The following is a 461373-nucleotide window of genomic DNA, read 5'->3' on the forward strand; positions in this document are numbered from 1 at the left end:
GAGATGAGCGCACGATGATCAAGGCAAATGGACTGACGATGCATTACGGGCCGGTGCGGGCCTTGCATGATGTGTCGTTCGAAGTGAACCGCGGCGAGGTGGTGGGCCTGTTGGGCCCGAACGGCGCGGGCAAGTCAACGACCATGAAGATCCTGACGACGTATCTCTACCCTTCTTCGGGGTCCGCCATTGTGGCGGGGGTGGATGTGCTGAAGGACCCGGTGGAGGTGCGGAAGAAGATCGGCTACCTCCCGGAGGTGCTTCCGCTGTATATGGATATGGAGGTGCGGACGTACCTCGATTTTGTGGGGAGCGCGCGGGGTCTTTCGGGTGCTCGGTTGAAGGAGCGGACGGACGCGGTGCTGGACGTGACGGGGCTTCGCCCGATGTACCGGAAGGTGATCCGGGAGCTTTCGAAGGGCTACAAGCAGCGTACGGGTATTGCGCAGGCGCTGATCCACGATCCGGAGGTGGTGATTCTGGACGAGCCGACTTCGGGGCTGGACCCGCACCAGATCCTCGAGATCCGGGCGCTGATCAACGATCTGGCGAAGGAGAAGACGGTTATCCTCTCCACGCATATTCTCCACGAGGTGGAGACGACGGCGGACCGTATCGTGATCATCAACCGGGGCGAGATCGTGGGCGATGGCACGCTGGACGAACTGCGCCACCAGGCGAAGGACAGCGAGCGGACGTCGTTTGCGGTCGAGGCGGCGCGCGGCGATGTGGAGCCGAAGCTGAAGCAGATCAAGGATGTCACGCATGTGGAGTGCGCGGGCGAGGACAACGGCTGCGCGAGCTTCCTGCTGTTTTCGCGTACGGGGACGAGCCCGTGGCGCGAGGTCAGCGATCTGGCGCAGGCGCAGCAGTGGAAGGTGAAGCAGCTGGGCGACAAGCCGTTGACGCTGGAGGAGACCTTTCTCACCCTGACCGAAAAAGCCGCCCAGGCAGCCTCTTAAAGGATTTCGACGCATGAACAACATTAAAGCGATTATGCGCCGCGATCTCGGCGCCTACTTCACCTCGCCCGTCGGCTACATTTTCATGATGGTTTTCGTGACCATCAGCGTCGGGCTTTATATTACGTCCTTCTTTGCGTTTCCCGTGGCGGACATGCGGCCGTACTTCGACAATCTGCCGATTCTGCTGTGCGTGTTCATGCCGGCGGTAACGATGCGGATTTGGGCGGAGGAGCGGAAGGAGAATACGTGGGAGATGCTCCTCACCTTCCCGATGGAGGCGCGGGAGCTGGTGCTGGGCAAGTTCCTGGCGGCGCTGATTTTCTTCGGGCTTACACTGCTGAGCACGGTGACGGTTCCGGTGATGCTGATGTCGCTGGGCGAGCCGGACACGGGCGCGATCTTCACGGGCTACTTCGGCACGTTGCTGCTGGGGGCTTTTTTCCTGGCGCTCGGCATATTGTTTTCGGGTTTCTTCAAAGACCAGATTGTCGCGTTCGCGGTGACGCTGCTGACCTGCTTCGGTTTTTTTCTTATCGGCACGAACTTCATCGCGGCGTACATTGATGATCGCATTCCGGGGCTGGGATCGCTGCTTTCGGATCTGCTGGGGCTTTTCGGGCACTACGGGGCCTTTACGCGCGGGGTGATTGACCTTGCCGACGTGGTGTACTTCCTGGTGTGGACGGCGGTGTTCCTGGTGTTGAACGTGATGTACATCGACGGGCGGAACCGGCCGAAGGCGCGGACGATCTTTGCGGCGGCGGCGGCGATGAGCGTGGTGATCGGCCTGCTGTTCAACTACGTGATGGCCGGGTCGAGCCTGATCCGCATTGACATGACGGAGGGGAGGATCTACACGATTTCCCAGGCGACGAAGAACATGCTTGCGGAGCTGGACACGCCGGTTCAGGTGAAGGTGTATATCACGCCGCGCACGAGCATGCCGACGGGGATGAAGGATCTCGAGCAGAATATTACCGACAAGCTTGAGGAAATGCGGGTTGCTTCGCGTGGGATGATCGAGTACCGGACCATACCGATGGACGTGGCGAACGTGTACGCGAATCCGGACGAGGAGGATGGCGAAGCCGAGAATGGGAAGGAGGCGGCGATCGAGCGGCGCATGCTGGAGAAGGGCGTGCAGCCGTTCAGTGTTCAGGCGATGAGCAAGGACGAGGTGACGAACAAGCTGGTGTATTCGAGCATCGGCATCGGCTACAAGGACAAGGCGGAGGAGATCATTCCGCAGGTGGTTCCGGACCGGCTGCCCGAGCTGGAGTACCGCCTTGTGAGCACGATCCACAAGATGACGCGCGAGCGGGAGCCCGTGGTCGCGCTTGTGGCCCCGATGGAGGCCATTAATATAGACCCGCAGATGCGGCAGATCCTGATGCAGATGGGCCAGCCGGTTCCCGAGAGCGACGATCCGTACGAGTACCTCCAGCAGATCCTGGAGATTGAGAAGTACCACGTCGAGCGGGTTGAGTTAACGAAGGACAGCCCATTGCCGGAGGAGTACGACACGCTGGCGGTGATCAACCCGCGCAACCTGAACGAGCGCCAGCGCTGGGAGATCAACCGGGCGTTGCGCAGCGGCAAATCGGTGATTATGGCCGTGCAGAATTACGAGTGGGATTACCGGCCCTCGCCGCAGGGTTACAACATCAGCCGCCGCGACGAGAATCCGGGCGTGAACGAGCTGCTGGAGGCCTACGGCCTCGGCGTGAGCACGGACATATTGATGGACGTGAACAAGGTTCCGTTGACGATCCAGTCGGGGGGCGGTTCGCTTGCGGACCTGCTCCGCCCGCAGCAGGTGAACCTGCCGATGCATATCCTGGTTAACAGCAGTTCGATGTCGGAAGACACGGCGATTACGAACCGGCTCGCGTCGATATTCTACCTCTGGGGCACGGCGCTGGATATCGACGAAAGCACGTTGCAGCGGCATGGCCTGACGGCGAACGTAGTCATGACGACGAGCGCGCGCGCCTGGACCGTCCCGGCGACGGATACGATGACCGGGGCGTCCTTTGAGGAGCCGGTGGACGGGGAGCGGCGGGCGTACCCGCTGATGGCGGTGGTGAAGGGCCAGTTCCCGGACGCGTTTGCGGACGGGGAGCGTCCCGCGTGGCCGGCTCCGGCGCCGCAGCCGGGGCAGCCGCCGATGCCGCAGGACGACGAAGCGGAGGCTCCGGCGTCGCCTGTCGAGGCGAGGCCGGGCCAGCTGATTCTGCTGGGCTGCTCGGAGACCTTCCGGAAGAATTTCCTTCAGGACGCGAACCTCGACCTGTTTTTGAACAGCGTGGACGCGGTGACGCTGAACGAAAACCTGGCGCTGGTGCGCGGGAAGAAGCCGATCAACCGGTTCATCGATCGCCCCTCGGATGACCAGAAGTTTTTCTGGCGCGCCGTGAACTACGGGCTTGCGAACACGGTGATCGCGGGGGTTGGCATTGTCTTCCTGCTGAACCGCCGCCGCGCCCGCAACGCCTACACGATGTCGCACGTGAACGCCTGATCGCATACCGGCGGCTGGGGACAGCCCGCAGGTGGAGATAGATTACGATGAGTTTCAAGAAACTGTTGCCTTTTCTCGCGGTGCTGGTTGTGCTCCTGCTGCTTGTTCTTATGAAGCGGGGCCTCCAGCGAACGCCTTCCCTGGAGACCCAGGCGAACCTGCAGCCACTCGTGGCGGCGGATCTGGGCGCGGCGGACATTGCGAAGCTGGAGCTCTACGCCGGGGCCGCGCCGGACGAGAAGGTGGTGTTGGAGAAGGCGGGCGATGCGTGGGTGGCCCGGAGCCATTTCGGCGCGCCCGTCAATGCGGACACGATCCAGGGGTATCTGGACAAGATCGAGAATCTGCAGGGCGAGTTCCGCGCCACGGCGCAGGGCGACGCCCAGCTGGCCAGCTATGATCTGAAGGAGGATCAGGCGTTCCGCGTGGTCGCGTACGCGGCGGGGAAGAACGAGCCCGCCGCGGATCTGCTCTTCGGGAAGGCGCCGAGCCACAGTTCGGTTTTTGTGCGGAAGGCGGGCGACACGACGGTGTATGTTGAGTCGAACAACCTGCGCCGCGAGGCGGGGCTCTTCGGCGAGGATCTTACGGAGGCCCCCAAGGCGGACAAGTGGCTCGACAAGACCGCGCTGTCGGTGGAGAAGGACACCCTGGCGAAGGTGAGCATCACGACGCCGGACAAGTCGCTGGTGTTTGAGAAGCGCGTGACGGAGGTTCCGCAGCCGGAACCGGCCGAGGGCGAAGAAGCGCCCGAAGCGCCCGCGGCGCCCCAGGTGGAAGAGGAATGGATTCTTACGGCCGGCGGCGCGGAGAAGACCTACAAGGACAACGCGCTGCAGGGCGTGTTCAATCGGCTCGCCTCGCTTACGGCGTCGAATATTGTCGACCCGTCGAAAAAGGCGGAGTGGGGGCTGGAGACGCCGGGCTTCACGCTCGCCGCGGCGCCCGCGGAAGGTGACGAGATCGTCATCGAGGGGGGGCGTCCCGATCTCGCCGGCGTGGGGTACATCCGCGTGGCCAGCAACGAGCGGGACGTGGTGTATGAGCTGAGCGCCTACAACTTCGATCAGCTTTTCCCGAAGGGGTCTTCGCTGATGGATCTTCCGAAGTGGGACGTGCCTCAGGAGGAAATTACGGGGATTACCATCGATCAGCCCGAGGGCCGGATTGTGCTGGCGAAGCAGGGCGAGAAGTGGTCTGTGGTGGAACCCGCTAGCAGCCTGAAGGTGCAGCAGCCGGCGATCGATGGACTCGTCAGCGCGGTGTCGGCGTGGACGCCCGGCGACTATGCGGACGGGGCCGCGGAAACCGGCGCGTTTAACCGGTCGGTGCAGGTGACGGCGGGCGGTTCCGTGCGGAGTTTCTCGATCGCGGACGACGCGCGGGGGTCCGAGGGCGTGTATGCGCGCATGGACAGCGACAGCGAGATTTATGTGATGAAGACCGCGGACAAGTCGAAGGTTTTCCTCAAGCCGCGCGACGTGTTCCAGCTGGCGCTGTTTGACCTGACCGCGGGCGACGTCACGCGGCTCGACGCGCGGGCGGAAGGGCAGGCCGTTTCGCTGCGCCAGGGCGAGGCGGGCGCGTGGACCATCGAGATGGACGGCGCGACCTTTGAATCGCCCGGTGACGAGGCGGCCAACCTGCTTTCGGTGCTGCTGGACCTTGAAGCGGCCGACGTGAACTTTGGCGGCGCGCCATCGGGCGTGACGGAAGCGGGGGCCTTCACGATCACCACCCGCAACGGCGCGTCGCGCCTGCTGGTCTACGGCGAAGAGAACGAAGGCGTACACCCGGTGTCGGTGAGCGGGATGCAGAACACGTTTACGGTCGCCGCCGCCGATCTGGACCGTCTCCTCACGGCGCTGAACGCGGTGAAGGACGCCCGGGGCGAAGCCGCGCCCGCCGCAGCGCCTGCAGCGGAAGCGCCCGCTACGGAAGCGCCTGTGACGGAAGCGCCCGCTACGGAAGCGCCTGCGACCGAAGTCCCCGCAGCGGAGGCGCCGGCGGTGGAAGAACCCGCAGCGGAAGCGCCTGTGACTGAAGCGCCTGCTGCCGAAGTCCCCGCAGCGGAAACGCCTGTGACTGAAGCGCCTGCTGCCGAAGCGCCTGCCACGCAGGAACCCGCAGCCGAAGCGCCCGCAGCGGAAGCGCCCGCAGTGGAGGCCCCCGCAGTGGAGGCCCCCGCAGCGGAAGCGCCTGCCGCCGAAGCGCCTGCCGCCGAAGCGCCTGCCGCCGAAGCGCCGGCGGTGGAAGAACCCGCGGCGGACGCATCAACACCGGAGACGCCGGCGGAGTAATCCTTACGCCATGCGCGCCTTTTGCTTCACACCCATCCTCCTTCTTGGCGCGGCCCTGGCCACCCCCGTGGTGGCCGGGGCTGACGCCGTTTCCAGCAGCCGCCGCACGGCGATCGTCACGGCGATCGAGAAGGTTTCGCCGGCGGTTGTCACGCTCAATGTCGTCGCGTATGAGCGCGAGCGCGTGATAGACCGCGACTTCTGGGGCCTCTTCGGGCCACGCTTCTTCACCCGGAGCCGTCCGGTGGAGGGCATCGGCACCGGGTTCATCTTCGACCCGCGCGGCTACATCCTCACCAACTACCACGTCATCCAGGGGGCCGACGCGATCACGTCCGTTTCCCTGCCGGGCGGGCGCCAGCTCGAAGTCGAGTTTATCGGGGCCGACGAGCGCGCCGACCTGGCGGTCCTCAAGGCGAGCGGGGATCGGCTGCCCCACGTGAAGCTGGGGACCTCCAAGGATTTGATGATTGGCGAGTGGGTCATCGCGATCGGCAATCCCTTCGGGACCATGATGGCCGATCAGCAGCCCAGTGTGAGCGTGGGGGTGATCTCGGCGAACCACCGGCGCGTCAGCCGCAGCGTCGGCGGCGGGGAGCGCCTCTACCAGGACCTCATCCAGACCGACGCCGCCATCAACCCCGGCAACAGCGGCGGTCCGCTGGTGAACGCGGCCGGCGACGTGGTCGGCGTGAACACCATGATTTTCTCCAGCAGCGGCGGCCACCAGGGGCTCGGCTTCGCCATTCCGGCTGATCGGGCGCGCCGCGTCGCCGAGGAACTGATTGAGTTCGGGCGGCGCCGGAACCCGTGGATCGGCATCCACGGCGAGGCGGTGGCCGATCTTTCGCCGCCGGCAATCCGGCAGTTCGGTCTGAAGGCCACCCGCGGGGTGCTCGTCACGGAGATCTACCGCAACGCCCCCGCCTTTCGGGCCGGGCTCGAACTCGGCGACGTCATCCAGAAGATGAACGGCATCCCGGTGGCGCATCCGTCGGAGATGGACTTCATCAACTGGGACCTCTTCATCGGCGACGACGTGACGCTGGAGGTTGATCGCTACGGCGCGCCCCGGACGATACGTTTCAAGGTGGAAGAGCTGGACCGGTGATTGCGGGGTCACACGGTTATTTCACCGGCGCAGCGATCGCATGACGTCTTGCGCTCCTTGTGCCGCGAGCAGGAATGAGTGAAAGTCCGCAGGGCAGCCTTGGTCCGCAAGCAAAGAAATGATCACCACGAAGGGCACGAAGGCCACGAAGGAAAGAAGTTGACGAAGGATTGATACGCACGCGAAGGCGCAAAGGAGATGATCGGGGGCGCGACGCGCGGTCAGGGCGGGCGGGGGACTGGATTTGGAGCCACAAAGAGCGCAAAGAACACAAAGTACACGGGAGCGCCTCTGGGCGGAACCAAGGAATTGATCAGCGCAAGGGCACGAGGGATACGAAGAGGAAGAGAGACGAAGCTTTGACCGCAGAGACCGCAGAGACCGCAGAGACCGCAGAGACCGCATAGGGTGATTTCTTGTACGCAGATGGATTGGGTGGATGATCGAGAGAGTGCATTCTTAACCACGAATAAACACCAATGCACACGAATGCATCGGGAGAAGCGGCTGGCCGCGATCAGGATTTTTGACCACGGATTACACGGATTACACGGATAGAGAATGATTTCGGTCGTTGGGGTGTGCAGGCGGCTGCGTGTTGCTTCCAAGGTGGCCTGTTCGGATTGTTCAGCATCGGAATTGTAGCGGGGTTTATCGGGTGGGCGGGGGATTGGATTTGGAGCCACAAAGAGCGCAAAGAACACAAAGAACACGAGAGCGCCTCTGGGCGGAACCAGGGAATTGATCAGCGCAAGGGCGCGAGGGATAAGAAGAGGACGAGAGACGAAGCTTTGACCGCAGAGAACGCAGAGAGCGCATAGGGTGATTTCTGGTACGCAGATGGATTGGGCGGATGATCGAGAGAGTGCATTCTTAACCACGAATGGACACCAATGCACACAAATGCGCCCGGAGAAGCGGCTGGCCGCGATCAGGATTTTTGACCACGGATTACACGGATTACACGGATAGAAAATGATTCCGGTCGTTGGGGTGTGCAGGCGGCTGCGTGCTGATTCCAAGGTGGCCTGTTCGGATTGTTCCGTATCGGAATTGTAGCGGGGTTAATCGGGTGGGCGGGGGATTGGATTTGGAGCCACAAAGAGCGCAAAGAACACGAAGAATACGGGAGCGCCTCTGGGCGGAACCAAGGAATTGATCAGCGCAAGGGCACAGGGCGGCCGTTGGCCGGAACCAAACAAAGTTGAACCGCGAATTAACGCGAAAGGACACGAATGAAGAAAGGATGGTCTCGCTTTGGGAATTCGCGGCGGTATTCACGGCATCAATGGGCCGTTCGAACCCGGCGCTCACGCTGTCTCGGGCTGGAAGCCCAAGCCACGTTGGCGCGGGTGGAACGATTTGGGTTGTTTGTGGCGGCGCGACGGCTGTGTCGAAAATGGGCCGGAGCATTGTGTGGCGTGGGTTGGGTTGGGGCTTGACGTGTGTGGAATCCGGGGTTGCGACAGGGGGAGTATGGGCTTTTGGGAACCTGGGGTTGATTTGCCGCAGACAGGAATGTCCGCGATCCTCGCCTGCGGCGCTTGGACAGCCGGGACGCCTATCCTACATTTGCGCCTGGCGGCGCTGAACACAGCCGGGACGGCTGTGCCACTTTCTTTTCGAGGTGGTTTTGGTGGGGTCAGGGGGAACTTTTTGGAGGCGGGCTCACTTTGCCGCAGACAGGAATGTCCGCGATCCATTGCGCCTGCGGCGCTTGGACAGCCGAGGCATGCATTCACAACGGGGGGGCTCATTCCACTCGGGTGTTATGTTTTTTCAGAGGCGCCTATGCGGCTTTTCGCGCGCAGTAACCGTAAAGCCGTAAAAAATCAACGGAATAAATTTGTACTTGCATAATTATTCAATCTGCGCTACCATGGATTAACGAACAGTCAGGGCTGCGGCATTACAACGGGCGAGCGGGTATCGCCCCGGCTATGGGAGGCAACATGGCCAGTGTACATTTTTCTCCGCGCGCGCTTGTGGCGCGCGCCCTTTACCTCGGGGTTCTGGGCCTATGTGGCGCGATCCAGCCGGCGCAGGGGGCGGTGTTTTTCGTGAATTCGTTTGGGGACGAGGGGGATGCGGTGCCGGGGGACGGCGTGGCCGAGACCATGCCCGGGACGGGGATTACAACGCTGCGCGCTGCGATCGAGGAAGCGAACGCCTTTCCGGGGCCCGACACGATCCGCTGGTCCCTGGTGTATAATCAGACTTGTAGAGATTGTCCAACTCACTGCGTAATCTCGATTAATGTGACCCGGCCCTTGCCGCCCCTCGCCGACCCGACGGGCGGCACGACCATCGAGGGATTCTCGGGCCACTTGATTGGCACGACTATGGATCCGTCGCTCGGGGAGCCCGGGTTCAATGCCGCGCTGGTTATCCAGAGCGCCAACAACGTGGTCAGCGGAGTCCGCTTCCGAGACTTTCCTCAGGATGGTATTGTGATTTCCGGCCCCAATGCGACGGGAAATCTAATTCAAGGTGTCACGATCGGGAAGGATGCTTGCACCCTGGTAACCGGCGTGCGCCGCCATGGAATTGTCATCGAGAACGGCGCCTCTGGCAACGTAATCCGCGGCGTAAACGTGGTCCGCTCCGGCGGCTATGGGATTGTCATGACCGGCGAGGGGACGGAGGGCAATACCGTCGTTAGCAGCCATTTGGGCCAGGATCCGGAAGCCAATCTTCCTGTTTGCGGAATCATTCCGGACGACATTGAAGGGTCCTATGTCCCGATCGTGCCAAATCATGATCCGTGCGACTGGGATCACATGAACGCCTGGCATTTGAAGTATGTCACTTCGAGTCATAAGCCCAATACCCTGGGTAACATTCTGATCGAGGCGGGCGCGTCCAACAACACGATTGGGGGGGCGGGCCGGGAGAACCGCAATTATTTTGGCGGGGCGATCTGGACCTCCAGGCATACCCTCAACGACCCGTTCGAATTCTGTGATCGGGATCTGCTGAGCGACCGCCCGTTACCGGCTTCGGGCCAGACGCCGGGGGAGACGCCGCTGTTTTCGAACGGGGACGATACGGGGATCACGATACAGGGTGCGGGTACGAGCGGTAACCGGGTGATCAACAGCGACATCGGCTACCGGAATGTTCCGGTGCTCGATCGGGTAATAGATGGCGATTTTAACGGCTTTCACCTGTATCCGGGGCGCGATATGAACGGCAATGGCCGCTTCAGCATCTGGATCCGGGATGGTGCCACCGGCAATATTATCGGGGATCCGGAGGACCCGGAATTGGGCAACCGGATCAGTTTCAGCTACCGGGACGCGATCCGGATTGAAGGGGAGAACACCCGCTTCAACGGGGTGTACAACAACTTCATTTCGGCGGAGGATCACGGGGTCAACATACTGAACGGGGCGAAGGAGAACCATATCGGCGGCCCGGGCGCGGAGAACCATATCCGGGCGCGCGATTTCGGTGTTGTGCTTCAGGGCGCGGGCACCGAGAACAATATCGTGCAGGGGAATCGATTCGACTCGAATGGCTTCTCGGGCATGGCGGTGTTTGGGGGCGCGAGCAACAACCTGATCGGCGGCGCCGGGCCGGGCGAGGGGAACCGCTTCATACTCAATTGCAGCGATGGGGTGGTGCTGTATGAGGCGGATACCCGCGAGAACAGGATCTTCGGCAACGAAATCAGCCGCAGCGGGGAGATCGGCGTATTTGTCGTCGGGGGCGCGTCGGACAACTTCATCGGGGGTCCGGAGCCGGGCCAGGGCAACGATATTCACAGTAATTTTGTCACGGGCGTGGAAATCCATGACGTTTCCAGCACGAACAACCGGATTCTGGGGAACGACATTCACAATAACGAGACGCGGGGCGTGTTCATGGTGGACGGGACGTCCGGGAATATTGTGGGGGGGGAGAGCCTGCCGGAGCGGAACCGCATTTTCGAGAACGGGCGGGCGGGCATCGAGATCAACGGCGCGGCGACGGAGCGCAACCAGATCCGGATCAATTCCATATTTAACAACGACGAGAAGGGTATATTGCTTTCCTTTGGTGCGAACCAGGGCATTACCCCGCCGGTGATCGATCGATTTATTCCCTTTTCCGGGAGCGCGGCGCCGAACAGCCTGGTGGACATTTTTGCGGACGACGCGGAAGAGGGCCGGGACTATATTGGGGGGACGATGGCGGACGCGGAGGGCAGCTACACGATAGCCCTGGATCTGCTTCCGTATTTGAACCGGAACCTGACGACCACGGCCACGGACGTGGACGGCAACACGTCGGAGTTCAGCTTGCCGATCAGCATCATCCCGCCTGTTTTCACGGACGAGCCGGGCGATGTGGTGATTGTTGAGGGGGACGATCTTCTGCTTCCGATGGTGGTGGAGGGGGCGCCCGAGATTGCCTTATCGTGGCGTTTCCGCGCGCCGGGCGGCGGCTACGAGCCGGTTATCGCGAACGATTTTTTCAGCGGCGTCGACACGGAGGCGCTGCTGCTGGAGAACGGGCAGTTCGGCCACGAAGGACACTACCAGTGCATTGCGGACAACGGGCTGGGCGAGGTCTTTTCCCGCGAGGTTTATGTGCGCGTGGTTGTCGCCACGTTGGATACGCTGGACGTCAATACGCTGAATGACGTGGCCGACGGCAATACGTCCTCTATAGCGCGTTTGCTTGCATCGCCGGGCGAGGACGGCCTGGTTTCACTGCGTGAGGCGATCCTGGCGGCGAACTCGATGCCGGGGCGGAACACGGTGCGCTTCGGTGTGGAGGGAGCGATCCAGTTGGAAACGCCCCTGCCCGCCATTGGGGATGGCTCCGGCGGCCTCGTTCTCGACGGCGGCGGCACGGTTGCGCTGGACGGCGGCCTGCTGGAAGGTTCGGGATCCGGCCTTACGATCGAGAGTGCGGAGAATACCATTCGGAATCTATCGATTTACGGCTTCCCCGAGCACGGTATTCTGATCGAGGGGCCGAACGCCTTCGACAACGCGGTCGTGGCGTGCCGCATCGGCAATGATGGGGCCGAGCCTCTGCCCAACCGGGGCCACGGCATCGCGCTGTCGGGCGGCGCGCGCGACAACGCAATCGGCGGGGCACACCGTAACGCGGCCAACCTTATCGCGGGCAACGCGAACGCGGGGGTCGCCATTTCCGGGGCGGGGACGACGGGCAACCGTGTGATCGGGAATACGATTGGCGAGCCCGGCGACGGCACGCTCGGGGGCGGCAACGGCATCGCCGGGGTGTATGTATTTGAGCGCGCCTCGGAGAACTGGATCGGCGGCGGGCTGCCCGAAGAGGGCAACCACATCGGGGGGAACACCGGAATCGGCGTCTATGTCGCCGGCGTGGGGACGTCGGGCAACACGATCCGCAACAATTCGATACACGACAATGGGGATCTGGGGATCCGCCTTTTTGAGGGGGGCAACGACATGATCGCGCGCCCAGCCATTACGGGCATCGATCCGATCGTTGGAACCGCGCCGCCTGGCTGCACGGTCGATTTCTACTCCGATCTTGAGGACGAAGGCCGGACCCCGTTGTTTTCCATCGTTGCCGGGGAGGGGGGCACATTTGAAGCGCCCGCCGACCTGACGAATCAGGAGGGCACGTATCTCACGGCGACGGCGACGGACGCCAGCGGGAACACCTCGGCATTCAGCGCGCCGGTCCCGATTGATTTTACGCCGCCGGTACTTGCCCTGAACGGCCCGGATCGCGACACGCAGGAGTGCGGAACGCCCCACACCGACCCCGGCGTTACCGCGACGGACAATTTCGATGGCGACCTCGGGAGCGCGGTAGTGGTGGAGATTACCGATGGCGCGGGCGCGCCCGTTGAGACGCTGTCGGAGGCCGCGCCCGGCGAATACACCGTTCGCTATACGGTCTCGGACCGCGCCGGGCTTGCCGCGACGCCGGTGAGCCGCCGCGTGCGCGTTGAGGACACGATCCCGCCCGTTGTGGCGATGAATGGCCCGGATGTTATCGAGGTGGCGTGCACCGGCGTTTGGGAGGATCCGGGGGCGACCGCGACCGACAGTTGCGGCGCCGCGGAATGGACTGTTTCGGGCTCCGTCGACACGAACACGCCGGGTTCGTACGAGTTGATCTATCGCGCGACGGACGAGGCGGGGAATGTTTCGGAGCCGGCCGTCCGCACGGTTGTGGTGACGGATTCGACCAGCCCGGTCATCACACTGATTGGCGAGGCCACGTTGGACGCAGAATGTGGCGCGCCCTGGGACGATCCGGGCGCAGTCGCCGTTGATGATTGTGGCGGCGAGATCACCGTGCGCCGAAGCGGCTCCGTGAACACCAGCCGCCCGGGCGTCTATACGCTGACGTACAATGCGACGGACCTTTCTGGCAATGCGGCGGAGGCGGTGACGCGCACGGTGACGGTGGCGGATCGCACACCGCCGGCGCTTGTGCTCAACGGGGACGCGGAGGTGACGATTACCTGCGGAGCGGGGTACGCGGAGCGGGGCGCGACGCTGACCGACGCCTGCGAACCGGGGACGGAAGTGCGGGTTTCGGGCGACCTGAACCCGAACGTGGCCGGCGTCTATACGATTTTCTATGACGCGACCGACGCGGCGGGGAACGCGGCGGAAACGATCATTCGGACGGTGACGGTGATCGGGGCGCGCGCCCCGGAGATCTTCCTTACCGGGGAGGCGCGGGTGATTATCCCCTGCGAGGCGCCCTACGCCGATGCCGGGGCGCGCGCCTATGACGGGTGCGACACCGACATCACCGCCTCCATCGAGGTGGATGGCCTGGTGTATACCACGGCGCCCGGCGAGTACACGTTGACCTATCGCGTGCGCGATGGCGCGGGCGTTCCGGCCGAGCCGGTTTCTCGGACGGTGACGGTGCTGCCTTGCGTGGAGCCGTGCGACGCGCAGTGCAACGGCGATCCCGACGACGCTATCGACGAAGACGGCGACGGGCTTTCGCGCTGCCGCGAGGCCTGCATCGGGACGAGCGACCGAAACCCGGACTCGGACGGCGACGGGATGCCCGATGGCTTCGAATACCGCTACCGGCTCGACCCGGGACGGGACGACAGCGGGCAGGACCCGGACGCCGACGGATCGACCAATATCGAGGAGTTCCTCGAAGGCGGTTCCCCGCGCGATCCCGCGTCACCGCGGCGGATCTATTTCGTAAGCCCCGGCGGATCCGATCGGGCGGAGGCGGGTACACGGGCCAATCCCTGGAAAACGGTGGCGTACGCCATAGGCCGGGTGAGCCCCAGCGCGGATCGCCCCGTGCGAATCTTCCTGGAGGCTGGCGTGTACGAAGAGCGCGTGACCGTTAAGCCGCACACCGAGCTGCGCAGCAACCCGGGCGCATCGGTGGAAATAGTCGGCTCCGTTGTGCTCCGGGAGGCATCCGCGTTGCAGGGTATCACGTTGTCGTCACTGGAATCCGACGCCGGGATAGTGTTTGTCGAGGGGACGGGCGCCGCCGTGCGCGACAGCGTGATTTCGGGCGAACGGGCCCCGGGCCAGGCCGGCGTTGTGATTGAGGCGGGGGCGGGTGCGGAGAGCGAGATCGAGGGTGTTTTGTTCGATGGCCTGGATACGGGCATTGATGTGTTCGGAACGCTGCCCGCCGTGCGCCACTGCCGCTTCACCAATATCGCCACCGCCGCGATCAGGATTCGGGCCGGGGCCGGGCTGCCGCGCACCGGGGCCGCGATGGGGCAGGGCCTGAACGGCTGGAACGAATTCGGCGTGACCGGCGGCGGCCTTGCAATCCAGAACGAGACGGGGACCGTTGTCTCCGCCCAGTGGAACGATTGGGGCACAACCAGCGCGAGCGGTCGGCAGGCGCTTGTGAGCGGGACGGTTAACCAGGCCAAGCCGCTGACGCCGGGCGCGGCTCCGGAAGTCGCCGCGCTCGATGTCGTCGTGTTTTCCGGCGCGAACCAGGCCCGGATCCCCGGCGCGCGCGTCACGATCTCGGGCGCGGGCATTTCGCTGGAGGGGACTACGAACCCGCAGGGGCACGCGGCGTTTCCGGCGCTGGCGCCGGGAAGCTGGGAGATTGTGGTGTCCGCTGGCGGGTATCCCGAGCACGCCTACAGCGCGAGCCTGCCCGCGGGCGAGCGCCATGTGGTCAGTGCGCCGCTCCTCCGGGACGAGCCCGCGCCCGCTCCGGGGAGCTGTCCCCCGCCGGCGGCCGCGAGCGCGCCGGCGGGCGCGCGGGGTGATTTCCTGCTGCTGGGGTTGATCGTGGGCGGGCTGTTTATTGGCCGGCGCCTGCGGTGGCGTTCCTCGGCTCGGGGCTTCGGAGATGCTTGAGTTTCCGGGCGGGGCGCGACGGGATCACGCTTGCCGATCACTTGCATGCGAGAAAAGTTTGGGTGGTCGGGGGCATTGGCGTACACTACGGTGTGATGCGCCCGCGCTACATCGGGCGCGGAGGGTCGGCGTATGCCAAATGAATTTGGACGGCGGACGTTTCTGGGGGCTACGGCGGGCGCGGCGCACTGCAAGGCTATGTTGGGGCTTATGCCTGGAGGGGCTTTGAGGCGGATATCGATCGGGGCGCTCAAACGTTGAGAAGCTGAGTAGCATCCAAGACGACACCCGAGCAACGCGCCAAGGTAGAAGAATGCGCCCAGGGCGTCCTCGACGCCCGGCAACCCCACCTCGACAACGGCGCCACCCTCGCTTACCTCGACGACCCCCACTACCTGCCAGCACCACTCCTGAAGTCCCACCAGAAACCTGACCGTGCTGTAGATCGCTGCTACCCGAAGGAGAAGCTTGAGACGGAACGGGTGGAGTTTTTGTCTGGGTAGTATGAGGAGATGTCGTGCTCACCGCAACGTTGATCGCGTTTTCTTGCCAGAAGTCTGGATTTGACACCACCAGTCAATGGTATTAGAGTTAAGAGCATCCCCTCTCGGGGTTTGGGCGGACAAGGGATAACTCGGAATACACGGTCATGAATTCTAACGCGGCTGAAGTTCAGCTCCTACTTCGCATTGAAGGCACCGAATCCAAGCGCTCCACCGTCGATGCCCCTACGCTTGTTGCCACAATGGACGCCCTACAACGTGCAATCTACTATGTGGCGATGGACTGCTCGGGCCGGGACGTCCGGGAACGGGCGCGTGTACCCAATGACATCGCTCGCCGGTTCGCCCTGGACTGCACAATCGCACAGCCTGGTAGCTTTGCCCAGCCAATGACACTTGGCGCGTTTGCCATGGACACAGAAGATAGCACCCTCATACCCAAAGTCGTATCCGTGTTGAATGAGTGTATCCGTGCCATGTCGGAACAGAACATCCAGCATCTTCGCGGAGTGCTCTCCCATGAAGCGCTGCGAACTCGAATGCTCAAGACGCTTTCCGAGTTGGTCCCAAAGGCGGATAGTAATCACAAACTTCATCTTACTGTGGGGGACAATCCAGAGTTCAGTATAACGCATATCACTTCCACGGTATTTACGAACCTGAAGAAACAAGTCGAACACGAGGAATCTTATCTTACTGTGACAGGGCGACTTCACAGCATCGATTTCTCCGAAAACAAGATTCGAATACACTATCCGGGCAATCAGAAAGAGCTGGAGTGTATTTATGACCCATCCGTAGAAGACCTCTTGCTCGACAATCCTCGGGACTGGATTCAGGTCTCTGGAACGGTCGTTATGGACGATGACGGCGAACCGAAGAAAATCATCGGTGTTGACAATATCTGTGAACTGGATGTATCGGAAATCGTAATACGCGAGATCGTCGCGGACGGGCAACCGCTCTATTTCCGGCCTGCCTTGCGCTTCTCGCCTCAGTCAACAGAGTCCAGGCAATTGATGTATGTGGTGGACGAGACGCTTGGCATTGATGTCTATGCTACGACACGGGAAGAATTGGTCGAATTGATCTGTGCAGAACTGGAACTTCTTTGGCGGGAACAGAAGGCGGAAGATGATGAACGTCTGTCGGACTTTGCCATGCGCCGACGCAAAGCCCTGCGAGACGCCGTCAATTGCAAGAGTGCTTAAGAAGCGCGAGGGAGCGTGCTGTTGAAAGCGGCAGAGATTGAAAAAGGGCTTTTAAATAAAGGGTTTCAGAAGGCCCTGAGTAAGCACAGGTTCTTCAAGTACTACAGCAATAGCGGTGTCGATAGCGGCGTCAAGACCATGCTCAGCCACGGAGCTCGAAGCAAGACCTTGAGTGCCGATTTGATCGGCCAGATGGCAAGGCAATGCGGATTGTCGAGGGCGGAGTTTGAAGACCTGATCAATTGTCCCCTCAGCCGGGATAAGTACGAGGAGAAGCTCCGTCAAGCGGGGCGGCTGTAGACGGCTCTGACATGGGCTCCAGCCACAATCCTCGCTGCTGCAGATGACGGTGAAGTTCCCGCCAGGTAGTTCCTCGGAATCAACCCGTCCGATATAGGAGGGTAGATACCGCCCCAACGTCCGACAACTGATTTTATCCGGCCTTTTCCGTCCCGGCGATGTACCACAAGAACCCAAAACAGGTGTGTGCGCTACACCGAAACAAATGGCCTACCCGTACCGAAATGTGCATCGAACCCAGGCCCGACAGATCGCAAGGTCTATCGGGCTTTTCATCTCCCCCCACAACGCCCCGCCACTCACCACAAAACCGCTGAAATTGTGAACATCAACGTCCTTTTCCAGTAGTCTCGCCCGTCCGGGCTTGTGGCGGTAAACCCATGTAACGAGGGCACAAAAAAATGGCGCGCCAGGAGGGATTCGAACCCGCGACCTACGGCTTAGAAGGCCGTTGCTCTATCCGACTGAGCTACTGGCGCGCATGGGAAGGCGTGGCGCGGGGGTGGTGGGCCCCGGGTCGCGCCGGGGGTGATTATTCCATATGGGCCCTGGCCGGGTAAAGTGGCGGGCTGGACTGGCGGGTACAGCGTTTCATGACGCTTCGGGTCACGTCACCCATTAAGAATGAAAATGGACGGCGGCTTCGCCGCCTGGCAGGCGGGGACGCCCACCACGGCGCGTCTTCGACCTGCGCTCCCAGCCTTTGCCGCTTCCTTGGGAGAGATGCTGTAATCTGGTTTGTATGAGGCGGTTGTAGTGATGCCGAGGTTTTTTCAGAGCAGGCTCCCGCGATTTTGAGGTGGTTGGCGGCGCCTTTGCGCTCCGCCTGTTGTATCGGGATTAAAAGCCGCCTTGTTGTCGCATGGCGTCTTCCATGGCGCGCATTATGGCGGGGTCCATGCCTTCCATCATGTTCTGGAGCTCGCCGAGGATGGCTTCGGGGTTTTCGAAGTCGAGGGTCATGCTCATTCCGGGGGCGGGGAGCATGCGGAGGGCGTGTACGCGCCATTGGCCGGCTTCGTGGCGGAGGAGGACTTCGTTGGGCATGCTGTGGCCGAATTGGGTTACGTTGAGGGCGACGCGCGCGCTGTTTTCGCTGGTTGTGGCGGCGCCGACGGTGAAGTTTTCGAATTGCTGGAGCGCGAAGTGCATCTGGTTGAAGTGTTGCCAGGAGGCTTCGGTGAGGTAGGGGCGACAGGCTTCGGGGCCGCCGGTGTTGAGGGCGTCCATGAACTGTTGGGTGATTTGCTCGGGCGCGGGTTTGCTGAAACCCGAAAGCGGGAGTTGGGTGGCGGCGAGGGCGACGATGGCGATGATCGCGGCGACTCCGAGGAGGATGGCGGCGGGCTTGAGGAGGGGCTGGAGTGTGTCGCCGAGGCCGGGTGTGGCGACGACGGGGCGGGGGCGCTGGTTTTCGCGGGAGAGGCTGGCTTCGAGGGCGCTGGCGAGATCGGCCGGGAGCGAGGCGGGTCCGGCGTTGGCGGCGGCGGGCACGACGATGCGCGCACCGCATTTGCGGCATGCGCCGGCTTGTCCGGCATACTGATCGGGGATGTCGAGTGTCTCGTTACAGTGCGGGCAGGTCATCTGGATCATGGTGGTTTCTCCCTCGTTGGCCCCCCTGTACCGGGCCGGTTGATCGCGTGGGTGCGTGGGTACCGCTTGTTTGTCAGTATATGGCTTTAATACGCTTGATACCAGCGTTTTATTCGTGATCTGTGGCGGGGGGTGGGGGCGGGTACAGCCACCCGCGAATTTGGGGTGGTTGGCGGCGCTTTCGCGGCTGGGGTGGTTGTTGTCGCGGGAGGCAGTCCCCTTGTTGGGGGTACAGCCACCCGCGAAATTGGGGTGGTTGGCGGCGCTTTCGCGGCTGGGGTGGATGTCGTCGCGGGATGCAGTCCCCTTGTTGGCGGGGAGAGGCGCACTGGGGAAAATCGCTACAGTGGTGTTGTGTTGGAGGTGTGGGGTAGTTGGTGCTCCGGGCACACGAACGGGCGTTGCCCGATCGCGCGGCACGGTGTGTGTCGCGGCGGTTTGGTACGCCTTCGCGGCTGGGGTGGTTGTTGTCGCGGGAGGGAGTCTCCTTTTTAGCGGGTACAGCCTTTCATGACGCGTTGCGTCACCCGTTAAGGTTGAAATACTGCTCGTGACTGTTGGCGCTCTTCTGGAGTCTCGCACGCTCAAGCCTTCGCGGCGGAGCCGCGGAGCTTGAACGTGGCACCCGCGGCTCGTTTTGAAATTTCGGAGCAGCCACCCGCGAGTTTGGTGTGTTTGGGGCGCTTTCGCGGCTGGGGTGGTTGTTGTCGCGGGAGGCAGTCCCCTCGGGGGCGGCGCGCGTCACGGCAGGTTGCCGCCGGTAGTCGCGGAATCTATAGTTTGCATGAAATTCCGGTTTTACTTTATAATCTTGAAGTTTTGTCCGGACCCCGGACAAGGAGAGCCCCCTTACGATCGAAGACCGGCGCCTCAGCGAGCAGGACCGTGTTCCGCTCCCCCCTGACGCATTCGGCCGGCTCACCCTACAAGCAACGTGAAGGAGAATGGTTACTATGGCCAAGAAAAGTGTTTACTTTTTTGGCGGCGGCAAGGCCGACGGCACGCTGAAGATGAAGAATCTGCTGGGCGGCAAGGGCGCCAACCTGGCGGACATGGCGAGCATCGGCATTCCGGTGCCGGCCGGTTTCACGATCACGACGGAGGTCTGCACCGAGTACTACGACAACAAGGGGCGCATCCCGAAGCACGTGACCGACGAGTACCTGAAAGCCCTGAAGAAGGTGGAAAAGGTGATGGGCAAGAAGTACGGGGCGAAGAAGAACCCCCTGCTCCTTTCGGTCCGCTCGGGCGCGCGCATGTCGATGCCGGGCATGATGGACACGGTGCTGAACATCGGCCTGTGCGCGGAGACGATCCCGGGGCTTATCGAGGCGAGCGGCGGCGACGAGCGGTTCGTGTATGACGCGTACCGCCGGTTGATCACGATGTACGCGGACGTGGTGATGGAGAAGGCGCAGGGAGTGGAGCCGGCGGACGGGGAGAGCATCCGCCACAAGCTCGAGCACGCGTACGACGCGCTGAAGGCGAAGCGGGGCGTGACGGAGGACACGGATCTGACGGCGGAGGACTTGAAGCCGCTTTGCGAAGAGTTCAAGGCGACGGTGAAGAAGTCGCTTGGCGTGCCTTTCCCGGACGACGCGTACAAGCAGCTGGAAGGCGGCATCAAGGCGGTGTTCCAGTCGTGGATGGGCAAGCGCGCGATCGCGTACCGCAATATTGAGGGGATCCCGCACGACTGGGGCACGGCGGTGAACGTTCAGGCGATGGTGTTTGGGAACATGGGCGATACGTCGGCGACGGGCGTGGCGTTTACGCGCAACCCGGCCAATGGCGAGGACGCGTTCTACGGCGAGTGGCTGATCAACGCGCAGGGCGAGGACGTGGTGGCGGGCACCCGCACGCCGCTTCCGGTCAACAAGGCTTCCAAGACGCCGGACCAGAAGAACGTGCAGTCGCTTGAGGAGATGTGGCCGAAGACGTACAAGCAGCTCTTCGCGATCCGGAACAAGCTTGAGAAGCACTACACGGACATGCAGGACATCGAGTTCACGATCGAGGATAAGGAACTCTGGATGCTGCAGACGCGTACGGGCAAGCGCACGGGTCCGGCGGCGATCCGCATGGCGGTGGAGATGGCCGAGCAGAAGCTGATCAGCAAGGAAACGGCGATCATGCGGGTGAACCCGGAGCAGATCAACGAGTTGCTTCACCCGATGGTTGATCCGGCTGCCGAGAAAAGGGCCAATGTGCTTGCGAAGGGCCTTCCGGCGGGCCCCGGCGGCGGCGTGGGCCAGGTGGTGTTCAATTCGGACGACGCGGCGGAGTGGGCCAAGGACGGCAAGAAGGTCATTCTGGTGCGCAACGAGACGTCGCCCGAGGACGTGCACGGGATGCACGCGTCGGCCGGTATTCTGACGGCGAAGGGCGGCATGACGAGCCACGCGGCGCTTGTGGCGCGCGGCTGGGGCAAGTGCTGCATCGTTGGCTGCGGCGCGCTGAACATTGACGCGAAGGGCAAGAAGGTCACGATTGGCGACAAGGTGGTGAAGGAGGGCGACTGGGTGTCGATGAACGGCACGACGGGCGTCCTTTACGAGGGCCAGCTGGACGTGCTTCCGGCCCAGCCGGATCGCAACCCGTGGTACAAGAAGCTCATGGGCTGGGCGGACGCCACGCGGCAGATCAACGTGCGCACGAACTGCGAGACGCCGGAAGACGCGGCGCAGGCGATCGCGTTTGGCGCGGAGGGCATTGGCCTGGCGCGTACGGAGCATATGTTCTTCGAGCCGGAGCGCATCATTCACGTTCGCGAGATGATCCTGGCGAGCAGCGAAGCCGACCGGCGCGCGGCGGTGATGAAACTGCTGCCGTTCCAGAAGAAGGACTTCCTGGGCATCTTCAAGGCGATGGCCGGGAAGCCGGTGACGGTGCGGCTGCTGGATCCGCCGCTTCACGAGTTTGTGACGCTGGACGAGAGCCAGGTGAAGGAACTCGCCAAGCACATGGGTCTGAAGCCGGAGCAGGTGCAGGCCCGGATCGCGCAGCTCCACGAGCTGAACCCGATGCTCGGCCACCGCGGCTGCCGCCTGGGCATCGCGTATCCGGAGATCACGGAGATGCAGGCGACGGCCATCCTGAGCGCGGCGGCGGAGCTTGCGACGAAGAAGATCAAGGTGCTTCCGGAGATCATGATCCCGCTGGTCGGCCACCAGAACGAATACAAGAATCAGGCGGCCATCATCCGCGCGGTTGCGGAAGACGTCAAGAAGAAGTACAAGCTCAAGACGCTCGACTTCCTGGTTGGCACCATGATCGAAATCCCGCGGGCCTGCCTCGTGGCCGACAAGATCGCCGAGGAAGCGGAGTTCTTCAGCTTCGGCACCAACGACCTCACGCAGATGGGCTTCGGCTTCTCGCGCGACGACATCGGCGGATTCCTTCCGCACTACCTGAAGGAAGAGATCCTGCCGGTCGACCCGTTCCAGGTGCTGGACCAGGAAGGCATCGGCCAGCTCGTCGAGATGGGCGTAGCCCGCGGTCGCAGCACCCGGCCCGACCTCAAGGTCGGTATCTGCGGCGAACACGGCGGCGAGCCGAAGTCGGTTAAGTTCTGCCACCGCAGCGGCCTGAACTACGTCAGCTGCAGCCCGTTCCGCGTGCCGATCGCGCGTCTTGCGGCGGCGCAGGCGGCGCTTGAGACGCCGCGTAAGGTGGAGAAGAAGGCCGCGAAGAAGAAGGCGGCGAAGCGCGGTAAGAAGTAACCGCGAATCGATAAAAGGTGCACGCCCCCGGGCCGCTGGCCCGGGGGTTTTTGTTTAGAAAATCGGTAACAGTTTAGCCGTCTGAAGCAAGGAAGAATTTCAACCACGAATGCACACAGGGCAGCCGCTGGCCGTAACCGAGGAAGGGACCACCACGAAGGTCACGAAGGTCATGAAGAAAAACAGAGAAGAGCTTTGACCGCAGAGAGCGCAGAGGGTGTTGTTGTGCGCGTACGGACCGGTGCGGTTGAATGAGGGCGAGTTTTTTGACCACGAATGGACACCAATGCACACGAATGCGCCGGGAGCAGCAGCTGGCCGCGATCAGGAGTTGTGACCACGGATTACACAGGGCAGCCTTGGGCCGCAACCCAAGAAAATGATCACCACGAAGTGCACGAAGGTCACGAAGAAAAACAGAGAATAGCTCTAACCGCAGAGAACGCAGAGAGCGCAGAGGATCGCTCTTGTACGCAGATGAAGTAGTTGGTTGAATGAGGGTGCGTTCTTGACCACGAATGGACACCATTGCACACGAATGCGCCGGGAGCGGCGGCCGCCGCGATCAGGAGTTGTGACCACGGATTACACTGGGCAGCCTCTGGCCGCAACCAAGGAATTGATCACCACGAAGGGCACGAAGGCCACGAAGAGAAAGAGAGACGAAGTTTTGACCGCAGAGAACGCAAAGAGCGCAAAGGGTGATTTCTTGTACGCGGATGGATTGGGTGGATTATCGAGAGCGCATTCTTAACCACGAATGAACACCAATGCACACGAATGCATCGGGAGCAGCCGCGGGCAGCGATCAGGATTTGTGACCACGGATTACACGGATGACACGGATTGCAATTGGTTCCGGTCGTTGAGGCGTGCCGTCGGCGGCGTGCGATTTTCGACGTAGCCCGTTCGGATTGTTCAGCATCGGAATTGTAGCGGGGTGGAATGGGTGGCGGGCTGCTCGGTCTCATATTGTTCAAGCGCCGCGGCAATCCGTGTCATCGGTGTAATCCGTGGTCAATAGAAGAATACCGGCCACGACATTCATGGGACGGTCCGGAAATTCTCCTTGGAGTTTCCAATTCGTAAATGCTTTTACAACAGATTGTTATGGAGGTATTGCGCGCAAGAACTTGCAGAAAAAACAAGAAAATGACGGATAGTAGTACGGATGACACGGATAGAAAATGATCTCGGTCGTTGGGGTGTGCAGGCGGCTGCGTGCGATTTTCGATGTGGCCTGTTCGGATAGTTCAGAAAATCGGTAAATCTTTGGCCGTATGAAGTTGAGTAGCAGTTTAACCACGAATGGACACGAACGGACACGAATAAGAAGCCGAAATTCAGTTCAAGCAGCCTTTTCCCAGGCCCGCAGCCAGGCATCCAAGCAACGAGAAACCTGATTGGCCGCGGAGAACATAGATCAACCTTTCGCCGCAACGAAGGAGTTGTTCCAGGAATCCACGCAGACACCAACTGGCGCCCGCCTTCCGGCCTCTACTTTTTATCTGTGGGGTTCTCTGCAAACCTGTGGGAATATTCTGCTCTTCAAGAGATCAAAGGCGGACCTGTTATCGTTCCATTTGAGTCCTCGAACCCGGTCAATAGTCTCTCTTATTCGTGTGAATTCGTGTTCATTCGTGGTTGATAAGCTTCTTTGCCTCAGACGGCCAAACTGTTACGAAAATCGATAAAATCTCGATTTATGGCGCAAAATTTGCCAAATTACGGATTTTTCTGAATAATAGAGGTGGGGTTGCCGATCAGACGGCGAATCTGGCAGCGGATTGCGTGTGCGTCGAAGAGCAGGAATTCCGGATTGACAACCTACCGCATCAAAATCCAGCGCAGTGGACAGCCGACGAAGCTGGGCGTTCTGGAAGACCAGCCTTGTGTAATCGGTCGGGCGTCCGACGCGGACATTGTGTTGAAGGAGGATTCGGTCAGCCGCCGGCATGCGCGCCTCTCTGTTGACGGGAGCGAGGTGCATATCGAGGATCTCGATTCGAGCAATGGCGTGTATCTCAATGGCGCGCGCGTGCGGCGCGCGGCGGTCACTCCGGGCGATCGAATCCGCGTGGGGAATTACACGATTCGCGTGGAGCCGATGACGTCCGCGGGCGTGCCGGTAAACGGGCGCACGGAACTCGACCATGCGGATGTGGGCACGCTTCATGCGCAGCTGGTTGACCAGGATCATTCGCAGCTTGCGTTTCTATACCGGCTTTCGCAACGGATGGCGGCGCAGCGGCAGTTGCGGCCGCTTCTGGACCTGGTGCTGGAGGAGGTTATGGGGGTGTTTCCGGCGGCGCGTGGTTTCATTCGTGCGGGAGCGGCGCAGGACGGCGCGCCTCCGGTTTACGCTTCCCGGACGCGGCGGGGGCAGAATCCGGCGCCGCCGATCAGCGAGACGCTGTTGCACCATGTGCAGCACACGCGCAGCAGCGTGCTTACGCGAGACGCGGCGGCGGATGAACGCTTCGACAATGCGGACTCCATTGCGGCGCACCAGATCCAGGCGGCGTTGTGCGTTCCGCTGATCAGCCACGACACGGTTCACGGGGCGATCTATCTGGACGCGGATTCGACATCCGAGCCCTTTACGCCGACGCACCTGCAACTGCTCTCGGTGGTGGGTCAGGTGGCGGGTGTGGCGGTGGAGAATATCTATCTCTTCGAGAAGCAGCTGCACCAGGAGCGGCTTGCGGCAATCGGGCAGGCTGTCTCGGCCACGAGCCACGATATGCGGAACATTCTTACAGGCATTTCCGGGGGCACGGAGCTCATCGAGCTGGCGCGGGAGAGCGGGAGCTGGGAGCGTGCGGCGGGGGGGCTGAATATTCTTCGCAAGTCGCTGACGCGCTTCGAGAACCTCGTTAACAGCCTGCTGGACTTCTCCCGGAAGACGGAGATCTGCGCGGGGGAGACGGATATCGGGGCGCTCGTCTCGGAGGTTATTGAGACGCTGGCGCCGGCGGCGTCGAAGGTTGGCGTGACGTTTGCGTTTGAGAACCGGCTGCGGGATACGGTGTTGCTGGACGCGCAACAGGTGCACCGGGTGCTGGTGAACCTGGCGCGGAACGCGATGGATGCGATGAACGGGGGCGGTGGGGTGGTCCAGTTTATGGCGGAAGCGGATGACGCCGAGCATATCATTCGCGTTCGGGACAGCGGCGCGGGCATTCCCACGGAATCGCTGTCGCGCCTGGGGCAGGCGTTTTTCACGACGAAGGAGGGGGCGGGGACGGGGCTGGGCCTGGCGCTTTGTTACCGGATCATGGAACAGCACGGCGGGCGCATCGAGGTGGAAAGCGAGCCGGGCCGTGGCACGACATTCAGCCTGGTGTTTCCGGATCCGTGCCGCACCACGGCGCGTATGCGCCCGGCCGGCGTGTGAGGGCGGGGATCAGGCCTTTCGCGGCAATTCGGGGTAGAGTTTGTCCCGGCACTCGGGGCAAATCCCGTGGCTGAATTCGGCCTCGGTGTGCTGGCTGATGTACTGCTCGACGGTGGCCCAGTAGCCCTGGTCGTCGCGAATACGCTTGCAATTGGCGCAGATGGGGAGGAGGCCGCTGAGCTGTTTGACTTCCGCCAGTGCGTTGCGAAGCTCTGCAATGAGGCGCGCGCGTTCGTCTTCCAGGCGGGTGCGCTCGGTAACGTCGCGGAGGGAATAGAGGAGGGCCGGCTGGCCGTCCCAGGGGATCACGGCCACGGCGACGTCGGTGCTGCGGGTGGTTCCGCTGGCGCAGCACATGCGGACGGGCCCGTAGACGCCGTCGACCAGTTGGGCCTCGTTCAGGGCCCCGGGATCGTCCTCCATCAGGAGACTTTTTAGATCGCGGCCCAGGATTTCTTCGGGGTGGTAGCCGAGGAGTCCGAGCACCTGGTTGTTTGCGTGCAGGATTCGCTGCGTGTCGGCATCAAGTACGAGGATCGCGTCGTGGATGGCGTTGAAAATGATCTCGAAGTGGCGCTGCGACAGCGGGGCTGCGCCGGGGTGCGCTCCGGTCCTTTTTGAATCCATCCCACTTCCTTCAAACCCCGCAAAAAGGGCGCGTTGGGCAACGTGCGGGGAACCGCGGCGGCGTACCCGAGTGTTTGTTAGAAGTTTACCCGGCGGACCACTTGTGCTGTCAAGGGAGGGCGGAAGTTTGCGGGGGTGTTGGGGGCGTTGCGGTTACGGGCGTTCGTGGCGTCTTGCGCCAGCCGTTGGGGATGAAAATGGACGGCGGCTTCGCCGCCTGGCAGGCGGGGACGCCTGCGCTCCCAGCCTTTGCAGCTTCCTTGGGAGAGATGCTGTGGGCCTTGCGGGTACAGGCACCCGCGATATGGAGGCAGGCTTGGACGCTTTCGCGGCCGGGGTGGTTCTTGTCGCGGGAGGGAGTCCCCCGTCAGCGTTTTCGGGCGCGGCGGGTGAGGCGTCCGATGAGGGCGAGGTCTTCGGAGCGGAGGAGGCGGCAGGCGGCGGGGTAGGTCAGGAGGCCGGCGAGTACGGGGATGAGAACGCGGGCAAGTTCGGCTCCGTGGGCGGTTGCGGGCCAGGCGTTTGCGGTTGCATTGTGGGTGAGGAAGACGGCGCAGCCCATGGCGGTGGAGGCCAACAGGATTTTGATCAGGCCGCGGGCGAAATCGGGGGTGAGCAGGTTGCCGTAGCGGCGGCAGAGTAGCAGGTAGAGGCCGGTAGCGTTGGCGGCGTAGGAGATGGTGGTGGCGAGGGCGAGGCCCTGGTAGCCCATGGGTCCGACGAGCGCGAGGTTGAGGGCGATGTTGAGCCCCATGCTCAGGGAGGCGACGATGACGGGGGTTGCGGTATTGTGCACGGCGTAGAAGCCCTGAACGCCGACCTTGACCCAGGAGAAGAAGAGGAGGCCCCAAGCGAGGTAGAAGAGGGCGTTTGCGGCGTGCCGGGCTTCTTCGGGGGAGAAGGCGCCGCCTTCGTGGGCGAAGAGCAACTGCATGATCGGCTCGCGAAGTATCAGGAGGCCGGCCAGGGCGGGCATGACGAGAAACGCGGACTGCCGGAAGCCGTGGGCGAGGGTGGCGCGGATTTCGCCATAGTCCTCGCGGGCTCCGGCCGCGGAAATGGACGGCAGGATGGCGACGGCGACGGCGAGCCCGAATACGGACAGGGGGAGCTGCACGAGGCGGTTTGCGTAGTAGAGGTACGAGACTGCTTCCAGTTTGAAGGCGAAGAAGGCGTCGACGACTTTATTCACCTCGCCCGTGGCCTGTCCGAGGACGATGGGGACGAGCAGCAGCATGGCCTTGCGGACACCGGGGTGCCTTAACTCGAGCGAGGGCAGGCCGAAGCCGGCGTGGCGTTTCATGGCGACGAGCAGTACGGCGGCCTGGGCGATGCCGCCGAGCCAGACGCCGGCGACCAGGGCCCAGACGGGGTCGGGAAAGTAGTCGCTGGCGAGGAGACATGCGGCTATCAGGGCGACATTGAGCAGTGCGGGCGACCAGGAGGCCGTGCTGTATCGTTGCATGACGAATAGCGGGCCCATCGCGAAGACACCGGCTCCGATGAGGAAGAAATACGGCATGAGCCAGGGCGTCACGGCCAGGGCCAGCCCCAGGTGGTCGTCGCCGGGCATGGCGGTTCCGGTGAAGGGTTGGAGGAGGCGCAGGGCCGCGGGAATGAAGGGGACGAGGAGCACACCCGCGAGGGTCAGCAGCGCGAAGAGCAGCAGGGTGGCGCCGAAACAGGCGCGCGCGACGCGGCGGAAGGCGTCGTCGCCCTCGGTTTCGCGGGTGCGGGAGAAGAGCGGCACGTAGGCGGCGTTGACGGCGCCCTCGCCGAGCATGTCGCGCAGCATATTGGGGAAGCGGAAGGCGAAGAGGAATACCTCGCGCGAGACGAAGGGGATCGTGTCGGCGATCACGATGTCCCGCGCGAGTCCGAGCAGGCGGCTGATGAGGGTGCCGCCCGCGAACACGGCCATGAAGCGGGTGAGGCTTCTTCCCGGCTTGCTCACGGGCTTTTTTCGGGCGCCGGTTCGGGCGCGTTGGCGGGTGCGCTGGTCCCGCGCTTTCCGGCGAGGAGGATCGCGACGCCGGCGAGGGCGAGGATGGGAACGATGCGACCGAACCAGTCCACGGAACCGGGCAGGAGCATGGCGGCGGGAGGCGGTACTGGCATGGCGGCGGCGCGGCGTTGGAGCATGGCGTCCGCGGGCGCCGGTTTGCCCTCGCGCCAGGTGACGTAGCCCTGTCTTCCGACGAAGCCATCGATGACGTCGATTCGTCCGTAGGGGTCGATGACGGCGGAAACGCCGGTGTTTGCGCATTGGACGAGCGGGAGCCGGTTCTCGATCGCGCGAAAGCGGGCAATTTCCAATTCCTGGCCCAGGATGTTGCTCTGTCCGAACCAGGCGAGGTTGGTGATTACGACGAGGAAGTCGGCTCCGAGGGCGCGGCATTCGGAGGCTTGCGGGGCGAAGAGGACTTCGAAGCAGATCAGGGGCCCGAAGCGGCGTCCGCCAGCTTCCATGACCACCTGTTCCGCGCCCGCCGAGAGGCCGCCCTGCGCGCCGAAGGCTCGCGCGAAGGAGAGGCGCTCCTCGAAGGGGATGTACTCTCCGAAGGGGGCGAGGTGGACTTTGTCGTAGGTTTCGGTGGCGCCATCAGGCCGGACGAGGACGCTGCTGTTGTAGGCGGCGCCGCTGGCGTTGTCGCGGCGCACGGCTCCGGTGAAGAGGGGGGTGTCTGTGGAGGCGGCAAAGGACTGGAGCTGTTCCAGCACGCGGGGCACGCGGAAATCGCTCATGACGAGGGCCTCGGGCCACACGAAGAGCTGGGTTGGCTCCGCGCTGGCCACCGCATGGGACTGGACCACGGCCATCTCCAGCATTTCCTCCTGGAAATCGGGGTCCCATTTCATGTGCTGCGGGTAATTGCTCTGGTAGAGTCCGACCATGTAGGGGGGATCGGCGGATTCGGGCGCGCGGTAGAGGGCGAGGCCGATGAGGTGCGCGAGGAGGACTGTGGCCAGGGCGCGGGCGGCGGGTATCCAGCGCTGGTCCGGGGCGAGGATTGCCTGGGCGAGGGAGGCGTTGACGCTGGCCAGTATGCCGGAGAGCAGGATCACGCCGCCCAGCGAGGCGAGTTGGGCGAACCAGGCGTCGGGGCCCTGGCTGTAGCCCAGGGCGGCCCAGCAGAATCCGGTGAAGGCGCGGGCCTGGACCCATTCCATGGTGATCCAGAGCGCGGCGAAGAGGAGGGCGGCGCGGCCGCCGGGCCAGCGGCGGTGCAGGCGGCTCCAGAGGGCTCCGAGTGCGGCCCAGAATGCGGCGAGGACGAGGCAGAGGCCCTGCTGGCCGAGAATGGCCCAGCCGCCCGCCCAGAAGATGTTTGCGTTGAGCCATTGGAGCGTGATGGAGTAGAAGATCCAGCCGGCGGCGAGGAACTGGAACGCGGCCTCGCGGGGCGCGCACCGGGCGGCGCGCACGAGGAGGGGTACGAGCGCGACCCACGCCAGGGGGTACCAGTGGAAGGTCGGAAAGGCCCACGCCAGGAGCACGCCGGATAGTAGCGCCCAGGCATAGCGCCGCAGAAAAACGAGCATTGTCGCACAAACTCCGCGGGGTGTGACTTGGGGAAAGGCCGCGGCGAACTGGCGGCCCGAGAGGATTGTGCGCGACGGCGCGCGGCGCGATCAAGCCGGGGCTGCTAGAAGTTCATTGCGTCCACTTCCGCGGAGATGCGGCGCTCGTGATCCCAGGTTCCGTTCTTCCAGAATTCGAGCGCGCGCTGGCTGTCCGGCGTGAGGTTTCGCAGATCGACGACGGTGGGCGTCACGAAAATCAGCAGGGTGGTCTGTTGCGATTCGGAGACGCGGCTGCGGAACGGGAAACCGATAACGGGCAGGTCGCCGATAATGGGGACGCGGCGCTCCGACTGGCGGACGAGGTTTGACGTGAGTCCGCCGGTGACGAGGGTTTGCCCGTCTGGAACGTAGACGGTGCCGGTTTGCGAGCGCTGGGAGAACACGGGCAGGTCGATTCCGCGGACGTTGTCGATCCGGAGGGTATCGGTCACGTCGAGCTTTTCGATCTGGAGCTTGACCATGTTGTTTGGCTGGATGGTTGGGGTCAGGGCCAGGTTCACGCCGATGGTCTTGAATTCCACCTTGAGCTGGGGAATGGCATTGTTCTTGTACTCGACGCTCTGGAAGGGGACTTCGCCGCCCGCGTTGATTTCGGCGCGCATGCCGTTGATGACGAGGAGTTCGGGGCGGGAAACGGTATCCGAATCGCGCCCTCCCTCGACACCGCGAAAGACCGCGTCGATCGTGCCGTGGTCGGAATCGATAAGCGTGGCCGTCAGCCCGCCGCCTTCGCGCGTCTGAATGCCGTTCACGTTGCTGCTGTCTTCGTCGGGGCGCAAGGGCGTGCCGACACCGGGTACCGGGAGGGTGACGCGATTGAAGTCGCCGACGGTGTCGACAACGTTGGTCGTAACCTGCTGGAGCGATCCGCTCTGTTCGACGCCCCGGAGAATCCGGGTATAGTTCAGATTGGCGCCGAGTTCGCGGAGGCCGCGTTCATTGGTCTCGACAATGCGGACCTTGATCTGTACCTGGCGAATGTCCTCCGGCCCGGTGGGGCCTTCGGGCGGGGCTTCGGCGGGCGGGGCCTCCTCGGCGGCCTCGGCGGGCGGGGCTTCTTCGGCGGGCGGGGCTTCCGCGGGGGCCTCATCCTGGCCATGCGACAGACCGGGCATCGCCGCGAAGAGAAGAATCAGTCCGGCAATCCAGCAATGGCGTCTCATGGCTTCGCCTCATCCACGGCGGGCGGGGTTTCCGCCGCGGGCTCCTCATCGGCGGGTGGAGCCGCCTCCGAATCGCCCACTTCGGGCGCTTCCTCGACGAGCGGGGGCGCACTCGGCCTATCGCCGTCGGCGGGAATCATGGACTCGTCGCCGGGAATGCCGCGTGTAATTTCGGACTGGAAGCTTTGGCCGGTGACTTCCTCGGCCAGGCCTTGCGGGATATCGGCCAGGCCACGGATAACTCCTCCGACGACCTCCGTCGGCCGCATGAGGATGCTCCGCCTGTCGACGTTGTCCACGCCGATGTCGAATATCGGGGGCGGGACGTCCGCCTTGATGAGGAACGCGAGTTCCCGGCGGGAACGGGAGAACTGGTTGTTCCCGATGCTGCTGCTGATGGGAACGGGTTCGACGGCGAATGGCACGATGCGCTGCACGAGGCCGTTCAGGACGCGGTCTCCCTGCGCCAGCCAGGGCAGGGTGGCGAGGTCCTTGTCTTCGGTATTGCGGTAGAGTCCGCCGAGCATGAGCACCTGGCCGTGACGCACCCAGACATCCGTCATGATCTGCCGGCTGACAAACTCCGGCACGCGTATCTCGTTGGCGGGCCGCTCGAAGAGATTGCCCGTGCCGGCGAGGGAGTCGTCCAGCGCGACGGTGATGCGCTGCCCCTCTTCCTTCACCGAGGCGTTCAGATTAAGCTGGATGTAGGTGTCATCCCGGGTTTCCGGGTTTCCGTCGTCGTCGACGATGCGGGTCGCTTTTACATCCAGGCTCACGCCGGTCGGTTTGAAATTCGTGATCTGTACGGCGGTCGAGCCGACGACGACGGTGTCCTCGTAGGGGACATCCTGGGTGGTCTTGATGGTGGTGGGGGTTTCCTCGCCCACGGGTACCAGGGCGGTGGGCTCGGAGAGGATGAAGGCGCGGCCTTCGTCGACGAGGGCCTGCAAGACGATCTCGATATCGCCGTACTTGGTCACGAGGCGATCGAGGAAGACGGTGATGCCGGCGGTGGTGCGGTTCGGAAAGGTGATATCGGCGGTATTGATGGAACCATTTCCGCTGGATACCCGCCCGTAGGGCCGGGGTTCGGCGCGCTGCTGGAAATAGGCGCTGAGCCCGGTTTCCGTGCTCTTGCTGGTCTGGAATTCGATCACCTTCACCGAGACCTGGACCTGATCCTGGCCCGGGGCCGCGAGCGGGGCCGCCAGCACCAGGGCGGCGGCTATGGCCGTATAAACTCGCATAGAGACCTTATCGGAGGTACGTGCCGACGCATTCGTAGCGGTGCACGTTCTCAATGTTGTCGAAATTGGTGAAACGCAGGCTGAATGCGCGCGTATCTCCGGGGTTCAATCGGCCGATAGCGTAGCGCTGGCTGTCGTAGACGCGCCCCGCGAAGCCATATATGGTAACGATGACGGCGACGTCTCGCAGGGGGTAGTCCGCACGGTTCACCACCTGGCCGGAAACGTTATAGTGCTGGTTGGAGTAATCGTACTGGTCGGCGCGGTAGCGGCCGCTTCTCCAGGATTGTGTGTTGAAAATCGCCAGCGGCTCCGCGTCCGCGTAGCGCCGCTCCACCTCGTCGGGAGTGAGCACGACATATTCGCCGTCCGGTCCGAGTTCCATGCGCTGGCGGATGACCGCGTCGTCTTTCAGCGATGGCCAGATGGAAAGTATTCTCCGGTAGAGGAATGCGGCCTTGTTGTAGTCGGTATTATTCCAGTAAACGTTGGCCAGTTCCAAATGGGCGGCGAGCTCCTGCGGTTCGGCGACGCCATCGAAGCTTGCCACGCGGGCTTCCAGTGCGGCCGTGTCGACGGCCTGCGCCAGTGTTGCGGCCTCGATGCCCGCCACGTATTCGCGCGTGAGGCCGGCGTATTTTCCTTCGGGGGCCAGTTCCAGATACTTCCTGAAACTCCGATCGGCGTTGTAGAGGCCGTTAATCTTGTAATAGGTCAGCCCGAGGAAGTACCACCCTTCTTTTCCCGCGTCCGTGTCCGGGTATTGTGCGACGAGCGAGGTGAGGCGGGGTATGACGACGGAATATTCCCCGGCGCGCATCATACGCTGGGCTTCGGCGAGGTCCTGCCGGGCGCTTGCGCTGATGAGTGCGGCGTTGTTTGACGCAAATGGGCCGCTATTGTCGCGAATCAGCCTGGGTTGCTGGGTGTTCTGGCAACCCGCCAACAGCGCAAGCAGGAGGAACCCGCTCAGCGCGCATGCCCCCCCTTGGAACAGCCTGGGCATAGACAACACCCGCATGGATTGAAAGGACCGGTGGTGGTGAAGGGACTACTTGAGCTTTTCGAGCACCAGCTCGGTGACGTCTTCAGCCTGAATCGCCGGCTCCAGGGATTCGAGGTAGCCGTCCGCCACGATCAGGTCAAAAGCCGTTTCTTCGCCCACTTCCTTAATGAGTTTCTGGGCCCGCTCGCTGGCCTTGCTGATCAGGATCCAGTATTTGGCGGAACCGCTGACAATTTTTTTCTTCTTGATGGAGGAATACTCCGGGGTCGCCTTCACAATGTCCTGATAGTTGACGCGGGCCGGTTTTTCGAAGGACTCGGGGGCCCCATAGAAGATTTTTTGCACGTCCTGCTTGTCGGCGGGAATGGAGAGGCCGGAGACGGGCATGGCCACGCTGCACAGGGCGACGGCGAGGAATAGAATGGTGTAGTTTCGAAGTCCCATTTTGGAACGCCTTTTTCTACCCGGAGCGAATTGGGAATCACTCCTCGGGAGTTTTGTTCGTTCAAAAACGTACGAATTGTACGCTTGGATTCGCATAGGTGTCAATTAATTACCGGCGCCCCGGCCCGTTCGGATTCCCACCGATCCGCCTCCATCACAGCGGGTTTTGCTCCGGTCTTGAGTCTATAATGCCGTCGGTTCCCGAAAAGTTCCCGGCAACGGGGCAGTCGCGGCAATTTTTTTCCGCGGGAGGGCTACCCGATGGGCGCGTGTGCTCTCCCGGGTACTATACCATGTGGTTGGTGGCGCGTTACGGGTCGGGGGAACCTCGAAGGGACGTGATAGAAATGATCACCACGAAGGGCGCGAAGGACAAGAAGGGAAACAGAGAAGAGTTTTAACCGCAGAGAACGCAGAGAGCGCATTCTTAACCACGAATGAACACCAATGCACACGAATGCACGAATACATCGGGAGCAGCCGCGGGCGGCGATCAAGAATTGCGCCCACGGATTGCACTGATGACACGGATAGAAAATGATTTCGGTCGTTGGGGCCTGCCGGCGGCTGCGTGCGATTTCCGAGGCAGCCTGTTCGGATTGTTCAGTATCAGGAGTGTAGAGGCGTTGATCGGGTGGAGGGCGGCTTTTTCTCGTTTGGTTCGAGCGTCGCTGCAATCCGTGTCATCGGTGTAATCCGTGGGCAATAAGAAATACCGTAACACGTCAGCCATACGAAGCAGCCCCAATTCATTCTTGTCATGCCGAGATACTACGACGAGAGCGCGCCAGGCTGGGAGCGCAGGCGTCCCCGCCTGCAATGCACCGGAGGTGCATGGCGTGTTTGCAGTATCGGCGCCTTTGAGCGGGGAGACGACTGGACCCGGATCACAGCCGTCTATCCGATTCGCGCCTTCGGCGCGATGCGGGCGGGCCGCCCGCGCTCCCATTGGTCCGCACTTCCGTTGTGGCGCAGGTTTGTGTCGTCGAGAAATCAAGCCAACTTCACTCCGCTAAAGTGTTACGAAATACCGACTACGAAATGCACGGCCCGGCCCGGAGATTCCCACTGGGGTTTCTGCTTTGCAAATACCTTTACACCAGATGGTTATGGGGCTCCTGGTCGCACGAACCTTCAGAAAAAACAGGAAGGTGACGGGTAGTAGCATGAAGAGCGCAAAAAACAAAGAGATTATTGGGGTGACGGCGGCCCGGACCGCCTGGAGGGTCTTAATTTGAACGCCGTGGTCCGTTGATTCATTGCATCGATCCAGACCGGATGGGTACTATAGCGGGGCAGAAACCGCGCGTGGGCCGTTGGCTGCGTGCGCTCCGAAGGAAGGCTCGCATGAAATCTCCCTTGATGAACTGGCTTGGTCTTGTCTTTTGCGCCGTGTTGCTTATGGCGCCGGCGGGGCGGGCGATTGCCGAGGCGGACGGATCTGATCAGGCGTGGCTCTGGGTTGTCCCGGGCGCGAACGCAGGCGGCCGCCACCTCGAATTGGCGGTTGACTGGGAGGAGACCGGTGCTGGCGGGGCGGAGATGCGTTTCACGTGTGTGCTCCAGAGTGACTTTTCCTTTTTGCGGGCGCAGGTCTACCTGAATGTGGTGGATGCGCTTGGGGCTCCCGTGGTATCGGGGGCATTGCCGCTGGACATCGACGCGGGCTCGAACACGTGCCAGATTACGCTGGATGCGGCGGCGCTTCCGGTTGGGGAGTATCGGGGGACAATCACGGTCGGCCACACCCTGCTTCTGGACACGCCGTCGCAGGCGTTCATATTGCGCAAGGTCAGCGCGGACCGGATGCTTTCGGATCTGGAGCAGTATGAGGAGCAGGCGTCGGAATTGAACCGGTCTCTGGGGGCGATGGAGGCGGCGGGATCCGCGCAGCCGTACCTGCGCCTGAAAACGAATATATTGACGGATGTGCTGCGTATGGCCCGCGGCGACGCCGCCGGCGAGGCGTGGGAGTCGCTTTCAAACCGGCTCCGTTATGCGAAGGATCGGATCGATGCGGTTCGGGCGGGAATCGTCTTCGGGACGACGCAGCCCGAGCAGTCGCCGGCGATTCCCCCGGTCAATCCTGGAGAGATCGGCGTATCGCGGGGCGGCTTTACTTCGGGTGGCAGGCCGCTGTTTCTTCTTGGGGGCGCGCTGCCGGCGCGGGATCCGGAGATGCTGGCGCAGTTGCGGCGGTATCAGTTCAACGCGGCGACGCTGGTCCTGGGGGCGGGGGATGTTCGGGAAGGGGCGGGGCCGGGAACGCTCCAGCCGTTTTTTGAATCGGCGGTGGATCACAATATCGCGGTTGCGGTACAGCTTGCGCCGCACGACATACCGCCGGGGTTGCTTGAACAGCACCCGGAGTTGCGGCGCGGCGGCCAGACGAACCTGGCCGAGCCCGCGGCGCGCGCATACTGGGAGGGGTATGTTCGCGCGGCCGGCCCGATGCTTTCCGGGCGCCCGATGTTGTTTGGGGTGAGCCTGTCGGACGATGCGTATTTCCAATTCGATGGCGAGGATGTGAAGACGGGGTTCCTGGATTTTCTTCGGGCCAATTACTCGGACCGGCTGACGTTGAACCGTTCGTGGCGGGCGCACCTGGCCAGCCTGGACGATATCACGCCGTGGAGCACGAATCCTTACGACACGTACCAGCAACACCGCCCGTACCAGTTTGACTGGCAGACCTATCACCAGGCCCTGGGGCACAGCTACTTTCGCTGGTCGCGCGATCTGGTGGCGTCGGCCCTGCCTGGCACGCCGCTGATGGCGACGCTGCCGGATAGTGTGTTTGCGGCGGGGGAAACCCGGCACGGTGTCAACCGGGAGCGCCTTTCCGAGTTGCTGGATTATTCCGGCTGTTCGGCGCGATCGGTCCGGGCGAACGAGGTGTTCGCCCTGGATTATCCCCGGGAGTCGGCGTATTACACATTGCTGAAGTCGTTCCAGGCGGAGCGGCCTGTGTTCAACCTGCGGCTGGAGCTGGACGCGGGCGCGAACACGACGGGTGAACTTGCGTACCGGTATGTGCACAGCGCGCTGTGGGAAGGGGCGATGTCCGGGCTGGGCGGGGCGACGGTTCCGATGGATTCGCTGGTATTTCAGGATCCGTATATGGTTGAAGCGCTGGCGACGGCGTCGCTCGATCTGAACCGGCTGGCTCCGATTGTGCATGCGTTTCAGACCGCGCCGGCGGACGTGGGTATACTTTTCAGCTATGCCTCGAAGGTGTTCGACGATGGGGACCCGCACTTGCGATCGGCGCTGAACGCTTACGAAGGGACCTCGTTTGGCGGGTACAAGGTGCGATTCATTTCGGAGGACCAGTGCGAGGCGGGGATCCTGGACGCGCTCAAGATTCTTGTGATTCCGGATACGCCGGCGCTGGGCGAGGCGGCGTTCCGCGAGATCAGCGAATACGTGGAGGCGGGGGGCACGGTGGCCCGGACGGGGGCGCCGATCCCGTATAACGAGCGGGGCTACTCGCGCGGGGACCTGATCCGGAACACGGGCAATACGGTGCTTGTGCGGGGGTTGAACCTGCCGACGGAGTACCTGCACGCGATGGACGCCGCGACGGTGCTTGGGGTGTTGCCGCAGATACCGCGGCCCATCACGCGCCAGGGGTATCCGGTTGAGGGGTTGAAGTCGCGGTATGTGGAGATTGACGGGGAGGGCTATCTTTATCTGTTGAATCTGCGCAAGGAGCCGGCGTACTGCACGCTGGCCACGCAGGTGGACCGCGGCCGGGACCTGGTCGGCGGTCGGGACGTCACGTTCCCCACGATGATCGAGCCGCTGGTTCCGATGCTGATCCGGTTGACGCCCGAACATCTGGCCGTGACGGTGACGGCGTCGGCCGGCTGAGATTTTTGTGCGAACCGGCGCGCGGGGTTGGTGTCTAAGGGGCCATGAAGTGAACCGCCGCCGGGGCGAATCGGCCCGGTGGCTCTGGCCGATACCCAGCCGGTAACCGGGCGCGCGCGCTACGGTCCGGACAAGGAGACCCCCTATGAGGAAGTACGCGACTTTTCTATTTTTTGCGGCGCTGATCGCGGGCACGGCGGGCGCGGACGCGCTGGAAGCCTCGGCGCGCGCCGCACTTCAGGCGGCGGCGGCCAACGCGGCCCCGGCGACGCCCCGGCTGAACGATCCGCTGGCGGAGTCGGTGAATGCGGGCGAAACGACGCTGGCGGACCAGACGGACGTGGCGATCACGGTGTATAACAACGATCGGGCGCTGGTCCGGGATCGCCGGACGATCAAGTTGCTGCCCGGCGAGGTCCAGCTGAAGTTCATGGATGTGGCGTCGCAGATTCTGCCGGAGACGGTGAGCCTGAAATCGACCTCGAACCCGGGGGGGCTGACGATCCTTGAGCAGAACTACGAGTTCGATCTCATGAGCCCGTCCGCGCTGATGAACAAGTACGTCGGGCGCGCGGTGCGGCTGATTAACAAGTCGTCGGACTATTCGTTCCACGAGGTGGAGGCGACGCTTCTGGCGAACAACGAGGGTCCGATTTATCAGGTGGGGGAGGAGATCTACCTGGGGCATCCCGGAACCGTGGTGCTTCCGGAGATCCCGGAGGAGCTGATCGCGAAGCCCACGCTGGTATGGCTGCTGGACAATGGCGGGGCCGATCATGAGGTGGAGGTGACGTACCTGGCGAATGGGATTTCGTGGCGGGCGGACTATGTGCTGCGGCTTTCGCGGGACGAGCAATCGCTCGATGTCGAGGGCTGGGTGACGCTCACCAACGGGTCGGGGACGACGTACAACAACGCCGCGCTCAAGCTGGTCGCGGGCGATGTGAACGTCGTGCGCCCCGAGCGGCCGATGATGCGGATGTCGGCGGAGATGGCGGTGGCGGCGGACAGCTTCATGCCGCAGGAGGAGTCCTTCGCGGAGTACCACCTGTACACCATGCCGCGGCGCACGACGATCAAGCAGAATCAGACCAAGCAGGTCAGCCTGTTGCGCGCCCAGGGCGCGAAGGTGACGAAGGTGTATGAATTCCGTGGCCAGGAGCACTATTACATGCAGCCCGCGCCCGTCCCGCCGGAAAAAGTCGGCGTGTTTGTGGAGATTGAGAACGCCGAGGAGAACCAGCTGGGCATGCCGCTGCCGGCGGGTGTGATGCGCGTGTACCAGGAGGATTCCAGCGGGATGCTCCAGTTCGCGGGCGAGGACCGCATCAAGCACACGCCCAAGAATGAGACGGTGCGCCTGCGCCTCGGCAACGCCTTCGATATCGTGGGCGAGCGGACGCAGACGGACTTCACCCGGGTTGCGAACAACGTGCACGAATCGAGCTTCCGCATTGTGCTGCGGAACCACAAGGATCAGGACGTGACGGTTGATGTGGTCGAGCCGATGCCGGGCGACTGGCGGATCCTCGAGTCGTCGCACACGCACGAGAAGAAGGATGCGCGGACGGCGGTGTTCTCGATAGCCGTGCCGGCGGATGGCGAAGTGGAGCTTACGTACCGGGCCCGCGTGACGTTCTAAGGGGGCGAGGGGAAATGTATTCGGGCGCCGCGGCGGGGTTGCCGCGGCGCCCGGTTTCGTTACAATGGCGCGCATGACCCGAATTCAGCGCGAGATTGTGCGGGCGGCGTTCCGGCTGGCCTTTGCGTATCCGAAGACGGACCTGGACAATCCGCCCCGTGCGCTGGATGATCTGATCTACATTATCCTCTCCGGGCAGACTTCGGAAATCAACTACCAGCGCGCGTATGCAACGTTGCGCGCGCGTTATCCGGACTGGGAGGCGGCCCGCCGCGCGCCGGCGCGATCCATCGAGCGGGCCATACGCGGCGCGGGGCTTTCCGTGCAGAAGGCGCGCTACATCAAGGCGATTCTGGCGCGGGTCCATGCCGATTTCGGAGAAACCTCGCTGGACGGCCTCGCGGATTGGCCAACCGGGGACGCCGAGACGTATCTGCGCCGCCTGCCCGGCGTCGGTGTGAAGACGGCGCGCTGCGTGTTGCTGTACACGCTGGGCCGCGACGTGTTCCCGGCGGATGTGCATTGTCTGCGCATCATGGAACGCGCGGGCTGGCTGAAGCGGGGGAAACGCCGCATGGAGGACGTCGCGGACGCCGCGCAGGCGCTGGTGCTGCCGGCGATCCGGCGGGAGTTGCACATCAGCCTCGTCCAGCACGGGCGCGCGGTTTGTAAGCCGGTGCGCCCGGAATGCCGGCGGTGCTGCATTGCGGAGTGTTGCCGTTGGGGGAAGAAAAGCCGGTAATCTACTCGCCGGTCTCTTACTCTTCCAAGAACTTCGCGGCCTGAGCGGGGTACTTGCTAATCAACCACTTGAGCACGTCTAATTGCGCCGCGCCCGTCGCACGGCGAATCTGAACGAGCAACTTCGCGCTGGAAGGCCTTTCCAACGTGAGGTTGGAGGCGCCTTCATTGCAGACGGAGCAGATTGCCCGGAGGTTGGCCGGATCGTCGGTTCCTCCCTGGCTCTTGTCGATGATATGCCCGATGTGCAGGCGAGTCGGTCGGGTAGGATCATAAGGATGTGGGTCACCAGGGGCGGCGCCGCACATCTGGCAAGTGTAACCATTGCGATCAAGGACGAACGCGCGCGTTTCCTTCGAAATAGCGCGTTCAAAGGCTGGTTCTGGCTTAGCTGTTTCCAGCAAATACTGCCCGGGCTTCAGATCGCTTCGGTCGTTGTTGGTAAGGATGCGGTATCCCTCCTCCGAGCGAAGTTCCCGCACGCGCCGGGCCCATTCGGTGATATTGCCTGCAACCTTTCGTAGTTCATCGGAATCCATCACACGACCGATATTCGCGAGAAAATGTTCCCGCAGCCGTGCACGTGCGCCTTTCGGCTTGCCACTACGTCCTTTTGACATGAAATGCCATTCCTCTCGGCTGAAACGTGGCAGAAGTATAGAAACTGGGGGGCTCAGCCCGCAACAGCCAAAGCTGAGTTGCCGGCGGCCAGACAGGCGCTTATCTGGGTTGCCACGGCCTGCGCGACGGGCGGGGGGAATGCGTTGCCGACCTGGCGATATGCCGGCGTCTTTTTTCCAGTAAATACCCAATTGTTCGGAAAGCCTTGTATGCGCGCGACCATCGGCACGGTCAATTTCGGCATGCCGGTGAACTCGGGATCCGGCGGTTCGTTGGCGACACCGAGACCGTCGACCCCCAATGCCGCCCAAGCCTTTCGCGCGCGCGTCGGACCGAGATCGGGGCCACCGTGCTTCTTTGAACCGCCCACGATGGTTGGCGCTATGTCGCTGGCGCGCTCCGCCCACGCCTTCGCGCCGCTCCAGCCCCGTGACGCCATGAGATCGCGCAGCAACTGGCCTACGGTAAGAGGTCTGGCGCCGGTTGGCTCTGGCCAGGTGAATGTTCCTGGAACATCTTTCCGGATCGCTACGATGACGACACGGGGGCGTAGTTGCGACACACCGAAATCGGACGCATTGAGCAGCCGCCAGTCCGCCGCATACCCGAGTTTTTCCAGTTGCGCTTTGAGGTTTTTGCGGTAGCCATCGAAGACCGGGTCCAGAAAGCCCCGGACGTTTTCCAGCATTACGGCTTTCGGACGGCATTCCTCGACCAGTCGGAGGGCCTGGGGAAACAGATCGCGCTCGTCCTGATGCCCCAGCTGTTTCCCCGCCTTGGAAAACGGAGGGCAGGGTACACCGCCCGCTAACAAGTCGACGCCGCGATAGGGCCTGGCGTCGAAGTGATTCACATCGCCTTCCACGACGTGCCAGTTGGGCCGGTTGTAGCGGAGTGTATTGCAGCAATGCGGGTCGATTTCGACGAGGGCCCGGTGTTGGAATCCGGCGCTTTCCAGCCCAAGGGCTTGACCACCAGCACCGGCGCAAATCTCGATTGATGTGAGGAGGGGCATGAGGGAGCTTTCTGAATATTTAATCAGTTGTTTTCTTTTTGCTAATCATAGCAATCATCGGCGCGGAATACCAGCCATGATTTGGATAGACTAGTGCTCCAAAGTGGGGCGGTTTCCGGAGCGGGCGAGGTTTTTGCTGGGTGCGCGCGGGGCGGGGTGAGGGCGGTTCGGGGGGATGGCTTGCGGGCTGGGGTTTGGGGGTGGTCGCGCGGGTTGGATTTGCGGATGTGGTTGGTCGGAAGGTTCTATGTCGCCCCGCTGGGGCTTTATTGTTTGGGGGCGGGTAACCCAGGGTTCCGGTCGTACCGGCCTTCGGCGCGGGCACGACCGTCACCCTGGGCTACGGTATGCCGCCACTGCGTGGCTATGCAATTGGGCGCTTAATTGGGTACGAGCCCTGTTCGCGTTCATCTGCGTCCATTCGCGGTTCAACTCGATTGGTTTCGGGTATGCAGGGATGGGCTACGGGGGCGCGGGCAGTTGGCGGTGCGGGCGGTGCGGGCGGCTTTGCCGCCGTGGACAGGCGGGACGCCTATCCTACTTTGCGCCTTGCGGCGCGGTGGACGGGCGGGGTAGTCGGCTGGATTTGGTGGCGCGGCGTGGTTTGGCTCGACCCGGGCCGGGACGTACCCCCGCGTTGGGGCGTTTGTGGGTTGGGGGCGGTGTGTCTGAGTACGTTGGGTGTGCGCTTCGAGGGTAGGGGGGTGTGCGGCGGTACGTCCCTTGGTTGGGCTGGGTTTTCGGGGAGGGGCGTGTTTGGATCGTTGTTGCGCCTTGCGGCGCTTTGGATAGGCGGGACGGCTGTCCTGCTTTGCGCCTTTTGGCGCGGTGGACGGGCGGGGTAGTCGGCTGGATTTGGTGGCGCGGCGTGGTTTGGCTCGACCCGGGCCGGGACGTACCCCCGCGTTGGGGCGTTTGTGGGTTGGGGGCGGTGTGTCGGAATACGTTGGGTGTGTGCTTCGGGGTTGGGGGGGTGTGCGGCGGTACGTCCCTTTTCTGGGCTGGGGATTGGTGGTGGTCGCGTACGTTGTAGTGGCGGATGTGGTTGGTCGGAAGGTTCTATGTCGCCCCGCTGGGGCTTTATCGTTTGGGGGCGGGTAACCGAGGGCTGGCTCGTTCGCGCTGTCGCGCGATCTCGCTTCGCCCTGGGCTACGGTATGCCGCCGCTACGCGGCTATGCAATTGGGCGCTATCCGGTGCTCACGTCTTTTCGGTTTGGAATTCGGGCTTCCTGTAGCGGGGCGAGTAAGGTTTGCGCCTTGCGGCGCGGTGGACGGGCGGGGTAGCAGGCTGGATTTGGTGGCGCGGCGTGGTTTGGCTCGACCCGGGCCGGGACGTACCCCCGCGTTGGGGCGTTTGTGGGTTGGGGGCGGTGTGTTGGAATACGTTGGGTGTGTGCTTCGGGATCGGGCGTATGCGCGGCGGTACGTCCCTTGGTTGTGCTGGCGGTATGTCCCCTGGTTGGGCGTTTTTTATTGCGTGGTGGAAGCGGGGGCTGGGGAAGGCGTACGCTTGGGGTGCGGGGAGGGGGCTCGCACGCGGACGGTTTTCCATGGAAGGACGCTCACTGTAATGGCCGATGAAGCTTCGCGGGGCCTTGTGGCCTTGCTCCGACGTTATCAGATTGCCGGCATCACGGCGCTGGCGCTTTCGATGATTGCGGCGTATCTGACGCTGCGTTTCGGGTTCGGGCTGGCGGGGTGGCGGGCGGATGCGCCGTTGTGGATCTGCCTGGCGCTGGGCGGGACGCCGCTGGTGTTCGAACTGGGGGCGAAGGCCCTGCGGCGCGAGTTTGGATCGGACCTGCTTGGCGGCATTTCGATCGTGACGTCGGTCGTGCTGGGGGAGTATCTGGCGGGCGCGATTATCGTGTTGATGCTTTCGGGGGGCGAGGCGCTGGAGGCATACGCGCTGCGCAGCGCGTCTTCCGTGCTGGCGGCGCTGGCGCGGCGGATGCCGTCGGTGGCGCATCGAAAGGGTGAGAACGGGACGCTGGAGGATGTGGCGCTGGACCGGGTGGCGGTGGGCGACACGCTGGTGGTTTATCCGCACGAGATCTGTCCGGTGGATGGCGAGGTGCTTGCGGGGCACAGCGTGATGGATGAGTCGTACCTAACGGGCGAGCCGTTTCAGATCACGAAGACGCTGGGGTCGAGCGTGATATCGGGCTCGATCAATGGGGAGTCCGCGCTGACCATTCAGGCGACGCGGCGGGCGGCGGATTCGCGGTACGCGCGGATTATGGCGGTGATGCGGGAGTCGGAAGCGACGCGCCCGCAGATGCGCCGTCTGGGGGATCAGCTGGGGGCGGCGTATACGCCGCTGGCGGTGGTTATTGCGGTGGGGGCGTGGCTGGTCAGCGGCGATCCGTTGCGCTTTCTGGCGGTGCTGGTGATCGCGACGCCGTGCCCGCTGCTGATCGGGATTCCGGTGGCGATTATCGGTTCGATTTCGCTTTGCGCGCGGCGTGCGATTGTGGTGAAGAGCCCGATCGCGCTGGAGCAGATGACCCGGTGCCGTACGGCGATATTCGACAAGACGGGGACGCTGACCTATGGGGAGCCGGCCCTGACGGAGCTTGCGCCGGGCCCGGGTTTCGAGCGTCGGGAGGTGTTGCGCCTGGCGGCGGCGGTGGAGCGCTATTCCAAGCACCCGCTCGCGGAGGCGATCGTGGCGGCGGCGGAGGGGGAGGGGTTGGTCATTCCGGATCCGGAGTCCGTTCGGGAACGTCCGGGCGAGGGGCTGCGGGGCATGGTCGAGGGGCGCGCAATTCGTATAACCAGCCGCAAGAAGATCGATGGGGAGCCGGTGGCGGGGCTGGAGCACCTGCCCGAGTTTGCGGGGGGGCTCGAGTGTGTGGTGATTGTTGACGGGACGCTCGCCGCGACATGCCGTTTCCGGGATTCGCCGCGCGCGGAGAGCCATTCCTTCATGCGGCACCTGGGGCCGCGGCACCAGTTCAAGCGTTTGATGATCGTTTCCGGCGACCGCGAGTCGGAAGTGCGTTACCTGGCGGAGGAAGTGGGGGTGACGGAGATCCACGCGCAGAAGAGTCCGGAGGAGAAGCTGGCGATTGTTCGGGAGGAAACCGCGCGGGCGCGCACGCTCTATGTCGGGGACGGCATCAACGATGCGCCGGCGATGATGGCGGCGACGGTGGGTATGGCGATCGGGCAGGGGAGCGATGTCACGGCGGAGGCGGCGGGGGTGGTGATCATGGACAATACGCTGCAAAAGGTGGACGAGTTTCTGCATATCAGCCGGCGGATGCGCGCGATTGTGCTGCAGAGCGTGCTGGGCGGCATGGCGCTGAGCCTTATCGGGATGGGGCTGGCGGCTGCGGGGCATTTGAGCCCGGTGCAGGGCGCGGTTTGCCAGGAGATCATCGACGTGCTGGCGGTGTTGAACGCGTTGCGGGCGGCGTGGCCCCCGCGGACGCTTTCGGACATGTAGCGGGGGCTATTGCTCGATAGAGCGTGCGTCGCACCAGGACACGCGTCCGGCTTCGACCTGGTATTCGACTTCGAGGGGGTTGCAGCAGATCTCGCAGTCGTAGATAAAGCACTGGCCTCTGAGGGAGAGGTCGAGGGGGATGGAGAAGGTTTGCCAGCAGTGGGGGCAGGTGATGTCGTAGAATTCCACGGTGTGGGTATCCGGTAGTGCGGTGCAATTTCTGGGGTTTATGGTACCTGATCCGGGCGGGTGGATTGGTAGGTGTGGGCGGGCGGCTTTGCCGCCGTGGACAGGCGGGACGGCTATCTTACGTTGGGTGGAGTTCTGGTATTACCCCGCCCAGACAGTGGGGAAGTAAGCGTAGTCTCGATTTTTGCACTTCGCCGGAAACCCACTATGATACGGGCTTTCAGCCCTGGCCGAAATCGTCGTCATTCTTCCTGGGCCGGCGGCCCAGGCTGATATGATCGTGCGCCTTCGGCGCTGAAGAAACGCTACTCAGGGCCGAAGGCCTGTTTCAAACCAGCCTGGGCCATCGGCCCAGGCTAAGGGATCCAATAATCGATAAGGGCTGAAGGCCCGCTTCATAGCGCTTGTAATTCATCGGTAATGTCAGAGCTGCACCCCTTACTTTGTTGACCCCGGCCGGGACGTACCCCCGCGTTGGGGCGTTTGTGGTTTGTAGGCGGTGTAACGGAATACGTTGGGTGTGTGCTTCGGGATTGGGGGTATGTGCGGCGGTACGTCCCTTGTTTGGGGTGGATCGAACCGGGCCGGGACATACCCCCGCGTTGGGGCGTTTGTGGCTTGTAGGCGGTGTAACCCAATACGTTGGGTGTGTGCTTCGGGGTTGGGCGTGTTTGCGGCGGTACGTCCCTTGTTTGGGGTGGATCGAACCGGGCCGGGACGTACCCCCGCGTTGGGGCGTTTGTGGTTTGTAGGCGGTGTAACGGAATACGTTGGGTGTGTGCTTTGGGGTTGGGCGTATTTGCGGCGGTACGTCCCTTGTGTGGGGTGGGTTATTGTGGACGGGAATGTCTGCGTCCCGGTGGGGGGACGTGTTAAGCTATGCGGGAACGCGGAGGTGTTCGGGCGTGGCGCCTGAACGGTCCGGGTCCCGGGAGAGCTTTCGATGGTTTGCCGCAGGTTGTTCTTGTTGCTGTTTGCCGGGTTGATTGTCGCGCCGTTCAGTGGCGGGGCGCGCGCCGCCGCGGGGGGTGATGGCCTTTCGGTGGGCCCGGATGACTGGCCGTGGTGGCGCGGTGCGGACCGCAATGGTGTGGCGGCCTCCGGGCAGTCGCTGCCATCGGAATGGGGCGAGGAAAAGAATGTTCTGTGGAAGGTGGAGGTTCCCGGGCGCGGTTATTCTTCGCCGACGGTGGTGGGGGACCGGATCTACCTGACGACTTCCGACGAGGCTGCCGAGATCCAGTCGGTGCTGAGTTTTGATCGGCAATCGGGCGCGCTTCAGTGGAAGACGGATGTGCACCAGGGCGGTTTTGCGTCGGAGGGGCGGCAGGGCCACGTGCGATCATCGAAGGCGTCGTGCACGGTGGCGTGCGATGGCGAGCGGGTGTTTGCGAGCTTCATCAACGACAACGCGGTGCACCTGACGGCGCTGGACTTGAACGGAGCGCAACTCTGGCAGCGGAAGGTCTCGGACTATGTCATGCACCAGGGCTACGGGGCGTCGCCGGCCCTTTACGGCCCGCTGGTGATGGTCTCCGTTGATCATCATGGCGGCGGCGTCATCTCGGCCTACGATCGCGTTTCCGGCGATCTTGTCTGGTCGCAGCCGCGGCCGAAGAACCCGAATTATACGTCGCCGATGATCCTGAACGTTGCTGGGCGCGATCAGGCGATCCTGGTGGGGTGTGATATGGTGGCCAGTTACGACCCGATGAGCGGCGCGGTGAACTGGGAGACGCCCGGCGCGACGACGGAGTGCGTGACATCGACTGTGACCGATGGATCCGTGGTCGTGACGAGTGGCGGCTATCCGAGCAAACACATATCGGTGTTGCGCGGTGACGGATCGGGCGAGCAGCTGTGGCGGAACGAGACGATGGTGTATGTGCCTTCGATGATCTTGCACGATGGCCACCTGTACTCCGTGGATGACAATGGCGACGCCCGGTGCTACCGGCTGGAGACGGGCGAACTTGTTTGGGAGCACCGCCTGCGCGCGAAGTTTGGCGCGTCGCTGGTGATGGCGGACGGCCAGATTTACGCGACGGCGGACGATGGAACGACCTTCGTTTTTGCGGCGCGGCCGGACGCATTTACGCCCGTGGCGGAGAACCGGATTGCGGCGGATGAGGTTCAGGCGACGCTGGCGATCTGCGGGAATCGGATCTATATGCGGGTGACGCAGGGCCGGGGCGAGGAGCGCCGGGAGATGCTGTACTGCATCGGGGAATAGGGCATCCCGAAGCAAAAAGAACGCGGGCCGGGATACGATTCCCGGCCCGCGCGTTGTTTTTGGGCTATTCCACCTGGGCCGCCGCGGGCTCCGCCGGTTCGGAGGGGGCCGGGGCATTTGCGGGGGCGTCCGCGTCGGGGACGACCGCGTTGGGGTCCCACCCGCCGCCGAGGGCTTTGTAGAGGGCGACGAGGTTCGCCAGTACGATGCTCTCGCTCTGGACGAGCTGATCCTCGGTGTTGAAGAGGTCGCGCTGCGCCTGCAGGACGTTCAGGAAGCCTTCAAGGCCGCGCTGGTAGCGCTCGTTTGCGAGTTTTACCGCGCGCTGGTTCGCGGCGACGGCTTCCTTGAGGGTCCGGTGGAAGACCTGCTCCTTGTTGAAGCCGACGAGGGCATGTTCGACGTCGCCCAGGGCTCCGAGCAGGGTCTGCTCGTAGCGGAGGAGGGCGGCTTCCTGGCGGGCGTTTTGCACTTCGATGTTGGCGCGAATGCGCCCGCCCTGGAAAACGGGCCAGTTGACGCGGGGCCCGATGGAGCCGAGGAGGTTGCCGCTTTCGGCCAGGTTGCCGAGGACGTTGCTCTGGCTGGAGACGCCGCCGGTGAGGAAGAAGCGGGGATAGCGTTCGGCCATGGCGACGCCGATGCGCGCGTTCTGTGCCGCGAGCTGCCGCTCGGCGACGCGGATATCGGGGCGGCGGCGGAGCAACTCCGAGGGCAGGCCGACGGGAATTGCGGACGGGGCGGCCGGGAGGGCCTGGACGGGTTCCAGCTCTTCGAGGAGGGATCCGGGCGCGCCGCCGAGCAGGAGGCCGATGCGGTAGATCGCGCTCGCGATCTGTTGCTCCAGCAGGGGAACCTGCCCCTGGAAGGTGGCGAGGAGGGCTTCGGCGCGGACGGCGTCGAGTTCGCTGCTGATGCCGGCGTCATACCGGGCGCTGGTGAGGTTGACGGTTTCCGCCTGGGCCTCGATATTCCGCTGGGTGATGGCGAGGCGCTGCTGGGCGGCGCGGAGATCGATGTAGTTCAGTGCGACTTCGGCGGCGAGCGACACGAGCACATCGCGCTCGGCCTCGATGGCGGCCTGCAATTCCGCGTCGGCCGCCTCGATGGCGCGCCTGTTTCCACCGAAGACATCGAGCTCCCAGGAGGCGTCGAATCCGGCGCGGAAAAGATCCGTCGTGCGATCGGGGGCGCCGCCCGAGGGGCTGATGGTGATGCCGGTGGTCGCGCCGGCCGCGTTTGCGGTTTGCGAGATGGATGTATTGCGCCCGCGGATCGTGATGGTGCGGGAGAGGCCGCCCGGCCCGAGGCTCAGGCCGCCCGAAACCGGCGGGCCGCTGTCGAAGTTCTGCTCGGGGCCGCGGGAGCGGGTTGCCGCGGCGTCAAAGCCGACTTGGGGCATGAGGGCGGATTCCGCGATGCCACGCGCGGCGCGGGCCTCCCGGACGCGGGTACCGGCGATGCGCAGGTCGAGGTTGCTTTCGACCGCGCGGCGGATGAGGCCGTTCAGGACGGGGTCCTGGAGCTGCTCCCACCAGCGGGCGACATCCGTGTCGCTTTCGGTGACGCCGGTCGCTTTTTCCGAAACCCAGCCGGGCGGCGTATCGAGATCCGGGCGGTCGTAGTCCGGCCCGGTCACGCAGCCGGCGGCCAGTACAGCGAGGGCCGCAGCGGCGGCAAAGTTTAATGGTGCGCGCATATAATTTTACTCCGTTTCGGGATCGCCGTCGCTTGCGGCCGGCTTGTTCCCGCGGATGAGTTCGGTCAGCTTCTGGATCAGTACGAAGAATACCGGCACAAAGACCACGGCCAGGAAGGTGGCCGCGATCATGCCGCCCATGACGCCGGTGCCGATGGAACGCCGCCCCGCGGCGCCGGCTCCTGCGCTGATGGCGAGGGGCAATACGCCCATGGTGAATGCGAGTGAGACCATGAGGATGGGGCGGAGGCGCAGGCGGGCGGCTTCGAGGGCGGCCTCGACGATGCCCTTGCCGGCGCGGCGCTCCTGTGCGGCGAACTCGACGATGAGGATGGCGTTTTTCGCGGCCAGGCCGATGAGGGTGAGGAGGCCGATCTGGAAGTAGATGTCGCGGGGCATGCCGAGGGCGTAGACCGCGGCGACAGCTCCGAACATGCCGAAGGGCACGGCGAGGATCACGGCGAAGGGCAGGGACCACTTCTCGTATTGGGCCGCGAGCACCAGGAAGACCATCACGAGGCCGAACATCAGGATGTAGGGGGCCTGGTTGCCGGCCGCGACTTCCTGGTAGGACGCGCCGCTCCATTCGAAGCCGTAGCCCTCGGGGAGGGATTCGGCGGCGATGGCCTCAATGCGCTTGAGGGCGTCGCCGGTGCTGAATCCGGGCGCGGGCTCGCCGGTGATCTGTACGCTGGGGTAGCTGTTGAAGCGGGTGACGAGGTTGGGTCCGGCGTTGAAGTCGAGATCGATGACACTGGAGAGTTCGACCATATCGCCGTTGTTGGTTCGGGCGTATATCCGGCGGATGTCGCCGGGCTCCCGGCGGAACTCCGACTCGGCCTGGACCTGCACGCGGTATACGCGCCCGAACTTTGTGAAATCGTTTACGTAGAGGGCGCCGAGGTAGGCCTGAAGGCTGTCGAAGATCTCGTTCATCCGCAGGCCCATGGCTTTGGCGCGGGTGCGGTCGACGTTCGCGAAGATGCGGGGCTGGCTGATGTTGAGGACGGAATTCAGGTTTTGCAGTTGGGGGTCCCCCCCCAGGGCGGCCATGAAATCCTGCGAGACTTCGGCGAGCTGCTCGATGTCGCTGACGCCGCGGGCCTGGAGCTGCATCTCGAAGCCGGCACGCACGCCCAGGCCGCGGATGGCGGGGGGGTTGAGGGCGAGGATGAGGGCGTCCTTGTGGCCGCCGAAGCGCCCGAACATGCGGCCCACAACGCTTTCGACGTGGTGGTCGGGTCCCGGCCGGTCCTTCCAGTTTTTGAGATTGACGAACATGACCGCGCCGTTGGTGTTTGGCACGAAGCCCGAGAGGAAGTCGATGCCGACGAGCGCGACGACGTGCTCGACCTCGGACTGCGCCAGGACGAATTCCTCCACCTCTTCGACCACCCTGGTGGTGCGGTTGAGGGCGCTTCCCTGGGGAAGCTGCACGGCGACGATGAAGTAGCCCTGGTCCTCCTGTGGCACGAACCCGCCGGGGACGCGTCCGAAGAGCACATAGGTCAGCGCGACGAGGCCCAGGAAGAGGGCGACGGTCAGGTAGCTGAATCGTATGGCGAGGCGGACGACGCGCACGTAGAAATTCCGGCCCTTCTCGAAGAACCAGTCGAAGGCGCGGAAGGGGGCCCATTTCTGGTGCGTGCGCTGGAGCATGAGCCGGCACAGCGCGGGGCTCAGGGAAATGGCCACGATGCCGGAGATGGCCACGGAGACGCAGATGGTGATGGCGAACTGCTGGTACATGGCTCCAGTGAGGCCGCCCAGAAAGACCACGGGAAGGAATACCGCCAGGAGCACGAGCACGCTGGCCACGACGGCTCCGAAGATCTGCCGCATGGCCTTGACGGTGGCTTCGCGCCGCGAGAGCTTCTTGTCTTCGTGCAGAACGCGCTCGACGTTTTCCACGACGAGGATCGCGTCGTCGACCACGATGCCGATGGCGAGTACGAGGCCGAAGAGGGTGAGCGTGTTGATGGAGAAGCCAAGGGCCATCATGCCCAGGAAGGTTCCGATGATGGAGACGGGGACGGCGAGCAGCGGGATGAAGGTGGCGCGCCAGCTTCCCAGGAAGACAAACACGACCAGCACCACGAGCAGGGCGGCTTCAAGGAGTGTCTTTACGACCTCGGTGATGGATGCGTCGATGAAGCGGGTGATGTCGAAGGGGATGTCATAGCGCACGCCCTCGGGGAAGTTCCGGGCGAGCACCTCCATTTCCTCTTTTACGCCGAGCAGGGTCGAAAGCGCGTTGGCTCCCGGCTGCAGGAAGATCAGGATCGGTACGGCGGGCTTGGCGTTGTATCGGCCGAAGGAATCGTAGCTCAGCGCGTCCAGCTCGATGCGGGATACGTCCCCCAGCCGGAGCATGGAGCCGTCCGGTTCCGCGCGGAGGATGATTTCCTCGTAGTCTTCCGGTTCGGAAAGGCGTCCCTGTGTGATGACGGGGATCGTAAAGGCGACCTCGCCTTCCATCGGTTCCGCGCCGATACGTCCCGCCGCGAAGAGGGAATTCTGCTCGCGGATCGCGTTCGCGATGTCGCTGATGGTCATGCCTCTCGCCGCAAGCTGGTCCGGGTTGAGCCAGATGCGCATGGAATAGTCTTTGCCGCCGAATACGGTGACGTCACCGACGCCCGGTACGCGCTTGAGCGCGTCGAGCAGGTTAATGGTGGCGTAATTGGCGAGGAAGATGTCGTCCACCTGGCCGTTTTCGGCGTTGAGGGCGACCACGCCGAGGATGTTGTTGGCGCGCTTGGTCACGGAGACGCCCTGGCGTATTACTTCCTGGGGCAGCCGCGGCTCGGCGCGCTTGAGGCGGTTCTGAACTTCGACCGCGGCGATGTCCAGGTTGGCGCCGATGTTGAATGTGCACACGACGGTGAGCTGGCCGTTGTTGGTGGCCGTGGACTGGTAGTAGAGCAGGTTTTCGATGCCGCTCAGTTCCTGCTCGATCGGTGTTGCGATGGACTCCGAGACGGTCTCCGCGTCGGCGCCGGGATAGTTTGCCTGGATTACGACGGTGGGCGGCGTGATCTCGGGCGATTGCTCGACTGGGAGGAAAAAGATGGACACCGCGCCGCAGAGGGTAATCACAATCGAGATCACCGCGGCGAACACCGGTCGATCGATGAAGAATTTCGCCAACATACGCTATTCCCCGGCGGCGCTGGCGTTGCCGGCCGCGTCTGGCGTGGCTTGCCCGACCAGCGGGGAAGGGGCGACTTCCGTGCCCGGCTGCACGTTGATCAGGCCGTCAATCAGCACACGTTCGCCCGCCGACAGGCCGGACTCGACAATCCACTCCGCGCCGCTCCAATCGCCGGGCTCAATGTATCGCTGTTCGGCGGTGTTGTCCCCGGCGAGCACGTAGACGTAGCTTCCCTGGGGCGACTCGTTGACCGCGCGCTGCGGAATTGCAATGGCTCCGGGGCGGACATATCCCCGCATGTGCGCGCGGACGAACTGGCCGGGTTTGAGGACGCGGTCCGGATTGGCGAAGGTGGCGCGCATTTCGACGGAGCCGGTTCGGGTGTCGACGGTGGTGCTCTCGAAGTCGAGGACGCCTTTTTCCGGGTAGGCGGTTCCGTCCAGGAGGGTGATTTCGATGTAGGGCTGCTCCGCGCCGGCCAGCACATAGCCGCCATTTGACGAAAAGGAGCGCCAGCGCAGGAACTCCCGCTCGGTCATGGGGTAGCTCACGTAGATCGGATCCACCTGGCGAATTTCGGTGAGCAGGCCGTTCTGGCCCTCGTCCACGAAGCTGCCGATTTCCTTGAGGGTCTTGCCGACGTACCCGGTGAGCGGGGCCGCGATCGTGGTGTATCCGAGTTCGAGTTGGGCTTTGGCGAGCTCGGCCTTCGCCAGGTTAAGGGCGGCGGCGGCGTTGGTCTGTTCCGCGAGCTGCTTGTCCAGATCGCTCTGGGCGATGGCTCCCGGCACGGCGACGGACTGGAGGCGATCGGCCTCGCGTTCCGCCAGGGTGAGGCGGGCCTGCGCTTGTTCGACGCGGGCCTTCGCGATCTGCAGGTCGGCCTCGAAGGGGCGCGGGTCGATCAGGTACAGGCGGGCGCCAGACTCGACGAGCGAACCTTCTTCAAACTCTCGGGTTTCCAGGAAGCCCCGCACGCGGGAGCGAATTTCGACGATCCGGGAGGCCTCCGTCACGCCGACGAAGGTAAAGGACACGGGCATGTCGCGCGGGAGCACTTCCACGAAGGTCACGTCCGGCGGCGGCGGGGCGGGTGGTTGCGCGCTGGATGGCACACTGCCCGCCGCAAGCAGGAGCGTAGCGAGGATCACTCGGATTCGGTTGAACTGCATAAATCGACCTTTCCATGATCGGGATCCGTTTCGCCGGAGGACATACCGGGCCCCCGGCGGTACGGCGTTACAGAACTCAGGGAACTATGCGCACCCCTGCGGTTGTGCGTGTCCCGCCCGGGCGCCAGCCAGGCGGGCGGTACTGCTACGTGGTTGCCCGCGCGAGGCGCGCCGCCATCGCCAGCATGGCGTTCACGAGCGCCTCGCGCTGATCCGCCGAAAACGGCGAGACATTGAGGGTTTCCATCAGCCGCAGGCCGTCGGCGGCCAGCAGCAGAATGGCTGCCTCTTCGTCCAGATTAAGGGACCCGAGTTCGGCGAAGCGGTTCACGTGGAACGAACGAATGGGCTCCTTCAGGTCGGGACAATTCGCCAGCGCGGATATCAGCGCGGCGCCCAGTTGCGGGTTTCGATCATCGTCGAGCAGGCAGGCTTCCACGTCGCACCGCAAGGCGGCTTCGACATCGTCTCCGAGGTCGGCGCGCCGCGCGGCGCGTTTTGCCCGGGCTTTCTCGGCCAGCCGCGCCACGAGGGCCTGCAGGAGGGCGTCTTTTGTGGGGAAGTGATAGAGGAGTCCGCCCTTGCTCACCCCGGCCTGCTCGGCGACGGCGTCGAGTGTCAGGCGCCAGGCCCCCTGCTCGGTGAGCACGACTTCGGCGGCGTCGAGCATGGCTTCTTTGCCGCTTGGGCGCACCATTTGGGGTTCTCCTGGGGTGGGGTTACTGGACCGTCTAGACGGTATAGTAACGTGTGGTTGGATGATGTGTCAAGTTATTTGGGTGGACGGGGTGGACGGAGTGGACAGAGTGGACAGAGTGGACAGAGTGGACAGAGTGGACAGAGTGGACAGAGTGGAAGGGGGGAAGGTGGGAAGGGGGGATGGTGCGGCACGTCCGCCGCAGGCGGAAAGGGGGAAGGCGACGTAATCTGGCTCTAATCTGTGCTGATGTGGAGCGCGGTGTTTTCGTAGAGGAGTTCGTCGTTTGTGGGAACGGCGAATTCTCCGGTGAGGTCCCAGAATTGCCAGAAGCCGCCGCGCACCTTGACCCATACGCGGTTGTTGTCGGTGTCCTGCCACCAGGTTTCTCCGTCGGAATTGCGGACTGCGTCGAGGGAGGCGGCAGCGGTGTACGCGCGCCGGCGTCCGTAGGCTTCGACGTAGACTTCCGGGGTGACGGCGCCGCTGAATTGGATGCCCAGCAGGAGCGTATCTTCGGGTTCGAGGAGGTTTTCGACGCCGAGCCGGAAGTCGACGGGCATGGGCGATCCGGGGAATTCGACGAGGTAGACGCCGTCGGCGTGCGCGGCGAAGTGGCGGAAGGGGGAGAGGAGCCAGTCCTCGGCGGCGGCGTCGACGGACCAGGCAGCCACGGGGTCGAGGGTTTCCGGGTCGAGGCGCGTGGCCTGTAGGGCCATGAGGGGGTGGAAGTAGGGGCGGAGGTTGTTGATGACGAAGTCCATGACGCCGTAGAAGGGGCCGGGGACGCTCACGCCGCCTGTTTCGGGGCCGGGCGCCACGGGGGTGACGGGCTGGCCGTGGGTGAGGAAGGGTTCGTCGTACACGATGTACTGGCCGGCGGGCCCCCAGATGCCGTAGGGGTCGAGGAGGGCTCCGGCGAGCACGAAGTGCGTAAAGGGCGGTCGCGAGCGGTAGCCGGGGTGGGTGTTGATAAGGAGGTTGCCGGTATTTCGCACCTGGCCTTTTTCGACGGGGCGGATGTAGTAATCGTCGGTGGCGAAGGCTCCGCTCCGGGTATCGGGGACGAGGGGGAAATTGACGACGACGTTCTCGCGGATATCGAAGGTGCTGTGGTAGGTGGCGAAGGCCGCGGGTATTTCCGTGCCGCCCAGCGACTCGACGTAGGACTCCGGGCGCGGGGTGGCGTTGTTGAGGCTGTCGCCGACGGCGAGGCAGTGTTCGATGAGGCCGTCCTCGCCCGCGCCCGCGAAAAAGCGCCCGACGTTGTCCGCGGAGACGATGCCGGTGTTTGTCGGCCAGCTTGCTCGGTCCCAGATGCCGCTGCGCCCGCTTTTCCAGGTGGACAGGCGGGTGAGGTGGAAGCGGCGCATGTTTTCGCGCGGGTAGACGGGGTCGATCCCGTCGGTGGTGGAGATGTACTGGGTGGGAAATACGTTTCCGTCGTTGTCGATCTCGACGAAATCGAGCATGAGGCCCTCGGCCCGGCTCGTGTGGGTGCTGTTGTCCTCGAAGACGCCGAACAGGAGGCGGTTCGGGCGCATGGCGACGCCGATATTATCGCCCCAGGGGTTGGCCGGGAAGGCGAGCCAATAGCCGAAGCCCTGGCAATCGGCCACGGCGTTGTGGCGCGTGACGTTGTCGGGATTCGCGATCCAGAAGCCGCTGGATCCGCCGTCGCCGAATATTTCGTGCTGTTTGAGGGCGTCGGCGGGGGCGGGATTGCGGACGCGGAGGATCAGGTTGCCCTCGAAGGTATTGCGGCGTTCGACGGCGTCCTCCGTGAAGACGCCATGGCCGCGCGTGTCGAAAATTACGTTGTTCTCCACCCGCACGCCGTTTGTGCCGTGGACGACGACGCCGCGGTTGGCCGAGCGGTTGATGGCGCTGTTGCGGAGGAACTGGCCGTCCGCGTCGGCGATGAAGTTGACGCCGTCGTAGCTCAGGAGGTGCCAGTGGAAGGGGTAGCGGCCCAGGCGCCCGCGCTGGCCGCCGCGCCGAATTTCGATGCCGTCAACGCGCGCGGCGGAGTCCGGGCCCATGATCATGATGTGTGCGCCGAAGCCTTCGTCGCGCCAGGCGTCGTCGTCCGGGGCCTGTATCACGATATTGCGGGTGAGGTTGCCGATTTCCGCGCGCTGGTCCAGCACGACGGGCGTATCGGGGTGCGGCGGGGCGATGGCGTCGGCGGGATCGAAGGTCATGCCGGTTTCGGCGACGTATTGGAGGCGTCCCCAGTGAAAATCGGCCAGCGGCGCTTCCAGGGCGAGCATATCTCCGGAGATGGAGGCCAGGCGCGCGATCTCGGTCTCGCTTACACCGTACCAGTCCGTGGGGGCGATCACGAGTTCGTCGCCCGGACGCCAGGGGACGGGATCCGCGAGGGTCAGTTCGGTGGCTCCAGCCTCGGCGTGGGCGTTGATGCGCGTCCAGGGAAGCGCCGGCGGCGCGCCATAGAGTTCCAGGGCGCCCCCCATGACCATGATGCCGCGCGCGCTTGGGCCCAGGGGACCGCCGCCGGGCATGCCGTTGAGGGTGATGTGCAGGGGGCCTTCGATCGGGTCCTCGGCGGAACCCGCGCGCAGCACGCCGTGGACCATGATGCCCTCGGCGGTAAGATCGATGGGTGCGTCGTCGAACTCGAGCGTGCCTTGTACGAGCAGGAGGCCCAGGGGCGGCGGGCTCACGTCCAGCAGCACGTGCTGGTCGGACTCGATGGTGACGTTGTCGCCGTCTTGGGGCGGGTCACCGTCCCAGGTGGCGGGGTCGGACCAGCGCAAGGGCGCTTTGTCTTCACCTTCACCTTCACCTTCACCTTCGCCTTCGCCTTCGCCTTCACCCTCACCCTCACCCTCACCCTCACCCTCACCCTCACCCTCGGCGGGGGGAGGCGGTCCGAGCGAGGTGGTGATGGCGATGCGACGACCCGCGAGCACAGACGAACCGGCGGCCGGGGTTTGCGTGATGACGCGCCCCGGGGCGACGTTTTCGCTATGGGCTTCGGAGATGGTTCCCAGGGCGAGATTCGCCATTTCGAGCGCGGAAGCGGCTTCGGATTGGGTCATGCCCGTTACATCGGGCACGGTCACGCGCGGGGTGATTGGGGGGCACCCCGAAAGAACGAGCACGATCAGGCCGCTCAGGAGAACGCGCAACGGTGTGCCCATGCCCCGCATTGATGGGTGGCGCCTACGGTTTCTTGCGCGTCGCGCGCACACGAACGGGTTTGGGCGCGAGTTGGGGGTGGGGGACAAGGAGCAGCGCGCCAGTCAACAGGGCGCCCGAGGCGAGAATCCAGATGGTCATGGCGTTTCACACCTTTCCTGACTGCTTGCACGCCGAGCCAGGCCAGGCTGTGAAAACAGGCATCCGTTCCGGCATACACCGTGTGTGCCACCCCAAGTATACCCGGATCCTGCCCTTCTGCCAAGCGCTGGCGGCGGGATATCGGGGTAAGGCATTAAAAGTAATGGGGTTGCGGGTGGAGCGGACTACGGAGCGTCCGCGCTGGCGATCTGGACGAGGTCGTAGAGTTCGCGGACGACGACCTTCAGTTCGGGGTCGGCATCGTAGGCGGCGGAAACGAGCTTTCGGGCGGCTGCGAGGTCGCCACAGGCCTTGCCGCGCGCGATCAGGCGGCGGCATTCGGCTGGCATCGGTCCCCAGTTGCCGCATTCGACGTACTGGTCGTTGATGAAGATGAACTTGGGGATGGCTTCGCCGCCGTTGGTGAGGAAGCGGGTGAAGACGTCCAGATACTGCTCGCGCGTGACGAAGCGCACGTGCAGTTTGTCCGTAGCCCGGGCCATGGCTTCGAGGGCCGGAACGTGGCGGACGACGTCGCCGCACCAGTCTTCGGCGATCACCACGACATTTACAGTGCGCTTGAGGGCCTTAAGGCCGGCGGCGATGTCCGCCTCCAGGGTGAGTCCGGCGAGGGCCGCCGCCATCTTTTCGCGGTTTTCGTCGGACTCCGCCGCCGCGAGCCAGGCGTCGAACGCCTTGCCGGAGCGGAGGACTTCCTCCCAGTCGATGGGGCGCAATAGTGGGGGTTTGGGCATTGATACATACTCCTCTTCACACGCCGGGCGCCGCCGCCACGCCGCGCGGGTTTGACTTCACTGCTTGATGCGCCGAGTATAGCGTTTTTGGGGGCTTCGCCGCCATGTGGGGGTGGGGGAACCGCAGGGGACGCAACGAACGCGGAACAGCCGCTGGCCGCAACCCAAAAGAGGAGGATCACCACGAAGGGCACGAAGGACACGAAGAAAAGAAGTTGGAGAAGGATTGCTATTCATGCGAAGTCGCAAAGGCACAAAGGAGGCGATCCGGGGCGCGATGCGCGGTCACGGCGGGCGGGGGATTGGATTTTGAGCCACAAAGAGCGCAAAGAACACAAAGAACACTGGGGAGCCTCTGGCTGCAACCGAGAAATTGATCACCACGAAGGGCGCAGGACGGCCGTTGGCCGAAACCAAACAAAGTTGAACCGCGAATTGACGCGAATTGACGCGAATGAAGAAAGGAGCGTCTTGTTTTGGGAATCCGAGGCTGTGTTCACGGGATCAATGGGCCGTTCGAACCCGGCGCTCACGTGGTCTCAGGCTGGAAGCCCAAGCCACGTTGGCGTATGTTGGACGACTGGGGTGATCGTGGATTCACGACGGCCCATCGAATTGTCCGAAAAATGTGGCGGGTAAAATGAGAAATTGACGGAGAGTAGTACGAAGGGCAGGAAGGAAAGAAGTTGGAGAAGGATTGCTATTCATGCGAAGTAGCAATGGCGCAAAGGAGACGTTCCGGGGTGCGATGCGCGGTTGCGGCGGGCGGGGGACTGGATTTGGAGCCACAAAGAGCGCAAAGAACACATAGGAATTGAATGATGACGTCTAAGCGGTTCTCCATTAATGACTTGTGCTTTGGCGCGCCGGGAAATCCTGCCAGAAAACAAGAAAATGGCGCATAGTGTTCCGGATGAATAGTGTTTTCAATTGGGATTCCGAAGGGCGCGCTGGACTCTGTTTGTTGTGGTGGGTAGAATATGTATTATGAATACATTATTTAGGGCCGTTTACTGTGTCTTGCTGGGGCCGGGTCTTGCGCTGGCGCAGGATGCGTTTGAGAATCCGCCGATCCGGTACAGCGAGACGGCGGACAATAACCCGGTGTCGCGGCTGGGCTCGTCGTTGGCGTCGGGCGAGGCGTCGCTGGCGTACGACGAACGGTTTGGGTATCTCCCGTCGCTGCTGTCGGCGCTGGAGGTACCGGTCTCATCGCAGTTGCTGGTGTTTTCGAAGACGTCGCTTCAATTGCGGCAGATTTCGCCATCGACGCCACGCGCGATCTACTTCAATGACGATGTTTACGTCGGGTCGGTGCAGGGGGGCGCGGTGCTGGAGATATCGGCGGCCGATCCGGACCTGGGGGCGGTGTTTTACACGCTGGACCAGCAGCCGGGGGGCGCGCCGCGTATCGTGCGGCAGCACCACGATTGCCTGCGCTGCCACGCGACGACGCTGACGCGGGATTTGCCGGGGCATATCGTACGGTCGGTGTTTGCCGGCCCGGACGGCCAGCCGATCCTGAAGGCGGGGTCGCTGGTTACGGACCAGACGACGCCGCTGGAGCAGCGGTGGGGCGGTTGGTACATTACGGGGGAGCACGGGGAAGCGCGGCACCGGGGCAACACGATTGCGGAGGAAACGGCGCACGACGCGGAAATCGATACGGAGGCAGGGGCGAACCGGGCCGCGCTGCCGCCGCGCGTGGACACGGGCAAGTACCTGGCCCCGCACAGCGACCTGGTGGCGATGCTGGTGCTGGAACACCAGACGCGCCTGCACAACCTGCTGACGGAGGCGAGCTTTGAGACGCGACTGGCGCTGCACCGGCAGGGGATTATCGATCGGCTGTTCGAGCGCGATCCCGAGGCGCTCAGCGAGTCGTCCGAGCGCATCATCCGGCAGATCGGGGACAAGGTGGTCGATTACATGATCTTTGCGGACGAAGTGGAACTGTCGGATCCGGTCCGGGGTACGAGCGATTTCGCGGCGGAGTTTGCGGCGCGCGGCCCGCGGGACAGTCAGGGCCGATCCCTGCGGGATTTGGATCTGAAGGGGCGGCTTTTCACGTATCCGCTGAGCTTTCTGATTTATTCCGAGCAGTTTGACGGCCTGCCCGCCCCGGTGCGTTCGTATATCTACCAGCGCCTCTGGAATATTTTTACGGGTGTGGAGCCCACGCCGGATTTGCTGCACCTGACGAACTACAAGTGCCGTGCGGTGATTGAGATTCTGCGCGAGACGAAGGCGGGCCTGCCGGCGTATTGGCTGGGGTAGGCGGGGGCTTCAGGCATGCGGGTGGGCGGTTTCGTATACGTGCCGGAGGCGCTCTATGCTCACGTGGGTGTAGATTTGGGTGGAGGAGAGGTTTTCGTGGCCGAGGAGCTCCTGTACGGTGCGGAGGTCGGCGCCGCCGTCGAGCATGTGGGTGGCGAAGGTGTGGCGCAGGGTGTGTGGGGAGACTTCGCGGCGGCCGGGGAGGACCTGGCGGACGTAGGTTTCCACAACGCGCTGGATGCTTCGGGTGGTGAGGGGGCCGCCGCGGGCGTTGACAAAGAGGACATCGTGCTGGGGCTGGCCGAGGGTATGGCGGATCCTCAGGTAGGCGTCGAGCGCGCGGCGCGCGTGGGAACCGAGGTGGACGATGCGCTCCTTGCGGCGCTTACCGATGACGCGCATGGTGCTTTCGAGCATGTCGAGGTCTTGCATGGCGACGCCGCGCACCTCGCTGGCGCGGGCTCCGCTGCTGTAGAGGGTTTCGAGGAGGGCGCGGTCCCGGACGCCGAGGGGCTTTCCGAGGTCCGGAGCCTCCAGCAACGCGGTGACCTCGGGGATGGAGAGGACGTCGGGCAGGTCCCGGGCGAGCTGCGGGGTGCGGACGGCGCGGGCCGGATTATCGGCGAGGTAGTCGGATTGTACGAAGTACTTGTAGGCCGCGCGGAGGGATGCGAGTTTTCGCGCGGTGGTTTTCGGAGAGCTGCCGCGCGTCTGGAGGTGGGCCAGGTAGCTTCGAATCGCCTGTTTGTCGGCGCGCTGGAGGAGGTCGAGGCTGGGGGCGACCATCAGGTCGTCGGCCTCCGGCTCAAAGGCCCTCGGGCCGTGGACCATGTAGACGCAGAAGTGCTCCAGATCGCGAAGGTAGGCCCGCAGGGTGTGCGGGGAGTAGTTCCGCTCGAGCTTGAGGTAATTGACGAATTGCAGGATAGGCAGTTGCGACATGGGATTCCTTCCGCCGCGCGGGGCGGTGAGCGGACCTATCAAACGGAACGGTGGCAACTTTAGCACAAGGGGTATTACGGCTCCAAGTGCGGGTATCCGGGTTGCATAAAATAATAATTTAACGAAAAATGCAAACAAAGTATTGTAAATATTGGCAAGAGAGAGCCGGGATTCGCTTTTTCCCTCCGGGCGCTTCGATGGCCACTTGTGCAACCCGGCGGTAAGGTGTTAATGTCTGCCGAAACACGCAGCTGGGATAACCCGCGCTTTCCGGGTGGCGAATGAAGGAGGCGCGTGGGTGGCGTTTTGTCTGAGATACGTAAGGGTAATCCTTTGAAACTTGTAATTGTAGAGTCACCGGCGAAGGCCAAGACGATCGGAAAGTTCCTGGGGAAGGACCACAAGGTACTGGCCAGTTATGGCCATGTGCGCGACCTTCCGAGCAGCGCGGACGAGATCCCGGCGACGTTGAAGGGGAAGCCGTGGGCACGGCTGGCGGTGGATGTGGAGAACGATTTTGCGCCGGTCTATGTGGTGCAGTCGGACAGCAAGAAGCAGATTGCGGAGCTGAAGAAGTCGCTGAAGGACGCCGAGGAAGTGGTGCTCGCCACCGATGAGGACCGCGAAGGTGAGGCGATCAGCTGGCATTTGCTGGAGGTGTTGAAGCCAAAGGTTCCGGTGAAGCGGATTGTGTTTCACGAAATTACGCAGGAAGCGATTGCGGAGGCGGCGGCGAACCCGCGTGACGTGAACCAGGAGCTGGTGCGCGCGCAGGAGGGGCGCCGGATCCTGGACCGGCTGTATGGTTATTCGCTTTCGCCGGTGCTTTGGAAGAAGGTGCGCACGAAGCTGAGCGCGGGACGGGTGCAGAGCGTGGCGGTGCGTCTGGTGGTGGAGCGCGAGGAGGAGCGCCGGGCGTTTCACAAGGCGAATTACTGGGACATCGAGGCCGCGCTGGAGGCCGATGGCATTGGCTTCACGGCGACGCTGGTGGAAGTGGCCGGTCAGCGGATCGCCTCGGGCAAGGACTTTGACGAGACGACGGGGTTGCTGAAGTCGGACAAGGTGCGTTGGGTGCAGGAGGCGGAGGCGACGTCGCTGTGCGAGGCGCTACGCGCGAATGTGCCGTGGACGGTGACCTCGGTGCAGCAGAAGGAGGCGCGGCTGCGTCCCTATCCGCCATTTATTACGTCGACGTTGCAGCAGGCGGCGAGTTCTCTGCTTGGTTTTTCGCCGCGCGACACGATGCGGGTGGCGCAGCGGCTTTACGAAGGTGTGGATGTTGGCGGCGGCGAGCGCGAGGGCCTGATAACGTACATGCGAACGGACTCGGTGACGTTGAGCAACCGTGCGCTTGCGGAGGCGGAGAAGGTGATCAAGGATAAGTTTGGCGATCGCTACCACCACCGGCGTCAGTTTTCGACGAAGTCGAAGATGGCGCAGGAGGCCCACGAGGCCATCCGCCCGACGCACCTGGGGCGGACGCCCGAGCAGGCGTCGCGGTTCATTTCGGGCGACGATTTACGGCTGTACACGCTGATCTGGAACCGGACGCTGGCGTCGCAGATGGCGGATGCGGAATTGTTGCGCACGACGATCGACTTTTCGGCGGATGGCGGCGGCAAGCCGGTCACGCTACGGTCCAACGGCTCGGTGGTGACGTTTCCGGGCTTTCTGCGGGTGGCGGACAGCGGCCAGCAGGATTCTCAGCTTCCGGCGCTTTCGGAGGGGGATCAGGCGGGCCCGTCGGCGCGGGTGTCGATTGCGGACGTGAAGGCGCTGGGTCACGAGACGAAGCCGCCGGCGCGGTATAACGAGGCCTCGCTGGTTCGCCGGCTGGAAGAGGAAGGGATCGGGCGTCCGTCCACGTATGCGCCGACGATCTCGACAATCCAGCAGCGCGGATATGTGCAGAAGGTGGGCAAGGCGCTGGCCCCGACGTTTGTGGGGATTGCGGTGACGTCGCTGCTTCGCGAGCACTTTCCGGAGTACATCGAGCTGAGCTTTACGGCGAAAATGGAAACGGCCCTGGACGAGATTGCGGAGGGGAAGGTGGACTGGGTGGATTTCCTTCGCGCGTTCTACCAGGGGCACGGGGAATTTGGCGAGGGCCTCGCGCCGAAGATCGCGTCCGAACTGGAGAAAATCGAGTTTCCGATCATACCCGTGGGCGTCGCCGCGGATGGCCAGCCGCTGGTGGTGCGGTTGGGCCGGACGCAGCCCTTCATTCAGCGTGGCGAGGGCGGGAACGGGAATACCGCGCCTATCCCGGAGGGCGTGACGTACGATGAGTTGACGGTCGAGCTTGCGGAAGAGTTGCTTGTGGCGCGCGCGAAGGCGGATGAGCCGATCGGGCAGGATCCGGAGACGGGGCAGAATGTGTACGCCATTCTGGGGCCGTACGGGCCGTATGTGCAGCTTGGCGAGCAGGATCCGGATTCGAAGAAGAAGCCGAAGCGCGCGAGCCTGGGGCGGGGCTTCCCGCTGGAGAATGTGACGCTGGAGATCGCGCTGCAGTACCTATCGCTTCCGCGGCACATTGGCGAACATCCGGAATCGGGAAAATCGGTTCGGTCGGCGATTGGACGTTTCGGTCCGTATATCGTGCACGACGGGGACTTCCGGAGCCTGAAGACGGTGGACGATGTCTTCAATATCGACCTGAAGACGGCGCTGGAGATGCTGGCGCAGCCGAAGCGGCGTGGCCGGCAGAAGACGCTGCTGCGCGAGGTGGGCCCGATCCCGAATTCGGAGAAGAAGATCGAGATGTATGACGGGCGCTATGGCCCGTATGTGACGGATGGCGAGGTGAATGCTTCGCTGCCGAAGGATGCGGATCCGGAGGCGTTTTCGGTGGAGCAGGCGCTGGCGTTGCTGGAGGCCGCGGCGACGAAGAAGAGCCCGCGCAAGAAGAAGGCGGCGTCGAAGAAGAAACCGGCGGCGAAAAAGAAGGCTGCGGCGAAGAAGAAGCCGGCGGCGAAGAAGAAGGCGGCGTCGGGGGATTAGGGGGGAGCGGTATAGGGGGCCGCTCGCGGGGGGGAGGTTTCTTGCGGGTACAGCCTCGGGCGGTTTTTGGGGTGGTCTTTTCGGGGCGGTGGGTGGTATATCCGCCCGATGCAGTCCCCCTTTTTTCGGGTACAGCCTCGGGCGGTTGTTGGGGTGGTCTTTTTGGGGCGGTGGGTGGTGTTTCCGCCCGATGCAGTCCCCTTGGTGTGGTATTTCCGCCCGATGCAGTCCCCCTTTTTTCGGGTACAGCCTCGGGCGGTTGTTTGGGGTGGTCTTTTTGGGGCGGTGGGTGGTATATCCGCCCGATGCAGTCCCCCTTTTTTCGGGTACAGCCTCGGGCGGTTGTTTGGGGTGGTCTTTTTGGGACGGTGGGTGGTATTTCCGCCCGATGCAGTCCCCTTGGCCCCTTCTTCCGCCCGATTCAGTTCCCTTGTTAGTGGAGGGTGCTGCTGGCGCCTTCGAAGACCTGGTAGAGGGTCTGCTGGGTTTCGACGTCGCGGGCGCCCATGAGGAGCCAGCTGAGGAGGTAGTCGAGGTCGTCCATGGTGACGACGCCCTCCATCTGCGCGACGCGGTCGAGCAGGAGTTCGCGTTCGTAGGGGTCGATCAGCTCGTAGAGTTCGAGGCGTGCGAACGCGTCCCGGGCTTCCCGGGAGAGCTTGTGGGCCTCGACGCTGGTGAGGTGGCGGACGGAGCCGGGCGTGCGGCGGGCCTCCGTCTGTTCGGCGGACATTTCGGCGCCAACCAGACGCATGGCCGCGTCGATATCGCGTTTATTGTAACCCTGCCCCGCGAGCCACTTGCGCATGCCGTGTTCGGTGGGAGGGGCATCGGGGTGCTCTTCCAGCCGCTGGAGGATAACGTTAATCAACTCCGAGAGCACTTGCTTCATAGGAGATCTCCCTTGGTGGAGCGCGCAGGATCTCCGGGCGCCGGGATACTCGCGGGTGGAAAAAGCCGGTATTGGGAACTTCGCCAACCGCCTGATGTATGCACGGACCCTGCCCGATCGCCTGCGGACTATCCGCCATGCTCTGGGCATATTGTAGGTCGCGGAGCGCCGGGTGTCAACTTTTGCGCGGCGGTTTGTCGGCTCAGGAGGCGTCGCGCATCTGTTCGAGCCAGACGAACACCTGGCCGGCGGCGGCGGGGGCGGCCACGAAGATGTCGGTTCCCTGGGCTGTTCCGGGGTAGGAGTGGGCTTCGAGGAAGCCGGCAGCGCGGTCCTGAAGGGCGGCGGCGGCCCGGGCGGCGTGGGCGTCGCCCTCGGTCCAGAGGAGCAGGGCGGGCCGGTCTCCCGCTGCGGCAATGAGGGCGGTGGCGTCGAATCCGAACTCTTCGAGCGGGGGCGAGAGCATGACGATGCCCTGGAGCTCGGGGGTGTCGCGGACGAACTGGAGGGCCAGCAGGGATCCGAGGCCTTCGCCGGCGATGAAGAGGTTATCGGGGTCCGCGCCGGACTCCATCAGGAGGACCCGTGCGGCTTCGAGGTCGAGCAGGGCGTCCCGCCAGTCCCCGGGTTCGAAGTTGCGGTAATCGAGGGCGCCGGGGGGCTGCTCGCGGCTCCCGCCGTGCCCGCGCAGGTCCACGGCGGCGACCCGGTAGCCGTGCTGTTCGGCCTGGGCCGCGAAGGCGCTCCATCGGGATCGATCCGCGCCGCGCCGGTGGACGAGGATAAGCCCCGGTGGGTGATCGCCGCGCGCCATCCAGAGGGTGGCGGCCACGGTGACGCCGTCCAGGGCTTTGAGGGTGAGGTTGGCGGAGGTTTCCGGATCCTGGGAGCGACCGCACCCGCCGCCGAGCGCGATGGCGAGCAGGAGCAGGGCCGCGGCGGCGCGGAGGGGGCGGGATTTCTCGCGGGGAGCTTCAGCCCAGATTGAACACACTCTGGAGCTTCATTGCGAGGCCCATCTCGCCCTTGATCTTGAGCTTGCCGGTCATGAAGGCCATCTGGCCGTTGAGCTTGCCCTGGAGGAGGTTTACGAAGTTGCCGGCTTCCATGGTCAGGGTGATATTCGGGTTGTCGGCGACGCCCTGGTTGACGGTGGCGTTTCCGTTGGCGATGGCGATATTCCAGTCGCCGCCGCCGTCGCCGGTGATGTTGAACTGGTAGACGCAGTTCATGTCCTTGATCTTCTCTTTATTTACCTTCGACGGCACCTGATCGAAAAACGCGGCTACCTCAGACATACCTGCACTGCCTCCATCGGGCTCGGGGGCGTGGCCGCCCGGGCCTGGTTCGTATTTGGTTGGCGCCCGGCGGGGTTGCCGGGGCTGCGTTTGTGCTTGGGCTACTGTAGCATGCGCCCAATTGGGATGCAAAAGCGGGGTGGGCGTGCCGTGGCGGGTACAGGCACCCGCGATTCTCGGGTGGTTGGGACGCCTTCGCGGCTGGGGTGGTAATTGTCGCGGTTGAGAGTCCCCCTGGGGCGGCGGAGCCGCGGAGCTTGAACGTGGAGCCCGTGCCGTGGCGGGTACAGGCACCCGCGATTCTCGGGTGGTTGGGGCGCTTTCGCGGCTGGGGTGGTTGTTGTCGCGGTTGCCAGTCCCCCTGGGGCGGCGGAGCCGCAGCGCTTGAGGGTGGCGCCCGTGCCGTGGCGGGTACAGGCACCCGCGATTTTTGGGTGGTTGGGGCGCTTTCGCGGCTGGGGTGGTTGTTGTCGCGGTTGCCAGTCCCCCTGGGGCGGCGGAGCCGCGGAGCTTGAACGTGGCGCCCGTGGCTTCCCTTGAAGTTTCAAGGCAGTTGGGGATGGCTAAGTTCTGTGTGCTGTATCGCCCGAAAAGAAACGCACCGGATTCCGTGGTGGAATCCGGTGCGGTGTGTGCTTTTGCAGGCCGGGCGCTTACATCATGCCGGGCATGCCGCCGTGGTGGTCGTCGTGACCGGCGGCGGGCTTCTTTTTCTCCGGGATGTCGGTGACGAGGCACTCGGTGGTGATGATCATGGTGGCGGCGCTCACGGCGTTCTGGAGCGCGCAGCGGATGACCTTGGCGGGGTCGATGATGCCGGCCTGGACGAGGTCTTCGTACTTGCCGGTGGCGGCGTTGAGGCCGATGTTGCCCTTGTTGTTGAGGACTTCCTCGGCGACGACGGAGCCTTCGTGGCCGGCGTTGGCGGCGATCTGCGCCAGGGGCGCCCCGACGGCCTTGCTGATGATCGCCTGGCCGATGGCCTCGTCGCCCTCGAGCTTCAGGGCCTCGATGGCCTTGCGCGCGCGGATCAGGGTAACGCCGCCGCCGGCGACGATGCCTTCTTCGATTGCGGCGCGCGTCGCGGCGAGCGCGTCATCCGCGCGGAATTTCTTTTCCTTGAGCTCCGTCTCGGTAGCCGCGCCGATGCGGATCACGGCCACGCCGCCCGCGAGTTTGGCGAGGCGTTCCTGGAGCTTCTCTTTGTCGTACTCGGACGTGGTGGTCTCGATGGCGCGGCGGATCTGGTCGCAGCGGCCATTGATGTCCTTCTTCTTGCCCGCGCCCTCGATAATCGTGGTGGTGTCCTTGTCGATTTCAACGCGCTTGGCCTGGCCGAGCTGGGTCAAGTCGACGCTCTCGAGTTTCGAGCCAAGGTCCTCGCTGATGTACTCGCCGCCGGTAACGATGGCGATGTCGCGCAGGATCTCCTTGCGGCGGTCGCCGAACGCGGGGGCTTTCACGGCGACGCAGCGGAGGATGCCGCGCAGGCTGTTTACGACGAGCGTGGCCAGGGCCTCGCCCTCGACATCTTCAGCGATGATCAGCAGCGGCTTGCCGGCCTGCGCCACCTTCTGAAGCAGCGGCAGGAGCTCGCCGATATTCGAGATCTTCTTTTCCATGCAGAGGACGTAGCAGTCCTCCAGGATGGCCGTCATGTGCTCGGGGTTGGTGACGAAGTGCGCGGAGAGGTAGCCGCGGTCGAATTGCATGCCGTCGACGAGGTCCACCTCGGTTTCGAGGCTCTTGCCTTCCTCGATGGTGATTACACCGTCTTCGCCGACCTTCTCAATGGCCTGGGCGATGATGTCGCCGATGGTGGTGTCGCCATTGGCGGAAACCGTGGCGACCTGGCGGATTTCGTCCTGGTTCTTGACCTTCTTCGCGGCCTTCTGGACGGCCTCGATGGCGGCGGTGACGGCTTTGTCCATGCCGCGCTTGAGGTACATGGGGTTGGCGCCGGCGGTCACCTGGCGGAGGCCTTCGTGGACCATGGCCTGGGCGAGCACGGTTGCGGTCGTGGTGCCGTCGCCGGCGTTGTCATTTGTCTTGCTGGCGGCTTCGCGGACCATGCGGGCGCCCAGGTTCTGGAAGGGGTGCTTCAGCTCCACTTCCTTGGCGACCGTGACGCCGTCCTTGGTGATGCTGGGTGCGCCGAACGATTTCTCGATCAGCACGTTACGGCCCTTGGGGCCGAGAGTCGCCTTGACGGCATTCGCAAGAATGTCCATGCCCTCAATGAGGGACATGCGCGCTTCCTGACCAAAGAGTAACTGCTTGGCCATGTTTTGAATCTCCTTTTGCTTGCACCGGGCGGCGCCACTATCGCCACCGTCGTGATAACGGGTCCAATCGGAACAGCCTGTTAGCACTCCATGGAATGGAGTGCTAACAAGAGCGCATAGTAGCACAACGCGCGTGGGCTGTCAAGTCAGAAGCCCCCCCGCACCAGGGGATGGGCAGCGGGAGGGCGATTTCGGCGGGAACTATATAACAGGTTTAAATAAAAGAGTTTAGGAGGTGTGATCAGGGCGCGCCGAGCAGGGGGGTGACTTTGGCGCGCAGTTCGTCCAATGTGATCGCGCCCATGACCGTGTCGATGGCGTTTCCCTGGCGGTCATAAATGATGGTGGTTGGCAGCGCGCCCTCGAAGGGCGTGCGGAGAGCGGCGTCAAGGCCCTCCTGATCGCGTTCATTCAGTACGTGGATGGGGAAGGAGATGTCCAGATTTCGCTGGAACTTCGGTATTTCGCCGTCAATCTCGGCGACATCGTCCGCGGAGATGCTTACAAATGCGACTTGATCGCGGTCCGTCTCATTATAGAACGTGACCAGATCCGGTGTTTCGTGAACGCACGGGGGACACCAGGTGGCCCAGATGTTCACGACGGTGACTTTGCCCAGTGTTTCCTTCATCAGCGCCGCCACTTGTTCCGTGTTGACTTCCTTTACGGGCGGGAGGGCTTCCCCGGCAGCGGCATCGGTCTCCGGCGAAGGTTCGGGGGCGGCATCGGCTTGCGTCTCGGGTGTGGTTTCGGGCTCGGCGGGTTCCTCGCTCGGGGGCGGGGTGACTTCGACATTTGCGGCGCCCCCGGCGTCGGCCGGTGCTTCGGCTGGGGTATTTGTGGCCTGGGGAGCGCCGCAGCCGGTTGTGAGCATCAGGATCGCGATGGCCAGGGCGGCGCAGGTTGTGATTGGGTGGATTTTCATTGGGATTCGCCTCCAGAAGCAGAAAAAAGGGCGGGCGCAACACGGCGCCCGCCGGAACGGTTTCGATGGAACGTCTTAACTGGCCCTTTTAATGCCGCAGCCCCAGGCCTTGACCGTGTCTTTTTCGATCGGCTGGCCGGCGAGGAGGGATTCGAGGGCGTCTTTCAGGTAGTGTTCGGTGGCGTCGCTCTTCGGGCCGGTGCGGTTGTCCGGGGCTCCATGGTACACCAGAATGCCTTCCGGGTTCATGATATAGATCTCGGGGGTGACGCGCGCGCCGACGGCGTCGGCGTAGACGTTGCCGACATCCTTAAGAATCGGATAGGGGATCTCGGCCTCTTTCATGTAGGCGGCGATTTCGGCGGGTTCCAGGTTCTTGTTGGAATCGACGCCGAGGAACACGACGCCTTTTTCGGCGTAGGTTTTGGCCAGGGCGTTGATATCGGGGTCCGCGCCGCGGGAGTAGGGGCACTCCTGGGTGCAGAAGTTGAAGACGACGACCTTGCCCTTGTAGTCGGCGAGGGTGTGTTCCTTGCCGGTGGTGTCGGTCATTTTGAAATCGGGCATGGGTTGCCCGACTTTCAGGGCCTCCGGCGGCGCGGCGGCGACCTTGCTTATGACGGCTCCCAGGCCGGCCGAGAGCACGGCGGCGAACGCGACATAGCCCATTGCACGCAGAGTTTTCATCACGGGGACTCCTCCATTTTTGTATTTCGCGGCGGGTTCAGCAATCGACTCACACGATACCCTGCCGCCCGCGCTGCCCCCGGCAGGCGGCTTGCTGGGGAGTATATTCGCGGGGGCGTCGGTTTTCAGTTCAATCATCGGGCAGTTCGCGCCAGGCGTTGGCGCGGAGGGGGGTGTTCAGGCCCTCGCGCAGGAGGCGGCAGAATTCGCGCCGGGGGATTTCCCGGGCGCCGAGGCGCGCGAGGTGCGGGTTGGCCACCTGGCAATCGATCATCGGGATGCCCCAGGCGCGTGCGGCGCGGCTCAGGGTGTACATGGCGATCTTGGAGGCGTCGTCGCGGCGGGAGAACATGGACTCGCCGAAGAACATGCCACCGATGGCGACGCCGTAGAGGCCGCCGGCGAGTTCGCCGTTTTCCCAGCATTCGAGGGAGTGGGCATAGCCATGCTGGTTCAGCCGGATATACGCAGTTTCCATGGCCGGCGTTATCCAGGTGCCGTCCTGTCCTCCGCGCGGGGTCTCGGCGCAGGCGCGGATGACGCGATCGAAGGCGCGGTCGATGGTGATCTCAAAGGGGCGCTGGCGGATGGTGCGCGCGAGGCGTCGGGAGCAGTGAAAATCCTCCGGGAAGAGGACCATGCGCGGGTCGGGCGACCACCAGAGCAGCGGCTCGCCGCGGGAGTACCACGGGAAGATACCGGAGCGGTAGGCGAGGAGCAGGCGCGCTTCGGAGAGGTCGCCGCCGACCGCGAGCAGGCCGTCTTCCGCCAGGTGTACGGGGGGAAAGGCGATATGTCGGGTCAGCTGGAATACGGGCATGGTGTCGGAGCGGGTATCCCGGCCTGGATCAGCGCGCGGGGCGGACGAGGCTGAGGGGGACCTTGATGACGACTTTGCGGACGGTTTCCACGACGCCGCCGACCAGCTGCTGGGCCATGTGGGCATCCTCGGGGAAATAGACCGAGAAATAGCCGGGCGCGTTGATGACGGAGCCGGTGATGGACGCTGGCTTTTCGAAGAGTACGTAGTCGTTCTCCGCGTCGTAGGGCTGTGACGCGACCAGTCCGCTGCGCTCGTACCAGTCGATGGCCTCGGCGCCCACGAGCGACATCTGAATGTCGACGTGGGTGTCGTGGGCCTCGATCACGCCGCCTTCCGGGCCCCGGGTGGGGTAGGACATGACGCGGTAGCGCAATGCGGAATCCGGTATGGGGACCAGGCCATCGTTGTCGGGGCTGCCGACCGGCAGCTGTTCGAGAAAGGTGAAGGCGCTTTCCCAGACGGGGCCCTGGAAGTAGTGACGCCAATCGGCGAGTCGTGCGGCAATCATGGTGGAATCTCCGGGGGGATGGCAATGGCTTTTGGCGCGATGTCGAGGTCCCGCAGGAGGTTTCTGACGGCGTCGGTCTCCATCCGGCGCCGGCACTGGACCGTGTAGGTGGCGGTGTGCGGCGTCAGGAGCACCTGCGGGTATCGGGTGAGGGGGCCGGTATAGGGTTCCTCCCAGAAGGCATCGAACCAGGCGCCCTTCACCTTACCGGAATCGAGCGCGCCAAGCAACGCGGACTCGTCGACCAGGCCGCCGCGCGCGCTGTTGAGCAGCAGGACGCCGTAGTTCATTCGGGCGAAGGCGTTTGCATTGAGCAGACAGGCTTCGCCGCTCGCGTGAAGGGAGATCATATCGGCGCGCTGGAAGCCGTCTTCGATTGAGACGATTTTTACGCCGGGCGGGGCCGAATCGGGGTTGAGCGCGGGGTCGGCGGCGAGGACATCCGCGCCGAAGGCCTGGAGCAGTTCCGCTACGCGGCTCCCGATGCGGCCGCATCCGACGAGGAGCACCGTGGCGCCTCGCAGGCCGAGGCCGATGGATTTGGCCCATTCGCCGTGGTGCAGGGCGTCGTTGGCGGGGACGATGCCGCGGGCCAGGGTCAGCAGTGCGGCGAGGGTCATTTCGGCGACGGCGTCGATGGGGCCCTCGGGCGTACTGGAGACACGGACGCCAAACTCGCGGGCGGCGTCGAAGTCGACGTTGGCGACGCCGATGCCGACGCGGGCGAGGGCCTTGAGGCGGGGGTGGGCGGCCTGAAGCACGGCGCGGTTCAGCGGCTCCAGGCCCGCGATCAGGCCATCCACGCCCTGGAGGTGCGCGATGATCTCGGATTCGGTGAGGCGGCGTCCGCAGGGATTGGGCTTCACCTGGACGCCGGCCGCTTCCAGCATGCGCAGGGGTTCGGGGTCTTTCTCGGCGAAGGTGGAGGGGCCGATGGCGACGGTAAGGCTCATGGCGTGGCGTCTCCGGGTTGCGGCGCATCGATCGCGCGCAGAAAGGCGGGGTCGTCCCGGTAGATGGCGTGGACGAGCTCCATGGCCTTCAGGGCCTGTTCGGAACTGCCTGAACAGACGGGGGTGTTGTTTCGGACGCACGCGAGGAAGGCGTCAATTTCGGCGGCCCAGCTTGGATCTTCGTCGAAGTACATGGTTTCTTCGAGGGGCGGTCCGCCTCCCTCGGATGGCCTGCGCGCGATGGTGAGGGTTTCGTCGCCATAGCGTCTGCTGCCGGAGAGGATGCCGTCGACGGAGAGGTAGCCGCGCTGCAGGTAAACCTCGAAGGTGAAACGGTGTTTCCACTGGGTGCTGGAGCTGTGCACCTGGGCGATGCGGCCGGCGGCGTCCCGAAGGAGCGCAAAGGCGTTGTCTTCCATGGGGGCGTCCCAGTGGGAAGCGGCGACCATGCTTTTGACTTCGACGATATCGCCCAGAAACATGCGGACGAGGTCGAGGAGGTGTATGCCCTGATCGAGGAGGATGCCGCCACCCGCGAGGACCGGGTCGCGCCGCCAGGCCTCGCCGGGATCGGCCTTGCCGTAGACGCCGCGAATCCAGAGGATATCGCCCAGGCGTCCGCTGTTGGCGATGCGGTGGGCTTCCTGGATGCCGGCGTGGAAGCGGTGGTTGAAGCCGAAGGCGAGGCGGAGGTGGGGCCGGGCGGCCTCGGCGACGCGAATGCGCTCGATGTCCTCCACCGTGCAGCCCGGCGGCTTTTCGGCGAGGACGTGTTTTCCCGCTTCCAGGGCGGCGACGATTGCGCCGGGGGTGTGCCGGTTCGGCGTGCAGACGAAGACGGCGTCCGCGTCCGACGCGAGCAGATCCTGGAGGGAGGCCGCGCGGGGGACCTCCGGGAATTGCGCGGCGAATCGCTCCGGATCGGGATCGAAGGCGCTGACGATGGCGACATCGTCCCGCTGCTGGAGGGTTTGCGCGCGGAGACGCCCCATTTTGCCGAGCCCGACGATGGCGGCCCGTATGGGAGCGGGGGCGGTCATCCGTGGTGGAGGTACTTCCCGCGGGACATGGCGATGTAGGTAATGACGACGTGTCCGAGGATGTTGAAGACGTCCTCGACGGGTCCGTATTCGTCCTTCGTGGTGGGGATGACCACGGATATTTTGCATTTTTGGGCGAGGCGTCCGCCGTCGAATCCGGCGTAGGCGATGGTGGTGGCGCCGTTGGCGTTGGCGTAGTCGACGGCCTGGATGAGATTTTCGCTGTTGCCGCTGACGGACATGGCGAGGACCACATCGCCCGGCCGCATGTGGACCCGGAGCTGGTGGGAGAAGATATGATCGAATCCGGCGTCGTTGCCCAGGGCGGTGACGGTGGCGACGTTGTCGGAGAGGCACAGGGTGCGCAGCTTTGGTTTGTCGTCGAGGTAGCAGCCGGCGACGAGGTCGTTGACGAGGTGCGAGGCGGAGGCGGCGCTTCCGCCATTGGCCATGCTGAAGAGGGTGTTTCCGCGCTGGCTGCACTGCTCTATGGCGTCGATGGTCGCGGCGATGGCGTTTTTATCGAGCTGGTTGAGAAGGCCGGTGAGGCGATCGAAGTAGGATTGGGTGTAGGCCTGCGCGGAGGGTGCGGCGGCGTGTAGTTCGGCGAGTTTGTACAAGGGGTGGCTCCGGGGTGGGGGTGGGGGATTACAGGGACAGCAGGGACAGCAGGGACTTTAGGGAGCTGAACCTGAGGGGGTTGAGGGAGCTAAAGGACCTGAGGGCCCCAAAGGGCCCACCGGCCCCTTGAGCCCCAAGGGGCCTGGGGGACGCAACGTGCGTGGGGAATTTCAGGGGCTTGTGGGGGCGGCTGGCGATTCTCATGTGCTGGCCTTTTTCAGGGCGAGGCGGACGTGGGAACTCAGGCGGTGCTTCTGTAGAAATTCCTGGAAGTCCGCGTGGGCGCGGGGTCCGCGATCACCGATGAGGATCTTAATGAACGGCGGCAGCACGATGGACGGGTCGGCGGCGCTTGCGTGCGCGACGAGTTCGACATCGAGCTGTCCGGGGGTGCTTAATTCGATGATATCGAAGCCGGCGCGGGTAGCGAGGTGCTCAAGTCCGGCGATTGACAGCAGGTTCAAGTGTTCCGGCACGAAGATGTAGGGGGCTTTTTCGCCGAGAATTTGCAGGTCGAAGCCGGAGCACGTTCGGGTGGTGAGGAACAGGAGTCCGCCGGGGTTCAGGCGTGTGGCGATGGCGTGCAGGAGTTCGAGGGGCGCGTGCTGGTGCTCAAGTTTCTCGAAGGCGCTGATGGCGTCGAGCGCGAGTGGCGAATCCAGGCGCGCCTCGGCGACCGGGGTTTTGCAGCGACCGGCGACGGGGTTCCAGGGGGCGATGGCGTACAGGGGACCGAAGCAGCCGAGGTCCGCGATCTCGTCGAAGAGTTCCGGAGCGTAGGTGCGGCAGTCCGCGTAGGCCGCGCCCGGGGGCAGGCCGGTCTCCGCGACAATCCGCGCGATCCAGGCGGCATTGGCGCGCAGCAGGTGGTGGCGCCGTTGCGCGGCGGCGCCTTCGGCGAAGCGGGAGGCGCGGAAACGGCTGGCCTCCGACTCGGCGTGGTAGCGCTTGAGGGCGTCCGCGCGGGGGCGGGGCGATACATAGCGGCTCTGGCACTGCCCGCAATCCTGAAAATGGTATCCGTCCTTCTCGAAGGCGTACGCCGGGTTATCCGCGCCGCACGCGGGGCATGGGACCTGTTCCAGGGCGTCGGGCGCACCGAAGAAGGCGGCGGCATCCCGAAGCGAAAGCTGTTTGAAGGCTTCCAGCAGGTCCGGCGGGCGGATGTCGGCGTCGTGCAGTCCGCTGGAGACGACCGTGTGTTTTACGATGCGGCTCGGGCCGGGCATGGCGCGCTCCTGAAGGTTGCGGGGGTTGGAAAAGGGGTAGGAATATTACATCACAGGGCGTGGAGGCCGATCAACGGCGGGGCGTCACAGTGTGGGGCGGACGGGGCGGTGGCGGAACTCCATGGGGTGTTTCGGTATAGTATCAGCCTCAGGGGCGTCACTGCGGGCGCCTGGAAGTGTTGCAGCGAAGGGAGCGATTGACATGTCCGACCCTGAAATTCCCGATGCCGTTCAATCCGAAAGCGGGGAGGGCGGGCTGACCGCCGGACAGCGCGGTGGCGAGGAAGCGATCGTCGAGTGGGGTGGACAGAGTGGACCGAGTGGACCGAGTGGACCGAGTGGACCGAGTGGGCCGAGTGGGCCGAGTGGACCCGGCGGGGAGCGCTTCGTTGCGCCGGCGGTCTCGCGGGATCTGCCCGAGCTGGTTCAGCCGCTTGACCGGGATCGGGCGGGGACACTGCTGCTGGCCGCGCTGGGGATGGGGGTGCTGGGGAATATCCTGATCTTTCCGGATCTGCTTGGCGCGGGGGCCACGCTGTGGGCGGTGGCGCTGCTGGCGGGGCTTGCGTGGAGCATACGCCGGCGTCGGCCCGACGGCGGGGCCGGGGCAAATGTGGGATTGATTGGCGGGGGGAAGTTCGCGGTGCGCGGGTTGGATGGGCTGTTTCTGCTCGCACTTGCGGCGGCGCTTTGCGCCAGCTGGCGGGACGCGCCTTTCCTTCGGGTTTGCAGCGTATTGCTTTTCTTTCTGACGGTGATCTGGATACAGCTTTTGGTCAACGGCATTCGCCTTTTTCCCGCGCCCACGGTGGTGGCGGCGATGCACGTGCAGCGCACGCTGTACGCCTGGCTGCTCTTGCCCGTGTTTCAATTGCAACTAGCGCGCGCGGCTCGCCGGGAGCGCGGCCGCGGCCTGTTTGACGGCACGTTGAAGGGCGTTATCATCGCGTGTGTGCTGGTGCTTTTCTTTGGCGCGTTGCTGGGCCGCGCCGACGCACGGTTCAGCGCGCTCTTGTCCTCGTTTACGGATGCGAACTGGGCGACGTGGTTTCGGCACGTGTTCTGGATTGCGGCGTTCTTCGGGCTGGCGCTGGTGGTGTGGACCAACCGGCCGCGGGCGCATCCGTCGTTCTGGTATGGGGAGCCGGAGGAACTTCTGACTGAAATGAAAGCGAAGGGGCTTGCCCTGGCGCGGCTGGACCTGTTGATACCGATGGCGGCGCTCGATGTGCTGTTTGGCGCTTTCGTGGCCGTGCAGTTGGGCTATTTCTTTGGCGGCGATGCGTATGTCCAGGAGACGGCCGGGGTTTCTTATGCCGCGTATGCGCGCCGGGGTTTCTTCGAGTTGGCGGCGGTGGCGGCGCTGGTGTTGCCGATGCAACTGCTTTTCGACTGGTGGCTGCGGAATGAAAGCGCCGGGGCCCGGCGCGTTTTCCAGCTCCTCGCGGGGATCCAGGCGGCGCTGCTGCTTTGCATCCTGGCGTCGGCGGCCCACCGCATGGCGATCTATCAGGAGGTCTATGGCCTGACCCGGCTGCGGGTATACGCGAGCGCGGGCATTGCGTGGATCGGAATGGGAATTGTATGGCACACGCTCACTGTGTTGCGGGATCGGCGGGATTCTTTCCTGATGGGGCCGATGGCGGCGGCGGTGGCGCTTTTTCTTGCGGTGCAGGTGATGAATCCCGATGCCTTGATCGCGCGGGTGAATATTGAGCGGATGAAGGCCAATGCGACCGCGGTTGAGGCGCCTGAGGAAGGGCGTGTACGCCGGCAGGGCGGCAGCGGCGCGGTGCAGCTGGATGTGGCGTATCTTCGGGTGCTGAGCCTGGATGCGGCGCCGGTGCTGGAGGGCGCCCTGGCGCAGTTGCCGGAGAATGAGCGCGGACTGCTGGTGGTCCACCTCGCGGCGCAGCGGGACCGCGTTGCGAGGGCGGGGCTGCGCGCGTGGAGTTGGAGCCGCGCGCGGGCGGGGGATTGAATATTGGGGAAGCGCTCGTATGGGGTGGTGGGGCTGGATGCGGGGTTGGTGTTGCTCCAGGCACACGAACGCGCCCGGGGCGCGATCGCGTGGCACAGGGGCGCCCGCGCGGCAGCGGAGCGTGTGAGGCAGCCTGGTGGTGGCGTGGGCGGGCTATGTGGCAAACGGGGATGCTGTGCCTGGCGCCTTCAGCGCTCGTTCCAGACGAGCTGGTTGAGGAGTTCGGGCTGGTTTTTTGCGGCCCATAGCTTCAGGAGGACCATGGCGAGGGTGTCGCCGCGGGTGATGGCTTCGTAGTGGTCGTGCCTGGCGCTGGCGCGCGGGAGGGGGCCGCTGTCGAAGAAGATGCGGAGGGCTTCGCCGGCGAAGTATTCGGCGCGGGCGAGGTATGCGGGGTCCTGTTCGAGGAGGTGGCACTGGATCATGAGCTCGATGGCGTCGGCGAGGGCGCCGGGGTAGAGCGGGATCGTGGTGTCGGGCGCGCTGTCGAGGTATCGCGCGGCGGCGGCGCGGGCGAGTTCCCGGTATCCGGCGATGGGCCGCTGGGCGTAGCGGAGGAGGCACATGTTGGCGAGCTGGGCGTCGGTCGCCTCGCCGTAGCCGGTGGCCCAGGGTCGGGAGAAGCTGCCGGGCTCCAGGGTTTCGGTGTGGGCGGTGGTGGCGAAGCCGCGCCCGCCGGGGGCGAGGTCGTGCGCGAGGTTGAGGTAAACGCGGTCGGATTTTTCGGCGCAGGCGCGCATGCGTGCGGCGGTGGCGGCGGGCACGCGGGCGGCGCCGTCTTCCAGATCAATGGCGAGGGAGAGGTTGCTTGACGGCCAGATCATCATGCCTTTGGAGCGATCGGCGCTTTCGGCGGGGAGGGCGCCGGAAACGGGGTGGCGGCGGCCTTCGAAGTAGCCCACGAGGGTCTTGATGTGTTCGAGGTAGGCGGGGTTCTCGGTGGCGGCCCAGGCGTGCGCCCAGGTGGCGATGTAGAAGCCGCCGTGGCGGGGGTATTCGTCCTTTGTACCGGTGCGGTGGGCGGTGAAGCCGGCGTGGCGGGAGAAGGCTCCGGTGGCGTGGTCGCCGATCTGGTGCTCCCAGAGGCCGGTGGCGAATTGTGCAGCGGCTTCGGGCGCGAGGGAATAGGCGCGCGGCCAGAGGACCCAGGGCCGGAAGAATTCGTGCGTGCCGATGTCGCCGCCCGAGGCCAGGAAGGGCTTTTCCTCGCGGAAATCCCAGGAGAGGTGTTCGCCCCAGGGCAGCAGGTTCGTTTCGGGGTGGCGGGCGCGGGTGAAAAACCACTCCAGGGCGTCATCGGCGGCTTCGGCGTATCGGGTGTCGCCGGTGGTTTTCGACAGCGCGTAGAGGAGCTGGTAGAGGTTCTGATCGTGCATGGGGTTGGCGCCGGTGAGGGAACGATCATGGTTGCGGATGCCCCATTCCTCGCGCGGGATGTTTCGGACCTGTTCGAGGCGATCGCCTTCCAGCAGCGCGCCGGTGGCGCGGTCGAGCGCGGCCGCGAAGAGGGGGGTGTGCTCGTCGCCGTAACGGTCGCGCCCGTGGGCGAGCATGGCGTCGGCGTAGGCGCGCGCGGTGTCGAGGAGGCGGTCTTCGAGCGGGGTGGACGTAGTGGACGGAGTGGACGTAGTGGACGTAGTGGACAGAGTGGACGTAGTGGACGGAGTGGACGTAGTGGACAGAGTGGACAGAGTGGACGTGGTGGACGTGGTGGATGTGGTGGACGTGGTGGGCGTGGTGGATTCGCCGCGGCGAATGGACGGGGTGTTTTTTGCGCGGGCGAGGCATTGATCGACCCAGCCTTTGAAGGTGTACTCGGGGGGCGGCGGGGTGTCGAGCGGGAGGCAGGCGAGATCCGCGGGATCGCGGTAGACCGCGCCGATGTCGACGGCCGCCGTGCCGCGCTGTCGCGCCTCGGTGTCGTACAGTTTTTCGAGGCGCTGGCCCTGGCTTTCGGCCCAGGTCCCGTAATGGACGGTGGGCCAGTCCTTTTCATCCACGCGCCCCTGGAGGTGTTCTTGCATCCACTGGACGGCGCGGGGCGTGAGGATGTAGGGGCGGTGGCAGGCGTCCTGCTCGAAGGCGGCGTCGAGAGTGTGGGGGATGCCCGCGCGATCGAGAAGCGACCTGGCGGCCGCCAGGTCTTCCTTTACGCCCCGGGTGAGCGCGGCGCCATCCTCGTCGGGGTCGATGATGCTGTCGGACGTGCCGTTGAGGAAGATCGTCGCGGCGTGCGGCGCGAAGAGGGCGGTCATTTCGCCGAAGTCCATCATGGCGGCGAAGTCGCGGTAGGGGATCTGGGTGCAGGGCTTGCTCTTGACGCCGAGGCTGGGGATGTAGCCCCAGCCGCTGATGATCGCGGCTTTCACGCGGCTGTCCAGGATGGCGAGGCTGGTGTTGCTCGCGCCACCGAGCGACGAGCCGATGCTGCCGATGCGTGCGGCGTCCACATCGGGGCGGCTTTCGAGGTAGTCGATGCCGCGCATGAGGTCCCACACGATTTTGCCGAGGATGGAGCGCTTCATTTCGTTTTCCATGAAGGGGCCGCGCGCTTCCTTCGGGAGGTGGTAGAGGTCGTGGCCGCGCGCGCCCATCTTGCGTTCGGCGTGGCGCTCTTCCTCGCCGATGGTGTCGACGGCGAGAAGGGCGAAACCGTGTTTCGCGTAGAGCTGGCCAGCGTATTGCGCGTAGAGGGCGGATTTTGAGCCGCCGTGGCCGCAGGCGAGGACAATCGCGGGGAAGGGGCCCTTGCCCTCGGGGCGGTAGAGCAGCGCGGTGACGCGGGAGCCGGGTTCGCTCGCGTAGGTCACGGATTCGATGGTGTAGCCGTCTCCCGGGGTTGTGCGGTGCGTGTTGGCGTCGAGGGGCGGTCGTGATTCGGGGAGGGTAAGGGCCTCTGCCATGCCCGCGCGGAGTTTGGCGGCGCGATCAGGCCAGGCTGCGGGGTCCAGCGCGGCGGCGTGATCCCAGCGGGCCGTGCCGATGGCGAAATACTTGTTTTCGAAGGGCGGGGCCTTGCGGGAGGCGTACCAGATGCGCCAGGCGCCGTCGTCGAGCTTCAACACGGACTGGCTCGTGGTGTAGTGGGACTCCCAGGGGCGGGATTCGTCGGGAGTGAGGACGGGGTTGCGCGGGGCCTTGATCCAGGTTCGCCCGTCGAGGCTGATGGCCGCGCCGATGGCGGTGGTGTTCGGGCGTCCGGTCCAGTAGGCGCCGTACCACATGATGTAACGGTCGACGTGCTTGATTACGGCGGGGTAGAAGAGGCGGTCCCGCTCCCAGGGCTGATCGATGACGAGGCAGGGATCGGCGTCGGGTTCCCAGGCGACGCCATCGCCGCTGCGCGCGTGGCGGATGACCCAGGGCTCCGCGCGCACGTCGGTGTACCACATGCGGTATTCTCCGTCCTCGCGGATGATTGTGGGGGCGTAGACGCCGTCCAGTTGCGCGGGGGATGGGTCGGACCACGCGATGCCGTCCTCGCTGGCCGATTCGTGGAGGGTGTGTTCGCCCGAGCCGCCGGTGAGATCCGCCGCGGTGAACCACATGCGGAGTTTGCCGTTTTCGCGCAGGACCGAGCCGTCCGGGCTTCGGAGCATGGTGGGGGTCAATACCGAGCGCCGCCCGTCGCCGAAGGCGAAGACGGGATCGGGGCGCTTGGTGAAGTTCATGCCGTCGGCGCTGGTGGCGAGGCCCATCTGAAAGACGCGGCTGGCCACGTCTTTTTGGGAGCCGCAGTAGTAGAGGGAGAATACGCCGTTCTCTTCGATGACGCAGGGGGCGAAGAGGTGCGTGTCGTCGAAGGCGCCGGGGTCGCCGAGGGAGACGGCGGGCGCATTGGCATCGCGGACCCAGTGCTGGTTCAGTGCGGGATGGGTAGCGGCGGCGGCTGTGGTGTAGAAGAGCAGGCAGCACAGGATCGGGAGGCATCTTGGCATCGGGCGGGACCTTTATGGTTGAGAAGGCCGTTATACACGACGCCGCGCGGGCGGGACAATGCGGCGGGAACAAGACCGCGCGAAGTTCCCATTTTCGCTCCACTACCACTTGCATCCGGATCCGCTACAGAACATACTGGGGGTATAGACTTCGGCAGCCAACCTATGAGAGGGCACAGGATGACACGCCGCGCACTCCATATTGCTTTCATCGCTCTAAGTTTCGGCCTGGCCGGTTGCGGCTTGCCAAGCCCCGGCACCCTTCGCGGAGAGCCCATCGAGGCGCCGCCACTGGTCAAGAATCAGGCATGGGGCGATATATCACCTGCGCAGCTTTGGCGCGCGGTCCAGGACCAGGTAATTGCGATGGAGATCGCGCGGCGTGGCCTGCATGTTTCCGACGCCGAAATCGAGCGCGTCATAAGAATGAAGACCGCGGAGATGGAATCTCTCCTCCCTGGGATCTCGCAGTACTTAAACCATCAGGACGACATGGAGCGGGCCTTGTCGGCCTGGCACCAGGCGCCGGACGAAAGCGAAGCTATCTATCGGGAAATGCTCGCGCCCGTGGGGATTTCACCGGCGCTTTGGGACGGTATGAAGAATGCCTACCCCGATGCACATGCAATGAAAAAATACTGGAGGACGCGGGAACCCGCCGAAGTGAGCGAAGCAGGGCGGGAGAACACGCGCAACGAGCTGTTACGTATCGCGCTGGCCGGCGCCATCCAGGGGACGCCCGTTGTTGTGCCTGAAGAGAAATGGGAGGCGGTGCGAAGCGACTTCACTGAGGAGACAGGCCAAGAATTACCCGCGGACATGCTAATGCTCCAACTTAAGTCAGACGAGGCCGCCCGGATTATCGGCGACTGGATCGACCAAATGCTGCGCACCGGACAATTGAAACTTAGCGACGTCTACGCTGACCGTATCCGAATCTGGATGCCCGGATTACCAATAAGCGCTTGGTGAATGCGGACGGCGTCGCCCAATACATGATTTCCACCGTCCGCCATGCGCTGGCTCGCATTCTGCCCGCGGATTACGCAGAGCAGCCTTTGGCCGCAACGTAAGAAGAGATCATCACGAAGGGCGTGAGTAGAGCGAGTTTGGGAAAGGGTGTTATTCACGCGACGGCGCAAGTCGGCCATTCTGGGCGCGATGCGGGGTCAAGGCGGGCGGCGCGCTGGGGGGATTGAATTGGTGGCCACAATGAGCTCAGCGCAGCCGCGGGCCGCAACCAAAGAAATGATCACCACGAAGGGCGCGAAGGTCACGAAGAGAAAGAGAGACGACGTTTTGACCGCAGAGAACGCAGAGAGCGCAAAGGGTGATTCCTGGTACGCAGATGGATCGGGTGGATGATCGAGAGCGCATTCTTAACCACGAATGAACTCCAATGCACACGAATGCGCCTCGAGCGGCCACTGGCCGCGATCAGGATTTGTGACCACGGATGACACGGATGACACGGATGACACGGATAGCAATTGGTTCCGGTCGTTGATGCGTGCCGGCGGCTGCGCGCGATTTTCGACGCAGCCTGTTCGGATTGTTCAGCATCGGAATTGTAGCGGGGTGGAAGGGGCGGCGGGCTGCTTCTTCTCGTTTGGTTCGAGTTTCGCTTCAATCCGTGTCATCGGTGTAATCCGTGGTCAATTGAGGAATACCGGCCACGAAATTCATGGGACGGCCCGGAAATTCTCCTTGGAGTTTCCAATTCGTAAATGCTTTTACAACAGATTGTTATGGAGATTTTGCGCGCAAGAACTTGCAGAAAAAACAAGAAAATGACGGATAGTAGTACAAAGAACACAAAGTGGAATGATTTGTCTTTGGTGGGATTTCGAGACTTCGGAGCAACAGGTTAATCGAATGCGCCGCGCACGCTGTCGCTGGCTGGAAGCCCAAGCCGCGTTGGCGCACGTTGATCGGTTGCGGCGATGGTGGATTCACGGCGACTGTCCAGATTTGCCCGGAAATGTTCAGGAGATCAAGAGGTTGACAGTTAGTAGTACGGATTAGACTCGCCAGGAAACTCGAGGCTAGTCGTTGCGTTTCTCACGGTCGCGCTCGTCGAGGTTTTCCATGCGCGCGCGGATTTCGGCTTCTTTTCCGTTGGCGGTGGGGCGGTAGTAGGTTCCGCGCGGCACGCCGTAGTCCTGGGGGACGTAGTTGTCCTCGAAGTCGTGGGCGTACTGGTAGTCCTTGCCGTGGCCGAGGCGTTTCGCGCCCTTGTAGTGGGCGTCTTGCAGGTGCTGGGGAATTTCCACCGTCTTGCCCTCGCGCACATCGGCCAGGGCGGCGTCGATCGCGGTGTAGGCGGCGTTGCTCTTGGGCGCGGCGGCGATGTAGGTGACGGCCTGGGACAGGAGGATCCGGGCTTCGGGCATGCCGATGAACTCGCAGGCCTGGAAGGCGGCGTTGGCCAGGACGAGGGCCATGGGGTCGGCGTTGCCGACGTCTTCGGCGGCGGCGATGCAGATGCGGCGGGCGACGAAACGGGGCGTTTCGCCGGCTTCGAGCATGCGGGCCATCCAGTAGAGGGCGGAATCGGGGTTGCTTCCGCGCATGGACTTGATGAAGGCGGAGGCCGCGTCGTAGTGGGCGTCGCCCGTGCCGTCGTAGTGGAGGAGTTTCCGCTGGATGGACTCGCGGGCGGCCTCCAGGTCGATGTGGAGCTTTCCTTCGGTGGGCGGTGTGGTCAGCAGGGCGACTTCCAGGGCGTTGAGGGCGCGGCGGACGTCGCCCTCGGCGTAGCGCGCGATGTGGTCGAAGGCGTCGTCGTCGACGGTGATTGCGGCGGGGTCCATGCCCAGTTCGGGGTGGGTGAGCGCGCGGCGCATCAGGCGGACCAGGGCGGCTTCGTCGTGCCGCTTGAACTCGAAGATCTGGGAGCGCGACAGGAGCGGCGCGACGACGGAGAAGAAGGGGTTTTCGGTGGTGGCGCCGATGAGGGTGATGTTGCCGTTTTCCACGTCGGGCAGGAGCGCGTCCTGTTGGGCGCGGTTGAAGCGGTGTAGCTCGTCGACGAATACGATGGTGCGGCGCTGTTCGTGGATGCGGCGCTGTTTGGCCTGGGCGAGGAGTTCCCGGAGCTCCTTGACGCCGGAGGTGACGGCGTTGAGGGGTTCAAAGGCCGATTTGGTGCGCATGGCGATGATGCGGGCGAGGGCGGTCTTTCCGGTGCCGGGGGGGCCGTAGAGGATGAGCGAAGTGATGCGGTCGGCTTCGATGGCGCGCCGGAGGAGCTTGCCTGGCCCGAGGATGTGTTCCTGTCCGGCGAATTCGTCGAGCGTGCGCGGGGCCACGCGCCGCGCGAGGGGGGCCTCGGCGCGGAGGCGATCGGCGGCGGCGGCTTCAAAGAGATCTTCGGGCATGGGGAGTTCCTGACACGTCCAAACTATGCCCGCCGCGCGCCGTGCGGATCAATATGCGCCTCCGCTCGTGTCTTCGGACACGATGGCCCCGAGGAAACACGTGAATCGGGTGCGCCGGCATGCGGCAGGATCGAGCGTTTTGGCGTTGCGCCCCACCGATCCCGAGGCGGCGGCGAAGGGCGTAATGCCCGGATGTAAGTGGACAGAATGATCCGCGATTCGGTATAAGCAACCTTCGGATGGCTGGAAACAACCAGACACGAAGGCACGAAGTTATGAAGACGACGCGGATGGATGGCGCCTCGCCCACGGCCACGCGGCGCGCCTGGCATGCACTGGAGAGCGCGGAGGCCCTCGAGCGGCTGGAAAGCTCCGAGAACGGACTCGCCTCCGACGAGGCCGCACGGCGCCTCGAAGAGCATGGCGCCAATCGGCTCGCCCCGCCGGCGGGCAAGTCGCCCCTCCTGCGTTTCCTCTCCCACTTCCACAACATGCTGATCTATCTGCTGCTCGTGGCCGCCGTGGTCACCGCCCTGCTCGGCCACTGGGTGGACACAGGCGTCATCATGGGCGTCGTGTTCATCAACAGCTTTATCGGCTTCATGCAGGAAGGCAAGGCGGAACGGGCGCTCGACGCCATCCGCAACCTCCTCTCCCTGAAGGCGATGCTGCTGCGGGACGGGCGCAAGGCGCCTGTGCCGGCGGAGGAGATCGTCCCCGGCGACATCGTGCTCCTTCAGTCGGGGGACAAGGTGCCCGCGGACCTGCGGCTAATCAAGGCGAAGAACCTGCGCATCGACGAGTCCATCCTCACGGGCGAGTCGGTGGCGGCGTCGAAGCACACGGACTGTGCGCCGGAGCCGGCGGCATTGGGCGACCAGCGGTCGATGGCCTTTTCGGGCACGCTGGTCACTTACGGCCAGGCCACGGGCGTTGTGACGGCGACGGGCGAGCACACCGAAATTGGCCGGATCAGCGCCATGCTTTCCGATGTGGAGCCCCTGGCGACGCCACTGATCCAGAAGATGTCCGCCTTTGGCCGCGTCCTGGCCGTGGTCATCATTGGTGTTGCGGCCGTGACCTTCTCCATCGGCGTATTCGTCCACAGCTTTCCCGCAGGCAGTACGTTCCTCGCCGCCGTGAGCCTGGCCGTGGCGGCCATTCCGGAGGGCCTGCCGGCCATCATGACCATCACGCTGTCCATCGGCGTGCAGCGCATGGCGGGGCGGCACGCCATCATCCGGCACTTGCCCGCCGTGGACACCCTGGGCGCCGTGACCACCATCTGCTCGGACAAGACCGGCACGCTTACCCGCAACGAGATGACGGCGCGTTCGGTGCATCTTCCGGACCAGCGCTTCGCCGCGGAAGGCGTGGGCTACGCCCCCCGGGGCCAACTGCACCTCGACGGCGAGGCGGTCGGATCGCCCGCCGAGCATCCCGCCTTGCTGGCCCTCCTTGAGACCGGGCTCTTGTGCAACGACGCGTCACTCCGGGAGGACCAGGGGCAATGGCACATTGACGGCGACCCGACGGAGGGCGCGCTCCTCGTGCTGGCGCAGAAGGCCGGACTCGACCCCGAGGCCCTGTCGGAAGCCCACCCCAGGCTTGACTCCATTCCCTTTGAATCGGAGCACCGCTACATGGCCACGCTGAACGGCGACGGCGCGGGCGGCACGCGTATCTGCGTGAAGGGCGCGCCCGAGCGCATCCTGGACATGTGCACCGCCCAGGGCTGGGGCGAGGACGAATGCGCCCTCGACCGGGCCTACTGGGAGCAAGTGCTCGACGGCGAGGCCCAGTTGGGCCAGCGGCTGCTGGCGGTGGCCTACCGCACGTCCGAACCGGATCGCAGCACGTTGGACATGGCGGTCGTGGAGGGCGGCCTGACGCTCCTTGGCGTGGTGGGCATCATCGACCCGCCGCGGGACGAGGCCATTCGGGCAATCGCCGAATGTCAGTCGGCGGGCATCCGCGTGAAGATGATCACCGGCGACCACGCGGCGACGGCCAGGGCTATCGGCCAGGAACTTTCCATCGGCGACGGCAAGCACGCCCTCACGGGCCGCGACCTCGACAAAATGGGTGACGACGAGCTTCGGAAGGCGGTCGAGGAGACGGACATCTTCGCTCGGGTTGACCCCGAACACAAGCTACGCCTTGTTCGGGCGGTCCAGGCGAACGGCCACGTGGTGGCCATGACGGGCGACGGGGTGAACGACGCCCCGGCGCTGAAAAGCGCGGACGTGGGCGTGGCCATGGGCCGGCGGGGCACGGAGGTCTCGAAAGAGGCGTCGGACATGGTGCTTACCGACGACAACTTCGCCTCCATCGCCCATGCCGTCGAGGAAGGGCGCACGGTCTACGACAACCTCCGCAAGGCGATCCTTTTCGTGCTGCCCGCGAGCGGCGGCGAGGCGCTGACCATCATCGCGGCCGTCCTGCTCGGTTGGGAGGAGATGCCCATCACGCCGGTCCAGATTCTCTGGGTGAACATGGTGTGCTCCATCACCCTCGGTATCGCCCTGGCCTTCGAGCCGCCCGAGAAGGACGTGATGCGGCGCCCCCCGCGCCACCCAAAGGCGAACCTCCTGTCCAGCCACTTCCTGTGGCGCATCTCCTTCGTATCCGCGCTATTGTGCGCGGGCACTTTCGGGGTCTTCCTATGGGCATTGGACAAGGGCGCCGACATCGAAGTCGCCCGCACCGCCGCGGTGAACACCCTCGTGTTTTTCGAGGTCTTCTACCTCTTCGGCGTCCGCCACATCCACTCATCCGTGCTCAACTTCGAGGGCATATTTGGCAACCGCGTGGTCCTCGCGGCCGCACTGACCATCGTCGTTGCTCAGTTGTTATACACCTACGTTCCTCTCTCGCACACGCTCTTTGGCACCGCGTCCCTCAACCCCGCCTTCTGGGCCGTCATCCTCGCCGTCGCGGCCGTGGTATTCGTTGTCGTCGAAATGGAAAAGGTGATTCTGGCTCGTATTCGCTTCGCCAAGATTTCCTAGCCCTCTGGGCCGGAACGCCGCCGCCGCGGACAGGGCGCGGCCACCAAGTATGCCCGAGAGACTCACCTTTTGGGCGAGACGGGTATGTCCACCTTGATCCCGGCGACCATGAGGAACCGTACGGCGGCCAGGTTGGCGACGGCGTTTGACCCTTCGGCGGGGAAGAGGTATTCGCGGGCGGTGTGAATTCTGCGAGCGCCTGGGGGTTTGGTGGTTTCCGAGTTTCTAACCTGTTTTGCGGTAATTGCTTGCGCGGTGTCCCGGCGGCTGGCGGCTGCGGCGCCAGACTTGTTGCAGCGGGCGTGGATGTCTGCTATGCTGGAGGTGGCAGTGATGTCGTTTGTCCCAGGTGACATTGTGATTCAATTGTCGTGAATAGACCTTACGCAGTACTGTGCTGCGGCCAATTGCTCGGGTACAGTGAGTCGGGTTGCATCAACCAAACATTCAGGAGTGCACTGGTATGATCGAAGAACGCGAACAGAACGTTGTAGAAGAAACCGCTGCTCGCGGTGGCAGTCTGAAGAAATGGGCGGTGTTTACGGCGGCGATGGTGGCGCTGTCCGGCGTGGCGACCGCGACGGCGCTTGCCGGCGCTGGCGAGGGCACGTGCCCGCTTTCGGCCGCGAAGGCGCTTGCGGCGTCCTCCGAGGGTGAAGCCAAGACGTGCGACAAGGCGACGGCGGCTTCCTCCGAAGGCGAGAAGGCGTGCGACAAGGCGAAGACGTGCGACAAGGCGACGGCGGCTTCTTCCGAGGGCGAGAAGGCGTGCGACAAGGCCAAGACGTGCGACAAGGCGACGGCGGCTTCCTCCGAGGGCGAGAAGGCTTGCGACAAGGCCAAGACCTGCGACAAGGCGACGGCGGCTTCCTCCGAGGGCGAGAAGGCGTGCGACAAGGCGAAGGCCGCCTCTTCCGAAGGTGAGAAGAAGGACGGCTGCTGCCCGTCGAAGGTAGCGAAGGCTGCCTCCTCCGAGGGCGAGGCGAAGACCTGTGACAAGGCCAAGGCGGCTTCCTCCGAAGGCGAAGCCAAGACTTGCGACAAGGCCAAGGCCGCTTCTTCCGAGGGCGAGAAGTCTTGCGACAAGGCGAAGACCTGCGACAAGGCGACGGCGGCTTCCTCCGAAGGCGAGGCGAAGACCTGCCCGCTTTCCGCCAAGAAGGCCGCTGAAGCGGTCTGATTCGCATCAGTTTAGACATCATTGCGCGCCCGTTGGATAATCCAGCGGGCGCGTTTTTTTTTGTGCACCCGGGCCGGGGATTGAATCGCTCGCCCGGGCATCCTTTGTGTCGCTGGCGTTCGTGAACACGGGCACACGAACGGGCGTTGCCCGATCGCGTGGCACGGTGTGGTTCTGGTGCTGGTTGGATGTGGGGCTTGAATCGCTCGCCCGGGCTTTCTATGTATCGCTGGCGTCCGTGAACACGGGCACACGAACGGGCGTTGCCCGATCGCGTGGCACGGTGTGGTTCTGGTGCTGGTTGGATGTGGGGCTTGAATCGCTCGCCCGGGCTTTCTTTGTGTCGCTGGCGTTTGTGACTACGGGCACACGAACGGGCGTTGCCCGATCGCGTGGCACGGTCGGCGGCCTGGGTTGAAACGAAACGGGCGCGTATCCCGGGGAGGGGTGCGCGCCCGATTATGCGGTTCTTGATGTGTGGGGTCAGCCGAGGGCTTCGCGGCAGAGGTCGTTGAGCATTTTGCCGTCGGCCTGGTCGCCCAGTTCCTTTTTCAGGGCGCCGGTGAGCTTGCCCGCGTGGGTGACGTCGGGGTTGGCGGCGAGGAAGGCCTGGATCTTCTCGCGGACCTGCGCTTCGGAGAGCTGTTTGGGGAGGAACTCTTCGAGGATGGCGATCTCGACTTTGAGTTTTTCCACTTCCTCGGTCTTGCCGAGTTCGGCGTAGGTATCCACGCTCTGTTGGCGTTTCTTGGCTTCGGAGCGCAGGGTGGCGATGGCCACGTCGTCGGCGAGGCCCGCGTCCTTCGCGCCTTCCTTCTCCTTCACCAGCAGGGCGGCCTTGGCCATGCGCAGGCATTCGAGGCGCAGGTGGTCCTTGTTTTTCATGGCTTCCTTGAGGGCCTGCTGCACGTCGTCCTTGATGCTCATTCGGGTGTTCTCCTGGGGCGTTTGGGGTTTGGCGGGTATGGTAGCACGCTGCGGGGGGTTGAGGGTACAGGGGCACTCGGGGCGTTGCGTCACCCATTAAGGATGAAAATGGACGGCGGCTTCGCCGCCTGGCAGGCGGGGACGCCTGCGCTCCCAGCCTTTGCCGCTTCCTTGGGAGGGATGCCGTAATCTGGTTTGTATGAGGCAGTTGTGGTGATGCTGAGGCGTATTTGTTCAGTGCAGAGCAGCATTCGCGGAGCTTGAGGGGCGGAGATCCGCCGCAGGAGGATGGCGTCCCTGGCTCCGCCTGATCGATCGCGGCAGTTCCCGGGCGAAGAAAAAGCGAAGAATAACCCCCTTGTTTTCAAAGTACTTTTTCACCCTCCCGAACCTACGCTGGTTCTTGTTCGAGGGCGGCATCCGAAGGGGATGCCCGCGACGGCAAGAGGGAAAGCTGATGGAACGGGAATTTCGCAGGTTTGGGGATCGCTACCAGGTGACGTGTTGTCCGGAGTTGATGGCGGCGTACCGGAACGAGGACAGCCCGTGGAGCGAAAGCGAGGCGGAGGTTGCGGCGGCGATTGCGTGGGGCATGGAGAAGGCCCGCCTGTTGCGGTGGGTTCGCGCGCAGATGCGGCGGCGGCTTACCGCGAGGCAGCGGCGCTGCATTGAGCTGTATTACTTTGAGGGGCTGACCCACGAGGAGGTCGGGCGGCGGCTGGGATGCAGCACTTCCTCGTCGTGCCGCTCCGTGCAGCGGGGCATCGCGCGGTTGCGGATTGCGGCGCGGGTGGACCCGCCGGGCGGCGTGCGGCGGCTGTTCCGCCGGTAGCCGGGCTCAGGGGGCGATCAGGACGCCGGTGTAATCCTCCGTGGCGTCCACAATGGTCCCGGGCAGCACGACACAGCGTTCGAGGCGGATGGGGTGCAGGACCCGCACCCCGTCCCCCAGCACGCTCCCATTGATGGCGCAGCCCGGGGCCAGGCGGCAATCGTGGCCCAGCAGGTGGGGCAGCCCGCGCCGGGCGAGTTCGCGGACGGAGCAGGTGACGAGGTCGTTTGGCTCGGTGATGTTCATATCCCACGCGACCATCGGAACCGCGTGCACGGGGGCGCCGTGCTCGACGAGGCGCTGGATGGCGTCGGTGAGTTCGTATTCGTTGCGCAGGGCGGAGCGCGGGGTTTCCCGGATGGCGTCGAAAAGGCGGCGGTCGGCGAGGTAGAGCCCGCAGCCCTTGCAGCGGGTCGGCGGGTGGGCCGGCTTTTCTATCAGCCGGCTTACGCGCCCGGCGGCATCGGTCTCGACGCTGAAATTGCGGCGGACGGCGTCGAGGTCCTCGTCTTCCCGCACAGCCAGGGCCACGGCGGCGCGGTGTGTTTCGAAGGCCGCGCGGAGGGCGTCCAGGTGGTCGAATTCGAAGTAGATATCGCCGAGAAGGAGGTAGAAGGGGCGATCCAGGTACGCTTCGAGCTGGCCGACGGCGTGGGCGAGCCCCTGGCGATCGGTTTGCTCGGCGTAGGTGATGGAGAGCCTCCACGCTTCGCCGTTGCCGAGGGCCTGGCGGATCTGGTCGCCGAGGTGGCCGACTACGATGATGACATCGCGCACGCCGAGCCGGCGCAGGGTGTCGAGGTGGCGGTGGATGAGGGGGATGTTGCAGACCGGGAGGAGCGCCTTGGGGTAGCGGTCCGCGATGGCGCCCATCCGGGCGCCGTGGCCGGCGGCCAGAATGACGCCCTGGCAGGGGCTGGACATGGCTTTGGGCTCCTTTTCCCGGTAGGGCTTCGGGTCAGGGGCGCATTGTGGCGCAGCCCGCAGGGTGGTGGCAAGTTTATTGGGGGGCGCGTGGAGAATCGTTTGGGAACGGGGCGGCAATGCGTTGAAAATTCTTGTCGGGCTATCTCTTTCGGGGGTAGTTTGTAAGTTGTTCTATATCATTTATTTATGGGCATGGCTTTCCAAGAAATGTTCCAAAATGGAAATATAACCTTTCAATTGGCCGATATATAACCTTGCAATCAGCCGAAGTTTTGGATTGCAATTGGCCGACTTTCGGAGCAATGAGGTGTGCGGTGGGGGCGCTGTATTTCAATTGGCCGGGATATAAGGTTTCAATTGGCCGAAGCAAAAACTTTCAATCAGCCGAAGTTTTTGCTTGCTATTGTCGCCCGAAAAGGTTACAATCAGCCGAAATAAAACCTTTCAATCAGCCGCAGTATAACCTTGCGATCAGACGCCATGAGCAGCCCCGATACCTATACCCGATTCGTCATGCCACGCCTCGACGAGGCGCTGGACGATTCGCCCGTGGTGCTCATCGACGGCCCCCGCCAGTGCGGTAAAACGACGCTGGCGCAGCAGGCCGGGGCGGCGCGCGGATACGCCTATTTCAGTTTCGACGACGACGTGGTGCTGGCGGGCGCCACCGCCGATCCGGCGGGCTTCATCGACGATCTTCCGCCGTACAGCATCCTGGACGAGATCCAGCGGGCGCCGGATCTGTTTCGCGCGATCAAGGCGAGCGTGGATCGGAAGCGGACGCCGGGGCGCTTCATGCTGACGGGGTCGGCGAACGTGCTGCTGGTTCCGCGGCTTTCGGATTCGCTGGCGGGCCGGATGGAAATCCTCCGGCTGCACCCGCTGTCGCAATGCGAGCTGGCGGGGGTGGCTCCGGACTTTCTGGACGCGGTGTTTGGAGACGGTTTTCCGATGGCGAAGGTCCCGCGCCTGCAGCGGACGCTGGCGGACCGGATCGCGGCGGGCGGCTACCCCGCGGCGCTGGCGCGGGCGTCATACCGGCGCCGGTCGCGCTGGTACAGCGACTACCTGACGACGCTGGCGCAGCGGGACGTGCGGGATCTGGCGCGGATCGCGTCGCTGGACGCGCTGCCCCGGCTGCTGTCCCTGACGGCAAGCCAGACGGCGCGTCTGTTGAACGTATCGGACCTGGCGTCGCCGTTCCAGTTGAGCCGCCCGACGATCCGCGACTACATGACGCTGCTTGCGAGCGTGTTTCTGGTTGACGAGCTGCCGCCTTGGCACACGAACCGGCTGAGCCGCCTGATCAAGACGCCGAAGCTGCACATCGGCGATACGGGGCTGGCGTGCGCGCTGCTCGGGGTCGACGCGGCGGGGCTCTGGGCGGACCGGGAGCTGCTCGGGCAGTTGCTGGAGACCTTTGTCTACCAGGAACTGCGGCGGCAGGCGAGCTGGCGGGAGGATCCCATCAGCTTCAACCACTTTCGCGACAAGGATGGCGCGGAGGTGGACGTGGTGCTGACGTGCGGGCAGCGGGTGGCGGGGGTGGAGGTGAAGGCGTCGGCCACGGTGAAAAAGCATGATTTCCGCGGGTTGCGCAAGTTGCAGGCGGCCAGCGGGAAGCGATTCCAGTGCGGGGTCGTGCTGTACGACGGCGAGACGGCCGCGCCGTTTGGCGACGGGATGTACGCTGTGCCGATCCGGCGTCTGTGGGAGCCCGGGTGAAACGCCGGGACGGCAGGGACTTCAGCGACAGCGTGGATTTCGATTCCTGCTGACGCTGCTGGCCCTGCCGTCGCTGAAAACCACCGCTTTTCCGTGCAAGGTGGAATTCGGGCCGCAATTACTGTCAGGGTGTTCGCGCGAAATTCAGCTTGTCGCGGAGAAACTGGAAGGTGCCGACGCCATTGATCTTGTGGGGCCCGTTGAACCACTCGATGGCGGTTTCGTCGGTGAGGCCGAGGAGATCGTAGCGGTTGCGGACGCGCGCGAACTCGTAGCCGACCCACTCGTCCGGCGCGACGCCGTCCCAGTGGCCGCGTTCGACCATGAAGGGGCGGGGGCAGATGAGCCAGGCCATTTCGGCGTAGTTGAAGGTCTCGCCGAGGTTCCACTCGAACATTTCGTATTCACCGTGAAACATGTAGCTGGTGATTCTCCGGCGGGTGACGTTTTTCCAGATCCATTCGTTGAAATCGCCGGAGCAGATGGAGAGGCAGTATTCCTCCAGCACGGCGGGCACGCGCATGGCGGTCTTTCCGCCGTAGCTGAGGCCGTAGAAGGCGATGCGATCGGGATCGACAAAGGGGAGGCCGCCGAGCCACTTCAGGGTTTGCCGGTGCTGCTCAATGATGTAGCTGAAGAGCGAGAGGCGCAGCGGGTTGGCTTTTCGCTGCACGGAACGGAAATGGTCGCCGCCGATGTAGGGGTTCTGGGGGGCATAGACGATGAAACCCTCCTCGGCCAGCTTGCAGCCGTATTGTACGTAGTAGTGGCTGTTGATCGCCGGGTCGGTTATCTCCTGGGGGCGGCCTTCGAGCCCGTGCTGGCAGACGACGACGGGGCGGCGCTCACCGGGCTTGATGCCCTTGGGGAGCAGGAGGATACCGTACGCGAAGACGTCCTCGTATACATCCAGCACGACCTCGTGGCCGGTGTAGTGATCGGTTTCATAGACCTGGCGCGTACGCGGGTTCAGCGGAATCGTGCTTTCCGGGAGGCTGCCGATGATTTCCTCGTGAAAGATGCGGCGATATTCGGCGGTGGAGGCGACCCATGTGGCTGCGCTGGCCGCGTCGGCGTTGCTCCAGAACGTCGCGCGGGTATGGGGCGCTTCCTCCAGGATCCGGTCGACCCAGTCCAGCATGCCCTCGACCTGGCGCTTCATGCGGACGCGCGCATCGGGCAGCTCCCGGAGCGGTTCCGGTGGGGCGGCGCTGGACGGCTGTGTCAGCTCCAGCGTTTTCGCGAACTGTTGGAGGGTTTCGTCCTGCCCGGCCTCCCGGCCTGCCTGGCCAGCGATCCGTATCCAGGGCGCGTCTGGCTTATTCGCGACGTAGGACTCGGCGCGGGCCACTTCGGCCTGGATGGCGTCGATGGGGGGGGCGGGCACGGCTCCGGGCGCGGCTCCGTGGGGGCGGCCTTCGGTCATGGGCGGCCCGGAGACGGCGGGCGGGGCCGCGGGCTCGATGATCAGCGCGCGGGGGGCGACGAGCGCCGCCAGCTCCGCATCGCCAAAGTCGGAAAGCAATCCCCAGACATTCCGGTAGATGGGCTCGGCCCATAGGCCCTCGCGCGGGCCGAAATAGCCGGAGACCACTGCCGCGCCGATACGCGTGTCGAGCGCGGCGGCGTGCAGGGCCAGCAGGCCGCCCTCGCCGTAGCCCATCACGCCGAGGGGCAAGCCGGGGCCACGGCGCACGAGCCAGTCCGCGCCGGCGAGGGCCTTTTGCAGCTCGAAGCCGATGACGTGGCGGCCCATTTCGTAGGCGCCCCGGTAGATCCACTCGCGGTGCGGCTGGTTCGTCATGCGGACATCGGGATGGCCCGACCAGGTGTCCGTGCGATCGGCCAGCACGGGAATCAGGATGCGCGCGCCGGCGGCGGCGAGTCGCAGGGCGTATGGATTGCCCCCGCCCTCCAGGCCGAGCAGGGCCTCCGGGTTTTCGTCGGCGTCGGGCAGGAGGATGAGCGAAGCGCGCGCGGGTTCATCCGGCTCGACCAGCAGGCCTTCGCCCCAGGCATTGCCGAAGACGGGCCAGCGCACGGCGTAAATGTGGTAGCCCTCGCCGCGCGCCAGCGGACCTTCCTCGCCCGGTGCGGCGATGGTCTCGACGTCGCCCCGGACGCGGGCGTCGACGGCGCCGAGGATCGTGCGGAGATCGGCGCGATTTTCCGCCGCGAAGGCGCCCGTGAGGGGGGAAGCGCTCCAGCGGGCCGACCGATCTTCGCGTGCGGCGTCGATCCGCCGGTCCAGGTCGGCGTGCAGGCCATCCACCATGCGCGTGGCTAGATCGCCTTCCCAGTCGAGCGGCGCGACATCGGGCAGCAATTGCGCCGCCGCCGTGGTTGCCAGCAAGAGGGCGGACGCGAATAGGGCCAGAGATTGCTGAATCTGGTTGACGCGCATCGAATCGACTCCCGTTTCGTCTGGGCGGAACACCGGCGGGGGCGGCACGCCGCAAAAAAAACCTGTCGGGCGGGCCCGCGATTGTGGGCGGCGCCCGGTGTGTGTTTTGTGGTTCCGGGGCAGTGTAACGCGAAAGGGTAATCTATTCCTATTGGACTGCGCGGCGCGGCCGCTGGTCTCGAACCGAGTTTGTCAATCGCGAATGGACGCAGGGCAGCCTTGGGCCGCAACCAAACAAAGTTGATCCGCGAATTAACGCGAATGGACACGAATGAATAAACGGACCGTCCCGCTTTGGGATACCGGGGCTGTGTTCACGGCATCAATGGACAGGTCGAACCCGCCGCTCAAGCTGCTTCAGCCCGGAAGGTAAAGCGACGTTGGCGCACGTTGTTCGGTTGGAGTGAATACCTATCCGCCACGGCAGCCGGAGTACGGGCGGGAGATCTTTCCGGGAAGCGTGGAGAAGGATGGATAGTTGGACGTGGGGTTGCGCTGGCGCGAAGAACACGCGCCATTTTGGAGCAGATCGAGGTTTTCTACGCATAGAATGGAGAACTTTTGCGCGGGGCGCTTGTGAAATCTCGCGTTTCGCGCTATAATGACAGAAACTTGGCGGTTCACAGGCGCTCAACGTGGATAGTGTGCGACGTGCTGGACAACAGCGGGACGAGGAGGATATTACCGTGAAGAACCTGCGATTTGGGGGATTGATCGCCTTGGCGATGGGGATCGCGCAGGCGGCGTCGGCGGGGTTTGTGGGGACGATGGATGGAAGTGCGAGCGGCGTAGACAGTTTCGGGCCCGGGCAGGCGACGCTGGACAACACTCCGCCCTGGGAAGGGGGAACCATTGAGTTTTCGGCGCTACTTACCGGGGAATTCCAGGACAACTCGCCCGCGGACGAAATCGACCTGACCTTCAATTTTTTTGAATCTGGGGGCCTTACGTTCCTCGAACTCTTTACGGAGCGAACGAGCGGCGATATCTACACCTTCTCGGGTGTGACCGTTGAGTTTTCAAACTGGACCTACAATCCGTCCGGGTATGTGTTAAATGGACTCGCATTGGCGGACGGCGACTTGCAGGGGTTGAATTTCGGGTTTACCGACGATACCCTGACAATCGAATTCGATGATTTTTATGTCGATGAGAGCCGGTCGGTTGGGATTGAGCTCATATTTGCGGAGGAAACGGGTCCGGGGACGCCGGTGGTTCCGCTTCCGGGTACGCTTACGTTGGGCTTGCTGGGGTTTGGCGGTGTTGTTGTGGCGCGGAGATTTCGCCGTGCGTAGGTAGAGCAGGATTTGATAGTGCAAGCACGGACCAGGGCCCTCTTCGGAGGGTCCTGTTGTTTTTGGATCGACGCGCTGGGCAACGTGCGGTGTCGCACGGGCGGGAATGCCTGTGTTCCCGGGCTGGGTTGCTGGACAGGGCGCGGCGGAATGGATTAGGCTTTTGCGATATCCGGCGATCCCCGCGCGCCACGCCCGTGGCGGGCCGCCCTGGCGGCCGGGGGCCACACGCGTGCGCCCCTTCCGGCGGGAATCCACCCCAACCATGGAGGAATTTCCCCGTGTTGTCTACCTCATCCCCGCGCGCGCTGCTGTTGGCGGCCGCGCTACTTCTGTCACCGCTGTCGGCTCCGGCGGCGGACGATGGCTTCACCCCGCTGTTCAACGGTAAGGATTTGACCGGTTGGACGGGCGATATGAATCTCTGGCGCGTCGAGAACGGCGAGATAGTCGGATCGACGAAGGGCGTGAAGCTGGAGAAGAACAGCTTCCTGTCCACGGAGAAGTCCTACTCGGATTTCGTGCTGCGGGTGAAGGTGAAGCTGATCAATCACAACAGCGGCATACAGTTCCGGAGCGAGCAGCTTGAGGATCACGCGGTGGCGGGATACCAGGCGGACGTGGCGGAGCAGACCTATTTCGGGATGCTTTACGAGGAGCGGAAGCGCGGTATCCTGCCGTACTGGAACGAGTACACGGACAGCCAGCGCGCGGCGATTGCGGATGTGGTGAAGCACGGCGACTGGAACGAGTACGTGATCACGTGCCAGGGCGATCGCGTGAAGATGGTGCTGAACGGCTACACGACCCTGGATTTCGTGGATCCCGAGGGCGCGAAGGCGGGGATTATCGCGCTTCAGCTGCATAGCGGACCGGAGATGGAAGTTCGGTTCAAGGACATCGAAATCAAGGAACTCGGCGAAAAGGTGGCCTTGAAGGAGGGGGAACTTCTCCCCGACTTCGAGGCGCGGGAGGCGAAACTTTCCTACCTGGGGGAGCGCTTCCGGCTTCCCGAGGGGTTCTCCGTCGAGGAAGTCGCGACGCATGAATTGACCGGTTCACTCATCACCCTGACCTTCGACCACCTGGGCCGCCCCGTTGTGGGGGCCCAGGACGAGGGGATCCGGGTGCTGGTGGACGAAAATGGCGACGGGCGTTATGAGGCGCAGGAAAGCTTCAGCGAAGCGGTGACCCGGGTTATGGGGTTGCTGTTCCTGGGGCCGGGGGATCTTCTGGCGCAGGGGAACGGCCCGGAGGGTCCGGGCCTTTACCGGCTCACGGACGCGGATCAGGATGGCCAGGCGGAGCAGACGACGCTGTTGATGGCGTCGGACGGCGGCATGGGGGAGCACGGCCCCCATGCCATCCAACGGGGGCTGGACGGGTACATTTACGTGCAGTACGGCAACCACGCGCGTCCCGCCGCGCCGTTGGATGCGCGTTCGCCGAGCCGGGATCTTCGCGAGGACTACCTGCTGCCCCGGTACGTGGATCCGCGCGGCCACGCGAACGATGTGATGGCGCCGGGCGGGACGATAGTTCGGGCGGACCCGGCGTTTACGAAGTGGGAGCAGGTGGCGGGGGGCTTTCGCAATGCCTACGATTTCGCTATCGATCGCCACGGCGAGTTGCTCACGTTTGATTCGGACATGGAATGGGATCTGGGCCTGCCGTGGTTTCGGCCGATCCGGGTGATTCACGTGACGCCGGGCGGCGATTACGGCTGGCGGACGGGTTCCTCGAAGATGCCCGCGTACTACATCGACACACTTCCGGGTGTGAGCGATGTAGGCCGCGGGTCTCCGGTCGGGGTTTGCGTTTATGAACACGATGCGTTTCCCCCGGAATACCGCGGCGCCTTCTTCATGGGCGACTGGTCGCGGGGGCGTATTCGCGTGCTGTTTCCCGAGCCGTCGGGCGCGACTATTGCGGGCCGGGCGGTGGATTTTCTGGTGGGCGAGCCGTTGAACGTGACGGACCTCGATGTGGCGCCGAACGGGGACTTGTATTTTGCGACCGGCGGGCGCGGCACGCAAGGCGGGGTGTACCGCGTGCGCTATGGCGCCGGCCAGGAGGCCCGCCCGGCGCCCGTTACGATTGCGGCAGTGTTGGATCAGCCCATGCCCCGGTCGGCGTGGGGCCGGCATGCGATCGAATCCGCGCGGGAGGCGATGGGCGAGGCGTGGGGCGCGGGCCTGCTGGATGCCGCGCAGGATCCCGGGCTGGAGCCGGACTTGCGGGTTCGCGCGATCGAGGCGCTGCAGGTGTTTGGTCCGCAGCCCGAGCCGCACGTGCTTGCGCAACTCGCGCGCGATCCGGAGCCGCGGGTGAAGGACGCGGCGATCTATTTGATGGGCTGCGGATCCTTTGAGACGTTCCGGGAGCCGCTGATTAACGCGCTGTACGACAAGGACGCCTCGGTAACGCGGCGCGCGTGCGAGGCGATTGTCCGGTCCGGCCTTGACGAGGCGACGCGGGTGGAGACGCACGAGGGCCTGATTTCCGGGCTGTACCTGCTGCTGGACAGCGAGGACCGGCACGTGCGCTATGCGGCGCGGCTGGCAATGATGCGCATGCACCGCGATCTCTGGTCGGATCACATGTTGCGCGACGATATCGGGCGGCGACCGCGCGGCGCGCTGGAGGGTCTGGCCGCGCTAATCGCGACGCAGCGGGCGGCGGTGCATTCGGACGCGATCTTCGCGAAGCTGGACGCGATCAGCCAGGTTCCGCTGGAGACGCCGGCGCTGCTGGATTTCCTGCGCGTGATTCAGCTCGCGCTGATCCGGGATGTGACGGGTGGCGACCGTCTTGAGCCGTTTCGCGCGGCGATGGGGCCGCGGCTTCTGGGGATTTTCCCGCACGCGGACGCGCGGGTGAACCGGGAGCTTCAGGTGGTATTGGCGGCGCTGGCTCCGCCCGGGGCGGTGGAGGCGCTGATCGCGTATCTGACGCCGGACAAGCCGCAGGAGGAGCAGATCCACACGATGTATGCGCTGCGGGCGATCGAGCGCGGGTGGACGGAGGCGACGCGCCAGGCGGCGGTGGCGTGGTTTGATCGGGGGCGCGAGATGACGGGGGGCGCGAGCATCCAGGGCTTCATCGACAATATGTGGTCGGACTTGATGGCGCGGCTTCCGGAGGCTGAGCGCGTGGCGGCGGAGGAGCGGAAGGCGCGGTCGCTGCGCGCGCGGGAGGAGGAGACGCTTGCGCTGCTGGCGGAGATGGAAGGCGAATCGGCTCCGGAATCGGACCTGGTAGCCATGAGTTTTGAGGAAATCGCGGAGTATCTGGAGTACGATCCGATGGCGTACACGCCGCGCGATCTTGAACAGGGCAAGCGGGTGTTTCTACGGGCCAAGTGCGCGAACTGCCATGTTTTCGGGAGCGTGGGGCAGGGCGGCGGTCCCGATCTATCGACCGTGGCGAGCCGTTTTCGCCGGCGTGATCTATTAGAGGCGATTATGTATCCCTCGCGCGTTGTCTCGGACCAGTACGAGGGCGTGGAGGTGGAACTCGACGACTTTACGACCGTTTCGGGCATGCTTGCCGGGGAGAATGCCGAGCGGCTAACGCTGATAACGCTTCAGGGCGAGCGGGTGGATATTCCGAAGGCGTCGATCGAGTTGCGGACGAAGCTGGAGCGCTCCACGATGCCGGAAGGGCTCGTGCAGACGATGACCCTGGAGGAACTGGTCAGCCTGGTGCAGTTTCTGGAGCGGGGCGGGGACGAATCGTAGGGCTACTTTCCGCAGCCGCACTTTCCACTGCCGCATCCACCACCGCCGCCGCCTTGCGTGACCGGAGGTACGAGATGGAGGGTACCCACCGGGACGGGCGCGGGCACGGCCGGGGGCCGGGCGGTCGTGTACCAGGCGGCCGCCAGGGCGAGGCTCCAGAGCCCGGCGATGAGCAGGCCGCCTCCCTCGCGGGTGAGCTCGCTCTTGAGGTAGGGGGCCTCGAAGCCGGGGAGCAGCCAGAAGAAGCCGCCCAGGTAGCCGATCATGCCGGGTATCGCCCAGCCGGTGTAGACGCCGAAGGCGGCGGGGAGGGTGATTACGAGGCTATAGCCGTAGATCAGCATCCAGACGAAGCCGTCGGGGTCGTTCCACTGCACGGCGACCGACGCGCTGAGCGGCAGGAGCATGAATGCGGCGGCGATACGGAAGAGCAGGTCGCGTTTCTTGTTGGACTTCATGACTACCTCGCGAAACAGCTGGTTTGGATTCTACGCCATCGGCGTTGAGTGTAACATGGCGGGCGGCTACTCCACATCCGTGAGCGGCCGCTCCGTCGGCAGGGTGACATCGAACAGGCCCATGAACTGGGCGAGAATGCGGTAGGTGAGGCCCCAGATGGTGTAGGGGCCGTAGTTAAAACAGGAGAATGCCCGTTGCTCGGGATCGCGCGGGTAATAATAGGCGCCGATGCTTGCGGTATCGGCGAGAAACGAGAGGGGCACCCATACCGTCTCGGCGACTTCGTAGTTGTGGGCCAGCGGTCCGGGGTCGGGGTGGAAATAGACCATGGGGCAGACAGCGAGCTCGAAGGTGCGGAGGCGTCCGCCCGAGATGTCGTTGAGGCGCCCGAGAAGCATCTCGGGGGCGAGGGCCAGCCCGACCTCCTCCAGGGTTTCGCGGCGCGCGGCGGCTTCCGGGCCGTTGTCGCCGGGGTCCACGTGCCCGCCGGGAAAGGCCATCTGCCCGGACCAGGGGTCGTCCGCGCGTTCGGCGCGTTTCATAAAGAGGGTTTCGAGCGCGCCATCCGGCCCGTGGCGCAGCACCATGGCGACCGCCGCGACGCGCGGGGTGTTTTCCGAGGGGCGCGTGTCGGGGCTGTGAAGCGCGAGCACATTGCGGATCTGTTCGAGGGCGTCGGTCGCGGCGAATTCTGTGTTGGACGAAATGAACACTACGGACTCCTCATCGCATTGGCTGCCGGCATTGCGATGTACTTCGGTCCAAAACCGGATTATACCACTTGCCCCGGCTTGCGGGCGATGATCACTATGGGGTGGTAGGTGAGGGCGACTCCGCCGTCGAAAGGGTGGGAGCGCTCGAATTCGGCGCAGAACCGATTGAGTTGCCGGGGCGTCCAGCGGCATTCGGCGAGGCCGTTCACCCCGGTTTTCCGCAGGTGGCGCAGGACGTCGAGCGCGCTGTCGAAACGGAGGGGATGACGCCACTCCCGGGCGACCAATACCTCCATGCTACCGGCAAGTATCGCACGGAGGCTGTCGAGCGGCGGGTAGGGGAGGCCAATGCCGGTGGCGTTGCGGAGCTCGCGCAGGTTTTCGGGTCCGAAGGTGCTGAAGGCGAGGAGGCCGCCGGGGCGGAGATGCGCGGTGATTCTAAGGAGAAAGCGGGCGGTGTCGCGGAGCCACTGGAAGGTGGCCCCCGAGATAATCAGAGACTGCGCGGCCGGGAACTCAGTGATGGCCTCAATGTCGCCCGGCAGGCAGGCGACGGGTCCGGCGCCGCCGCGTCTCAGGAAGTCGGCGGCGTTTTCGGCGAGGTCGGGGACGAGGTCGTTTACGGTGCAGGCCCCCAGATCGAAGGCGTCCGCGAGCTCGCGCGTGACGAGCCCGGTGCCACAGCCGAGCTCCAGGACGCGGTCGAGGCGGTGCGGACAATAGTCGCGCAGGGGAGCGATCAGCGCGCGGGCCATCTCGCGTTGCACGATGGCGTGCTGGTCGTAGGTGGCGTGGTTGCGGTGAAAGGCGCGGGCGACGCGATCGGTGTTGATGGTGGCGTGCATGGGGCGGCGGAACTGCGTATGGGCGCCGGGCGTCCGGTATGTGGGGGCGGCGGCGGGTATGGCGGTTGGTACGGCGGGCGACTGGCGGGTAGCGCGGGTTTCGCCCTTCCCCGGAGCGGGGTGTGGATGCGGTATTGTATCCGCCGGGGGGCGCGCGCGGCAACGTGGAAGGGGGTGTTTCGCGGCGCGACAGGGCGGGTGCGTTCCGGCGTGGCGCAGATTTTACAACGGGCGTTATTGCGGCTTATTATACCGCTCTTGGGAATTATCCAGATGGGGTCCGGGCCGCCCGTGCGGGCGGCGGGCGCATTCTGGTAACACCCGCGCCCGTTTCACCCCGCGCCGGCGCCGAAATCGAGTATTGGGGATTTCAGGCGGGCGGCGCCACGACCAGGTAGTGTCTTGCTTTTGAAGGAGTTGACCATGAATACCCTTACCGGAGAGAACGCCGCGCAAGCGGCAAAACAGGCCCTGGAAGCGGGCGAAGGCATCCTGCGGCTGGCGCCGAACTGGGTGCCGCGATCCTTCTTGCAGCCGGGCCGGCGGCTCAAACTGCACCCGCAGGACTACTACGCGTACGGCAAGCACCGGGGCGGCATCGACGAGCGCTGGTTCGGGTCGACGACCCCGGCGGCGAACGAGAACCGCAACGAGGACGAGGGCCTGAGCTATGTGGTGCACGACGGCGCGCGCTTCACGCTGAAGGATGCGGTGGACGCGCTTGGCGGCGCGGTTATCGGCCAGTCCATGTGGGACACGTACAAGAAGTGGCCGGTGTATTCGAAGTTTTTCGACAATATGGGCCCGATCCCGCACCACATGCACCAGAACGCGGAGCAGGCGGCGCTGGTGGGTCAGGAGGGGAAGCCGGAGTCGTATTACTTCCCGCCGCAGATGAACGCGATCGGCAACAACTTCCCGTATACCTTTTTCGGGCTGGAGCCGGGCACGACGCGCGCTCAGTTGCGCAAGTGCATCGAGGACTGGAACAAGGGTGACAACGGCATCCTGGATCTTTCCAAGGCGTACCGCCTGAAGCCGGGTACGGGCTGGCTGGTGGGTCCGTGCATTCTTCATGCGCCGGGCTCGCTGGTGACCTACGAGCCGCAGTGGGGCAGCGACGTGTTTGGCATGTACCAGAGCCTGGTGGAGGGGCGCGACGTGCCCTGGAGCCTGCTGGTGAAGGATATGCCGGAAGACAAGCACCAGGATATCGATTTCATCGTGGACCAGCTTGACTGGGACGCGAACGTGGATCCGAACTTCAAGGACAACCACTACCTGGAGCCGATTGTCGACACGCAGGACGACGGCCACTATGACCGGTGGATCGTGTATGGCGATGTGAACGGCAAGCAGTACTTCTCCGCGAAGGAGCTGACGGTGCTGCCGGGCCACCGGGTGACGGTGAAGGACAACGGCGCGACGAGCCTGATCGCCGTGCAGGGCCGCGGCCGCATCGGCAACCTGCCGCTGGAGAGCCCGGACATGATCCGCTTTGGCGAGATGACGGAAGACGAGGTGTTTGTCTCCGAGGCGCGCGCGAAGGAAGGCTACGTGGTGGAGAATCTGGCGAAGGAGTGCCCGCTGGTTATCCTGCGCTACTTCGGGCCGGGCGTGAACCCGCAGGCCCCGAAGGTGGGGAGCTACGCGCGGTAAGTGTGATGGAGAGTTGAAGGGCCTTGCACGTCCCCACAGGGACAGCAGGGACTTCAGGGACGGCAGGAGGTCGTGGCGATCTGCTGTCGCTGAAGTCGCTGCCGTCCCTGCAACCAGGGGCTGGGGCTCCAAGCCACCAAAGAATCCTGACAGGAAGCGAGAGCGGGCGGTTCAGAGCCGCCGTAAACCAGAAGGGAAACACCACACCATGAAGAAGATTTCGATTGGAAGCTGGGCCTACAGCATTGGCCCGTATCAGGACAACCCGATTCCCTGGGAAGAGGTGCTGCAGGGCCTGAAGGATCTGAACTTCGACGGTGTCGAGGTGGGCGGGTTTTCCATCCACCCGAGCCCGGAGAACGCCCCGAACAAGGAAGATCGGGAGAAGCTCGTGGCGCAGGCGAGGGAATACGGCCTGGGCTTCTCCGGGTTCGTGCCCAATCTCTGGGGCGAGAAGCTGATCAACACCGAGGACAACGCCGCCTACATCGCGGCCTTCTCGCACGGCGCCCAGTTCGCGCATGACCTGGGCATCCAGGGCATTCGCGTGGACTGCGTGCAGCCTCCGACGATCCACGCCGAAATCGACTACAACATCGCCAAGGAACGCGTCGTCAATACGTGGAAGGAATGCTCCAAGATTGCCGCGGACCTGGGGTGCTATGTGACGTGGGAATTCGAGCCGGGATTCGCCTTCAACAAGCCCTCCGACGTGCTCCGGATTGTGGACGAGGTGAACGAGGACAACTTCGGCATTGAGTTCGACACGTGCCACGCCGAGATGGTGGCGGGCAAGGGCGCGCGCCAGCATGGCGAGAAGGAAACGCTGCCGGGCGGCTGCCTGGAGATGGCGCAGAAGCTGAAGGGGAAGATCAACCACATCCACCTGATCGATTCCGACGGCACCCTCCACCACGACGAGACCAGCAGCCACCCGCCGTTTGGCGACGGGTACCTGGATTTCGACGCCATTATCCCCGTGCTGCTTGATTCGGGCTGCCCCCACGACTGGTGGACCATCGACCTCTGCTTCTGGCCGGACGCCTGGAAGGTGACCGAGCGCTGCAAGAAGAGCATCGACGCGATGAACAAGAAGTTCTGCGGCTGATACCGCGCTAACCGCCCCCCGGGAAACGGGGGGCGGTTTTGTAATTCGTAACGCGCTCTGCGTTGCCGTTGGCGATTGCAGGGACGTCAGAGACATCAGGGACGGCAGAGACTACGCAGGCCGCAGTTAATAGCGATGCTCGCGGGCCGCTGTCGCGGTTTCGGAGCTGCGCTGCCCTTACAGGGCGATTGGGATATGGCGTCCATTTCCCAGGGCGTTGCCCTGGGCTATGTTGCGCTGCCCCTTCGGGGCGAAGACCGGCAATGATTTAACAGGACCCCGCGGCCCGCCGCTGCGAAATGATCGGCCCCCACGGGCCACGACCCAGGAGAGACCCCATGGCAAAGAAGAAACTCAACATCGGCATGATCGGCTACGGCTTCATGGGCCGGGCCCACTCGAACGCCTTCCGGAAGGTCAACAACTTCTTCGACCTCGAATACCAGCCCGTGCTGAAGGCCGCGTGCGCGCGGAACGCGGAAAAGGCGCAGGCCTTCGCGGACAAGTGGGGCTATGAGAGCATCGAGACGGACTGGCGCGCGCTGATCGATCGGGACGACATCGACTGCATCGACATCGGCAGCCCGAACAACACGCACCACGAGATCGTGCTTGCGGCGGCGGCGAAGGGCAAGATGATCCTCTGCGAGAAGCCGCTGGCGATGGACGCGAAGGAAGGCGAGGAGATGACCGCGGCGGTGGAGAAGGCGGGCGTGCCGAATATGGTGTGGTACAACTACCGTCGCGTGCCGGCGATTACCCTGGCGAAGCGCCTCATCGACGAAGGCCGCCTGGGCCGCGTGTTCCACTACCGGGCGAAGTACCTGCAGGACTGGACCATCAGCCCGGAGCTTCCCCAGGGCGGCGAGGGCCTCTGGCGCCTGGACGCGGCGGTGGCGGGCAGCGGCGTGACGGGCGACCTCCTCGCGCACTCCATCGACACGGCCATCTGGCTCATCGGCGGCGTGGACAAAGTCACCGCGGCCACGGAGACGTTCATCAAGGAGCGCCAGCACAACCTGACCGGGAAGAAGCAGGAAGTCACCATCGACGACGCCTGCGCCTTCCTCGCGAAGTTCGACTGCGGGGCGCTGTCGACGTTTGAATCGACACGCTACGCCCGCGGCCGCAAGAACCAGAACACCTTCGAAGTCAACGGCCAGCACGGCTCCATCTACTTCGACCTGGAGGACCCGCACCAGCTCCAGTTCTTCGACAACAAACACGAGAGCCACGTCCACGGCTGGCAGACGATCCTTGTGACGGACTTCGAGCACCCCTACATGGACCACTACTGGGTGCCGGGGACGACGATCGGCTATGAGCACACGTTCGTAAACGCGATGGCGGATTTCCTCAAGAGCCTCGAAAGCGGCCAGGACCCGGTGCGCCCGAACTTCCGGGACGCGCTGGAGACGCAGTACGTGTGCGACGCGGTGCTGAAGTCTGGGAAGACCGGGGTTTGGGAGAGCTGCAAGCCGTGAGGTGAGTGCGGGGGCGTATAGATTGGTAGTGATAGAGGCGGCCCCGGCGTGATGCCGGGGCCGTTTTTTGCGAAGAAGGGGCGAAGCACCATTCGCCTTTGCAGGGCGAAGCCGCGTCGCGAAACGGGGGATCGAGGGAAAACGGAATGGTATACTGAAGCCGCCCGCGCTCCAACGGGATGGGCGCTGCGCCGCGGCGGCCCAAATCTGTTGCAGACCGGGTTTCGCCCGGTATATTGGCGTAGCTCGGTGATTGTACTATTCCTGATAGCCGTAGTTCCTCAACTGCTAAGGGTCCGCCGTGCCCGCGAAACACCGCTATGAGCCTCCATTTACGCTGAGCCCCAAGGTGTTGCATCTGGTTGCGGAGATTGGCGAGCAGATCGGGCGATATACGGTGCTGGCGGACAGCAGGCTGTCGCCGCGCCTGCGCCGGGCGAATCGCGTTCGCACGATTCATGCGTCCCTGGCCATAGAAAACAATACGTTAACGCTCGATCAGGTCACCGCGGTGATTGCGGGCAGGCGCATCCTGGGCGATCCTCGTGAAATCCAGGAGGTACGAAACGCCTTCGCCGCTTATGAGGCGATGGGCGCGTGGCATCCGGCCTCTCTGGTGGATTTGCTCGCGGCCCACGGCACGATCATGGCGGGCCTCGCCGACGATGCGGGGCGGCTGCGCGCGGGCAATGTGGGCGTTTTTCGTGGCGATGCCGTGGTTCACATGGCCCCGCCCGCGAAACAGGTCCCGCGATTGGTGGATGACTTGCTCGACTGGCTGGCGCGGACGGATACCCATCCCCTGGTCGCAAGCTGCGTCTTCCATTATGAGTTGGAATTCATTCATCCCTTTTCCGACGGCAATGGACGCATGGGCAGGCTGTGGCAAACGCTCATTCTCCGGCAGTGGAAACCGTTGCTCGCCTGCTTGCCTGTGGAGACCATCGTCCGCGATCGTCAGGCGACCTACTATGAAGTCCTGGGGGCGTCCGACGCCAACGCCAACTGTACACCTTTCGTGGAATTCCTCTTGGAGGCGATCCGCGAGGCGTTGCGCGAGGCAACGGCCACCGATCAAGTATTCGATCAAGTAACCGAACAAGTGAAACGAGTGCTCGCCCACCTGTCCGACGGCCCGTTGGGCGGCGCGGCGCTCATGGTCGCCCTGGGGCTTTCCCACCGCCCGACTTTTTATCAGAATTACTTGAACCCGGCGTTGGACGGCGGCTGGATCGAGCGCACGCAGCCGGATTCACCCCGAAGTCCGACTCAGCAATATCGGCTGACCGCGAAGGGGCGGCAGTGGGTAGGCGGGACGTGATGGAGATAGAAAGTGACAGCTTGAGGCGAACGGTTCCGGGGACAACGCCTCGCCTTTCCCCGTCAGCAACCACTCCTGGCGTTCCATCGGGCGACGAGACCGACCCGCTCGCCTTCTTTCGCGGCGGAGGATAGCAACAACGCCAAATCCGTATGCATGTAGGACGCGCTCAGGTTCATGAGCAGGTCCAACTTGCCATCGCGATCAAGATCTCCAGCCCACACCAGGGTGGGCGCAGCTTCACCGTCCAATGTTGGGATTTGAATGATGACCTGGTGCATGGAGGTTCGTCCGGGAAGTTCCATGAGGTGCAATTCATAGTCCCTGATTCGCGTATATCGTTCTCCCGGCTCCAATACGACATGCCCGGTTCCGAACAATTCCGTTAATACGGGTTGGCTGAGTTGCTTGATACTGAAGGTCGAGCGCATTCCCGGCTTCAAATTGGTGGCTGCAAACGCGGGTTTGAGCGCTATAAGTGGACCAGGGGCGGCGTCGCGGAGCCCGCGAACCAATAGGATCTGCTCACCGGCTCGCGAGGTCTTTATTTTTGTCGCGGTCTTCCGGACTCCATCGCCATCAATTGGATTGACCACCGCCTCGGTCGTCACGGAAGTAGAATGCAGGTAGAATCCGTTTCCGCTCGGAAAGATGCCCCACCAATCGTCGCCAGGCTCGATTTCCTCCGCGCTCACGAAAAAGCCCGAAATCGCAATCTGCACCGCGTCTTCGGCGGGCGCTTTGGGAGCGGCTGTGGCGAGGAGCGCCAGGATGACGCCGAGTGCGAAGTTTGTGGCGTGGTTGAACATGCGCGGTTGCCTCCTTGACGCGCCCGATGGCGGAGCGAACGCCAGATTAACCATTGGCCGCTACGCCGGTACAGTATATCATCCACGCGGGTGGCCTCCGGTTCCATTGGGAGGTATGCGGAGTCGCGGTTGGGGGCTTCGGGGGCAGGGTCGGCCTGCATGCATTGCCGCAGTCGGAGTCGTTCTATTCTGGAGCATGCGGCATGACGCCATTGGGCCGCGACGAGGCATTCGACGATTTGATGTACTTCGAGCTTTCGCGCGAGAACGCTGATACAATACTGAAAAGGAGCGTGTGACCATGGATGACAAATCCTCCAGAAGCCTTGAGTCACTTCCCGCGTGGTTGCAGCATGCCGTGGAGGTGGAGGCCCAATGCCGTTCCGTGGCCGCCGCGGGGCTGGCGTCGGAACTCGGCATGATCGACCGGGAACTCATTCGCAAGAGCCGCGCGGCGATGGAAGCGGCGGAAGCGGAAGCGGGCAGGGTCGCCCGTGAAGAGACGCCGCCCTACGGTGAGTAGGGGTGCTTGCTCGGGGTGTGTGCCGCTGAACCGGGCAATCTTTGTGTCCGGCGCCCGTCGGACTACGGGCACACGAATCGGCGTTGCCGAATCGCGTGGCACGGAAGTCTATGCCGCTGGCCGGCTGGTCGCATTTTAGTTCGCGAGGCTCTTTCCGCTATGAGCACCACACCAATCAAAATTCTCGACCGCACTACTGGCCAACCCATCGAAGCGGAATTGGTCGATGCCTTGGCGCCCGAGGACCTGATGGTGCTCGAAGCGGTGTGGACGCCGGAGCGTGCCCGAATTATCCTTGAAATCGGGCGCGCGGGGCTGCTTTATGCGGAGCGCCCCCAGAGCCTGGGCTGGAACTGGCGGGCCAAGTCGCACCACTTGCGCCTGACCCAAGCCTCCGGCTATGGCGTGGTCTGCCAGGACGAATGGCAGGGGGCCATGCTGACCAAGTCCGGGACCCATTTTTCGCGCCTTGGCAGTGACCGCGGTAAGCCGCTGGTGTACATCGATTTTCTGGAGGTGGCGCCGTGGAACTGGACGATTCCGGGGATTGGGCAATTTCGGCGGTACGGCTATATTGGACCACACCTTTTCGAGCGAGCCGTCCGGCAGAGTTGGGAAGATGGATTCGAGGGCCGGGTCGGGCTACACGCGCTTCCGCAATCGGAACCGTTCTATAGTGGCGCGTGCCGGATGGCGGCACTGGGCGCGGAGGAGGAGGAATACGGAAACTTGACCTACTTCGAGCTTTCGCGCGAAAATGCAGCAAGGATATTGGAAGGGTGCCGTTGATTATGAACACGAACACACCGGATGAACCGTTCCCGTACCCAGAGTGGATGCGCGGCGTTGCAGAAATCGAAGAGCAGTGTCTATCCGTCGCTGCCGCGGGCTTGGCATCGGAACTCGGCATGATCGACCGGGAACTCATCCGCAAGAGCCGCGCGGCGATGGAGGCGGCCGAGGCGGGCAGCGTCGCCCGTGAAGAGACGCCGCCCTACGGGGGGTAGGGGGTTGACATCCGGGGAAGGGGGGGGTAGTTCGACATTTGCCTCGTTTCTGGAAGCAAGCCTGTCCGTGCCTCGCGATCACGCGGCACGTCTGTTTCGTTCGACGCCGGTGGTTATACATCGCGCTCCATGCAGCCGCAGTCTCCCGCTCGCGACGGGTCAGCCGTAGCCTCCCGACCTCCCCGTCAACAGCCGCAGGTCCCGGTCCACTGGGCGACGAGGCCCACGATTTCACCCTCTTTCGCGGCGGAGGAGAGAAAGAGCATCAACTTCGTTTCGGTATGATGCTCCCCGAAATTGTAGATCAAATCCACATACCCGTCCCGGTCCAAGTCACCGGCCCAACGTAAGCGGGGTCCCTCACCCTTGATCTGTGATCGGGTATACAGCACCTGTTTAAGGGGTTTTTCGCCGCCGCGTTGCAGCACCAGTTGGTAGCCCGCCGCCGCCCTCTGTGTACCGCCGGAGGGATGTGGTGGCGCTGGGTCTGGTTCCGCGGTGATACGAATGGCTGCTTTCTCAGGCCCTGACCGCAACATCAATACGACGGATTTGCCCGGCTGTAGCGGGGCGGGATAGGGCGGCAGGTCCACTACATTGAGGGGGCCCGCAGCCGCGGACATCAGGCCCCGAAAAACGATGACGCCGTTGTTCCCGTCCGGTACACGAATCTGGCGGGGGGGCTTCTCCGGCGGGATCACCATGTCGGGGTCCGAAATGGCGCGGACGCGGGTGGGCTGGAGCGTGTATCCGTTGCCGTCGGGAAAGATGCCCCACCAGTCGCCCCCAGGCCGGATCTGTTCCTTCCATTCGTACAGACCGGCCACCGCAATCTGTGGCGGGGCCTCGGCCAGCGCGGGCTCCGCGATAGTGGCGCAAAAGACGATGGCCTGGAGCGTGAAGCGTGTTGATTTCATGTACATGGAAAGGGGGGCTCCCTGGTTTGTCCGATTGGCGACATTAGACTCGAAGAGCGCGGTACGCTGAGTCTGAGTCGGTTCTCAGCATCCCCCAACAGCGTTCCATCGGGCGACGAGACCGACCAGCTCGCCGTCTTTTGCGGCGGAGGAAAGAAACAGCGCCAGCTTGTTGACAATATAGAACGAACTGAGGTCGTACAGTAGATCCACTTTTCCATCGCGGTCCAAATCGCCGGCCCAGAGCAGGCTGGGGCACGGGTCATTTGGCAACCGCTGAAACTCCGGAAGCGCGGCAAGGAGCTGCGATTGTTGTTTACTTCCGGAGGTTCGAATCAATCGCAACTGGTAGCCCTTTAGCACTGTCGCCTCGCTGGGTCCGGACTCTTTGGCGGTTTCCTTTCCCTCGGCGACAATCTTCATCTCAACACCCGCGTCTTCGCCCTCCAGGGGCAGTTTAATCGTGTCTCCCGGCGCGAGATAGCGCCAGTTTTTGGCGGGTTTTATCGCGTCCAGCGGCCCGGCCGCGGCGGACATAAGTCCGCGAAGCAACGGTATACCCCGATCGTATCCGGGTACGGTGACCTGCGTGGCCGTCTTTCGGGTGTCTCCGTCCGCCAGGGGATTGACCACCGCCTCCACCCGCACGCGCGTGGGCTGCAGGGTATATCCGTCACCCTCGGGGAAGATTCCCCACCAGTCTCCGCCACCGCGAACCTTGTCGGCCGCCAGGTGGAGACCGGAGAGGGCGAGGTGAACGGAGTCTTCGGCGGGCGCCTGGGGCGTGGCTGTGGCGAGGAGGGCCAGGATGACGCCGGGTGCGAAGCGTGTGGAGTGGTTGAGCATGCGTGGTTGCCTCCTTGATGCGCCCGATGGCGGAGCGAACGCCAGATTAACTGTTGGCCGCTACGCCGGTACAGTATATCATCCACGCGGGTGGGCTCCGGTTCCATCGGGAGGTATGCGGGGTCGCGGTTGGGGGCTGGAGGAGGTAAGAATCGCTGGGTTGCGCGGGTTGGGTTGTCTCGGGGTTGCTGGAGGACGCGGAAGTCGTAGCCACCTGCGAGTCCATCGCAGCCGCGGGGCTCCCGGCGAGCCCGGCATGTTCGACCGCGAACAACAGCGCAAGGGCCGCGCGGCAGCCGAGGCCTTGCGACCGCAACGGCCCGTTCGTTGACGGCAGGCTGATAGCTGCCGCCGGGCGGCTGCAAACGCCCGTCCCCTCAACTTCCGCGACGGCCTCGAAACCCAATATGCCTTCGATGCCGGTCGAGATGTCGCCTTCGTCCGAGGCGTTCCACATGAAGAGAATGGCGAATTCGCGCGTTTATTTTGACGGGTTCTGATCCGCAACTATACGTCTTACACCACTCACCAGTTTGCGAAAGCTCCGGGAGGTGTTTCGTTCCATCGACAGCCGGGCTCCCATTTGGCGTGCTCCGGAAACTTTTTGAAACGCGGGGATGCGGTTTGCCAGTTCCCGGGCCGGATTCAATACGGCGTCGGGGTCGCGGAATGGCGCGAGGTTGCCGAGCGTCCGAAGCGAGTCGTCATTGTAGGCCTCGGCCAGCGCGTCAGGCTCGCCCAGATACCACGCCTCCAACTCCTGGCACGCGATGCGAACCAGTGTGTCGCCGCGTTCCGCATCTTCGCACAATGCCGTGAGACGTTGTTTCAGCGCGTGACAATCGGCCCCATCGTTGTCACGGAGTACGACAAATCGAACCCCGGGCTCTTTCCAGGCCCGTAGCTTGCGTGGGATGCTTTTTTCCAAGTCTTGCTTGCCTTCGTGGGGGACGCACAGGAACGGCAGATCCGGGAAGAGGCGGGGGATCAACACGTCGAGAAACGTTTTCATCGAACGTTCCTCAAGCAGGAATACGAGGCGGCTCATCGCGGGCCGGCTCCTTCGAAGAGCCCTTGTTTCCAAAGGGCGCCAGGCAAGTCGCCCTCACCGATTAAATTGCGGAGCAGTTCGCTGCCGGAAGCCCGCCGTATGGTGGAAAATCCATCTTGCTTGGCCAGCCAGTAAATCTCGCGTAGCGCGGCGCCGTTCAAGAAATCAGGTGAATGGGTCGAGACAAAGACCTGGCCGCCCCGGCGCGCATAATCTCGAAACTCTTCGATTAATTCGTAGAGGAGTTCAGGATACAGCTGATTTTCGGGCTCTTCAATGGCTAGCAATGGATGCGGCTTGGGGTCGTGGAGTAACACCAGGTACGCAAACATCTTAATCGTGCCGTCGGAGACGTACCGCGCGATGAAGGGGTCCTTGAAGCTGCCGTCCTGAAAGCGTAAGACGAGGCGGCCATCCTCGGTCGGTCGGGCTTCCACCTGTGTTACGCCCGGAACCCGGTCACGCATCTTAGCGACTATCTGGCTGAAAATATCCGGGTGATTTTCGTACAGATATTGCGCCACTTGTGCGACGTTATCACCGCGCGTCGAAAGATGTTCGGCATACCCGGCCTCGGCGCTGGGCCGCGCCTCGCTGATGTGAAAGTCCGAGGTATGCCAGCTCTCGATGAGGCTGCGGAACTCCGAGACCACGCGGAACTCCTTGAACTGGCCGAGCCCCTTAATCGCGAGCACGCTCGGATCTTCCAACTGGAATTCACTTCGTTGTTCCTGTGCGCCCTCCTCGCCGTAGACGGATTCGTTCGTTATAGCCGTACCGACGCCGCGCGAGAAATCAACGAAATGCCATGGTTTTCCGTACTGCCCTCTGCGAAACTTCAAGATCTCTCGATGTACGGCCGGTTTTCCCTGGTAGTGTTCGATTTCCAATTCGTAGGTGGCGAGCCTTCCGCCACTCTCCCTGAATTTTACGACGATCCCGATGGGGCCGGTTTCGCCCCGGCTTACCAGTTCCTTGAATCCGCCTCGCCGCGCCACCGCTTGCGCCACGTTCTGGCTCAAGGCGTCCTTGAGAAAGGAGAAAACATCGAAGAGTGTTGATTTGCCCGAACCGTTCGCACCGACGACCACAGCGAGACTTGGGAGGTCTTCGAGTTTTGCGTTGCGGAAGAGCCGGTAGTTCCGAATTTCAATTGATTCTATTTGCTGCATCAGAGGCTCGTTTCAGATCCAGGGGGGCATCGCCTGATTCACACATGGTAGCACACTGCCCGTCGAGCGATCCGCACTTGAGTCTTTTCAACGCCCAACCCGCCCCCCTTGTCCCGCCGTGGCTGGATCGCGTAGCATGTGGCCTTCTTTTTGGGAATGGGAATTACAGAAGGGAGTGCTACACCTATGAAGTGCATTACGTATACCCTGGCGGGCGCCGTGTTGGCGGCTGGCTGGGGGTCGGCTTTTGCGGCGGATCTGCCGCTGGACCGCATCCAGTTGCCGGAGGGTTTTTCGATCAGCGTGTACGCGGAAAATCTGCCGGGCGCGCGGACGCTGGTGCTGGGGGATGCGGGGACGTTGTTTGTGGGGACGCGGAAGGCGAACACGGTGTATGCGGTGGTGGATCGCGATGGGGATCATGTTGCGGACGAGACGCATGCGTATACGGAGGGGCTGCGGAATCCGAACGGCCTGTTTTTCCACGAGGGGTCGCTGTATGTCGGCGAGTTCAATCGGGTGCTGCGCTATGACGGCATTGAAGCCTCTTTGGACGCGCCGCCGGCCCCGGTCGTGGTGACGGAGGCGCTGCCGTCGGAGGAGGCGCACGGGTCGAAGTACTATGCGCTCGGTCCGGACGGGCGGCTGTACTTCGGGATTGGCGCGCCCTGCGATCATTGCGACCCCACGGTTGACTACGAGGACGCGCGGCTGGGGACGATCACGTCGATGAAACTGGACGGATCGGACGTTCAGCCGTATGTGACGGGCGTGCGCAACACGGTGGGGCTGGCGTGGCACCCGGAGAACGGGACGTTGTACTTCACGGACAATGGCCGCGACAACCTGGGCGACGACGCGCCGGATTGCGAGTTGAACCGGGTGACCCGTCCGGGCGCGCATTTTGGCAACCCGTACATTCACGGGGGCGACGTTCCGGATCCGGAGCATGGCGCGGGGAAGAACCCGGACGACTACGAGAAGCCGATCCAGAAGCTCGGGCCGCACGTGACGCCGCTGGGAATGCAATTCTACACGGGCGATCAGTTTCCGGCGGAATACAGGAACCGGATTTTCATCGCGCTGAAGGGCTCAACCAATCGCACGCTGAAATCGGGCTACAGCGTGGTGCAGGTGACGCTGGACGCGGCGGGGAACGCGGCGGCCTACGAGGATTTCGCCACGGGCTGGGTGTACCGGGAGGAGGCCTGGGGCCGCCCGGTGGACGTGTGCGTGGCGAAGGACGGCGCGCTGTTTGTGTCCGACGAGCAGGCGGGCGTGATCTACCGGATCGCGTACGGGGAGTAGCGCGGCGGGAGAAGAGAATCGTGTGGGCCCGCGACCGGGTTGGTCGCGGGTCTTTTTCTATTTGGGGTTTTCAGCGGGACTTGAGACGGGGGCTACCGGGTTGGAGCGGTACTGATTTCGGGTTATTTCTCGACAGCAATAGCACGCCGCAGTCAAAGGTGAGAAAAACAGATGCTTGACATGTCCTGGCGCCCGTGCTTCAATGGAATTGCGATTAGGTGCGTAGGTTTATATGCGAAAGCGGGAAGGGGGTCGATGAAATTCAAGGTATACGTGGAAACGTCGGTAATCAGCTATCTCGCGGCGCGACCGAGTAGAGATGTTATAATTGCTGGTAGACAGGCCGTGACTCGCGAGTGGTGGGAGCACTACCGCAGCCGGTTTGAGTTGCTGTCCTCCGTGGTCGTGGAGGATGAGGCGGGCCGCGGTGACCCAGCGCAATGTGCGAGACGACTTGAATTGTTGGCCGGCATACCACGGGTCGCGGTGTCATTGGAGGCCGCGGAAATTGCAACGCGGCTCATCGAGGAGGGTGGCGTACCCGCGAGTTGCGAGGAAGATGCCCTTCACATCGCGATAGCGGCAACCCAGGGCGCCGATTATCTGGTGACCTGGAATTTTCGGCATATCAACAACGACGCCAAAAAGCAGACGATTGGCAAAATTGTAAATCGCTGTGGATGCGAATGCCCGATAATATGTTCGCCGGAGAGCTTTGGAGGTAATCTCGATGATTGAAGATCCGATCGTGGAAGAGATTCGACGCTACCGAAAGGCGCACGCCGCCCAGTATGGTAACGATTTGAAAAAGATCGTGGAAGCGTATCAGGAGTTAGAACGCAAGTCGGGCCGCGAATACCTTAATCTTGAGCCCAAGCGTGTATCCGTGCCCAAGGCGTCCGAGTCGCGGGGTGACTATGGGGCGCAGGGCCGGGAGGATGGGTCGTAGTCGGGGCTGATGCGCTGTGGGGTGTTCAGGGCAGAAGTGTTCAGTGCAGGACGGAGATGCGGCGCCGGCCTGGGGCGGCATCGGGCTAAGTAGCCTGTATTCGGGGGCTTCCGACGAGCCTGTTTGCGGGCACGGTTTATGCGGATCCTGGGTGGGGTATTGTATCTTGACCCAGGAGCCTGAACACCATGAACACCCGAGACCTTACGCGTCGCGCTTTCCTTGCCTCCACGACCCTGGGGGCCACCGCGGCCCTTACTGGATGCGCGACGCGCGCCAACACCGCCCGGGTTGTCCCGGGACGCCGATCGCCGAATGAGATGGTGAGCGTGGGGGTCATTGGCCTTGGCGGCCGATCACGGGACATGATCGGGCAGTGCAAGGACGTGCCGAATTTCCAGCTTGTGGCGGTGAGCGACTGTTTCGAGCCGCGGATTGCGCAATTCCAGGAGCTGCACGGTGGGGCCCACACGTTTACGGGGTACCCCGACTTCCGCACGATGATCGAGAAGGAGAATTTGGATGGCGTGATGGCCGTCACGACGACCCACGCGCGCGCCTGGGTGTCGTGCTGGGCGATGGTGATGGGGATGGACGTTTATATCGAGAAGCCCATGTCGCTGACGATTGCGGAGGGGCGGGAGATGGTGGATATTGCGCGGAAGTACAAGCGCGTGACGCAGGTGGGGACGCAGCAGCGGACGATGCCCGTGAACAACTGGATCAGCGATCTGGTGAAGGGCGGCGCGGTTGGCAAGGTCCACACCGTGCGGGGCTGCAACTATATCGGGCCGTGGATGTACACGAGCACCGAAGAACAGCCCCTGCCCGAGGGCGGCGAGAACTGGTGGGACATCTGGACCAACCAGGCGGAGGTGCGCCCGTACCACCAGCAGATTCACCGCGGATGGGACAAGTGGTGGGATTATGACGGCGGCGGCACGACGTATGGCGTGACGGGTTGGGGCGCGCACGGGTATGACCAGATCCAGCGGGGCCTGGGCACAGATGAGACCGGTCCGGTGGAGGTGGAGTTGCTGGAGGAGGTGGCGGAGCGGCGCACGGGCAAGTTCGAGCGCACGGAGATTCCGCCGGAAGACACGGGATCGCCCTACTACGGCATGGCCGACCAGACCGGGCCGCGCGCGCGGGTGCGGATGAAGTACAAGAACGGCGTGGAGCTTCAGCTCGACATGGACGGGGATCGGTCGCCCGGGCTGGGCTGCGTGTATATTGGCGATAAGGGCGCAATTGAACTGAATCGCAATATGTACACGTGCGATCCGGTGGACCTGGTGAATCCGGCCGACAGGCCGACGCCGCTGGGGGTTCCGGAGACGCACCCGCACGTGGAGAACTGGCTGGAATGCATCAAGAGCCGCGAGACCTGCACGGGCGATATCGAATATGGCCAGCGCAGCTCGACCCTGTGCTACCTGGTGAACATCGTGCGCGATGTCGGCAAGGTCGGCGAGGTGCTACAGTGGGATCCGAAGAAGGAGCAATTCCGGAACTGCCCCGAGGGGAATGCGATGCTGTCGCGCCCGCGCCGGGCGGGGTATGAATTGCCGAGCTGAGTGGCGCGGTGGCATCAGGGACTACAGGGGCTGCGGTCCTTGTACTCTGGCTTTTGAACACGATGAGGAGTTGGATTATGGGCGCCTTGGCTGGAGTTGGTCTTGTGGTGCTGTCATGCCTGGCCGCTGGCGCGGGGGTGGCGGAGGTTGAGGCGGATTTTACGCCGATGTTCAATGGCGTGGACCTGAGCGGCTGGGACGGGAAAGATGGCGGTTGGTGGGTGGAGGAGGGGGCGATCACGTCGGAGAGCACGCCGGAGAACCCGTGCGTGAAGCACCACTACCTCTTCTGGGAGGGCGCGCAGCCGGCGGATTTCGTGTTGCGTTTCCGCTACAGGTTGGTTGGCGGCAATTCCGGCGTGCAGATCCGCAGCAAGAAACTGCCCGAATATGATGCATGGGGCTACCAGGCGGATATGGAGGCGGGCGGGCAGTGGACGGGCTGTCTTTTTCAGCATGATCGCGAGGCGGTGGTGAAGCGCGGGTTCAAGGCGGTCATTGCGGAAGATGGGAACCGGGAGGATACGCCCTTCGCGGATCCGGAGAAGCTCCACGCGGTTGTGAAGCAGGACGAGTGGAACGACTATGAGGTTAGCGCCATCGGGCCGAAGATTACCCTGCGGATCAATGGCGAGCTGATGTGCGAGGTGGAGGATCGCGACGCGAAAATGGCGCGCGGCGAGGGGTATATCGCGGTGCAGATGCATCCGGGGCCGCCGATGAAGGTGCAGTTCAAGGATTTGCGGATCAAGATTCTGGAATAGTGGACGGGGTGGACAGAGTGGACGGGGTGGACAGAGTGGACGGGGTGGACAGAGTGGACGGGGTGGACAGAGTGGACGGGGTGGACAGAGTGGACAGAGTGGATTCGCCTCGGCGAATGGACGGGGTGGACGTATCAAGTCCACCGCTTGATTGCCTCGCGCTTATCTGATTAAATGGCCGGATTCACTGTCGCGGATTCCCTGTGGTTGCCTCGCTGGGCGATTGGGAACGAAGCGGCCTTCAACCAACATCAGGAGAGTACCATGATGAAAAAGACCCTCACCCTGGCGGCGTTTGGCCTCGTAGCCCTGCCGCTTTCTTCGCTGGCGGCGGATGGCTGGGTGTCCCTGTTCGACGGCGAGTCGCTGAATGGCTGGATCCAGAAGAACGGGACGGCTGTTTACCTGGTGCATGACGGGGCGATTCTGGGAATCACCGCGGAGGGCAGCCCGAATTCGTTCCTGTGCTCGGAAAAAGAGTATGGCAACTTCGAGCTGGAATTCGAGGTCAAGCTGAACGACAACGAACTGAATTCCGGCGTCCAGATCCGGTCGCAAACCAAGGAGCCGGAAGGTGACGCGCAATTCGGGCGCGTGAACGGGCCGCAGGTGGAGATTGAGGCGAGCGGCGAGGGTGGCGCGCAGTCCGGCCTTATTTATGGCGAGGCGTGCGGCGGCTGGATGTCGAAGGACGCCGAGCAGCGGCAGTATAAGGCGTTTAAGGACGGCGAATGGAATCACTACCGGGTTGTGGCAAACGGCGCGCGCATCCAGACCTGGATTAACGGCGAAGCGATTGAAGACCTGGTGGACGAAGAGAAGTTCCAGAGCCACCCGAAGGGCTTCATCGGCTTGCAGGTGCACAGCATCGGCGCTGGAAAGGGCCCGTACACGGTGATGTGGCGCAATATCCAGGTTAAAGAACTGGATTGAATGCAGGACGGGCCGTTCGTCATCCGTTTATAAATGAAACGCGGGAGCAAGCTGGGTTGCTTGCTCCCGCGATTGTTTTTTGTATTCTCCGCGTTGCCGCTTGGACAGGCGGGACGCCTATCCCACTTTATCCGTTGTTCTGCTGGAAGTCCTTCATGAAGGTGACCAGCGCGTCGACGCTTTCCTGGGTGATGGCGTTGTAGATGGAGGCGCGGCATCCGCCCACGGAACGGTGTCCCTTGAGGCCGTCGAGGTCGGCGGCGGTGGCTTCCTTGATGAACTTGGATTCCAGATCGGGGTTCTGGAGCACGAAGGTGACGTTCATCAGCGAGCGGCTTTCCTTGTCCGCGTGGCCGATGTAGTAGCCGCCGCTGTTGTCGATCGCGTCGTAAAGCGTCTGGGCCTTCTTGCGGTTGATGGCTTCCATCTTATCGAGGCCGCCGATGTCGTTGCGGAGGTATTCGGTGACCTTCGCGATCATGTAGATGCCGAAGCAGGGCGGGGTGTTGTAGAGCGAATCGTTTTCCGCCATGACCTTGTAGTCCAGCAGCGACGGCAGGTTCGCCGGGACGCGGTCCAGCAGGTCTTCGCGGATGATGACGGCGGCCACGCCGGAGGGGCCGATGTTTTTCTGGGCGCCGGCGTAGATGAGGCCGTATTTGGAGGCATCGATCGGGCGGGATAGGAAGCTGGAAGAGAAGTCGCAGAACAGCGGGACATCGCCGGTTTCCGGCTCCGCGAAAAACTCGATGCCCTGGATGGTCTCGTTCGCGGTGGAGTGGACGTAGGCGGCGTTGGGGTCGAGGTTCAATTCGCTGGTGGCCGGCATCCGCTTGTAATTGTCCGGCTTGCCGTCCCACACGACGTTGGGCGCGCCGTGTTTCTTCGCTTCAAAGATGGCCTTTTCCGCCCAGGAGCCACACTTGATGTAATCCGCCTTGCCGCCATTGAGGAAGTTCATGGCGAGCATGGAGAACTGGAGGGTCGCGCCGCCCTGGAGGAACAGGACGCGGTAGTTGTCCGGCAGGTTCAACAGGGCCTTGATGTTGTCCTTGGCGGCGGCGTGAACGGCGTCGAAGGCCTTGGACCGGTGGCTGATTTCCATCACCGAGGCGCCAGCGCCGGGCAGGGCGAGCAATTCGGCCTGGACGCGCTCAAGCACCGTCAGGGGCAGGGCGGCCGGACCGGCCGAGAAATTGTGCACACGTTTCTCCACGATACATCTCCTTCATGGGTGAGAAATCGAACCCGGCGGACACAGGGCCACCGCGTCATGCATACCGCCTGGGGTAGGGAGGGTGGCCCCGGAATGCCGGAGGAAAGGGCATGCCGGTACGGGGAAATGGTAGCAGAAACGGAGCGGGGCGCGCCACGTGGGGGCGGGCGTACGGGGCCCGGAGGCTAGCGGGCCTGGCGTAGGGGCGGATCGGCGAATTCCGGGTCGACGGTGATTTCCTCGGCGGGAATCTCGATGATTTTCCCGTCCCGTTCGACGACGATGGAACGACCGGCGCGCTTGTGCTCCGCGAGCGCGCGCTGCACGCCTTCATACATGCCGCGGTCAAACGCCTTCTGGATTTCGTCGTCGGTCATTTGGTGGCCTCACGGATTCTGCGCCAAGTCTCGGCATCATACACGCTAATTGTACCATTCTTATCTCGGGAGGCGACAGGAACAGGCATTTCTCCTGAATTGTCCACGCAATCCCATGTTCGAGCGAGTGGCGCGTACAGATTCAAGAAGTTCCGCATGCCGCGGACGTAGCGCCGGCGAACGACATCGTCGGGAATGTGGTGGCCGCCGGCGGCGACGCGGCGGGCGACGCGCTCGATGGCGAGATCGGGGGTGCGCAGCCATACGAAGAGCAGGTGCACGGTGTAGCCCTGCTCCCGGCACGCCCGCAGGAAGGGGGCGAAGGAGCGCGAGGCCATGGTGGTTTCGAAGGCGAAGTCCTGTTGATCCGAGGCCAGGCGCCGGATCCGGCTAAGCATGATGCGCCCGGCCTCCATCGCCACGGATTCCGGGCGGAACGGGGAAATTCCGGCGGCGATTGCGTCGGCGTTCACGAATTCGGGGCAGCGGAGGGCGTCCGGAAAGAGGGCCGTGGCGGCGGTGGTTTTTCCGGCCCCGTTCGGGCCGCCGATGACATAGACTCTGGGCATGGTTGCCTTTCCGCGCGGCGTGGAGGCGCCCCGCACGGCTTCCTGCTTGTTGCGCCAAATCACCTTCTGAATTTTGTCGACGTCTATTCCGTGATCGCGGAGGCGTCGCGCCGGGTTTCGGCGCTGTAGACGGTGCGCGGGCACGGGCTGGGCCGCGTTCTCAAATCCTCCGCGAGGTCGGTGATACGCTTTGCCCCGATAGCATGCAGGGCGTCCTTCCACGGGAGTCCGTCGGGGGACGGATCCAAACCCCACTTACCGTCCGATCCCAGATTGAAACTCCAAACGGAATGGTGGCCGTAACTGATTCCAGCAACGCCGGTTTCGATCGCGCCGAGAATATGTTCGAAGACTTGATCCGCTGTGCAGCCCTGATTGCAGCCGCACATGCTGGCGCGGCCTTCGTATACGGGCTCTGAAAGAAAGACAGGTTTCTCCGGCACGCGTTCGATCTCGGACCGGACCAGGTCGTTAATGGAGCCGGGATTACACTTGTGAACTGAATAGAAGTCCATGTATTCGGGGCCGATAGCGGCCACGTCCACCACGGACTGTCCGGAGCGCGGGTGGAAGGTGGCCAGGCGATCCGGATCGGCCGATTTTACGCCACGGAGCGTTTCGATAACGCGGGATCGCATGTCTGCCGGGTCGCGTTTGGCGTGCGGCGAATCCAGGCCTTCGATTGTGTACGCGAAGATATTCGGGCGTTCGCGGAAGGCTGCGGCGATGCGGCGCCCGACTTCGTAATTGTCCGACACCAGCGCGCCGGCGTGGTAGTCGTAGGAGGGGATGAAGAGTTCCGCGTACATGCCGTACTTTGCGAGCGTATCGAGTATGAAATCCAGCTTCGGAAAGTCGACTGCCTCCGATTCCGGACCGAACTTGATCGTATTGAATCCCTGCGCGCTTCGCGTTTGTACGTAATGGGCGATGTCGGACTCTGACATTCGCACCAGAAGCCAGGCCGTGTCCGCAATTGGAAAGAACGTTTCGCCCCGCACCGTTTCGAAGCACTGGCCGTTCACCCGAATGCGCGGCGCCGCGTGCGCGCCCGCGGCATCAGCGGTCGCGGCGAGGGCCAAGGCCATTGCGAAGAGGAGTGGCGGCGCGATGTGGAAGGTGGAGGGGCCGTAGATAATCCGGTTTGAGCGCATATACTTCTTCCCTTGTGCAGTCCCGATTTATGCGCGGTCCGCAAGCATGTTGTCAACGCATCGCCCGCGCCGGCATCTACTCGGTGGTGCTATTCTGGTCTCGAGTGTCCCAGCGGCGTTTGGTCCCGAATTCCGAATTGGCGTGTGCCGCCGAGTAGGCCGATCAGGGCAATCGCCCGCGAGGGGGGCTTGCCGGCCGCGTTCGGGCCGCCGATGACGTGTGTTTCGGGCACGGTTGCCTTCCCGTGCTGCGTGGAGGCGCCGCTGCGTCGGGTAGTATGCCACAGGGCAGGGGACGGATGCCGGTCGAAGTCGCGCGGGGGTGGAGATTACGCGGGGCCGAGATCGCGCACATGGCGTTTTCAGTGAATACTGCGGTATCATGCCGTTGCGCGGCGCCACCCGGCGCGTGCTGTAGTGCGAGGCAAGGGCGATGGGCTCACCCGGGTACGGGCGGGCCCTGGATCGGGAACGGGGTTATGGTGGAGCGATGGTAGGTCCAGACGTTCGACAGAGCATGTTGGACGATCAATCTCCCGTCAGGACAGAACGCACCGATCCGCTTTCGGATCCTCTGCTGGGCACGCGGCTGGGGCATTACGAGATCAATTTTGTGCTGGGGAAGGGCGCGTACGGGGCGGTGTACAAGGCGCGGGACGTGATGCTGGGCCGCTATGTGGCGATCAAATTCCTGCACGCGTTTCTGGACAAGTCCCACGAGGCGATGTTCCTGCAGGAGGCGAAGGCGGTGGCCGCGCTGGGGAAGCACCCCGCGATCGTGACGATTTTCGAGTTCAGCGAGTACCAGGGGCGGAAGTACTTTGTGCTGGAGTTTGTGGGGTCGCACGCGGGGATGCTGCTGCGGGTGCACCCGCGCGGCCTGCCGGTGGATATGGCGCTGCGTATTGGCAAGGAGGCGTGCGAAGGCCTCGACTACGCCCACAAGCGCCACATTATCCACCGGGACATCAAGCCCGCGAATATCCTGCTGGAGATTGAGGGGGGAAGCGCGAAGCTGGCCGATTTTGGCGTGGCGAAGCTGTTTGACCCTTCCGGGAAGGATCAGGGCGGGGCGCCCGGCGGTACACCGGCGTACATGGCTCCCGAGGTTATTCGTGGCTTCTCGGGCGATATCCGGTCCGACATTTTCTCGGCCGGGGTGACGTTGTACGAGTTGCTGAGCGGCACGCTGCCCTTCCCGGGCTCGACGAAGGAAGAAATGATGGCCAGCATCGCGGCCAACCGGTACACGCCGCTGCGCCAGGTTCGGGCGCTTCCGCCGGCGGTTTGCGCGGTGGTGGAGCGCGCAATGGCGCACCGCCCGGAAGACCGGTTTGCGACGGCGGGCGAACTGGCCGAGACGCTGGCGGGTTGTCTGGCGCCGGCGGCGGCTCCCCCGCCCGCGGCGCCGGACAACGTGAGCCGGGACGAGATGCGGATGGCGAAGCTGAGAGCCTACCAGCTCGCGCAGGACGCGAAGCGGACCGGGGGCGAGAAGCTGGCTCCGGGCCTGCTTCAGGAGGGGGTGGAATCCTTCCGGAACGGCGAAGCATACGAGCAGTTGAAGCAATTCGGCCCGGCGAAACTGTCGTTTGAGTCGTCAGCCCGGCATTTCCGCGATGCGCTCGCGCGTTCGAAGGCGCTGCTGGAGCGCATGCTGGCGCTGAAGGGGGCGCGAACCGAGATGGAGTCGGCGCGCGCCCGGGCCGAGGCCGCGCATGCGCCGCGCCTGGCCGCGGAGCCGTTCCAGCGGGCGTTGCAGGCGGAGAAGCTGGCGCGGGAGACCGCGGCGCTGCTGAAGGCCACGGAACTGTATCGCGAGGCCGCCGCGCGGTATGGGGCGGCGCACGAGGCGGCGCTTCGCCACGGCGAGGCGGCGCTGGTGGCCCCGCGCGACAAGCTGGAGCAGACACGGCGTGAAATAGAGGGGCTGGGCCTGGCCCCGTACCTGAAGCAGGAAATCGCGCAGGCAAATGCGATCGTGCGCCGGGCCGACGCGGCGGCGCCCGATTTTGAGAAGGCGCGCCAGGAGTATGTGGCGGCGGAGGCGCTGCTCCGGAAGGCGATTCCCCTGGGCGCCGAGCGGAAACGGCTCGAGATCGAGAAACAGTCGCGGGCTCCGATTGTGGTCGGGGGCATCGAGCTTGTCTGGATACCGCCGGGCAGCTTCTACATGGGCAGCGACGATGGCGGGGTGGACGAGGAGCCGAAGCACGAGGTGACGATCCCCCGCGGGTTCTGGATGGGGAAGTACCCGGTGACGCAGGCCCAGTGGCAGGCGATCATGGGGGAGAACCCGTCGGCCTTTCCGGGGGATGATCGGCGCCCCGTGGAGAACGTGAGCTGGCACGATTGCCAGGCCTTTGTCTCGAAGTTGACCGCGCTTGGCGAGGGGCGCTTCTGGCTGCCTTCCGAGGCGGAGTGGGAGTATGCGTGCCGCGCGGGCGAACCGGGGGATTGGAGTTTCGGCAGCGATCCCGGCGAACTCGACGCGTATGCGTGGCACCACGAGAATGCCGGTGGAACGACGCACCCGGTCGGGGAGAAGAAGGCCAATGTCTGGGGCCTTCATGACATGCACGGCAACGTTTGTGAGTGGTGCGAGGACCGGCTGCATCCGGATTACCAGGGCGCTCCGGACCGGGGCCAGGCGTGGGTTGACGGGGACGCGGAGGAGCACATGACCCGGGGCGGGAGCTGGTGCATCATCACGCCCGAGTGCCGGAGCGCGTACCGGGGCTGGTATGCTGGTCCGGATACCAAGGCGGATTTCATGGGGCTGCGGGTCTGCAAGGCTGGGTAAGGGGTGACTTGGCGGGTGCGCGTGGCGGCGTGGTATGCTGGGCGGTTCGGGGCGGCCCGCCTGGGCCGGCAGTGTGCACAAGCCCCGGGACGTGAGGATACGCTTAACCAGGAGAAGTGGCCCATGCCTTCTGTTGTTCAGTATTCGGCCCGCGAGAAGTCGGGCATCATCACCATCGATTCCCCGCCGGTGAACGCGCTGTCGGCCGCGGTGCGGCAGGGTATTCTGGACGCGCTTTATCGGGCGAACGAAGACGAGTCGGTGGACGCGGTGGTGCTGATCTGCGCGGGGCGGACCTTCATTGCCGGCGCGGACATCACAGAATTCGACCGCGCCCCCGAGCACCCCTGGCTGGATGAAGTGATCGCGGGACTTGAATCCAGCGCCAAACCGGTGGTGGCGGCTATCCACGGCACGGCGCTGGGCGGCGGGCTGGAAACCGCGCTTGGATGCCACTACCGCGTGGCGGTTGCGGGGGCGCGCTGCGGGTTGCCGGAGGTCTCGCTGGGGATCGTGCCGGGAGCGGGCGGAACCCAGCGGCTTCCGCGGCTTATCGGGCCGGAACCCGCGCTGGAGATCATTGCTTCGGGGGCTCCGATTCCCGCCGCGCACGCGCTGGCGCTGGGCCTGATCGATCAGATTGTGGATGGGGATTTGCTGGAGGGGGCGATCGCCTTTATTCGGGACGCCGTGGCGCAGGGCGGGCCCCACCGCCGCGTCCGTGACCTGGAAGAAAAGTTGAGCGGTTTCGATCCGGGCATTTTTGACGCCGCGCGCGCGCAGTTTGCGAAGAAACAGCGTGGATTCAACGCGCCCCAGCGGGCGATCGATTGCGTGGAGATTGCGACGAAAACGCCGATTGAAGACGGCCTCCGCCGCGAGCGGGAAATATTCGACCTCTGCCTGCGGTCCGATCAGTCGATCGCGCAGCGCCACATCTTCTTCGCGGAGCGCGCGGCCAGCAAGATTCCGGATGTGCCGAAGGAGACGCCGGTTCTGCCGGTCCGGTCCGCGGCCGTGATTGGCGCGGGCACGATGGGCGGCGGCATCGCGATGAATTTCGCCAATGCCGACATCCCGGTGTACCTGATGGACGCCACCCGGGAGGGGCTGGACAAGGGGCTGGCGGTCATTGCGAAGAACTACGCGAGCGGGGTGAAGAAGGGGCGCATGACGCAGGAGAAGATGGACGCGACGATGGCGCTGATCACGCCCACGCTGTCCTACGGCGATCTGGCGGACGTCGATATCGTTATTGAGGCGGTTTTTGAGGAGATGGACCTGAAGAAGGCGGTGTTCGGGGAACTCGATCGAATTTGCCGGAAGGACGCGATTCTGGCGACGAACACGTCGACATTGGACGTCAACGAGATTGCGGCGAGCACCTCACGTCCGGAGCAGGTGATCGGGCTGCATTTTTTCAGCCCGGCCAATATCATGCGGCTGCTGGAGATCGTGCGGGGCGAGAAGACCTCGAAGGAGGTCATAGCGACGGCCTTTGCGCTGAGTAAGACGATCCGGAAGGTGGGGGTGCTTGCGGGGGTGTGCGACGGCTTCATCGGGAACCGGATGGTGCACCCGTACATCCGTGAGGCGCTGTTTCTGCTGGAGGAGGGCGCCACCCCGAAGCAGGTTGACGACGCCATTTACCAGTGCGGCATGGCGATGGGGCCGCACGCGATGAGCGATCTGGCGGGGCTGGATGTGGGCTGGCGCATCCGCAAGCGCCAGGCGGCGACGCGGCCGGCGGACGAGCGGTACTGCGCGATTGCGGATTTGATCTGCGAACGCGGCCACTATGGGCAGAAGACGGGCCGGGGCTTTTACATTTACGACCCGGAGACCCGGGCTGCGACGCCGGATCCGGAGGTGGAGGCGCTTTGCGTTGCGGAATCCGAGCGCCAGGGCATCGCGCGCCGCAGCATCAGCGACGAGGAGATCGTGGAGCGCTGCATATACGCGCTGGTGAACGAGGGCGCCCGGATTCTGGAGGAGGGCATTGCGTTGCGGGCGTCGGATATCGACGTGGTGTACGTGTACGGCTACGGATTTCCCGCGTTTCGCGGTGGGCCGATGCATTACGCGGAGGGCATCGGCCTGGACAAGGTTTACGCGCGCATTTGCGCGTTTCACGCCGAACATGGGAAACTGTGGGAGCCCGCGCCGCTGCTTGCGCGCCTGGCGGCGGGAAGCGGGAGATTCGAGGACGCCTGAATGCGCGCATCGCCGAATTGGCGCAGGGCGGAATCGCGGGTGATCCTGCGCGGCGCCAACGCCGCGCGGAGCAATTGGGAATATCGACCATGCGGGGAGCAATAACCATGGAGCGGGTGGAGGCCACGGAGCTTGAATCGTGCCTGGAGATCGGGCTTGAGGTATTTCTCGATCCGAATCCGGGGACGCCGAACTCGCGCCGCTTTCCCGGGCGCGTTCGCGGCTGGGAAGCGGGACGTTATCTAATCCTCGGGCTGTTGCCATCGGGCCCCCCGCCTGTTCTCCGGTCCGGCAAGGAATGCATCATCAGGTTTGTGCACGAGGGCGAAGTCTGGGGGGTGTCGGTGAGTTTTGTCGAGGAACTCCAGGGGGGTGCGAGCCGGCTGGTTCAGATGTCGTGGCCGCGCGAAGTGGCCCGGGTTCAGGTTCGGCGTCACGAGCGCGTTGCGGTGCAGGCTCCGTGCGACCTGTACGACAGCGGGGGGGGCAGTATGCCGGGGACGATTTCCGATATCAGCGGAGGCGGCTGCAGCGTGCTGGCGCGGCGCGAGCTGGAGGTGGGATCGCGGGTCCTGCTTTCCTTCCAGATGCCCGATGGCGTGCGTATCGACAAGCGCCCGGTGATCGTGCGCAACCGGCGTCCGGTTACGGGCGGGCTCATCAAGTATGGTTGCCAGTTCCAGGAGCAGGATGGCCAGGATCGGAATATTGAATTCTTTGTGAACCGGTCGATCGCCAGCGCGCGGGGCGGGGTTGTGGCGACACCCCACCTGGTCCTGCTGTCGCCGCGCGAAGCGGATGCCGACGAGGCGCGCCGCGCGCTCGCCTCCGCGCATTGCGAGATTGTGGCGGCGGCCGGGGTGCTCGATCTCGGGTACCTGCTTCGGACCTGCCAGCCCGCCGGTGTGATTATGTCGCTTGATCAGGCGGGTCTTACGGCCGTTGAGATCCTGCCCCTTATCCGCCAGTCGCCGGGTATGGCCGCACTTCCGATCTTTGTGTATGGCGGCGGCGCGGGACTTGACGATGCGATGGCGCACGGTGCGACCCACTGCGTCAACGATTTGTCGCTTGCGGCGGAGATCCTGCGCTATCTGGACTTGCCGGAATCCCGGCCCGGGGGCGCGCAGGAATCTCCAGGTTCGGAGGTCGCATCGCCCGCAGGCGCGCCCGAGGAAAGCGGCGCGCCGATGGCCGAGGCGCCCGCGCCGGAACCGGTGGAGGAGGAGGACAGCGGGGAGATCCGCTTCGAGGAGTGAGGGGCACGCGGCGCACCGCCTTGACCCGGCGGCGCCGCCTTTGGCAGACTTGCGCGACTTCCAGCACGCACCCCGGCGCCCGGTAACGTTATCGCGGCGCGTGCGCAACCCGTGATTGAAACAGATTGAGAGCGATATGACGGAACAAGCGATAGTGGCGGATCAGGCGGTGGCCCCGGGCAAGCCGGGGCGGGTGAATCTGGTCACGGGCGGCGCGGGATTTCTGGGTTCGCATTTGTGCGAGGCGTTGCTGGCGCGCGGGGAAGAGGTCATCTGCCTCGACAATTTTTTCACCGGCAACAAGGCGAATATCGCGCACCTGCTGGACAATCCGCACTTCGAACTCATCCGCCACGATGTTACGCAGCCTATCCTTGTGGAGGCGCACCGGATTTTTAACCTGGCGTGCCCGGCTTCGCCGGTGCATTACCAGCACAACCCGGTGAAGACGATTAAGACGAGCGTGATGGGCGCGTTGAACATGTTGGGGCTGGCCAAGCGGGTCCGCGCGCGGATTTTGCAGGCGTCCACCTCGGAGATTTACGGCGATCCGGCGACGCATCCCCAGGAGGAGGCGTACTGGGGCAACGTGAATCCGATTGGCCCGCGGAGTTGCTACGACGAGGGCAAGCGGGTGGCGGAGACCCTGTTTTTCGACTACCACCGCCAGAACGACGTGGACATTCGCGTCATCCGGATTTTCAACACCTACGGTCCGCGCATGCAGATCAATGATGGCCGGGTGGTGAGCAATTTTGTGGTGCAGGCGCTGCGCGGCGAGCCGATTACGCTCTATGGCGACGGCAGCCAGACCCGGTCGTTCTGCTACTACGAGGACCTGATTCGCGGCATGATGGCGATGATGGACAAGGACGGGTTTACGGGGCCGGTGAACATTGGGAATCCCGGCGAGTTCACAATCCGGGAACTGGCCGAGACGGTGGTGCGCATGACGGGGTCTAAATCGGAGATTGCGTACCGCCCGCTTCCGCAGAATGATCCGGTGCGGCGTAAACCGGATATCAGCCTGGCGAAGCGCGAGCTTGGCTGGGAACCGCGGATCAGCCTCGAAGAGGGGCTCAAGCCGACGATCGCCTATTTCAGCAACCTTGTGGGCGGCTGAGGCCCCCGGTTATTTCCCTCACTCGTCCAGCGCGAGGAGCCGCCGCAGCGGTTCCCGGTTCGCGGCCATATCCTCCAGGGTGTATTGGTCGAGCACCTGGAGAAAGGCGTCGAAGGCCTCTCCCAGGACCCCCATGAGCCGGCAGGCCGGCGTGATGACGCACTGGTTGCGCGACGCGTCGAAGCACTCCACCAGATGGAAGTTGGGCTCGGTCCGGCGCACCACCTCGCCCATATTGATTTCGGACGGCGGATAGGCGAGCCGCAGTCCACCCTGCCTTCCCCGTGTTGTGGTAATGTATCCAAGTTTTCCCAGGTTGTGCACCACCTTCACGAGGTGGTTCCGGGAAATCCGGTAGCGCTCGGCGATCTCGGTAATGGTCGCGTTGTCGCCGCAGATGGCGAGATAGATGAGCGTGCGCAGGGCGTAGTCCGTGTACTGTGTCAATTGCATGGGCCGGCACTCCAGGGCGGGTACGCGCAGTATAGCACGCGCAGGGGGCTCGACGCGGCCTGATTCTCGGGGTGCTGGTATTTCGCCCGCGGCGAATCCCAGGCCATGCGGGCAGAGATGCCGGGGCTCCAACGCGCTCACCTTCATTGATTCGAGGCTCCAGATCGCCTCAAGTTCACCCCCATATGCCGCGAGCGGGTCTGAATGGGATTGCCCTGGCTTCGCGGGGCTTGACAAATGGACCGGGGATCTATATGATGCATTTTAAATACACGTTTGGTGCGCCGGGCAGGCGCGCCGCGGGCGGGCGCCCGCCGTGTTTCTGGCAGCAACCCCTGGCAATGAAGGAGAAGCACAATGAGCAATTTGTACGAGCAAATCGGCGGCGAGCCCGCGGTGAACGCGGCGGTGGACCTGTTTTACCGGCATGTGTTGAGCGATGATCGCATCGCGCATTTCTTCGACGGCGTGGACATGGAGCGGCAGGCGCAGAAGCAGAAGGCGTTCCTGACGATGGCGTTCGGCGGCCCGCACAACTACACGGGCAAGGACATGCGGGACGGCCACGCGCACCTGGTGAAGCGGGGCCTGGACGACAGCCATGTGGACGCGGTGCTTGAGAACCTCTCGAAGACGCTCCAGGAGCTTGGGGTGGCGCAGAACCTGATCGATCAGGTGACGGCCATCGCCGAGAGCACGCGCGACGACGTGCTCGGCCGCACGGCATAAGGTTTTGGACGCCCCATGCCCGCTGTAACCTTTGAAGATCGATCATACGAACTGTTGGATGGCGAATCCGTGCTGGACTGCCTCACACGGCATGGTCACGAGATACCCAACTCGTGCCGGAGCGGCATTTGCCACAGCTGCCTCATGCGCAAGACGGAGGGCGACGTGCCGCCGCCGGCGCAGAAGGGGCTGAAGCCGCAGCAACAGGCGCAGGGGTATTTCCTGTCGTGTTGCTGCCATCCGGAGGCCGATCTCGGGGTTACGCGGGCGGATGGGGCGGCGAAAAAGATTCCGGCGGTGCTGGTGGCGCGGGAGGTGCTGAACCACCGCGTCCTGCGGGTGATCCTGGAACCGATCGATGCGCTGGACTACTATCCGGGCCAGTTTGTGAATTTTGTGCGCCCGGGGGGCCTGGTGCGGAGTTTTTCGCTGGCGAGCGTGCCGGCGCTGGACTCGAAGCTGGAGTTTCACGTGGCGCTCGTGCCCGGCGGGCGGATGAGCGGGTGGCTTCACGCGGACGCGCAGCCGGGCGACGCGCTGGAGATTATGGGGCCGGTGGGGAACTGTTTCTATACGCCGGGGAAGCCGGAGCAGCCCTTGTTTCTACTGGGAACCGGGACCGGGCTTGCGCCGCTGTATGGCATCGCGCGGGACGCGCTGCAGCAGGGGCATACCGGTCCGATCCACCTGTTTCACGGGGCGCTGGTGGCCCGGGATCTGTACCTTACCGATGCGCTGCGATCGCTGGCGGCGGCCCATGCGAACTTCCATTACCACGCCTGCGTGCGCGACGAGGCGGGCGAGGCGTGGATGCTTCAGGGCGCGGTGGACGCACTGGCGCTGGAAACCGTGCCGAATCTGAAGGGCTGGAAGGTGTTTCTCTGCGGCCACCCGGATCTGGTGCGTCTGGCGCAGCGGAAGACGTTTCTGGCGGGGGCGAGCATGTCGGAGATCCATGCGGACGCGTTTTTGCCCGCGGGCGGCGGCTGAACAGCTACATTTTAAGCATTATTCATATTTCCCGAAAAGGTCCTTTATTTGTGGTTTAGACTGTGATATCATAGCCGAAACCACAATATGTAGGGCCACGGGAAGAGAAATGACCGGACACAAGAGAAGCGTCCACTTCGTCGGCGTCGGCGGAATTGGGATGAGCGGGCTTGCGGAGATCCTGCTGAACCTCGGTTACGAGGTATCGGGATCCGATTTGGCCTCGTCGGCGATTACCGATCGGCTGAAGTCCTTTGGTCTGGTCTTTCACGAGGGGCACCGGGCGGAGCACATTGGTAACGCGGGGATTCTGGTGGTGTCGGCGGCGGTTCCGGAGGACAATCCGGAAGTGTGCGCGGCGCGCTCCCGGCGGGTTCCGGTGATGCACCGGAGCGAGCTGTTGGCGGATCTGATGCGCCTGAAGCCGAACGCGGTGGCGGTGGGGGGGACGCACGGGAAGACGACGACGACTTCGATGATCAGCGCGATACTGGATGTGGCCAATATCGGGGCGACGAGCATCGTGGGGGGGATACTTCACCGCAGCGGCACGAACGCGCGCTGGGGTACCGGGGCGTACCTGGTGGCGGAGGTGGACGAACACGATGGGTCTTTTCTTCACGTACACCCGACGATCGCGGTGGTGACAAATATTGACGCGGAGCACCTGGAGTATTACGGCACGCTCGACCAGATCAAGCGGGCCTTCACGGAATTCTGCAATGGCGTGCCGTTTTACGGGTACGCGATCCTCTGCGGGGACGATGCAAACGCGGCTTCGATACTGGAGGACGTGCACAGCGTCGCGATCACGTACGGGCTGGGCGACGGTGTCTCACTGCGGGCCTCGAACATGCAGCTGGTTGACCCGGATCCGGACGCGGGGCTGGCGGAGCGCCTTCGGAATGTCGCGACGCGCTTTGACGTGGTCAGCCATGACGCGCGGCTTCCGGAGACGGGGCGTCTGGGAACGGTCACGGTGCACGCGATCGGCGAGAATAACGTGCGCAATGCGCTGGCCGCGTGCGCGGTGGGGCTGTGCCTGGGTATGCGTTTTTCGGCGATAGCGGAGGGGATCCGCCACTTCGACGGGGTCCGGCGGCGCTTGCAGGTGCGCGGGGAGCGGCGCGGCGTGACGGTGGTGGAGGACTACGCGCACCACCCGACGGAGATCGCGAGCACGCTGGAGGCGATCCGGTGGCTCCGCCCGGCACGCGTGATCGGGGTGTTTCAGCCGCACCTGTACAGCAGGACGAAGTTTTTTTGCGACGCCTTTGCGGGGGTGCTTGCGGAGATGGACCGCGCGATTGTAACGGCGATCTATCCCTCGCGCGAGGCCCCGCTTCCGGGCGTGGACGCGGGGATGATCGTGGATGCGGCACAGCGCCTGGGGGCGCGCCACGTGGAGCTCATCAAGGACATGCACGCGGTTCCCGCGCAGCTTGTGGGCGATCTTTCTCCGGGCGACGTGGTGCTGGTGCTGGGCGCGGGAGACATTAACCGGATAGCGCAGCCCCTGCTGGACGCGCTGGGAGCCGCGTGATGCCGCTTGCGCAAGCCCATATGAAGCGGACGCGCCGTGGGGCGAAGGGCTACCGCCTCCGCCAGCTGGCGCGGCTCCTTGAGGCGGGGCTGTACATCGCCCTGTTTTTTATCTTCGTATACTACCTCGCGAGTTATATCACGGGATCGGGGCGGTATGCGGTGCGCAACATTCTGGTGTATGGCGAGGGCGCGGTGACGACGGAGGACGTGCGGGCGGTGGCCAGGCTGGACAGCAGGGACAACCTGCTGTTTCTGGATCGCGAGGCGGTGGCGCGGCGCGTTGCCGCATTGCCGTATGTGGCCGGCGCCGAAGTGCAGCGGGAGTTTCCGAACACGATTGTGATCACTATTTCCGAGCGGAAGGCGGTGGCGACGCTGATTGCGGGCCGCCGCGCATTTCTGCTGGACCGGGAAGGGCATGTTCTGCGAGAGACCGAGCCTTCGGCCGAACCGATCGGGCCGCTGATCACCAATGTGCCGGAACTGGGCGTGGTGACGCCGGGCGATCGGCTGGCGCAGCCCGCGCTTCAGGAGGCGCTTGCCCTCTGGGACGCCTTCGGCCCGGCTCCGATTGCCCGGGAGGTGAACGTTTCCGAGATTTCCGCCGAGAGCCCGGTGCACCTGACGATGTTTCTGGAGGAGGTTCCGTTCGCTATCCGCTGGGGCCGGAGCGATTACACGATGCAGGCGGAGCGCTTGAGCGTGCTCTGGCGGGAGAAGGCGGGCCAGCTTCCTTGTGTTGAATACCTCGATCTTCGCTTCGACGAAGACCTCGTTTGCCGTTAGTCCGCGTGCCGCGCAAGTTGTTCCAGGGAAAAGAAGGGTGCTACCATGAAACGCTCTACCACGGGGAATGCCTCTATGACCGTATCCATGTCCGATGAGTTTCAGTCATTCGATCAGCGCGCCGTTATCAAGGTGTGCGGCATCGGCGGGGGCGGCGGCAATGCCGTGACCCGCATGATCGAAGCGGGCCTCTCCGACGTGGATTTCATCGCGGTGAACACCGATGCCCAGGCGCTGAAGAACTCCCCCGCGGGCACCCGGCTCCAGATCGGCGTCGAGATGACCGGCGGCCTCGGATCCGGCGCGCAACCCGGTGTTGGGGCGCGGGCGGCGGAGGAGGATCGCGAGCGCATCAAGGATGTGCTCAGCGGCGCGGACATGGTGTTTTTGACGGCGGGCCTGGGGGGCGGCACGGGCACCGGGGCCTCGCCCATCGTGGCGCAGGAGGCTTCGAGCAATGGCGCGCTGACCGTGGCGATTGTGACCATCCCGTTCGCCTTCGAGGGGAAGGAGCGGATGTCGCTGGCGCTGAAGGGGCTGGCGGAGCTGGAGAAGCACGTGGACACGCTGATCGTGGTGCCGAATGATCGCGTGGCGACGCTTTGCCAGAACAACATGTCGCTTTTGAACGCCTTCAAGAACGCGGACGAGGTGCTGCACAACGGCGTGCGTGCGATTTCGGAACTGATCACGATTCCCGGGTTGATTAACCTGGACTTCGCGGACGTCCGCACGATTATGCAGTCCCGCGGGCGCGCCCTGATGGGGATCGGGACCGCCGAGGGCGAGGATCGCGCGGTGCGCGCGGCGCAGGAAGCGATTATCTGCCCGCTTCTGGAACAATCGAACATCAATGGCGCGATGGGCGTCATCGTGAATATCAAGGGCGGCTGCGACATCGGGATGCGCGAGGTGCAGGACGCGGTGACGGCGGTCAAGGAGTCGGCGCACCCGGACGCCAACATTATTTTTGGCGCGGTGGTGGATGAGCAGGAGCGCCCGGAACTTCAGGTGACCGTGATCGCGGCGGGCTTCCCGACGGGGGTCTCGGAGGAGTTTCTCTCGACGGACGGCAAGACCGAGAAGGCGTCGCATCCCGTGCCGCCGCCGCTGCCCGAGCGCAAGCGCCCGCAGCCGGTGGAGCTGGAATCGGCTAAGCACGACAATGGCAAGCCGGCGCATGTGGAGGCGTTTCCGTCGGAGCAGTTCCTGTTTCCCGACGAGGGGCAGGATGCGCCGGCCCCACCCGCCCCGCAGGAGCCCGAAGAGGATCTGAGTATCCCGGCGTTTCTTCGCAAGCGCATGAGAAAGAACAAACCATGATGGATCGTACGCAGTTTGTGAAGCTCCTGCAGCGCGCGGTGCAGAAGGACGCCTCGGATATTCACCTGAAGACGGGGAGCCCGGTCTATTTTCGCGTGGACGGGCTCATGGCGTCGCAGGAAGGCGATGTGCTGGTCAGCGAGGATATCGACAGCATGCTGTCCATCCTGCTGAGCAAGGATCAGTACGATTTTTTCATGAAGCGGGGCGATCTTGACCTGGCCTTCACGGAGAAGGGGGTGGGGCGTTTCCGCGTGAACGTGTTCCGGCAGCGCGGGTCGGTTTCGCTGGTTATGCGGCGCATAAAGAACAAGATCCTGACGTTCGAACAGCTTAACCTGCCGCCGCCGGTGGTGCGCTTCGCGACGATGCAGCGCGGCCTGATCCTGATCACCGGGACGACCGGCAGCGGCAAATCGACGGCGCTGGCGGCGATCGTCGATCACATCAACTCGAACCGCCGCTGCCACGTGGTTACGATTGAAGACCCGATTGAATACGTGCACAATGATCGGCTTGCGGTGATCAACCAGCGCGAGGTCACGATCGACACGCGCGATTTCTCCTCGGCGCTGAAGGCGGTGATGCGCCAGGATCCGGACGTTATCCTGGTGGGCGAGATGCGCGATCTGGAGACTTTCCAGGCGGCGATCAGCGCGTCGGAAACGGGGCACCTGGTGTTCAGCACGCTGCACACGACGAACGTGATGCTCACGATCGACCGCATCATCGACCTGTTCCCATCCAACCAGCATGACCAGGTCCGGTCGCAGCTCGCGATGAACCTGCGGGCGATCATGTGCCTCCGGCTGCTGCCGCGCGCCAACGGCACGGGCCGGGTTCCGAACTGCGAGATCATGTTCACCAACCCGGGCATCCGGGCGCTGATCAAGGAAAACCGCATCGTCCAGATGGACAACGCGATCGCCAATGGCCGCGAATCGGGCATGATGAGCTTTAACGACAGCCTCTATGACCTGATCAAGAAGGAACTCATCACGCTGGACACGGGCGTGGAGATTTCCGACAATCCCGAGGAGCTGAAGATGCTGCTCCAGGGTATCCGGCTGAGTTCCGGCCGGGGCGGGTTGCTTCGGTAGGGATTAGGTGGGCGCGGGGGTGGTGATGGGTCAGCCAGGGATGGCTAACCTCCTGTGGGGATTTGAACCGCGCGTGTGGGGTGGTGCTGGCGGAGGTGGGTTTACGTTGCTCCAGGCACACGAAGGCGCTGGGGCGCCATCGCGTGGCACGGGGGATCATCCTGGGCGCGGGGGTGGTGATGGTTCAGCCAGGGATGGCTAACCTCCCAGGGGCTTCCGCCGCTGCATTTGCTGGCTTTCTTAGGGCGCGGGTTCGGTTTCCTCTTCCAGGCCCATCATCCGCACGGCCATATCGATGCCGGCGCGCTGCTGGTCGATTATCGGGCGGACGCGGGCGAAATCCTCCGGCGACAGCACCTGGCCCAGGTCCGCCAGCGTGTTGTCGAAGGCGGCGCGCATGGCGCTGAAGTCGGGGTTCATGTCCATCCCAGTCTGGCCGGCTTCGAGCAGGTTCTCCACCATGATGTCCACGGCGGTGGCGCGGATGTCCTCGGGCAGGTCGCCGGCGAACATGTTCATCTGCATATCGAACTGCTGGCGCAGCATCCGCTCGGGGAGCTCTTCCTGGTAGGCGTCGAACTGCGCGAGCTCCTCGGGCGTCAGCACTTCCGCTATCGCGGCGCGGAGCGACTCTTCCGACGGCATGGCGCTACCGTCGGGCATGCCTTCGCCGCGCATCATCGACATCCCCGCGGCCATGCCGGCGCGCGCGTGCTCCAGCAGGGCGTCCCGCAGGGCGGCCCGCCGTTCCGCCGGCAGGTTGAGATCCTGGAAGAGCGCGGAATACTGCATGTCCACCTGCATCGGCAGCATGGACTCTATCATGGCCTCGCCCTGCTCGCCCTCGAACATGGCCGCGAAGGGATTCTCCGGCTTTTCGCCTTTCGGTTTGCTGGTTTCGGTTTTGTCGCCGCCGAGCATGTTCTTCAGCAGGGCGGCGGGATCGAAGCCTTTGGGCACTTCCACGGATTCGGTCGCGGCGCCCATATGTGCCGGGGCCGCCTCGCCGGTTGCCGATAGATTGCGCCGCAATTCGGCATGTTCGTGCTCGAGATTCGCGAGCCGCGCCTCCAGCGCATTCCGGTTTGCCTCCGCCGCAGCGATCTGGCCCGTAAGATCCCGATTCGCCAGCACCTGCATAAACAGGGCGCCCCCGAGTACGATGGCCAGCACCCAGCCGGCCGCAAGCACGATAGATTTGTTCATGGCATCGATCCTCCCGCGCCCCCGGGCCGCTCCCGGCGCGCTCTCTGACAATATACCCCTGACGCGCGAAATGTATTCATTTCACTCCGCAGCCATCATACCGCGACAGGGCGGGCAAATTCGCCTGGCGCGATGCGGCCCCGCGGGCGTTCCGGCGGGGCTCGGTTTCGGGGTATTGACAGGCGGGACAAAGTGTATTAAACTCTTAATACAATCAGTCAATAGGCACAGGGATTCCATTCGATGCAGTTGCATATCGCGCCCGGCGACGGCGCGCCCATCTACCGCCAGATCATGGACCAGGTGAAGCACCTGGTCGCGGCGGGGCGCCTGAAGCCCGGGGACGAGATGCCGCCCATTCGCGCGCTGGCGCAGCAGCTCCTGATCAACCCGAACACGGTGGCGCGGGCGTACCGCGAGCTGGAGACGCAGGGGGTGCTGGCATCGCGTCAGGGATCGGGCACGGTGGTGGCCGGGGGCGGATCGCCCCTGGCGCGGGCGGAGCGGCTGCGGCTGCTGGCGGCGCAGGCCGATCGTCTGCTGGCGGAGGCGGCGCACCTGGGCTTTGATTTGGACACGGTATTGGAACTCGTGGAGAAGCGGCACCGGAAACGGTAGGCGCGGCAGGTGACCGCCGGACCGGAGCGCCGGCACAGGGAGACCGATCATGGAAACGGTAGCACGCATCAAGAACCTCACGCGCACGTACAAACGCGTGACCGCCCTGGACGACGTGTCGCTGGACATCCCGAAGGGGTCCGTGTTCGGCCTCGTGGGCAGCAACGGCGCGGGGAAGACCACGCTCATCAAGCACCTCATGGGCATGCTGCGCCCGCAGTCGGGCACGGTGGAGGTCTTCGGCATGGACCCCATCGCCGAGCCCGAGGCCGTGCTCGTGCGCATCGGCTTCCTCAGCGAAGACCGCGACCTGCCCGGCTGGATGCGGGTCCACGAACTCATGCGCTACCTCCGCGCGTTCTACCCGAACTGGGACCCGGACTTCGCCGAGGAGCTCCGCGAGCAGTTCAAGCTCGACCCCCAGGCCAAGCTCAAGACCCTCTCGCGCGGGCAGCTCGCCCAGGCGGGACTGCTCGGCGCGCTGGCGCACCGGCCCGATTTCCTCGTGCTCGACGAGCCCTCCTCCGGCCTCGACCCGGTCGTGCGGCGCGACATCCTCTCCGCCATCATCCGCACCGTGGCCGACGAGGGGCGCACCGTGCTCTTCTCCTCGCACCTGCTGGAGGAGGTCGAGCGCGTCGCCGACCACATGGCCATGATCTACAACGGCAAGCTGCTGCTCAACGCGCCGCTGGAAGAGATCAAACGGACCCACACCAAGTTCGTCGCCAAGTTCGAAACGCCGCCGCTCCGCGCTACCCTCCCTGGCGCCCTCAGTTGCCAGCATTTCAATGGCGAATGGACCGTCCTCTGCAATCGGGAGCACGAGGCCTGCAAACAGGCCATCACGGAACAGGGCGGCGCGATTCTGGAGGAAAGCGAGGTGGGCCTGGAAGAGATCTTCATCGCGCATGCCGGCGCGCCGATGGCGCTGGGCGGGGAGTAGGGTGATGGGACGGGAAGCTCAGGAGGTTGGGCATCCCTGCCCGACGCAAGGGCAGCGCAGGTTCAAGTACCACCCTCGACCGAGTGGCGGGGCCGGGAAATGCAGGGCCAATGGAGTCCCCGACACATGAATCACCCAGTGTACATATTCCTATGGTCACTATGGCGCTCCCACTGCCGCGCTCTCGCCACGATCTGGCTTTTGTCTATAGCGGGCACCGGCGCCTGGTGGTATGCCGAGAATGAAACCCTGCTCTTCCTGGATGAAGGTCTGATGCTCGCCCTGATGTACCTCCTCTGGACTACGGGCATAGCGCTCCTGTGTTCGGAAGAGACGGTCTCGGGGCTTGGTCTGGCCTACCCGGCGCAGCGCTTTGCGTTGCCACTCTCGACCGGAAAACAGGTTGCTGTCGTTTTGGCGTATCGGACGATCATAGCCCTGCTCCACACGCTGATATGCATCCCCTTAAATGAATTCGTCTATTTCGGCGGGCGCACCACTACAGAATTCGCGCCGCTGTTTATGGGCGCGGTTCTCCTGGTTTTCAGCGTGCAGTGGGCCGCCTTCTTGAACTGTCGATACGAAGCTCCACGGGCCATTGGCACGGTACTGGGCGCGGTCGGCGGCCTCTTGTGCATCGCCTGGTTGGCGACAGGCGGATTGGAGCTTGGTGGATCCCGAGCCAGCTGGGCCTTCGGACTCGCCGCTGTTCCCACCCTCTTCTTTTGCATTCGCGGCGCGGGCGTGGCGCGGACGGGTGGCAATGCCAGGCAAATGCCCATGTACTTTCGCGTCAACAGGTCCGGGGTTCAGACCGGTCGGCGGGAATCTATGCAAACAAAGCCCCCATGGTCCCCGCTTCGCGCACAGACATGGCTGGAGTTTCGCAGCACGGCCGTCTGGTTTCCGGCGCTCTTTCTGCCCGCTTTCCTCCTCGCCATTGCACCAGGTGTCGCAACACCGGATATGCACGTAGAAGCCTGGGACCTGGGTGGCCTCAGTTCGCTCGTCGCGGGCATCGCCTTCGCCACAGGTTATCTGTGGGACCGCCGGAACCGAGTGACAACACGTTTTTCCCTGGGATTACCCTTAGATGAGACCACTTGCGGATCCGCGCGCGCGCTGGCGGGCATGGCATCCGTTTTAGTCGCGCTCCTGGGGGTAGGTGTAATTCTCATAATGGCCATGGTTGTGGGGGGCCGGTGGAATACATGGACCCTCGCGCCGAGGGAAGGAATGGCCATTTTTGGCAGCATGGCTATAGCGAGTGCCCCTTACTGGTGGGTCGCGCTCTGCGCGGGTCGCATAATCGCCTTAGCCGTACTTCCGGCAGTACTTTTGATTGCCGGCATCAGCACGCTTACCTCATTTGCGCCCGTCGAGATTATTATAACGCCCCCGTTTGTAACTCTGGCCGCGACGATATTCGCACTCAGCTTGTGGTCGAGCCGACGTTGCGGCACGCCAACCGCCTGGCCGCTCAGTCTCGTAGTCCTCCTCGCCATTCCACCAATTCTCTGGTACGACAGCGACGAGGTGGTCGTGTTTCTCGAACTGTTCCTGCTGCACGTAATCCCAACGCTAGCCGCGTTAGCGCTCCTTTACCACGCCTACCGGGCATCTTTTTTCTCACGCGCAACGACGGGCGGGTTGTTCCTGGCATTTCTCTTACTCTTCGGCCTGTTCCGTATCCTGCTGCCGCTGCAAGTGTATAACGTCGGTTTGGCCGCTCCGGATAGCGAGGGCTACCTGGTCGCCCTGATCATGCTTCCCATCGTTTGGTTGCCACATCTCGCGCGATTGCAGCGGGCCGGTTAGGGAGGCGATCGATGAGATTTCGAGACAGCGAAAGGAGATTGGGCGCATGCCGCTGATAAGACAATTCCCCGGCCGGAATGCCGCGCTGCTCTGGCAATACGGCCGCGCGCTCTTCTGGCTCGCCGTGCTCGGCGCGCCGGTGGCCCTCGGCGGGGAGTAGGGCGATGGGACGGGAAGGACAGGGGGTTTGGGCATCCCTGCCCGACACCGTTTGCGCGCAGGCGTCCGGGTTCCCGGCGTTCTGTCTTGCGTATCGTGAACGCGTATGTAGGAAATTCTTGTATGCGATTGCTATCGAACAACGTTGCGGGCGAATGTTCGCGCCCGCGCTTCCTCTGTGTCGGGCAGGTCGAAGACGCGCCGTGGCGGGATGCCCAACCTCCTGCGGGCGCGCATTGCTGTCGGGTGCGATTTATCCTGCCAATGGGTATGGTCATGCGCGCTTTGAAACGGAGGCCCGATAGCCGGAGACGGTTGCCATGCCGCTGATAAGACAATTCCCCGGGCCCTACGCCGCGCTGCTGTGGGCGGAGTTCGCACCGCGTGCGCGGGTGCTGAGCGCGGTTGTGGCCGTTCTGCTCGCGCTCAGTTTCCTCAACTACATTCAGCATCTCGTCTTTGGATCCGGCGTTAGCGAAGCGACTCGCGCAGTGCCCTCCGTCGGCGTGTTCGAGATAGTGATATTGTGCGCGGCGGCGATAGGGATCTTGTGCTGCGTGCCCCGATGGAGCGAGGGGGACATCACCTTGCAGCCCCTATGGCAATCGCTGACGCTTCCCGTTCGGCTACATGGGCAAATACTTGTCACATTGATGTTTCACATCGCGGTGGCCCTGCTGTTGGGGGGGGTGTGCGGCCTGTTCTGGCACCTGGACGAAGGAACATTACCCTCCCTCATGCCCGTGGCCTTGCTGGTGGCAATTTCACTTCAAGGGCAAGCCGCCATGTTCGGGTGTTATGTCCTGGGTCCCGTGCCGGGGTTCTTAGCTTTTGCCATGGGTTTCATCGCGGTGGTTACGGCCGGCTGGCTGGCAACGCCGTTGACGCCCTTTTCGCCTGAGACGGACATCTGCCTGGCACTCGCAGTCGCGGGTATCCTCTGGTGCTTTGCCGCCGCACACCTGGCCCGCGGCGGCAGTCTACCTGGCGACCAACTGCTGCCGCGGATCCCGCGAGAGCATTTTTCGACCCGGCTGCCTGCCGCCATACTGCGTGGAAAATCCTTCTCCTCCCCCTTCTGGGCCCAGGTGTGGTTTGAGTGGCGCAGCGCCGCCATGTGGCTTCCCATGCTGGTGGGCGGCGCGACCGTGGTAAACATGCTCCTCATCGCGTTCGACGATTTCCCCTACAGTGTCATCTCTATGTTCACCATGACGGGAATTTACCTCATAGTCCCCTTCTTGATCGCTTCGAAGTACAACCGAGTATCGCCGCAGTACCGCAACTTCGCGCTAGCCCGCCCCATCACCTCGCAACGTGTCGGGCGCGCCAAGACGGTCTCCATGGCGTTGGCCATCCTGCTGACAGGCGCGCTCTTGGCTGGTCCGCCCCGTTTGGTCGCGATTTTCGCTGGGGATACGGTTGTAATCCTGGGCGAATTCCTCGTCGCTGGCCTGGTATTGGTACCGTCCGTTGTGGTCGCCGTTTATGGCCTGCTCGCATTCGCTATCGGGCTACTCATATTCTTGATTTCATTCCCCGCTGCCCTGCTTCGATACCACGTGCTTTCGCTTTTCTTTAGCGACGACGAGGTCATATCCAAGATGGGCGAGCCGCTTCCCGGTGCGGGTGCACTGGCCTTCATATTCGCCGCCTGGATTGTCGTCCGGGCATTCGGCCGCCGCTATGGCACCCTCATTCGCTGGCCCCGCGAACTCTGGCTGTCGGTTCTGGCCCTGCTCGTTTCCGTTGTGACCGGAATCGTCGCGGTCGATGAAACCGCCGTGAATTACGGCACCCTCTGGTACATCTGGGTGACGCCCCTCATCACTTTCGGGGCGCTTTTCAGTTATGGGCTGCGTACGGGACTAATCTCCAGGGGGGACACCGCAGCGGGTTCGGCGCTCTTCGCGTCACTCTATACCGCGGCCGGCTATGCCTATGTATTCCCCACCGAGCTGAGTGAGCACTTTATCAACATGCACTTCGGTCAAACATGCGTATTGCTGGCCAGCCCGATCGTGTGGTACCCCCTCGCCGTGACGGCCCAGCGCTATTCCCACGACGGCCAATCAGGCACAACAGACAACGACCGGGGAATACCGCCATGCGCGCTTTGAAACGGAGGCCCGATAGCCGGAGATGGTTGCCATGTTGCTGATAAAACAATTCCCCGGCCCGAATGCCGCGTTGCTGTGGTACTTTTTTCGCTGCTCTTGGACTGTATTTGCGAATGGGGCTTTCCTACTGTTTCTGGCGCTCTTCATAACATACTTTTCCGAAGAACTGGAGTACGTGAGTTACTTCCTCATTCCATCGGTTGCGATCATGGCTTTCGCTGCTGCGAGTATCCTGACCGGAGCCAGTTACCCCTTTGGCTGGCGTACGCCGGTCCGGACAGCCGCACTTGTCCACACCGAATTGCTTATCGTGCTTTTCATCGTCCTGTGGATGCTGGCCCTTTTCGGTTTGTCAAGCCTGTTTATCGATCCCATTCCCGTCACGTTCTACATCGGATCCGTGCCCGCGGCACTATTCGTCTACGGAATCGCGCGCACATCGAACATAGACCACCGGGTTGGGTTGGCACGTCTCTTCTCCGTTGCGGGCATCGTGGCCCTCCTTATACTGGTCTTCACGAGCAGCCCCGTGCCGACTCCCGGCACGCTGATTTTCTGGCGGCCCCTCTGGCTGGCGTTTGCTGTGACCGCCGCCCTTGCCGTGATGTATTGGGCGGTGAGGCGCCATGCGCAGCATACCCGCCACGGGTTTGCAAGGCGGATGTTGTCACCCGCGCAGGGCGGCGCGGCGGCGCGCCGCCATTCCCTGCCGCAAAGAGTTCCCGCGCAGCGGCCTCCCTTTATGTCACAGAACGCGGCCCAGGAATGGCGCGAATGGCGGGAGCTCGCGAACCGCTTTCGGAGCCTGGGAGAACTCTCGTTTTCCACGGCCTACCTCGCCTTTCTACCCCTGTTCTTGCGCCTTGAGCCCCTATCCAGCCAGACGCTGTTCGCGGATTACTTCCTCGGCGTGACCCTCTATATTGGCTTGCATTTAAGCGGTTGGCAGCCGCCAGTCACAACGCCGCCGGTCCCACTCACCGACTGGAATTACAGCGTCGTTCTGCTTCGGGTTCTTGGGATCGTGATCGCCGTGGGCGCCGTGGCGCTGTGGCTGCCACGCTTGCTCCTCCTGTTCGATCCGGAAGCCAGGGCGCTGGCCATCCTCGCGCCCCAAATGATGCTTGCGGCGGCGTGGGTGGGCTGGATCTCCGTGGCGCTCGGCCAGGGCCTCGTCTTTGGATTGATTGCTATTGGTGTGCTGCATTCCACCCATGGGAACGTGTACGACTCGCTTCTGGCGCCTTTCGGCCTCACCGGGCTGCTGCTGCCCATCCTGCTCCAGGCAAAACCGATTGCCCGTGCGTCCCGTGCGGCCCTGCCGGTTGCCCTGGCCGGCATCGCCTTCGCCGGCGCGGGCATGTTCGTGTTGCCCACGCTGGATATTCCGCCACCGTATCCGATCCTCCTCCGCGAGATTCTCGGGGCGGCCCTGGTCCTCGGGCTCCTCTACCCCCTCATTGTCATGAAGGTCATCCCGGCACGAATGGCGCGGGCGATCTGCGCCTTGCTCGCCGCCGGCGTGCTGGCGATTGCTCTGGTCACCTCCACCATTGGCCCGATCTCCGCCCCCGGGCCGGGGATTCTTTCCACCTATATGGAATTTGGCATTCTGGCTCCGCTCCTGCTGCCCGTCGTGATGATGCCTCATTTTCTTCGACTACGAGAAATGGTGAAGGACAGATGGTGGTAAAACACACACGCAGTCGGGCGGCACATAGGCCGAGAAAGGGATTCGCCATGCGCGCTTTGAAACGACGGCCCGATACCCGGAGATGATTGCCATGCCGCTGATAATACAGTTCCCCGGGCCGAATGCCGCGCTGCTGTGGTACTTTTTTCGCTGCTATCGACTGCCCCTCCTGGTCGGGTGCGCGGGCGGCGGGCTCGTTGGGATGGTGGTCGCGGCGTACGCGGCATCCAATTCAATACCGCAAAACTTGTATGTTCTCGTAATACCATGGATTGTAATACTCGCCGCGATGCACCGCAGGGGGAGGGAACCCGATACGGTCGGTCTCTTCCAGCGGCTCCCCATTGCCACACGTGATTTTGTGTGCGTCGAATTCGTGTCTTTCGTCGTCGGCTTTGCGCTGGTTGCCGCGTGCTACATTGCCGGCCGTGGAGTTCCGGCGGAGGATCTGGTGCGGGCGATCATCACCCCACTCGTTCTTCTTGCCGCCATTGGCGCGCTCATTCAGACATGGTACTGGGTACTTCGCCTCCCGGAGACGGCGGATCCCATACCGTGGTATCTGACGCCATACCTGCTCATTCTGATTCTCTGCGCCAGCTTCTATCCGAGCATCGAAAGCTACGGTAGCCCTCCAGCGGGACCCGGTTTCTGGTCGGCTTGCGCAATAATCGCCGCACTAGGGCTGGCCGTCTCGTTGCGCCTGGCGCGCCGTACACGCTGCGGGGATCCCGGCCCATACGATTTCCCGGGCGATATGCGCAGCAAGCTACATGCGGACCGCCCGTCGCCAGAACAGGCGTCCATCCAGCGAGGCGAACTCGATCTATCGGATGACGGGGCCCATCCGCAGCCGTCCATCGGCGCGGATCTGGGGCAACCGCCTTTCCCGTCGCGGATTGCCGCCCAGTCGTGGTATGAATCGCGCCTTTTTCTAGAGTCCGCGCGTCGGCCGCCCCTAGTATGGATCATGGGTCTGGGTATGTTGTTCCTATTTCCCCTCGGCACCTTTCAACAAATCCCGGGACCCACAAAGGCGGCGGACGTGCTTTGCGCTACCGCGGGCGTAATCTGGATGATGTGGTTCAGTCACAGCCGCTCAGGCATGGACTTCCAGCGTCCTCTTTCCAACTGGCAATGGAGCGTGGCTGTGATGCGGATCGCGGCGGTTAGTTTATTGGCGCTGGGCCTGGTCTGTGCGGCGATAATTCAATCCGATATCCGGATGGGGGATATCGGCAGCGCGCACCCCGGTGCGATTCACGCGCTGGCCCTTGCGGTCTGGTCAGGCTGGATCGCGCTGGCCCTCTATCCCGGCGTACTCGGTGCGTACTGCCTATTGACCTTATTTGGCGACGCGCCACCCGAGTTTACGGCGTCGATTTTCTGCCTGCTCTGGGCGGGCGCACAACTGATACCGGGGAAAGAAGACTGTGAGGGCGGCCCGATCCATGGCGTGCTCGTGGTGGCGGTCACGGCCGCGGTTTTCACCGGATTCGTGTACCTGCCCGACTATACCGGGCCGCCCTGGATCGCGTGGATAGCCCGCGAAGTCCTAGGCGCGGCCTTCGTCCTGCTCGTACTCCAGCGGTGCCGGTGGGGTGCCCACCTGCCCGCAAGTACCGCCCGGAAGGTGCGGCGCGCGCTGCTTGCCGGCGTAGTGCTATCCTGTCTCGCCGCGTCGGCCCTGCAGCCAGACGGAATCGCGGTCTCAGGTATCGCCGGCGGCTTCCTCGCCTTCGGCCTTGTACCGCCGATCTTTCTCCCCTTGTTGATCATGCCGATCCAAATCGCCTCGATGAGGTCGAAGGCCGAGAAACACATTCGAGCGCGGAGGGGGCAACGATGACCGCCACGGGCGTAGGGATAGACACGCGATGCCCAACCCCCGGCCCGCCCGCTGCTCCGCCGGATGCGGCGGTTCTGTTCCTCGGGCTGGGCGTGGTGGCGCCGGTGTTTCTGCCGTTGGCGTGGATGCCTCTCGCCATTGCGTGGGCGGGTTCCGGGTCGGGCTGTGCCACACGGGACTTCGCCAGCGACACCGCGCGCGCACGCGAGTGGGATGGATTCTGAACGGCGCAAACTATTCACGGTGGCGGTGGACAACCCAAGGTTCGCTTGTTCGCGCTGTCGCGCGATCTCACTTCATCCGCCGCGGCGGACTACGGTATGCCGCCACTGCGTGGCTATACAACCGATCATTCTCGAACGCACCAGTCTTATTCGGGTGAATTCGCGTGCATTCGCGGTTCCGTTCTATTGGCTTCGGTTGTGCTGCAATGTGCTTTGGATCGGGTGAGGGCTGGCGTAGCGAATGCGGGAGGGTGCTGCGGCCGGGGGAAGGCGTTCCGCTCTTTTCGGGTTGGCGATGTGTAATACTTTAGCCGAACGAAGTACAGTGGCCAAACCAGATAGACTTGCTGAATAAATGCTACGTGCAACTATGGAGCGCCGGCGGCCCGCCGGCAGATTGCGCCTCCGGCGCAAGACAGCGTTCTGGAAATGCTACCGTCGCATCAGAAGCCGTGTGTCGACGGAGGACTCCGGCAACGTGTTCTTGCACCTTCGGCGCCATGCCGGCGGGCCGCCGGCGCTCCATGAACACCGGCTTCATTAGTAAAAACACATACTGTTCCGCACTTCAGACCGCTATAGTGTTACGGCGATGTTTACTTGTTCGGCGCCTGGATTAGGGGGCTGAAGTGGCATGGGAAGGGAATCGGGACAGCCGTATCCGGCTGTGTGGACAGGCGAGACGCCTATCCTACTTTGCGCGTGGATTATGGGTCTGAAGTGGCATGGGAAGGAAAGCGGGAGAGCCGTATCCGGTTGTATGGACAGGCGGGACGCCTATCCTACTTTGCGCGTGGATTATGGGTCTGAAGTGGCATGGGAAGGAAAGCGGGAGAGCCGTATCCGGTTGTGTGGACAGGCGGGACGCCTATCCTACTTTGCGCGGACGTTTTGCTTTTTTGGTGGCGTGACGCGCTGCTACGTGAGGTGGTGTCCGCTGTTTGTGCGGGGGGCGCCGTTTCATGAAAAAAGCCGGTGGCGCTGGCCACCGGCTTTTGTGTGTGGGTTGTGCGCGGTTTGGTGTTACTTCAGCCGTCTGAAGTATGGCGTTCGCCGATACGAGATTCCTTGCTTACACGGGAGGTGCTCGTCATTCCCGCGAAGGGGGCTGTCGGTTTACTTAATTCACCCTACACTATAGAAGGAATGAGCAGATCCGTCATCCCCGCGAACGCGGGGATCCAGCGACGCGAACGCACAAACCTCCGAATTCCACTGGATTCCCGCTTTCGCGGGAATGACGCCCCAGCTCAATAACACAGAATTGTAGGTTCTGCGCGCCTCACAAATATTAAATCGACAGCCCCTTTCGTGGGGATGACGGTTTTCGATCACCGAAAGCCGCCACCGTTGGGTGCGACGAGGGTGACTACTTCAGACGACTAAACAATCCGAACAGGCTGCGTCGAAAATCGCACGCAGCCGCAGGCACGCCACAACGGCCGGAACGAATTGCTATCCGTGTCATCCGTGTAATCCGTGGTCAAAAATCCTGATCGCGGCCAGCCGCTTCTCCCGGCGCATTCGTGTGCATTGGTGTCCATTCGTGGTTAAAAACACGCCCCCATTCAACCGTCCCCGTCCGTCCGTGCACAATAACACCCTTTGCGCTCTCTGCGTTCTCTGCGGTTAAAGCTATTCTCCTTTTTTTCTTCGTGGTCTTCGTGCCCTTCGTGGTGATCATTTCTTTGGTTGCGGCCAGAGGCTGCCCTGTGTAATCCGTGATCACAGATCCTGATCGCGGCCAGCAGCTGTTCCACGTGCATTCGTGTGCATTGGTGTCCATTCGTGGTTAAAGCCCGTCTCTGTTTTTCTTCGCACCCTTCCCGCTCTTCGTGGTGATCAATTCCTTGCTTGCCTGCGCCCGGCCCGGTTCCGCAGAATGAACCCGAAACCGCCGAAAACAGAAATCGAATGGAGGCAAGCATGCGCAGGCCGGTTAAGAAAAAACTCGACCCCGAGAAGCGCGCGCAGATCGTCGCCAATGCGCGCAAATACCAGGCGGAACGCAACCAGGGCTATCGCGAGCAGGCCCTGAAGCTCTTCCCGCATGTCTGCGCGCGCTGCGGTCGGGAATTCGCCGGCGCCGCCCTGCGGGAACTCACCGTCCACCACAAAGACCACAATCACCACAATAACCCGCCGGACGGCAGCAACTGGGAGCTGCTCTGCGTCTACTGCCACGACGACGAGCACCAGGACGCGGAAGTGCGCGACGCGGGATCCGCGCGCAGCCAGGTGGGGCCGGCGGAGCCCACGCTGGGCTTCAACGCATTCGCGGGCTTGAAGGATCTGCTGGACGTGGACCGGGACGACGGAGAGAACCGCTAGACTCTGGACATCTGATTCTATTTTCAGTATAATTGGCTTGTTCGAGTTTGGCTTGCTATCCAATTCTCGAAAAATACCAGCGTTGAATGTGGGCGTGGTATCCTTGCGCACCGAAAGGAGACGGGATGGCGACGACTGGCTTTACCTGTATAGACCTCTTCTGTGGGGCCGGGGGTCTTTCTCAAGGGTTCTACAATCAAGGGTTTGATGTTCGGATCGCAAACGATTTCGATGCATATTCGGCCATGACGTACCGTGCGGCCCATCCCGACGCCAATTTCATCGAAGGCCCCATCGAGCACCTTGAAAGTAAAATGCTCCTGGAGCTGGCCGGCCTGAAGAAGGGCGAACTCGACTGTCTGATCGGAGGGCCTCCGTGCCAGGCGTTCAGCGTGTACAACCATCAGCGTGGATTTCACGACGCCCGAAGTGGATTGTTTCGCGAATACCTCCGGCTGGTGGAAGGGCTATTGCCCCGGTTCGTTGTAATGGAAAACGTAACGGGGATTCTCTCGGCCGGCGGCGGAAGAGCAGTCGAGGAAATCCATGCTCGCTTGACGGAGTTGGGCTATGCCGTGTCCCAAGACACGCTGAAGGCGGAGCAATACGGCGTGCCTCAGGAGCGCCGCAGAGTTTTCTTCGTGGGGACACGACTGCCAGGCCCATACTTCAGTTTCCCGGAACCTGCGCACGGGGCCGGCGGGAAGCCCTACGTTACGGTTCGCGACGCGATAAGCGACCTTCCGGCACTGAACATTCTTGAGGGCAAGGAGGTATCTGAGTACACGGGTGAGCCGTCTTCAGCCTATCAATCGGAAATGCGCCACCATTCAGACGCGCTTTTCAACCATGTCGCACCCCGGCTGGCGCCCATAAACATGGAGCGCCTGAAGCATATTCCGCAGGGGGGAAGCTGGAGGGACATCCCGGTTCACCTGCTTCCATCGGGAATGCGGAAGGCGCGCCGATGCGATCACACAAAGCGTTACGGGCGGCTGCATCCGGACGGGCTCGCGTGCACGATACTGACGAAGTGTGACTTGCACTGGGGCGCCTACATTCATCCCGAACAGCAACGCACCCTTACAGTCCGCGAGGCGGCGCGATTCCAGTCTTTTCCCGATCGCATGAGGTTTTTCGGGCCGAGGATCGAGCAGTTCCGGCAGGTCGGGAACGCCGTGCCACCGCTGCTGGCGGAGGCGGTCGCTTCATCCATAAAAGAACTCCTAATCGGCGCCCAAACGGAACGGGAGAACCAATGCCTGAAGTCGATCCTCGCGACATAATCGGAGAAGTCCTGGGGGTTCCGCCGGATGGGGAATTGTTGCGCGAAAGCGGCGGGTTTCAGTGCCCCTTCACACAATCACGCTGCACAAAGAGAAGCCAACGCTCAAAGCAGCCGTTTCCGGTGTGCAGCGTGTACCGGACAGCCAGGAGCATCGAGAACCTTGTTGCGGTCTGCCCCAAGCGCTTACTTGCCTCCAACTTTGCGTTCGATATCGTGGAGCACTGCTGGTCCGGCGCAATGCCCGCGAAAGTCGAGGTCGTTCACGAAGTAAAAATGGCGGACGTCGGAACCGTCGACGCGGTCGTGGCGGAGATGAGTGAAGATCGCAATTCGGTGCTGAATTTCGTAAGTGTCGAATTACAAGCCGTGGACATTACCGGCTCCTATTCATCCGCATATGATGCCCTTGCTTCCGGTACTCCCCTGGAGAAGCGACCGGTCTACGGGTTCAACTGGGCCAACGTAAAAAAGCGTTACATAACGCAGCTTGTATCAAAGGGATTCTATCACCAGCAGTGGCAAACTCGAATTGCCTCCGTCCTTCAGGATCATGTCTTCAACTATTTTACCGAGAAGTTGCGATTCGACGAGATTTCTCCGTCCAGGGCGGACATCGTCTTCCTCGTATACAAGTACGCCGCTGCGCCGAACGGACACTACAACTTGAGCCTCGACAGGGTTGTAGGAACCAGTCACAGCAGCCTGATGATGCAGGCGCTATACAGCCAGACGCCGCCCAAGTCAGATTTCTGCCGCCGAATTGTGGAGAAGTTGCAGAGCGGCTCGTGACCGTCACGTCACGCCAGTATTTCCCGCACCACATGCCCATGCACGTCGGTGAGGCGGCGGTCGATGCCGTCCTGGCGGACGGTGAGCCGCTGGTGGTCGATGCCGAGGAGGTGGAGCACGGTGGCGTGGAGGTCGTAGCAGTAGGTCTTGCCCTGGGCGGCCTGGTAGCCCCACGGGTCGCTTTCGCCGTGGGACACGCCGCCTTTGATGCCCGCGCCCCAGAGCCAGGTGACGAAGCTGCCGCCGTTGTGGTCCCGTCCCGTGCCGGATTGGGCGAAGGGCGTGCGCCCGAACTCGGTGGTCCAGATGACGAGCGTATCCTCATCCAGCCCGCGCGATTTGAGGTCGCGCAACATGGCGGCGATGGGCTTGTCCACGCTCGCGGCCATGGGAGGCAGCTCGTCGATGATGCTGGCGTGGTTGTCCCAGTTGCCGACGGCGCCCTGGGGCCCGCTCCAGACCTGCACGAAGCGGACGCCCCGCTCGATGAGCCGCGTGGCCAGCAGGCAGCGGCGGCCGAAGTCTTCCGTGTGCTTTTCTTCGAGCCCATAGGCGCGCCGGACGTAGTCGGGCTCGCGCATGACGTCGAAAGCCTCCGGGGCGGAGAGCTGCATCTTCGCGGCGAGTTCGTAGCTGGAAATGCGCGCATCGAGGCGCGAGTCGCCGGGGCGATCGGCGGCGTGGGCGCGGTTGATGGCGTCCAGCAGCGCGAGGCCCTCGGCGTCCGCATCCGGGCCGGCGAAGGGATAGGCCTCATCCGGGAATAGGTTGGGCACGGGCTGGGGCGCGGCGGCGTTGATCACGGTGCCCTGGTGAACGGCGGGTAAGAAGCCCGAGGAAAAGCAGCCCTTCTGGTTGTAGGGCAGGCCACGGGCATCCGGCAGCACGACAAACGACGGCAGGTTGTCGGCGATGTTCCCGAGCGCGTACGTGATCCAGGATCCCATGCTGGGGAAGCCCGGGAGGAGGAAGCCCGAGTTCATCATGTAGGTTCCGGGGCCGTGGACGTTGGTCTTGGTGGTCATGGCCATGAGGAAGGCCATTTCGTCGACGAGCTTCGCCTGTTCCGGGAAGACCTCGCTCACCCAGCGCCCGCTCTGGCCGTGCTGTTTGAAGGCGAAGGGGCTTTTCATGATGGCGCCGGGCATGGCGACAAACCCGTCGGGCTTTTCCTTCGGCCCGAGCATCTGCCCGTGGAGCCGTTCCAGTTCGGGCTTGTAGTCGAAGAGATCCATGGGGCTCGCGCCGCCGGTCATGAAAAGCTGGATGATCCGGTTGACGCGCGGCGGGTGGTGGAAAGGCGCGCGGGCGGCGGCGTCCCGCGCGAGCATCTGCGCGAGGGCGAGTCCGGCGAAACCGCCGCCGCACTGGACCAGAAACTTCCTGCGGCTGAGAGACTGCGCGTGATTCGGCTCGGTCATCGGATCCAGGCCTCCATGCGTGGTTGGGCGGCGGCAGTGCGCGCGCCGCCTACGGCACGTAGATGAACTCCTTGAGATTAAAGATCGCGTGGGCCACGTCGCGCCAGACTGGCGCGCAGGCCATCAGGTCCGCCGGGTCGGCGCCGCGCAACTCGGCGCTGGCCACGGCGAACTCGGCGAAGCGCGCGGTTTCTTCCGAGTGGGGCGGGCGCGCGAACGCGGTGTGGAACATGTGCGCGATCCGCGATTCCGCCGATTCGTCGGTCCGCTCCACGGCGCGGGCGCCCCAGTGCTCCGCCATCGCCACAACGAAGGGGTCGTTCAGCAGCGCGAGCGCCTGGTTGGGCACGTTGGACGTATCCCGTCGGCCCTGGGTCAATTTGGGAATCGGCTGGTTGAACAGGGCGAGGAAGCGCGGCGGCTCCATCATGGTCATCTTCTGGTAAATGCTGCGGCGCCCATCGCCGTCGAGCGGTCCGGCAAAGAGGCGCTTGGTCGGGTCCTCCGCCACACGGTGGGGATTGATGGGCGGGCCATACAACGCCGTGTCGAGCCGTCCGGAGGCCGCGAGTATGGCGTCACGGACGGCCTCGGCTTCGAGGCGCCGCAGGGGCATGTGATGCCAGAGCCGGTTCTCGGGATCCGCGGTGACCGCGGCGGGATCCGGTGCGCTGGCCTGCCGCCAGGCGGACGAGGTCACCAACATGCGAATAAGCTGTTTCGTGGACCAGCCCTCGGCCATGAAACGCTTCGCGAGCCAGTCGAGCAGCTCGGGGTGCGACGGGGTCTCGCCGAGATGGCCGAAGTCGTCCACGGTGCGCACGATGCCGGCCCCGAAGAGGTGGTGCCAGACGCGGTTGACGTAGACGCGGGCGGTCAGCGGGTTGTCGTCGCGCGTGAAGTTGCGGGCGAGTTCGAGGCGCCCGCTGGCGCTTTCGTAGGCGCGGGATCCGGGCCCGCCGAGGAAGCGGATCGTGCCGCGCGGGACTTCGTCGCCGAGGGTGGTGTAGGAGCCGCGAACGGCGAGGCGGGCATCGCGCCCTTCATGCGCGTCCTCCGCGGAACCGATGGTGCGATCGGGCTGGAGCGCCTGCTCGGCCTGACGGTAGTCCGCGATGAGTTCGTTTAACCGGGGCGTCGCGTTGGCGGCATTCGGCAGCCATCCCGCCTGGAGCGCCTCGTTGATCAGGCGCACATCGTCTGTATCGCAGCGATCATCGCGCCAGCGATCAAGCGCGTCAATCACGAGATCCGTAATGCGTTCCGCGGCCGCCTCGGACGTTGCCGGCGGTTCGGCGTGTTCAAAGAGCGGCGCCAGGCGGTTTAGCTCATCGGCTGGCGTGTAGCCGGGGGTGACTTCGTAGGCGCGCGTAAGGCCGAACCACGAGCGCGGGTCGTCTTCCGCCTCGCGCGGCAGGCCGCCGAAGCGGTCCCGCGGCGGGTAGTAGTTGTTCAGCGATTTCGTGACCAGTTCGATGTAGGAATCGCGCGGCGTGGGGTCCGTGCCGCCGGCCAGTGCGGCCAGGTTGCCCGTATCGAGGGTCAGCCACCCGGGGAGGGGCTGTTTGAGAAACTTCATCCGCTCGCTGTGGAAGGCCTTGTCCACAATGAGCGCCTGCGCGGCGTAATCGCCACCCGCATATTCCACAGCGATGGCCGGCGCGGGATCCCGGGCGAATAGCGAACTGCGCACCGCGCCCGCCAGGCGTTTGGACCAGACATGGGTCCACCGGCCCGCAGGGAGGAGGTGCGCGACAGCGGACTCGCCTTCCTCCGCGATTACGAGCGCGCCATCGCCCACGAGGCCATGCTTCATGCCGAAGCCCTCGAGCGTCCAGCCCCGGGGCGGTTCGGGCAGGGTGAAGTCGGCAATGAGGCGGAGATTGGCCGCGTTTCCAGCGGCGCGATCCGCGTGTTTGGATGCGAATTCCGCCGCCAGACCGCGCCACGCCTCTTCCACGGGAACGCCCAGCGCCTGCTTCGCCTGAAGGTACTGCCATACGGCGGGCAGTGACTCGGGAAAGGCCGGTTCGGCGGGTGTTTCCTCCGCCTTATCGGTCGATTTCTCCGCCGCTTCGGGATCGGGTGCTGGGGTCAGGAGGGTATTCGCGATGGCGGGGGCCGATTCCCGCCAGCGATCACCCAGCTCCGCGCGGATGGCCGCCTTGAGACCCTTCATACGATCTATCACGGGACCGTTCGGGTCCGCCGTTTCCGCGCTACGCACGGACCAGCGCGAACTCATCAGCACGCCGGCGAGGCTGTAGTAGTCGGCCTGGCCCACGGCGTCGAGCTTGTGATCGTGGCACTGGGCGCAGGCCACGGTGGTAGCCAGGAAGCCCTTGCTCATGGTGTCGATCATGTTCGCGACGGCTTCCTGGGTGACCCCTTCGGCGTCGCCATTGTCGCCGTGGCGGCGTTCGCCCAGGCGCAGGGCCATCGGTCCGATGATGGCCGCGTTCAGCCCGGTCTCGGGGTCAACCCGCGGCGGGATCAGGTCACCGGCGATCTGCTCCAGGATCAGTTGCCTGTAAGGCACATCCTGGTTCAACGCCCGGATGAGGTAGTCGCGGTAACGCCACGCGTTCTTCGCGGGGGCGTCCCATTCGTAGCCGTGGGTGTCGGCGTAGTGCACGACATCCATCCAGTGGCGCGCCCAGCGCTCGCCAAAGTGGGGGCTGGCGAGCAATTCGTCCACCAGGGCGCTGTAGCCGGCTTCTGAAGGATTGGCGGCGAAGGCCTCGGCCTGCGCGACGGTCGGCGGCAATCCGGTCAGGGCGAAGCTCAGGCGGCGCGCCAAAGTTCGCGCGTCCGCTTCGGGGGCGGGGCGCAATTCCCGGGCCTCCAGAGCCGTCAGGATGAAGTGATCGACATCATTGCGCGGCCAGGACGCATCCGCGACGGCGGGCGGCGATGACTCCGCCAGGGGCTGCAGGCTCCACCACGTGAGCCGCTGCTGATAGAGGGCCTCCCAGGCGGCGCCGCTGTCCGTGGAGCCCCCCGCGACTGCGGGCCCCTCGGCATCGCCACGGGGATCCACGGCGCCCCGCTGGATCCAATCCGCGAGCACGGCGATCTCGTCCGCCGAGAGCTTAGCCTTCGGCGGCATCTTGAAGGACGGGTCCGAATGCTGCACGGCGGTAATCAGGCGGCTCTTTTCCGGCGCGCCGGGGACGAAGATCGGGCCGCCCTCGCCGCCCAGGCGCAGGCCGGAGGCGGAGTCGAGCGCGAGCCCGCCCTTAATCGTTCCGGTGTGGGCGTGGCACTCGAAGCAATGCTTCTGCAGGATCGGTTGCACACGTTCCGTGAAGAGGTCCGCCGGCGCGGCGGCGGCGCCGAGGACGCCCGCCAGGGCAACTACATTGAGGAGGTTCATAGAAGGTACAACCCAACCGCTGAAAACCTGAAAAGCCATGAAGACACTGTATTCTGGTTTTGTCTGGTTTTGCAAACATTCGGCAGCGCCGAATTTACCCGCCGGGCGCGGGTGCGGTATCATGCCGCCACTGCCTTTGTCTTTCGGAGCTTGGTCCATGTCTTCTCCCCACGATTCCATCACGCTCATCGACTGCCACTACCACGGCGAGCCGGAGACGGCCGCCGCGTACCTGGTGATTGAGAATGGACGCGCCGCCTTTATCGACAACAACGCGAACCCCGCTATTCCGCGCCTGCTGGCGGCGCTGGCGGACCGGGGGATCGGCCCGGAGGCGGTTGACTACGCGATCATCACGCACGTGCACCTCGATCACGCGGGCGGCACGGCGGAACTGCTCCGCCACTGCCCGAACGCGATTGCGGTGGCCCATCCGAAGGCCGCGCGGCATCTCATTGACCCCGCGCGGTTGGTTGCGGGCACCCGGGCGGTCTACGGCGATGAACAATACGACGCGCTGTACGGCGAGATTGCGCCCGTGCCGGCGGATCGGGTGCGGACGGTGGAGGACGGGGAGCAGATTGAATGGGGCGGGCGCACCCTGACCTTCCTCGACACGCGGGGGCACGCCTCGCACCACTGCTGCATCCACGACAGCCGCGAGAACATCATTTTCGCGGGCGACACCTTCGGGCTCGGTCGCATGAGCAGCCGCCGCCCGGGTCCGCCGTTTATCGTGTGCACGTCGTCCCCGCCGGAGTTCGATCCGGCGGAGGCGCGCAAGAGCGTCCAGCGCATTCTGGATACGGGCGCGGACTGGGCATATATCACGCATTTCGGGATGTTCGACGAGCTCCCGGCGCGCGCCGCGCAATTGCTGGATTCGATCGATCGCCTCGAAGACGTGGCCCGGGAGGCGTCCGCCACGGATCTGGCGGGCGAGGCGCTCCACGCATTCTGCGCCGAGCGGGTGCGGGCGGTGTTCACCGCGCACCTGGAAAAATGCGGGGTATCCGATCCCGCCGCCGACCTGCACTGGCTACGCCGCGACGCGGAACTCAACGCCATGGGCCTCGCGATCTACGCCGGCAAGCTGCGCCAGGCGAAGGGCTAGTCCGCGGCGGGCGCGCCGGAATGGTTCTTCTTCCACGCGTGGTGGATCGCCCAGGCGAGCGCCGCGCCGCACAGCAACAGGCCGATGCGCGTGGCGAAGACATAGGGCTTGTTCGCCTCCGGCACCGCCGCCATGGTGAGGGTGGCCCACATGCCATCGACGGTCCACCAGGCCAGGAGCACGAGAATGAGCGCGGGGGTCACGAACTGCATGATCCGGTAGTAGATCCCGGGAACGCGCATCTTTGAGCCCGCGTGAAGCTCTTCCCAGCCCTTCTTCATGCCGAAGCACCAGGCAAACAGGATGGCCTCGACCGCGCCGAAGACCACCAGGAAGAACGTGCCGGCCCAGTAGTCCAGCTCGTCAAGCACGCCGCGGTGCATGAAGAGGATGACGGGCTGCATGAGCACGAACACGAGAACGGACACCAGCGTAATTGCATGGCGCCGGACCATCTTGACCTCCTCCGTGAGGAAGAGGAGCAGGGGCGTGAACATGGACACGCTGGAGGTGAGGCCGGCCAGGAAGAGCAGCGCGAACCACATGGTGCCGAAGAGCCGCCCGAAGGGAAACTCCTGGAAAATGACCGGTAAGGTGTAGAACCCGATATCGAAGGTGCCGCCCGCCACGATCTCGCGGGTCATGGGCGCGCCGAAGAAAATCACCGCCGCCGGCACCACCACGCAGCTTCCCAGAATAACTTCGGTGAATTCGTTCACCGCGCAGGTGCTCAGCCCATTCTGCACGAGGTCGTCGTGCCGCTCCAGGTAGCTCGCGTAGGTGTGGATGGTGCCGAAACCGAGGCTCAACGTGAAGAAGATCTGTCCCGTCGCCGTAATCCAGATGTCCGGTGACGCCAGCGAGCTCCAGTCGATCCGGAAGAAATACGCCAGGCCGTCCCATGCGCTGCGGCCATCCACGGCGGGGAGTGTCAGAACGCGGATGGCCAGGATCGCGCCGAGGAGAAGCAGTACCGGCATGGCGTACTTCGCCACCAGCTCGATCCCGTGCATGATGCCGCGGCTGAACACGATGAGGTTCAGAAAGATCGTGATCAGAAAGAAGGTGTACGCCTCCATGCCGAACGAGAAAAAGCCATCCCCGAGGCCGAGGTAGGATCCGAACACGCTTTTCATCTCTTCGCGCGTGTCCTGGCCCCAGTAGGCGCCGGTGGCCGTCTTCCAGGCGTAGCCCAGCGACCAGGATTCGATGTACACATAATAGAGGCCGATGGCCGCCGGCAGGATGACGCCGAAGATGCCCAGATATTTCGCCAGCGGGTGCGGCCACAGGCGGTGGAACATGCCCGGGGTCGATCCGTGGCCGTGGCCGCCGCCGTGGCGCCCGATGGTCCACTCAATCCACATCAGCGGGAGGCCCAGCAGCAGCAGCGCCACGAAATAGGGAATCAGGAAGGCCCCGCCGTAGGCTTCCATCTTGGCGGGGAAACGCAGGAAGTTGCCCAGGCCGACCGCATTGCCGGCCATGGCCATAATCAGGCCGTAACGGGTGGTCCAGCGGTCAAGCCGGAGGGTGCTGTGGGTCATGGCGGCGGCGCTCGCGGTAAATACTGGGTAAAGGCCAGCGCCCGGCGAACCACACCACGCGCCCGCCCGCGCCGACTTGGCCGGGAGTGTATAGCACGCGCTTGCCGGTGTCAATAGTTTCAGGTGAAACTATAGGTGGGGAAATGTTTATACTGACTTCTGCTCTGAAAAAAAGCGCCTCAGCTTCACCACAACAGCCTCATCCAAAACAGACTACAGTAACCCAAACAAGGAAGCGGCAAAGGCTGGGAGCGCAGGTCGGAGACGCGCCGTGGTGGGCGTCCCCGCCTGCCAAGCGGCGAAGCCGCCGTCCTTTTCATCCTTAACGGGTGACGCAACGCCTCATGAAAGGCTGCTCTAAAACTTCAAAGGGAGCCACGGGTGCCACGTTCAAGCTCCGCGGCTCCGCCGCGAAGGCTTGAGCGTGCGAGACTCCAAAAGAACGCCAGCAGTCAGGAGCAGTATTTCATCCTTACTGGGTGACGCAACGCGTCATGAAAGGCTGGACCGAATCAACCCGGGCGGCGCCCCCTACACGTCGCAGAGGTGAACCGCCTGGCGCAGCGACGCGATGGGGTCGCGTTTGGGAATGAACTCCTGCGCCACGAAGCCCTGGAATCCGGTGTCGGCGATGGCCTGGCAGATCCGGGGATAATACAGCTCCTGCGTCTCGTCGATCTCGGCGCGGCCGGGGACCCCGCCGGTGTGGAAATGGCCGATATACTCGATATTGTCCGTGATCGTCTGGATCACGTCCCCCTCCATGATCTGCATGTGGTAGATGTCGTACAGCAGCTTGAAGCGATCCGATCCGACCTCCTGGACAAGCGCCGCGCCCCAGGGCGTCCGGTCGCACTGGTAATCCTTGTGATCCTTCTTGCTGTTGAGCAGCTCCATGCAGATGGTCACGCCGAGCTGCTCCGCCAGCGGGGTAATCCGCTTGAGGCCCGCCGCGCTGTTTTTCAAGCCTTCCGCGTCGCTGAGGTCCCGCCGATTGCCCGAGAACACGATCATGTTCGGGAGGCCCGCCGCCGCAATCTGCGGGAGCAGATCCTCCGACTTCCTCACCAGTTCATCGTGGCGGTGCGGCTCGTTCCAGCCGTCCTTGATGGGGCCCGGGCCACTCGCCATGGGGCAGATCAGGCCGTGCTTCGCGATGACCGGCCACTCCTCTGGACCCAGGAGGTCGATCCCCTGGATGCCCATCGCCGCCGCGTGCGCCGCAAGCTCGTCGAGCGTCAGGTCCTTGTAGCACCACTTGCAGACCGAATGCTTGATATTGCCCTTGAGGGGCGCGGGGGTGTCCTCGGCGCGCGCGCCCGCCGCGCCGAGCACGATACCGGCGGGCGCCGCGGCCAGGGACGTCAGGGCGGCGCGGCGGGTGAGGTTGGGCGAAGTCATGGGGGTGTACTCCCTTGGGGTAGCCTGCGGTTTGCAACGCCATCATGGAGGAATTGCCGCAACCTTTACAAGGATCGGGACAACCTTGCGTGGAACCACGATTCAACGCCACCGCGCGCCGGGCTCGGGGCACCGCCCGTGCTGGCAATTCACATGGGACCCATGTACCATAAACACGGTCTGCCGGCTGTTCGACGCCGGCGGAAACAACACAAAGGATATCCAACCGTGCGTACACACTATCTTTCGCGCCGCCGTTTTCTCGCCGCATCGGCCGCGGCCGCGGGTTTCACCATTGTTCCCCGATTCGCCGTTTCCGGCGCACAGGAAATTGCGCCCAGCGAGAAAATGAATATCGGCTGCGTCGGCGTGGGCGGCATGCAGGGCATGTACGATGTCAAGCATGTCAGCTCCGAGAACATATACGCCCTCTGCGACGTCGACGAGAATTTCCTCCTGCGCGCGGCGGAGCACTACCCGAATGCGAAGCTGTACCGCGACTATCGCGAGATGCTGGACAAGGAACACAAGAACCTGGACGGGATCACGATTACGATTCCCGATCACATGCACGCGAGCGTGGCCGCGTTTGCCATGGAGCGGGGCGTGCACGTGTATTGCCAGAAGCCGCTGACCCAGAGCGTCTGGGAGGCGCGCTACCTGGCGAAGGCGGCGAAGAAATATGATGTCGTGACGCAGATGGGCAACCAGGGCTACTCCTCGGACGCGACCCGCGTGGCGTGCGAAATCATGTGGAGCGGCGCGCTCGGCGACATTACCGAGGTGCACTCGATGAGTGGGGGCGGGTTCGCGCGCGATATTTCGGCCTGGCCCGAAGGAGAAACCGCGCCCGAGTCCATCAACTGGGATCTGTGGAGCGGGCGCGCCGAGGTACACCCCTACAGCGCGAAGATTCACCCGTCAAACTGGCGCGGCTTCCTGGACTATGGCTCGCAGATGATCGGCGACTGGGGCATTCACATGCTCGGGCCCGCCAACTGGGGCCTGCAACTGGGCAGCCCGGCGCAGATCACCAGCTTCGCCGTGGAGGGCGTGAATCCGGTTACCTTTCCGCACTACGCGGTGAAAATGGATTTCCCCGAGCGCCCCAACAAGTATGTGCCCGCGGGCAAGATGCCGCCGGTGTCCGTCTACTGGTATGAAGGAAACGCCACCGCCCAGTTCAAGGTCCCCGAGGCCCTTGCCGGTGAAGACCTCAAGGGGTTCAACGAGTTCTTCATCGGGACAAAGGGGCTTATGGGAACCAAGGGACGCGGCGAGCACGTAAGCCTGCTTCCCAAGGCGAAGATGGAGGAATTCACGCTCCCGGCCCAGGTTCTCGAGCGTTCGCCCGGCCACTACGAAGACTGGATCCAGGCCTGCAAGACCGGGAAAACGCCGTGCTCGGATTTCCACATCGCCGCGCCCTACACGGAATGGATCCTGCTCGGCGCCATCAGTTGGCGCTTCCCGAACGAAACACTCCAGTGGGACGGCGAGAACCTGCGTTTCACGAACAACGAAAAGGCGAACGAATTCATCAAACCCACGTTCCGCGGCGGCTGGGAACTGCCCGAACTCGCATGAAACTTCGCGGGACATGAACCGGCGCTCCCGGACAAGCGCCAGGAGACGTAGCGCCCGCAAGCCGCCAGACCGAAGCACGCGCTGTTCGACGAAACGCCTGCCGCGCACGACGCGCCCAAAGACAACGGCCCCGGAGGCATCCTCCGGGGCCGTAATTTGTTTGTCTTTTGTCGGCTGGCTCTATCACGGCTCATAAGGTTGGGCTTCGCCGATACCGTACCTTTCGGAGTTCCCGAATACGTAATTCTTTAGCGGAATGCAGCAGGCTTGATTCCTCGACAAAAAATCCCGCGCCGCAACGGATGTGCGGACGAATGGGAGCGCGGGCGGCCCGGGCGGCTTGGTGTTGAATCTCGACAACAACGTGGTCACACGCTCTTCACGAGTGCCCGAAGTTCGTCCAGGTTATGAGATTGGAGCCCTTTAGCGCTGATGACGTTTGCGAGCTTGATCCCTTCGGTCTTCAGTTCCATATTCTCGCTGGACAAGGAGGCACGAAGAACCGCCACGACGTGGTCCCACCGGTGTTCGCGATACAAAGGCGACTCCGCGTGTTCATATCGGCTCCAGAGACACGAGAGCGTCTCGCCAGGGCAATCCTTCGACAGTTGGCCAAGCCGGTCGATGCCCCAATTTTCCGGTCGTGGCTAATGCACTTCATCCAGCAGACGCTGGAACGCGGCCAGTGACTATGGGGCGACAAGACTGTCGCTGCTGAACCACAGCCCGAAGTAAACCCAGTTTCTTTTTTGCCATTGCGGGGAGTGACTGGTGGATTTGGCTGTGTTGCGTTCAAGACAGACAATAGTCCTCAGGAAAGCGATCTATGTGCCGATAGTTATACCGACTTTCTGAGCGACCGGTGTGTAAATATCTATCTCCTCGTCTGAGGTATGGAGTGAAACAATTAGTGAATATCTGCACTTCCGATCCCAACGCCCAAGCCATGCCCGTTCTCGCCACCACCCTCCAATGGGATAGACTCCGATAATATTGCAGGTGGCGATATCGGCAGCGGTTCCCCTCCAAATGTCGGAATGGACAGAGCCCTTGCTTCGATTGTTTGAGCCAATGAGCCACCTATCACTTCCGCTTTCGCTATCCGGTTTCTCGCCCTCTTCCCGTGCTGCGTAGTTGAGTCGCCGTAAGAAACGCTCCTCGTCCTCACCCATGCTGTTAAGGTCGAAGCGCAGCGCATGGGACGCATAGCGGTATTTGTCTTTCCAGCCCACTTCGCCCGGTCCAGGCTCGACAAAATAGGAAAGCGTAATACGGAGTGTGACAGTCATCTCTCCCAAGGAAAGCAAAATATCGCGTGGCCATGGAATGCGGTGCAGATGCATATCCTTAGTAGAACAGGTGGAACCCTTCTTGGTGTAGGGTTGCATTTCCGACTGCGCGATGAGCGTCAAGGAGTTTGAAGCGCATGCCATGGCCTTGGAGAGATTGGGCACGCCATAGCCACAAATTCGGAGCAGTTTTCCGTAATCAGACTTCGAATACCCGCCCCGCCTGTCGGCATCGAGGAACTGTTGCTTCAGGGCGTCCGGCCAATCTGCCGAATGTATCATCAGTCCCCGGACCGTCTCGGGCCAGGCATCCGGATAGGACGCCTGGATCTGTGCTGCCATCCAGGCCGCTTGTGCGGCTGCGGCGCTGGTGGCATTGATCGCGTCAAACTGGCGGCGAATAGGTTGGTGTCCGGTCGAGAGCAACGAAAGGTCGTCATGCTCGCTGAAAGTCCCGTCGGGGGCCTGCGCGATGTTTCCGCCTTCCAACACGATATCCGGTTTTACGGGCCATTTCGAGTCCCAGTTGGCCGATGTGGAGCTGAAAGGTGACAACTGGCCCGGTTGGGCCAATGGAGTGTGATCATGGAGATCCGGGTCGGTAAGCCGAGACTTTTCTGTGTAGGCGCCTACCGTAAGGGCATTCCAAGACTGCCCCGGGTCGTGAACTGAGTACTCTAGATTGCTTTGCGGATAGTGTGCCCATCCAACATCCCGTTCGCTGTTCCCTGCCGACATAATGAAAAGGCGCTTCCCGCCATCGTCATAGCCGGAAGTAAGCTTGTCGATTGCCGCGGACCAGGAAGACGGGCGGCCTCGGTCGCGTCCGTCCTCCGATGTTACCGCCAAACACCCAATATGGCTTCGGGTAGATGCTTTAATCTCTGCGCGGCTGATACCCTGGATGGTAATGTCACCGTAGAGTTCTGGATCATTATCTTCGCGGGGCGGAAGTATCTTGGAAGACTCAAGACAGTGCTCCACCGCAATGGGGCCATCGTGCTGCAATGCGGCAAGCAAGTCCCCGAATGCGGCTATGCCGCACATCAACGTTCCATGCCCCCTATGGTCATTCACGCCCCATTGTGGGTCCACGGCATGGCAATCCCCGTCGGCGAGTATAGGCTCAAGAAGGACATGACCATTATTCGCCCCAGTATCCAGAACGCATACTGCGACGGTCGGATTCTTGTTTACCTTGAGTCGCGACCGAAGGTCTTCTGCCCACTCGGCTTGTTCCTTGTTCTGCAATTCAAGGAAAAAACGGGCGGTCTCCTTGGCTCTTCTGAATTCGGCGATATACGGGCTGGACTCCATCAGGGCTGCGAATTGCGCGCGCGTGGCGAGTCCGAGTAGCACCGTCCGCTCGGGAAACCTGAGCGACCGCTCCTGAAGAGGGACACCGAGGATACGGGCAGTTTCACTAAAGCTTTCCTCTACAATTGCGCCAGCGTCGCCTGCGGGTTGCCCTGCAAAAGCGCTCTCTGCCCGGAGCCAGATCTCACACCATATCGCATCATCGCCCTGGGGTAAAAGATCGGTATCGTCCCGCCAGAAAGACTCCAATACCGCAATCCGAATATCCTCGACGCTCTGAAGCAGTTTTGCGTTCTTGGGAGTGCCCTTGGGCGTGTCTTTCTCCGCGTATTCATTCAACTTCTTGAGAAAATGGTCTTGCTTCCCTGACGGAATGAATACTGTCGCCCGCGTAATCCTTTGCCCTTTTCCATTTTCAGGTTGTACCGTGTACACATTAAGCAGTCGAATTCCAGAGCGGCGGTCTTCAAGGCTCTTGGTAATCAACTCGTAACCTGGTGCCCCCTCAAATTCGACATAGACACCATCTTTGGCCGGCATGGAAACCGCTGAGCGGGCCTCTTCCTGCTCTCGCGCTTTTGTCCAAATCGCAGCCCATTGTTCTTTGAGCTTTGCGCTATGTGCCTTCCGGTTTCGAGGAGGAGCTTCCTGGCCTCCTCCACTTCGCGGTGTAGTGAAATTCTTCTTCTCTCCGGTGTCCGGAAGAAAAATGTGGCGATGTTGCGTCGGCACAGTAAAGTTACCCCCTTCTTGAATCCTCATAGGCGGAGCGGCGTTCCTCGAGCATCCGCTTGAGTAGAGTCGCAGTCACGGTTTTCCTATCGGCCAGAATGGTTTCTTTAATGGCGTCGTCGCACGCCTGTGTGATTTCCGCGTGGCTTAGCGATAGCGCCATCCTGGCCGACGCATCGAGCGAGACCTTTTTTGAATGGAAGGCGCCAAGGCGGTTCTCGATCAATCGGGCGATTTCTCCCGTCTCGGGGAGGCCGTAGTGGAGAACATCGTCGAAGCGCCGGAAAAGCGCCTGGTCCAGAATGCGTGGATTGTTCGTGGCCGCCACAACGAGGCTGTCCGAGGTATCGCGCTCGATGAATTGCAGGAAGGAATTCAATACGCGCCGCATTTCGCCGACATCATCATCGCGGCTGCGCTCGCCGCCAATCGCGTCAAACTCATCAAAGAGGTACACCCCGCGTCGCTGCTGAATAATGTCAAATATTTGTCGTAACTTCGCGCTCGTCTCGCCCATGAATTTTGTCACGATCTTATCCATCAAAATCGTGTAGAGTGGCAAATGCAGTTCGCCCGCCAACACAGATGCGGTCAGGGTCTTTCCCGTACCTGGCGGGCCAGCCAACAGGATCTTTCTGCGGTGTGATAGTCCGTGCTTCTCGAGCTTGGCCTTCTGGCGGAATTCGCGAAGGATCCTCTCGATTCGACTGCACATACCGTTCGAGAGAACCAGCGATCCGAGTCGCTCGTTCGGCTCGGCTGTTAACACAAGATGGTTGAGGTCCGGCGTGAATGGTACGATTCGGCCCGGACGCGCCTTGGCCTTGTCTACGAGTGTGCGAATGTCTTCGGCCAACGCGCCATGGCCTTGCTTCGCCTCATGGGCGGCGACTTGAAGCGCTATCGTAAAGAATTGCTCAGGCTGCTCGCTCAAGTGCGAACGTATGAGGGACTTTATCTGCTCGGCGGTTGCCATCGGGTTGTCCTCTCGAAATTCATTTCACCTCGCAAGCCTATGCGCGGCTCGTTGGTTTTTCGCTGTGCCGACGACCAAAATCGAAGAATTACCACATTTGGATCTTATCCTAGCGTATGAAATCCCTTGGACAGAGAATACCGGTTCATTATGGATAAAGCAAAAGGAACCGCCAAGGGACGTGTACGTACGCGCACTAGTGGGATGGGCAACTGATCTGGTGAATAGATCGCGAAACGCGGCCCCGGAGGCATCCTCCGGGGCCGTGATTCTTTCTGGTCCTGCCGCCTGGGGCCTACCCCGCGAGCGTCTTAATCCTCGCCAGGATGCTGTCGGCATCCAGGCCCTGGTGGGCGATGTGTTCGGGGATGCCGCCGGCGCCGGGGCGGACGACGCCCATGCTGGCGTACTTCGGCGCGAGGCCTCGTTCGAGGAGCCAGGTCCCGTAGCGGCTGCCGAGGCCGTTGTTTTCGTTCTGCGCCTCGACGACGAGCGCGAAGGGCGCCGCGCCAACTTTCTTCAGCATGTCCTCGTCGATGACGTTGAGAGTGGGCTTGTTGATGAGGCCGACGTCGATGCCGGCTTCGCGGGCGCGGTCGACGGCGTCGAGGGCGCGGTAGAGCATCTCGCCGTAGCAGACGACGTACCCGGCCTGGCCTTCGCGAATGACCTCGTCCTTGCCGGGCACGAACTGGTAGCTCTCATCGTAATACTTCGAGCCATCTTCCTTCGCGATGAAGGGGACCTTGCTGCGGGTGGTGAAAACGTAGCGGATGCCGGGGTCGCTCCAGATGGTGTTGACCAGGCTCTTGAGCTGGGCGGCGTCGGCGGCGAAGTAGAGGCGGGTGTTGTCGCCTTCCTTGATGCCGCTGTGCGCAAGCCAGATGTTGATTCCGTAGTGGCAGGTGTTGTCGGCGATTTCGTCCACGCCCGCGTGCGAGAAGTGGCAGATGACGTTGGCGTTGTTCAGGCGCGCCATGGTCGCCTCGGAGATGATCATCTCCAGGAAGGCCGAGAAGGTGCTGAAGATGCCGAGCTTGCCCGGGACGGAGCCGAAGCCGGCCGCCGCGGAGAAGTTCCCGCGCTCCTGGACGCCGCCGTTGATGCAGACTTCCGGATGCGCCACGCGGATGCCCTTGAGGCCGGTGGAGCCTTCCAGGTCCGAGTCGACCACCAGCACGCGGTTGGGGCGTTCGTCCGCCGGGATTTCGTCGAGGATGGCGTTGACGATCGCGCCGAACTCGGTGCGGTTACTGGCCTGTTCGGGGGTGGAGCCTTTGTAGGTGACGCTGGGCCCGTGTTTCTTGACCGCGTTCAAAAATTTCACCGCCTCGTCCTGGCCGCGCATCGTCAGGTAGTTCAGCGCCGATTCCTTGTCGATCACGTCGTGGCCCGCGTGGTTGCCCTCAATCCCCGGGATTCCGGGGGCCATCGGGCGGCGGTTCACCAGCGCGACCGGCCCGGGGGTGTTGACGGCCTGGAGCATGCGCGCGTAGAGGGCGTCCAGGTCCTCGCCATCGCCCGCGTCCACGGTCAGCCCGTGGCCGGTAAGGGTCCTGGCGACGTCGTAGCCCGGCAGGTAGTCGCTGGGGTGGCCGGATATGGTGACGTTGTTGTCGTCAATGGCGAGCTTCACATTCAGCTGTTGCGCGACGGCCAGGCGCGCGGCCTCGGCGTCGTTGCCTTCCATCTGGGAGCCGTCGGAGCCGAACATGAACACGACGCCGTTCGGGTGGGCCTTTGCGATGCCGTTGACGAAGGGCCACATGTGGCCCAGGCGCCCGGAGGCGAACTTGATGCCCAGTTCGGGCTCGATTTCCGGGTGGCCGTAGAGGCCGGCGCCCGCCGCGCGGTACTGCAGGAGCTTCTCGAAGGGCATCTCGCCGTTGAACGCGCTCATGGCGTACTGGATGGCGACGCGGTGGCCCCCTTCATCGAAATACACGGGATATACGCGGTCGCTGCCCTTCATGAAGCTGTCCGCGATGATGACCTCGGGCACGATGCTGTAGGCGCCGCCGGTATGGCCGCCAAAGCCGCGCACGCCGGCCACGGCGGTGAAGAACACGATCGTATCGCGGACGATGTCGATATTGGTTTGGATCTGGGCCTTCTGATCCGCCGTCAGGGGCGCATTTTGAAACGGGTCGATGGGCACCGGCTTGTAGTTGCTGGTGTCGATGGGAAAAGACATGGTAGCTCCTTCTCGTTTCGTGCCGGCGCCCGGCAGGCGCCCGGATGGGTTCATTGTGGTACGGCGCCCCGCACGGCGGTCGACCGGCGAGGGCGGGAAGCACACCCGCCCGCAAACCGGCGCGCATGGAAAGCCTGTACGCTCAGGCCTCGCGCTTGGGGGAGCCAAAAGTATAGCAGAGCCCCCCGTGGAAACACTATCGGCGGAGACGCGGCGAGCGGCGCAACAAAAAAAGGGGCGCGCCCGAAGGCGCGCCCCTGGGGGGTACGTTGAAATTACAGCCGCTCGGCAATCTGCACCGCGTTCAGGGCCGCGCCCTTGAGCAGGTTGTCGGAGACGATCCAGAGGTCGATGGCGGAGGGGTGCGAGATGTCCTCGCGGATCCGCCCGACGTAGGTGTCGAACTTGCCGGCGGCGTCGAGCGCAGTGGGGAAGAGATCGTGGGCCGGATCGTCCATAACGATAATGTTCTCCGCTTTTTCCAGGAGATCGCGGACCTGGGCGGCGGTGAGCTTCGTGGCGGTTTCCACGTTCACCGATTCGCTGTGGCCCGTGTGCACCGGCACGCGGACGGTCGTCGCCGTGACCATGATCGACGGGTCGCCCATGATCTTCTTGGTCTCGTTGACCATCTTCATCTCTTCGGAGCTGTAGCCGTTGTCGCCGAAGGCGTTCTTGTGCGGGATCTGGGGGATCACGTTGAAGGCGATGGGCTTGGGGAAGACCGAGCAGGCGGGCGTTTCGCCGTTTATGACGGAACGCACCTGGGCGTCCAGTTCGTTCAGCGCGGCGCTGCCGGCGCCGGAGACGGCCTGGTAGGTCGAAACCACGACGCGCCGGATCTTCGCGGCCGCGTGAATGGGCTGGAGCACCTGCACCATCTGGATGGTCGAGCAGTTGGGGTTGGCGATGATGCCCTTGTGCTTCTGGATGTCTCCGGGGTTTACCTCCGGCACCACAAGCGGCACTTCGGGGTCCATGCGCCAGGCGCTCGAATTATCCACGACCACACAGCCGTCTTTCGCGGCGAAGGGCGCGAAGTGCTTGCTCGTGCCGCCGCCCGCGCTGAACAGGGCCACGTCAACGCCCTTGAACGAGTCTTCCGTCAACTCCTCCACCGGCAGTTCCTCGCCCTTGAAGGTGAGCGTCTTGCCCGCCGATCGGGCCGAGGCCAGTAGCTTGATCGAGGCGATGGGGAAGTCGCGTTCTTCGAGGACCCGCAGCATCTGCTGGCCCACCACGCCGGTGGCGCCCGCGACGGCTACATGCTTGGAACTCATGGGTAAATACCCTCCTTTGGGAACTGGGGTTTATGCATACCGGGGCCGGAATCGGGTGTTCCGGAGAATGGGGAGACAGCGTTGCGCCCGGTAGCGATTCGCTGGGCAAACTGGGGTAGTATAGCACACTGCGGGCTTCGAACGAAAACGCCGCGCGCCCGGGCAAGCGCCGCCGCCCCGCCTTGCCCGCTCAGGAACAGGGCGATATACTGGTTTTTTATGCGAACACCAACCGCGAGGGCCCCCATGAAAACGTTGTTACACCTATCCCTGAGCATTGTCGCCGTTGCGGCCGGCGCTTCCCGGGCCGCCGAAGTCGTCGAGACGCTCCCGGTGGACCGGGTCTGGTCGGGCCATCCCGTTGGCTTCGCCCTCCTGACCCATGCGCCCCACCAATTCGTGGCGTATTACAACGCCGACCGCCAGATGGTCGTCGCCTCGCGCACGCTGGGCGAAACGGGCTGGAACCGCGTCCCGCTGCCGGAGAAGGTGGTCTGGGACAGCCACAACTACATCACGATGGCGCTGGATGATCGGAACCACCTGCACCTGTCCGGGAATCTCCACGTGAACCCGCTGGTCTACTTCAAGACCGGCGCGCCGCTCGACCTCGCGACCTTCGCGCGGGTCGAAAAGCTGGTGGGCGAGGACGAGGGCCGCATGACCTATCCCCGCTTCTTCCGGGGACCGGCCGGCGAGTTTATCTACACCTACCGCGACGGCAGCAGCGGTTCCGGCAACCAGATCTACAACCGGTACGACGCGGAAACCGGCGCGTGGTCGCGGCTGCTGGATCGTCCCCTGACCGACGGCCGCAGCGAGATGAACGCCTATCTCGACGGCCCGCACCGGGGGCCGGACGGGTACTTTCACCTCGTCTGGGTGTGGCGGAACACCCCCGACTGCGAAACGAACCACGACGTGTCGTACATGCGCAGCCGCGACCTGATCGGCTGGGAAACCGCCGGCGGCGAGGCGCTGGAATTGCCGGTCACCCCGGACGCCTCCGCGACCGTGGTCGATCCCGTCCCGCCGGGCGGCGGCGTGATCAATGGCAACGCGAAGCTGGGTTTCGACCTGGACGGGCGGCCGGTGGTGACCTACCACAAGTACGACGGCGACGGATACTCCCAGGTATTCAATGCGCGCTGGGAGGACGGGAAGTGGGCCATTGCGGCGGCCTCCCGCTGGGATACGCGCTGGGAATTCAGCGGGCGCGGCAGCATCCCCTTTGACGTGCGGGTCCAGCCCGTCAAGCGGGACGGGGACGGGCTCTACCAGGAATGGAGCCACTGGCAGCTCGGGCGCGAGCGGTGGCGCATCGACCCGGAGACGCTCCGGGCCACCGAACAGCTCCCCCTGCCGCCGAGCAACACGCCACCCGGGTTCGGCACGATCCAGGGCGAATTCCCCGGGCTACAGGTGCGCACCGCCACCGATCTCGGGAGAAGCCCGGAGCCGGGCACGCGCTACCTCCTCCGCTGGGAGACCCTCGGCCCCAACCGCGACCGGCCCCGCGAACCGCCGCTGCCGGAACCATCGGAGCTGGTGCTGTACAAGATCCAGGGGTGACGCGGGGGGCGCGACTTCCGCCGGCGCGTGTGCTACCCTGAGGGCGACGGGCACTTCGTGACATGGAGGCAGCACGATGGGTAAAGTTCTGCAATGGTCGGTCGCAATCCTGGTTTCGATCACCCTGCTCGCAATCATCGGCATGCAAATGCTCGCGCGGCACACCGCCCACTCCCGGGACCAGTCGGTCGGGGCGCTTCGCGAGAAACTGGCGCAGTTCGAGGACGCGCCGCCGCGGGACGGGGGCAATGCGTCGAGTGAATCCCCGCGATCCGGTACGGATAGCGCGGCGCCCATTTCCACGCCCGACATTGAGGCGCTGCGGGCCGGGTGGCAAGCACTGGCGGTCGAGGCCGATGCGATGCTCGAGCCCTGCGAACTACCGGAGGGGATATGGGTCTCGGTCGTCGGCGCCGCGCGCCACGTCGAGGATGGCGCCCTGAGCGCAGTTGAGCGCGAGCGCCTCCTCGCCTTTCAGGCATGCCGTCAACCCTATATCGACGAGGTGATGGCGCTCGTCCGGTGCGGGGTCGATATGGACACGGTGTTCGATATGCCCTATCTGTTGAAGCGCCTATCGGCCTTTGACGGCCCCGGACGGGCATCCTGGGTGTTACAACGGCGCCTCTGGATCAGCGCCGCGCTCGAGGACCATGGCGCGGTGCTCGATGCATTTTACGGGCTCGTCTATCTCAACGGTTTTCGATTCCGTGGGCTGCCCGGTTATTGGAGTATCGGGGACTACTCAAACTGGGAACTTCTCCGCCCGGCCATTGAAAGCGAGCTGGCCAGCGGGCCGCGCGGCGACGCCCTGTTCGACCTGCTGAGCCACCACCGGAATCCGGGCTTCTTTCGGGCCCAGGTACGGCTCCGCGCGGCGGAAATCATTGAAAGCTACGAAACCTGGAATCAGCGACCGATGGGTTTCGCGTTTCGGGAGGCGCCCGTGGCGTATTTCCGGAACTGGGCCTATCCCCGCCTGACGCCGGCCCTGTTCAATCACGATCTCGATCGGTTCAGCCGCGCGACCGCGGAGCTATTGGATCTGGTGGCGTTGCCCTACGCCGAGGCCGAGCCCCGGCTGGCGTCGTTTTACGAGAAGTTCGACGTGGAGCCAAATGTCTCCAATATTAAGGTCATGCGAAGCAATTCGGGCTGGTACTTCGTCGTCCAGCTCAGCCGCCACGACCTGCCGAACCAACCCGACCGGTGGGCTTCGATGGACATCATCCGCCTGGCGATGCTGCTTGAGCGCCACAAGCGCGCGGATGGCGCCTATCCCGATTCCCTGGAGGTGTTCGCGGGCGAATTCGGTGGCGCCGTGCCCCGAAATCCCTATCTGGATGCGCCGTATGTGTATGAGCTGGCTGACGACGCCTACCAACTCGGATACACCCGCGAGCTCGGGTACGAGCGAGAGTACGTTCGCGACGCGGACCCGCTTGTCATCACGCACTACTGGCATGACCCGTATGGACTCGCCTCGGATATGGACCCATACGGCGAGCCCGAAGATGGGGAAATCGAATAGCCGGCATCCCGGTCCGACGAAACAAACGCCCCGGCGCGGGTTTGCGCCGGGGCGTCGTGCATTTTGGAATGTGTTGCGGGCCCGATCAGGCCAGCGCGCTGTCGATGGCCTTGGCGAGGTCGCCTTTGCCGGTCACGCCGATGAAGCGGTTGACCTCGGCGCCGTCTTTCATAATCAGCAGGGTCGGGATGCTCGACACGCTGAACTCCTGCGCCAGGTTCGAGGCGCTGTCGACGTCCACCTTGCCGATTTTTGCCTTGCCGTCGTACTCGGCGGCGAGTTCATCGAGCACCGGGGCGATCATCCGGCACGGCCCGCACCATTCGGCCCAGAAGTCCACGAGGGTGACCCCGCTGGCTACGGCATCCTTGAAGTTGTCTTCCGTGAGTTCGGTGGCGTTGCTCATACGAGAATACTCCTATGCGGGTAATGCGTGACGTGTGATTTCCGGGGGTTGTTGCGATAACTTAGCGGATTATAGCCGAGGGGGCGGCCCGCGGTAAAGTCCCGGCGGGGCCCGCTCCCGCGCCGCCGGGCTAAACGGCTGGTATCACGCGATTTGACAATTCAGCGCGCGGCGCACTACACTATCCTGCCCTGCGGAGAGTTGTCCGAGTGGTTTAAGGAGCACGCTTGGAAAGCGTGTGTGCGTGGAAGCGTACCGAGGGTTCGAATCCCTCACTCTCCGCCATTTTTTATGCGCATTTCCGGGCGCGGCGTTTCGGGGAGAGGGGCGGCGCACCCGGCATGGGCCCTGTTCGGCCGGCTGAATCACGCCGCCGCCGGGCGCGATCGGCGCGGCCCGGATTCGTGGAGCACCCGGAACCACACGATGATCAATGGCGTCCCCCGCATACTCCTGGTACGGTTAAGCGCCATCGGCGATGTAGTCCGCGTGCTGCCGGCCCTGCATACCCTCCGCAACCGCTACCCGAACGCCCAAATCGATTGGGCGGTGGAGCGGAAATCCCTCGAAGTCATCTCGGGCCACCCCGCGCTCGACCAGATCCATGTCTTCGAGCGCTCGGGCGATTTCAAGAGCGACTTCCGGACGTTTCGCGGGCTGTGCGCCACGCTCCGCGCACAGCGCTACGACTGGGTCATCGATTTCCACGGTATTTTCAAGACCGGTGTCATCACGCGGTGCTCCGGGGCCGCCAAACGGATCGGGTTTGCCCGCCCGCGCGCCCAGGAATTCAGCCACCTCGCCACCAACCAGCGGGTCCGCCTGGTCTCCAACTACATGAACCGCATCGAGGAGAACCTGGAGCTCTGCAAGGCCGTGGACGCCAAGTGCCACTCCCTCGATGTCGTCATTGATATCCCCGAGGAGGCGGACGACGCCATCGACGCCTATTTCACCCGCCGCTTCCACGGCGCCAAGAAGGTCATCGCAATCCACGCGCCCGTGGACCGTCCCGAAAAGCAGTGGCCGCTGGAATACTACGCGGCGCTGGCCGATATGATCATGCGCGACGGCCGCTACGAGGCGCTCCTCACCTACGGGCCGGGGCAGCGCCCGGTGGTGGACGAGGTCGTCGCGATGACGCGGTGCAAGCCCCACGTCGCGCCGGAGACGCCCGACCTCAAGCACTACGCCGCGCTCGTGGAGCAGTGCGATCTCTATTTCGGCGGCGACACCGGCCCCATGCACATCGCTTCGGCGATGGGAACGCCGATCATTGCGGTTTTCGGGGGCACCCACCCCAGCCAGCACGCGCCCCTGCGGCAGCCGTCGCGCGTGCTCTACGCGGGGCCGGAGATTCCGGTGCGCAGCATCGACCGCGAGAACGCCGAGGCCCTGTTCCGCAAGATCACGCCGGAAATGGCGTACGACACCTGCGTCGAAATGCTGCACCAGTAGCCCGCCGCCATTCCGGCACGCCGGATCCACCGTGATACGGGCTTTCTGCCCGGCCCGAAATCCTCGTCATTCCATCGGTTATGATCCGCGCCTCCGGCGCTGAAGGAACGGTATTCAGGGCTGAAAACCCGCTCCATAGCGCTCGTAATTCATCGGCAATATCAAAACGGCGCCCTTAAAAAACGGCCCATTTCTTCAGGGTAATCGCATTTATCCCCGACCGCGGCATCGGGGCGTTATCTTGAATCGATTTGGAGCCCTGAATCAACGAAAGTGCAATTCTTTAGCCATCTGAAGTAGTCGCCCTCGTCGCACCCAACGGTGGCGGCTCTCGGTGATCGAGCACCGTCATCCCCACGAAAGTGGGGATCCAGAGACCATGCAACGTTAACCTCGCAATCCCTCTGGATTCCCGCCTTCGCGGGAATGACGAATACATCCAGTGTAAGTAAGGAATCTCGTATCGGCGAACGCCTTACTTCAGACGGCTAAAGAATTACCGAAAGTGCAATTCTTTAGCCATCTGAAGTAGCGCCAGCCCATTCTTGTCATGCCGAGATACTACGACGAGAGCGCGCCAGGCTGGGAGCGCAGGCGTCCCCGCCTGCAATGCACCGGAGGTGCATGGCGTGTTTGCAATATCGGCGCCTTAGAGCAGGGAGACGACTGAACCCGGATCACCACCGTTTATCCGATTCGCGCCTTCGGCGCGATGCGGGCGGGCCGCCCGCGCTCCCATTTGTCCGCACTTCCGTTGCGGCGCGGGATTTTTCGTCGAGGAATCAAGCCCACTTCATTCCGCTAAAGTATTACCTCAATGTTAACTGGGTTATAAATCTACAAGACCTTCCGTAGATTCCAACCGCCTTTGGATAGCCAGCGCCTCCTGGTGGAAATGTTCCGAACGTTCGATATCTCCGCGCGCCGACGCCAATCCACCCAGTGCCGCCAGCCGGGTCACCTGCCTATCGAGTTGCCCCTTGGCGCGCTCGATTTCGAGGGATTGCAGGAAAAGGGTTTCCGCTGCGTCGAGATCATCACGCGCCCAGGCGATGGCGGCGAGGTGTGCGAGAATAGTAGCTTCTACATTTGACCGGCCGATTTGGCGGTATAGGTCCAGCGCCTCGCGAAGATATCCCTCAGCTGCGTCGAGGTCTCCCTTATCGAAAGTGACGGCGCCAAGGCGGCTCAAGGCACTGGCCTCTCCCGCAGTGCGCCCGACGCTTCGATCTAGTGCTAGCGCCTGACCAAAGTAATCCGCGGCACGTTCAAGATTTCCGCGTGTCCGTTCGATGTCGCCGAGCTCTGCGAGGGTATCCGCTTCGCCATCGACATGGACGGCTTGTCTATAGATTTCTAGCCCTTGACGATAGAGTCTTTCGGCACTGTCCAGATTGCCCCTCGCCTCTTCATTGCTGGCAAGATTGGCAAGCATGTTTGCTTCGCCAATATCGCTGCCGACTTCTTTGTAAACGGCTAATGCTTCGCGAAATAAAGCTTCCGCATTGTCCAGGTCTCCACGCGCCCGAATAGCACTTCCAAGATTGCCCAGCGCACTGGCCTGGCCGTGAAGGTTATGCGTTCCGCGATAGATTTCAAGCGCCTTCCGATAGTGGGATTCAGCACTCTCTCCATCGCCGCGCATTCCGGAGAGATACGCCAGATTGGACAATACTCCCGCATGGTACTCGGCCAAGCCGCAGTCGACACACACGTCAAGCGCCTGATGGAGGATGCGTTCTGCTTTCTCAGGATCGCCGATCCAATTGTATAGAAACCCCAATTCCTGCAACCAATTCAGGAGGTGCGGTGCGAGCCCTTCGTTTGGAGGCAAATCGACCTGGGCTATTCGTTGCTCCAATTCAGCGATGCGAAATCGTTTCTGCGTTGCATCAAGGTTTCTGGAAATCCCGTAGCTGTCCTCACACCCTTCGCGAACGACCACTTCCTGGCTCAACCTTGGCGCGACAAACTCAAAGCCGTGGCTCCGGTATCGCCAGAAATCGGGGGCTTGTGAGGGGAGTAGCGCTGCCACATACGCGGGCACCCAGAATACGACCGGGCAGGGGAAGCGGGTTTCCCACAAGTCGCGCGAGGCGTTCAAAGAACGCAGGGTCGGGTGTTCTTCGGTCTCCGAGGAAACGGAGTGTTCGATGCCTGTCATGAAGAGCGCGGGAGGGTGGATCGTCTCTAATTGACTCGTCACTTCGCCATATACATCCACACACCCGCGGGGCAAGCTAACGACGGCCAGATCAGGGTGGCTTTTTCGGACGCTTTCAATGCAATAGTCCCTCAATATGGGACTATTGCATACGGCAACCGAGATGGAAAAGGTATTCGCCGAAATATCAAGCAGTCGCCGGAGCGCGGCGAGTTCCGCGGCCTGCTCCTGGGTTTCGCGGCCGGAGAGCATGTCGGTGGCGGCGCGCGCCATCTTAGACCTCGCCGGGCGGCGGCGGCGGGGTCAAGCCAGCCACCATCGGATTGAGTCCGTACCATTCCCTGTCGTTGACGTATTGCAGTATGGCGCGGCTATCAATGAGTTCGCGGAATTCGTCTTCCGTATCCTCTGTTCGCGGATACCATCCGCTACGGCGCACTTCCTCAATTATGGGCCAATGTTCGCGCCGGAGCATGCGGGCGTACTCGCGTTCGCCCTCCCTGCGAACCCGGGCGAGGGCCTTGGAATCTATGGGAAGGCCGGATGCCAGGATGGCTTCGCGAACGGAGGCCATCAACTCCGATGGTTGCCCGCCGCACAACTTTATCAATTCCGTTTCGAGGGGCTTCGTCTTGAACAGGTCCTTAGACGCAATGCCGGCCGAGGCGCATCTGCGCTGGATCATGTCGCGCATCCGGTCGAGTCCCGCCCGGTGCGGCTTGGAATCCGGTGGCGGTGTTGCGACCTTGACCATGGGGACAACGGGGACATGGTTGTTGAAACTGGACTTGATGGCTTGTTCGTGGTGGGAGTAGGCCAGAGACAAGGGTAAGGTGTAGACGGTGTGGCATTGAAATGCGGTGAGCTGGGCGGCGCGGTGTATAAAGAGGTACTCTGCCGTTGAGCAACCTGCGTCATCTTTGGGCCGTATGACCATTTTTCGAGATCGTCAAGAAGAACCACGAGGCCCTGGTAGCCCTTGCGGCTGAGTCCGGCGATGGCTTGTCCGATCACGTCATTGGCCGCGGCGAGCCAGTTGTTGGTGTCGGGCTCCAGGAGCTTGCGGATGTCGTCCCTGGCATCGGGACTGCTCTTGAGCGTGGAGGAGATCTTCAACATTCCCGCTTCGAGGCTTGCCCCTTCGAAACTTATCTCGCTGCCAAGGAGTTTCTTGATACGCTCCCATCGATCCGCGAAGTACCCGGGTTTGAGTTGGATTCCTTCACGTTCCTTAAGTTGTTTTGCCAGTTGCCGTACAAGTGCGATGAGGATCTCGGGGAAATCCACGTCATTTCTATCGATGTCATCGTCTGCCTTCACCAGAACCGTAAAATAGCGCCCGCCGGAATCCTGGCGCTCCAATTCTACCTGCAATCGCATCAGTTCGGTGGACTTTCCACTGCCTTTGTGCCCCGCCAGGACCTGGCTCACCGAGTGCTCGGCCATCCGAATGCGAGACGCCAGCCGGTGAACGACGTCCATTTCCCCCCGCGAACGATCCAACGGCACATAGAGGGATTCCTGTTCCGGCGTCAGCGGCGCGAGCGAAAAGGCCCGGTATACGGTCTGAACTTGGTTCATTTGCAAAATTCCATGAGAATTGAAGTCTTGCGTAAGTATACATGATACGTAGCATCTTCACGTAGAATAAGCACTGCTTTGAACTCAGGATAGCCCAAGACACCTACATCAGGCTCAATCGGGGCGAAACGTTTTACGGGCAGATGCTTGCAGGTCCAATAAGCCCGTAAAGGCAATGTCCGGCTTGGGTAACAATTGCTCAGGGTGTTGGGGATTGCTACGCTCAATCCACGAAGCAGAACGCATTGCTGCTCAGCATGACCTGGGCGAAGGCGGCGAGCGCGTTGGGGTCGGGGTGGCCGAGGCGTTCGAGGGCGCGGGTTGCGAATTCGAGCTCGTCGGGGCTGGGTTCGCGCTGGTAGAGGCGGCGGTACATCTCGACGACGGGCGCGGGCATGGGTTGGCCTCCCGCGGCATTGGCCAGGGCTTCGGCGGCCCGCAGCGCCACGGGATGGTTCAGCAGGAAGAGCGCCTGGGGGGCCACGGTGGACTCGTTTCGCGCGGGCACGATGCTGGTCGGGTCCGCGCCGTCGAAGAGCTGGGTGTAGGTGTTGAGGTTGGATCGTGAGGTGCGGTAGTAGAGGGTGCGGCGGGGCGTGCCGAGGTCCACATAGGCCGGCCCGCCGGGGGTACGGTCGAGTTGCCCGGTGGCCGCGAGGATGCTGTCGCGCAGGGATTCCGCGTCGAGCCGGCGGCGGTTCATGCGCGCGAGCAGGATGTTGTCCGGGTCCCGCTCCAGGGCCTCCGGCGATGGCTGGCTGGACTGGCGGAACGCCGCGCTGTGCAGGATTTCGCGGTGGAGCGCCTTGAGGCTCCAGCTGGATTCGATGAAGCGCGCCGCGAGGTGGTCCAGCAATTCCGGGTGGGTCGGGGGCTGTCCCTGCGCGCCGAAATCGCCCGGGGTGCGGACGAGGCCGGTCCCGACGTGGTGCTGCCAGACGCGGTTGGCCATGACGCGCGCGAGGAGGGGCGCGCACTCTTCCGTGAGCCAGGCGGCGAGGTCCGCGCGGCCGCTGCCCGCGGTCACGGGGCGGATGGCGGTACCGCGGACGATGGCGGGCATCTGGCGCGGCACCATGGGGCCGAGATTGGTATAGCTGCCGCGCCGGTGCACGGCGACATCGTGGATGCCGGCGTGTTCGGTTTCCGGCACGCCGCCTTCCTGAATGCCCACCGCCAAATCGAGGGGTTGCGCCAGCTCGGCATCCAGCGCGGCGAGTTCCGCGTTGGCCCTGGCGAGCGGTGAATCGTCCGTTGCGGGCGGCGCCTCGATCCACAGTGGCCCGCCGGGCTCGCCGAGGCGCGCGAGGGCGGCCTGGAGCGGCGGGGACTGATCGGCGGCGTTGATGGCGGCCTGGATCATGGCGGCGGCCGCGTCGAGTGCGGAGTCGTCGCGCTGGCCGTCACGGATCGCGGCATGCCAGGGCGCGAACAGCACGGGATCCAGGTGCGATTCCGCGGCGCCGCGATAGAGCCACCAGACGTCGGCGTTTCCGGCGGCATCGGGCCAGGGGTTGCCCGCATCAAAGGCGGGAAGCACGTCGGCGGCGAAATCCCACGCGGCGCCGTCCGCCTGGATACGCAGGTCGACCTGTGTGGTGTCGCAGGAGTATTCTCCGCGCGGCAACACCGTGAGCAGGATTTGTCCGCCTGCGTCCAGCGCCACCGGTGCGGGCAGGGCGATATCTGCGGATCCGCCGTTGTTCATCTCGGCGGTGGCGAGCACGCGATCGACACCATGCTCCCGGTGCACGAGGGTCCAGGCGATGCCGTCGCCGCAATTGGCGTCGGCATCGGCCAGGCGTCCGGCGACCTGATAGGCCCCGGCGGCGGGCGCGCGCCACCCCACACCCACGCCCTCGCTCGGGCCGGGGTGCACGACGACCGATCGCGCGGGCTGGGTAATCGTGCTGTACTGCACCGCGCTGTCGCTGGCGTTTCCGGTGGCGGAAGGGACGCCGCCGCTGTCCGCGCGCGCGGTGACGCCGGGCAGGGCCTGAAAGTTCGGGGTGGCCTGGTGGAGCGCCGGGGCGATGCCGCCTTCCAGCGCGCGGCGCCATGCGGCGAGCACGTCCGGGTTGAGCGCGGGATCCGCGGGGGCTTCCCGTTGGGTGGCCAGGAGGTAGGCCGCTGTGCGCGCGCGTTCGGCCTGGGCGTGTGCCGCGCGGGAATCGGCCAGCAGCGTTTCGCGCTCCCGCCGCAACGCGTCCCGCCGGGACTCGGCGTCGCGCCGCCTGTCGAGGGTCTCCTGCGACGCAAGCGGCAGGTGCAGGATGGGCGATCCCTCGGTCTTGGCGCCCGGCCCGGGGAGGATGCTGCTGCTGAAGAAGATCCCCGCGAGGCTGTAGTACTCCTCGATGGTGAAGGGGTCGAATTTGTGATCGTGGCAGCGGGCGCAGGCCATGGTCACCCCGAGGAAGGTCCGCGTCACCACATCGACCTGATCGTCCACAATGTCGGTGACCATCTTTTCCTTGTCGGCGTCGCCCTGCGGCCAGTGGCCGATGGCCAGCATGCCCGTGGCGACGAGGCCGTCGCGGTTGAAGTCGCCGCCGGGGCCGGGGATGAGGTCCCCGGCCACCTGGTGGCGCACGAACTCGTCGTAGGGCATGTCTCGGTTCAGCGCGTTTACGACCCAGTCCCGGTAGCGCCAGATCTCCACCGGATCGGTCTTGTCGTTGCCGCGCGAGTCGAAGGAATCCGTGTATCGGACGACATCCAGCCAGTGCCGTCCCCAGCGCTCGCCATAGTGGGGCGAATCGAGGAGGCGCTCGACGAGTTCGGTGTAGGCTTCAGGCCGATCATCCGCCGCGAAGGCCTCCACCTCGTCATGGCGCGGCGGCAGGCCGGTCAACGTGTAGCTCAGGCGGCGGATGAGCGTGCGGCGGTCGGCTTCCGGCGCGGGCGCGAGGCCGTCGGCCTCCAGGCGCGCGAGGAGGAATCGGTCTATGGCGTTGCGGGGCCATTCCGCCTGTTGGACCGCGGGCGGGGCCGGACTCGCCAGGGGCTGGTAGGCCCAGTGCCGGGCGCGGGTTTCGAGCATTTGCGCCGGCACGGGCGCGGGGGCCGGCTTGTATTCGGGCCAGTTGGCGCCGGAGTCGACCCACGCCGCCAGCGTCTCGATTTCCGCGGCGGACAGCGCGCCCTCGGGCGGCATCTTCAGATCGCCCGATTGCCGGATCGCCAGGAGGAGGAGGCTGTCCGGATTGCCCGGTTCCACGGCGGGACCCCGGGAACCCCCGGCGCGCATCGCGGCGAGGGAGTCGAGGCGCAACCCGGATTTCTGCGTTTCCGGGCCGTGGCAGCCGAAGCAATGGGCCGCCAGCATCGGGCGGATGGTCCGCTCGAAGTGGTCCGCGGCGTCCACCAGCGCCGCTGTGGGCGACAGGGCGGGCAGGAGGGCGAACAGGAGGAATAGATGTCGTGGCATGCTGCGTATTCCGATTTGGTCCGGGGCGAAGATGGTAATGATGCGGCGTTTAGTATACCGCACCGGGGGCGTTCCGCAAGCGCGGGTGGCTCGTGTCTGATTGGGAACCGCTAAGGGCGTAAAGAACGCAGGGCAGCCTTGGGCCGCAGCCAAAGAAATGATCACCACGAAGGGCACGAAGACCACGAAGGAAAGAAGTTGGAGAAGGATTGATATTCACGCGAATGCGCAAAGGAGACGATCCAGGGCGCGACCTGCGGTCACGGCGGGCGGGGGATTGGATTTGGAGCCACAGAGAGCACAAAGAACACAAAGAAATTGAGTGATGATGCTTGATTTGCGCGGGCATCTTCGGCCCGGAAGGGCCAGCGCAGTATAGCCCGTGGCAACGACACGGGGAGGAGGGCGCGATTTGTTGTGTCCCTGAAGGGGTCGAAGACGCGCCGTAGGCGGACAGCGCCATGCGGCTTGGATGGCCGTATGCCCGTGATCCTTCAACGTCGCCAACGCGGCGATCCAGGAAAGATGTTGCGCATCCCGCTGTAACCGATAAATCTTCACATGTGCGGGAAGACACGGTTTGGGTTTGGTCTCATTTCGAGACCCAGGAACCCAAGGCAACGCCCAGGGAATAGAGAAGTACATTGCATACGCGGTACGGGACGGCTTGCCGTGGCCTGACTATGCGTACCGTGCCTGGCGCCACATTCGCAACCGTCTGCTAGACACCATAAGGAGCAGCCGGACTCGACGCCTTGTGAGATTGTGTTCCATTATGAATCATTAAGCGTTTGGCATCAAAAGATAGCAAACAGCAATAAACAATAAAATTATATTGACAAAATGCTGAATACAGTATAGTTTAACCATAGAGAGAATCACTTGGATTTCCAACTGAGGAGCTGTGAGATGAGCGATAGAGAGGAATTACACGATCCGGAGCCGATGGAAGAATCCGAAGTCGTGCAACGGGCGGGGCGTTCCGATTCCGCACCGCGAAACACCATCCCGGAGTTTGTCGATGGAATACTACGTCATCGCGAAGAGAACTTCGATGGTATCTTCGCGAATCGTGATACGTTGCGGCAGATCGGGATGCTTCTCGCGATCATATTTGTACTTTCCGCCTTTCATGGATTGACCATGGGGGTTTCCAGCGGCCTTTTGCAGATGCTATCCGCCGCGCTCAAGGTGCCGGTGCTCTATCTGGCCACCCTTGCGGTTTGCTTTCCGATGCTGTACGTCGTAAACGTGATTATGGGATCCCGGCTGAGCTTTCTTCAGACGCTGGCCCTGATCCTGCTTGCGATGGCGCTGAACGCGATTCTCCTGGCGGCCTGCTCGCCGATTGCACTATTCTTCTCTATTACCGGCAGCGGATATCACTTTCTGAAGCTGTTGCATGTGGCAATCTTCGCCTTCAGCGGTGCCTGGGGGATGATGGGGCTCTGGCGGGGACTTGACGCGATGTGTGAGACCTCGGACCTGTATCCGCGCCAGGCGGTGCGGATCCTTCAGATCTGGATTGTCATCTTTGCGTTCGTGGGTACCCAGATGGCGTGGAGCCTGCGCCCATTCATTGGGGCGCCTTCCATGGGCTTTCAGATATTCCGCGAACAAGAAAGCAATTTCTACCAGGGTGTCTGGACTTCCGTCGTGGGGCTCTCTCAGGGGCAGAATGATGGCGCACCCGCATTGGGGCGCTAACCGCAATGCGAGAGATGAACATTGACATCATGACGGTGGAAGACGTGGCGCGCTACCTCAAGCTGAAGCCACAAACGGTGTACAAGTGGGCTCAGGAGGGCCAGATTCCGGCAACGAAATTGGGTAAGGAATGGCGCTTCCGGCGGCGCATCCTCGATGAGTGGATTGACACCGGTATTGCGCTGTCCAAAGGCGGCTTTGACCTGCTGTACCAGCAAGGCGTACTTGAGGTGTCGCGGCAGGGACTGAGCGAGACGGAGATCGCAAGTATTCTGGACGAACTCGATCGTGAGTAAGCGCCAACCCATCGTTGTACTCGCGCCGGACGTTATCATCAGAGGTTTCGTCGCAAGTGACTTCCGGGAGGTGCTTATCCACTGGCGCGACGGAGCGATCATTCCCGCCGTGACCCGGGAGCTTCTGGTGTACTACTTGAAGGCGCTGCGGGTTGCAGGTATACCTGACAGCCAATTGCGGCGATGGGCTATATGGTTCACGGCGCGAGAAAAAACGCGCTTCATGGCCCAGCCCGGGGACCCGGGAATGTCGCTGCGCGCGACCTTGCTGGATGCCGCGCTTCGGTGCGACGCAACGTGCATAATCTCCGGCGGCGCTTCCATAGAATCGCCCGGATCACCGCTGCCATGGATGAGTGTTGCGGAATTCCTGGGCGGCGAGCGATCATAATACGGGTGGGCAAGCGTGACCGGTCACGGCCTTTACACCCCATTCCAATCGGCGTGCTCGACTTCGGCGCGGTACCATTCGAAGGCGCCGGTTTCCAGGTCCCAGGTGACGGTTGCGCGGGTGGGGATGCGTATGCCGTTTCGGGTGTCGAAGCTGTCGGGATCGAGGTCGACGCGCCATGGCTCAAGCGTGGCGCCGCCGGGGCGGGTGTAGTAGCGGCGGGCGCGGATGCGTTCGGGGTCGCCGGCGGCGTTGAATTCGAAACAGACCTCGGCGCTTGTCTCGCCGACGGCGAGGGTCGCGGTGGCGGAACGTGGGCCGCCGGCGGTCCACTGGATGCCGCCGCGGAGGGCGGCGGAGGGCAGCCAGATGATCTCGGCCAGGTAGCGGACGAGTGCGCCCTGATCGATCTCGGGCCCGGTGGCGTCGGCGATGGGGAGGCAGGATAGGGCCTTGACGCACATGCGCCCGCGCGCGCCCAGGAGGGAATCGCGCCCGGCGATGTGAAAGCCCGGGCCGGCGGTGACGTCCGCGAGCCAGACGAAGCCGGGCTTCTCCGCGTTGAACCACTGCTCCGCGTGCACTGGCATCCAGCGCCCCTCCGGCGCGGTTCGCATGGTCGCGGCCTGCCGCAGGCGGGCGGTTCGGACCAGGGGCTTGCCGATGACCTCCGCCCGGCGCAGCCAGGTGGCGACGGGACCCGGAAGTTGGGCAAGCGCGGCCTCGTTCACAATCGCGCTGGCGGGACCGGCGTCCGCGAGCAGGGCGGCCACGTCGCGAAGCGCGGCGCGGCGGAAGCGCCAGTGCAGGAATGCGGCGAGCACGGCGATCAGGATGAGCAGGTTCGGGATGGTCCCGAATTTCGCGTCGGCCCAGAAGGCGACGGCGAGAAACTGCGACAGGGCGACGCCCGCGAGCGCGAGCATCCACCAGGTGTCCCGCCGCGACACGTACGCCGCGGCCGAGAGGATGAAGAGGAAGGCGCAGGCCATCCACAGCGCGCCGTAGGCCTTTGAAACGGGCATGGTCAGACCGGTATTGGCAATGGGGTCGGCCGCTTCGGCGAATCCCGTGATGTGACTGAAGCCGTGCAGGCAAAGCAGGGCGGCGAGGATGAACTTCGGCATGCATTCCCCAATCATATTGGCGCCGGATCGGTCGGCGCGCGCGGAGACAGTGTAGCACGCCGCGCGGGCTTTGATCTGGCGCGGGGAAGATCGTAGGCTGTTGTAGCCGTTTTCATCCGGGCTGTCATTCTCGCGAACGCGGGCTGTCGGTTTAGCTGGTACGGACGGCTTAAAACCTACAAGTTTGTGCTGCTGTCCTACAGCGTCATTCCCGCGAACGCGGGAATCCAGTGGAATACGGAGGTTTGTGCGTTCGCGTTCCTGGATCTCCGCGTTCGCGGAGATGACGGAATTGCTCAAATTTTTTCCGTACTGTGGGGTGAGTTGAGTAAATTAACAGCCCCGAACGCGGGAATCCAGTGGAGTCCGCGGTTTGCGCGTTCAGGTCACTGGATCTCCGCGTTCGCGGAGATGACGGAACCTCAGGTGTTCTCGGATCGAGCGCCTGCTTTTCGTGCGGCCTGCTTCAGGCTGCGCCAAGCTTACATATTCTCAGGACCCCTGCCATGCGCCTCACAGTTGCTTTGTTAGCCGCTTTTTTCGCCAGCGCCCTCTCCGTCTCCGCCGGCCCGCTGCCCACCCCCGTCGTGCTTGCGGAGGAGTCGGTGTACACCTTTGTGTCGCCGGACAACGGATCCGGGCCGCTCTGGTCCTTCGGTTGCACGTCGATCGTGCGGTCCGGAGACGAGGTGATCGTCAGCGAAATGGAGACCGGCGAAGGCGTCCCCCGGCTCTGCAATACGCGCTGGCGCCTGCTCCAGCGCACCGACGACGGCTGGAAGATGTTCCAGGAGGCCGAGGGCTACCGCCAGCGCGAGCCCTGCTCCATCGGCGTCAGCGCGGAAGGCGAACTTTTCCTCTACGCGAACGATTCGCTGCACCCGCCGGGCGCGGAATACCTCGACTGCGAGCCGCATCTGCTTCGTTTTTCGCTGCGGGACAAGGCGACCCCGCCGGTGAAGCTATCGCCGGTGTGGAACATCGAATCCCCCTATTTCACCGACCATTCGTACCGGGGATACGGCGTGGATGGCCCCCGCGGCGAGGCGCTGATGCTGAACATCGACGCGAATACCAGCATCCAGCACTGGGCGCACCTGGATCGCGCGGGGAAGACCCTGGCCAACGGGGCGATTACGTTTCCCATCCGCTCGTGTTACCCGCAGGTGGCGCTGAAGGACCGGTCCGCGCATGTCCTGGTGATCGGAGACATCGTGGAGCCGGTCGAGGCGTGGCGCGCGTTCAAATCCGAGCAGACCGGACAGAAATGGGACTATGTGTTCCGCATTCTGTATTACACGTGGACGCCGGACACCCTGGCCACGCCGTTTGCGGAACCCATTGAAATCGCCAATGTCGACGACACAGCCGGCCACATCCGGAATGAGGACCTGTGGGTGGCGCCGGACGGCGCGGCGTACCTGCTGTACCACGAGACCGAGGTGCACACGCCGATGATGCGCGACAAGTTCTTCCCGGACAAGACAGTGGGCTACCGCCTGCACCTGGCGGTCGTACGCGATGGCGTCGTGGCCGAACGGCACGTGCTCCAGCCGGATACCATCAGCCCGGGCGCGGGCTTCGGTCGATTTCACGAAACGCCGGATGGCCGGGTGTATGCGGTGGTCTACCTGGCCAACGAGGATCCCGGCAACTACCTGCTGCCCATCTACCCCCAGGTCGATCCGCACGCGAAGGTGAAGATACCGCTGCAGAAACCCATCAGCGCGTTCAGCCTCGCCGGCGTGCGCAGCGGTACGGCGCCCTCCAACACCATCGACATCCTCGGCTACGGCGGCAACAGCGACATGGTCTACGCCCAGGTGGAACTGCGCTAACGCCCGGGGTCCGATTCGCCCCGGCCAATCGCATTCAATATGGATCGAGGAGGATGGGCGTTTGCCCCTGACGATTTGGACCCTCGAATCAAGGATCGTGAGCGTATTGGAGCGCCGGCATCTCCGCCGGCAAGGTCCGTGATTCGCCGCGGCGAAATCCCAGCGCTCCAACTCGCGCCCTTCTTTACATTGCAGGTGGATCGTATGGCGCTCGGCTCGGATTGGACGTTAAAATGGGGCGCCGTTCTGGTATTACCGCACCTCGGCAGTGGGGAAGTTAGAAAAGTCTCGATTTTAGGTAATACTTTAGCCGTATGAAGTAGCGCCAGCCCATTCTTGTCATGCCGCGTTACTACGACGAGAGCTCGCAAGGCTGGGAGCGCAGGCGTCCCCGCCTGCAATGCACCGGAGGTGCATGGCGTATTTGCAATATCGGCACACTTGATCGGCGAGAGAATTGGAGCCGGACTACCGCTGATTAGCAGACTCGCGCCTCCGGCGCGTTGCGGGCGGGCCGCCCGCGCTCCCATTCGTCCGCACTTCCGTTGCGGCCCGGGATTTTTCGTCGAGGAATCAAGCCAGCTTCATTCCGCTAAAGAATTACGATTTTAGCAGTTCGGCGAAAACCCGTTATGATACGGGCTTTCAGCCTTGGCCGAAATAGCCGTCATTTTTCCTGGGCCTGCGGCCCAGGCTGATATGATCGGGCGCCTTCGGCGCAGAAGAAATGATATTCCGAAAATAAGGGCCGAAGGCCTGCTTCAAACCAGCCTGGGCCATCGGCCCAGGCAAAGGGCTCAAACAGGTGATAAGGGCTGAAGGCCCGCTCCATAGCGCTCGTAATTCATCGGTCAGAACTGCACCTTAAAATGTGATTCCCGCGCCGGCGCGTTCCGGCCCCTGTAGCGAATGCGGGCCCGCGTGGTAAGGTAAGGGACTGGATCGAGGCAGGGCTCGGGTTTGGGTCCCGATGAGGCGGAAGTTTCCATGATGCACGACACGCGCGCTTTTTTCCGGACGTTCACGGGGTGTATGGCGATACTCGCGGCCTTTTTCTGGATTGCGCCGGCGCATGGCCAGACAAAGCAGGCCGCCAATGACGCCACGCTGAACGGGACCTACTTCGCGCAGGATTTGTACGAGATCCTCAGCGGGCGTCAGGAACTGGGGCGGGGATTTCGCCTGTTCAATGGAACCGGCCAACTGAACCGCCTGTTCACGTATCCGGAGTCCACGGTACTGAATTACGAAGTCGCATCGGACGCCACCTTCCGGCTGTTCACCGGCGCGTACAACGCCGGATTCAACGGCAGCGTGGGCCTGGGCGGGGAGTTGGCCGTGTTTACGCGGCAGGCGCCGCCCAACCAGGAATCCGCCGCGCGCGACGGGTACGCAAGCCTCCAGGTTTCCATACGGCAGACCGCGAGCCGCCGCGATAACGCGTTCAGCGGGGCCTACAGCTACCACGGGCTGTTGCGCCTGAACAACGGCGCTTACCAGACCAGTTTCGGCCTGGCGGAATCCGAGGGTCGCGGCAGCTACGTGCTTATCCGCGAAGACCGCGTGGTCCGGAACTACAACTACGATGTCATTCAGGACGGGACCATCGCGCTGGGCGGCCAGCCCGCCGCCGCGGGGGCGATCCTCGCGGGCGGCGGCTTCATTGCAAACACCGCCAGTTTCGGCAGTGGCCGCGACCCGGAAATTCCGGGCGGCTATTCGGGACTCGCCCTTTACGTGCGCCGATTTCCGAACAACAGCGGAACGATTGATCGCTTCCGCGGCACGTACCGCGTGCACCGCATCGCGGCGGGATCCGGAACGCCGGTGGCGGAAACCGGCGCAGTGACAGCGGGCGGCAACGGTTATTTCTTCGGCGCCGCCGGTGGGCGCGACTACGATGGCCAGATTCTGTTTAACGGAAGCGGCACGTTCACGATCGCCGGCAGCACGGCCTTTCAGGGGACCCTGGGCGAGAACGGCGGCATCGCCGTGATCTCCTCGACGCCCGGGCGGCCTCCCGTGCTGGAGCTCTGGGTGCGCATCGCGGGCGGCACGGGCAATGCGCTGGATTCCGACGGCGATGGCCTCACCGACGCCGAAGAGGCCGCGCTGGGCACGAACCCCAACAATGCCGATTCGGACGGGGACGGCCTGCTGGACAATGCCGACCCGCGCCCGCTGGTCGCCGACAATGTGTTCTCCGCAACCCTGAGCGAGCCGGCTATCACGGCGGAGCCGGGCGGGCCGCCAATAACGGACGTGACGCTTGAGCTCGACAGCAACGGCTTTCCATTTTTCGAGTGGTCCCTGAATTCGAGCGCGCCCTGGCTGACCTTCACCCGGGACGAAGGCTTCGGCGACGATACCGTAAACCTCCGGATTAACCTCCCGGCGCTGGGCGCCGAGGACAGCCCGCACACCGCGCGCATTACCGTCAATGCGCCCGCGATGCGCCCGCTGGACCCCGTCACGCTGACGGTAAACATCGCCTCGTCCCAGGTGGACCTCGCGCTGAACCCGGACGCGATCTCGCTTTCCGCCGTGGAAGGCGGCGCGCCGGTCACGGGGTCGGTGGAAATCAGCAGCCCCGACGGCGCGGATTTCTCCTGGCGCGCGGAGACCGAGTTCCCGTGGATCACGGTCGTCCCATCCCAGGGGAACGGTCCCGCAACCGCCGAAATCGCGGCGGATCCCGCTACCCTGACGGCGGCGGGCTCCCCGCATATCGGGACCGTGGTCTTTATACCGGGCGGCGCCGGGACCAAGCGCTTCCCGCTGGTGGTGACGGCCGAGGTGGTTCCGCGGCGGGATGTCGGCGCGCCCTTCGGGGTTGCGCCGTCGAGTTTGGCGCAGTCGCAGCCCGCCGTCGCCTTCGACGCCTCGACCGGCATCTGGACGATCGCGTGGATCGAAGATCAGCAGGTGCGCGCCGCGCTGTACGACGCCGAACTGCTTCCGCTGACCCAGCCGGTCACGGTTTCGCTGAGCGCCCTCGGCACGGCGTCGAAACCGGCGGCCGTGGCCTTGGAAGAGGAGGGCGCGGCGTGGCTCTTCTGGGAGCAGCGCACCAGCCCGACGGCGGACGCGTTCATCCAGGGCCGTTCCTTCGATCTGAACGCGCGCACCCTTGGAACTTCCTTTGGCGTCACCACGGGCTCCGGCGACAAGAGCAATCCACGCGCTGTGTGGAACGCCGCCGCCAACCACGTCGCGGTGACCTTCGGCCAGGACTTCAGCGGCGGCGCCTTTCTCGGCCTCGTCCGGCTGGACGGCGCCACGCGTGCGTCCATCTCCACGGGGTTCGTGGCCGCGAGCGATAATCCCCAGCTTGCGCCGGATATCGCGTGGCTGCCGGACGCCAACGCGTACCTGGTGGCCTGGCGCGAGGAGGTCCCGAACGAGGAAGAAACGCTGGTGCAGGTGCGCGCGCAGCGTCTCGCCGGAAACACCGGGACCGCCGAAGGGGCGGTTATCATCGTCAGCGAGCATGCGCCGGGGGCGGAAGCGATCCGGGTGGTCGCCGCGCCCGAGCAGAACCGTTGGATTGTGACCTGGGGCGAGGCGGGCGGACGCCAGAACGGGATCGCGGTGCACGCGGATGGCGCGCTGGGCGCGGTGCGGTCCATCGACACCGCGCGCCGGGCCGGATCCGCCGTGGCCCTAGGGCACAATGCCGCGTCGAAGCAGGCCCTGATGATCTGGAACCGCGACCCGGTCGCCGCGCCGCGAGGCGTCTACGCCACGGTGGCCGGAAATGGCCAGCTGCTCGGGGATATCACCAATCTGCCGGGCAACCCCGAAATCGCGAGCAGCGCGGCCGCGGGCGCGAACCCCGAGGCCAACGAGTTCCTGCTGGTTTGGGAGGATCCCACGACGATTCCCCGCCGCCTGACCGCCTTGCGTCTGGATGGCGGATCCGACGATGTCGACGGCGATGGCCTGCCGAACGAATGGGAGTTGCAGTACGGTCTGGACCCCGCCAGCCCCGACGGAGACGACGGCGCGGAAGGCGATCCCGATGGCGATGGACTGACCAATGCCGCCGAGTACATGCTGGGTACGGACCCGACCAACCCGGACACGGATGGCGACGGGTTGCTGGATGGCCAGGAAGACCGGAATGGCGACGGCGTCATCGGGGATGGCGAGACGAGCCCGTTGGAGACCGATACCGATGGCGATGGGGTGGATGACGGCGTGGAGTGGTTTCTTGGCAGTGACGGAAGCGATCCCGAGAGCCTGCCCGGCTCGGGGATCTACCGCGTGGACTACGGCGTCTGGACGCCGGGCGTCGCGGGGGAACTGACGGTATCGATCTATCTCGCCGAGCCCGGCCGCTACGCCGTGCGCGTGAATCCGGATGGGGCGCTGAACCAGAACGCGCCCCAGGGATGGGCCATCGGATCGGCGGACGGCGGGGAGCCGGTGGACTATGAAGCCGGGGCGCACACGCTCACCTACGCCATCACGCCGGGCGCGCAGCTGGACGCCGAGACGGCCTACGGAACCTTCGGGTTTGTGCTTGTGGATGATGCGGGGACCTCAATCGCCGAATACACGGCGGTCCTGGTGGCGGATCCGCTCCCCGTTTACACCGGCGAGGGCGAATCCTCCGCGGAGGCCCTGGCGCGGGCGCACGCGCCCGTCCTGCGGCTGCACCGCGACGCCGTCTTCGCGCCGGTTCCCGTGGAGGTGTCGCTGTCGGCCGGCACGCTGGATCTGGGCAACACGATGGCCCTGCGCAGCGCGCCGTGGGCCGTCGATCTGCACCAGACGCCGAACGCGAACGCGCACCTTGACCTGCCGGGCGAAAACACGGGCGAACTCTTCGCCGCGTATCCGCCGGCCGAAGAACTTCCCGAGCCGGTGCTCTACTACACGGTCGCGCCGCTGGGAAACCGCTCCGTGGAACCGGGCGCCAATACGGCCCACCTGTCGATCCAGTACTACCTGCATTTCTTCGCCGACGTGTGGGGATTGGACCAGACCGGCGGCCACCGCCACGAGGGCGACTGGGAGGTCTTCCAGGTGCTGCTCGACGAGGACCTGCGCCCCTACCGCGCCACGGCCACCCAGCAATGGGCCCTCGCGCAACGGGATCCCGCGGTCGCGGGCGGGGAAAGCATCGCCTGGGACGCGCTGGAGCGCATGGGCGGCGACCGGCCCGTACTGTACGTGGGCCAGGGCGGCAATTCGCTCTATTTCGAGCCCGGCGCCACGCGCTACGGATCCGGTCTCGAAGTGCACGACGGCCTCGGCTACTGGCTGTTGCCGACCGGCGGCGACGGGCCGCTCGTGACCACCGACTACGGCGATCAGATGCCGCTGCGGCTGCTCCCGCTCGGGCGCCTGTCCGGCGAGGACGCCGCGCCCTGGCTGCGCTACGCGGGGCGCTGGGGACAGCCCGGCTACCCCGTGCCCGAAGGGGACAGCGACAGCCCGGCGGTGAACGATGGGCCGCTGGGGCCGGCCTTTCTCGGGACGGCGGGTCCCGGCGATCCCGATGGCGTGGCGCGCGTCTACGGCGATCCCTTCGCGTTTGCCGCGCGCATGCCACAGGCCCCGGAAACGCCGATGACCAGCGTGCGCGGCGTGATCCCGGATGAGGCGTTTTTCGACAAGACCCTGCTCCTGCTGGATTCGCGCGGACGCGTATACAGCACAACCATCACGCCGGGCAACGGCGCCTTCGACGTCGAGGTCCCGGTGCAGACATACCTCCTGGCGGTGGTGGACACCACGCCCTTCGGCCGGCCGGTTTTCGTGGCATCCGCGCGTTTCCGGGCGGGCGACATCGACACGCCGCTGTTGCGGGCCACCGAAGGCATTACGGCGGCCGGTCTGCTCGAACCGGAGGGCGCGTTGCTGATCGGCGAGGGGAACTATCCCTTCCGCGACACGGATGGCGACGGAATGGTCGACAGCGAGGATCCCGACATCGATGGCGACGGGATACCGAACGCGGAAGACCCCGACATGATCGGCGATGGCTGGGCGGACGCGTTTCAGGCCCAGGATCCCGATGGCGACGGCATCCCCAATTTCCTGGACCCCGATGACGACGGGGATGGCGTCCCGGACGCCGTAGACCCCGATCGGGACGGCAATGGCGTGCCCGACGCCGACGAGCCCGCCGACACGGACGGCGACGGCTACCCCGATGCCCTGGATCTGGACATCGACAACGATGGATTCGACAACGCCACGGAAATTGCCGCGGGCAGCGACCCCTACCACTTCCTGGACACGCCGTTGCAGCGGGTGGGGGATGTGAACCAGGATGGGGCCATCAACGCCGCCGATGGGCAGCTCATGGTGAACATGGTGCTGCGGCGGGCCGCCTTCCATCCGCTGGCGGACTTCAATCTCAACGGAATGGTTGATGCGGGCGATGTGCAGGCGCTGATTAATCGCATCCTGCAACTGCCGCCCGAAGAATAAAAAACGGGCGCCGGATCCCGGGGATCCAGCGCCCGATTCATACATTTTACGCGGATATCAGGGGCCGACGGCTTCCGGCTCCGGCAGCTTGCGCACCTCGCCCTTGGCCAGAATCTGCTCCGCGCGATCATACAACACAAACTTCTTGCAGCCCTCTTCGCGGGCGTCATCCTCCACCACCCCCACCATGGAATCGCGCCAACCCGCCATGTCCTCCATGTCCCACCGCTCCTGCTGTTTCGGGGTCAGGGTGTGCCGATAGATCTTACGCGCCATTGTTGATGCTCCTGGAATATGGGTTTCATCCGGTCGAAACCATACTTGGTAAACAAGTTACAGCTGCCCCGGTGGTACTTCGGAAAGGAACGCGCCGCAGTCTTGAGTATAGCAAGCCGTCCTCGTTTTTTGCAATAGAAACCACAGGCCTTCCCGTGGGATAGTAGTGCTTTGAGGAGGGACAACAGGGACAGCATTTGATCAACATTGGTTCCGTTGCGTTTAGGACACCTGCGGGGATTCGTGGCGCCATTACCCATACTAACGAGCAATAAATGAGCACAATCAACACATATAAACAAAAACCGATCCTTTTTTGCCTGATATTCCTGGCCTTGGTCTGGTCGTCCCATAGCGTTGCGGCGCCCCTCTATCGTCCAGAGCGTCCTCAACGCGAGATCAATACCGACGAATACAAGCTTATCGTCCAGAAAAACAACCGTATCGATATCCTGCTGCTCAGCGGTCAGCACGTGCTCGATGACTTCTACCCCGCCGTGCAGTTTGCCGACGGCGCCCGTAAGCCGATCCAGATTCACCACCGGCAGTCGGTCCGTACCGCAGTGCGTAATCCCCTGGGCCAGGGAAATGGTTTCCAGTTCAGAAGCAAAGATGGGGACTGGCAGATCGCCACCTATCCCACGCAGCCGTTCCTGACCATCGACTTTACTTTCATCAACCACACCCGCAAGCCCGTCGATGTGGCGCGCTTGTCCCCCCTCGGTGTGGGCAAGGGCGGTTCGCTCTACCTCGGCGGGGTCGGGCCGATACGGGTGTTCTGTCCGCCGGATGGAGATCAGCGCTTCGCGATGATTGCCGGCGCATCCGCATCGAGCCCGGGGCATCTGGCGGCGTACAACGAAGCAACGGGCCAGAGCGTGCTTGCCGGCTTTCTGCACAGCGGCGCGGGCCGGGGCGAGGTGCGCCTGGCGGCCAGTTCGGGAATGGCCCCGGGCCAATTTGACCAGTTTGCCGCCGATACGGTCTTCGATCCGCCGGTGACGGTTGCGCCCGGCGAGAGCCTGCCCGCCGGGAGCGTGTACCTGGCCATTACCGAGCGGGATCCGCAGGAGGCGCTGGAGCGCTTTGCGCTGGCCGGGCGCTGGCTGGCGTCCGAGGGCGCTCCGGAGTTCCCCGATACCGCGCCGGAAATCTCCGGCGGCGGCGAAACGCTGCTGGACTGGGCCATTGCGTCGCGCCAATACTACGCCGCGCGGGGCGGCAGCCCGGCCATCGCGGCGTGGCTCGGGGACCTGGAGAAGCTGTCCCCCCGCTTCAACGACAACCAGTTCATCACCGCGATGACCCTGGCGGCGGTTCAGGGCGCGGATCTTGAACCAGCGGCCTCCACCGGGGGGCTGAGCGCGGTGCGCCGCCACGTGCTCTCCCGGCTCGCGCCTCCGGCGGCGGGCGGGCGGCCGCGCGACCTGTTTCAAGAGGCCCCGCCGGGCCAGTGGGTGCTTCCGGTGGATGGCGCGGCGGGGAAGTGGACGATCGCGGCGCTGTTCAACTGGGACGCGGACCGATCGGTGGAAACGGACATTCCCCTGCCGAGACTGGGGCTGAACGGCGAGAATTACTACACCATCTACGACTATTGGGCGGGGCAATACCTGGGCGTCATCCAGGGCCGGTTGCGTGCCGAAATCCCGGCGGAGGGCGTCCGGTTGTTCGGGCTGCGGCTGTTCGAGAAGCGGCCGTTGCTGGTCGCCGGCGGCGGGCATTTCACCCAGGGCGCGCGCGATCACACGTCGCTGTCGTGGTCCTACGAGGGCCGGGTGTTGGCCGGCGAATTCCAGGGCGCGCCGGGCAAGCCGTATACGCTCACGGTGCTGATACCGGAGCCCTACGTCTTTGCGGAGCTGAATTCCGAACCGGCGGCGGAGGAACACGCGGTTTCGGGGGCGGTGTTGACCTTCACCGTGCGGCCCGACGCCGGTGGCCGCGCGGCCTGGCGGGTGAAATGCGGCGTCAGCGGAACTGCGTATACACCAGCACCGTGACGCTCGCGTCAAACGTAATGTCGCGCGGTTCGAGAATTGCCGCCCCTTCCAGGTGGAGCGTTGGCGAACCGCACTGATCCTCCTCCAGGTCGTTCAGCAGATCCACGGGCGTGTCCTGCGTGAGGAAGAACTCTGTGCCGAGGCCGGCGTTGTTCGCAGCGGCCCCCAGCAGCAGGGTCTCGCCGCCCAATTCGAGAATTGTCAGGGTGAGCCGGGCGCTGGTGAAGGGAGCGAAGGTTCCGTCCGTGGCGACAATGTTGGTCGACGCGAGCTCCACGCTCGTGACGGTGACCAGGTCGGCAATGAGGTCGCCGGCGGCCTCACGGACGCGCGCGTCCAGGTCCTCCTGGTTGAAAAGCCCGCAGAAGGCGCCGAGGCTCACATCCGCCGAGCCGGTCGCCATGCTCGCGGCGGGAATGGTGACGTCCATGGTCACGGGCAGGGTGACTTCAACCGGAGGGAGCGGCGTGCCGGTGCAGCCGCCAAGACACAGGGCGATTGCGGGCAACGCCGCCCACAGCGGGAAGATGCGGCCGAGAGGGAAAGGCGTGCGGATGAAGTTGCGCTGCATGGGGATCTCCTCGCGCGCGGGCCTGCCTGACGCCCGCGCCATCTATAGTGTACCACGCGGCGTTAACTTTTCCCGGCCTGAATTTATTCGGGTGCAGTTCTGATATTACCGCGCCCGGACTATGGGCAAGTTAGAATTGTCCCGATTTTTGAAATTCGCCGGAAACCCACTATGATACGGGCTTTCAGCCTTGGCCGAAATCGTCGTCATTCTTCCTGGGCCTGCGGCCCAGGCTGATATGAGCGTGCGCCTTCGGCGCTGAAGAAACGGCATTCAGGGCCGAAGGCCTGTTTCAAACCAGCCTGGGCCGTCGGCCCAGGCAAAGGGATCCAATAAGCTATGAGGGCTGAAGGCCCGCTCCATAGCGCTCGTGATTCATCGGCAATATCAGAACTGCACCCATTGATTCGCGTTGTCCACCGCGCCTACGCTATGGGACTGACGTTCGGGCCGTGACGCCGATTATCCATTTCAGCCGCGAGGTTTCAGCAATGCAACACCGAATGCTTGTCGCCGCCGTGACGGCGGTTCTTGCCGTTTCGGCCCCGGCCGATCGGCCCAACGTGCTGTTCATCATTTCGGATGATCTGACCGCCGAGGCCGTTTCGGCGTACGGAAACGTGCAGGCCCAAACGCCGCACATTGACCGGCTCGCGGAAACGGGCGTGCGCTTTAACCGCGCGTATTGCCAGTATCCAGTATGCGGGCCGTCGCGCGCGTCGATGATGTCTGGGCTGTACCCGCTCTCCATCGGCGTCATGGGCAACGGGCAGTCCGAGGAATTCACCGAGAATCTGGGCGGACGCCCGTCCCTGGCGGAGCTCTTCAAGAAAAACGGGTACTACACGGCGCGGATGGGGAAGATCTACCACATGCGCGTGCCCGGCGATATCACGGCGGGCGTGGACGGGCCGGATCACGCGGCCTCGTGGACCGAGCGGTTCAATTGTCCGGGGCCGGAGTGGATGAGCAACGGCGAACACGCGCACCTGTCCAACGAGCCACTCGACCGCACCCCCGACAAGCACTACGGGCTGGGTTTTGGCGGCGCATTCTACGTGGTGAAGGGGGACACGGACGGCGCGGAGCAGCCCGATGTGCAGGCGGCGGATCGCGCGATCGCGCTGATGCGGGCGCACCGCGAGAACCCGTTTTTCCTGGCCGTGGGGCTTGTGCGGCCGCACGTGCCGCTTGTTGCGCCCGCCGCGTATTTCGACGCGTTCCCGGCCGACGCCATGGCGCTGCCGCCGGCGATCGCGGGAGACTGGGAGGATATTCCCCGATCGGGCATCACCAAGAACAGCGCCGGCAGCGGCCTGGACACGGCCGAGAAAAAGCGGCAGGTACTGAGCGCCTACCACGCGGCCGTCGCCTTTATGGACGCGCAGGTGGGCCGGATTCTCGGGGAGCTGGACGCACTTGGGCTGCGCGAAAAGACCATCGTGGTGTTCACAAGCGACCACGGCTACCACCTGGGCGAGCACGAATTCTGGCAGAAGATGAGCCTGCGCGAGGAGTCGGCCCGAATCCCGCTGATCGTCGCGGCGCCCGGGGTGAAGCCGGCGGTGACCGAGAGCCTCGCTCAATTGATGGACCTGTACCCGACGCTCGCGGAGCTGGGCGGGCTGGCGGTTCCGCCGCACTGCGAGGGGAAGAGCCTCGCGCCCGTGCTCGCGGACCCCGCCGCCGAGGTCCACGGCGCCGTCTACACCTGCATGCGCAACGATCACCTGCTGACGGCGCCGCGCTGGTCGTATATCGTCTACGGCGGCGGCGGGGAGGAACTGTACGACCTCAAAAAAGACCCGCGGCAATTCTTCAACCTGGCGGGCGCGCCGGCGTACGGGAATGTGCTCGAGGAGATGCGGCGAATGCTGTCGGAAAAGCGCGCCGGGATGGGGTCCCCCAACTGACGGCCCCGTTCGGCCATGCGTGTGGCGCGCCGGTCCACTTTGCTCAATTCTCTGGTACGTGACCGCAGTCGCGAAAAGGCCCGCCGGCCCGGTTTCGAACTCCTCCCGTCAGAATGACCTCATGTATTCGTGACACACGAACAAACGGTTCCGCCGCTGGCCGGTGATTTCGGTGAGGATGCGATTTTGGACGAAGGCGTGGACCGGGTGTCGTTGTTGGTGTCAAGAACTTTCTGTAATTTGTCTTGGTATCTTGGTTGAAGCCTGGGTTTGGGTCTTAACCTCGGGTTGTTTTTCAGTTTCCCCCTCCCCACGGGGGGCTGTACTAGTATTGGTTATGCCGCGTTCTGCTTCTGCTTCTGCTTCTTCGTATTCGCACTGCGTTCGTCCACCCAGTTCACCGTATGGTAGCGCGCCCGCTCACAGCCCCAGATTTCAGGCGCGAGAAGACCAGATGACGAAGTTTGGCAAGCTCTTGGCCAGGATATTGAGCGGGCGCTCCGATTCGAATATGGCGTTCAGCGAACTTTGCCAGCTATAGGCCCGTCTGGGATTTGTTCTGCGCGTGCGCGGGAGCCACCACGTTTTTGTATTGCCGGGGCCCGATGTCATGCTCAACCTCCAGCGCGAGGGCCACCTTGCAAAACCCTATCAGGTCCGCCAGGTCAGGACGGTCATCACCGCACACGGGCTTGCCCCCGAGGAGGACGAATGATGCATAAGTATGAGATTATCATTTACTGGAGCGACGAGGACCAGGTTTTTGTGGCGGAAGTGCCCGAGTTGCCCGGATGCGTGGCCCATGGCGAGAGCCCGAGCTACGCACTGTGCAATTGCAGCGACGCGATGGACTTGTGGCGTGACACCGCCCGGGAGTTTGGCCGCCCGATCCCCGAGCCGAGGGGCAGGCGCCTTCAGTTCGCGTGACCCGCGCAGAACACGCCGGGGCGCCTATCTGGTTCCGGAATATGAAGGTGAAGGAACTGGAGTAGGGGGGCTATGGAACTCGGACTTTCACGTCAATATCGGTATCTGCCACGGTGACCGTTTGTTGCGCGATCACACTGGCGTCGCCGTCCAAGACGACAACCGTGTAAGTGCCCGGTTCCACGGCGCCGAATCGAAACGTCCCGCCGGGGCCAATCCGCTGCTGTTGGAGGGTCCAGCGGTACAGTTCATTCATGTCTTCGCTCGATTCAACTGGCCTCTCAAGCGTACCGGCAACCAGCCTGCCGAATTCCGCCGAAGCTGCACCGCCCTGAAGCACTTCCCCCGTGATGTTCGCGCCCGCCGTAAAATCCATGGTTTCCACCAGCGTTTCGCCCTCGCCGATGTCGCGGTGCACGACTTTGCCGGCGCTCTGATCACGATCCAACTGCACGGAGAGCAGCAGCGTGGCGCGGCCGGGCGGAACGTTCTCCAGCGTAATCGCGCGACCCGCATTGGGTGCTCCGTACAGCGATGTCTGCGCATCGGTGGCGTCCACGGTTACAATGGCATATATTTGTGCATCTGCGAGGTATTCGGGCAGTACAGGCTGCAGCGTGATCCGCGCCGAGCCATCCCTGAAGTTAAGATCCAGCGTGTTTGATCCCGGCGCGATGTGGATGTTGCGTTCCAGTCGCGCCCCGATGCTATCCAGCACGACCGTTGCCTCGCCGGACATAAGGCCGGAGAAGGCGTAGCTGCCGTCTTCCCGCAGATCAGGTTTGTAGCTCCAGAAGTAGCGTGGACCGGCAACGCTCGGAACCGACAGCTTGAGTTGGTCGTCCCGGATTGGCTTGCCGTTGTAGGTCGCGCGCCCCGAGAGTTCCGCAGAGGGAGGAAGAGCAAGCTGTACGGGTTCGTTTCGCGCTCTTGCCTCTGTCGTAACGGCAAGCCGACCCTTCACCGGATGGTAGACGAACAACGTGTTAACTCCCGGGAGTAGATCATCAAGCTTTGCGATCCCTTCGTCGTTTGTCTCGTGAGAACATTCGCTTGCGCGCGTGTTGTCGAAGAGGTGCGGCACATCATGCACGAACACGCACGCGCCCGACACTGGCCCACCCGACGCGTCCACGACCTGCACTCGCGCCGCGGGGGCGGGAAGCAGGCGGATAGTAAGCCCGCTCCGCGTTTCACCCGACCGCACCACGGTTGCAGTTTGCCCGGGGAAGAAACCCGGGGCCCTCGCAATTACCGTCTGCTCGCCCGGCGGGAGATTCGACGCGAAAAACTCGCCTTTCGCGCTGGAATGATACAATCCATACCGATGGCCGCGAAGCGCTTGTTCGATCTGGCTGGCGTCGTGGGATGGGACCGCTTGTATGTGAAACATTTCAACCGGATCGCCGGTTGTGGCGTCGATAACCCTGCCGTCGACGCTTCCCAGGCGATTCAGGCGGAAGTTCACGTTCTGACTCCCGGGAATCACGTCTGCTGCGCTGGCCCGCGCGTACCTTTCCGCGCGCACCGTTACTTCGGCCGGATACGTTCCAAGCCCCTTTAGCGTATAGCGCCCGTCGCCGTCCGTCTCAGCCACTGGAATACGTTCCGGCGTTCCGGAAGCGCGAACCTGCGCCCCGGTGATCGGAGCGCCATGCGCGTCCAGTACCCGGCCCGATATCTCGCCGTTCCCGCTGTTGTACTCCAGCGGGGCGAGCGTACTAGATTCACCCGGTTGCACGGCAACCCGCTGTGCGACTTGTCCGGCCCCCAATATGCTCGCCGTGTAGGCGCCCGGATATACCGACGCGAAATGGAAGAAGCCGGAGCCGTCCGAGATCGACCGTTGAATCTCCCGGCCGTGTTCGTCGCGCAGGACGACTTCTACGTCCGCGCAAGGCTGCCATCCTCCCCGAACCACCTGCCCCTGGATGCTCCCGGTGGTGGCGCGCCGGGCAGTCAGTTGCAGATCGGGCAGGTCCTCACGCGAAACCCGGAATGGCCCCACGAGATCGCTGGTCCAGCCACCGCCGGAGATCTGCACCTTGATCTCCCAATCCGGCGAGATGCCGTCCGCTCGAAAGGAACCGTCTCGAAGAATAGGAATGGAGCGGTATCCCCCCGCGTCGAGACGCACTTCCAGGCGCGCGTCCTCCCATGTCGAGGATTCGGGGAACTCTACGTTCCCGGCGAGGCTTACCCCGCTGTCGAGCTCAAAATCGAGGTGCTCGATCACCGTGCCGTACTCGATTTGAATGGGCTCCGCCTCTTCGAATTCAAGCGGTATGTACCCGTTTCCCATGACGCGCTGTGGGCGGTATTCGCCGGGATGCAGGCCGGCAAACGAGTAGAACCCGTTCTCGTCCGCCATTACGGAATCGCTCCATACGCGCCTCCCTTCACGTAAGGTCACATCCGAATTGGGTATCGGCGTTCCGGTTCGCCCGTCGCGTATCTGCCCGCTGATCCGTCCGCCCGAACGAACTTCAACACGAACACCGTCGGTCAGGCGCCCGGGAAACACGGCAAACGGCGGGGACGTGACCACCAGGTTCGGGTGGCTGGGCAGGTCGACGATATTGCTCGGCGAAGCAACGCCTGCGATTGAGAAGCTCCCCGTCGCGTCGGTGGTCGCGAATCGATCTTCGTGCAATTCGAGAACGATTCCCGGCACGCCGGTATCCGTACCTGAATAGACCACGCGGCCCGCGACGGTTGCGCCTGGCTGAAGCTGGATCTCGCGCGGTGTTTCCTCAGGGTGCCGAAACTCGATTCGCCGGAATACATGTTCTCGAGAGTCGACATCGGCGCGCCAATGCCCCACCCAGGCGTGGCGCAGCACAAACTTTCCGTTTTCGTCGGTATGCACCGTGAAAAACTGCTTCATGGCATCCGTAAAGACGCGTACGTCCTCACCAACGCGCACGACGTAGGGCCGGATTTCGGCGCCCACAATCGGATTCCCGTCCACATCGGTGACGGCGCCGGTCAGGTCGCTGCTCTGCAGGAGTTTTAGGGTGCGTTCGCGCACCTGGGAACGGTCGGATCGCGCGGTAGCCTCGCTGAGGCCATATGCGTCCTGGGCAACGGCCTGCAGCAGGTATCGTTGCCCGTCCTGAAGACCTTCGATAACGAATCGTCCGTTGGAGTCCGAGATTGCTTCGTGGCGCGCGCCGAGATCCGCGTCTACGGTGTTGGCGGTAACGAGCAAATTCGGAATTGGATGGTCCGAATGATCAACCACGCGGCCGTGAACGATGCCGTCGCCCGACGCTGGCGCGATTGCGGGAGAGGCAGATTCCGCAGACGCCAGTGTGGAAACGGGATCACCCGATTGTTCGGCTGCGGAGTCCGGCGCGGTTTGTGGCGCGGCGGACGCCGCCTCAGGAGTGTTCGAGGCTGGGGGAGTCGGCGGCTGGCCGTTTCGGACCGGTATCAGCGTCACCGAAACAATGCCGGCCACAATGACCGTAGCCGCGCCCGTTTTCACCAGCACCGCGGTGGTCAGCATTCCCGCGCCCGCCGCGGCCGCGCTTGTCCCAAGCCACGGGACTGTCGCGCCCGCGATTAATCCGATAATCTTCCGGCTCCGCGCGGCCGACGATCCCTGTTCCTCCACCGTGTCGCGCAATTGCGCAAGCATCCGCTGGCTCAGAATATCCCGGGCGCGTTGAAGGCGCTTCTTGGCGGCTTCCGTGGAGATTTCGAGCTGCTCCGCGATCTCGCGGACCTTCAGGCCCGCGTAATAGTGGAGGAGCAAGATCTCGCGGTGTTCGGGCGGCAGGCCTTCGACGCGTTCCCTCAACAGCGCCCGCAATTCCGTGTCCGCGTGATTGTCCGGATCGCCCGGCGCGGGGAGTTCGGCGCCCTCCAGCGGAGTTTCTCTGCGTCGGCGCACGATCACGTCCGACGCGCGGTTGCGCGCGATTTGCAGTAGCCACGGACGAAACTTTGCCGGCTCTCGGAGGTCCGGGAGGCGTTTGAAGGCCGTCAGGAACGCGTCCTGCGTCACATCCTCGGCATCCGCCGTATTGCCAAGCATCCCGTAGGCAATCGCGAAGACCAACTGCTGATACTTTGTCACCAGGGGCGAAAAGGCCTCCCGGCGACCCCGGAGGGTGCGTTTGACCAGCCGGGCGTCGTTGGAGGGAAGAATCGAAATCATGCCGCTCAAATCTCCTTGGGTGTTGTACCGAGGAGACGGCCGGAATCGCAAACGGGGGACATCTTTTTCCGAAGTTAACTATTGACACCCGCGCGCCGACCGCGGATCATGACCGCGAATCGAGCCGGTAGTCCGCCGGCCCATATTCCCCGCTTCTCGGTATCTGCCAACGCCCATCAGAACAACCTCACGTATTCGTGAAAACCGAACAAGCGATTCCGTTGCTGCCCCGTGATTTCCGTGAGAATGCCCTTCTCCACAAAGACCTGAACGAGATCGTTTGCGGCTTTCTTCGAGAGACCGGTCATGCCCTGCACATCCTTTACCGCTACGACGGGTCGCTTAAAAAGTTGTGGCAACAGGTCCATGCCGTGCTTCGCCCGTTTGCCCATGGTCATGATACGCTCTTTTTCGATGGACTCTTTCAACTTGATAATCTTCTGAAGGGTTTCCACGGCGGTTTCGGCGGTCTGGGCGACACCGCTGAGGAAGAACTTGATCCACTGGGCGAGGTCGTCCCTGGTGCGAACGCCGGTCAGGTTGTCGTAGTAAAGACTCTTGTGCCGCTCGAAGTAGTCGGACAGATAGAGCAGGGGCTTGTCGAGTACGCCGCTGGAGACGAGATAGAGGGTGATGAGCAAGCGACCGATACGTCCGTTGCCGTCGAGAAAGGGGTGGATGGTCTCGAACTGGTAGTGGGCGATGGCAATACGAACCAGGTGGGGTACCTTGAACTCGTCGTTGTGCAGGAACTTTTCAAGATCCGCCATGAGATCGGGAACTTCGGTGTGTACCGGCGGAATGAAGACCGCATCGGAAGGGCTGGCGCCGCCGATCCAGTTTTGAGACGTGCGGAATTCTCCGGGGCTTTTATGTTCCCCCCGCGCACTGGCCAGGATGACATTGTGGGCGTTCCGGATGAGTCGATTGGAAAGGGGTAGGTTCGTCAGTTCGTTGATGGCGCTGTTCATGGCGGCCACGTAGTTGTTCACTTCCCGCCAATCGTCACGCCGCTCGGGGGCGATGTCTTCCTCGCCGATCAGCGCTTCTTCCACCGTGGTCTGGGTGCCCTCGATGCGGCTGGATTCGACGGCTTCCTTGAAGATGTGCATCCGAATGAACATATCCGTATCGGGGACGAGCCGGGAGAAGGAGTTTAACTCGCCCAGTTTCAGGGAGGCGCGCTCCAGGAGCTCATTGATGCCCTCGTCTGTCCAGACAAATACATGGTTAATTCGTTCGGGCACGAAGTAGCGGTATTCGTAGCCTTTTCGGTACGTGCCCGCCTTGAAATCCTTGATGTCCATCGTTGCTCCAAAGTAAACTAAAATCTTGATTAGTTTACTTTAATGCATAAAAGTAAACCAAGATAGTTCCTGGTTTACTATCTCTCGCTCAAAGCGTCCTGATTCAGGGCCACCTTCGCCAGATTCTCCAAGAACGCCTTATCGAGCTGCGTCTCCGCCTTCAGCGCCCCGAAGCGCTCGTCAAAGTTCGAGTCGTCCTCTTCATCCGGTAGGCCGACATAGCGGGACGGGCTGCTGGTCCCCCCCGAAAGCCGCAAGCATCCCGCGGCGGGCGGCGTCCCTCTATGGCCGGCCCGGGGGGGATCGCGCGCCACACAACCGCGCGATGGAGAAAGGATAGCGCGCCCCGCCCGCCGGTGCAAGGCGGCGGGATCGGTGAAGGGATCGCGGGCTGTCGCTCGGAACTCCCGGATCTTGCCTCTACCAGGATTTTGGAATACCCCGGTGGTTCAAAAAGAATGGCGGTGGTTCTGAAGACCACGGCTTCGTTGCCGCCGGCAGGCCGAAGGTCCGCCGGGGCGGAAATGCCCGCGATCCTTTTTTGCGAGCAGCACCGGCGTGGCCGTGTTCGTGGGCGATTGGGCCTTGATGCAGTTGTGGCTGTTCTGGGTGGCCCCCATTGTCGGCGCGGCGATTGGCGCCGTGCTCTACAAGGCCCTGGCCGAAGAGAAATAGCGCCGGCGGGCCGCGTTATGCAGGTGCGTGCGTGCGGGGGCTGGGCCGCTCAGTACCCCGCGCACATGTACCAGCGGATCCCTTCCTTGTCGAAGCGATCCAGGATGCACTCGTATTCGCGAAGCTCCGCCGCAATGGATTCGCCGTCTTCGAGGGCGTCCGGATTCGCCTCCAGGTGGGCCGCCAGCGCGCGCACCGTCTCAAGGCCGTCCGCCGCGCTGAACCACGTCAGCTCCGGCATCTCCGGAAGGGCGTAGCCCTCGTAGTGCAGGCTGGCCTGCAGCGCTTCGGTGTCTTCACTGCGGAAACTCGAGAGTGATCGCACGCGCAGCTTCTTGCACAGCCGGTCGAGCGCCGCGTCGTTCGAGCTGCCCAGGCAAATGCCGGGCGTGTAGTGGTCGAACCCGTCGATCTCGCGTTCGGGGACAATGTACAGCGGGGCGTTCTCGGGGTTCAGTTCCTTCAGGTGCAGATCCATGCTCGGGTTACTCCGTGTCCGGGCGTCGGGGCGCGTCCCGGATTTCGTTGTACGCTTCACCATCTAGTCCCGGCTCCCCCGGGCGCGGGGAGCGGGCGTGGCCCGTGGCCGGGCCGCTGCGTGCGCCGGTCGGGCGGCGCTCGTTCGCGCGCCGGGCTGTGGGGAGGGGTCCGCGAAAGCCCGTGCGGCTCGCCTGCCTTGCGTGCGCTGTACAGGCGTGAAGCCGTAAGTATAGCATACACGGAGGGCAAATTGGGACCCCGAGATTCTCACTATTGACAGACGCGCCCCCGGATCGGATAATCCATACAGGCAATGGGTTGGTCCGGGTGTGGAGCGCTGCAATGAAGACCAACGCAATCTATATAGCGGACACCTCCGCCATGGAATACCGCCCGGGGCCCGTGTGGCGCACGTGGCGGCGGCAGTTTCGCGCGGCCATGCGCGCGCTCGCCCCGCCCGCGGGTCCGGCGTGGTATCGGCTGGTTTATTGGTGGATTGCAACGCCTTCTGGCCTGTTTGCGAATTTTTTCGTCTGGTTTGCCGGGTCAAACGCCTTCGGGGCGTCGTTCTTTGTTGTATGGCTTTTATTATCGGTTTTTGTTCCTTCCGCCCTGGTTTATAGCCGGACCGTGCCGCCACCAGACGACCGCCAGTCCTGATCCCGCACCGCGCTTTCTTCATACCTCCCCGATCCCGTAGACTACGGATAACGTTCCAACAGTTTCGCTCTCCGGGGTCACGCCATGAATCGATTCGCCTGCCGCCGCCCGCTCTTCGCCGTCCTTCTCGCGCTTCACGCGCTGTCCGCCGCGACCGAACCCATCCTTACCCACAGCGCCGACTTCGCCCGCGTGGCGCCCGCGCGCTGGGTGGCGGAGGGTTGGCGCGTCGACAATCCCGACCCGGGCGCGGTGGCGATCGCGGCGGATGGGGCCGTCGCCTTCGTGGTCACCACGCCGAACACCGCCATGGCGTGGACCCTGACCTGCGAGCCGATCTGGATGGAGCCCTTCCGGACACTGGCCTTGTCTTACTTCGTGGAAGGGGTCCCGGAAGACACGAGCGGCGTTTTTATCGAGCTGTTCGACGGCTCCACGGGCCCCATCACGCCGGGCGCCACGAACACGGAAAATCCCCTGGCCAGCGGCGGGCGCCACGCCTGCGGGACCTATACGCCCGGCCTCCACGTGGAGTTGGTGGACCTCGGGGCCGTCGAAAACCTCGAGCGCGTTGGCGAGATCACGATCACCGTCCGCGCGGGCGCCGATCCCGTCGCGGTGCGGCTGAACCAGCTCGCCTTTCTCGCCGATCCGGTGTCGCCCGGCGCCTTGCCCGCGCCCGAGCTATTGCGCCTCGAAGGAGGGGAGCAGCCCCAGGTGGCGCTCGCCCTGCCGGAGGAACACCGCGTACCGCTCCAGGACCTGGCGAAGGCGCTCGGCCTCGGGCCAGATGTGCTGGCGCCCGGTCCCTCAGCCATCGCCGGGTTCCCATTCACCCTCGCCGCCGAGGCCGCCGTGACGCCCACCACGCGCGGCGGCGCCCTGGCGATGGCCCCATCGGGATCTGGGGACACGCTCGCGCTCCTCATCGGGACGCGCCTTTGGGGCAACGCGGAAGGGTGGTACAGCGCCGGCGATCGCGCGCCCCGGGATCGAGCCCCGGGCGCGCACCAGGCCCGAATCGCGCTGCGCTACGCGGACGGCGCCATCGAAGGGGCCATTCCCCGGCATGCGGCAACCGGCGCGGTCGGGCTGGTGGCCGGTATCGCGGCCTACACCGTTCCGATCGACCCCGAGCGCGAACTCGCCGAGATCAGTCTCGTGGAAGAGATGTCCTACGGGCAGGTCGCCCTCATCGCGGCCTCGGTGCTGACGCGCGGCGAGGATCCCGTTGCGGACGCGTCCGCCGTGGCGCCCGAAGTGAAGCTCCCCGCCGCAGCCGAGTCCGATCCGCCGGGATCGATCCGCGTGGAGGCTGGAGGAACGCGTCTTGTCGTGGACAGCGCGGGCCAGGTGATCCAGCTCGCCGGGGCCGATGGTCACGTCTGGGGCGGCGCGCCGTTTTCGCTCCTCGAGGTCGCGCCGGATGCCGAAGCCGCGCCCCTCGCGCTTGAAGTCCTGGAGACCACGGTATATCCCGAAGGCGATCGCGCAACCATCCGCTGGCGTGCGCCTCACGGGGCGCCGGCGGGCGCGCAGGAAGCCTCGCTCACCATCACCGCGCAGCCCGGCGGCGCGCTGCGCCTCGACGCGGAACTTTACAACCCCGGCGACGCGCCGTGGACCCCGCATGTGGCGCTGCCCGCGCTTCCCGGCCTCCGCGCGAGCCGCGGCGGCCCGCCGGCCTACATGCTGCCCGCGCGCAGCGCGCTGAACGACACCGCCCCCGTCTCATTGTCGGAAGTCTACGGGGGCCGCTTCCCGCTCCAGTTTATGGATGTCTACGACGCCACCCACGGCGGCGGCCTGGCCTGCATCGTGCTCGACGACACCCGGCGCCGCAAGTGGTTCGAGTTCTCGCAGGACGCCGACGGCGTGTCGCAGATGGCCGTGCGCTACCGCAATCTGGAAATCGCGCCCGGGGAGCACCTCGCGCTGCCGCCGGTGCTGATCCGCCCGCACGAAGGTGATTGGCGCGCGCCCTTCGCGGAATACCGGGACTGGGTGCGGACGGCCTTCCCCCGCACGCGTACGAACAGTATGCGCGGCGTCTTCTACTGCCGCCGCGATTATCCCCTCGGCGGCACGACCTACCTGTACGACGTGGCGAAACCGGCATACTCCTACGACAAGCTCATCTCGGAGTCGAACTGGGCCTTCGGCGGGACCGACATGATCGACATCTCCGGGTGGGCCTATAACGAAGAAATCGGGCGCGTCGGCACGTACCTGCGCAACGATCTCGGCGGCCTCGAAGCGCTGGCCGCCGGCGTGCGCGCGGGCCATGCGCGCGGCGTGCAGACCGGCCTTTACATCGAGGGCTACCTGCTCGACAGGCGCGCGGCGACGGCGGAGGAGGGCCTGGCGAACTGGCAGCTGGTTCGCGCCGGCGGCCAGCCCGCGTGGTGGCCCGGGGAGATGGAATTCTTCTGCTGCCCCGGCGCCCCCGGCTGGCGCGAGAAGCTCGCGTCCGACATCGCGGCCGTCGCGGCGGCCACCGGCGCGGACGCGGTCTACGTCGATCAACTCGGCATTCTCGATCCCGGGAAGGAGTGCTGGGCGGAGAACCACGGGCACCCCGTGCCGTCGAATCCGATCGACGAGGAAATCGGCCTGCTGATGCGCGTCCGCGAGGTGTTGGACACCGTGAAGCCGGACTGCGCGATCTACATCGAGCACCTGCCCTGCGACGCCATGACGCCCTACATCGACGGCGCCTTCAACCTCGGCATGAAGCACACGCGCCACGCCCTGGGGCCCACCAAGCTGCCGCTGCACCGCTACCTCACGCCGGATATCCCCGTGTTCGAAATGGTCGCCCACGGTATTCGGCCCATCCCCGCCGAGGCGGACGACCTCAAGTTGAGCTTTTTCCACGGCCTCGGGCTCTGGCTCAAGGGGCGCGGCGGCTCGTGGTACAGCGAGGGCTTCCGCGCGCTCGCCCCGGCTTTCCACGAGGTGCTCGTCGCGCATACCGATTTCTTCCGTTCGCCGGATGCCGCGCCGCACATCGACACCCTGCGGGAAGGCGTCTACGCCAACCGCTTCCCCCACGGCGATCGGGTGCTGTACACACTCTACAACGCCACGCCGGACACACTGACCGGGCCGATCCTCGCGGTTCCCCCGGGCAGCACGATGGAAACCCTTTACGCCGCCCCGCCGCTGGCCCTGTCCGTGCAAGATGGCAAGCTCATCGCCGAAGGGTTCCTGCCAGAAGAAGTGGCCGCCGTGCTGGTCACGCCATAGATTTCCGCGCGCTGCTCGGAGGATTTACGGCCCGGCCTTGGCAGGCAACTCCCGCACATTGGCGGTAAGACGCGTGAATGTCCCCGGCCCACGCGCCGCTGGCCAGTTTTTTTTGAGCCTCACGCAAATTCGGCCACTCTGCTTTCGGGAGAAAAACGGGCTTGACATTTCGTTGGAATCTGCTATAATGCAATGCAAGGTACCTTGCAACGCACTTTAGCGATCCTTTTCGAGGACTTCATGGTCAGCGGTCAAAACGAGCTGAATCTGGGCAACTGGACCACCCAGTTGCGTAAGGGCCTGCTGGAGCTGTGCATCGTCAACCTGCTCGCCCGCGGCGAACTTTATGGCTACGATCTGGTGAAGCGCGTTACGGCTATCCGCGGCATCGTCGTGACCGAAGGCACCATCTATCCCCTCCTCTCTCGCCTGCGAAAGAGCGGCCTTTTGGAAACGCGCACGGAGGAGTCGCCCAATGGACCGGTGCGCAAGTATTACCGCCTGACCCCGGCCGGGGAGCGGGCGCGGGAACTGATGAACGCGTGCTGGCAGGATGTGGAAATAGGCGTAAACGGCCTTATGAGAAAGGAACCTACCGATGACGCATTGGACACCTGAAGCGGAACAGCGCCTGGATTCCTACCTTGCCGAGGTTTTCGAACTCGCGCGCTCCCAAGGTGAGGCTGGCGAGGATTTTCTGGGAGATCTGCGAACCCACATACGGAGCGACGCGGAAGCGATTGCGGGTGGCGTCGTGACGCTGCAACATCTGGTACGCGCGCTGGCGAATTCGGGCACGCCGCATGACGTGGTGGGGCTCGATGCCGCCGGTCCAGCGGCGGCGAGGGCCGTGCCGCCACCCATCCCTCCCGCAGGCGCCCACTTCGCGCCCGAGCCCGCCGGCCCGCCGACGGTCGTGGTGCAAAAAGCACCGGCTTTCAGCGGGACGAGGAACTGCCTTATTATAGGGCTGATTTGCCTAGTCGCTATACCGTTTGTATTGGCGATCTTCGGCACCCTCGCCGCGGTACTGCTGCCCGCGCTGTCGCGATCACGGGAGGCGGCACGCCGTGCGAGTTGCCAGAATAATCTGAAGCAGTTGGGATTAGAACTTTACACCTACGCGGACAGGCACGGCGGCCGGCTTCCCCCCCTGTCCGGCGCGGGGAATCATTTCGTGTTCGACGGGGCGTTTCAAGCGGGGATCAACCCGGATCTGCTTCAGTGCCCGTCGGATGGCGAGACCTCGAACCTGGACTACATTTACCTGGGGTATGCCGTGCGCGATCAGGAGGAGTTGGAGGCCCTGCTGAATGCCTATAACGACGCGGGCGGCGAGGGGGACGCGCCCATGTCCCAAGACGCTATTTCGATTCCCGGTGGCACTTTGGAACTGCTGCAAATGGGGCGCCCCGAGTCCGCCCGTATCCCCGTGCTCGTGGAATGGGGAGACCATCACCATCCCAGGGGTGGCAACGTGCTCTACCTCGATGGCCACGTGGAATTCATAAAGTTTGGAAGCCGGTTTCCCATGACCGATGAATTCTTCGCGGCCGTGAAAAGTCTTGGCGAGTAGGCTCTTTGCGGCTGTTGCCGCGCTTGCGCCGTCCGGAGCGAGCGTTACTCCACCGGCTGCCCGAACATCAGCATGAGTGTAAACAGGGCGCCCACAATCGCGGTGAATATGAGCTGGAAAATGGCGGGGAAGAGGAAGAGAAGCTGTTTGCCCGAATCCGAAACCGTCTCCATGGCGGTACCCTCCAGAAGTATGGCCCCCAAACTCCACGATACGCCTTCCGCGCGCAATCCGCAAGCCTGTTCGCGCGCTGGTCAACTGTACGGCGGAGCCGCCGGCCTTACATCCTTAACGCGTGACGGTACGCGTCATGAACGGCTGTACCTTACCCAGGGGACTGCCTCCGGCTGGCAAGTGGGCCAACGTCCTATCCCGATGCCGCCGATCCAGCCGGTGGCTGTACCCCAAAGAGCCCATTGATCCTGCCCGTGCGATCAGCGGATCACCGTGCGCTCGATTCCCGAGGTGGTCGGCGCGGTGGCGCCGCCGAGCCGGTCCCGCCGTTCCTTCAGCGCCTCCGGCGCCGCGCCACGGCTCTCGGCGGCGTCGATCAGCGCGGCGGCGCGGGCGTTCTCCCCGGCCGCAATGGCCAGGTCCGCCAGGCGCAGCCACGGCTCGGGGCTGTCGGGGTGGGCTTGCTGGGCGGCCTCCAGGTAGGCCTGCGCGCGCGGCGGCTGGCGCAGTTGCATGGCGATTTCGGCGAGCTTCACCTCCGGAATCGCGGCCGCGCCCCCGTGCCGGAGGTAAGCCTCGGCGGCGTCCCACAGGCCGCCCGCGGCGGTGCGTGTGGCGAGTTGTTCCCAGGCCGCCGCGTTGCCCGCGCGGCTGGCGGCGCGCTCGGCGAGAAACTGATCGGCGCTCTCGATCCGCGCGCTGGCGAAGCCAAGCAGCGCCCAGGCGGCGTCCTGCGCGGGGGCGGCGTCGATCACGTACTGCAGGAGGTAGAAGGCGGACAAGGCGCGCCCCTCGGCAAGCAGCCGCTCCGCACGGAGAATCAGCCCCTCGGGGGCGTCCGGCTGCTCGCGCAGTATGGCCTCGGACCGCTGGCTGAGCATTTGCGCCTGCTCGGCCACACCCTGATAGAACTGCAGCGATTGCGACATCGGGTGCTCCTCCTCGCCCCCCGTGGCCGCCTGGAGCAGCGGCAGGGCGAGATCGAGTTCGCCGACGGCCGCGGCAAGCATGCCGTAGCGCGCCTGGGCCACCGGCGGCAGCTCGCCGAGCCGATCGGCGCGCCGAAACGCGCGGAACGCCGACGCCATGGCTTCGCGGCCGCCCTCGCCTCGGGCAAGCTGTTCGTGCGACAGGCCGAGGTAGACGGCGATTTCCTGATCTTCGGGCAGCCGCGGGGCGGCGGAACCCAGCAGGCGCGCCGCCTCGGGGAAATCGCCGCGTTCAAAGGCAATGATGCCGAGGTTCTTCTCGGCTTCCGGATGTTCCGGGTCCCGCTCGATTACGTTGCGCCACGCGTTCGCCGCCGCCTCGAGGCGGCTGGTCTGCTGAGCTTCATCTTCCGCTTGCGCCGCCAGGCGCGCGCGGGTCTCGTGGTAACGGCCCAGCTCGGCCCACGGAACGGCGGACTCCGGGTTGCGCTGCGCTTCCGCCTCCCAGATCAGTTCGGGGGATTTCCAGGTATTGGTGGCTTGGAACGCCAGCACCCCCAGCACGATCACCGCCACGGACGCGGCGGCGCCGGCGGCGCGGTAGACGCCGGGCGAGGGGATCTGGAGCAGGCCCCAGGGCAAAAGAACGGCCAGCGCGGCCAGCGGAAGGTACAGGAATCGCACATCGCCCTGGAGCGAGGCGTCGCCATAGCACGCCGCGCCGAGCGCCGCGAAGAGGAACCACAGCGCAACCTGCGGGAGAACCGCGATCCCCCGGAGCGTTGCGGCGACCCCGGCCATCAGCAGCGCGAACGCCAGCACGCCCACGACCAGACCGCCGGGTTCGGGAATCAGCGAGAAGCCGAAGGGCCAGATCACGGCGATAAGCCCCTGGCCACAGAGGCCCAGGAAATTCCTGAACGCTTCCACGAATCCCGCCGCAACGACGCCGGGCGCAAAAACTCCCGCGGCCTGACCGGTAATCCAGCAGACAGCCATCGTCGCGGCCAGGACGGGCAGCGCGATCCGGCGGGAGCCGTAGCCATCTTCCTCACCCTCGCGCCGAAGGACGAGAAGCGCCATGCCGGCGGCGGGCAGCAGAATGGCGGATGTATCGCTGCCGAACGCGAGCACGAAGCAGCCCACGGCGCCGGCCAGGTGAAGTGGAAAGTTCGCGGAGCCGTCCGCGCCGCGCAACAGGAGCAGCAGCCCGCCCAGGCCGAAGAGGGACGCCTGGAGCACAGGGTACGCCGCCAGGTAGTTCACCGTACCGGAGAGCGCCGGGTGAGCGACGAAGACCAGGCCGGCCAGCATGGCGACGACCTCGGGCGCGCCTTTGGGCAGCAGGCGGCGCGCAATAAGAAAAACAAGGATCGCGCAACAGAGGTGCAGGAGCAGCGCGAAGCCGTGCAACGCGTCCGTCCGGCCCGCGGACAGGGCGCAGATCAGCGCGAGCCCCGGCGCGGAAAGGGGCGACGTCGGCATCATCTCGACCGCATCGGGCGAGGTCACGATCCGGTGCAACGCCTGCGAATCGTGGAGCAGGCGGAGGTCGGCGCCATGCAGGGGAATGCTGAAACTACCCAGATAGACCAGAAACCCGAATGCGGCGATGAGAAACGCGCTGATCCAGACTTGCGCCGCCTCCGTGCCCGAATCCCCCTTCAGCACGCCGCTTGCCAGGCGCTTGTCCAGGGTGGCGTTCCCCGTGGATTCTTCTTCCGCGACCGGCTGGCCGTTCTCTTTTTCAACCACTGCAAGGTACTCCATGTCGCGGGACGGCGGCGGCTTTTTCCGAAACAGCCCCGCAGCGGCCATCACCTGACTCAATAGGGTTTGAACGCGATTCAGCGGCGATTATAATGGATGAACGCCGGGCGATGGCAATTGCCGGTACTTCGGGCGCCGCGGATGGCGCCCGCGCGGGCGTCTAAAAGGAGAAGTTACCCCATGATCGCGTTTTCGGAATCACAAATCGCTCAGTTTCACCGCGAGGGCTTCATCGCGATCGACGCCATAACCACGCCCGGGGAAATCGATCAGATGCGGGCGCTGTACGACGAGCTTTTCGCGGCCCAGACGGGTCGGGAGGCGGGCGATCACTTTGACCTCGCGGGTACGGACGAGGACGGCGCCGCGCCGAAGCTTCAGCAGATGCTGAATCCCTCGCGCTACGCGCCGGACTTCGATACGCTGGCGATCCGGCGGAACGCGCTCGCGCTCGCAACGCAGTTGCTCGGCCCGGGCGCGGAAGCGCAGGGCGATCACGCGATCCTGAAGCCGGCGGGGCATGGCGTGGCGACGCCGTGGCACCAGGATGAGGCGTACTGGAATCCGGAGTTGTCCTACAACGCGCTGAGCGTATGGGTGCCGCTCCAGGAGGCGACGCTGGAGAATGGGTGCATGCAGTTCATCCCGGAAAGCCACCGGCGGGACGTGCTACCGCACCATTCCATCAACCACGACCCGCGCATTCACGGGCTGGAGGTGGACGACGCCGTGGACGCGTCCCGGGCGGTCGCCTGTCCCCTGCCGGCGGGCGGCGCGACGTTTCACCTCGCCCGCACCTTGCACTACGCCGGGCCGAACCGCTCCGCCGTGCCCCGGCGCGCCTACATCATGATGTTCGGCACGCCGCCCGTTCCAAGTCCCGGAGCGCGGCGCTTCCCGTGGCTTGAAGCGCGGCAGACCGCACGCGAAGCCCGGGCCGCCGGGCAAACCGGCTGATTCCGGCGCGCCACCGGCGGCCTTCCGCCGGTGGCGTCGCCAGCGTGTGGGCGATCAGTGATCGTGGCCGCCGCTGTGCGCGTGCCCGTGGTCCAGCTCCTGCTGGGTCGCTTCGCGCACCCCCTCCACGCTGACGGCGAAATGCAGGCGCTCGCCCGCCAGGGCGTGGTTGCCGTCAACGGTCACGGTGTCGTCGTTGATGGCCGTAACACGAATGGGTACCGGGCCCGCGTCGGTCTGGGCCTGAAACATCATGCCAATCTGAATGTCCTCCACGCCGCCAAACGCGCTCCGGGGCACATCCTGCACAAGTTCGGCGCGGTGCGGGCCGTAGCCGTCTTCCGGGTCGATGGTCACCTCCATCGCGTCCCCCGCCGCCTTGCCTTCGAGCGCGGCTTCGAGACCCCGGATTATCCCGCCGCTGCCGTGCAGGTATTCCAGGGGTTCCCGGCCTTCGGAGGTGTCGATGGTTTCGCCCGCGTCATTTTTCAGCGTGTAGTGAATACCGACCACCGCCTTGTCTTGAATTTGCATGATTTGCCTTTCGTGGGTTCGGAGCGGCACGGATTGCCGCCCCTCCAGGGCCACCATAACATGAATGGGGGCGGATATCCCAAGTGGGGCCGAATTCAGGGCGTTTTTCAGCCCGGTGACGCAGCGACGTGGGCCGGCCAGGTTATCGCACCATGGGGTCGGTCCCGTTCAGGAATTCTTCAAGGTTGGTGTAGCCGTCTCCATCGGGGTCGCCGTTGTGATCCGGTGTATCGGGATCCAGCCCGTGGGCCGCTTCCCAGGCATCCGGCATCCCGTCGCCATCGCGGTCGGCGGGCGGCGCCGCGCCTTCAAGCCGGGGCCACCCGCCCGCGTCCTCCACGCGATCCAGCAGCGCCCCATTACCGGCGCGAACCAGCGCAATCACGCGCGCATCGGCGGCGTCGCGCGCCGGAAGAATCGCGCCCGCGCCGTCCAGCACCGCGGCGCGCGCCGCATCCGCGCTGGTGGTGGTCACCGGCGCGGTGTCGAAGGGGATGGCGCGGGGTTTGCCGCCACGGATCGCGCCCACATTGGCGTCGCTGTAGTGCTCGCACGTATCCGTCGCGTTGAAGGGCGTGTCCGGGTGGTGGTTGCCGACAAAATTCATGCGCACGGGGTCCTCGGCGGAATAGCCCTGGCCGCCCTGATACATCACGTTGTTGCGGAAGTCGAAAAGGATGCTGCCCTCGCCGTAGGTCCCCGGCCGGGGTGATCGCGACCGGTGGAAGGCGTAGAGGTTGTGGTGAAAGCTCACGGCGCCGTTGGCGCGGATGAGGGAGCCGTAGCCGTGCTGGCCCTTGCCGTGGGTGCTCTCGTTGAGGCTCTCGCTGATGATACACCACTGCACCGTCACGTCCGTGATGCCCGCGCCGGAAACCGAGAGGACTTCGTCGTTCGCCCAGCTCGCGGAGCAATGATCGAGGATGACGTTGCGGCTCGGCGCGGCGATGGACAGGGCGTCCGTGGACCAATCCCTGCCCTCCTTCGCCAGCGCGCGGCCCACCTCGTCGCCCGGGCGGCAACGCAAATGCCGCACGATAACGTCGTGGGTGCGAATCACCACGCCATGGTTTTTCGTGGCGACACCGCCGCCCGGCGCGCTCTGGCCCGCAATCGTGACAAACGGCTCCTGCACCGAGAGCGCGGCCTTGAGTTCAATCGTCCCGGACACGCGAAACAGGATGGTGCGCGGGCCTGGCGTATCCACAGCGGCGCGAAACGATCCCGCGATGGGCGTGTCGCCGGGCGCATAATCCTCCAGCGTCGTCACAAACAACACCACGCCCCCGCGCCCGCCCGGCGTAAACGCGCCCGCCCCCTCAGCCCCCGGAAAAGCCGGAAGAGGGCCCGCGGGGACGAGCGCGGGAAAAAGCGCTATGCACAGCAAAAGAATGATCGATTCAGGTCTTGATTTCATGGCGCTCCACAGCAATTCGCCTTACTTGATTTGACAGTTCGGGCCGATCGAACGGAATCCATAGCATCATTTTCCCGCCAGCTTCGCAATCTGCGCCTCGTCCAGCGCGCGCCCGTAGATCCGCACATCCTTCATACGCCCGTTGAAGTAGTCGTGCTGGCCGAGACCTATCTTGAGCGGCGCTTCGTTGTCAATGTCGATCGCGGCGCCGGTGCGCTCGTTGGTCTTCTGGCCGTTGAGGTAGAGGGCCAGCGTATCGCCCTTACGTTGCGCGGCGAGGTGGACCCAGCCGGGCGGCAGTTCGTGGTCGTGACTGATGCAGGCGCCGGTCTCGTAGCGGAGTACGCGGCCGGACGGCAGCACGCCGCAGTACAGTTTCCCGTCATGCACCGCCATGCTCCAGGCGCGGCGGTACTGGACGTCCGGCGTGGTATCGAGGCGCCCCGTGTCGGTCCAGGTCTGTCCGCCGTCATAGCGGTAGACGTGCGCGAGCGGGAGCGTGCCGGCGTAGAGCTTGCCGTTGTACACCGCCATCCCCATGCTCTCCTTCTCCTCGCCGAGCGGGCCGCGGTCGTCCCAGTCGCCGGGGGCGCGGAGCACGAACACATTGCCGATGGGCCAGGTGCCGACGAAGAGCTCGCCCTGGTGCTGCATGAAGGAGTAGGTCTGGGTCGTGTCGCGCGGCGTGCCGCAGTCGGTCCAGCCGGGGTTGTCGAAGCGGTAGACGCCGGAATAGCCCAGGTCGAAGCCGGTGCCGTAGAGGTGGCCGTTGTGCACGCCGAGCGCCTCGACGCGGCCGCCGGGGTTCCCGAGATCGGTCCACTGCGTGCCGCCCTCATAGCGGAAGAGGCCGGCGGGAGCATACAACGACGACGCATAAAGGTGGCCGTTGAACGACGCCAGCCCGTAGATGGCCTCGATGTCGCCGAGCTTCCCGCAATCTTCCCATTCCATCCCGCCCTTGTAGCGGTAGACGCGACCGCCGGGAAGCTCGTTGCCCGCGTCGCCCAGCGCGGAGCCGCCGGATCGGTAGTGCGACGCGGCGGCGTACAATTCGCCGTTGTGGACCGCCAGCGCGGACACGGCGTTGCTCGGATAGGGCACGCCGCAGTCTTCCCACGCCCCGTCCCCTTTGTAGCGGTAGACATGCCCCGCCTCGTCCTTCGCAAACTCAAACGTGCCCGCGTACAGATCGCCCTCGAACACGCAGAGCGCCATCGGATACACGGCGTTGCCGGGGCGCCCGCAATCCTCCCAGCCCCGCGGCGCCGCGCCATCGTCGATCCCGAAGAACACATTGCGGTAATTCGATTGCGCGCACACGACGCCGTGGTAGTTCATGATGCCCAGGTTCAGGCCCCTGCGCGCGGCGGGGTCGAACTTGGTGACGAGATCGCCCAGGGTGTCGTCCAGAACGGCCTCGGTGTGCAGCCACAGGCTGATCGTGAAGTCGGACGCCCCCGGATTCAGGGCGTCGCTGTGGGGAACTTCCAGATACGATGCGCGCCCGTCGAATAGTGCCCCGTTGTCGCCCTCGAAAATGACCCCGTGCGCCGTGGCGTGGAGCCCCTGGCCGGCGGCGTCCCGCGCATCCACGGCGAGGGGCCAGTGCGCCACGAGACCGTCATCCGCCGGAGTTCCGCTGGCAATCAAGAGGAAAAACAACGAGGCAAGATACTTCGAGGGCATAAGGCGTAATCTCCGGTGGTTTGCCCGTATTGAAACACAGCGCGGCGCGGGATACAAGCGCGTCTAATCCGCGCGCCGGCGAAAGCGCGCGACTACCAGCCCGAAGCTCCCGCCGATGAAGAGGGCGAGCCCCGCGATCTGCGCGGGGCCGCCGGGGCGGCGCTCCACCGCGACGGCGATGCCGTTGGGCGCGAAGGGATTCTCCTCGGCCAACCCGAGCACCCAGCCATCCACGCGGGCGCGGACGCCGGGTTCCAGGGTAACGTTGGCGTACTCGGACCCGTCGGGCAGGATCGCCGCGATGCGGTAACGCGCATCGGGTGGGGGTTGCTCGCGCTGGTACTGAACGCGGACCCCGCCGATCGTCTCCAGCAGGCCCTCGTGCAGCGCGATGTCTCGCTCCCCGAAACGAGCGTAGGCCGCGCTGACGGCGTCGCCCGCCACGGCCACAGCGGCGGGCATGGCCTGCGCCACCTGGACCGGCAGGCCATCCGGCGGGAGTTCCCAGGTTTCGCCGGTCGCCAAATCGCGATCCATGGCGGGTTGATCCCCCACGATCAACCTGCCGTGGACGCGATCCTCGCGCGCCGTGTGAATCAGCAGGACCCGCCCGACCGCTGCGGGGTCGTCAAGCAGCATTTCATCGGCGTCGCCGCGATCATTGGCGCGTACCGCGACCTCCTCGACGTTTTCCGCGCCGTCCGTCACACGCAGGAGGATGTGGCCCGCGTCGCGGCGATCGGCGCGCAGGGTTACGGTGCGCCCGTCGCGCAGGCGCAGGCCGGTTCCCGGGATGAAACTCTCCAGCCACTGCACCGCCGGGCCGTCGCGAACGCCCCAGCGCGCGGCGTCAATCTCGTCCAGCGCATCGGGCCGCGCGCCGCCGGCCTCGCCCCACGTGAAATGCACGGCGAGATCGTCGCGCACGGCGCGCCAGCCGCCCGCTTCGAGGAGCAGGACATCCCCCCCGCCCGGGGAGTCCGCGCCGATTCGGACCGCCACATGCGGCGCGCCGCCCGGACGCCGGATCAGGCCCTGCCACGGCCCGATAAACGCGATCTTCAGGACGTCGCCATCGAGGCCAATGGTGGCGCCGGGCGCGATCGGTTCCGTGCGCGCGCCGTCGGGGGTCTCGATGCGGATCAGGTGATTCGGCGCCTTCTCTTCGATGATCTCGGCGCTCTCCAGCCGCAGGGCAAAGGGCAGCACGAGGCCGTCGTACTGTTGGTCCTGCCGCAACACCCGCGCGACGCGGGGATTGTCGAACATCAACAGCTCGGGCGGCACATTGCGCTGGGCGAGGCCCAGGGTGAGCCCGCCCGCGGCGGGGCGGAAGGCCAACTGCTCGGCGCCCCCGCGTTGCAGCACCACAACGCCGGAAAAGGCCTGGAGCGCGTAATAGAGGGTTCCGGCGACAAGAAACAGCGCGCCGAGGTAGAGGCAGGAGAGATACAGTCGCTTGTTGGGACACGAAGCCATGCCACGAGTATGGCAGGCCGGCGCCCGAAGCGGCAATGCGCGGCAGGGCAATCGCATCTCAGTATGGTCGCAAGCCTGAGTCGATTTGGAGCCGGTGTGTATGGAGCGCCGGCGGCTCGCCGGCAAGGCGCCGAAGGCGCCAGAACACGATGCCGGAATCCTCCGACGTCTCGCGGCATCTGATGTAACGGTGGCATTTCCAGAACGCTGTCTTGCGCCGGCGGCGCAATCTGCCGGCGGGCCGCCGGCGCTCCATAGTTGCACGTACCTTTATTCAGCAAGTCGCTTTGGTTTGGCCACCGTGCTTGGTTCGGCTAAAGTGCTACCCTTGCGGGTGTATCGTATGGCGCCCGGCTCGAACTGGAAGTCTGGATGCGATTGCCCCGCAAACCGCGGCGCGGCCGCTTCTCCCGGCCATCCGGATCAGAAGATGAAGGGGCTCGCCAGGTGGGTCTCGGGGACCTCACGATAGCGGGCGCCCGCCAGGAACAGGTCGACCAGGGCGGTGGCGAGCTCCGGGGAAAGGCGCGTTTCGGTCCGGTGGAACTTGGCCATCATGTGCATGTCCATCAGGCCGAGGAACACGAGCGTCAGGGACTGGCTGTCGCCGCCCGAAAGTTCCTGGTTCGCCAGGCCGTCTTTGATGACGTGTTCGACGGCCTTGAAGCGCTGCCGGATGAGCTTGTTGCGATCGAGAGGCGGCCCCTGGTGCGGCGGGGCGAAGAGCGCCTGCAGGATAAGGCGCACGAGCTGGGTGTTCTCCTCGGCGAGGGCGAAGGCCGCGGAGATGATCGCCTTCAGGCGCTCGACACAGGTCCCCTGCCGCTGGCTGGCTTCCTCGATGCGGGAAATGAGCTGGCTGAACATGGTCTCGAAAACGCGCCGGAATAGATCTTCCTTGTTTTCAAAGTAATAGTACAATACGGGCCGCGTAACGCCCGCGCCTTCGATGATCTCGCGGATCTTCGTGGCCTCGTAACCTTTTTCGCTGAACAGCGTCAGGGCGCTGTTGAGCAGCCGGACCTCGGCTTCGTTGGGCTGCTGCGCTGCTGGTACGGCCATATTCACCTCCCGAATCTACCTACCGTTCGTTCCGCCAGACGCCAGTCTACTGCGATTCCGCGCCGTTTGCAAGCCCCCGACCCGCGTCCGCCACGGTTCAGGGGTAGAGGCGTTCCCGGCGCCAGCCGCCGTCCTCGCGCAGATAGCGCAGGCGATCGTGAAGCCGGTAGGGCTGCTTCAGCCAGAACTCGATGGCGCTGGGCACAACGCGGAATCCGGACCAGAAATCAGGCCGGGGCACTTTTCCGATGGCGTATTTCGCGCCGTACTTCGCGATCCGGCGCTCGAATTCGAAGCGCTCGGTGTAAACGGTCGACTGTTTCGAGGCCCACGCGCCAATCTGGCTTTGCTTGGGGCGATCGGCGAAGTAGGCGTCGGCGAGGGCGTCGGAAACCGGCTCGACATGCCCGCGGATACGGATTTGCTTGTCGAGGGGCATCCAGTAAAAGCACAGGGCGGCGTAGGGGTTGTGGGATAGCTCCACGGCCTTGGCGCTGGTCAGGTTGGTGAAGAAGACGAAGCCGCCGTCCTCAATGCCCTTGTAGAGCACCACGCGGGAGTCGGGGATGTTCTCCTGGTCGACCGTGGAGAGCACCATGGCGGTCGGCTCGCTCAGGGCGTCGCACTGCATGGCCTCGTCGAGCCAGGCGTGGAAGATCGTAAACGGATCGGGTTCGTTGGGAATTGCCATAGCCACCTGCGGGGGAAAGGGCCTTTGCGGCGCGCGTTGATGCGGCGCGGAGCCCGGGTTACAGAGGAATCGGAAATCGGGAAGGCGCGGTTAGACGAACTGCTTCATGTACTCGAGGCTCTTGCGGGCGATGGTCTCCGGCCCCGGCTCGAAGTTGAACACTTCGACCGACACGTAGTGCTGGAAATCGATGTCCTTCAGGGCCGCGAAGATCGGCGCGAAGTCGATCTCGCCAAAGCCGGGGCCGTGGAGGTTCTCGTCGTTGGCGTGGTAATGCCGGAGCTTGTCTTTGTAACGGCGGATGACCGTGGCGCGATCGTCCTTCTCGAAGGCCATGGCCTTCGTATCGAGAATCAGTTGGAAGTTCGGGTGATTGACGGCGTCGATCAGCGTAACCGTCTCGGCCGCGCTCTGGAGGAAATTGGTTTCCAGATGCGTAAGCGGCTCCAGGCAGATCGTGACGCCGCGCTCCTCGCAAACGGGCATGGCGGCCTCGAACGTGCCGAGGGCGTAGCCGAAGGCCTCGTCGTAGGAGACGCCTTCCTCGACGTTGCGCTGCTTGGGCGATCCAAAAATGATGACCTCGCCGCCGATGTCGCCGCAGAAGTTGACCAGGGCCTTGAGGTAATCGGCGGTGAACGCGCGCACGGCGGGGTCGGGATGGGTCAGGTGTACGCCTTCGGGGCCGACGAAGACCCAGTGGATGCCGAGAATATCGAGTTCGGCCTCGGCGGCGCGCTTGACGATTTCGGCGCGGGTCGCGCTGGAAATTTCGGTCACATAGGGCGCAAAGGTGAAGGGCGCGACCTCAAGCCCGTCGTAGCCGGCTTCCTTAACGAAATTAACCGTGCGGGCAATGTCGTTCCAATCCTTGAAGATCTCGCTGCAAATTCCAAATTTCACTATGAAGGCTTTCCGGTTATTCGGCGGCCGCGGCTTCGCTTTCGACCGTCTCTTCCGGCCGGTACACGAAGACCCGGTTACCGCCGGATCGTTTGGCGTCATACATCATGGCGTCCGCGAAGCGAATGAAGGAGCGGAGCGTGCTGCCCTGCTTGTACTCCATCAGGCCGATACTGAGGGTCAGGCGGTCGAAGCGCTTGGACTCGAACGACTGCCTGATACGCTCGGCGATCACATAGCCCTGCCGCTCGTCCGCTTCGGGGAGGATAACGGTGAACTCGTCGCCCCCGTAACGGAAGCCGATATCAACGTGCTCACGGGTGCATTCGAGCACCACTTCGCCCGCCGTCCGCAGGACCTTGTCGCCTTCGAGGTGCCCGTGGCAGTCATTATACGGCTTGAACTTGTCAATATCGAAGAGGAGCAGCGACAGCGGATGGCCCTGGCGCGTGGCGCGCTCGATTTCCGCGTCGAGCCGGTCGTAGAAGTAGCGCTGGTTATAGAGGCAGGTGAGGCTGTCCTTGATGGACATCTCCTTGAGCTCGTTCTCCAGCCGCTTTTGCTGGGTGATGTCCTTGCAGATCGCCAGGGTGGACAGGGAGTCCCGGTCTGGGCTGTGTACCTGGGACAGGGACATGTTCACCGGAACGAGTGCGCCGCTCCGGTGCGAGATCTCGGTCTCGTAATTCTGGAGCGGCTTATCGTGCCGCAACATGCGGTTGATATACGCGATCTCGTCCGGCCCGCCATGCAACAACTGGGCGAACGTCATGTCGTGCAGGGCGTCGCGGCTGTACCCGAACATGTGCACCGTGCCTTCGTTCGCGAAGGATATGCGCGCCTGCGCATCGATGGTCAAGATGGCGTCGACCGTGCTGTGGAGCAGGCTTTCGAGGTACTCCTGGGTTGACCGCAGCTCGCGGTTCGTCCGCTCCAGGTCGGCCGTGGCCTCCTTGACGCGGGATTCGAGCTCGCGCTTGTAGGCCCGGTTTTCGATCAGGAGGCGCCGCCGGTCCAGCGCCTTTTCGACGGCCAGCGAGATTTCCGAGAGATTGAAGGGCTTCAGCAAATAGTCGTCGGCCCCGGCCCGCATCGCCTCGATGGCGTTGGTGACTTCCATCAGCGCGGTCACCACGATCACCGCCACCTCGGGATCGAGTTCCTTGGCCCGCACAACAACCTCAATGCCGTGTATTTCCGGCATTTTCAGATCGGTAATGATCAGATCGTAGCGGTTCGACTTGAGTTCAACCAGGGCTGACGGCGCGGAAGTGAACGATTCGCATTCATACCCCTCCTCCTCCAGATGTTGCTTCAAGAGTTCGAGAATGCTCGCCTCGTCATCCAGCACCAGGATACGCTGCTTCACAAGAATTCGCTCCCACTCGTCTTCCCTGGGCGCAACTCGCGCCCCCTTCCCCGAATTCTGGCGTCCCGGCGCGTCACAAGTATTTCAGGACCGCGATCATCACGAATATGGAGCCCACCCCCAGGCTAACCTCCAGCTTGCCCGGAAGCTTCTGCTTATCAAACTCCTTATTTCCCAACCCCGTCTTCGACGCGAATTCGTTGCTTTGCGCCTGAACGGTATCCATATCAAGGCAGACCGCCCCCACGAATAGAACCAGACACAACAGAGCCGCAATAGCCAGATATTTCTTCGTCATATTTGTATACCTCCTGGTAAACCCTAAGACATTGTAATCGCTCCGGCCCGAAAGTGCAATCTGTTTCGGAAAGACCCGGAACAGCGCGGAAAGAACGCGGGGGTGTCTAAAGCCAATCCTGAAAGTCTTTTAGGTGGGCAAGCGGTCGGGGTACGGTCATGGCGGACGGGGTGGATTGAACCACTTCGGCGCCCTTTCAGGGATTGGCTGACACAGTTTCTTGTCCGTATTTGCCTGTTTTTGTATAATCGGAACGGCGCATGGCCGCACGGAAATTCAAACCGCATAGATAGGGCCCCATCCGCATGGAAAAAATCCTCACTGTCAACGATGTCGCCGATATCCTCCAGGTAAAGGCTATTACGGTTCGTGAGATGTTTCGCGAGAAGCGGCTGCGCGGCTTCAAGGTGGGCAAGGCGTGGCGCACGACAGAGCCCATGCTGCGCGAGGACATCGCCGCACTGGCCCGGGGAGAGTCGCCCGAGGCGCTGCCCGCGCCCGGTGACGGCCCAACCGACCGGTCGCCGGTGGCCGCCGCGCCAGAACCAGCGCCCGCGCCGGCGCCAACTCCCCCACCCGCGCCCACGCCCGCATCCCCCACGCCGACGCCGACGCCGACGCCAACACCTGCGCCAACACCTGCGCCCGCGCCCGCATCCCCCACGCCGGACACGCCTTCGACGGAATCCGCGGAAAAGCCCCGGACACCGCGCAAGGCCACAACGGCGAAAGAGAAGGACGACAGCGACGACGATACGCAACAATTGCTTTTCTAGCCCTCCCAGCCTGCCGGAGCATTACGGGATTACGGTTCTGCATGCCGTGCGGATCATGCTATAGTACGGGGTGATGAAGAACCTGATCTGGTTTCTTGCCGCCGCTGGCGCGCTCAGCCTGGCGTTTGTGCTGCAAAGCCCCTACATGGCCTTTGCGGTCTACGCCTTTCTGTTGCTCGTGGCGCTCGCGCACGTGTCGTCGCTGGCCTGGCTGTCGGGCCTGGACTGCACACGGGTGCTGTCGCGGGACACGGTCATGCAGGGCGAGGAAGTGACGGTTCGGGTCCACGTGGAGAACCGGCGCGGCTGGCCCATCCCCTGGATCTTTCTGGAGGACTACCACCCCCTGGATTTTCCGCGCTCGGGCCAGAACAAGCGGCTGGCCTTCCTGATGCCGGGCCGCTCGGTCACGCTGGAGTACCGGCTGCGCTGCCCGCGCCGGGGCTACCACCGGATCGGCCCCCTGCTGATGGAGTCGGGGGATCTCTTCGGATTACAGCGGCGATTTCGGACCGGCGTCCGGCAGGATTACGTGGCCGTGCTGCCGACCGTGGCCTACATCGAAACGTTCAACATTGCGACCAGGCGCCCGCAGGGCCCGGTGCGGCTCTCGAACCGCATCTACGTGGACCCGACCCGGATCAGCAATATCCGCGAGTACCAGCCCGGGGATCCGTTGAACACGATACACTGGAAGGCGACGGCGCGCACCGGGACGCTGCACGTGAAGACGCACGAACCGTCAAGCGTGATCGGCGGCACACTTGTGCTGGATCTGCACGGAGACAGCTACAAGCCCGACCGGAAGGAGGAGCGGATGGAGCTGGCAATCACGACGGCGGCCTCTATCGCGTACCTGCTGCAGCTGTCCGGGGAGCAGGTGGGGATGATTACGAACGCGCGGGATGCGGCGGAAGCAGCGGAATACGACGTGGCGGAGCGCGAGACGCTGAGCCGCCAGGAAGTCGACGCGGAGGTGGCGGGCGAGCGGGAAGGCACGCGGATTAGCCCGCTCTGCGTTGAGACGATCCGGAGCCCGTTCCAGGCGCAGCGGATCATCGAGAACCTCGCGCGGGTGCTGCCGACGGACGGGCTGGATGGGATGGGCCTGGTCATGAGCCAGTACCACCGGCTGCCGCGGGACGCCACGTTGATGGTGGTCGCCCCGATCATTACGGACCGGATGGCGCTTGCGCTGGGCGCGATCAAGCTGGCGGGTTTCCAGGTGACCGTGTTTCTCATCATGGATCAGCCCGCCTACCTGGAGGCGGCCGCCTTTCTGGCGCCACACAACATTCCCGTGTTCCACATCGAACACGAGCGGAGCCTGCATGAAATATCGCCTGCAAAAATCGGGTAGGCGGCCTTCCCTGGCATCGACCGATTTCCACTCGCTGATGCGCGCGCAGGACCCCGAGCCGGAGGCGAACGAGCCGGACCCGGGCGGAGCGCCGACGGATTTCCGATCGCTCACGGCCCGGGACGCCAATCCCGTCACCCGGACGCCGCCGCGCACCGCGACGGACATGCTGATCGACGGCCTCACGCCGCTGTTGATCTTCGTAATGTGTTACACGGTCCTCTTCTTCCTCCTGGATGTGCGATTTATTTACACCGAGGTGAACGACATATCGCTTCGCTGGGTGGCGTTCTTCTTCCTGGTGGGGATTGTGGCGTCGAACCGGCTGCTGGCGCGGGACAACAGCCCGGAAGGTTTTCTCTACCCGATCATCTTTGGCGGAAGCATGGGGCTTTACACCCTCTCGATCTCCACGTTCTACGAAAACAGCAGCTCCGTCGCGCGGAACTTCATGAACGACGCCCCCTGGATCGCCACGGCGTTTAATGTGGCGATCGTGGTCCTGATCTGGTGGGTGGTGAACCGGCTGACGCACGAGTGCTGCGTCGACGAGAACAAAACGGCGGGCGACGTGGGAATTCTTACGGGCGCCGCGCGAAAGTTCCAGCGGCGCATGCGGTCGCAAAACGCGGACGACGACCCCGCGGGCCTGTACGCGAGCGCCAGTCACGCCGAGTTCGCCCGGGAGCAAGGCAAGGCCTTCATGCCGATGAACGTGCTGGAACCGTTCGACCCGGCGGAAGGGTATAAACCCCGGACGAAGCCCGCGCCCAAATACAACCTGGACTTCTCGCAACGCCTTTCCGACAAGCACCCGGGCATCTCGATCCTGTACTTTTCCGTACCCGTAATGCTCGTCTTCACACTCGGCATTCGCGTGGTGCAGCAGGGCGGTCCCGGTTGGGTTGCCGCGGGGCACTTCTATGCCGGCATCTACACGCTCGCGGCGCTCCTCCTGCTCCTGCTCACGAGCCTGGGCGGTATCCGGCAGTATTTTCGCGCGCGCATGATCGCCATGCCGGCCCCGATGGGCTATTTCTGGCTCGGGCTCGGCGTCGTCATGGCGGTCATGGTGCTCGTGGCGGCCGCGCGCCTCCCGGGGCCCGATCTGCCGCCCATGGCGGCGGTGGGAGAGCACCAGACCGATTTCTGGTCCCGGGGCTCCACCTTCGCGCTGGCGGCGCCCGCCGCGCGGCCGATGGAGCTGCTGGAGGCCTCCCGCGCCGTCGAGTTGGTTGGGAATGGCGTCCTGATCCTGTTCGGGCTCTTCGGCGCCTACCTGGCGCTGAACCGCGCGGCGGCGGGCGCGGCCTGGATGGCCCGGCATCGCCACCGCTTCCCCGGCGTCGTGGGGCGCTTCTTCGATTGGCTCGAACGCGCCCTCACCGCGCTGACGCACCTCCCCAGCCTGCCGAACCTTCGCGGGACGCCGCGTATCGACCGGGGCATCGCGACCTGCGCGCACTACGAGAACTCGCTCGGGAGCGCGGACCGCACGGCCATGTCCCCCGCCGATCACGTGGCGTACGCGTACGAGGCGCTCTGCGCGCTGGCCTACGATCTCGGGGTTCCTCGCGAAGCCGGCCAGACGCCCTACGAATTCATCGGCGCGTTTCCCGCGCCGCTTCGCAAGCTCAAGGCCGAGGCGCGGGAGTTGACACGGCTCTACGTGCAGTCGGCCTATTCGCCGAGGCCGCTCTCACCGGACGACGAACGGTCGGTCCGGCGCTTCTGGGTCGCCTACAACCAGGCGCGCCGCCGGGTGCTCCGGTGAACCGCGGGCGGGTTTCCGCGGCGGGAACGGCGCGGTATTTGCCACTTGAATTCACTTTTTACTAGAATACTTAGATAATGGCTTGTTATTTCTTGAGGGATTGACGCATGCAGTACCGGAAACTGGGGGTAAGTAATCTCAAGGTGTCCGTACTGTCTTTTGGCGCCTGGCAGTTGGGGGATCCGGGGTATTGGGGGAGCTCCCCCCCGATCCGGCCCGGAGAGGCGGTTCGCGCGGCGATAGACGGCGGGATTAATCTGTTCGACACGGCCGAGGTCTACGGCAACGGCGAGTCGGAGCGCCTGCTCGGACAGGCGCTCGGCGCGGACCGCAAGCGCGTGCTCATCGCGAGCAAGGTGCTCCCGCAGAACTGCGCGCCCGCGCGCCTGCGCGCGTCGTGCGAGGCCAGCCTGCGCCGGTTGGGCACCGATTATATTGACCTCTACCAGGTGCACTGGCCCTTTCGGAACCGGCCCGTGCTGGACTTGCAGGGGCGGCCCGTGCCGGATCCCCCGGATGTGATATCCGCATGTGAGACGCTCCGCGCGCTACAAAACGAGGGCAAGATCCGCTTCATCGGCCTCTCGAATTTCGGTCCGGAAGACATGGAGGACTGGTTCTTTCATGGCGTGGCCGACGCGAACCAGATCGGCTACAACCTGATCAGCCGCGCGGCGGAATTCGATGTGATCCCGTCCTGCCGCGCCCACCAGCTCGGCGTGCTCGCGTATATGCCGCTCATGCAGGGGCTGCTCGCGCACCGCTGGGACTCGGTGGAAGCCCTGCCCGTGGCCCGGCGGCGAACCCGCCACTTCAGCGGGCGCCGCGAAGGCGTCCGGCACGGCGAGCCGGGCCACGAAACGTTGCTGCTGGAAACGGTCACCGCGCTCCGGTCCTTCTCGGACGCCATCGGGGTGCCGCTGGCGACTGTCAGTGTGTGCTGGGTCCTGGCGCAGCCTGGTGTTACGTCCGCTATCGTCGGAGCGCGCTCCCCCGAACAGGTGCAGCGCAATCTGCGCGCGGCCTTGTTGAACCTGGGTCCGGCGGCCATCGCCCAGCTAAACGAAATCTCCGGCCCGCTCAAGCGCGCTATGGGCAAGAACGCGGATCTGTGGCAAGGGGAAAAGGCGAGCCGGATTGGCTGAGCGCCGCGCCCGCGACCTACCGCGCGGTGCGCGTGAGGAGCGAGTTCTCGTCCGCGGGCTCCCGTTCGCGTAGCCGGGCTTCCCGGTATTGCACCGTCGCAACAAACAGGTAGTAGAGATAGGCGGCGGGCCCCACCACCAGAAAGGCGACAATGAACATGCCGGCCAGGACGGGGAAAAAGACGAGGCCAATTACGGCGAGCAGCAGGATCACGAGGATCGTGAGCCCCGCAACCATCACCCACTTGATGTGGCGGAGCTGGATGCTGATCTCCTCGAGAAGCCGCTCGGTATTGTCCGACCGTTCGTCCATGACTGTCTCCTGGCGCATAAACTACTGTCCCAATCCTAACGCGCCCCGCCCGCAAAAGGCAAGCAATATCGCCGCGTCAGGCCTACGGTCGACCATAAGCCGCCTTCACGCTCGGGCGCACGAGAACCAGAATGGTGCAGATTCCCAACGCCGTGCCAAGGGGTACATGGATGCAGGACACGCACGCAACAATGAAGCTGAAGGTATACCCGGTCCGACGTTTCAGGCACCGCCCCGATAGGATCAACGCCACCGACGGAAGCGCGCCGAAGAAAAATCCGACAACGCCAATTGCGATGAACCCCAATCCGATAACGGGCGGCGCGCCCTGGACTTCGACCGGCCCGAGCAGCATTGCGACGCCCAGCAGGACGTAGAGCAACACAAACCCGGACACAACGACGCCCAATACGCCCAGGACAACGTGCGCCAGAGAGAGCAGATTGAGATGGTCGACGTCGTCTTTCGTCAGATAAGACCGGCTTTCGTAACCTGTTTCGTGATACATGAGTTGCTCCCCGGGGCTTGCCCCAGAAATGCGGATGTCCGCACCTACCGCCTGCCGACTTACGCCCTTGGCCGGCAATCCACGTTCGACGCCCGCCGTGCGTCTCGACCAGTATAACCTCCCAGACTCGGAAGATCGACCGAAGTCCCGCTGGCGCGCCGTCCCGCCGGAATCCCGCCCAGCCTCGCGGATCGGGGCTTGCGCGGGCGCCGGAGGCTGGCGTAGCATCTCGGCGTGAACTCGACGTTAAACCAAAGCGGCCCCTGGCGCGATCTCCTCGCGCTGGTGGGGCTGGCCGCCGCATGCCGGCTGCTGTTTCTCCTCGCGATGCCGCGCGTGCTGGACTCGGCGGATGCGATTCACTATGTGGAGACGGCGGCGCGTCTGGCGTCTGGGGACTTCTTCGGCTACGACCCGAAGATCCCTATCTTCTACCCGCTGCTGGGGGCTTTTGCGAGCCTGGTGTTCGCCGATATGGAACAGGCCTGCCGTGCGGTCTCGTTGGTCGCGTCGGTATTGACCGTCATTCCCGTGTACCTGCTGGCGCGGGACCTGCACGGAACGGCGCCGGCGCGGATCGCGGGCCTGATCTTCGCGCTGTGGCCGTGGCTGATAGACTACGCATCGCGGGTCTCCACGGAGGCGACGGCGGTGCTGCTGTGGACCGGCGGGGTCTGGCTCTTCGCGCGGGGCATGCGCCGGGGCGGCGCGGCGGTGGCCGGCGCGGCGGCGTGCTTCTTCGCGCTGTCGCTGACGCGCCCGGAGGGGCTTTTCGTGCTGCTGGCGACCGCCGGGGCGCTGCCCGTCCTCTGCGGATGGCGTGAGAGGCGGGCCTGGCGCCGTTTCGCGGCCTTCGCAGGACTGGCGGCGTTGCTCGTGATTGCAAACACATTCTACGTGCGCGCGCTGACGGGCCAGACGACGGCGAACTACCGCGCCGGGTTCATCGTGGAGGAGTTCGCGTACCAGCGCTTTGTGCAGACGGCGGTGGAGACGTTCAGCGATGTCATTCCCGTCATGCTGGGGCCCCTGCTCTTCCTCTTCCTGGGCGTGGGGTTCTTTCAGGCGCGGGATCGGGCGCGGGATCCGCGCCTCGAAGCCACGGTGCTGTTTTTCGCGGCGGCGCAATGGGGCCTGAGCCTGTTTGTACTCTCCCCCGCGCCGCGTTACCTCATGGCGCCGCTGATCGTGCTCTCGATGTGGTCCGCCTGCGGAATGCACCTGGCGGCGGGCCAGATCCGCGCGTGGCGCGCCCGTCCGGCGTGGCTGGCGCGCTTGCCGCTGGTTGCGGTGATTCTGTTTTTCCTGGGACACGCGGCCATCACCGTGGGGTCGGAACACCTCGGGCGGCGCCCCCGCGAACCCCGGGAATACAAGGAGGCAGGGTTGTGGATGGCCGCGAACCTGACGCCGGGCCTGATCTTCACACGCAAGCCGCAGGTGGGCTTTTACGCGGGCATGCCCTCCACCGGCCCCGCGCCGGACGATTCGCTCGCGGAGGCCCTGGATCGCGCGCGCGCGGCCGGCGCGGCCTATGTGGTGGTGGATGAGCGCTATACGGCCGCGATGGTTCCCGGGCTGCGCCCGCTGCTGGATCCGGCGGCGGAACACCCGGGCCTGCGGCGGCTGAAGACGTTCGAAAGCTACCCGGAATCGCGGGTGGTGGTGTACGCCCTTGCTCCCGCACCAGATGATCGATGAGCGGGAAAACGCTGGTCATACACACCGGGGGCGTGGGCGATTTCATCTGCGCGCTGCCCGCCCTGGCGCGCCTCCGAGCGAATGGCCCGCTGGAGATTGCCGGCATCCCGGAGCGCGCGGCTCTGGCCGTGGCGGCGGGCATCGCGGACGCCGCCCACGACCTGGATCGCGCCGATTTCCACACGGCTTTCCGTATGCCATCGGACCGGCTGCGCGCGTTCTGCGCCCCATTCGCGCGTGCGGTGGTGTGGATGAAGGATGAGGACGGCGCCCTGGCGCGGGGGCTGCGCGCGGCGGGCATTGGGGAGGCGCAGTGTTTCCCGGGCATTCCCCCGGCGGAGTGGGCGCGGCACGCGGCGCCGTGGTACGCGGATTGCCTCGGCGTGGAGATTGAACTGCCATTTCAGCTTGAATTTCCGCGGGCCCATTGCGCACCGGACGTCGTCCTCCATCCCGGGAGCGGCGATCCGAAAAAAAACTGGCCGCTGGACCGGTTCCGCGCCCTCGCGGATCGGTTGGGCGATGCGGGACTCACCTACGCGTGGTGTCTCGGGCCCGCCGAGGAAAGCCTCGCGCCGCCGCCGCAACCCGCGCTTCAAGAAATGTCCCTGACCGCGCTGGCCGGCGTGCTCGCCCGCGCGCGGCTCTTCGTCGGTAACGACAGCGGCATCGGCCACCTGGCCTCCGTGGCGGGTTGTCCGGCCGTGTCGATCTTCGGCCCAACGGACCCGGCGGTGTGGCGCCCCATCGGCCCGCGCACGCGGGTGCTTCAAGGGACGCCGTGGCCGGAGGTCGAGGCGGTGTGGGCGGCGGCGCGGGAGCTGCTGGGGATCCGGGCGTAGGCTACCAGGCGCAACCCCAGGGACGGCAGGGACGGCAGAGACGGCAGGGGCAGTAGTGAAGGCATAGAGTCCGAAGACTCCAAATAACGTATCGCTCCTTCATGGTCTTACGCTCTGATTTCCCTGACCCCTTGCAACGCTAGTCGATAATCGTTTACAGTTATCGTAATGACCGACTACGACGACAAGATACTCAACCGGGAGATCCTCCTCGCCTTCTGGAAGGTGCATATCCTGCACCATGCCGCCGAGCAGCCGATTGTCGGCAATTGGATGCTCAAGGAATTGCGCCACCATGGCTACGACGCGAGCCCCGGCACGCTCTACCCCCTGCTGAACCGCATGGCGGAATACGGCTGGCTATCGGTCGAGGTGCGCGGGAAGGGCCCGCGGGCCATCCGGGAATACCGCCTGACCGCGGTGGGCGCGGAGGTGCTCCGGGTGGTCCGGCGGCAGATGGCCGAGCTGGTGGGGGAAGTTCGTGGGGGCGATTCAGAACTTGATCCCGAGAAAGGATGTGAAGATGAATGACAAACTGTTGTCCACGCTGATGCGATCCGAAGCCCCGGCCGCCGCCGTGCTGATACGGCTCTCCGTCGGCGCGGTGTTCCTGTCCGAGGGACTCCAGAAGTTCATGTATCCCGAATCGCTCGGCGCGGGCCGTTTCGAGCGCATGGGGTACGAGTCCGCCGCGTGGATTGCGCCGATGGTCGGCGGGTTCGAGGTGCTTTGCGGCGCGCTGCTGCTTGCGGGGCTGCTCACGCGCCTGGCCGCGATTCCGATAGTCGCAATTATGCTTACAGCGATTGCGACCACGAAGATCCCGATACTGCTGGGCCGCGATTTCCTGGGCTTCAAGGTGCGCCAGCTTTCGGAGTATGGCTTCTGGAGCATGGCCCACGAATCGCGGACCGATTTCGCGATGCTGATGGGGGCGCTTTTCCTGCTCTGGGTCGGGGCGGGGCCGTGGTCGGCGGACGCGCGGCTCTTGCGGCGAAGCCATTGAAATCCAACAAATCGAGGTAGGTATTTGTATGGAACAGACAACGAACCAACAGCCGGGTCTCCGCCGCGAGTTGGGCACGCCCGGCGCGGTATTGATGGGGCTGGGATCCATCCTGGGCACCGGCGCGTTTGTGTCGATCGGCATCGCGGCGGGCATCACGGGCCCCTCGGTGATCCTGGCGACCGCGCTCGCCGCGCTGGTGGCCACGTGCAACGCGCTGAACAGCGCCCAGCTGGCGGCGGCGCACCCGGTCAGCGGCGGGGCCTATGAGTACGGCTACCGGCTGCTCCACCCCGCGGCGGGCTTCACGGCGGGCTGGATGTTCCTTTGCGCGAAGACGGCCTCGGCGGCGACCGCGGCGCTGGGCTTTGCGGGCTACACGCTGCACGCGCTGGGCGTGGAGACGCACGGCGCCTTGGTGGGCCTCGCGCTGGCGGCGGTGATCGTGCTGACGGCGCTGGTGGCGGGCGGTATCCGGCGCTCGAATACCGCGAACACGGCGATTGTCCTCTTTACCATCGGCGCGCTGCTCGCGTTTATCCTGGGCGTGCTGCCGGCGGGCGTGCGCCAGGGCGGCGCGAATCTGACGCCCTTCTTTGGAGGGGAAGACGGGGCCGGGACCTTCCTGCAGGCGACCGCGCTGATGTTCGTGGCCTTCACGGGCTACGGGCGCATCGCGACGCTGGGCGAGGAGGTGCACAATCCGAGGCACACCATCCCGCGCGCGATCATCATCACGCTCGTGATTTCGGCGCTGCTCTATATCGGCCTGGCCCTGGCGGCCGTCGCGGCGGCGGGCGCGGGCGCGCTCGGGACCCTGACCGAGGTGCGCGCCGCGGCGCCGCTGGAAGCGGTGGCGGACGCCTACGCCGGGGCCTGGGTTGCGTGGATAGTGGGCCTGGGCGCGGTGACGGCCATGCTGGGCGTGCTGCTGAATCTCATCCTGGGGCTCTCGCGCGTGCTGCTGGCGATGGCGCGGCGGGGGGATGCGCCCCGCTTCCTGGCGACCATCGGCGCGGACTCCGGCGCCCCGGCGGCATCCGTGTGGGCCGTGGGCATCGCCATTGCCGCGCTCGCGTTCCTGGGCGACGTGAAGACCACGTGGTCCTTCAGCGCGTTTACGGTGCTGGTGTACTACGCGATCAACAACCTGGCGGCGCTTCGGCTGCCCGCGGAGGAACGCCTCTACCCGCGCTTCTGGGCCGCGGGCGGATTGGCGGCCTGCCTGTTCCTGGCCTTCTGGGTGGACGTACAGGTATGGATGGCCGGCCTGGCGCTGATCGGCGCGGGCCTGGCGGGCCACTGGACGCGGCGGTGGCTGCGCCCAGCGGCGTAGGGCCGGGAAAGTTCAAGTATCGGTTTTCCGCCCGGAGACGACGGGCAGGGGACTCACGGCGATATCTCGATGACTTCCTCCGAAATCGAGGGCGGGACGGGCTCACCGTGGGCTTCCAGACTTTCGATATAGCCCTCAATCGCCTCCCGGACGTTGTCCAATAGCTCGTTCCGCGTCTTCCCTTGTGAAACGCACCCGGGCAGAGATGGGACTTCACCCACAAACGTGCCGTCTTCATCTTGTTCAATCAAAACACGGTAACGCATGGGATGACCCCTCTTCTTCGTCTATCTTCCTACCAGGATTCTACCATCGGAGCGTCGAACCTCCTACAGCAGCGCGACGCGCTTGATGTGCTCCCAGGGGAAGATGCCGGAGCTGTGGCCGTCGCTCCAGACGATGCCGACGGCGTAGTTGCCCAGTGTCGACAGGGACTCGATCTTGATGTCCTCGGGGACGGAGTCCGGGTTAAGGATTGGCTGGCCGGTGAATTCGTTTACGCAGAGCGCGCACTGGCAGGAGATGCGCAGCTTCTTGTTGGGCACACGGACCTCTTTGCCGTCGCCGAAGCGCACGAGCAGTTCCCCGTTCTCGGGAATGGCCTCCGGGTGGGACTCGCCTTCCAGGCGTCGCTTGCCGACTTCGCGGTGCAGCTTTTCGGCCATCTCGCGGAATGCGGGGATGTCCGCGCCAGCATCCTGGCTGGAGGTGTCCGAAACGCCCGGAATCAAGGGGAGCTGCGCGAGGGTGTCGAGCCCGAAGCGCGCCTTGAGCGTGGCGCTGCTGCTGCCGAAGATAAAGTGCTTCTTCTCGCAGTTGTCGCAGAGGAAATAGGCCATGTTCTCGACGACGCCGAGCACGGGAACCTTAACCGACTCGAACATGAGGATGCCGCGGGAGACGTCCACGAGGGACAGGGCCTGCGGCGTGGTGACGATGATGGCGCCGTCCAGGGCCGCCTGCTGCACGAGCGTGAGCTGGATATCGCCGGTGCCGGGGGGCATGTCGATGATGAGGTAGTCCAGCTCGCCCCAGTCGGTCTGCTGGAGGATCTGGGAGGTGTAGTTCGAGACCATGGGCCCGCGCATGACGGCCGGGCGATCACCCATGACGTAGCCGAGCGACATGGTCTTGAGGCCGTCGCACATGACGGGCTCCAGCAGGTTGTTTTTCATGTAGACGTCGGGGTTGTTCGCCTTGAAGAGCGTCGGCAGTGACGGGCCGTAGATATCGACATCGAGCAGGCCGACCTTGTGCCCCTCGCGCTGAATGGCCCGGGCCAGGTGCGCGGCGACGGTGGATTTTCCGACGCCGCCCTTGCACGAGGAAACCGCTATCACGGCGCCGACGTTCTTGAGGGTGTCGATCTTGGGGCCGGTGCGCTCTTTGGGCTTCATCGCGCTCATGGTGACCTGGACGTTCATCACGCCGGGCAGATTCGCGACGGCGGCCTCGCACTCGCGCTGAAAGCGCTCCTTTACGGGGCAGGCGGGGGTCGTTAACTCGACCGTAAAGGCGACGGCGCCCTCGTCGATCTGGATATTCTTGATGAACCCGAGCGAGACAATGTCTTTGCCGAAATCGGGGTCAATGATGTGACGCATCGCGTCCAGCACCTGGTTTTCGGTAACCATTCCGTACTCCTGTGGCGAGAAAATGGGTAGAAATCGCGTGGCGATCGGGTAGATCTTACGCACCGGCGCCCCCGCATGTCCAAATGCGCCCCGGACGACGTCCAGAGGACGCCCATTACAGGGAGTAACAACGCCGTGGCCCATTTTATGCCGTGGCGGGACGGGCGGCTACCCGAAGACGGGCTTTTCGAAGAGTTCGCCGCAATAGAGGCACTTGTAGTGCCGGGAGTTCGAGACGCGGTGGCAGGTGGGGCAGGCTACGGCGCCGCCGCCCATCTTGCCGTCCTCCTGGCCGTCGCGCAGGTCCACTTCGCGGGCCATCCGTTCCAGATCGGCGTCGGTGAGGCCCGCGCGCTCCCGAATCAGCTCCCACATGGCCTGGTTGAGCAGGGTGAGGCGCTCAACCTGGTGGCGCAGTTCGCGGAGATCCTCCTGCGCGCTGAGCACCCGGCTTTCGGCGTTCCGGGCCGCGGTGGTCGCCGCCGTGTTCGGCCGTGCCGTGTGCAATCCGCCCAATCCGCCAAGCCACAGTCCACTCATGAATTCGTCCTCCATGGTTCTTCCTCTCGCCTGCGCGCCGGGGCGCCGCCGCCTGTCCGTGACGCAGACCCGACTCCCGGCAATACCGCCGGGCGTGGCGTTTCATTCACTATCTTGTTTACCATCTTTTCATGGCGGGCCGGAAAAAACAAGCTGCGATCGAGGCGCTCCTGGCGGAAGTGCGCGGCTGCGCCCATTGCGCGGCGGCGCTCCCGCTTGGACCGCGCCCCGTGCTGCGCGCGGGAACGGGCGCGCGAATTCTGATCGTGGGCCAGGCGCCGGGCACGCGGGTGCACGCCACGGGGATACCGTGGAACGATCCGAGCGGCGACCGGCTCCGCGGGTGGCTTGCGGTGGATCGCGATACGTTTTACGACGAAACGCGGTTCGCCATCATCCCGATGGGCTTCTGCTATCCGGGCCGGGACCCGCGCGGCGGCGATCTGCCGCCCCGTCCCGAGTGCGCGCCGCTCTGGCATGCGCGGCTGCTGGAATTGCTGCCGGACATCGGCCTCACGCTGCTGGTGGGCCAGTATGCGCAGCGGTACTACCTCGCTGATCGCGCGTGCAAGACGCTGTCCGACACGGTGGCGCGCCGGGGCGACTACGGGCCGGCATACCTGCCGCTGCCGCATCCCTCGCCGCGAAACGTGTTGTGGCTCAAGCGCCGCCCGTGGTTCGAGGCGGAGGTCGTCCCGGAATTGCGGGTGCGGGTTCGGGCGCTCCTCGGCGATTGACGCCGGTGGCCGGACGCGCGGTCAGCGGTCCCGGCGCAGGGCATCCTCGAAGCACTGTTGCAGCGCGGCGCCCAGGTCGCGCACGAAGGGCTCGCGGTGCATGACCATGTGGTTGCCGGGAACCACACGCACGCCCACGCCGCGCAGGGCGAAGTGTTTCCACCCGAGCGTTTCGTCGGCGCGCGCCTCGCGCCAGGGATCGTCGGCGACGCGCAACACGGTCACGCGCGCTTGCAGGGGGCGCAGGACGTAGTTCCGGTGGGCCTGTTCGAGCAGGCGGATCCGTTCGGAGGTTTCGTGCACGGTGCGCTCGCGGATCATGCGCAGACGCCGGTCCGAGATGCGCTGGGTGGCCAGGCCGGCCCGGATGAGCAGGTATTGGTTGAGGGTGTCCAGGGCGATCCAGCGGAGGCTGGCCGTGACTCCGGGGTTGGCGCCATTTCCCGACGGGGCGATCATGCGAGGCAGATCCAGGACGAAATCGCGCAGATAGCCCACCTGGAGGCGCCAGGTGTAGAGCACCATCGCCAGGCGCACGAGGATCTTTCGCGGGTACGCGCGCAGGGCGTGGTTCGCCCGGGCGGCGCCGTTGTTCGCCGCTTCGCGCACGCTCACATCGAGCATGTAGAGGCCGGCCACCTCTTGTCCCGCCTCCAGGAGCTGCCGGGCGGCCTCCCAGGCCAGGAGCCCGCCGAACGAATAGCCGCCGAGCAGGTAGGGGCCTTCCGGCTGTATGGCCCGGACCTCGCGGATGAATTCGGCGGCCATCTCCTCCATGGATTGCGGGCCGCCGCCATCGAGGTGGACGAGGCCGGAGTAGCAATAGAAGGGCTGATCGGGCGCAAGCGCCGCCGCCAGGGGCCCGTAGTAGCCCATCACATCCCCCGCGCCCGAGGCGCAGAAGAAGGGCGTCCGGCCGCCGGTCTTCAGGACGAAGAGGCCCGACGGGGCTTTGTCTATGGGCGCGGCGACCCGTGCCGCGAGGGAGGCGACGGTGGGCGCGTCGAGCAAGTCGGCGAGGGAAAGCGCGTACCCCAGATCTTCGTTGATCCGGGTCGCCAGCTGAATGGCGAGCAGCGAGTTCCCGCCGAGCGAGAAGAAGTTGTCGTGCCGGCCCGGCAGCGCGTCCAGGCCCAACGCGTCGCGCCAGAGCGTGGCCAGGGCGTTTTCGATCGGCCCCTCGGGTGGCGCGTCTCCGGTTCCGGTCTGGAGGGGCGGCGGCGCGGGCAGCGCCGGGCGGTCGATCTTGCCCTGGACGGTCCTCGGAAGGGCGTCGAGAAAGACATATTGCGACGGACGCATGTGGGGCGGAAGTTCATCGGCCGCCATCCGGCGCAGGTCCCCTTCATCGGGGGCGGCGCCCGCGGCGGGAACCACGTAGGCGACGAGGCGCTCGTCCGCGTGGCCCACACCATAGACGTCTATCTCGACCTCGGCGATGTCCGGGCGGCGGCGCAGCATGGCGGCGATCTCGCCGGGTTCGATGCGGTAGCCGCGCATTTTGATATAGCGCCCGAGCCGCCGCACGAACTGGAGTTCGCCGTCGGGCCGGAGGTACGCCACATCCCCGGTGCGGTACAGGCGTTCGCCCGGGGTGAAGGGGTCGGGGATGAAGTGCGCCTCGGTGAGCTGTGCGTCGCGGTGGTAGCCGATGGCAAGCCCCGCGCCGCCGACGTAGACTTCGCCGTGGGCGCCCGCGGGAGTAAGGTCGCGCGCGGCGTCGAGGAGGTATACGCGCGTGTTCTGTATCGGGCGGCCAATCGGGGCGTTGCCGGCGGGGGCGTCGGCGCGGCCCGGAACCGGGTAAAGCGTCGCGTATACCGTGACCTCGGTGGGCCCGTAGGCATTGACGAAGAGGAGACCCGGCGTCGCGCGGACGATGTCGGCAAGCAGCGCCTCGGGCAGCGGTTCCACCCCGGCCATAATGCGCGTGAGCGGGAGCGGGTCGCCGTGCTGCTGCCGCCCCCGGAGCGCGGGCAGCATGTATCCGGGCAGGTAGGCGCAGGCGACGCCATGTTCGCCCAGCCAATTCAGGAAGCGGTCGGGCGCGAGACGTACGGATTCCGGGGCTACGCGCACCGCCGCCCCCGCCAGGAGCGCGGTCCAAACCTCATAGACGGATGCGTCGAAGCTGAGCGCGGCCCACACGGAGCACCAGGTTCCCGGCGCGGCGGGCTGGCGGCGCTGCAGGTCGTCGACGAGATTGATCACGCCGAGGTGGTTGCAACACACCCCCTTGGGTTCGCCGGTGGATCCCGAAGTGAAGATGACATAGGCGGGCTGATCGGCGCCAACAACCGCATCGGGAACGCCGTCCGTTGAGGGGGCCGATAGCTCGAAGCTGTCCAGCGGAACGACCTCCAGGCCGATATCCCGGAGTTCATCCATCAGCGCGGTCTCCGCCAGCAGGACACGCGCTTCGAGCACCGCCAGTACCCGGTTTCGGCGCGCGGCGGGGTCCTGAAGATCCAGCGGCACGTAGGCCGCGCCCGCCTTGAGAATGCCCAGCATGGCGACCACGGGGAGCACGGTGCGGGAGAGGTAGAACGGCACCATCTCGCCGGGCTGCACGCCCCGGTCCCGCAGCATCTCGGCAACGGCCGACGCGCGCTGTTCCAGTTGCGCATAGGTGAGGGTAACGGTTTCGTCCGCAAGCGCGGGCGCGTCGGGGTTTTCGCAGGCGTGCCGGGCCACGATGGCGTGAAGCGACTGGGAATGATCGAGGAGGACGGCGCCGCCGCGCAACGACAGCAGGCGCGAACGCTCGGCGCGATCGAGGTAGTCAAGGGCGCCGATGCGCGCGTCCGCCTGCGCGGCCATCGCGTTCAGCAGCGCCGCGTAGTTCTTCAGGTAGCGTTCCGCCGTAGATTCGAGGAAGAGCGCGGTGTTGTATTCGAGGTTGAGCAGGAGGCGCGGCCCCTGCTGGTGGATGGCGAGGGTGAGGTCAAATTTCGCGGTTCCCGGGTTGACCGTTTCGGCGCGCAGGCGCACGCCGCCCGACTGCGCTTCAAGTTCGGGCGTGTTGTGCAGCACGCATACCGTCTGAAAGAGCGGCGAGCGGCTTGGATCACGATCTTCAGACACGGCGGCCACAATCTGATCCAGGGGGGCGTCCTGGTGTTCCTGTGCGGCGATCATGAGGGCATCGAGGCGGGCGAGGAAGTCCGCCAGCGGTTCGTCGCGATCCACGTGGGTGCGGAGGGGGAGCGTATTGACGAAAAAGCCGATCAAGGGCTCCAGCTCCCGCCGGGGCCGTCCAGCCAGGGCCGTGCCCACGACGAGGTCGTCCTGCCCGGCATAACGGTGCAGCAGAAGGAACCAGGCCGCCAGGAGCACGGTGAACAGCGGGCGTCCTTCGCGTCGGGCGAGGGCGGAGATGGCCTCGCCGCACCCGGCGTCCAGCGCATTCTCGACCACGGCCCCCTCCCACGTTTGCCGTGGAGGCCTGGGGAAGTCCAGTGGCAGTTCGAGAATGGGCGGCGGCGATCCGAGGTGGTCGCGCCAATAGTCGAGGTGATCGTGGAAGGCTCCGGACGCGGCGCGCTCGCGTTGCCACGCGGCGAAATCGGTGAATTGCACCGGGAGTTCCGGCAGCTCGGGTTCCCGATCCTGCCCGAGCGCGGCATAGCAGGCCGCCCATTCGTCGATGAGTATCCGAATGGACCAGCCATCGAGAACGGCGTGGTGGGCGATGAAGGCGGCGTGGCTGGTCCCGGATTCCGCCGGATAGAGGGCGAGGCGGAATAGCGGGGCGCGGTTGAGGTCGAAGGGGCGCCGCGCATCGCGCGCGAGCGCCTCGCGGACGGCTGCGGCGCGATCGGGGGCCGCAATGCCCGGCAGCGGATTCACGACGAGGGGGATATCCACGCGATCCTCGACGACCTGCACCGGGGCGCCGCCCGCGCCGGGGAGCAATTTGACGCGCAGGATATCGTGGCGCGCGACGAGGATCTCGAAGGCGCGGTGGAAGCGCGCGGGATCCATCGGGCCGTCCAACGCAATCAACACGGGCAGGTTGTAGGCGATGTTGCCGGGTTGAATCTGCTCGATGATCCAGAGGCGCTCCTGCGCGAAGGACAGGGGGATGGGCGCATCCGTCGCAACGGGCTGGATCGGGTCCGTATCCGGAAGGCCCTTCCCACGCGCGGCGGCGTCGGCCAGTTCGCGCGCCTGCGCCTTGAGGACCGGCGTCTCCATGAGCGCGCGGATGGGCAAATCGACCTGGAAGCGATCCCGGATGCGGGCGCCCAGCCGCACGAGCAGCAGCGAATGGCCGCCGAGCCGGAAGAAGTTGTCGTTCAGGCCGGCGCGCGCCACGCCGAGCAGGTCCCGCCAGAGTTCGGCGAGCCCCTTCTCCCATTCGGTCTCGGGATCGGCTCCGCCGGCGTCCGCCTCGCGCCGTGGCGGGTCGGGAATCGCGGCGCGGTCCAGTTTGCCCTGCACCGTGCGCGGAAGCGCGTCGAGCCATACGATCTGGGACGGGCGCATGTACTGGGGCAGCCGGTCCGCGAGGAATTCGTCGAAATCGTCGGGGCGGTCGGTCACGCCCGGACGCGGCGCCAGGTACGCGACGATGCGCGCATCGTCCCGGTCCGCCTCATAGAGGAGCGCGGCGGCGTCGGCAACGGCCGGATGCGCGCGCAGGGCGCTTTCGATTTCGCCGGGTTCGATACGCAGGCCGTGCAGCTTGATGAAGCGCCCGATGCGCCGCACAAATTGAACATTGCCATCGGGGCGGAAATACACCAGGTCGCCCGTGCGGTAGAGCCGTGCATCCGGATCGGCCGAGAAGGGATCGGGGACGAATTGGCGGGCGGTCAATTCCGGATCGCCGTGATAGCCTTCGGCCAGGCAATCGCCGCCGATGTACAGCTCCCCGCGCACGCCCGCGGGAACCGGTTTCCGCTGGCCGTCCAACACATAGAGTCGCGTGTTCGCGATGGGCTTCCCGATCGGAGCGTTGCCCGCCGGACGCGGGTTTGCATCGGCGACCGGGTAGAGGGTGACGTGTTCCGTCGCTTCGGTGGGGCCATAGGAGTTGAAGAGCGCGAGACCCGGCGTGGCGCGGACGATATCGCAGAGCAGGGCTTCGGAAAGGGGCTCCACGCCGACCAGCAGCCGGCGCAGCGGAAGGGGATCGCGCCGCTGCCAATCGAGCAGCGCGGGCAGCAGGAATCCCGGCAGGAATCCCGCCGTAATGCGCCGATCGCGCATCCATCCGAAGCAGTCGTCCGCATTCAAGCGCAGGTGCTCGGGAATCACGTGGAGCGCGGCGCCGTTGAGCAGACAGGTCCACGTTTCGTAGACCGACACGTCGAAACTGAAGGCGGTCCACAAGGTCCCGGCGTCCCCGGGCCCGATGGGGCAGCGGGACTGGATGTCCTGGACCTGGTTCACGACGCCCTGGTGCAGACAGCGAACGCCCTTGGGCACGCCGGTGGAGCCCGACGTGAAGATGATGTAGGCCAGGTCCGCTCCGGATAACGTGAGGGCTGGCGCTTCGGCGGGGTATGCTTCGAGCAAACCGGGCGCGTCCAGACAGAAAAGGGGACACGACAGGCCCGCAAGATTTGGCGTGAGCGATTCCTCGGTGAGGATGAGGCGGGGATTCAGTGCGCTCAGCACGCGGTCCCGGCGCGTCACGGGGTCCATGAGATCCAGCGGCACGTAGGCGGCGCCCGCCTTCAGGATGCCGAGCTTCGCCACGACCGCGCGAAGCGTGCGGTTGAGATAAAACGGCACTGGATCGCCGGGCACGACGCCCCGTTCAATGAGGGCATGCGCGAGCTGGTTCGCCCGCGCGCCGAGCTCGGCGTAGGTCAGGCTTTCGCTCTCGTCGGCGACCGCCATGGCGCCCGGATGGGCCACGACCCGCGCCTCAAAACACGAGATGATCGTTTGAGCGCGATCGAGCGGCGCGGCGGTGGCGTTCCACACGTCGCGCACCCGCGCCCGTTCCCGGGGATGCACGATCTCAAATTCGTCCAGCCGCCGGTTTGGACCCGCCACGATATCCGCCAGCAGCGTCTGGTAATTCGCGAGGAGGCGCGCGGCGGTCTCTGGGGTAAAGAGGGCGGTGTTGTATTCGATTTCGAGGCGCAGGCCGCTGTCCTGGGGCGTCACGGCGAGCGTGAGGTCGAATTTCGCGCCGCCGTTGCTGATCTCTTCCCCGGCGATGGCGATCCCGTTGAGCGATCCAACATACCGCGGCGTGTTGTGCAGGATGAACATGACCTGGAAAATCGGTGAACGGCTGGGATCACGCTCCAGGCGCAACTCGGCCACCACGCGGTCGAAGGGGACGTCCTGGTGCTCCTGCGCGGCCAATACCGTGCTCTCCACGGCGCCCAGGTAGGCCGGGAAGGTCTGGTCCGGCACGGGCCGGGTCCGGAGCGCGACGGTGTTCACGAAGAAGCCGATGAGGTTTTCGAGTTGGGCGTGGGTACGGCCGGCGATGACGGAGCCGGTGACGAGGTCCTCCTGGCCGGTGTAGCGATGGAGTAGCACGTTCCAGGCGGCCAGCAGGACCGTAAACAGGGTCTTTCGCTCGTTGCGCGCGAGATCGCCGAGGGCCTCGGCCAGCGGGGCGTCCAAGGCATCCAGGGCCACGGCGCCGGCCCAGGACTGGCGCGGCGGCCTCGGAAAATCCGTGATCAGCTCAAGCCGCGGCAGCGGTCCGGCGAGGTGTTCGCGCCAGTAGTCGAGGTGAGCTTGGAACTCGGGCCCCTGCGCCCGTTTACGTTGCCAGATCGCGAAATCGGGATACTGGCAGGGGAGGTCTGGCCACTCGGGCGCGCGGCCGGCTGCGAGGGCGGCGTACGCGACCGCCAGATCGTCGAGCAGCACACTGATGGACCAGCCGTCGAAGACATTGTGGTGCGCGACGAGGCCCAGCCAGGCGCGATCGTCGCAATCCGGCGCGTAGAGGAAGCGAACCAGCGGCCCCGAGGCCAGATCCATGTACTCGCGCGCGGCCGCGCGAAGCGTATCGCGAAACCAGTCGCCGGCGCCATCGCCGGGGGCCTCGAGGCGTTCCAGCGGAACCACAAGATCCGGCTGCACGCGCTGCACGGGGTGGCCGTGTTCGGCGGGAAAGAGGGTCCGGAGCGCGTCATGGCGATCGACGACGGCCTGGATGGCGCGCCCGAGCACATCGGCGTCGGGCCGGCCCCCGATTTCGAAGCGTATGGGGATATTGTAGACGGTGTTTCCCGGCTCGAGGTGATCGATGATCCAGAGGCGTTCCTGCGCGAAGGAAAGGGGCGCTGGCTGTCCCGGATCGCGCATCGGGATGGGATCGGCGGCATGCCGATCCGACGGGGCCGCCGCGTCGATGGCGGCGGCCAGCGCTCGGATCGCCGGCGCGGCCATGACGGCGCCCAGGGGCAGATCGACGCCAAAGGCGTCCCGGATGCGCAGGAGCAACCGGGTGAGCAGCAGGGAATGCCCGCCGAGCTGGAAGAAGTCGTCCTCCACGCCGATATCGGCGACGCCGAGCACCGCCTCCCAGATGGCGAGGAGCGCTTCCTCGGTCGGCGTTTCGGGCGGGGCCAGGGCACGGCCCCCACCGGCGGACGGCGGCGCGGGCAGTGCGGCCACGTCAATTTTGCCGTTGTTGTTGAGCGGGAAGGCTTCCATGGGCACGAAGACGGACGGGATCATATAGTCCGGCAGCGTGCGGCCCAGGTGGGCGCGGAACTCGGCGGCGGGGGTCTCTCCGCGGGCCAGGTAGTAGGCGACGAGGCGTTGATCACCGGAAGTGTCCTCGCGCATGCGTACAACGGACCCGCGTACAGCGGGGTGCGTGTTGAGGGCGGTCTCTATTTCGCCCAGCTCCACGCGAAAGCCCCGGAGCTGCACCTGCATGTCATTGCGCCCGAGGAATTCGAGATCGTTTTCCCAGACCCGCACGAGATCGCCGGTCTTGTAGAAGGTTTGCGCGCGGTCCGGGTCCTCCGCCAGCGGATCGGGCACGAAGCGTTCGGCGGTCAGTTCGGGGCGCTTGAGGTAACCCCCGCCCACGCCGTCGCCGCCTACGTACAGTTCCCCCACCTCGCCTGCGCCCACGGGACGGCGCTGATCGTCGAGGACGTAGAGCGTCAGGTCGGGAATGGGGATGCCGATGAAGTTGGGGGTTCCGGGCTGAGTATCGGCCATCGAGACGGGGCGGTAGGTCACAAAGACGGTGGTCTCGGTGATGCCGTACATGTTGACGAGGTGCGGCTTCTGGTCGCCGTGGCGGTCGAACCAGATCTTAAGCCCGGGCATGTCGAGGGTTTCACCGCCGAAGATGACGTAGCGGAGCGCCAGGGCGCGCGCGGTTTCGATCGGGACCGTTTCGTCGTGGTGCTGGAGTTGTTTGAAGGCCGAGGGAGTCTGGTTCAGGACCGTGACGCGCTCGTCGAGGAGCAGCTGGTAAAACTGTTCGGGTGAGCGGCTCACGAGGTACGGGACGACGACGACGCGCCCGCCGTAGAAGTAGGCGCCCCAGATTTCCCAGACCGAAAAGTCGAAGGCGTAGGAGTGGAAAAGGGTCCAGACGTCGTCGGGGCCGGTGTCGAACCATGGCTCCATCTCGGTAACCAGCCGGTAGACGTTCCAGTGCGAGATGAGGGCGCCTTTCGGGCGTCCGGTGGAGCCCGAGGTGTAGATCACGTAGGCGAGGCTGTCGGGGGAGGTTACGCAGGGCAGGTTCTCGTCCGGACAGGCTTCCCAGGGGCGATCCTCGCCGTCCAGGACGAGCAGCGTCACGCCGGATTCCCCCGCGAAACGATCCGCGTGGGCGCGGTGCGCGAGCACCACGGGACACTCGGCGTCCTCCACGATCATCCGGACGCGATCGGCCGGGTAGACGGGATCCATGGGAACATAGGCTCCGCCGGCTTTCAGAACCGCGAGAATTGCGATGACCGTGTCGAAACCGCGTTCCAGGCAGAGCCCGACACGGGTTTCCGGCTGGACGCCCGCCTCCCGAAGCCACGCGGCGAGGCGGTTTGCCCGAACATTCAATTCGTGGTAGGTGAGGTGTTCCCCCGCGAAAGTAAGCGCTAGCGCGCCGGGCGTATCGGCGACTTGCTGCTCAAATCGCTGGTGGAGACATAGGGATTTTGGGGTCATGATGTCCTGTCGGAAAACGCGGTTTTCCGGGCGCCGCCACGGTCGCGCTCGTGGCTCCCCCGAATGCGGCGCCCGCTACCTTCGATCTTATCAGGAAGATCGGGAATTCCGCCAGCACGACGCCACTGTTTGTCCGCGTTTTGAATTCCCGGGCGGCTGCTTTACAATAGGCGCGGAAGCCAGCGAGGACCCCCATGACGACTGCCGCCCCGATAGCGCCCGTGCGCGTGCTGCCCGAAGACGTGGCGAACAAGATCGCGGCGGGTGAGGTGGTGGAGCGGCCGGCCTCGGTGGTGAAGGAGCTCGTGGAGAATGCGCTGGACGCGGGGGCGACGCGGATTTCGGTGCGCGTGGTGGCGGCGGGGCGGCGGCTGATCGAGGTGACGGACAACGGCCACGGCATGTCGGAGCAGAACGCGCTGCTGGCGATCGAGCGGCACGCGACGAGCAAGATCCGGTCGGCGGAGGACCTGGAGAACATCGCGACGATGGGGTTCCGTGGTGAGGCGCTGGCGAGCATTGCGTCGGTGTCGCGGTTTGAATTGCTGACACGGCGCGAGAAGGATACGCACGCGACGCGGATCCGCATTGATGGGGGGATCCTGCGGGACGTGGAGCAGGCGGGCGGCCCGCCGGGGACGCGTATCACGGTGAACCGGCTGTATTTCAACACGCCGGTGCGCGCGAAGTTTCTGAAGGGCCTCACGACGGAACTCGGCCATTGCATTGACGCGGTGCAGCGCCATGCCCTGGCGCGGACCGGCGTGGGCTTCCAGTTTTTTCACAACGACAAGCTGCTGCTCGACATTCCGTCGCACGCGAACCTCAAGGAGCGCGTTTCGCTGATTTGGGGGCTGAATTTCGCGCGCGACATGATCGAGATCCAGGGGGAGCAGGCGGGCTACCGGCTCCGGGGGGTTATCGGGCGGCCGGGGCTGACCCGTTCCGCGCGGTCACACCAGTTTTTCTTCATGAACCACCGGCCCGTGGTGAACCGTTCGCTCCAGTATGGCTTTGAGGATGGCTACCGCAGTCTGGTGACCATCGGGCGGCACCCGGTGGGGGTGATCCTGCTGGAGACGAACCCGCGCTACGTGGATGTGAATATTCACCCTGCGAAACGCGAGATTCGCTTCCGGGACGAGCGCGTCGCGCGCGACGCGGTGCGGGATATTGTGCGGCGGTGCCTGGCGGAGGACCAGGAGTCCATTGCGCCGCCACCGCGCCCCGCGCCCGAGCAGCGTCCGCTGGCCGAGCCTGCGCCGTCGCGCCCGGAGCAGCCGCCTTTCGCGCCGGCGCGGGCGATCCCCGCACAACCGGCTCCCGAGATTCGCGCGCCCGAGACCGTGGCGTCCGCGCCGCCGGACGTTGCGCCTCCGCCCCAATCCCCTCCCCCGCCGTCGACGCCGCCCGGGGAAGCGCGGCCCGTCCGCGAACCCGCGGCCGAGGCTGCCGAGGCGGCCCTTCCGGCCCGCGCGGGTGTAACGCTGGATTCGGGGTTCGAGCTTGCGGGCGAGACGCCGCCGCAACCGGCCGCGCGGCAGTCTGAATTTCCCGAGATGGGCCGGGGGGACGAACCGGAGAGCGTGGCTCCCGAGGCGGTGTACCGGCCTGTGAACGCGCTGCCCGACGCGCCGCTGCAACTTTTCGATACGTACCTGCTGGTCCCGGGGGAGGACCGGCTGCTGATTATTGACCAGCACGCGCTGCACGAGCGGTTGAACTACGACAGCCTTATGGCGGAGCTCGCGGATCACACGTACGAGGCGCAGCAACTGATCGTGCCGATCGTGATCGAGGTGGCTCCCGCGCAGGTGCGCCTGCTGGAGAGCAACCTGAAGCTGTTTCACGGGATCGGGATTGACCTGGAGCCGTTTGGCGGCAACACATTCCAGGTCACGGCCATCTGCCACCTCTACGACGACGCGAAGGTGCGCGATCTGGTTTACCAGGTGCTCGACGAGCTGGGCCAGGGCGATCTGTTCGACGGCCAGCACGCGGTGAGCGAGGCGCTTCGGCTGGCGACGCGGGCGTGCAAGGCGTCGGTGCGCGCGGGCGATCCGCTCACGCCGCGGGAGCGCAGCAGCCTGCTGGAAGGGTTCCGGCGCCTGCGCCCGCCTTACACGTGCCCGCACGGGCGGCCCATCATCGTCGAGCTGACGCAGCACCAGATGGAAAAGAGCTTCCGGAGAATTCAGTGAGCGCGGCTCCGGCGGAACAGGCGCCGCTGATCGTGATTGCGGGGCCGACGGGTTCGGGCAAGTCCTCGCTGGCGCTCTCGGTGGCGGAAGCGCTGGGCGCGGAGATCATCTCGGCGGATTCGATGCAGTTCTACCGCGGCCTGGAGATTGGCACGGCGGCCCCCACGCCCGAGGAGCGGCGTCGCGTCCCCCACCACTTCGTATCGTTTCTGAACCCCGACGAGGAGATGTCGGCGGCGGCGTACCAATGCGCCGCGCGCGAACGCGCCGCGCGGATCCGCGCGGCGGGGCGCACGGCGATCGCGGCGGGGGGATCGGGCATGTATATCGCCGCGCTGGTGGACGGGCTTTTCGACGGCCCGGGCCGCGACCCGGCGATCCGCGCGCGCCTGACGGGCGAGGCGGAGGAGCAGGGCAACGCCCATCTACTGGAGCGGCTGCGGGCGGTGGATCCGGACTACGCGGCGACCCTGACGAGCGAGAACGACGTAGTGCGCATCGTGCGCGCGCTGGAGGTCTATGAGTTGGCGGGCCGGCCTTACAGCGCGCTGCACCGGGAACACCGGCGGGCGGCGGAATCGCTCCGCGCGGTGCAGTTCGCGCTGGACTATCCGGACCGGGCGGTGCTGTACCAGCGCATCAACGAACGGGTGCTGCGCATGGTGGAGCGCGGCTGGGTGGAGGAAGTCGAGGCGCTGGTCGCGGCGGGCTACGCGCCGCAAATCGGCCGCCTGAAGGCGCTGGGTTTCCGGGAGATCCTGGCGTGCCTGCGGGGCGAACAGTCGCTGGACACCGCCGTGGCCGCGACCCAGCAGCACCACCGGCGCTACGCCAAGCGGCAGCTCACCTGGTTTCGTGCGGACCCGCGCATCCACTGGCTTCCGGCCGGGCCGGGGGTCTCGGTGACGGAGCAGCGCGACCGCCTGCTGGCTATTGTAGCGCGGATCGGCGCGGCGGACGATGGCGGCGCGATCCACCGCTACCTGCAGGCCAACGCCGGCCCGGTCAAATCCGATGCCTGACTCGCCGGACTACGGTCAGAGGGCAATAGCCTCACAAGACGCATCACGACACCCGTTCAGAATAGCGTGGTGGCGCAGACTGCTCGGGCTCAGCCGAATTTCAGCGCCCTCAAGCCTTCGCGGCAAAGCCGCGGAGCTTGGGGGTGGCACCCGTTACGCTTGTTGCAGTTTTCCTGGCTGGACCCCGCCTTCCAATTACAGCGAAGAAAGAAGCGGCGCCACGGCGGCAATCCGCTTTGTGGCGAAGGGCATCGCATTCCTGGCGTTGAACGCGGCGCTGGCGTGGGCCGTGCTCGCACTGCACGAGCGGACGCTTTCGTATGCGCCGTGGGAGACGGATTCGATCCTGCTGGCGATGCCCGAGGAGGCGAATCATGATCTGGTGTTTCTGGGGACGTCGCGCGCGTATCTTTTTTCGCGGTTTCGCGAGCACCACGAGGTCACGGAGGCGGCGCTGGGGCGCACGGTGTTCAATATGGCGCTGCCGCAGGGCGGCGGGATCAAGCCGGCGCGCTTCTACCTGGAGACCTACTTTGAAGGTGGAAATCGCGCCGGGCGCGTGGTCTATTTTCTGGATCCATTTGTGTTCCACAGCCGGGGCGCCAACGAGGATCACAAGTTCGTTTATTTCGAGCCACTTCGCCTCCAATTTCTGGCGAAGATGATCGGGAACGGCTACAACCACCGGCAGCTTGTTTCGTATATCCGGTCGAAGTTCAGCCGCGCCTGGCTGCTGCAAGGGCCGGAGCCGCTGGTCCACCATACAGCGCACATGGACGCGGACGGGCAGACCGCCGAGCGCGTCGCGCTGCGGATTGAAACGCTTTTTCCGGAGGGATACCAGCCTGAAACCGCGCGGCGGTATGCGGCGGAATTTTGGCGAATTGTTGATGTGTGCCGGGAGAACGGCGTCCCGCTTACGGTGGCGGTATTGCCCACGCTGCTTGGTCCGGAACCGGGGCACGGTGAAATGCTGGAGTTGGTGGCGGAGATCGGGCCGGAAGGCGGCGTGTATGACTGGCATGGCGCAATTGGGGATTACCGGCGGTATTACAACCTGGATCACCTCAACCTGGGCGGTGTGGAACTGTTTATGCGGGAGTTTCTTCGGCCCGCGCTGGATGGAGCGGAGGATTTGGGGAGGGTGACAGTTGGCGGGTGACGGTAGTGGCGGGTACAGGCGGCCGTGGTTTGGAGGTGGTTTGGGGCGCTGGCGCTTGGGGGAGCCGCTGGTGTGGGGTGGTGTTGGAGGATTGGGGCTGCTGGCGCTCCAGGCACACGAATCCGCCTGAGGCGGAATCGCGTGGCACGGGGGGCTTTCCTGCGGGTACAGCCTTTCATGATGCTTCGCGTCACCCGTTAAGGATGAAATACTGCTCCTGACTGTTGGCGCTCTACTGGAGTCCCGCACGCTCAAGCCTTCGCGACGAAGGCGCGGAGCTTGAACGTGGTGCCCGTGGCTCCAGTTGAAATCTCAGAGCAGCCACCCGCGAATTGGGGGTGGTTTTGGGCGCTTTCGCGGCGTGGGTGTGGGTTGTGTGGCCGGCGACGGGACAGCCGCGCCGGTTGGCGGTGTTGTGCGTAGGTTGGGCTCGCTTGGGGTCGCGTGGGGGCTGTTGCTACCCGAGGTGACGGGGCGCCGCAGTCCCTGGGGCGGCGCCCGCGGTTTTGGGGTGGTTTTGGGCGCTTTCGCGGCTGGGGTGATTCTTGTCGCGGGCTCCAGTCCCCTTGGGGGCGACGGGACAGCCGCGCCGGTTGGCGTTGTTGTGCGTTGGTTGGGCTCGTTTTAGGTCGCGTGTGGGCTGCTGACGCCCGAGGTGATGGGGCGCCGCAGTCCCTGGGGCGGCGCCCGCGCGGCTGGTGCCGCGGTGACGGCTATTCTCCCTTCCGGCCCTCGATGGTGATTCGCATGTGATTCCAGACGTAGTTCACCGTGTGCGAGCGCCCGTCGGCGTTGCGCATGGCGTCGGACCAGATGAGGACCATGTCCCGCCCGTCTTCGCTGATCCATTTTGGGGAGAGCTTGGGCTGGTAGGTCCGGTTGTCCGGGCTGTCGACGATCCAGCGGTCGGTGTAGTAAAACTGGCGCCAGGGACCGGTGACATCTTCGGCGTACCAGAAACCCAGGCTTCCGGTTTCGGTGTGCATCCAGGCGTCGTAGTAGTCCTTGTCTTTGGCGGTCATGTCGCGCCCGCCGTAGGTTCCACCGTTGACCATGAGGTAAACGCCGAGGGGCTCGTTCCAAAGCACGGACGGCAACCACGAATACCAGCCGAAGACTTTGCCATCCGCGCCGGTTTCGGGGAATTCGTGTACCGGGCCCCGCTCGGCGATATCCGCGCTCCAGACTACCTCGCCGCCATTACCGCGCCGGACGAAGTACTCCCAGGCGTCCCGCTCGCCGAGCCGGTCCCTGGGCGCGCGCGCGAGCATGAGCTGGTGGGCGCGGGCTCCCTCGGGCGCGTGGATATAAATGTAGTTGTCCTTTGCGAGCCGGTTATCCTGCCCGTACTGGACGAAATCGATGAAGGAGAACGGATATGCGGGTATTTCCTCGCGGACGATGCCGCACTCTTCGAAGAAGAACATTTCATCGGCGTTCACTTCGTTCCACGCTTCGTCGTCTGGGGCCAGTGGGCGGAGCGCTCCGTCCCGCCCGACCCGGCTCCAGGTCGCGCCGCTGTCGTCCGAACGAAGCAATTTGATGCCGCGAAAGGGTCCGGACCATCGCGTTAGCGGCGTCTTGGATAGGGCGGAGTAGATTGCGCCGTCGGCGGCGACGATGCCGTAGCCGAACCAACTCCAGCGTCCGTACACGAATTCGGGATAGCCCGCGAGGGCGGATCGCTTGAAGTCCTCCGGGCCGCCGGCAAGCCGGTAGAGCCGGTTGTGGTAGGCGGTCCCCTCGCGCAGCCAATCCCCGTCGCACATGGAGGTGATCTGCGATCCGTCCGCCGCCCAGGTAATACACCAGTTGTCACCGCGCCCGTCCGATCGGAACAGGGTGTCCTGGTGAAAGGTAACACCCGCCGGCGTGAATTCCTCGGCGGGCGCGGCGCACGCGGTGGCGGCGAATGCGAGCAGGTAAATCCAGTGGCGCATGGCGTTCTCCTCATTCCAGGGGCGGTATGCCGTGGCTGGGGGCCGGTGCAGATTCGTGTGGCAGTCCGGACGTCATGCGGATGTGCGCCGGTCGCACGGGCTGGTATCAGGTTAGCCGGTGCTGGGCCGGTTTTCAAGGCGTTGATGGCGGGGCGGTTCGGCTGGGGGTGCAATCCGGGCAGGTGGGACGGCTATCGTACTTTTGGGTGGGTAAAGGCAGCCGCGAATTTGGGGCGGGTTGGGGGTGTTGCGTTTGGGGGAGCCGCTGGTGTGGGGTGGTGTTGGAGGTAAAGGGTGGCTGGCGCTCTACTGGAGTCTCGCACGCTCAAGCCTTCGCGGCGGAGCCGCGGAGCTTGAACGTGGCGCCCGTGGCTCCAGTTGAAATCTCAGGGGCGGGTACAGTCCCCCGCGAGTTGGGGGTGGTTTTGGGCGCTTTCGCGGCGTGGGTGATTCTTGTCGCGGGCTCCAGTCCCCTTGGGGGCGACGGGACAGCCGCGCCGGTTGGGGGTGTTGTGGGTTGGTTGGGCTCGCTTGGGGTCGCGTGGGGGCTACTTGTACCCGGGGTGATGGGGCGCCGCAGTCCCTGGGGCGGGTGCGCGTGGGACGGGGGGCGTTTTTCTGCGGGTACAGGCACCCGCGATTTTGGGGTGGTTTGGGGCGCCTACGCGGCTGGGGTGGTTTTTGTCGCGGGAGCCAGTCCCCCTGGGGCACCCGCGATTCTGGGGTGGTTTGGGGCGCTTTCGCGGCTGGGCCGGATTGCGTTGCAATCCGTGGACAGCCGGGACGGCTATCCTACATTGCAGTTGTGGTTTTAGAAGGTTGTCCGGCGCCAATCGGTGGTGCAAGATTGGTGTTTAACCTTTGGCCGACAATCGACGCGCGGGTGCTCCGCGGTATCGTGGTGTGAACAGCTTATGATAGCCCAGTGGTAATCCGCCAGTACAGAGCCCGCGTCTGAACGTTGAAAGGGGACGAGGTGGCAAACGCGATCGAAGTTCCCCGTCAATCACCTATTAATTGGGATGGGGCGTTGCAGTTTTTGAGGCTTTAGGCTGGAGGGCAGTTGACAGTTGACAGTTGACAGTTGACAGCAGGGACAGCAGGGACAGCAGGGACAGCAGGGACAGCAGGGACGGCAGGGACGGCAGGGACGGCAGGGGCAGAAGGGGCAGTAGGGGTGGGGGAGTGGACTGAGTGGATTGAGTGGACAGCAGGGGTGGCGTGGGCGCGGGGTGCTGGTGGGTGGCTTGTTATCTGGGCCGTTGTTTGCCGGCGCGCTGGCAGATGGTGTCGAAGAGGCTGGAGACGGCTGGGATGCCGTAGTCGGCGAAGTTTTTGGGGTTGTTCCAGAATTCGTCGAGGCATCCGCGGCGTTCTCGTTCGTAGCACCAGACCTTGATCATCATCTGGGCCTTGTCGAGGCCGCGGAGGAGGCGGGCTTCGGGGGTTTCGGCGGTGTCGAATTCGGCGTGGAGGGCGGCGAGATCGCCGGGGAGCCCGTCGAGCAAGTGGTCGGTGATGGCCTGCTCGGCCTTTTGTTTGGCTTCCTTGAGGTAGGCGTCGGCGTAGGGCATGGGGATGTCCATGAGGCGGGCTTCGGCGAGGTCGTGCACGAGGGCCATGGCGAGGAGGCGGTCGCGGTTGTATTCTCCGGGGAATTGCTCGACGAAGAGGAGCGCGAGGAGCGCGACGAAGTGGCTGTGGGCGGCGACGGACTCGGGGTCGGCGACGCCGCGCAGGAGGTAGCCGGCGCGGGGGACGCGATCGAGGGGATGGATTGTCTGGAACAGCTCGAGGATTTGGTCGTTGAAACTGGTGGGGCTGGTCACGTGGGTCCCCCTTCTTCGGGCGCGGTCGCCGGGTCGTGGCGCGGATCGCTGTCTTCGATGGGGCCGACCAGGGTGGCTGTGTCCCGGGCGTCGTCACAGACAGGAATGTCGGTGTCTCCAGCGTCATCACAGACAGGAGTGGCGGTGTCGCTGGCGGTGTCGCTGGCGTTGTCACCGGGAGTAGTGTCTGTGTCCCTGGCGCCATCACCGGCAGGGTTGTCTGCGTCGCCGAGCTGGAATTGAGGGGTGTGGCGTAGGGCGTCGAAGTCGTCGGGAAGCGCTTCGAAGTACTCGGTGTCGAAGAGGGAGGGTTGGTTGCGGTCTTCGCTTTCGCTGGCGCGCCCGTCACGGAGTTGTTGCAGGGCGTTCATCTGGGCGCGCATGTGGCCGATGGCGGCGCGGAGGGTCCGCGATGGGGCGTGTTCGTCGCCGAGGTCGGCGGCGGCGGCTTCGGCCTGGCCCAGTGCGGCGTCGAGGGCGCCGAGGAGGTGTTCGACCTCGCCGGCCTGTACGTTTGCGGTGGCGACCTGGCTGGCGGCGGCGTAGCGGAGGGCGTCCATCTCGGCGGTCTGGATGGCGAGCATCTTGCGGGTTTTTTCGAGCTCGAACTCGATGCGCTTCATGCGGTCGCGGGTGGCGGCGAGCGCGGCGCGGGCGTTTTCGCTGTCGCGGGCCGATTCGGCGGCGGCGTCGCGGAGTGCGCCGGCGGTTTCGGGGCTGTCGAGGCTTTCGGCGAGGGCGGCGGTTCCGGCGCGCAGGGCCTCGTCGCGATCGGCCTGCGCCGCGCGGAGGCTTTCCAGGCGTTCGAGGGCTTCGGCGGCGCGGGCGTCGGCCTGTTCGCGGGCCTTTTCGGCGGTGGCGAGGCGGCCGCGCAGTCCGGCGTTCTCCTCCTGCTCGAACCGGGCCTCGCTGAGGGCGATCTGTGCGCGGGCCTGCTGCGCCATGGCGAAGTCGGCCTCTTCCTGGAGCTGGCGTACGCGCCCCTCCATGGCGACGGTTTCCCGGGCGAGGTCTTCGGCGGAGGCGAGGGCCACGGCGAGCTTCTCGCTGATAGCGTCGCGTTCCTGTTCAAGCCCGAAGATAGTCTGCTCGAGGCCTTGAATCCGCTCGAAAACGGCGATGGGATCCTCGCCGGCGGGGGCGCGCGGTTCGAGGACGATGCATCGGGAGCGGGCGAATCGCGCGCGGAGCGGCCCGCTGAGTTCGCGCAGGCGGTTTGGGTGCACGTTGCTGGCGATGAGCACGGGGTGCTGGTATTTGAGGAAGGTCTCGACGAGGGCCTCGAGGCGCGCGGCCTCCTTTTCGAAGCCCTCGAGATTGTCGACGAGTAACACGGCGCGGCGGCCAAGGAGCGGGCGTGGGTCATCGGCGAGGGCGCGCACTTTTTCAGGGAATTCCTGAGGCGTGATGAGCGCGAGTCCGGCGGGAATGGCGCTGAGGCGGACCTGCTTCGCGATGGACCAGAGGAGGTGGCTTTTTCCGGCGCTTTCCGGCCCGAGCAGGAGCGCGAGCGAGGGGCCCATATCCTCCATGAGGGCGATGCGCCGACAGTAGTCGAAGGCCTCGCGGTTACCGGCGGTGACTTCGAAGGTTTCGAAGGTTCTCCCCTTCATGCGGGGATCTCGCGGGGTGTTTTGTGGTTCATGGGCGTATTCTAGCACGCGCGGCGGGGCCAACCTTAAAACGGCGCCCCGGCGTGTGCTATAGTATGCGCGCAATCGGGCGTTTTGCCCGCGAATGGAAGTAGAGGCGCCTATGAAGACCGCATGGATGTTGACTCCCCCCAAGATTGTGCCGCCGCTGGATCCCGGTTTCCGCCCGGCCGCCCCGGCAAACCGGACGTACCGCCAGGCAGTGAAGGAATCGGGTATGGGCGAGCGGCTGGTGCTCGGCCTGGAGCGCGCGAACGGCGCGCTTGCCCGGCATGAACTGGAGGTGTTCCCGATCGAGCATCCGCAGTCGGAGGCGAGCCGTTTTTATGTGGAGCGGATCCTGAAGTTCCTACTGTGGCAAAAGGGGGCGTGGAAGGTCTATGTGGGCGGCCCGACGTATATCGCGGCGTATCTGCAGGACTGCTACACGCCGGGCGGGTCCCGGGAGTTTGACTACAAATTCATGGGGCACAGCGTTTACGAGCGCAATTTCGAGATTGTCCCCTGCGCGCCCGAGGACGTGCCGGCGGAGCGTGAATCGACCCAGCCGCTGGGGCGGCACCTGGACGGCTGCCGGATCGGCTTTGATCTGGGGGCGTCGGACCGGAAGGTTTCGGCGGTGGTGGATGGCGAGGCCATTTATTCGGAGGAGGTGGTGTGGGAGCCTCGGAAACAGACGGATCCCGCGTATCATTATAACGAGATTATGGCGGCGCTGAAGACGGCGGCGAGCAAAATGCCGCGCGTGGACGCGATTGGCGGCAGCTCGGCGGGGGTGTATATCGACAACCGCGCGATGATCGCCTCGCTGTTCCGCGGGATCCCGCAGGAGCGCTTCGGCGAGGTGCGGGACATGTTTACCCGCATTGGCGACGAGCTTGGCGTGCCGCTGGACATCGTGAACGATGGCGAGGTGACGGCGCTGGCCGGCTCGATGTCGCTGGAGGACAACGGGGTGCTGGGCATCGCGATGGGATCCAGCGAGGCGGGCGGCTATGTGACGATGGACGGCAACATCACGAGCTGGCTGAACGAACTGGCGTTCGCGCCGGTGGACTACAGCGCCACGGCTCCGGCGGACGAGTGGTCCGGGGATATTGGCGTGGGCGCGCTCTATTTTTCGCAGCAGTGCGTGTTCCGTCTGGCTCCGGTGGCCGGTATTGAGCTTCCGGAAGAGGTGACGGATGCGGAGAAGCTGAAGGCGGTGCAGGAGCGGCTGGAAGCGGGCGATCGCGCCGCAGTGCAGATCTGGGAGTCGATCGGGATCTACCTGGGCTACACGATCGCGCATTACGCCGATTTCTACGACCTGAAGCACGTCCTGATTCTGGGCCGTTGCACCTCGGGACGGGGCGGATCGCTTATCCTCGATGGCGCCCGGCACGTGCTTGCGGTGGAGTTTCCGGAGCTTCTGCATATCAACATTCAACTGCCCGATGAAAAGAGCCGGCGCGTGGGCCAGTCCATCGCGGCGGCGAGCCTGCCGGCGCTGAAGTAAGGCGCTCACGATAGCATTGGCAATTCCCGCCGTCACAGGGACAGCAGCGACATCATGGACGGCAGGGCAATGGAATCCCAAGTCTCCGCGGACCCTGCTTTCGCTGGAGTCTCTAGAATCGGGCGAGGCCGGCGCGCCTCGCCAATAGCAACCGATTGCGGATGTAGTCCGCGGCCGAACTGAAAGGTTAAATGCCCCCCCATGAACCTGACCCTGGACACCGCCCAACTTTATATTCCCGACGGCGTCGACGAGACGGAGGCCCTGGCCCGCACCACGCACCTGGCGATCGGCGCGCACCAGGATGACCTGGAAATCATGGCCTACGACGGCATTGTGCAGTGCTACCAGCAGCCGGACAAGTGGTTTACGGGGGTGGTGGTGACGAATGGCGGGGGCACGCCCCGGAGCGGGATTTACGGCAACTATTCCGACGCGGACATGATCCAGGTGCGGAACAAGGAGCAGAAGAAGGCGGCGTTTGTGGGCGAATTTGCGGCGCAGTTTCTGCTGGATTTCCCGAGCGGCCGCGTGAAGGACGCGTCGGACGCGGGCCCGGTGAGCGATCTGGCGGCGATCATCGAGGCGACGCGCCCGGAGGTGATCTACACGCACAACCTGGCGGACAAGCACGACACGCACATCGGGGTGACGCTGCGAACGATCGCCGCGCTGCGCCGGGTATCGGAGGAGGCGCTTCCGAAGAAGGTGTATGGGTGCGAGGTGTGGCGCGATCTGGACTGGATGGTGGACAGCGACAAGGTGGCGATGGACGCGTCGCAACGCGAGAACCTGCAGATGGCGCTGGTGGGTATCTTCGATTCGCAGATCGCCGGTGGCAAGCGTTATGACCTGGCGACGATGGGCCGGCGCCGCGCCCACGCGACCTACCACCAGTCGCACGGGGTGGACGAGACCACGGGCATTACGTTCGCGATGGATCTCACGCCGCTGGTGGAGGATCGGGACCTGGATCCCCTCTCGCTGGTGCAGGGCTACCTGAGCAATTTCCTGAGCGATGTGACGGATCGTGTTAAGAAGATTCAGGGGGAGTAGGAGTTAGGCTGGAGGCTTTAGGCTTTAGGCTTTAGGCTTTAGGCTGGAGGCTAATGGGCACGGTCAATCCGCCTGCGGCGGACAGGGCCGCTTGTCCGTGGCACACCGGGAGGGGGGCCGGGGCAGTTGACAGTTGACAGTTGACAGTTGGCGGTTGGCAGTTGACAGTTGACAGTTGACAGTTGACAGTTGACAGTTGACAGTTGACAGTTGGCGGATGGCGGTTGGCGGTTGGCGGTTGACGGTTGACAGTTGGCGGGCGAGTTCTTCTTGGATTATTGCGTATTCTTGCCGCTCGATTTGTTGAGGACGGCTGCACGTTCCACTTATGCCGCCCCGCTGGGGCTCTATTGTTGGGGGCCGCTGACCGAGGGCTCGCTTCGCTCGCGCCTGGGCTACGGTATGCCGCCGCTTCGCGGCTGTACGACGGCGGTTTCCTGGGCTAAGGTCTCTGACCAGATTAATGTTGCCAAGCATAGATCCGATTCACCCCGGGAATGACTGTATATAGACGGGCTATCCCGGGCAAAAGGATTAGGGCGATAGCACTACACCAATACGGGAACTTGGCAAACTTAAATCGATCGTAACACTTTAGCCGAGCGAAGTACAGTGGCCAAACCAGAGCGACTTGCTTAATAGAGGCTGCGTGCAACTGTGGAGCGCCGACAGATTGCGCCGTCGGCGCAAGAAAGCGTTTTGAACATGCTACCGTTGCATGAGAAGCCGCGTGTCGTCGGAGGACTCCGGCAACGTGTTCTCGCACCTTCGGTGCGATGCCGGCGAGCCGCCGGCGCTCCATACACACCGGATCCATTAGTAAAAACATACTGTTCCGCACTTCAGACCGCTAAAGTGTTGCAATCGATCATATTCCGAAGCCTTATTCGCGTTATTTCGCGTCCATTCGTGGTTCAACTCTTGTGGTTGCTGCTATGCCGCGAGAGGTGTTGGGCTGCAGGCTGATCAGGGGACGGCCGGGGAGGTGTTTATCCAGACCTTTTCCCGGGCTTCGGCGAGGCGGGCGGCGGCGGCGGCGGCGGTTGAACCGGTGGCCATCACGAATCCGCCGCGTTCCCGGGTGACCAGATCGACGACATGGGTCAGCCGGTCGCCTTCGCGGGCGGTCAGGCGCACGGTCTCGATGCCGGGCATGGCGCGCGCTTCCTCCACGCCTTGAAAGCCGGTAACCACGCCGCTGCGCGTTATGAGCCAGGCGGCGGCGACCCCGATCTCGCAGCGCGGCGTGGTGCGCGGCGCCCTGCCGGCGGCGCAGGCGAGCTGGGCATCGAGCAGATCCACGCCCTGCGATCGCCGGACGACCGCGCGCAGGAGCGGGTCGAGGGTTGCGGGGCATTGGACGTCCACGAGGGTGAGGCCGCTCCCCGAATCGACGAATTCCAATTCCACGTAGGCCCACCCCGGGGGCATCGTCCGGTTGAGATTTGACGCGGCGGCCATGGCGGCTTCCATGAGCGCGCCCCGGCGCGGCACGGGCATGGCGTAGCCCAGGGGCACGCGGTACATCGAGGTGGTGGTCTCCTGCGCGACCAGGTCGAAGGGAACGAGATCGCGACCGGCCTTGAATGCGGGCAGGCGGTAGACGGCCCCCTCCACGGCGGGTTGCAGGCGCACCGGTCCGCCGGCGCCGCGCCCGCGCAGTTTGATGGCGGCGAGTGAAAGGTCGCTCGGATGATCGACGCGCATGCAGGAGGCGTCGCCGTCGCCACAACCGGCGCGCACCCAGACGGGAAACGCGAGGTTTCGGCGATCGGAATCGGAAATGCGTTCGAGATCCGGGAGGCTGAGATGGGTCGCGCCGGGGACGAGCAATGCGGGTGGTCCAGCAGTCTCTGGGCAGGGCATGTGCGGGAGGCCGAAGTGCGCCGCGATGCTGTTTACGACGCCGCGCAGGGCGGGATTGGCGGCCCAGACGCCGGCCAGGCGGACGCCGCGGAGCTTGTCGCTGCATACACCGGCTTCCCAGCATGGCACGCGAATGATCGGTGCGGGCGCGGCATTGGGATGGGGATCGCCTATTGCGGCGAGGTATAGCGGCGAGAGGCCCAGCCGTGTGCAGGCGGCCGCGATGTCGTCTGTGTCGTTCGGAATACCGGCGATTCCGATCTGCATAATCGTAGACTCCCTCGACTTTCGCCCGCGCGAACGGCGCCGCGCTTCCCCGGGTGAAACGATAGCGGATCGGGGGGCTGGTTTGCACGCTGGACGTGCGGGCACAGGCCATCACGGGGTGTTGTGTCACCCGGCGGGGGTGGAATACTGCCCCGACTGTTGACGCGCTACTGGAGTCTCACACCCACAAGCCTTTGCGGCGGAGCCGCAGAGCTTGAGGGTGGCACCCGTGGCTCCCTTTGAGATTTCAAAGCGGGCGCTCTCGGGGCGTTGCTTCACCCGGCAGGGGTGGAATACTGCCCCGACTGTTGACGCGCTACTGGAGTCTCACACCCACAAGCCTTTGCGGCGGAGCCGCAGAGCTTGAGGGTGGCACCCGTGGCCCACATTGAAGTTTTCGGGGCGGGCGATCACGGGGTGCTGCTTCACCCGTTTATGAAGATGGACGGCGGCTTCGCCGCCTGGCAGGCGGGGACGCCCACCACGGCGCGTCTTCGACCTGCGCTCCCAGCCTTTGCCGCTTCCTTGGTAGAGATGCTCTAATCTGGTTTTTATGAGGCAGTTGTGGTAATGCCGAGGCGTTTCTTTCAGAGCAGGTACCCGCGATTTGTGGGTGATTTGGGCGCTTTCGCGGCTGGGGTGGGTCTGTCGCGGTTGCCCGTCCCCGGGTTTTGTGGGCTTTGGGGCTTGTGTTACCATGACACCACTTTGCGTCCCCGTAGAATTACGTTAAGCAAACACGGCCTGACGGAGCCCGCTCATGCAATTTTATAAGTCGTTGTCGGCTATTGTCTTGACTGCCCTCATCGCCCCCGCGTTTCTAGCTGGATGCGGCGGAAGCGGTGGTTCCGCACCGGAGGAGGCCAATGTTGGCGCGACCAGTTCGGGGTCCGGCGGCGGCGTTGATGATGGTGGCTCCGCGGCGGGTCCCAGCGCGCTGGACGCGCCGGATGAGCAGCTTGGGGCGCCGCCGGTGGCGGAGGGCCCTCCGGTGGAGGGCGACTGGATCGTGGTTCGACTCAACGCGGAGCCGCCGACCTTGAACCCGCTCCTGGAGGTGGCGGACGCATATACGCAACGGGTGGTGGGCGGCAACGGGGGCAACATTTTCGAGACCCTGCTCGAGCGAGACAACGAAACGCAGGAATTCAAGCCGCTGCTCGCGGAGCGCTACGAGGTGTCGGACGATCACCTGAGGTATACGTTCTACCTGCGCCAGAACGCCCGTTTTTCGGATGGGGCGCCGCTGACGGCGCACGACGTGCTGTTCACGTACGAGGCGATTCAGAACCCGGCGCACGACTGCGCGGACCGGCGGAGCTACCTGGTCGATTTCGAGTCGGCGACGGTGCTGGACGACTACACGATCCAGTTCCAGGCCAGGCAGCCGTACTTCCTGCACCTGAGCGTGCTGGGATCGATTGAGGTCGTGCCGAAGCACATTTACAGCCAGGGCGATTTCAATCGCGACTTTTCGCGGGCCCCGGTGGGGAGCGGGCCGTACGCGCTCAAGCAGTGGGATACAGGGCAACAGGTGGTAATCGCGAAGCGGGCGGATTATTGGGGCGAGAAGAAGCCGTGGGTGAACGAGATCCACTATAAATTCATCACAGACGACAATGCGGCGCTCCAGTTGCTTCGCCGGGGCGAACTCGATGAAATGCGGATGAGCGCGGAGCAGTGGGTCCGGCATGCGCCGCGCCCCGAAATTGCGGACAACTACCAGCGGATTACCATGTATTCGCCGGTGGACGGTTACGCGGGGACCTTCGGCTGGATCGGGTGGAACGCGAAGCGCCCGTTTTTCAGCGACAATCGTGTGCGCAAGGCGATGACGATGCTGCTCGACCGGGACACCATCGGCGAGACGATTTACCACGGGCTGGTGCGTACGGTTAGCGGATCGATGTTCCCGGACAGCCCGGCTTATGACCAGAGCATTGCGCCTTGGCCCTTCGATCCCGAGCAGGCCGCGGCGCTCCTGGAGGAAGCAGGCTGGACGGACAGCGACCGCGACGGGATCCGGGACAAGGACGGGACGCCCTTCAGTTTCCAGTGGATTTTCCCGACGGGCTCGCCGGAGTACGAGCAGCTTGCGACGGTGTACAAGGAAGAGCTTGACCGCGCGGGCATTGACGTGACGCTGCGGCCGCTGGAATGGGCGACTTTCCTCGAGAGCGTGACCAAGCGCACGTTCGACGCGTGCAGCATGGCGTGGGTGAGCCCGATCGAGTCGGACCCGTACCAGATCTGGCATTCGAGCCAGGCGGAGAATGGGTCGAACTACGTTGGCTTTGTGAACGAGGAGGCGGATCGGCTGATAGAAGCGGCGCGTCTCGAATTCGACGCGGACAGGCGCGCGGCGCTTTACCGGGAATTCCACGCGATCCTTCACGAGGAGCAGCCGTACACGTTCCTGTACAATTCGAAGCGCAAGGTGGTGGTATCCAACCGCTTCCAGAATGTGAAGCCGTATACGCTGGGCTTTGACATGCGGGAGTGGTGGGTACCGCTGGACCAGCAGCGCTACCGATGATCGGCGGGCGGGAACGGGAGTCGAGATTGTGCGCACCTATCTGATCCGCCGGTTGCTGCTGGTTATCCCGACGTTTCTCGGGATCAGCATCATCACGTTTCTAATCGTGCAGATGGCTCCAGGCAGCCCGATCTTTCTGAAGGTGCACAAGCCGGGGAGCGCGGGGGGCAGCGCTATCACGCAGGAGGCCATCGAGCAGACGAAGAAGCTGTACGGCCTGGACAAACCGCTGCCGGTGCGGTATGTGCTGTGGCTGGGCAAACTGGCGACGCTCGATTTTGGTAATTCCTACAAGGATCACCGGCCCGTGCTGGAAAAGATCGGCGAAACGCTCCCGATCACGATCCAGCTGAACCTGATTTCGATCCTGCTGATTTACCTGATCGCCATACCGATTGGCGTGTATTCGGCGACGCACCAGCACTCGCCGGGCGACACGCTGATCACGCTGATCCTTTTTGTTCTGTACAGCCTGCCGAGTTTCTGGGTGGCGATGCTGCTGATGTACTATTTTTGCGGGGGCGCGCACTGGAACTGGTTTCCGGCGGCGGGGATGAACTCGTACGACGCCCGGACCCTGGCGTGGTGGCCGTGGCTTCTGGATCGCGGGTGGCACCTGGTGCTGCCGGTGGTCTGCCTGAGCTACAACGGGCTGGCGAGCCTTTCTCGGTATGCGCGGGCGGGCCTTATCGAGACGGTCCGCCAGGACTACGTGCGGACGGCGCGGGCCTACGGGTTCAGCGAACGCACGGTGATTTACAAGTACGCGCTGCGGAATTCGCTGATCCCGATTATCACGATTCTGGGCGCGCTTATACCCACGCTGATCGGGGGGAGCGTGATTATCGAGAGTATCTTCTCGATTCCCGGCATGGGCAAGCTGGCTTTTGAGGCGATCCTCTCGCGCGACTACCCGCTGGTGATGGGGATCCTCTCGATCACGGCGCTGCTGACGCTGCTGGGCCTGATTCTTTCCGATATCCTGTATGCGCTGGTGGATCCGCGCATCAAATTCAGCTAGGAACGTTATTCGATGCGTCTTGCGCGCGAAAACCGGTGGAACGATCACGATGTCTGACGCCATGCACCAGAACCAGGGCTACTGGCGGCTTGTGTGGCGGCAGTTCCGCAGGCGGCGGCTTGCGGTGGGATCGGTGGCCATTCTGCTTTTGCTCGGGGCCATCGGGCTGCTTGCGCCGTTCCTGGCGGGGGAAAGGCCGATCTACCTGGTGAAGGACGGAAAGACGTACCTGTTTCCCAATGTGATCACGTACAAGGACCTGGTATCGGTGAATTTCGATCGGTGGGCGCCGTCGGCCGGCGAACGCGCGATCCGCCCGCCGATCCCCTATGCGCCGGAGCGGTCCAATTTGCGCAACCGCCTGCAGCCCCCGTCGGCGAGCAACTGGCTGGGGACGGATGATCGGGGTCGGGATGTGCTGAGCCGGATCATCTGGGGCACGCGGATATCGATGACCGTTGGCTTCGTGGCGATGGGCATTGCGGTGCTAATTGGGGTTATAGCGGGCAGCCTGGCGGGCTATTACGGGGGGCGGGTCGACGCGGTGGTGCTGCGGCTGATCGAGATTGTGCTGTGTTTCCCGACGCTGATCCTGATTTTGACGTTGATCGCCTTTCTCAATCCGAGCATTTACAACATTATGATTGCGATTGGGCTGACGCGCTGGCCCGATGTGGCGCGTCTGGTGCGGGGCGAGTTTCTGAAGCTGCGGTCGGCGGACTTCACGACGGCGGCGCGGGCGACGGGCCTGCGCGATTCTCGGGTGATGTTCCGGCACATGCTTCCGAACGCGCTGGCTCCGGTGCTGGTGACGGCGACCTTCGGTGTGGCGGGGGCAATCCTGATAGAGTCTTCTTTGAGCTTTCTGGGCTTTGGCGTTCCGCCGCCCACGGCGAGCTGGGGCGAGATATTGAAGCAATCGAAGGACTATGTCGACTTCGCGTACTGGCTGGTTTTTTTTCCCGGCTTGGCGATCTTCGTCACGGTAACGGCGTTTAACCTGGCGGGCGAGGGTCTCCGGGACGCGATGGATCCGCGGTTGAGGCAATGAGCAGAGAAAAACTTTCAGAACGCGGGAGGCGCGGTAGGATGCCAGACTCGGCCAGGCGTTGCGGAAGGCCCAAAGACGCCCGCATACGTGTACAAGGACAACAGGGACCTAAGGGACATAAGGGACATAAGGGACATAAGGGACAACAGGGACCGCAGAGACCTGCGAGGCAACGTCGACGAATTCGTGTTCCTGCCGTCCCTGGAACGGGTCTCGCCATCCCGAGTGAATCACCATTGAGCCGCCGGGAACCCATCTTCTCATGACCGAACCAGCCGCCCCCATACTTCAGGTGAAGAACCTCAGGACTTACTTCAAGACCGACCAGGGTCTGGCGAAGTCGGTGGATGATGTTTCGTTTGCGCTGCACCCGGGGCGGACGCTGGCGGTGGTGGGCGAGAGCGGTTGCGGGAAGAGCGTGACGGCGCTTTCGATCATGGGGCTGGTCCCGGAGCCGCCGGGGGTGCGCGCGGGCGGGGAGATCCTTTTCGGGGGGCGCGATCTGCTTCAATTGCCGCAGCGGGAATTGCGGGCGATCCGGGGCAACGATATCTCGATGATCTTCCAGGAGCCGATGACGTCGATGAATCCGGTGTTCCGTGTGGGCGCGCAGATCAGCGCGTCGATCCAGCTTCACCTGGGGCTCGACAAGAAGGCCGCGCGCGAGGAGGCCATCCGCCTGCTGGGCCTGGTGGGGATCCCGGTTCCGGAGCGGCGTGTGGACAATTACCCGCACGAGATGTCCGGGGGCATGCTCCAGCGGGCGATGATCGCGATGGCGCTTGCGGCGGATCCGGCGGTGCTGATTGCGGATGAGCCCACGACGGCGCTGGATGTGACGATACAGGCCCAGATCCTGGATTTGCTGCGGAAACTGCAGGATGAACGGGGGATGTCGATCTTGCTGATCACGCACGACCTGGGGGTGGTGGCGGAGAACGCGCACGACGTGGTGGTGATGTACGCGGGCAAGGTGGTGGAGCGGGCGCCGGTGCGGGAGCTCTTTGCGCGGCCTCGCCACCCGTATACGCTGGGGCTTTTTGCCTCGTTGCCGCGGCACGACACGCGTTTGGAACGCCTGCACGTGATCCGGGGGAATGTGCCCGCGGCGACGGCGTTTCCCCCCGGTTGCCGCTTCCACAGCCGCTGCCCGTACGCGGTCGACCGCTGCCGGGAATCGGTTCCACCGCTGGAATCGGTCGGCGAGGGGGGGCACGAGGCCGCCTGCTGGGAGCTGGATCGCGTAGCGCCGCAGGAGACGGTGCTTGCGGCGAACAAACCGTCGGATGATACGCCATGAGCCAGGACCTGCTCGTTGTAGAAAATCTTGTGAAGCACTTTCCGATACGGGAAGGTATCTTCGCGCGGACGGTTGGGGCGGTGCGCGCGGTGGATGGCGTGAGCTTTTCGATCCCCCGCGGGACGACGTTGAGCCTGGTGGGCGAGAGCGGGAGCGGAAAGACGACGGCGGGCCGATCCACGCTGCGGCTTATCGAGCCGACCGCGGGCCGGATTGTGTTTGACGGAATTGACCTGACGTCGTTGGGTCCGGCGGAATTGCGCGGGTTGCGCAAGCGCATCCAGATCATCTTTCAGGACCCGTACGGATCGTTGAACCCCCGGATGACCATTTACTCGGTATTGGCGGAGGCGATGAAGGCGCACGGGATCGGTGACGCCGGCCAGCGGCGGTCGCGCTGCTTTGAACTGCTGGAGTTGGTGGGGCTGCCGCCGGAGGCGGCGGACCGGTATCCGCATGAGTTCAGCGGGGGCCAGCGGCAGCGCATTGGCATTGCGCGCGCGCTGGCGGTGGAGCCGGATTTGATCGTGGCGGACGAGCCGGTATCGGCGCTGGACGTCTCGGTGCAGGCGCAGATTCTCAACCTGCTCCGCGACCTGCAGCGTAAGCTCGGGCTGACGTATTTGTTCATCGGCCACGACCTGAGCGTGATCCGCCATATCTCCGACGCGGTGGCGGTGATGTACCTGGGGCGTATCGTGGAGATCGCGCCGGTGGACGTGCTTTTTGCCAACCCGGTGCACCCGTATACGCGGGCGCTTCTGTCCGCGGCTCCGGTGGCGGCGCCGGGCCGAAAATCGAACCGTATCATCTTGCCCGGCGACGTGCCGAGCCCGATCAATCCGCCTTCCGGATGCCACTTTCACCCGCGTTGCCCGGACGCGACGCCGGCCTGTTCGCGGACGCCGCAGGCGCTCACCGAGGCGGGCGAGGGCCACCGTGTGGCGTGCTCGGTGCACGCGCCGCGCGCGTGAACCTGGTTGCCGGGAAGTATGCCGATCTGGTAGGCTTATAGGCGAGGCTGGAGGAATACATGCGTCTAGACATAGCGGCACTAAGCGATATAGGGCGCCGGAAAAAGAACAACGAAGATTCCTATATCGTTATTCGAGAGGGCGCCAAGGACCTCCGCCTCTTCAAGGAAGGGGCGCTTGTCTGTGTGGCGGACGGATTGGGCGGCCACACGGGCGGCGAGATCGCCAGTAAGCTGGCGGTGAAGATCGTTGGGGAAATCGCCAAGGAGAAGCCTGCGCGGATGCCCCAGAACGGGGAATCCGTTGACGAGCGAAACGAGGGCCCGCTCCCGAAGGTTCGCACGGCGATCGAAAAGGCGAACGAGAGCATTTTCCAGACGAACAAGGATCTGGTTCGCACGCGCCGCCCCATGGGCACGACGGTTCTGACCGCGATCATCTACCCCAAGAAGACTTATATCGGCAACGTCGGCGACTCCCGATGCTACCATATCCGGGACGGCGAGATTCTGGCGCAGACCGAAGACCACTCCTGGGTTGACGAGCAGGTCAAGATGGGGCTCATGTCGAAGACAGAGGCCGAATCCGATCGCCGGAAGAATATCGTGACCCGTTGCGTGGGGACGCACGAGGAAGTGACGGTCGACACGTACCGCTGGCATATCGTGCCCGGGGACATGCTCCTGTTGTGCACGGATGGCCTGGTGAACATGATTCCGGACGAAGAGATTGTCCGGGAGTTCCAGCGGAACGCTTCGGCGGCGGAGATCGCGCAGCGGCTGGTGACGAAGGCGAACGAGGCGGGCGGCAAGGACAATATCACGGTCGTTGTGGTCAGTATCAGCCCGGCGCCGGTTCGGCTTATGTACATGCGGCTTGCGGGCTTTCTGCGCCGCCACGCCATTGGCATTGCCTGGGCGCTTTTTCTGGTGGTGTATGGGGCGCTGGCGTTCCTGGCGGGTTACCTGCTGCGGCCGTCGCTGGAGGGGCCGGCGGACGGGCCGGAGTATGAGTTGGCCGCGCCGGAAGATGAACTTCTGGCTCCGGCGGAGAATCTGTAGGCTGTTTGGTTTTTTTGGGGGGCTTCCGGGGATGTGGGGCGGGCTCTCGGGGGCGACTCGGGCCGGGACGTACCCCCGCGTTGTGGTGGCTGGCCATTGGGCCGGGTGATCCGGTTTGACGCGGGGTTTGCTTCGTTGTACGAGGCTTCTTTGCGGCGGTACGTCCCTTGGTTTGGGGCGACTCGGGCCGGGACATACCCCCGCGTTGTGGCGATTGGCCATTGGATCGGGGGATCCGGTTGGACGCGGGGTTTGCTTTGTTGTACGAGGCTTCTTTGCGGCGGTACGTCCCTTGGTTTGGGGCGACTCGGGCCGGGACGTACCCCCGCGTTGTGGTGGCTGGCCATTGGGCCGGGGATCGGTTGGACGCGGGGTTTGCTTTGTTGTGTGTCGCTTCTTTGCGGCGGTACGTCCCTTGGGGGCGGTGTCGGGGGCTCTCGCTGCGTCGGGCAGGATGCCCAACCTCCTGTGAATGAGAACGGCCCGGGCTGGCGTTTTGCCGGTCCGGGCCGATGTTTTTTATTCTGGTGGTGTGGAGCTTGATGGGGTTATGCGGAGGCTTGCTTTTCGCTTTCGGCGCCGTCTTCTTTCTTCGCGCGCTTCTTTTTCTTTGAGGAGATGTAGCGGCGTCCGCTGTCTTCGGTGCGGGCGGCTTCGCCTGCGGGGCCGCGCCCGAAGTAGTTGTCCCACACGAGGACAACGGGGCTGGCGACGAAGATGGAGGAGTAGGTGCCGACGAGGATACCGATGATGAGGGCGAGGGCGAAGTCCTGGATGTCGGCGCCGCCGAATATGAAGAGCATAGAGCACACGAAGAGCGTGGTGACCGAGGTGAGCAAGGTGCGGCTGAGGGTGGCGTTGATGGCGATATCGATGATATCGGCGAGTTTTTTCCCTCGGCCCTTGAGTGCGGCGAAGTCCTCGCGGATGCGGTCGAACACGACGATGGTGTCGTTGAGGGAGTAGCCGATAACGGTAAGGATGGCGGCAATCACGGCCAGGTTTATCTGTCGTCCGAGGAGTGCGAATATGCCGAGGGTGATAAAGACGTCGTGCACGATCGCGACCATGGCCCCGGAGGCATAGTTCATGTGGAAGCGGTAGCCGATGTAGATCGAGATGAAGAGTAACGACCAGACGATGGCCCAGATGGCGTCGCTGCGAAGCTGGGCGCCAACGGCGGGCCCGACGGTCTTCACGGCGTCGAATTCGATTTTGGAAGCGTCATTGCCCACGAGGGGGGCGAGCGAGCCCCGCAGGCGGTCGGATACCGTGGGCGATCCGCCTTCCTCACCGGCGCCGGCCGCGTCGACATCGCCGACGCGGATCTGGAACAGGTTCGTTTGGCTTCCGTCCTGGGCCAGGACTTCCTGCACGGTCGGCCCCGCGAAACCGGCGTCATTCAGGGCGGTGCGGATCCCGGCGATATCGACGTGGGCATCCTGGTGGAAGTTGACGCGGACATTGGTGCCCTGGGTGAAGTCGACGCCGAGCATGGTTCCGTTATTAAGTTTTGCCCCGAAGAGGCTGACACCGGCGATTACGGCGACGGCGCTCAGCGTGCCGCAGAGGCGCCGCCACTTCATGAATCCGAGGTGGGTGTCCTCGGGGATGGCGTTGAGCATTTTGACGCTCTTGACGAGCTTGCGCTCCAAGACGAAGTCGAAGAGGGCGCGGCTGACGACGAGGGCGGTGAACACGCTGGCGCAGACGCCGATGCTGAGGGTAATGGCGAAGCCTTCGATGGGGCCGGTTCCGAACTGGAAGAGCACGAGGGCGGCGATGAAGGTGGTGATGTTTGCGTCGAGGATGGCGCTTGCGGCCTTTGCGAAGCCGGTTTCGACGGCGGACTTGACGGTGTGGCCAAGCCGGATTTCCTCGCGGATGCGCTCAAAGATGAGTACGTTCGCGTCGACCGCCATGCCGATGGTGAGGATGAGGCCGGCGATACCGGGGAGGGTGAGGGTCATGTCGAAGTAGGCCATGGCGGCGAGCACGTAGACCGCGTTGAGCAGCAGTGCGACGAGGGCGATTCCGCCGGGGACCATGTAGTAGACGAGCACGAAGACGGCGACGAGGGCGAGGCCCCAGAGGGCCGATGTGACGCCGGCGCGCACGGAGTCGGCGCCGAGGGTGGCGCTGACGATGTCGGTCGAGTCTTCTTTGGGCTTGACCACCATGGAGCCGGAATTGAGGGCGATGGCGAGATCGCGGGCTTCGGCGGCGCTGAAGTTGCCGGTAATCTGGCCGTTGAAATCGATCCGCTGGCGGATGTTCGGCGCGGACACCACCTGATCGTCCAGCACGATGGCCATGGCGCGGTTGACGTTGCGCTCGGTGGCGTCGCCGAACTTGGCGGCGCCTTCGCCCTGGAAGGCGAAGTTGATGGCCCACTGGGCGGGGTTCTGGGGGTCGGGGGAGGTGGTGGCGGAGGTCAGGCCCTCACCGGTGTGAATGGGCTGGCGGTCGAGCACGTAGACGCTGTAGCGCTGGCGCTCTCCGGGCTTGGGCTTGCGGCTGAAGGCGAGGAGCTTGTCCTCGGGGACGACATTGGGGTTCGCGTTGGCCTCGTCGACCATCTGGCGGACCTGATCGTAGTGTTCGGCCTTTATCCAGACGGGCTCGCCGGGGGCGGGGCGCTCGAAGAAGGCGGCGAACTTATCGGGGTAGGCGGCCTTGAGCCGGGTGAGCACGCGCACGGTCTCGTCCTGGCCGGATACGATGTTGAAGTTCAGGTCGGCGACTCGGGTCATGAGCGCGATGGCGCGGTCGACGTCCTTTTCACCGGGGAGCTGCACCTGGATCTGGTTATCGCCGAGCTTCTGGATGATGGGCTCTTTGGCCTCGAATTCATTGATGCGGTTGACGAGCTGCTGGTAGACCGCTTCCTGGACGAGCGCGGCGATTTCCTCGTCGGAGTCGGTCTCGGGGTCCTCGCGGTAGGCGGCGATGGTCTCGGCGGGGAGTTCGGTCCAGTCCAGGCTGAGTACCATCTGGATGCCGCCCTGGAGGTCGAGGCCGAGGGTGATGACCTGGTCGGGGTCGCACTGTGCCCATCGCTTAACCTTGAACAGCAGGGTATTGAAATAGCCGTGCTCTTCGAGTGCGCGGGCCTCGTCCTCGGCCTTGAAGGCGGCGGCCTTCTCCGCGCGCGCCTCGGGCGAGAGGACCATCCAGCCGACGGTGGGGTAGATGATCAGCAGGGCGATGATGATCGAAGCCCAGATGAGCAGGCTGCGATAACGAAGGTTGTTCATGGGATAACTCCACTGCGGCGAATGATTAAACGGGAGGACCGGGAGCGCGTACGGTGCGTGGCCGGCGGGCGCCCGTTATTTCCCGTCTTGCTTGTCCTTGATCACATGCGAAATGGAACTGCGGATGAATTTGATCTTTACCTCATCGTCGACCCGCAGAACGACATCAGCATCCGAGATTCCGACGACTTTCCCGCAGATACCGCCAACGGTGACGACTTCATCGCCTTTGGCGAGGGCGTCGAGCATATCGCGGCGTTCGCGGTCGCGCTTTTGCTGGGGCCGGATCGTGAGGAAATACATGATGAGGATGACGGCCATGAGGAATGGCAACATTCCCATGAATCCGCCGCCGGCGGGTCCGGCCGGCGCGCCCTCGCCCCCGGATGGCGCGCTTGCGGGGACCGCTTCGGAGACTTGCGCGATGAGGAAAAGGATCGAATCCAGACTACTTTGAAAGCTCATGGTAAAGCACAGCTACCTTCAGGTGGAATAGGCTAGAAGAAAAGAGCGCTTGAAGTCCAGAAACCTGCCGTTCCGGATGGCTTCACGCGCGGAATCGGCCAATTGTAACATAAAGAAAAGGTTGTGTAAAGTATTCAGCCGCAACGACAAAATCTCTCCCGCGCGGTACAAATGGTGGAGGTAGGCGCGGGTGTAGACGCGGCAAACGGGACACGCACAGGCGGGGTCGAGGGGGCCGAAATCGCGGGCGTAGCGGGCGTTCTTGATGTTGACCTTGCCGGCGCTGGTGAAGAGGCTGCCGTTGCGCGCGTTGCGGGTGGGCATGACGCAATCGAACATGTCGACGCCGCGCTCGATGGCGTTGAGGACGTCCTCGGGCGGCCCGACGCCCATGAGGTAGCGCGGCTTGTCTTCGGGGAGGCAGGGGGCGGCCCAGTCGACGGCCTGGACCATCTCTTCCTTGCTCTCCCCCACGCTGACGCCGCCGATGGCGTAGCCGGGGAAATCGAGATCGACGAGCCCCTGGGCGCTTTCGCGGCGGAGGTCTTCGTAGACGCTGCCCTGGACGATCCCGAAGAGGGCCTGGCGCGAATTGGCTTCGCGGGCTTCCCACCGGGCGCGGCAGCGGATGGCCCAGCCGTGCGTCATCCGCATGGAGGCTTCGGCCTTTTCGCGGGTGACGGGGAAGGCGGTGCAGTCGTCGAAGCACATCATGATATCGGCGCCGATGCTGATCTGGACGTCGACGGCCTTTTCGGGCGTGAAGAGGTGGCGCGAACCGTCGAGATGGCTCTGGAAGGTGACGCCATCGGGCGTGATCTTGTTGAGGGCGCCGAGGCTGAACACCTGGAAGCCGCCGGAATCGGTCAGGACCGGCCGATCCCAGTTCATGAACCCGTGAATACCGCCCGCCTGTTCGAGGGTATCGGTTCCCGGGCGCAGGTAGAGGTGGTAGGCGTTGCCGAGGATGATGCGGGCGCCGATGAGGCGCAAGTCTTCCTGCGACAGGGCCTTAACGGTGGCCTGGGTGCCGACGGGCATGAATACGGGGGTCTGGACTTCACCGTGCGGGAGTACGAGGCGTCCTGCGCGCGCGGCGCACTGGGGATCGCGGGCCTCGAGGGTAAAGGTCATGGCGCACGGCATGGTGGGTTCCTGCGGGGGTGGGTTGAAGTGGGGTCTTTTTATACAGGATGGGTTAAGGGAGGCGCAACGCGGGGGCGCGGGGTTGGATTGCGTGGAGCGATCGGGTGGGGTGGCATTGGGAACTTGGGCTTGCGCTGTGTCGGGCAGGCCGGGGACGCGCGGTGGCGGGATGCCCAATCGGCCCGCGACTGACGGGTGGCAAAGGGCGGCGCGCATTTGCTACACTTCCGGCTTCCAGCGCGGAGAGGTGGCCGAGTGGTTGAAGGCGGCGGCCTCGAAAGCCGTTTTACGGGCAACCGTAACGAGGGTTCGAATCCCTCCCTCTCCGCCATGATTCTTGAATCCCATTTTGCATTGCGCGGCGCGTGCGGCGTGTGCTACGATTCACGACCCATGGGCGATTAGCTCAGCTGGTTAGAGCGCTGTCTTCACACGGCAGAGGTCACTGGTTCGAGTCCAGTATCGCCCACCATTTAAATTGTATTGTCGGCCAATGGCGCGTTTTTCGCACTGTTGGCTTTTTCTTTTTCCCGGGGGCTTGTGGGGTCGGGGTATGGGGGTGTTGAAACCGAAGGGAGCGTTGGGGTGGTCTTGTACGGTTGGAGTGTGTCCTGGAAGGCGATTGTGGGGCTTGGGCGGGTTCGGATGTGTGGGGGCGGGCTGTTGATGGGGAGCGGCCGGCGGGCGGCTTCTCGCGGGGATTCAGATTGGATAGAATCAATTTCTTGACATTGTCCAATAAATGAGTTATATCTGTAGGGGTGTTCGGGCGGGTGCGTGGCCGTTGCGTGTTGTGCGGGCGGTTTTTGGCGGGACGCGTTGGGGGGGATCCCGGCGCCTTCGGCGGGGGCGGTGGATGCGCCGCGCCGCGATCGGGAGGCCGGGGAATTAGGGGATTTGCATCCGGGAGGCTGCGCCCGGGGCGGAAGCTGGCGCCGGACCCTCGTTTCCGGCAAGAATGTGTGTTGGACAAGATTGGCCTTTGCCGCGGGGACGCGTGGCCCGCGTGTTTCGTGGCGGGGTTGGAGGCGGGCGAATGCGCGCTTTCGACCGGGCCTTGTTGGCGGGCCGTTAAACGCAGAACACTAGAAAAGGAGTACGAACATGTCAGCTATGGCGACTACACACGCGAGCGGCGGGGCTGGCCGGCCGGCGAGCCAGCGGAGTGCGCGGATGCGCGCGGGATGGCTTGCGGCGCTGGCGGCGGGCTGTCTGGCGTTCCCGTTCGGGAGCGCTGTGGCGGCGGAGGGCGCGGCGGCGGAAGGGGAGGCGGCGAAGTGTCCGGTGACGGGCCAGATGGCGACGCCGGCGCGGCACACGGCGGCGGGCAGCCTCTCGAACGCGGACTGGTGGCCGAACCAGTTGAATCTGGATATTCTTCACCAGAATTCGGCGAAGAGCAATCCGCTGGGCGAGGACTTCGATTACGCGGAGGAGTTCAAGAAATTGGACCTGGATGCGTTGAAGAAGGATCTGACGGCGCTGATGACGGATTCGCAGGACTGGTGGCCGGCGGACTTTGGGCATTACGGGCCGCTGTTTATCCGGATGGCGTGGCACAGCGCGGGCACCTATCGCGTGGCGGACGGGCGGGGTGGCGCTTCGGACGGTACCCAGCGTTTTGCGCCGCTGAACAGCTGGCCGGACAATGCGAACCTGGACAAGGCGCGGCGCCTGCTGTGGCCGATCAAGCAGAAGTACGGGAACAAGATTTCCTGGGCGGACTTGATGGTGCTTACGGGCAATGTGGCGCTGGAGTCGATGGGGTTCCAGACCGCCGGGTTTGCGGGCGGCCGCGAGGATGTGTGGGAGGCGCAGAAGGACGTGTATTGGGGCCCGGAAAGCGAGTGGCTTGGCGACAAGCGGTATTCCGGTGAACGTGACCTTGAGAATCCGCTTGCGGCGGTGCAGATGGGTCTGATCTACGTGAATCCGGAGGGGCCGAATGGCGAGCCTGATCCGCTGAAGGCGGCGATCGACATCCGCGAGACTTTTGCGCGCATGGCCATGAATGACGAGGAGACGGTGGCGCTGATCGCGGGAGGGCATACGTTCGGGAAGGCGCACGGCGCGGGGCCGGCGAGCCATGTGGGCCCGGAGCCGGAGGCGGCGGGGATTGAGGAGCAGGGCCTGGGCTGGAAGAATACGTTTGGCAAGGGCAATGCGGAGGACACGATCACGAGCGGCCTGGAAGGGGCGTGGACGAGCGCTCCGGCGCGGTGGTCGCACATGTTCCTTTCGAATCTTTACGCGTACGAGTGGGAGCTGGTGAAGAGCCCGGCGGGCGCGTGGCAGTGGACGCCGAAGAACGGCGCGGGCGACGGCACGGTGCCGGACGCGCACGATCCTTCGAAGTCGCATGCGCCGATCATGTTTACGACGGATCTGGCGCTGCGGATGGACCCGATTTACGGCCCGATCTCGAAGCGCTTCCACGAGAACCCGAATGAGTTCAAGGAGGCGTTCGCGAAGGCCTGGTTCAAGCTCACGCACCGCGACATGGGCCCGGTTTCGCGCTATCTTGGGCCGGAGGTTCCGAAGGAAACGGAGCTTTGGCAGGATCCGGTTCCGGCGGTGGACCACAAGCTGATCGATGCGAAGGACATCGCCTCGCTGAAGAAGAAGATTCTGGATTCGGGCCTTACGACGCAGCAGCTTGTTTCGACGGCGTGGGCTTCGGCGTCGACCTTCCGCGGTTCGGACATGCGCGGCGGCGCGAACGGCGCCCGCGTTCGGCTGGCTCCGCAGAAGGACTGGGAAGTGAACCAGCCGGCGGAACTGGCGAAGGTGCTGGGCGTGCTGGAGAATATCCAGGCGGACTTCAACGCGGCGCAGTCGGGCGGCAAGAAAGTCTCTCTTGCCGACCTGATCGTGCTGGGCGGTTGCGCGGCCGTGGAAGACGCGGCGAAGAAGGCGGGCCACGACATCCAGGTTCCGTTTACGCCCGGGCGCACGGACGCTTCTCAGGAAACGACCGATGTAGCGTCCTTTGCCGTGCTTGAACCGGCGGCGGATGGCTTCCGTAACTATGTGGGTAAGTCGTATGATCGTCCGGCTCCGGAATTGCTGGTGGACAAGGCGCAGTTGCTTGACCTGACGGCGCCGGAGATGACGGCGCTGGTGGGCGGTATGCGTGTGCTGGACGCGAACTTCCAGAATGCGAAGCACGGCGTGTTCACGGACAAGCCGGGGACGCTGTCGAACGATTTCTTCGTAAACCTGCTTGACCTGAACACGGAATGGCGGAAGGCCGAAGGGGCCGCGGGCGTCTACGAAGGCGTGGACCGCGCGTCCGGAAGCGTGAAGTGGACGGGCACGGATGTGGACCTGGTCTTTGGTTCGAATTCGCAGCTTCGGGCTATCGCGGAAGTGTATGGCAGCGTGGAAGGCCGGCAGAAGTTCGTGGCGGACTTCGTGGCGGCGTGGACGAAGATCATGCACCTGGATCGCTTCGATCTGACGGCCTGATTTCCGTCGATTGTGAATTGAATTGAGACGGGGCCGGGGTATCGGTCCGGTTGCGAATTGCCCGGCGGCGTATGTTTTGCGCCGCCGGGCGTTTTTTTGTGCGGGTGTGGAGCGTGTGGAGCCGCTCGTGTGGGGTGGCTGGGTTGGATGTGGTGGTGGTGTTGCTCCAGGCACACGAAGGCGCCTGGGGCGCCATCGCGTGGCACGGGCGTGGTGGGGTTTGGGTAGTCTGGGTTGGGGGGCGGTGTTGTGGGGGTGTAAGCGTTCGTTGCCGCAGGCAGGAATGCCCGCGATCCTGGGTTGGGGTGTCTTGGAGGATTGGGCGGGTTGGGCATTTCTCGGGATTGCATGTGTCCCTCGCGGGGATGCCCGCGATTTTGGGTTTGGGTCGGGGCGCACTTGGATTTCTCCTTTTTTGCTGAAATTGGCGCTCCCCATTGGGCGGTTTTCGGGGTATACTGTCTGGTGGCGCAGTTCACGGGAGTATCCTTCGCCGGGCGGGCGGGGTCGTTTTCTTCAGCAGTGATTGGAGTCAAGGCGTGTGCGGATGCGCATGTCGTTGGGTTTCGGTTGTACCAGCGCAGTGACGGCTCCTCGCTCAGGACTTTGCGGACCGCCCCTCTCCCTCTTTGGTCGGAGGGGTCTGAAAGGGCTGATGAAGCGGAGTTCGGGGTGGCGTTGGCGCGATTTGGCGCCGGGTTTTGTTGAGGCCGGGCCGCGGCGGAGCGGTTTCGGGAGAGGTAACCTTTTACGCAGGAGGATGGGATTATGTGTATTCGATATCGCAGTATCTGTTGGGTGGCGCTGGCCGCATTGCTGGTGGTTGGCGCGCCGCGGGCGGAGGCGCCGCCCGCGCCGGGAGCGACGGGAACGCGGCTGGAGAAGGGACTGGACACGTATTCGTTTGAGATCACGACGCGGTCGCGGAAGGCGCAGCGCTGGTTTAACCAGGGCCTGGTGCTGCTGTATGGATTCAACCATGGCGAGGCGATCCGCGCGTTCAGGGAGGCGGCGGCGCTGGATCCGGAGGCGGCGATGCCTTGGTGGGGCATTGCGTACGCGAACGGCATGCATATCAATATGCCGGAGATGACGGAGGCGCAATGGCAAGCCTCGCACGAGGCGGCGCAGCGGGCCCTGTCGATTCTGGACCGGGAGTCGCCGCTGGAGGCGATGCTGGTGATGGCGGTGTCGGCGCGGACGGCGTGGCCGGTTCCGGAGGCGCAACGGCCGTATGACGAGGCGTTCGCGGCGGCGATGGAGCGCGTTTATACGGCCTTCGGGGAGCAGCCGGACGTGGCGGCGCTGTACACGGAGTCGCTGATGAACCTGCAGCCGTGGGATTACTGGACGGAGGAGAAGCAGCCGAAGCACCGGGCGGCGGAGATTGTTTCGGTGCTGGAGAAGGGGCTCGCGTCGCACCCGGACCACCCGCAACTGTGTCACCTGTATATTCACGCGACGGAGGCGGGCCCGGATCCGTCGAAGGCGGTGGCGTCGGCGGAGCGGCTGTTGCACCGCGTACCGGGCGCGGGCCACCTGGTGCACATGCCGTCGCACACGTTTGCGCGTGTGGGACGGTACAGCGACGCGGCCCTGGCGAACGAGCTTGCGGTGGCGGCGGACGACCGGTTCTTCGAAATCGGAACGGAGCCGGGAACGTACTACCTGTATCACGCGCACAACCTGCATTTTGAGGCGTACGCGAATATGATGCAGGGCCGCTACGAGCCGGCGCTGGCGGCGGCGCGGCGGCTGGAGGTCGCGGTTCCGGACCCGGTGCTCGACGCCATGGCGTTTGTTGTGGAGGGGGTGATACCGACGACACGGCATGTGATGATCCGTTTCGGGAAATGGGAGGCAGTCCTGACGGAGCCCGCGCCGCCGTCGAAGCGTCCGGTGATGACGGCGCTGCACCACTACTCCCGAGGGATTGCGCTCTCGGCGCTTGGGCGGACGGACGAGGCGCGCGAGGAGATTGCGCGGTTTGAGGCGAGCGTGCCGGCGGTGCCGGAGGACTGGTGGGTTTTTTCGAACAAGTTGAGCGATGTGCTGCCGATCGCGCGCCATATGCTGGACGGTGAGCTGGCCTATCGCGAGGGGCGGCTTGAGGATGCGTGGGCGGCGCTGGAAGCGGGCATCGCGGCGGAGGACCGGCTTGCCTATGACGAGCCGCCGGGCTGGATGATTCCGGTGCGCCACGCGATGGGCGCGCTGCTGCTGGAGGCGGGGCATCCGGAACGGGCGGAGAGGCTCTACCGGGAAGATCAGGCCGCGCATCCGGGCAATGGCTGGTCCCTGCTTGGGCTGGCGCAGTCGCTGGAGGCGCAGGGAAAGAATTCGGAAGCGGCGCGGTATGCGATGCAACTGGACAAGGCCTGGGACGATGTGGCGGATCGCCCGACGAGTTCGTGCCTGTGCGCGCCGCGGGTGGCGATGCGTTAATTCGACCTGGCCCTGGGGGCTGGAGCGGCACGGCGATTTGCCGTGCCGCTCCGGCGCGGGCCGCGTAATTCTTGATTGACAGGCGGGCGCTGATGGATAATGGGCGACGCGGGGGGACTGTCTCCGGACTTGTTTTCCCTGGGCCAGAGCGGCGACTCGCGGCGTTCCTCACGCCCGCCGTCGCGCACGCTCCTCGCCAACCATTGTCCAGCCGATTCCACCAGGCGCCAGCAGTCTTGTCGCCCGGCGAAGGACGTGGCATTCGCACCCCAAACGCGGAGAACGTAGTATGAATCTTGAATCCTTTCTGGCGCGGGCGAGCCTGCCCGCGGCGCTGGAGCGAGTTCTCCGCGAGGCCCCGTCCGTGGCTGTGGCGTGCAGCGTTGAGGAACTGGAGGACCTGGCCTGCGGCTCCCCTGAAAACCAGCAGGCGGTTGTCTCGTACGACCTGCCCGACGGCAGCCGGTTCGACGAGGTGGATGTGGCTCGGGTGCGGAACGGTGTGAGCGCCAATTATCGGGAACCGTACATGCGCCGCCGTGATTCCGAATGCATGCTGGTGGCGGATCGCAACCCGTCGGACAAGCCGCATTTCAGTGGCCGCTACGATTTCGAGTTCAGCGATCTGAAACAGGAAACCTTCTCCTGGCTGGCCCGCCAGGACCTGGCCGTGTTCGCCTTCACCATGGGGCAACCCGATTTCGGGGCCGATGCCCTGGCGATTTGCCCCGCCAATGCGGGCTTCTTCGCGTTTGGCCTGGGGCTGCTTCAGGGGGTGGTGGATCTGGAGCGGCTGGATCGGCAACTGAATCCGGCCTCGATCATTTATGTGGCGCCGCCGTTCCGGCATACGCACTTCGGCGGCAAGCAGATTGTGGTGCATGATCGCGGCGACATTCACGAAATCTTCTCGTACAACCTGTATCCGGGACCGAGCGCGAAGAAGGGCGTTTACGGGGCGCTGATCGAGCTGGGAGAGCAGGAGGGCTGGGTGACGGCGCACTGTTCCTCGGTGCAGGTGGTGACGCCATATGACAATACGGTCACGTTTATGCACGAGGGAGCGAGCGGCGGGGGGAAGAGCGAAATGCTGCAACAGCCGCACCGGCTGCCGGATGGCCGCCTGCTGCTCGGTAGAAACACGCTGACGGGCGAGCGGCGGTATCTGGAAATTCCGCGGACGTGCGACCTTTACCCGGTTTGTGACGACATGGCGCTGTGCCACCCCTCGATCCAGAAGGATCAGGGTTTGCTTTCGGTGGCGGACGCGGAGAACGGGTGGTTCGTGCGCGTGGATCACATCAAGGAGTACGGGACGGACCCGGATCTTGAACATTTGACGATCCACCCGAAGAAGTCGCAGCTGTTTTTGAATATCGATGCGGTTCCGGGGGGAACGGCGCTGATCTGGGATCATATCCAGGACGAGCCGGGCAAGGCGTGTCCGAACCCACGGGTGGTGATACCACGGAGTGTGGTGCCGAACGCGGTCGATGGGGATGTGCAGATCAATATCCGATCTTTCGGCGTACGCACGCCGCCGTGCACGCAGGATAATCCGACGTATGGCATCCTGGGGCTTTTTCACGTGCTTCCGCCGGCGCTCGCGTGGCTCTGGCGGCTGGTGGCCCCGCGCGGGCACGCCAACCCGAGTATCGTGGACACGGGGGGCATGAGCAGCGAGGGCGTGGGCAGTTACTGGCCGTTTTCCACGGGGAAGAAGGTGGCGCAGGCGAACCTGCTGCTGCGGCAGTTCCAGAACGCGCCCGCGACGCGCTACGTGCTGATTCCGAATCAGAATATTGGCGCGTGGGAGACGGGTTTCATGCCGCAGTGGCTCGTGCGCGACTATCTGGCGCGGCGTGGGCACGCGCGGTTCAACTCGGACCAGATCGTGCCGGCGCGCTGCCCATTGCTCGGGTATGCGCTGCAGACGATGCGTATCGAGGGGAGCACGATACCGCGGTGGTTCCTGCAAGTGGACACGCAGCCGGAAGTGGGCCCGGGCGCTTACGACGCCGGGGCGAAGATCCTGACGGCGTTCTTCCACGAGCAGTTGAGTAAGTTTGTGCAGCCGGACTTGGATCCGCTGGGCCGGGAGATCATCGACTGCTGCATGTCCGGCGGGAAGGTGGAGGATTACAAGGCGCTGATGGCGGGCAAAGACGCATCGGTCACGGCCGGTTTGTATTAACGGGGGGGCCGCCTGCGCTCCGAGTGGTCCGCGATCCTGGTGCGCCTTTTGGCGCTGAACACAGGCGGGACGCCCGCCTCCGGCGTGTCGTGGACCTGTGCCACTTTCTTTTCGAGGTGGCTTTGGTGGGTGGCAGGGGAACTTTTGGAGGTGGGCTCACGTTGCCGCAGACACGAATGTCCGCGATCCTCGCGCCTTCGGCGCGATGGACAGCCGGGACGGCTATCCTACATTTGCGCCTTTTGGCGCTGAACACAGGCGGGACGCCCGCCTCCGGCGTGTCGTGGACCTGTGCCACTTTCTTTTCGAGGTGGCTTTGGTGGGGGGCAGGGGAACTTTTGGAGGTGGGCTCACGTTGCCGCAGACACGAATGTCCGCGATCCTCGCGCCTTCGGCGCGATGGACAGCCGGGACGGCTATCCTACATTTGCGCCTTTCGGCGCTGAACACAGGCGGGACGCCCGCCTCCGGCGTGTCGTGGACCTGTGCCACTTTCTTTTCGAGGTGGTTTTGGTAGGAAGTGGCATGTGGTTGGTGGTGTGCCCGCCTCCCCTGCTCTGCTACACTGGCCTTCCGGATGCGCATATACGCAACCACGGAGAGCCACCGATGAAACGCCTCACACGCCAAATTTCCGCCTTGACGCCGCTGATGTTTGCCCTGCTTCTCGCGTTGCGGTGCGAGGCCGTCCCGCCGGAGCGCCCGAATATCGTGCTCATTATGACGGACAATCATGGGGCGTGGACGCTGGGCAGCTACGGCAACACCGACATCCAGACGCCCCACCTGGATCGGATGGCGCTTGAAGGAGTGCGTTTTTCGCGCGCCTTTGCCAACAACGCGGTGTGCTCGCCGACGCGCGCCACGTATCTGACGGGACTCATGCCGAGCCAGCACGGGGTCCACAAGTACATCGACACGAAGGTCATGATGGGCCCCGAGGCGTATTCGACGCTGGCCGAGTTCGCCACGCTGCCGCAGATTCTGAGCGAGAACGGCTATACCTGCGGGCTGAGCGGGAAATGGCACCTGGGCGCCAACATGACGCCGCAGGAGGGGTTTAGCTTCTGGGTCACGAAGCCGGAGGGGCACACGACGGACTTTGTGAATCAGGCGATCATCGAGAATGGAGCCGTCACAACGCTCGCGGAACACCAGACGCCTTACTGGACGCGCCGGGGCATTGAGTTCATCGAGGCGAATCGCGACCGCCCCTTCTTCCTGTTTCTCGCCTACAACGGCCCGTATGGTCTGGGGAGCAGCGCGCTGACGCCGCCTATCAACGAGTTCGCGACGGTGTACGCGGAGGAAGCGCTGCCTTCGTTCACGCGGGATACGCCGCACCCCTGGCTGCACAACAATCGACAGATGCTGAACAATGTAACTTCCGCGCGCAAGTACGCCTCGGAAGTCAGCGCGGTGGACGCGGGCGTCGGCGAGCTTCTATCGGCACTGAAACGGCTCGGGCTGGATGAGCGGACGCTCGTCATCTTCACGGCGGATCAGGGGCTTGCGGGCGGACAGAGCGGCTTCTGGGGCATGGGCGATCACACGCGGCCCCTCACGGCCTTTGACTGGACGATGCACGTGCCGCTGATCGCGCGGCATCCCGGATCGATCCCGGCGGGAGGCGTGGTGGACAACCTGGTCAGCAATTACGATTTGTTGCCTTCGGTGTTGGATTACGTGGGGCTTTCGGACGAACAGGCGGCGGATCCGCCTTCTCCCGGGCGAAGCTATACGCCACTGCTGCGCGGCAAGCAGGTCGACTGGACGAACGAAGTTTACTATGAGTTTGAGAACGTGCGGGCAATCCGGACGGATACGTGGAAGTACATTGAGCGCCTGGGCGATCCGGCGGTAGAGCTGTACCACCTCGAAAGCGATCCGGGGGAACGGCTCAACCTGCAGGGAGACGCCGCACACGAGGAGATTCAGGCCGAATTGCAGCAGCGCCTTCACGCGTTCTTCGCGGCGCATTCCGAACCGGAGTGGGATCTCTGGAACGGCGGCGACGCCAAGGGCGGACTGTTGCTGGGAAAGCGCCCATACGGCGAATAATGCCGGCTACCGCAGGCGGCGATTCCGGACCGCCTCAGGCATCGCCCTCGCGGTCCGGCATTGTATCCAGAGACGCGGTGTAATCAAGGGGATCGCCCGGAAATCGGTCCTCGTCCAGGGCGGCGTCGAGGGTGCGCTGTTGCATTTCGAAGGGACAGCGTACGGCGGCGTATACCTGGCGGGTGTGGCGGAAGGCATAGGGCACGCCTGCCATGATGGCGAGCAGGATCATTGCGGTGATGAATCGTGGCGCGGCTCCCGGCACGCGGAGGTTGGGCAGCTTGAATCGCACGATTTCGTCGAGGGGATCCACGGCGGCCATGCGTGCGCGCAGGGCCTCGAACTCGAGCGGGGCGCCTCGGTAGGCCAGGGCGCGGCCGGTTTCGGCGAGGAAGGCCCGCAGGGATTCGAGTTCGGCGGCGCAGGCGGCGCAGGCGTCCACGTGTCGCTGGACCTCCCGGGCGGGATCCGGACGCAGGTCGCCATCCAGCAGGGCTGGCAGGGCGCGGCGTATGTTGCGGCATTCCATGGTCGTAAGATTCCTTTATGTTCTCCGGGCTTCGCGGCGCCCGTTCCGACCGGCCCCGGCCGCGCTGGCGCTATCCGGTTTCGGGTCGCTCTCCATCCACGACGCCAGCAGATAGCGGAGCTTTTTCACGGCCAGGATTTTGCGGGAGCGGACGGTGTTTACCGGGCAGTCCAGAATATTTGCGATATCCTCCAGGGAGAGGCCTTCGATCGAGCGCAGGACGAACACGATGCGCTGCTCCTCGGGCAGCTCGTCGAGCGCGGCGTGAATCTGGTCGCGGAGCTCCAGGCGGGACGCGCGTGTTTCCGGGCAGGCGTCGCATCCGGCGGCGAGGGTGTTGAGGGCTTCTTCGCCCTGGCGCGCGCCGAGGCGCCAGGTTTTTTGCTGTTGCCGGCAGTATTCCAGCCAGATCATGCGCGCGATGGCGAACAGGTACGCCGGGAATGTTCCGGAGGCCTGGTAACGCCTGCGAATCTTCCAGACGCGCAGAAAGGTCTCCTGCGACAGGTCCCTGGCGTGGCTGGGGTTGTGAGACAAGCCGTAGAAGAAGCTCAGTAGCGGGCGCTGGTAGCGGTTGAACAGCACTTCAAAGGCGGACGCGTCGCCCGTTCGCACGCGCATCATGAGTACGATGTCGTTTGTTGTTTCTTCGGGATCCATGCGTATTTCCCGTGTCTGCTATTACTATGGCGCGAAATCGGGAAAATGATCAAGGGGGTGTGGTTTTTTTTGGGGCGGTGTGTGGTGACGTGGGGTTGGGGTGGATTGAACGGGGAACGGCCTGGCAGATTCTCGGGCGGGTGGCCGTGACAAGCGTGGACGCTTATTCCGCCTGCGGCGTACTTTCAGCCCACGTTGGCGTTCGCTGGGGGGGCGGTGTTGTCGGGGGCGGGGGCGTTTGTTGCCGCGGGCAGGAATGCCCGCGATCCTCGGTTGGTGGGCTTTGGAGGATTGGCTGAAAAGTTCGGGAGCCGCCCGTTGACTGGCGGCTCCCGGGATACGTGGATGGATATGGGGGGGTTATTCGGCGGCGGCGGTGATCCAGGGCCAGTTGTCGGTGCGGAAGGGGCTGGCGGGTAGGCCGGCGGCGTTGTAGATGGTGGATACGGGGTTGTCGGCCCAGCCGTAGCGGACGGCCTTTGGATCGGGCACGTCGGGGGAGGATACGACGACGGTGTTCCCCTGGATCATGGCGTTGGCCCAGACGAAGTTCTGGTCTTCGCCGGCGATGGTGAATCCGCCTTCGTCGCCGTAGCGGGCGTGGAGGCCCTCGGCGTAATTGAAGTGGATGATGACCTTGCCGTCCTTAATCTCGTGGGACTTGTAGAGCGGGCCGGAGGGGGTTACGCCGCGCTGGAAGTAGTCCTTGTTGAGCGCCCAGAGGGCGAGTCGGCGACCGACTTCCTGCTTGTTTTTCGGGTGGATGTCGCCGGCTTCGCCGATATCGATGGCGCTGGCCATGCCGGTGTTGGGCAGGTTGAGGGTGAGGAATTGCGCGAAGCGCAGCTCGGCCCAGGGGCTTTCGGGCGCGGGCTCCTCCTTGCGGGGGTAGAAGTTGGCGAGCTGTACGAAGTAGAAGGGAAAATCGCCCTGATCCCATTTTGCGCGCCAGTCCTGGATCATGGCGGGGAAGATGGTGTTGTACTGGTAGGCGCGGCCGGCATTGGACTCGCCCTGGTACCAGATGGCTCCCTTGATGCCGAAGGGCACGATGGGGTGGATCATGGCGTTGTAGAGGCTGGAGATGCGGTGCGGGTGATCGGGGCCCATGGGCGGGCGCGGCTTGTCCTGGTCGGTGGCTTCGCCGCGATCTTTTTTGGCCTGCCACTCGGCGAGCTGTTTATCGTAGGCGGCCTGGGTCTGGGGCCAATCGGCGACGATTTTCTTCCAGCGCTCGGTGATGGGGGCGAAGGCGGGCACGGCAGCCACGGTCTCGGCGCTGGTCCAGGATTCGGAGGGCGTGCCGCCCCAGGAGGTATGGATCAGTCCGACGGGCACGTCGAGTTGGGTATGCAACTCGCGTCCGAAGTAGTAGGCGACGGCGGAGAAGCCGGGGATGGTTTCGGGCGTGCAGACCTGCCACGTCCCCTCGCAGTCTTCCTGGGGGGTATCGGCGGTCTTCCGAGTCACGTGGAAGAGGCGGATGTTCGGGTAGTTCGCGGCGGCGATCTCGGCTTCCGGGTTGCCCGATTGCTGGACGGACCATTGCATGTTGGACTGTCCGGAGCCGACCCAGACTTCACCGACGAGGATGTTGTCGAAATAGAGCGATACGGCTCCGTGGGCGACGCGGAGGTCGTGGGCGGCGTAGCTGGCCTTGACGGGCTTGAGGGCGGCGTGCCAGCGCCCGTCCTGGCCGACGGTGACCTGCTGCTCTTCGCCGGCAAAGGAGATGGTGAGCGTCGTTCCGGGGGCGCCCTTGCCCCAGATGGGGTTCTTCTGGTTCTGCTGGAGGACCATGTTGCTTCCGAAAACGCTGGGCATCCAGAGGTCGGCTCGGGCGGCGGCGCACAGCGCGAAACCGAGCGCCACGGCGGCCAGGGTCAGTGCGTGAAAGTTCCTGCTCATGGGATTGTCTTTTCCTTCCTGTAGGGGTTGCCTCCAATGAGGAGAGCCAGCGTAGCAGAAACGGCGGGCGCATGGAAACTAGACGTTTGGGGCGCGGCTCCCGGTCAGGTTCAGATAGTATAGATGCGGTTCTGATATTACCGCGCTTCGAGCGCGGGGAGGCTAGAAATGTCGTAACACTTTCGCCGAGCGAAGTAGCGAGCATGTATAGCTCCAGACACTCCGGCAACTTGAGAGGAAGCACGGCAAAAATGATCGCGGGCATTTCTGCCGCGGCGTACCCTCGGCCTGGCCGCCGCAACGCCCGCTTCGGCATTCGACGGGTATGTCTGACCTGGAATAGGGTCCCCGCGTCCCCAGGACCGGAATGCAATGGGGTTCGGGGCCATTTCACGAGTGCCACGATCACATGAAGTCTTGCGCTCCTCCTGCCGCGGACACGAATGTCCGCGATCCCGGCGCGCCTTTCGGCGCTGGGGACAGGCGGGACGCCTATCCTACATTGGCGCCTTCGGCGCAGAAGAAATGCTATTCCGAAATTCGTAACACTTTAGCGGTCTGAAGTAGCGCTAGCCCATTCTTGTTATGCCGCGATCCTACGACGAGAGCGCGCAAGGCTGGGAGCGCAGGTCGAAGACGCGCCGCAGGAGGGCCTCCCCGCCTGCAACGCACCTGAGGTGCGTGGCGTGTTTGCGATATCGGCACATGTGATCGGGGAGACGATTGGAACCGGACTACCGCTGTGTAACAAATTCGCGCCTCCGGCGCGTTGCGGGCGGGCCGCCCGCGCTCCCATTCGTCCGGACTTCCGTTGCGACGCGGGATTGTATCGTCGAGGAATCAAGCAGCTTCATTCCGCTGAAGTAATACCGAAACTCAGGGCCGAAGGCCTGCTTCAAACCAGCCTGGGCCATCGGCCCAGGCAATGGGATCGAAGAAGCGATGAGGGTTGAAGGTGCGCTCCATAGCGCACGTAGTTCATCGGTAATATCAGGACCGCACCCTACACTAACTACAACGCGGGGTGCTATAGATCGGCGAGCTGCCTGAGGAGGTGTATGGCGGCTTCACAGGGCCCCTCCCGGTCCGTGTCGACCTTGAGGGTGATGGCGGGCTGGTCGCGCCAGGCGAGTTCGATGGCTCCGCCGTAGGTCTGGTAGAGCCGGTTCTGGGCCTGTTTGTCGGGGAAACGGCTGGCCTCGAACTGGATCGAGACCACGCTTTTGGCGGCGGTGACGGATTTCGCGCCGGCCTCGCCAGCCAGGGCGCGGACGCGCATGACGTCGAGGAGGCGGCGCACGGGTGCGGGCGGCGCCCCGTAGCGATCCTTGAGTTCGTCGAAGAGTTCGTCGACCTCCTCCACGGCGGTGACGCCGGCAATGCGGCGGTAGAGGGTCATCTTCTGCTGGGCCACGGGCACGTAGGCGTCGGGGATGTGGGTGTCGAGGTGGATCTCAAAGGGCGGCAGGGTCCGCTTGCGGAGGGGCTGGCCCTGGTGTTCGGCGACGGCCTCGGCGATGAGGTCCTTGTAGGTTTCGTAGCCGACGGCGGCGATGTTTCCGCTCTGCTCGGCCCCGAGGATGTTGCCGCAACCCCGGATTTCGAGATCCCGCATGGCGATGCGGAAGCCGGAGCCGAGCGAGGAGAAGTCCTCCAGGGCTTTCAGGCGCTGCTGGGCCTCCTCGCTGAGGGCCTTGTGGCCGGGGATGAGGAGGTAGGCGAAGGCGCGGTGTTTATAGCGCCCGACGCGCCCGCGGATCTGGTAAAGCTCGCCGAGGCCGAAGGTATCGGCGCGATCGACGATGATGGTGTTCGCGTTGGGGATGTCGATGCCCGAGCCGATGATGGTGGTGCAGACGAGCACATCGATCCGCTTGCTGACGAACTCGGTCATGATCTCTTCGAGCTCGTGTTTCGCCATCTGGCCGTGGCCGACGCCGACACGCGCGCGGGGCACGAGCTTGTTGACGTGGGCGGCGATCTTGTCGATGGTCTGGACTCGGTTGTGCAGGAAGAAGACTTGCCCCTCGCGGGCGAGCTCGCGTTCGATGGCCTCGCGGATGACCTGCTCGTCCCAGGGCTCGATGCAGGTATGTATGGGGAGGCGGTCGTTGGGCGCGGTGTTGATGAGGCTCATGTCGCGGACGCCAATCAGGGAGAAGTGGAGCGTGCGCGGGATGGGTGTGGCCGAGAGCGTCAATACATCGACGTGGGTCCGGAGCTGCTTGAGCTTCTCCTTCGAGGCGACGCCGAAGCGCTGTTCCTCGTCGATGATGACGAGGCCGAGATCCTTGAAGTTGACGTCCTTCGAGGTGATGCGGTGGGTGCCGACGAGGATATCCACCTCGCCGGCCTTTACGCGGTCGATGGTTTCCTTCTGCTGCCTCGGGCTGCGGAAGCGATTGAGCAATTCGATGCGGACGGGGAAATCCGCCATGCGTTCGGTGAAGGTGTTGTAGTGCTGCTGGGTGAGCACGGTAGTGGGCGCGAGCAGGGCGACCTGCTTGCCGTCCATCACGGACTTGAAGGCGGCGCGCAGGGCGACTTCGGTCTTGCCGTAGCCGACGTCGCCGCAGAGGAGGCGGTCCATGGGGCGGGCGGATTCCATGTCGCGCTTGATGTCGTCGATGGCGCGGGCCTGGTCGGGGGTTTCGTCGTATTCGAAGGCGTCCTCGAATTCGCGTTGCCAGGGGGTGTCGGGGGCGTAGGCGTGCCCGGTGAGCCCCTCGCGCGCGGCGTAGAGCTTCACGAGCTCTTCCGTCATGTCCTTCACGGCCTTCTTGACGGAGGCTTTCTTCTTCGCCCAGGTCTTGCCGCCAATACGGTCGACCTTCGGAACGGCCCCATCGCCGCCCGCGTACTTCTGGATGGTGTCGATCTGCGTTACGGGGACGTACATGGTGTCGCCGCCCGCGTACTGGATCGTCATGTAATCGCCGGCTTTGCCCTCGATACGGCGCAGGCCCACGTAGCGGCCGATGCCGTTGTCGGCGTGGACGATGTAGTCGCCGACGGCCAGATCGCTGAACTGGGTGATGGTCTGGCCGGCCTCGAAGCGGCGGCGTTTGCGGCGCATGTAGTGGCGGCCGAACATCTCGCGCTCGGAGAGGACGGCGAGCTTCTCGGCGTTTGCGGTGAAGCCCGACTGGAGCCGCCCGATGCCGACGCGCAGATCGAAGGCGTCCTCGCCGGGGCGGTAGCCCTGCTCTTCGAGGAGCTCGTAGAGGCGGCGGCGCTCGCCGGTGTTGACGCAGAGGAGCTGTACGGTGAAGCCGTCGAGGTCCCATTGCTTGAGCTGGGACCAGAAATCGCCGCTGTGCCCGGCCCATCCGGTGATGGATTGCATGGGCGCCTGGAAGCGCGGCGTATCGGGGTCGCGGTCGTAGCCGATCTGGGCGAGGTGGATCTGCTTGAAACGGGCCAATTCTTCGAGGGCTTTTTCCCAGGGCAGGTGGTGGGGGCTGCCGGCGAACTGGGCGTCGAGATCTTCGGCGGCTTCGCGGAGACGCAGGGGTTCGTCGAGCACGACGAGCGTGTTTTTCGGGAAGTAGTCGGACAGGACGGTGAGGCGGCCCCCCTCCCGGGCCGCGAGCAGCGCCTTTTCCGAGCGGGGCAGGATGTGCACCTCGGATTCCTGGGCGATGGAGCGCTGCGTTTCCGGCTCGAATCGGCGGATGGAGTCGATCTCGTCGCCGAAGAATTCAACACGGTAGGGCAGCTCGCTGGAGATCGGGAAAACATCGAGGATCCCGCCGCGGAGGCTGAAGTCGCCCCGGTGCTCGACCATGGGCTCGCGCACGTAGCCCATGCCGATGAATCGGGCGAGGAGGGCGTCGAGATCGTGCTCCTCCCCCACGCTCAGCACGAGGCTGTCCTCGGCGAGGCGGCGCTGGTTGACGACGTATTGGAGCAATGCGCGGAGGGGCGCGACGGCATGGATGGGGGCGCCGGCCTCCTTCGCCGCGGAGAGCCGCTTGAGCGTGTTCATGCGCTCGGCGACGATGTCGTCCGCGGGGTTCATGGTGTCGGTGGGCAGGACTTCCCAGGCGGGAAAGAGGGCGGACCCGTCCTCGTCGGCGAAGGTGCAGAGGTCGTCGTGCACGCCCTCGGCCTCGAGCCGGCCGGCGGTAATGAAGAGCAGGGGGGCGCCGAGATCGGAGGCGACCTGGAGGGGCAGGAGGGTCTTTCCGGAGCCCCAGGGGCCGACCAGCTCGAGGCGCGGGGTGTCGTTTCGGCGGAGCTGGCGCGCGATGGACTCGACGATCGGGAATACGGGCAAGCGCAGGGCCATGGGCCTCCGTTCGGACACAGTTGTGCGTCCGCGCCGGGAATTAATGGGCGCGGGCGGGATTCTGGGGTGTTTTTTGCGGATTTCCGGCGCTTCGGGCCGTGAAACCGGCGCTATTATACGGAGTTTTGGGGGGAAATGCCTACTTCGCGCCGCCGCGGAGTGGAACCTCCGGGGCAGGGGGCGGTATACTGGGTCATCCCCGATCCGGCGCCGCCACGTTCCCGGCCGCGCCCTGCCGGGAGGATTCCCGGGGTTCCGGCCCCGCCTCGCCCGTTTCGGGCCGCCCCCCGTTTAACGACACAGGAGCACAGCATGAGCAACGAACGACTCGTCATCGGCATGCCGGCGGGATCGCTGGCGGATCCGAACCGCGGCGGCAATCTTATCGCGCTGTTGAAGAATGCGGGATTCCCGACGCGCGGCTACGACAGTGGCGGCCCGACGAAGTTCCCGCTGAACGCGGTGCTGATGGGCTGGGACGGGCGCCCGCAGGAATTTGGCGCGCAGCTGGCGATCGAGGAAATCGACATCGCTATCGCGGGGGATGACTGGATCCAGGAGCGGGTGCTGGAGTTCAAGTACGAGTATAAGAAAGAGATCAATCTCGAAAAGGTGCTTTCGCTGAACCGGGGCGGGGTCCGGCTGGTGACGATTTTGAATCCGCTGCCGGCGGGGGTGAGCTTCGATGACTGGCTGGCGAAACTGCTTGCGGAGAAGCCGCTGGTATCGATGGTGGCGGAGATGCCGTATCTGGCGCTGGACTGGTTCCACAAGAAGATTGAGAAGTTGGGTTTTGCGGAATCGCATGGCGCATTTTCGGTGCAGAAGTTCAAGACGCCGCCGCGCATCGACCGGGGACTGGTGATCTATGAGACGTGGGGCAAGACCGAGGCGAAGGTGGTGAACGGATCGGTGGATTTCGGGCTGGAGATCACGCAGACGGGCAGCGCGATCCGGAATTACGGGTTGCAGATCGGCGAGGATGTGTTCAACTCCGAGACGGGGATCTGGGCGAATCCGGCGATCCGGGAGAACCCGGAGAAGGCGGAGCTTGCGCGCATGTTCCTGCTGAACCTGAAGGGTTCGATCTACGCGGAGGACAAGGTGCTGCTGTTCTTCAACGTGAAGAACGCGCTGGTGGAGGCGGTGTTGAAGTTCCTCGGGGAGAACGCGCTGTTTGCCGACGAGCCGACGATGAATCCGGGCGACGGGTACACGGAGTTCAGCGTGCAGGTGAGCACGACGAATAAGACGATGGGCCTGGCGGCGGTGCGCTACGAATTGGCGAAGATGGGGGCCACCCATATTGAAACGGTGCCGCTGGATTCGTGCATTACGAGCCTGGACGCGCTGAATTTTTGAGCGGTTGCTCGTGAGGGGTTGCGGCGCGATGCAGGCGCCTTCGGCGCTTACCACAGGCGAGACGCCTGTGCCACGTTCCTTTCGCGGTGGTATTGGCGGGACGCCGCGATTTTGGCTGGATCGGCGCTTCCTTTGCCGCGGACACGAATGTCCGCGATCCTTTGCGCCATTGGCGCGATGGACAGCCGGGACGGCTATCCTACATTCGCAGCGGACAGGGGTGTCCGCGATCCTTTGCGCGCCTTTGGCGCGATGCGGGCGGGCCGTCCACCACGGCGCATCTTCGACCCGCGCTCCCAGTTTGCGCTCTCACGTTGCTGTATCGGGCGACAGTGATTGAACTCGGGCTGGCCAGGCCTTGGAATTTCGGGATGGCGAGCGATGCCGCCGGGGCGATTGGGAAATCCGGCTCACTTTGCCGCGGACAGGAATGTCCGCGATCCTTTGCGCCTTTGGCGCGATGGACAGCCGGGACGGCTATCCTACATTTGCCGTGGACGGGGTGGCCCCGCGATGCGTTGCGCCTTGCGGCGCGATGCGGGCGGGCCGTCCACCACGGCGCATCTTCGACCTGCGCTCCCAGTTTGCGCTCTCACGTTGCCGTATCGGGCAACAGTAATTGAACTCGGGCCTGGCCAAGCCTTGGAATTTCGGGATGGCGAGCGATGTCGCCGGGGCTATTGGGAAATCCAGCTCACTTTGCCGCGGACAGGAATGTCCGCGATCCTGGCGCGCCAGGCTTATTCGGCGGGCAGGCAGAGCCCGTCTTCGCTTTCGGAGCCGTAGAGGTCGCAGAGCTCGTAGGCTCCCCAGTTGTAGATCTGTATGGCGCGGAGCATCTCGGAGAGATCCAGGTTCCAGTCTTCGGGGTTGTAGTCGGCGCTGTGGGGCGTGCAGGTGCGGTCTCCGGGGCCGGGGCTGAATCCGTCTTCGCCGGCGGGGTCGCAGTGGAACTCGCCGAGGTTGTAGAGCTGGATGAGGCGGAGGATTTCGCTGGAGTCGAGCCGGAAATCGTCGTTCATGTCGCCGGCGTGGCCGGCGCGATCGCGGTTGCTTCCCGCGAGCTCGGAACCGAGCACGTATTTCTCGATGGGATCGGCGGTGTCGGAGCCCCATCGATCGCTGGGCACGAGCTCGGGGCTGGCCTCCAGGGAGAAGGAGAGGTCGAGCTTTTTGCCGAGGGCGATGATGGGCTGGCCGGTGGTGGAATCTTTCATGAAGCCGCGGAAGGGGGCCTTCATTTCGGCCTCGTGGCCATCGCCGGAGATGGCGATTGTGACGATGGAGTCGGGATAGACGGGGCCGCGGTCGACGACCCAATAGATGGCTTCGCCGGAGGGCAGGATGATGGGTTCGCCGTGTGTGGCGGGGTTTAGCGCGGGGGGCGTGTCGTACCAGACCCATTGGGTGTAGCAGTCGTAGTTGCCGGGGACGATGCTGACGAGGCCGAGGGCCTGTTCCATCTGCGATACGAGGAAGGAGGGGCTGCCCTGGTCGCCGAGGCAGCCGTGTAGGAGGTAGTGGCCGGTGTTGAATTCGCCGTCGAAGAACTCGACCTCCATGTTCATGTCGTAGCCGGGGGTGGTGGGGTAATAGCCGCCCTCGTGGAGAGGGTAGCCGGTGGTATCGTCCTGATCGACATCGATGGTGACGATGATGTAGAAGCGTCCGGCGCGCCCGTGGTCGGCCTGGTTGCTGGTGCGCCCGATCTGGCCGCGCGAGCGGAAGTAGGCGTAGAGGTTTTCCTCGTCGTGGGCAAACTTGAATTCGAGCAGGTCGACGTCGGGGTGGTCGACGTAGTCTGGGATATCAAACTCGCCATCGTGGTCGGTGTCGTGCTGGTCGTCGGCCTCGTCGAAGTAGGCGCGCACGTCCGCCCAGTCATCGAAGTTGCCGTCGATGGTGATTTCGTGGATGGGCGCGGCGGTGGCGTTGCACGCGGCGAGGCCGAGGGCGGCCAGCAGGGCCCAATGCATCGTTTTCATTCTGTTACTCCTCGTATCAATTGGCCACGGGGCGCGCTTGCGTCCCCGGGGGGCTCCCCTATGCCGAGGATTTCATCATAGCGCATTCGGGCATCGAAATGCAGGGGGGAAAAGGCGAGGAGGTGTCGGCGGTTAACGGGGCGTCGGGGGCGTTGCGTGGGGTATACTGTGGGCGGCGGCACGGCTCATGACGCGTTGAGGCGCCCGTTGTGGATGACATGCTGCGCCTGACCGCTGGCGCCCATCTGGAGTCTCGCACGCTCAAGCCTTCGCGGCGGCGCCGCGGAGCTTGGACGTGGCACACCGTGGAGCATTGTAGGATTTCGGTGCAAGCTTCCAGGCCGACTTGAGACGAGGAGTATGGACCCGATGGATAGTGCCCTGGACAGCGCCGCCGACGCCATCGCGCGGGCGTCGCATGTGATTGCGGTGACGGGGGCGGGCATCTCGGTGGAGAGCGGGATTCCGGATTTTCGGAGCCCGGGCGGCATCTGGGATACGTACCCGCCGGAGCAGTATGCGACGGTAACTGCGTTCATGGCGGATCCGGATCGCGTTTGGACGATGTGGTATGAATTGGGCGCGATGCTGGGGAGCGTGGCTCCGAACGCGGCGCACCGGGCGTTGACGGCGCTCCAGGACCTGGGGCGGCTGCGCGCGGTGATCACACAGAATATCGACAATTTGCACCAGGCGGCGGGCTGCGTGGAGGTGATCGAGTACCATGGGAATGCGCGGCAGATGCGGTGCCTCCGGTGCGACGGGACGCGGGCGCTGGACATCCTGAAGCGGACGGACAAGGCGCCCCGGTGCGCGTGCGGCGGGGTGATGAAGCCGGATGTGGTGTTGTTTGGCGACTACATTCCGGAGGAGGCGGCCGCGGCGGCGGATTACGCGGCGCGCGCGGCGGATGTGGTCCTTATTGTGGGAACATCGGCGACGGTGTATCCCGCAGCGCAGATTCCGGTGACGGCGAAACAGCACGGCGCGTTCATCATCGAGTGCAATCTGGAGCCAACCGGGTTTTCCCACAACATCACGGACGCGTTCCTGCGGGGACCGGCGGGGACGACGCTGCCGGCGCTGGCGGAGGCGGTCCGGGCGCGGCTCGGCCAATAGGGGTGCCATGCCAAGGTGTATGGAATCGATCCAAGTCGGGATGCGGGGTCGATGCGCGGGGGGCATTGGATCGGGAGCCACAAAGAGCACAGCGCAGCCTCTGGCCGCAACCAAAGAAGAGATCACCACGAAGGGCACGAAGAGAAACAGAGAAGGGCTTTAACCGCAGAGAGCGCAGAGGATGGCTCTTGTACGCAGATGAAGTAGGTGGTTGAATGAGGGTGTGTTTTTGACCACGAATGGACACCAATGCACACGAATGCGCCGGGAGCGGCGGGCGGCCGCGATCAGGAGTTGTGACCACGGATTACACGGATGACACGGATAGAAAATGATCTCGGTCGTTGGGGTGTGCAGGCGGCTGCGTGCTGTTTCCATGGTGGCCTGTTCGGATTGTTCAGCATCGAAATTGTAGCGGGGTTGATCGGGTGGTGGGCTGGTCCTTCTCGTTTGATTAGGGTGTCGCTTCAATCCGTGTCATCGGTGTAATCCGTGGGCAAGAAAAGAATTTCGACCACGAAACTTGTGGAACGGCCCGGAGATTCTCCCTGGATTTTTCGCTTCGTAAATGCTTTTAGAACAAACGGATATATGGATCTTGAGCGAAAGAACTTGCAGAAAAAACAAGAAGTTGACGGATAGTAGTACGGATTGCACGGATAGAGAAGGAATTCGATGCGTTCCAACCGCGATTGGTCACGAATGAAGAAATGATTGATTCGTCGTGGGATTCCGAGGGCGCGATTCCGGCGTTGATGGGGCGTTCGAAGGCGCCGCTCGCGCTGTCTCAGCCTGGAAGGCTAAGCCACGTTGGCGCACGTTGAATGACTGGCGTGATTGTGGGCCGTCGACGTCTATCGAAACGGGCCGGGAAATGTTGCCTGGATGAAAGGAAATGACGGATATTAATACCCATGGCAGTACTGGTTTTGTTCTTCCAATCCCGCTCTTTCGCGTTGAGCTACCGCGCGTAAATTTCCATGACTGCCGTTGCGAGTTCCGCGGCCGCGGCCGGGCGGGGAAAGGTTGTGGGGTGATGCGCGCTAAACAGGCCATTTCAGCGGCAGTGATTGCAATCGCTGTGGGCGGCGCGTTCCTGTTGCATTTCAGCCGGGAGGGTGCCGACTCGCCACCCAACCACATGCTTCCGAAGTCTCACGTCGCTATGGAAGCGGATTCAGCGCTTCAGGAAGACATCCGCCCGCAGTTATCCACCGCGGCGGACGAACCTACCGAAGTGAACGACTCCCCCGCTCGCGTTTCGGAGTCGGCGCTGTCGGCAGACGACCAAACCTGGCCGGCGCGGCCGGACCTGGCGCGCGAATTAAGAGGGAGGAAGGAAACCGCGGGCCAGGACGTGTCTCCTCTCGGCCCGGAGCATGTCGCGGCGCGGGCTCTGGCTCTCCAGCCGTCCGTGGCCGATATGCTGAACCTGGACAGCGCCGAGGTGACGCGGGAACTGGTGTTTTCGCCGCTGCAGGTTTCGATCTTTCACATGGGGGCGGCGGGTCCGGATCAGCAGCTGACCGAATTGGCGTTGCTGCATGGGGGTGTGGACATCCTGCTTTCGCGCCCGGATGCGGGGGCCGCCCTGCTTGCGACCTATCGGACGTACTCCGACGCGATCGCGGATCCTGCGGGCGATTATGTCGAAATCGGGAGCAGCGGGTTGGAATTCGCGACGCTCGAAACGCTTCTCGGGGCGGAGACCGTGCTGGACCAGATTGGCGAGGCGGGCCAGCTGCCCACGTTAATCGAGACCGTGGTCGAAGCGGTGGATCGCCAGGCCGTGTACGACGCATCTCAGCCGGAACCGGTTTATGGCGAGGCGATGCGGAATCATGCGGCGACGGTCGTGGGACGGTCGCTTGTACGGCTCCAGGATCCGGCGTTTCTGGAATGGCTCAGTGCGCCCGGGCGGGAGGGCGTGCTTACGGAGCGCCATCCGACGTATGAAGAATCCGCCACGATCCTGGAGATGGGCGCCGCGTTCTCTTCATCGAGGAACGTTGTGGAGACGCTGGAATAAGCTGGCTCGTCGCGTTTCGGAATGCCGCGGAGGTCCTTTGCGACCGATTTCTTAAAGCACAGTTCATACTTTGCCATGGGCCTTCAGGTCGCTCACGAGATCTTTGTAGCTTATCGAAGGTTCCGCGGCCCGCTCCTCGAAGGCGGCAAGATCTTCCTCGTCCTCGGCCAGCGCCGCACGAACCGCTTCGTTCACGATCTCGGACACCGATCGCTTCGCGTTTTCCGCCTTGCGCCGCAATGCATCGTGCAACGGGGGCTCGAAATAGATGGTGGAACGTTTGTGCGTATCACTCATGGGTATTGTCCATTTGGTATGTCCGCCATAGCAGCGGGGTGACGCCAAGACGTCACGACGATGCGCCCGTGGAGCGAACGGCGCCCTCGTCCGCCGTTGACGTGTTGGCCATATACGAAGGATATCACACGATGTCCGCGCCGGCAATGGCGCAGGGCAGCCTTGGGCCGCGAACAAAGAAATGGTCACCACGAAGGGCACGAAGACCACGAAGGAAGGAAGTTGGAGAAGGATTGTTGTTCACGCGAAGGCGCAACGACGCAAAGGAACTGGCGTGGGCTTCATGCGTTCCTGAAGCGATTGAATCACGAACCACTGAGAGCAGCAGCCGCGTGTCGCAACCCGGATATTCAACCGCGAATGCACACCAATTGACACGAACCGTTCGGGATTTTGGGGAGCTGAGAGTTATTCGTAATGCTTTTTCTTCCAATTACTTATAGATCATGTATTTGCTAAAAAGACAAGAAAATGACGGACAATAGTATAGAAGTATAGAGCCCAAGGCAATCGCCTAACGAAGCATAGGAAACTCAGAAGTGAGGGCGCGTTGGAGTGCTGTCATCTTACCGGTGGCGACTCCCGGACGTTGCCGGCAGGGATGCCGGCGCTCCAACACGCTCACTTTCCTTGATTCAAGGCTCCCAGAATCGACGCGCGCTTACGCCCATCCGCCATGATCGGATTTCAATGCGTTTGCCCGGTGGCATGGTCGCGTTCCGGGCGACCGCCCCCCCACTCCGGGCTCATAGGTCGCGTTGGAGCGCTGTCATCTTACCGGTGGCGACTCCCGGACGTTGCCGGCAGGGATGCCGGCGCTCCAGCACGCTCACTTTCCCTGATTAAAGGCTCCCAAAATCGATGCGCGCTTACGCCCATCCGCCATGGTCGGATTTTAATGCGATCGCCCAGTGGCATGGTCGCGTTCCGGGCGACCGCCCCCCCACTCCGGGCTCAGGTGTTTTCCGCGTCGAAGGCGGCGGCGAGTTCTTCGGGGATTCGGGCGGGGCGGTTGGTGGCGAGGTTGAGGAGGATGACGCGGTGGGCCGCGTGGGCGCACTGGGTCTCCCCCACGCCGATGCTGGCCTCGAGGTTCATGGTGGCGCGGCCGAGGTGGGTGCACCACATGCGGGCGTGGGGTTCGTCGGCGAGGCCGATGGCTTTTTTGTAGGTGATGTGGGTGGCGGCGAGGATGGGTGCGACGCCTTGATCGAGGAAGCGCTGGATGGGGTAGTACTTGCGGAGGATTTCCATGCGGAGGTCTTCGAGCCAGCGGACGTAAACCTGGTTGTTGACGTGGCTGGCGAAGTCGATGTCGTAGGTCTGGACGCGGAGGGGCAGGGTGACGAGGAGCGGGTATTTGCCGGGGCGGGCGGCGCGCACGGGGTTATTTCCGCCCGACGTGCTTGATGGCGCGGTCCATTTCGCGCTTGCTCTCGCGGGCCTTGATGGTCTCGCGCTTGTCGCGGACGTTTTTGCCGCGCCCGAGGCCGAGTTCGACCTTGACGATGCCGCGGGTGAAGTAGACCTTGAGGGGGATGAGGGTGAGGCCCTTTTCGGCGATGCGCTGGGCGAGGCGATCGATCTCGCGTTTGTGCAGGAGGAGCTTGCGTGGGCGCTCGGCGGCGTGGTTGTAGATGTTGCCTTTGGCGTAGGGGTTGATGTGGGCGCCGACGAGGAAGACTTCGCCCTTCTGGATGTCGGCGTAGCTGTCCTTGAGGGTCATGCTGCCGGATTCGCGGAGGGATTTGACCTCGGTTCCGACGAGGGCGATCCCGGCTTCGAAGGAGTCGAGGATCTCGTAGTTCCGCCGGGCGGTCCGGTTCTGTACGATGGTGGTGTCTTCGCCCATGTTCTGCCCTGAGATTTCCTTTCTGTGTCATCCGCCTACGGCGGATTCAATTTTTCGGGGGGCGGCTAACCCAGGGTTCCGCTCGTACCTCGCTCCACCCTGGGCTACGTTCTGCCGCCCCTCCGGGGCTATACGATCTGGCGGCTCTATGCGTACTGAGCCTGGGCTGCGTTCTTTTCGCGGCGCGGTTGACCGGGCGGCGGTCTTCCGCGCTACTAAGCGCCTTCTTTGCCGCGGACAGGAATGTCCGCGATCCTGGCGCGCCTTTCGGCGCGGTGGACAGCCGGGACGGCTATTCCGCCTGCGGCGGACTTTCAGCCTACTCTGGCGCCTTTCGGCGCGGTGGACAGCCGGGACGGCTATTCCGCCTGCGGCGGACTTTCAGCCTACTCTGGCGCCTTTCGGCGCGGTGGACAGCCGGGACGGCTATCCTACTTTTCCCGCGGACAGGAATGTCCGCGATCCTGGCGCGCGTTGTGGCGCGATCGATCCTGTCTCGTATTGTTGGGGTCCTAGCGGCGGCGAGGTCCCCAGCTGGGGCCTTCGGCGCTGAGCTCGATGCGGGGGACGCGACGTTCTTCGTTGGTTTCGAGGGTGTAGTTGTAGAGGGCCTTCTGTCCGTTGCGCGTGGAGAAGTAGATGAGGTGGCGCGAATCGGGCGACCAGCTCGGGGATTCGTTGCTGCCCTGGGAGTCGGTGATGCGGCGCGCGCCGGAGCCGTCGGCGCCCATGACGTAGATCTCGAGGCCCTCGCCGCGCTTTTCGGCCACGTAGGCGATGTATTTGCCGTCGGGGGACCAGGCGGGGTCATAGGAGCTGCCGCCCTGAAAGGAGAGGCGGCGGGCGTTCTCGCCGCTGACGTCCATGACGTAGATCTGCGGGTTGCCGCCGCGATCGCTCACGAAGGCGATCTGGCCGCCGTCGGGCGAGAAAGTCGGGGAGGTGTCGACGTCGCGGTTGCGCGTGAGGCGGCGCAGGTTGGTGCCGTCGGCGTTTCGCAGGTAGATTTCGTTGTTGCCGTCCTTACTGAGGACCTGGGCGAGCTGGGATCCGTCGGGCGACCAGGCCGGGGCGATGTTGAGGCCGACTTCCTTCGACAGCGGGACCGAGACGCCGGTCATGCGGTCGAAGATGTAGAGGAAGGAGTACCGGTCCTTGTAGGAGAGGTAGGCGATCTTGCTGCCGTCGGGGGAGAACTTTGGCTTGATGGAGATGGAGTTGTGTTTGGTGACCTGCTGGACGTTGGCGCCGTCGTAGTCGGCCACGTAGATTTCCTTGTTGCCGGTCACGCCCGCGCTGAAGCAGATTTCGGAAGTGCCGATGCCGGGCGTGCCTTCGAGGTTGCGTATGACCTCCTCGGAGAAGTGGTGCGCGGCGAGGCGAGGGAAGCTCCGGTCCACTTTCAGCTCGAGGCCAAAGACCTGCTGCTTGGTGAAGAGGTCGAAGAGCCGGAACTCGGTCACGAGGGTGTCGCCGTCCTGGCGGAGGTTGCCGTAGACGAGGTGCTCGGCCTTGGTGGCGGCCCAGAGGTCGCGGTCGAGCCGCTGGACATCGGGATCGAGCGCGGTGAATCCGGCGGGGTAGCGCTCGCGCGGGAGCACGGCGAAAAGGCCGGAAAAGGTGAGGTCATCGGCGACGACCTGGGCGAGGTCGGTGGCCAGGGCGACGAGTGCAGGATCGGCGGCGGCGCAGGGCGGCACGGCGATGGGGATTTTGGCTCCGAGGCTCTGGGCGTCGCCCACAATTTCGACCTGCGCGAGCGCCAGGGGCGCCGCCAACACAGTTGCGCAAAACACGGCAATGGCTGCCCATCTTATGCGTTTCAATGGAATCTCCTTGTGGCGTTAACGGCTGAGCGTAAATACGTACGTCACATACTGCTCGGGTTCGAGGAATCCGTCGGGGAATGGCGGCAACGGCAGCGAGGATTGAATCGCCCGCAGACACGACTGGGCCAGGGCCTGATCGGGCACGGTTCCGAGTATAACGGGCGCGTCGAGGACTTCGCCATTCCGGCTGACCCAGAAGCCCACCCGGACCCTGGTTTCGACGGCGTCGAGGCTTACGCCTGGCGGCACGCGCCAGTTCCGGTCCACCTTGCGCTTGACCAAGGTCGCCCAATAATTGAGCGCGGCGGGAAAATCAGCCGCTTCGACATTGGACCCCTGCGTCAGGGGCCCATCGTTTTTCGCCAGCTGCTCGGGTTTGGGTTCCGGTTTCGGCTCCGGCTTGGGTTCCGGCTTCGGCTCCGGTTTCGGCTTCGGCTCCGGTTTCGGCTCGGGTTTCGGTTCCGGTTTGGGTTCCGGTTTGGGTTCCGGTTTGGGTTCCGGCTTTGGCTCCGGTTTGGGTTCCGGTTTGGGTTCCGGCTTTGGCTCCGGTTTGGGTTCCGGCTTCGGTTTCGGCTCGGGTTTCGGTTCCGGCTTCGGCTCGGGTTTGGGCTCCGGCTTCGGTTCCGGTTTCGGTTCTGGCTTTGGCGGTTCCGGCTTCGGCTCGGGCTTGGGCGGCTCGGGCTCGGCGACAGGCTCGGGTTCCGGCTGGGGCTGGGGCGCGGCCTGATCGGGGCGCTCCAGTCCGGTCTCGGCTCCCTGCACCAGCTGAATCTGGAATACTTCCGGGGGTTTAGGCTTGGGCCACCAGTTGAGGTAGCCGAAGATCAGCCCCAGCAGAAGGACATGGAGCAACACCGACACTACGAGCGTGTAGCGCAGCTTGGGGCGGTACAGGGAGGCCCGCCAGTATTGTTCGAATCGGTCCTGCATGAAAAAGTGTATTCACCCGGGTAGCCAGACGGAGGCACTTGGCCGCAACAAAATGTAGTGGCCCTCGGAGGCCTTACACACGGCATAGTATACCGTTTTCCCGGGGCCGGGTTCCATCACCGGATTTACATTATTCGATGGCCTTCGATACAATGCCCGCCATGCACGCCGCCACGCCTCTTCAACCCGGATCGCCCGGCTTCCGTCTTGCCGGTCTCTACCTCAAAACCTTCGCGGTCTATCTTCTGGGGATGTACGTGCTGTGGGCGGTGGGTTTCGAAACCATTTACGCGCACCCGACGCCCTTCTACGCGCTTTTCGCGCCGGCTTTGGCGCTGCCGGTGGCGGCGGCATTGGCGGCGCTGCTGTTGCTTGGGGGCCGCGACGCGCTTGTACCGCCGCGCCCCGGCGATCGGGGCCGCCACATCGTGCTCGCGCTGCCTATCTTCCTGGTGGCGGTCGCGGCGGCGGTGCTGGGTCCCGCCGCGGAGGGCCTGGGGCCCGGCGAGGCGGCGCTGCGCCTGCTGAAGCAACTTGCCTGGCAGATCCCGGCGCTGGCGGTGTTTGGCGTCGGGGCCTGGCGCCTGATCGGGCATGTATTGCCCCGGCTGGCGTCTCCGGCGCCCCTTCAGCCGGCGGAAACGCGGCGTATCCTGATCGGGTTGTTCGCGTTTTCGATTGCGTTCGCCTGCGGGATTGCGATGATCCGGGGCGGTTTATACGGGATCGAGCAGGCCTACGCGCGTTCGGCGTATGAGTACATCGGGGACATCGGGAAGACGCGGAGCATCCAGGCGCTATTTGCGCAGTACCTGGATATTCATGAACACTTGTCGATGCACGCGAAGGTGCACCCGCCGGGTCCGATCGCGCTGTTGTGGCTGTTTTCGATGTTCCTGCTGACCAGCAGCCCGCTGCCGCTTTCGCTGGCGACGGTTGTTTTCAGCTCGCTGGCGATCTTTCCGCTCTACGGGTGGACCAAACGCGTCACGGACGCGCGCACGGCGCTGGTGGCATGCCTCTGCTACTGCCTGATCCCGTCGGTGGTGCTGTTTACGGCGACCAGCGCGGACGCCCTGTTCACCCCGTTCACGCTGGGGACGCTGTACTGTTTCGAGCGCGCGATCCGTACGCGGTCCGCGCGTTTCGCCCTGCTGGCGGGCGCGGGCTACGGGGCGATGATGCTGTTGAAGTTCTCGCTGATCGGGGTGGGCGCGTACTTCGGCCTGGTGGGCCTTTGGCTGATGCGGCGGCCTGAAACGCGCTGGAATGTGGCGCAGACGGCGGCGCTGATGATTGCGGCGGTGGGGGCGGTGCTGGGCGCGGTGTACTGGTGGTCGGGGTACGATATCTACGCGAACTTCCTGGTGGCGAAGGCGCAGTTCGATCTGGATCAGAAGCACCTGGACGAACTGGCTCCGCGGCTGGCGGCGTGGACGTACCGGTTCTGGAATCCGGCGTGCTGGTTCTATTTCGGCGGCATTCCGCTGGCGCTGCTGTTCCTCCGGGAGCTTTTTCGCGGGGGTGCGGAACGCCGGGCGCAGTGGATTGTGTTTGCGCTGGCGCTGTTCGCGCTGAACCTGCTGTACATTGCCCGGGGCGAGGGGGAGCGCTCGGCGCTGTACATGATCCCGTTTATCTTGATGCCGGCCGCCAGCCGGCTGGTGCGACTGAATGATGAGTCGGGGGATCAGGGGCCGCTGCTGCTGACGCTTGCGTTTCTGGCCTACCAGACGTGGTTCACGGAGACGTTTTTCTATACGTATTGGTAGGGGGTTAGGCTTTAGGCTTTAGGGGTTTAGGCTTTAGGGGTTTAGGCTAGAGGCATGCGGCTTGCTGCCCTGTAGCTTTTGCGTTGTGGTTCAACCGGAGCCGAAGATCGGTGGTCTACTGAGTGCATTAGACTGTATTGCCTACAGCCTAAAGCCTACAGACTAAAGCCTATACACGGTGCTGGAGTGGTATCGAGCGATGTGGCGTGACAAGACGGTTTCGGTAGTTTTTCCGACGTATAACGAAAAAGAGTCCATCCGGGCGGCGATCGAGGATTTTTTCGCTTCCGGGTATGTGGACGAGATCGTGGTGGTCAACAACAACGCGGCGGAGGGGACGGACGACGAGGTGCGCGAGACGCGGGCGCGGCTGGTGTACGAGACGGCGCAGGGCTACGGGCACGCGATCTGGAAGGGGCTGGCGGAGGCAACGGGCGATCTGCTGATTATTGCGGAGCCGGACGGCACGTTTTCGGGGAATGACGTGATCAAGCTGCTGGCCTTTTCCGACGACGTACCGGTGGTTTTCGGGACGCGGACGGCGCGCGAGTTTGTGTGGGACGGGGCGAATATGGGGCTTTTCCTGAAGTGGGGCAACTACGCGGTGGGGAAGCTGATGGAGTTTCTGTTCAACACGACGTTCCTGAGCGATGTGGGCTGCACGATGCGGCTGCTGCACCGGCGCGTATACGAGGAGATCCGGCCGCAGTTCACGGTGGGGGGATCGCATTTCGGGCCGCAGTTGATGCTGCTGGTCATTCTGAACGGCTTCGCGTTTGTGGAGATTCCGGTGAATTACCGGAAGCGGGTCGGAGAATCATCGGTCACGGGGAATCTTTTTCGGGCGTTTACACTGGGCTGCCAGATGATTTGGATGATACTTCGGTATCGGGCGGCGTCGTGGCTGGGAATACTTCCGCGCCGAAAGCGGGCGGATCGCCCCGGCGGCGGGACTTGACATCGCGCCGCCAACGTGGTAGAGTTTGAACAAGCCTTGACAGGTCCGAGGGGCGTGCTGTGCCTGCGCGCCATTTTGTTAGGGTTTCGCTACATTTGGGCTGCCGTTTCGGGCCGCAATTATGCGCAAACTGATCTGACTGGTTGCGGGCCAGAAAGGACAAGTTTTTTTCGTGGTCGCCTATTCGCGAGAGGTGGTATCGGAAGTACTGGCCGCGAATGACATCGTACAAATTATTGGCGCCCACGTAGAGCTCAAGGGCGCCGGGCCGGGCCGCAAGAAGGGCCTGTGCCCCTTCCACCGCGAAAAGACGCCTTCGTTTGTGGTGAGTATTGATCGCCAGACCTTCCACTGTTTTGGCTGCGGGAAGGGGGGCGACGCGTTGCGCTTTCTGATGGATTACGACGGGCTTCACTTTGTCGACGCGTTGAAGCTGCTTGCCGATCGCGGCAATGTGCGGCTGCCGGCCCAGAGCGCGGCGGCGGAATCCCAGGACGGGATCCGGAAGCAATTGCTGGAGTTCAACGAGTCCGCCAACCGTTTTTACCAGAAGCTGCTGGCGCACCCGGAGCGGGGAACGGGCGGGCGCGCGTACCTGGACGGGCGTCGGCTTCGGGCGGAGACGGTGTCTCGATTCGGGCTGGGCCTGGCTCCGGACGACTGGCGGGTCTTGCTGGATGGCGCCCGGAAGAAGGGCACACCGGAAGCCGTAATTCAGGCTTCGGGCCTGTTCAAGCAGAGCGAGGGCGGGAACGTTTACGACGCGTTCCGCAACCGCCTGATGTTCCCGATCCGGGATGTTGCGGGGAATGTGGTCGCGTTTGGGGGCCGGGCGCTGGACGACAGCCCGGCGAAGTATATCAATTCGCCGGAGACGGCGGTGTACCGGAAGAGCCGGGTTCTTTACGCGCTGCACGAGGCGCGGGACGCGATGAAGCGGGAGAAGTACGCCATCCTGGTGGAAGGCTATTTTGACGCGCTGCGCTGTTTTGACGCTGGTATCGAGAACGTGGTGGCGACGTGCGGGACGGCGCTGACGCCGGAGCAGGCGTCGCTGATGAAGCGTTACGTGCCGGAGGTGGTGCTGGTTTACGACGGGGACGCGGCGGGCGTGCAGGCGGCGATGAAGGGTACGGGGGTGCTGACGGCGGCGGGCCTGCGGGTGCGGGCGATGGCGCTGCCGGACAACCAGGATCCGGACGATTTTATCCGGGACGCGGGCGCGGAGGCGTTTCGCGCGCTGCTTGCGGATGCGAGCGATTTTGTGACGTTTTACGCGCGGCACAGCGCGGAGCGGTTGGAGACGATCGAAGGCCGGACCGAAGTGGCGCACGAACTGTTCGATATCCTCCGGGGTATCGAGGACGCGGTACGGCTGGATGAATACCTGAAGTTGGCCGCGCGCGAGATTGGCCTGAACGAGTGGGCATGCCGCCGTGAATTTGAGACGTATGTGACGTCGGGCGCGCGCCGCGGTCCGGCCCGCGAGGAGCCGGAGACGCCCGCGGCGGCGGTATCGAAGGACGACCGCGACTTTCTTTCGGCGCTGCTTTGCGATGCCTCGCTGCTGGCCAAGGCGCAGCGGGTGCTCGAAGGACGCCTGGACACGGTGCGCGGCCCGCTGGCGGAGGTGTTGGCGTTGGTGTTTGCGCACGGCGCGCGCAACTTGGATTCTGATTTTGAGTCCGAGGCCGCGCGGCGGCTGTATTCCGCGGCGGCGGCGAGCGGCGCGGACGAGATGAAGGAACCCGAGACGCTGGTAACGAAACGGCTGAACCGCCTGGAAAACGAAGCGCTGCGCGCAGAGAACGCGACGGTTATGAACCAGATCCAGGAAGCGGAACGGGCCGGCGATGCCGGACGGCTGGCGGAACTATTACAACGTAAATTGCAACTGGGTAAACAGCTGGAGCGGGTTGGCGCGTTTTAATTCGTGGCTCGCGCGCTCTTCAGCAACACGACGAATCGAGGGTAAGTTATGGCCGTAAAGAAGAAGACGACGACCATCAAGGACCAGAAGACCAAGGAGACCCTGGCGCGCGCCAAGGAGTCCGGGATGCTGTCGTACGACGACCTGGACAACATTCTGGCGGAGAACGTGGACGAGGTCATGGTCGAACTGACGGAGGCCAACGTTGAGATTGTAGAAGATTACCGCATCGATTCGGAGAAGAAGGAAGAGGAAAGCCGGCGCGCGAAGATCGCGAAGAAGGCGGAACTCCGGCGCGAGGCGGCGCACAGCCGGCTGGAGCGTGCGGACGACCCGGTGCGGATGTATTTGCGCGAAATGGGCCGGGTTCCGCTTCTGACGAAGGATCAGGAAGTCGCGATTGCGAAGCGGATTGAGGCGGCGGAGGCGGATCTGAACGACGTGATCATGGGCACACCCTACACCCTCAAGGAAATTCAGATGATCGGCGCGCGGCTGCTCGCCGGGCGTCTGAATTACGCCCAGATCTGCAAGGACGAGGATCCGCGCATCCACCACCGGTTCGTGAACAACCTGCCGGACCTGATGGAGCAGATTGCGGAGCTGGACGGCGCGATTGAAGCCCAGGACAAGCGCGCGCGCCGGCCCGGGGTGTCGGAGAAGAGCCTCCAGAACGTTGAAAAGAAGCTGGCGGAATGCCGCGAGCAGCAGATCGGAATCGTGTGCCATTTCAACCTGAAGTCTAAGGAGATCGCGAAGATCGGGCGGAAGATCAAGGGCCTCAAGCGCCGAATCTCCGCGTGCCGCGACGAGATCGACCGGGTGGAACGCGAGATCGGCCTTGAGGGCAAGGAAATCCACGAGCAGGCGGGCAAGATCCGGCGCGCGGCGACGGGTTCGGAGAAGCTGGGCCCGGAGAAGGAGGCGGTCCTGGATGCGGAGCGCCGCCTGACGATCGCGCAGCGGAAGATCGAGCAGATCGAGAGCGACGCGAAGCTGAACGCGGACGAGATCGGGGCGCTGATCGACGTGATCAAGCACCGCGAGGAACTGATCTACAATGCGAAGATGGAGTTGGTCGAGGCGAACCTCCGCCTGGTGGTGAGCATCGGCAAGAAGTACACGAACCGCGGGATGTCCTTCCTGGATCTGATCCAGGAGGGGAACATCGGCCTGATGAAGGCGGTGGACAAGTTCGAGTACCAGCGCGGCTACAAGTTCTCGACGTACGCGACGTGGTGGATCCGGCAGGCGATCACGCGATCGATCGCGGACCAGGCCCGGACGATCCGTATTCCGGTGCACATGATCGAATCGATCAACAAGCTGGTGCGCACGAGCCGCCGGCTGGTGCAGGAGTATGGCCGCGAGCCGAGCCCGGAGGAGATCGCGGAAGAGATGGAGATGTCGGCCGACAAGGTCCGGTCGATTCTCAAGATCGCGCAGGAGGCCATCAGCCTGGAGACTCCGGTCGGCGACGAGGGCGATTCGAGCTTCGGCGATTTCATCGAGGACAAGGGCGCGGAGAGCCCGGCCAACGCGACGGCCTTCAGCGTGTTCCAGGAGCGCCTGGACGAGGTGCTCGGATCGCTCACGGAACGCGAGGAGAAGGTGCTGCGCCTGCGCTTCGGCCTGGGCGACGGCTATCCCCGGACACTTGAGGAAGTGGGGAGCGTGTTCAACGTGACGCGCGAGCGCGTACGGCAGATAGAGGCCAAGGCGCTCCGTAAGATGCGCCATCCGACGCGGTCGCGCGAGCTGAAGACGTTCCTCGACTGGAGCCTTACGCAGTAGGCGCAATGCCCCCGGTATTTCGCGGGCCGGACGGCGGCGACGCCGTCCGGCTCTTGCGTTTTCGGGCCGCGAGCCAGTATGATCGCGGCCACGCCCAACGGGCCCTTAGCTCAGTCGGTTAGAGCAGGTGACTCATAATCACTTGGTCGAAGGTTCAAGTCCTTCAGGGCCCACCATTTAATACCAACGACTTACGGCAATGCCGCAGGTCGTTTTTTTGTGCCTGAAGGGGCCGCGTACCAATATCGTGACACTTGGAATTGGCGGGTTTTGGATATGGGGGGTGGCTCAGGTATTCTGAACGGGATTTTGGGGCGTTGTGGCGCGGGCGCGTTCGGAGTTTCGGTTTGCGTCTTGCGTTGGCGCTCTTGCTGGATCGGGTGCGCGTGGCGTGATGTTCGCGGGCCTGTGATGGGGTGCGGATGCGGGGATGTTCCGGCCGTTGGTGTGGCGGCGCGGGAATTTCTTCGCGGTACGGGAGCCGGGATGGTGGATACCGTTGTGCGATATTTCGGTGAATCCGCAGAGATCGAGGGCCACGCCTCGTCGCGCAGGCGCATTCTTGTGGTGGACGATGACGCGGATTTTTCGGCGGCGATTGGGGATATCCTGGATGCGGAGGGGTATCTGGCGCAGTCGGCCGGGGGCGCGGAGGAAGCGCGCGAGATTGCGGCGTCGTTTCAGCCGCATGTGGCGCTGCTGGATATCCGTCTGGGGCGGGACAATGGCATTGCTCTGATCGGGCAGTTGAAGTCGGTATGCCCGGACATTCTGTGTGTGATGATGACGGGTCACGCGGCGCTGGATACGGCGATCGAGGCGCTTCAGCAGGGGGCGTACAATTACTTGCGCAAGCCGATCGATGGCCTTGATTTGCTCACAACGCTGGAGCGTTGTTTTGAGCGTATCGATCTGGAGGCGGCGAAGCAGGTGGCGGAAGCGGCGCTGAACGAGCGCAATCTGGAGTTGCTGGCGTTGACGGTGCGGCTGCGCGGGGTCGTGGAATCGACGACGCGGCTTGCGGGGGTGCAGCGTCCCGCGGCGCTGGCTCCGATGGTTTTTGAGGAGATGCGTTTCGCGACGGGCGCGGCTTCCGGCGCGGTGTACCTGGCGCGGGGCGCGGATTTCTGGCTTGCGCATGTTACGGGGGACTGCGATCTGCCCGCGGAGCTTCCCGCGCGGTCGCTTGCGGACGGCGCGCTGGACGCGCTTATCCGTCTTCGCGTACCGGTAACGATTTCCGGTGTGGCCGGGCCGGTTTCGCTGTTTTCGGGGGGTTCCGGGCCGGCAATTCCGGGGCCGCTACTTGCGCTGCCGCTCGGCGGGCATGAGGACGCGCTGGCGGGCTTCGTGCTCTTGTTTCGGGAGAGCGACGCGCCGTTTTCGGCGCAGGATCGGGACCTGGGCCATTTGCTGGCGTCGGTGAGTTCGGAGATTTTGCGGGCGGCGGAGGTGTCGGAGGCGCGATCGCGCCTTGCGGCGGCGGTGGAGCACGCGGCGGAGTCGATCATGATTACGGATGCGTCGGGGATCATCCAGTACGTGAACCCGGCGTTTGAAAAGTTGATGGGCTATTCGCGGGAAGAGACGATCGGCCAGACGCCGCGCATTCTGCGGAGCGGCCAGATGGAGGACGCGTTTTACGCGCGGCTCTGGGAGTCGCTGCTGTCGGGGCAGGTCTGGCAGGGCCGCTTCATCAACAAGACGAAGTCCGGGGAATTTCTGGAACAGGATGCGACGATATCGTCGATCCGCGACCAGTCGGGCGCGATTATCAGTTTTGTGTCGGTGGCGCGCGACGTGACGCGCGAGGTGGAGCTGGAGGCGCGTCTGCGGCAGGCGCAGAAGCTGGAGGCAATCGGGACGCTGGCCGGTGGGATCGCGCACGATTTCAACAATATGTTGAGCCCGATTCTGGGCTATGCGGAGCTGGCGCTGATGTCGGCGGAGGCGGGCAGCGATCTGGCGCGGCACCTGCACGAGATCCACAATGCGGGCCAGCGGGCTTCGGCGCTGGTGAAACAGATCCTGGCGTTCAGCCGCCGGTCGAACCAGGAGCGGCGCCATGTGAAGCTGCACTTGATTGCGGGCGAGTGCGCGCAGCTGATCCGGGGATCCTTCCCGTCGACGATCGCGATCACGATGGACCTTCAGGATTGCCGCCCGGTGCTGGCGGATCCGATGCAGATGCACCAGATGATCATGAACCTGTGCACGAACGCGTACCACGCGATGCGTAGCCAGGGCGGCGAACTGACGGTCCGCCTCCGGGAGGAAACGATCGGGCCCGGCTCGCCGCTGGCCGGTGCGGGTTTTCCGGCGGGGGACTATGTTTGCCTTTCCGTGGCGGATACGGGCGCGGGCATGTCGGCGGACACGATGGAGCGTATATTCGAGCCGTACTTCACGACCAAGCGCGCGGGGGAGGGGACGGGCCTGGGCCTGGCGACGGTGCATAGCATTGTGCAGGGACACCGGGGACACGTCACGGTTCGCAGCGCGCCGAGGGAGGGGTCGGAGTTTGATGTTTACCTTCCGGTATCGGAGGCTGGACAGGCTCCCGGCCGGACGCCCTCGCCGGTTCCGGGCCTGGTGCGCGGCGAGGAGCGGGTGCTGGTCGTGGACGACGAGCCATCGATTGTGTCGGTGATGCGCCAGGGGCTGGAAATGATGGGCTACCGGGTGTCGGGCTATACGGACAGCGCCGCGGCGATGCAGGCGTTCACGGCGGATCCGGCGTCGTTCGATATCATTGTCACGGATCAGACGATGCCGAAACTGCTTGGCCTGGAGCTGGCGCGGCGCGCGCTCGCGCTTCGTCCGGAGATCCCGGTAATCCTGACGACGGGTTTCAGCGATTCGGTCAACGAGAGCATCGCGCGGAAGGCCGGTATCCGGGAGTTTCTGTTGAAGCCGGCGTCCCCGCGCACGATTGCGGAGCGGATCCGGCGCATTCTCGACACGCCGCCGGACTGAGCGGGGAGGTCAGGCTTTGCGCAGGCGTGCGTGGAGCAGGGCGGCGCCGAACAGGGCGGCCTGGACGAGGATGATGGCGGGGCCGCTGGGGAGGTCGCTGTAGTAGGATGCGGCGAGCCCGGCCAGTACGCCCGTCACGTTGATGGCGAGGGTGTAGACCATCATATGGATGAAGCGGTGGGCGAGCAGGCGCGCGGTAGCGGCGGGGATCACGAGGAAGGCGGACATCAGCAGTATGCCTACGATCTTGATGGCGATGACGGTGACGACGGCGACGGCGATGGAGAGCAGGTACTCGTCTCGGAGGACGGGGTGGCCGTCGGCGCGTGCGAGGTTCCGGTCGAAGGTGGCGTAGGCCCACCGCCCCCAGAGCGGCAGCAGGGCGAGGTTGGCGAGGAAGGCCCCGGCGCAAAGGAAGAGGTCCTGCCGGGTGAGGGCGAGTATCGAGCCGAAGAGGTAGGTGAAGGCGTCGCTGGAGTTGGTTTCGCGCCAGAAGAGGAAGATGACGCCGAGCGCCATGGCGAGTGAGAAGAAGATTCCGACGGCGGTATCGGCGGCGAGGGCGGTGTGGGTGCGCACCCAGACGATACCGGCGGCGACGGCGACGGTAAAGGGGATGGCGACGAGGAGGGGATCCTGTTCGAGGAGCATGCCGAGGGCGACGCCGCCGAACGCGGCGTGGGCGAGCCCGCTTCCGAGAAAGGCGAGCTGTCGCTGGACGATGAAGGGGCCGTAGAAGCTGGAGACGAGCGCGACGAGGAGTCCGCCGGCGAGGGCGCGCTGCATGAAGGTGTATTCGAGTATCTCAGGCATCGCCCGGGGCTCCCAGGTGGGTCTTGTCCACGTGGCCCCGGTGGCCGAAGAGTGCGAGCAGTCGCGGCTCGGCGGCGACCTCGCGGGCCGGCCCGAATCCGACGACCTTCCGGTCGAGCAGGAGGACGTGGTCGGCGTGGCAGCGGGCGCCTTCCCAGTCGTGGGTAATCATGATGACGGTGGCTCCGGAGGTCTCCTGGTAGCGGCACAGGATGTGGTACATGGCCGCTTCGCCCTTGAGATCCATGCCGGCTCCCGGCTCGTCGAGCACGAGGAGTTCCGGGCTGTTGGCGAGGCTGCGCGCGAGGAATGCCCGCTGGAGTTCGCCGCCGGAGATGGCCTGTACGGGCCTTTCGGCCAGGTGCGCGACGCCGGTTTCTTCGAGCATTTGCATGGCCCGGTCGCGGTGCGCCTTTGAAATGCGCCAGGGCCATACGCCGGTGATCCCGCTGACAACCAGCTCGAGGACGGTGGCGGGGAACTGCTGCGCGAAGGTTTTTTTCTGGGGGACGTAGGCGACGCGGGTACCGGCGTGCGCTCCGGGGGCGAGGCCGAGCACGGAGACGGCGCCTTCGTCCGGGGGAATCAGGCCGAGCAGGACATTCAGCAGGGTGCTTTTTCCGGCTCCGTTGGGGCCGATGACGGCGACGAAGGATCCGGGCTCAATGCGGAAGGAGACGGAATCGAGCGCGGGGCGCCCTCCATAACGCACGGACAGGCCGCTTACATCTACCGCCGCGACGCTCACTGGAAGGCCTCCCAGAGCAGGTTGGCGTTGGTGCGCATGAATGCGGCGTAGGTATCCTGCCCGGGCGATCCGCCGAGGGGGTCGACGACGGTGACGCGTGTACCGAGCATTTCCGCGAGCACCTCGGCGGGCTTCCCGGGCAACTGCACTTCGGAAAGGATAATCCGGTGATCTGATCGCGCGAGTACGTTGCGGATCGTTTCGAGGGTCTGCGGTGTGGGCTCACGGCCGGGAAAGGGCTCGATATGCGCGGAGACCACGATGCCGTAGCGGTGGAAGAAGTAGGTCCAGGAGGGGTGAAACGCCGCGAGCGTGTATTCGGCGCCTTTCGGGCGCGCCGCGTCGAATTCGCGGTTTAGTGCGTCGAGGGTTTCGGAGAATCGGTCGGCGTTGGCGCGGTAGGTCTCGGCGTTTTCGGGGTTCAGGCGGGAGAGAATCTCCACGATGCCGGGCAATACCGATTGCACGGCGACGGGATCGAGCCAGAAGTGGGCGTTCCAGGCGCCGGGCTCGGCTTCGTGGTCGTGAACCTCGTCCTCGACGCAGTGCGCTGTTTCGTAGGGAAGGCGATCCTCCTCGGGCAAGAGCGCGAACACGCTGTGCACGCGCCCGGGGGCGAGCCGCGCGACCCAGCCGTCAATGGTCTCGTCGACGTGGAATACGGCGGGGGCCTCGGCGAGGGCGCGGGCCACCGAGGGGCGCAGCTCGAAGGTATGCGGGGAGGCTCCGGGCGGAAGAATGCACGCCACCGTTGCCCCCTCCCCCACGATTTCCTGGAGTATCATTTTTAACGGCGGGATGGTGGCCACGATGGTGGGCGCGCCGCCCGGTTCCCGCGAGCACCCCTGAAACAATGCCAGCAGCAGCAGCACGCCGGCGGCGCGCGCGCATCCGCGCCAAGTAGCGGTATGCCCGTTCATAATGTAAATCATAACTCTCCGTAACGGCGCGATAGTTTCCAGCCGACGCATGTCAATCGCATTTAGACTTCGTGTACGAGCCAATCACCCTATGAACCGCTGGAATCTCAGATTACGGCTCGTGTGTTGGGGCGCCTGCATGTCACCTGTGGCGAGCTCTGGACGTTGCCGGCAGCGATGCTGGCGATCCGCCATGCTTACTTTCGTTGATTCCAGGATTCGTAACATTTTGGCCGCCTGAAGCAGCTACCAGGTATCGTTCCGGGCGTTCCAGTGATCTGCGAGGAGGCGCGGGGGCCATTTCACAAGCGCAACGATCCCATGAAGTCATGCGCTCCTCCTGCCGCGGACAGGAATGTCCGCGATCCTGGCGCGCCTTTCGGCGCATTGGACAGGCGGGACGCCTATCCTACATTTGCGCCTTGCGGCGCTGAACACAGGCGGGACGCCTGTGCCACGTTCTTTTCGAGGTGCATTTGGTGGGGACAGGGAAACTTTTGGCGTTGGGCTCACTTTGCCGCGGACAAGAATGTCCGCGATCCTGTTGCGCCTTGCGGCGCATTGGACAGGCGGGACGCCTATCCTACATTTGCGCCTTGCGGCGCTGAACACAGGCGAGACGCCTGTGCCACGTTCTTTTCGAGGTGGTTCTGGTGGGGACATGCTTTCACACTGGGGTGCTTCATACCGCGAAAGTATTACAAGGATTCAATCCGACACAAGTTGATTTCCATTTTACCGTGATCGGGACTGAATGCTCTTGCCTTGTCAGCCGACATTGTAGCGATCCGCGCGCCGCTGGTATAGTGGGGGCGGACGGAACCGTCCGAATGTAATGATAACATTTTCTCATTATAACATTCAAGGAAGCCCTTGAGGTGCAACGTGATACCGCGCAGCGGCGCGCAATACGCAATGTTTTCGGCGCACTAAACCGCCCCCTCTCCCCGCAGGAAATCCTGGAAGCGGCGCAGGAACATGTTCCCAACATGGGGCTTGCGACCGTGTATCGTACGGTGAAGTCACTGACCGAGAGCAAGACGATTGCGGTGGTGGACGTGCCCGGGGAGCCGCAGCGCTATGAACTGGCCGGGAAGGATCACCACCACCACTTCAGTTGCCGGACTTGCGGCCGGATGTTCGAGATGGACGGGTGTCCGGGCGATCTGGAGCGCCTGGTGCCGCCGGGGTTCGTCATGGAAGATCATGAAGTATTCATTTACGGGCGCTGCCGGGACTGTAACCGGCGTCGCTAGCGTGATTATGCGGTGTCGACGAGGCGGCTGTTGTCGAGGAGGTATACGGTGTTGGTGATCCGGTCGAGGAATTTTCGATTGTGTGAGATCAAGACGATTTCCTGATCGAGGCGCTCGAGTATGGCGGCGAGCCTGGCCTCGGTTTCGGCGTCGAGGCCGGCGGTGGGCTCATCGAGCAGGAGCACGCGCGGCTCCATGGCGAGTACGGCTGCCAGGGCAACCATGCGCTTCTCCCCTCCCGAGAGCTTGTAGGTGACGCGGTGTTCGTAGCCGGTGAGCCCGAGCAGGTCGAGGGTTTGGAGGGCGCGTTCCCGCGCGACGGCCGGGGCGGCCCCGAAGTTCAGCGGGCCGAACATGAGGTCTTCGAGTACGGTGGGGCAAAAGAGCTGGTCTTCGCTGTCCTGGAGCAGGTAGCCGGCCTGGCGCCGGACTTCGAGGAAATCGCGCTCGCTGTTGCATCTTTTTCCAAAGGCGTGGACGGCGCCGGCGTCGGGCCGGAGGAGGCCGGTCATGAGGTGCAGGAGGGTGCTCTTGCCGCAGCCGTTGGCTCCGGTAAGGCCGATGCGCTGGCCCGCGCCGAGGGTGAAGTGCAGGTCCCTGAAGAGGGGCTGGCCCGGTGTATAGCCGAACTCGATGCCGCTGAGTTGAATGAGGGGGGCGTTCACGGCCATACCATCCCGAGCATGGCGAGCATTGCGGTGGCGGAGAGGAGGCCGAACCATGCGTCGGAGCGCTGGAAGGCCAGGTCCCCGTGAAAGGCGAGGGAGCCCCGGTATCCGCGCAGGCGCATGGCGTCGCGAATGCGTTCGCCGCGCGCATGGCTGCGGACGAGCATCATGCCGGCCATGTAGCCGGTAGTGCGCAGGGTATGGAGATTGGGGCCGGGAGCGAATCCGCGCAGGCGCGCGGCGGTTGAAAGGCGGCTGTATTCGGCGAGCATCAGCCCCAGGTAGCGCACGGTGAAAAGGAGCAGGTGCGCGAGTTTCGGGGGCATGCCGAGGCGTTCGAGGGCGTGGCCCAGGGCGACGAGTTCGATGGTGCCGAGGAGCACGGCGAGCAGGAGCACGATGGCGTTGGCCTTGAGGACGATGATGAGGCCGTCTTGCAGGCCTTCGCGGGTGGCCCCGGCTGGGCCAATGTGGAAGAGCGCCTCGCCGGGGGTGAAGAATAGCAATGCGGCGAGCAGCAGTGCGAGGACGGCGTTGAGGGGAACCAGGCGCTGCAACAGGGCGGCCGGGGGAATCCTGGCAACGAGGGCGCCCGCGATTCCGAGCAGGAGCCCGAAGAGCAACACGGGCCAGGCGCCGGCCAAGGCCAGCACGGCGCTGAAGGCGACGGCGGCGAGGACGCGCGACCGGGGGTCGAGGCGGTGAAGCGGGGTATCACCATCGCTGTATACGATAATCTCCATTCAGCCGCCCCGCCGAGAAAACCGGCCGCGCACCAGGGCGAGAAGCCCGGCGACGCCGAAGAGATAGCCGATGCCGCCCACGATATCGCGGAAGCGCGTGGTGCGCTCATATTGAAACAACTGCTCACGGAGGGGGGCAAGCTGCCTCGCGACGGCCTGATCGATGCGCGCCTCGATGGCGGCGAAATCCGCGCTGGCGTGCTGGTCCGTCTCGGGGGCCGAGGCGGCGGAAACCGGCGCGGGCGACTCGGGCGGCGCGGCGAGCGCGGCCTCGATCTCGCTTTCGGGAACGGTATAGGCGCCGACATGCCCCTCCCCGGCATCGCCGGTGATACGATAGTCGCATACGCGGCTTATGGGCAGGGTGAACCGTCCGGCCTCGTCGGTGACGGTCTCGGCGAGCAGGACGCCCTCGGGATCATGGGCCCGCACGGGCGCTTCGGTGATCCGGGTCCCGTCGGGGTAGCGCATGGTCCCGCGGACGGCGTTGCCGCTGGCGGTGGCGAAGAGTTCGACCGCGTGCCCCCAGGCGATGAGGGGGATGCAGAGCAGTGACAGGGCCATGCAAAAGGCGCGGGGCAGGGTACGAAACTTCATGGGGTGGCTTCCGTGGGGTCATCGGCCGGCCGTGCGAGGGTCCCGGCGAGCAACTCGGGACTGACTTTCTGTAAGAATCCGGCGGCGGACGCGGTGACGAGTCCTTCGAGAATCATGACGGGGATCTGCGCCGCGAGGACGGTGACGGCGACGATGCGGAACGCTTCGCCGGCGGTGCTGAGGATCCCCGCCAGAATGAGGGAGCCGAGGACGATGGCGAGCGCGCCGAGCGCCCCGCAGGCGGCGGGTACAGCGCGCGCGGAAGGTTGAATCCTGAATGCGCGGAACAGGTGATAGACGACGACCGACGGCGTGGCCATGATACAGGTGTTGAGTCCGAGGGTGGTAAGTCCGCCGAATCCGAATAGCACGGCTTGCAGGACGAGGGCCAGAAAGACGGCGGGAAATGCGGCCCAGCCGAGGACGATCCCGAGCAGTGCGGTGAGGGAAAGGTGAATGCTGACCCCGAAAACCGGGATGTGGATCAGGGAGGCGACAAAGAAGCTGGATGACATGACGGCGGCGCGCATTGCGGCGGTCTCGTCCAGCTGGCGGAGGCCGATCGCCACGCCGGCGGATGCGAGTAGCCAGCCGCCTCCGAGCATAACGGGGGATGCTATAACGCCTTCAGCCAGATGCATGACAAACCTCAGCCGCGGTGGGAAACGCGGGAACGTGGAAACTCAGGGGGCGGGATGCGCCTTGGCGCCCCGGGTCGGGGTGTATCATAGCACGTTTGGCAGGGGCGATGCCCACGGGCGCGCCGGGGGGAATTGGATGCGGGGCGGCGCCGGATGGCGGCACGAAAAAAAACGCGCCGAATCACGCTCAAGCTGATGGCCGCCTGTGGCGGCCCGCTTGAACGTGGCACACCGGAGAGCGGCGGGGCGTCTCCGAACACGTCACCCTCAAGCGGATGGCCGCTTGAGGGTGATGCTCGGTATGCTGGCCCCTCGGGCCGATGGCTGGGTTGGGTTGGTTACTGGCGCTCGTATTCGGCGAGGCGCTCTTTGAGTTGCGCGAGGAGGTCTTCGCTCTTGCAGAGCTCGACGGCTTTTTTCTGGGTGGCAATCGCGGTATCGCGATCGCCGGAGCGGAACTGGGCTCGGGCCAGGGTGTCGAGGACGTCGGCGTTTTCGCCTCCGGCCAGCGTGTTGGCAAACTCGGCGACGCGTAACATGTACGGCAGGTCCTGATAGGCGAGGCCCTCATCGGCCAGCAGGGTCCAGGCGACCTGGCTGTAGAAGCCGGGATCCTCGAGGCCGCATTCGAGGAGGCGTTTTCCGACCTGGTCCGCGGCGGCCTTGTCGCTTCCGTATCGCGCGCGGACGATGTATTCCTGCGCCCAGATCATGGCGAGTTCGCGGAGTTCCTTCTGGGCGGCTTCTTTTTTCGCACGCTCGCGGGCCTCATCGGCGTTGTATTCGCCGTCGGCGACCTTGGCGAGGATTTCGTCGAGGCCGGCCATGGGGTGGCCCTGCCAGACGAGGGTTCCGCTGCGGTCGACGACAAAGGCGTGCGGGATGCCGCGGACGCCGAAGGGGGTGGCGTAGGCTTCCCAGGTCTTTCGGTCCTGATCGATTGCGACCGTATAGGCCATCTCATCGCCCTTGTCGCCGACGAAGCCCCGGACCTGGTCCTCCGCCTCGTCGGAGATGCCGATGATGCGGACGCCCTTGTCCTTATATTTTGCCTGGAGCTCGGTGAGGTGCGGGATGCTCTGGCGGCAGGGTCCGCACCAGGTGGCCCAGAATTCTACGACGTAGATCTCGCCGCTGTCTTTGAGGTCGGCTTTAACTTCATCGCCCTTGATGACGCTGGAGAGCTTGAGGGCGGGGGCCGGGTCGCCGATTTGGAGGGCGCCGGCGAGGGGGGCCAGCAGGGCGCTGGCCAGCATGAACGCCGCGATGCGCAGTTTCATGGGATCGGTTCCTTTCGGAGTTTTGGGGGTACGGGCAGGTAGTGTACGACACGCCGGGCCGCCACTTCATCCCGCATGCCATGGTTTTATATTCGGCCGAAGGGAGCCCCCGTGTCAAACGCGGGCTTGCAGGTTACGGCTTTTCCGTCTACAATCAGTTGTCCGGACGGGGACGAGGAAGCCCCGCCCGGTCCGTTGTGATCAGCCCCGAGTGCAGGAGGGTCTCCAGATGCGCCAGCCCTGGTCCAAAATGAATGTCGATGGCGCGAATTTCCGGCTTACCGAGCAGGAACTGGACCGCGTGTACGACGAAATGCCGAGCCTTCCGGAGCCGCCCGCGCAATCGGAGGCGTCGGGCGGCGGCGGTGATGGCCCCGCGAGGAGCCAGGCGCAGACGATCGCGCCGGCGGCGGAGGCGGAGCCCGAGCCGGCGGAATGCCCCAACCCGGCGTGTTACGGGGCGTTTCAAAACGCTTCGGAGACGGGCGCGCCGCTGGTGGAAGGCAGCGGCTCGGGCTGCACCGATCGCCGGGTGATGTATGATCCGTCGCGGGCTCCGAATCCGGATCGCCGCAGCAACTGAAGGCAGCCCCGGGCGCCGGCGCCTTGCAGCGGCGGGAGTCCGGTATGTTGAGGAAACCAGCGAGACCATGCCGAGCCGACCCGATGCGTACGAGTTGCACCAGTATTTCGAGCACCACCGGAAGCCCGGGGAGCACCTCTATGCCGTGGTGGACGCGGCGCGGGACTACCGGCTTGCGGTGGCGCCGCGCGATATGCTGGATGAGCCGCTGCGCCCGCTTTTTCAGAACGCCCCGTATTTCATGGAGCGGGTGGGGCCGTACCTGGCTCGGATAAGCTGCTCGGACCGGTATCCGGAGTACATGCGGCTGTGGGCGGAGCGTCTGGGGGATAACGCGGGCATCTTCTTCTTGAGCAGCGCGTGGCCGAAGACGGTGCGTGCGCACTTGCGTAGCATCTTCAAGGTGTATGACGAGAACAAGGCGATGTTCTATTTTCGCTTTTATGATCCGCGGGTTATACGCACGTATCTTCCGACCTGCACGGCGAAGGAATGCCGGGAGTTTTTCGGGCCGATACGCAGCATATTCGTGGAGGGTCCCACGCTGCCGGTGATGCATCACTACCGGGTGGGGCAGGCGGCGATCCACCTGGAGGAGGAGGATGTGCGGGCCATCTCCCATTCGCTGGACGACGCGCGGGAGGAGAGCACCGCATGATCATCCGCCGGGACCAGATCCGCGCCTTTGAGGCGTATATGCGGGCGGCGTTCGAGGATCGTATGGTGGCGCACATGCGCGCGCACTATCCGGAGCGCTATGGGGCGCTGTCGCGGGGCGTGGACGACGAGACGGGCGCGCGGGACCTGGTGCGGCTGGCGGTGGAGAAGGCCACCCGGATCGGGGCGCGCCGCGAAGGGAGCATCCAGCAGCTGCTTGAGATTATGCTGGAGACCCGCCCCGATTTCGACGAGGATATAGAGATGGCATGGGCGCGGGCCATCCTCGACGACGACACGATGGGCGGTGGCACGCGCATCCAATTGGTCCACCAGAAGCTCCGGGCGCGATCGGCCCCAGACACTCCGGACCGGACGGCTGGAGGGAGGAAGGCATGACGGATACGGCTGGAAACGCGGCGGGCGGTGGATCGCCCAGCGGCGACCGGGATCACGGGAGCGCGGCGAATACCTGCTCGGGTCCGGCGGGCAATACGTCGCTGGTGGTGCAGGTGGAGCGCAGCGATGGCCAGCAGCTATCCAAGCCGGCGGATGTGCGAATCGACGGCCCGACGTTTCGCAATGAGAAGACGATAGAGGGGACGGACCGGATCACGTTCAAGCCGATCAACGCGGGCCAGTACAAGGTTTCGGTCAACCCGCACGGGGACGAGGAGGATTTTGACGCGCTTCCCCCCCACCCGCAGGAGGTGGTGGTCCCACAGGGGGAAGAAAAGCTTGCGACGCTGAAGATAGCCCCGCCGCTGCGCGCGTACCTGCACTTCACGTTCACGGATCCCGAGGGCGCGCAGCGGAACTTGCCGAAAGACTTCAAGATCGACCTGGTGTACAACGACGGTTCGCGGGTGAGCGCGGCGCTGAACGAAGACGGTATGGGGGTGTGGGAAGGCAAGATTGGGATCCCGGTGGATCGCCGGAAGACGGATTTCACGGTCCATTTCACTCCGAACGCCGGACAGTTTATTGTGTGCGAGAAATCCGGCGACCCCGCAACGGTGGAGATTGGGGGCCGATCCCGGCTGGCCGATAGCAAGCGGGGGTTCATGCTGCCACCGATCAAGTGGATGCTGAGCAACTCGGACTGGGAAGTAACGAACGCGTCGAACTACGCCGAGAACAAGTTTGCGCAGCTGGATGATCCGAATACGGAGATCGGTACGGAGGCGTCGCCGGTGGAACTGAAGCTGAACCCGCACTGGCAGTTTCACCAGTTTCTGTTCTTCGACCGGAAATTCGGTCCTTCGGACCACCAGGCGCGGATCAGCATACCGCCGGTGCTGCTGGAGGGATTCCGGAAGGCTCCGGGGAACGGGGACGCGCGTGCGGACACGGCGGGAAACTGGACCACGGGCGAGGATCCCAAGGATTTGAAGCAGGCGATCCCCTGGATCCTGCGCAAGGAGGAGGACGGGGTTACGCCACTGCCCGAGCTGAACCAGGACATGGAGCTTCGTTTCGCCACGGGAAGTGATTCGGGCAATTACATTTTTTCAAAATCGGCGACGGAGCGGGAGCTGGTTTCGCTGGCCGGCAATGCGGACGAGCTCCAGCCGGGGCCGGCGCGGCTGGCGTACTACGATCTGCCTCGTTTGTGGCGATCGAAGGCGTATTACACGCGGCAATCGGGCGGCGATCAGGGGAAGTTCTTCTACGATCTGACGGAATCGGACATTTCGGCGGCGGATTCGGCGTCGTCCCCGCTGATCTTCTGTCTGGACGACATTGTGCTGTACCAGGCGGATGGATCGGCGCTGGCTCCGCTGGATCCGCTTGGGGACACGGACAAGGTGGCCATCTTCCACCATACGTTCAGCGATAGCGGGGCCGATTGTTCGGCGCAGGGCGTGTACAAGCCGCTGGCTCCGGCCTCGGTTCCCGAGCCGGCGGAACTTCCGGGCAGCGATGTGGATACGGCGGAGAACTACCTGACGGATTATCCGGACTGGACGCGCCTGGTGATTGCGCAGGGGAACCTTTTTGACGTATTTGACGCGCGGACCCCGGACAACCGCGAAGAGAAGCAGGCGGTCGGGGCGCGCGCGGCGGTGCGCTGGCTGGACGCGATGGCGTCCCTCTCCCCCGCCGGCATCCGGATGTGGGACATGACGGTGGAGGGGCAGGACGCGGATGGCAAGCCGGTTTACAAGGACGCGGCGGACCCGCTGGGCCGCCCACTGCCGAACCGCGCATTCTGCACGGAGAGCTCGTTCACGGAGCGGCGCCCGGGCCCGACAGAGCAGGCGTTTTTCGCTATGCAGCATTTCTGGAGCCAGCGGACGGCGGAGCGCTACACCGCGCCCTACAACGGCAGCGACGAGGAGCACGTGGGGCGATTCGATATCGCGCTGTTGCGCTGCTGCGGGCTGGAAGACGACAAGGAGGTGGCGGTCAACCTCCACTACCTGAAGAGCAGCTACACCTTCGAGGCGACGCCATCGGGATCGCCGCAGCAGTACGCGCACGACGCGTCGGTGAATGTATCCAACCGGTGGAATGGCAACGATGGGCATGTGACGGGCGGGCGGGCGCGCTTCCTTCCCCGGAAGCAGGAAAGCGACGAGGACGCGTCGGAACCGCTGGTGGTGGAGGCGGTTTGGTTCTGCCAGGCGGTTATCGAGCAGCGCGCGCACATTGCGGTGAAGGTGGTCGCCGTGGACCGGGCGTGGCGGAACGGGCGTCTGGGCACGGGAGAATCGGGGCCGGACGGGCATGCGCCGGACGCGCAGGAGGGCTACCCGAACGCGTTCACGACGGCGCACGAGTGCGGTCACGTGGCGGCGCTTCCGGATGAGTACAACGAGCAATGGGACGCGGCGTCGTGCGACCAGCCGAGCCTGAAGAGCAATCTTCCGGGCGACCCGTTCTACCTGGAGGGCGGGGCGCTGATGCACCGCCTGGAAACGCCGCGCAACCGGTACTACTGGCACGCGGCGGAGTGGGTCCGCCGCCGGTTGAAGGACCCGGTGCATTTCAAGGTGTCGTTTACCGACCCGGGCGGGACAACCTACGACAAGTTTTATCTTCCGGAGCATCCGGAGTCGGGCCGCACCTTCGCGTACTGGCCGCTGGCGTCGGATCACAAACCCGCGACCCCACAGCCGGTGTATCCCTCGAACAGCCGGGGCGGCCTGCGCGACCTGTATCTTTATGCGCTGGGCCGGGATCACTACAGCGAGTTCGTGCTGCCGGGCGCGGGTGGCGAGGCCTTCGACGGGATTCTGTTGATTGTGTTGAAGCTGGCGTTCCATTTTCCGGACGACGTTTCGTTCGACGAGCGGTCGGACGCGCTCTCGGCGGCGGTGGAGGCGGCTTCGGCGCTGAATAAGAAATGGTATGCGAGCGGCCAGGCGCCTGTTCCGGGATCCTCGCCCGCGGCGGATCGGACCTTCGAACGGTGTCTTATTCACTTCGCGCCGCGGGTCGTGGTGGAGAATTACGTACACCCGGACCTGAGCGCGGAGGCGGCGCTGGCGCTTGCGGGGGAGACGATTGACAACTTGCGGGTCCATTACCGGGTCCAGGTCTATCCGCACAGCCCGGCGCACACGCGCTGGGACACGAACACAACGGGCGGCGAGCTGGAGACGAGCGTCGAGCTGCTGGAAGACATCCCGCAGGGAGAGCGGGAGAAGGACTATATCCAATCGCTGGTGGAGAAACTGGATGAGTACCACGGGATACCGGAGTTTCACCTGACGGACCGCATCGGGAAAGTGGGCGAGATACGCTTGAAGGCGGAGGGCATCCTCGAAAGCGCGCCGGATGTGACCAGCAGGTGGGACGAGGATACGCGGGTCCCGAATTCTCGCGCGCCTTTGGGAAAATCGGCGATCGAGCAGGCGATCCAGCTGTACCGGAGCACGGGATACACGGACTACGATGGGCGGCTCCAGCGCCTCGCCGCGCTGGACGGGCTTCTGGACGCGTTCCGCGAGACGGCGGATGTGCGGGGCGGCTGGAAGGCTCCCACGAAGGCGAAGGAAATCGACATTGCGCTGTCGACGTACGAGAATACGCCGATGGATGACTTTGCCGCGCGGTTCGCGGCGCTGGACAAGCTGGAGGAGGCCTGCGACGAGTTTATTGTTTCGACGCGGCGCAAGAACTGGCTCCTGAATATGGGGCTCTACGGTATGATCCCGAAGGTGGAAGCGCTGGACAGCCGGGCGCGCGCGGAGAAGGGCGATGTGGCGGTGATGCGTGGCGTGACGAACATGAAGCCGCTTCTCCAGGCGAAGATGGACGAATTGCGTGTGCTGAAGGGCATCCAGAAGCTGAAGGCGCAGGCGCGGGAGGTGGAGGCGGACTTGAAGGCGCAGGAGAGCAGCACGACGCTGCTGGTGGAATACCCGGACCCCGGGCAGCGCACGGCGCATGTGGGCGGGGCGCTGGAATCGTATCTGCCGAGCCTGGCGGGCATTCACAAACTGCCGGCCGACATTACGCGCGAAGATTTGATACCGCTGGTTCGCCAGGTGTTGCCGCGGGAAACCGATGTGCAGCCGCTTGCATGATATGCGCCGCCCCGGACGCGCCTGGTTGCCGCCGGCCTGCGCCATCGCGTGCCTGCTGCTGGCTGGCGGCCTGCGCGCCGCCGGTGAAGAGGAGAACGACATGACGATCGAAGTGCGCCACCCGGATCGGGAAGCCTACGACCAGATCGATCCCGCGATTACGCCATTGGCGCGCGGGCACGCGGTCCCGTCGCGCCCGGCCGCGATGGGGAATGCGTACTACCGGCATCACGGCAACACCCTGCAGAACGGGCGGGTTGATGTGGGCCTGCCCGTCGGGGAATGGGAATTGGCGTGGTCGGCCGAGCTGCATCCCGGCTACGCGCCGCGGGCGGTGCTGGCGTCGGAGGACCGGCTGCTCGTCGAGGGCGAAGTTTGGGAGCTTTTCGACACGGAGGGGGCGCGCGTGGCGGATGGCAAGAATGGGGCGGGGTCGATCACGATGGATCCGGACGGCGCGTCGTTCTACCACATCAGCGAATCGGGATCCGTTATCGAGCGCGACCTCGCGCAGGGCGCGGAAAGAGCCCGGATCCTCCCGTTTCTCGGGCAGGCCTTCGCGCGCCCGCTGATCGCGCGGCTGGAGAACCGGCTGCTGCTCGTTGGGAATGAGCGCCAGCTCGATCCGCAGGGCCGGAAGCGGGCGCGGCGATCGCTGATTGAATGGATCGAACGGCGCGAGCCGGAGCGGCGCACGGGATCGGGCCTGTTGCTCACCGCCGCCAATGCGGGCACGCTTATCCTGCCGTCGCCGGGGCTGCTGGCGGCGTCGGATGGCGAGACCGTGGTGGCGGCCGGGGATGGGCGGCTGTACATCAGCAACGGGCCGGGCGCGTTGGAGGGGGTGTACAGCGGGGACTTCGAAGCGGTTGCGCTCAGCCTGGGGGGCAATGGCTGGGTCTACCTGGCGATCCGCCAGGATGAGGTCCTTCGCCTCTGGTGCATCACGATGAGCGGGCAGATAGCCGCCGAGTATACCTTGCCCGAAACGGCGCGCCGTGTCATTGCGCCGCCGCTTGTCGGCCACGATGGCCGGATCTACCTGGCGGCGCCCGGGCGTCTGATTGCGCTTACCTCCGAAGGGGCGCCGCTGTGGGAATGCCCGGTGAGTGGCTTGCTTATCGGCGCGGCGTGTGCGAACGGCGGGCGCATCGCCATCGTCACGGAATCCGCCGCCGGGATCGTTTCGCCGGACGGGCGACTCGACGTCATCGGGGAAGCGGGCCGGGACCCGTTTTGCACCGGACCGGCCATCACGCCGGAAGGCGAGATCGCGGTGGCCACCCGACGCGCGCTGCGCATTCATCGCCCCGCGCCGTGATCGGGGTCAGGCGATCGTCTCCGTCGTCACGCCCGCGTCGACCACGGTAACGGTTCCGCCCCAGGTGCACATGCAGGTGCTCGAATTGTTGAGCGCGGGCATATTCCCGATCATCACGGTGGAACTGCCTGGCGCCCAGGGCGCCGCGATGACGGGGATGCAGGCTTGCGGGGTCAGGACGCCGAGCGCGGCGGAGGTTGCGGCGGCGACGGTGGGATTCGAGAGCGTAATGCAATTGCCGAAGCCGGAGATATTCACCATGGGGATGTAGTCCATGATGTTCGCGGCGTAGGCATCCTCCATTTGAACACAGTTCGTGGGCAAGACGGTGAGGGAACAGGTGGAGGTTCCCATCGTGCATTTGAGTGTCGCGCCATCGACAACGGGTAGCGCCATGGTTCCAAGTCTCCTCGTTTGACTGCGGCCAGCCTGTGCAGTATACGAAAGGATTTTTGGCTGTGCAAGGGTGTGCACGGGGCGGGGGGGCGCGACGGGCAGGAAGTTTGTTCCGCCTTCCGCAGACGCCCGGACTGTGGGTGGGTTCAGGGTGTATTGGGGTGTTTGCGGCACTTTGGCCGCATAAAGTAGCGCCAGCCCGTTATTGACATGCCGCTATACGATGACGAGTGCGCGCAAGGCTGGGAGCGCACTTCCGTTGCGGCGCGGGATTGCGTCGTCGAGGAATCAAGCCAGCTTCATTCCGCTAAAGCATTACGGGTGATTTAACCAGGGGGCGGACTTTCCGCCCTCGCCGGCTCCCGGCGCCGTGTCGGGCGGGGTCCTGGCGGGGTTTTGGGTGAGATGCGGCTTCCCCCCCACTGATCCCCCACCGCCCCCCACCCCGATTGTTGAGCCGTTCCTCACTATTTCGCCGGTCTCCCCCACGCCAGGGGGCATATGCGGGTTGAGGCGCCCCGCAGGTCGCCCTATTTACCCACATTTTCCCACCCGCAATTGCACGCATTTTATGGTGCATACCGGAATCGAGACTACTATATATAGTGGCTCAATCCGAATTGTGGTGTTTTTTGTCGTGTTTTCGGCGGAATCCTTGTGTTTTTTATGTTGACTTGGTGGGGGAATGGTGGTAGATTGTGGGTACTCAGGGTGAAATCGTGGGAGTACACATGTACTACGGTGAATCACAGACCGCCATCGACGACAAGGGCCGGATTACCGTGCCCGTGCAGTTTCGTCAGGTGATGGAGGTGCACGATCACGACACGTGGTACATGACGCGCGGTTTTGACGGGGCGATCTTCCTGTTTCACAGCCTTCAATGGGAAAAGTTGAAGGACTTGGGCAGCGGCTACAATCCGCTGGACCCGCGGATGCTTGATTTTCGCCGGATGCTTCTTGGAAGCGCGGCGAAGACGAAGCGCGACAAGGCGGGCCGTCTTGCGGTTCCGGCGCTGCTGCGCGAATTCGCGGGGATTGAGAAGGAGGCGGTGCTTATCGGCGTGGAAGACCATCTGGAATTGTGGAGCAAGGAACGTTGGTGTGCGTTCCAGCAGCGCCAGATGGAGAATTACAAGGCAATGGCCGCCGAACTGTTTGGGTCTTCCCAGGCGTCCGGCGACCCAACTCACGGAGCGGAACGGGATGCTGGCCATTAACAAATACGAACAGGGTGCGGTAACGGTGCTTCGGCTTGAGGGCGATATCGACGAAGACGGGATGAATTCGCTTCGTCTGAGCCTGATGGATTGCATTCAGGCGCAGCGCTGCAATGTGGTGGTGAATCTTTCCGAGGTGAAGTTCGTGAGCTACATGGGCGTTGGCGTGCTTGTGGAACGGCTCCGGCAGCTCCGCACGGGCAGCGGCGATCTGAAGCTGACCGGCGTGAACCTTTATACGGAGCGGCTGTTCCGGATGATCGGCGTGACGAACGTGTTCGAGACGTTCGCGACCGAGGCGCAGGCGATCCAGGCGTTCGCGGAAGCGGCTTGACTCCGATTTTCCCGGGGCGTCGGGCGGTGGTGTGCTGGTGTTACCGGCGCGCGGGAATCAGGTAAGCGGAAGGATGCCGCTGTGTCGCATATCCCAGTCATGGCGGAGGAAGCCCTGGAGGGGCTCGCCATCCGCCCGGACGGCTCGTACGTGGACGGCACGGCGGGCGCGGGCGGGCACGCGGCGCTGATAGCCGGACGCCTTACGACGGGCCGCCTTCTCGCGCTGGACCGGGATCCGCTGGCGGTGGCGATGGCGACGGAGCGCCTGGCCCCCTACCCCCAGGCCCGGGTGCGCCAATCGAATTACGGGGCGATGGCGGAGGTGCTTTCGGAACTTGGGTGGGGCCTGGTGGATGGAATACTCATCGACGCGGGCTGTTCGAGCATGCAGATCGACACGCCGGCGCGCGGGTTTTCGTTCCAGGAGGATGGCCCGCTGGACATGCGTATGGATCCGGGGTCGGGCGAGCCGGCTTCCGCGCTGCTGAATCGCCTTTCCGCGCCGGAAATCGAGACCCTCCTTCGGGAGTATGGCGACATTGGCCCGGCCGGCCGGATCGCGGCGAGCATCAAGGATTTCGCCTCGCGTGGCCGGCTGGCGACGACGTCCGATCTGGTGGTGGCGGTGCGGGCGGCGCTGCCTTTTCTGCGGGAGACCCCGGAGGAGGTTCGGACGGTGTTCCAGGCGATTCGCATTGCGGTCAACGATGAATTGTCGGGATTACAGCGGGCGCTGGACGCCTCGCTGGATTGCCTCAAGCCCGGGGGCAGGCTGGTGGTGATATCGTTTCATTCGGGCGAGGACCGGATCGTGAAACAGGCGTTTCGTTCCGCTTCCCGAAAGGCTCGAAGGCTGCGCCCCGATGGCCGGGTGGCTTCGGAGACGCCGGCGCGGGTGCGGGTGCTGACGCCGCGGCCGGTCACGGCGAACGACGCCGAATGCCGGGTCAATCCGCGGGCCAAGAGCGCGAAGCTGCGCATAGCGGAGCGGCTTCCACAACGGTGACTAGAGGTAGGACATGTACAAGTCGCGAACAAAGAAGGACCGGCGCGTATTGCGGGGTTGGATCAAGTGGGTTCCGGTGCTTGCGATCCCGTTTTCCATCCTGTTCTTTCACGCCTGGATCAATATTCAGATTCTTCGGGCGGACTATGTGCTTCGCGAGCTGAACGCCGAGAGCCGCAAGTGGGCGGACCGGCTTGAGAGCACCGATATTGCGAAGACGTTTCACGAGGATCCGGAGGTGCTTGCCGAACGGGCCTCGCTCCTTGAGTTTGTGCAGCCGACGCCGGGCCAGCGCGAGATAATTTACTATGATCCGGCGTCTGTTCCGCCGCATCCGGAAGACACGCATTTTGAGATGGCGCGCCATGATGCTCCGGCCCTGGCGACGCCCGCGGCCGATGAATCTCGCGGGGCCCAATCGGCGCTTGCGGTGATCGGCGCGCCGTTCGCGAGCGCGCCCGGGGCCGCGCCGCCGGCCCCGGCGCCGGATCCGGCTCCCGTTTCCGAGCCCGCTCCGGCGGCTGCCGCGCAGCCGGCCGTGGCCACCGCGGCTCCCGCCGCGGAAGTGGCGCTTGTTACGACGCCGGTCGTGTTGCCGCTTGCGGGAGCGGCGTCCGCGAACGTTGAGACGATCGCGGCGCCTGCGGCGGCGCCGGTGGTGCTGGAGTTGCCGCCGGATACCCGCGGGATAAACAATTTGGACGAAGGCATGGGCGGCCTGGATTCCCTTTAGGGCGCCGGAGAACGAGGAAGATTCGGAGCAGCGGGACTATGACACCATCGCGACCGGGGATGAAGCGTGAAGCGGCGGATCCCTACGGGAGCCCAATGACCGCGGAGCAGCGACGCCAGGTGCGGCTGATGTTCCTGGGCTTCCTGTGCCTGTTTATCCTGGTTGGGGTGCGGCTGCATTTTGTGCACTTGATGCCGAACTCCTCGCTGAACGTGGAAGAAGCGAAGCATATTGGGGAGATCACGCTCCGGGAGCCGCGGGGCGAGATCTATGATCGCAACGCGATCCGGCTTGCGACGAACCGAGAGGTTCCGTCGCTGTGGGTTGACCCGACGACGCTGGCGGATCCCGCGGCATTTTCCGCGCGGGTGGCGCCGGCGTTCGGGCTTGACGCGCCGACGCTGACGGAGCGGCTGATGGAGAGGACGGCGGACGGCAAGCTGTACAGGTTCAAGTGGGTCAAGCGCTGGGTGACGGAACCGGAGGAGTCGGTGGCGATGGCGAATCTGACGCGCGAATTCGAGGGCATATTGCACGTACAATACGAGTCGCTCCGGCACTATCCGCAGCGGATGGCGGCGGCGCAGTTGCTGGGCTTTGTGAACCGCAACAACGAGGCCTCGGAGGGGGTGGAGCTTGTCTTCGACAAGCACCTCCGGAGCGAGCCGGGCGTGTACCGCGCGCGCACGGACACGCGGCGCCGCCTGCTGGAATCCCGGGTGCTGGAGTATGTGCCGGCGAAGGCGGGGGAATCGCTTCAGTTGACGCTGGACATTAACATCCAGCACAACCTGGAGCGGGTTCTGGACCAGCGTATGATCGACACCAAGGCGTCGCAGGGCATGGGGATGCTGATGGATCCGTTTACGGGGGAGATCCTGGCGCTTGCGACGCGGCCTTCCTTCGATCCGAACTATTACGAGTCGTATACGAACGACCAGCGCCGCAACAAGGCGATCACGGATCCCTTCGAGCCTGGGTCGGCATTCAAGATTGTGACGGCGGCGGCGGCCATAGAGGAAGGCCTCATCACGCCGGCCACGATGATCAATTGCGAGAACGGGGGTTTCAATCCCTATGGCCATTACATCCGGGATTTCTACCGGCTTGGCGTGGAGCCTTTCAGCAAGGCCTTTGAAGACTCCAGCAATGTGGCGATCATCAAGGTGGCGAAGATGCTCGGTCCGGAGCGGCTGGAGCAGTGGATCCGGGCGTTTGGGTTCGGGCAGCGCACGAGCCGGGATTTCCCGCCCGGGGCGGAGACGGCGGGCCAGTTCCGGGAGCGGAAGGATTGGAACCGTCTCTCGATGGGTTCTCTTCCGATGGGTCAGGAGATATCGGTGACGATCCCGCAGATGGCGCGGGCGTTCGCGGTGATTGCGAACGGCGGCTACCTGGTGGAGCCCCACTTCGTGAAACGGGCGATAGCGTCGGACGGCACGATCACGTTTGAGCACGATGCGGGGGATCGCCCGCGCATCATTTCGGAGCAGACGGCGGCGACGATGCGGGAATTGCTGCACCTGGTGGTGCTCAACGGCACGGGTTCCCGCGCGGCGATGCCCGAGTACACGGCCGGCGGCAAGACCGGCACGGCGCAGATGGCCAGCCTCACGGGGCGGGGCTACAGCAAGGACCGCTATACAACGGTGTTTGCGGGGATCGCGCCGATCAAGAATCCGCGGCTGGTGGCGGTGATAGTGGTAAAGGAGCCCATGATCCGGGAGCGCTGGGGCGGCTTTGTCTGCGGCCCCGTGTTCAAGGAGGTGGTTCGCGACGCGCTGGTGCGGCTTAACGTTCCGGCGGACATCGAGGTGGAGGGAAACGAGGAGAAGGTGCTCGTGGCGAAGGCCACGCGGCGGCCCAAGGCGGCGGCCGAGGCGCCCGAAGAAGAGTCCGCGGATGGCGACACATTGATCGAGCGGCTGAGCGACGAGGAGATCCAGGCCCTTCTGGCCGCCATGGAGCACGACTTCGAGCCCCTGGATCCGTTGGAACTCAGGGCGCCGGGGCGGGATCCAGTGGAAGGTGAGCCGGTGTTGCCCGATTTGATTGGCCTGACCAAGCGCGAGGCCTATGCGGCGCTGGGCCGCTTGAACGTGCAATGGGATCCGCATGGCGCGGGCCGGGTGGTGTCGCAGAACCCGCCGGCGGGCACCCCCATCTCCCAGGTTCAATTGTGCGCACTGGAATTTTCGCCCGCGCCGCTGGAAGACGAAGAAGAAGCTGAGAATGAAACTTCATGACGCCCTCGAAGCCATTGGATTCCACGCGGACGCCTGCCCCGCGGTGGAGGCTGCCGGCGTAACGGAAGACTCGCGGAAGGTTTCGCGGGGGGATGTTTTCGTGGCGGTGATGGGCGGGCATGCGGACGGGCACGACTTTGCCGCTAGCGCCGCGGCATCCGGGGCGGTGGCGGTGCTGGGCGATCGCCCCGGGCTGCGGGAGCTTGCGGGACTTCCCTATTTGTATGCGCCCGCCGTGCGCGAGACGGCGGCGCGGCTTGCGCACCGGCTCGCGGGCGATCCGACGGAGCGGCTGACCGTCATTGGGATTACGGGCACCAATGGCAAGTCCAGCACGGCGATGCTGGCGCGCGCGATGCTTCAGGAATCCGGCCGCGCGACGAGCCTTTTTGGAACGTTGGGCTACGACATCGGGAACACGCACGTTCCCGCGCCGCACACGACGCCCTTCGGCGATGAGCTGGCGCGCATGATGCAGCGGGCGATCGAGGCGGGCGATACCCACGTGGTTATGGAAGTGAGCTCGCACGCCCTGGATCAGGAGCGTGTGGCGGGAATCCGCTTTCGCGGCGCGGCTTTCACGAACCTGACGCAGGATCACCTGGACTACCACGTATCGATGGAGGCGTACCGGGACGCCAAGCTGAAGCTGTTCCGGCGGGTGGAGGGCGAGGGCGCGTTCACGGCGATCAACCGGGAGGATCCCGCCTCCCCGGCCTTTCTGGAGGCGTCGGCGGGCCGCACGATTGCGTACGGCGAGGGCGGCGCTATCCGGGCGCGGTCCGTGAAGCATGGCGCGGGCGGCAGCCGCTTCACGCTGGAGACGCCGGACGGCCAGGCCGACGTGGCGCTTCGGCTGATCGGCGAGCACAATGTGCAGAATGCCTTGTGCGCGGCGGCGATTGGCCATGGCCTTGGGCTTGATCCGGGCGCCATCGCGCGCGGTTTGGGTCGTCTGGATCGCGTTCCGGGACGGTTTGACGCGGTGGACGGGGGCCAGGACTTCTTCGTGATTGTGGACTATGCCCACACCGAGGATGGTCTGGTCAATGTGCTTCGTGCGGCGCGGCCGCTGTGCCGGGGCCGTATTATCACGGTATTTGGTTGCGGCGGCGATCGCGACCGTGGGAAGCGGCCGAAGATGGGCCGGGCGGCGGGCCAACTGAGCGATTTCTGTGTGCTGACTTCGGACAATCCGCGCAGCGAGGACCCGTGCCGGATTCTTCTGGATGTGGAGGTGGGTCTCCAGCGGGCGGGCCGCAAGAAAGGCGAGGACTACGTGGTGATTGAAAGCCGCGAGAAGGCCATCCATCACGCGATCGGGCTGGCGCGGCCGGGAGATCTGGTCATGATTGCCGGCAAGGGCCACGAAGACTACCAGATCCTGGCGGACCGCACGATTCATTTTGATGACCGGGAAGTGGCGCTCGAAGCGCTTGGAGGGCTGCGCTGATGGGCTGGCGTTACGAAATTGATGAGATTGCGGCGCAGATCGGATGCGCCGCGCCTGAACCGGGCGGGGCCCCGATAACGGGCGTCTCCACCGATACCCGAACGCTGGAACCGGGCGCGCTTTTTGTCGCGCTGACGGGTCCGAATTTCAACGCGGAGCACTTCGTGGCCGAGGCGTTCGCGCGCGGCGCGGCGGGGGCGCTCTGCCGGGAGCCCCATCCGGAGGGGCCTTGCCTGGCCGTCCCGGATCCGCTGGCCGCGTTTCAGGCCCTGGCGCGGCGGCACCGTATGGCGCATGACATCCCGATTCTCGCGATTACGGGCTCGTGCGGGAAGACGACGGCGAAGGACCTGACGTCGGCGGTGTTGGAGAGCCGGTACCGCGTACTGCGCACCCAGGGCAACCTCAACAACGACATCGGGTGCCCACTCACGCTGATGCGGATCGACCGGGAGACGGAATTCGCGGTGATCGAGATGGGGGCGAACCACCAGGGCGAGATCGCGCATCTATGCACGCTGGCGCGCCCTTCGGAATCGGTTGTGACCATTGTGGCCCCGGCGCACCTGGAAGGATTCGGCAGTATTGACGATGTCGCGCGGGCGAAGGGCGAGATCGTGCGGGGGCTTGACGCGGATGGCTGCTTTTACCAGAATATGGACAATCCCTACTGCCGTGCAATGGGCTGGGACTTTCCGGGCGAGATTGTGCGCTTCGGGCGTGAAGGCGATGTGGTGCTCCGGAACCTGTCGTTTGACGAATCCGGCGAGATGGTGCTTGATATCGCGCCGGTGGGACGGATCCGGCTGCCGCTGCTTGTGCCCGCGCACGCGACCAACGTGCTGGTGGCGGTGGCGGTGGGATTGCGCCACGGCGTGACGGAATTTGAGGGCCCGCTCCGGGCCGCCTGCGTCCGCGCGGCGCGCTTCCACGTGCGGACCATCGCGGGATTCGAGATTCTGGACGATACGTACAATGCGAACCCGGCAAGCATGGCGGCGGCGCTGGAGGCGCTGGGGCGGCGCCCGGGATCCGGGAAGCGTTTTGCGGCGCTGGGGGACATGCTGGAGTTGGGGTCGGATGCGGTTGCGTATCACCGGGCGCTGGGGGAACAGGCGGCGGCGGCGGGCGTGGCGGGTGTGTTTGCGTACGGCGCGCACGCCCATGATATCATAGCGGGCGCCAGGGCAGCCGGCGTCGGCCAGGCGGAAGCCCTGGATTCCCATGAAGCCATTGCGGACGCCCTTTTCCGCGCCGCGTCTCCTGGCGATTCGATTCTCCTGAAAGGTTCCCGTGGCATGCGCATGGAGCGGGTGGCGGAGGCTCTGGAGCATCGCGCGTTACCGGGCGGAGAGGATCGACCGACCTAATCATGCTTTATCACCTGACCCAGGCCCTTATCCCCTATTTCAGCGGTTTTGACGTGTTCCGCTACCACACGGTTCGGGCGGGCGGCGCCGCGATCACGGGCTTTCTCTTCTGCCTGCTGGTGGGCCCGTATCTGATCCGGCTCCTGCACTCCCTGAAAGTGGGCCAGATCATCAAGAAGGACCACGTGGCGGACCTGCACGCGCTGCACAAGGGCAAGGCGGGCACGCCGACCATGGGCGGCGCGATCATGCTCCTGTCGGCGGTGCTTTCGCTGCTGTTGTGGAGCACGCTGACCAACCGCCTGCTCTGGGTGGCGCTGGGCGTGTTTGTGTTGCTCGGGGCGGTGGGTTTCGTCGACGACTTCATCAAGTTGCGGCGCAAGCACAACGACGGGCTGAGCGCGCGCGCGAAATTTGCGGGACAGATTCTCACGGGCAGCCTGCTGGGTCTGTACCTCTACTTCGCGCCGATAACCACAAGCGGCACATGGATGGATCCGCGCGATATCCGTGACTGGAAAGCCCTGGCGGCGGTGCTGGTGGATTGCGCGGACGACCCGGCCAGCACCCCGTGCGGGCGTGTATGGCAGGCCCTCAACCCCGAATTGCGTTCCGTGTTGCGTATCGCGGACAGCGAGGGGTTTGTTCCGGTGGATTACCGTATTCCGGTGCTGACGGCGATCAACACCGCGCTGGCGCAGGGTCACTGGGCGGCGGATTTTCCATTGAAGCAGGCGCGGCCGAATGCGGAGCTGGCATCCTACGCGGACGAAGACTTCGAAGCGCTGAGCAACCGCGACCAGGTCCGGTATAACCGGCTTGTGCTGGAGGCGGCGATGCCGGGCGTCGTGGCGCAGAGCATTCCAAACATCCATACGCGGGTGGGTGTGCCCGGTTTGAAGGATGTGTTTATTCCGCTTGGCTTTCTTTACGTCGTCTTCGTGATATTCATTATTGTGAGCGTCTCCAACGCGGTTAACCTGACGGACGGGCTGGACGGGCTGGCGGCGGGCGCGTCGATTTTTTCGATCTTCACGTTTGCGGCGATCGCGTACGTGGTGAGCCGGGCGGACTGGTCGTATTACCTGTATCTCACGTACATACCGGAGGCGAGCGAGCTGTTCGTGTTTGGCGCGGCGCTGCTGGGTACGGGGCTGGGTTTCCTTTGGTTCAACGCGCACCCGGCGGAGGTCTTCATGGGGGACACGGGATCACTGGCGCTCGGCGGGGCGATTGGCACGATGGCCATCTTGACCAAGCAGGAGTTGCTGCTGCCCATTGTCGCGGGCCTCTTTGTCATGGAGGCCGGGAGCGTGGTGATCCAAGTGGCGTCGTTCAAGCTGACGGGCAAGCGCGTATTCCGCATGGCTCCGCTGCACCACCATTTTGAACTGCTTGGCTGGACGGAGACGAAAGTCACGATCCGGTTCTGGATTCTTGCGTTTATGTTTTCGCTGCTGAGTCTCGCTACGCTGAAGTTCCGTTGAGGACGCCGGGCCGCTTTGGGCGGCATGTTGAAAGAGTTGAACGGCGAATGGACGTGAATTCACACGAATGAAGAGATGATTGATTCGCCCCGGGATCTTGCGATTGTGTTCGTGGCGTCAGTGGACGGTTCGAAGGCGCCGCTCGCGCTGTCTCAGCCTGGAAGGCTAAGCCACGTTGGCGGGCGTTGCCAGACGGCGCTGAATGCCGAAAAGCGAGGGAACCGGATCGCGCGCGGGTGATTGCGGGTCAGGCAGGGATGGCTATAACCTCCTGTTTGATTGATTGTACTGAATGCCGAAGCACTGGTGAATCTGGTGGCGTCGGGAATTGTTGCGGGGTAAAAGACAAAAAGGTAACGGATAAGAGTTGCGTATGGACCTCCAAGGCGTACCGGTAACGATAGTGGGGCTGGGCCGTTCCGCGGCGGCCGCCGCCGCGCTGCTGCGGGCTGTCGGGGCGCGCCCTTTTGTTACCGACAGCGCGGACACCCCGCCGCAGGCTCCGTGGCGCGCCGAACTGGAGGAACTGGGCGTGCCCTTCGAGACGGGCGGCCATACGGATCGCGCGTGGGACGCGGCCGGACTTGTGGTGCTGAGCCCGGGGGTCCCGCCGTCCATCGCGCCGGTTCAGGCCCTTCGGAAACGCGGCGTGCCGGTGCTGGGCGAGTTGGAGCTGGCGAGCCGGTTTGCGCGCGCGCCGCTGCTTGCGGTGACGGGCACGAACGGGAAGACGACGGTGACGGAGATGCTGCGTCACATCCTGGTGGAGATCGGATATCGCGCGGCGCTGGCGGGCAACAACCATACGGCGTTCTCCAGCGCGGTGCTGGCGGATCCGTCGCCGGATTATTTCGTCCTGGAGGTCAGCAGCTACCAGCTCGAGACGATTGAAACTTTTCGCCCGTATGTGGGGGCGGTGCTCAATCTGACGCCGGATCATCTGGGCCGGCACGGCGATCTGGATGGGTATGCGGCGGCGAAGGCGCGCCTTTTCTTGAACCAGCAGCCGGGCAAAGACGTGGCCGTGCTCAATGGCGACGATCCGCGGGTTCGCACGATGGCGGTTCCCGAGGGCGTGCGCCACATTCACTTCCAGTTGGAAGCCGTCCCGGAGACAGGGCTGGGATGGGATGGCGCGGGGCTGGTTGTGGATGGGCAGTCCATCCCGATGCGCTGCCCGCTTCCGGGCCGGCACAACCTGGAGAACGCGCTGGCGGCGCTGGCGGTATTGCACGGGGCGGGCCTTTCGATACCGGACAGTATCCGCGCGCTGGAATCGTTCCGCGGCGTGGCGCACCGGCTGGAGTTTGCGGGATCGCGCGGCGGGATCGCCTTTTACAATGATTCGAAATCGACGAATGTGGACAGCCTTCGCGTGGCGCTGGAAGCCTTCGAGCAGCCGGTGACGCTGATCGCGGGCGGCCAGGGGAAGGGCAGCAGCTACACGCCGCTCGCGCCGCTGGTGCGCGCGCGGGTGCGCCATCTCGTGGCGCTGGGCGAGGACGGGCCGGTGCTTGCGCGAGCGCTTTCCGAGGCGGCGCCGGTGACGGTGGTCCGCGATATGGCGGCGGCGGTTGCCGAGGCGATAGCCCGGACCCCGCCGGGCGGAACGGTGCTGCTGTCGCCGGGTTGCGCGAGTTTTGATCAGTACGCGAATTTTGAGGAGCGCGGCGCGCACTTCAAGGCCCTGGTGGGCGCGCTCACCGAGGAGGAATGCCTATCATGAAGAAGGAAACGACGGCGGTCATTACGCTGGTTATGGCGCTAACGCTGGTGGGAACGCTGATGGTCTTCAGCGCGATGGGCTACAAGGAAAGCGGCGGCGCGATGATCACGCGGCAGTTCGCGGCGCTGGGCATCGGCCTGGCGGCGATGTTCGTCGCGGCGCGCTTTGACTACCACCGTTTGAAGGATGGGTTTATCTTCCGCGGCATCGTCCTGACGACTATCGGATTGCTCATCCTCGTACTTGTGGCCGGCACGGAGGTGAAGGGCGCGCAACGCTGGATCCGTATCCCCGGCATGCAGTTGCAGCCATCGGAGCTGGCCAAGTTCGCGCTGATCCTGCTGCTTGCGGTGAAGCTGACGGACAACCGCGACAACCTGCACAAGTTCTTCTCGGGCTTTCTTCCGCCGGCGTTTATCGCGCTGTTTTTCGCCGGCCTTGTGCTGGCGCAGCGCGACCTGGGGATTCCGGTGCTGATGGTGGGCGTTGCGGGCGTCATGATGGCGGTGGCGGGGGTATCGGTGCGCTACCTGCTGGCGAGCTGCGCGCCGCTGGCGGTGGCGTTTGTGGCGCTTATCCTGACCAGCCCCCACCGCATGGATCGCCTGCTGGCCTTCCGGAATCCGTGGCATGATCCGCTGGGCACAGGCTTCAACCTGATCCAGTCCTACTCCGCGTTTGCGCAGGGCGGCCTGCTGGGTAAGGGGGCGGGCGCGAGCGAGCAAAAGCTGGGTTACTTGCCCGAATCGCACACGGACTTCATCTTCGCGCTTCTGGGCGAGGAGTTCGGGCTGGCGGGCACGCTGATCGTGGTGGGGCTGTTCGCGGCGCTGCTTTTCAGCGGCTACCGGATCGCGCTGAACGCGCGCGACCTGTTCGGGGCGCTGCTGGCCACGGGGATTACGGCTCTGATCGCGATGCAGGCGACGATAATCATGAGCGTGACCACGGGCCTCGTCCCCACGAAGGGCTTGCCGCTGCCTTATGTGAGCTATGGCGGCACGGCGCTGATCGTCTTTCTGGGGCTCGCGGGGGTGCTGGCGAATGTGGGGCTGCAGGGGCATGCCCCGGCGAAACGCAAACGGTCGGCGGCGTAAGCGGTTGCAATGGCGGCGGGCGGGTACGTATTCTGATTTTCGTAACGGTTTAGCCGTCTGAAGCAAAGAAGATTTTCAACCACGAATGAACACGAATTCACACGAATAAGAGAGACTATTGACCCGGTTCGAAGACTCAAATGGAACGGTAACAGGTCCGCCTTTTACCCTTTGAGCCTATGAAGCGGAGAATCTTCCCACAGATTTGCACAGATCGCCACGAATACGAAGTAGGGACCGGCAGCCGGTACCGGCACACAGGTGAGATGGAGTATTCGAAATAGGAGCTCTCCTGGTTAAAGGAGGTGGGGCAGTTCTGATCAATCTGTGCGGATCCGCGCGAAACTTTGAGAAGACCCCTTCGTTGGGGCGAAAGGGTTGATCTATGTTCTCCGCGGCCAATCAGGTTTCTCGCTGCCTGGATGCCTGGTTGCGGGCCTGGGTAAAGGCCTGCTCCATGTACTGAATCTCAGTTGCTTATTCGTGTGAATTCGTGTCCATTCGTGGTTAAATTGCTATTCAACTTCTAAACCGGACACTAGTGACTGGTTTCCTAAACCACAGGGGCGTGTTCCACATGCGAATCATGATAACCGGCGGGGGGACCGGCGGCCACACCTCCCCCGCGCTGGCCGTTTACGACGAATTGAGCCGCCGCGATTCCCGGCTGCGCGTCCAGTGGGTGGGGTGTTCGGGTAAAATCGAGGAGCGCCAGTGCCGGCAGCGGGGTATTCCGTTCCGGAGCGTTCCGATGGCGGGGTGGCCTCGCCGGGGCCGCTTGAAGAAGATTGGCGTGGCCGCGATCCTGTGCGCGGGCCTCGTACGCGCGTTTCTACTGCTGCGCGCGTTTCGGCCGCAGGCGGTTTTTGGCGTGGGCGGTTATGTATCGCTGCCGCTGATGCTGGCCGCGCAGCGCCTGGGCATACCTACGGTGATCCACGAGCAGAACCGCCGCCTGGGCATGGCGAACCAGATGCTGGCGCCACGGGCGGCGCGGATCTACCTGAGCTTTCCGGACACGCTGGGCGAATTCCCACGGGACCGGGCGGAGGTGGTGGGCAATCCGGTGCGCCCGGAGTTTGTTGCGCCTCCCGAGCGCGCGGCGGCGCTGGCGCACTTTGGGCTCGACCCGGACCGCCCGGTGGCGCTGGTGTTTGGGGGAAGCCAGGGCGCCCGGACGATCAACCAGGCGGTGGAGGAGCGGCTGGACGCGTGGCGGGAGGCCGGCATCCAGTTGCTTTGGGCGGCGGGGAAGAACGACTACGACGATATCCGGAAACGTGTCGGCTCGGATTCGAGCGCGGTGCGGCTGTTTCCTTATCTGGAGGAGATGGCGCTGGCCTGCGTGGCGGCGGATGTGGTGGTGGCGCGGGCGGGCGCCTCGACGACAGCGGAACTGGCGGCGCTGGGCAGGCCGTGCGTGCTTGTCCCCTACCCGCACGCCACGGACAACCACCAGGCGCAGAACGCGGCGGCGTTTGAGGAGGCGGGCGCTGGCCTGGTGCTGGAGGATATACTATGCACGGGCGACGCGCTGCTTCGGGAGGTGCGCGGGATGCTGGCGGATCCCGGCGCGCTGGCGGGGATGGCCGAGCGCGCACGGGGGCTTGCGCGCCCGGCGGCGGCGGATGCGATTGCCGAGGGTATCATGCGATTGTTGTTTGATGAACGTGTCGAGGAAGCCGCCCCGCCGGAAGCGGGCGAAGAAGAAATGGGTGAATAATGTCACGGACTACGCCGCCCGGCGCCCCAACCGCGTTTTTTCCCGTCAATATTGGATCGCTCCGCGACGACCTGGTGACGGGCTTTTCGCTGTACCTTCCGGGCGCGGGCGGCGCGCCGCCGGTGCTCTACCGCGACGCGAGCCTTCCCTTCTCGCCGGAGGCCCGTGAGCGCCTGGTGCGGAACGCGGTGGACGAGTTGCTGGTGCCCCGCTCGGAACGGCGGGCGTGGTTGAAGTACACCGAGACGATCCTGCCGGCGTACCTGGCGGATCAGGCGGTCCCCGTGCGGGATCGGGCCACGCTGCTGTATGAGTCGGCGCAGACGCTGGTGCAGGAGGCGCTGTCCAGCCCGGATACCGGGGCGCTGGTGGAGATGAGCCGGCATGCGTCCGGCAGTATGGCGGAGTTTCTCCTTCGGGAGCCGAAAGCGCTGCACGAGCTGATGCAGTTGACTTCGTACGACTACTACACGTATACGCACAGCGTGAACGTGTTTGTGTATTCGGTTTCGCTGGCGGGCCGCCTGGGCATGCCCGCCGCCGAAATGGACCAATTCGCGCACGGGGCGCTCTTGCACGATATCGGAAAGCGCCGCATCGACGCGGGGATTGTCAACGCCAAGGGGGGGCTGACGGATGCGCAGTGGGAGCAGATGAAGCAGCACCCCACGCACGGCTACGAAATACTGCGGGCCCACGGCGAGGCGAGTGAATTGGCGCTGGACGTGACGCGGCACCACCACGAGAAGCTGAATGGCCGGGGCTATCCCGATGGCCTCGCGGGGGAGGAGATCTCGCCCTGGGCGCGCATCACCACGATCGCGGATATTTTCGACGCGCTGACGACGAAACGCTCCTACAAGGATGCAATGGACACGTTCCTGGCGCTTGGGTTTATGAAGGACAAGATGTGGGACGAGATCGACCGCGATTTTTTCCGCGTTTTTGTGTCCATGCTGGCGCGCGATAGCTGACGCGGGGCGGCGGAACCCGCGGCGCGCCCGGGGGATCGATCCGGGGCGCGCGGCGCTTGGTCCGCCGGATGGCGCGGCGTTACAATGCGGGGGTGAACCAAGGAGCGGCACGCATGAACGAACTGCAACCCCGGGATCCAACGACGGCGGTGGGCGACGCGCTTCCGCCGCGGCCGGCGATTCCCGAACCCCAGCGCCCCACTTCGGGTGGGGGCCGGCGTTACCTGGCTCCGCTGCTGCTGGCGGCGATCGCGCTGGTAATCAATGTGTTCGCCTATCTGGAGCCCGATCCCGCGGCGCCGGCGCCGGAGGCCACGATCGTGCGGCAGGCGATGACGGTGGAGGACAAGATCAAGGCGGCGGAACAGCTCAAGGCGCACGGGGACCAGCTTTACGAGGAGGGCTACAGCTGGTGGAACGATTACGACAAACTCCGGAGCGCGCACGCGGCGTACACGAAGGCGTGGTCGCTCATTACGGACAAGACCTACCCTGACGGCGACACGGAGGCCGACCTTATCGCGGACACGGTGCAGTGCGGCATCCTCCAGCAGCACCTCCGCATCCGGCTGACGACGCTGGAGGAATCCTTCGCGCGGAACGATAAGATTAAGGAATATATTCCGTGAGCACCGCCGCGGCTGAAACCGGGAACACCCCCCAGCGGGTGTATCTTGAGACCAGCTTTCTGAGCTATCTTGCGGCGCGGCCGTCAAGAGACATTGTCGTGGCGGGACATCAGGCGCTGACCCACGAATGGTGGGAACTGCATTCGAGCAGGTTTCGTGTGTGTATATCCGGCTTTGTCCTTCGCGAAGCGAGGCGCGGCAATCCAAACGCGGCCCGCGCGCGGCTGGAACGCGCCGCCGGGTTGCCCTTGCTCGAAATTGACGAGGAAACCCTCCGGCTGTCCCGGAGGATCATTGAGAGTGGTATAATATCAGAGCGCGCGGAAATGGACGCGGCGCACGTGGCGGTTGCGATGCGCCACGCGGTGGAATATGTTCTTACGTGGAACTGCAAACACATCGCCAATGCGGCTATCCAGCGCAGACTGGCCCGCCTGGCTACGGAAGAAGGTTATGAACTCCCAACCATCTGCACGCCCATCGAATTGCTCGGACGAGATTATACCGTTTGACGACCCCATCGTCGCGGAAGTCCGCCGCGCCCGCCGGGAGATTATGGCGGAGTACGGTGGCGATTTCGAGGCCATGGCGCGGGACGTGATCAAGAATCAGTATGCCGAGGGGCATGACGTGGCCCCCGCGCCGAACGCGCCGCGCACCCCCCCCCCGGCGACGGACGCCACGCGGACGAATTCCGGTGGCTGAGCAGACCTTCGCCCTTCCCGGCGCGACGCGGGCCCACCCGTCGGTGGCGGCGGAACACCGCTATGAATGGGTCACGTGTGCGACGGGCTGGCTCCTGATGATTGCGGCGATCGCGCAGCTCATCCTTCGGGACGGCATCTGGATTCACCATGCGCACCTGGTCCCGGCGACGATCCTGACGCTGATCAGCGTGGCGTTTATTTTCCTCATCCGGCCGCGCCTGGGGTCCTTCCACGAGCCGGCGGCGGTGATATCGGCGTTTGTGCTGTTTGTCACGGCGCTCATGGGGCTCACGCACGTGCTGGGCAACCAGGGGGACTGGCCGCTGGCGCGGATCTACCAGACGCTGCAGGGGGCGGCGCTTGGGGTCTTCGCGCGCTTCGCCGGCGAGGGCCTCGCGAGCATCGGAACGAGCCCGCTTTATCTGCTGTGCGGGTTCATCCTGCTGATCTCGTTCGCGTACCAGTCGTACAAGGGCTTCCTGCTCTTCATCGCGCTGCCGCTGCTCTACGGCTTCTACCCCTGGGACACCGGCATCGTCACCGGGTATCTGCTGTGGTTCGCCGGGTTCCTGCTGCTCTGGCGCGACACGCTCTACCTGCCGCGGGCGGTGGAGGAGCGCCTGCGCATGCGGCCGGCGCTCCGGGAGCTCCTCCTCGAAGCGCGGCAGCGCCCACTCACCGAGCGCGAGGTCCTCTTCTACCTCGCCGACGGCCAGCCCGGCGCCGCGCCTCCCCCCCACGTCCGCGAGGAAATCCAGGCCGTCGCCGACGCCGGGCTCCTCGAATACAGCCGCGACACCGGCAAGGTCTACCCCACGCGCCTCCTCGAACAGAGCTACCTCCCCCAGCCCGTCGCCGCCGCCATCGACACGCTCAGCACCCTCGCCGGGGGCATCGTCCTGCTCCTCGCCGGCGGCTACTTCCTCATGCCGATCGACTTCCTCCCGGAAGCGTTCCTCGGGCCGATTGGATACATCGACGACCTCATCCTCCTCGCCATCGGCAGCATGCCGCTCGGCGCGCGGGTGATCGGGGGGGTGAAGGGGATGATCGGGCGCGGGAAGGGGTGAGGGGGGGCTGGTACCGCCCGAAAAAAACGCTGGACAAACCCGCCCCGAGCCACTATCATACCCATGGGCGGAGCGCCGCGCATCCTTTACCGCGCGCGCGATGGTAGCAGGGAGGGGCCGGTGAGGTAAAACACAGTGGGCTGGATTCTCACGTCCATATGCCGCAGCCACCGGGGCGTTCACTGGGACATCGAGCCCGGCCCCGTCGTCCTCGGACACGGCGCCGCGCGCGATATCGTCGTCAACGACCCCGAAACTCAAACCCGCCTCTGCCAGCTCTACATTCGCGGCGGGGACGTCCACCTGCAACACCTCGGCGGCCCCGGCGAGGTACGCGTCAACGGGCGGCCCGTGCAGCGCGCCGCCATCCGCCCGGGCGACACCATCTCCATCGGCGGGGCCGACTTCACCATCTCCCGCCGCGCCGCAGAACCGCCCGCGGAGGCCGCCGACCGCCTGCTGGAGGAGGCGCTCGCCGAGCCCGACCCCCGCGACGAGGCCGCCGGCTACGCCCGCGCGGTCCACGACGCCGCACGCGCCCACGGCCCCCTCCCGCGGAACGCGCCCCCGCTGTCAACCGTCAACGGGCAACGGGCAACGGAATCCGCGCTCCTCGGCGACAGCCCCGCCATGCGCGATGTCCGCGACCTCATCCGCCGCATCGCCCCCGCACCCCTCGGCGTCCTCATCACTGGCGAAACCGGAACCGGCAAGGAACTCGCCGCCGAAATGCTCCACCAGCACGCCAACCGCGCCAGCGGCCCCTTCATCGCCGTCAACGCCGCCGCCATCCCCGAACACCTCTTCGAAAGCGAGCTCTTCGGCCATGAAAAAGGCGCCTTCACCGGCGCCGACCGCAAACGGCGCGGAAAATTCGCCATCGCCCACGGCGGGACCCTCTTCCTCGACGAAATCGGCGACCTCTCCCCCGAAAACCAGGCCCGGCTCCTCCGCGTCCTCGAAAAAGGCGCCTTCCACCCCGTCGGCGCCGAGCGCGAATCCCGCGCCGACGTCCGCGTCCTCGCCGCCACCAACAAAGACCTCCACCACGCCATCCGCCAGGGCGCCTTCCGCCCCGACCTCTACCACCGCCTCGCCGCCATCGAAATAAACCTCCCCCCCCTTCGCCAGCGCCCCGGCGACATCCCCGCCCTTGCACACTATTTCAGCACCCAATATGCACAAAAATTGGGCGCCGCCCCCAAACCATGCACCGAAGCAGCCCTCGAAAAACTCCAAAACCACCCCTGGCCCGGCAACGTTCGCGAACTCAAAAACACCATCGAACGCGCCGCCGCGTTGAGCCGGGGGGAAGCCATTCAGCCCGACGACCTCGACCTCGACAAATCAATTCACTATTCACCATTCACTATTCACTATTCGCTCAACGCCACGTTGAGCGAGGTCGAGCGCATGCACATCGCCCGCGTGCTCGACCACTGCGGCGGCAACATCAGCCAGGCCGCGCGGATGCTGGGCGTGCACCGGAATACGCTGCATAATCGGATGGGAGTGAGCGCGGTACGAGAGTGCGCGCTTGAAATTCCACCATGACGCGGTTTTTTCCGCGTCCCCGTTGGATTTGGCCCCGGACTTGCTCCAATCATGGGACGGGCGGGCTCGGGGACGGGTGTGATCTGGCGCACCATCTTCGCCCGCGCGATTGATCGACCCAAGGGAACGAGAATGAGCAATTCCCCATTCAGAGGAAGTGGAATGCTGGTCGTGCTGGCAGTATTTCTGGCGCAGGGGTGCGTTACCAGAACTGGCCACATCAAGTCCGTCGTACAGTCCGGCCCCGTCCCGGGCAAATGGAATGATGCGCTCACAGACAAGTACACCAAGACTTGCGGCGAACGTGGGCTGAAGTTTATTGAAGATTACAACGAAAAGTATCCGGTCGGTGCGCCTGAATACTCGGGCGTCCGGCTCGCGGCAGATATTGAGTCGCTCCTGGCGAAGCAGCTCGACGAAGAAGTCGCCTGGCGCGAGGATCGTATCGAGGCCGCCGAGGCCCGACGTGCACAACTTCTCGTGCAACGCACCGCCACCGCAGGCGATGCCAAGGCGCAGAAGCGCATTGCCGCGTCCCTTGTCGAAACCGACAAGGAAATCGCCGTCCTGCGCAAAGAGATCCACGAGGCGCGTGCGAAATATTTTGCCGAAAGGGGGAGGCATCTCGGTGAGGAACGCACCACGCTCATGGCGCTGGCGGAAGAAGTCGAGAAAATGGATGCTGCCGCGGAAGCAAGGGATCGGGACGCAGTTCAGGTTGCCATAGACGAGGCCCGCAAGCTCGCCCTGAGCAACAAGAACGCCCACGCCCTCCTGGAAGTCATGCGAATCGAACGCAACAAGATCATCGGTGAGCTCATGCTGATCGCGCGCCGGGTGCACGACGAGAAGAACAACTACCTGCATTACGGTCGTGCCGGCGCCAACATACTACTGGACACGACCCAGCTCGGCGCCACCGCCGCCGGTACCGTAACCGGCAGCGAATCCACCGCGCGCGCCCTGTCGGCCTTTGCCACCTTCGTCAAGGGCGGGCAGGAATCCGTTGACAAGCGCGTCTTCTACGAGCATGCCACGGCCGTCATCGTGCGCATCGTGAACGCGCAGCGGCTGGAACAGGAGCGCATCCTGCGGCTGAAGATGGCCGAATCCGTCGTCGACTATCCCCTCGAAGTCGCCGTCAGCGACTTCGCGGCCTTCCTGACCGCCGGCGGCCTGCCAGACGCCCTCGCCGAACTCGGCCTGGAGGCCAAGGAGAAGGAACTCAAGGCCCTGGACTCCCTCAAAGAACTCCAGGTACTCGGCGCCGAAGCCGTCAAGCGCCGGGAAGCGGAAGCCGCCCGCCGCGCCGCCGAACGGGAAAAGCGCCGTGCAAACATCGAAGCCATCCTCCAGCCTTACCTTGCCGGAACGCCTTTCGCGCCATGAAGAATGTTAGCACATATTTAGCCAAATCCAGTGAAAATGGACTCTGATTGGAAAAAGCTTCGGAGATATTGGTCGAATGCACATAAGTATCGATAGATCGGTTGGACGGAGCGAAAAAGGCGCCGAAAACGTTTCACGAGACGTGGCTGTCTTGCAGAATCACCTGGCGACACTGTCCGAGCTCCTAGCTCGCCCCCAGTACAACCCAGGCAAGATCGACGCGTTGATTGGCGCAGTGGATGATGATTCAGCAACGATTCAGGCGATTGAAGCGTTCCAGCGGGTAAACCAACTCGCGGTTGATGGCGTTGTCGGGCGGGAAGGAGAGACAATTCGGGAGATACATCGTCAACTTGAACTTGCCCTCGGAAACGCAAATGATGGCAATCCCAATCCACCGGGGCAAGAGTACTTTCCATTCACCGCCATTCCGCGGTCAAGTTGGAAGACCGGCGGGCGGGCCTTCGGAGCCGTGCGGGAGGGAGGAAAGCGCGCTCATGCCGGATGTGACCTGTATCTCAAACACGGAACTTGGGTTCATGCCATGGCCGACGGGCGCGTGGTTCGAGGGCCGTATCCATTCTACGCGCACACCTTTGCAATTGAGGTGGAGCATGGCGACTATGTCGCGCGATATGGGGAAATACGACCAGCGTGTATCGTCAGGGAGGGAGACATCGTACGGGCGGGACAGCGCATAGGGATGGTAGGTCATCTGGTTGGGATTAGTGTGCCATGCGATATGTTGCATCTGGAGATGTATGGCGGTTCCGCGACCGGTCCCTTGAGCGTTGATTCGGCACACTCAAAACGTGATGCGCAAGGTGTGCCTTTCAATCGCCGGTCGGATCTCTTGGATCCGACGAACCATCTTGACAAGTTAAAAACATCCACCCCTTTGGACTTCCTCGCGGACATGGCCACTCCGATTGGGCGGCCGCTGCATGAGGAACAACTCCGGCGCCGGGTGAATACGGCAGGAGTTGCACTCGTTAAGGAATTTGAGGGGTTCTACGAGAATTCGTACAGATGTCCTGCCGGTGTCTGGACGATCGGTTACGGCCATACGCGCAGCGTATCGCGAGGCCAGACGATCACACGTGCCGAGGCAGAGGCGTTGCTTCAGTCGGATTTGGCTTCTGCGGGCACCGATGTGCAGCGACTTATTGATGTCCCGCTTAGTGACAACCAGTTCGCCGCCCTGGCAAGCTTCACCTTTAATGTGGGGCCGGGCGCGCTGGAGGCCAGCACGTTACGGAAAAAGCTCAATCGTGGGCAGTATGATGCAGTTCCCATCGAGATGGGGCGTTGGGTCAATGCCACCGTGAACGGCGTGAAAACGACTTTGCGCGGACTAGTACGACGTCGCGCTGCCGAAGCAGAACTGTGGCTGCAGCCGGAAGGTGCGCTGGACCTAGATCCAAGAATGCCGCATCGGGTTGAGGTGGCGTAGTGCGGCGACTCCACAATTGCTGAAACAACTGACTATGGGATTCCATCTAATGATTCGAATTTGTATTGTAGCGCTACAAGTTATTGTGTTCAGTACGAGTGCTCAGATTTTTCCCTTCCGAAGTTCACTCGAGTTTGACGATGACTCCTGGCAAAGGCTGGAAAAAGATGTTGGCGATAGAACGGCTGCGATTCCGGAGGATACCTATGCCCTCTATCAGGAGCGCGAATGGGTCGGCGAAAGAATTGATGAGATATCGAGAAACTTAAGAAGAGGCAATCCCTACATAGAAGGGATTGGAAAGTTTGAAGGGTTCAGGCTTAAGTGGCTTAAATTAAGTGACCGACTGATAGCCATTCGGTTGGGAGAAAAAGAAGTAGAGAATGAGTTGATTGGTGATATAAATCAGTTCTTGGTGGAGCTTCACCGCACAGCGTGGCAATATGATTTTGAAGAGCGGGAAGACTACCCTAAAGTATTGCGTTCTAAATTTCAATCTTCTGAGGCTTTCGAATTACAGGAATCGGAGGTGGAGGATTCCCAGGCACAAGAAGAGTCCGTCCGGTCGTTGGCAAATTCTAACTCCATAAGAGAAATATCCGACTTTATCGATACAGCGACAAGACTTCTACGGGATTACTCTGCAAAGTGGACGCAGTCTGCTCAGAAAATGCGGGAGGTACTTGGGAAACTAGAAGAGTATAAAACCAAACTCAATTCACAAATTGCAAAGGTCCAAACAAAAGACAACGTAAGCTCAAATCTCTTCTTGATGATACTTACAATCGGCGGGTTAAGCATCGCGGCGATTGCGCTAATTCGGCTCTTCCCCGAGCAAGTAATGGTGGAGTGGGTTGCGTCCGGACAGGTGATTCAGTTTGTTACTGTTATGATACTTTTATCCTGCATTATGGCCTTAGGTCTATCTGGACTTCTGGGGGAGAATACGATAGGCACTCTGCTTGGAGGAATTGGTGGCTACGTGCTGTCGCAGGGAGTTGGTCGGAGCGTCGCACGTCAGGTTGAGAAAGTTCGTGGGCCAGAGTCCCATTGACGCATTTAGGTCGTAGCCCAAACCAGGGGATAACTGGAGAGAAACGAATGGCCTACCCATTCAAGAACCTAATCTTCGAAGGTGGCGGTGTCAAGGGCATCGCCTATGTTGGCGTTCTTCAGGAGTTGGAAAAGCGGAAGATCCTGAAGCAGATCGAACGGGTCGGGGGTACTTCGGCGGGCGCGATCAATGCCGTCTTGCTTGCCCTGAAATACAGCCGCAAGGAGATCCAGGATATCCTCTGGGGCATGCAGTTTCGGAATTTTCTTGATGATTCTTGGGGTATTGTCCGCGACTCAAAGCGGGTAATTGATGAGTACGGATGGTATCGCGGCGACTATTTCCGCAACTGGATTGGCAATCTCATCGCTGAGAAAACCGGGAATCCGCATTCGACATTCAACGATCTGGAGAAAAAGGGCTTTCCCTTACTGTACCTGGTCGGGACGAATCTCAGCACAGGTTACGCCGAAGTCTTCTCCGCGGAGCATACGCCCCGAGAACGGGTGGCCGACGCGACGCGCATTTCCATGTCGATACCCCTCTTCTTCGCCGCCGTCCGGAATGGGCGCGGCGATGTCTATGTGGATGGCGGCGTTTTTGACAACTATCCGGTCAAGCTCTTCGACCGGGAAAAATACATTCAGCCGAATGTCATACCGACGCACGGCAGGGATACCGCATATTACGCCAAGGCCAACGGCACCCTGCCACCAGGCAGCAGCCCCTATCTCTATAATAAAGAAACGCTCGGATTTCGTCTCGACACAGGACGTGAGATTGCGATGTTCCGCGACGGCGCGGAGCCTGTTCGCCGCACAATCGACAGTTTCTTTGGCTACTCCGCAGCCTTGGTGCGTTCAGTACTCAATGTACAGAACAACCAGCATTTGCACAGCGATGACTGGCAGCGCACAATCTACATCAACACGCTGGGCGTAAGCACCACGGACTTCGACATCGCGGATGCCATGAAGAAGGAACTCGTCCAAGAAGGCCTTAAGGGCGCGCGGAAGTACTTCGAGTGGTACGACCAAAACGACCCCAATGACCCGCCGGTGAATTACGTGGCAGGGTAGCGTCGAAAACGCGGTGTAGAAATACCGGTCAGGTTTGCCGCGGATTTGCATCCCGGTGCGCTATCCCCTTGTAGTCAATGCCTCACGTTGCAGGAATGAAGCGCCCATGCGACCCCACGCCAACCCATGCACTGTATTCCAGGGTATCGCAGCCCCAAAGGGCCATTGCTGCTTGATCTGCTGTATGCACTTACCTCATCTCCTTCGTGCCGCTCCCTTGCAAAGCCAGAAAGCTTCAGATTATCCTTTGCATTGTAAGGGGCGTTCACGCTCCGCCGTATCTGGCTGATTGACTCCTTGTTGCTTTGCGATGTCAACTTAGGACATGGGGGAATAACAATGAAAATAAAACTTGACAAAGCAATCGCCTACTTCTATCCGTCGCCCAGTTTTGAGCAAATCTATTTCGAAACAATTGCTAACGCTATAGACGCTGGCGCAACCGAAGTAAGCATAGATATCTATATAGAGTCTTTTGCTAAACCTGAAACTCTGTCCATTACTATAAAAGATAACGGTGTTGGGTTTACCGACCGTAACTTCGGTAAGTTTTCGCACCTGTTGGATGCGGATAGCAAGGATCATAAAGGCCTAGGGCGACTCGTACTGTTGGTTTATTTTTCCGACGTACACGTATCAAGTGTGTTTGGGAAAAGCAATCGAAGGGAATTTGACTTTACAAGAGATTTTGGAGGCGAGGAGAAGACGACCTCATTAGAAGGCAATGAGTCTGCCAACGGTACGACTATAAAATGCGAGTCATTTCTTGGTGAACGAATAAAGAGTTACGATTACTTGCGTCCTTCAACGATTCGGGAACGACTGCTCGAACATTTCTTCCCCCTCTTCTTTCACAAGAAGCAAGGAAAAGAAGAACTCAGCATCAAGATACGCCTGGATACGAAGACTCCGAATCAAGAACACAATTTTTACAATTCTACGAGCAACTTAACCTTATCTGATGTTCCCGAGCTAACGGCAGTCGACTTTAAGGACGATAGTATTGACCTAATTGAGAATATCACGGTACATTATCGCATCGACAACGACAAGCTAGCGCCCAAGTCTGTACTAACCGCTTTCTGCGTCGATGGCCGCACGATTAAAGAGCTCCTTGTTCCGCTGACTAGCATTCCTGAAGGGCATCAGCTCGTCTTCCTGTTTACATCTAATCTTTTTTCTAGTACAGACGCATCTAGGCAATCGATCGATCTGACCCGCCTGCCGGAGAAGCCCCTTATGGCTGCTTTGCGTCGACAAGTCGCAAGTATAATCGATCAGAGCATTTCGGAAGTTCAAGAACGAAACGTGGAGATCGATAGGAACATTCGTGAAAAATTCCCACACTTGGCAGGGTATTTTCCTACCGACACCATTGGAATTATTCAGAGAGAAGATGCGATTGAGCAGGCCCAGCGCCAGTTTTTTTTGGATCAGAAGGATGTGCTTGAATGCACTGAACTGGACGAAAAACAGTACGAAAAAGCGCTCAACATATCTGCGCGCGTTCTTACGGAGTACATCCTGCATCGAGTCCAAATTATCCGCAGACTTAAATCTATATCGCATGAGAATTCCGAATCAGATATTCACAACCTTATAGTTCCTATGCGTCAGACTTTGCGTCGCGATGGGGCTATGGCGGATATATACAACAACAACATATGGGTGTTTGATGATAAGTACATGAGCTACTCGACAATACTTAGTGATGAAAGCATGGAAAAGGTGCTCAGTGAGATAACTCTTGAGGTGGAGGCTAGTGATGGCAGACCCGATCTCACCATAGTGTTTTCCGGCGACCCCGCTACATCCCCCAAAGTGGATGTTGTTCTAATAGAACTTAAGAAGTTGGGGGTTTCATTGGCTCAAAAGGAAGAGGTTGTGAGCCAGCTGCGCCAACGGGCCCGGAGGCTTCTTGAGTACTTTCCCGACAGGATTAATCGTATTTGGTTCTACGGCTTAACTGAGATCGATGACGAATTTCGCCGTTCATTGATGGAAAACGACTTCCAAGAGCTATACTCACTCGGGACAATGTTCTATAAGCCGCAGGATATCTACCCGTTTAACAAGGATGAAAAATTTATTGTTGATATGTATGTAATGACGTATGATACATTGCTGAGAGATGCAGAATCGCGAAATTCAACTTTTCTAAATTTGCTCAAGTATCGAATTCAAAACCCCGGGTTACAACAGGAATACACGCCCCCACAATAGCGTTTTCGACGGGCAGCCTACGAGCTTGCCACCATCTCCTCATACAACCCAAACAAAAACTCCACCCGTTCCCGTTCGGTCTCGAACTTTTCTTTGCGGTAGCAGCGATCTACGGCGCGGTCGAGGTTTTGGTGGGCTTTCAGGAGGGGTGCGGGCATGTAGAGGGGGTCGTAGAGGTCGGCGAGGGTGGCGCCGTTGTCGAGGTGAGGCTGGCGGGCGTCGAGGACGCCCTGGGCGCATTCCTCGACCCGGGCGCGCTGGTCGTCCGACGGGGATGGGGGCCAGGGGAAGTTGTTGTAGGTGATGGCCACGGAATACTGGTAGTCGCTCTTCAGTCTACCGGATACCGCCCGCATCCATGCCATGTGCATGGCACTGGTCAATACGCCAAAATGATAGGGTGTGGCGTGCTCTACCAGCCGGAGTTTATCGCCGCAAATCACATCGGTGTCAAGATAAGCGATGGGAATGTAGAAGCGTCTTTCGGACGACACCTGCGGCAGCGCCAGATAAGGTTGGGTGGCGATAAACTCTGTGTGAAATCGCCTGGGCGATTGAGCAAGTTTCTGGGTGGGCGCACTCTTGCTTGCCGCGCGAAACACTTTCACTTTCTCGATTATGCGTCCGCATTCCGGCAGGTTGCGTAATGCAGCGGGCGAGGCATCGCCGAGCCATAAGCACCACCGCTCAATGCCATTGAGAAATTCCTGTCCTCCCAGCCATTGCTTGAAATAGGGCGCCGCCTCCGGCTCTTTGGCAAGAAAGGCAGTTTTTTCATCGGGCGTCATCAGGTAATTGCCGTCATCGATGGGCTTGTTGCCGGAAACCATGCGGGGAACGTCGCACACTGGCGTGCTTCGCCTTTGCAAGATCGCGTCTGGCCCATCTACAAGATAAGGGTTGATATTTGTGGCGGGTTGTCGCTTGGGTTCGGCTTTAAGGTTCTCGTAGTCGTAAATGGCCTTGTTCTCTACGTCTAGCAGGCCAAAGCCGATAATGACCACATGAACGTGGGCCTTTCCCTTTGCTTCGCTTTGCCAGGAGAACGTTCGATGCGCGAAATGAATCTTGATACCCAAGCGGCGCAATTCACTCCAGAATACGCCCACCTGCTCGCCTTGGGTAATGGAATTGGTGGATACAAAGGCGCATCGAATAGCAGTATTTTGGATATACCGCGCCGCCTTGAAGTACCACAAGGTAACGTAATCCAGAAGGCCGGAACTCTTGATATCGCCTGCGATTAGCTTTAGTTCGCTTCGTTGTTCCGTCGTTTGCCATTTTGCGCCAATAAACGGCGGATTGCCGAGCACATAGGCGCACTCCTCCGCCGGGAGCAGGTCGTTCCAGTCCATGCGGAGTGCGTTGGCGCATTGGATGTGCGGGGTGGCTTCGAGGGGGATGCGCTGGAACATGTTTCCGGTGCTGAGGCTGAGCTCGGTGTTCATCTGGTGGTCGGTGAGCCAGAGGGCGGTTTCGGCGATGCGGGCGGGCCATTCGCCGATTTCGATGCCGTAGAACTGGTCGACGTCGACGAGGGAGAGCTTGGAGACTTCGCCGAACTCGAATTCCTGTTCGCGGCGGTCGAAGTGGTGGCGGGCGTTGAGCACGTCGAGCTCGAGGCGGCGGAGTTCGCGGTAGGCGATGACGAGGAAGTTGCCGCAGCCGCAGGCGGGGTCGAGGAATTTGAGGGCGCGGAGTTTGAGCTGGAAGGCTTCGAGGCGGTTGTTGCGGTGGGCGGGGCGGCTGTCCTTCTGGATCTGGCCGAACTCCTCGCGGAGGGCGTCGAGGAAGAGGGGGCGGATGACCTTGAGGATGTCGCGCTCGGAGGTGTAGTGGGCGCCGATCTGGCGGCGCTCCTTTTTGTCCATGATGCCCTGGAAGAGGGAGCCGAAGATGGCCGGGGAGATGCGGGACCAGTCGAAGCGGCATGCGGCGGCGAGGCGGTTGCGCATGTCGCGGCTGAAGCTGGCGGTGGGGAGGTGGTCGGCGAAGAGCTGTCCGTTGATATAGGGGAAGGCGGCGAGGTCCTCTTCGAGGTGGCGTCCGCGGCGTTCGGGGGGCGTGTTGAGGACTTCGAAGAGGTGGTTGAGCTGGGGGCCGAGGTCGGAGCCGTCCTCGCGGGTGCGGTTGTGTATCCAGAGGTCGAACTGGGCGGTCTCGAAGATGCCGGTGTCGTCGGCGAAGAGGCAGAAGAGGAGGCGGACGAGCATGCGCTCGAGGAATTCGGTGGGGTAGCCGCCGTCGGCGACGGCGTCGTGCAGGTCGGCCATGAGGGCGGCGGCCTGGAGGTTGGCTTCGTCCTCCTCGCCGAAGCGGTGGGTTTTCTGGCCGATGAGGAAGGCGAAGTGCTTGACGTGGCGGTGGAGCTCTTCGAGGGGGAACTCGATGAAGGGGGGCTCGCCGGGCTCGGGCTCCAGATCGTGCAGGACGATGCGCTGGAAGTCGGAGAGGACGATATAGCGGGGTATTTCGTCGTCGCGGCGCTGGTTTTTGAGCTCCTGGATGTAGTTGAAGGCCTGGGAGCCGGCGCGGTCGAGGGGGCGTCCGGCGCTTTTGTGCTCGGCGAGGAGCTTGCCCTTCCAGAAGAGGTCGATGAAGTGCCAGGTGTCCTTGAGGCTCTTTACGGGCTCCTCGAAGGAGGCGACGAGTCGGCGCTTGATGCCGAAGACGCCGAAGAAGTCGTTCCAGAAGGACTGGGCCTCGCGGCGCTCGTCGGTGGCGTCGGCGTATTCATGGGCGAATTGGATGGCGCGGTGCCGGATTTCGTTCCAGGACAGGCTGGGCACGGATGTAGCTCCCCTTTTCTGCTTGCCGTTTGGGGCTTCCCGGGGGAAAGGGTAGCGGATTGGCGGGGCGGGATGCCAGCGGGCGGCGCGGCGCTACATCAACCACATGCGGGCGCGTTCGGGGTGGCCTTTTCGGATGGTGATGATGGCGGGGCCCCCGCCGAGGGCGTCGGCCAGTTGCCGCTGGAGGGTGGGGATTGTGCTGGCGGCGGTGCGGGCTTGCTCGTGGGTCTGGACGAAGATCGCCACTTCAATCTGCTCCGGGTGGAGCGCCAGCCAGGCTTCGTTGAGGCCGGGGATCGCGTCTTCGAGGATGGCGCCGGCGCGGTCGGCCTGTTCGTGGGTGATGGGGGCGCGGTAGTAGAGGGCCCATCCGTCGCGGGGGAGGCGCTGTCCGGGGAGGGGCCCGCCGGGGTGGGGCAGGCAGGCGAAGAGGATGCCGGCGAGCGTGGCGAGGCCGGTGATGATCGCGAGGGTGGCGAGGCGGGCCGGGGGCGCGGGGGGTGCGCCGGCGAGGCGGACGACGGCGGGGCCCGGGGTGCGCCCCTCAGGCCGCGGCGGGTTGAGGCGGCCGGGAACCCCGCCAGGGGCTCTGCGCGGCGCGCGGTGGGGTTGCGCGGCGGCGAGGCGGATTGCGTGCGCGGCGTCGAGGTAGTCGCTGGTGGCCATGGTGTTGGGTCCCTTCTGGCCCCGGTCCGGGGGCTTTCTGTGTTGCATGGTAGCGCGGGGACGTTTCACTTTCCGGAATGCTGGGGATTTTTTTTGGGCCCGGCGTGCGGTCAGGGCGGGCGGGGGATTGGATTTGGACCCACAAAGAGCGCAAGGAACACAAAGAACGCGGGGGAGCATTTACCGCAGCCCAGGAAATGATCACCACGAAGGGCACGAAGGGCACGAAGAGAAAGAGAGACGAAGTTTTGACCGCAGAGAACGCAAAGAGCGCAAAGGGTGATTTCTTGTACGCGGATGGTGTGGGTGGTTGAGTGACGGCGCGTTTTTTAACCACGAATGAACACCAATGCACACGAATGCGCCTCGAGCGGCCACTGGCCGCGATCAGGATTTGTGACCACGGATGACACGGATGACACAGCGCAGCCTCTGGCCGCAACCGAAGAAATAATCACCACGAAGGGCGCGAAGATCACGAAGAGGAAGGTCATGAAGAGAAAGAGAGACGAAGTTTTGACCGCAGAGAGCGCAAAGAGCGCATAGGGTGATTCTTGTACGCGGATGAATTGGGTGGATGATCGAGAGCGCATTCTTAACCACGAATGAACACCAATGCTCACAAATGCATCGGGAGCAGCGGCGATTAAGAATTGTGCCCACGGATTGCACTGATGACACGGATAGAGAATGATTTCGGTTGTTGGGGTGTGCGGGCGGCTGCGTGCTGTTTCCAAGGTGGCCTGTTCGGATTGTTCCGCATCGGAATTGTAGCGGGGTTGAGAGGGTGGCGGGCTGCTTCTTCTCGTTTGGTTCGCGTGTCGCTTCAATCCGTGTCATCGGTGTAATCCGTGGGCAAGAAAAGAATTTCGACCACGAAACTTGCGGAATGGCCCGGGAATTCTCCATGGAGCTTTCGCTTCGCAAATGCTCATACAACAAATGGTTATATGGATTTTGAACGAAAGAACTTGCAGAAGAAACGTAACACTTTAGCGGTCTGTAGTGCGGAACGGTATGTGCTTTTACTGATGGAGGCGGTGTGCATGGCGCGCCGGGGGCGCAATCTGCCGGCGGGCCGCCGGCGCTCCATAGCTGTCTTGCGCCGGGGGCGCGGTCTGCCGGCGGGCCGCCGGGGCTCCATAGTTGCCTTGCGCCGGGGGCGCAGTCTGCCGGCGGCTCCATAAGCTCTGTGCAGCAGGCGGCTGATTCCTGGCGCAGACCGCCAAATGGCGCTCCATAGATGTCTTGCGCCGGGGGCGCAGTCTGCCGGCGGGCCGCCGGCGCTCCATAGTTGCCTTGCGCCGGGGGCGCAGTCTGCCGGCGGGCCGCCGGCGCTCCATAGTTGCCTTGCGCCGGGGGCGCAGTCTGCCGGCGGGCCCATGCGGCGCTCCATAGACCGCCTTGCGCCGGGGCGCAGTCTGCTTAAGCGGGCCCTTCGGCGCTCCATAGTTGCCTTGCGCCGGGGCGCAGTCTCTGGCCGGCGGGCCATGCGGCGCTCCGTGTCTTGCGCCGGGGGGCTGCAATCTGCCATGCGGAGCCGTAAACTCCATAGTTGCCTTGCGCCGGGAGCGCAGTCTGTGGAAGCGGGCCGCCGGGAGCTCCATAGATGTATTGCGCCGAGGCGCAATCTTAGAAGCGGGCCGCCGGCGCTCCATAGTTGCCTTGCGCCGGGGGCGCAGTCTGCCGGCGGGCCGCCGGCGCGCCATAGTTGTCTTGCGCCGGGGGCGCAATCTGCCGGCGGGCCGCCGGCGCTCCATAGCTGTCACTCTGGTTCGCTGATTCCGCTGACTTGTATTTCGCAGGGAATGGCGTGGGAGTCTTGTGTCAGGGTAAAGTAAAAGCGGCCGGGCCGCTCGAAGACGAGTGTGCGCTGGTGGAGGAAGTCTTTTCTGGTTATGGCGGTGAGGGGTAAGTCGGTTTCGGCGTCGACCACGGTGATTTTCAGGTTGCTGTCGATTCCGAAGTCGTCGCGGGTGCAGGTGAGGCGCCACAGGTTGTGTTCGATGGTAATGGGCGGCGTGCGCAGTTCTTCGCGCGCCGACCATTGATCGATGTGTTCGAATTCGATGTAGGGTTCGTATTCGGCCTGGGACGCGAGAATGAGCTCGTCAATGCGGGCGAGCATGGCGGCGTAGCGGCGCTCCGCATCCCGGGCCTTGTTGCCGGTGTTGATGGCGTCGCGCGCGTTCCGGGCTATCGCCTTGTTGACGTTGTTCAGGGCTTCTTCGTGGGAGGTCGCCTCCTGTTTGTACTCTTTCCGGGCGTCCTGAATCCGTTTGTTCTTGTGGGCGGCTTCGATGTTGGCTTCGCGGGCCCACAAGTCCCCCACGCTGCTCCGGAAGCCTTGTTGATAGGCCACGATGCGGCGTTCGTGCATCTCGCGGTAGAAGCCTTCGTTGCTTCGGTCGCGGGCCCGTTCTATGGCCGTATCCCGCTTGTCGCGCAACCGCGCGAGTTCGTCCTCGCGTTCGGCGCGGGTGGCGTCGAGGTGCTCTCGCCGCCCCTGAATGGTGACGCGTTCGGTGGCGAGCCGGGCGTGGTTGGACGCGGCGAGGGCGAGGACTTCGTCGAGCACCCGCTGTTGCTGTTCCGGGGCGAGGGCGCGCCAGCCGGCGAGCTGGGATTCGAAGCGCGCGAACTCCGCGATAGCTTTTCGCCGGGTGTAGGCATCGGCGTCGGCTTCCATGAGGGTGGCGTCCGCGGCGGCGCGCGCTTCCTCCGCGCGGGCGCGGGCGGCATCGAAGCGCGCGCGGATGGCCTCGCGCGCGTCGGGATCGGGATCAAGCTGTGGCGGATCCACATCGCGCCGGGCGCGGCTGATCTTTTCGACGCGGCCCTCGTCGGGAAAGTGCACGTAGTAGAACCGGCTGTCCTTGCCGACGTAGACGTCCTTGTGGGTTACGCCGCCGATGCGGATGCTGTCCGCCGGGATGGCGCCGAGTATCGCAATCGCGACTACACTCAGTATGCATCTGGTTTTCATTGTTCCGCCTTTCTTCCCTTTCGGGGGCGGACCGGCGTGAACCGGCCCGCCCCCCCTTCGCACACTGGCCCCACCCGCCGGCGCGGCATTTCCGCCGCGCGGCGATCCTCCCTCCCATGCTCCCGTTGCCGCAGGGCTCCTGGTGGAGCGCTTCTGATATGAAGTGTAGCATGGGATCGTTTCAGTTTCCGGAACGGTGGAAGCTTTTTTGCAGGTGGGCTCTCTTTGCCGCAGACAGGAATGTCCGCGATCCTTTGCGCCTGGCGGCGCATTGGACAGGCGGGACGCCTATCCTACAATTTGCGCCTGGCGGGGCTGAACACAGCCGGGACGGCTGTGCCACTTTCTTTTCGAGGTGGTCTTGGTGGGGTCAGGGGAAACTTTTTGGAGGTGGGCTCTCTTTGCCGCAGACAGGAATGTCCGCGATCCTTTGCGCCTCTCGGCGCTTTGGACAGGCGGGACGCCTATCCTACATTTGCGCCTGGCGGCGCTGAACACAGGCGGGACGCCTGTGCCAATTTCCTTTTCGAGGTGGTCTTGGTGGGGTCAGGGGGAACTTTTTGGAGGCGAGCTCTCTTTGCCGCAGACAGGAATGTCCGCGATCCTTTGCGCCTTTCGGCGCATTGGACAGGCGGGACGCCTATCCTACAATTTGCGCCTGGCGGCGCTGAACACAGCCGGGACGGCTGTGCCAATTTCCTTTTCGAGGTGGTTTTGGTAGGAGGGGGGGATTTTTTGGAGGCGAGCTCACTTTGCCGCGGACAAGAATGTCCGCGATCCTTTGCGCCTCTCGGCGCTTTGGACAGGCGGGACGCCTATCCTACATTTGCGCCTGGCGGCGCTGAACACAGGCGGGACGCCTGTGCCACTTTCTTTTCGAGGTGGTTTTGGTAGGAGGGGGGGATTTTTTGGAGGCGAGCTCACTTTGCCGCGGACAGGAATGTCCGCGATCCTTTGCGCCTCTCGGCGCATTGGACAGGCGGGACGCCTATCCTACATTTGCGCCTTTCGGGGCCGGAGGTGCGGATCACACTGGACCCCTTTTTTGATCCTGCTTGCGGTGATGCCGTACAACAGGAGCGCATTATCCGGCCTATCATTCCGGATTCTGAAACGATGGTCTGGTTAACTGATGGGGAGTAGTCATGGCGAAGAAACGGGATCAGGACACTACGGCGACTATGAAAGCGCTTATGTTGTACAGCCTGCTGTTGTTTTCGGGGAAGCGGTATTCGCTGACGGAGCTGTCGAAGCGCCTGGGTTGTTCAAAGCCCACGGTGATGCGCCTGGTGGATCATATTGACCTGACGCGGACGGCGCATGTGCGGGTGGAATCGGAGATCGTGGGGAAGCAGAAGTATTACTGGGCGGCGGCGCCGGCGCAGAAGCCGAACGTGACGCTGGGGGCGGAGGAGATCCGGGAGCTGGCGCTTTGCCGGGATCTGCTGTGGCATCTGCTGCCGCGGGGTCTCCGGGATGAGGTGGGTCAGACGATTGCACGGACGACGGTGCTGCTGGATGATTTCGGGGCGCGGGACGCGGCGCTGCACAATGTGGCGATGCAGGTGTTCAAGGGATTTGTGGATTACTCGCCACATGAGAAGACGCTGCGCACGATCGTGGACGCGCTGCACGACCGGCATATTGTGGAGCTGGTGTACCGGGCGCATGATCAGCCGGCGGGCCGGGCGATGGCGGTGGCGCCGTTGCGGCTGGTGGCGCACCGTGACACGCTGTATGTGCTCGCGCGGCGGGAGAAGGACCTGAAAAAGAAGAACGGGTTCTACGAGCCGCGCCTGGCGATCCAGCGGATTGAGTCGGCGGCCTGCACGGACCGCGCGTTTCCGGCGATCGAGGCGGCCTCCCGCCCGGAGGGCTATTTCGGGTTCATGCCGGGCGAGCCGTTCGAGGTGGTGGTTGAGGCGGAGTCGCAGGTCGCGCCGTATATCCGCGAGCGGAACTGGAGCCGCGACCAGGAAATCACGGAGTTGGATGGGGGGCGCATCCGCCTTCGGTTCCACGCAACGAGCGAGGGGGAGGTGTTGAGCTGGGTGCTGGGATTCGCTGGGCAGGTACGGGTGGTGGCGCCGGATTCGCTTCGGGAGGAAGTCGCGGCGTGTGCGGGGCGGATTGCCGGGGCGCACGGGGGCGATTCGGTCGCTTGAGGGTTCAGGAAATGGTGTCGAGTCCACTTTCGGGCGGGGGGATTGGATTTGGAGCCACAAAGAGCACAAAGAACACAAAGAACTTAGAGCCGCCTTGGCCCGCGGCCGAAGACATGAAGGGGACAGGGCGGCCGTTGGCCGAAACCCAAGAAAGTTGAACCGCGAATTAACGCGAATGGACATGAATGAAGAATGGATGGTTTCGCCCGGGGATTCCGAGGCTGCGTTTTGTGGCGTTGATGGGTTGCTCGAAACCGGCGCTCACGCTGCCTCAGGCTGGAAGCCCAAGCCCCGTTGGCGGGCGTAGAACTATGGCGGTGAATGTGGAAGCGCTACGGCTGCCGGAATTGGCCGGTTCTTGCCGGGAAGACAACCAGGTGACGGTTCGAAGTGCGGTGTGCTGACCACTTCAGATTGGCTCTTTTCTCCGGCCGTACTATCTGCATCCCGTTTACGCCAGCAGCGCCTTCACGGGATGGCGCTCTTCGACGCCGGAGAGGCGCACGTCGAGGCCCTGGTGTTTGACCGCGAGGCGTTCGTGGTTGAGGCCGAGGCAGTGCAGTATGGTGGCGTGGAGATCGTTGACGTGGACGGGGTTTTCGACGATGTTGTAGCTGAAGTCGTCGGTGGTTCCGTAGACGAGGCCGGGCTTGATGCCGCCGCCGGCCATCCAGAGGGAGAAGCACCGGGGGTGGTGGTCGCGACCGTAGGTGGTGTCGGTGACCTTGCCCTGGCTGTAGACGGTGCGGCCGAATTCGCCTCCCCAGATGACGAGGGTCTCGTCGAGCAGGCCGCGTTGCTTGAGGTCGGCCACGAGCGCGGCGGAGGGCTGGTCGGTGTCGCGGCATTGCTTGCTGAGGTGGTCGGGCAGGTTGTCGTGGTGGTCCCAGCCCATGTGGTAGAGCTGGACGAAACGGACGTCGCGCTCGACCATGCGGCGGGCGAGCAGGCAGTTGCGGGCGTAGGTCCCGGGCTTGTGGACGTCGGGGCCGTAGAGGTCGAGAATATGATCGGGCTCGTCGCTGATGTCGGTGAGGTCGGGCACGGCGGCCTGCATGCGAAACGCGAGTTCGTATTGCTCGATACGCGTCAGGATTTCTGGGTCGCCGGCGACGTTGTATTTGTGCTGGTTGAGGTCACGGAGCTGGTCTAGCATTTGCCGGCGGGTCTGGGTGTCGCAGCCGGCGGGGTTGGCGAGGTAGAGCACGGGCTCCTCCCCGGCGCGGAGCTTGACGCCCTGGTAGCGGCTGGGGAGCATGCCGCTGCCCCAGAGGCGGTCGTAGAGCGGCTGGGTGCCGAGGCGTCCGGTGCCTCGGGATATCATGACGGTGAACGTCGGCAGGTTTTCGTTTGCCGTGCCGAGACCGTAGGCCACCCAGGCGCCCATGCTGGGGCGTCCGGCGAGCTGCGAGCCGGTCTGGCAGAAGGTAATGGCGGGGTCGTGGTTGATGGCCTCGGTGTATACGGAGCGGACGATGGCGATGTCATCGACGATGCCGGCGGTGTAGGGCAGCAGCTCGCTGATCCAGGCGCCGTTCTGGCCGTGTTGCGCGAACTTGAAGCGCGAGGAGACGACGGGGAATTTGTCCTGGTTCGCGGTCATGCCGGTGAGGCGCTGGCCCATGCGGATGCTGTCGGGGAGCTCGGTCATTTCGAGATCGCGCAGGCCCGGCTTGTAGTCGAAGGTTTCGAGCTGGGTGGGCGCGCCGGACTGGAAGAGGTATATGACGCGCTTCGCGCGGGGCGCGAAATCGGCGACGGCGCGGCGGACGGCGCTGTCCGCGGCGGCTTCGCGCGCGCCGAGTAGGCCGAGGGCGGCGGCTCCGAGGCTGCACCCGGTGCGCTGGAGGAAATCGCGGCGATTGATGTGTTGGGCGAACTTCAGTGCGTCCATGGTGTGTATTCCGGTGTTGTGGTGGGTTGCAGGGACAGCAGGGACAGCAGGGACAGCAGGGACCTGAGGGACCTGAGGGACCTGAGGGACCTGAGGGACCTGAGGGACCTGAGGGACTTTGGCGAGCGACGGGTACTGATGGGCGGTCGCCGGGGCTGGGATTTCGTGGTGTAGTTTATTGCGAGCAGGGCCATTGCCTTTATTCCCGGGTGATCGCTTCGTCGAGGTTGAGGAGTATGCCGGCGACGGTCATGTAGGGCGCGAGATCCCGCGCGGGTAGCTGACTTGGAACCGGCGACTCGCCGTGGGCCACGAAGGCTTCGGCGGCGGCGCTGTCCTGGTGGTACTTCTGGATAAATGCTTCCAGACCGCTGGCGAGCGTATCGAGCTCGGCGGGCGTTGGGTGGCGTCCGGTTGCGAGGCGGAAGCCGTAGCCCAGACGCGCGGCGGAATCGCCTTCCGCGCCGGCGAGCATGCGCTGCGCCAGGTTTCGGGCCGCTTCGACGTAGGTCAGGTCATTCAGCAGCGCGAGCGCCTGTAAGGGTGTATTCGTTCGGCCGCGCCGGGCAATGCAGTACTCGAAACTGGGCGCGTCGAAGGTGGCGAGCGTCGGGTGCGGCACGGTTCTCTTCCGGTGGGTGTAGAGGCTTCGCCGGTAGAGGTCTTCGCCCTTGCCCTGGATGTAGGGTCCCTGGTTTGCGCCGCCGGCGAGTTCGTCCCAGAGGCCTTCGGGCTGGTAGGGCATGGCGGGCGGCCCGCCGATGCGGCCCGCGAGGAGGCCGCTGGCGGCGAGGGCGTTGTCGCGGACGACCTCGGCGCTGAACCGGTAGCGCGGGGCGCGGGCGTAGAGCCGGTTGTCCGGATCGGCGGCCAGCAGGGTTTCGTTCACGGCGCTCGACTGGCGGTAGGTGGCGCTGGTGACGATGGTTTTGAGGAGGGCCTTGATGTCCCAGCCACTCTCGCGGAATTGCACGGCGAGGGCATCGAGCAGGAGCGGGTGCGAGGGCGGGCTTCCCTGGACGCCGAAATCCTCGGCCGTGTTTACGAGGCCACGTCCGAAGATCTGCTGCCAGAAGCGGTTCACCGCGACGCGCGCGGTAAGCGGATGCGTCGAATCGGCGAGCCACAGAGCCAGGCCGAGGCGGTTGTTCGGCGCGCCGTCGGGCAGGGGCGGCAGAAACTCGGGCACACCGGGGAAGAGCTGTTCGCTGGTGTCCGGGGCGTCGTAGGCGCCGCGCTGCAACAGATAGGTCGGGCGGGGCTCTTCACGCTCCCGCATGACCATGACGCTGGGGATTTTCTTTTCGAGTTCGGCGCGCGCGCGGGCGGCGGCGTCCAGCGCCTCCTGTTCCGGGCGGACGATGGTGGCGACGCGGTTCGCGTGAAATTCCCGGAGCGCGGTCGCCTGTTCCTCGGGCAATTCCGCCGGGAGCGCGGCGGCGAGGTACGTTTCGATTTCCGGCGCGATAGCGTCGGGCGGCAGGGCTACGTTGAAGAAGCGCACCCCGGTGATCGCGCCGCGCAGGTGCACGCTTTGGGTCCGCTGGCCGATCCGGAGCGGCTCGACGGTATCGATGGGGCCGGCGAGCGCATCCTTGATGGTCGTCAGGGGCGCGGCGACACCATTGACGTACACCGCGAGGCCGGCGGCGCGCCCAGAACCGTCGTACGTTACGGCGAGGTGCGACCACTGCCGCAAACGGACGGCTTTCTCGGCGGAGACCTTCAGCGCGTCCGTATCCCAGACGCTGGCGATGTGGACTTCGACGTCGCCGCTGTCGGTGATCATGGCGTCCACGCCGCGGTGGCTGTTCGCCTCGTCGGACTTGCTGAAGAGGGCGCCGGCGGCTTCCGGCTTGAGCCAGAGCGATACGGTGAAGGGTTTTTCGCGATCGAAGGCGACGGCCTGTCCCAGGTCGAGGGTTGTGGCGGGGGTTCCATCGAGGGCGAGCGCGGGGCCGAGCGGGCCTGTGGTCCAGGCGGGTGCGGGCGGCGTAGTGGACGTAGTGGACTCAGTGGACTCAGTGGACTCAGTGGACTCAGTGGACTCAGTGGACTCAGTGGACTCAGTGGACGGAGCGGGCTCGGTGACTTCCGGCGTCGCGGGGAGGGTACCGCGGAGTTCCGCTTCGAAGACGGGGGCCGGGGCCGCCGCGGAAGGCGCTTGCTCGCGAAGCGCGCTTAGCCAGGCGTCGAAATCGGACCCGGCGCGCGCCTGGGCGGCGCCGAGGGCTTCGCGGGCCTGTTGCTCGCCGGCTTTGAGGGCGTGCAGTTCCCGCTGCTGCTCGAAGGAGGGCAGATAGACCTGCGGGCCGGTGTTGCCGCGCGTTTCTTCGTAGAAGCCGCGGTCCTCGGTGCTGTTGAAGAAGGCGTAGAACTCGTAGAACTCGCGCTGGCTGACGGGATCGTACTTGTGGTCGTGACAGCGCGCGCAGCCCATGCTCAGGCCCATGAAGACGGTGGAAGTCGTTTCGACGCGGTCCACGAGGTTCTCCACGTGCCACTCTTCCTCGATGGAGCCGCCCTCGGTGACGCTCTTATTGTTTCGGTTGAATCCGGTGGCGACGCGCTGCGATTCGGTGGCGTTCGGGAGCAGGTCGCCGGCGATTTGTTCGATGAGGAACTGGTCGTAGGGCATGTTGTCGTTGAAGGCGCCGATGACCCAGTCGCGCCAGGGCCACATGACGCGGTGGAAATCGTTCTGGTAGCCGTTGGTGTCGGCGTATCGGGCTCCATCGAGCCAGGCGCGGGCCATGTGCTCGCCGAACTTTGGCGAGGCGAGGAAGCGGTCGACGAGGGCCTCGTAGGCGCCGGGGTCGTTGTCGAGCAGGAAGCGGTCGATTTCCTCCAGGGACGGCGGGAGGCCGGTGAGGTCGAAGGCGAGCCGGCGGATCAGGGTTTCGCGGCTGGCCTCGGGGGACGGGGCGAGACTCTCGGCTTCGAGGCGTGCGAGGATGAAGCGGTCGATGTCGTTGCGGGGCCAGGTATTGAGGTGTACGGACGGCGGTTCCGGCGCGCCGGGCGCGGTGAAGGCCCAGTGTCCGGCCCAGGGCGCGCCTTCGTCGATCCAGGCGCGGAGGAGCGCCACTTCTTGCGGCGTGAAGGGATCTTTTCCCGAATCCGGCGGGGGCATGAGGTCGTTCGGGTCGGTGGCGGTGATGCGCTTGAGCAGCTCACTTGCCGCGGCGTCTCCCGGGACGATAGCGGAGGCTTTGGCGCCGTCTTCCCGGTCGAGGCGCAGCTTGCCCTTGCGCTGGTTCGCGTCGGGGCCGTGGCAGGCGAAGCAACGATCCGCCAGGAGGGGCAGGATTTGCTGTTGAAAGTCGACCCCGGCCGCGGGCGCGCCGGCGGCCATTGCGGCGGCCAGGCCGAGGCCCGCAAGGCAGAAACTGCGGTACATCATGAAGACTGCTCTCTCCGTCCGTCGGGACGGCGTGATTGCGACACACATCCGGTAAGACTCACCCCTGAAATTGAATCACAATGCGGAATCCGGGTCAAGCTGGCGGCGGGGCGTTGGGAGCGGGCCGGGAAGCGCAGCCCGCGTTCCGGCGGTATAGACAAGGGCCGGGTACGGCATTGTGGCCCGTGTCCACCCTACCAGAACGCACTCGGGTAAAAGTTGCGACCCGACGGGATTCCAGTACATGATTCCGATATTCGCCTATTGCTGGTTTCAGGCCATAATCACCCGAGAGGTTCTCCCCATGTCCAAGTACATTGTGTTACTGATCGCCGCCCTGCTCGTTCCCGGGGTCGCGCCCGCCCACCCCGGCGACGATCACGACCACGCGCCCGCCATTGAACACGCGATCGCCGGCGACAAGCAACCGTGGACCAGCGACCGGCCCCGTTTTGCGCCGCGTGACTTTCAGTTCGTGGTGGTATCGGACAATACGGGGACGCCGCGGCCGGGGATTTTCCGGGAGGCGATGGAGAAAGCGGACCTGCTTCAGCCGGCGTTTATTATCAGCGTGGGCGATCTGATCGAGGGGTATGTGGACACGCAGGAGGAGCTGCACGCGCAGTGGGACGAGTTCATGACGTACCTGGAGCCGCTTACCGTGCCATTCTTCTTTGTGCCGGGCAACCATGACGTCGGGCGGCAGCTTTGGCACGAGGTGTATCTGGAGCGGGTGGGCCCGACGTACTACTACTTTATCTACCAGGATGTGCTTTTTCTTGTGCTGGACTCGAACGATTCGGACAATAAGGGCACGGGATACAGCGACGAACAGCTTGCGTGGGCGAAGGGCGTGCTGGACCGGCATCCGGATGTGCGGTGGACCTTCGTGTTGCAGCACAAGCCCTTCTGGATCAGCGAGCAGGACCACTGGGCGAAGGCCGCGCCGCTGTTTGAAGGGCGGAAGCACACGTTTTTCGCGGGGCACGTTCACAATTATGTTTACGAGGAGCGCGGCAATATCCAATACGTGACGATGGGCACGACGGGCGGCGGCACGCGGCTGCGCGGGAAGGATTTCGGCGAGTTCGATCACGTGATGTGGGTTACGGTGACGGACGAGGGCCCGAAGATGGCGGCGCTGGCGCTGGACGGCATCCTGCCGGTGGATTTTCGGACCACGGCGCTGGCAAAGGAACTCAGCGCGTTTCGCGATCGATCGGCGGTGCAATCGAATCCGGTTCTGCTGGACGGGCCGCTTGGCGAGGCGACCTGGGAGGTTTCCGTGACGAATCCCTGGAACAAGCCGCTGCGCTTCAAGGGCTTTGTGGATGGCGGCGACGCGTTGAGCGTATCGCCGAGCGCGATCGGCTTTATCGTGCCGCCGGAGAGCACGGTGACGAAGCGGGTGACGGCGTCGGCGGAGCCGGCAGTGCCGCTGAATCAGGTTCAGCCGCTGGCGCTGCACTGGACGGGGGTGTATGACGCTTTCAACGCGCCGCCGATCCAGTTCAGCGACGTGCACCGGCTATTTGCGGAGGGCCGCCACACGGCGCCGCGCCGCGAGGGCATCACCGTGGACGGGAAGCTGGACGACTGGGGCGTGCTTCCCTATGAAATGCGCGAGCCGGGGCAGATCTATACCAACGAAATGGCGTGGAAGGGACCTCAGGACGCGTCTTTCCGGTTTGGCGTGGCGCACGATGGCGAGATGTTGTATGCGGCGCTGGAGGTGGACGACGACGATATCGATGGCAGCGGGGTGAAGCTGTGGCAGGACTTTGCGATTTTTTATGCGCGGGCGGCGGGCGAGGATCCCGCCGCGACGCCGCTAACGCCGGAATCGGCGGTGTCCATTGTGAATGGCCCGGATATCAGCGCCGAAGAGCGGGCTGGCTACGAGCGGAGCGGTTCCCGGCATGTATCCAGCGCGCTGGGCGGCCAGTCGGCCTTTGTGCTGGGCGAGGGCCGCATTACGTACGAATTCGCGATTCCGCTATCGTCGCTGCGGGAGGTCGGTGGGGCGTCCACGGACCACGTCCAGTTCAATATTGGAATTAACGATTTCGACGCGGCGGACGCCCGGCTCGGGGTTTCGCTGCTGACGTGGCGGCCGAATTGGGCTCGAGGCGAGCATTTCCCGGAATCGGGCATATTTGCGCTGGAGTAGAGGCGGCGCGCGCATCGCATGCCGTAAATGCGGAACGGTTGACGCGCCTGCGACACGAGACGGGTAACCCAGGGCGTATCGCGTTGATCGCAAGTTGTTTTATGGAAACCACTTATGTAGACACGAGGTTCTTGGCGCACATTTTGCTTGACAATCTGCAGCGAACGATGTATTGAACCCTGTGTGCGAAGGCAACGAATGATGGATTCCAGAGACGATACGGCACGATGCGCGCGCAAACATGAGTGCGCCTGCGTACGTCGCACCGCCGGGCGCTGGCTGGTTCCGGGGTTGGTTGTGATTGCGACCTTGATTCCACTGGCCTGCCTGGCCTATCTCCACTGGGAAGACGCCCGGGTGGCCGCGGGCGAAGCGCCCGCGCGGCACTGGTGGAATATTTTCATGTCCGGATCCGACCCCGCGCAGATTTCGCCGACGATCGCTGGAGACCGCGTTTACCTGCCGCCGGGCTGGGATGGCGGGTTACTCCCCGCCGATGAGCACGCGGCGGCCACCCACGCCAGCAATGCACCTACCTCCCATTTGCCCGTGACGGAATTGCTCCACTTCCTCCGCCAGCTGTCTCCGGCGCACTTCCACCACCATGCCACGCCCCCGCCCGCCCGTGAGGCCGCACCACGGATGATCCAGGCGTCGAATTAAGTGCGCGGGCCTGCGGCATGGCACCGAAGGTGCGAGAACTCGTTGCCGGATTCCTCCGACTACACGCGGCTTCTGATGCAACGGTAGCATTTCCAGAACGCTGTCTTGCGCCTGCGGCGCAATCTGCCGGCGGGCCGCCGGCGCTCCATAGTTGCTTTGCGCCTTGCGGCGCGATGCCGGCGGGCCGCCGGCGCTCCATAGTTGTCTTGCACTTCGGGCGCGGTCCGGCGCGGCGGAAATGTCCGCGATCCTCGCGCCTTTGGCGGGGTGGACAGCCGGGACGGCTATCCTACATTTGCGCCTTGCGGCGCTGAACACAGGCGAGACGCCTGTGCCACTTTCTTTTCGAGGTGGCTTTGGTGGGGTCAGGAGAACTTTTTGGAGGTGGGCTCACTTTGCCGCGGACAAGAATGTTCGCGATCCTTCGCCTTCGGCGCGGTGGACAGCCGGGACGGCTATCCTACATTTGCCATTGTTTTCCCGTGACCGGGTTTGCGGGTGATTGCCCTGCCTCAAGACCAGGTTGCATTTGTGCGTCGCACCGGATAGACTAAGCTAAGTTTAACCAGACGGGAACGCCGGTATGACGATTGTGAATACCCACGAAGCGAAGACGCATTTGTCTCGGCTGCTGGATCGCGTGGCGTCGGGCGAGGAGATCGTCATCGCACGCGCGGGGAAGCCCATTGCCCGTTTGACGCCTTACGATGCGCCCGGAGAACCGCGCAAGCCGGGCGCGTGGCGGGGGCGGGTCTGGATGGCGGACGACTTCGATGATACGCCGGATGACATCATCGCGGACTTCTACGAAAGCGATCCGTGAATCTGCTTCTGGATACCCACGTGTTAATCTGGTGGCTGGCGGATGACGAGGCCCTGTCCGGCGACGCGCGCAGGGCGATCAGCAATCCCAACAACCTGGTTCTGGTAAGTGCGGCTTCCGCCTGGGAGATCGCGATCAAGACAGCCGCGGGGAAGCTTAACGTCCCGGGCAATCTTGAAACCGAGCTGTCTTCGAACGGGTTTCGCGCGCTCCCCATCACGCTGGCTCACGGCGAGGCCGCCGGGCGCCTCCCGATGCATCACCGCGATCCGTTCGACCGTATATTGATTGCGCAGGCGATGATCGAGGGGCTTACGCTGGTAACGCGGGATCGCCGGATGGAGCCGTACGGGGTGAAATTGATCCGCGCCTGAGCCGACGGACTTGTGGATCGGTCGGGCTACTCGCCCCAGCGGCTTTTTCGGGATTGTTCGGCGAGCCAGCGCAACTGGACGGCGAGGCGGTGCAGCCATTGGGCGGGGGTGTAGCCGGCGACGGTCCCCCCCATTTGCGGGGCCTGGTAGGCGACGGTGGTGACGTGTTTAACGCCGACGGCGTAGTAGAGGGCGACGAGTTCGTTGTAGGTGAGGGTGCGGCTGAACTGGTAGTTGTCGAGCAGGATGTTGACGCGGTGGGCCATTTTTTCGGGGCTGAGGGTGGTGCGTATGCAGAGGTTGGACATGGCGTAGGCGATATCCTCGAGGTAGCAGCCGTCGCCGGCGAACTCGAGATCGAGCACGCCGGTGAGTTGGTCGCCGATGTAGAGCAGGTTGCCGCCGTGCCAGTCCCCGTGGATCAGGCCGGTTTCGAAGGTATCGCGTTTTTGCTTGCTGAGGGCCTCGGCGGCGTCGTGCAGGAAGATGGCGATCTGGTTTGCGTATTCGTCGATGTGGGGGGAGTCACTCGTCCGGCGCGCCATCTCCACGAAACGCTGCAGCGACTCGCGGGGCACTTCGCTGAATCGCCACTTGCGGGCGTCGCGGGGCGGAACCGGCACGCCGCGGCAGACTTCGTGGAATTTTCCCAGAATCCGGGAGGAGGTAATCAGGCGGGGGGTGCTGACTTCCATGGGGTCGCCATTGAGGAATCGCTGGAGTTCCATGGCCCAGTTGTCGACCTCGACGATACCTTTTCCATTGCGTGCCCGCTTGATTTCGGCGACGGGAATCCCGTTGTTGAGGAGGTGGTTGGAGAGGTTGTGCTGGAAGCGGAGGTTGTCGAGCACAACGGGATCGCGGTGGTAGGTCTTGATGAGGTAGCGGCCGGCGTCGGTGTCGACGATCATTTTTCGGTGGCGGCGCTGGTGGGTGGTTTCGAGTTGCACCGGGAGCTGGACATCCTCGAAATCGTAGTTTTCTCGGATGACGGCCTGGACGACTTCCATTCCGGTCAACTTTGGCGTAATGCGCGTATCGGTTCCCATATGCCGCTGTTTCCGTTCCTGAGAGCACAAGCACGACCCGCAGGGGCCGGGATCACTATAACGGAAAGCGCTGGATTGTACAATAAATATCAGCCTCTACAGGTTCAACATTATTCACACTGGCCCGATTGGACGCGGCGGCGCGGGATCCCGCATACTTGGTGGAGGCTGCGGGCGCGGCGCCGCGGGTGCGCTCACTTGGATGGCGTTGTGAATACACCGGATACGGCGCGCCGCGCGCCTCGGGAAACCAACTGGACAAGAATCAGGTAGTTACGATGGTCAAGATCGAGCATTGCCGGCGGAAGCTGGGCCCGGGGGCCCACTTCTATTGCGAGAAATTTGAGGCGGCGAACGGCGATCACGTCGCGCTGTGGGGTCCGAGCGGGTGCGGTAAGAGCACGATGCTCAACCTGATTTCGGGGCTGCTGCGCCCGGACAGCGGCCAGGTGGTGGTGGATGGGGTGGCCATACAGGACCTGAGCGAGGGCCAGCTCGATCACTTTCGTGGCGGGCGGATGGGCTTCGTGTTTCAGACCTTTAACCTGCTGGCTCCGTTTACGGCGCTGCAGAATGTCATGCTGGCGATGCGGTTCAGCGATTCGATACCGGAGAAGGAGTGGAAGCCGCGCGCGACGGGCCTGCTGGAGCGTGTGGGGCTTTCGCACCGGCTGCACAGCAAGCCGAACACGATGAGCGTGGGCGAGCAGCAGCGGGTGGCGATCGCGCGGGCGCTGGCGAACCACCAGAAGCTGATCATTGCGGACGAGCCAACGGGCAGCCTGGACCCGAAGAATTCCGAAGAGATTATGAACCTTTTCCTCGAAGTCTGCACCGAGCAGGAAGTGACGATGCTGCTGGTGACGCACGACCGGGAGTTGGCGGACCGGCTGCCGCGGCAGTTTGACTGCTCGGCCCTGGTAGCGGAGAACGCACGATGAGCCTTTGGGGAATTGCGTGGAGCTATCTCTGGAACCGGAAGCTGACGACGGTCCTGACGATTGTATCGGTGGCGCTCGCGGTGGGACTTATCTCCTCGGTGCTGAGCCTGCGCAAGCAGGTGGAGGCGCGGTTCGAGGAGGAAGGGCAGGCTTTCGACCTTGTGGTGGGCCCGAAGGGGAGCCCGCTACAGCTTGTGCTCGGCAGCGTGTACTTTCTGGACTCCGCGATCGGGCGGGTGCCGCTGGAGGACTACGAAAAGATTAAGGCCGACACAGAATGGGTGGAGGCGGTGTTCCCGATTGGGCTGGGCGACACCTACGCGGGTTTTCGCATAGTGGGTACGACGCCGGAGCTCCTCGACCACCAGTGGGAGAGCGCAAGCGGACGCATCCGCAAGCCCTTTACGCTGTCCAACGGCCGCGGCTTTGAGGCGAGCATGGAGGCGGTGATCGGATCGGTGGTGGCGCACCAGACCGGTTTGGAGGTTGGCGACACGTTTGTGAGTATTCACGGGAGCATCGCGCTTTCAGAGGACATGCAGGAATACGATCACAGCGATCACCCGTACACGGTGGTGGGCGTGCTCGAGCCGAGCGGGTCGCCGTTTGACCGGGCGATCTATTGCAGCATTGAGTCGGTTTGGGAGGCGCACGGGGGCCATGGCCACCTGCATGGGGAGTCTGGGGGGCACGGTCATGATCACGGTCATGATCACGATGATGAGCATGATCACGCGCATGACGACGGCCACGAGCACGACGATCACGATCATGCGGACGAGGCCGATTCGCACGCCGACGACCTGGACGCGTCGAACAGTATCAGCTCGATGTTGGTGCAGCTCCACAGCCCGGGCCAGCGCTTTGAGTACGAGCCGTGGATCAACGAGAACACGAATTCGATGGCGGTGGTTCCGATCAACGTGATCAGCGACTTTTTCAATGATTTCCTCGACCCGATTAAGGGGCTTATGATCGGGATCGGCTATCTGGTGGTGATTATCTCGGCGCTCAGTATTTTGATCGGGCTGTACCTGAGCATTATCCAGCGCAAGCGCGACCTGGCCATCATGCGCGCACTGGGCGCCTCCTCGTATGAGATCTTCGGGGCGGTGCTTATCGAGGCGTTCTGGGTGACGATCCTGGGCATCGCCGCGGGGTGGGTTTTCGGTAATGCGGTAACCTTTGCTCTGGGCATCAAGCTCGCCCGGGAATATGGCTTTGTGGTGTCGCCCTTCAATTTCCCCTCGCCGGAGGAATGGCGCGCGTTCGTGACGGTGGCGCTGGTGGGCCTGGTGGCGGGGATCCTGCCGGCGTGGCAGGCCTACAACGGCGACGTGGCGAAGGATCTGGCCGACCGGCAGTAGTCGGGAAGCGATGGACGTAACGGCCGGCGGGCGCCGGCCTCGATGAGGACCGAAGTAAGGTGAGACAGCGTACGAAACGTGATCTGATTGCGGCGATCGGGGTGGCGGTGGTGCTTGCGGCGGTGTTTCTGGTGAATGACACCTTCGACCGGCAGCTGCTGGCGCAGCAGAAGGACAAGGAGCGCCGCAAGTGGGAAACGGAGCGCGAGAAGTCCGGCATGGAAATCCTGCGGTGGAGCCATATGCAGGAGACGGAGGGCAGCTTGCGTTCGGGCCCGGTGTTCACCGAGGAACTCAAGCAGTGGGACAACAAGCAGGTCAACGTCATCGGGTTCATGGTGCCGGAGAACGAATTCCGCGACATCAAGGAGTTTATGCTGCTGCCGCTGCCGATCGAATGTTACTTCTGCAAACGCCCGCCTATGCATGACGTGATGCATGTGGTGATGGAGGAGGGATCGACGACGAATCTGTGGGAGCAGCCGGTGCTGATCAATGGGGTGCTACGGCTGCACCCGGGACCGAATGACAAGTATTTTTACTCGATTGACCAGGCGGCGCTGGCGCCCGCGGAGGCCGGGGCAACGCTTCAGCGCCGCTATATCGACCCGGAGCATATGCTGCCGCAGCACGAGCAGCAGGAGGAGCTTCAGGAGGGGATCGAGTTTTAGGGCCGGTCGATTCGCTCGTGCCGGGGTGGCGCTGGCGGGGGCCGGGGGTGGTTTGAGGAGCGTGAGGCGTTGTGGTGTCGGAGGCGTTTGTTGTGTCGGGCAGGATGCCCCACCCTCCTGTTGAGCCGCTCGTGCGGGGTGGCGTTGGCGGGGGCCGGTTGGCGTTGCTCCGGGCACACGAAGGCGCTGGGGCGCCATCGCGTGGCACGGGAGTCAGGGCGATTGAACGAGAGGACGGCCTGGCGTAATCATGGACGGGCCACGGGTCGGCCAGGATGACCAACCTCCTGCGCTGGGGCGCCTTGCTGGATCGGGCGACTGGGTCTGTCAACGGGCGGGTTCCAACTGCTATAATGCGCATATTTCCCGGGTAGACCAGCCCGATCCCTGACATTGCACCGGAGGAGCACCCCCATGGCCAAGAGCCCCAAATCCGCGAAGGCGGACCGCCAGTTTTCGAAGCAGATATCCGAATCGCCCGAGCGCGCGCCGAGCCGCGCGATGCTGCGGGCGGTGGGTTTCGGCGATGCCGACTTCAAGAAGAATATGATCGGCGTGGCGTCGACGTGGAGCATGGTGACGCCGTGCAACATGCACATCGACGTGCTGGCGCGCGAGGCGGAGCTGGGCGTGAACCAGGCGGGCGGCAAGGGGATTATCTTCAACACCATCACCATCTCCGATGGCATTTCGATGGGCACGGAGGGCATGAAGTACTCCCTCGTCTCCCGCGAGGTTATCGCGGATTCCATCGAAACGGTTATCGCGTGCGAGAACCTGGACGGTTTCGTGGCGATTGGCGGCTGCGACAAGAACATGCCGGGCTGCGTGATGGCGATGGCGCGGCTGAACCGGCCTTCGGTGTTTGTCTACGGCGGCACGATCCTTCCGGGGGACTATAAGGGCAATCCGGTCGATATTGTTTCCGTGTTTGAGGCGGTGGGCGAGCACGCCAACGGACGGCTTAGCGCGAAGGAGTTGAAGGCGGTCGAGTCGTGCGCGATCCCCGGCCCGGGCTCCTGCGGCGGCATGTACACCGCGAACACCATGGCGTCGGCCATCGAGGCGCTGGGCCTGAGCCTGCCCAACAGCTCGGCTCAGGCGGCCATCTCCAAGGACAAGGCGCAGGACTGCCGCGAGGCGGGGGCGGCGGTAGTGCAGTGCATCAAGAAGAACATCCGCCCGCTGGACATTCTTACGAAGAAGGCGTTTGAGAACGCGATTACGGTAGTGACGGCCCTGGGCGGGTCCACCAACGCCGTGCTGCATCTGCTGGCCATGGCGCACGAGGCCGGGGTCAAGCTGAAGCTCGACGACTTTACGCGCATCGGCAAGAAGGTCCCCGTGCTGGCGGACCTGAAACCCAGCGGCAAATACGTGATGAACGAGCTGGTGAAGATTGGCGGCCTGCCGCCGCTCATGAAGATGCTGCTCGATAAGGGCCTCCTTCACGGCGACTGCCTGACGGTCACCGGGAAGACCCTCGCGGAGAACCTCAAGGGCGTGAAGCCCTACCCCAAGGGCCAGGATGTGGTCCGCGGCTTCGACAACCCCAAGAAGAAAGACGGCCACCTGGTTGTGCTCTACGGCAACCTGGCCGAGACCGGGGCGGTCGCCAAGATCTCCGGCAACGAAGGCCTGCGCTTCACCGGCAAGGCCATCTGCTTCAACTCCGAAGAGGACGCGCTGAAGGCGATCCTCGACGGCACGGTGAAGAAGGGCCACGTGATCGTGATCCGCTATGAGGGCCCCACGGGCGGCCCCGGCATGCGCGAGATGCTGGCGCCCACGGCGGCGGTCATGGGCAAGGGCCTCGGCAAGGACGTGGCGCTGATTACCGACGGGCGCTTCTCCGGCGGCAGCCACGGCTTCGTGGTGGGCCACATCACCCCGGAAGCACAGCAGGGCGGCAACATCGCGCTGATCAAGAACGGCGACCCGATTACGATTGACGCGGAGAAGCGCAGGATCACGCTGGACCTGCCGCAGAAGGATATCGAGGCGCGCCGGGCGAAGTGGAAGGCCCCGAAGCCCCGCTACACGAGGGGCGTGCTGGCGAAGTATGCGAAGCTGGTGTCGCCGGCCTCGGAGGGGGCGGTGACGGACAAGGCGTTGGGGCTGTAGACGCCAACCATACGCGGTAATTCGACGCGGGCGCTCCGGAGAATCGGACCGCCCGCGTTTTCCTTTCCGGGGCCGGCGCGTGGGAGCCGGGTCCCCTCGGCGCCTGGGATGAAAGCCGCACTGGCCCTTCGGGCCGACGTATCTCCTCGACACCTCTCTGGCGGTCCGGATTGCCTTTGCTCAATTCAGGAATCCGTAACACTTTAGCGGAATGAAGTTGACTTGATTTCTCGACGACACAAACCCGCGCCGCGAAGAAAGTGTGGACAAATGGGAGCGGGGGCGGCCCGCCTGCACCGCGCCGAAGGCGCGAATCTGACTGTTGGCGGTAGCCCGTGTCCAAGCTGCTCCCCGATCAAATGCGCCGATATCGGAAACACTCCATGCACCTGCGGTGCATTGCAGGCGGGGACGCCTGCGCTCCCAGCCTTGCGCACTTTCGTCGTAGTATCGCGGGATGGCAATAAAGACCTGGCGCTACTTCGTTCGGCTAAAGAATTACAGGAATTCATACGTGTGTATTCGAGTGAATTCGTGGCGAACCTCCCATTGGTTGCGGCCAGCGTCCGCGCGGGGTGGAATCGTCTCGGTTACTCCAGGTCCGCCGGAAGCGCCGCGAGCGTGACGTTCCCCAGTTTTTCCCCGAGATTGGCTTCCGGCGCCCCGGGGCCCCGGTAGTAGATCGCGCCCGTCACATCGAACAGCCCATCCGTTTCGCCGGAATCCTCGAAAGCGATTGCGGGACGCGCCACGTCGGTGATCACCGCGCAATCCTCGAAAAGGATTCCGCCCGTGCGGGTGACGAGTTCGGGCCGGCGCGCGTGAATCACGACGGCGGGTGCGGCGGATTCGGGGTCGCGCGCGGGATCGGCCCACGGATGGGCCCAGGTCGTCCGGATGAATTCCACCCGCACGCTGTCCGCCGACAGATCGTAAACGCGCGCGCCCGCCTGGCCGGTGTTTTCGCTGGTGCAGCCGACAAACGTGATCGCGCCCTTCGGCCCCTGGTCGGTCGCGGCCCCGACGCACATCCCGGCCGCGCCGAAGCCGGTCCGGTCCGCCAATTCGGCGCGCGTCTGGCCGGGACTTCCTTCGCGGACGTGGCAGTTTTCAAAGCGGATGCTCACATCCTCGCTCGTCGCGTCGAGGGGCTTGAGATAGACGAGTATCTGGTTACCGGCATTGTTCTCCATCACCGTATTGCGCACAACGCAGTTCTTGAGCCGTTCATGCGGGTGGTTGGGCTCAAAGTCGATGCCGGCCTGCGGCGCCGTGCCGCGCGTGTTGGAGAGAACGCAATTCTCGACGAGGAGGTTCTCCGCGCTGATGACGCTGATGCCCTGGCGGTGGTGATCGTCGCAGACGACATCGCGGATGACAACATCCTCACTCCAGGGCAGGTTTTTCGTGCCGCTGATGTAGACGCCGTCGCCGCCGGAAGACTCAATGCGCAGGCCCTCGATGAGCACATTTCGCGCGCCGTGCATGCGGATGCCCATGCGCCACTCGGCCTTCTCGTAGGGTTCCCGCTGGTAGTCCCGCTTCCACATGCGGAGCGTGGCCCCATAGCCGCGGACGGTGACATTCTCGGCGTCGGTGATGGAGAGCAGGGAATCGTTCTTGCCCCGGAATTCGCCGCGTTTGGCCAACAGGAGGACCCCGGGCTCCAAGACGAGATCGAGGTTGCTCCGCAGTTTGATCGGGCGCACGATCCACGGCTTCCCGTCGAAGGGAATGATGACGCGGGGCGCGCCGCTGTTGATCGCGGCTTGCACGGCGTCGGTGGCGTCCTCGTCGTTGTGGCCCCACCACGCGGCATTGGCGACCGGCTTCTCACTCGACTTGACGGCGGCGGGATTGGCGGCGTTGCGCCAGGGCGGCGGCGGATCCTGCGCGCGGATCGGGGTGGCGCCGACGAGAATGGCGTTGGCGATCAGCATGGCGCGCTGGTATTTTAGGTGCATCATGGGCGGCTACTCCTGTTCGGGGCGGGACCGGGCGGCCCGGTGGAGAGATATTGCGCCCATTATGCTACCATGTCGCCTCCGATACAAGCGCGGCGGCGCATTTCGCCGCGTTCCGTTTGTCTTTTGCGCGCAGCCAGGCGTCTTGCGCCGCCCGCGCGGTTCAGTTCGAGAGGAAAGTTTCCATGCCCCGATACCTGTCTTCCCCCGCTATCCGGATTCTGGCCGTGCTGGCCCTCGCAACGGCCGCGCACGCGGGCGCGCCCGGCGGCCTGGCGTCCATCACCGTCCCGGACGGCTTCACGGTGGAAAGCGCCATCACGCCAGGGCTCTCTTCCTATCCCATGTTCCTGGAATTCGACGAGGACGGCAACCTGTATGTTGCCGAATCAACCGGAACCGACATGACCGCCACCGCGATGATCGACAGCCCGTCGTTCATGATCCTCAAACTCTCCGACGCGGACAACGACGGCATATTCGATACGCGGACCACCTACGCCGGCGCGCTGACCTTTCCCATGGGCGTGCTGTGGCATGACGGCTCGGTGTACGTCGCGGCGCCGCCGGACTTCATCCGCTTCAAGGACACGGACGGCGACGGCGTGGCCAACGAGCGCGAGGTCCTACTCACGGGCTGGAATATGCGGAACTCGGCGAGCCTGCACGGGCCTTTTCTGGGGCCGGACGGCTGGCTCTACCTCACGCACGGGCGCCACGGCTACGACATCACGAGCAAGGAAGGGGTACGCTTCGAGGGCGTGGCGTCGCGCATCTGGCGTTGCAAGCCCGACGGCACGCGGCTCGAACGTATGGCGGGCGGCGCCTTCGACAACCCGATCGAAGTCATCTTTACGCCCGCCGGCGAGACCATCGGCACGATGACGTACTTCCGCGATCCCGCGCAGGGCCAGCGCGACGGGCTGATGCACTGGGTCGAGGGCGGCGTCTTTCCGAAGCCGGGCGAAAGCACCGCGGAGTTCACGCGCACGGGCCCGCTGATGCCGACCATGACCAAGTTCGCTCGGATTGCGCCGTCGGGCCTGGCCTACTACGACAGCGACGGCTGGGGCGAGGAGTATGCCGGGAACCTCTACAGCGCGCAGTTCAATCCGCACCGCGTGCAGCGCCACGAGCTGTTTCGCGATGGCGCAACCTACCGCACCGAGGACAGCGACTTTTTCGTGTCGTCACACCCCGATTTCCACCCGACCGACGTCATTCAGGATGCGGACGGCAGCCTCCTGATCTGCGATACCGGCGGCTGGTACGTGGACGCGTGCCCCGTGTCGCGCATCTCGAAACCCGAAATCACCGGCGGGATCTACCGCGTGCGGAAGGACGGCATTGATGTCCCCGCCGATCCCTGGGGCCGGGAAATCGCCTTCGAGGAAGTGGCGGTGGATGCGCTTCTGCCGCTGCTCGGCGATGCGCGCCCGCAGGTGAAGCGGCAGGCCTTCAGCGCGCTGCGGCGCCGGGGCGCCGAGGCCGTGCCCGCGTTGGCCGAGGCGCTGGCGGGGCACGATGACGGTGCTGTTCGCCTACAGGCCGTATGGGTTCTCGGGCAGATCGGTGGGGACGATGCCGCGTCCGCTGTGCGGGCCGCGCTGCGCGATCCGTCTTTCGAGGTGCGCATTGCCGCCGCGCGCGTGTGCGGGCTCGGGGAGGATCGGAACGCCGCGCCCGGGTTGACCGCCCTGCTCTTCGATCCCGAGCCGCCCGTGCGGCGCCAGGCCGCGACGGCCCTGGGACGCATGAAAGCCATCGAGGCCGCCTACCTGACCTACATGGCGGCGGCGCACACCGACGACCCCTTCGAGCAGCACGCGCTGATCTATGCGGCGATTCAGATGGAGCAGGATAAGGTGGCCCGGCTCGCGCTCGATCACACGCACCCCCGCGTGCGCCGCGCGGCGGCCATCAGCCTCGATCAGATGCCGGGCGACCTGCTGGCGGTGGAAGACGTGCTGCCCTTCCTCAACGCCGAGGACGATGCCCTGCGCGAGACCGGTCTCTGGATCGCCTCGGGCCATCCCGAGTGGTCCGGCGCGCTGCTGGCGCGCATGCGCGATTCATTGCTGGCGCCGGACTTCGACGCGGACAAAGCGGAGAACCTGCGAGAAATCCTGATCGCCTACGCCACCGGCGCCGAGGCGCAGGCCGCCATTGCGGAACTCCTCACCGGCGGCGAGGCCGACGAGCCGAGAAAGCGCTTCCTCCTCGAAATCGTCGAGAAAGCGGCGCTGGACAAGCTGCCCGTGGCCTGGGTGGAGGCCATCGGCGCGCTCATCGCGGAGGGGCCGGAGGCGCTGCGCTGGCCCGCCGTAGCGCTCGTGCAGGCCCGCGCCATCGATGCGCACGACGCGGCGATTCTCGCGCAGGCGCACGAAACCTCGCTCCCGCTGGCCTACCGGCTCCACGCCCTGGGCGCCATTGCGCCGCGCCTCGAAACGCTGGGCGAGGGACTGGCGGAGACCTTGCTGGAAGTGCTACGGAATACCGATGGCGATCCCGCGTTGCGCCAGGCGGCGGCCCGCATTTGCGCGTCGGCCCCGCTCGGGGATGCCGCGCTGCGCGCGCTCGCGGAGGACGTAATTCCCGCGGCGGACGTCCTCATCCTGCCGAATCTCCTGAAGGCCTTCGCGGGCAACGAGAGTGCCGAGGTGGGCCGGGCGCTGGTCACGGGCCTGAAGGCGCCCTCCATCCCGCCGCACCTCTTGAGCCCGGCCACGCTGGAGCCCGTGCTGGCCGGCTATCCCGAGGAGGTGAAATCCGAGGCCGCGCCCCTGCTGGAGCAACACGCGGCCCAGGAGGCCGAGCGCGTCGCGAAGCTGCTGGAGCTGGAACCGCTGGTGACCTCCGGCGACGTCGGGAACGGGCGCCGCGTGTTCTTCGGCGAGAAGGCCGCCTGCTACACCTGCCACCGCATCGGCGACGAGGGCGGCTATCTCGGGCCCGACCTGACGACGGTCGGCCTGATCCGGTCCGCGCACGACATCCTGGAGTCCGTGCTGTTTCCGAACGCAAGCCTGGTGCAGGACTACGAGACCTATACGATCGAGACCGAGTGGGAAATCCACGACGGCGTGATCAGCCGCCAGGACGCCGGCAGCATCACGCTCATGACCGGCGTCGGCGAGGAAGTGCGCATTAACCGCGACGAAATCACCTCCATGACAACGTCGCCGATCTCGAAAATGCCCGAGGGCCTCGACACCGCGCTGACCCGGGAAGAGCTGATCGACCTGATCACCTTCATGATGTCGCTGAACAACGACGCCTGGCTGATGCCCGTAGCGCAGGAGGAGTGAGGCCTCAATCCATGGGAGACGGATTCAATGCCTGAAGCAAACGCGGACACACCCGGCGGGAGCCGGAGTTTGGCAGGCGGGCCCATCGAAAACGGGAAAGCGCAGGTTCCGGCGGGGGTGAACGATGAGGCCATGGCGGAATCGCCGCAAGCGGTGAGTCGGGCGAAGGCCATGGATGCGATTCTGGAGTATCGAAAGTCGGCGCCTCCCATCAGTGACGATGAAATACATCGGATCCGCCAGGAGTTGCGTGAATAGGGTTCGTGTCTTACGCGAGGTCGCTGGTAGTGCCGTGTTCATTCGGTGAGCGACGGGTTCGCCGTCGGGGAAATGGCGCACCTGCATCGCGTTCGGCGCGCCGTTGCTGGAGAGAGGGATGCGCAAATTCAGAACGGTATTCTTGCCAATCGTGCTGGTCGTTGGCGTCGCGCTCTCCATGCTCGCCGAGCGTGGTTCCCGGACGACCCACACGCCGCGAGACGGGAGTCCACCGGTTGCCTGGCAGGCGCCCGGGGCGTCGCGGGCAGCGGAATCGGGCCACGGCGCCCAGGTCCTTCAGGCGTTTCAGAACCGGCAAAGCAACGTGCAGGTGCACGGCGCGGGGACCGTCAGCCGGATACTGCCGGACGACAACCAGGGAAGCCGCCACCAGAAGTTCATTTTGACGCTGCCAGCCGGCAATACGCTCCTCATCGCCCACAATATTGACCTGGCTCCCAGCATTCCCGCTCTGGCGCCGGGGGACCTCGTCGAGTTCTACGGGTGTACGAGTGGAACGAGAAGGGGGGCGTGGTACACTGGACCCATCACGATCCGGCGGGCCGCCATGTGGGCGGCTGGCTGAAGCACAACGGGCGCACGTACCAGTAACCTTGGAGGCGCGTGGTGGCATTGAGCGAATCGGGTTCCCCCGCCGTGCAAACATCGCAGCCGGAGTCTTTGCATTTCACCATGCCGCCGTGGCTCTCGGCCATGGCGGCGGCGTATGCGCCCGGCGGCGCCCCGGAAGCGCGCATGGCTTTCGTGATCGAAGCCGCGCGGCGCAATGTGTCCGAACGGACGGGCGGCCCCTTCGCCGCCGCCGTGTTCGAACAGGAATCGGGGCGTCTGGTCGCCCTGGGGGTGAATCTGGTGACCACGCAGGGCGCATCCATCCTGCACGCGGAGATCGTGGCGCTGGCGCTGGCGCAGCGCGCCGCCGGAAACTATGACCTCGGCGCGCCGGGGCTGCCCGCCCACGAGCTGGTGACCAGCACGGAGCCCTGCGCCATGTGCCTGGGCGCGATTCCGTGGTCCGGGGTGCGGCGCGTGGTTTGCGGGGCGCGCGACGAGGACGCCCGGGCGGCGGGCTTCGACGAGGGGGCGAAACCGGCTGACTGGGCGGGGGCGTTGGCGGCCCGGGGGATTGCGGTGCTCCGCGACGTGGCGCGGGCCGAGGCGGCCGGCGTGCTGCGGGAATACGCCGACGGTGGCGGCCCCATCTACAATTCGCGCGCCGGGACCGGCGCCTGAACGGGCCCCCACAATATATTGTGACGGGGCCGGGGTGAGCTTGGTACAATGGGGGGAGTCCGGCCTTACCCAGACAGGTATCCCATGGCGCAAAATGAACCCCACGATCCGGAGCGGACCCAACCGCTTGATCCGCCGCCCGGGCCCGTGTTTGGCGATCGCTTTCGCGTTCGCCAGATGCTTGGCACGGGCGCGATGGGCGACGTGTACCTGGCGGAGGACCTGAAGCTCCAGCGGCGCGTGGCGATCAAGTGTATCCGGGCGGAGCACCGGGCGAGCGAGGTGCTCTTGCAGCGCATCAAGCGCGAATGCCTACTGCACGCGCGGATCGGCGCGCACCCCAATATCGTCACGCTTTACGACATCATCGACAGCGGCGACCAGTTGCTGATCGTGATGGAGTACGTCGAAGGCGAGGCCCTGGACAAGGCGCTCTCCCGCCTGACCCACAGCGCCCGCCCGATGCCGCCGGAGCGCTGCGTCGAAATCGTGATCCAGTGCCTGGAGGCGCTCGCGCACACCCACCGCCACGGCATCATCCACCGCGACATCAAGCCGGCCAACGTTATTCTGGATCGGAAAGCGCCGGGCCGCCGCTCCGCCAAGCTCATGGACTTCGGCATCGCGCGCCTGGAGGACGAGGACCCCAACGCCACCACGCTCACGCAGCCCGGCAGCCGCAGTCCCGGCACACCGCTCTACATGGCCCCGGAACAGATCGATTCCGCGGCCTACGGCCCGGTCACGCCCGCGGCCGACATCTATGCGGTGGGCGTGATGCTCTACCACATGATTTCCGGGCGCCCGCCGTTCCTCGGCACCATGACCGACATTTTCAACGGCCACCTCAACTTCACGCCGAAACCCTGCGCCACGGCATCGGGCGAACCGGTGGATCCCGTGCTGTGGGGCGCCATTGAGCGCGCCATGGCCAAGCGCCCGGCCGACCGCTTCGCGTCCGCCGAGGATTTCGCGGACATGCTGCGCGGTTACCTCACGATGCGCCGGGCGTCCGGCTCGTACGCCGGCGGCGCCACGGAATTCGACGAGCCGCCGCGCCGTAAGAAGTCCTTTCGGCGCAAGTCCGCCGCGGGCTGGATCGCGCCGGTCGCCGCTGTGTTGGTCGCGGTGGCGATTGGAGTCGGCCTCTACCTCCGCGCACCGGAGCGCCAGGACGTGGAGACGCAGCAAGCCGCCCTTCCGCCGGCCCTGCCGCAGGCGGATCCGCGCGAGGCCCGACCATCCAACGCGCCGAAGCCCGAGCCGGCTGAGACTTCGCCATCCAGTGCGCCGGAGCCCGAACCCGAGCCGGTAAGGCCCGTGGCCCCATTGGAATACACCGTGCCGGCGGGCCCGGAGACCAGCGCGATTCCCGCCGCCGCGCCGGCGGAATCACCGCCCGCGCCGACGCCCGCGCCGCTGCCGGAAATTATTCCGCCCACGCCCGCAACAGACGCCGGGGCGACGGAGCCGTCGCTTCCCCGGCTCGAGGAAACGGCTGCGCCGGTCCTGGACGAGTTCCACGCGTTTCCCGCCGTGACGGAGGCCGCTGATGCGCCCATGGTAATCGTAACCGAGGCCTCGGAGTTGCCGCCCGGTAGCGGGCCGGTTGCACTGTGGGATGACCCGGTAGTGTTCGACCCGCTGGAAGGGGCCGGCGGCTTTGGCGATGCGGGCGCGCCGGGGATGGAAACCGGCGATCCGGGGCCAGCCGCCGAACTCGAGACCGTGGCGGCGCGCGGCGAAGTGACCGTGGTTCCGCCGGCCTCCGAGACGACGCCCCCGGCGCCGGCGGCGGGTGTGGAGGCCAGGCCTATTCCCGATCCCGATGGCGGGCCGGGCGCGGATACGGCGCAACCGCGGGTGCACGTGGTGCAGGCGGGAGAAACCCTCAGAACGATCGCATCCCGGTATGGGCTGACCAGCGACGATCTGGCTCGCTGGAATCAGTTGCGCGACCCGAATTCCCTGTTCGTCGGGCAGGAACTGTACCTCTACGAACGGCCCGGCCTCGAATCTCGCGAAGCGCCCGGGGCGGAGGCTCCCGACGAGGATCGCGGTTCGCCGGGCCAGGTCTTCAAGGAGGATCTTAAGGATGTGTTCGACAAGACAAAGCAGGGCATCCGCAATCTGGGCCGGAAGGTGCGGAACGCGGGCAAGTAACGGCGGGCGGGCTGCCGTCCGGGCAAAGAGGAGGCGATAATGCGCGGAATTCGGATGATACTGGCGATCGGGTGCGTGTTTTTGGTGTCCGACCTGGCCCGTGGCGTCGCAGCCCCCTCCGATGGGGACGGCTTCGTGCCCATGTTCAACGGGAAGGACCTCACCGGCTGGAAGACCACGGGCAACTGGGTGGTGGAGGAGGATGGCGTGGTGACGCTCGTGCCGCGGCCGGGCGAATCGGGCTGGCAGCGCTTCGACGCCTACCTCATGACCGAGCGGACCTACAAAGACTTCACCATCGACCTCGAATTCAAAATCCAGAAGGAAGGCAACTCCGGCGTGTTCTTCCGCGTCGGCGATCCCCTGGACCCCGTGGAGCAGGGAATTGAAGTCCAGATCCTCGACACCCACGGCCTCGAAAACCCCGGCCACCACGACTGCGGCGGCGTCATCCGAACGGCCGGCCCCACAAAAAACATGGCCAAACCAGCCGGCGAATGGAACCGCTACATCATCACCTGCATCGGCAGCCACCTCACCGTGAATCTCAACGGCGAGCAGATCATCGACATCCAGCTCGACGAGGGCCCGATGAAAGACCGCCCCCTCGAAGGCCATATCGGTTTCCAGGACGAGGCGAAGCGGGTCTGGTACCGGAACGTGAAGATCAAGGAACTGGGCGGGGAAGCGGCGGAGTAGGCGGGGAAAGGGCGCGGAAACACCGTTTCCACCGTGATTCTTCCGGCCTTGCGGCGTTTTTTTGTGTGATATAATGCGTCTGGCAGTCATAACGATTCGGAGAAATAGTATGCGCGCCACGCTCAATATCGATGACGCCTTGCTCGATCAGGTCATGCAATATACCGAGTCCACCAACCGCTCCGAGGCGGTTCGCCGGGCGCTGAAGGCCTATATCCGGCAGCAGGAGATCCGCCAGATTTTGGCTATGCGGGGCACGATGGAGATTGACGATAGCTGGCGTGAACTACGTGCCCTGGACACCATGCCCCTGTGACGCCGATACTCGTCGATACGAGTGCGTGGGTCGACTTTTTGCGGCCCGGCTTGCAGCCCCTGGGCGAGCGGGTTGATGAACTGCTCGATGCGGATGCGCTGGCTTCTCAGGAAGGCTCGGCCCGTAGAAACGTTGGACCGCGACTGGGAAACCACTGGTAATCTCATGCGGCGCTTGCGTGAGCAGGGCATCACGGTTCCATTGACCGATGCCCTGATAGCGACCGTCGCGAAGCGGAACGGGATCGCCGTCTTGACCGCCGATGACCACTTCCGGCATTTGGGCGTTGATGTATACGCGCCCTCGGACGATCATTAGCGCGGCGCCGTCGGACGGATCCCCGATCCTACCGTCTCAGCGCATACCGCAACACCACGGCCCCCGAACGGAACTCCTCCCGGCCCACGAGCTCCAAGTCGACGCGCTTCGACAGCCCCGAAAAAAGGGTCGGCCCGTGGCCGGCCAGTCTGGGATGGATGATAAACTCGTATTCATCGATCAAACCCAACTCGGTCAAGGACAGCGCGAGTTTCTCCCCGCCCACGAAGATGCCGTTGCCCGGCTCCTGCTTAAGCCGCCGGACGGCCTCGCCCACATCGCCGCGCACCAGCTCCGCGTTCCAATCCACCCGCTCCAGCGTGGTCGACACCACGTACTTCTTCGCCCGGTGGATGGTGTGGGCGAACGGAAGCATCCACGCATCCATCCAGTCCGGGCATACGCCGGTCTCGGCCGGCTCCCGCCAGGCCTCCTCCATCATCTCGTAAACCACCCGGCCAAACAGCAGCGCATCGGCCTGTTCGATGCTGTGGGCGGCGTGGCGGTGCAATTCCTCGTCCGCAATACCTTCCCGATGATCGAAACACCCGTCCAGGGTCACATTGATGGAAAAGCGAAGGGGTCGCATTGTAGTTCCTCCTCAAACGTTGCAAGAATGGGCACGCCGAATATAGTGATAGGTGAGTTGGACTCGGTGTTGCCTTCCAGCATTAACGATGTTACTAAGCGTCGGTTTCGGCCAGCTCGATCAAATACCCATCAAATACGGAAGTAGTTGACGCGCGGGCGTTTATATCCTATCATGCGTCTGGAGAGGCATTCCCCATCAAAGAAATAACGCAGGCAATCTGGAACAAATAAATAGTTCCAATCCAGTGCTTGTTGACGAAAGGTAATCCAATGGATTATAGTTGGGGTATAGATGCAGACGATTGTCGAATTGCCCGAATTTGTCCGCCGAGCGGCGGGGCTGCTCACTGACGACGAGAAACGTGAGCTCCTGAACTACCTGGCCTCGGAACCTCGTGCAGGGGTCCTCGTGCAGGGTACCGGTGGCGTTCGAAAGCTCCGCTGGGCGGTGGGTGTGAAGGGCAAGAGCGGTGGCGTTCGCGTAATTTACTATGTACATGGCATCAGGGTCCCGATCTTCCTTCTGACGGTCTACGGGAAGCGTGAAAAGGACAATCTCACGAAAGCGGAATGCAATGAACTGGCGCTACTTACAAGCGCGTTGGTGAAGAACTACCGGAGCCGGTCATGAGTGAAGTTTTCGATAGCATTAAGAAAGGACTGGAGGAGGCTATTGCCTATTCCGAGGGCCGGTGTCCCGAGGCGGTGGTGCACGAAGTTACGCCCCTGGATGTGAAAGCGATTCGCGCGCAGGTGGGGATGAGCCAGTCGGAGTTTGCGTCGGCCTTCGGGATTAGCGTGAGCACCTTGCGGCATTGGGAGCGCGGCGACCGGAAACCGCAGGGGCCGGCGCTGGTGCTGTTGAATATCGTCGCGCGGGAGCCGAAGATGGTGTTGCGGGTGCTGGCGGGTTAGGAAGTCCCGCTGGGCGTCGAGCAGAATACCCCGCGCCTACGAGGTTTCGGAATCGTCCTGAGACGAACCGCTGGGGAACAGCGCGAGCAGCAGAAACCACCCGACGCCAAAGCCCGCAATGGATGCGAGGAATGCCAGCGGCGCGTGTCCCGAGATCGCTGCAAACGTCGACATGGACAGCGAACCCGAGGCTAGGAAAAGCACGACAGTCGACGTGTTGAGTCTGATAACACTCCACGAAGTTACGGCGCAAAGCAGGATTCCAAGGGGCGCCCCAAGACCCAGGGAGAGCAAAATCGCTTCCTGTATGGCGAAAGCAATCGAATAGCCGCTGCAAACATACACGAGGGCAATCAGGAAGAATGCGATACAGAAGCCGCACGCCGGGCCGAGCACGAAGGTCAGCATTAAGTACTTCAGGAGTTTCGCTCTTTTCTCGACCTCCATTTCCCGATATCCCTTCGTGCTGGCGCTCATTCGCAATGCTCACGCAACTGCAGCGTAGCAGTCGGTGACTGCTGAATCAACATGGCATGCGTACTCCAAATTCTATGGGGTGGTGAGACCGGTAATTCGGATCGCCGTGTCGAAGCATAGGATGTGGCCGATTACAGCCACCGCGCTTTTTGCGTAATGGGACCTTGCCTATTTCCCGGGGGGCCAAGTTTCGGCGGTGGACGCTTCGACGAGCAATTGTGAAATCGCTGTTACGCAAGCCCCTTCAGTTTCTCTTACAGAAGCCCCAATCCATATTCGGGGCCATCGTTGAATTCGAGCCAAAGCCTGCAAACGTCCGGGGACGTCACATCAACGACATCTGGAAGCATGATTACTGCTCCAGTGGATCTATGGGAAGTAGCGGCCGTGTTTCAGGTGTCCGTTCTCCTTCGTTCCTTCCATGAACAGCAACCCCGGAAACAGCTATCGCGAGAATACGGGCACCACGCTGGGAGTGCGCTGCGGGCGTTAGCCGCCAGACTCTTCGCCCTCGACAATCGAGACCACGACACTGCCCCGTTTTCGTCCGGTGTCCACGTGGGCATGGGCCTTTGCGATTTCCTCGAAGGCATAGATGTGTTCAATATGCGGCTTGAACTTCCCTTCGGCGGCGAGCGCGGCCAGGAACGCCGTCTTCTCCGCACTCGGCGCCGCAACGCCGGTGATAACCGTCTTTCCACCCTTTCGTGACACGAACGGCGCGTGAATCATCCCCCAGAGGGAGCCCAGGACGACCAGCAGCCGCCCCCTCGGGCTCAGGGAATTCTTGCAGACGGCCCAGGGCGCGGAGCCGGCGGCGTCGACGATGAGGTCGTAGGTCTTGCCGTTCCGGGTGAAGTCCTCCTGCGTGTAATCGATGACATGGTCCGCCCCGAACGCGCGCACCAGATCGGCATTGGCCGCGCTGCACACGGCGGTCACTTCGGCGCCGAAGTGTCTGGCGATCTGAATCGACGCGATGCCCACCGCACCCGACGCGCCGTTGACAAGGACCGATTCCCCGGGCCGAACCTTGCCTTTGTCGCGCAGGTAGTGCAGCGCGGTGGCTCCGCCGAAGCAGAGGGCGGCCGCTTCCTCGAAGCGCAGGTTCGCGGGCTTCAAGGCGATGGGCCCGCTCTTGGGCACGCACCGGTATTCGGCGTGGCCGCCGAACTCCGCGCCGGAGAAGACCGCATCGCCCGCCTGGAACTTCGTGACATCCTTCCCAACCGCTTCCACCACGCCCGAGAACTCCATCCCCAGAATTCTCTTCCTCGGGCCGGTGATGCCCAAGGCGAGGCGCGCGATAAGGCCGAATCCCGGCGGTACGTTCAAACTGCGCACCCGCCAATCCCCAGAGTTCACCGCCGTGGCGTGGATCCGGACCAAGACTTCATCGTCACGCGGAACGGGCGTCGGGACTTCTTTGATATAGACGACCTCCGGCGGGCCGTAGCGGTCGTAGACGGCGGCTTTCATGGCGGGGCTTTCGTTTGGGGTTATCGTCAACGCTACCGTAGCACGCCGCCCACTTGATCTGTCAAGGATTCCATCGTCCGCAATCGATTGCGCTTCTACTTTGCCCGTATCCCTCGGTATCCCGCGCGCCTGGGGCTTTCGATTTTGGTAACACTTTGGCGGTCTGAAGCGTAGTAGATTTTCAACCACGAATGAACACGAATTTACACGAATAAGAGAGGCTATCGACCGGGATCAAAGACTCAAATGGAACGAAAGCAGGTCCGCGGCAACGGGAGTTCGCGAAATAACGTGACGTACGTGGTTTGGAATGGAGTCCCGGCGTCCCCAGGAGCGCAAAGCATTGGGGACCCGCGCCTCTTCACGTACATATCGATCGCGATATGTCTTGCGCTCGTCCTGCCGCGGAATGTCCGCGATCCGGTTGCGCCTGGCGGCGCATTGGACAGGCGGGACGCCTATCCGACATTTTGCGCCTGGCGGCGCTGAACACAGCCGGGACGCCCGCCTCCGGCGCGTCATGGAGCTGTGCCACTTTCTTTTCGGGGTCGTTTTGGTTGGGTCAGGGGAATTTTTTGGAGGCAGGCTCGCGTTGCCGGAATGTCCGCGATCCTTTGCGCCTTTCGGCGCATTGGACAGGCGGGACGCCTATCCTACGTTTTGCGCCTTTCGGCGCTGAACACAACCGGGACGCCCGCCTCCGGCGCGTCATGGAGCTGTGCCACTTTCTTTTCGCGGCGGTTTTGGTTGGGGGGAAGGGGAATTTTGTGGAGGCGGGCTCACGTTGCCGCGGACAGACCGAATGTCCGCGATCCGGTTGCGCCTGGCGGCGCATTGGACAGGCGGGACGCCTATCCTACATTTTACGCCTTTCGGCGCTGAACACAGCCGGGACGCCCGCCTCCGGCGCGTCATGGAGCTGTGCCACTTTCTTTTCGCGGCGGTTTTGGTTGGGGGGGAAGGGGAATTTTGTGGAGGCGGGCTCACGTTGCCGCGGACAGACCGAAGGTCCGCGATCCGGTTGCGCCTGGCGGCGCTTTGGACAGGCGGGACGCCTATCCTACATTTTGCGCCTGGCGGCGCTGAACACAGCCGGGACGCCCGCCTCCGGCGCGTCATGGAGCTGTGCCACTTTCTTTTCGGGGTGGTTTTGGTTGGGGGGGAAGGGGAATTTTTGGAGGTAGGCTCACGTTGCCGCGGACACGAATGTCCGCGATCCTTTGCGCCGGGGGCGCAATCTGCCGGCAGTTCGCCGGCGCTCCATAGTTGCATGTAGCCTTTATTCAGCAAGTCGTTCTGGTTTGGCCACTGTACCTCGCCCGGCTGAAGTGTTACTCCCGTTGAACGGCTCGCGGTGGTGTTATACCCTGAATCCGTTCGCGATGGCGCGGTTCTCTGGTGCGCCGGCTCCACCGCGCGGGAGATTTCGAATGCACGCTGTTCACTGCGCTCGGCGCGCGACAACCGCCGCCCCCCTCCGCTTCTTCCTGGCCGCCCTGGCGTTTGGGCTGGCCGCCGCATTCCCCACGGTGGCGTACGCCGCGACCTGGCGCCTGTCCATTGCGGATTCATTGCTTGGGGACGCCGCCATCGAGGCGGCGGTTGAGGATTTGAAGGACGCCGCGGCCAGGGGTGGAGAGCGCATCGAAAGCGGGCCTATCTCCGATGATGCGGATCACGTGATTCTCGCCGGCACGGCGGATTCGCACCCCGCTATTGCGCAACTCGCCGCGGACGGGTTCGATGTGTCGCCACCGGCGGACCCGCAAGGCTTCGCGATCCGCACCTTTGACCGCGATAGCCGCCGCACTTTGGTTGTGACAAGCCGCACCGTCCAAGGGCAGGTTTACGGCCTGTACTGGCTGTGGGACCGTATACGGGTGCATTGGGATATCCCCGAGATCAATACAACGCGAGAACCCGCGCTGGCCGTGCGGCACCTTGGCGGTTTCACGGCGGGCGACCTGCGCCAGGCCTTGCGCTACACGGCGACGTGGGTGTCCGATCACGACGCGCTGAATCTGATTCCGTGGGGCGTGGCGCCGGAGGACGCGGAGAACGCGAAACAGCGCGAGCAACTCCGTCCGCTCATCGCGCTGGCCCACGCGTGGGGCATGAAGTACCTCGTGTATTGTGACGAATTCTCCTACCATCCCGACTGGCTGGCGCGGCAGGGCGCCACCTTGGATCCCGACGACCCGAAGCTCTGGGACGCCCTTCAGAACAAGTACCGCGCGCTTTTTGCGGCCCTGCCGGAGCTCGACGGCATCCGGGTTCGCACGGGCGAGCACACGCGCGTGGGCGGCAACTACCGCCCGCTCGACATTATGCGGGATCCGGAAAACCCGGCGTGGCCCCTCGAGCGCCGCTACCGCACCTTCGTCCAGAAGATGCACGAGGTCGTGGTGGGCGAGCTGGGAAAGATCTATTTCCACCGCACCTGGGTGGCGAATGCCCGCGAACAGCATTCGGACCCCGAGGTATACCGGGCCATTTTCACGGACAACGTCCCCACGGAGAACCTCTGGCTTTCGCCCTATATGAGCCTCGCGGACCGGTGGTACTACCAGCCCTACAACCCAACCTTCAACCTGACGCCGCACAAGATGGTGGTGCTGCTGTCTTCCCTCGATTACCACGCGGCGGGAAACGAGGTGTTTCCCTCTTTCCCGGGCCAGTATCACCAGGGCGGGATGCTGCATGTGCTCGCGGCGGAACACAGCAACCTCGAGGGCGTCCATTTCGCGATGCCCGCGCGGGAGGGATGGGACACGGCGAGCCTCACCGGCTACGTCGCCTTTCGCCTCGCGTGGGAGCCCTGGGCCGACCTCAACGCGATCGCGCGGGACTTCGCCTCGATTCACCTCGGGCCCGAGGCGGCCCCGGAGATGGCGCGCGCGTTGATCCTGAGCCATCAGGCCTACCAGGACGGCATCTACATCAAGCCCGTGGCGGAGGGCATTACGGGGAACACCCTCCCCCACCTGCGCCTCACCACGTTCCCGCTTCAGGGCATCCCACAGATCGATCAGGGCCGCGCCCATGTCGAGTGGCTGCGCGACACCATGATGGCGCCCAGCCGGGGGCGCGAATCGGAAGCGTTGGCCTTTCTCGACCTGGGCCTCGCCGCCGCGCGGGTCATCGAGGAAATCACGGTGCGGAGCGCGCCCCGGATTCGCGATCGCGCCGTAGCGGAGGGGGCGGTCCGTGGCGCGCGGCAGGCCCGCTGGCTCGTGGAGACCAACGCCGCGTATGTGGCGCTGTGTTACCGTTACTTCGCGTACCGCGAGAACCCCGCGCCGGTGGCACGCGACGCACTGGCGGAGGCCCTGGCGCGCCTGGAGGCGGCCCGGGAGGCGTTTACCGCGCTGGAGAACTTCAGCTACCGGCTCTACGGCGTGGATCAGATGCTGGCGAACGCCCGGACTGCCCTGGCGGACCTCGACGCCGCGGAACGCGCGCTTGCCGCGGCTCCGGACGCACCCGGGACCCAGGCCCTCATCAAGGCGCGGCAGGCCCGGGACCGCGACGCGCTGGCGGCGCCAGACCACGGCTACACCCGAGCCCTGCGGTGGCGCGGGCGCGTGGACGGCAAGGATATCCTGCATATTCGCGGTGACAGGGTCGAAATCGAACACCTCGCCTGGGATCCGATTCAGTCCGACACGTACGAGGTGTTTACCCCCCTGCCCGCGCGCCCGGTTGAGGTGGTGATTCGGGACGTGGAATCCCAGGCGCCGCACCCGTTTGTCCTCGAGCAGCCGTCCGAGGAGAACAACTTCACCGCCTCCATTTACCTGCACAACAGCCCGCCGGGCTACAACTGGTGGGAGATTGAGGTGTATTTCAAGGAATAGACGCCGGGCCCCATCACCAACCCGTGAATATGTCCCTCTCCAAGGGTCGTAATGCGGGAGATTCATCCTTCTGAGAAGGACAAATGCCACCACATGCTCCCGAATCGATCGCCGTCCTCGTTTTGGCGTTTCAAACCCGCAGGAAGATCTTGCGGTGGTACAGGAATCGCGCGAAGAGGAAGACGATCACGATAGCCACGGCAAGAATGAACAGCTCTCCATACTGCCCGAATTGATCGGCGACGGGCCCGCCCACGATACGGCGCGCGATATTCCGGAAATCGATGAACTCGCTGAGCATGTAGATCATCAGGGGGTTGGCGCCGATCCAGATGAGGGGAATGGCCCAGCGCTGAAATTTCAGCACGTCCACGACGCAATAGAAGAGCGCCAGCAGCAGGCAGCTGTAGCCGCCGGCCACCAGCACGAAGGAGGACGTCCAGATCTTCTTGACGATGGGAAATTGCAACCCCCAGAGGTAGCCCGCAAGCACCATGAGGACGCCCGCCCCCGCAAAGATCCAAACCCGCTTCCAATCGCTGAAGCGGCCGTCCCGGAGGATCAAGCCGGCGAAGACGCCGAGCAGCGCGGTGGCGATCGCGGGGATTGTGCTCAACAGGCCTTCGGACTCCGAATACTGCCCTTCTTCCTTCATTGGGAGGAATTTGTAGTCCACCCAGTCGACAAAGTTTTCCTTCTGGTTGAAGGTCGTCCCGGCGACGCCGAGATCGGGATGGGGCACAAAGCTGACGAGCGCCCAGTAGCCGATGAGGATTGCGACGAAGATCGCGACCTGCGCCTTCACCCGCACGTTCATGAAGATCAGCGCGGCGCCCAGGTAGCACCAGGCCATCCGCTGCAAGACGCCGCTGAACGGGCTTTCGGAAGCCAGATCCTCCAGGCCGCCGTCCCGCAGCGCCCCGAGGAGGAAGAGCAGCACGCTCCGGCGCAGCACGCGCACATGCGCCGCGAGCTTCCCGCGCTCCGCGACGTATTTCGGCAGCGAAAAGACCACCGACATCCCCAGGAGAAACACGAACAGGGGGAAAATCAGGTCGTAGAAGCGGAAACCTTCCCACTTTACGTGTTGGAGCTGCGTCGAAAAGAACGACGCTGATGGCGAGTCACTGATCTTGCCGAGCGCGCGGACAAAATAGTCCGCTCCGATAATCCAGAACATATCGAATCCACGGAGGGCGTCTACGGACACCACGCGCGCGGTCGAGGAAAATTTGTGCAGGTTTGTGTTGGATGCATCAGACATGGCGAAGTCTCCCGGGTTCCCACGCCGAGATCATACGTCCGAAGCCGGGAGCGGAGTCAACTGATATTTTTGGCTGGCTGGCGCGCCCGGCGCGGGCTTTGTTACCATGCGCCGGTCGAACCTGCGGCGCGGCCCGTGTTTCCGGAGAGCGCACCACGCACGCCGCATGAATCAACCCGCACAGCCGCGGTGGCTGGGCCGTGGATCCTTCACGCATGCTTGAACTCTCACGGGTATTGCCCATCTTCTGCCAGTTCGGTGTTGGCGCGGTGCTGGGCCTCATCGGCATTCGCGCCGGCGTGGCCGGCGGCTATCTGAACCTCCAGCTGAGCCACCACCGGCAGATGGTGTGGGTGTTGATCGGCGGCTACGCGGCCCTGCTGGCCCTTTCCTGCGCCTTCACCTTCTGGCTGCCCTTCGCGGGCGGGGAGGCCGCGCCATGATCGGGACGCCGCTGGACATCGCCGTGATGGCGACCTATTTTGTGGCCGTGATCGGGTTTGGCGTCTATTTCGGGCGCTACAGCAGCACCACGAAGGATTTTTACCTGGGCGGGCAGCGCTTCGCGTGGTGGGTGATCGCGTTTTCCGCCACGGCCACGACGGTGGGGAGCTACAGCTTCGTCAAGTACAGCGAGGCGGGGTTCAACTACGGGATCAGCAGCAGCCAGACGTACCTGAACGACTGGTTCTGGATGCCGGTGCTGCTCCTGGTCTGGCTGCCGATCATTTACTACCAGCGGATCCAGTCCGTCCCCGAGTTCTTCGAGCGGCGCTTCGGTCCGGGCGCGCGGGCGGCGGCAACCATCATCATCCTGCTCTACCTCATTGGCTATGTCGGCATTAACCTGCTCACACTTGGCGTGGCGATGCAGACCATGCTCGGCTTGCCGGTGCTCGCGGGCGCCGCCATCGCCTGTGTGGCGGTGACGTTCTATGTGTTTGCGGGCGGCCAGACTTCCGTCATCATGACCGACCTTGTGCAGGGCATCACCCTGCTCGTCGTGGGTTTGGGCGTATTTCTGGCCGGCGTCCTGCATGTGGGCGGCTTTGTCGACTTCTGGGCGCTTCTGCCGCAAAGCCACCGTTTCATCTTTTCCGAGTTCAACAGCCCCGACAAGTTCAGCTTCATCGGTATTTACGGCCAGGATGGCCTCGCAAACTCCGGCGCGTTTGTCCTCATGAACCAGGGCATCATCATGCGCTTTCTGGCGATGCGCAGCGTGAAGGACGGCCAGAAAATGGCCATCTGCTGGATCCTGGTCCTTTCGCCCCTCGCCGCGATCACGGTGAGCGGCGGCGGCTGGGTCGCGCGGGCGCTGGTGGAAAATGGCGAGATCGAGGCGAAGGCGAGCGACGCCTTTATTCTCGCGTCCCATTTTCTCTGTGGGCCGGGCGTATTCGGTTTTGTGCTCGCCGCGCTCATGGCGGCGCTCATGAGCACCGCCGACACGCTGATCAACGCGTCCAGCGCGGTTTTCGTTAATGATATCTACAAGCCGTACATGAAGAGAGAGGCCGCGGACCGGCACTACCTGCGCGTTGCGCGGATCTCCAGCCTCAGCGTGGCCGCGATCGGCCTGGCGCTCGTGCCGCTGTTCCAGGGCGACACCGTCTACCAGGCGCACGCCAAGTTTACCGCCGCGGTTACACCCCCGATTGTTGTCGCGATTCTCTTTGGCATCCTCTGGAAGCGCTTCAACACCCCCGCCGCGCTCGCCGCATTGCTCGGCGGCGGCGCCCTGGTCTTCCTCTCCACCATCGCGCCCTTCGACGGCCTTTTCCTCAAGCCCGTCTCCTTTGGCATGGGCCCGGACAGCTACGGCTTCACGCGCGCGCTCTTCGGGCTTCTCGCCAGCGGTGTCCTCGGCACGATTGTCACCCTGTCTACCCGGCCCCAGCCGGCGGAAGCCATCGCGGGCCTCGTGGCCGGCACACAGACGGTCGCCATGGAGCGCTTCAAGGGCGGCGCGCTGAACCGGCGGGAAGGAAAGGTCGTCTACCTCACAGTGGAAGCCGATCCGGCCCTGGCCGGGCGCGAAGATGCGCAGCTTTCCCGGGAACACCTCGACACCCTGGCGGCCGAACCCGGCGATCTGCTGTACATCTGCGACCGGCGCTGGTGGCTCGGCGGGCTTCACAGCATCCACCTGAAGGCCGCGGAACCGGGCGGCGCCGACACGGTCCGCATGTGTCCGGAAGCCATGGCGGGCGCCCACCTGAAGAACGGCGACCGCGTCTGGATCGAGAAGATGTTCTGATCGGGATCAGGCTTTCATGAGGCGTTGCGTCACCGGTTGAGGATGAAAAACTGCTTCTGATTGTTGGCGCTCTTCTGGAGTTTCGCACGCTCAAGCCTTCGCGGCGGAGCCACGGAGCTTGAACGTGGCACCCGTGGCTGCTATTGAAACTTCGGAGCAGGTACTGGTCGAGCTGCGCACCGTGATGCCATCGTAGCTTTTCGGTCGTGGCCGGATAGAATATGCGCCATATTGGAACCGGCAATGGCCCGAATAGCCGAATATTCCTCCCACAGGTCGGGTACAATAGCCAGCACCAAGGGAACCACCATGGGAGGAATATGGTATGGAGCACTTGGCAATTACGGCGCGACAGCGGCGGCGCGCCGAGAGACTCATTTCGGTTGTCGGCGCGCTTGTATTGGATGAGCCCGGGGCCGCACTGAATTTCACGGGCCGCCTGCGGCGTGAACAGCACGGCTGGTCCGCAGCCTATGCGCGCCGCGTGGTGGCCGAGTACAAGCGCTTCCTGATCCTGGCGGCGGTGTCCGAGACGCAGGTCACGCCGAGCACGGCGGTCGACGAGGCGTGGCACCTGCACCTGGTCTACACGCGGTCGTATCACGAATGGTGCGGCGCGATATTCGGTGCGTACCTGCATCATGGCCCCACGAAGGGGGGCGCCAGCGAGGGCGATCGATTCGAGGCGCAATACGACCACACACTGAAGCTGTACGCCGCCGTTTTCGGAACGGCGCCACCGCCGGACATCTGGCCGCCGGCCTCGGTGCGATTCGACCCGCGCCGGCAAACCGCCCGCGTGCAGACATCGGCGTACTGGCTGGTCCCGCGCCACGCGTTCACACGGGCGGCGTCTATCGCGGCAGTGCTGGTCTGTGCGGTTGCCGCAGGGGTCCTCGCAAGCCATCACGGGCTTCTCGCGATCCCGGAAGCCAGCGCGCAATCGCCACGCGAGCGGGCGCCGGAACGCCCGTCCGATCGCCGGTCGGACAACTCGCCGGAACTTCACACCGCGGAAAAGGTCGTTGTCGGCCTTTGTATCGCGATGGTCGCTTTCGCGCTTGTGGCCTTTCTCATCGCGGCGGCCACGGGCAACACCCGAAAGCGCGGCGATTCCGGTGGTGGTGGCTGTGGCGGGTGGTTCGGCTGCGGCGGCGGGGGTGACGGTTGCGGCGCCTCGTGTGGCGGCGGGGGATGCGGCGGTGGTTGCGGCGGATAGTACGATAACAGGGCGTGCGGGCCACCGCGGATGGAGGTCCGTGCGTCTTTTCAACTGGATCCGGCGTCTTCTGTCCAACGCGTGACCGCCGGCGCGCGAAGCGCTCTCGCCGCGTTTCCTATTCCAGACGCTGGCGCCGCAGGTTCATGCGATCATGGACGATCCGCAGAACAAGCACCTCATCGGCCATGCGGAGCGCATAGATGATCACGTGGCGGGGTGACTTGATGCCTGTCCCGCTCCGGTGTTTACTCAGTTCAATGTGGTAGCTTCGAACGCCGGTTCCAAGCTCGGGGCGGGGTATGCTGGACGGGCGCTCAGGTTCCAGCCGGAGGTCATCCAGTGCCTGATCCAAAAGCGCCTGGTATCTCAGTGCCTGATCGATATCATATTTTGCGGCCGTCCAAAACCAGATATCTTCCATATCCAGTTTGGCCAGGTCACTTACGTGAAGTTGTAGGGACATCCGGCGCGCCCGTGATGTGCTCCGTACCGGAGCGAGTCGTTTCGGCGAGCCGTTCCATGCCGCGGCGCGATATCTCGCGACCGAAGGCCGCTATCTCCTCGCGCGAGCTCAACTCAATGTAGCGGCCCGCCTCGATATCATCGAGTCCCTTCCGCACTTCCGCGCGCAATTCCTCCAGGTTCTCGCGGTACGCCTCCTCTTCGCGTTCGAGGAGTTGTAAGGCGGCGCGGACGACGGCGGTTTCGTCTGGGTAGCGGCCCGACGCCACGATTTCGCGGATGAATTGCGCCTGCTCTTCGGGAAGGTCTATGGTTTGGGTGGTCATGGTAAACACCTCGTTCTGCCTGTTCACAGGATTGCAGAAATGCCGGAGAAAAGCAAGGGAAAGCGCACCATTCCGGGGGGCCGGGAAGGGATTGGTCGCGTTGCTCCCGCCATCTCTGGCGTCGCCTGAATTAACGCGCACGGGCCACCGCGCTTGGTGGCCCGTGCGACCATTTAGATGGATCTGCCGTCTACTTCCCGGCGCGTGGCCGCCGGCGCGCGAGGCCCAGCGCCGCGAGCACGCCCATCAGCAGGAGGCTGTCGCCCGCCACCGCGGCGGCGCTGGATCGCGCGCCGAAGTTCGGCGCGGGACAGCCGGCCGGAGGCCCTTCACCTTCACCTTCGCCTTCACCCTCGCCTTCACCTTCGCCGCCGCCCGCGCGGATGATTTCGCCGCCATCGCTCTCTGAAAACGTCACGGTGAGTGGATTGAAGTTCACCAGGGCGGAAAGATCAATCACGGAGTTCGCATTGGCCGCCAGGAAGGACTTGACCTGGCCCAGGGGCGTTTCCACCGTCGCCAGCGCCGAAAGATCGACCCGCGCACCGCCCGTGGCGCTTGTCGGGTGCGCCAGTCCCGGACACCCCGAGTTCGTGATGGAAATCGTGTCCAAACCGGAGGCGTCCAGCAACGTTCCCGCGCCGGTGGCCGTGAAGGGAGCGCCGGCTTCACAGCGATCCCAGGTGTAGCTGCGCAGCGCGGTAAGATCGAGTTCCGCGCCGGCGGCCGCCACGAAATTCACGTTACGGGCCGTGGTGAACTTTGGCGCCGACAACGAGGCTTCGCCCGTCACGCTGACCGAGGCCGGACCCGTCATGCCCTCCACCGTCGTGAGCTCGGGCAAATTCAGGGTGGAGTCCGGTGCGAGAACCACGTGGGTGTCCCGCAGGTGCGTCAACGACGGCAGCGTCCACCGCCCGGTGGTGGGGGCCGTCAGCATGCTCCGGGTCATCGACTCCAGCGCGAGCATGGAAAGCGACTGGATGCCGGCGGGCGCCAGGATGCACGAATCCGCACTCACCAGCGCATTGGCGAGCACCAGCCCGCCGACCACCGTGATGGATGTATGCGATAGCGCGGTAAGGGACGGCAGGTCGAGTGACGAATCCGCATCGACCACGACAGCGATGTTCACTTCGTGGTCGGCGTCGAGGCCTTCGATGGATTCAAGATTGGGCACGCTGATCGCCCCATCGAGCACCAGTTCAATCGAAAGCGCCTGCGGCCCGGGCGCGCTTATGGACGCCAGCGCGCCAAGATTCAGGTAACCGCCGCTGCCCGCAACGATAGTCAAGGCGCCCCCTTCGCAGTCTCCGCCGCCGGCGACGATGGTGGCGACGCCGGAGAGGTCCAGCACCGAGTCTTCGCCGTCCACGAGGATGAGCGACGCGTCGCCACAGCCGCTCCAGTGGTATTCGGTGGCGCCGGAGAGATCGGCCATGCCGCCCGAAACGACCTGCAATCGCCCATCGCTGATCGCCGTAGCGCCGGCCGCGACGAAGGACGCGCCGGAACCGCTCACGGTCAGCCGCGCGCCGTCCGTAAGGGTGAAGCTCCCGTTAATCTGCCGCGCATCGGTGACCGTAACGCTCACGCCACTGATCGTGACGTTATCCTCAGGGGCGGGCACGGCCCCCCCACTCCAGTTCGATCCGACGTGCCAGTTGCCATTGCTCCCACCGGTCCAACTCACGTCCGCTCCCCAGGCGTTCGGTGGATTCGATGCGACCGCGAGAATGAACGCCCCCGCGATTACGCCCCTTGTGAGGCGGCGTATCGCATGCTCCACTGATGTTTCGCCAACATTCACTGTGGTATTCATAGGGCACCTCTCTTTCACTGCTGCTACCCAAGGGTCACGCGCCACGGCGCGCGTGACTTCACCAGACCCTACAGCAGCACAGGCTCTTTCGTAACAACTGATACGGTGTTTTCCGGGTGGGGCCATCGAGAAGGGGGCATATTTCGCATTCTTTTCCGATTTTCCACGGCGTATTCCGCGCATATCACGATAGGCGCCCCGAGTGTGAAAACGCTGTGTTTCTCGAATTTCCAGCGGTTCCGCCGCGGTATGGGCGCGCTGCAAGGCCGGTGCGCAAGCAAAACGGGCCACCGCCAGGGTGGCCCGTTTGGCTTCGAAATGAGAGGTCGCTGCCTGAGTTATGGCGTGCGCTTAGCGCGGGTTCGGCCCGCGGCGCCCAGCAGTGCGGCGAGGCCCAGCATCAGGGCGAAATCCCCGAAGACGGCGGCCGAACTGGAGCGGGCTCCCGCCGCCGGGGCGGGACAACCGGCGGGAGGTCCCTCACCCTCACCCTCGCCTTCCCCTTCCCCTTCTCCGCCGCCGGAACCGCTTCTCAGGATGCGCCCGCTGTCGAGCTCGAAAAACGTTGTGTTCGCGGCGTTGAAGGTTACGAGCGAGGATATGTCAATCACCGTACCTGGATTGGACGCCAGGAAGGACAGGAAGTGTCCGGCCGGCACGATCGCCGAGCGCAGCCCGGAAAGATTGATCGTCGCGCCGCCGTTGGCCCCCACGTTGTATCCGAGACCCGAGCAGCCGGTGTTCGCCACGGTAAGGCTCCGCAGCCCGGCGAAGTTGAGCGTTGCGCCGGTCCCCGCGCTGAACATCGCGGCGCCTTCGCAGAGGTCCCACAGGTAGGTTTCCACCAGGGGCAAATTGAGGCTGGAGTTTTCCGTGGCCGAGAAGGAGACGTTACGGATCGCACGAAGTTTCGGCGCGGACAGCGCGCCTGAGCCGTTTGTGGATACCAGGGCCCCCGGCGCGGTCGCCTCCAGGGTAACGAGTTCCGGCATGTCCAGAAAGGCGCCGTCCCCGACTTGGACGATGGTGTCGCGCAGGTTCGCCAGCGCGTGCAGCGTGACACGGCCGGTGTTGTTCAGAAAGAAGAAACACGCCACCAACGTTTCCAGGCGATCCAGCGAGATCGCATCCAGCCCGCCGATGGAGAAGGTGCTTCCGTGGGCCTCGACCAGGTTGTCGGCGTCCAGCATCCCGCCCTCGGCGACCAGTATGCTGCTGTTCACGAAGCGGGTGAGGGCGGGCAGATCGAACATCGTGGCGTCGTTTACCAGGATGAAGCCGCGCTCGACATCCGCGAGATTCGGCGTGAGTATGTGGCCCCCCGTCACGGCGCCAAGCGACAATTGCTGGCTATCCGCCGCCGCGATCCATTGCAGTCCGGAGAGGTCCAGCACGCCCCCGACGCCGACCAGAATATTCTGCTGGATCGGCGCGCCCTCGGGGCCGTTGATGAAGATGGATTCCATGGCGGACAGATCCAGCGTGCTGCCTTCGCCATCCACCTGAAACAGCATCTGGTTTGAATCCAGCGTGCACTCATACTCCGTGGCGTTCGGAAAAGCGGCCGAAGCGCCGTTTCGCACCGCGACGCGCCCATCCGAAAGCGACGTCGCGCCGCGGGCGATAAACGAGGCGTCCGCGCCGGTCACCTGCAACAGGGCGTTGCCGGAGAGCGTAAACGAGCCATCGATCGCACGGATGTCGGTGATGGTGACCAACGCGCCCTCGATGGTCACGTTGTCATCGGGGGCGGGCACACCGCCGCCGCTCCAGTTCGCGCCATTGTTCCACGGCCCGATCGCGGGCCCGACCCAACTGACGTCCGCGGCGGGGGCCAGGCCCGCGCCCATCACGCAAACGAATCCCACTATCCAGGACTTGAACCTGGCGGTGTGGCGCCCCCGCGCGCCTCCCTCGATATACACTCCTGCCATCGTGAACATTCCTTTCCAGATACTACCGTTGAAGCTGCCGGCCAAAAGAGCCGGAAGTATAGCCGACTTGATCCGCGCGGAGCGAGCCGCCACCATACCGGCCATGCACACAAACGCCAACGACGATGAGCGCGTCGGGCGCATCGCTCCGGAGGGCGCGGAAATCATGGCGCTGCTGGCCGCGCCCGGGGGAACCCGCCAAACGGTTCACCGCGCCATGCAGTTCGCCGCGCGCCTTCGCGCCCCACTTTCGTCTCTGTTCGGCCAGCCGCTCCGCGATCTGCTGGCGCGCGCCGTGCCCGGCGAAGAGGACGCCGCGCGCGCCCTGCACGCATGCGACGCCGATTGCCGGTGGCGGGGGGAGGCTGCGGTGTCGCTGTGCGCCGCGGCCGGTATTCAGCGGGTCACCTGCGCGGACCCGGCGTATCCGGCGCTCTTGCATACCCGCCTGGGCCAACAGGCCCCGCCGATTCTGTTCCACCAGGGGAACGAGGCGCTTCTCGGCGCGGGCGGGGCCGGGATCGTCGGAACCCGCAAGCCCACGGGCGACGGCGCCGGTATCGCGCGCGAGGCCGCGCGCTTCCTGGCCGATTCCGCGATCCCCGTGATCAGCGGCGGGGCCGCCGGGGTGGACCTGGCGGCGCACGAGGCGGCCATGCACGCGGATGGCGCGACGGTGGTGGTGCTTGCCGAGGGCCTTCATGCGCACCACCCGACGCCGGCGATCCGCTCCGGTCTCGAACAGGGGCAGGCGCTGCTGATCAGCGAGTTCATGCCTGGATTGGAGTGGAAAGCGCACCGCGCCATGATGCGCAACCGGACGATCGCCGCGATGTCGGGCGCGGTGTGTGTGGTGGAGCCCCGCGCGACGGGCGGCAGCCGGGCCACCGCCGAGGCGGCGCTTTCCATGGGCGTGCCGGTGTTCCATTGGGGCGGGGCGGCCCGGGAAGGGATCTTCCGGGGCCGGCACGGCGCCCGCCCGCTCGCGACGCGCGGGCGGCTGGACACGGCGGCGCTTGAGGCGGCGTTACGCGGAAACACGGGGGAGGCGGGGTTTCAGGCGGACTTGTTCGGCGAGTAAACGCTTGTCTAACTGGCGGTTTTCGGGTATTGTGACTCCGAGCCGGCCAGATTCGCTGGCGCGGGCTGATTTCAATACGGGATCCAAGCAGAGGAGTTGAGGACGATGCCAAAACTGGGCGCAAAAGTGACGGTGACCAAGGTTTCGGTCAAAGAGGACAGTTCCGTCGGCAAGTACAAGAAGGATACGGCGGGCCTGAAGGAAATCACCGGCGATCTGGGGAAGGCCAAACTGTGGGGCGCGGATGTGGAGATTGATGACAAGAAAAAGTGCATCAAGCGGGTGCGTGGCCTGACTTTCCCGGATGTGGGGGGCCATCCTGGCCACGTCCACAGCAAGGGCGCGTGGAAGTACAACATCGAGCGCGGCAACAGCACGGTTGATCGGCTCGTGGTGGAAGATTGGTCGGCGAACGTGAAAAACGAAACGCTCGACGCGAAGAAGGGCTATATCAACGCGGACATCGAGATTTCCTGCAAGATCCGGGTGCTCGAGGATACGCACTGAGCCGGGGCGGGCTCTATTTGATCGGCGCACGCGGCGGCGGGGCTTTAAGAAGCTCCCGCCGCCGCGTTGCATTCGGGATCTTTCCGTTGTGCGCCGCGAGTATGCTAAAATGGGGGATTGGCGCAAACACCGAATCCCTTCCCACGCCGAATTCACCGGGGGACGCCGCGCGCGGGAATAAATTGTAAGTGCGTGCTGTTACTTATGTTGTGAGCACGTTTGCTCAAGGCGCCGCGATCGCGCGGCCTGGAACAGCGGCGCCGCCGGTTCGTCGTGGGCGGGTCCGGCCTGGCGCGCACCCCATTCGGTCGTAAGAACACACGGTTTACCCCAGCGGCGGGCAAACGGTCCCTCCTATCCCGGAATTTCGTGGGAGCGGCCCGCCCCCGTGACACAGGAGTTCGCAAGCATGGCTTCCAAAGCAGGAAACCTGGAAACAGCCCAGTACACGGGCACCCGCGTGGAACAGAGCAACAAGCGCGCGGCCGAGGCTGCGCAGCGCGAGTACAAGTATGGCTGGACCTCGGACATCGAGTCGGAAACGATCCCGGTTGGCCTGAATGAAGACGTCATCCGGCTTATTTCCGCCAAGAAGAACGAGCCCGATTGGATGCTCGAGTGGCGCCTGAAGTCGTACCAGGCCTGGCAGCGATTCGACGAGGAACCCACCTGGGCGAAGGTCAGGTACCAGAAGCCGGATTTCCAGGCAATCAGCTATTATTCCGCGCCCAAAGAGAAAAAGAAGCTCAACAGCCTTGACGAGGTGGATCCTGAGCTGCTGGCAACCTTTGACAAGCTCGGCATCCCCCTCCATGAGCAGAAGCGCCTCAGCGGCGTGGCGGTGGACGCCGTGTTTGACAGCGTCTCCGTCGTCACGACGCACAAGGATATTCTGGCCAAGCGCGGCATTATCTTCTGCAGCATTTCGGAGGCGCTGCGCGATCACCCGGAGTTGGTGCGGAAGTATATCGGCTCCGTGGTGCCCCAGGGCGACAATTTCTACGCCGCGCTGAACTCCGCCGTCTTCAGCGATGGTTCCTTCGTCTATATCCCGCCGAACACCAAGTGCCCGATGGACCTGTCCACGTATTTCCGGATCAACCAGGAAAACACCGGCCAGTTCGAGCGCACGCTCATCGTGGCGGATGAAGGCAGTCAGGTCAATTACCTCGAAGGCTGCACGGCCCCGATGCGGGACGAGAACCAGCTCCACGCCGCGGTTGTGGAGATTGTGGCGCTGCCGGGCGCGACTGTGCGCTATTCCACGGTGCAAAACTGGTACGCCGGCGACGAGGAGGGCAAGGGCGGCATTTACAACTTCGTGACCAAGCGCGGCCGGGCCGAGGAAAACGCGCGCATTTCGTGGACCCAGGTCGAAACCGGCTCCGCCATCACGTGGAAGTACCCAAGCTGCATCCTGAAAGGCGACAACTCGGTCGGCGAGTTCTACTCGGTGGCCCTGACAAACAACCACCAGCAGGCCGACACCGGCACGAAGATGATCCACCTGGGCAAGAACACGCGCAGCACGATTATCTCGAAGACGATATCCTGCGGGAAGAGCGACAACAGCTACCGCGGGCTCGTGCAGGTGATGCCGAAGGCCAGCAATGTCCGCAGCTATACGCAGTGCGATTCGCTGCTGATCGGCAACCAGTGCGGTGCGCACACGTTCCCGTATATCAGCGTTCGCAACAAGAGCGCCTCCGTGGAGCACGAAGCCTCCACGTCGAAAATCAGTGAAGACCAGTTGTTCTATTGTCAGTCGCGGGGCATCGGCCCGGAGGACGCCATCTCCATGGTCGTCAACGGCTTCTGCAAGGAAGTCTTCGATCACCTGCCCATGGAATTCGCCGTGGAAGCGTCAAACCTGTTGAGCCTGAGCCTCGAAGGGAGTGTTGGATAACATGCTCGAAGTAAAGAACCTGAAAGCGTCCGTGGACGGCAACCAGATCCTCAACGGCATCGACCTGACCGTGAATCCCGGCGAAGTGCACGCGATTATGGGCCCGAACGGGTCCGGCAAGAGCACCTTCGCGCAGGTCCTCGCCGGCCACCAGGCGTACGATGTGAATGAAGAGGATAGCAGCGTCAGCTTCCTCGGGCAGGATCTGCTCGAAATGCCCGCCGAAGAGCGCGCGCGCCTGGGCCTGTTCCTGGCCTTCCAGTACCCCGTCGAGATCCCCGGCATCACGAACAGTTACTTCCTGCGCGCGGCCGTAAACGAGATCCGCACCAGCCGCGGCCTCGAAGATCTGGACGCGATGGATTTCGCCGAGTTGCTCAAGGAGAAGATGGAGCTGATCAATGTCGATCCGAGCTTTGCGGAGCGCTTTGTCAATTTCGGCTTCTCTGGCGGTGAAAAGAAGCGCAACGAGATCCTGCAGCTGGCGGTCATGGAACCGCGCCTCGCGATCCTCGACGAGACCGACTCCGGCCTGGATATCGACGCGCTGCGCGTGGTCTCCGAGGGCGTGAACAGACTCCGGACCCCAAACCGCGCGTTTATTGTGGTGACGCACTACCAGCGCCTCCTGCAGCACATCGTGCCCGACTTCGTTCACGTGCTGCACAAGGGCCGTATCGTGAAATCCGGCGGCAAGGAACTTGCACTGGAGCTGGAAGACAAAGGCTATGACTGGCTCCGCGATGAGCAGGAAGCCCTCACCGCCTGATCGGGGCGCACGGAGCACACGCATGTCAGAAGCAACCCTGAAAACACCACACGATCAGTATCTGGACGACATGGCGCGCGAGCGCCCGAATGGCCAGCCGGACTGGTTCAAGGCCATCCGCCAGGCCGGTCGCGAAGCGTTTGAGTCGAGCGTGTTTCCCCATACCAAAATGGAGGAATGGCGCCACACGAACATCAGCGCCATTACCGGCGCCCACTATACGCCGGCCGATCCGCGTGCGGCGGCCCCGGTGTCCGCGGCCGACATCTCCGGTGTCAGCTTCGCGGCGGAGGGCTACCACGAGCTCGTGTTTGTGGACGGATTCTACCGCCCGGAGCTCTCGAATACGGGCGCCCTTCCCGAGGGGATGGTGCTCGGCGGCATTCGCGATCATCTGGAGAACGAGGTCCTCCGGGCGCACCTGAACCAGCACGCGGAAAACCGGAGCGCCTACACCGCGCTGAACACCGCGTTTCTGCAGGACGGCGCCCTGGTGTACGTGCCGGCGAAAGCTGTGCTGGAGGCGCCCGTCCACCTGCTGTTTCTTCGCACGGGCGCCGGCGCCGGCGCGGCGGCACACATTCGCACGCTGATCGCCCTGGGCCAGAGCAGCGAGGTAACGGTCATCACGAGTTACGCCAGTCTCGACGACACGGCGGACTACCTCGGCAATGTCGTCGAAGAAATCGCGCTGGCGCCCAACGCGTCGCTCAAGTACTACAAGGTGGTGCGCGAAGGCGCGGCGGGCAACCACCTGGCCACGACCGAAGTAAGCCAGGAGCGCGACAGCCGCTTTCTCTCCCTCGTGCTCAGCGAGGAAGGGCGCATCGTGCGGAACCAGCAGTGCATCAAGCTTGCGGAGCCGGGCGCGGAGTGCGCGCTGCACGGCCTGTACCTGAATGACGGCGACCGCCTGATTGACAACGCGATCAACATCCACCATGCCGCGCCGAACTGCAACAGCCGCATCGCCTACAAGGGCATTCTGGACGGCAAGAGCAAGTCCGTTTTCACGGGAAAGGTGAACGTGGACCGCATCGCGCAGCAGACGGATTCCGACCAGCTCAGCAACAACCTGCTCCTGTCCGACAGCGCCACGATCGACACGAAGCCGCAGCTGGAAATTTACGCCGACGACGTGAAATGCACGCACGGCGCGACGGTGGGCGCGCACCCCGACCCGATCATCTTTTACTTCCGCAGCCGCGGTATTGACGAGGCGACGGCGCGCGGCATGCTGACCTACGGCTTTGCAGACGAAATCATCAGCGAGATCGGGCCCGAGGCCCTCCGCGCGCGCCAGGAAGAGTACGTTTTCAAGAAGTACAGCCCGAAACAATAGGAGCGCCCATGGCTTCTCCCGCTGAAAAAATTACCACGGACCGCCTGGAAGAACTTGCGCGGCGCATCGATGTGGACAGGATCCGCGCCGATTTCCCGATCCTGGGTATCGAGCGGGGCGGCCGCCCGCTGGTCTATCTCGACAACGCCGCGACGTCGCAGACGCCCCGCCAGGTGGTGGAGGCGATCGAGGACTACTACTACACGAAGAATGCGAACGTGCACCGGGGCGTGCACCACCTCAGCCAGGTGGCCACGGAGGCCTACGAGCTGGCGCGCAAGAAGATCGCGCGCTTCCTGGGGACGCACGTCACCTGCGAGCTGGTTTTCACGCGCGGGACGACGGAAGCCATTAACCTGGTGGCGCACACCTACGGCCGGCGGCATATCGGCGCGGGCGACGAAATTCTCATTACGCACATGGAGCACCATTCGAACATCGTGCCGTGGCAGATGCTCTGCCAGGAGACCGGCGCGGTGCTCCGCGTGGTCCCGATCAACGACGACGGCGAGATGATCATGGAGGAGTTCGACCGGCTCCTCACGGAAAAGACGAAACTGGTCTCCGTGGTGCATGTCTCCAATGCGCTCGGCACGGTCAACCCGGTGGAGGAGATCATCGAGAAGGCCCACGCGATGGGGGTTCCGGTGCTGCTGGACGGGGCGCAGAGCACGCCGCACATGGCGATCAACGTGGCGAAGCTCAATGTCGATTTCTTCGCCTGCTCGGCGCACAAAATGTACGGGCCGACGGGCATGGGCGTGCTGTACGCCAAGGCCGCGCTCCTGGAGTCGATGCCCCCGTTCCACGGCGGCGGGGACATGATCCTGTCCGTCAGCTTCGACAAGACGACCTATAACCACCTGCCCTACAAGTTCGAGGCGGGCACGCCCCACATCGAGGGCGCAATCGCCATGGGCGCGGCGGTGGATTATCTCAACGCGATCGGCATGGACAACGTCGCCGCGTACGAGGCGGCGCTGCTGGAGTACGCGACGCGAACCATCGGCGAGATAGACGGCGTCAACCTCATCGGCACGGCGCAACACAAGGCCGGCGTGCTTTCCTTCACGATGGACTGCGCCCACCCCCACGATATCGGCCAGATCCTCGATGATCGCGGCGTCGCCATCCGCGCGGGCCACCATTGCGCGCAGCCCGTCATGCAGCGGTACGGCGTCGCGGCTACCGCCCGGGCCTCCCTGGCGGTGTACAATACCCGCGAAGATATTGACGCCCTGGCCGCCGCCATTGACGAAGTAAAGAGAGTTTTCGCCTGATGTCGAGTTCCCGCGCGCTGTACGAACAGGTTATTCTGGACCACAATAGAAACCCCCGCAACTTCGGGAAGCTCCCCGAAGCCAGCAAGAGCGTCGAGGGGTTTAACCCGCTCTGCGGCGATCATTTCACCGTGCACGTGAAAATGGACGGCGACGTGATCAGCGCTATCACGTTCGAAGGTTCGGGCTGCGCCATCTCGAAGTCTTCCGCATCCGTCATGACGACGGTGCTGAAGGGGAAGACGCGGGCGGAGGCGGACGACCTGTTCAACCACTTTCACAGCATGATCACGGGCAATCCCGACGCGCCGATAGACGAGGCGGCCCTGGGCAAGCTGAAGGTCTTCTCCGGCGTGCGCGAATTCCCGGTCCGGATTAAGTGTGCGACGCTGGCCTGGCACGCGGTGCATTCGGCGATCGCCGGCGACGCGGAAACGGTTACCACCGAAGAGAATTGACGGGCGCGTTTGTACTTCACCGGGGGCTTGTGCTACCATCCACAGCTACATTGGCCGCCCTGTAACCGGTCCCCAACGGTTGGCTGGCCTGTTCGGGAGGCTCCTCGATTATCTGGCCTGAATGGGAAGAAACACCCGGCAGCCCGGGGTTGTGGCCAGCACCAGCATTGATCGATGGCGCCCCGAAGCCATCCCGGGCGCACCCTACACCGGGCGCGCCCGAAGCGAGGTACGACCAGACATGACCCACGCGAACACGCTCGAATACGGCGCCTCCCTCGACGAACTCCGGAAGCGGCTGCACGAAAAGCTGCACAAGGTGATGCCGGAGTTCGAAATCGACCTGAAGGCCGGTATCGCCCACCAGATCAATCTCCTCAAGAAGGAGATGAACGCGGTCATCCTCGGGCACAACTACATGGAGCCGGCGCTCTACCACTCCGTGCCGGACTATGTCGGCGACTCGCTCCATCTTTCCGCCGTCTCCGCGAAAACCAGCGCGGATATCATCGTCTTTTGCGGCGTCTGGTTCATGGGCGAGACCGCCAAGGTGCTCAACCCCGAGAAAACGGTCCTCGTCCCCTCCGACAAGGCCGGCTGCTCCCTCGCCGCGGGCATCAAGGCCAGCGATGTCCGCGCGCTCAAGGCCAAATACCCCGGCGCGCCCGTGGTCAGCTATGTGAACACGTACGCCGACGTGAAGGCCGAATCGGACTACTGCTGCACCTCAGGCAACGCCGCCCAGGTGCTGCGCCACCTGGCCGATAAGGGCCACCAGCGGATCATCTTCCTGCCGGACGAGTTTCTCGCGCGGAATTCCGCCGCGGAAACCGGCCTGGCCTATGCCCCCGCCCTGGACGATGCCCAGGTCGCCGCGCTGCCAACGGACCGGCCCGCCGTCCTCGGCTGGAACGTCCGCTGCGAGGTCCACGAGCTCTTCACGCCGCAGGATGTGGACAACATCCGCCGCCAGTTCCCCGACGCCGCCATCCTGGCCCACCCCGAGTGCAGCCCCGAAGTCATCGCCAAGTCCGATGTCTCCGGCAGCACCAAGGCCATGGTCGATTATATTGAACAGGTCGACGCGCCGCAGTACGCCCTCCTCACCGAATGCAGCATGGGCGACAACATGGCGGGCCAGTTCCCCCACCGCGAGATGATCCGCAGCTGCAACCTCCGCTGCCAGCACATGAACCAGATCACGCTGGAGGACACGCTGGCGGCGCTGCAGAAAATCCAGTACAAGGTCGAGCTCGACGGCGCCATCATCCAGGCGGCGAAGAAGCCCATTGATCGGATGCTAGAGATACGGTAGGGAAGACGACACACAAGACACCGCGCGCCCGAGGCTACAACCCCGGGCGCGTTTTTTCTAATCGAAGATTCGACCCGGAACTCCCCCCTCGCCTATCGCTTGAAATCTTCCGGCTCCAGCGGAGGCACGACATTAGGCGCATCAGGGTATTTCCGCTTACGCTCCTCCTGCCTCTGCATGACATCGCGAAGCATGGCCTCAAGATCGCCGCCAAATGATTCCAGGATTTCCTGGCGTGCCCGGCGAACATCCGCCACAATCGGATCGTCAAAGAGAGGTATACTCTCCGAAGAGTTCATAGGGTGTGCAGATGATGGGGAGTTCATAGCCTTCCTCCAAAACCAATTCCGCCAGGCGGCGCAAGATTATCGCGTTTGCGATATGCCGGCAGTTCCACGTTGCCAAGTATTCCATTCCATGCCGCGTAGCGATTGCGACATGGGCGGCATCGGTTTCCGCCTTCTTCGGAATTATACCACTTTTCAAAATATGCTTGGAGAGCTGGATCGATTCCTCATCGAATTGGAGCAATCCCATCCCCGCCATGATCGCCAGCCGCCGGCGGGCGGCGTCCGGATGTCCTCGGGCTGCCTCGTCGACAACCGGTTGGGAGACAAAAAGCCGATAGTCGTCGCGCCGTTGGTCCCACCACTGCCACGTCAACTGCTGATGCCCCGCCACGACGAGATCGTTCGACGGGCGCGCCGCCAGATAACTGATCACGCTCGTTTCGATATATACGGATGGAAGTTCTGTCATTCGACAGTCCTCAAATTTGCGACACGGACAGTCTAGTCGCTCACCCTGCTGGGGTCAATCCCCGGGAACCGCGCGGTTTGGATGCCGGGGCCGCGATTTTTTTCAGGGGGGATCCCACAAAAAAAGAGCGCCCCGCAGGGAGGCGCCGCTACATGTCCCATGGGACAGTGGGTTCGGAGTGTTCTCCTTACTATGAATTGTCAGGGAACCACCGATCAGGTATACTGAACGGAGTATACGGCAGTACCAGCCACTTTGTCAATCGAAAAAATGGGAACAAACCAAGCAGGGGGCACCCCCATGTCCAACAGTGAAAAAGCACGTTATGTCTTGGGTCTGGATCTCGGCGTTTCGTCGGTAGGCTGGGCGCTGGTCCGCTTCGACGGGAAACGGCCCGTCACGATAGAAGACGCGGGCTCCCGCATCTTTGAATGCGCGATGACCAACGACAAGGGCGAGATCACGCAGGGCAAGGAGGAATCGCGGAACAAGGCCCGCCGCGACAAGCGCCTCATCCGCCGCCAGCTCGACCGGCGGGCGCGTAAACTTCGGGGCCTGGCGCTTCTCCTCAGCGACGAGGGGCTGCTCCCCGGCGCCGACCTGTCCAGTTCGCAGAAACGCCACGAGTACCTGGTCGCGCTCGACCGGGAAATCGCCCAGCGCCACCTTGCCGAAATACCCGAGGAGAACCACCACCGCTTCCACAACACGCTCCCCTACTGGCTTCGCGCGCGCGCCCTGGAAACGCGGCTTGAGGCCGACGAATTGGGGCGGGTCTTTTACCATTTCGGGCAGCGCCGCGGCTTTCTGAGCAACCGGAAGACGGACCGCGACGATGACGAGAAGAGCGTCGTCTATGAAGGTATCTCGGAACTCGAAGAGCAAATGTCGGAGGCGCGCTGCGAGACCCTGGGCCAGTACTTTGCCAATTTAGATCCCACCGACGCCACCGGCCGACGGATCCGCAAGCACTACACACACCGGCGGATGTTCGAGGCGGAATTCGAAGCCATCTGGCGTGCGCAGCAACCCCACCACCCGGAGCTGCTTACCGAAGAATTCAGAAAAAGACTCCACCGGCGCATTTTCTTCCAGCGCAAGCTGAAATCCGCCAAGCACCTCCGCGGACTTTGCGAATACGAATGTGAAGATCGGGGCGCCGAGCGGGACCGCCCCCGGGCGCCCTGGGCGCTGGAACTGTCCCAGCGTTTCCGCTGCGCCCAGGCCGTATCCAACCTGGAATACGAACTCCCGGACGGCACCGCGCACCGGCTCACCGACGAGCAGCGGGGGCGCATGCTGGCGCACCTGAACTCGGGGAAGCACCTGAACGACGGCGGCTACCTGAGCTATGCCGAAGCGAAAAAACTTCTCGCGCCTCCGAAGGGTCTTGGCAAGGGCGTCACCCTGAATCTGGAGCGCGACGGCGGGCGCGGGATTCGGGGGAATTCCACCGCCCAGAAGCTGTACTCGATTTTCGGCGACCGCCTCGATGAATTCACGCCCGAGGAACGCCTCCAGGCCGTGGAAGACTTGCGGAGCTACGAAAAGGAGGGCGCGCTCGCGAAGCGCGGCCGCGAGCGGTGGGGGCTCAGCGCGGAGGCCGCCAAGCGCTTCAGCCAGATCCAGCTCGAACCGGACTACGCAGGCCTGTCGCGGCAGGCCATGGAGAAACTGCTCCCGCTCATGGAGGGCGGCACGCACTACATGAGCGCGGTCATCGAAGTATACGGCGATCAGACGGCCGACTGGCACGCGGAACGCCTCCCCTCCCTCCGCGACGCACCCTTCGGCGAGATCCGCAATCCCACGGTCTCCCGCATCCTCACCGAGCTGCGCAAGGTGGTCAATCACGTCATCGACACCTACGGCCTGCCGGACGAGATCCGCATCGAGCTGGCGCGCGACGCCAAGCGCAGCAAGAAGGAGCGGGCGGCGATGAACAAGAAAATGCGCGATCGCGAGAAGGAGCGGGCCGGCCTCCTGAAGGAGATTCAGGACACTGTCGATTCCAATTACCAGCCCAGCCGGGACGATATGACCCGCGTGCTTCTCTGGAAAGAGTGCAACGGCAAATGCCCCTACACCGGGCGATCCATCAGCATGGGCCAGCTCCTCGGCGCCGCGCCGCAGTTCCAGATCGAGCACATCATCCCCTTCAGCCGGAGCCTGGACAACTCCTTTCTGAACAAGACCCTCTGCTACCACGAGACCAACTACGCCAAGGGTAACAAGACGCCCTACGAGGCCTTCTCCGACGACGAAGACTGGCCGGCCATGCTCGCCCGGGTGGCGGATTTCAAGGGCGACGCGGCCCAGGAAAAGCTGCGCCGTTTCAAGATGCGGGGAAAGGAACTGGAGACCTTCATCGAGGACTTCAAGTCCTCGCAGCTCAATGACACCCGCTACGCCTCGCGCCTGGCGATGGAGTACCTCCGCATTCTCTACGCCGGCGACTGGCGCAAGCACCTCTTCGCCAGCAAGGGCACGATCACCGCCGAACTGCGGAACGCCTGGAAGCTCAACGGCATCCTCAACGACGGCGGCGAGAAGAAATCCCGCGAGGACCACCGCCACCACGCGGTCGACGCGATCGCCATCGCCCTGGCCTCGCCGGATATGGTTCAGGTCGTCAGCCAGGCCGCACAAATGGCGGAAAAGGAGGGCCACCGCCGCTGGTGGAAGGTCATCCAGGAGCCGTGGGACGGGTTCCTGCGGGACGCCACCGCGGCCATCGAGCGCATTGTCGTTTCGCACGCCCCCAATCGCGTGGTGCGCGGCGGCCTGCACAAGGAAACGAACTACAGCCCCGACAAGGAAAATCCGGACGGCAAGCGTGTGGTTCACGTGCGCAAGGCCCTCGCCAATCTCACCAGCGGCGAGGTTCAGAACATCGTCGATCCCGCCGTGAAGGCTTGTGTGCTCGAAAAAATGGCCGAACTGGGCAAGAGCAACCCGGCCGAGGCCTTCAAGAGCGACGCCAACCTCCCCCGCCACAAGAACGGCAAGATTATCCGCAAGGCCCGCGTCGCCAAGACGGATCCCACCATCCCCGTGGGCAAGGACGAGCGCGTGCGCTACGTCAGCCCCGGCAACAACCACCACATCGAGATATTCGAGGTGGCCGACAAGAAGGGAAACCCCAAGTGGGAGGGCCGCGTTGTCAGCATGTACGAGTGCTGCCGGCGGCGGGCGAAGGGCCTGCCCGTCGTCGACCGCACCCACCCGGATGGCGGGAAGTTCGTGTTTTCGTTGGCAAAAGGCGATATGGTAGAAATGCTCAACGAAGTGGGCGAGCGTTCGATCTATGTAGTTCGAAAAATGTCAAAAAACAATCAGGGTGCGATTCAGCTACTGTTCCTCGAACACACTGACGCCCGAGATGTGACCAAGATCCCGGTGAAAGGTCGCCTCAAGGTACCCAACATCATGCGGCAATCTGAATGTCGTAAAGTCACCGTCTCCCCCCTCGGAGAGGTGCGCTATGCCCGCGATTGAGCGCATTATCGACATCAGCGAGTCCGGCGCGCGCCTCCAGGTGCGTCACGAGAACCTCGTTGTATTGCGGGGCGAAGAGAAGCTCGGGAGCATGCCCCTGGAGGAGGTGGCGGTGCTGGTGGTTTCGCACCCGGCGGTCACCTACACGCAGGCGGTGCTCTCGGGCCTGATGGAGGCGGGCGGCGCCTTTGTGTGCTGCGATGCGCGGCGCATGCCCAATGGCGTGCTGCTGCCCCTTGATGGCCACCATCTCCACGCGGAGCGGCTCCAATTGCAACTGGCCGCCACGGCCCCGACGAAGAAACGGGCCTGGCAGCAGGTGGTGCAGGCCAAGGTTCGCAATCAGGCGGCCCTGTTGGAAAAACTCCGCGGGGACGACGGCGGGCTCGCCGCGCTCGCGGAGCGCGTGCAGTCAGGCGACCCGAAGAACGTGGAGGCGCAGGCGGCGCGGCGCTACTGGCCCCTGCTCTTTGCGGACGAGGGCTTCCGGCGCGATCGGGACGCCGAGGGGGCGAACGCCCTGCTCAACTATGGGTATGGCGTGCTCCGGGGCGTCGTGGGGCGCGCCATCGCGGCGGCGGGGCTGCACCCGGCGCTCGGCATTCACCACCACAACCGCTACGACGCCTTTTCCCTGGCGGACGACCTCATGGAGCCTTACCGCCCCCTGGTGGACCACGCCGTGGCCGGCTGGGTAACCGCGCACGGCATGCTTGCCCCCGTGGATAAGGAAGCCAAGGCCGCCCTCATCGGCCCCCTCATGGGGCGCTACCCGGCCGGCGGCGAGACCCGGAGCTTCTTTGAGCTGGTCCACGCCGCCGCCGTCTCCCTCGTGCAACTCTACCAGGGCGAAAGAAAGAGCCTGGTCTTGGGCGATGTGATATACTAATGCGCTGAATCAGGATAAAACGAAGGATCGTGGACATTCCTGTCCGCGGCAATTGGCGCGCAGGTGTGAACAGGCGCGAATACGCTGAAAAAAGGGCGTCTTGCCAGCGGGTGGCGCTTCCGCGATGGCATTGCGCTTACGCTGCCGCGGACAGGAATGTCCGCGATCCTCAAGAACGGCGTGTGCGAAAAGGCCAACCCATGGCACAGCAACGGCTGGAACTCTCGGAGTATCGCGGCGTGTGGGTATTCGCCATGTTCGATTTGCCCGTGGTCCTCAAGGAGGACCGGAAGCGGGCCACGGAGTTCAGAAATCTGCTGTTGAAGCTGGGCTTCGAAATGATGCAGTTTTCCGTGTACGCCCGCTACTTTCCCCGGGAAGAAGCGGCGGACACCCTGCGCAAGCGCATCCGCAGGGGCCTGCCTCCGGCAGGACAGGTCCGGCTCCTGCTGGTGACCGACAAGCAATTTGGCAAAATGGAAGTTTACTTCGGGAAAAAACGAGCCGATGCTGAAGCGCCGCCCGACCAAATGCAGCTTTTTTAGCCGCCCGACCCAGACTAAACCTCCCTATACGAAGGTCTTAGCCCGCAGGTAGTATACCTGATCGGAGATTCCCCACAAACCACAGCAAGGGGTTAGTGTTTGGCACGGTTCCTGCTAGTATACCTGATCGGAGATTCCCCACAAACCACAGCTGGCCAGAGGGTCGCTTTTTGGCTCTGTAAAGTATACCTGATCGGAGATTCCCCACAAACCACAGCCGGCGCATCGCCAGGGGCCTCAAGCGCTACAGTATACCTGATCGGAGATTCCCCACAAACCACAGCTGGCAGGCCCGCCTTAAATCCCAACGAGAGAGTATACCTGATCGGAGATTCCCCACAAACCACAGCCGCAAGGGCCGTGATCAGCGTGATTGGCTAGAGTATACCTGATCGGAGATTCCCCACAAACCACAGCTGCACTTCACGCCTTGGGTTTCGAGGGCGGAGTATACCTGATCGGAGATTCCCCACAAACCACAGCCAGTATCCCGCGCACGCGCGAGGGGAAGGAAGTATACCTGATCGGAGATTCCCCACAAACCACAGCTACAACATCCGTGACGCGTAAAAGTTCCGTAGTATACCTGATCGGAGATTCCCCACAAACCACAGCTGAGGTGCGACACTGCCTCACTTGCAAAAAGTATACCTGATCGGAGATTCCCCACAAACCACAGCCCACCCCCATCACAACACCAATGGCAAGACAGTATACCTGATCGGAGATTCCCCACAAACCACAGCCAATCACTGCGTCTACAGCGCCCAGCTTCAAGTATACCTGATCGGAGATTCCCCACAAACCACAGCTGCACTCGCACACGAGGTTAAAGTCATCCAAGTATACCTGATCGGAGATTCCCCACAAACCACAGCGACCGGTGTAGCGAATAGCTTCCGCTCCCAAGTATACCTGATCGGAGATTCCCCACAAACCACAGCAACGAGGCCATACACGAGTGGTGGGAGAAAAGTATACCTGATCGGAGATTCCCCACAAACCACAGCCTACTGTTACAGATTCCCCGCACCGATCCGAGTATACCTGATCGGAGATTCCCCACAAACCACAGCCCTGGTCCCACGTTGGGCAGGTGGCGGAAGAGTATACCTGATCGGAGATTCCCCACAAACCACAGCCGGGCCAGAATGCAAAAATCCAGCAAAACCAGTATACCTGATCGGAGATTCCCCACAAACCACAGCGAGACGATAGCACTCAGGCTTGCGGACATTAGTATACCTGATCGGAGATTCCCCACAAACCACAGCGCAAGAATCCAAACTCCCGCGCGGACGCGGAGTATACCTGATCGGAGATTCCCCACAAACCACAGCGGCGTCGCCGGAATCCAGGGCGCCTATTGCAGTATACCTGATCGGAGATTCCCCACAAACCACAGCATCAGTTTCATGTTCATTGTTTCACCCTTTAGTATACCTGATCGGAGATTCCCCACAAACCACAGCTCGCCGTTGCGCTGTCGCGCAACGGCTCGCTGTGGTTTGTGGGAAATTGCTTTGGAGGGGTATGGGCGCGGGGTCATGGGGCGTGGCTGGTCGGCGCGGGGGACAGCGGGGAGGGCTATCGTGATTTTGCGCCTTGCGGCGCATTCTGCCGGCGGGCCGCCGGCGCTCCATAGTTGTATTGCGCCTTCGGCGGGCTCTGCCGGCGGGCCGCCGGCGCTCCATAGTTGTATTGTGCCTTCGGTGCGGGGGACTGCCGGGACGGCTATCCTACTCTCGCGCCTTCGCGCGGGAAGGGCCTTGTTTCGGGCGGCTTCTTGACGGGGGGATCGCGGTTTCGTAGAGTAACGTTATTGCGTTGTCGCCGGTGTGTGGAACGATTGGCGTTCTCGCGCCCGGCGCCGGGAGTGTATGTCCATGGAATGCCCGATTTGCAGCCGGTCCGTAACCCAGGCGGAATCTCCGGATGGGGAGTTGCGTATCTGGTGCGCGGCGTGTGGATGGGGCGCGGGCCCGGGCGGGGCCGATGTGCGGGAGGAGCGCCCCGCGGGCGGCGGGGCGGCCCCGCTTTGGCAGGTGGCGCTGTTGTGGGCGGTTGCGGTGGCTGTTGTGGTTGGCCCGTATTTCGCGTTGCGCTTCGGGCTGCCGGCGTTGTTCGACGTTGGGCTGCGCGGCGCGGGGGCGGCGCATGCGAAGTACGTGACGGCGCTGAATGGCTGGTACCCGATCGTGATGGGGGCGTATCTTGCGGCGGCGGGGCTTTTTACGCCCGCGTATGATCGGGATAACGTGGGGTGGTTTGGCGGCTTGCTGGACAATCCGTTCAGCCTTCAGGACGACTGGGAGCGGACGAAGCGGACGTGGCTGTTTGTGTTGCTGCCGGGAAAGACGGTGTGGGTGGCGCTGAAGCTGACGTGGCGTCGGGTGCGGGGGTAGCGCCTGGGGCGCCGCTGGCTGTCCGGCGCTCTTCTGGGGGCTCGCACGCTCAAGCCTTCGCGGCGGAGCCGCGGAGCTTGAACGTCGTAGATCCGCCGCAGGAGGATGGCGCCCGTGGCTCTTTTTGAAGTCTTATAGCAGCTACCGGCTGGTTAGTTTTTGGGGGTACAGCCACCGGCTGGTTTGGGGCTGGTTGCTCCGGATGCGGGCTTGTTTGCCAGCCGGAGGCAGTCCCCTGGTTTGTTTTAGGGGTACAGCCACCGGCTGGTTTGGGGCTGGTTGCTCCGGATGGGAGCTTGTTTGCCAGCCGGATGCAGTCCCCTGGTTTGTTTTGGGGGTACAGCCACCGGCTGGTTTGGGGCTGTTTGCTCCGGACATGGGCTTGCTTGCCCGCCGGATGCAGTCCCCTGGTTTGTTTTTGGGGGTACAGCCACCGGCTGGTTTGGGGCTGTTTGCTCCGGACATGGGCTTGCTTGCCCGCCGGATGCAGTCCCCTGGCTTTTGGGGGTACAGCCACCGGCTGGTTTGGGGCTGGTTGCTCCGGATGCGGGCTTGTTTGCCAGCCGGAGGCAGTCCCCTGGGGCGCCAGCCGGATGCAGTCCCCTGGCTATTTCTTTATCAGCCAGACTTCGGCCACCTGCGTTCCACGGCCTTCGGGGATTTCCCAGGTGAGCTCGAGCTTGCCGTCGGCGGTCGCCGCTTTGGGAATACCATATTCCACCGGCCAGAGGGGCGTCTCGGAGAGCACGGGCCCGTGAATTTCATGGGTCCCGTCGGCCACGAGCGCGGTGGCGGCGCGGTAGCGGCCGAATTCGATCACCTTGACCTTGTATTCCGCATTGGGGTCGAGCCCGTCGTAGCGGAGGGTCAATGGGAAGCCGGCGAGCGTCTTCGCCTGGCTCAGCATGGAGTATTTGAAGTCGGGATTCACTTCCAAGGTCGTGTTGTCCTGCCAGCGGTAGTGTGAACTCGTCACCTGCTCCACGCGGCTCGGGTTTTCTTCGAAACTCGCCGGGATCACGAGGCGCGGCTGTTTCTCGGGATTGCCCAGATCGTCGTAGAAGCCGCCCGGGCCGGGATCTTCCCAGTTGACCAGTGCGGCGATGGCTTCCAGGCGTTCGTCTTCGTTGTTCATGGCCAGGATCGCGCCGAACTGCTTCTCCAGCCAAGGCCGGTCATTCATGGGAATTTCCAGGGCGTCGAGGAGGGCGCCGCGCTCCGGATTGCGCGTGAAATAGGGCGGCTTCACACTGAACTGGAACCCGATGCTGTGGAACATCTGGTCCGCCAGCGCGCGCATTTCCTCGACGAGCCCGGGGGCGATTGCATCGGTGTCGGCCTGGGCGAACGCGGCCTTCGCCGCCGCGATGGCGTCCGCCGCGCCGGTATCGCCGGCTTTGGCGAGCGCTGCGAAGGCTTCGCGCTCATATGCCGCCTCCGCGATGGCCCGCTCGCGGGTGAACTGATCGAAGATCGCGCGCATCAGGTACATCTGGTAGCGCCAGCTGGCCCGCACGGCGGGGCTGGCCTGCTCCCCTATCGCACGCCAGTGCGCCAGCGCCTTGGGGATGTTCTCGTTTCGCTCCAGGTTGGCTTCGATGTTCGCCTGCAGCATCCAGAGCCCTTCGGCGACGGCTTCGCCCAGGTCCTCCCCGAAGAAGACCCGGCCATAGTCCACCACAATCTCGTGGATATCCGCGTCCGGATCCCACGCCAGCGCACTCCAGACCATCTTGTTCAGGTCGTCGTGGATGCCGTCGGAGTAGGAGCCGAAGCCGGCGGTATAGTGCGCGAAGGCGGTGTGTATCGCGTGCTGGTGGCCGGGGCGCGGGTTGATCCCCTCGCGCCCAAGGGTCTGCGCGATGCGGCCGTCCAGCCAGTGCACCTGGTATTGCGCGCGCACGTTGTGGGTAATGTCCGGGTAGTGGCGAATCTCATACTGGTCCGGCAGCCATTCGCGCGCCTGCTTCAGCGTATGCGCGGTCCCGGGGCCGTAGACATACCCGCCAAGCCACTTGGGCTGTTCCTCGCGGATGTAGTCGAACATCCAGTTGTACCATTCCGGCGTCATTTTCTGATTGGAGACGAAGATGCCGGCTTCGGGGTGGTAGCGGTGGAGCGACGCCGCCATCTTTTCCAGTGCCGGCATGAGCACTTTCGGGTGGTTGTTGCCCGGATCCCCGCCCGGGACGAAGACGTGATCGAGGCGCGGAATCTCCTGGAAGAATTGTTCCCGGTAGCCAATTTCCCGGTCATACTGTGCCTGATCGTCCGTCAAAATGGGGACCGGATACCAGACAAACACCTCCAGGTCGTATTCATCCATCATCGCCGCCAGCTTCATGTTCATCGACCACTGGGACTCCGCCATCAGCACGCTGTCCTTCTCGCCCGGCGGCATGTCCTGAATGAGCTCCGCGCCGTTCGTCCCGAAGATGGCCATCTCGCGCAGGTACTGCTCGTAGGCGTTCACATCCCAGAGATCGTAACTGGTGGCGGTGTTGCGGTAGCCCAGCTGGTGGACGCGCATCGGGTATTTGGGGGCCGTGGCGATGCGCGTGTCACGCGGCAGCGTGATGGCGCCCGGGCGGAGGGTCATGGCGCGGAGCAGCCGGCCCACGCCGAACAAGGCGCCGCGGGCATCGCGTCCGGCGATCACCACCGTGTCACCCGACACGCCCAGGGCGAAGCCCTCCTCCCCCGCCGGCACGGCAAGCCCGTTGGGAAGCGACACGCCTTCCGGCAACGCGTCCGCCGTCGCAATGACCACCCGCGCCGCGCCGGGATAGTGATCGCGAATGTACCAGCGAATTCCCGTGCGCGCGTACACCTCGTCGCTCAGGAAATCCGCCGCCTTGCTCAGCGGGCCATCCGTCGGGGCGACGAGGACGGTGTTCCGGAGGTCGAGGGGACCTTGCGAAACGGCATGCAGCGCCGGCAGGAGGAAGAGAAGAGCGAGGGGTAGAAAGATGCGGATTCGACTGGTCATGATACGACGAGGTCCCGACGGGGTTGTGGGCGGGGCCCTGGGGGGCGGCCCAACAGCGAATTTGACTAAATCACATTAAGCCAGTGTAACCTCGAAAAGGTTGTACGTCAAATTCCGCGAAACCGGCACCTCCGCCGCACTCCGGGGTATGTCTCACTTGCCCAACAACCCGACATCGGATACAATACACATAGAGCAACTATATTTGGAGTATGTGTCATGCCACAGTTACACTGCTACGTGCCCGAGGACCTGGCCAAACGGCTTCAGGAGAAAGCGCGACACCAGCACCTCTCGGTCTCGAAATACCTCGCCAACCTGGTGGAGAAGGACGTGGGCAACGAATGGCCGGAGGGGTATTTTGAAACCGTGTGTGGAGGTTGGCAGGGCGAACCCCTTGAACGTCCCGATCAAGGCGAGTTTGAAGAGCGCGAGCCCTTCGACTGATGTACCTGCTCGACACGAATGTCTGCATCCATATTCTGAATCGGTCTCACGCGGGGGTCGCGAGGCAGTTTCGCTTGCACGCGCCCAGAACGCTGACGTTATGTAGTGTCGTAAAAGCGGAATTGCTCTTCGGCGCGCGCCGGAGCAGCAGAGTCGAAGAGAACCTTCGCTTGCTGGAGGTTTTCTTTGCTCCGTTTCAGAGCCTTTCCTTCGATGATCGCTGCGCGGAGGAAGCGGCGCTGATTCGCGCCCAGCTCGCGGCGCAGGGCCGGCCCATCGGCCCGCACGATATCCTTATCGCCGCCACCGCGCGTGTACACGACGCGGTGCTGGTGACGCACAACACGGGCGAGTTTGCGCGCGTCACGGGGCTGCGGCTGGAGGATTGGGAAACGTGAATCGGGAGCAGGGCGCGGCTACTCCACGGGTGGCCCGCGCCTGGCCGCAGGGACGGCAGGGACAATAGAGACGGCAGGCGCGCACATCGAAGCGAGGCGCGCTACCGCAGTCCGCCCTACTTCGACCGCATTGCGCCGTGGTATTCCTGCAGCGAGGTTGTGGAGAGTTTGCCGTCCTTGAGGGCGCGTATGGCCTGCACGGCGGCGCGGGCGGCGGCGAGGGTGGTCATGGTGGGGATGCTGTTTTCCAGGGCGGTGCGGCGGATCGCCACCTCGTCGTGCTTGGAGGCGGCGCCCATGGGGGTGTTGATGATCCAGTCCACCTGATCATTGATGATGGCGTCGACGATATTGGGGCGTCCTTCGCCGACCTTGTAGACCTCTTCGACTTCGATGCCGTCTTTCCGGAGAATGGCGGCGGTGCCGTCGGTGGCCAGGAACTTGAAGCCGAGTTCGGCCAGGTCCTTGCCGAGCGAGCCGATCTTCTCCTTGTCCCGCGCGTTGAGGCTGATGAATACCGTGCCGCCGAGGGGGACGCTGGCGCCCGCGGCGATCTGGCTCTTGGCGAAGGCGAGGCCCATGTTCTGGTCGATGCCCATGACCTCGCCGGTGCTGCGCATCTCGGGTCCAAGCAGGATATCCACGCCGGGGAACTTGATGAAGGGGAGCACCACTTCCTTGGCGGAGGTGTATTCCGGGGTTGGATCCTCAGTGAAGCCCAGCTCCTTTAGGGTCTTGCCGGCCATGACGCGCGCGGCGAGCTTGGCGAGCGGCACGCCGATGGCCTTGCTGACGAAGGGGACGGTGCGGCTGGCGCGGGGGTTCACCTCCAGCAGGAAGATATCGGCGTCGCGTATGGCGAACTGGATGTTCATGAGGCCGATGACGTTCAATTCCAGGGCAAGCGCGCGGGTCTGCGCCTTCACTTCCTCTATCAGCGCGGGATCCAGATCGTAGGGCGGCAGGATACAGGCGCTGTCGCCGGAGTGCACGCCCGCCTCTTCGATGTGCTGCATAATGCCCGCCACCACCACCGTCTCACCGTCGGAGATGGCGTCCACATCCAGCTCGATGGCCCCTTCCAGGAACTTGTCGATAAGGATGGGGGAATCGGGAGAAGCCTCCACGGCGTAGGTCATATAGCGGTTGAGGGAATCGCGATCATATACGATTTCCATTGCGCGGCCGCCCAGCACGAATGAAGGGCGGACCACCACGGGATAGCCGATCTTCTCCGCAATCACGGCGGCTTCGTCAAACGATACAGCGGTATCATTGGCCGGCTGCAGCAGGTTCAACTTCTCCACGACCTCACGGAAGCGCTTGCGGTCCTCGGCGCGGGCGATGCTGTCCGGCGAGGTGCCGATGATGGGGGCGCCCGCCGCCTCGAGTCGCTCGGCCAGGTTCAGGGGAGTCTGGCCGCCATACTGCACGATCACGCCCTTTGGCTGGACACGATCGATGATGTTCATCACGTCTTCGAAGGTCACCGGCTCGAAGAAGAGGCTGTCGGAGGTGTCGTAGTCGGTTGAAACGGTCTCCGGGTTGCAGTTGACCATGATGGTCTCGTAGCCGTCTTCCTTCAGGGCGAACGCCGCGTGCACACAGCAGTAGTCGAACTCAATGCCCTGCCCGATGCGGTTGGGGCCGCCGCCCAGAATGACGATACGCTCCTTGTCGCTGCCTCGGAATTCGTCTTCATCGCCGTAGGACGAGTAGTAATAGGGGGTGTAGGCCTCGAATTCCGCCGCGCAGGTATCCACCAGTCGGTAGCACGGGAGCACGCCCAGTTTCTTCCGCCGCGTGCGGATGGACTGGTCGGACTTGCTCCAGAGCCGGGCAAGCTGCTGATCCGAGAAGCCCATTTCCTTTGCGCGCCGGAGGGTTGCGGCGTCGTCTGGGTTCGCGGCGGCGAGCGCCCGGTATTCGTCCACGATTTCCTTCATCTGCCGGAGGAACCAGGGATCGATCCAGGTGGCCTTGTAGATCTGGTCCACGGTCGCGCCCAGCGCCATGGCCTCGGCGATCTGGCTGAGGCGATCGGGCGTGGGAAGCCGCATCGCGTGGAGCAGGGCCTCTTTTTCCTTCTCGCTGCCGGGCTGGTCGGTGAGGGGCTTGGCCTTGCCGTCGCCAAGCAGGCCGCTGCGCCCGATTTCGAGGCCGCGCATGCCTTTCTGCAACGATTCCTTGAAGGTGCGCCCGATGGCCATGGTTTCGCCGACGCTCTTCATCTGCACGCCGAGGTGCGGCTCGGAGCCGGGGAACTTTTCGAAGGCCCAGCGGGGGATCTTGGTCACGACGTAGTCGATGGTGGGCTCGAAGGAGGCGGGCGTCTCGCGCGTGATGTCGTTTCGGATTTCGTCGAGCGAGTAGCCGACCGCGAGTTTCGCGGCGATCTTGGCGATCGGGAAGCCGGTCGCCTTGGAGGCCAGCGCGGAGCTACGGGAGACGCGCGGGTTCATCTCGATGACGATCATGCGCCCTGTTTCGGGATGCACGGCGAACTGCACGTTCGAGCCCCCGGTATCCACGCCGATTTCGCGGATGATGGCGACGGCGGCGTCGCGCATTACCTGGTATTCCTTGTCCGTCAGCGTCTGCGCGGGTGCCACGGTGATGCTGTCGCCGGTGTGCACGCCCATGGCGTCCACGTTTTCGATCGAGCAGATGATCACGACGTTGTCGTGGAGGTCGCGCATGACCTCGAGCTCGAATTCTTTCCAGCCGATGATCGATTCCTCGATCAGGACTTCCGTGACGGGGCTCATTTCCAGCCCGTACTTGACGGCCTTTTCGTATTCGTCCTTGTTGAAGGCGAGCCCCGCGCCCGAACCGCCGAGCGTGAAGGCGGGACGGATGACGGCCGCGTAGTTCACTTCCACGCCGAAGTCCCGGGCCTCTTCCAGCGTGTGCACGACCTGGCTGCGGGGCACGTCGAGGCCGATCTTGATCATGGCCTCCTTGAACTCGCCCCGGTCCTCGGCCTTTCGGATGGCGGGCAGCTTCGCGCCGATCAGTTCGCAGCCGTACTTCTCCAGGATGCCGGCTTCCGCCAGGTTCACGGCCAGGTTCAGACCGGTCTGGCCGCCGACCGTCGGCAGGAGCGCGTCGGGGCGCTCGCGCTCGATGACGCGTTCGAGGAACTCCACCGTCAGTGGCTCGATGTAGACGCGATCGGCCGTATCGGGGTCGGTCATGATGGTGGCCGGGTTGCTGTTGACCAGAACGACCTCGTAGCCTTCCTCGCGCAGCGCCTTGCACGCCTGCGTACCGGAGTAGTCGAATTCGCAGGCCTGCCCGATCACGATCGGGCCGGAGCCAATCAACATGATTTTCTTGAGGTCAGTTCTCTTCGGCATAGCACACCTGGTCCAGGTCCCGATTGCTCGGTGGGGAAGCACACTCCGGTTCTGCGCGGCGAGGCGTCAGGGCGGGGCCGGAAATTCCCGCCGGGAAAGGGCCCGCCGGAAAGCGGGCCCCGGGTATCAGTAACTAATTTCCAGAATCTTGAGCTTGAGGTCGCCCGCAGGCACCTTCGCCACCACTTCTTCACCCGAGGCCTTTCCCAACATGGCTTTCCCGACCGGCGAACTCGTCGAAATTTTACCGTTCACCATGTCGGCTTCCACGGGGCTGACGAGGGTGTAGCTAATCTCTTTTTTCGTTTTCACGTTCAGTACGCGGACCGTCGCGCCCATGTAGGCCTTGCTGGTGTCGATATCCTGCTCTTCGAGGATCTCGGAGCGGGCGATTTTGTCCTCGGTGTCCTTGATCTTGGCGTGGAGCATGGCCTGCTCCTCTTTCGCCGAGTGGTATTCCGCGTTTTCCTTGAGGTCACCGAGCGAGCGTGCGTGCTCGATCGCCGCCGCCACCAGCATGCGCCGCTCGTTCATTTCCTGGAGCTCGCGCTTGAGCTTCTCAAGGCCATCCCGCGAGATATACAGTTTTTCCATGACAGGTTTCCGTGGGTTTTCGTGGCTACTGCTTGAATCCTGAAGCCACGCGGCAAACGGGCGACGCCCCGCGCCGGCGTGCTGGCCCATTTAGACGCCGGGAGTATACCAAAAGCGGCCCCGCCCGTTAAACACGGGCTCGCGGGGCGGCTTTTCCGCCGGGATCGCCCGCGCAAAAGTTGCACGCCGGAGCGGCGCTCTTTATACTATGCACCCCGGAGCAGCCAGTGGCTTCGGGCAGCGCATCGTGGCGCCCAACCCACCCCCCGTGAAAGTCACTATGAGCAACCAACGCATATCCAAAGGCCTCTCCTTCGACGACGTGCTGCTCCGCCCGGCGCGTTCCCGCATCCTGCCGCGCGACGTCCGCCTCCAGACCCGCCTGACGCGCAATATCACGCTGAATATTCCGCTGATCAGCGCCGCGATGGATACCGTGACCGAGGCGCGGCTGGCCATCGCCATCGCCCAGGAGGGCGGTATCGGCGTCATCCACAAGAACCTCACGATCGAGGATCAGGCCGAGGAAGTCGACAAGGTCAAGCGCTCCCAGTCCGGCACGATTACGGACCCGTTCACGCTGAAGCCGGACGACAAGCTTCAGGACGCCGAGAACCTGATGGCGCGCTACCACATCTCGGGCGTGCCCATCACGGACGGTCACGGAACGTTGCTGGGCATTCTTACGAACCGCGACCTGCGCTTCGAGGAGGACTTTTCCCAGCCGATTTCCACATCGATGACGCCGCGCGAGCGCCTGGTGACCCTGGCCCCCGGCGCGCCCCACGACGAGGCGATCAAGCTGCTGCACAAGCACCGCATCGAGAAACTTCCGATCGTGGACGCCGAAGGCAAGCTCAAGGGCCTGCTTACGATTAAGGACATCAAGAAGGCGCGGGACTTCCCGAACCGCTGCACCGACCACACCAGCCGCCTGCGCGTGGGCGCGGCGCTGGGCGTCGGGCCGGAGGAGAAGGATCGCGCCCGGGCGCTGATCGACGCGGGCGTGGATGTGCTTGTGGTGGACAGCGCCCACGGCCACTCCGAGATGGTGCTCGACACGGTCCGCCTGTTGAAGGAAGCCTTCCCGGACACCGACTTCATCGCTGGGAATATTGTGACCGCGGATGGCGCGCGCGACCTGATTGAAGCCGGCGCCGACGCGGTCAAGGTGGGCGTGGGCCCCGGCTCCATCTGCACCACCCGCGTGGTCGCCGGTGTGGGCGTGCCGCAGCTGACCGCGATCCTGGATGTTTCCGAGGTCTGCAGGGAAGCGGGCGTGCCGGTCATCGCCGACGGCGGCATCAAGTACAGCGGGGATATCGCCAAGGCGATTGCGGGCGGCGCGGACACGACGATGATTGGCAGCCTTTTCGCGGGCACCGAGGAGAGCCCGGGCGAAACCGTGCTCTACGAGGGGCGCACCTTCAAGGTGGTGCGCGGCATGGGCTCGATCAAGGCGATGCAGAAGGGCAGCAAGACGCGGTACATGCAGTTTGACGACGAGCCGCGCAAGCTCGTTCCCGAAGGCATCGAGGCGCGGGTCCCCTACCGCGGCTCTCTGGCCGACTATGTCCACCAGCTCGTCGGCGGCCTGCGCGCCTCCATGGGGTACTGCGGCTGCCAGGATATCCCCTCGATGCAGCGCGACACCGAGTTCGTCCAGATAACGGCGGCGGGCCTCCGGGAAAGCCATCCCCACGACGTCACCATCACCGAGGACGCGCCCAACTACCAGATACCCCGCTGACCGGGGGTCGCGCGGGGCCCCGCCCGGGAGCGCCCGCGTTGGAAGGAATTGCCATGCAGGGAATCGGACGCCCCATTGTCGTTCTGGATTTTGGCGCCCAGTACAGCAAGCTCATTGCGCGGCGCGTGCGCGAAGCGGAAGTCTACAGCCTGATACTCCCGTTTAACGCGCCGCTGGACGAAATCCGCGCGCTGGACCCCGCGGGCCTCATATTCAGCGGCGGCCCCGCGAGCGTGCATGTGGACGGTGCCCCGTTGCCGGATCCGGGCGTGTTCGACCTGGGGGTTCCCATCCTGGGCATCTGCTACGGGGTGCAACTCCTGGCGCATATGCTCGGGGGCAAGGTCGAAGCGGCGGACGAGCGCGAGTACGGCATCGCCCACCTCACTCACAACGATCCGACCGGGTTCCTGGCCAACATCAATGAACATGCGCAGGTATGGATGAGCCACGGCGATCGCATCACGCGGCTGCCGGATGGCTTCCAGGCCATTGGGCGCACCGAGAACTCGCCCTATGCGGCGATCGCGGATCCGTCCCGCAAGCGCTACGGCGTGCAGTTCCATCCCGAAGTTGTTCACACGCCGCAGGGCGCCGAGATGATCTCCAATTTCGTGCACACGGTTTGCGGTTGCGGCGCGGGCTGGAATATGGGGTCTTTTGTCGATGTGGCGGTTCAGGAGATCCGAGACCGCGTGGGCAATCGCCAGGTGCTCTGCGGGCTCAGCGGCGGCGTCGATTCCAGCGTGGCGGCGGCGCTCATTCATAAGGCCATCGGCGACAACCTCACGTGCGTGTTTGTGAACAACGGCCTGCTCCGCAAGGGCGAGGCCGATCTGGTCCAGCATGTGTTCCGCGACAACTTCCACATCAATCTCGACTACGTGGACGCCGAGGATCTGTTTCTCGATGCGCTGGCGGGCGTCACCGATCCGGAGCGCAAGCGCAAGATAATCGGCAATCTTTTCGTGGACGTATTCGAAAAAGAGGCCACGCGCCTGGGGCACATGGACTTCCTCGCCCAGGGCACGCTGTACCCCGATGTCATCGAGTCCGTCTCCGCGACGGGCGGGCCTTCGGTCACGATCAAGAGCCACCACAATGTGGGCGGCCTCCCCGAGAAGATGAACATGGAGTTGCTGGAGCCCCTCCGCGAGCTTTTCAAGGACGAAGTGCGCGCACTCGGCCTGGAACTGGGGCTTCCGAAGGAAATTGTATACCGGCACCCCTTCCCCGGTCCGGGCCTCGGGGTCCGCTGCATCGGCGAGGTGACGCGCGAGCGCCTGAAGACCCTGCGCGAGGCCGACGCCATCTTCATCGAGGAGATCCGGAAGGCGGGCCTGTACGACGCCATCTGGCAGGCCCTGGTCTGCCTGCTGCCCGTGCGCAGCGTGGGCGTGCAGGGCGACGAGCGGACGTACGAGGAGGTGTGCAGCCTGCGCGCGGTGACGTCGGAAGATGCGATGACCGCCGACTGGTTCCGCTTTCCCCCGGAGGTGCTCCAGCGCGCGAGCAACCGCATCTGCAACGAGGTGAAGCACATTAACCGCGTGCTGTACGATGTCACCTCGAAGCCGCCGGGCACGATCGAGTGGGAGTAGCGGAATTCCGTCGTTCACTTCTTTCTGGCTGTGAACGAGATGTTGAAATTCGTGTAACACTTTGGCGGAGTGAAGTCCCCCCGGTGGATGAGGATGTCTCGGTCAAGACAGCGTGAATCGAAGGATCGCGGACATTCCTGTCCGCGGCAGGAGGAGCGCAATACTTCAAGTGATCGATGCGCTTGTGAAATGGCCCCGGTCCCCATTGCATTCCGGTTTCGGGGACGCCGGGAGTCTATTCCAGGCCAGCCATGCCCGTCGAATGCCGAAGCGGGCGTTGCCGCAGGCAGGAATGCCCGCGATCCGATAGCCGGGCGTCCTCGCAATGTCCCGGAGCGCTTGAAATGATACCTGCTCGCGGCTTCAGATAGCTAGAGTCGTACAAATCCATTTATTGCCACAAAGAAGCGCAGAGAGCACAGAGAGCCTTCTTCTCCGCGGTCTCTGCGTTCTTTTGTGGCTGAACCATTGGTTGGGCCCGTCACGTATGAGCACTATCCTCCTCCCCGTTCTCTTCGCCGCCCTCGCGGCGCCGAATGTTGTGTTTATCTCGGTCGACACCCTGCGCGCGGACCATCTGGGCGCCTACGGTTTCCACCGCAACACGACGCCCCACCTCGACCGGCTTGCGGAACAGTCGCTGCTCTTTGAGGACGCGCTTTGCGAACAGCCCCAGACCGGCCCTTCCATGATCGCGATGCTGGCGTCCCGGGTCCCGCGCGTGACCGGCGCGATCCGCAACGGCGTCCCCCTGCCGCCCGGCACGCCCACGGCGCCGATGATCTTCGAGAGCGCCGGCTATCAGACCGCCGCAATCGTCAGCAACTGGAATCTCAAGCCGAAACTCTCCGGGCTCGACCGGGGTTTCCAGCATTACGACGCGGATTTCGGGCGGGGCTTCCTGGGCCGGGAAAAGGATGAGATAGCGGCGGACGAGGTCACGGATCGCGCCCTGGCCTGGCTCGCGCAACGGGATACCGCGCGCCCGATGTTCTTCTGGGTTCACTACATGGACCCGCATGCACCGTACAAGAAGAAGCGCGGATTCGAGGAGCAGCTCGGCATGACGGACAATACGCGCGGCCGCCGCATCGATCCGCCGGAAGATCGCTACCAGACCGAGGTAGCCTTTGCCGACCAGCAGATCGGGCGCCTGCTGGACGCGCTGCCCCGCGAGAACACCTTCATCGTGTTCACCGCCGACCACGGCGAGGGCCTTGGCGAGCACAATGAGTGGGGCCATTCCCGCTACCTGTACCAGACCACCATGCACATCCCGCTGTTCATCCACGGCCCGGGCGTTGCGCCCGGCCGGAGCGACGCGCCCGTGCGCGGGATCGATATCGGGCCGACGCTCCTCGGGCTCGCCGGGCTGGCCGCGCCGGAGAGCATGCAGGGGCAGAACCTGCAGGCCGCGCTTCCACAATCCGGGACCCCGCGCGAAGTCGAGACCTACGGCGGCGGCGTGCCGGACGGGGAGGATGTTCGCGAGGCCCTGGCCACGCGCCCTCCGGATCGGCAGGCCATCGTGATTGACGGCTGGAAGCTGATCCGGAATGAAGGCGGCGCGCGGGAACTCTACAACCTGCGCGACGATCCCGAGGAAGAGCACAACCGCGTTGAGGACGACCCCGAACGCGCCGCGGACCTCGAAGCGACGCTGGAGACGTGGCATCGGGAAACCCCGCGCAACCAGTCCACCGCCGAGGACCTCTCCGACGAAGACCTCCGCATGCTGGAGGCCCAAGGCTATCTTTGAGTTGACAGTTGACAGTTGACAGTTGACAGTTGACGGTTGACGGTTGACGGTTGACGGTTGACGGTTGTCGGTTGACGGTTGACGGTTGTCGGTTGTCGGTTGGCGGTTGTCGGTTGGCGGTTGGCGGTTGGCGGTTGTCGGTTGACGGTTGACGGTTGACGGTTGACGGTTGTCGGTTGGCGGTTGGCGGTTGGCGGTTGTCGGTTGGCGGTTGTCGGTTGTCGGTTGGCGGTTGTCGGTTGTCGGTTGTCGGTTGGCCGTTGGCCGTTGGCGGTTGGCGGCTTTAGGCTTTAGGCTTTAGGCTGTGGGCTGTAGGCCGAGTGTGCTGTTGGCGCGTGCTTGAAAAGCCTCGGTTTGACGGCTACACTTGCCGGAATACTCCTTTCTCGCAAAAAAACCAACCCTCCGAGGCTTGACGTATGATCAAGAAGACCGTTACCCGGCGCGGATTTCTGAAGGGCGCCGCCGCCGCTACCACCGCTCCGCTGTTGCTTCCCGCGTGCGCCACCACGCGCCATGGCCGCCGCTATCCCGGCCCGAACGACCGCATTAACGTGGCCGTTGTGGGCGCTGGATGGCAGGGCACGAGCAACATGGAGGGCTTCCTCCAGAACAAGGATTGCCGCGTCATCGCCGTTTGCGATATCGATGCGCACCACCTCCGCGGCGCCCGCGATATCGTCAATCGCACCTACGAGAATCAAGACTGCCAGGCCTACCGCTTTTTCGAGGAGATGTACGCGCGCGAAGACATCGACGCGGTCAGCATTGCGCTGCCGGACCACTGGCACGCTATCCCCGCGATTGCGGCGGCGGAACGGGGCTTCGACATCTACGGCGAGAAGCCGCTGGCGCACTCCTGGGCCGAGGGCCGCGCGATTGTCGACGCGGTGGAGAAGAACAAGTGCATCTGGCAGACCGGAAGCTGGCAGCGTTCCGTGGAGAACTTCCACCACGCGTGTGAACTGGTCCGCAACGGCTACATCGGCAAGGTCAACCGCGTCGAGATCGGCCTGCACGACGGGTACAGCGACTACGCAAAGACCCGCGAACTGACCGAGTTCACGCCGCCGCCCCCGCACCTCGACTACAACCGCTGGCTCGGTCCGGCGCAGGTCGCGCCCTACTGCCCCGCGCGCACGCACAAGAACTGGCGCTGGATCATGGCCTACGGCGGCGGGCGTATCCTTGACTGGTGCGGCCACCACTGCGACATCGCGCACTGGGGCCTGGGCTTTGACCACACGGGCCCGATCAGCGCGGAGGGCACGGGCGAATTCAAGGACCCGCACCCGCTCTGGGACGCGCCGACGCACTACGATGTGGATTGCGTCTACGCGGACGGCATGGTGATGAATGTCAGCAGCGGCAACCGCAGTGGGACCAAATGGATCGGCGAGGACGGCTGGATCCACGTGGACCGGAGCGAAACCGAGGCGAGTAATCCCAATCTCCTCGAACACACCATCGGCGACCATGAAATCCGCCTCTACAAGAGCCGCAATCACATCGCCAATTTCCTGGAGTGCATCCGGACCCGGCAGGAGACCATCACCCCCGCCGAAACCGCCCACCGTTCCGCCACCATCGGCCACCTCTGCAACGCCGCGATCTATACCGGCCGGAAGGTGAACTGGAACCCGGTGACCGAGCGGGTCGTCGGCAACCGGGAAGCCAGTGCGATGATGTACCCGGTTTACCGGGCGCCGTGGAAGTTGTAATTCGGGGTATCGCGATCAGGAGATAGTGAAGCGCCGGCAGCGCGAACGTGCTGCCGGCGTTCTCATCGAAACGAAACTCGCGAGCTGCATGGCGGTGGAGAAAAATACAGTTCATGAAGAATTGATAACCAATAACCTGCATACTCTCAGACAGGAGGTCTCCGATGAAACCTGCTCCGCCTGTTGCTAAACGCCACGGACACTCGCTTCTGATATCCGCTCTTGCTGTAGTCCTTGTTCAGGGCTGTATCGGTGTCGGCGACACGAGCTACGAGATACCTGCTTTCAGCATCTACGGAGCGTCCGCGGAAGCTCCCCCGAGGGAGAACAGTACAGCAATTCCATTCAAGCTTCTCACGATGTCGAGGGAATGGGGAAACCACCTTCCAAAATACGATGTTGTGCTGAATGATCTTCAGCCCGAAGAAACCCGAAGCATCACGAACTCCGACGTTGCCGAAGTCCAATTGACCCCAAAGAAGACGCTTCTCGCAGAGGGTGAAGCGACGCGATCCAAGCTGATCGGAATGGCGTTTATCGGATTCATACCGATTCGTTCCGGCTCCGCGAAAAAGTACGCTACGGGGCGCAAGTTTGTCTTCTGGCACGATGATTGGCCGGTTGTGTACTGGCTCGATCAACATGGGAAGCGGGTCCAAGTGAACGAACTCGACAAACAGTCGATTCAGGGGGCGCTGGCCGGCTGGCGCGAACTTAATGGACCTCGCTCGTCTTCGAAGCTGGCCTTCGACGCGAAGGATTCGGCTGCGCGGTTCTGGGTCAATTTACCCTGGAAGGCGTCCGAGTCTCTCCAGATCGATTCGAAAAAGATTAGATATGACGAAGTTTCCATTTCGGTCATCTTGGATCCAAGTGCGATAGACTAAGCAGCTATTTCCCGGCCGAGCACCGCACAGCGTGGAATGAAGCCCACGTTCATCCTCAGAATCCAGTCGTTTCCGACGCCCCTCCGGGGCTGTTTGGGGAGGGAAGTCCCCTTGACCCAGGGTTCCACTCGTTCGCGCTGTCGCGCGATCTCGTTTCATCCGCCGTGGCGGACTAAGCTCCGACGCCACTACATGGCTGAAGAGACGGCGAGGCGGAGATGTGGGTGGCGGGTGGCGTGATGTCCGGTTGATGATAATAGGTCTGATGGGGTATAGGGGTATTTCAGCTGCCTGGGGCATGAGCCGCCGGAATATCAGCAAGCGTTCGGGCAAGTTACGAGGAAGCGCGTCCAAGGATTGTGGATCATTACTGTCCGCGATCGTTGCGCCTTGCGGCGCTTCGCAGACAGGAATGTCTGCGTCCCTGGCGCGCCTTGGGGCGCTTCGCAGACAGGAATGTCTGCGATCCTTGCGCCTGGCGGCGCGGGCGGCTTTGCCGCCGTGGACAGCCGGGACGGCTGTCCTACTTTTTGCGCGGAAGGGAATAAGCGCGTCGCTGGCGGGGCTGAGGGGATTGACACGTCCCGGGAAAACAGTTACGATACTATTCACTGAGTCGATACAGTTTTCGAACACGGGTAGTCTCCATGATGCGTTGCCGTATTGTTGTCGCCGGATTGCTTCTGGCCGGGCCGGGGTGGGCCGAGGTTGGGGTGGACTTCCGCCGCGAGGTTCAACCTGTCCTGGCGGCGCATTGCTTCGAGTGCCATGGCCCCGATGCGGCATCTCGAAAGGCCGGGCTGCGGCTCGATACGGAGGACGGGGCGCGGGCTGCGCTCACCGGGGCGCCTTCAGAGTTTCTCCGCCGGATCCTTTCCACCGATCCGGATGTTCAAATGCCGCCGCCGGGTCCCGCGCGCCATCCGCTTTCGTCGGAGCAGGTGCGCCTCCTGGAGCGGTGGGTGGCGGAGGGCGCGCCCTGGGCCTCGCACTGGGCCTTCGAGGCGGTCGCGCGACCCGAGGCGCCGCCGGCGGGCGCGTGGGCCCGCAACGAGATTGATGCGTTTATCCTGCGGCGGCTTGAGCGCGAAGGGTTGCGGCCCGCGCCGGAAGCCCCGCGGGAGAAGCTCCTGCGCCGGCTCAGCTTCGACCTTACGGGGCTCCCGCCGTCCCCCGGCGAGATCGATGCGTTCCTCGCGGACACGTCACCGGAGGCCTATGAACGGGCTGTTGGCCGAATGCTCGCGTCTCCCCGCTATGGCGAGCGCATGGCCATGCATTGGCTGGACGCGGCGCGGTTTGCCGACACGAACGGCTTCCAGGGCGACTTTCAGCGGTTCATGTGGCCCTGGCGCGACTGGGTCATTGACCAGTTTAATCAGAACCGCCGCTTCGACGAGTTCCTTGTGGAGCAAATCGCGGGCGATCTGCTTCCGGACGCGACCAAGATGCAGCGCGTGGCCACGGGCTTCCTTCGAAATGGCCGATCGGTGACGGAAGGGGGATCGATAGAAGAAGAGTGGCGCGTCGAGAGTATTGTGGAGCGCGTGGAAACGGTCGGGGCGGTTTTTCTCGGGCTGACCACCGGTTGCGCGCGCTGCCATGATCACAAATACGACCCGTTCAGCCAGCGCGAGTTCTTTCAGTTCTATGCGTTCCTCAACAGCACCGCGGAAAAGGGCGTGTACCTCGAACGCCGCGGCAACACCGGCCCCCTCGTGCTGTTTCCGGAACCGGAGCACGAGGAGAAGATCGCGGCGCTGGAGCAGCAAGTGGAAGCGAGCCGCGAGGCCCTGCGAAAAGCGACTGAGGAAAAGGAAATCCCCTTCGACGACTGGCTGGCGCGGCTTGCGGAAACGCCGCGCGGGGCGGAACACGACCACCTGTCGCTGCGCGCACGGCTCCACGGCCCGGAGCTATCCCCCATCGGGCCGGCCACCGCGCTCGCGAGTGCGCCCAGCCTGGGCCAGGGCCACCGTTTCACGAAGGATCAGGCGTTCAGCGTGTCGGCCTGGGTGCGACCGGATGGCGAAGGGGCGCTCTGGAGCCAGATGGAAGGGACGCCGGGCCAGCGCGGCTTCGACAGCATCATCACGGATGACCTGCGCGTCGTGGCGCATCTGGCGAGCGCGGGAGCGGACAACGGCCTGCGTATGCTCTCTCATCCCTCTCTGGCCTGGGGGGCGTGGGCCCACATCGCGGTCACCTACGACGGTTCCGGTCGCGCTTCCGGCGTCGGGATCTACGTCAACGGCAAGCCGGCGCACTGGGTGATGCAATACGACACGCTTAAGGACGAAATCGCGACCGATGCGCCGCTGTTGCTGGGCCGGCATGCCGATGGGGCCGCGCTGCCCGGGGCGATGGCTGATTTTCGCGTGTACAACACGGCCCTGGGCTGGGACGAGGTCCGCGGCGAAATGGAGCAGGCGCTCGCCGGCGCGGCGCAGGCTCCGATGGTCGAAGCGCAGCGCACCGCATTGGCGGAATACTACACGCACCGCAATGTCTTCTGGACGGACCTGGAGCAGCGCCAGCTGGAGGCCGCGGAGTACAACAAACTCGCCTACCTCGAAACGGAAGTCCCCTCGGTGATGGTGCTGGAGGAACTGGCGGCGCCGCGCCCGACCTACCTCCTTCGGCGCGGCGCGTATGACAATCCGGACACCAGCGAGGCGCTTCAGCCGGCGACTCCGGCGTTTCTTCATCCGTTTCCGGAGGGCGCGCCGGCAAACCGCCTGGGCCTCGCCCAATGGCTCGTGGCCCCGGAGAATCCGCTTACGGCGCGCGTGACCGTCAACCGGCTCTGGCAGGGTTTCTTCGGCGGCGCGCTGGTCAATACGCCGGGCGACTTTGGCAAGCAGTCCGAGCCTCCCTCCCACCCCGAATTGCTGGACTGGCTCGCGTCGGAATTCGTCGAGAGCGGCTGGGATGTTAAGGCGCTCCAGAAGCGGATCGTGATGAGCGCAACGTACCGGCAGGATTCGGCGGTATCGGCGGAGCTTCTCCAGCGCGACCCGGAGAACCGGCTGCTCGCGCGCGGTCCACGCTACCGCATGCCGGCCGAATTCATCCGCGACAACGCCCTGGCGGTCAGCGGCCTGCTGACCCCGACGATCGGCGGTCCCTCGATTATGACCTATCAGCCGGAAGGCCTGTGGGACGACCTGGCCAGCCTCCTGAAGGGCCTGTACAAGCAGGCCACAGGGCCCGACCTGTACCGGCGCAGCCTGTATACGTTCCGCAAGCGCACCGTGCCGCACCCCACCCTGGCGAGTTTCGACGCGCCCACGTTTGAACAGTGCGCGGTGAAACGGGCGCGAACCAACACCCCGTTGCAGGCGCTGGCGCTGATGAACGATGTGACGTATGTGGAAGCCGCCCGGCGCCTGGCGGGCCGCATCCTCCGGGAGGGGGGCGAGGCGCCCGCCGAACGCCTACGCTATGGCTTTCGCCTGACCACGGGCCGCTGGCCGAACGCGCGGGAGGAGGCGATCCTGGGCGACGCCTTGAACAGCTACAGCGCCCGCTTCCAGGGCTCCCCCGAAGACGCGAAGGCATTCTTACAGCATGGAGAATCGCCCGTGGATGAGACGCTGGACCCCGTGGAGCTGGCGTCGTACATGGGGTTCGCCCGCGTGCTGCTGAACCTGGACGAAACGATTACCCTGGAATGAGACAGACGGTGGGGCGCCCGAAGAAAAGCGCCCTGAAAGGAGTCCATCATGGCCCGAATGGCTGTGGCGCAGGAAATGAACCGCCGCGTGTTTCTCAAACGCGCGGGACTCGGCTTCGGCGCGCTGACCGGCCTGATCGCCGGCGCGGGTCCAGTGCAGGCCGCGCCCGCGCCCCACTTCGCGCCCCGCGCGAAGCGCGTGATCTATCTGTTTCAATCCGGCGGCCCCTCACAGTTCGAGCTCTTTGACCACAAGCCGGCGCTCGCAAGATATCACAAGACGGAACTGCCCGCTGAAATCCGGATGGGGCAGCGCCTCACGGGGATGACCGCGGATCAGAGCGCGTTTCCCGTGGCGCAATCGATCTTTCAGTTCAGCCGCCATGGCGAGAGCGGCCAAGTCATCAGCGAGTTGCTTCCCCACACCGCAGGCATCGCCGATGACCTTTGCATCATACGGAGCGTGCATACGGACGCGATCAACCATGACCCGGCCATCACCTATTGTCAGACGGGCTCCCAGCTTCCGGGGCGGCCCAGCATGGGCACGTGGGTGGCGTATGGACTCGGCAGCGCGAACCAGGATCTCCCGACATTCATGGTGCTTATCAGCCATGGCACGGGACGCCTGGCCGATCAGCCGCTGTACGACAAACTGTGGGCAAGCGGGGCGCTGCCCGGCCAGTATCAGGGGGTGAAATTGCGCAGCGCGGAAGATCCCGTGCTCTACCTGAGCAATCCGGCCGGTTGCAGCCGCGACAGCGAGCGGGAGACCCTGGGGCATCTCCGCGCGCTCAATATGGAACGGCACGCCGCCGTGGGCGATCCCGAGATTCTGACGCGAATCGAGCAATACGAACTCGCATTCCGCATGCAGAGCGCGGTACCCGATCTCACCGATATCTCGGACGAACCCCGGCACGTGCTGGAGATGTACGGGCCGGATATACATAAACCCGGCACGTACGCGCGGAATTGTCTCCTGGCGCGCCGGATGGCGGAGCGCGATGTGCGCTTCATCCAGCTGTACCACATGGGCTGGGACCAGCACGACAACCTGCCGAGCCACCTGCCCCGGCAATGCCAGGACACGGACCAGCCTTCCGCCGCGCTGGTCAGCGACCTCAAGCAGCGCGGATTGCTCGACGACACGCTCATCGTGTGGGGCGGCGAGTTCGGGCGCACCACGTACTGCCAGGGCCCTCTCACCGCAGATAATTATGGCCGCGATCACCATCCCCGCTGCTTCAGCGTCTGGCTCGCGGGCGGCGGCATTCGCGGCGGGCTCACCTGGGGGCAGACCGACGACTTTGGCTACAACATCGTCGAGAACCCGGTTCCGGTGAATGATCTCAACGCGACCATACTGCATTGCCTCGGTCTCGACCACCGCCGCCTGACCGTCAAACACCAGGGCCTGGACGTCCGCCTCACGGGCGTGGAAGAGCAGCACCCGGTTATGGGGATTCTTGCGTAGGGGGGGTCTGGGCGCGCGGGGGAGGTTGGTGCGCGTGGCGTCACTGTCCTGGTGGGCAGAAAACCGATCGGCGGGGGCTGTGTCTCGGGACGTGAGGCGGCGCTTCTCCAGGCACACGAACGGGCGTTGCCCGATCGCGTGGCACGGATTGGTGTGCGTGGCGGGCTGCGGGCATGCGCACAATATTAATGACGATTGATCCGGTTTTCCAGGGCGGTGAGCCCCTGTTCGATCATCTCGAAGCTGGGGATTGCTCCGAAGAGCATGGCGCGCATCTTGAGGTAGTCTTCCAGAAGCGCCTTGCGATGATGTGGCTGGGGCAACAACCGCAGACTCCCGGGGCGAGCTGAGTCGTAGTTGGCCCACGGCGCGCGATAGAAGTGTTTCTTGAATTCCACCACATCCCGCAGTAGATCTGTGCGCTCCAGCGCCGCGTCACACAACGGCAGCAGCGTCATTCTATACAGGTCGTAGTAGTGGCGAGAATAGCGTGGGGGCAGCCGCTTTTCCGCCGTGCGGTGGGCTTCCTGATGAAGAATGGTGGCCTTTTCCCAGAAGGTGCGCTCGGCGTCGATCGTTCGCACGGAGGTGTACTGTTGCTTGAAGGCGTTTGGAAAGTGCTCCGCCGCGTAGGGCCGAATCGGGCGTTGGGAATGTGGCAACCATGCCGCAATGGGGCCGATTTCCAGCTGGATTTCGGGTTGGATGGCATCCAGCGCGAACGCGCGGGGATAACGAATTCGAACATTCTCTCCTTCCGCATATACCCGCATGGGTTCCGCGACGCGTTCTGACAGTTCGGCGCCCAGGGTTGGAGCGACGGTATGCATGAGAAAATCCGCCGCCCGCTGATTGGCCAGCTTCCCAAAGCGAGCCTGCTGGGTGGCGCTGCGCGCGGCGAGCGGTTCGGTATCGGTATAACCCAAAATGCGCCAATCGAGAACCAGGTCAATATCTTCGGAGAAGCGTTCGATCGCGGCGAAGGCTTTGGAAAGACTTGTCCCGCCTTTGAAGGATAGCCGCTCCTTCCAGGGGCTGTCCGCGAAGAGGTAATCCAGCACCAGGCAAACCCAGAAGTCCTTCTCGACGATTGCGGGATGCGCGCCCATCTCTACGGCGGTTTCGCGAAAAAGGTCGCGCCGGTCTTCACGTGACCACCGCGCCACCTCACGCATCGGACGTATCTTCCCCGGCGGCGAGACGCCTGATTATCTCGTGAACCCACGTGGTGACGTAGCGTGTTTCGCGGAGAGCGTTGATGAGTTCCCGCCGGGTGAGCCGCTTGCGCAGGGAGTCCAACGTCTGCTCCTCGACGCGCTCTTCGCCCAGGGCCTTGAGCGCGTGAACCAGGAGTGCGGTCCTTGGAGAAAGGCCGGTGGTTTCTTTGTTGGCGCGGCGTTTCAAGTGAATGCGACCACCATCCCATTCGTACTGCTTGGTTGGACCGTCGCTGAAGTACTCCCATTGCGCGGGCACCTGGGTCGAAAGGCCCAGCAGATTCAGGGCCGTGACGCCCGTGGGCACGAGAGTCCAGCCGTGGGCGCGGGCAATCGCGTGGGCGATAGCATCCGGATCGGGGCTCGCCGGGCCTCGGCGCACCGCGCTGTAGGCGGGGAAATCATAGACCCCGCGGAGCGGTCGACGGAGCGTGCCGGCATTGGCCAAGCGAAGCAGCCCTTTCTTCGCCGCTTCATAGCCCGCGAGATCGAGGAAGTCTTTCGGCGTAAACGCGCTGCCCGGACCGGCCCGACGCACCCGCGCAAGTATCTTGTTTTCTGTCGTTTGCATGGGGTTTTGGCTTTCTTCTTTGTCCCGAATTATAGCATAAATTCGGGACAAAGTAAAGCGAAGTTCCACCTGCACTCCCAACTTGAGACACTTCCGTGTTCGCACATATTGTAACCTGGTTGCCATGAGGCAAATATGGATATGCTGGATCGAAAGTTTTCACAGAAGCCATCGGCTGGCTTGGCGCAAATGCCGTCTCCGCTTTGGCGGTCGTCAATTCGCTCGGCGGCGGCTGTGTCTCGGGACGTGAGGCGGCGCTGCTCCAGGCACACGAACGGGCGTTGCCCGATCGCGTGGCACGGATTGGTGAATTCGCGGTTTTTGGCGTCGGAGCTGGCCCTGTTATACTGCCCGCGTTTGACACCACCCGGACCCGGCCGAATGGAAGGTATACCCATGCGCCTCGCCACTTACTTGTTCCCACTCGTTCTCGGCATGTTACTTGCCCTTCCGCACGGCGCCCTGGCGCAGGGGGCCTCCAACCCCATCGTCGAGGAAAACCGGAAGCCCGGCGCCAACGATTGGCAGCTGACGCGCGCGCGCGTGGATAGCGGCGGTTTCCGGTCTCCCTGGATTGAGGGCTATTGCTCGAAGCAGAGCGTGAAGGCGGGCGAAACGATCGATATCATGGTGTCGACGAATCCGCCGGTCCGCTTTGAGATCGAGGTTTTTCGCATGGGCTATTACGGCGGGAAGGGCGCGCGCCTCATGACAAAGCAGGGGCCGTTCGATGGCGTCACGCAACCCGACCCGGAGAAGGGCGATAAGGACCTGCACGAGTGCCAGTGGACGCCTTCGGCCTCCCTCACGATTCCGGAGGACTGGCTGAGCGGGGTGTATCTGGGCCGGCTCACAACGCTGCCGGGTAGCGAGGAGCTCCCTTATTGGCAGAGCTATGTGATCTTTATCGTGACGGACGACCGGCCGGCCGATATTCTCTTTCAGTGTTCGGACAACACGTGGCAGGCGTATAACCGCTGGCCGAACAAGTACTCGGTGTACACGCACCCGAAGGGCGGGCAGGGCCCCTGGGCGGATGTGAGTTTTGATCGCCCCTACGGCTTCGAGGCGCAGAACACGAGCGTGGTCTATGCGCCGCTGACGATTGGCTCGGGCGAGTTCCTCCCTTTCGAGTTCCCGCTCGCCTACTGGCTCGAAAAGGAAGGCTTCGACGTCACCTACGCGAGCAACAGCGACATGCTTTCCCCGGATCGCGGGCTCAAGTGCAAGGCGTTCATCAGCGTGGGGCACGATGAGTACTGGGATATCCGCCAGTTCGACAGCGTCACCCGGATGCGCGACGAGGGCGTTGATCTGCTCTTTCTCTCCGGGAATTCCGTGTGCTGGGTGTCGCCGTTCCGGGAGAGCAGCGACGGGCGCCCGAACCGCATTATCTTCCGCGGCGGCCCCTACGGCGCGGACAACTATTACGCCGTCGACCGCCAGCGCGATCATGGCCCCTTCCCGGAGCACGGCCCCGACGAGGGCCTGCTCATGGGCGCGCGCAACGTGGAGCCGGTCAACGGCGGCGGCGACTGGATCATCCGGATGCCGGCGCACTGGATGTTCGAGGGCACGGGCGTGGAACAGGGCGATCGCATCCCCGGGCTCATCGGCTGGGAATACCACGGGATGCCCGCCGACATCCCCGGTCTGGAGATCGTCGCCAGCGGGACGGCGTGGGTCGGCGGCGAAACGCCCCAGCAGTGGACCGCCACGATCTACCCCGGCCCCAAGGGCAACTTCGTCTTCAACGCCTCGTCCATCTTCTGGGTGCAGGGCCTGAGCTCGCCCCCCGGGCACGTGCTGCCGTGGTCGCACTGGAGCCGCCCCCACGGCCCGGATGAACGCGTGCAGCGGATGATGGAGAATTTGCTGGAGCGGGCATTGGGCGGGGAGTAGGCGAGGCGGGGTGTCAGAGCGCAGCTGCAACGCTCATCTGAGCGACTCCAAGCAGGGTAGGAAACATGAACTCGCCCCGCATTTTCCTGATTCCCCGCTGAGGCGACCGGAGTCCCCAAGATGCAATTCTCGATACTTGGTCGAACCAAAAAACCTAAACGAACAGGGTAGGATTTGAGTCGATCCTGTAAATGTCGATACCTCAGGAGTATTGACACGTGTCGGCGATACGTGGTATGTTCGGATTCCGTTGATTATGAGATTGTATTTTCAATTGGAGTCTGGAAAATGCACGGAAGACTGGACATGAACCGCATTGCGGGCAGCCTAACGGCGCTGCTCGTGGCGGTTATTCTTGTCCAGCCATTTCTCTTGCCGATTCACCTTCTGGTTTCGCATGGTGCGGATCAGCACAGCCATCACCACAAAGGCAGTGCGGGGGAAGCAAACTGGCGGGCCGTCAACTGTTCTGACGAAAATGAAGGCTTTTCGGCGGCCCATCATTGTCCGATCTGCGCGTCTTATTGTGCCAAAGGGCGTACCCAGGCTATTTGGACCAATACGACGGCCTTCTTCCCCGCTGCATTAGCGGTGGGGTATGCGGAATTCGCCGAGCGGACCGCAAGCCTGCCCCTTTTCTCGGCTCCAGGCCGAGCCCCTCCCGTCGCTTAACTCCCAAGCGACAACGTTTTAATCCTCCATTTTCCAGGCTTGCACGTTTTGTACGGTTGCGTACCGACGCTTAACTGAGCGCCCCGTCACAATGCATACCAAGCGGAACGTGACCAAATCCCCGCAACGTTGACAGGCGCAATGGCTCATTGCATCCTGCGGGCGGTCCATTTGTGGAGATCGTTGTCCGCAGACGTTTTATCCATGATTGCGGTGTGATTTTACTGGCTTCTTGTGCGTGGGCGCCTGCGCGATTCGGGAAAACTCGAAACCCCAATTCTCCCGTTTGAGATTCAGGCTCGGCGTGCTCCGGAGAGCCCTGAATTCCATACGCCGCGTACGGAAAAGCCGCAATACTACACGTAAATCGGGCCATGAAGTTTACCGAGATTCGTAACAGCGTGAAACGGAATCGTGTCAGACATAGAGGATCTTCTGGTCCGGTCATCTTGATGCACGTATTGCTGGTGGCGGCATTGCTCCAGTTAATGGCGCACCGCAGTCATGGACACGCCCCTGGCCCTGTGCCCATGTCCGGCGCCGCATTCGGCGAGTCATCCGATGGGCATAACCACAACGACCCTGCAGAGTCTGAAGTTACCCCCATTTTTTGGACAGGTGCTAAGTAAAGATTTGCCGGGTTGACCCGGCGGATCAGCACCCCGGACAATGTCCGGAAGGAGTTCGAGAAATGGCTCAGAAGCGCAAGAATCACTCCCAGGAGTTCAAGGCGAAGGTGGCGCTGGAGGCGGTGAAGGGGGTGCACACGTTGAGCGAGCTGGCGTCGCGATACAAGGTGCATTCTACACAGATAGCGCAGTGGAAGAAGCAACTGCTTGAGAACGCTCCGCATTGCTTCGAGCGCGGGCGTTCGGGGGGTGTTGTGGACGCGGAGGCGCTGACCGCGCCTTTGTATCAGGAAATTGGCCGTTTGAAGATGGAGGTCGACTTCCTCCAAAAAAAATACTGAGCGCACCCGCATCTGAGCGTCGCGGCTGGGTCAACCACACGCACCCCGGCTTGTCGATTTCGCGGCAGTGCGCATTGCTTGGCGTATCACGTTCGAGCGTGTACTACACCCCCAATAGAAGCGAATCCGAAGAGAATCTGGCCCTGATGCGGCTCATCGACGAGGAATATCTCCGGCGCCCCTTCTACGGCGTCCCGCGCATAACACACTGGCTCAACAGCCAGGGCTGGGAAGTTAACCACAAGCGCGTGGCGCGGCTCATGCGGCTCATGGGGCTGCAGGCCACACTGCCCGGCCCGCACACGAGCAAGCCGCACCCGGAGCACACGATCTACCCATATTTACTGCGGAATCTCGTCATATCCGTGCCCGACGCGGTGTGGTGCGCCGACATCACGTACATTCCGATGTACAGAGGCTTCATGTACCTCGTGGCGGTCATGGACTGGTTCAGCCGCTACGTGCTGACGTGGGAGCTCTCCAACACACTGGAGGCCAGCTTCTGCACGCACGCGCTGGAGCGGGCCCTGGAGGGCGCCTGTCCGGCCATCTTCAACACGGACCAGGGCAGCCAGTTCACGAGCGCGGAATTCACCGGCGCGCTGCTGGGGCGGGACATACGCATCAGCATGGACGGACGCGGACGGGCGCTGGACAATGTGTTCATCGAGCGGCTCTGGCGAAGCGTAAAGTACGAGGACATCTACCTGCGCGAATATGCCGACGGCCGCGCGCTGCACGAAGGACTGTCGGCGTACTTCCAATTCTACAACCACGAACGCCCTCACGACGGGCTGGGCAAGCGGACACCGGCCTATGTCTACCAGAATGGCTGACCCCACGGAAAAATCGCGCGCTTATTTGGGCCGCTCCGCTCCGGCCTTGCCCTTCGGGCATTCCGCCTTCGGCGGAAACGGCCTCCGCTCCGCGGCCCAAATAAGCGTCCCCAGCTCGGAGGCATTGCCCCAACCCCGGGGGGACTGCTACGATGTCCGGAGGTAGACCGTATCTGCCACCGTACTAGGACATCTTAATTCACCCCGGTACCTGTCGAAGGATGGGGGTAAGCTCAGTCCGGCTGTGAACTTTGCATCGTCGCCTCTGGTTTGAAGGCGACGGCCTCATTCACCCTACCCCTTCCTTTCACGCGCCTGGGCAGCATGCTGACCCACCCGGCGTTCCGCTACGTGTCGCTAGCTTCCTACGGCCCGTGGCTGGGCCGCGCCCCTCCCGTCGTTTCCTGAATCCCTTTGACACTCGAGTTGTCCCTCCAGGGAGAAGTCTGCTCGGTCGCGCCCTGTTCTGCGGCGTGAAACCGTCCGAAGTTCAGAAGCATTCGCTTGTCGAAGGTCGCACGCACCCAAACGTGGTGTTGCGGGCGCACCGTTGCCGCGAGCTTACCCATGACACGAATGGAGTTAGATTCAATGAAAACAATTCTACAACCAATACAACTATTCGCTCTCTTTTGCATTGCCGTGCAGCTAGTCGGGTGCCCGCTGCCTCCACCCCCTGAGCATCCCGATTTGCTCGGCGAATGGCAGCGGCGAAGTCCCGTAGACGCCCATCAATGGGAGGCGGAGCAAATACATTTTGCATCCGGAACTGAAGTCTACTACTTCGGGAGCTTCGGCGGCCCAAACAGCTTTGTGGACACCAAGCAGGGCGGAGACTTTCCTGTCTATCCCGCCTTCCGCGGCACCTATGTGGTGGACGAGACGGCCGAGCCGATTGCCATCGATTTCACTTGGACCGATTACTGGCCCAGCGCCGAGGGTGGGCAAGATGCCAGTTTCGAGCCATTTACGCAGGTCGCCATATTGGATACCATTCTGGACGGCCACGGCGACCACAGTCACGAGTTGCTGTACATTAACTTCGGCGATTCGGTTACCCGGCCAACCAACTGGCATGGTGAAATCAAGTTCGAGCGGATTGCGCATGGAGATCACGACGACCACCTGCCGACCACCGCGGAGGTGTATCTTCAGGGCGGTACGGAGCGCCTGGCGGATGTTCATGGTGACCACTGGCATGGCCGCATCGAGCTTGAACTGGGCGCCTCGCTCGAGTTCGATGTTCGTTTTCTCAACGACGAGGGGGACGAAATTCTGCTCGACGCGAACTTCACAATGAGCGCCGAAATTGCACCGGGCTACCCGACGGACATTGCCCAGATAGTAGCCCACGGCGATCACTTCGATGTGGAAGGGCTGGCTGCGGGCGAGACGCGCATCGTCATCCACTTCCTGCACGACGGGCATATCGAGTGGAGCACGCCCGCGCTGCGGGTGATCGTCCACGAAGCCGACGAGCACGAGCACGAGCACATGCCCGTGTCGGCGGACGTCTACCTCCGGGGCACGGAGGACCGCCTCGCCGACATGCACGGCGACCACTGGCACGGCCGCATCGAGCTGCAAGTGGGCGAGAGCGTCGAGTTGGATGCCGTATTCGTGAACGCGGCGGGCGGCATGATTGCCCTGGGCGGCGAGCATAGCCTGGCGGTCGAGATCGCGCCCGAACGGCCTACGGGCATCGCGGGCGTCGTAGCCCACGGCGATCACTTCGATGTGGAAGGGCTGGCTGCGGGCGAGACGCGCATCGTCATCCACTTCCTGCACGACGGGAACATCGAATGGAGCACCCCCGCGCTGCGGGTGATCGTGCACGAACCCGACGAGGAACACGGGCACGGCGATGATCACGGGCACGATCACGACCACTAGCGGCATAGTTGCGGTCTGAATCGGGTATTGAGCGGGCCAGCCACTTCCGATGTGGCGTGGCTGGCCCCGACAATTGTACGTCGTTTAAGCAATGACAACATGCCATGTCACATGGCGATATAAGGAATTACATCATGCACATTAAGCCAGTAAGCCGTCCGGAATCCGCGAGCCTTCGATCGACTTTCGAGTTGACCCTGCTTTTTCTCGACATTGTGCACTCTACAATGGCTGCCCTCCGCAAGGAGCCCTTTGACGGTGGCCACAACCATGACGATGATCACGATCACGATCACGGCCACACGCACTGAACCAAGTCTTGCCGCACGTATCCAGCCGGGATCTTGCCCTCGCCGAGCTGCGTTTCCCGGAGCTTGAGCATGTATATGCGGCTCTGCGGGACCTGTGGCAACTTCGATAAGGAATGTGAAAATGACAAAACCAGCATTGAGGCGCATCACCCTATGCGCCGCGTTGGCCTTTGGTCCGGCGGCATGGGCGGGCGCCCAGGATTCTGACCTCGATACACTCAAAGAAAACGTCCATTTGCTTCAACAACAAATGCAACAGATGCAGGAGGCGCATCAGGAAGAATTGCGCCAGCTCCGTCAGGAGGTTGAAGTTCTACGGCAGCGTCCGGCGCCGCCGGATCCCGCGATCGAGCGTGATTTCGCCGACGCCTTGGAAGAGGAATCCAAGTCCGCGCCGCAACCGACGCTTATGGACAACATTCGGACGGGCGGGCGAATTTCACTCAGCAATTACATGGACATCTCGGCGAACGTGGACATGGTCGGGCGGCTGCACTCGAACAGCCTGCGGCGGAACCGCGAATACCTGGATGTGCGCCACGTCGAACTGGGGCTCTCGGGCGCGGTGGACCCCTACGGCAAGTTTGTGATGTACCTCGGCATGCATCCCGGGCACGGCCACGACCACGGCCACGATCACGGGCCCGTTTCCGGCAGTTTTCCGCGTTTCAGAAGCCCGACCGTCAACGCGCTGGCCGAGAGTATAGACAATCTGTTTGGCTGGTTTTGGGAGAACAGGTACTGGCACCCGCGCGAGCACGGGCACGACGACTGGGAACTGGATGTCGAGGAGGCCTACTTTACCTTCGACAAGCTGCGCTACAACCTTCAGCTTAAGGTGGGCAAGTTCAAGGCCAATCTCGGCAAAGCCAACCAGGATCACCTGCACTCCCTGCCGTGGACCGACTACCCGCTTGCGCTGCAATACAATTTCGGCCCCGAGGGCCTGGCGGGTATAGGCGCGTCGCTGAGTTGGATGATACCCAATCCCTGGGACCACTATGCGTTGCTTACCTATGAGGCGTTCAAGAACGATAATCCAGGTGTTTTCGCCGGTAGCGACGCCACCGACTTGACCCACCTGGTGAACCTCAAAAACTTCTGGAGTATCGGCGACGAGTCCACGCTTGAGCTCGGGTTAAGTGCCGCGTGGGGGCCGAACGACCACCGGCACGGAGGAAACGCGACCTGGCTGCAGGCCGTGGATTTGACCTACCGCTGGCGTCCCTTGGATGAATCCCTCTATCGCTCATTCCTCTGGCAGACGGAGGCGTTCTTCGTGCAAAAGGATGTGCCGGACAATGAGAGCATGGACACCTACGGTTGGTTCACGGGCATGGAGTACCAGTTCGCGCGGCGCTGGTCGGCGGGCCTGCGCTATGATTTCGCGCAATGGCCCGACGACGACCGCTTTCGCGAGCACAACTACCAAATCTACACCACGTTCCGGCAGAGCGAGTTCGCCTACTGGCGGCTCGGGTACCGGCACCGCGACCCGAACTTCGGAAGCAAATACGACGACAATGAGATCTTCCTCCAGTTGAATGTCTCTCTCGGGGCGCACGGCGCGCATAAGTACTGATTAGAAGTCCGAACATGCGAATTGCAAGGAGTTTTGGGTATGCGACTTACTAAGCCGTCTGCGGTCCATTCTTGGCTGCTGGCATTTTCGATTCTGGCGTTGGCGCTGAACGCCTCGGCGCAGCTCCGCATCGTTACCACCACCACCGACCTCAAGTCCCTTGCGGAAGCCGTCGGCGGGGAACTCGTCACCGTAACCTCGCTGGGGACGGGCAAGGAGGACATTCACCAATTGGCGGCGAAGCCGAGCTATATGGTTGCGGCAAACAAGGCGGATCTTTGGATCCGCCAGGGCCTCGAACTCGAAATCGGCTTCGAACCGTTAATACTGGAGGGCGCGCGAAACCCGGATATCCAAATCGGGCGCCGGGGACATTTGGAAGCGTCTATTGGCGTGCGGGTGCGGGACGTTCCGACCGTGCCCGTGGACCGCTCCCTCGGCGATGTCCATCCGATGGGCGATCCCCATGTGCAATCGGACCCTCTCAACGGGCGGATCATGGCGAAGAACATCCGCGATCGGCTGGCCGACCTGGATCCCGCGAACGCGGACACGTACACCGCCAACCTCGCCGAGTTCTATGCGCAACTCGACACGGCGATGTTTGGCGAGGCATTGGTTCGGGAATTCTCCGGCGAAGTACTGTGGGCGCAGCAGCAAGGCGGCGCCTTGGACGCCTTCCTGAAGGAACGTGGCCGCGAAGCCGGCGGGTGGTTGGCGCATATGGCGCCCCACCGGGGGGCGCGGCTGGTGACCTACCACCGAAGCTGGGGCTATTTTGCGGACCGCTTCGGGCTGGAGGTCATCGGCGAACTCGAGCCGAAGCCCGGAATCCCCCCCACGGCGCGGCACCTGGCGCAACTGGTAGAACGCATGCAGGCGCTCGGTTGCAAAGTCGTTCTCATGGAACCGTATTATAGCCAGAAGGCTCCCCAACTTGTTGCCGCCCGTACTGGCGCGGAGGTGGTCGCGGTTGGCAACATGGTGGGATCGGAACCCGCGGCGTCCGGCTACATCGCGATGATAGATAACATCGTCAAGCAACTGTCGCAGGCATTTTCGGAAGTATATTAAGGAACAGCGTGTGGTTTTCTCGCCCAAGGCGCACCCAGAACAAACCGTCCCCCATGTCTCGGCCGGCCATGGACCGGCCGGGGCGCCCGTGACAGACAACGTCGCTGTGTACTTTCGGCGGCTCTGTCTGGGCTACGGAGGCGCCCGGGTGTTGGATAATATTGACCTGGACATACCGGAAGGGGCGTTCCTGCCCTTCGTGGGCCCCAACGGTGGCGGGAAGACTACGCTCCTCCGGAGCATTCTCGGTTTCGTCAAGCCCGAGCACGGCGAAATCGGCTTCGGTAGGCCCGAGATCAAGCTCGGGTACGTGCCTCAGCAAAAGTCTATCGATCCGCTCTTTCCGGTGTCATTGCGACAGATTGTCACTATGGGCCTGTATCGTGAACTCGGCTATTGGCGCCGCCCCGACAAGACCCACAGGGCGTTTGTATCGGCGCAGTTGGAGGAAATGGGCCTGGCGGAACACGAGCACAAAAACTACCGCGAACTTTCCGGCGGCATGAAGCAAAAAGCGCTGATTGCCCGCGCCCTGGTTTCCGGGGCGGATGTGCTCATCCTCGACGAGCCGACGTCAGAACTGGATACGCCGTCCGAGCGGGACATCATCCATCAACTCCTCCGGCTCTGCAGGGAGCAGGGGAAGACTGTGCTGATCGCCTGCCACGGGATCCAGATGGCCCTTAGCGTGGCTGATCGCGTCTGCCTCGTCGAGCGCTCGCAGGCCCAGATCGTGCCGACGGCCGTAGCCTGCCATTTTACGGCAGCCAATCTCCACTTCGAAATGCCCCCCGCCGAACCGAGGGTGCAGGGGGCCGACCATGCCTGACGACTTGCTTGTGCTCTTTGAGGTCTTTCCCTACGCCATCGCCGCCGGACTGATCATCTCAACGGTCTGCGCGCTCCTGGGGGTCTTCGTGGTGCTGAAGCGGGTCGTCTTCATCGGAATTACGTTGTCGCAAACAGCCGCCGCGGGCATAGCCCTTGCCTTCCTGCTGGGCCTGCCTTCTATGTTGGGCGCAGGCGTGCTCACCATGCTGACCGTTGTTATGCTTGCTATTCCCTACGAATCGCGACGCGTACCACGGGACGCCGCGCTGGGGGCCGCTTTCCTGTTTTCATCGGCGCTCAGCATTCTCATCGTGTCTAAGAGCGGATTCGGTTTGGCGGAGGTACAGGCGCTACTTTACGGGGACCTCATCGTGACCAGCGCGCGCGATTTCCGCAATGTCATGTGGTTCCTGGCGCCGGTGCTCGTTGTGTTCCTCGCCTTCTTGCGACCGATCTATTGCGTCTTCCTCGACCGCGACCAGGCGGTAGTTCTCGGTCTTCGCGCGGGCGTATGGGAGTTACTCTTTTTCTGCCTGCTCGGCCTTGCGACCTCCGGCGCCTCGAAGGTGGGCGGCGCGCTGCTCGTGTTCAGCTACCTCACCGTACCCGCCATGATTGGCCTCATGCACGCCTCCCGGCTTTCCTCAGTCATGGCCGTCAGCGTCGCCGTGGCGTTGCTGGCCACGATAGCAGGTATCTACGTGTCCTATATTACAGATCTTCCTACAAACCAGGTTATCATCGTGCTCCAGTGCCTCATGCTGGTGGCGGGGGTCCTGGTCCGGGCGGCTCTTCCCTTCGCGTGGCGTGTGCGAACGTCATGGCCGCGCGCGCGCTGATGACGATCCTCGTCCTGCCCTGCTACGGAGTCGGTGGCGGTGCGCGGATGATGGAGAATTTGCTGGAGCAGGCGTTGGGCGGGGAGTAGGCGAGGCGCAAATGCAGCCTGCGAGCTGCGACACTGTGAGTTAGCCCTTGGATCTGACGCAAGGCGTGGCCGGGATGTTCTGAGTTGTTTGGGCATACCAAGGAAAGCCACAGAATGTAAGTCAGGCGTCTCGCCTGTCTCTCCGCGCCGCAGGGCGCGGAAACACAGGAACGGTCGCGCCATCCTGAAGTCAGGGCGTGCCGATTGGTCCATCAACCGTCCTGCGACAGGCGGTCGTTGCGTCGTGCTGGAGGCAATGCGGGCGGTCCGCTTGCGGCGGACCTGCGGGTTTGTCCCCGGCAGCATTTCGGCCTGCCGTGCTCCATGCGTTGCGAAAGCGCAATTGCGCACCCCTGCGCTCATTCCCCGTCCACAAGTTCGCCCGATTGCATGCCGCCATCATCGATTCTACGCTGTGGCACGATGTAACAGAAGATGAATACATAGCAATAAAAAGTGGCTGCAAGCACAAAGAATACGACGCTGGAGCCGCCGACAAACCACCAAAGCATGGGAATAAGGTCGAGCGAGAGCAAGTCAAAAAAGACGCCGCCCAGAAATGTATCGTAGTCCCATAGCACCAGGCCAATAGCGGGTGGCAAAAGGACGCACACGGCAAGGAGAACGACCGAGGAAAGCACTCGAGCCCACAAACGAGGGCCGAAAAAGTACCCGGGCCCGACGAGCGCCGCGAGAAAGACCACCATCAGGACCAATTCCTTCGCCTGAGGTATCCACCTGGCCCACTGCGCACGCCATTCCTCCAGCCCAATATAGTGAAATTCGTCGAGGGCGGGCGAGTGCAGGTAATAGAAGCGAACAACGCCATCGCTCGTATGGGCGGCCAGAGCCTCTCTTCCAAACAGGATATAAAGTGCAAACAGGCTCAGGTATCCCAGCACGAAGAACAGGGCAAAAGCCCCGGCTTTCCGAACATTCCCTTGAAGCTGTTCGTACAGGGGACGTATTGCAAAAGGGAAGAGAACGATGGCGGCCAGCTTGAGCACGCCCATAGCCGCGTGAATGGCCCAATCCGGCGGTCCGTCGAATGGCGGCAGCGCTGCGGTAAGTAACGCGTGAACGGCCCAGGCAACGGCGCCCGAAAACGATAGAACTCCGGCAACCAGCGTTGGCCTGAGTCCCCCTTCAACCGCGTGTTTCATAGGGACGATCGCCTTCCGTGTGACAGCCGGTGTCGCTGCCGCTCAAAACACACGACCGCACGCTCGCCAACTCGCCTCCGGCCCGGGCCGTGTACCGAGGGTTCACTTGTATTGCCCGCGGATCGTCTCGTGAACCTGCTTCCAGTCGTGTAGATCGGCCTCTCGCTTCCGAAGCGCCACCGAACGGCGCCGGAGGGCAACAAAGAGGGCGTCCAGGCCCTCCTCGCTGATTATTTCGGTGTGCCGCCCGTTTTCGAGGTCCTCTATGCCCTTCTGGACGTCCGCGCGGAGGCGTTCCAGCTTCGTGCGCTCATCGTCAAGCTGCGACCTCAAGATTCATTCCTCCTCGTCTGAAAGAAATGCCTCATCGCCGTATAGGTGACTCTCCGGGATGTGTTGCTCCATAAGCATTGCGTCGTGAAGGATGCGGCTGACACCAACGAAGTCTCCAGACAGCGAAACGTATACGATAATATGGTGTGAACGCTTAACCCCAGTCCCACTGCGCTTTCGGCTCAGTTCTACGCGATATGATCGAAACCTCTCACCAAGCACGGGCCGCGCTTGGCTATCCGGTCGCTCGGGTTCGTCGTCGATATCTCTTAGTGCTTGTGCAATCAATAATTTGTAGCGAACCGCTTGTTCCGGGCCAAATAGTCTGCGCGAAGTGGCCTGTATGGCGACCAAGTCCTGTCTGGCCGCGCTACTGAATTTCAGTCGCCGATACACGTTGACGCTCGTTCTCTACGATTTCCTCGGCTTCCCGGTCGATCCCATCCAAGAACGCGTCCAGTTCCTCATCACTGTTGACCTCGGTGTACCTCCCGTTCTCCAGGTCGTCCATGCCCTTCTGCACCTCCGCGCGGAAACGTTCCAGCTTCGCGCGCTCGGTCGCCTCCTGTCGTTCGAGCAGATGCAGGCCCGCCAGCACCACCTCCCGCTCGTTGCCGTAGCGGCCTTCCGATACGCAACGGCGGACATATTCCCTTTCGTGCTCGGGCAAATCCAAGTGTTCTACCGCCATGACCGTTCCTCCTGCTTACTCAAGTGCGCATCCCACGCCCATCGGAATGCCAACAACGTCATTATACATGCTTCCCGAACCACTGCACGACCCGTCGCAACGCCGCGACCTCCCGCGGTTCTTCTCCGTTGCTCAGGTGCTCCGTTTTCACGCGGTTATCAAACGAATGCGCGCCTTCCGGGATGGTGACCAGCTCGTGCGCGACGCCGGCCTGCTTGAGCGCCTCGGCCATCATCACCGACTGCGCGTAAGGCACGTCGGTATCGGCGTCGCCGTGGAGCAAGAGCGTGGGTGGAAAATCGCGCGTTACGTTCCGCACTGGACAATAGGGCCTGAATGCTTCGGGATTGGTGTGCGGATCGACATCGAGCACGGCCTTTGGCCACAGCCCGTGCTGGCGGCAGTACCGGTAATAGGTCCCCCGCTCCCCGCCCGTCGCCTCGGCAATGGGCGTCTCCCCCACGGCGGCCCGCGCCTCCGCTTCCGAGATGATCGGCTGCCGGCGGTAGAAGGGGTCCGGCTTCGCGTACCAGTCGCCGATGATGTCGCCATAGCCGTAGAACGAGACAATGGCTTTGGGGCGCAGCCCGAGACAACAGCCGGTCATGAGCGCCAGGTAACCGCCCGCCGAGTGGCCGATGACGCCCAGACGCGCCACATCGATATGGAGCGCGCCCGCCTCCTTCTCAAGCCAGTGAAACGCGTCCCGCACGTCGCCCGTGATGTCGGGCAGCCTCGTCTCCGGCGCCAGGCGATAATCGATGGAGACCTGGGCATACCCGGCGTCATGCAGCAAGCGCCGCTGCACCGGCTGCATCCACCGGCGCGTGCCCATCATCAGCGCGCCGCCGTGGAGCCACACGATCACCGGCGCGGACACGGAACGCTCGGCCGGATAGACATCAAGCTGGATTTCCAGGTCACCCGCGCGCTTGTACGTGAAGGTATGCGTTGGCAATTCCATGACGGCGGCTCCTCGACACCATCATACCCTTCGGGCACGATAGACGGAAGGGGTATCCACAATGAAACCTTGGATGCGCTTTCGGTGCATTGCAGGCGGGGACGC

General features: G+C 63.9%; 322 protein-coding genes, 5 tRNA genes, 4 pseudogenes and 1 CRISPR repeat array. Of the genes and pseudogenes, 194 read left to right on the plus strand and 137 right to left on the minus strand.

The window, feature by feature from the left end:
- Nucleotides 1-14 precede the first annotated feature (14 nt).
- The 7 genes from KF886_01530 (at nucleotide 15) to KF886_01560 (ending at nucleotide 17223) form a co-directional block, all read left to right on the plus strand.
- Nucleotides 15-962, plus strand: coding sequence for an ATP-binding cassette domain-containing protein (locus tag KF886_01530; GenBank protein MBX3176018.1), 948 nt, complete (start codon nucleotides 15-17; stop codon nucleotides 960-962).
- 13 nt (nucleotides 963-975) lie between these two features.
- Nucleotides 976-3486, plus strand: a complete 2511-nt coding sequence (locus KF886_01535; GenBank protein ID MBX3176019.1) for a Gldg family protein — start codon at nucleotides 976-978, stop codon at nucleotides 3484-3486.
- A gap of 47 nt (nucleotides 3487-3533) precedes the next feature.
- The gene (locus KF886_01540) at nucleotides 3534-5786 is read left to right on the plus strand and encodes a DUF4340 domain-containing protein (GenBank protein MBX3176020.1); all 2253 of its coding nucleotides are present in this window, start codon (nucleotides 3534-3536) and stop codon (nucleotides 5784-5786) included.
- Between the two features lie 10 nt (nucleotides 5787-5796).
- Complete coding sequence (locus tag KF886_01545) at nucleotides 5797-6897, plus strand: trypsin-like peptidase domain-containing protein (GenBank protein ID MBX3176021.1); 1101 nt, start codon at nucleotides 5797-5799, stop codon at nucleotides 6895-6897.
- Between the two features lie 1952 nt (nucleotides 6898-8849).
- Entirely contained in the window at nucleotides 8850-15209 is a 6360-nt protein-coding gene (locus tag KF886_01550) for a DUF5011 domain-containing protein (GenBank protein ID MBX3176022.1), read from the plus strand.
- A 649-nt stretch (nucleotides 15210-15858) separates the two neighbouring features.
- Complete coding sequence (locus KF886_01555) at nucleotides 15859-16923, plus strand: hypothetical protein (protein MBX3176023.1); 1065 nt, start codon at nucleotides 15859-15861, stop codon at nucleotides 16921-16923.
- 15 nt (nucleotides 16924-16938) lie between these two features.
- Nucleotides 16939-17223: a hypothetical protein gene (locus tag KF886_01560; GenBank protein ID MBX3176024.1), complete on the plus strand. Its 285-nt coding sequence runs from the start codon at nucleotides 16939-16941 to the stop codon at nucleotides 17221-17223.
- A gap of 402 nt (nucleotides 17224-17625) precedes the next feature.
- On the opposite strand, the gene KF886_01565 is transcribed toward KF886_01560, so the two are convergent.
- Together KF886_01565 and KF886_01570 are read right to left on the minus strand one after the other, a co-directional pair.
- Nucleotides 17626-17702: transfer RNA gene (locus tag KF886_01565), tRNA-Arg, on the minus strand.
- Nucleotides 17703-18063: 361 nt separating this feature from the next.
- Nucleotides 18064-18819 (minus strand): hypothetical protein, encoded by a 756-nt coding sequence (locus KF886_01570; protein MBX3176025.1) that lies wholly within the window; start codon nucleotides 18817-18819, stop codon nucleotides 18064-18066.
- 953 nt (nucleotides 18820-19772) lie between these two features.
- Here KF886_01570 and ppdK point away from each other — a divergent pair.
- Complete coding sequence (gene ppdK, locus KF886_01575) at nucleotides 19773-22541, plus strand: pyruvate, phosphate dikinase (GenBank protein MBX3176026.1); 2769 nt, start codon at nucleotides 19773-19775, stop codon at nucleotides 22539-22541.
- Nucleotides 22542-24360: 1819 nt separating this feature from the next.
- On the plus strand, nucleotides 24361-25938 hold the full coding sequence (locus KF886_01580) for an FHA domain-containing protein (GenBank protein MBX3176027.1): 1578 nt from the start codon (nucleotides 24361-24363) through the stop codon (nucleotides 25936-25938).
- Nucleotides 25939-25947: 9 nt separating this feature from the next.
- Here the strand turns inward: KF886_01580 and KF886_01585 are convergent, their stop codons facing one another.
- From KF886_01585 to KF886_01615, 7 genes are all read right to left on the minus strand, one after another.
- Nucleotides 25948-26565, minus strand: a complete 618-nt coding sequence (locus KF886_01585; protein MBX3176028.1) for a PAS domain-containing protein — start codon at nucleotides 26563-26565, stop codon at nucleotides 25948-25950.
- Nucleotides 26566-26932: 367 nt separating this feature from the next.
- Nucleotides 26933-28519, minus strand: coding sequence for a murein biosynthesis integral membrane protein MurJ (gene murJ / locus KF886_01590; protein MBX3176029.1), 1587 nt, complete (start codon nucleotides 28517-28519; stop codon nucleotides 26933-26935).
- Complete coding sequence (gene lnt / locus KF886_01595) at nucleotides 28516-30108, minus strand: apolipoprotein N-acyltransferase (protein MBX3176030.1); 1593 nt, start codon at nucleotides 30106-30108, stop codon at nucleotides 28516-28518. Before lnt ends, murJ begins: the two co-directional genes overlap by 4 nt.
- Before the next feature lie 104 nt (nucleotides 30109-30212).
- Nucleotides 30213-31313: a type II and III secretion system protein gene (locus KF886_01600; protein MBX3176031.1), complete on the minus strand. Its 1101-nt coding sequence runs from the start codon at nucleotides 31311-31313 to the stop codon at nucleotides 30213-30215.
- Nucleotides 31310-32563, minus strand: a complete 1254-nt coding sequence (locus KF886_01605) for a hypothetical protein (protein ID MBX3176032.1) — start codon at nucleotides 32561-32563, stop codon at nucleotides 31310-31312. Before KF886_01605 ends, KF886_01600 begins: the two co-directional genes overlap by 4 nt.
- 7 nt (nucleotides 32564-32570) lie before the next feature.
- The gene (locus KF886_01610; protein MBX3176033.1) at nucleotides 32571-33569 is read right to left on the minus strand and encodes an FxLYD domain-containing protein; all 999 of its coding nucleotides are present in this window, start codon (nucleotides 33567-33569) and stop codon (nucleotides 32571-32573) included.
- A gap of 45 nt (nucleotides 33570-33614) precedes the next feature.
- Nucleotides 33615-34013: a hypothetical protein gene (locus KF886_01615; GenBank protein MBX3176034.1), complete on the minus strand. Its 399-nt coding sequence runs from the start codon at nucleotides 34011-34013 to the stop codon at nucleotides 33615-33617.
- Nucleotides 34014-35360: 1347 nt separating this feature from the next.
- Here KF886_01615 and KF886_01620 point away from each other — a divergent pair.
- The 3 genes from KF886_01620 to KF886_01630 all read left to right on the plus strand — a co-directional run bounded on the left by KF886_01620 (nucleotide 35361) and on the right by KF886_01630 (nucleotide 40270).
- Complete coding sequence (locus KF886_01620) at nucleotides 35361-37886, plus strand: hypothetical protein (protein ID MBX3176035.1); 2526 nt, start codon at nucleotides 35361-35363, stop codon at nucleotides 37884-37886.
- Nucleotides 37887-38031: 145 nt separating this feature from the next.
- Nucleotides 38032-39528 carry a DUF4139 domain-containing protein gene (locus tag KF886_01625; GenBank protein MBX3176036.1) on the plus strand — a complete coding sequence of 499 codons (1497 nt, stop codon included), beginning with the start codon at nucleotides 38032-38034 and terminating at the stop codon, nucleotides 39526-39528.
- 73 nt (nucleotides 39529-39601) lie between these two features.
- The gene (locus tag KF886_01630; protein MBX3176037.1) at nucleotides 39602-40270 is read left to right on the plus strand and encodes an endonuclease III; all 669 of its coding nucleotides are present in this window, start codon (nucleotides 39602-39604) and stop codon (nucleotides 40268-40270) included.
- A gap of 16 nt (nucleotides 40271-40286) precedes the next feature.
- Here the strand turns inward: KF886_01630 and KF886_01635 are convergent, their stop codons facing one another.
- Nucleotides 40287-40808: an HNH endonuclease gene (locus KF886_01635; protein ID MBX3176038.1), complete on the minus strand. Its 522-nt coding sequence runs from the start codon at nucleotides 40806-40808 to the stop codon at nucleotides 40287-40289.
- 134 nt (nucleotides 40809-40942) lie between these two features.
- Nucleotides 40943-41905 carry a DNA cytosine methyltransferase gene (locus KF886_01640; GenBank protein MBX3176039.1) on the minus strand — a complete coding sequence of 321 codons (963 nt, stop codon included), beginning with the start codon at nucleotides 41903-41905 and terminating at the stop codon, nucleotides 40943-40945.
- A 1572-nt stretch (nucleotides 41906-43477) separates the two neighbouring features.
- On the opposite strand from KF886_01640, the gene cadA reads away from it, so the two are divergent.
- Nucleotides 43478-45358: a cadmium-translocating P-type ATPase gene (gene cadA, locus KF886_01645; GenBank protein ID MBX3176040.1), complete on the plus strand. Its 1881-nt coding sequence runs from the start codon at nucleotides 43478-43480 to the stop codon at nucleotides 45356-45358.
- 6 nt (nucleotides 45359-45364) lie between these two features.
- Here cadA and KF886_01650 read toward each other — a convergent pair whose 3' ends face one another.
- Nucleotides 45365-45547 (minus strand): CPXCG motif-containing cysteine-rich protein, encoded by a 183-nt coding sequence (locus tag KF886_01650; GenBank protein MBX3176041.1) that lies wholly within the window; start codon nucleotides 45545-45547, stop codon nucleotides 45365-45367.
- A 943-nt stretch (nucleotides 45548-46490) separates the two neighbouring features.
- Between KF886_01650 and KF886_01655 the strand changes: the two genes are divergently transcribed.
- The gene (locus KF886_01655) at nucleotides 46491-47780 is read left to right on the plus strand and encodes a PQQ-binding-like beta-propeller repeat protein (GenBank protein ID MBX3176042.1); all 1290 of its coding nucleotides are present in this window, start codon (nucleotides 46491-46493) and stop codon (nucleotides 47778-47780) included.
- Between the two features lie 64 nt (nucleotides 47781-47844).
- Here the strand turns inward: KF886_01655 and KF886_01660 are convergent, their stop codons facing one another.
- The 6 genes from KF886_01660 to KF886_01685 all read right to left on the minus strand — a co-directional run bounded on the left by KF886_01660 (nucleotide 47845) and on the right by KF886_01685 (nucleotide 58563).
- Nucleotides 47845-49479: an efflux transporter outer membrane subunit gene (locus KF886_01660; GenBank protein MBX3176043.1), complete on the minus strand. Its 1635-nt coding sequence runs from the start codon at nucleotides 49477-49479 to the stop codon at nucleotides 47845-47847.
- A gap of 6 nt (nucleotides 49480-49485) precedes the next feature.
- Nucleotides 49486-52632: a multidrug efflux RND transporter permease subunit gene (locus KF886_01665; protein ID MBX3176044.1), complete on the minus strand. Its 3147-nt coding sequence runs from the start codon at nucleotides 52630-52632 to the stop codon at nucleotides 49486-49488.
- Nucleotides 52633-52635: 3 nt separating this feature from the next.
- Nucleotides 52636-53805, minus strand: coding sequence for an efflux RND transporter periplasmic adaptor subunit (locus KF886_01670; GenBank protein ID MBX3176045.1), 1170 nt, complete (start codon nucleotides 53803-53805; stop codon nucleotides 52636-52638).
- A 145-nt stretch (nucleotides 53806-53950) separates the two neighbouring features.
- On the minus strand, nucleotides 53951-54502 hold the full coding sequence (locus KF886_01675; GenBank protein ID MBX3176046.1) for a TetR family transcriptional regulator: 552 nt from the start codon (nucleotides 54500-54502) through the stop codon (nucleotides 53951-53953).
- A gap of 236 nt (nucleotides 54503-54738) precedes the next feature.
- Nucleotides 54739-57669 carry a PASTA domain-containing protein gene (locus KF886_01680; GenBank protein ID MBX3176047.1) on the minus strand — a complete coding sequence of 977 codons (2931 nt, stop codon included), beginning with the start codon at nucleotides 57667-57669 and terminating at the stop codon, nucleotides 54739-54741.
- Between the two features lie 324 nt (nucleotides 57670-57993).
- Complete coding sequence (locus KF886_01685; protein MBX3176048.1) at nucleotides 57994-58563, minus strand: thioredoxin family protein; 570 nt, start codon at nucleotides 58561-58563, stop codon at nucleotides 57994-57996.
- 987 nt (nucleotides 58564-59550) lie between these two features.
- Between KF886_01685 and KF886_01690 the strand changes: the two genes are divergently transcribed.
- Nucleotides 59551-60840 (plus strand): hypothetical protein, encoded by a 1290-nt coding sequence (locus KF886_01690; protein ID MBX3176049.1) that lies wholly within the window; start codon nucleotides 59551-59553, stop codon nucleotides 60838-60840.
- Nucleotides 60841-60849: 9 nt separating this feature from the next.
- Here KF886_01690 and KF886_01695 read toward each other — a convergent pair whose 3' ends face one another.
- Nucleotides 60850-61782 carry a tyrosine recombinase gene (locus KF886_01695; protein MBX3176050.1) on the minus strand — a complete coding sequence of 311 codons (933 nt, stop codon included), beginning with the start codon at nucleotides 61780-61782 and terminating at the stop codon, nucleotides 60850-60852.
- 333 nt (nucleotides 61783-62115) lie between these two features.
- Here KF886_01695 and topA point away from each other — a divergent pair, with 333 nt between their 5' ends.
- Nucleotides 62116-64788: a type I DNA topoisomerase gene (gene topA / locus KF886_01700; GenBank protein MBX3176051.1), complete on the plus strand. Its 2673-nt coding sequence runs from the start codon at nucleotides 62116-62118 to the stop codon at nucleotides 64786-64788.
- Between the two features lie 433 nt (nucleotides 64789-65221).
- Here topA and KF886_01705 read toward each other — a convergent pair whose 3' ends face one another.
- The 12 genes from KF886_01705 to KF886_01760 all read right to left on the minus strand — a co-directional run bounded on the left by KF886_01705 (nucleotide 65222) and on the right by KF886_01760 (nucleotide 76049).
- Nucleotides 65222-65680 (minus strand): DUF494 family protein, encoded by a 459-nt coding sequence (locus tag KF886_01705; GenBank protein ID MBX3176052.1) that lies wholly within the window; start codon nucleotides 65678-65680, stop codon nucleotides 65222-65224.
- A 202-nt stretch (nucleotides 65681-65882) separates the two neighbouring features.
- Nucleotides 65883-66674 carry an alpha/beta fold hydrolase gene (locus tag KF886_01710; protein ID MBX3176053.1) on the minus strand — a complete coding sequence of 264 codons (792 nt, stop codon included), beginning with the start codon at nucleotides 66672-66674 and terminating at the stop codon, nucleotides 65883-65885.
- Nucleotides 66655-66978, minus strand: a complete 324-nt coding sequence (locus KF886_01715; GenBank protein MBX3176054.1) for an SCP2 sterol-binding domain-containing protein — start codon at nucleotides 66976-66978, stop codon at nucleotides 66655-66657. The genes KF886_01710 and KF886_01715 overlap by 20 nt, the downstream gene beginning before the upstream one ends.
- Before the next feature lie 653 nt (nucleotides 66979-67631).
- Nucleotides 67632-69263 carry a chaperonin GroEL gene (gene groL / locus KF886_01720; GenBank protein ID MBX3176055.1) on the minus strand — a complete coding sequence of 544 codons (1632 nt, stop codon included), beginning with the start codon at nucleotides 69261-69263 and terminating at the stop codon, nucleotides 67632-67634.
- A 241-nt stretch (nucleotides 69264-69504) separates the two neighbouring features.
- A complete protein-coding gene (locus KF886_01725) occupies nucleotides 69505-70188 on the minus strand; it encodes a TlpA family protein disulfide reductase (protein MBX3176056.1) in 684 nt (227 codons plus the stop codon).
- Nucleotides 70189-70263: 75 nt separating this feature from the next.
- Nucleotides 70264-70875 (minus strand): redoxin domain-containing protein, encoded by a 612-nt coding sequence (locus KF886_01730; GenBank protein MBX3176057.1) that lies wholly within the window; start codon nucleotides 70873-70875, stop codon nucleotides 70264-70266.
- 130 nt (nucleotides 70876-71005) lie between these two features.
- Nucleotides 71006-71695 (minus strand): leucyl/phenylalanyl-tRNA--protein transferase, encoded by a 690-nt coding sequence (gene aat, locus KF886_01735; GenBank protein ID MBX3176058.1) that lies wholly within the window; start codon nucleotides 71693-71695, stop codon nucleotides 71006-71008.
- A gap of 28 nt (nucleotides 71696-71723) precedes the next feature.
- Nucleotides 71724-72206, minus strand: a complete 483-nt coding sequence (locus KF886_01740; protein ID MBX3176059.1) for a YhcH/YjgK/YiaL family protein — start codon at nucleotides 72204-72206, stop codon at nucleotides 71724-71726.
- On the minus strand, nucleotides 72203-73159 hold the full coding sequence (locus KF886_01745; protein MBX3176060.1) for a hydroxyacid dehydrogenase: 957 nt from the start codon (nucleotides 73157-73159) through the stop codon (nucleotides 72203-72205). The genes KF886_01740 and KF886_01745 overlap by 4 nt, the downstream gene beginning before the upstream one ends.
- The gene (locus KF886_01750; protein MBX3176061.1) at nucleotides 73156-74199 is read right to left on the minus strand and encodes a Gfo/Idh/MocA family oxidoreductase; all 1044 of its coding nucleotides are present in this window, start codon (nucleotides 74197-74199) and stop codon (nucleotides 73156-73158) included. The genes KF886_01745 and KF886_01750 overlap by 4 nt, the downstream gene beginning before the upstream one ends.
- A complete protein-coding gene (locus tag KF886_01755; protein ID MBX3176062.1) occupies nucleotides 74196-74819 on the minus strand; it encodes an SIS domain-containing protein in 624 nt (207 codons plus the stop codon). Before KF886_01755 ends, KF886_01750 begins: the two co-directional genes overlap by 4 nt.
- Nucleotides 74820-75020: 201 nt before the next feature.
- Nucleotides 75021-76049, minus strand: coding sequence for a class I SAM-dependent methyltransferase (locus KF886_01760; GenBank protein MBX3176063.1), 1029 nt, complete (start codon nucleotides 76047-76049; stop codon nucleotides 75021-75023).
- 202 nt (nucleotides 76050-76251) lie between these two features.
- On the opposite strand from KF886_01760, the gene KF886_01765 reads away from it, so the two are divergent.
- On the plus strand, nucleotides 76252-78030 hold the full coding sequence (locus KF886_01765; protein MBX3176064.1) for a DUF4173 domain-containing protein: 1779 nt from the start codon (nucleotides 76252-76254) through the stop codon (nucleotides 78028-78030).
- Nucleotides 78031-78218: 188 nt separating this feature from the next.
- On the opposite strand, the gene KF886_01770 is transcribed toward KF886_01765, so the two are convergent.
- A complete protein-coding gene (locus KF886_01770; protein MBX3176065.1) occupies nucleotides 78219-81968 on the minus strand; it encodes an acetylxylan esterase in 3750 nt (1249 codons plus the stop codon).
- Between the two features lie 180 nt (nucleotides 81969-82148).
- Between KF886_01770 and KF886_01775 the strand changes: the two genes are divergently transcribed.
- Nucleotides 82149-82940 (plus strand): hypothetical protein, encoded by a 792-nt coding sequence (locus KF886_01775; GenBank protein ID MBX3176066.1) that lies wholly within the window; start codon nucleotides 82149-82151, stop codon nucleotides 82938-82940.
- A 1073-nt stretch (nucleotides 82941-84013) separates the two neighbouring features.
- Here the strand turns inward: KF886_01775 and KF886_01780 are convergent.
- Nucleotides 84014-85348: a replication-associated recombination protein A gene (locus KF886_01780; protein MBX3176067.1), complete on the minus strand. Its 1335-nt coding sequence runs from the start codon at nucleotides 85346-85348 to the stop codon at nucleotides 84014-84016.
- A gap of 290 nt (nucleotides 85349-85638) precedes the next feature.
- Between KF886_01780 and KF886_01785 the strand changes: the two genes are divergently transcribed.
- Both KF886_01785 and KF886_01790 read left to right on the plus strand, forming a co-directional pair.
- Nucleotides 85639-88359: a cation-transporting P-type ATPase gene (locus tag KF886_01785; GenBank protein MBX3176068.1), complete on the plus strand. Its 2721-nt coding sequence runs from the start codon at nucleotides 85639-85641 to the stop codon at nucleotides 88357-88359.
- Between the two features lie 463 nt (nucleotides 88360-88822).
- Entirely contained in the window at nucleotides 88823-89539 is a 717-nt protein-coding gene (locus KF886_01790) for a hypothetical protein (protein MBX3176069.1), read from the plus strand.
- Nucleotides 89540-90022: 483 nt separating this feature from the next.
- Here KF886_01790 and KF886_01795 read toward each other — a convergent pair whose 3' ends face one another.
- Nucleotides 90023-90466, minus strand: a complete 444-nt coding sequence (locus KF886_01795) for a GatB/YqeY domain-containing protein (protein ID MBX3176070.1) — start codon at nucleotides 90464-90466, stop codon at nucleotides 90023-90025.
- Nucleotides 90467-90923: 457 nt separating this feature from the next.
- Between KF886_01795 and KF886_01800 the strand changes: the two genes are divergently transcribed.
- A complete protein-coding gene (locus KF886_01800) occupies nucleotides 90924-91298 on the plus strand; it encodes a hypothetical protein (GenBank protein MBX3176071.1) in 375 nt (124 codons plus the stop codon).
- 6 nt (nucleotides 91299-91304) lie between these two features.
- On the opposite strand, the gene KF886_01805 is transcribed toward KF886_01800, so the two are convergent.
- Nucleotides 91305-92222, minus strand: a complete 918-nt coding sequence (locus KF886_01805) for an NTP transferase domain-containing protein (GenBank protein MBX3176072.1) — start codon at nucleotides 92220-92222, stop codon at nucleotides 91305-91307.
- A gap of 483 nt (nucleotides 92223-92705) precedes the next feature.
- On the opposite strand from KF886_01805, the gene KF886_01810 reads away from it, so the two are divergent.
- Nucleotides 92706-93950, plus strand: coding sequence for an ATP-binding protein (locus KF886_01810; GenBank protein MBX3176073.1), 1245 nt, complete (start codon nucleotides 92706-92708; stop codon nucleotides 93948-93950).
- A 124-nt stretch (nucleotides 93951-94074) separates the two neighbouring features.
- Here the strand turns inward: KF886_01810 and KF886_01815 are convergent, their stop codons facing one another.
- Nucleotides 94075-96354, minus strand: a complete 2280-nt coding sequence (locus KF886_01815; GenBank protein MBX3176074.1) for a hypothetical protein — start codon at nucleotides 96352-96354, stop codon at nucleotides 94075-94077.
- Nucleotides 96355-97040: 686 nt separating this feature from the next.
- Here KF886_01815 and KF886_01820 point away from each other — a divergent pair.
- Nucleotides 97041-97649: a hypothetical protein gene (locus KF886_01820; protein MBX3176075.1), complete on the plus strand. Its 609-nt coding sequence runs from the start codon at nucleotides 97041-97043 to the stop codon at nucleotides 97647-97649.
- 281 nt (nucleotides 97650-97930) lie between these two features.
- Complete coding sequence (locus KF886_01825; protein MBX3176076.1) at nucleotides 97931-101389, plus strand: DUF1080 domain-containing protein; 3459 nt, start codon at nucleotides 97931-97933, stop codon at nucleotides 101387-101389.
- 2 nt (nucleotides 101390-101391) lie between these two features.
- Here the strand turns inward: KF886_01825 and KF886_01830 are convergent, their stop codons facing one another.
- The 3 genes from KF886_01830 to bioC form a co-directional block, all read right to left on the minus strand.
- Nucleotides 101392-101847 (minus strand): hypothetical protein, encoded by a 456-nt coding sequence (locus KF886_01830; protein MBX3176077.1) that lies wholly within the window; start codon nucleotides 101845-101847, stop codon nucleotides 101392-101394.
- A gap of 66 nt (nucleotides 101848-101913) precedes the next feature.
- Nucleotides 101914-102561, minus strand: coding sequence for a CoA pyrophosphatase (locus KF886_01835; GenBank protein ID MBX3176078.1), 648 nt, complete (start codon nucleotides 102559-102561; stop codon nucleotides 101914-101916).
- A 59-nt stretch (nucleotides 102562-102620) separates the two neighbouring features.
- Nucleotides 102621-103406, minus strand: coding sequence for a malonyl-ACP O-methyltransferase BioC (gene bioC / locus KF886_01840; protein MBX3176079.1), 786 nt, complete (start codon nucleotides 103404-103406; stop codon nucleotides 102621-102623).
- 423 nt (nucleotides 103407-103829) lie between these two features.
- Between bioC and KF886_01845 the strand changes: the two genes are divergently transcribed.
- The 4 genes from KF886_01845 to KF886_01860 all read left to right on the plus strand — a co-directional run bounded on the left by KF886_01845 (nucleotide 103830) and on the right by KF886_01860 (nucleotide 108978).
- Entirely contained in the window at nucleotides 103830-105065 is a 1236-nt protein-coding gene (locus KF886_01845) for a hypothetical protein (protein MBX3176080.1), read from the plus strand.
- Between the two features lie 208 nt (nucleotides 105066-105273).
- Nucleotides 105274-106173 (plus strand): sugar phosphate isomerase/epimerase, encoded by a 900-nt coding sequence (locus KF886_01850; protein ID MBX3176081.1) that lies wholly within the window; start codon nucleotides 105274-105276, stop codon nucleotides 106171-106173.
- A 338-nt stretch (nucleotides 106174-106511) separates the two neighbouring features.
- Entirely contained in the window at nucleotides 106512-107657 is a 1146-nt protein-coding gene (locus KF886_01855; protein ID MBX3176082.1) for a Gfo/Idh/MocA family oxidoreductase, read from the plus strand.
- Nucleotides 107658-107958: 301 nt separating this feature from the next.
- A complete protein-coding gene (locus tag KF886_01860) occupies nucleotides 107959-108978 on the plus strand; it encodes a Fic family protein (GenBank protein ID MBX3176083.1) in 1020 nt (339 codons plus the stop codon).
- A gap of 62 nt (nucleotides 108979-109040) precedes the next feature.
- On the opposite strand, the gene KF886_01865 is transcribed toward KF886_01860, so the two are convergent.
- Entirely contained in the window at nucleotides 109041-109787 is a 747-nt protein-coding gene (locus KF886_01865) for a hypothetical protein (GenBank protein ID MBX3176084.1), read from the minus strand.
- 301 nt (nucleotides 109788-110088) lie between these two features.
- Between KF886_01865 and KF886_01870 the strand changes: the two genes are divergently transcribed.
- From KF886_01870 to KF886_01880, 3 genes are all read left to right on the plus strand, one after another.
- A complete protein-coding gene (locus tag KF886_01870) occupies nucleotides 110089-110310 on the plus strand; it encodes a hypothetical protein (protein ID MBX3176085.1) in 222 nt (73 codons plus the stop codon).
- A 159-nt stretch (nucleotides 110311-110469) separates the two neighbouring features.
- Nucleotides 110470-111099, plus strand: coding sequence for a GNAT family N-acetyltransferase (locus tag KF886_01875; GenBank protein MBX3176086.1), 630 nt, complete (start codon nucleotides 110470-110472; stop codon nucleotides 111097-111099).
- A 2-nt stretch (nucleotides 111100-111101) separates the two neighbouring features.
- On the plus strand, nucleotides 111102-111317 hold the full coding sequence (locus KF886_01880) for a hypothetical protein (GenBank protein ID MBX3176087.1): 216 nt from the start codon (nucleotides 111102-111104) through the stop codon (nucleotides 111315-111317).
- A 185-nt stretch (nucleotides 111318-111502) separates the two neighbouring features.
- On the opposite strand, the gene KF886_01885 is transcribed toward KF886_01880, so the two are convergent.
- The 4 genes from KF886_01885 to KF886_01900 all read right to left on the minus strand — a co-directional run bounded on the left by KF886_01885 (nucleotide 111503) and on the right by KF886_01900 (nucleotide 115303).
- Nucleotides 111503-112240, minus strand: a complete 738-nt coding sequence (locus KF886_01885; GenBank protein ID MBX3176088.1) for a hypothetical protein — start codon at nucleotides 112238-112240, stop codon at nucleotides 111503-111505.
- A 78-nt stretch (nucleotides 112241-112318) separates the two neighbouring features.
- Nucleotides 112319-113080 carry a hypothetical protein gene (locus tag KF886_01890; GenBank protein MBX3176089.1) on the minus strand — a complete coding sequence of 254 codons (762 nt, stop codon included), beginning with the start codon at nucleotides 113078-113080 and terminating at the stop codon, nucleotides 112319-112321.
- Between the two features lie 481 nt (nucleotides 113081-113561).
- Entirely contained in the window at nucleotides 113562-114128 is a 567-nt protein-coding gene (locus KF886_01895) for a DUF4276 family protein (protein ID MBX3176090.1), read from the minus strand.
- On the minus strand, nucleotides 114125-115303 hold the full coding sequence (locus tag KF886_01900) for an AAA family ATPase (protein ID MBX3176091.1): 1179 nt from the start codon (nucleotides 115301-115303) through the stop codon (nucleotides 114125-114127). The genes KF886_01895 and KF886_01900 overlap by 4 nt, the downstream gene beginning before the upstream one ends.
- A 156-nt stretch (nucleotides 115304-115459) precedes the next feature.
- On the opposite strand from KF886_01900, the gene KF886_01905 reads away from it, so the two are divergent.
- The 7 genes from KF886_01905 to KF886_01935 all read left to right on the plus strand — a co-directional run bounded on the left by KF886_01905 (nucleotide 115460) and on the right by KF886_01935 (nucleotide 120834).
- Nucleotides 115460-116611 (plus strand): PQQ-dependent sugar dehydrogenase, encoded by a 1152-nt coding sequence (locus tag KF886_01905; protein MBX3176092.1) that lies wholly within the window; start codon nucleotides 115460-115462, stop codon nucleotides 116609-116611.
- Between the two features lie 255 nt (nucleotides 116612-116866).
- Nucleotides 116867-117349 carry a type II toxin-antitoxin system VapC family toxin gene (locus KF886_01910; GenBank protein MBX3176093.1) on the plus strand — a complete coding sequence of 161 codons (483 nt, stop codon included), beginning with the start codon at nucleotides 116867-116869 and terminating at the stop codon, nucleotides 117347-117349.
- Nucleotides 117342-117560, plus strand: a complete 219-nt coding sequence (locus KF886_01915) for a hypothetical protein (GenBank protein ID MBX3176094.1) — start codon at nucleotides 117342-117344, stop codon at nucleotides 117558-117560. The genes KF886_01910 and KF886_01915 overlap by 8 nt, the downstream gene beginning before the upstream one ends.
- Before the next feature lie 188 nt (nucleotides 117561-117748).
- Nucleotides 117749-119137: a Gfo/Idh/MocA family oxidoreductase gene (locus KF886_01920; protein ID MBX3176095.1), complete on the plus strand. Its 1389-nt coding sequence runs from the start codon at nucleotides 117749-117751 to the stop codon at nucleotides 119135-119137.
- Nucleotides 119138-119244: 107 nt separating this feature from the next.
- On the plus strand, nucleotides 119245-119901 hold the full coding sequence (locus KF886_01925) for a DUF1080 domain-containing protein (GenBank protein MBX3176096.1): 657 nt from the start codon (nucleotides 119245-119247) through the stop codon (nucleotides 119899-119901).
- A gap of 8 nt (nucleotides 119902-119909) precedes the next feature.
- Complete coding sequence (locus tag KF886_01930) at nucleotides 119910-120071, plus strand: hypothetical protein (protein MBX3176097.1); 162 nt, start codon at nucleotides 119910-119912, stop codon at nucleotides 120069-120071.
- 97 nt (nucleotides 120072-120168) lie between these two features.
- The gene (locus KF886_01935; protein ID MBX3176098.1) at nucleotides 120169-120834 is read left to right on the plus strand and encodes a DUF1080 domain-containing protein; all 666 of its coding nucleotides are present in this window, start codon (nucleotides 120169-120171) and stop codon (nucleotides 120832-120834) included.
- Nucleotides 120835-120961: 127 nt separating this feature from the next.
- Here the strand turns inward: KF886_01935 and serC are convergent, their stop codons facing one another.
- From serC to KF886_01955, 4 genes are all read right to left on the minus strand, one after another.
- Entirely contained in the window at nucleotides 120962-122050 is a 1089-nt protein-coding gene (gene serC / locus KF886_01940) for a 3-phosphoserine/phosphohydroxythreonine transaminase (protein MBX3176099.1), read from the minus strand.
- A gap of 185 nt (nucleotides 122051-122235) precedes the next feature.
- Nucleotides 122236-122427 carry a hypothetical protein gene (locus KF886_01945; GenBank protein ID MBX3176100.1) on the minus strand — a complete coding sequence of 64 codons (192 nt, stop codon included), beginning with the start codon at nucleotides 122425-122427 and terminating at the stop codon, nucleotides 122236-122238.
- The gene (locus tag KF886_01950; protein MBX3176101.1) at nucleotides 122424-122996 is read right to left on the minus strand and encodes a zeta toxin family protein; all 573 of its coding nucleotides are present in this window, start codon (nucleotides 122994-122996) and stop codon (nucleotides 122424-122426) included. Before KF886_01950 ends, KF886_01945 begins: the two co-directional genes overlap by 4 nt.
- Nucleotides 122997-123079: 83 nt before the next feature.
- The gene (locus KF886_01955; protein MBX3176102.1) at nucleotides 123080-124150 is read right to left on the minus strand and encodes a DUF4038 domain-containing protein; all 1071 of its coding nucleotides are present in this window, start codon (nucleotides 124148-124150) and stop codon (nucleotides 123080-123082) included.
- 517 nt (nucleotides 124151-124667) lie between these two features.
- On the opposite strand from KF886_01955, the gene KF886_01960 reads away from it, so the two are divergent.
- From KF886_01960 to KF886_01975, 4 genes are all read left to right on the plus strand, one after another.
- Entirely contained in the window at nucleotides 124668-126953 is a 2286-nt protein-coding gene (locus KF886_01960; protein ID MBX3176103.1) for an SUMF1/EgtB/PvdO family nonheme iron enzyme, read from the plus strand.
- Nucleotides 126954-127076: 123 nt separating this feature from the next.
- Nucleotides 127077-129167, plus strand: coding sequence for an enoyl-CoA hydratase/isomerase family protein (locus tag KF886_01965; GenBank protein MBX3176104.1), 2091 nt, complete (start codon nucleotides 127077-127079; stop codon nucleotides 129165-129167).
- Between the two features lie 89 nt (nucleotides 129168-129256).
- Nucleotides 129257-130426, plus strand: a complete 1170-nt coding sequence (locus KF886_01970; GenBank protein MBX3176105.1) for a PilZ domain-containing protein — start codon at nucleotides 129257-129259, stop codon at nucleotides 130424-130426.
- Nucleotides 130427-130562: 136 nt separating this feature from the next.
- Nucleotides 130563-131549, plus strand: coding sequence for an SDR family oxidoreductase (locus KF886_01975; protein ID MBX3176106.1), 987 nt, complete (start codon nucleotides 130563-130565; stop codon nucleotides 131547-131549).
- An 18-nt stretch (nucleotides 131550-131567) separates the two neighbouring features.
- Here the strand turns inward: KF886_01975 and KF886_01980 are convergent, their stop codons facing one another.
- Nucleotides 131568-132002, minus strand: a complete 435-nt coding sequence (locus KF886_01980; GenBank protein ID MBX3176107.1) for an Rrf2 family transcriptional regulator — start codon at nucleotides 132000-132002, stop codon at nucleotides 131568-131570.
- A gap of 357 nt (nucleotides 132003-132359) precedes the next feature.
- On the opposite strand from KF886_01980, the gene KF886_01985 reads away from it, so the two are divergent.
- From KF886_01985 to KF886_02010, 6 genes are all read left to right on the plus strand, one after another.
- Nucleotides 132360-132731: a group 1 truncated hemoglobin gene (locus KF886_01985; protein ID MBX3176108.1), complete on the plus strand. Its 372-nt coding sequence runs from the start codon at nucleotides 132360-132362 to the stop codon at nucleotides 132729-132731.
- A gap of 15 nt (nucleotides 132732-132746) precedes the next feature.
- Complete coding sequence (locus tag KF886_01990) at nucleotides 132747-133721, plus strand: 2Fe-2S iron-sulfur cluster binding domain-containing protein (protein MBX3176109.1); 975 nt, start codon at nucleotides 132747-132749, stop codon at nucleotides 133719-133721.
- Nucleotides 133722-133830: 109 nt separating this feature from the next.
- Complete coding sequence (locus KF886_01995) at nucleotides 133831-135264, plus strand: UDP-N-acetylmuramate--L-alanine ligase (GenBank protein MBX3176110.1); 1434 nt, start codon at nucleotides 133831-133833, stop codon at nucleotides 135262-135264.
- On the plus strand, nucleotides 135264-136052 hold the full coding sequence (locus KF886_02000) for an FtsQ-type POTRA domain-containing protein (GenBank protein MBX3176111.1): 789 nt from the start codon (nucleotides 135264-135266) through the stop codon (nucleotides 136050-136052). Before KF886_01995 ends, KF886_02000 begins: the two co-directional genes overlap by 1 nt.
- Nucleotides 136053-136139: 87 nt before the next feature.
- The gene (gene ftsZ, locus KF886_02005) at nucleotides 136140-137375 is read left to right on the plus strand and encodes a cell division protein FtsZ (protein ID MBX3176112.1); all 1236 of its coding nucleotides are present in this window, start codon (nucleotides 136140-136142) and stop codon (nucleotides 137373-137375) included.
- Complete coding sequence (locus KF886_02010) at nucleotides 137372-138475, plus strand: PilT/PilU family type 4a pilus ATPase (GenBank protein ID MBX3176113.1); 1104 nt, start codon at nucleotides 137372-137374, stop codon at nucleotides 138473-138475. The genes ftsZ and KF886_02010 overlap by 4 nt, the downstream gene beginning before the upstream one ends.
- 240 nt (nucleotides 138476-138715) lie before the next feature.
- On the opposite strand, the gene KF886_02015 is transcribed toward KF886_02010, so the two are convergent.
- The gene (locus tag KF886_02015; protein ID MBX3176114.1) at nucleotides 138716-139681 is read right to left on the minus strand and encodes a hypothetical protein; all 966 of its coding nucleotides are present in this window, start codon (nucleotides 139679-139681) and stop codon (nucleotides 138716-138718) included.
- 243 nt (nucleotides 139682-139924) lie between these two features.
- Here KF886_02015 and KF886_02020 point away from each other — a divergent pair, with 243 nt between their 5' ends.
- The 9 genes from KF886_02020 (at nucleotide 139925) to KF886_02060 (ending at nucleotide 153516) form a co-directional block, all read left to right on the plus strand.
- Nucleotides 139925-140299 carry a GntR family transcriptional regulator gene (locus KF886_02020; GenBank protein MBX3176115.1) on the plus strand — a complete coding sequence of 125 codons (375 nt, stop codon included), beginning with the start codon at nucleotides 139925-139927 and terminating at the stop codon, nucleotides 140297-140299.
- 49 nt (nucleotides 140300-140348) lie between these two features.
- Nucleotides 140349-141245 (plus strand): ABC transporter ATP-binding protein, encoded by an 897-nt coding sequence (locus KF886_02025; protein MBX3176116.1) that lies wholly within the window; start codon nucleotides 140349-140351, stop codon nucleotides 141243-141245.
- 126 nt (nucleotides 141246-141371) lie between these two features.
- Nucleotides 141372-143063, plus strand: a complete 1692-nt coding sequence (locus KF886_02030) for a hypothetical protein (GenBank protein MBX3176117.1) — start codon at nucleotides 141372-141374, stop codon at nucleotides 143061-143063.
- Nucleotides 143064-143542: 479 nt separating this feature from the next.
- Entirely contained in the window at nucleotides 143543-145342 is a 1800-nt protein-coding gene (locus tag KF886_02035; GenBank protein ID MBX3176118.1) for a hypothetical protein, read from the plus strand.
- Between the two features lie 31 nt (nucleotides 145343-145373).
- Entirely contained in the window at nucleotides 145374-147035 is a 1662-nt protein-coding gene (locus KF886_02040; GenBank protein ID MBX3176119.1) for a hypothetical protein, read from the plus strand.
- 91 nt (nucleotides 147036-147126) lie between these two features.
- Nucleotides 147127-148884: a hypothetical protein gene (locus KF886_02045; protein ID MBX3176120.1), complete on the plus strand. Its 1758-nt coding sequence runs from the start codon at nucleotides 147127-147129 to the stop codon at nucleotides 148882-148884.
- A gap of 2150 nt (nucleotides 148885-151034) precedes the next feature.
- Nucleotides 151035-151439, plus strand: a complete 405-nt coding sequence (locus KF886_02050) for a YajD family HNH nuclease (protein MBX3176121.1) — start codon at nucleotides 151035-151037, stop codon at nucleotides 151437-151439.
- 125 nt (nucleotides 151440-151564) lie between these two features.
- Nucleotides 151565-152725, plus strand: coding sequence for a DNA cytosine methyltransferase (locus KF886_02055; GenBank protein MBX3176122.1), 1161 nt, complete (start codon nucleotides 151565-151567; stop codon nucleotides 152723-152725).
- On the plus strand, nucleotides 152698-153516 hold the full coding sequence (locus tag KF886_02060) for a hypothetical protein (protein MBX3176123.1): 819 nt from the start codon (nucleotides 152698-152700) through the stop codon (nucleotides 153514-153516). Before KF886_02055 ends, KF886_02060 begins: the two co-directional genes overlap by 28 nt.
- 8 nt (nucleotides 153517-153524) lie before the next feature.
- Here the strand turns inward: KF886_02060 and KF886_02065 are convergent, their stop codons facing one another.
- Together KF886_02065 and KF886_02070 are read right to left on the minus strand one after the other, a co-directional pair.
- Nucleotides 153525-154937 (minus strand): DUF1501 domain-containing protein, encoded by a 1413-nt coding sequence (locus KF886_02065; GenBank protein ID MBX3176124.1) that lies wholly within the window; start codon nucleotides 154935-154937, stop codon nucleotides 153525-153527.
- Nucleotides 154938-154986: 49 nt separating this feature from the next.
- Nucleotides 154987-158313 (minus strand): PSD1 domain-containing protein, encoded by a 3327-nt coding sequence (locus tag KF886_02070; GenBank protein MBX3176125.1) that lies wholly within the window; start codon nucleotides 158311-158313, stop codon nucleotides 154987-154989.
- Between the two features lie 157 nt (nucleotides 158314-158470).
- Here KF886_02070 and KF886_02075 point away from each other — a divergent pair, with 157 nt between their 5' ends.
- Complete coding sequence (locus KF886_02075; protein ID MBX3176126.1) at nucleotides 158471-159427, plus strand: MBL fold metallo-hydrolase; 957 nt, start codon at nucleotides 158471-158473, stop codon at nucleotides 159425-159427.
- Here KF886_02075 and KF886_02080 read toward each other — a convergent pair.
- Both KF886_02080 and KF886_02085 read right to left on the minus strand, forming a co-directional pair.
- Nucleotides 159424-160974, minus strand: coding sequence for a sodium-dependent transporter (locus KF886_02080; GenBank protein ID MBX3176127.1), 1551 nt, complete (start codon nucleotides 160972-160974; stop codon nucleotides 159424-159426). The two genes, KF886_02075 and KF886_02080, sit on opposite strands and share 4 nt — an antisense overlap.
- 531 nt (nucleotides 160975-161505) lie before the next feature.
- On the minus strand, nucleotides 161506-162375 hold the full coding sequence (locus tag KF886_02085; protein ID MBX3176128.1) for a TIM barrel protein: 870 nt from the start codon (nucleotides 162373-162375) through the stop codon (nucleotides 161506-161508).
- A 228-nt stretch (nucleotides 162376-162603) separates the two neighbouring features.
- Here KF886_02085 and KF886_02090 point away from each other — a divergent pair, with 228 nt between their 5' ends.
- A complete protein-coding gene (locus KF886_02090) occupies nucleotides 162604-163962 on the plus strand; it encodes a Gfo/Idh/MocA family oxidoreductase (GenBank protein MBX3176129.1) in 1359 nt (452 codons plus the stop codon).
- Nucleotides 163963-164786: 824 nt separating this feature from the next.
- Here the strand turns inward: KF886_02090 and KF886_02095 are convergent.
- The 4 genes from KF886_02095 to KF886_02110 all read right to left on the minus strand — a co-directional run bounded on the left by KF886_02095 (nucleotide 164787) and on the right by KF886_02110 (nucleotide 171750).
- Nucleotides 164787-167330 (minus strand): S8 family peptidase, encoded by a 2544-nt coding sequence (locus tag KF886_02095; protein ID MBX3176130.1) that lies wholly within the window; start codon nucleotides 167328-167330, stop codon nucleotides 164787-164789.
- Entirely contained in the window at nucleotides 167308-168276 is a 969-nt protein-coding gene (locus KF886_02100) for an ATP-binding protein (protein ID MBX3176131.1), read from the minus strand. Before KF886_02100 ends, KF886_02095 begins: the two co-directional genes overlap by 23 nt.
- A 295-nt stretch (nucleotides 168277-168571) precedes the next feature.
- Nucleotides 168572-170470 (minus strand): transketolase, encoded by a 1899-nt coding sequence (locus tag KF886_02105; GenBank protein MBX3176132.1) that lies wholly within the window; start codon nucleotides 170468-170470, stop codon nucleotides 168572-168574.
- Nucleotides 170471-170745: 275 nt separating this feature from the next.
- Nucleotides 170746-171750: an aspartate-semialdehyde dehydrogenase gene (locus KF886_02110; protein MBX3176133.1), complete on the minus strand. Its 1005-nt coding sequence runs from the start codon at nucleotides 171748-171750 to the stop codon at nucleotides 170746-170748.
- A gap of 246 nt (nucleotides 171751-171996) precedes the next feature.
- Here KF886_02110 and KF886_02115 point away from each other — a divergent pair, with 246 nt between their 5' ends.
- Together KF886_02115 and KF886_02120 are read left to right on the plus strand one after the other, a co-directional pair.
- A complete protein-coding gene (locus tag KF886_02115; protein MBX3176134.1) occupies nucleotides 171997-173322 on the plus strand; it encodes a BNR repeat-containing protein in 1326 nt (441 codons plus the stop codon).
- A gap of 76 nt (nucleotides 173323-173398) precedes the next feature.
- A complete protein-coding gene (locus KF886_02120; protein MBX3176135.1) occupies nucleotides 173399-174853 on the plus strand; it encodes a hypothetical protein in 1455 nt (484 codons plus the stop codon).
- Between the two features lie 85 nt (nucleotides 174854-174938).
- Here the strand turns inward: KF886_02120 and trxA are convergent, their stop codons facing one another.
- Nucleotides 174939-175259: a thioredoxin gene (gene trxA, locus KF886_02125; GenBank protein ID MBX3176136.1), complete on the minus strand. Its 321-nt coding sequence runs from the start codon at nucleotides 175257-175259 to the stop codon at nucleotides 174939-174941.
- 195 nt (nucleotides 175260-175454) lie between these two features.
- On the opposite strand from trxA, the gene KF886_02130 reads away from it, so the two are divergent.
- Together KF886_02130 and KF886_02135 are read left to right on the plus strand one after the other, a co-directional pair.
- Nucleotides 175455-175544 (plus strand) — tRNA-Ser (locus tag KF886_02130).
- A gap of 141 nt (nucleotides 175545-175685) precedes the next feature.
- Nucleotides 175686-176717, plus strand: a complete 1032-nt coding sequence (locus tag KF886_02135; GenBank protein ID MBX3176137.1) for a glycosyltransferase family 9 protein — start codon at nucleotides 175686-175688, stop codon at nucleotides 176715-176717.
- An 829-nt stretch (nucleotides 176718-177546) separates the two neighbouring features.
- Here KF886_02135 and KF886_02140 read toward each other — a convergent pair.
- From KF886_02140 to KF886_02155, 4 genes are all read right to left on the minus strand, one after another.
- Nucleotides 177547-179154: a tetratricopeptide repeat protein gene (locus tag KF886_02140; GenBank protein ID MBX3176138.1), complete on the minus strand. Its 1608-nt coding sequence runs from the start codon at nucleotides 179152-179154 to the stop codon at nucleotides 177547-177549.
- A gap of 1 nt (nucleotide 179155) precedes the next feature.
- Nucleotides 179156-179566 carry a hypothetical protein gene (locus KF886_02145; GenBank protein ID MBX3176139.1) on the minus strand — a complete coding sequence of 137 codons (411 nt, stop codon included), beginning with the start codon at nucleotides 179564-179566 and terminating at the stop codon, nucleotides 179156-179158.
- Nucleotides 179563-180462: an AAA family ATPase gene (locus tag KF886_02150; GenBank protein ID MBX3176140.1), complete on the minus strand. Its 900-nt coding sequence runs from the start codon at nucleotides 180460-180462 to the stop codon at nucleotides 179563-179565. The genes KF886_02145 and KF886_02150 overlap by 4 nt, the downstream gene beginning before the upstream one ends.
- 223 nt (nucleotides 180463-180685) lie before the next feature.
- Nucleotides 180686-183892, minus strand: coding sequence for a PSD1 domain-containing protein (locus KF886_02155; protein ID MBX3176141.1), 3207 nt, complete (start codon nucleotides 183890-183892; stop codon nucleotides 180686-180688).
- A gap of 909 nt (nucleotides 183893-184801) precedes the next feature.
- On the opposite strand from KF886_02155, the gene KF886_02160 reads away from it, so the two are divergent.
- The 3 genes from KF886_02160 to KF886_02170 are packed head-to-tail and all read left to right on the plus strand — an operon-like array spanning nucleotide 184802 to nucleotide 186286.
- Nucleotides 184802-185599: an actin-binding WH2 domain-containing protein gene (locus KF886_02160; protein MBX3176142.1), complete on the plus strand. Its 798-nt coding sequence runs from the start codon at nucleotides 184802-184804 to the stop codon at nucleotides 185597-185599.
- A gap of 5 nt (nucleotides 185600-185604) precedes the next feature.
- Nucleotides 185605-185895 (plus strand): helix-turn-helix domain-containing protein, encoded by a 291-nt coding sequence (locus KF886_02165; GenBank protein ID MBX3176143.1) that lies wholly within the window; start codon nucleotides 185605-185607, stop codon nucleotides 185893-185895.
- Nucleotides 185888-186286, plus strand: coding sequence for a hypothetical protein (locus KF886_02170; GenBank protein ID MBX3176144.1), 399 nt, complete (start codon nucleotides 185888-185890; stop codon nucleotides 186284-186286). The genes KF886_02165 and KF886_02170 overlap by 8 nt, the downstream gene beginning before the upstream one ends.
- Nucleotides 186287-186318: 32 nt before the next feature.
- Here KF886_02170 and KF886_02175 read toward each other — a convergent pair whose 3' ends face one another.
- A complete protein-coding gene (locus KF886_02175) occupies nucleotides 186319-187413 on the minus strand; it encodes a hypothetical protein (GenBank protein ID MBX3176145.1) in 1095 nt (364 codons plus the stop codon).
- A gap of 506 nt (nucleotides 187414-187919) precedes the next feature.
- Between KF886_02175 and KF886_02180 the strand changes: the two genes are divergently transcribed.
- Nucleotides 187920-189251: a hypothetical protein gene (locus tag KF886_02180; protein MBX3176146.1), complete on the plus strand. Its 1332-nt coding sequence runs from the start codon at nucleotides 187920-187922 to the stop codon at nucleotides 189249-189251.
- A 987-nt stretch (nucleotides 189252-190238) separates the two neighbouring features.
- A complete protein-coding gene (locus tag KF886_02185) occupies nucleotides 190239-195695 on the plus strand; it encodes a hypothetical protein (protein MBX3176147.1) in 5457 nt (1818 codons plus the stop codon).
- A 57-nt stretch (nucleotides 195696-195752) separates the two neighbouring features.
- On the opposite strand, the gene KF886_02190 is transcribed toward KF886_02185, so the two are convergent.
- Nucleotides 195753-195971, minus strand: a complete 219-nt coding sequence (locus KF886_02190) for a hypothetical protein (protein ID MBX3176148.1) — start codon at nucleotides 195969-195971, stop codon at nucleotides 195753-195755.
- 275 nt (nucleotides 195972-196246) lie between these two features.
- Between KF886_02190 and KF886_02195 the strand changes: the two genes are divergently transcribed.
- Nucleotides 196247-197974 carry a hypothetical protein gene (locus KF886_02195; protein MBX3176149.1) on the plus strand — a complete coding sequence of 576 codons (1728 nt, stop codon included), beginning with the start codon at nucleotides 196247-196249 and terminating at the stop codon, nucleotides 197972-197974.
- Here the strand turns inward: KF886_02195 and KF886_02200 are convergent.
- A complete protein-coding gene (locus KF886_02200; GenBank protein ID MBX3176150.1) occupies nucleotides 197943-198545 on the minus strand; it encodes a hypothetical protein in 603 nt (200 codons plus the stop codon). The two genes, KF886_02195 and KF886_02200, sit on opposite strands and share 32 nt — an antisense overlap.
- Nucleotides 198546-199036: 491 nt before the next feature.
- Here KF886_02200 and KF886_02205 point away from each other — a divergent pair, with 491 nt between their 5' ends.
- From KF886_02205 to KF886_02215, 3 genes and pseudogenes are all read left to right on the plus strand, one after another.
- The gene (locus KF886_02205; GenBank protein MBX3176151.1) at nucleotides 199037-200458 is read left to right on the plus strand and encodes a sulfatase; all 1422 of its coding nucleotides are present in this window, start codon (nucleotides 199037-199039) and stop codon (nucleotides 200456-200458) included.
- A gap of 454 nt (nucleotides 200459-200912) precedes the next feature.
- Nucleotides 200913-201173: pseudogene (locus tag KF886_02210) on the plus strand (type II toxin-antitoxin system HicA family toxin).
- Nucleotides 201173-201385, plus strand: a complete 213-nt coding sequence (locus KF886_02215) for a type II toxin-antitoxin system HicB family antitoxin (GenBank protein ID MBX3176152.1) — start codon at nucleotides 201173-201175, stop codon at nucleotides 201383-201385. Before KF886_02210 ends, KF886_02215 begins: the two are co-directional and overlap by 1 nt.
- A 70-nt stretch (nucleotides 201386-201455) precedes the next feature.
- Here KF886_02215 and KF886_02220 read toward each other — a convergent pair whose 3' ends face one another.
- Nucleotides 201456-205550: a sigma-70 family RNA polymerase sigma factor gene (locus tag KF886_02220; GenBank protein ID MBX3176153.1), complete on the minus strand. Its 4095-nt coding sequence runs from the start codon at nucleotides 205548-205550 to the stop codon at nucleotides 201456-201458.
- Nucleotides 205551-205726: 176 nt separating this feature from the next.
- Nucleotides 205727-206857 (minus strand): Fic family protein, encoded by a 1131-nt coding sequence (locus tag KF886_02225; protein MBX3176154.1) that lies wholly within the window; start codon nucleotides 206855-206857, stop codon nucleotides 205727-205729.
- Nucleotides 206858-207400: 543 nt separating this feature from the next.
- On the opposite strand from KF886_02225, the pseudogene KF886_02230 reads away from it, so the two are divergent.
- A pseudogene (locus KF886_02230) lies at nucleotides 207401-207532 on the plus strand (aquaporin).
- A 49-nt stretch (nucleotides 207533-207581) separates the two neighbouring features.
- Here KF886_02230 and KF886_02235 read toward each other — a convergent pair.
- On the minus strand, nucleotides 207582-208010 hold the full coding sequence (locus KF886_02235; GenBank protein MBX3176155.1) for a hypothetical protein: 429 nt from the start codon (nucleotides 208008-208010) through the stop codon (nucleotides 207582-207584).
- A 746-nt stretch (nucleotides 208011-208756) separates the two neighbouring features.
- Between KF886_02235 and KF886_02240 the strand changes: the two genes are divergently transcribed.
- From KF886_02240 to KF886_02250, 3 genes are all read left to right on the plus strand, one after another.
- A complete protein-coding gene (locus KF886_02240; protein MBX3176156.1) occupies nucleotides 208757-211921 on the plus strand; it encodes a hypothetical protein in 3165 nt (1054 codons plus the stop codon).
- A gap of 240 nt (nucleotides 211922-212161) precedes the next feature.
- Complete coding sequence (locus tag KF886_02245; GenBank protein ID MBX3176157.1) at nucleotides 212162-212539, plus strand: PadR family transcriptional regulator; 378 nt, start codon at nucleotides 212162-212164, stop codon at nucleotides 212537-212539.
- On the plus strand, nucleotides 212520-213497 hold the full coding sequence (locus KF886_02250; protein ID MBX3176158.1) for a DUF1559 domain-containing protein: 978 nt from the start codon (nucleotides 212520-212522) through the stop codon (nucleotides 213495-213497). Before KF886_02245 ends, KF886_02250 begins: the two co-directional genes overlap by 20 nt.
- A 434-nt stretch (nucleotides 213498-213931) precedes the next feature.
- Here the strand turns inward: KF886_02250 and KF886_02255 are convergent, their stop codons facing one another.
- Nucleotides 213932-216355, minus strand: coding sequence for a tetratricopeptide repeat protein (locus tag KF886_02255; protein MBX3176159.1), 2424 nt, complete (start codon nucleotides 216353-216355; stop codon nucleotides 213932-213934).
- Between the two features lie 195 nt (nucleotides 216356-216550).
- On the opposite strand from KF886_02255, the gene KF886_02260 reads away from it, so the two are divergent.
- Entirely contained in the window at nucleotides 216551-217327 is a 777-nt protein-coding gene (locus KF886_02260) for a phytanoyl-CoA dioxygenase family protein (GenBank protein MBX3176160.1), read from the plus strand.
- A 54-nt stretch (nucleotides 217328-217381) separates the two neighbouring features.
- On the opposite strand, the gene KF886_02265 is transcribed toward KF886_02260, so the two are convergent.
- From KF886_02265 to KF886_02305, 9 genes are all read right to left on the minus strand, one after another.
- On the minus strand, nucleotides 217382-217861 hold the full coding sequence (locus tag KF886_02265) for a peptidylprolyl isomerase (protein ID MBX3176161.1): 480 nt from the start codon (nucleotides 217859-217861) through the stop codon (nucleotides 217382-217384).
- 142 nt (nucleotides 217862-218003) lie between these two features.
- The gene (locus KF886_02270) at nucleotides 218004-219278 is read right to left on the minus strand and encodes a pectate lyase (GenBank protein ID MBX3176162.1); all 1275 of its coding nucleotides are present in this window, start codon (nucleotides 219276-219278) and stop codon (nucleotides 218004-218006) included.
- 66 nt (nucleotides 219279-219344) lie between these two features.
- On the minus strand, nucleotides 219345-220967 hold the full coding sequence (locus tag KF886_02275; GenBank protein MBX3176163.1) for a LamG domain-containing protein: 1623 nt from the start codon (nucleotides 220965-220967) through the stop codon (nucleotides 219345-219347).
- A gap of 63 nt (nucleotides 220968-221030) precedes the next feature.
- Nucleotides 221031-222446 (minus strand): hypothetical protein, encoded by a 1416-nt coding sequence (locus KF886_02280; GenBank protein ID MBX3176164.1) that lies wholly within the window; start codon nucleotides 222444-222446, stop codon nucleotides 221031-221033.
- Nucleotides 222447-222869: 423 nt separating this feature from the next.
- Nucleotides 222870-223508 carry a TetR/AcrR family transcriptional regulator gene (locus KF886_02285; protein ID MBX3176165.1) on the minus strand — a complete coding sequence of 213 codons (639 nt, stop codon included), beginning with the start codon at nucleotides 223506-223508 and terminating at the stop codon, nucleotides 222870-222872.
- Between the two features lie 97 nt (nucleotides 223509-223605).
- On the minus strand, nucleotides 223606-224199 hold the full coding sequence (gene pdxH, locus KF886_02290; GenBank protein MBX3176166.1) for a pyridoxamine 5'-phosphate oxidase: 594 nt from the start codon (nucleotides 224197-224199) through the stop codon (nucleotides 223606-223608).
- Between the two features lie 90 nt (nucleotides 224200-224289).
- Nucleotides 224290-225204, minus strand: a complete 915-nt coding sequence (locus KF886_02295) for a sugar phosphate isomerase/epimerase (protein MBX3176167.1) — start codon at nucleotides 225202-225204, stop codon at nucleotides 224290-224292.
- Nucleotides 225119-226471: a diguanylate cyclase gene (locus KF886_02300; GenBank protein MBX3176168.1), complete on the minus strand. Its 1353-nt coding sequence runs from the start codon at nucleotides 226469-226471 to the stop codon at nucleotides 225119-225121. Before KF886_02300 ends, KF886_02295 begins: the two co-directional genes overlap by 86 nt.
- A 73-nt stretch (nucleotides 226472-226544) precedes the next feature.
- Complete coding sequence (locus tag KF886_02305) at nucleotides 226545-226769, minus strand: hypothetical protein (GenBank protein ID MBX3176169.1); 225 nt, start codon at nucleotides 226767-226769, stop codon at nucleotides 226545-226547.
- Between the two features lie 305 nt (nucleotides 226770-227074).
- On the opposite strand from KF886_02305, the gene KF886_02310 reads away from it, so the two are divergent.
- From KF886_02310 to KF886_02325, 4 genes are all read left to right on the plus strand, one after another.
- A complete protein-coding gene (locus KF886_02310; protein ID MBX3176170.1) occupies nucleotides 227075-227545 on the plus strand; it encodes a helix-turn-helix domain-containing protein in 471 nt (156 codons plus the stop codon).
- A gap of 73 nt (nucleotides 227546-227618) precedes the next feature.
- Nucleotides 227619-228905, plus strand: coding sequence for a DUF58 domain-containing protein (locus KF886_02315; protein MBX3176171.1), 1287 nt, complete (start codon nucleotides 227619-227621; stop codon nucleotides 228903-228905).
- Nucleotides 228877-230679 carry a DUF4129 domain-containing protein gene (locus KF886_02320; GenBank protein ID MBX3176172.1) on the plus strand — a complete coding sequence of 601 codons (1803 nt, stop codon included), beginning with the start codon at nucleotides 228877-228879 and terminating at the stop codon, nucleotides 230677-230679. The genes KF886_02315 and KF886_02320 overlap by 29 nt, the downstream gene beginning before the upstream one ends.
- Before the next feature lie 107 nt (nucleotides 230680-230786).
- Nucleotides 230787-231824 (plus strand): aldo/keto reductase, encoded by a 1038-nt coding sequence (locus KF886_02325; GenBank protein ID MBX3176173.1) that lies wholly within the window; start codon nucleotides 230787-230789, stop codon nucleotides 231822-231824.
- Between the two features lie 16 nt (nucleotides 231825-231840).
- Here KF886_02325 and KF886_02330 read toward each other — a convergent pair whose 3' ends face one another.
- Together KF886_02330 and KF886_02335 are read right to left on the minus strand one after the other, a co-directional pair.
- A complete protein-coding gene (locus tag KF886_02330; GenBank protein MBX3176174.1) occupies nucleotides 231841-232137 on the minus strand; it encodes a hypothetical protein in 297 nt (98 codons plus the stop codon).
- 82 nt (nucleotides 232138-232219) lie between these two features.
- The gene (locus KF886_02335; protein ID MBX3176175.1) at nucleotides 232220-232645 is read right to left on the minus strand and encodes a hypothetical protein; all 426 of its coding nucleotides are present in this window, start codon (nucleotides 232643-232645) and stop codon (nucleotides 232220-232222) included.
- Nucleotides 232646-232879: 234 nt separating this feature from the next.
- Here KF886_02335 and KF886_02340 point away from each other — a divergent pair, with 234 nt between their 5' ends.
- The 5 genes from KF886_02340 to KF886_02360 all read left to right on the plus strand — a co-directional run bounded on the left by KF886_02340 (nucleotide 232880) and on the right by KF886_02360 (nucleotide 237530).
- The gene (locus KF886_02340; GenBank protein ID MBX3176176.1) at nucleotides 232880-234346 is read left to right on the plus strand and encodes a glycosyltransferase family 39 protein; all 1467 of its coding nucleotides are present in this window, start codon (nucleotides 232880-232882) and stop codon (nucleotides 234344-234346) included.
- A complete protein-coding gene (locus tag KF886_02345; protein ID MBX3176177.1) occupies nucleotides 234343-235188 on the plus strand; it encodes a glycosyltransferase family 9 protein in 846 nt (281 codons plus the stop codon). The genes KF886_02340 and KF886_02345 overlap by 4 nt, the downstream gene beginning before the upstream one ends.
- 168 nt (nucleotides 235189-235356) lie before the next feature.
- Nucleotides 235357-235719, plus strand: coding sequence for a helix-turn-helix transcriptional regulator (locus KF886_02350; GenBank protein MBX3176178.1), 363 nt, complete (start codon nucleotides 235357-235359; stop codon nucleotides 235717-235719).
- Between the two features lie 19 nt (nucleotides 235720-235738).
- On the plus strand, nucleotides 235739-236194 hold the full coding sequence (locus KF886_02355; protein MBX3176179.1) for a DoxX family protein: 456 nt from the start codon (nucleotides 235739-235741) through the stop codon (nucleotides 236192-236194).
- Between the two features lie 28 nt (nucleotides 236195-236222).
- The gene (locus KF886_02360) at nucleotides 236223-237530 is read left to right on the plus strand and encodes an amino acid permease (protein ID MBX3176180.1); all 1308 of its coding nucleotides are present in this window, start codon (nucleotides 236223-236225) and stop codon (nucleotides 237528-237530) included.
- A gap of 53 nt (nucleotides 237531-237583) precedes the next feature.
- Here the strand turns inward: KF886_02360 and KF886_02365 are convergent, their stop codons facing one another.
- From KF886_02365 to KF886_02375, 3 genes are all read right to left on the minus strand, one after another.
- The gene (locus KF886_02365) at nucleotides 237584-237796 is read right to left on the minus strand and encodes a type II toxin-antitoxin system HicB family antitoxin (protein MBX3176181.1); all 213 of its coding nucleotides are present in this window, start codon (nucleotides 237794-237796) and stop codon (nucleotides 237584-237586) included.
- Nucleotides 237797-237859: 63 nt separating this feature from the next.
- Nucleotides 237860-239164: a P-loop NTPase gene (locus KF886_02370; protein MBX3176182.1), complete on the minus strand. Its 1305-nt coding sequence runs from the start codon at nucleotides 239162-239164 to the stop codon at nucleotides 237860-237862.
- Between the two features lie 168 nt (nucleotides 239165-239332).
- Entirely contained in the window at nucleotides 239333-239704 is a 372-nt protein-coding gene (locus KF886_02375) for a hypothetical protein (protein ID MBX3176183.1), read from the minus strand.
- A gap of 131 nt (nucleotides 239705-239835) precedes the next feature.
- Between KF886_02375 and KF886_02380 the strand changes: the two genes are divergently transcribed.
- Entirely contained in the window at nucleotides 239836-240441 is a 606-nt protein-coding gene (locus KF886_02380; GenBank protein MBX3176184.1) for a uracil-DNA glycosylase family protein, read from the plus strand.
- 21 nt (nucleotides 240442-240462) lie between these two features.
- Here KF886_02380 and KF886_02385 read toward each other — a convergent pair whose 3' ends face one another.
- Nucleotides 240463-249558 (minus strand): amino acid adenylation domain-containing protein, encoded by a 9096-nt coding sequence (locus KF886_02385; GenBank protein ID MBX3176185.1) that lies wholly within the window; start codon nucleotides 249556-249558, stop codon nucleotides 240463-240465.
- A gap of 194 nt (nucleotides 249559-249752) precedes the next feature.
- Between KF886_02385 and mutL the strand changes: the two genes are divergently transcribed.
- The 3 genes from mutL to KF886_02400 all read left to right on the plus strand — a co-directional run bounded on the left by mutL (nucleotide 249753) and on the right by KF886_02400 (nucleotide 253943).
- Nucleotides 249753-251759 carry a DNA mismatch repair endonuclease MutL gene (gene mutL, locus KF886_02390; protein MBX3176186.1) on the plus strand — a complete coding sequence of 669 codons (2007 nt, stop codon included), beginning with the start codon at nucleotides 249753-249755 and terminating at the stop codon, nucleotides 251757-251759.
- Entirely contained in the window at nucleotides 251756-252781 is a 1026-nt protein-coding gene (miaA, locus tag KF886_02395) for a tRNA (adenosine(37)-N6)-dimethylallyltransferase MiaA (GenBank protein ID MBX3176187.1), read from the plus strand. Before mutL ends, miaA begins: the two co-directional genes overlap by 4 nt.
- A gap of 238 nt (nucleotides 252782-253019) precedes the next feature.
- Nucleotides 253020-253943, plus strand: coding sequence for a hypothetical protein (locus KF886_02400; GenBank protein MBX3176188.1), 924 nt, complete (start codon nucleotides 253020-253022; stop codon nucleotides 253941-253943).
- Nucleotides 253944-254656: 713 nt separating this feature from the next.
- Here the strand turns inward: KF886_02400 and KF886_02405 are convergent.
- From KF886_02405 to KF886_02415, 3 genes are all read right to left on the minus strand, one after another.
- Complete coding sequence (locus KF886_02405; GenBank protein ID MBX3176189.1) at nucleotides 254657-255883, minus strand: hypothetical protein; 1227 nt, start codon at nucleotides 255881-255883, stop codon at nucleotides 254657-254659.
- 1250 nt (nucleotides 255884-257133) lie between these two features.
- Entirely contained in the window at nucleotides 257134-257712 is a 579-nt protein-coding gene (locus KF886_02410; protein ID MBX3176190.1) for an HD domain-containing protein, read from the minus strand.
- Nucleotides 257709-259325 (minus strand): hypothetical protein, encoded by a 1617-nt coding sequence (locus tag KF886_02415; protein ID MBX3176191.1) that lies wholly within the window; start codon nucleotides 259323-259325, stop codon nucleotides 257709-257711. The genes KF886_02410 and KF886_02415 overlap by 4 nt, the downstream gene beginning before the upstream one ends.
- A 142-nt stretch (nucleotides 259326-259467) precedes the next feature.
- Between KF886_02415 and KF886_02420 the strand changes: the two genes are divergently transcribed.
- Nucleotides 259468-260862, plus strand: a complete 1395-nt coding sequence (locus KF886_02420; GenBank protein MBX3176192.1) for an ROK family protein — start codon at nucleotides 259468-259470, stop codon at nucleotides 260860-260862.
- Between the two features lie 201 nt (nucleotides 260863-261063).
- A complete protein-coding gene (locus KF886_02425; GenBank protein MBX3176193.1) occupies nucleotides 261064-261918 on the plus strand; it encodes a PIG-L family deacetylase in 855 nt (284 codons plus the stop codon).
- A gap of 966 nt (nucleotides 261919-262884) precedes the next feature.
- Here KF886_02425 and KF886_02430 read toward each other — a convergent pair.
- Nucleotides 262885-264051: a hypothetical protein gene (locus KF886_02430; protein ID MBX3176194.1), complete on the minus strand. Its 1167-nt coding sequence runs from the start codon at nucleotides 264049-264051 to the stop codon at nucleotides 262885-262887.
- A gap of 760 nt (nucleotides 264052-264811) precedes the next feature.
- Here KF886_02430 and KF886_02435 point away from each other — a divergent pair.
- The 6 genes from KF886_02435 to KF886_02460 all read left to right on the plus strand — a co-directional run bounded on the left by KF886_02435 (nucleotide 264812) and on the right by KF886_02460 (nucleotide 271994).
- Nucleotides 264812-266587 (plus strand): peptide-binding protein, encoded by a 1776-nt coding sequence (locus tag KF886_02435; protein MBX3176195.1) that lies wholly within the window; start codon nucleotides 264812-264814, stop codon nucleotides 266585-266587.
- Nucleotides 266588-266615: 28 nt separating this feature from the next.
- Nucleotides 266616-267608 (plus strand): ABC transporter permease, encoded by a 993-nt coding sequence (locus tag KF886_02440; GenBank protein ID MBX3176196.1) that lies wholly within the window; start codon nucleotides 266616-266618, stop codon nucleotides 267606-267608.
- A gap of 61 nt (nucleotides 267609-267669) precedes the next feature.
- A complete protein-coding gene (locus KF886_02445; GenBank protein MBX3176197.1) occupies nucleotides 267670-268659 on the plus strand; it encodes an ABC transporter permease in 990 nt (329 codons plus the stop codon).
- Between the two features lie 262 nt (nucleotides 268660-268921).
- Nucleotides 268922-269959, plus strand: coding sequence for an ABC transporter ATP-binding protein (locus tag KF886_02450; protein MBX3176198.1), 1038 nt, complete (start codon nucleotides 268922-268924; stop codon nucleotides 269957-269959).
- Entirely contained in the window at nucleotides 269956-270933 is a 978-nt protein-coding gene (locus tag KF886_02455) for an ATP-binding cassette domain-containing protein (GenBank protein MBX3176199.1), read from the plus strand. Before KF886_02450 ends, KF886_02455 begins: the two co-directional genes overlap by 4 nt.
- Before the next feature lie 59 nt (nucleotides 270934-270992).
- Nucleotides 270993-271994: a Stp1/IreP family PP2C-type Ser/Thr phosphatase gene (locus KF886_02460; GenBank protein ID MBX3176200.1), complete on the plus strand. Its 1002-nt coding sequence runs from the start codon at nucleotides 270993-270995 to the stop codon at nucleotides 271992-271994.
- 548 nt (nucleotides 271995-272542) lie between these two features.
- Here KF886_02460 and secD read toward each other — a convergent pair.
- The 3 genes from secD to tgt form a co-directional block, all read right to left on the minus strand.
- Complete coding sequence (gene secD / locus KF886_02465; GenBank protein ID MBX3176201.1) at nucleotides 272543-275251, minus strand: protein translocase subunit SecD; 2709 nt, start codon at nucleotides 275249-275251, stop codon at nucleotides 272543-272545.
- Between the two features lie 75 nt (nucleotides 275252-275326).
- Nucleotides 275327-275593 carry a preprotein translocase subunit YajC gene (gene yajC / locus KF886_02470; GenBank protein ID MBX3176202.1) on the minus strand — a complete coding sequence of 89 codons (267 nt, stop codon included), beginning with the start codon at nucleotides 275591-275593 and terminating at the stop codon, nucleotides 275327-275329.
- A 141-nt stretch (nucleotides 275594-275734) separates the two neighbouring features.
- On the minus strand, nucleotides 275735-276850 hold the full coding sequence (gene tgt / locus KF886_02475) for a tRNA guanosine(34) transglycosylase Tgt (GenBank protein MBX3176203.1): 1116 nt from the start codon (nucleotides 276848-276850) through the stop codon (nucleotides 275735-275737).
- Nucleotides 276851-277103: 253 nt separating this feature from the next.
- Between tgt and KF886_02480 the strand changes: the two genes are divergently transcribed.
- The 6 genes from KF886_02480 to KF886_02505 all read left to right on the plus strand — a co-directional run bounded on the left by KF886_02480 (nucleotide 277104) and on the right by KF886_02505 (nucleotide 287030).
- Nucleotides 277104-277193, plus strand: a tRNA-Ser gene (locus KF886_02480).
- A 64-nt stretch (nucleotides 277194-277257) separates the two neighbouring features.
- Nucleotides 277258-277334, plus strand: a tRNA-Val gene (locus KF886_02485).
- 701 nt (nucleotides 277335-278035) lie between these two features.
- Complete coding sequence (gene katG / locus KF886_02490; protein ID MBX3176204.1) at nucleotides 278036-280330, plus strand: catalase/peroxidase HPI; 2295 nt, start codon at nucleotides 278036-278038, stop codon at nucleotides 280328-280330.
- Between the two features lie 768 nt (nucleotides 280331-281098).
- A complete protein-coding gene (locus KF886_02495) occupies nucleotides 281099-282775 on the plus strand; it encodes a hypothetical protein (protein MBX3176205.1) in 1677 nt (558 codons plus the stop codon).
- A gap of 289 nt (nucleotides 282776-283064) precedes the next feature.
- Nucleotides 283065-284969 (plus strand): DUF4914 family protein, encoded by a 1905-nt coding sequence (locus KF886_02500; protein ID MBX3176206.1) that lies wholly within the window; start codon nucleotides 283065-283067, stop codon nucleotides 284967-284969.
- A gap of 609 nt (nucleotides 284970-285578) precedes the next feature.
- Nucleotides 285579-287030, plus strand: a complete 1452-nt coding sequence (locus tag KF886_02505; protein ID MBX3176207.1) for a sulfatase-like hydrolase/transferase — start codon at nucleotides 285579-285581, stop codon at nucleotides 287028-287030.
- 34 nt (nucleotides 287031-287064) lie between these two features.
- Here KF886_02505 and KF886_02510 read toward each other — a convergent pair whose 3' ends face one another.
- From KF886_02510 to mfd, 4 genes are all read right to left on the minus strand, one after another.
- Nucleotides 287065-287559, minus strand: coding sequence for a zf-HC2 domain-containing protein (locus tag KF886_02510; protein ID MBX3176208.1), 495 nt, complete (start codon nucleotides 287557-287559; stop codon nucleotides 287065-287067).
- 15 nt (nucleotides 287560-287574) lie between these two features.
- Complete coding sequence (locus KF886_02515) at nucleotides 287575-288219, minus strand: sigma-70 family RNA polymerase sigma factor (GenBank protein ID MBX3176209.1); 645 nt, start codon at nucleotides 288217-288219, stop codon at nucleotides 287575-287577.
- A gap of 360 nt (nucleotides 288220-288579) precedes the next feature.
- The gene (locus KF886_02520) at nucleotides 288580-290127 is read right to left on the minus strand and encodes a sialate O-acetylesterase (GenBank protein MBX3176210.1); all 1548 of its coding nucleotides are present in this window, start codon (nucleotides 290125-290127) and stop codon (nucleotides 288580-288582) included.
- Between the two features lie 1027 nt (nucleotides 290128-291154).
- Nucleotides 291155-294418 (minus strand): transcription-repair coupling factor, encoded by a 3264-nt coding sequence (gene mfd / locus KF886_02525; GenBank protein ID MBX3176211.1) that lies wholly within the window; start codon nucleotides 294416-294418, stop codon nucleotides 291155-291157.
- A 312-nt stretch (nucleotides 294419-294730) separates the two neighbouring features.
- Between mfd and KF886_02530 the strand changes: the two genes are divergently transcribed.
- Nucleotides 294731-295780 (plus strand): hypothetical protein, encoded by a 1050-nt coding sequence (locus KF886_02530; protein MBX3176212.1) that lies wholly within the window; start codon nucleotides 294731-294733, stop codon nucleotides 295778-295780.
- Nucleotides 295781-296520: 740 nt separating this feature from the next.
- Here KF886_02530 and KF886_02535 read toward each other — a convergent pair.
- Complete coding sequence (locus KF886_02535) at nucleotides 296521-297765, minus strand: hypothetical protein (GenBank protein MBX3176213.1); 1245 nt, start codon at nucleotides 297763-297765, stop codon at nucleotides 296521-296523.
- 369 nt (nucleotides 297766-298134) lie between these two features.
- On the opposite strand from KF886_02535, the gene KF886_02540 reads away from it, so the two are divergent.
- Both KF886_02540 and KF886_02545 read left to right on the plus strand, forming a co-directional pair.
- A complete protein-coding gene (locus KF886_02540) occupies nucleotides 298135-298884 on the plus strand; it encodes an NAD-dependent deacylase (GenBank protein ID MBX3176214.1) in 750 nt (249 codons plus the stop codon).
- A 1165-nt stretch (nucleotides 298885-300049) separates the two neighbouring features.
- Nucleotides 300050-300913, plus strand: a complete 864-nt coding sequence (locus tag KF886_02545) for a hypothetical protein (protein ID MBX3176215.1) — start codon at nucleotides 300050-300052, stop codon at nucleotides 300911-300913.
- Nucleotides 300914-300976: 63 nt separating this feature from the next.
- Here KF886_02545 and KF886_02550 read toward each other — a convergent pair whose 3' ends face one another.
- The 5 genes from KF886_02550 to KF886_02570 form a co-directional block, all read right to left on the minus strand.
- The gene (locus KF886_02550; GenBank protein MBX3176216.1) at nucleotides 300977-301210 is read right to left on the minus strand and encodes a CopG family transcriptional regulator; all 234 of its coding nucleotides are present in this window, start codon (nucleotides 301208-301210) and stop codon (nucleotides 300977-300979) included.
- A gap of 954 nt (nucleotides 301211-302164) precedes the next feature.
- Nucleotides 302165-302593 carry an acyl-CoA thioesterase gene (locus KF886_02555; GenBank protein ID MBX3176217.1) on the minus strand — a complete coding sequence of 143 codons (429 nt, stop codon included), beginning with the start codon at nucleotides 302591-302593 and terminating at the stop codon, nucleotides 302165-302167.
- A 4-nt stretch (nucleotides 302594-302597) separates the two neighbouring features.
- Entirely contained in the window at nucleotides 302598-303062 is a 465-nt protein-coding gene (smpB, locus tag KF886_02560) for an SsrA-binding protein SmpB (protein ID MBX3176218.1), read from the minus strand.
- Between the two features lie 512 nt (nucleotides 303063-303574).
- Nucleotides 303575-304888, minus strand: coding sequence for a Tol-Pal system beta propeller repeat protein TolB (gene tolB / locus KF886_02565; GenBank protein ID MBX3176219.1), 1314 nt, complete (start codon nucleotides 304886-304888; stop codon nucleotides 303575-303577).
- Between the two features lie 18 nt (nucleotides 304889-304906).
- Entirely contained in the window at nucleotides 304907-305821 is a 915-nt protein-coding gene (locus KF886_02570) for a TonB family protein (GenBank protein ID MBX3176220.1), read from the minus strand.
- A 137-nt stretch (nucleotides 305822-305958) separates the two neighbouring features.
- On the opposite strand from KF886_02570, the gene KF886_02575 reads away from it, so the two are divergent.
- From KF886_02575 to KF886_02600, 6 genes are all read left to right on the plus strand, one after another.
- Nucleotides 305959-307593, plus strand: a complete 1635-nt coding sequence (locus KF886_02575) for a glycosyltransferase family 39 protein (protein MBX3176221.1) — start codon at nucleotides 305959-305961, stop codon at nucleotides 307591-307593.
- A 199-nt stretch (nucleotides 307594-307792) separates the two neighbouring features.
- The gene (locus KF886_02580; GenBank protein ID MBX3176222.1) at nucleotides 307793-308551 is read left to right on the plus strand and encodes a glycosyltransferase family 2 protein; all 759 of its coding nucleotides are present in this window, start codon (nucleotides 307793-307795) and stop codon (nucleotides 308549-308551) included.
- Nucleotides 308552-308723: 172 nt separating this feature from the next.
- A complete protein-coding gene (gene dnaG, locus KF886_02585; GenBank protein MBX3176223.1) occupies nucleotides 308724-310481 on the plus strand; it encodes a DNA primase in 1758 nt (585 codons plus the stop codon).
- Nucleotides 310482-310529: 48 nt separating this feature from the next.
- A complete protein-coding gene (gene rpoD, locus KF886_02590) occupies nucleotides 310530-312275 on the plus strand; it encodes an RNA polymerase sigma factor RpoD (GenBank protein ID MBX3176224.1) in 1746 nt (581 codons plus the stop codon).
- A gap of 99 nt (nucleotides 312276-312374) precedes the next feature.
- Nucleotides 312375-312451: transfer RNA gene (locus tag KF886_02595), tRNA-Ile, on the plus strand.
- A gap of 310 nt (nucleotides 312452-312761) precedes the next feature.
- Complete coding sequence (locus tag KF886_02600; protein ID MBX3176225.1) at nucleotides 312762-315251, plus strand: response regulator; 2490 nt, start codon at nucleotides 312762-312764, stop codon at nucleotides 315249-315251.
- A gap of 9 nt (nucleotides 315252-315260) precedes the next feature.
- Here KF886_02600 and KF886_02605 read toward each other — a convergent pair whose 3' ends face one another.
- The 3 genes from KF886_02605 to KF886_02615 are packed head-to-tail and all read right to left on the minus strand — an operon-like array spanning nucleotide 315261 to nucleotide 317744.
- On the minus strand, nucleotides 315261-316064 hold the full coding sequence (locus KF886_02605) for a metal ABC transporter permease (GenBank protein ID MBX3176226.1): 804 nt from the start codon (nucleotides 316062-316064) through the stop codon (nucleotides 315261-315263).
- Nucleotides 316057-316812 (minus strand): ABC transporter ATP-binding protein, encoded by a 756-nt coding sequence (locus KF886_02610; protein ID MBX3176227.1) that lies wholly within the window; start codon nucleotides 316810-316812, stop codon nucleotides 316057-316059. Before KF886_02610 ends, KF886_02605 begins: the two co-directional genes overlap by 8 nt.
- On the minus strand, nucleotides 316809-317744 hold the full coding sequence (locus KF886_02615) for a zinc ABC transporter substrate-binding protein (GenBank protein ID MBX3176228.1): 936 nt from the start codon (nucleotides 317742-317744) through the stop codon (nucleotides 316809-316811). Before KF886_02615 ends, KF886_02610 begins: the two co-directional genes overlap by 4 nt.
- Nucleotides 317745-318610: 866 nt before the next feature.
- Here KF886_02615 and KF886_02620 point away from each other — a divergent pair.
- Nucleotides 318611-318988, plus strand: coding sequence for a transcriptional repressor (locus tag KF886_02620; GenBank protein ID MBX3176229.1), 378 nt, complete (start codon nucleotides 318611-318613; stop codon nucleotides 318986-318988).
- Between the two features lie 5 nt (nucleotides 318989-318993).
- Here KF886_02620 and KF886_02625 read toward each other — a convergent pair whose 3' ends face one another.
- The 5 genes from KF886_02625 to KF886_02645 all read right to left on the minus strand — a co-directional run bounded on the left by KF886_02625 (nucleotide 318994) and on the right by KF886_02645 (nucleotide 322917).
- On the minus strand, nucleotides 318994-319653 hold the full coding sequence (locus KF886_02625) for an ABC transporter ATP-binding protein (GenBank protein ID MBX3176230.1): 660 nt from the start codon (nucleotides 319651-319653) through the stop codon (nucleotides 318994-318996).
- Nucleotides 319650-320399, minus strand: coding sequence for a cobalt ECF transporter T component CbiQ (cbiQ, locus tag KF886_02630; GenBank protein ID MBX3176231.1), 750 nt, complete (start codon nucleotides 320397-320399; stop codon nucleotides 319650-319652). The genes KF886_02625 and cbiQ overlap by 4 nt, the downstream gene beginning before the upstream one ends.
- A complete protein-coding gene (locus KF886_02635; protein MBX3176232.1) occupies nucleotides 320400-320996 on the minus strand; it encodes a carboxypeptidase regulatory-like domain-containing protein in 597 nt (198 codons plus the stop codon).
- Nucleotides 320993-321637, minus strand: coding sequence for a cobalt transporter CbiM (gene cbiM / locus KF886_02640; protein MBX3176233.1), 645 nt, complete (start codon nucleotides 321635-321637; stop codon nucleotides 320993-320995). Before cbiM ends, KF886_02635 begins: the two co-directional genes overlap by 4 nt.
- 338 nt (nucleotides 321638-321975) lie before the next feature.
- Entirely contained in the window at nucleotides 321976-322917 is a 942-nt protein-coding gene (locus KF886_02645; GenBank protein MBX3176234.1) for a TlpA family protein disulfide reductase, read from the minus strand.
- Between the two features lie 229 nt (nucleotides 322918-323146).
- Here KF886_02645 and KF886_02650 point away from each other — a divergent pair, with 229 nt between their 5' ends.
- From KF886_02650 to KF886_02670, 5 genes are all read left to right on the plus strand, one after another.
- Entirely contained in the window at nucleotides 323147-323500 is a 354-nt protein-coding gene (locus KF886_02650) for a hypothetical protein (protein MBX3176235.1), read from the plus strand.
- Between the two features lie 67 nt (nucleotides 323501-323567).
- Nucleotides 323568-324158 (plus strand): DUF4123 domain-containing protein, encoded by a 591-nt coding sequence (locus KF886_02655; protein MBX3176236.1) that lies wholly within the window; start codon nucleotides 323568-323570, stop codon nucleotides 324156-324158.
- The gene (locus tag KF886_02660; protein MBX3176237.1) at nucleotides 324155-324556 is read left to right on the plus strand and encodes a hypothetical protein; all 402 of its coding nucleotides are present in this window, start codon (nucleotides 324155-324157) and stop codon (nucleotides 324554-324556) included. The genes KF886_02655 and KF886_02660 overlap by 4 nt, the downstream gene beginning before the upstream one ends.
- On the plus strand, nucleotides 324553-328692 hold the full coding sequence (locus KF886_02665; GenBank protein ID MBX3176238.1) for a hypothetical protein: 4140 nt from the start codon (nucleotides 324553-324555) through the stop codon (nucleotides 328690-328692). Before KF886_02660 ends, KF886_02665 begins: the two co-directional genes overlap by 4 nt.
- Nucleotides 328673-330013, plus strand: a complete 1341-nt coding sequence (locus KF886_02670) for a PQQ-like beta-propeller repeat protein (protein MBX3176239.1) — start codon at nucleotides 328673-328675, stop codon at nucleotides 330011-330013. The genes KF886_02665 and KF886_02670 overlap by 20 nt, the downstream gene beginning before the upstream one ends.
- Nucleotides 330014-330019: 6 nt before the next feature.
- Here KF886_02670 and KF886_02675 read toward each other — a convergent pair whose 3' ends face one another.
- Nucleotides 330020-330409 (minus strand): DUF4280 domain-containing protein, encoded by a 390-nt coding sequence (locus tag KF886_02675; protein ID MBX3176240.1) that lies wholly within the window; start codon nucleotides 330407-330409, stop codon nucleotides 330020-330022.
- 731 nt (nucleotides 330410-331140) lie between these two features.
- Between KF886_02675 and KF886_02680 the strand changes: the two genes are divergently transcribed.
- From KF886_02680 to KF886_02785, 22 genes are all read left to right on the plus strand, one after another.
- A complete protein-coding gene (locus KF886_02680) occupies nucleotides 331141-331629 on the plus strand; it encodes a division/cell wall cluster transcriptional repressor MraZ (protein ID MBX3176241.1) in 489 nt (162 codons plus the stop codon).
- Nucleotides 331616-331963: an STAS domain-containing protein gene (locus KF886_02685; protein MBX3176242.1), complete on the plus strand. Its 348-nt coding sequence runs from the start codon at nucleotides 331616-331618 to the stop codon at nucleotides 331961-331963. The genes KF886_02680 and KF886_02685 overlap by 14 nt, the downstream gene beginning before the upstream one ends.
- 99 nt (nucleotides 331964-332062) lie before the next feature.
- Nucleotides 332063-332971, plus strand: coding sequence for a 16S rRNA (cytosine(1402)-N(4))-methyltransferase RsmH (gene rsmH, locus KF886_02690; GenBank protein ID MBX3176243.1), 909 nt, complete (start codon nucleotides 332063-332065; stop codon nucleotides 332969-332971).
- A gap of 13 nt (nucleotides 332972-332984) precedes the next feature.
- Nucleotides 332985-333704, plus strand: a complete 720-nt coding sequence (locus KF886_02695; GenBank protein ID MBX3176244.1) for a hypothetical protein — start codon at nucleotides 332985-332987, stop codon at nucleotides 333702-333704.
- A gap of 38 nt (nucleotides 333705-333742) precedes the next feature.
- Complete coding sequence (locus KF886_02700) at nucleotides 333743-335950, plus strand: transpeptidase family protein (GenBank protein MBX3176245.1); 2208 nt, start codon at nucleotides 333743-333745, stop codon at nucleotides 335948-335950.
- Nucleotides 335937-337403, plus strand: coding sequence for a UDP-N-acetylmuramoyl-L-alanyl-D-glutamate--2,6-diaminopimelate ligase (locus tag KF886_02705; GenBank protein MBX3176246.1), 1467 nt, complete (start codon nucleotides 335937-335939; stop codon nucleotides 337401-337403). The genes KF886_02700 and KF886_02705 overlap by 14 nt, the downstream gene beginning before the upstream one ends.
- Entirely contained in the window at nucleotides 337403-338773 is a 1371-nt protein-coding gene (gene murF / locus KF886_02710; protein ID MBX3176247.1) for a UDP-N-acetylmuramoyl-tripeptide--D-alanyl-D-alanine ligase, read from the plus strand. Before KF886_02705 ends, murF begins: the two co-directional genes overlap by 1 nt.
- A 2-nt stretch (nucleotides 338774-338775) precedes the next feature.
- Nucleotides 338776-340260, plus strand: coding sequence for a phospho-N-acetylmuramoyl-pentapeptide-transferase (gene mraY / locus KF886_02715; protein MBX3176248.1), 1485 nt, complete (start codon nucleotides 338776-338778; stop codon nucleotides 340258-340260).
- Between the two features lie 373 nt (nucleotides 340261-340633).
- A complete protein-coding gene (gene murD, locus KF886_02720) occupies nucleotides 340634-341986 on the plus strand; it encodes a UDP-N-acetylmuramoyl-L-alanine--D-glutamate ligase (protein MBX3176249.1) in 1353 nt (450 codons plus the stop codon).
- On the plus strand, nucleotides 341983-343083 hold the full coding sequence (locus KF886_02725) for a cell division protein FtsW (protein MBX3176250.1): 1101 nt from the start codon (nucleotides 341983-341985) through the stop codon (nucleotides 343081-343083). Before murD ends, KF886_02725 begins: the two co-directional genes overlap by 4 nt.
- Before the next feature lie 577 nt (nucleotides 343084-343660).
- The gene (murG, locus tag KF886_02730) at nucleotides 343661-344806 is read left to right on the plus strand and encodes an undecaprenyldiphospho-muramoylpentapeptide beta-N-acetylglucosaminyltransferase (protein MBX3176251.1); all 1146 of its coding nucleotides are present in this window, start codon (nucleotides 343661-343663) and stop codon (nucleotides 344804-344806) included.
- Nucleotides 344806-345780: an HD domain-containing protein gene (locus KF886_02735; protein ID MBX3176252.1), complete on the plus strand. Its 975-nt coding sequence runs from the start codon at nucleotides 344806-344808 to the stop codon at nucleotides 345778-345780. Before murG ends, KF886_02735 begins: the two co-directional genes overlap by 1 nt.
- A gap of 113 nt (nucleotides 345781-345893) precedes the next feature.
- Nucleotides 345894-346409: a hypothetical protein gene (locus KF886_02740; GenBank protein ID MBX3176253.1), complete on the plus strand. Its 516-nt coding sequence runs from the start codon at nucleotides 345894-345896 to the stop codon at nucleotides 346407-346409.
- Nucleotides 346410-346447: 38 nt separating this feature from the next.
- The gene (locus tag KF886_02745) at nucleotides 346448-346921 is read left to right on the plus strand and encodes a type II toxin-antitoxin system VapC family toxin (GenBank protein MBX3176254.1); all 474 of its coding nucleotides are present in this window, start codon (nucleotides 346448-346450) and stop codon (nucleotides 346919-346921) included.
- 43 nt (nucleotides 346922-346964) lie between these two features.
- Nucleotides 346965-347114 carry a hypothetical protein gene (locus KF886_02750; protein ID MBX3176255.1) on the plus strand — a complete coding sequence of 50 codons (150 nt, stop codon included), beginning with the start codon at nucleotides 346965-346967 and terminating at the stop codon, nucleotides 347112-347114.
- Between the two features lie 628 nt (nucleotides 347115-347742).
- Complete coding sequence (locus KF886_02755) at nucleotides 347743-348186, plus strand: DUF1232 domain-containing protein (GenBank protein ID MBX3176256.1); 444 nt, start codon at nucleotides 347743-347745, stop codon at nucleotides 348184-348186.
- 135 nt (nucleotides 348187-348321) lie between these two features.
- Nucleotides 348322-349740 (plus strand): sigma 54-dependent Fis family transcriptional regulator, encoded by a 1419-nt coding sequence (locus KF886_02760; protein ID MBX3176257.1) that lies wholly within the window; start codon nucleotides 348322-348324, stop codon nucleotides 349738-349740.
- 162 nt (nucleotides 349741-349902) lie between these two features.
- Nucleotides 349903-351129 carry a hypothetical protein gene (locus tag KF886_02765; GenBank protein ID MBX3176258.1) on the plus strand — a complete coding sequence of 409 codons (1227 nt, stop codon included), beginning with the start codon at nucleotides 349903-349905 and terminating at the stop codon, nucleotides 351127-351129.
- 76 nt (nucleotides 351130-351205) lie between these two features.
- Complete coding sequence (locus KF886_02770; GenBank protein MBX3176259.1) at nucleotides 351206-352582, plus strand: glycoside hydrolase family protein; 1377 nt, start codon at nucleotides 351206-351208, stop codon at nucleotides 352580-352582.
- A gap of 49 nt (nucleotides 352583-352631) precedes the next feature.
- Entirely contained in the window at nucleotides 352632-353636 is a 1005-nt protein-coding gene (locus KF886_02775; protein ID MBX3176260.1) for a hypothetical protein, read from the plus strand.
- A 47-nt stretch (nucleotides 353637-353683) separates the two neighbouring features.
- Nucleotides 353684-354715 (plus strand): patatin-like phospholipase family protein, encoded by a 1032-nt coding sequence (locus tag KF886_02780; protein MBX3176261.1) that lies wholly within the window; start codon nucleotides 353684-353686, stop codon nucleotides 354713-354715.
- A 339-nt stretch (nucleotides 354716-355054) separates the two neighbouring features.
- Nucleotides 355055-356938, plus strand: a complete 1884-nt coding sequence (locus tag KF886_02785) for a sensor histidine kinase (GenBank protein ID MBX3176262.1) — start codon at nucleotides 355055-355057, stop codon at nucleotides 356936-356938.
- Nucleotides 356939-356955: 17 nt separating this feature from the next.
- On the opposite strand, the gene KF886_02790 is transcribed toward KF886_02785, so the two are convergent.
- The 3 genes from KF886_02790 to KF886_02800 all read right to left on the minus strand — a co-directional run bounded on the left by KF886_02790 (nucleotide 356956) and on the right by KF886_02800 (nucleotide 363382).
- Nucleotides 356956-359727: a class I SAM-dependent DNA methyltransferase gene (locus KF886_02790; GenBank protein MBX3176263.1), complete on the minus strand. Its 2772-nt coding sequence runs from the start codon at nucleotides 359725-359727 to the stop codon at nucleotides 356956-356958.
- Nucleotides 359728-359820: 93 nt separating this feature from the next.
- Complete coding sequence (locus KF886_02795; protein ID MBX3176264.1) at nucleotides 359821-360444, minus strand: hypothetical protein; 624 nt, start codon at nucleotides 360442-360444, stop codon at nucleotides 359821-359823.
- 1717 nt (nucleotides 360445-362161) lie between these two features.
- A complete protein-coding gene (locus KF886_02800; GenBank protein ID MBX3176265.1) occupies nucleotides 362162-363382 on the minus strand; it encodes a hypothetical protein in 1221 nt (406 codons plus the stop codon).
- Nucleotides 363383-364527: 1145 nt separating this feature from the next.
- Here KF886_02800 and KF886_02805 point away from each other — a divergent pair.
- On the plus strand, nucleotides 364528-365547 hold the full coding sequence (locus KF886_02805; GenBank protein ID MBX3176266.1) for a WYL domain-containing protein: 1020 nt from the start codon (nucleotides 364528-364530) through the stop codon (nucleotides 365545-365547).
- 451 nt (nucleotides 365548-365998) lie between these two features.
- On the opposite strand, the gene KF886_02810 is transcribed toward KF886_02805, so the two are convergent.
- Both KF886_02810 and KF886_02815 read right to left on the minus strand, forming a co-directional pair.
- Nucleotides 365999-367441, minus strand: coding sequence for a DUF1501 domain-containing protein (locus KF886_02810; protein MBX3176267.1), 1443 nt, complete (start codon nucleotides 367439-367441; stop codon nucleotides 365999-366001).
- Between the two features lie 199 nt (nucleotides 367442-367640).
- The gene (locus KF886_02815; GenBank protein ID MBX3176268.1) at nucleotides 367641-370844 is read right to left on the minus strand and encodes a DUF1553 domain-containing protein; all 3204 of its coding nucleotides are present in this window, start codon (nucleotides 370842-370844) and stop codon (nucleotides 367641-367643) included.
- 244 nt (nucleotides 370845-371088) lie between these two features.
- On the opposite strand from KF886_02815, the gene KF886_02820 reads away from it, so the two are divergent.
- The 4 genes from KF886_02820 to KF886_02835 all read left to right on the plus strand — a co-directional run bounded on the left by KF886_02820 (nucleotide 371089) and on the right by KF886_02835 (nucleotide 374874).
- Nucleotides 371089-373014, plus strand: coding sequence for a metallophosphoesterase (locus tag KF886_02820; protein MBX3176269.1), 1926 nt, complete (start codon nucleotides 371089-371091; stop codon nucleotides 373012-373014).
- A gap of 297 nt (nucleotides 373015-373311) precedes the next feature.
- A complete protein-coding gene (locus KF886_02825; protein ID MBX3176270.1) occupies nucleotides 373312-373677 on the plus strand; it encodes a hypothetical protein in 366 nt (121 codons plus the stop codon).
- 583 nt (nucleotides 373678-374260) lie between these two features.
- Nucleotides 374261-374500 carry a type II toxin-antitoxin system Phd/YefM family antitoxin gene (locus KF886_02830; protein MBX3176271.1) on the plus strand — a complete coding sequence of 80 codons (240 nt, stop codon included), beginning with the start codon at nucleotides 374261-374263 and terminating at the stop codon, nucleotides 374498-374500.
- A complete protein-coding gene (locus tag KF886_02835; GenBank protein MBX3176272.1) occupies nucleotides 374497-374874 on the plus strand; it encodes a type II toxin-antitoxin system VapC family toxin in 378 nt (125 codons plus the stop codon). The genes KF886_02830 and KF886_02835 overlap by 4 nt, the downstream gene beginning before the upstream one ends.
- Before the next feature lie 26 nt (nucleotides 374875-374900).
- Here the strand turns inward: KF886_02835 and KF886_02840 are convergent, their stop codons facing one another.
- Nucleotides 374901-375923, minus strand: a complete 1023-nt coding sequence (locus KF886_02840) for a phosphotransferase (protein ID MBX3176273.1) — start codon at nucleotides 375921-375923, stop codon at nucleotides 374901-374903.
- Between the two features lie 278 nt (nucleotides 375924-376201).
- Between KF886_02840 and KF886_02845 the strand changes: the two genes are divergently transcribed.
- From KF886_02845 to ilvD, 4 genes are all read left to right on the plus strand, one after another.
- A complete protein-coding gene (locus tag KF886_02845) occupies nucleotides 376202-376864 on the plus strand; it encodes an ABC transporter ATP-binding protein (GenBank protein ID MBX3176274.1) in 663 nt (220 codons plus the stop codon).
- The gene (locus tag KF886_02850; GenBank protein MBX3176275.1) at nucleotides 376861-378231 is read left to right on the plus strand and encodes an ABC transporter permease; all 1371 of its coding nucleotides are present in this window, start codon (nucleotides 376861-376863) and stop codon (nucleotides 378229-378231) included. The genes KF886_02845 and KF886_02850 overlap by 4 nt, the downstream gene beginning before the upstream one ends.
- A gap of 59 nt (nucleotides 378232-378290) precedes the next feature.
- Entirely contained in the window at nucleotides 378291-378902 is a 612-nt protein-coding gene (locus KF886_02855; protein MBX3176276.1) for a DUF3299 domain-containing protein, read from the plus strand.
- Between the two features lie 414 nt (nucleotides 378903-379316).
- Entirely contained in the window at nucleotides 379317-381026 is a 1710-nt protein-coding gene (gene ilvD / locus KF886_02860; protein ID MBX3176277.1) for a dihydroxy-acid dehydratase, read from the plus strand.
- 590 nt (nucleotides 381027-381616) lie between these two features.
- Here ilvD and KF886_02865 read toward each other — a convergent pair.
- A complete protein-coding gene (locus KF886_02865) occupies nucleotides 381617-382993 on the minus strand; it encodes a right-handed parallel beta-helix repeat-containing protein (protein MBX3176278.1) in 1377 nt (458 codons plus the stop codon).
- 182 nt (nucleotides 382994-383175) lie between these two features.
- On the opposite strand from KF886_02865, the gene KF886_02870 reads away from it, so the two are divergent.
- The 8 genes and pseudogenes from KF886_02870 to KF886_02905 all read left to right on the plus strand — a co-directional run bounded on the left by KF886_02870 (nucleotide 383176) and on the right by KF886_02905 (nucleotide 391309).
- Nucleotides 383176-386301: a HEAT repeat domain-containing protein gene (locus KF886_02870; GenBank protein MBX3176279.1), complete on the plus strand. Its 3126-nt coding sequence runs from the start codon at nucleotides 383176-383178 to the stop codon at nucleotides 386299-386301.
- Between the two features lie 27 nt (nucleotides 386302-386328).
- Complete coding sequence (locus KF886_02875; protein ID MBX3176280.1) at nucleotides 386329-386559, plus strand: hypothetical protein; 231 nt, start codon at nucleotides 386329-386331, stop codon at nucleotides 386557-386559.
- A 118-nt stretch (nucleotides 386560-386677) separates the two neighbouring features.
- Nucleotides 386678-387171, plus strand: a pseudogene (locus KF886_02880) (DUF3465 domain-containing protein).
- An 81-nt stretch (nucleotides 387172-387252) separates the two neighbouring features.
- Entirely contained in the window at nucleotides 387253-387813 is a 561-nt protein-coding gene (locus tag KF886_02885) for a nucleoside deaminase (GenBank protein MBX3176281.1), read from the plus strand.
- An 84-nt stretch (nucleotides 387814-387897) separates the two neighbouring features.
- Nucleotides 387898-389976 (plus strand): protein kinase, encoded by a 2079-nt coding sequence (locus KF886_02890; protein ID MBX3176282.1) that lies wholly within the window; start codon nucleotides 387898-387900, stop codon nucleotides 389974-389976.
- Nucleotides 389977-390030: 54 nt separating this feature from the next.
- Nucleotides 390031-390675: a DUF1080 domain-containing protein gene (locus KF886_02895; protein ID MBX3176283.1), complete on the plus strand. Its 645-nt coding sequence runs from the start codon at nucleotides 390031-390033 to the stop codon at nucleotides 390673-390675.
- A 109-nt stretch (nucleotides 390676-390784) separates the two neighbouring features.
- On the plus strand, nucleotides 390785-390991 hold the full coding sequence (locus KF886_02900) for a type II toxin-antitoxin system VapB family antitoxin (protein MBX3176284.1): 207 nt from the start codon (nucleotides 390785-390787) through the stop codon (nucleotides 390989-390991).
- A gap of 75 nt (nucleotides 390992-391066) precedes the next feature.
- Nucleotides 391067-391309 carry a PIN domain-containing protein gene (locus KF886_02905; GenBank protein MBX3176285.1) on the plus strand — a complete coding sequence of 81 codons (243 nt, stop codon included), beginning with the start codon at nucleotides 391067-391069 and terminating at the stop codon, nucleotides 391307-391309.
- A gap of 28 nt (nucleotides 391310-391337) precedes the next feature.
- On the opposite strand, the gene KF886_02910 is transcribed toward KF886_02905, so the two are convergent.
- The gene (locus KF886_02910; protein MBX3176286.1) at nucleotides 391338-391898 is read right to left on the minus strand and encodes a dihydrofolate reductase family protein; all 561 of its coding nucleotides are present in this window, start codon (nucleotides 391896-391898) and stop codon (nucleotides 391338-391340) included.
- Between the two features lie 294 nt (nucleotides 391899-392192).
- Here KF886_02910 and KF886_02915 point away from each other — a divergent pair, with 294 nt between their 5' ends.
- Together KF886_02915 and KF886_02920 are read left to right on the plus strand one after the other, a co-directional pair.
- Nucleotides 392193-392531, plus strand: coding sequence for a type II toxin-antitoxin system RelE/ParE family toxin (locus tag KF886_02915; GenBank protein ID MBX3176287.1), 339 nt, complete (start codon nucleotides 392193-392195; stop codon nucleotides 392529-392531).
- The gene (locus tag KF886_02920; protein MBX3176288.1) at nucleotides 392528-392815 is read left to right on the plus strand and encodes a helix-turn-helix domain-containing protein; all 288 of its coding nucleotides are present in this window, start codon (nucleotides 392528-392530) and stop codon (nucleotides 392813-392815) included. The genes KF886_02915 and KF886_02920 overlap by 4 nt, the downstream gene beginning before the upstream one ends.
- A 36-nt stretch (nucleotides 392816-392851) precedes the next feature.
- On the opposite strand, the gene KF886_02925 is transcribed toward KF886_02920, so the two are convergent.
- Both KF886_02925 and KF886_02930 read right to left on the minus strand, forming a co-directional pair.
- Entirely contained in the window at nucleotides 392852-393292 is a 441-nt protein-coding gene (locus tag KF886_02925) for a hypothetical protein (protein ID MBX3176289.1), read from the minus strand.
- 489 nt (nucleotides 393293-393781) lie between these two features.
- On the minus strand, nucleotides 393782-394771 hold the full coding sequence (locus tag KF886_02930) for an NAD(P)-dependent alcohol dehydrogenase (GenBank protein ID MBX3176290.1): 990 nt from the start codon (nucleotides 394769-394771) through the stop codon (nucleotides 393782-393784).
- A 1430-nt stretch (nucleotides 394772-396201) separates the two neighbouring features.
- On the opposite strand from KF886_02930, the gene KF886_02935 reads away from it, so the two are divergent.
- Nucleotides 396202-398628 carry a hypothetical protein gene (locus tag KF886_02935; GenBank protein ID MBX3176291.1) on the plus strand — a complete coding sequence of 809 codons (2427 nt, stop codon included), beginning with the start codon at nucleotides 396202-396204 and terminating at the stop codon, nucleotides 398626-398628.
- 130 nt (nucleotides 398629-398758) lie between these two features.
- Here KF886_02935 and KF886_02940 read toward each other — a convergent pair whose 3' ends face one another.
- Complete coding sequence (locus tag KF886_02940; GenBank protein MBX3176292.1) at nucleotides 398759-399892, minus strand: DUF5009 domain-containing protein; 1134 nt, start codon at nucleotides 399890-399892, stop codon at nucleotides 398759-398761.
- Between the two features lie 215 nt (nucleotides 399893-400107).
- Between KF886_02940 and KF886_02945 the strand changes: the two genes are divergently transcribed.
- The 3 genes from KF886_02945 to KF886_02955 all read left to right on the plus strand — a co-directional run bounded on the left by KF886_02945 (nucleotide 400108) and on the right by KF886_02955 (nucleotide 403371).
- On the plus strand, nucleotides 400108-400335 hold the full coding sequence (locus tag KF886_02945) for a hypothetical protein (protein ID MBX3176293.1): 228 nt from the start codon (nucleotides 400108-400110) through the stop codon (nucleotides 400333-400335).
- The gene (locus KF886_02950) at nucleotides 400332-402152 is read left to right on the plus strand and encodes a sodium:solute symporter family protein (GenBank protein MBX3176294.1); all 1821 of its coding nucleotides are present in this window, start codon (nucleotides 400332-400334) and stop codon (nucleotides 402150-402152) included. The genes KF886_02945 and KF886_02950 overlap by 4 nt, the downstream gene beginning before the upstream one ends.
- A gap of 325 nt (nucleotides 402153-402477) precedes the next feature.
- Nucleotides 402478-403371 (plus strand): hypothetical protein, encoded by an 894-nt coding sequence (locus KF886_02955; protein MBX3176295.1) that lies wholly within the window; start codon nucleotides 402478-402480, stop codon nucleotides 403369-403371.
- A 118-nt stretch (nucleotides 403372-403489) separates the two neighbouring features.
- Here KF886_02955 and KF886_02960 read toward each other — a convergent pair whose 3' ends face one another.
- From KF886_02960 to KF886_02975, 4 genes are all read right to left on the minus strand, one after another.
- Nucleotides 403490-403795: a type II toxin-antitoxin system RelE/ParE family toxin gene (locus KF886_02960; protein MBX3176296.1), complete on the minus strand. Its 306-nt coding sequence runs from the start codon at nucleotides 403793-403795 to the stop codon at nucleotides 403490-403492.
- Between the two features lie 16 nt (nucleotides 403796-403811).
- Nucleotides 403812-404162 (minus strand): type II toxin-antitoxin system ParD family antitoxin, encoded by a 351-nt coding sequence (locus KF886_02965; GenBank protein MBX3176297.1) that lies wholly within the window; start codon nucleotides 404160-404162, stop codon nucleotides 403812-403814.
- A gap of 190 nt (nucleotides 404163-404352) precedes the next feature.
- Nucleotides 404353-405792, minus strand: a complete 1440-nt coding sequence (locus KF886_02970; protein MBX3176298.1) for a hypothetical protein — start codon at nucleotides 405790-405792, stop codon at nucleotides 404353-404355.
- A 530-nt stretch (nucleotides 405793-406322) separates the two neighbouring features.
- Entirely contained in the window at nucleotides 406323-407918 is a 1596-nt protein-coding gene (locus KF886_02975; GenBank protein ID MBX3176299.1) for a hypothetical protein, read from the minus strand.
- 103 nt (nucleotides 407919-408021) lie between these two features.
- Between KF886_02975 and KF886_02980 the strand changes: the two genes are divergently transcribed.
- From KF886_02980 to nadA, 8 genes are all read left to right on the plus strand, one after another.
- Complete coding sequence (locus tag KF886_02980) at nucleotides 408022-408999, plus strand: DNA-processing protein DprA (protein ID MBX3176300.1); 978 nt, start codon at nucleotides 408022-408024, stop codon at nucleotides 408997-408999.
- 105 nt (nucleotides 409000-409104) lie between these two features.
- Entirely contained in the window at nucleotides 409105-409506 is a 402-nt protein-coding gene (locus KF886_02985) for a hypothetical protein (GenBank protein ID MBX3176301.1), read from the plus strand.
- Nucleotides 409507-409915: 409 nt separating this feature from the next.
- Nucleotides 409916-411412 carry a Fe-S cluster assembly protein SufB gene (sufB, locus tag KF886_02990; GenBank protein MBX3176302.1) on the plus strand — a complete coding sequence of 499 codons (1497 nt, stop codon included), beginning with the start codon at nucleotides 409916-409918 and terminating at the stop codon, nucleotides 411410-411412.
- A gap of 1 nt (nucleotide 411413) precedes the next feature.
- The gene (gene sufC, locus KF886_02995) at nucleotides 411414-412181 is read left to right on the plus strand and encodes a Fe-S cluster assembly ATPase SufC (GenBank protein ID MBX3176303.1); all 768 of its coding nucleotides are present in this window, start codon (nucleotides 411414-411416) and stop codon (nucleotides 412179-412181) included.
- 22 nt (nucleotides 412182-412203) lie between these two features.
- Complete coding sequence (gene sufD, locus KF886_03000; GenBank protein ID MBX3176304.1) at nucleotides 412204-413523, plus strand: Fe-S cluster assembly protein SufD; 1320 nt, start codon at nucleotides 412204-412206, stop codon at nucleotides 413521-413523.
- Between the two features lie 65 nt (nucleotides 413524-413588).
- On the plus strand, nucleotides 413589-414803 hold the full coding sequence (locus tag KF886_03005) for a cysteine desulfurase (protein ID MBX3176305.1): 1215 nt from the start codon (nucleotides 413589-413591) through the stop codon (nucleotides 414801-414803).
- Nucleotides 414803-415261, plus strand: a complete 459-nt coding sequence (locus KF886_03010) for an SUF system NifU family Fe-S cluster assembly protein (protein ID MBX3176306.1) — start codon at nucleotides 414803-414805, stop codon at nucleotides 415259-415261. The genes KF886_03005 and KF886_03010 overlap by 1 nt, the downstream gene beginning before the upstream one ends.
- Before the next feature lie 241 nt (nucleotides 415262-415502).
- Nucleotides 415503-416576: a quinolinate synthase NadA gene (nadA, locus tag KF886_03015; GenBank protein MBX3176307.1), complete on the plus strand. Its 1074-nt coding sequence runs from the start codon at nucleotides 415503-415505 to the stop codon at nucleotides 416574-416576.
- 267 nt (nucleotides 416577-416843) lie between these two features.
- Here nadA and KF886_03020 read toward each other — a convergent pair whose 3' ends face one another.
- The gene (locus KF886_03020) at nucleotides 416844-417335 is read right to left on the minus strand and encodes a type II toxin-antitoxin system VapC family toxin (protein ID MBX3176308.1); all 492 of its coding nucleotides are present in this window, start codon (nucleotides 417333-417335) and stop codon (nucleotides 416844-416846) included.
- A gap of 300 nt (nucleotides 417336-417635) precedes the next feature.
- On the opposite strand from KF886_03020, the gene cas9 reads away from it, so the two are divergent.
- The 4 genes from cas9 to KF886_03040 all read left to right on the plus strand — a co-directional run bounded on the left by cas9 (nucleotide 417636) and on the right by KF886_03040 (nucleotide 424672).
- A complete protein-coding gene (cas9, locus tag KF886_03025; GenBank protein ID MBX3176309.1) occupies nucleotides 417636-420833 on the plus strand; it encodes a type II CRISPR RNA-guided endonuclease Cas9 in 3198 nt (1065 codons plus the stop codon).
- On the plus strand, nucleotides 420820-421722 hold the full coding sequence (gene cas1, locus KF886_03030) for a type II CRISPR-associated endonuclease Cas1 (protein ID MBX3176310.1): 903 nt from the start codon (nucleotides 420820-420822) through the stop codon (nucleotides 421720-421722). The genes cas9 and cas1 overlap by 14 nt, the downstream gene beginning before the upstream one ends.
- Nucleotides 421723-421922: 200 nt before the next feature.
- Nucleotides 421923-422267 carry a CRISPR-associated endonuclease Cas2 gene (gene cas2 / locus KF886_03035; protein ID MBX3176311.1) on the plus strand — a complete coding sequence of 115 codons (345 nt, stop codon included), beginning with the start codon at nucleotides 421923-421925 and terminating at the stop codon, nucleotides 422265-422267.
- A gap of 50 nt (nucleotides 422268-422317) precedes the next feature.
- A CRISPR array of direct repeats spans nucleotides 422318-423739; the repeat unit is 36 nt; unit sequence AGTATACCTGATCGGAGATTCCCCACAAACCACAGC.
- Between the two features lie 414 nt (nucleotides 423740-424153).
- Nucleotides 424154-424672: a hypothetical protein gene (locus KF886_03040; GenBank protein ID MBX3176312.1), complete on the plus strand. Its 519-nt coding sequence runs from the start codon at nucleotides 424154-424156 to the stop codon at nucleotides 424670-424672.
- Between the two features lie 607 nt (nucleotides 424673-425279).
- On the opposite strand, the gene KF886_03045 is transcribed toward KF886_03040, so the two are convergent.
- A complete protein-coding gene (locus KF886_03045; protein MBX3176313.1) occupies nucleotides 425280-427661 on the minus strand; it encodes a hypothetical protein in 2382 nt (793 codons plus the stop codon).
- A gap of 219 nt (nucleotides 427662-427880) precedes the next feature.
- Here KF886_03045 and KF886_03050 point away from each other — a divergent pair, with 219 nt between their 5' ends.
- Both KF886_03050 and KF886_03055 read left to right on the plus strand, forming a co-directional pair.
- Nucleotides 427881-428108 (plus strand): hypothetical protein, encoded by a 228-nt coding sequence (locus KF886_03050; protein ID MBX3176314.1) that lies wholly within the window; start codon nucleotides 427881-427883, stop codon nucleotides 428106-428108.
- The gene (locus KF886_03055) at nucleotides 428108-428506 is read left to right on the plus strand and encodes a type II toxin-antitoxin system VapC family toxin (GenBank protein MBX3176315.1); all 399 of its coding nucleotides are present in this window, start codon (nucleotides 428108-428110) and stop codon (nucleotides 428504-428506) included. Before KF886_03050 ends, KF886_03055 begins: the two co-directional genes overlap by 1 nt.
- A gap of 116 nt (nucleotides 428507-428622) precedes the next feature.
- Here KF886_03055 and carB read toward each other — a convergent pair whose 3' ends face one another.
- Nucleotides 428623-431865, minus strand: coding sequence for a carbamoyl-phosphate synthase large subunit (gene carB, locus KF886_03060; GenBank protein MBX3176316.1), 3243 nt, complete (start codon nucleotides 431863-431865; stop codon nucleotides 428623-428625).
- Nucleotides 431866-431991: 126 nt separating this feature from the next.
- Entirely contained in the window at nucleotides 431992-432459 is a 468-nt protein-coding gene (gene greA / locus KF886_03065; protein MBX3176317.1) for a transcription elongation factor GreA, read from the minus strand.
- Between the two features lie 280 nt (nucleotides 432460-432739).
- Between greA and guaB the strand changes: the two genes are divergently transcribed.
- The 7 genes from guaB to KF886_03100 all read left to right on the plus strand — a co-directional run bounded on the left by guaB (nucleotide 432740) and on the right by KF886_03100 (nucleotide 445330).
- Entirely contained in the window at nucleotides 432740-434209 is a 1470-nt protein-coding gene (gene guaB / locus KF886_03070) for an IMP dehydrogenase (protein ID MBX3176318.1), read from the plus strand.
- Nucleotides 434210-434262: 53 nt separating this feature from the next.
- The gene (gene guaA, locus KF886_03075; protein MBX3176319.1) at nucleotides 434263-435810 is read left to right on the plus strand and encodes a glutamine-hydrolyzing GMP synthase; all 1548 of its coding nucleotides are present in this window, start codon (nucleotides 434263-434265) and stop codon (nucleotides 435808-435810) included.
- Between the two features lie 487 nt (nucleotides 435811-436297).
- Nucleotides 436298-437569, plus strand: coding sequence for a sulfatase (locus tag KF886_03080; protein ID MBX3176320.1), 1272 nt, complete (start codon nucleotides 436298-436300; stop codon nucleotides 437567-437569).
- Nucleotides 437570-437988: 419 nt separating this feature from the next.
- A complete protein-coding gene (locus tag KF886_03085) occupies nucleotides 437989-439290 on the plus strand; it encodes a Gfo/Idh/MocA family oxidoreductase (protein MBX3176321.1) in 1302 nt (433 codons plus the stop codon).
- Between the two features lie 164 nt (nucleotides 439291-439454).
- Nucleotides 439455-440177, plus strand: a complete 723-nt coding sequence (locus tag KF886_03090) for a hypothetical protein (protein ID MBX3176322.1) — start codon at nucleotides 439455-439457, stop codon at nucleotides 440175-440177.
- Nucleotides 440178-440824: 647 nt separating this feature from the next.
- Entirely contained in the window at nucleotides 440825-443854 is a 3030-nt protein-coding gene (locus tag KF886_03095) for a DUF1553 domain-containing protein (protein ID MBX3176323.1), read from the plus strand.
- A 48-nt stretch (nucleotides 443855-443902) separates the two neighbouring features.
- Nucleotides 443903-445330: a DUF1501 domain-containing protein gene (locus tag KF886_03100; protein MBX3176324.1), complete on the plus strand. Its 1428-nt coding sequence runs from the start codon at nucleotides 443903-443905 to the stop codon at nucleotides 445328-445330.
- A 185-nt stretch (nucleotides 445331-445515) separates the two neighbouring features.
- Here the strand turns inward: KF886_03100 and KF886_03105 are convergent, their stop codons facing one another.
- Nucleotides 445516-446505 (minus strand): nucleotidyl transferase AbiEii/AbiGii toxin family protein, encoded by a 990-nt coding sequence (locus tag KF886_03105; GenBank protein ID MBX3176325.1) that lies wholly within the window; start codon nucleotides 446503-446505, stop codon nucleotides 445516-445518.
- Nucleotides 446498-447118: a hypothetical protein gene (locus KF886_03110; protein MBX3176326.1), complete on the minus strand. Its 621-nt coding sequence runs from the start codon at nucleotides 447116-447118 to the stop codon at nucleotides 446498-446500. Before KF886_03110 ends, KF886_03105 begins: the two co-directional genes overlap by 8 nt.
- 495 nt (nucleotides 447119-447613) lie before the next feature.
- Between KF886_03110 and KF886_03115 the strand changes: the two are divergent.
- From KF886_03115 to KF886_03155, 9 genes and pseudogenes are all read left to right on the plus strand, one after another.
- Nucleotides 447614-449020 (plus strand): annotated as a pseudogene (locus KF886_03115) (hypothetical protein).
- A gap of 306 nt (nucleotides 449021-449326) precedes the next feature.
- Nucleotides 449327-449692 (plus strand): hypothetical protein, encoded by a 366-nt coding sequence (locus KF886_03120; GenBank protein ID MBX3176327.1) that lies wholly within the window; start codon nucleotides 449327-449329, stop codon nucleotides 449690-449692.
- A gap of 691 nt (nucleotides 449693-450383) precedes the next feature.
- Nucleotides 450384-451498, plus strand: a protein-coding gene (locus KF886_03125) for an IS3 family transposase (GenBank protein ID MBX3176328.1) whose coding sequence is annotated in 2 segments (ribosomal slippage) — nucleotides 450384-450654 and nucleotides 450654-451498 — 1116 coding nt in all. Because the reading frame shifts where the segments join, the coding sequence is not laid out codon by codon here.
- A 690-nt stretch (nucleotides 451499-452188) separates the two neighbouring features.
- Nucleotides 452189-453391, plus strand: a complete 1203-nt coding sequence (locus tag KF886_03130) for a hypothetical protein (protein ID MBX3176329.1) — start codon at nucleotides 452189-452191, stop codon at nucleotides 453389-453391.
- Nucleotides 453392-453525: 134 nt separating this feature from the next.
- Nucleotides 453526-453702: a hypothetical protein gene (locus KF886_03135; GenBank protein ID MBX3176330.1), complete on the plus strand. Its 177-nt coding sequence runs from the start codon at nucleotides 453526-453528 to the stop codon at nucleotides 453700-453702.
- Nucleotides 453703-453937: 235 nt separating this feature from the next.
- Nucleotides 453938-455284: a hypothetical protein gene (locus tag KF886_03140; protein MBX3176331.1), complete on the plus strand. Its 1347-nt coding sequence runs from the start codon at nucleotides 453938-453940 to the stop codon at nucleotides 455282-455284.
- 39 nt (nucleotides 455285-455323) lie between these two features.
- Nucleotides 455324-456358, plus strand: a complete 1035-nt coding sequence (locus KF886_03145; protein MBX3176332.1) for a zinc ABC transporter substrate-binding protein — start codon at nucleotides 455324-455326, stop codon at nucleotides 456356-456358.
- Between the two features lie 148 nt (nucleotides 456359-456506).
- Nucleotides 456507-457187, plus strand: coding sequence for an ATP-binding cassette domain-containing protein (locus KF886_03150; GenBank protein ID MBX3176333.1), 681 nt, complete (start codon nucleotides 456507-456509; stop codon nucleotides 457185-457187).
- Nucleotides 457180-458028 carry a metal ABC transporter permease gene (locus KF886_03155; protein ID MBX3176334.1) on the plus strand — a complete coding sequence of 283 codons (849 nt, stop codon included), beginning with the start codon at nucleotides 457180-457182 and terminating at the stop codon, nucleotides 458026-458028. The genes KF886_03150 and KF886_03155 overlap by 8 nt, the downstream gene beginning before the upstream one ends.
- 448 nt (nucleotides 458029-458476) lie before the next feature.
- On the opposite strand, the gene KF886_03160 is transcribed toward KF886_03155, so the two are convergent.
- The 5 genes from KF886_03160 to KF886_03180 all read right to left on the minus strand — a co-directional run bounded on the left by KF886_03160 (nucleotide 458477) and on the right by KF886_03180 (nucleotide 461268).
- Nucleotides 458477-459280: a hypothetical protein gene (locus KF886_03160; GenBank protein ID MBX3176335.1), complete on the minus strand. Its 804-nt coding sequence runs from the start codon at nucleotides 459278-459280 to the stop codon at nucleotides 458477-458479.
- A 102-nt stretch (nucleotides 459281-459382) separates the two neighbouring features.
- Nucleotides 459383-459613, minus strand: coding sequence for a hypothetical protein (locus tag KF886_03165; GenBank protein MBX3176336.1), 231 nt, complete (start codon nucleotides 459611-459613; stop codon nucleotides 459383-459385).
- Between the two features lie 3 nt (nucleotides 459614-459616).
- Nucleotides 459617-460009 carry a type II toxin-antitoxin system RelE/ParE family toxin gene (locus tag KF886_03170; GenBank protein MBX3176337.1) on the minus strand — a complete coding sequence of 131 codons (393 nt, stop codon included), beginning with the start codon at nucleotides 460007-460009 and terminating at the stop codon, nucleotides 459617-459619.
- The gene (locus KF886_03175) at nucleotides 459984-460304 is read right to left on the minus strand and encodes a type II toxin-antitoxin system ParD family antitoxin (GenBank protein ID MBX3176338.1); all 321 of its coding nucleotides are present in this window, start codon (nucleotides 460302-460304) and stop codon (nucleotides 459984-459986) included. The genes KF886_03170 and KF886_03175 overlap by 26 nt, the downstream gene beginning before the upstream one ends.
- A gap of 61 nt (nucleotides 460305-460365) precedes the next feature.
- A complete protein-coding gene (locus tag KF886_03180) occupies nucleotides 460366-461268 on the minus strand; it encodes an alpha/beta hydrolase (GenBank protein ID MBX3176339.1) in 903 nt (300 codons plus the stop codon).
- Between the last annotated feature and the right edge of the window lie 105 nt (nucleotides 461269-461373).

Source organism: Candidatus Hydrogenedentota bacterium, assembly GCA_019637335.1.
In the GTDB taxonomy this organism is placed as follows: domain Bacteria; phylum Hydrogenedentota; class Hydrogenedentia; order Hydrogenedentales; family JAEUWI01; genus JAEUWI01.

What these genes read in the sequence shown, in the direction of transcription:
- secD (MBX3176201.1), bottom strand. Translation starts at nt 275,251, where the DNA reads ATGAACAACCTTCGTTATCGCAGCCTGCTCATCTGGGCTTCGATCATC.
- KF886_02165 (MBX3176143.1), top strand. Translation starts at nt 185,605, where the DNA reads ATGCGAGAGATGAACATTGACATCATGACGGTGGAAGACGTGGCGCGC.
- KF886_02145 (MBX3176139.1), bottom strand. Translation starts at nt 179,566, where the DNA reads ATGATCCAGCGCAGATGCGCCTCGGCCGGCATTGCGTCTAAGGACCTG.
- KF886_01855 (MBX3176082.1), top strand. Translation starts at nt 106,512, where the DNA reads ATGGCAAAGAAGAAACTCAACATCGGCATGATCGGCTACGGCTTCATG.
- tgt (MBX3176203.1), bottom strand. Translation starts at nt 276,850, where the DNA reads ATGACCTTTACCCTCGAGGCCCGCGATCCCCAGTGCGCCGCGCGCGCA.
- murG (MBX3176251.1), top strand. Translation starts at nt 343,661, where the DNA reads ATGCGAATCATGATAACCGGCGGGGGGACCGGCGGCCACACCTCCCCC.
- KF886_02065 (MBX3176124.1), bottom strand. Translation starts at nt 154,937, where the DNA reads ATGACCGAGCCGAATCACGCGCAGTCTCTCAGCCGCAGGAAGTTTCTG.
- KF886_02795 (MBX3176264.1), bottom strand. Translation starts at nt 360,444, where the DNA reads ATGCAACACAGAAAGCCCCCGGACCGGGGCCAGAAGGGACCCAACACC.
- KF886_01570 (MBX3176025.1), bottom strand. Translation starts at nt 18,819, where the DNA reads ATGATCCAGATGACCTGCCCGCACTGTAACGAGACACTCGACATCCCC.
- bioC (MBX3176079.1), bottom strand. Translation starts at nt 103,406, where the DNA reads ATGCACGCCACCATCAACACCGATCGCGTCGCCCGCGCCTTTCACCGC.
- KF886_02110 (MBX3176133.1), bottom strand. Translation starts at nt 171,750, where the DNA reads ATGAGTTCCAAGCATGTAGCCGTCGCGGGCGCCACCGGCGTGGTGGGC.
- KF886_01770 (MBX3176065.1), bottom strand. Translation starts at nt 81,968, where the DNA reads ATGCCAAGATGCCTCCCGATCCTGTGCTGCCTGCTCTTCTACACCACA.
- KF886_01790 (MBX3176069.1), top strand. Translation starts at nt 88,823, where the DNA reads ATGATCGAAGAACGCGAACAGAACGTTGTAGAAGAAACCGCTGCTCGC.
- KF886_02225 (MBX3176154.1), bottom strand. Translation starts at nt 206,857, where the DNA reads ATGGACATCAAGGATTTCAAGGCGGGCACGTACCGAAAAGGCTACGAA.
- KF886_02580 (MBX3176222.1), top strand. Translation starts at nt 307,793, where the DNA reads ATGTGGCGTGACAAGACGGTTTCGGTAGTTTTTCCGACGTATAACGAA.
- KF886_01905 (MBX3176092.1), top strand. Translation starts at nt 115,460, where the DNA reads ATGGGAATTACAGAAGGGAGTGCTACACCTATGAAGTGCATTACGTAT.
- KF886_02160 (MBX3176142.1), top strand. Translation starts at nt 184,802, where the DNA reads ATGAGCGATAGAGAGGAATTACACGATCCGGAGCCGATGGAAGAATCC.
- cadA (MBX3176040.1), top strand. Translation starts at nt 43,478, where the DNA reads ATGGCCGATGAAGCTTCGCGGGGCCTTGTGGCCTTGCTCCGACGTTAT.
- KF886_02010 (MBX3176113.1), top strand. Translation starts at nt 137,372, where the DNA reads ATGATGGATCGTACGCAGTTTGTGAAGCTCCTGCAGCGCGCGGTGCAG.
- KF886_02295 (MBX3176167.1), bottom strand. Translation starts at nt 225,204, where the DNA reads ATGACGCCAAACGATCCGGCGGTAACCGGGTCTTCGTGTACCGGCCGG.
- KF886_02095 (MBX3176130.1), bottom strand. Translation starts at nt 167,330, where the DNA reads ATGAGGATTCAAGAAGGGGGTAACTTTACTGTGCCGACGCAACATCGC.
- KF886_02615 (MBX3176228.1), bottom strand. Translation starts at nt 317,744, where the DNA reads ATGATTTACATTATGAACGGGCATACCGCTACTTGGCGCGGATGCGCG.
- KF886_03010 (MBX3176306.1), top strand. Translation starts at nt 414,803, where the DNA reads ATGTCGAGTTCCCGCGCGCTGTACGAACAGGTTATTCTGGACCACAAT.
- guaA (MBX3176319.1), top strand. Translation starts at nt 434,263, where the DNA reads ATGCAGGGAATCGGACGCCCCATTGTCGTTCTGGATTTTGGCGCCCAG.
- KF886_01625 (MBX3176036.1), top strand. Translation starts at nt 38,032, where the DNA reads ATGAGGAAGTACGCGACTTTTCTATTTTTTGCGGCGCTGATCGCGGGC.
- KF886_01640 (MBX3176039.1), bottom strand. Translation starts at nt 41,905, where the DNA reads ATGCCCCTCCTCACATCAATCGAGATTTGCGCCGGTGCTGGTGGTCAA.
- KF886_02425 (MBX3176193.1), top strand. Translation starts at nt 261,064, where the DNA reads ATGAACCTGACCCTGGACACCGCCCAACTTTATATTCCCGACGGCGTC.
- KF886_01965 (MBX3176104.1), top strand. Translation starts at nt 127,077, where the DNA reads ATGCCTTCTGTTGTTCAGTATTCGGCCCGCGAGAAGTCGGGCATCATC.
- KF886_03145 (MBX3176332.1), top strand. Translation starts at nt 455,324, where the DNA reads ATGCGACTTACTAAGCCGTCTGCGGTCCATTCTTGGCTGCTGGCATTT.
- KF886_02350 (MBX3176178.1), top strand. Translation starts at nt 235,357, where the DNA reads ATGACCGACTACGACGACAAGATACTCAACCGGGAGATCCTCCTCGCC.
- KF886_01890 (MBX3176089.1), bottom strand. Translation starts at nt 113,080, where the DNA reads ATGCTCAACCACTCCACACGCTTCGCACCCGGCGTCATCCTGGCCCTC.
- KF886_01880 (MBX3176087.1), top strand. Translation starts at nt 111,102, where the DNA reads ATGAACACGAACACACCGGATGAACCGTTCCCGTACCCAGAGTGGATG.
- cas2 (MBX3176311.1), top strand. Translation starts at nt 421,923, where the DNA reads ATGGCACAGCAACGGCTGGAACTCTCGGAGTATCGCGGCGTGTGGGTA.
- KF886_02185 (MBX3176147.1), top strand. Translation starts at nt 190,239, where the DNA reads ATGATGCACGACACGCGCGCTTTTTTCCGGACGTTCACGGGGTGTATG.
- KF886_02935 (MBX3176291.1), top strand. Translation starts at nt 396,202, where the DNA reads ATGCACGCTGTTCACTGCGCTCGGCGCGCGACAACCGCCGCCCCCCTC.
- KF886_01775 (MBX3176066.1), top strand. Translation starts at nt 82,149, where the DNA reads ATGACACGCCGCGCACTCCATATTGCTTTCATCGCTCTAAGTTTCGGC.
- KF886_02890 (MBX3176282.1), top strand. Translation starts at nt 387,898, where the DNA reads ATGGCGCAAAATGAACCCCACGATCCGGAGCGGACCCAACCGCTTGAT.
- greA (MBX3176317.1), bottom strand. Translation starts at nt 432,459, where the DNA reads ATGGAAAAACTGTATATCTCGCGGGATGGCCTTGAGAAGCTCAAGCGC.
- KF886_01985 (MBX3176108.1), top strand. Translation starts at nt 132,360, where the DNA reads ATGAGCAATTTGTACGAGCAAATCGGCGGCGAGCCCGCGGTGAACGCG.
- pdxH (MBX3176166.1), bottom strand. Translation starts at nt 224,199, where the DNA reads ATGGCAATTCCCAACGAACCCGATCCGTTTACGATCTTCCACGCCTGG.
- KF886_03100 (MBX3176324.1), top strand. Translation starts at nt 443,903, where the DNA reads ATGGCCCGAATGGCTGTGGCGCAGGAAATGAACCGCCGCGTGTTTCTC.
- KF886_02510 (MBX3176208.1), bottom strand. Translation starts at nt 287,559, where the DNA reads ATGGAATGCCGCAACATACGCCGCGCCCTGCCAGCCCTGCTGGATGGC.
- KF886_01970 (MBX3176105.1), top strand. Translation starts at nt 129,257, where the DNA reads ATGCGGGGAGCAATAACCATGGAGCGGGTGGAGGCCACGGAGCTTGAA.
- KF886_01980 (MBX3176107.1), bottom strand. Translation starts at nt 132,002, where the DNA reads ATGCAATTGACACAGTACACGGACTACGCCCTGCGCACGCTCATCTAT.
- KF886_01765 (MBX3176064.1), top strand. Translation starts at nt 76,252, where the DNA reads ATGTCCGACCCTGAAATTCCCGATGCCGTTCAATCCGAAAGCGGGGAG.
- KF886_01845 (MBX3176080.1), top strand. Translation starts at nt 103,830, where the DNA reads ATGAATACCCTTACCGGAGAGAACGCCGCGCAAGCGGCAAAACAGGCC.
- KF886_01870 (MBX3176085.1), top strand. Translation starts at nt 110,089, where the DNA reads ATGGATGACAAATCCTCCAGAAGCCTTGAGTCACTTCCCGCGTGGTTG.
- KF886_02040 (MBX3176119.1), top strand. Translation starts at nt 145,374, where the DNA reads ATGTTGCTGATAAAACAATTCCCCGGCCCGAATGCCGCGTTGCTGTGG.
- KF886_02505 (MBX3176207.1), top strand. Translation starts at nt 285,579, where the DNA reads ATGAAACGCCTCACACGCCAAATTTCCGCCTTGACGCCGCTGATGTTT.
- KF886_02380 (MBX3176184.1), top strand. Translation starts at nt 239,836, where the DNA reads ATGGCGGGCCGGAAAAAACAAGCTGCGATCGAGGCGCTCCTGGCGGAA.
- cas9 (MBX3176309.1), top strand. Translation starts at nt 417,636, where the DNA reads ATGTCCAACAGTGAAAAAGCACGTTATGTCTTGGGTCTGGATCTCGGC.
- KF886_03040 (MBX3176312.1), top strand. Translation starts at nt 424,154, where the DNA reads ATGGAATGCCCGATTTGCAGCCGGTCCGTAACCCAGGCGGAATCTCCG.
- KF886_01955 (MBX3176102.1), bottom strand. Translation starts at nt 124,150, where the DNA reads ATGCGCTCAAACCGGATTATCTACGGCCCCTCCACCTTCCACATCGCG.
- sufC (MBX3176303.1), top strand. Translation starts at nt 411,414, where the DNA reads ATGCTCGAAGTAAAGAACCTGAAAGCGTCCGTGGACGGCAACCAGATC.
- KF886_02850 (MBX3176275.1), top strand. Translation starts at nt 376,861, where the DNA reads ATGAGCCTTTGGGGAATTGCGTGGAGCTATCTCTGGAACCGGAAGCTG.
- ftsZ (MBX3176112.1), top strand. Translation starts at nt 136,140, where the DNA reads ATGTCCGATGAGTTTCAGTCATTCGATCAGCGCGCCGTTATCAAGGTG.
- KF886_02800 (MBX3176265.1), bottom strand. Translation starts at nt 363,382, where the DNA reads ATGAAAACCAGATGCATACTGAGTGTAGTCGCGATTGCGATACTCGGC.
- KF886_01685 (MBX3176048.1), bottom strand. Translation starts at nt 58,563, where the DNA reads ATGCCCAAACCCCCACTATTGCGCCCCATCGACTGGGAGGAAGTCCTC.
- KF886_01660 (MBX3176043.1), bottom strand. Translation starts at nt 49,479, where the DNA reads ATGCGCGCACCATTAAACTTTGCCGCCGCTGCGGCCCTCGCTGTACTG.
- KF886_02175 (MBX3176145.1), bottom strand. Translation starts at nt 187,413, where the DNA reads ATGCCGAAGTTCATCCTCGCCGCCCTGCTTTGCCTGCACGGCTTCAGT.
- KF886_01750 (MBX3176061.1), bottom strand. Translation starts at nt 74,199, where the DNA reads ATGACCGCCCCCGCTCCCATACGGGCCGCCATCGTCGGGCTCGGCAAA.
- KF886_02120 (MBX3176135.1), top strand. Translation starts at nt 173,399, where the DNA reads ATGGGTAAAGTTCTGCAATGGTCGGTCGCAATCCTGGTTTCGATCACC.
- KF886_01555 (MBX3176023.1), top strand. Translation starts at nt 15,859, where the DNA reads ATGAATTCTAACGCGGCTGAAGTTCAGCTCCTACTTCGCATTGAAGGC.
- cbiQ (MBX3176231.1), bottom strand. Translation starts at nt 320,399, where the DNA reads ATGGAGATTATCGTATACAGCGATGGTGATACCCCGCTTCACCGCCTC.
- KF886_02915 (MBX3176287.1), top strand. Translation starts at nt 392,193, where the DNA reads ATGCAGACGATTGTCGAATTGCCCGAATTTGTCCGCCGAGCGGCGGGG.
- KF886_02430 (MBX3176194.1), bottom strand. Translation starts at nt 264,051, where the DNA reads ATGCAGATCGGAATCGCCGGTATTCCGAACGACACAGACGACATCGCG.
- KF886_02770 (MBX3176259.1), top strand. Translation starts at nt 351,206, where the DNA reads ATGCACATAAGTATCGATAGATCGGTTGGACGGAGCGAAAAAGGCGCC.
- KF886_02205 (MBX3176151.1), top strand. Translation starts at nt 199,037, where the DNA reads ATGCAACACCGAATGCTTGTCGCCGCCGTGACGGCGGTTCTTGCCGTT.
- cas1 (MBX3176310.1), top strand. Translation starts at nt 420,820, where the DNA reads ATGCCCGCGATTGAGCGCATTATCGACATCAGCGAGTCCGGCGCGCGC.
- KF886_03095 (MBX3176323.1), top strand. Translation starts at nt 440,825, where the DNA reads ATGATGCGTTGCCGTATTGTTGTCGCCGGATTGCTTCTGGCCGGGCCG.
- nadA (MBX3176307.1), top strand. Translation starts at nt 415,503, where the DNA reads ATGACCCACGCGAACACGCTCGAATACGGCGCCTCCCTCGACGAACTC.
- KF886_01545 (MBX3176021.1), top strand. Translation starts at nt 5,797, where the DNA reads ATGCGCGCCTTTTGCTTCACACCCATCCTCCTTCTTGGCGCGGCCCTG.
- KF886_02385 (MBX3176185.1), bottom strand. Translation starts at nt 249,558, where the DNA reads ATGACCCCAAAATCCCTATGTCTCCACCAGCGATTTGAGCAGCAAGTC.
- KF886_02605 (MBX3176226.1), bottom strand. Translation starts at nt 316,064, where the DNA reads ATGCCTGAGATACTCGAATACACCTTCATGCAGCGCGCCCTCGCCGGC.
- murF (MBX3176247.1), top strand. Translation starts at nt 337,403, where the DNA reads ATGGGCTGGCGTTACGAAATTGATGAGATTGCGGCGCAGATCGGATGC.
- KF886_02450 (MBX3176198.1), top strand. Translation starts at nt 268,922, where the DNA reads ATGACCGAACCAGCCGCCCCCATACTTCAGGTGAAGAACCTCAGGACT.
- KF886_02315 (MBX3176171.1), top strand. Translation starts at nt 227,619, where the DNA reads ATGAAGAACCTGATCTGGTTTCTTGCCGCCGCTGGCGCGCTCAGCCTG.
- KF886_03050 (MBX3176314.1), top strand. Translation starts at nt 427,881, where the DNA reads ATGCCACAGTTACACTGCTACGTGCCCGAGGACCTGGCCAAACGGCTT.
- KF886_02920 (MBX3176288.1), top strand. Translation starts at nt 392,528, where the DNA reads ATGAGTGAAGTTTTCGATAGCATTAAGAAAGGACTGGAGGAGGCTATT.
- KF886_02330 (MBX3176174.1), bottom strand. Translation starts at nt 232,137, where the DNA reads ATGGACGAACGGTCGGACAATACCGAGCGGCTTCTCGAGGAGATCAGC.
- KF886_02650 (MBX3176235.1), top strand. Translation starts at nt 323,147, where the DNA reads ATGCGCCAGCCCTGGTCCAAAATGAATGTCGATGGCGCGAATTTCCGG.
- KF886_02190 (MBX3176148.1), bottom strand. Translation starts at nt 195,971, where the DNA reads ATGGCGCGTAAGATCTATCGGCACACCCTGACCCCGAAACAGCAGGAG.
- KF886_03155 (MBX3176334.1), top strand. Translation starts at nt 457,180, where the DNA reads ATGCCTGACGACTTGCTTGTGCTCTTTGAGGTCTTTCCCTACGCCATC.
- lnt (MBX3176030.1), bottom strand. Translation starts at nt 30,108, where the DNA reads ATGCTCGTTTTTCTGCGGCGCTATGCCTGGGCGCTACTATCCGGCGTG.
- KF886_02645 (MBX3176234.1), bottom strand. Translation starts at nt 322,917, where the DNA reads ATGAAACTGCGCATCGCGGCGTTCATGCTGGCCAGCGCCCTGCTGGCC.
- groL (MBX3176055.1), bottom strand. Translation starts at nt 69,263, where the DNA reads ATGGCCAAGCAGTTACTCTTTGGTCAGGAAGCGCGCATGTCCCTCATT.
- KF886_02345 (MBX3176177.1), top strand. Translation starts at nt 234,343, where the DNA reads ATGAGCGGGAAAACGCTGGTCATACACACCGGGGGCGTGGGCGATTTC.
- KF886_02955 (MBX3176295.1), top strand. Translation starts at nt 402,478, where the DNA reads ATGGAGCACTTGGCAATTACGGCGCGACAGCGGCGGCGCGCCGAGAGA.
- KF886_02180 (MBX3176146.1), top strand. Translation starts at nt 187,920, where the DNA reads ATGCGCCTCACAGTTGCTTTGTTAGCCGCTTTTTTCGCCAGCGCCCTC.
- KF886_02780 (MBX3176261.1), top strand. Translation starts at nt 353,684, where the DNA reads ATGGCCTACCCATTCAAGAACCTAATCTTCGAAGGTGGCGGTGTCAAG.
- KF886_02080 (MBX3176127.1), bottom strand. Translation starts at nt 160,974, where the DNA reads ATGACCCACAGCACCCTCCGGCTTGACCGCTGGACCACCCGTTACGGC.
- KF886_02750 (MBX3176255.1), top strand. Translation starts at nt 346,965, where the DNA reads ATGGCGGAGTACGGTGGCGATTTCGAGGCCATGGCGCGGGACGTGATC.
- KF886_01715 (MBX3176054.1), bottom strand. Translation starts at nt 66,978, where the DNA reads ATGTCTGAGGTAGCCGCGTTTTTCGATCAGGTGCCGTCGAAGGTAAAT.
- KF886_02280 (MBX3176164.1), bottom strand. Translation starts at nt 222,446, where the DNA reads ATGGCTTCGTGTCCCAACAAGCGACTGTATCTCTCCTGCCTCTACCTC.
- mraY (MBX3176248.1), top strand. Translation starts at nt 338,776, where the DNA reads ATGCTTTATCACCTGACCCAGGCCCTTATCCCCTATTTCAGCGGTTTT.
- KF886_03180 (MBX3176339.1), bottom strand. Translation starts at nt 461,268, where the DNA reads ATGGAATTGCCAACGCATACCTTCACGTACAAGCGCGCGGGTGACCTG.
- KF886_02420 (MBX3176192.1), top strand. Translation starts at nt 259,468, where the DNA reads ATGAAGACCGCATGGATGTTGACTCCCCCCAAGATTGTGCCGCCGCTG.
- KF886_02360 (MBX3176180.1), top strand. Translation starts at nt 236,223, where the DNA reads ATGGAACAGACAACGAACCAACAGCCGGGTCTCCGCCGCGAGTTGGGC.
- KF886_02540 (MBX3176214.1), top strand. Translation starts at nt 298,135, where the DNA reads ATGGATAGTGCCCTGGACAGCGCCGCCGACGCCATCGCGCGGGCGTCG.
- KF886_02335 (MBX3176175.1), bottom strand. Translation starts at nt 232,645, where the DNA reads ATGTATCACGAAACAGGTTACGAAAGCCGGTCTTATCTGACGAAAGAC.
- KF886_02325 (MBX3176173.1), top strand. Translation starts at nt 230,787, where the DNA reads ATGCAGTACCGGAAACTGGGGGTAAGTAATCTCAAGGTGTCCGTACTG.
- KF886_02725 (MBX3176250.1), top strand. Translation starts at nt 341,983, where the DNA reads ATGAAGAAGGAAACGACGGCGGTCATTACGCTGGTTATGGCGCTAACG.
- KF886_02035 (MBX3176118.1), top strand. Translation starts at nt 143,543, where the DNA reads ATGCCGCTGATAAGACAATTCCCCGGGCCCTACGCCGCGCTGCTGTGG.
- KF886_02310 (MBX3176170.1), top strand. Translation starts at nt 227,075, where the DNA reads ATGGAAAAAATCCTCACTGTCAACGATGTCGCCGATATCCTCCAGGTA.
- KF886_02535 (MBX3176213.1), bottom strand. Translation starts at nt 297,765, where the DNA reads ATGAAAACGATGCATTGGGCCCTGCTGGCCGCCCTCGGCCTCGCCGCG.
- KF886_02810 (MBX3176267.1), bottom strand. Translation starts at nt 367,441, where the DNA reads ATGGACGCACTGAAGTTCGCCCAACACATCAATCGCCGCGATTTCCTC.
- KF886_03135 (MBX3176330.1), top strand. Translation starts at nt 453,526, where the DNA reads ATGCACATTAAGCCAGTAAGCCGTCCGGAATCCGCGAGCCTTCGATCG.
- KF886_02960 (MBX3176296.1), bottom strand. Translation starts at nt 403,795, where the DNA reads ATGGAAGATATCTGGTTTTGGACGGCCGCAAAATATGATATCGATCAG.
- KF886_02285 (MBX3176165.1), bottom strand. Translation starts at nt 223,508, where the DNA reads ATGGCCGTACCAGCAGCGCAGCAGCCCAACGAAGCCGAGGTCCGGCTG.
- KF886_02870 (MBX3176279.1), top strand. Translation starts at nt 383,176, where the DNA reads ATGCCCCGATACCTGTCTTCCCCCGCTATCCGGATTCTGGCCGTGCTG.
- KF886_02950 (MBX3176294.1), top strand. Translation starts at nt 400,332, where the DNA reads ATGATCGGGACGCCGCTGGACATCGCCGTGATGGCGACCTATTTTGTG.
- KF886_02445 (MBX3176197.1), top strand. Translation starts at nt 267,670, where the DNA reads ATGCACCAGAACCAGGGCTACTGGCGGCTTGTGTGGCGGCAGTTCCGC.
- KF886_02515 (MBX3176209.1), bottom strand. Translation starts at nt 288,219, where the DNA reads ATGGATCCCGAAGAAACAACAAACGACATCGTACTCATGATGCGCGTG.
- katG (MBX3176204.1), top strand. Translation starts at nt 278,036, where the DNA reads ATGCGCGCGGGATGGCTTGCGGCGCTGGCGGCGGGCTGTCTGGCGTTC.
- KF886_02965 (MBX3176297.1), bottom strand. Translation starts at nt 404,162, where the DNA reads ATGACCACCCAAACCATAGACCTTCCCGAAGAGCAGGCGCAATTCATC.
- KF886_02435 (MBX3176195.1), top strand. Translation starts at nt 264,812, where the DNA reads ATGCAATTTTATAAGTCGTTGTCGGCTATTGTCTTGACTGCCCTCATC.
- KF886_02740 (MBX3176253.1), top strand. Translation starts at nt 345,894, where the DNA reads ATGAACGAACTGCAACCCCGGGATCCAACGACGGCGGTGGGCGACGCG.
- rpoD (MBX3176224.1), top strand. Translation starts at nt 310,530, where the DNA reads ATGGCCGTAAAGAAGAAGACGACGACCATCAAGGACCAGAAGACCAAG.
- KF886_01535 (MBX3176019.1), top strand. Translation starts at nt 976, where the DNA reads ATGAACAACATTAAAGCGATTATGCGCCGCGATCTCGGCGCCTACTTC.
- KF886_01865 (MBX3176084.1), bottom strand. Translation starts at nt 109,787, where the DNA reads ATGTTCAACCACGCCACAAACTTCGCACTCGGCGTCATCCTGGCGCTC.
- KF886_02135 (MBX3176137.1), top strand. Translation starts at nt 175,686, where the DNA reads ATGATCAATGGCGTCCCCCGCATACTCCTGGTACGGTTAAGCGCCATC.
- KF886_02015 (MBX3176114.1), bottom strand. Translation starts at nt 139,681, where the DNA reads ATGAACAAATCTATCGTGCTTGCGGCCGGCTGGGTGCTGGCCATCGTA.
- KF886_02570 (MBX3176220.1), bottom strand. Translation starts at nt 305,821, where the DNA reads ATGCAGGACCGATTCGAACAATACTGGCGGGCCTCCCTGTACCGCCCC.
- KF886_01635 (MBX3176038.1), bottom strand. Translation starts at nt 40,808, where the DNA reads ATGGATTCCGATGAACTACGAAAGGTTGCAGGCAATATCACCGAATGG.
- KF886_02600 (MBX3176225.1), top strand. Translation starts at nt 312,762, where the DNA reads ATGGTGGATACCGTTGTGCGATATTTCGGTGAATCCGCAGAGATCGAG.
- KF886_02675 (MBX3176240.1), bottom strand. Translation starts at nt 330,409, where the DNA reads ATGGCGCTACCCGTTGTCGATGGCGCGACACTCAAATGCACGATGGGA.
- KF886_03175 (MBX3176338.1), bottom strand. Translation starts at nt 460,304, where the DNA reads ATGGCGGTAGAACACTTGGATTTGCCCGAGCACGAAAGGGAATATGTC.
- KF886_02695 (MBX3176244.1), top strand. Translation starts at nt 332,985, where the DNA reads ATGTACAAGTCGCGAACAAAGAAGGACCGGCGCGTATTGCGGGGTTGG.
- KF886_01950 (MBX3176101.1), bottom strand. Translation starts at nt 122,996, where the DNA reads ATGCCCAGAGTCTATGTCATCGGCGGCCCGAACGGGGCCGGAAAAACC.
- KF886_02830 (MBX3176271.1), top strand. Translation starts at nt 374,261, where the DNA reads ATGACGATTGTGAATACCCACGAAGCGAAGACGCATTTGTCTCGGCTG.
- KF886_02150 (MBX3176140.1), bottom strand. Translation starts at nt 180,462, where the DNA reads ATGAACCAAGTTCAGACCGTATACCGGGCCTTTTCGCTCGCGCCGCTG.
- sufB (MBX3176302.1), top strand. Translation starts at nt 409,916, where the DNA reads ATGGCTTCCAAAGCAGGAAACCTGGAAACAGCCCAGTACACGGGCACC.
- KF886_01745 (MBX3176060.1), bottom strand. Translation starts at nt 73,159, where the DNA reads ATGAGCCTTACCGTCGCCATCGGCCCCTCCACCTTCGCCGAGAAAGAC.
- KF886_02155 (MBX3176141.1), bottom strand. Translation starts at nt 183,892, where the DNA reads ATGCCACGACATCTATTCCTCCTGTTCGCCCTCCTGCCCGCCCTGTCG.
- KF886_02020 (MBX3176115.1), top strand. Translation starts at nt 139,925, where the DNA reads ATGCAGTTGCATATCGCGCCCGGCGACGGCGCGCCCATCTACCGCCAG.
- KF886_02660 (MBX3176237.1), top strand. Translation starts at nt 324,155, where the DNA reads ATGATCATCCGCCGGGACCAGATCCGCGCCTTTGAGGCGTATATGCGG.
- KF886_02575 (MBX3176221.1), top strand. Translation starts at nt 305,959, where the DNA reads ATGGCCTTCGATACAATGCCCGCCATGCACGCCGCCACGCCTCTTCAA.
- KF886_01680 (MBX3176047.1), bottom strand. Translation starts at nt 57,669, where the DNA reads ATGGGCACACCGTTGCGCGTTCTCCTGAGCGGCCTGATCGTGCTCGTT.
- KF886_02105 (MBX3176132.1), bottom strand. Translation starts at nt 170,470, where the DNA reads ATGTCTTTTCCCATCGACACCAGCAACTACAAGCCGGTGCCCATCGAC.
- KF886_02030 (MBX3176117.1), top strand. Translation starts at nt 141,372, where the DNA reads ATGAATCACCCAGTGTACATATTCCTATGGTCACTATGGCGCTCCCAC.
- KF886_01975 (MBX3176106.1), top strand. Translation starts at nt 130,563, where the DNA reads ATGACGGAACAAGCGATAGTGGCGGATCAGGCGGTGGCCCCGGGCAAG.
- KF886_01895 (MBX3176090.1), bottom strand. Translation starts at nt 114,128, where the DNA reads ATGAGCCGCCTCGTATTCCTGCTTGAGGAACGTTCGATGAAAACGTTT.
- KF886_01910 (MBX3176093.1), top strand. Translation starts at nt 116,867, where the DNA reads ATGAAATTCAAGGTATACGTGGAAACGTCGGTAATCAGCTATCTCGCG.
- KF886_01585 (MBX3176028.1), bottom strand. Translation starts at nt 26,565, where the DNA reads ATGGATTCAAAAAGGACCGGAGCGCACCCCGGCGCAGCCCCGCTGTCG.
- KF886_02945 (MBX3176293.1), top strand. Translation starts at nt 400,108, where the DNA reads ATGCTTGAACTCTCACGGGTATTGCCCATCTTCTGCCAGTTCGGTGTT.
- KF886_01810 (MBX3176073.1), top strand. Translation starts at nt 92,706, where the DNA reads ATGAGCAGCCCCGATACCTATACCCGATTCGTCATGCCACGCCTCGAC.
- KF886_02980 (MBX3176300.1), top strand. Translation starts at nt 408,022, where the DNA reads ATGCACACAAACGCCAACGACGATGAGCGCGTCGGGCGCATCGCTCCG.
- KF886_02405 (MBX3176189.1), bottom strand. Translation starts at nt 255,883, where the DNA reads ATGCGCCACTGGATTTACCTGCTCGCATTCGCCGCCACCGCGTGCGCC.
- KF886_02635 (MBX3176232.1), bottom strand. Translation starts at nt 320,996, where the DNA reads ATGAAGTTTCGTACCCTGCCCCGCGCCTTTTGCATGGCCCTGTCACTG.
- KF886_03160 (MBX3176335.1), bottom strand. Translation starts at nt 459,280, where the DNA reads ATGAAACACGCGGTTGAAGGGGGACTCAGGCCAACGCTGGTTGCCGGA.
- KF886_02140 (MBX3176138.1), bottom strand. Translation starts at nt 179,154, where the DNA reads ATGGCGCGCGCCGCCACCGACATGCTCTCCGGCCGCGAAACCCAGGAG.
- KF886_02665 (MBX3176238.1), top strand. Translation starts at nt 324,553, where the DNA reads ATGACGGATACGGCTGGAAACGCGGCGGGCGGTGGATCGCCCAGCGGC.
- rsmH (MBX3176243.1), top strand. Translation starts at nt 332,063, where the DNA reads ATGGCGGAGGAAGCCCTGGAGGGGCTCGCCATCCGCCCGGACGGCTCG.
- KF886_02045 (MBX3176120.1), top strand. Translation starts at nt 147,127, where the DNA reads ATGCCGCTGATAATACAGTTCCCCGGGCCGAATGCCGCGCTGCTGTGG.
- KF886_02275 (MBX3176163.1), bottom strand. Translation starts at nt 220,967, where the DNA reads ATGCCCTCGAAGTATCTTGCCTCGTTGTTTTTCCTCTTGATTGCCAGC.
- KF886_02735 (MBX3176252.1), top strand. Translation starts at nt 344,806, where the DNA reads ATGTCACGGACTACGCCGCCCGGCGCCCCAACCGCGTTTTTTCCCGTC.
- KF886_02115 (MBX3176134.1), top strand. Translation starts at nt 171,997, where the DNA reads ATGAAAACGTTGTTACACCTATCCCTGAGCATTGTCGCCGTTGCGGCC.
- KF886_02060 (MBX3176123.1), top strand. Translation starts at nt 152,698, where the DNA reads ATGCCTGAAGTCGATCCTCGCGACATAATCGGAGAAGTCCTGGGGGTT.
- cbiM (MBX3176233.1), bottom strand. Translation starts at nt 321,637, where the DNA reads ATGCATCTGGCTGAAGGCGTTATAGCATCCCCCGTTATGCTCGGAGGC.
- KF886_03120 (MBX3176327.1), top strand. Translation starts at nt 449,327, where the DNA reads ATGAACCGCATTGCGGGCAGCCTAACGGCGCTGCTCGTGGCGGTTATT.
- KF886_01850 (MBX3176081.1), top strand. Translation starts at nt 105,274, where the DNA reads ATGAAGAAGATTTCGATTGGAAGCTGGGCCTACAGCATTGGCCCGTAT.
- KF886_01600 (MBX3176031.1), bottom strand. Translation starts at nt 31,313, where the DNA reads ATGAGACGCCATTGCTGGATTGCCGGACTGATTCTTCTCTTCGCGGCG.
- KF886_02905 (MBX3176285.1), top strand. Translation starts at nt 391,067, where the DNA reads ATGAACTGCTCGATGCGGATGCGCTGGCTTCTCAGGAAGGCTCGGCCC.
- KF886_02305 (MBX3176169.1), bottom strand. Translation starts at nt 226,769, where the DNA reads ATGACGAAGAAATATCTGGCTATTGCGGCTCTGTTGTGTCTGGTTCTA.
- KF886_01675 (MBX3176046.1), bottom strand. Translation starts at nt 54,502, where the DNA reads ATGGTGCGCCCAAGCGGCAAAGAAGCCATGCTCGACGCCGCCGAAGTC.
- KF886_03045 (MBX3176313.1), bottom strand. Translation starts at nt 427,661, where the DNA reads ATGACCAGTCGAATCCGCATCTTTCTACCCCTCGCTCTTCTCTTCCTC.
- KF886_01550 (MBX3176022.1), top strand. Translation starts at nt 8,850, where the DNA reads ATGGCCAGTGTACATTTTTCTCCGCGCGCGCTTGTGGCGCGCGCCCTT.
- KF886_01915 (MBX3176094.1), top strand. Translation starts at nt 117,342, where the DNA reads ATGATTGAAGATCCGATCGTGGAAGAGATTCGACGCTACCGAAAGGCG.
- KF886_01620 (MBX3176035.1), top strand. Translation starts at nt 35,361, where the DNA reads ATGAAATCTCCCTTGATGAACTGGCTTGGTCTTGTCTTTTGCGCCGTG.
- KF886_02655 (MBX3176236.1), top strand. Translation starts at nt 323,568, where the DNA reads ATGCCGAGCCGACCCGATGCGTACGAGTTGCACCAGTATTTCGAGCAC.
- KF886_01780 (MBX3176067.1), bottom strand. Translation starts at nt 85,348, where the DNA reads ATGCCCGAAGATCTCTTTGAAGCCGCCGCCGCCGATCGCCTCCGCGCC.
- KF886_01815 (MBX3176074.1), bottom strand. Translation starts at nt 96,354, where the DNA reads ATGCGCGTCAACCAGATTCAGCAATCTCTGGCCCTATTCGCGTCCGCC.
- KF886_02545 (MBX3176215.1), top strand. Translation starts at nt 300,050, where the DNA reads ATGGAAGCGGATTCAGCGCTTCAGGAAGACATCCGCCCGCAGTTATCC.
- KF886_02235 (MBX3176155.1), bottom strand. Translation starts at nt 208,010, where the DNA reads ATGGATCTGCACCTGAAGGAACTGAACCCCGAGAACGCCCCGCTGTAC.
- KF886_01605 (MBX3176032.1), bottom strand. Translation starts at nt 32,563, where the DNA reads ATGCGAGTTTATACGGCCATAGCCGCCGCCCTGGTGCTGGCGGCCCCG.
- KF886_02070 (MBX3176125.1), bottom strand. Translation starts at nt 158,313, where the DNA reads ATGAACCTCCTCAATGTAGTTGCCCTGGCGGGCGTCCTCGGCGCCGCC.
- KF886_02550 (MBX3176216.1), bottom strand. Translation starts at nt 301,210, where the DNA reads ATGAGTGATACGCACAAACGTTCCACCATCTATTTCGAGCCCCCGTTG.
- KF886_01900 (MBX3176091.1), bottom strand. Translation starts at nt 115,303, where the DNA reads ATGCAGCAAATAGAATCAATTGAAATTCGGAACTACCGGCTCTTCCGC.
- KF886_02680 (MBX3176241.1), top strand. Translation starts at nt 331,141, where the DNA reads ATGTACTACGGTGAATCACAGACCGCCATCGACGACAAGGGCCGGATT.
- KF886_02050 (MBX3176121.1), top strand. Translation starts at nt 151,035, where the DNA reads ATGCGCAGGCCGGTTAAGAAAAAACTCGACCCCGAGAAGCGCGCGCAG.
- KF886_02865 (MBX3176278.1), bottom strand. Translation starts at nt 382,993, where the DNA reads ATGATGCACCTAAAATACCAGCGCGCCATGCTGATCGCCAACGCCATT.
- aat (MBX3176058.1), bottom strand. Translation starts at nt 71,695, where the DNA reads ATGCCCGTATTCCAGCTGACCCGACATATCGCCTTTCCCCCCGTACAC.
- KF886_02375 (MBX3176183.1), bottom strand. Translation starts at nt 239,704, where the DNA reads ATGAGTGGACTGTGGCTTGGCGGATTGGGCGGATTGCACACGGCACGG.
- KF886_02055 (MBX3176122.1), top strand. Translation starts at nt 151,565, where the DNA reads ATGGCGACGACTGGCTTTACCTGTATAGACCTCTTCTGTGGGGCCGGG.
- KF886_01995 (MBX3176110.1), top strand. Translation starts at nt 133,831, where the DNA reads ATGACCGGACACAAGAGAAGCGTCCACTTCGTCGGCGTCGGCGGAATT.
- KF886_01875 (MBX3176086.1), top strand. Translation starts at nt 110,470, where the DNA reads ATGAGCACCACACCAATCAAAATTCTCGACCGCACTACTGGCCAACCC.
- KF886_01730 (MBX3176057.1), bottom strand. Translation starts at nt 70,875, where the DNA reads ATGAAAACTCTGCGTGCAATGGGCTATGTCGCGTTCGCCGCCGTGCTC.
- KF886_01630 (MBX3176037.1), top strand. Translation starts at nt 39,602, where the DNA reads ATGACCCGAATTCAGCGCGAGATTGTGCGGGCGGCGTTCCGGCTGGCC.
- KF886_02100 (MBX3176131.1), bottom strand. Translation starts at nt 168,276, where the DNA reads ATGGCAACCGCCGAGCAGATAAAGTCCCTCATACGTTCGCACTTGAGC.
- KF886_01725 (MBX3176056.1), bottom strand. Translation starts at nt 70,188, where the DNA reads ATGAAAATCCACCCAATCACAACCTGCGCCGCCCTGGCCATCGCGATC.
- KF886_02460 (MBX3176200.1), top strand. Translation starts at nt 270,993, where the DNA reads ATGCGTCTAGACATAGCGGCACTAAGCGATATAGGGCGCCGGAAAAAG.
- KF886_01830 (MBX3176077.1), bottom strand. Translation starts at nt 101,847, where the DNA reads ATGAAGTCCAACAAGAAACGCGACCTGCTCTTCCGTATCGCCGCCGCA.
- ppdK (MBX3176026.1), top strand. Translation starts at nt 19,773, where the DNA reads ATGGCCAAGAAAAGTGTTTACTTTTTTGGCGGCGGCAAGGCCGACGGC.
- guaB (MBX3176318.1), top strand. Translation starts at nt 432,740, where the DNA reads ATGAGCAACCAACGCATATCCAAAGGCCTCTCCTTCGACGACGTGCTG.
- KF886_02025 (MBX3176116.1), top strand. Translation starts at nt 140,349, where the DNA reads ATGGAAACGGTAGCACGCATCAAGAACCTCACGCGCACGTACAAACGC.
- trxA (MBX3176136.1), bottom strand. Translation starts at nt 175,259, where the DNA reads ATGAGCAACGCCACCGAACTCACGGAAGACAACTTCAAGGATGCCGTA.
- KF886_02785 (MBX3176262.1), top strand. Translation starts at nt 355,055, where the DNA reads ATGAAAATAAAACTTGACAAAGCAATCGCCTACTTCTATCCGTCGCCC.
- KF886_01760 (MBX3176063.1), bottom strand. Translation starts at nt 76,049, where the DNA reads ATGCCCGGCCCGAGCCGCATCGTAAAACACACGGTCGTCTCCAGCGGA.
- KF886_01990 (MBX3176109.1), top strand. Translation starts at nt 132,747, where the DNA reads ATGCCCGCTGTAACCTTTGAAGATCGATCATACGAACTGTTGGATGGC.
- KF886_02455 (MBX3176199.1), top strand. Translation starts at nt 269,956, where the DNA reads ATGAGCCAGGACCTGCTCGTTGTAGAAAATCTTGTGAAGCACTTTCCG.
- KF886_02775 (MBX3176260.1), top strand. Translation starts at nt 352,632, where the DNA reads ATGATTCGAATTTGTATTGTAGCGCTACAAGTTATTGTGTTCAGTACG.
- KF886_02200 (MBX3176150.1), bottom strand. Translation starts at nt 198,545, where the DNA reads ATGCAGCGCAACTTCATCCGCACGCCTTTCCCTCTCGGCCGCATCTTC.
- KF886_01935 (MBX3176098.1), top strand. Translation starts at nt 120,169, where the DNA reads ATGAAAAAGACCCTCACCCTGGCGGCGTTTGGCCTCGTAGCCCTGCCG.
- KF886_02245 (MBX3176157.1), top strand. Translation starts at nt 212,162, where the DNA reads ATGGTCAGCGGTCAAAACGAGCTGAATCTGGGCAACTGGACCACCCAG.
- carB (MBX3176316.1), bottom strand. Translation starts at nt 431,865, where the DNA reads ATGCCGAAGAGAACTGACCTCAAGAAAATCATGTTGATTGGCTCCGGC.
- KF886_01615 (MBX3176034.1), bottom strand. Translation starts at nt 34,013, where the DNA reads ATGGGACTTCGAAACTACACCATTCTATTCCTCGCCGTCGCCCTGTGC.
- KF886_02670 (MBX3176239.1), top strand. Translation starts at nt 328,673, where the DNA reads ATGTGCAGCCGCTTGCATGATATGCGCCGCCCCGGACGCGCCTGGTTG.
- KF886_02925 (MBX3176289.1), bottom strand. Translation starts at nt 393,292, where the DNA reads ATGAGCGCCAGCACGAAGGGATATCGGGAAATGGAGGTCGAGAAAAGA.
- KF886_02930 (MBX3176290.1), bottom strand. Translation starts at nt 394,771, where the DNA reads ATGAAAGCCGCCGTCTACGACCGCTACGGCCCGCCGGAGGTCGTCTAT.
- smpB (MBX3176218.1), bottom strand. Translation starts at nt 303,062, where the DNA reads ATGGGCGAAGACACCACCATCGTACAGAACCGGACCGCCCGGCGGAAC.
- KF886_03105 (MBX3176325.1), bottom strand. Translation starts at nt 446,505, where the DNA reads ATGCGTGAGGTGGCGCGGTGGTCACGTGAAGACCGGCGCGACCTTTTT.
- yajC (MBX3176202.1), bottom strand. Translation starts at nt 275,593, where the DNA reads ATGGGAATGTTGCCATTCCTCATGGCCGTCATCCTCATCATGTATTTC.
- KF886_03080 (MBX3176320.1), top strand. Translation starts at nt 436,298, where the DNA reads ATGAGCACTATCCTCCTCCCCGTTCTCTTCGCCGCCCTCGCGGCGCCG.
- KF886_02845 (MBX3176274.1), top strand. Translation starts at nt 376,202, where the DNA reads ATGGTCAAGATCGAGCATTGCCGGCGGAAGCTGGGCCCGGGGGCCCAC.
- KF886_02415 (MBX3176191.1), bottom strand. Translation starts at nt 259,325, where the DNA reads ATGAAGGGGAGAACCTTCGAAACCTTCGAAGTCACCGCCGGTAACCGC.
- KF886_02520 (MBX3176210.1), bottom strand. Translation starts at nt 290,127, where the DNA reads ATGAGCAGGAACTTTCACGCACTGACCCTGGCCGCCGTGGCGCTCGGT.
- KF886_02250 (MBX3176158.1), top strand. Translation starts at nt 212,520, where the DNA reads ATGACGCATTGGACACCTGAAGCGGAACAGCGCCTGGATTCCTACCTT.
- KF886_02270 (MBX3176162.1), bottom strand. Translation starts at nt 219,278, where the DNA reads ATGAAATCAAGACCTGAATCGATCATTCTTTTGCTGTGCATAGCGCTT.
- KF886_03085 (MBX3176321.1), top strand. Translation starts at nt 437,989, where the DNA reads ATGATCAAGAAGACCGTTACCCGGCGCGGATTTCTGAAGGGCGCCGCC.
- KF886_02215 (MBX3176152.1), top strand. Translation starts at nt 201,173, where the DNA reads ATGCATAAGTATGAGATTATCATTTACTGGAGCGACGAGGACCAGGTT.
- KF886_01885 (MBX3176088.1), bottom strand. Translation starts at nt 112,240, where the DNA reads ATGTACATGAAATCAACACGCTTCACGCTCCAGGCCATCGTCTTTTGC.
- KF886_02895 (MBX3176283.1), top strand. Translation starts at nt 390,031, where the DNA reads ATGATACTGGCGATCGGGTGCGTGTTTTTGGTGTCCGACCTGGCCCGT.
- KF886_02355 (MBX3176179.1), top strand. Translation starts at nt 235,739, where the DNA reads ATGCGATCCGAAGCCCCGGCCGCCGCCGTGCTGATACGGCTCTCCGTC.
- KF886_02000 (MBX3176111.1), top strand. Translation starts at nt 135,264, where the DNA reads ATGCCGCTTGCGCAAGCCCATATGAAGCGGACGCGCCGTGGGGCGAAG.
- KF886_03110 (MBX3176326.1), bottom strand. Translation starts at nt 447,118, where the DNA reads ATGCAAACGACAGAAAACAAGATACTTGCGCGGGTGCGTCGGGCCGGT.
- KF886_03090 (MBX3176322.1), top strand. Translation starts at nt 439,455, where the DNA reads ATGAAACCTGCTCCGCCTGTTGCTAAACGCCACGGACACTCGCTTCTG.
- KF886_02820 (MBX3176269.1), top strand. Translation starts at nt 371,089, where the DNA reads ATGATTCCGATATTCGCCTATTGCTGGTTTCAGGCCATAATCACCCGA.
- KF886_01530 (MBX3176018.1), top strand. Translation starts at nt 15, where the DNA reads ATGATCAAGGCAAATGGACTGACGATGCATTACGGGCCGGTGCGGGCC.
- KF886_02910 (MBX3176286.1), bottom strand. Translation starts at nt 391,898, where the DNA reads ATGCGACCCCTTCGCTTTTCCATCAATGTGACCCTGGACGGGTGTTTC.
- KF886_01690 (MBX3176049.1), top strand. Translation starts at nt 59,551, where the DNA reads ATGAATACATTATTTAGGGCCGTTTACTGTGTCTTGCTGGGGCCGGGT.
- KF886_02700 (MBX3176245.1), top strand. Translation starts at nt 333,743, where the DNA reads ATGACACCATCGCGACCGGGGATGAAGCGTGAAGCGGCGGATCCCTAC.
- mutL (MBX3176186.1), top strand. Translation starts at nt 249,753, where the DNA reads ATGACGACTGCCGCCCCGATAGCGCCCGTGCGCGTGCTGCCCGAAGAC.
- KF886_01665 (MBX3176044.1), bottom strand. Translation starts at nt 52,632, where the DNA reads ATGTTGGCGAAATTCTTCATCGATCGACCGGTGTTCGCCGCGGTGATC.
- KF886_02195 (MBX3176149.1), top strand. Translation starts at nt 196,247, where the DNA reads ATGAGCACAATCAACACATATAAACAAAAACCGATCCTTTTTTGCCTG.
- KF886_02805 (MBX3176266.1), top strand. Translation starts at nt 364,528, where the DNA reads ATGGCGAAGAAACGGGATCAGGACACTACGGCGACTATGAAAGCGCTT.
- KF886_02815 (MBX3176268.1), bottom strand. Translation starts at nt 370,844, where the DNA reads ATGATGTACCGCAGTTTCTGCCTTGCGGGCCTCGGCCTGGCCGCCGCA.
- sufD (MBX3176304.1), top strand. Translation starts at nt 412,204, where the DNA reads ATGTCAGAAGCAACCCTGAAAACACCACACGATCAGTATCTGGACGAC.
- KF886_02975 (MBX3176299.1), bottom strand. Translation starts at nt 407,918, where the DNA reads ATGGCAGGAGTGTATATCGAGGGAGGCGCGCGGGGGCGCCACACCGCC.
- KF886_02240 (MBX3176156.1), top strand. Translation starts at nt 208,757, where the DNA reads ATGAATCGATTCGCCTGCCGCCGCCCGCTCTTCGCCGTCCTTCTCGCG.
- KF886_01785 (MBX3176068.1), top strand. Translation starts at nt 85,639, where the DNA reads ATGGATGGCGCCTCGCCCACGGCCACGCGGCGCGCCTGGCATGCACTG.
- KF886_01920 (MBX3176095.1), top strand. Translation starts at nt 117,749, where the DNA reads ATGAACACCCGAGACCTTACGCGTCGCGCTTTCCTTGCCTCCACGACC.
- KF886_01795 (MBX3176070.1), bottom strand. Translation starts at nt 90,466, where the DNA reads ATGAGCATCAAGGACGACGTGCAGCAGGCCCTCAAGGAAGCCATGAAA.
- KF886_02220 (MBX3176153.1), bottom strand. Translation starts at nt 205,550, where the DNA reads ATGATTTCGATTCTTCCCTCCAACGACGCCCGGCTGGTCAAACGCACC.
- KF886_02495 (MBX3176205.1), top strand. Translation starts at nt 281,099, where the DNA reads ATGTGTATTCGATATCGCAGTATCTGTTGGGTGGCGCTGGCCGCATTG.
- KF886_01670 (MBX3176045.1), bottom strand. Translation starts at nt 53,805, where the DNA reads ATGCAGTTCAACCGAATCCGAGTGATCCTCGCTACGCTCCTGCTTGCG.
- KF886_02530 (MBX3176212.1), top strand. Translation starts at nt 294,731, where the DNA reads ATGAGCAACGAACGACTCGTCATCGGCATGCCGGCGGGATCGCTGGCG.
- KF886_02985 (MBX3176301.1), top strand. Translation starts at nt 409,105, where the DNA reads ATGCCAAAACTGGGCGCAAAAGTGACGGTGACCAAGGTTTCGGTCAAA.
- KF886_01655 (MBX3176042.1), top strand. Translation starts at nt 46,491, where the DNA reads ATGGTTTGCCGCAGGTTGTTCTTGTTGCTGTTTGCCGGGTTGATTGTC.
- KF886_02840 (MBX3176273.1), bottom strand. Translation starts at nt 375,923, where the DNA reads ATGGGAACCGATACGCGCATTACGCCAAAGTTGACCGGAATGGAAGTC.
- KF886_03055 (MBX3176315.1), top strand. Translation starts at nt 428,108, where the DNA reads ATGTACCTGCTCGACACGAATGTCTGCATCCATATTCTGAATCGGTCT.
- KF886_01800 (MBX3176071.1), top strand. Translation starts at nt 90,924, where the DNA reads ATGGAACGGGAATTTCGCAGGTTTGGGGATCGCTACCAGGTGACGTGT.
- KF886_02260 (MBX3176160.1), top strand. Translation starts at nt 216,551, where the DNA reads ATGATCGCGTTTTCGGAATCACAAATCGCTCAGTTTCACCGCGAGGGC.
- KF886_02085 (MBX3176128.1), bottom strand. Translation starts at nt 162,375, where the DNA reads ATGACTTCGCCCAACCTCACCCGCCGCGCCGCCCTGACGTCCCTGGCC.
- KF886_02885 (MBX3176281.1), top strand. Translation starts at nt 387,253, where the DNA reads ATGCCGCCGTGGCTCTCGGCCATGGCGGCGGCGTATGCGCCCGGCGGC.
- KF886_01610 (MBX3176033.1), bottom strand. Translation starts at nt 33,569, where the DNA reads ATGCCCAGGCTGTTCCAAGGGGGGGCATGCGCGCTGAGCGGGTTCCTC.
- KF886_02685 (MBX3176242.1), top strand. Translation starts at nt 331,616, where the DNA reads ATGCTGGCCATTAACAAATACGAACAGGGTGCGGTAACGGTGCTTCGG.
- KF886_02940 (MBX3176292.1), bottom strand. Translation starts at nt 399,892, where the DNA reads ATGTCTGATGCATCCAACACAAACCTGCACAAATTTTCCTCGACCGCG.
- KF886_02500 (MBX3176206.1), top strand. Translation starts at nt 283,065, where the DNA reads ATGAATCTTGAATCCTTTCTGGCGCGGGCGAGCCTGCCCGCGGCGCTG.
- ilvD (MBX3176277.1), top strand. Translation starts at nt 379,317, where the DNA reads ATGGCCAAGAGCCCCAAATCCGCGAAGGCGGACCGCCAGTTTTCGAAG.
- KF886_01805 (MBX3176072.1), bottom strand. Translation starts at nt 92,222, where the DNA reads ATGTCCAGCCCCTGCCAGGGCGTCATTCTGGCCGCCGGCCACGGCGCC.
- KF886_02900 (MBX3176284.1), top strand. Translation starts at nt 390,785, where the DNA reads ATGCGCGCCACGCTCAATATCGATGACGCCTTGCTCGATCAGGTCATG.
- KF886_02370 (MBX3176182.1), bottom strand. Translation starts at nt 239,164, where the DNA reads ATGGTTACCGAAAACCAGGTGCTGGACGCGATGCGTCACATCATTGAC.
- KF886_01945 (MBX3176100.1), bottom strand. Translation starts at nt 122,427, where the DNA reads ATGACCGACGACGAAATCCAGAAGGCGTTTGACCGCGGCATGTATGAA.
- KF886_02365 (MBX3176181.1), bottom strand. Translation starts at nt 237,796, where the DNA reads ATGCGTTACCGTGTTTTGATTGAACAAGATGAAGACGGCACGTTTGTG.
- KF886_02320 (MBX3176172.1), top strand. Translation starts at nt 228,877, where the DNA reads ATGAAATATCGCCTGCAAAAATCGGGTAGGCGGCCTTCCCTGGCATCG.
- KF886_02075 (MBX3176126.1), top strand. Translation starts at nt 158,471, where the DNA reads ATGTCTTCTCCCCACGATTCCATCACGCTCATCGACTGCCACTACCAC.
- KF886_01740 (MBX3176059.1), bottom strand. Translation starts at nt 72,206, where the DNA reads ATGATTGCCGCACGACTCGCCGATTGGCGTCACTACTTCCAGGGCCCC.
- KF886_03020 (MBX3176308.1), bottom strand. Translation starts at nt 417,335, where the DNA reads ATGACAGAACTTCCATCCGTATATATCGAAACGAGCGTGATCAGTTAT.
- KF886_02705 (MBX3176246.1), top strand. Translation starts at nt 335,937, where the DNA reads ATGAAACTTCATGACGCCCTCGAAGCCATTGGATTCCACGCGGACGCC.
- KF886_01705 (MBX3176052.1), bottom strand. Translation starts at nt 65,680, where the DNA reads ATGAAGCAAGTGCTCTCGGAGTTGATTAACGTTATCCTCCAGCGGCTG.
- KF886_01960 (MBX3176103.1), top strand. Translation starts at nt 124,668, where the DNA reads ATGTTGGACGATCAATCTCCCGTCAGGACAGAACGCACCGATCCGCTT.
- KF886_01540 (MBX3176020.1), top strand. Translation starts at nt 3,534, where the DNA reads ATGAGTTTCAAGAAACTGTTGCCTTTTCTCGCGGTGCTGGTTGTGCTC.
- KF886_02765 (MBX3176258.1), top strand. Translation starts at nt 349,903, where the DNA reads ATGCTGGTCGTGCTGGCAGTATTTCTGGCGCAGGGGTGCGTTACCAGA.
- KF886_02755 (MBX3176256.1), top strand. Translation starts at nt 347,743, where the DNA reads ATGCGGCCGGCGCTCCGGGAGCTCCTCCTCGAAGCGCGGCAGCGCCCA.
- KF886_02265 (MBX3176161.1), bottom strand. Translation starts at nt 217,861, where the DNA reads ATGCAAATTCAAGACAAGGCGGTGGTCGGTATTCACTACACGCTGAAA.
- KF886_02875 (MBX3176280.1), top strand. Translation starts at nt 386,329, where the DNA reads ATGCCTGAAGCAAACGCGGACACACCCGGCGGGAGCCGGAGTTTGGCA.
- KF886_01695 (MBX3176050.1), bottom strand. Translation starts at nt 61,782, where the DNA reads ATGTCGCAACTGCCTATCCTGCAATTCGTCAATTACCTCAAGCTCGAG.
- murD (MBX3176249.1), top strand. Translation starts at nt 340,634, where the DNA reads ATGGACCTCCAAGGCGTACCGGTAACGATAGTGGGGCTGGGCCGTTCC.
- mfd (MBX3176211.1), bottom strand. Translation starts at nt 294,418, where the DNA reads ATGGCCCTGCGCTTGCCCGTATTCCCGATCGTCGAGTCCATCGCGCGC.